The 461,373-nt window shown below is 62.9% G+C and carries 372 protein-coding genes, 4 tRNA genes, 1 other RNA gene, 69 pseudogenes and 2 CRISPR repeat arrays (2 of these 448 only partly in view); of the genes and pseudogenes, 205 read left to right on the top strand and 241 right to left on the bottom strand.

All coding sequences use genetic code 11. The annotated features are described in order from the left end of the window. Together ACTGJ9_RS00555 and ACTGJ9_RS00560 are read left to right on the top strand one after the other, a co-directional pair. Positions 1 to 533, top strand: the final stretch of a protein-coding gene (locus tag ACTGJ9_RS00555; RefSeq protein ID WP_456675491.1) for an OpgC domain-containing protein. 610 nt of this gene lie to the left of the window's left edge; only the last 533 of its 1,143 coding nucleotides appear in the window; its start codon lies off the left edge, out of view; the stop codon is at positions 531 to 533. A 196-nt stretch (positions 534 to 729) separates the two neighbouring features. Next, on the top strand, positions 730 to 1,338 hold the full coding sequence (locus tag ACTGJ9_RS00560; RefSeq protein ID WP_456675492.1) for a TetR/AcrR family transcriptional regulator: 609 nt from the start codon (positions 730 to 732) through the stop codon (positions 1,336 to 1,338). On the opposite strand, the gene ACTGJ9_RS00565 is transcribed toward ACTGJ9_RS00560, so the two are convergent. The 14 genes from ACTGJ9_RS00565 to urtA form a co-directional block, all read right to left on the bottom strand. Next, positions 1,335 to 2,993 (bottom strand): CHASE domain-containing protein, encoded by a 1,659-nt coding sequence (locus tag ACTGJ9_RS00565; protein WP_456675493.1) that lies wholly within the window; start codon positions 2,991 to 2,993, stop codon positions 1,335 to 1,337. The two genes, ACTGJ9_RS00560 and ACTGJ9_RS00565, sit on opposite strands and share 4 nt — an antisense overlap. Positions 2,994 to 3,305: 312 nt before the next feature. Continuing rightward, entirely contained in the window at positions 3,306 to 3,929 is a 624-nt protein-coding gene (ureG, locus tag ACTGJ9_RS00570) for an urease accessory protein UreG (RefSeq protein ID WP_456675494.1), read from the bottom strand. A 39-nt stretch (positions 3,930 to 3,968) separates the two neighbouring features. Then, positions 3,969 to 4,697, bottom strand: coding sequence for an urease accessory protein UreF (locus tag ACTGJ9_RS00575; protein WP_456678409.1), 729 nt, complete (start codon positions 4,695 to 4,697; stop codon positions 3,969 to 3,971). Next, complete coding sequence (locus ACTGJ9_RS00580) at positions 4,678 to 5,298, bottom strand: urease accessory protein UreE (protein WP_456675495.1); 621 nt, start codon at positions 5,296 to 5,298, stop codon at positions 4,678 to 4,680. Before ACTGJ9_RS00580 ends, ACTGJ9_RS00575 begins: the two co-directional genes overlap by 20 nt. Before the next feature lie 6 nt (positions 5,299 to 5,304). Continuing rightward, entirely contained in the window at positions 5,305 to 5,604 is a 300-nt protein-coding gene (locus tag ACTGJ9_RS00585) for a putative quinol monooxygenase (RefSeq protein ID WP_148755265.1), read from the bottom strand. 144 nt (positions 5,605 to 5,748) lie between these two features. Further along, positions 5,749 to 7,464 carry an urease subunit alpha gene (gene ureC, locus ACTGJ9_RS00590; RefSeq protein ID WP_456675496.1) on the bottom strand — a complete coding sequence of 572 codons (1,716 nt, stop codon included), beginning with the start codon at positions 7,462 to 7,464 and terminating at the stop codon, positions 5,749 to 5,751. 37 nt (positions 7,465 to 7,501) lie between these two features. Then, positions 7,502 to 7,807: an urease subunit beta gene (locus ACTGJ9_RS00595; protein WP_456675497.1), complete on the bottom strand. Its 306-nt coding sequence runs from the start codon at positions 7,805 to 7,807 to the stop codon at positions 7,502 to 7,504. Between the two features lie 9 nt (positions 7,808 to 7,816). Further along, positions 7,817 to 8,119 (bottom strand): urease subunit gamma, encoded by a 303-nt coding sequence (locus ACTGJ9_RS00600; RefSeq protein WP_007605424.1) that lies wholly within the window; start codon positions 8,117 to 8,119, stop codon positions 7,817 to 7,819. A 40-nt stretch (positions 8,120 to 8,159) separates the two neighbouring features. Beyond that, positions 8,160 to 9,002: an urease accessory protein UreD gene (locus ACTGJ9_RS00605; protein WP_456675498.1), complete on the bottom strand. Its 843-nt coding sequence runs from the start codon at positions 9,000 to 9,002 to the stop codon at positions 8,160 to 8,162. Between the two features lie 52 nt (positions 9,003 to 9,054). Continuing rightward, positions 9,055 to 9,750, bottom strand: coding sequence for an urea ABC transporter ATP-binding subunit UrtE (gene urtE / locus ACTGJ9_RS00610; RefSeq protein ID WP_456675499.1), 696 nt, complete (start codon positions 9,748 to 9,750; stop codon positions 9,055 to 9,057). A gap of 3 nt (positions 9,751 to 9,753) precedes the next feature. Beyond that, positions 9,754 to 10,515, bottom strand: a complete 762-nt coding sequence (gene urtD / locus ACTGJ9_RS00615; RefSeq protein ID WP_014498216.1) for an urea ABC transporter ATP-binding protein UrtD — start codon at positions 10,513 to 10,515, stop codon at positions 9,754 to 9,756. Positions 10,516 to 10,520: 5 nt separating this feature from the next. Beyond that, positions 10,521 to 11,690, bottom strand: a complete 1,170-nt coding sequence (gene urtC, locus ACTGJ9_RS00620) for an urea ABC transporter permease subunit UrtC (RefSeq protein ID WP_456675500.1) — start codon at positions 11,688 to 11,690, stop codon at positions 10,521 to 10,523. After that, on the bottom strand, positions 11,687 to 13,297 hold the full coding sequence (urtB, locus tag ACTGJ9_RS00625; RefSeq protein ID WP_456675501.1) for an urea ABC transporter permease subunit UrtB: 1,611 nt from the start codon (positions 13,295 to 13,297) through the stop codon (positions 11,687 to 11,689). The genes urtC and urtB overlap by 4 nt, the downstream gene beginning before the upstream one ends. Positions 13,298 to 13,379: 82 nt before the next feature. Then, positions 13,380 to 14,702, bottom strand: a complete 1,323-nt coding sequence (urtA, locus tag ACTGJ9_RS00630; RefSeq protein ID WP_456675502.1) for an urea ABC transporter substrate-binding protein — start codon at positions 14,700 to 14,702, stop codon at positions 13,380 to 13,382. A gap of 504 nt (positions 14,703 to 15,206) precedes the next feature. Here urtA and ACTGJ9_RS00635 point away from each other — a divergent pair. From ACTGJ9_RS00635 to ACTGJ9_RS00645, 3 genes and pseudogenes are all read left to right on the top strand, one after another. Further along, a pseudogene (locus ACTGJ9_RS00635) lies at positions 15,207 to 16,778 on the top strand (DEAD/DEAH box helicase). A 23-nt stretch (positions 16,779 to 16,801) separates the two neighbouring features. Then, on the top strand, positions 16,802 to 17,089 hold the full coding sequence (gene infA, locus ACTGJ9_RS00640) for a translation initiation factor IF-1 (RefSeq protein ID WP_369719404.1): 288 nt from the start codon (positions 16,802 to 16,804) through the stop codon (positions 17,087 to 17,089). Positions 17,090 to 17,355: 266 nt separating this feature from the next. Then, entirely contained in the window at positions 17,356 to 17,568 is a 213-nt protein-coding gene (locus ACTGJ9_RS00645) for a cold-shock protein (RefSeq protein ID WP_148776819.1), read from the top strand. 103 nt (positions 17,569 to 17,671) lie between these two features. On the opposite strand, the gene ACTGJ9_RS00650 is transcribed toward ACTGJ9_RS00645, so the two are convergent. From ACTGJ9_RS00650 to ACTGJ9_RS00665, 4 genes are all read right to left on the bottom strand, one after another. Next, a complete protein-coding gene (locus ACTGJ9_RS00650) occupies positions 17,672 to 18,307 on the bottom strand; it encodes a TadE/TadG family type IV pilus assembly protein (protein ID WP_456675503.1) in 636 nt (211 codons plus the stop codon). Positions 18,308 to 18,330: 23 nt separating this feature from the next. Then, complete coding sequence (locus ACTGJ9_RS00655; protein ID WP_456675504.1) at positions 18,331 to 18,909, bottom strand: TadE/TadG family type IV pilus assembly protein; 579 nt, start codon at positions 18,907 to 18,909, stop codon at positions 18,331 to 18,333. Positions 18,910 to 19,126: 217 nt separating this feature from the next. Continuing rightward, positions 19,127 to 19,624, bottom strand: coding sequence for a pilus assembly protein N-terminal domain-containing protein (locus ACTGJ9_RS00660; RefSeq protein WP_456675505.1), 498 nt, complete (start codon positions 19,622 to 19,624; stop codon positions 19,127 to 19,129). A 158-nt stretch (positions 19,625 to 19,782) separates the two neighbouring features. Next, positions 19,783 to 20,610: a sterol desaturase family protein gene (locus ACTGJ9_RS00665; protein WP_456675506.1), complete on the bottom strand. Its 828-nt coding sequence runs from the start codon at positions 20,608 to 20,610 to the stop codon at positions 19,783 to 19,785. Between the two features lie 258 nt (positions 20,611 to 20,868). Here ACTGJ9_RS00665 and ACTGJ9_RS00670 point away from each other — a divergent pair, with 258 nt between their 5' ends. From ACTGJ9_RS00670 to ACTGJ9_RS00715, 10 genes and pseudogenes are all read left to right on the top strand, one after another. After that, the gene (locus ACTGJ9_RS00670; protein ID WP_456675507.1) at positions 20,869 to 21,033 is read left to right on the top strand and encodes a Flp family type IVb pilin; all 165 of its coding nucleotides are present in this window, start codon (positions 20,869 to 20,871) and stop codon (positions 21,031 to 21,033) included. Between the two features lie 76 nt (positions 21,034 to 21,109). Next, on the top strand, positions 21,110 to 21,250 hold the full coding sequence (locus ACTGJ9_RS00675; protein ID WP_456678784.1) for a hypothetical protein: 141 nt from the start codon (positions 21,110 to 21,112) through the stop codon (positions 21,248 to 21,250). Positions 21,251 to 21,375: 125 nt separating this feature from the next. Beyond that, entirely contained in the window at positions 21,376 to 21,900 is a 525-nt protein-coding gene (locus ACTGJ9_RS00680; RefSeq protein WP_456675508.1) for an A24 family peptidase, read from the top strand. Between the two features lie 126 nt (positions 21,901 to 22,026). Next, a complete protein-coding gene (cpaB, locus tag ACTGJ9_RS00685; protein ID WP_456675509.1) occupies positions 22,027 to 22,824 on the top strand; it encodes a Flp pilus assembly protein CpaB in 798 nt (265 codons plus the stop codon). A gap of 11 nt (positions 22,825 to 22,835) precedes the next feature. After that, positions 22,836 to 24,311: a type II and III secretion system protein family protein gene (locus ACTGJ9_RS00690; protein ID WP_456675510.1), complete on the top strand. Its 1,476-nt coding sequence runs from the start codon at positions 22,836 to 22,838 to the stop codon at positions 24,309 to 24,311. A gap of 20 nt (positions 24,312 to 24,331) precedes the next feature. Further along, positions 24,332 to 25,065, top strand: a pseudogene (locus tag ACTGJ9_RS00695) (CpaD family pilus assembly protein). Next, positions 25,062 to 26,326, top strand: a pseudogene (locus tag ACTGJ9_RS00700) (AAA family ATPase). Before ACTGJ9_RS00695 ends, ACTGJ9_RS00700 begins: the two co-directional pseudogenes overlap by 4 nt. Before the next feature lie 21 nt (positions 26,327 to 26,347). Further along, positions 26,348 to 27,811 carry a CpaF family protein gene (locus ACTGJ9_RS00705; RefSeq protein ID WP_456675511.1) on the top strand — a complete coding sequence of 488 codons (1,464 nt, stop codon included), beginning with the start codon at positions 26,348 to 26,350 and terminating at the stop codon, positions 27,809 to 27,811. 16 nt (positions 27,812 to 27,827) lie between these two features. Then, positions 27,828 to 28,805, top strand: coding sequence for a type II secretion system F family protein (locus ACTGJ9_RS00710; protein ID WP_456675512.1), 978 nt, complete (start codon positions 27,828 to 27,830; stop codon positions 28,803 to 28,805). A 9-nt stretch (positions 28,806 to 28,814) separates the two neighbouring features. Further along, on the top strand, positions 28,815 to 29,789 hold the full coding sequence (locus tag ACTGJ9_RS00715; RefSeq protein WP_456675513.1) for a type II secretion system F family protein: 975 nt from the start codon (positions 28,815 to 28,817) through the stop codon (positions 29,787 to 29,789). Between the two features lie 63 nt (positions 29,790 to 29,852). Here ACTGJ9_RS00715 and ACTGJ9_RS00720 read toward each other — a convergent pair whose 3' ends face one another. Both ACTGJ9_RS00720 and ACTGJ9_RS00725 read right to left on the bottom strand, forming a co-directional pair. After that, positions 29,853 to 30,665, bottom strand: a complete 813-nt coding sequence (locus ACTGJ9_RS00720; protein WP_456675514.1) for a tetratricopeptide repeat protein — start codon at positions 30,663 to 30,665, stop codon at positions 29,853 to 29,855. A gap of 345 nt (positions 30,666 to 31,010) precedes the next feature. Further along, a complete protein-coding gene (locus ACTGJ9_RS00725) occupies positions 31,011 to 31,214 on the bottom strand; it encodes a hypothetical protein (protein ID WP_456675515.1) in 204 nt (67 codons plus the stop codon). A gap of 191 nt (positions 31,215 to 31,405) precedes the next feature. Between ACTGJ9_RS00725 and ACTGJ9_RS00730 the strand changes: the two genes are divergently transcribed. Together ACTGJ9_RS00730 and ACTGJ9_RS00735 are read left to right on the top strand one after the other, a co-directional pair. Further along, on the top strand, positions 31,406 to 32,779 hold the full coding sequence (locus ACTGJ9_RS00730) for a leucyl aminopeptidase family protein (protein WP_456675516.1): 1,374 nt from the start codon (positions 31,406 to 31,408) through the stop codon (positions 32,777 to 32,779). Continuing rightward, a pseudogene (locus ACTGJ9_RS00735) lies at positions 32,772 to 33,625 on the top strand (C40 family peptidase). Before ACTGJ9_RS00730 ends, ACTGJ9_RS00735 begins: the two are co-directional and overlap by 8 nt. 6 nt (positions 33,626 to 33,631) lie before the next feature. Here the strand turns inward: ACTGJ9_RS00735 and ACTGJ9_RS00740 are convergent. From ACTGJ9_RS00740 to ACTGJ9_RS00765, 6 genes and pseudogenes are all read right to left on the bottom strand, one after another. After that, entirely contained in the window at positions 33,632 to 35,269 is a 1,638-nt protein-coding gene (locus ACTGJ9_RS00740; protein ID WP_456678410.1) for an ABC transporter ATP-binding protein, read from the bottom strand. A 7-nt stretch (positions 35,270 to 35,276) separates the two neighbouring features. Further along, a complete protein-coding gene (locus ACTGJ9_RS00745; RefSeq protein WP_456675517.1) occupies positions 35,277 to 36,455 on the bottom strand; it encodes an ABC transporter permease in 1,179 nt (392 codons plus the stop codon). Continuing rightward, positions 36,455 to 37,564: a microcin C ABC transporter permease YejB gene (locus ACTGJ9_RS00750; RefSeq protein WP_456675518.1), complete on the bottom strand. Its 1,110-nt coding sequence runs from the start codon at positions 37,562 to 37,564 to the stop codon at positions 36,455 to 36,457. Before ACTGJ9_RS00750 ends, ACTGJ9_RS00745 begins: the two co-directional genes overlap by 1 nt. 2 nt (positions 37,565 to 37,566) lie before the next feature. After that, positions 37,567 to 39,438, bottom strand: a complete 1,872-nt coding sequence (locus ACTGJ9_RS00755; protein ID WP_456675519.1) for an extracellular solute-binding protein — start codon at positions 39,436 to 39,438, stop codon at positions 37,567 to 37,569. Between the two features lie 14 nt (positions 39,439 to 39,452). Next, positions 39,453 to 41,347: pseudogene (locus ACTGJ9_RS00760) on the bottom strand (ABC transporter substrate-binding protein). Positions 41,348 to 41,558: 211 nt separating this feature from the next. Further along, positions 41,559 to 42,113 carry a c-type cytochrome gene (locus ACTGJ9_RS00765; RefSeq protein WP_456675520.1) on the bottom strand — a complete coding sequence of 185 codons (555 nt, stop codon included), beginning with the start codon at positions 42,111 to 42,113 and terminating at the stop codon, positions 41,559 to 41,561. Positions 42,114 to 42,359: 246 nt separating this feature from the next. On the opposite strand from ACTGJ9_RS00765, the gene ACTGJ9_RS00770 reads away from it, so the two are divergent. After that, positions 42,360 to 43,100 carry a 3-deoxy-manno-octulosonate cytidylyltransferase gene (locus tag ACTGJ9_RS00770; RefSeq protein WP_456675521.1) on the top strand — a complete coding sequence of 247 codons (741 nt, stop codon included), beginning with the start codon at positions 42,360 to 42,362 and terminating at the stop codon, positions 43,098 to 43,100. 21 nt (positions 43,101 to 43,121) lie between these two features. After that, a complete protein-coding gene (locus ACTGJ9_RS00775; protein ID WP_456675522.1) occupies positions 43,122 to 43,982 on the top strand; it encodes a prephenate dehydratase in 861 nt (286 codons plus the stop codon). A 23-nt stretch (positions 43,983 to 44,005) separates the two neighbouring features. Here ACTGJ9_RS00775 and ACTGJ9_RS00780 read toward each other — a convergent pair. After that, positions 44,006 to 45,021 (bottom strand): annotated as a pseudogene (locus tag ACTGJ9_RS00780) (LLM class flavin-dependent oxidoreductase). Between the two features lie 397 nt (positions 45,022 to 45,418). Between ACTGJ9_RS00780 and metF the strand changes: the two are divergent. The 3 genes and pseudogenes from metF to ACTGJ9_RS00795 all read left to right on the top strand — a co-directional run bounded on the left by metF (position 45,419) and on the right by ACTGJ9_RS00795 (position 51,594). Beyond that, a complete protein-coding gene (metF, locus tag ACTGJ9_RS00785; RefSeq protein ID WP_456675523.1) occupies positions 45,419 to 46,336 on the top strand; it encodes a methylenetetrahydrofolate reductase [NAD(P)H] in 918 nt (305 codons plus the stop codon). 6 nt (positions 46,337 to 46,342) lie between these two features. Beyond that, positions 46,343 to 50,191, top strand: a pseudogene (gene metH, locus ACTGJ9_RS00790) (methionine synthase). A 416-nt stretch (positions 50,192 to 50,607) separates the two neighbouring features. Next, positions 50,608 to 51,594: a DUF3592 domain-containing protein gene (locus tag ACTGJ9_RS00795; protein WP_456675524.1), complete on the top strand. Its 987-nt coding sequence runs from the start codon at positions 50,608 to 50,610 to the stop codon at positions 51,592 to 51,594. Between the two features lie 67 nt (positions 51,595 to 51,661). Here the strand turns inward: ACTGJ9_RS00795 and ACTGJ9_RS00800 are convergent. Further along, positions 51,662 to 52,290 (bottom strand): annotated as a pseudogene (locus tag ACTGJ9_RS00800) (glutathione S-transferase family protein). A 150-nt stretch (positions 52,291 to 52,440) separates the two neighbouring features. Between ACTGJ9_RS00800 and ACTGJ9_RS00805 the strand changes: the two are divergent. Next, positions 52,441 to 52,596, top strand: a pseudogene (locus ACTGJ9_RS00805) (threonine/serine dehydratase); the annotation flags it as partial. 203 nt (positions 52,597 to 52,799) lie between these two features. Here ACTGJ9_RS00805 and ACTGJ9_RS00810 read toward each other — a convergent pair. Further along, positions 52,800 to 52,886 (bottom strand): annotated as a pseudogene (locus ACTGJ9_RS00810) (GNAT family N-acetyltransferase); the annotation flags it as partial. A 254-nt stretch (positions 52,887 to 53,140) separates the two neighbouring features. After that, positions 53,141 to 54,645, bottom strand: a pseudogene (gene glpK / locus ACTGJ9_RS00815) (glycerol kinase GlpK). Between the two features lie 354 nt (positions 54,646 to 54,999). Here glpK and ACTGJ9_RS00820 point away from each other — a divergent pair. Both ACTGJ9_RS00820 and ACTGJ9_RS00825 read left to right on the top strand, forming a co-directional pair. After that, positions 55,000 to 56,931 (top strand): MBOAT family O-acyltransferase, encoded by a 1,932-nt coding sequence (locus ACTGJ9_RS00820; protein WP_456675525.1) that lies wholly within the window; start codon positions 55,000 to 55,002, stop codon positions 56,929 to 56,931. Then, positions 56,915 to 57,238 (top strand): hypothetical protein, encoded by a 324-nt coding sequence (locus ACTGJ9_RS00825; RefSeq protein WP_456675526.1) that lies wholly within the window; start codon positions 56,915 to 56,917, stop codon positions 57,236 to 57,238. Before ACTGJ9_RS00820 ends, ACTGJ9_RS00825 begins: the two co-directional genes overlap by 17 nt. 14 nt (positions 57,239 to 57,252) lie before the next feature. On the opposite strand, the gene ACTGJ9_RS00830 is transcribed toward ACTGJ9_RS00825, so the two are convergent. The 6 genes and pseudogenes from ACTGJ9_RS00830 to ACTGJ9_RS00855 all read right to left on the bottom strand — a co-directional run bounded on the left by ACTGJ9_RS00830 (position 57,253) and on the right by ACTGJ9_RS00855 (position 65,828). Continuing rightward, complete coding sequence (locus ACTGJ9_RS00830) at positions 57,253 to 58,026, bottom strand: SDR family NAD(P)-dependent oxidoreductase (protein ID WP_456675527.1); 774 nt, start codon at positions 58,024 to 58,026, stop codon at positions 57,253 to 57,255. Between the two features lie 133 nt (positions 58,027 to 58,159). Continuing rightward, positions 58,160 to 59,302, bottom strand: a complete 1,143-nt coding sequence (gene pimD / locus ACTGJ9_RS00835; protein WP_456675528.1) for a pimeloyl-CoA dehydrogenase small subunit — start codon at positions 59,300 to 59,302, stop codon at positions 58,160 to 58,162. A gap of 213 nt (positions 59,303 to 59,515) precedes the next feature. After that, positions 59,516 to 60,706: a pimeloyl-CoA dehydrogenase large subunit gene (pimC, locus tag ACTGJ9_RS00840; RefSeq protein WP_456675529.1), complete on the bottom strand. Its 1,191-nt coding sequence runs from the start codon at positions 60,704 to 60,706 to the stop codon at positions 59,516 to 59,518. 16 nt (positions 60,707 to 60,722) lie between these two features. Then, positions 60,723 to 61,910, bottom strand: a complete 1,188-nt coding sequence (locus tag ACTGJ9_RS00845) for an acetyl-CoA C-acyltransferase (protein ID WP_456675530.1) — start codon at positions 61,908 to 61,910, stop codon at positions 60,723 to 60,725. Beyond that, positions 61,907 to 63,587 (bottom strand): annotated as a pseudogene (pimA, locus tag ACTGJ9_RS00850) (dicarboxylate--CoA ligase PimA). The gene ACTGJ9_RS00845 and the pseudogene pimA overlap by 4 nt, the downstream one beginning before the upstream one ends. 145 nt (positions 63,588 to 63,732) lie before the next feature. Next, positions 63,733 to 65,828: pseudogene (locus ACTGJ9_RS00855) on the bottom strand (3-hydroxyacyl-CoA dehydrogenase NAD-binding domain-containing protein). A gap of 128 nt (positions 65,829 to 65,956) precedes the next feature. Here ACTGJ9_RS00855 and ACTGJ9_RS00860 point away from each other — a divergent pair. The 9 genes from ACTGJ9_RS00860 to ACTGJ9_RS00900 all read left to right on the top strand — a co-directional run bounded on the left by ACTGJ9_RS00860 (position 65,957) and on the right by ACTGJ9_RS00900 (position 76,067). Continuing rightward, the gene (locus ACTGJ9_RS00860; protein ID WP_456675531.1) at positions 65,957 to 66,823 is read left to right on the top strand and encodes an IclR family transcriptional regulator; all 867 of its coding nucleotides are present in this window, start codon (positions 65,957 to 65,959) and stop codon (positions 66,821 to 66,823) included. A gap of 66 nt (positions 66,824 to 66,889) precedes the next feature. Continuing rightward, positions 66,890 to 67,687, top strand: a complete 798-nt coding sequence (locus tag ACTGJ9_RS00865) for an ABC transporter ATP-binding protein (protein WP_456675532.1) — start codon at positions 66,890 to 66,892, stop codon at positions 67,685 to 67,687. Further along, positions 67,684 to 68,397, top strand: a complete 714-nt coding sequence (locus ACTGJ9_RS00870) for an ABC transporter ATP-binding protein (protein WP_456675533.1) — start codon at positions 67,684 to 67,686, stop codon at positions 68,395 to 68,397. The genes ACTGJ9_RS00865 and ACTGJ9_RS00870 overlap by 4 nt, the downstream gene beginning before the upstream one ends. 214 nt (positions 68,398 to 68,611) lie before the next feature. Further along, entirely contained in the window at positions 68,612 to 69,490 is an 879-nt protein-coding gene (locus tag ACTGJ9_RS00875; protein WP_148773579.1) for a branched-chain amino acid ABC transporter permease, read from the top strand. Positions 69,491 to 69,492: 2 nt separating this feature from the next. Next, complete coding sequence (locus ACTGJ9_RS00880; protein ID WP_456675534.1) at positions 69,493 to 70,509, top strand: branched-chain amino acid ABC transporter permease; 1,017 nt, start codon at positions 69,493 to 69,495, stop codon at positions 70,507 to 70,509. 29 nt (positions 70,510 to 70,538) lie between these two features. Beyond that, positions 70,539 to 71,768 (top strand): ABC transporter substrate-binding protein, encoded by a 1,230-nt coding sequence (locus ACTGJ9_RS00885; protein WP_456675535.1) that lies wholly within the window; start codon positions 70,539 to 70,541, stop codon positions 71,766 to 71,768. A gap of 119 nt (positions 71,769 to 71,887) precedes the next feature. Next, positions 71,888 to 73,114 carry an ABC transporter substrate-binding protein gene (locus ACTGJ9_RS00890; protein WP_456675536.1) on the top strand — a complete coding sequence of 409 codons (1,227 nt, stop codon included), beginning with the start codon at positions 71,888 to 71,890 and terminating at the stop codon, positions 73,112 to 73,114. Between the two features lie 236 nt (positions 73,115 to 73,350). Further along, positions 73,351 to 74,580, top strand: a complete 1,230-nt coding sequence (locus ACTGJ9_RS00895) for an ABC transporter substrate-binding protein (RefSeq protein WP_456675537.1) — start codon at positions 73,351 to 73,353, stop codon at positions 74,578 to 74,580. Between the two features lie 203 nt (positions 74,581 to 74,783). After that, positions 74,784 to 76,067, top strand: coding sequence for a glycerate kinase type-2 family protein (locus ACTGJ9_RS00900; RefSeq protein WP_456675538.1), 1,284 nt, complete (start codon positions 74,784 to 74,786; stop codon positions 76,065 to 76,067). A 170-nt stretch (positions 76,068 to 76,237) separates the two neighbouring features. Here the strand turns inward: ACTGJ9_RS00900 and ACTGJ9_RS00905 are convergent, their stop codons facing one another. After that, positions 76,238 to 76,759: a MarR family winged helix-turn-helix transcriptional regulator gene (locus ACTGJ9_RS00905; RefSeq protein ID WP_456675539.1), complete on the bottom strand. Its 522-nt coding sequence runs from the start codon at positions 76,757 to 76,759 to the stop codon at positions 76,238 to 76,240. Between the two features lie 174 nt (positions 76,760 to 76,933). Between ACTGJ9_RS00905 and ACTGJ9_RS00910 the strand changes: the two genes are divergently transcribed. The 3 genes from ACTGJ9_RS00910 to ACTGJ9_RS00920 are packed head-to-tail and all read left to right on the top strand — an operon-like array spanning position 76,934 to position 80,479. Then, entirely contained in the window at positions 76,934 to 77,974 is a 1,041-nt protein-coding gene (locus ACTGJ9_RS00910) for a branched-chain amino acid ABC transporter permease (RefSeq protein ID WP_456675540.1), read from the top strand. Between the two features lie 7 nt (positions 77,975 to 77,981). Further along, positions 77,982 to 79,751: a branched-chain amino acid ABC transporter ATP-binding protein/permease gene (locus tag ACTGJ9_RS00915; RefSeq protein ID WP_456675541.1), complete on the top strand. Its 1,770-nt coding sequence runs from the start codon at positions 77,982 to 77,984 to the stop codon at positions 79,749 to 79,751. Beyond that, a complete protein-coding gene (locus ACTGJ9_RS00920) occupies positions 79,748 to 80,479 on the top strand; it encodes an ABC transporter ATP-binding protein (RefSeq protein WP_456675542.1) in 732 nt (243 codons plus the stop codon). The genes ACTGJ9_RS00915 and ACTGJ9_RS00920 overlap by 4 nt, the downstream gene beginning before the upstream one ends. On the opposite strand, the gene ACTGJ9_RS00925 is transcribed toward ACTGJ9_RS00920, so the two are convergent. Further along, positions 80,480 to 81,022 (bottom strand): disulfide bond formation protein B, encoded by a 543-nt coding sequence (locus ACTGJ9_RS00925; RefSeq protein ID WP_456675543.1) that lies wholly within the window; start codon positions 81,020 to 81,022, stop codon positions 80,480 to 80,482. 157 nt (positions 81,023 to 81,179) lie between these two features. On the opposite strand from ACTGJ9_RS00925, the gene ACTGJ9_RS00930 reads away from it, so the two are divergent. After that, positions 81,180 to 81,264: transfer RNA gene (locus tag ACTGJ9_RS00930), tRNA-Leu, on the top strand. Between the two features lie 222 nt (positions 81,265 to 81,486). After that, a complete protein-coding gene (locus ACTGJ9_RS00935) occupies positions 81,487 to 82,857 on the top strand; it encodes a tyrosine-type recombinase/integrase (RefSeq protein WP_456675544.1) in 1,371 nt (456 codons plus the stop codon). A gap of 842 nt (positions 82,858 to 83,699) precedes the next feature. Here the strand turns inward: ACTGJ9_RS00935 and ACTGJ9_RS00940 are convergent. The 6 genes and pseudogenes from ACTGJ9_RS00940 to ACTGJ9_RS00965 form a co-directional block, all read right to left on the bottom strand. After that, positions 83,700 to 83,883 (bottom strand): annotated as a pseudogene (locus tag ACTGJ9_RS00940) (HlyD family secretion protein); the annotation flags it as partial. A 66-nt stretch (positions 83,884 to 83,949) separates the two neighbouring features. Beyond that, a complete protein-coding gene (locus tag ACTGJ9_RS00945) occupies positions 83,950 to 84,732 on the bottom strand; it encodes a 3-hydroxybutyrate dehydrogenase (protein ID WP_456675545.1) in 783 nt (260 codons plus the stop codon). Positions 84,733 to 84,774: 42 nt separating this feature from the next. Then, positions 84,775 to 85,949: pseudogene (locus tag ACTGJ9_RS00950) on the bottom strand (DUF3734 domain-containing protein). 100 nt (positions 85,950 to 86,049) lie between these two features. Beyond that, a pseudogene (locus ACTGJ9_RS00955) lies at positions 86,050 to 86,781 on the bottom strand (acetoacetate decarboxylase); the annotation flags it as partial. Between the two features lie 74 nt (positions 86,782 to 86,855). Further along, a complete protein-coding gene (locus tag ACTGJ9_RS00960) occupies positions 86,856 to 88,064 on the bottom strand; it encodes an NAD(P)/FAD-dependent oxidoreductase (protein WP_456675546.1) in 1,209 nt (402 codons plus the stop codon). A 484-nt stretch (positions 88,065 to 88,548) separates the two neighbouring features. Further along, on the bottom strand, positions 88,549 to 89,571 hold the full coding sequence (locus ACTGJ9_RS00965) for an AraC family transcriptional regulator (protein ID WP_456675547.1): 1,023 nt from the start codon (positions 89,569 to 89,571) through the stop codon (positions 88,549 to 88,551). Positions 89,572 to 90,241: 670 nt separating this feature from the next. Between ACTGJ9_RS00965 and tnpA the strand changes: the two genes are divergently transcribed. The 3 genes from tnpA (at position 90,242) to tnpC (ACTGJ9_RS00980) (ending at position 92,707) form a co-directional block, all read left to right on the top strand. Continuing rightward, on the top strand, positions 90,242 to 90,643 hold the full coding sequence (gene tnpA / locus ACTGJ9_RS00970; protein WP_456674923.1) for an IS66-like element accessory protein TnpA: 402 nt from the start codon (positions 90,242 to 90,244) through the stop codon (positions 90,641 to 90,643). A 50-nt stretch (positions 90,644 to 90,693) separates the two neighbouring features. Further along, complete coding sequence (tnpB, locus tag ACTGJ9_RS00975) at positions 90,694 to 90,987, top strand: IS66 family insertion sequence element accessory protein TnpB (protein ID WP_456678411.1); 294 nt, start codon at positions 90,694 to 90,696, stop codon at positions 90,985 to 90,987. A 47-nt stretch (positions 90,988 to 91,034) separates the two neighbouring features. Beyond that, positions 91,035 to 92,707, top strand: a protein-coding gene (gene tnpC / locus ACTGJ9_RS00980; RefSeq protein WP_456675548.1) for an IS66 family transposase whose coding sequence is annotated in 2 segments (ribosomal slippage) — positions 91,035 to 91,374 and positions 91,374 to 92,707 — 1,674 coding nt in all. Because the reading frame shifts where the segments join, the coding sequence is not laid out codon by codon here. Between the two features lie 481 nt (positions 92,708 to 93,188). On the opposite strand, the gene ACTGJ9_RS00985 is transcribed toward tnpC (ACTGJ9_RS00980), so the two are convergent. The 5 genes and pseudogenes from ACTGJ9_RS00985 to ACTGJ9_RS01005 all read right to left on the bottom strand — a co-directional run bounded on the left by ACTGJ9_RS00985 (position 93,189) and on the right by ACTGJ9_RS01005 (position 97,822). Next, positions 93,189 to 94,961, bottom strand: coding sequence for an ATP-binding protein (locus ACTGJ9_RS00985; RefSeq protein ID WP_456675549.1), 1,773 nt, complete (start codon positions 94,959 to 94,961; stop codon positions 93,189 to 93,191). Between the two features lie 11 nt (positions 94,962 to 94,972). Further along, entirely contained in the window at positions 94,973 to 95,320 is a 348-nt protein-coding gene (locus ACTGJ9_RS00990; RefSeq protein WP_456678412.1) for a response regulator transcription factor, read from the bottom strand. 127 nt (positions 95,321 to 95,447) lie between these two features. Then, positions 95,448 to 96,138 (bottom strand): annotated as a pseudogene (locus tag ACTGJ9_RS00995) (response regulator transcription factor). Between the two features lie 128 nt (positions 96,139 to 96,266). After that, on the bottom strand, positions 96,267 to 97,484 hold the full coding sequence (locus ACTGJ9_RS01000) for a tetratricopeptide repeat protein (protein WP_456675550.1): 1,218 nt from the start codon (positions 97,482 to 97,484) through the stop codon (positions 96,267 to 96,269). Next, a complete protein-coding gene (locus ACTGJ9_RS01005) occupies positions 97,445 to 97,822 on the bottom strand; it encodes a winged helix-turn-helix domain-containing protein (protein WP_456675551.1) in 378 nt (125 codons plus the stop codon). Before ACTGJ9_RS01005 ends, ACTGJ9_RS01000 begins: the two co-directional genes overlap by 40 nt. Before the next feature lie 146 nt (positions 97,823 to 97,968). Between ACTGJ9_RS01005 and ACTGJ9_RS01010 the strand changes: the two genes are divergently transcribed. Continuing rightward, positions 97,969 to 98,193 (top strand): hypothetical protein, encoded by a 225-nt coding sequence (locus ACTGJ9_RS01010; protein WP_456675552.1) that lies wholly within the window; start codon positions 97,969 to 97,971, stop codon positions 98,191 to 98,193. Next, positions 98,166 to 98,429 (top strand): GNAT family N-acetyltransferase, encoded by a 264-nt coding sequence (locus ACTGJ9_RS01015; protein WP_456675553.1) that lies wholly within the window; start codon positions 98,166 to 98,168, stop codon positions 98,427 to 98,429. The genes ACTGJ9_RS01010 and ACTGJ9_RS01015 overlap by 28 nt, the downstream gene beginning before the upstream one ends. Positions 98,430 to 98,676: 247 nt before the next feature. On the opposite strand, the gene ACTGJ9_RS01020 is transcribed toward ACTGJ9_RS01015, so the two are convergent. The 10 genes and pseudogenes from ACTGJ9_RS01020 to ACTGJ9_RS01065 all read right to left on the bottom strand — a co-directional run bounded on the left by ACTGJ9_RS01020 (position 98,677) and on the right by ACTGJ9_RS01065 (position 109,292). Next, entirely contained in the window at positions 98,677 to 99,390 is a 714-nt protein-coding gene (locus ACTGJ9_RS01020; RefSeq protein WP_456675554.1) for a response regulator transcription factor, read from the bottom strand. Continuing rightward, positions 99,380 to 99,771 (bottom strand): annotated as a pseudogene (locus ACTGJ9_RS01025) (response regulator). Before ACTGJ9_RS01025 ends, ACTGJ9_RS01020 begins: the two are co-directional and overlap by 11 nt. After that, positions 99,761 to 100,411 carry a response regulator transcription factor gene (locus ACTGJ9_RS01030; protein WP_456675555.1) on the bottom strand — a complete coding sequence of 217 codons (651 nt, stop codon included), beginning with the start codon at positions 100,409 to 100,411 and terminating at the stop codon, positions 99,761 to 99,763. The pseudogene ACTGJ9_RS01025 and the gene ACTGJ9_RS01030 overlap by 11 nt, the downstream one beginning before the upstream one ends. Continuing rightward, on the bottom strand, positions 100,408 to 103,002 hold the full coding sequence (locus tag ACTGJ9_RS01035) for a PAS domain-containing protein (protein ID WP_456675556.1): 2,595 nt from the start codon (positions 103,000 to 103,002) through the stop codon (positions 100,408 to 100,410). The genes ACTGJ9_RS01030 and ACTGJ9_RS01035 overlap by 4 nt, the downstream gene beginning before the upstream one ends. A 246-nt stretch (positions 103,003 to 103,248) precedes the next feature. Next, positions 103,249 to 104,462, bottom strand: a pseudogene (locus ACTGJ9_RS01040) (adenylate/guanylate cyclase domain-containing protein). Beyond that, entirely contained in the window at positions 104,459 to 104,848 is a 390-nt protein-coding gene (locus tag ACTGJ9_RS01045) for a response regulator (protein ID WP_456675557.1), read from the bottom strand. Before ACTGJ9_RS01045 ends, ACTGJ9_RS01040 begins: the two are co-directional and overlap by 4 nt. Further along, a pseudogene (locus ACTGJ9_RS01050) lies at positions 104,845 to 106,304 on the bottom strand (sensor histidine kinase). Before ACTGJ9_RS01050 ends, ACTGJ9_RS01045 begins: the two are co-directional and overlap by 4 nt. A 64-nt stretch (positions 106,305 to 106,368) precedes the next feature. Then, entirely contained in the window at positions 106,369 to 107,181 is an 813-nt protein-coding gene (locus ACTGJ9_RS01055) for an SDR family NAD(P)-dependent oxidoreductase (RefSeq protein WP_456675558.1), read from the bottom strand. A gap of 7 nt (positions 107,182 to 107,188) precedes the next feature. After that, complete coding sequence (locus ACTGJ9_RS01060; RefSeq protein WP_456675559.1) at positions 107,189 to 108,394, bottom strand: NAD(P)/FAD-dependent oxidoreductase; 1,206 nt, start codon at positions 108,392 to 108,394, stop codon at positions 107,189 to 107,191. A gap of 34 nt (positions 108,395 to 108,428) precedes the next feature. Further along, positions 108,429 to 109,292, bottom strand: a complete 864-nt coding sequence (locus ACTGJ9_RS01065; RefSeq protein ID WP_456678413.1) for an alpha/beta fold hydrolase — start codon at positions 109,290 to 109,292, stop codon at positions 108,429 to 108,431. Positions 109,293 to 109,776: 484 nt separating this feature from the next. On the opposite strand from ACTGJ9_RS01065, the gene ACTGJ9_RS01070 reads away from it, so the two are divergent. The 3 genes and pseudogenes from ACTGJ9_RS01070 to ACTGJ9_RS01080 all read left to right on the top strand — a co-directional run. Continuing rightward, positions 109,777 to 110,694: an MBL fold metallo-hydrolase gene (locus tag ACTGJ9_RS01070; protein ID WP_456675560.1), complete on the top strand. Its 918-nt coding sequence runs from the start codon at positions 109,777 to 109,779 to the stop codon at positions 110,692 to 110,694. Positions 110,695 to 110,806: 112 nt separating this feature from the next. Continuing rightward, complete coding sequence (locus ACTGJ9_RS01075) at positions 110,807 to 111,808, top strand: mechanosensitive ion channel family protein (RefSeq protein WP_456675561.1); 1,002 nt, start codon at positions 110,807 to 110,809, stop codon at positions 111,806 to 111,808. 683 nt (positions 111,809 to 112,491) lie between these two features. Continuing rightward, positions 112,492 to 112,806: pseudogene (locus tag ACTGJ9_RS01080) on the top strand (site-specific integrase); the annotation flags it as partial. Positions 112,807 to 113,046: 240 nt separating this feature from the next. Here the strand turns inward: ACTGJ9_RS01080 and ACTGJ9_RS01085 are convergent. Both ACTGJ9_RS01085 and ACTGJ9_RS01090 read right to left on the bottom strand, forming a co-directional pair. Beyond that, positions 113,047 to 113,870 (bottom strand): annotated as a pseudogene (locus tag ACTGJ9_RS01085) (alpha/beta fold hydrolase). Positions 113,871 to 113,933: 63 nt separating this feature from the next. After that, complete coding sequence (locus ACTGJ9_RS01090; RefSeq protein ID WP_456675562.1) at positions 113,934 to 114,833, bottom strand: zinc-binding dehydrogenase; 900 nt, start codon at positions 114,831 to 114,833, stop codon at positions 113,934 to 113,936. Positions 114,834 to 115,102: 269 nt separating this feature from the next. Between ACTGJ9_RS01090 and ACTGJ9_RS01095 the strand changes: the two are divergent. Further along, a pseudogene (locus ACTGJ9_RS01095) lies at positions 115,103 to 116,043 on the top strand (GlxA family transcriptional regulator). Positions 116,044 to 116,076: 33 nt separating this feature from the next. On the opposite strand, the gene ACTGJ9_RS01100 reads toward ACTGJ9_RS01095, so the two are convergent. The 3 genes from ACTGJ9_RS01100 to ACTGJ9_RS01110 form a co-directional block, all read right to left on the bottom strand. Continuing rightward, positions 116,077 to 116,796, bottom strand: a complete 720-nt coding sequence (locus ACTGJ9_RS01100) for a hypothetical protein (RefSeq protein WP_456675563.1) — start codon at positions 116,794 to 116,796, stop codon at positions 116,077 to 116,079. A gap of 83 nt (positions 116,797 to 116,879) precedes the next feature. Further along, positions 116,880 to 117,224, bottom strand: coding sequence for a hypothetical protein (locus ACTGJ9_RS01105; RefSeq protein WP_456675564.1), 345 nt, complete (start codon positions 117,222 to 117,224; stop codon positions 116,880 to 116,882). A gap of 208 nt (positions 117,225 to 117,432) precedes the next feature. After that, positions 117,433 to 118,053 carry a DUF930 domain-containing protein gene (locus ACTGJ9_RS01110; protein ID WP_456675565.1) on the bottom strand — a complete coding sequence of 207 codons (621 nt, stop codon included), beginning with the start codon at positions 118,051 to 118,053 and terminating at the stop codon, positions 117,433 to 117,435. Between the two features lie 963 nt (positions 118,054 to 119,016). Between ACTGJ9_RS01110 and ACTGJ9_RS01115 the strand changes: the two genes are divergently transcribed. The 3 genes and pseudogenes from ACTGJ9_RS01115 to ACTGJ9_RS01125 all read left to right on the top strand — a co-directional run bounded on the left by ACTGJ9_RS01115 (position 119,017) and on the right by ACTGJ9_RS01125 (position 121,673). Beyond that, entirely contained in the window at positions 119,017 to 119,376 is a 360-nt protein-coding gene (locus tag ACTGJ9_RS01115; protein ID WP_456675566.1) for a hypothetical protein, read from the top strand. A gap of 260 nt (positions 119,377 to 119,636) precedes the next feature. Beyond that, a complete protein-coding gene (locus tag ACTGJ9_RS01120; protein WP_456675567.1) occupies positions 119,637 to 120,665 on the top strand; it encodes an NAD(P)-dependent oxidoreductase in 1,029 nt (342 codons plus the stop codon). Positions 120,666 to 120,756: 91 nt separating this feature from the next. Then, positions 120,757 to 121,673, top strand: a pseudogene (locus tag ACTGJ9_RS01125) (aldo/keto reductase). 142 nt (positions 121,674 to 121,815) lie between these two features. Here ACTGJ9_RS01125 and citG read toward each other — a convergent pair. The 10 genes from citG to ACTGJ9_RS01175 form a co-directional block, all read right to left on the bottom strand. Continuing rightward, complete coding sequence (citG, locus tag ACTGJ9_RS01130; RefSeq protein ID WP_456675568.1) at positions 121,816 to 122,721, bottom strand: triphosphoribosyl-dephospho-CoA synthase CitG; 906 nt, start codon at positions 122,719 to 122,721, stop codon at positions 121,816 to 121,818. Beyond that, entirely contained in the window at positions 122,693 to 123,244 is a 552-nt protein-coding gene (citX, locus tag ACTGJ9_RS01135) for a citrate lyase holo-[acyl-carrier protein] synthase (protein WP_456675569.1), read from the bottom strand. Before citX ends, citG begins: the two co-directional genes overlap by 29 nt. A 2-nt stretch (positions 123,245 to 123,246) precedes the next feature. Then, on the bottom strand, positions 123,247 to 124,782 hold the full coding sequence (gene citF / locus ACTGJ9_RS01140; protein WP_456675570.1) for a citrate lyase subunit alpha: 1,536 nt from the start codon (positions 124,780 to 124,782) through the stop codon (positions 123,247 to 123,249). Positions 124,783 to 124,796: 14 nt separating this feature from the next. Continuing rightward, a complete protein-coding gene (locus tag ACTGJ9_RS01145) occupies positions 124,797 to 125,663 on the bottom strand; it encodes an aldolase/citrate lyase family protein (protein WP_456675571.1) in 867 nt (288 codons plus the stop codon). Next, positions 125,660 to 125,956, bottom strand: coding sequence for a citrate lyase acyl carrier protein (gene citD / locus ACTGJ9_RS01150; RefSeq protein WP_456675572.1), 297 nt, complete (start codon positions 125,954 to 125,956; stop codon positions 125,660 to 125,662). The genes ACTGJ9_RS01145 and citD overlap by 4 nt, the downstream gene beginning before the upstream one ends. Further along, positions 125,956 to 127,008, bottom strand: coding sequence for a [citrate (pro-3S)-lyase] ligase (citC, locus tag ACTGJ9_RS01155; protein ID WP_456675573.1), 1,053 nt, complete (start codon positions 127,006 to 127,008; stop codon positions 125,956 to 125,958). The genes citD and citC overlap by 1 nt, the downstream gene beginning before the upstream one ends. A gap of 13 nt (positions 127,009 to 127,021) precedes the next feature. Further along, on the bottom strand, positions 127,022 to 127,969 hold the full coding sequence (locus ACTGJ9_RS01160) for an AEC family transporter (RefSeq protein ID WP_456675574.1): 948 nt from the start codon (positions 127,967 to 127,969) through the stop codon (positions 127,022 to 127,024). Between the two features lie 76 nt (positions 127,970 to 128,045). Further along, the gene (locus ACTGJ9_RS01165) at positions 128,046 to 128,987 is read right to left on the bottom strand and encodes an HpcH/HpaI aldolase/citrate lyase family protein (RefSeq protein ID WP_456675575.1); all 942 of its coding nucleotides are present in this window, start codon (positions 128,985 to 128,987) and stop codon (positions 128,046 to 128,048) included. 350 nt (positions 128,988 to 129,337) lie between these two features. Then, the gene (locus ACTGJ9_RS01170; RefSeq protein WP_456675576.1) at positions 129,338 to 130,408 is read right to left on the bottom strand and encodes an SDR family NAD(P)-dependent oxidoreductase; all 1,071 of its coding nucleotides are present in this window, start codon (positions 130,406 to 130,408) and stop codon (positions 129,338 to 129,340) included. Between the two features lie 106 nt (positions 130,409 to 130,514). Then, on the bottom strand, positions 130,515 to 130,976 hold the full coding sequence (locus tag ACTGJ9_RS01175) for a DUF305 domain-containing protein (protein ID WP_456675577.1): 462 nt from the start codon (positions 130,974 to 130,976) through the stop codon (positions 130,515 to 130,517). A gap of 330 nt (positions 130,977 to 131,306) precedes the next feature. On the opposite strand from ACTGJ9_RS01175, the gene ACTGJ9_RS01180 reads away from it, so the two are divergent. The 4 genes from ACTGJ9_RS01180 (at position 131,307) to ACTGJ9_RS01195 (ending at position 136,301) form a co-directional block, all read left to right on the top strand. After that, entirely contained in the window at positions 131,307 to 131,768 is a 462-nt protein-coding gene (locus tag ACTGJ9_RS01180; protein ID WP_456678414.1) for a (2Fe-2S)-binding protein, read from the top strand. An 11-nt stretch (positions 131,769 to 131,779) separates the two neighbouring features. Then, entirely contained in the window at positions 131,780 to 133,966 is a 2,187-nt protein-coding gene (locus ACTGJ9_RS01185; protein WP_456675578.1) for a molybdopterin cofactor-binding domain-containing protein, read from the top strand. 276 nt (positions 133,967 to 134,242) lie between these two features. Next, complete coding sequence (locus ACTGJ9_RS01190) at positions 134,243 to 134,920, top strand: response regulator transcription factor (protein ID WP_456675579.1); 678 nt, start codon at positions 134,243 to 134,245, stop codon at positions 134,918 to 134,920. Positions 134,921 to 134,966: 46 nt separating this feature from the next. Continuing rightward, on the top strand, positions 134,967 to 136,301 hold the full coding sequence (locus ACTGJ9_RS01195; RefSeq protein ID WP_456675580.1) for a sensor histidine kinase: 1,335 nt from the start codon (positions 134,967 to 134,969) through the stop codon (positions 136,299 to 136,301). Between the two features lie 222 nt (positions 136,302 to 136,523). Here ACTGJ9_RS01195 and ACTGJ9_RS01200 read toward each other — a convergent pair whose 3' ends face one another. Beyond that, the gene (locus ACTGJ9_RS01200; protein ID WP_456675581.1) at positions 136,524 to 137,102 is read right to left on the bottom strand and encodes a hypothetical protein; all 579 of its coding nucleotides are present in this window, start codon (positions 137,100 to 137,102) and stop codon (positions 136,524 to 136,526) included. Between the two features lie 44 nt (positions 137,103 to 137,146). Between ACTGJ9_RS01200 and ACTGJ9_RS01205 the strand changes: the two genes are divergently transcribed. Further along, positions 137,147 to 138,316, top strand: a complete 1,170-nt coding sequence (locus tag ACTGJ9_RS01205) for an efflux RND transporter periplasmic adaptor subunit (RefSeq protein WP_456675582.1) — start codon at positions 137,147 to 137,149, stop codon at positions 138,314 to 138,316. After that, positions 138,313 to 141,423, top strand: a complete 3,111-nt coding sequence (locus tag ACTGJ9_RS01210) for an efflux RND transporter permease subunit (RefSeq protein ID WP_456675583.1) — start codon at positions 138,313 to 138,315, stop codon at positions 141,421 to 141,423. Before ACTGJ9_RS01205 ends, ACTGJ9_RS01210 begins: the two co-directional genes overlap by 4 nt. 577 nt (positions 141,424 to 142,000) lie before the next feature. On the opposite strand, the gene ACTGJ9_RS01215 is transcribed toward ACTGJ9_RS01210, so the two are convergent. Continuing rightward, entirely contained in the window at positions 142,001 to 143,368 is a 1,368-nt protein-coding gene (locus ACTGJ9_RS01215) for an ATP-binding protein (RefSeq protein WP_456675584.1), read from the bottom strand. Between the two features lie 330 nt (positions 143,369 to 143,698). Between ACTGJ9_RS01215 and ACTGJ9_RS01220 the strand changes: the two genes are divergently transcribed. The 3 genes from ACTGJ9_RS01220 (at position 143,699) to rpoH (ending at position 146,439) form a co-directional block, all read left to right on the top strand. Further along, positions 143,699 to 144,205: a MarR family winged helix-turn-helix transcriptional regulator gene (locus ACTGJ9_RS01220; protein ID WP_459115379.1), complete on the top strand. Its 507-nt coding sequence runs from the start codon at positions 143,699 to 143,701 to the stop codon at positions 144,203 to 144,205. A 198-nt stretch (positions 144,206 to 144,403) separates the two neighbouring features. Then, entirely contained in the window at positions 144,404 to 145,006 is a 603-nt protein-coding gene (locus ACTGJ9_RS01225; protein WP_456675585.1) for a sensor histidine kinase, read from the top strand. Between the two features lie 479 nt (positions 145,007 to 145,485). Beyond that, positions 145,486 to 146,439, top strand: a complete 954-nt coding sequence (gene rpoH, locus ACTGJ9_RS01230; RefSeq protein ID WP_456675586.1) for an RNA polymerase sigma factor RpoH — start codon at positions 145,486 to 145,488, stop codon at positions 146,437 to 146,439. Positions 146,440 to 146,954: 515 nt separating this feature from the next. Here rpoH and ACTGJ9_RS01235 read toward each other — a convergent pair. Beyond that, entirely contained in the window at positions 146,955 to 147,182 is a 228-nt protein-coding gene (locus ACTGJ9_RS01235) for a hypothetical protein (protein WP_085351486.1), read from the bottom strand. 227 nt (positions 147,183 to 147,409) lie between these two features. On the opposite strand from ACTGJ9_RS01235, the gene ACTGJ9_RS01240 reads away from it, so the two are divergent. The 5 genes and pseudogenes from ACTGJ9_RS01240 to ACTGJ9_RS01260 all read left to right on the top strand — a co-directional run. Continuing rightward, positions 147,410 to 147,694 (top strand): hypothetical protein, encoded by a 285-nt coding sequence (locus tag ACTGJ9_RS01240; RefSeq protein WP_456675587.1) that lies wholly within the window; start codon positions 147,410 to 147,412, stop codon positions 147,692 to 147,694. A gap of 427 nt (positions 147,695 to 148,121) precedes the next feature. Further along, positions 148,122 to 149,861, top strand: a complete 1,740-nt coding sequence (gene poxB / locus ACTGJ9_RS01245; protein ID WP_456675588.1) for a ubiquinone-dependent pyruvate dehydrogenase — start codon at positions 148,122 to 148,124, stop codon at positions 149,859 to 149,861. A gap of 11 nt (positions 149,862 to 149,872) precedes the next feature. Further along, positions 149,873 to 150,088 (top strand): annotated as a pseudogene (locus ACTGJ9_RS01250) (cytochrome ubiquinol oxidase subunit I); the annotation flags it as partial. Between the two features lie 108 nt (positions 150,089 to 150,196). Then, positions 150,197 to 151,718, top strand: a pseudogene (istA, locus tag ACTGJ9_RS01255) (IS21 family transposase). Next, positions 151,696 to 152,016: pseudogene (locus ACTGJ9_RS01260) on the top strand (ATP-binding protein); the annotation flags it as partial. The pseudogenes istA and ACTGJ9_RS01260, both read left to right, overlap by 23 nt. 34 nt (positions 152,017 to 152,050) lie before the next feature. Here the strand turns inward: ACTGJ9_RS01260 and ACTGJ9_RS01265 are convergent. From ACTGJ9_RS01265 to ACTGJ9_RS01275, 3 genes are read right to left on the bottom strand one after another with little or no spacing between them, the layout of a single operon-like run. Further along, positions 152,051 to 154,120, bottom strand: a complete 2,070-nt coding sequence (locus tag ACTGJ9_RS01265; protein WP_456675589.1) for a recombinase family protein — start codon at positions 154,118 to 154,120, stop codon at positions 152,051 to 152,053. Further along, on the bottom strand, positions 154,101 to 154,301 hold the full coding sequence (locus ACTGJ9_RS01270; protein ID WP_456675590.1) for a hypothetical protein: 201 nt from the start codon (positions 154,299 to 154,301) through the stop codon (positions 154,101 to 154,103). The genes ACTGJ9_RS01265 and ACTGJ9_RS01270 overlap by 20 nt, the downstream gene beginning before the upstream one ends. A gap of 11 nt (positions 154,302 to 154,312) precedes the next feature. After that, positions 154,313 to 154,534, bottom strand: coding sequence for a hypothetical protein (locus ACTGJ9_RS01275; protein ID WP_456675591.1), 222 nt, complete (start codon positions 154,532 to 154,534; stop codon positions 154,313 to 154,315). Between the two features lie 77 nt (positions 154,535 to 154,611). Here ACTGJ9_RS01275 and ACTGJ9_RS01280 point away from each other — a divergent pair. Then, positions 154,612 to 155,157, top strand: a pseudogene (locus ACTGJ9_RS01280) (ATP-binding protein); the annotation flags it as partial. Positions 155,158 to 155,761: 604 nt separating this feature from the next. Here the strand turns inward: ACTGJ9_RS01280 and ACTGJ9_RS01285 are convergent. Further along, positions 155,762 to 161,275, bottom strand: a complete 5,514-nt coding sequence (locus ACTGJ9_RS01285) for a trifunctional serine/threonine-protein kinase/ATP-binding protein/sensor histidine kinase (RefSeq protein WP_456675592.1) — start codon at positions 161,273 to 161,275, stop codon at positions 155,762 to 155,764. A 260-nt stretch (positions 161,276 to 161,535) separates the two neighbouring features. Between ACTGJ9_RS01285 and ACTGJ9_RS01290 the strand changes: the two genes are divergently transcribed. From ACTGJ9_RS01290 to ACTGJ9_RS01305, 4 genes are all read left to right on the top strand, one after another. Further along, positions 161,536 to 162,933 (top strand): IS1380 family transposase, encoded by a 1,398-nt coding sequence (locus ACTGJ9_RS01290; protein ID WP_456673068.1) that lies wholly within the window; start codon positions 161,536 to 161,538, stop codon positions 162,931 to 162,933. A 589-nt stretch (positions 162,934 to 163,522) separates the two neighbouring features. Then, a complete protein-coding gene (locus ACTGJ9_RS01295; protein ID WP_456675593.1) occupies positions 163,523 to 164,581 on the top strand; it encodes an ABC transporter substrate-binding protein in 1,059 nt (352 codons plus the stop codon). A gap of 5 nt (positions 164,582 to 164,586) precedes the next feature. Beyond that, positions 164,587 to 165,522 carry an ABC transporter permease gene (locus ACTGJ9_RS01300; protein ID WP_456675594.1) on the top strand — a complete coding sequence of 312 codons (936 nt, stop codon included), beginning with the start codon at positions 164,587 to 164,589 and terminating at the stop codon, positions 165,520 to 165,522. A gap of 10 nt (positions 165,523 to 165,532) precedes the next feature. Next, a complete protein-coding gene (locus ACTGJ9_RS01305; RefSeq protein ID WP_456678416.1) occupies positions 165,533 to 166,339 on the top strand; it encodes an ABC transporter ATP-binding protein in 807 nt (268 codons plus the stop codon). A gap of 524 nt (positions 166,340 to 166,863) precedes the next feature. On the opposite strand, the pseudogene ACTGJ9_RS01310 reads toward ACTGJ9_RS01305, so the two are convergent. Further along, positions 166,864 to 167,013: pseudogene (locus ACTGJ9_RS01310) on the bottom strand (transposase); the annotation flags it as partial. 614 nt (positions 167,014 to 167,627) lie between these two features. On the opposite strand from ACTGJ9_RS01310, the gene ACTGJ9_RS01315 reads away from it, so the two are divergent. Continuing rightward, entirely contained in the window at positions 167,628 to 168,149 is a 522-nt protein-coding gene (locus ACTGJ9_RS01315) for a beta-class carbonic anhydrase (protein ID WP_456675595.1), read from the top strand. Between the two features lie 412 nt (positions 168,150 to 168,561). On the opposite strand, the pseudogene ACTGJ9_RS01320 reads toward ACTGJ9_RS01315, so the two are convergent. Further along, a pseudogene (locus ACTGJ9_RS01320) lies at positions 168,562 to 174,070 on the bottom strand (trifunctional serine/threonine-protein kinase/ATP-binding protein/sensor histidine kinase). Positions 174,071 to 174,866: 796 nt separating this feature from the next. On the opposite strand from ACTGJ9_RS01320, the gene ACTGJ9_RS01325 reads away from it, so the two are divergent. After that, on the top strand, positions 174,867 to 176,093 hold the full coding sequence (locus ACTGJ9_RS01325) for an ABC transporter substrate-binding protein (RefSeq protein ID WP_456675596.1): 1,227 nt from the start codon (positions 174,867 to 174,869) through the stop codon (positions 176,091 to 176,093). A gap of 708 nt (positions 176,094 to 176,801) precedes the next feature. Next, positions 176,802 to 178,493, top strand: a complete 1,692-nt coding sequence (locus tag ACTGJ9_RS01330) for an MASE4 domain-containing protein (protein WP_456675597.1) — start codon at positions 176,802 to 176,804, stop codon at positions 178,491 to 178,493. 77 nt (positions 178,494 to 178,570) lie between these two features. Here the strand turns inward: ACTGJ9_RS01330 and ACTGJ9_RS01335 are convergent, their stop codons facing one another. After that, positions 178,571 to 179,026 (bottom strand): DoxX family protein, encoded by a 456-nt coding sequence (locus ACTGJ9_RS01335; protein WP_456675598.1) that lies wholly within the window; start codon positions 179,024 to 179,026, stop codon positions 178,571 to 178,573. A 487-nt stretch (positions 179,027 to 179,513) separates the two neighbouring features. On the opposite strand from ACTGJ9_RS01335, the gene ACTGJ9_RS01340 reads away from it, so the two are divergent. After that, positions 179,514 to 179,645: a hypothetical protein gene (locus ACTGJ9_RS01340; protein ID WP_456675599.1), complete on the top strand. Its 132-nt coding sequence runs from the start codon at positions 179,514 to 179,516 to the stop codon at positions 179,643 to 179,645. Between the two features lie 71 nt (positions 179,646 to 179,716). Here ACTGJ9_RS01340 and ACTGJ9_RS01345 read toward each other — a convergent pair whose 3' ends face one another. The 16 genes and pseudogenes from ACTGJ9_RS01345 to ACTGJ9_RS01420 all read right to left on the bottom strand — a co-directional run bounded on the left by ACTGJ9_RS01345 (position 179,717) and on the right by ACTGJ9_RS01420 (position 192,832). Next, positions 179,717 to 179,932 carry a hypothetical protein gene (locus tag ACTGJ9_RS01345; protein WP_456675600.1) on the bottom strand — a complete coding sequence of 72 codons (216 nt, stop codon included), beginning with the start codon at positions 179,930 to 179,932 and terminating at the stop codon, positions 179,717 to 179,719. 102 nt (positions 179,933 to 180,034) lie between these two features. Next, positions 180,035 to 180,160, bottom strand: coding sequence for a hypothetical protein (locus tag ACTGJ9_RS01350; RefSeq protein WP_456675601.1), 126 nt, complete (start codon positions 180,158 to 180,160; stop codon positions 180,035 to 180,037). Positions 180,161 to 180,184: 24 nt separating this feature from the next. Continuing rightward, a complete protein-coding gene (locus tag ACTGJ9_RS01355) occupies positions 180,185 to 180,829 on the bottom strand; it encodes a TorD/DmsD family molecular chaperone (RefSeq protein WP_456675602.1) in 645 nt (214 codons plus the stop codon). A gap of 11 nt (positions 180,830 to 180,840) precedes the next feature. Beyond that, positions 180,841 to 181,473 (bottom strand): DUF3306 domain-containing protein, encoded by a 633-nt coding sequence (locus tag ACTGJ9_RS01360; RefSeq protein ID WP_456675603.1) that lies wholly within the window; start codon positions 181,471 to 181,473, stop codon positions 180,841 to 180,843. Then, the gene (locus tag ACTGJ9_RS01365; RefSeq protein ID WP_456675604.1) at positions 181,470 to 181,670 is read right to left on the bottom strand and encodes a DUF3305 domain-containing protein; all 201 of its coding nucleotides are present in this window, start codon (positions 181,668 to 181,670) and stop codon (positions 181,470 to 181,472) included. Before ACTGJ9_RS01365 ends, ACTGJ9_RS01360 begins: the two co-directional genes overlap by 4 nt. Further along, positions 181,667 to 181,942, bottom strand: a complete 276-nt coding sequence (locus tag ACTGJ9_RS01370; RefSeq protein WP_456675605.1) for a DUF3305 domain-containing protein — start codon at positions 181,940 to 181,942, stop codon at positions 181,667 to 181,669. The genes ACTGJ9_RS01365 and ACTGJ9_RS01370 overlap by 4 nt, the downstream gene beginning before the upstream one ends. A 26-nt stretch (positions 181,943 to 181,968) precedes the next feature. Beyond that, positions 181,969 to 182,976: a DUF6352 family protein gene (locus tag ACTGJ9_RS01375; protein WP_456675606.1), complete on the bottom strand. Its 1,008-nt coding sequence runs from the start codon at positions 182,974 to 182,976 to the stop codon at positions 181,969 to 181,971. Then, complete coding sequence (locus tag ACTGJ9_RS01380; RefSeq protein WP_456675607.1) at positions 182,973 to 183,506, bottom strand: DUF6505 family protein; 534 nt, start codon at positions 183,504 to 183,506, stop codon at positions 182,973 to 182,975. The genes ACTGJ9_RS01375 and ACTGJ9_RS01380 overlap by 4 nt, the downstream gene beginning before the upstream one ends. Beyond that, positions 183,503 to 185,280, bottom strand: a pseudogene (locus ACTGJ9_RS01385) (4Fe-4S binding protein). Before ACTGJ9_RS01385 ends, ACTGJ9_RS01380 begins: the two are co-directional and overlap by 4 nt. 59 nt (positions 185,281 to 185,339) lie before the next feature. Further along, a complete protein-coding gene (locus ACTGJ9_RS01390; RefSeq protein WP_456678417.1) occupies positions 185,340 to 186,338 on the bottom strand; it encodes a formate dehydrogenase subunit gamma in 999 nt (332 codons plus the stop codon). Between the two features lie 43 nt (positions 186,339 to 186,381). Further along, a complete protein-coding gene (gene fdh3B, locus ACTGJ9_RS01395) occupies positions 186,382 to 186,984 on the bottom strand; it encodes a formate dehydrogenase FDH3 subunit beta (protein ID WP_456675608.1) in 603 nt (200 codons plus the stop codon). Between the two features lie 12 nt (positions 186,985 to 186,996). Further along, positions 186,997 to 189,909 (bottom strand): annotated as a pseudogene (locus ACTGJ9_RS01400) (formate dehydrogenase subunit alpha). Between the two features lie 32 nt (positions 189,910 to 189,941). After that, positions 189,942 to 190,160: a formate dehydrogenase gene (locus tag ACTGJ9_RS01405; protein ID WP_456675609.1), complete on the bottom strand. Its 219-nt coding sequence runs from the start codon at positions 190,158 to 190,160 to the stop codon at positions 189,942 to 189,944. A gap of 454 nt (positions 190,161 to 190,614) precedes the next feature. Beyond that, a complete protein-coding gene (locus tag ACTGJ9_RS01410; protein WP_456675610.1) occupies positions 190,615 to 191,739 on the bottom strand; it encodes a cupin domain-containing protein in 1,125 nt (374 codons plus the stop codon). 215 nt (positions 191,740 to 191,954) lie between these two features. Further along, positions 191,955 to 192,182, bottom strand: a complete 228-nt coding sequence (locus tag ACTGJ9_RS01415) for an ATP-binding protein (RefSeq protein WP_456675611.1) — start codon at positions 192,180 to 192,182, stop codon at positions 191,955 to 191,957. A gap of 281 nt (positions 192,183 to 192,463) precedes the next feature. Then, positions 192,464 to 192,832 (bottom strand): response regulator transcription factor, encoded by a 369-nt coding sequence (locus ACTGJ9_RS01420; protein WP_456675612.1) that lies wholly within the window; start codon positions 192,830 to 192,832, stop codon positions 192,464 to 192,466. 89 nt (positions 192,833 to 192,921) lie between these two features. On the opposite strand from ACTGJ9_RS01420, the gene ACTGJ9_RS01425 reads away from it, so the two are divergent. The 4 genes from ACTGJ9_RS01425 (at position 192,922) to ACTGJ9_RS01440 (ending at position 196,778) form a co-directional block, all read left to right on the top strand. Continuing rightward, on the top strand, positions 192,922 to 193,101 hold the full coding sequence (locus ACTGJ9_RS01425) for a hypothetical protein (protein ID WP_456675613.1): 180 nt from the start codon (positions 192,922 to 192,924) through the stop codon (positions 193,099 to 193,101). Positions 193,102 to 193,163: 62 nt separating this feature from the next. Then, positions 193,164 to 193,910: a sensor histidine kinase gene (locus ACTGJ9_RS01430; RefSeq protein ID WP_456675614.1), complete on the top strand. Its 747-nt coding sequence runs from the start codon at positions 193,164 to 193,166 to the stop codon at positions 193,908 to 193,910. A gap of 130 nt (positions 193,911 to 194,040) precedes the next feature. Beyond that, a complete protein-coding gene (locus ACTGJ9_RS01435) occupies positions 194,041 to 194,682 on the top strand; it encodes a response regulator transcription factor (RefSeq protein ID WP_456678418.1) in 642 nt (213 codons plus the stop codon). Between the two features lie 134 nt (positions 194,683 to 194,816). Beyond that, positions 194,817 to 196,778 (top strand): PAS domain-containing protein, encoded by a 1,962-nt coding sequence (locus ACTGJ9_RS01440; RefSeq protein WP_456675615.1) that lies wholly within the window; start codon positions 194,817 to 194,819, stop codon positions 196,776 to 196,778. A 79-nt stretch (positions 196,779 to 196,857) separates the two neighbouring features. On the opposite strand, the gene ACTGJ9_RS01445 is transcribed toward ACTGJ9_RS01440, so the two are convergent. The 5 genes and pseudogenes from ACTGJ9_RS01445 to ACTGJ9_RS01465 all read right to left on the bottom strand — a co-directional run bounded on the left by ACTGJ9_RS01445 (position 196,858) and on the right by ACTGJ9_RS01465 (position 201,104). Continuing rightward, positions 196,858 to 197,286: a cupin domain-containing protein gene (locus ACTGJ9_RS01445; RefSeq protein ID WP_456675616.1), complete on the bottom strand. Its 429-nt coding sequence runs from the start codon at positions 197,284 to 197,286 to the stop codon at positions 196,858 to 196,860. Between the two features lie 37 nt (positions 197,287 to 197,323). Beyond that, positions 197,324 to 197,749 (bottom strand): OsmC family protein, encoded by a 426-nt coding sequence (locus tag ACTGJ9_RS01450; protein WP_456675617.1) that lies wholly within the window; start codon positions 197,747 to 197,749, stop codon positions 197,324 to 197,326. Positions 197,750 to 197,782: 33 nt separating this feature from the next. Beyond that, positions 197,783 to 198,631, bottom strand: coding sequence for an enoyl-CoA hydratase/isomerase family protein (locus ACTGJ9_RS01455; protein ID WP_456675618.1), 849 nt, complete (start codon positions 198,629 to 198,631; stop codon positions 197,783 to 197,785). 56 nt (positions 198,632 to 198,687) lie between these two features. Next, complete coding sequence (locus tag ACTGJ9_RS01460; protein WP_456675619.1) at positions 198,688 to 200,022, bottom strand: epoxide hydrolase family protein; 1,335 nt, start codon at positions 200,020 to 200,022, stop codon at positions 198,688 to 198,690. A gap of 27 nt (positions 200,023 to 200,049) precedes the next feature. Next, positions 200,050 to 201,104 (bottom strand): annotated as a pseudogene (locus ACTGJ9_RS01465) (alpha/beta fold hydrolase). Positions 201,105 to 201,408: 304 nt separating this feature from the next. Here ACTGJ9_RS01465 and ACTGJ9_RS01470 point away from each other — a divergent pair. The 8 genes and pseudogenes from ACTGJ9_RS01470 to ACTGJ9_RS01505 form a co-directional block, all read left to right on the top strand. Continuing rightward, on the top strand, positions 201,409 to 202,122 hold the full coding sequence (locus ACTGJ9_RS01470; RefSeq protein ID WP_456675620.1) for a type 1 glutamine amidotransferase domain-containing protein: 714 nt from the start codon (positions 201,409 to 201,411) through the stop codon (positions 202,120 to 202,122). 215 nt (positions 202,123 to 202,337) lie between these two features. Next, positions 202,338 to 203,273, top strand: a complete 936-nt coding sequence (locus ACTGJ9_RS01475; RefSeq protein WP_456675621.1) for a DUF4331 family protein — start codon at positions 202,338 to 202,340, stop codon at positions 203,271 to 203,273. A gap of 19 nt (positions 203,274 to 203,292) precedes the next feature. Continuing rightward, on the top strand, positions 203,293 to 204,132 hold the full coding sequence (locus tag ACTGJ9_RS01480) for an enoyl-CoA hydratase/isomerase family protein (RefSeq protein ID WP_456675622.1): 840 nt from the start codon (positions 203,293 to 203,295) through the stop codon (positions 204,130 to 204,132). Positions 204,133 to 204,202: 70 nt separating this feature from the next. Beyond that, the gene (locus tag ACTGJ9_RS01485; protein WP_456675623.1) at positions 204,203 to 204,625 is read left to right on the top strand and encodes a GlcG/HbpS family heme-binding protein; all 423 of its coding nucleotides are present in this window, start codon (positions 204,203 to 204,205) and stop codon (positions 204,623 to 204,625) included. A gap of 128 nt (positions 204,626 to 204,753) precedes the next feature. After that, on the top strand, positions 204,754 to 205,257 hold the full coding sequence (locus tag ACTGJ9_RS01490) for a VOC family protein (protein WP_456675624.1): 504 nt from the start codon (positions 204,754 to 204,756) through the stop codon (positions 205,255 to 205,257). Positions 205,258 to 205,370: 113 nt separating this feature from the next. Next, a pseudogene (locus ACTGJ9_RS01495) lies at positions 205,371 to 205,674 on the top strand (alpha/beta fold hydrolase); the annotation flags it as partial. A gap of 185 nt (positions 205,675 to 205,859) precedes the next feature. Then, a complete protein-coding gene (locus tag ACTGJ9_RS01500; RefSeq protein ID WP_456675625.1) occupies positions 205,860 to 207,620 on the top strand; it encodes an MOSC domain-containing protein in 1,761 nt (586 codons plus the stop codon). Positions 207,621 to 207,666: 46 nt separating this feature from the next. Next, positions 207,667 to 208,245, top strand: a pseudogene (locus tag ACTGJ9_RS01505) (redoxin domain-containing protein); the annotation flags it as partial. A gap of 81 nt (positions 208,246 to 208,326) precedes the next feature. Here the strand turns inward: ACTGJ9_RS01505 and ACTGJ9_RS01510 are convergent. The 4 genes from ACTGJ9_RS01510 to ACTGJ9_RS01525 form a co-directional block, all read right to left on the bottom strand. Further along, complete coding sequence (locus ACTGJ9_RS01510; RefSeq protein WP_456675626.1) at positions 208,327 to 209,301, bottom strand: aldo/keto reductase; 975 nt, start codon at positions 209,299 to 209,301, stop codon at positions 208,327 to 208,329. A gap of 146 nt (positions 209,302 to 209,447) precedes the next feature. Continuing rightward, entirely contained in the window at positions 209,448 to 210,827 is a 1,380-nt protein-coding gene (locus tag ACTGJ9_RS01515; protein ID WP_456675627.1) for an MFS transporter, read from the bottom strand. Further along, a complete protein-coding gene (locus tag ACTGJ9_RS01520) occupies positions 210,824 to 211,636 on the bottom strand; it encodes an HlyD family secretion protein (RefSeq protein WP_456675628.1) in 813 nt (270 codons plus the stop codon). The genes ACTGJ9_RS01515 and ACTGJ9_RS01520 overlap by 4 nt, the downstream gene beginning before the upstream one ends. Beyond that, positions 211,548 to 212,054, bottom strand: a complete 507-nt coding sequence (locus ACTGJ9_RS01525; protein ID WP_456675629.1) for a hypothetical protein — start codon at positions 212,052 to 212,054, stop codon at positions 211,548 to 211,550. Before ACTGJ9_RS01525 ends, ACTGJ9_RS01520 begins: the two co-directional genes overlap by 89 nt. A gap of 124 nt (positions 212,055 to 212,178) precedes the next feature. On the opposite strand from ACTGJ9_RS01525, the gene ACTGJ9_RS01530 reads away from it, so the two are divergent. Both ACTGJ9_RS01530 and mug read left to right on the top strand, forming a co-directional pair. Beyond that, positions 212,179 to 212,841 carry a TetR/AcrR family transcriptional regulator gene (locus ACTGJ9_RS01530; RefSeq protein ID WP_456675630.1) on the top strand — a complete coding sequence of 221 codons (663 nt, stop codon included), beginning with the start codon at positions 212,179 to 212,181 and terminating at the stop codon, positions 212,839 to 212,841. Positions 212,842 to 213,054: 213 nt separating this feature from the next. Next, a pseudogene (gene mug, locus ACTGJ9_RS01535) lies at positions 213,055 to 213,575 on the top strand (G/U mismatch-specific DNA glycosylase). Positions 213,576 to 213,634: 59 nt separating this feature from the next. Here mug and ACTGJ9_RS01540 read toward each other — a convergent pair. The 8 genes and pseudogenes from ACTGJ9_RS01540 to ACTGJ9_RS01575 all read right to left on the bottom strand — a co-directional run bounded on the left by ACTGJ9_RS01540 (position 213,635) and on the right by ACTGJ9_RS01575 (position 221,461). Beyond that, complete coding sequence (locus ACTGJ9_RS01540) at positions 213,635 to 214,465, bottom strand: c-type cytochrome (protein WP_456678419.1); 831 nt, start codon at positions 214,463 to 214,465, stop codon at positions 213,635 to 213,637. 595 nt (positions 214,466 to 215,060) lie between these two features. Next, positions 215,061 to 216,338 (bottom strand): GMC family oxidoreductase, encoded by a 1,278-nt coding sequence (locus ACTGJ9_RS01545; RefSeq protein ID WP_456675631.1) that lies wholly within the window; start codon positions 216,336 to 216,338, stop codon positions 215,061 to 215,063. Positions 216,339 to 216,349: 11 nt separating this feature from the next. Continuing rightward, positions 216,350 to 216,706, bottom strand: a complete 357-nt coding sequence (locus ACTGJ9_RS01550) for a hypothetical protein (protein ID WP_456675632.1) — start codon at positions 216,704 to 216,706, stop codon at positions 216,350 to 216,352. A gap of 34 nt (positions 216,707 to 216,740) precedes the next feature. Then, on the bottom strand, positions 216,741 to 217,286 hold the full coding sequence (locus ACTGJ9_RS01555; RefSeq protein ID WP_456675633.1) for a sorbitol dehydrogenase family protein: 546 nt from the start codon (positions 217,284 to 217,286) through the stop codon (positions 216,741 to 216,743). A gap of 91 nt (positions 217,287 to 217,377) precedes the next feature. Continuing rightward, complete coding sequence (locus ACTGJ9_RS01560; protein WP_456675634.1) at positions 217,378 to 217,770, bottom strand: hypothetical protein; 393 nt, start codon at positions 217,768 to 217,770, stop codon at positions 217,378 to 217,380. A gap of 109 nt (positions 217,771 to 217,879) precedes the next feature. Further along, positions 217,880 to 219,486: pseudogene (locus ACTGJ9_RS01565) on the bottom strand (DHA2 family efflux MFS transporter permease subunit). Continuing rightward, complete coding sequence (locus tag ACTGJ9_RS01570) at positions 219,483 to 221,033, bottom strand: efflux RND transporter periplasmic adaptor subunit (RefSeq protein WP_456675635.1); 1,551 nt, start codon at positions 221,031 to 221,033, stop codon at positions 219,483 to 219,485. Before ACTGJ9_RS01570 ends, ACTGJ9_RS01565 begins: the two are co-directional and overlap by 4 nt. Before the next feature lie 38 nt (positions 221,034 to 221,071). Further along, on the bottom strand, positions 221,072 to 221,461 hold the full coding sequence (locus ACTGJ9_RS01575; RefSeq protein WP_456675636.1) for a hypothetical protein: 390 nt from the start codon (positions 221,459 to 221,461) through the stop codon (positions 221,072 to 221,074). A gap of 285 nt (positions 221,462 to 221,746) precedes the next feature. On the opposite strand from ACTGJ9_RS01575, the gene ACTGJ9_RS01580 reads away from it, so the two are divergent. After that, the gene (locus ACTGJ9_RS01580; RefSeq protein ID WP_456675637.1) at positions 221,747 to 222,133 is read left to right on the top strand and encodes a nuclear transport factor 2 family protein; all 387 of its coding nucleotides are present in this window, start codon (positions 221,747 to 221,749) and stop codon (positions 222,131 to 222,133) included. A 115-nt stretch (positions 222,134 to 222,248) separates the two neighbouring features. Here the strand turns inward: ACTGJ9_RS01580 and ACTGJ9_RS01585 are convergent. Next, positions 222,249 to 223,423, bottom strand: a protein-coding gene (locus tag ACTGJ9_RS01585; protein ID WP_456675638.1) for an IS3 family transposase whose coding sequence is annotated in 2 segments (ribosomal slippage) — positions 222,249 to 223,114 and positions 223,114 to 223,423 — 1,176 coding nt in all. Because the reading frame shifts where the segments join, the coding sequence is not laid out codon by codon here. 28 nt (positions 223,424 to 223,451) lie between these two features. Between ACTGJ9_RS01585 and ACTGJ9_RS01590 the strand changes: the two genes are divergently transcribed. Then, positions 223,452 to 223,697 (top strand): hypothetical protein, encoded by a 246-nt coding sequence (locus tag ACTGJ9_RS01590; protein ID WP_456675639.1) that lies wholly within the window; start codon positions 223,452 to 223,454, stop codon positions 223,695 to 223,697. 117 nt (positions 223,698 to 223,814) lie between these two features. Here the strand turns inward: ACTGJ9_RS01590 and fumC are convergent, their stop codons facing one another. The 6 genes from fumC to ACTGJ9_RS01620 form a co-directional block, all read right to left on the bottom strand. Next, entirely contained in the window at positions 223,815 to 225,323 is a 1,509-nt protein-coding gene (fumC, locus tag ACTGJ9_RS01595) for a class II fumarate hydratase (protein WP_456675640.1), read from the bottom strand. A 69-nt stretch (positions 225,324 to 225,392) separates the two neighbouring features. Continuing rightward, positions 225,393 to 226,403 carry a cytochrome d ubiquinol oxidase subunit II gene (gene cydB, locus ACTGJ9_RS01600; protein WP_456675641.1) on the bottom strand — a complete coding sequence of 337 codons (1,011 nt, stop codon included), beginning with the start codon at positions 226,401 to 226,403 and terminating at the stop codon, positions 225,393 to 225,395. Beyond that, positions 226,400 to 227,734, bottom strand: coding sequence for a cytochrome ubiquinol oxidase subunit I (locus ACTGJ9_RS01605; protein ID WP_456675642.1), 1,335 nt, complete (start codon positions 227,732 to 227,734; stop codon positions 226,400 to 226,402). The genes cydB and ACTGJ9_RS01605 overlap by 4 nt, the downstream gene beginning before the upstream one ends. Before the next feature lie 1,147 nt (positions 227,735 to 228,881). After that, positions 228,882 to 229,253: a hypothetical protein gene (locus tag ACTGJ9_RS01610; protein WP_456675643.1), complete on the bottom strand. Its 372-nt coding sequence runs from the start codon at positions 229,251 to 229,253 to the stop codon at positions 228,882 to 228,884. Positions 229,254 to 229,301: 48 nt separating this feature from the next. Next, entirely contained in the window at positions 229,302 to 229,460 is a 159-nt protein-coding gene (locus ACTGJ9_RS01615) for a hypothetical protein (RefSeq protein ID WP_456675644.1), read from the bottom strand. Beyond that, positions 229,457 to 229,699, bottom strand: a complete 243-nt coding sequence (locus ACTGJ9_RS01620; protein WP_456675645.1) for a DUF2945 domain-containing protein — start codon at positions 229,697 to 229,699, stop codon at positions 229,457 to 229,459. The genes ACTGJ9_RS01615 and ACTGJ9_RS01620 overlap by 4 nt, the downstream gene beginning before the upstream one ends. Positions 229,700 to 229,932: 233 nt before the next feature. On the opposite strand from ACTGJ9_RS01620, the pseudogene ACTGJ9_RS01625 reads away from it, so the two are divergent. Continuing rightward, positions 229,933 to 230,459: pseudogene (locus ACTGJ9_RS01625) on the top strand (DUF488 domain-containing protein). A gap of 185 nt (positions 230,460 to 230,644) precedes the next feature. On the opposite strand, the gene ACTGJ9_RS01630 reads toward ACTGJ9_RS01625, so the two are convergent. Next, positions 230,645 to 231,088 (bottom strand): DUF6314 family protein, encoded by a 444-nt coding sequence (locus ACTGJ9_RS01630; RefSeq protein WP_456675646.1) that lies wholly within the window; start codon positions 231,086 to 231,088, stop codon positions 230,645 to 230,647. A gap of 223 nt (positions 231,089 to 231,311) precedes the next feature. On the opposite strand from ACTGJ9_RS01630, the gene ACTGJ9_RS01635 reads away from it, so the two are divergent. From ACTGJ9_RS01635 to ACTGJ9_RS01655, 5 genes are all read left to right on the top strand, one after another. Then, on the top strand, positions 231,312 to 231,545 hold the full coding sequence (locus ACTGJ9_RS01635) for a hypothetical protein (protein WP_456675647.1): 234 nt from the start codon (positions 231,312 to 231,314) through the stop codon (positions 231,543 to 231,545). A gap of 283 nt (positions 231,546 to 231,828) precedes the next feature. Beyond that, positions 231,829 to 232,887 carry a DUF2235 domain-containing protein gene (locus ACTGJ9_RS01640; protein WP_456675648.1) on the top strand — a complete coding sequence of 353 codons (1,059 nt, stop codon included), beginning with the start codon at positions 231,829 to 231,831 and terminating at the stop codon, positions 232,885 to 232,887. Further along, complete coding sequence (locus ACTGJ9_RS01645; protein ID WP_456675649.1) at positions 232,772 to 234,523, top strand: hypothetical protein; 1,752 nt, start codon at positions 232,772 to 232,774, stop codon at positions 234,521 to 234,523. Before ACTGJ9_RS01640 ends, ACTGJ9_RS01645 begins: the two co-directional genes overlap by 116 nt. Before the next feature lie 78 nt (positions 234,524 to 234,601). Beyond that, positions 234,602 to 235,273 (top strand): response regulator, encoded by a 672-nt coding sequence (locus tag ACTGJ9_RS01650; protein WP_456675650.1) that lies wholly within the window; start codon positions 234,602 to 234,604, stop codon positions 235,271 to 235,273. After that, positions 235,270 to 237,186 (top strand): ATP-binding protein, encoded by a 1,917-nt coding sequence (locus ACTGJ9_RS01655; RefSeq protein WP_456675651.1) that lies wholly within the window; start codon positions 235,270 to 235,272, stop codon positions 237,184 to 237,186. The genes ACTGJ9_RS01650 and ACTGJ9_RS01655 overlap by 4 nt, the downstream gene beginning before the upstream one ends. 134 nt (positions 237,187 to 237,320) lie before the next feature. Here ACTGJ9_RS01655 and ACTGJ9_RS01660 read toward each other — a convergent pair whose 3' ends face one another. After that, a complete protein-coding gene (locus ACTGJ9_RS01660) occupies positions 237,321 to 237,611 on the bottom strand; it encodes a hypothetical protein (protein ID WP_456675652.1) in 291 nt (96 codons plus the stop codon). Positions 237,612 to 237,844: 233 nt separating this feature from the next. On the opposite strand from ACTGJ9_RS01660, the gene ACTGJ9_RS01665 reads away from it, so the two are divergent. Next, positions 237,845 to 238,069, top strand: coding sequence for a cysteine rich repeat-containing protein (locus ACTGJ9_RS01665; RefSeq protein WP_456675653.1), 225 nt, complete (start codon positions 237,845 to 237,847; stop codon positions 238,067 to 238,069). A 71-nt stretch (positions 238,070 to 238,140) separates the two neighbouring features. Here ACTGJ9_RS01665 and ACTGJ9_RS01670 read toward each other — a convergent pair whose 3' ends face one another. From ACTGJ9_RS01670 to ACTGJ9_RS01685, 4 genes are all read right to left on the bottom strand, one after another. Continuing rightward, positions 238,141 to 238,818 (bottom strand): hypothetical protein, encoded by a 678-nt coding sequence (locus ACTGJ9_RS01670; RefSeq protein WP_456675654.1) that lies wholly within the window; start codon positions 238,816 to 238,818, stop codon positions 238,141 to 238,143. A gap of 85 nt (positions 238,819 to 238,903) precedes the next feature. Next, positions 238,904 to 239,638 carry a hypothetical protein gene (locus tag ACTGJ9_RS01675; RefSeq protein WP_456675655.1) on the bottom strand — a complete coding sequence of 245 codons (735 nt, stop codon included), beginning with the start codon at positions 239,636 to 239,638 and terminating at the stop codon, positions 238,904 to 238,906. Between the two features lie 132 nt (positions 239,639 to 239,770). Beyond that, positions 239,771 to 240,019: a hypothetical protein gene (locus ACTGJ9_RS01680; protein ID WP_456675656.1), complete on the bottom strand. Its 249-nt coding sequence runs from the start codon at positions 240,017 to 240,019 to the stop codon at positions 239,771 to 239,773. Between the two features lie 123 nt (positions 240,020 to 240,142). Next, on the bottom strand, positions 240,143 to 241,108 hold the full coding sequence (locus ACTGJ9_RS01685) for an NAD(P)H-dependent flavin oxidoreductase (protein WP_456675657.1): 966 nt from the start codon (positions 241,106 to 241,108) through the stop codon (positions 240,143 to 240,145). Positions 241,109 to 241,232: 124 nt separating this feature from the next. On the opposite strand from ACTGJ9_RS01685, the gene ACTGJ9_RS01690 reads away from it, so the two are divergent. After that, on the top strand, positions 241,233 to 242,795 hold the full coding sequence (locus ACTGJ9_RS01690; RefSeq protein WP_456675658.1) for an AMP-binding protein: 1,563 nt from the start codon (positions 241,233 to 241,235) through the stop codon (positions 242,793 to 242,795). Positions 242,796 to 243,137: 342 nt separating this feature from the next. On the opposite strand, the gene ACTGJ9_RS01695 is transcribed toward ACTGJ9_RS01690, so the two are convergent. From ACTGJ9_RS01695 to ACTGJ9_RS01725, 7 genes and pseudogenes are all read right to left on the bottom strand, one after another. Next, positions 243,138 to 243,911 (bottom strand): thioesterase family protein, encoded by a 774-nt coding sequence (locus ACTGJ9_RS01695; RefSeq protein ID WP_456675659.1) that lies wholly within the window; start codon positions 243,909 to 243,911, stop codon positions 243,138 to 243,140. Positions 243,912 to 243,922: 11 nt separating this feature from the next. Continuing rightward, the gene (locus ACTGJ9_RS01700) at positions 243,923 to 244,891 is read right to left on the bottom strand and encodes an NAD(P)H-dependent flavin oxidoreductase (RefSeq protein ID WP_456675660.1); all 969 of its coding nucleotides are present in this window, start codon (positions 244,889 to 244,891) and stop codon (positions 243,923 to 243,925) included. Positions 244,892 to 245,189: 298 nt separating this feature from the next. Then, positions 245,190 to 246,590, bottom strand: coding sequence for an aspartate ammonia-lyase (locus ACTGJ9_RS01705; protein WP_456675661.1), 1,401 nt, complete (start codon positions 246,588 to 246,590; stop codon positions 245,190 to 245,192). Between the two features lie 27 nt (positions 246,591 to 246,617). Next, positions 246,618 to 247,136 carry a hypothetical protein gene (locus ACTGJ9_RS01710; RefSeq protein WP_456675662.1) on the bottom strand — a complete coding sequence of 173 codons (519 nt, stop codon included), beginning with the start codon at positions 247,134 to 247,136 and terminating at the stop codon, positions 246,618 to 246,620. A 68-nt stretch (positions 247,137 to 247,204) separates the two neighbouring features. Further along, positions 247,205 to 247,785: pseudogene (locus ACTGJ9_RS01715) on the bottom strand (YqaA family protein). 56 nt (positions 247,786 to 247,841) lie between these two features. Next, entirely contained in the window at positions 247,842 to 248,246 is a 405-nt protein-coding gene (hisE, locus tag ACTGJ9_RS01720) for a phosphoribosyl-ATP diphosphatase (RefSeq protein WP_456675663.1), read from the bottom strand. 102 nt (positions 248,247 to 248,348) lie between these two features. Next, complete coding sequence (locus ACTGJ9_RS01725) at positions 248,349 to 248,726, bottom strand: hypothetical protein (RefSeq protein ID WP_456675664.1); 378 nt, start codon at positions 248,724 to 248,726, stop codon at positions 248,349 to 248,351. A 281-nt stretch (positions 248,727 to 249,007) separates the two neighbouring features. Here ACTGJ9_RS01725 and ACTGJ9_RS01730 point away from each other — a divergent pair. The 5 genes and pseudogenes from ACTGJ9_RS01730 to ACTGJ9_RS01750 form a co-directional block, all read left to right on the top strand. Then, positions 249,008 to 249,272 (top strand): annotated as a pseudogene (locus tag ACTGJ9_RS01730) (ABC transporter substrate-binding protein); the annotation flags it as partial. A 154-nt stretch (positions 249,273 to 249,426) separates the two neighbouring features. After that, positions 249,427 to 251,235: a glucan ABC transporter ATP-binding protein/ permease gene (locus ACTGJ9_RS01735; protein ID WP_456675665.1), complete on the top strand. Its 1,809-nt coding sequence runs from the start codon at positions 249,427 to 249,429 to the stop codon at positions 251,233 to 251,235. A 189-nt stretch (positions 251,236 to 251,424) separates the two neighbouring features. Beyond that, a pseudogene (locus ACTGJ9_RS01740) lies at positions 251,425 to 252,869 on the top strand (D-alanyl-D-alanine carboxypeptidase family protein). Positions 252,870 to 253,066: 197 nt separating this feature from the next. Next, positions 253,067 to 254,752, top strand: a complete 1,686-nt coding sequence (locus ACTGJ9_RS01745) for a long-chain-fatty-acid--CoA ligase (protein WP_456675666.1) — start codon at positions 253,067 to 253,069, stop codon at positions 254,750 to 254,752. 206 nt (positions 254,753 to 254,958) lie between these two features. After that, positions 254,959 to 255,444 (top strand): redoxin family protein, encoded by a 486-nt coding sequence (locus ACTGJ9_RS01750; RefSeq protein ID WP_456675667.1) that lies wholly within the window; start codon positions 254,959 to 254,961, stop codon positions 255,442 to 255,444. Positions 255,445 to 255,597: 153 nt separating this feature from the next. On the opposite strand, the gene rnhA is transcribed toward ACTGJ9_RS01750, so the two are convergent. From rnhA to ispH, 3 genes are read right to left on the bottom strand one after another with little or no spacing between them, the layout of a single operon-like run. Further along, complete coding sequence (rnhA, locus tag ACTGJ9_RS01755; RefSeq protein ID WP_456675668.1) at positions 255,598 to 256,062, bottom strand: ribonuclease HI; 465 nt, start codon at positions 256,060 to 256,062, stop codon at positions 255,598 to 255,600. Then, entirely contained in the window at positions 256,059 to 257,054 is a 996-nt protein-coding gene (locus tag ACTGJ9_RS01760) for a homoserine kinase (RefSeq protein ID WP_456675669.1), read from the bottom strand. The genes rnhA and ACTGJ9_RS01760 overlap by 4 nt, the downstream gene beginning before the upstream one ends. 6 nt (positions 257,055 to 257,060) lie before the next feature. Beyond that, the gene (ispH, locus tag ACTGJ9_RS01765; protein ID WP_456675670.1) at positions 257,061 to 258,029 is read right to left on the bottom strand and encodes a 4-hydroxy-3-methylbut-2-enyl diphosphate reductase; all 969 of its coding nucleotides are present in this window, start codon (positions 258,027 to 258,029) and stop codon (positions 257,061 to 257,063) included. A gap of 265 nt (positions 258,030 to 258,294) precedes the next feature. Here ispH and ACTGJ9_RS01770 point away from each other — a divergent pair, with 265 nt between their 5' ends. Continuing rightward, a complete protein-coding gene (locus tag ACTGJ9_RS01770) occupies positions 258,295 to 258,990 on the top strand; it encodes a DUF1013 domain-containing protein (protein WP_456675671.1) in 696 nt (231 codons plus the stop codon). A gap of 142 nt (positions 258,991 to 259,132) precedes the next feature. Here the strand turns inward: ACTGJ9_RS01770 and ACTGJ9_RS01775 are convergent, their stop codons facing one another. From ACTGJ9_RS01775 to ACTGJ9_RS01790, 4 genes and pseudogenes are all read right to left on the bottom strand, one after another. After that, the gene (locus ACTGJ9_RS01775; protein WP_456675672.1) at positions 259,133 to 259,402 is read right to left on the bottom strand and encodes a hypothetical protein; all 270 of its coding nucleotides are present in this window, start codon (positions 259,400 to 259,402) and stop codon (positions 259,133 to 259,135) included. 193 nt (positions 259,403 to 259,595) lie between these two features. Beyond that, positions 259,596 to 261,517: pseudogene (locus ACTGJ9_RS01780) on the bottom strand (propionyl-CoA synthetase). Positions 261,518 to 261,669: 152 nt separating this feature from the next. Beyond that, complete coding sequence (locus ACTGJ9_RS01785) at positions 261,670 to 263,055, bottom strand: tetratricopeptide repeat protein (RefSeq protein WP_456675673.1); 1,386 nt, start codon at positions 263,053 to 263,055, stop codon at positions 261,670 to 261,672. A 136-nt stretch (positions 263,056 to 263,191) separates the two neighbouring features. Continuing rightward, positions 263,192 to 263,954: pseudogene (locus tag ACTGJ9_RS01790) on the bottom strand (hypothetical protein). A gap of 103 nt (positions 263,955 to 264,057) precedes the next feature. Here ACTGJ9_RS01790 and ACTGJ9_RS01795 point away from each other — a divergent pair. Beyond that, positions 264,058 to 265,599 (top strand): annotated as a pseudogene (locus ACTGJ9_RS01795) (cation:proton antiporter); the annotation flags it as partial. 172 nt (positions 265,600 to 265,771) lie between these two features. Here ACTGJ9_RS01795 and ACTGJ9_RS01800 read toward each other — a convergent pair. The 5 genes and pseudogenes from ACTGJ9_RS01800 to ACTGJ9_RS01820 all read right to left on the bottom strand — a co-directional run bounded on the left by ACTGJ9_RS01800 (position 265,772) and on the right by ACTGJ9_RS01820 (position 271,002). Next, a complete protein-coding gene (locus ACTGJ9_RS01800) occupies positions 265,772 to 266,578 on the bottom strand; it encodes an SDR family NAD(P)-dependent oxidoreductase (protein ID WP_456675674.1) in 807 nt (268 codons plus the stop codon). A gap of 48 nt (positions 266,579 to 266,626) precedes the next feature. Next, positions 266,627 to 267,049, bottom strand: coding sequence for a DUF1850 domain-containing protein (locus ACTGJ9_RS01805; protein WP_456675675.1), 423 nt, complete (start codon positions 267,047 to 267,049; stop codon positions 266,627 to 266,629). Continuing rightward, a pseudogene (locus tag ACTGJ9_RS01810) lies at positions 267,010 to 269,123 on the bottom strand (TRAP transporter permease). The gene ACTGJ9_RS01805 and the pseudogene ACTGJ9_RS01810 overlap by 40 nt, the downstream one beginning before the upstream one ends. 188 nt (positions 269,124 to 269,311) lie before the next feature. Beyond that, positions 269,312 to 270,259: a TAXI family TRAP transporter solute-binding subunit gene (locus ACTGJ9_RS01815; protein ID WP_456675676.1), complete on the bottom strand. Its 948-nt coding sequence runs from the start codon at positions 270,257 to 270,259 to the stop codon at positions 269,312 to 269,314. Between the two features lie 263 nt (positions 270,260 to 270,522). Continuing rightward, on the bottom strand, positions 270,523 to 271,002 hold the full coding sequence (locus ACTGJ9_RS01820) for a hypothetical protein (RefSeq protein ID WP_456675677.1): 480 nt from the start codon (positions 271,000 to 271,002) through the stop codon (positions 270,523 to 270,525). 194 nt (positions 271,003 to 271,196) lie between these two features. Here ACTGJ9_RS01820 and ACTGJ9_RS01825 point away from each other — a divergent pair, with 194 nt between their 5' ends. Then, positions 271,197 to 271,499, top strand: a complete 303-nt coding sequence (locus ACTGJ9_RS01825) for a hypothetical protein (RefSeq protein ID WP_456678420.1) — start codon at positions 271,197 to 271,199, stop codon at positions 271,497 to 271,499. Between the two features lie 167 nt (positions 271,500 to 271,666). On the opposite strand, the gene ltrA is transcribed toward ACTGJ9_RS01825, so the two are convergent. The 3 genes from ltrA to ACTGJ9_RS01840 all read right to left on the bottom strand — a co-directional run bounded on the left by ltrA (position 271,667) and on the right by ACTGJ9_RS01840 (position 275,420). After that, on the bottom strand, positions 271,667 to 273,043 hold the full coding sequence (gene ltrA / locus ACTGJ9_RS01830) for a group II intron reverse transcriptase/maturase (protein WP_456673306.1): 1,377 nt from the start codon (positions 273,041 to 273,043) through the stop codon (positions 271,667 to 271,669). A 460-nt stretch (positions 273,044 to 273,503) separates the two neighbouring features. After that, positions 273,504 to 274,724: a hypothetical protein gene (locus tag ACTGJ9_RS01835; protein WP_456675678.1), complete on the bottom strand. Its 1,221-nt coding sequence runs from the start codon at positions 274,722 to 274,724 to the stop codon at positions 273,504 to 273,506. Positions 274,725 to 274,793: 69 nt separating this feature from the next. Further along, positions 274,794 to 275,420 (bottom strand): NUDIX hydrolase, encoded by a 627-nt coding sequence (locus tag ACTGJ9_RS01840; RefSeq protein WP_456675679.1) that lies wholly within the window; start codon positions 275,418 to 275,420, stop codon positions 274,794 to 274,796. Between the two features lie 72 nt (positions 275,421 to 275,492). Here ACTGJ9_RS01840 and ACTGJ9_RS01845 point away from each other — a divergent pair, with 72 nt between their 5' ends. The 6 genes and pseudogenes from ACTGJ9_RS01845 to ACTGJ9_RS01870 all read left to right on the top strand — a co-directional run bounded on the left by ACTGJ9_RS01845 (position 275,493) and on the right by ACTGJ9_RS01870 (position 280,601). After that, positions 275,493 to 275,918, top strand: coding sequence for a PaaI family thioesterase (locus ACTGJ9_RS01845; RefSeq protein ID WP_456675680.1), 426 nt, complete (start codon positions 275,493 to 275,495; stop codon positions 275,916 to 275,918). Between the two features lie 208 nt (positions 275,919 to 276,126). Continuing rightward, positions 276,127 to 277,149 carry an aldo/keto reductase gene (locus ACTGJ9_RS01850; RefSeq protein ID WP_456675681.1) on the top strand — a complete coding sequence of 341 codons (1,023 nt, stop codon included), beginning with the start codon at positions 276,127 to 276,129 and terminating at the stop codon, positions 277,147 to 277,149. 15 nt (positions 277,150 to 277,164) lie between these two features. Then, positions 277,165 to 278,477 (top strand): annotated as a pseudogene (locus ACTGJ9_RS01855) (tetratricopeptide repeat protein). 214 nt (positions 278,478 to 278,691) lie between these two features. Continuing rightward, positions 278,692 to 279,270: a hypothetical protein gene (locus tag ACTGJ9_RS01860; RefSeq protein ID WP_456675682.1), complete on the top strand. Its 579-nt coding sequence runs from the start codon at positions 278,692 to 278,694 to the stop codon at positions 279,268 to 279,270. A gap of 331 nt (positions 279,271 to 279,601) precedes the next feature. Beyond that, a pseudogene (locus ACTGJ9_RS01865) lies at positions 279,602 to 280,176 on the top strand (cysteine hydrolase family protein). A 110-nt stretch (positions 280,177 to 280,286) separates the two neighbouring features. Continuing rightward, positions 280,287 to 280,601, top strand: coding sequence for a hypothetical protein (locus ACTGJ9_RS01870; RefSeq protein ID WP_456675683.1), 315 nt, complete (start codon positions 280,287 to 280,289; stop codon positions 280,599 to 280,601). 33 nt (positions 280,602 to 280,634) lie between these two features. On the opposite strand, the pseudogene ACTGJ9_RS01875 reads toward ACTGJ9_RS01870, so the two are convergent. The 7 genes and pseudogenes from ACTGJ9_RS01875 to ACTGJ9_RS01905 all read right to left on the bottom strand — a co-directional run bounded on the left by ACTGJ9_RS01875 (position 280,635) and on the right by ACTGJ9_RS01905 (position 285,155). Next, a pseudogene (locus ACTGJ9_RS01875) lies at positions 280,635 to 281,900 on the bottom strand (flavin monoamine oxidase family protein). Between the two features lie 9 nt (positions 281,901 to 281,909). Next, positions 281,910 to 282,613 (bottom strand): annotated as a pseudogene (locus ACTGJ9_RS01880) (RibD family protein). A gap of 22 nt (positions 282,614 to 282,635) precedes the next feature. Further along, positions 282,636 to 283,295, bottom strand: coding sequence for an FABP family protein (locus tag ACTGJ9_RS01885; protein WP_456675684.1), 660 nt, complete (start codon positions 283,293 to 283,295; stop codon positions 282,636 to 282,638). Between the two features lie 118 nt (positions 283,296 to 283,413). Continuing rightward, entirely contained in the window at positions 283,414 to 283,662 is a 249-nt protein-coding gene (locus tag ACTGJ9_RS01890; protein ID WP_456675685.1) for a hypothetical protein, read from the bottom strand. 96 nt (positions 283,663 to 283,758) lie between these two features. Beyond that, positions 283,759 to 283,911: a hypothetical protein gene (locus tag ACTGJ9_RS01895; RefSeq protein ID WP_456675686.1), complete on the bottom strand. Its 153-nt coding sequence runs from the start codon at positions 283,909 to 283,911 to the stop codon at positions 283,759 to 283,761. A 412-nt stretch (positions 283,912 to 284,323) separates the two neighbouring features. Beyond that, a pseudogene (locus ACTGJ9_RS01900) lies at positions 284,324 to 284,575 on the bottom strand (VOC family protein); the annotation flags it as partial. Between the two features lie 382 nt (positions 284,576 to 284,957). Beyond that, positions 284,958 to 285,155, bottom strand: a complete 198-nt coding sequence (locus tag ACTGJ9_RS01905) for a hypothetical protein (RefSeq protein WP_456675687.1) — start codon at positions 285,153 to 285,155, stop codon at positions 284,958 to 284,960. Between the two features lie 479 nt (positions 285,156 to 285,634). Here ACTGJ9_RS01905 and ACTGJ9_RS01910 point away from each other — a divergent pair, with 479 nt between their 5' ends. Both ACTGJ9_RS01910 and ACTGJ9_RS01915 read left to right on the top strand, forming a co-directional pair. Continuing rightward, on the top strand, positions 285,635 to 287,824 hold the full coding sequence (locus ACTGJ9_RS01910; protein ID WP_456675688.1) for a TOMM precursor leader peptide-binding protein: 2,190 nt from the start codon (positions 285,635 to 285,637) through the stop codon (positions 287,822 to 287,824). A 93-nt stretch (positions 287,825 to 287,917) separates the two neighbouring features. Then, entirely contained in the window at positions 287,918 to 289,294 is a 1,377-nt protein-coding gene (locus ACTGJ9_RS01915) for a SagB/ThcOx family dehydrogenase (RefSeq protein ID WP_456678421.1), read from the top strand. A 317-nt stretch (positions 289,295 to 289,611) separates the two neighbouring features. Here ACTGJ9_RS01915 and ACTGJ9_RS01920 read toward each other — a convergent pair whose 3' ends face one another. After that, positions 289,612 to 290,064, bottom strand: coding sequence for a universal stress protein (locus ACTGJ9_RS01920; protein WP_456675689.1), 453 nt, complete (start codon positions 290,062 to 290,064; stop codon positions 289,612 to 289,614). A gap of 461 nt (positions 290,065 to 290,525) precedes the next feature. Here ACTGJ9_RS01920 and ACTGJ9_RS01925 point away from each other — a divergent pair, with 461 nt between their 5' ends. Next, entirely contained in the window at positions 290,526 to 291,782 is a 1,257-nt protein-coding gene (locus ACTGJ9_RS01925) for a sensor histidine kinase (protein WP_456675690.1), read from the top strand. 35 nt (positions 291,783 to 291,817) lie between these two features. Continuing rightward, positions 291,818 to 292,441: a response regulator gene (locus ACTGJ9_RS01930; protein WP_456675691.1), complete on the top strand. Its 624-nt coding sequence runs from the start codon at positions 291,818 to 291,820 to the stop codon at positions 292,439 to 292,441. Positions 292,442 to 292,623: 182 nt separating this feature from the next. Here ACTGJ9_RS01930 and ACTGJ9_RS01935 read toward each other — a convergent pair whose 3' ends face one another. Further along, positions 292,624 to 293,139, bottom strand: a complete 516-nt coding sequence (locus ACTGJ9_RS01935; protein WP_456675692.1) for a hypothetical protein — start codon at positions 293,137 to 293,139, stop codon at positions 292,624 to 292,626. A gap of 9 nt (positions 293,140 to 293,148) precedes the next feature. Between ACTGJ9_RS01935 and ACTGJ9_RS01940 the strand changes: the two genes are divergently transcribed. Then, positions 293,149 to 293,898, top strand: a complete 750-nt coding sequence (locus ACTGJ9_RS01940) for a helix-turn-helix domain-containing protein (RefSeq protein ID WP_456675693.1) — start codon at positions 293,149 to 293,151, stop codon at positions 293,896 to 293,898. Positions 293,899 to 294,084: 186 nt separating this feature from the next. On the opposite strand, the gene ACTGJ9_RS01945 is transcribed toward ACTGJ9_RS01940, so the two are convergent. Further along, a complete protein-coding gene (locus ACTGJ9_RS01945) occupies positions 294,085 to 295,407 on the bottom strand; it encodes a ferredoxin reductase family protein (protein ID WP_456675694.1) in 1,323 nt (440 codons plus the stop codon). Positions 295,408 to 295,710: 303 nt separating this feature from the next. Between ACTGJ9_RS01945 and ACTGJ9_RS01950 the strand changes: the two genes are divergently transcribed. Beyond that, complete coding sequence (locus ACTGJ9_RS01950; RefSeq protein WP_456675695.1) at positions 295,711 to 296,433, top strand: cytochrome c oxidase assembly protein; 723 nt, start codon at positions 295,711 to 295,713, stop codon at positions 296,431 to 296,433. Continuing rightward, entirely contained in the window at positions 296,430 to 296,942 is a 513-nt protein-coding gene (locus tag ACTGJ9_RS01955) for a CopD family protein (protein ID WP_456675696.1), read from the top strand. The genes ACTGJ9_RS01950 and ACTGJ9_RS01955 overlap by 4 nt, the downstream gene beginning before the upstream one ends. On the opposite strand, the gene ACTGJ9_RS01960 is transcribed toward ACTGJ9_RS01955, so the two are convergent. Beyond that, positions 296,906 to 297,373, bottom strand: a complete 468-nt coding sequence (locus ACTGJ9_RS01960; protein ID WP_456678422.1) for a DUF2231 domain-containing protein — start codon at positions 297,371 to 297,373, stop codon at positions 296,906 to 296,908. The genes ACTGJ9_RS01955 and ACTGJ9_RS01960 overlap by 37 nt on opposite strands. A 99-nt stretch (positions 297,374 to 297,472) precedes the next feature. On the opposite strand from ACTGJ9_RS01960, the gene coxB reads away from it, so the two are divergent. The 6 genes from coxB (at position 297,473) to ACTGJ9_RS01990 (ending at position 303,883) form a co-directional block, all read left to right on the top strand. After that, a complete protein-coding gene (gene coxB, locus ACTGJ9_RS01965) occupies positions 297,473 to 298,162 on the top strand; it encodes a cytochrome c oxidase subunit II (RefSeq protein ID WP_456675697.1) in 690 nt (229 codons plus the stop codon). Then, positions 298,159 to 300,699 (top strand): cytochrome c oxidase subunit I, encoded by a 2,541-nt coding sequence (gene ctaD / locus ACTGJ9_RS01970; RefSeq protein WP_456675698.1) that lies wholly within the window; start codon positions 298,159 to 298,161, stop codon positions 300,697 to 300,699. The genes coxB and ctaD overlap by 4 nt, the downstream gene beginning before the upstream one ends. Continuing rightward, positions 300,696 to 301,034, top strand: a complete 339-nt coding sequence (locus tag ACTGJ9_RS01975) for a hypothetical protein (RefSeq protein WP_456675699.1) — start codon at positions 300,696 to 300,698, stop codon at positions 301,032 to 301,034. Before ctaD ends, ACTGJ9_RS01975 begins: the two co-directional genes overlap by 4 nt. A 172-nt stretch (positions 301,035 to 301,206) precedes the next feature. After that, positions 301,207 to 301,440: a hypothetical protein gene (locus ACTGJ9_RS01980; RefSeq protein ID WP_456675700.1), complete on the top strand. Its 234-nt coding sequence runs from the start codon at positions 301,207 to 301,209 to the stop codon at positions 301,438 to 301,440. Between the two features lie 339 nt (positions 301,441 to 301,779). Beyond that, positions 301,780 to 303,069, top strand: a complete 1,290-nt coding sequence (locus tag ACTGJ9_RS01985) for an amidohydrolase family protein (protein ID WP_456678423.1) — start codon at positions 301,780 to 301,782, stop codon at positions 303,067 to 303,069. Positions 303,070 to 303,163: 94 nt separating this feature from the next. Then, positions 303,164 to 303,883, top strand: a complete 720-nt coding sequence (locus ACTGJ9_RS01990) for a carbonic anhydrase (protein WP_456675701.1) — start codon at positions 303,164 to 303,166, stop codon at positions 303,881 to 303,883. Positions 303,884 to 304,100: 217 nt separating this feature from the next. Here ACTGJ9_RS01990 and ACTGJ9_RS01995 read toward each other — a convergent pair whose 3' ends face one another. Continuing rightward, positions 304,101 to 304,286 (bottom strand): hypothetical protein, encoded by a 186-nt coding sequence (locus ACTGJ9_RS01995; protein ID WP_456675702.1) that lies wholly within the window; start codon positions 304,284 to 304,286, stop codon positions 304,101 to 304,103. 30 nt (positions 304,287 to 304,316) lie between these two features. Next, positions 304,317 to 304,835, bottom strand: a complete 519-nt coding sequence (locus ACTGJ9_RS02000; RefSeq protein WP_456675703.1) for a DUF1269 domain-containing protein — start codon at positions 304,833 to 304,835, stop codon at positions 304,317 to 304,319. A gap of 572 nt (positions 304,836 to 305,407) precedes the next feature. Between ACTGJ9_RS02000 and ACTGJ9_RS02005 the strand changes: the two genes are divergently transcribed. Beyond that, complete coding sequence (locus ACTGJ9_RS02005) at positions 305,408 to 306,043, top strand: response regulator transcription factor (RefSeq protein ID WP_354085048.1); 636 nt, start codon at positions 305,408 to 305,410, stop codon at positions 306,041 to 306,043. 132 nt (positions 306,044 to 306,175) lie between these two features. Here the strand turns inward: ACTGJ9_RS02005 and ACTGJ9_RS02010 are convergent, their stop codons facing one another. Then, positions 306,176 to 306,886 carry a Bax inhibitor-1/YccA family protein gene (locus tag ACTGJ9_RS02010; RefSeq protein WP_456675704.1) on the bottom strand — a complete coding sequence of 237 codons (711 nt, stop codon included), beginning with the start codon at positions 306,884 to 306,886 and terminating at the stop codon, positions 306,176 to 306,178. A 513-nt stretch (positions 306,887 to 307,399) separates the two neighbouring features. Here ACTGJ9_RS02010 and ACTGJ9_RS02015 point away from each other — a divergent pair. The 5 genes from ACTGJ9_RS02015 to ACTGJ9_RS02035 all read left to right on the top strand — a co-directional run bounded on the left by ACTGJ9_RS02015 (position 307,400) and on the right by ACTGJ9_RS02035 (position 311,094). After that, positions 307,400 to 307,639: a hypothetical protein gene (locus ACTGJ9_RS02015; RefSeq protein ID WP_456675705.1), complete on the top strand. Its 240-nt coding sequence runs from the start codon at positions 307,400 to 307,402 to the stop codon at positions 307,637 to 307,639. Between the two features lie 36 nt (positions 307,640 to 307,675). Beyond that, positions 307,676 to 308,803: an AI-2E family transporter gene (locus tag ACTGJ9_RS02020; protein WP_456675706.1), complete on the top strand. Its 1,128-nt coding sequence runs from the start codon at positions 307,676 to 307,678 to the stop codon at positions 308,801 to 308,803. Then, a complete protein-coding gene (locus ACTGJ9_RS02025) occupies positions 308,800 to 309,399 on the top strand; it encodes a hypothetical protein (protein WP_456675707.1) in 600 nt (199 codons plus the stop codon). Before ACTGJ9_RS02020 ends, ACTGJ9_RS02025 begins: the two co-directional genes overlap by 4 nt. Next, entirely contained in the window at positions 309,400 to 309,894 is a 495-nt protein-coding gene (locus ACTGJ9_RS02030; RefSeq protein ID WP_456675708.1) for a DUF992 domain-containing protein, read from the top strand. A 732-nt stretch (positions 309,895 to 310,626) separates the two neighbouring features. After that, positions 310,627 to 311,094 carry a DUF992 domain-containing protein gene (locus ACTGJ9_RS02035; RefSeq protein ID WP_456675709.1) on the top strand — a complete coding sequence of 156 codons (468 nt, stop codon included), beginning with the start codon at positions 310,627 to 310,629 and terminating at the stop codon, positions 311,092 to 311,094. Between the two features lie 232 nt (positions 311,095 to 311,326). On the opposite strand, the gene ACTGJ9_RS02040 is transcribed toward ACTGJ9_RS02035, so the two are convergent. The 3 genes and pseudogenes from ACTGJ9_RS02040 to ACTGJ9_RS02050 form a co-directional block, all read right to left on the bottom strand. Then, positions 311,327 to 311,710, bottom strand: a complete 384-nt coding sequence (locus ACTGJ9_RS02040; RefSeq protein WP_456675710.1) for a DoxX family protein — start codon at positions 311,708 to 311,710, stop codon at positions 311,327 to 311,329. 221 nt (positions 311,711 to 311,931) lie between these two features. Next, positions 311,932 to 312,387 carry a hypothetical protein gene (locus tag ACTGJ9_RS02045; RefSeq protein WP_456678785.1) on the bottom strand — a complete coding sequence of 152 codons (456 nt, stop codon included), beginning with the start codon at positions 312,385 to 312,387 and terminating at the stop codon, positions 311,932 to 311,934. A gap of 134 nt (positions 312,388 to 312,521) precedes the next feature. Continuing rightward, positions 312,522 to 312,932: pseudogene (locus ACTGJ9_RS02050) on the bottom strand (NmrA family NAD(P)-binding protein); the annotation flags it as partial. On the opposite strand from ACTGJ9_RS02050, the gene ACTGJ9_RS02055 reads away from it, so the two are divergent. After that, positions 312,920 to 313,345 carry a winged helix-turn-helix transcriptional regulator gene (locus ACTGJ9_RS02055; protein ID WP_456675711.1) on the top strand — a complete coding sequence of 142 codons (426 nt, stop codon included), beginning with the start codon at positions 312,920 to 312,922 and terminating at the stop codon, positions 313,343 to 313,345. The pseudogene ACTGJ9_RS02050 and the gene ACTGJ9_RS02055 sit on opposite strands and share 13 nt — an antisense overlap. A 240-nt stretch (positions 313,346 to 313,585) precedes the next feature. On the opposite strand, the gene ACTGJ9_RS02060 is transcribed toward ACTGJ9_RS02055, so the two are convergent. The 9 genes and pseudogenes from ACTGJ9_RS02060 to ACTGJ9_RS02100 form a co-directional block, all read right to left on the bottom strand. Beyond that, a tRNA-Phe gene (locus ACTGJ9_RS02060) sits at positions 313,586 to 313,661 on the bottom strand. A 184-nt stretch (positions 313,662 to 313,845) separates the two neighbouring features. Beyond that, positions 313,846 to 314,028 (bottom strand): DNA gyrase inhibitor YacG, encoded by a 183-nt coding sequence (gene yacG / locus ACTGJ9_RS02065; protein ID WP_456675712.1) that lies wholly within the window; start codon positions 314,026 to 314,028, stop codon positions 313,846 to 313,848. Between the two features lie 136 nt (positions 314,029 to 314,164). Continuing rightward, the gene (locus ACTGJ9_RS02070) at positions 314,165 to 314,794 is read right to left on the bottom strand and encodes a Maf-like protein (protein ID WP_092226937.1); all 630 of its coding nucleotides are present in this window, start codon (positions 314,792 to 314,794) and stop codon (positions 314,165 to 314,167) included. A 158-nt stretch (positions 314,795 to 314,952) separates the two neighbouring features. Next, the gene (locus ACTGJ9_RS02075) at positions 314,953 to 315,420 is read right to left on the bottom strand and encodes an arsenate-mycothiol transferase ArsC (RefSeq protein WP_456675713.1); all 468 of its coding nucleotides are present in this window, start codon (positions 315,418 to 315,420) and stop codon (positions 314,953 to 314,955) included. 71 nt (positions 315,421 to 315,491) lie between these two features. Further along, entirely contained in the window at positions 315,492 to 315,989 is a 498-nt protein-coding gene (locus ACTGJ9_RS02080) for a UPF0262 family protein (protein WP_456675714.1), read from the bottom strand. Beyond that, on the bottom strand, positions 315,986 to 317,281 hold the full coding sequence (hisD, locus tag ACTGJ9_RS02085; protein WP_456675715.1) for a histidinol dehydrogenase: 1,296 nt from the start codon (positions 317,279 to 317,281) through the stop codon (positions 315,986 to 315,988). The genes ACTGJ9_RS02080 and hisD overlap by 4 nt, the downstream gene beginning before the upstream one ends. 157 nt (positions 317,282 to 317,438) lie before the next feature. Further along, positions 317,439 to 317,887 (bottom strand): annotated as a pseudogene (locus tag ACTGJ9_RS02090) (DUF2948 family protein). Positions 317,888 to 317,972: 85 nt separating this feature from the next. Next, positions 317,973 to 318,180: pseudogene (locus ACTGJ9_RS02095) on the bottom strand (epimerase); the annotation flags it as partial. A 44-nt stretch (positions 318,181 to 318,224) separates the two neighbouring features. Continuing rightward, positions 318,225 to 319,145 (bottom strand): annotated as a pseudogene (locus ACTGJ9_RS02100) (SDR family oxidoreductase). Between the two features lie 84 nt (positions 319,146 to 319,229). Here ACTGJ9_RS02100 and ACTGJ9_RS02105 point away from each other — a divergent pair. Next, complete coding sequence (locus tag ACTGJ9_RS02105) at positions 319,230 to 319,883, top strand: TetR/AcrR family transcriptional regulator (protein WP_456675716.1); 654 nt, start codon at positions 319,230 to 319,232, stop codon at positions 319,881 to 319,883. Positions 319,884 to 319,892: 9 nt separating this feature from the next. Here the strand turns inward: ACTGJ9_RS02105 and ACTGJ9_RS02110 are convergent, their stop codons facing one another. The 5 genes from ACTGJ9_RS02110 to ACTGJ9_RS02130 all read right to left on the bottom strand — a co-directional run bounded on the left by ACTGJ9_RS02110 (position 319,893) and on the right by ACTGJ9_RS02130 (position 323,958). Continuing rightward, the gene (locus ACTGJ9_RS02110) at positions 319,893 to 320,717 is read right to left on the bottom strand and encodes an alpha/beta fold hydrolase (protein ID WP_456675717.1); all 825 of its coding nucleotides are present in this window, start codon (positions 320,715 to 320,717) and stop codon (positions 319,893 to 319,895) included. Between the two features lie 28 nt (positions 320,718 to 320,745). Then, positions 320,746 to 321,255: a hypothetical protein gene (locus ACTGJ9_RS02115; protein WP_456675718.1), complete on the bottom strand. Its 510-nt coding sequence runs from the start codon at positions 321,253 to 321,255 to the stop codon at positions 320,746 to 320,748. Positions 321,256 to 321,519: 264 nt separating this feature from the next. Further along, entirely contained in the window at positions 321,520 to 321,828 is a 309-nt protein-coding gene (locus ACTGJ9_RS02120) for an EthD family reductase (protein WP_456675719.1), read from the bottom strand. A gap of 180 nt (positions 321,829 to 322,008) precedes the next feature. Further along, a complete protein-coding gene (locus tag ACTGJ9_RS02125; RefSeq protein ID WP_456678424.1) occupies positions 322,009 to 323,715 on the bottom strand; it encodes an FAD-dependent oxidoreductase in 1,707 nt (568 codons plus the stop codon). Positions 323,716 to 323,769: 54 nt separating this feature from the next. Next, positions 323,770 to 323,958 carry a hypothetical protein gene (locus ACTGJ9_RS02130; RefSeq protein WP_456675720.1) on the bottom strand — a complete coding sequence of 63 codons (189 nt, stop codon included), beginning with the start codon at positions 323,956 to 323,958 and terminating at the stop codon, positions 323,770 to 323,772. 313 nt (positions 323,959 to 324,271) lie between these two features. Between ACTGJ9_RS02130 and ACTGJ9_RS02135 the strand changes: the two genes are divergently transcribed. Beyond that, positions 324,272 to 324,346, top strand: a tRNA-Thr gene (locus ACTGJ9_RS02135). Between the two features lie 1,040 nt (positions 324,347 to 325,386). Here the strand turns inward: ACTGJ9_RS02135 and ACTGJ9_RS02140 are convergent. Genes ACTGJ9_RS02140 through ACTGJ9_RS02150 form a run of 3 tightly spaced genes read right to left on the bottom strand, consistent with a single transcriptional unit; the run spans position 325,387 to position 327,040 of the window. After that, on the bottom strand, positions 325,387 to 325,842 hold the full coding sequence (locus tag ACTGJ9_RS02140) for a cyclic nucleotide-binding domain-containing protein (RefSeq protein ID WP_456678425.1): 456 nt from the start codon (positions 325,840 to 325,842) through the stop codon (positions 325,387 to 325,389). A gap of 53 nt (positions 325,843 to 325,895) precedes the next feature. After that, complete coding sequence (locus ACTGJ9_RS02145) at positions 325,896 to 326,525, bottom strand: ferric reductase-like transmembrane domain-containing protein (RefSeq protein WP_456675721.1); 630 nt, start codon at positions 326,523 to 326,525, stop codon at positions 325,896 to 325,898. 11 nt (positions 326,526 to 326,536) lie between these two features. After that, positions 326,537 to 327,040, bottom strand: a complete 504-nt coding sequence (locus tag ACTGJ9_RS02150) for a Twin-arginine translocation pathway signal (protein WP_456675722.1) — start codon at positions 327,038 to 327,040, stop codon at positions 326,537 to 326,539. 288 nt (positions 327,041 to 327,328) lie between these two features. Here ACTGJ9_RS02150 and ACTGJ9_RS02155 point away from each other — a divergent pair, with 288 nt between their 5' ends. Then, positions 327,329 to 328,336, top strand: coding sequence for an LLM class flavin-dependent oxidoreductase (locus tag ACTGJ9_RS02155; protein ID WP_456675723.1), 1,008 nt, complete (start codon positions 327,329 to 327,331; stop codon positions 328,334 to 328,336). 185 nt (positions 328,337 to 328,521) lie between these two features. Here the strand turns inward: ACTGJ9_RS02155 and ACTGJ9_RS02160 are convergent. Beyond that, positions 328,522 to 329,570, bottom strand: a pseudogene (locus ACTGJ9_RS02160) (methyl-accepting chemotaxis protein); the annotation flags it as partial. An 84-nt stretch (positions 329,571 to 329,654) separates the two neighbouring features. Further along, a pseudogene (locus tag ACTGJ9_RS02165) lies at positions 329,655 to 330,230 on the bottom strand (cache domain-containing protein); the annotation flags it as partial. 232 nt (positions 330,231 to 330,462) lie between these two features. Here ACTGJ9_RS02165 and ACTGJ9_RS02170 point away from each other — a divergent pair. The 3 genes from ACTGJ9_RS02170 to ACTGJ9_RS02180 all read left to right on the top strand — a co-directional run bounded on the left by ACTGJ9_RS02170 (position 330,463) and on the right by ACTGJ9_RS02180 (position 333,117). After that, positions 330,463 to 331,758, top strand: coding sequence for an O-acetylhomoserine aminocarboxypropyltransferase (locus ACTGJ9_RS02170; protein WP_456675724.1), 1,296 nt, complete (start codon positions 330,463 to 330,465; stop codon positions 331,756 to 331,758). 4 nt (positions 331,759 to 331,762) lie between these two features. Beyond that, positions 331,763 to 332,545, top strand: a complete 783-nt coding sequence (locus ACTGJ9_RS02175) for an alpha/beta fold hydrolase (RefSeq protein WP_456675725.1) — start codon at positions 331,763 to 331,765, stop codon at positions 332,543 to 332,545. Between the two features lie 68 nt (positions 332,546 to 332,613). Further along, the gene (locus ACTGJ9_RS02180) at positions 332,614 to 333,117 is read left to right on the top strand and encodes a DUF6496 domain-containing protein (RefSeq protein WP_456675726.1); all 504 of its coding nucleotides are present in this window, start codon (positions 332,614 to 332,616) and stop codon (positions 333,115 to 333,117) included. Position 333,118: 1 nt separating this feature from the next. Here ACTGJ9_RS02180 and ACTGJ9_RS02185 read toward each other — a convergent pair whose 3' ends face one another. The 10 genes and pseudogenes from ACTGJ9_RS02185 to phnG form a co-directional block, all read right to left on the bottom strand. Next, positions 333,119 to 333,334, bottom strand: coding sequence for a hypothetical protein (locus ACTGJ9_RS02185; RefSeq protein WP_456675727.1), 216 nt, complete (start codon positions 333,332 to 333,334; stop codon positions 333,119 to 333,121). A gap of 462 nt (positions 333,335 to 333,796) precedes the next feature. Then, positions 333,797 to 334,407 (bottom strand): annotated as a pseudogene (locus ACTGJ9_RS02190) (pyridoxamine 5'-phosphate oxidase family protein). Positions 334,408 to 334,434: 27 nt separating this feature from the next. Beyond that, positions 334,435 to 335,031 (bottom strand): phosphonate metabolism protein/1,5-bisphosphokinase (PRPP-forming) PhnN, encoded by a 597-nt coding sequence (phnN, locus tag ACTGJ9_RS02195; protein ID WP_456675728.1) that lies wholly within the window; start codon positions 335,029 to 335,031, stop codon positions 334,435 to 334,437. After that, positions 335,028 to 336,184 (bottom strand): annotated as a pseudogene (locus tag ACTGJ9_RS02200) (alpha-D-ribose 1-methylphosphonate 5-triphosphate diphosphatase). Before ACTGJ9_RS02200 ends, phnN begins: the two are co-directional and overlap by 4 nt. 12 nt (positions 336,185 to 336,196) lie before the next feature. Next, complete coding sequence (gene phnL, locus ACTGJ9_RS02205; protein WP_456675729.1) at positions 336,197 to 336,895, bottom strand: phosphonate C-P lyase system protein PhnL; 699 nt, start codon at positions 336,893 to 336,895, stop codon at positions 336,197 to 336,199. 22 nt (positions 336,896 to 336,917) lie between these two features. Then, the gene (gene phnK / locus ACTGJ9_RS02210) at positions 336,918 to 337,715 is read right to left on the bottom strand and encodes a phosphonate C-P lyase system protein PhnK (RefSeq protein ID WP_456675730.1); all 798 of its coding nucleotides are present in this window, start codon (positions 337,713 to 337,715) and stop codon (positions 336,918 to 336,920) included. After that, positions 337,708 to 338,604, bottom strand: coding sequence for an alpha-D-ribose 1-methylphosphonate 5-phosphate C-P-lyase PhnJ (locus ACTGJ9_RS02215; RefSeq protein ID WP_456675731.1), 897 nt, complete (start codon positions 338,602 to 338,604; stop codon positions 337,708 to 337,710). The genes phnK and ACTGJ9_RS02215 overlap by 8 nt, the downstream gene beginning before the upstream one ends. Further along, the gene (locus tag ACTGJ9_RS02220) at positions 338,601 to 339,704 is read right to left on the bottom strand and encodes a carbon-phosphorus lyase complex subunit PhnI (protein ID WP_456675732.1); all 1,104 of its coding nucleotides are present in this window, start codon (positions 339,702 to 339,704) and stop codon (positions 338,601 to 338,603) included. The genes ACTGJ9_RS02215 and ACTGJ9_RS02220 overlap by 4 nt, the downstream gene beginning before the upstream one ends. A gap of 3 nt (positions 339,705 to 339,707) precedes the next feature. Beyond that, positions 339,708 to 340,316, bottom strand: a complete 609-nt coding sequence (phnH, locus tag ACTGJ9_RS02225) for a phosphonate C-P lyase system protein PhnH (RefSeq protein ID WP_456675733.1) — start codon at positions 340,314 to 340,316, stop codon at positions 339,708 to 339,710. Between the two features lie 4 nt (positions 340,317 to 340,320). After that, positions 340,321 to 340,785: a phosphonate C-P lyase system protein PhnG gene (gene phnG / locus ACTGJ9_RS02230; RefSeq protein WP_456675734.1), complete on the bottom strand. Its 465-nt coding sequence runs from the start codon at positions 340,783 to 340,785 to the stop codon at positions 340,321 to 340,323. A 120-nt stretch (positions 340,786 to 340,905) separates the two neighbouring features. Between phnG and phnF the strand changes: the two genes are divergently transcribed. Continuing rightward, positions 340,906 to 341,634: a phosphonate metabolism transcriptional regulator PhnF gene (phnF, locus tag ACTGJ9_RS02235; RefSeq protein ID WP_456675735.1), complete on the top strand. Its 729-nt coding sequence runs from the start codon at positions 340,906 to 340,908 to the stop codon at positions 341,632 to 341,634. A gap of 134 nt (positions 341,635 to 341,768) precedes the next feature. Here the strand turns inward: phnF and phnE (ACTGJ9_RS02240) are convergent, their stop codons facing one another. The 4 genes from phnE (ACTGJ9_RS02240) to phnC all read right to left on the bottom strand — a co-directional run bounded on the left by phnE (ACTGJ9_RS02240) (position 341,769) and on the right by phnC (position 345,380). Then, positions 341,769 to 342,617: a phosphonate ABC transporter, permease protein PhnE gene (phnE, locus tag ACTGJ9_RS02240; protein WP_456675736.1), complete on the bottom strand. Its 849-nt coding sequence runs from the start codon at positions 342,615 to 342,617 to the stop codon at positions 341,769 to 341,771. Next, complete coding sequence (gene phnE / locus ACTGJ9_RS02245; RefSeq protein ID WP_456675737.1) at positions 342,614 to 343,498, bottom strand: phosphonate ABC transporter, permease protein PhnE; 885 nt, start codon at positions 343,496 to 343,498, stop codon at positions 342,614 to 342,616. The genes phnE (ACTGJ9_RS02240) and phnE (ACTGJ9_RS02245) overlap by 4 nt, the downstream gene beginning before the upstream one ends. Positions 343,499 to 343,569: 71 nt before the next feature. Beyond that, complete coding sequence (gene phnD, locus ACTGJ9_RS02250) at positions 343,570 to 344,505, bottom strand: phosphonate ABC transporter substrate-binding protein (RefSeq protein WP_456675738.1); 936 nt, start codon at positions 344,503 to 344,505, stop codon at positions 343,570 to 343,572. Positions 344,506 to 344,570: 65 nt separating this feature from the next. After that, positions 344,571 to 345,380: a phosphonate ABC transporter ATP-binding protein gene (gene phnC, locus ACTGJ9_RS02255; RefSeq protein ID WP_456675739.1), complete on the bottom strand. Its 810-nt coding sequence runs from the start codon at positions 345,378 to 345,380 to the stop codon at positions 344,571 to 344,573. A 174-nt stretch (positions 345,381 to 345,554) separates the two neighbouring features. Between phnC and ACTGJ9_RS02260 the strand changes: the two genes are divergently transcribed. The 4 genes and pseudogenes from ACTGJ9_RS02260 to ACTGJ9_RS02275 all read left to right on the top strand — a co-directional run bounded on the left by ACTGJ9_RS02260 (position 345,555) and on the right by ACTGJ9_RS02275 (position 349,667). Further along, the gene (locus ACTGJ9_RS02260; RefSeq protein ID WP_456675740.1) at positions 345,555 to 346,211 is read left to right on the top strand and encodes a chloramphenicol acetyltransferase; all 657 of its coding nucleotides are present in this window, start codon (positions 345,555 to 345,557) and stop codon (positions 346,209 to 346,211) included. Further along, positions 346,208 to 347,401: an alpha-D-ribose 1-methylphosphonate 5-triphosphate diphosphatase gene (locus ACTGJ9_RS02265; RefSeq protein ID WP_456675741.1), complete on the top strand. Its 1,194-nt coding sequence runs from the start codon at positions 346,208 to 346,210 to the stop codon at positions 347,399 to 347,401. The genes ACTGJ9_RS02260 and ACTGJ9_RS02265 overlap by 4 nt, the downstream gene beginning before the upstream one ends. 18 nt (positions 347,402 to 347,419) lie before the next feature. Further along, positions 347,420 to 348,118 (top strand): DUF1045 domain-containing protein, encoded by a 699-nt coding sequence (locus tag ACTGJ9_RS02270; protein ID WP_456675742.1) that lies wholly within the window; start codon positions 347,420 to 347,422, stop codon positions 348,116 to 348,118. A gap of 278 nt (positions 348,119 to 348,396) precedes the next feature. Then, a pseudogene (locus tag ACTGJ9_RS02275) lies at positions 348,397 to 349,667 on the top strand (IS110 family RNA-guided transposase). Positions 349,668 to 349,818: 151 nt separating this feature from the next. Here the strand turns inward: ACTGJ9_RS02275 and ACTGJ9_RS02280 are convergent. The 5 genes and pseudogenes from ACTGJ9_RS02280 to ACTGJ9_RS02300 all read right to left on the bottom strand — a co-directional run. Then, positions 349,819 to 350,751, bottom strand: a pseudogene (locus tag ACTGJ9_RS02280) (dihydrodipicolinate synthase family protein); the annotation flags it as partial. 139 nt (positions 350,752 to 350,890) lie between these two features. Beyond that, on the bottom strand, positions 350,891 to 352,972 hold the full coding sequence (locus ACTGJ9_RS02285; protein ID WP_456675743.1) for a methyl-accepting chemotaxis protein: 2,082 nt from the start codon (positions 352,970 to 352,972) through the stop codon (positions 350,891 to 350,893). A gap of 122 nt (positions 352,973 to 353,094) precedes the next feature. Then, a complete protein-coding gene (locus tag ACTGJ9_RS02290) occupies positions 353,095 to 353,865 on the bottom strand; it encodes an enoyl-CoA hydratase (protein WP_456675744.1) in 771 nt (256 codons plus the stop codon). 12 nt (positions 353,866 to 353,877) lie between these two features. After that, complete coding sequence (locus tag ACTGJ9_RS02295) at positions 353,878 to 354,351, bottom strand: MarR family winged helix-turn-helix transcriptional regulator (RefSeq protein WP_456675745.1); 474 nt, start codon at positions 354,349 to 354,351, stop codon at positions 353,878 to 353,880. A 47-nt stretch (positions 354,352 to 354,398) separates the two neighbouring features. Continuing rightward, positions 354,399 to 355,010 (bottom strand): TetR/AcrR family transcriptional regulator, encoded by a 612-nt coding sequence (locus ACTGJ9_RS02300; protein WP_456675746.1) that lies wholly within the window; start codon positions 355,008 to 355,010, stop codon positions 354,399 to 354,401. A 141-nt stretch (positions 355,011 to 355,151) separates the two neighbouring features. Here ACTGJ9_RS02300 and ACTGJ9_RS02305 point away from each other — a divergent pair, with 141 nt between their 5' ends. Then, complete coding sequence (locus ACTGJ9_RS02305; protein WP_456675747.1) at positions 355,152 to 356,408, top strand: HlyD family secretion protein; 1,257 nt, start codon at positions 355,152 to 355,154, stop codon at positions 356,406 to 356,408. Next, the gene (locus ACTGJ9_RS02310) at positions 356,356 to 357,972 is read left to right on the top strand and encodes an MDR family MFS transporter (protein ID WP_456675748.1); all 1,617 of its coding nucleotides are present in this window, start codon (positions 356,356 to 356,358) and stop codon (positions 357,970 to 357,972) included. The genes ACTGJ9_RS02305 and ACTGJ9_RS02310 overlap by 53 nt, the downstream gene beginning before the upstream one ends. Positions 357,973 to 358,069: 97 nt before the next feature. Here ACTGJ9_RS02310 and ACTGJ9_RS02315 read toward each other — a convergent pair whose 3' ends face one another. The 8 genes and pseudogenes from ACTGJ9_RS02315 to ACTGJ9_RS02350 form a co-directional block, all read right to left on the bottom strand. Further along, on the bottom strand, positions 358,070 to 359,731 hold the full coding sequence (locus tag ACTGJ9_RS02315; RefSeq protein ID WP_456675749.1) for a tannase/feruloyl esterase family alpha/beta hydrolase: 1,662 nt from the start codon (positions 359,729 to 359,731) through the stop codon (positions 358,070 to 358,072). Between the two features lie 81 nt (positions 359,732 to 359,812). Then, positions 359,813 to 361,266: pseudogene (locus ACTGJ9_RS02320) on the bottom strand (GntP family permease). 4 nt (positions 361,267 to 361,270) lie between these two features. Continuing rightward, positions 361,271 to 362,289, bottom strand: a pseudogene (locus tag ACTGJ9_RS02325) (patatin-like phospholipase family protein). 111 nt (positions 362,290 to 362,400) lie between these two features. After that, a complete protein-coding gene (serA, locus tag ACTGJ9_RS02330) occupies positions 362,401 to 363,645 on the bottom strand; it encodes a phosphoglycerate dehydrogenase (RefSeq protein WP_456675750.1) in 1,245 nt (414 codons plus the stop codon). Positions 363,646 to 363,751: 106 nt separating this feature from the next. Continuing rightward, complete coding sequence (locus ACTGJ9_RS02335) at positions 363,752 to 364,984, bottom strand: rhodanese-like domain-containing protein (protein ID WP_456675751.1); 1,233 nt, start codon at positions 364,982 to 364,984, stop codon at positions 363,752 to 363,754. Positions 364,985 to 365,160: 176 nt separating this feature from the next. Then, entirely contained in the window at positions 365,161 to 365,358 is a 198-nt protein-coding gene (locus ACTGJ9_RS02340) for a DUF1963 domain-containing protein (RefSeq protein ID WP_456675752.1), read from the bottom strand. Continuing rightward, positions 365,352 to 366,479, bottom strand: coding sequence for a DUF1963 domain-containing protein (locus tag ACTGJ9_RS02345; protein WP_456675753.1), 1,128 nt, complete (start codon positions 366,477 to 366,479; stop codon positions 365,352 to 365,354). The genes ACTGJ9_RS02340 and ACTGJ9_RS02345 overlap by 7 nt, the downstream gene beginning before the upstream one ends. Positions 366,480 to 366,585: 106 nt before the next feature. Continuing rightward, positions 366,586 to 366,849 (bottom strand): annotated as a pseudogene (locus ACTGJ9_RS02350) (PepSY domain-containing protein); the annotation flags it as partial. 268 nt (positions 366,850 to 367,117) lie between these two features. Here ACTGJ9_RS02350 and ACTGJ9_RS02355 point away from each other — a divergent pair. From ACTGJ9_RS02355 to ACTGJ9_RS02370, 4 genes and pseudogenes are all read left to right on the top strand, one after another. After that, positions 367,118 to 367,570, top strand: a complete 453-nt coding sequence (locus ACTGJ9_RS02355; RefSeq protein WP_456675754.1) for a MarR family winged helix-turn-helix transcriptional regulator — start codon at positions 367,118 to 367,120, stop codon at positions 367,568 to 367,570. A 34-nt stretch (positions 367,571 to 367,604) separates the two neighbouring features. Next, positions 367,605 to 368,174, top strand: coding sequence for an isochorismatase family protein (locus tag ACTGJ9_RS02360; RefSeq protein ID WP_456675755.1), 570 nt, complete (start codon positions 367,605 to 367,607; stop codon positions 368,172 to 368,174). Further along, positions 368,171 to 368,500 carry a hypothetical protein gene (locus ACTGJ9_RS02365; protein ID WP_456675756.1) on the top strand — a complete coding sequence of 110 codons (330 nt, stop codon included), beginning with the start codon at positions 368,171 to 368,173 and terminating at the stop codon, positions 368,498 to 368,500. The genes ACTGJ9_RS02360 and ACTGJ9_RS02365 overlap by 4 nt, the downstream gene beginning before the upstream one ends. Next, positions 368,497 to 369,723: pseudogene (locus ACTGJ9_RS02370) on the top strand (MFS transporter). Before ACTGJ9_RS02365 ends, ACTGJ9_RS02370 begins: the two are co-directional and overlap by 4 nt. Positions 369,724 to 369,732: 9 nt before the next feature. Here the strand turns inward: ACTGJ9_RS02370 and ACTGJ9_RS02375 are convergent. Further along, positions 369,733 to 370,617 (bottom strand): dihydrodipicolinate synthase family protein, encoded by an 885-nt coding sequence (locus ACTGJ9_RS02375; RefSeq protein ID WP_456675757.1) that lies wholly within the window; start codon positions 370,615 to 370,617, stop codon positions 369,733 to 369,735. A gap of 177 nt (positions 370,618 to 370,794) precedes the next feature. Here ACTGJ9_RS02375 and ACTGJ9_RS02380 point away from each other — a divergent pair, with 177 nt between their 5' ends. From ACTGJ9_RS02380 to ACTGJ9_RS02435, 12 genes and pseudogenes are all read left to right on the top strand, one after another. Next, complete coding sequence (locus ACTGJ9_RS02380; protein ID WP_456675758.1) at positions 370,795 to 372,207, top strand: FAD-binding oxidoreductase; 1,413 nt, start codon at positions 370,795 to 370,797, stop codon at positions 372,205 to 372,207. Positions 372,208 to 372,215: 8 nt separating this feature from the next. Next, positions 372,216 to 372,881: a GntR family transcriptional regulator gene (locus ACTGJ9_RS02385; RefSeq protein WP_456675759.1), complete on the top strand. Its 666-nt coding sequence runs from the start codon at positions 372,216 to 372,218 to the stop codon at positions 372,879 to 372,881. A gap of 392 nt (positions 372,882 to 373,273) precedes the next feature. Further along, positions 373,274 to 375,295 (top strand): YgiQ family radical SAM protein, encoded by a 2,022-nt coding sequence (locus ACTGJ9_RS02390; protein ID WP_456675760.1) that lies wholly within the window; start codon positions 373,274 to 373,276, stop codon positions 375,293 to 375,295. 572 nt (positions 375,296 to 375,867) lie between these two features. Further along, on the top strand, positions 375,868 to 379,416 hold the full coding sequence (cas9, locus tag ACTGJ9_RS02395; protein WP_456675761.1) for a type II CRISPR RNA-guided endonuclease Cas9: 3,549 nt from the start codon (positions 375,868 to 375,870) through the stop codon (positions 379,414 to 379,416). Positions 379,417 to 379,426: 10 nt separating this feature from the next. Then, on the top strand, positions 379,427 to 380,122 hold the full coding sequence (cas1, locus tag ACTGJ9_RS02400) for a type II CRISPR-associated endonuclease Cas1 (RefSeq protein WP_456675762.1): 696 nt from the start codon (positions 379,427 to 379,429) through the stop codon (positions 380,120 to 380,122). After that, positions 380,119 to 380,262: a hypothetical protein gene (locus tag ACTGJ9_RS02405; RefSeq protein WP_456675763.1), complete on the top strand. Its 144-nt coding sequence runs from the start codon at positions 380,119 to 380,121 to the stop codon at positions 380,260 to 380,262. Before cas1 ends, ACTGJ9_RS02405 begins: the two co-directional genes overlap by 4 nt. 2 nt (positions 380,263 to 380,264) lie before the next feature. Then, positions 380,265 to 380,621, top strand: coding sequence for a CRISPR-associated endonuclease Cas2 (cas2, locus tag ACTGJ9_RS02410; protein WP_456675764.1), 357 nt, complete (start codon positions 380,265 to 380,267; stop codon positions 380,619 to 380,621). A gap of 73 nt (positions 380,622 to 380,694) precedes the next feature. Next, positions 380,695 to 382,180: direct repeats of the CRISPR family, unit length 36 nt; unit sequence AGTTTAGCGGACTGGTGATTGAGGGCCAACCGCAAC. 233 nt (positions 382,181 to 382,413) lie between these two features. Continuing rightward, positions 382,414 to 382,671, top strand: a complete 258-nt coding sequence (locus ACTGJ9_RS02415; RefSeq protein ID WP_456675765.1) for a hypothetical protein — start codon at positions 382,414 to 382,416, stop codon at positions 382,669 to 382,671. Then, complete coding sequence (tnpB, locus tag ACTGJ9_RS02420) at positions 382,668 to 383,021, top strand: IS66 family insertion sequence element accessory protein TnpB (protein ID WP_456675766.1); 354 nt, start codon at positions 382,668 to 382,670, stop codon at positions 383,019 to 383,021. Before ACTGJ9_RS02415 ends, tnpB (ACTGJ9_RS02420) begins: the two co-directional genes overlap by 4 nt. A gap of 69 nt (positions 383,022 to 383,090) precedes the next feature. Continuing rightward, a pseudogene (gene tnpC, locus ACTGJ9_RS02425) lies at positions 383,091 to 384,681 on the top strand (IS66 family transposase). A 70-nt stretch (positions 384,682 to 384,751) separates the two neighbouring features. After that, a CRISPR array of direct repeats spans positions 384,752 to 385,116; the repeat unit is 36 nt; unit sequence AGTTTAGCGGACTGGTGATTGAGGGCCAACCGCAAC. 48 nt (positions 385,117 to 385,164) lie between these two features. Beyond that, the gene (locus tag ACTGJ9_RS02430; protein ID WP_456675767.1) at positions 385,165 to 385,620 is read left to right on the top strand and encodes an Rrf2 family transcriptional regulator; all 456 of its coding nucleotides are present in this window, start codon (positions 385,165 to 385,167) and stop codon (positions 385,618 to 385,620) included. Continuing rightward, positions 385,620 to 386,330 (top strand): class I SAM-dependent methyltransferase, encoded by a 711-nt coding sequence (locus tag ACTGJ9_RS02435; RefSeq protein ID WP_456675768.1) that lies wholly within the window; start codon positions 385,620 to 385,622, stop codon positions 386,328 to 386,330. Before ACTGJ9_RS02430 ends, ACTGJ9_RS02435 begins: the two co-directional genes overlap by 1 nt. 55 nt (positions 386,331 to 386,385) lie before the next feature. Here the strand turns inward: ACTGJ9_RS02435 and ACTGJ9_RS02440 are convergent, their stop codons facing one another. Both ACTGJ9_RS02440 and ACTGJ9_RS02445 read right to left on the bottom strand, forming a co-directional pair. Beyond that, positions 386,386 to 387,414, bottom strand: coding sequence for an alpha/beta hydrolase (locus ACTGJ9_RS02440; protein WP_456675769.1), 1,029 nt, complete (start codon positions 387,412 to 387,414; stop codon positions 386,386 to 386,388). Positions 387,415 to 387,753: 339 nt separating this feature from the next. Then, positions 387,754 to 388,083 (bottom strand): hypothetical protein, encoded by a 330-nt coding sequence (locus ACTGJ9_RS02445; protein ID WP_456675770.1) that lies wholly within the window; start codon positions 388,081 to 388,083, stop codon positions 387,754 to 387,756. A 252-nt stretch (positions 388,084 to 388,335) separates the two neighbouring features. Between ACTGJ9_RS02445 and ACTGJ9_RS02450 the strand changes: the two genes are divergently transcribed. Next, positions 388,336 to 389,376: an AraC family transcriptional regulator ligand-binding domain-containing protein gene (locus tag ACTGJ9_RS02450; protein WP_456675771.1), complete on the top strand. Its 1,041-nt coding sequence runs from the start codon at positions 388,336 to 388,338 to the stop codon at positions 389,374 to 389,376. 86 nt (positions 389,377 to 389,462) lie between these two features. Further along, positions 389,463 to 390,485, top strand: coding sequence for an LLM class flavin-dependent oxidoreductase (locus ACTGJ9_RS02455; protein ID WP_456675772.1), 1,023 nt, complete (start codon positions 389,463 to 389,465; stop codon positions 390,483 to 390,485). Between the two features lie 66 nt (positions 390,486 to 390,551). Here the strand turns inward: ACTGJ9_RS02455 and ACTGJ9_RS02460 are convergent, their stop codons facing one another. The 3 genes and pseudogenes from ACTGJ9_RS02460 to ACTGJ9_RS02470 form a co-directional block, all read right to left on the bottom strand. Next, positions 390,552 to 391,013 (bottom strand): hypothetical protein, encoded by a 462-nt coding sequence (locus ACTGJ9_RS02460; protein ID WP_456675773.1) that lies wholly within the window; start codon positions 391,011 to 391,013, stop codon positions 390,552 to 390,554. Between the two features lies 1 nt (position 391,014). Further along, positions 391,015 to 391,241: pseudogene (locus tag ACTGJ9_RS02465) on the bottom strand (hypothetical protein). 287 nt (positions 391,242 to 391,528) lie between these two features. Continuing rightward, on the bottom strand, positions 391,529 to 392,125 hold the full coding sequence (locus tag ACTGJ9_RS02470) for a TetR/AcrR family transcriptional regulator (RefSeq protein WP_456675774.1): 597 nt from the start codon (positions 392,123 to 392,125) through the stop codon (positions 391,529 to 391,531). 101 nt (positions 392,126 to 392,226) lie between these two features. On the opposite strand from ACTGJ9_RS02470, the gene ACTGJ9_RS02475 reads away from it, so the two are divergent. The 9 genes from ACTGJ9_RS02475 (at position 392,227) to ACTGJ9_RS02515 (ending at position 405,529) form a co-directional block, all read left to right on the top strand. Further along, on the top strand, positions 392,227 to 393,522 hold the full coding sequence (locus ACTGJ9_RS02475; protein ID WP_456675775.1) for an MFS transporter: 1,296 nt from the start codon (positions 392,227 to 392,229) through the stop codon (positions 393,520 to 393,522). A gap of 204 nt (positions 393,523 to 393,726) precedes the next feature. Next, positions 393,727 to 394,824, top strand: a complete 1,098-nt coding sequence (locus ACTGJ9_RS02480; protein WP_456675776.1) for a glycoside hydrolase family 3 N-terminal domain-containing protein — start codon at positions 393,727 to 393,729, stop codon at positions 394,822 to 394,824. A gap of 214 nt (positions 394,825 to 395,038) precedes the next feature. Further along, on the top strand, positions 395,039 to 396,265 hold the full coding sequence (locus ACTGJ9_RS02485; protein WP_456675777.1) for an efflux RND transporter periplasmic adaptor subunit: 1,227 nt from the start codon (positions 395,039 to 395,041) through the stop codon (positions 396,263 to 396,265). A gap of 8 nt (positions 396,266 to 396,273) precedes the next feature. Beyond that, a complete protein-coding gene (locus tag ACTGJ9_RS02490; RefSeq protein ID WP_456675778.1) occupies positions 396,274 to 399,453 on the top strand; it encodes an efflux RND transporter permease subunit in 3,180 nt (1,059 codons plus the stop codon). Next, entirely contained in the window at positions 399,396 to 401,318 is a 1,923-nt protein-coding gene (locus ACTGJ9_RS02495; protein ID WP_456675779.1) for an efflux RND transporter permease subunit, read from the top strand. The genes ACTGJ9_RS02490 and ACTGJ9_RS02495 overlap by 58 nt, the downstream gene beginning before the upstream one ends. A 20-nt stretch (positions 401,319 to 401,338) precedes the next feature. Continuing rightward, positions 401,339 to 402,565 (top strand): efflux RND transporter permease subunit, encoded by a 1,227-nt coding sequence (locus ACTGJ9_RS02500; protein WP_456675780.1) that lies wholly within the window; start codon positions 401,339 to 401,341, stop codon positions 402,563 to 402,565. 157 nt (positions 402,566 to 402,722) lie between these two features. Next, positions 402,723 to 404,258 carry a tetratricopeptide repeat protein gene (locus ACTGJ9_RS02505; RefSeq protein ID WP_456675781.1) on the top strand — a complete coding sequence of 512 codons (1,536 nt, stop codon included), beginning with the start codon at positions 402,723 to 402,725 and terminating at the stop codon, positions 404,256 to 404,258. Next, a complete protein-coding gene (locus ACTGJ9_RS02510) occupies positions 404,242 to 404,490 on the top strand; it encodes a glycosyltransferase family 9 protein (protein WP_456675782.1) in 249 nt (82 codons plus the stop codon). Before ACTGJ9_RS02505 ends, ACTGJ9_RS02510 begins: the two co-directional genes overlap by 17 nt. 97 nt (positions 404,491 to 404,587) lie before the next feature. Next, a complete protein-coding gene (locus ACTGJ9_RS02515) occupies positions 404,588 to 405,529 on the top strand; it encodes a diguanylate cyclase domain-containing protein (protein WP_456675783.1) in 942 nt (313 codons plus the stop codon). Between the two features lie 53 nt (positions 405,530 to 405,582). Here the strand turns inward: ACTGJ9_RS02515 and ACTGJ9_RS02520 are convergent. After that, positions 405,583 to 405,659 (bottom strand) — tRNA-Arg (locus ACTGJ9_RS02520). Between the two features lie 155 nt (positions 405,660 to 405,814). Then, complete coding sequence (locus tag ACTGJ9_RS02525) at positions 405,815 to 407,344, bottom strand: sensor histidine kinase (protein WP_456675784.1); 1,530 nt, start codon at positions 407,342 to 407,344, stop codon at positions 405,815 to 405,817. Between the two features lie 362 nt (positions 407,345 to 407,706). On the opposite strand from ACTGJ9_RS02525, the gene rpmH reads away from it, so the two are divergent. The 11 genes and pseudogenes from rpmH to dapE all read left to right on the top strand — a co-directional run bounded on the left by rpmH (position 407,707) and on the right by dapE (position 417,938). Beyond that, a complete protein-coding gene (rpmH, locus tag ACTGJ9_RS02530; RefSeq protein WP_008542748.1) occupies positions 407,707 to 407,841 on the top strand; it encodes a 50S ribosomal protein L34 in 135 nt (44 codons plus the stop codon). A 27-nt stretch (positions 407,842 to 407,868) separates the two neighbouring features. Beyond that, positions 407,869 to 408,286: pseudogene (rnpA, locus tag ACTGJ9_RS02535) on the top strand (ribonuclease P protein component). 16 nt (positions 408,287 to 408,302) lie between these two features. After that, positions 408,303 to 410,150 carry a membrane protein insertase YidC gene (gene yidC / locus ACTGJ9_RS02540; protein WP_456675785.1) on the top strand — a complete coding sequence of 616 codons (1,848 nt, stop codon included), beginning with the start codon at positions 408,303 to 408,305 and terminating at the stop codon, positions 410,148 to 410,150. 55 nt (positions 410,151 to 410,205) lie between these two features. Next, a complete protein-coding gene (gene yihA / locus ACTGJ9_RS02545) occupies positions 410,206 to 410,859 on the top strand; it encodes a ribosome biogenesis GTP-binding protein YihA/YsxC (RefSeq protein WP_456675786.1) in 654 nt (217 codons plus the stop codon). Between the two features lie 32 nt (positions 410,860 to 410,891). Further along, positions 410,892 to 411,227 (top strand): DUF423 domain-containing protein, encoded by a 336-nt coding sequence (locus ACTGJ9_RS02550; RefSeq protein ID WP_456678426.1) that lies wholly within the window; start codon positions 410,892 to 410,894, stop codon positions 411,225 to 411,227. Between the two features lie 206 nt (positions 411,228 to 411,433). After that, on the top strand, positions 411,434 to 412,321 hold the full coding sequence (argB, locus tag ACTGJ9_RS02555) for an acetylglutamate kinase (RefSeq protein ID WP_456675787.1): 888 nt from the start codon (positions 411,434 to 411,436) through the stop codon (positions 412,319 to 412,321). 77 nt (positions 412,322 to 412,398) lie between these two features. Continuing rightward, on the top strand, positions 412,399 to 413,385 hold the full coding sequence (locus ACTGJ9_RS02560; RefSeq protein ID WP_456678427.1) for a DUF1036 domain-containing protein: 987 nt from the start codon (positions 412,399 to 412,401) through the stop codon (positions 413,383 to 413,385). 14 nt (positions 413,386 to 413,399) lie between these two features. Continuing rightward, the gene (locus tag ACTGJ9_RS02565) at positions 413,400 to 414,086 is read left to right on the top strand and encodes a pyrimidine 5'-nucleotidase (RefSeq protein ID WP_456675788.1); all 687 of its coding nucleotides are present in this window, start codon (positions 413,400 to 413,402) and stop codon (positions 414,084 to 414,086) included. Between the two features lie 76 nt (positions 414,087 to 414,162). After that, entirely contained in the window at positions 414,163 to 415,761 is a 1,599-nt protein-coding gene (locus tag ACTGJ9_RS02570) for an IS1182 family transposase (protein WP_456675789.1), read from the top strand. 143 nt (positions 415,762 to 415,904) lie between these two features. Then, positions 415,905 to 416,750, top strand: coding sequence for a 2,3,4,5-tetrahydropyridine-2,6-dicarboxylate N-succinyltransferase (gene dapD / locus ACTGJ9_RS02575; RefSeq protein WP_456675790.1), 846 nt, complete (start codon positions 415,905 to 415,907; stop codon positions 416,748 to 416,750). Between the two features lie 10 nt (positions 416,751 to 416,760). Further along, positions 416,761 to 417,938, top strand: a pseudogene (gene dapE / locus ACTGJ9_RS02580) (succinyl-diaminopimelate desuccinylase). A 168-nt stretch (positions 417,939 to 418,106) separates the two neighbouring features. On the opposite strand, the gene truA reads toward dapE, so the two are convergent. From truA to def, 3 genes are all read right to left on the bottom strand, one after another. Beyond that, positions 418,107 to 418,844, bottom strand: coding sequence for a tRNA pseudouridine(38-40) synthase TruA (truA, locus tag ACTGJ9_RS02585; RefSeq protein WP_456675791.1), 738 nt, complete (start codon positions 418,842 to 418,844; stop codon positions 418,107 to 418,109). Between the two features lie 118 nt (positions 418,845 to 418,962). Next, complete coding sequence (gene fmt, locus ACTGJ9_RS02590) at positions 418,963 to 419,898, bottom strand: methionyl-tRNA formyltransferase (protein ID WP_456675792.1); 936 nt, start codon at positions 419,896 to 419,898, stop codon at positions 418,963 to 418,965. A 12-nt stretch (positions 419,899 to 419,910) separates the two neighbouring features. After that, on the bottom strand, positions 419,911 to 420,435 hold the full coding sequence (gene def, locus ACTGJ9_RS02595; RefSeq protein ID WP_456675793.1) for a peptide deformylase: 525 nt from the start codon (positions 420,433 to 420,435) through the stop codon (positions 419,911 to 419,913). A 171-nt stretch (positions 420,436 to 420,606) separates the two neighbouring features. Here def and ACTGJ9_RS02600 point away from each other — a divergent pair, with 171 nt between their 5' ends. From ACTGJ9_RS02600 to ACTGJ9_RS02610, 3 genes are all read left to right on the top strand, one after another. Next, complete coding sequence (locus ACTGJ9_RS02600) at positions 420,607 to 421,809, top strand: DNA recombination protein RmuC (protein ID WP_456675794.1); 1,203 nt, start codon at positions 420,607 to 420,609, stop codon at positions 421,807 to 421,809. Positions 421,810 to 421,938: 129 nt separating this feature from the next. Continuing rightward, a complete protein-coding gene (locus ACTGJ9_RS02605; protein WP_456675795.1) occupies positions 421,939 to 422,241 on the top strand; it encodes a GIY-YIG nuclease family protein in 303 nt (100 codons plus the stop codon). Positions 422,242 to 422,387: 146 nt separating this feature from the next. Further along, positions 422,388 to 423,752: an AmpG family muropeptide MFS transporter gene (locus ACTGJ9_RS02610; protein ID WP_456675796.1), complete on the top strand. Its 1,365-nt coding sequence runs from the start codon at positions 422,388 to 422,390 to the stop codon at positions 423,750 to 423,752. 12 nt (positions 423,753 to 423,764) lie between these two features. Here ACTGJ9_RS02610 and ACTGJ9_RS02615 read toward each other — a convergent pair whose 3' ends face one another. The 5 genes from ACTGJ9_RS02615 to ffs all read right to left on the bottom strand — a co-directional run bounded on the left by ACTGJ9_RS02615 (position 423,765) and on the right by ffs (position 427,211). Continuing rightward, positions 423,765 to 424,199, bottom strand: a complete 435-nt coding sequence (locus tag ACTGJ9_RS02615) for a hypothetical protein (RefSeq protein WP_456675797.1) — start codon at positions 424,197 to 424,199, stop codon at positions 423,765 to 423,767. A 27-nt stretch (positions 424,200 to 424,226) separates the two neighbouring features. Next, positions 424,227 to 424,829 (bottom strand): recombination mediator RecR, encoded by a 603-nt coding sequence (gene recR, locus ACTGJ9_RS02620; RefSeq protein ID WP_456675798.1) that lies wholly within the window; start codon positions 424,827 to 424,829, stop codon positions 424,227 to 424,229. Between the two features lies 1 nt (position 424,830). Continuing rightward, positions 424,831 to 425,151, bottom strand: coding sequence for a YbaB/EbfC family nucleoid-associated protein (locus ACTGJ9_RS02625; RefSeq protein ID WP_456675799.1), 321 nt, complete (start codon positions 425,149 to 425,151; stop codon positions 424,831 to 424,833). Positions 425,152 to 425,178: 27 nt separating this feature from the next. Then, the gene (locus ACTGJ9_RS02630; protein ID WP_456675800.1) at positions 425,179 to 427,020 is read right to left on the bottom strand and encodes a DNA polymerase III subunit gamma/tau; all 1,842 of its coding nucleotides are present in this window, start codon (positions 427,018 to 427,020) and stop codon (positions 425,179 to 425,181) included. A 94-nt stretch (positions 427,021 to 427,114) separates the two neighbouring features. Then, positions 427,115 to 427,211, bottom strand: an RNA gene (gene ffs, locus ACTGJ9_RS02635) — signal recognition particle sRNA small type. A 182-nt stretch (positions 427,212 to 427,393) separates the two neighbouring features. Between ffs and ACTGJ9_RS02640 the strand changes: the two genes are divergently transcribed. The 9 genes from ACTGJ9_RS02640 to ACTGJ9_RS02680 all read left to right on the top strand — a co-directional run bounded on the left by ACTGJ9_RS02640 (position 427,394) and on the right by ACTGJ9_RS02680 (position 434,721). Next, positions 427,394 to 428,248 (top strand): transporter substrate-binding domain-containing protein, encoded by an 855-nt coding sequence (locus ACTGJ9_RS02640; protein WP_456675801.1) that lies wholly within the window; start codon positions 427,394 to 427,396, stop codon positions 428,246 to 428,248. Positions 428,249 to 428,329: 81 nt separating this feature from the next. Beyond that, positions 428,330 to 428,992, top strand: a complete 663-nt coding sequence (locus tag ACTGJ9_RS02645) for an amino acid ABC transporter permease (protein ID WP_456675802.1) — start codon at positions 428,330 to 428,332, stop codon at positions 428,990 to 428,992. Next, a complete protein-coding gene (locus ACTGJ9_RS02650) occupies positions 428,989 to 429,783 on the top strand; it encodes an amino acid ABC transporter ATP-binding protein (protein WP_456675803.1) in 795 nt (264 codons plus the stop codon). Before ACTGJ9_RS02645 ends, ACTGJ9_RS02650 begins: the two co-directional genes overlap by 4 nt. Further along, positions 429,783 to 430,538, top strand: coding sequence for an SDR family NAD(P)-dependent oxidoreductase (locus ACTGJ9_RS02655; RefSeq protein WP_456678428.1), 756 nt, complete (start codon positions 429,783 to 429,785; stop codon positions 430,536 to 430,538). The genes ACTGJ9_RS02650 and ACTGJ9_RS02655 overlap by 1 nt, the downstream gene beginning before the upstream one ends. Next, positions 430,535 to 431,662: a muconate cycloisomerase family protein gene (locus ACTGJ9_RS02660; protein WP_456675804.1), complete on the top strand. Its 1,128-nt coding sequence runs from the start codon at positions 430,535 to 430,537 to the stop codon at positions 431,660 to 431,662. Before ACTGJ9_RS02655 ends, ACTGJ9_RS02660 begins: the two co-directional genes overlap by 4 nt. Positions 431,663 to 431,814: 152 nt before the next feature. Further along, a complete protein-coding gene (locus ACTGJ9_RS02665; protein WP_456675805.1) occupies positions 431,815 to 432,234 on the top strand; it encodes an HIT domain-containing protein in 420 nt (139 codons plus the stop codon). 11 nt (positions 432,235 to 432,245) lie between these two features. Beyond that, the gene (nudC, locus tag ACTGJ9_RS02670; RefSeq protein ID WP_456675806.1) at positions 432,246 to 433,184 is read left to right on the top strand and encodes an NAD(+) diphosphatase; all 939 of its coding nucleotides are present in this window, start codon (positions 432,246 to 432,248) and stop codon (positions 433,182 to 433,184) included. Between the two features lie 6 nt (positions 433,185 to 433,190). Then, complete coding sequence (locus ACTGJ9_RS02675) at positions 433,191 to 434,114, top strand: sugar kinase (protein WP_456675807.1); 924 nt, start codon at positions 433,191 to 433,193, stop codon at positions 434,112 to 434,114. Between the two features lie 97 nt (positions 434,115 to 434,211). Further along, positions 434,212 to 434,721, top strand: a complete 510-nt coding sequence (locus ACTGJ9_RS02680) for an Lrp/AsnC family transcriptional regulator (protein ID WP_456675808.1) — start codon at positions 434,212 to 434,214, stop codon at positions 434,719 to 434,721. 155 nt (positions 434,722 to 434,876) lie between these two features. Here ACTGJ9_RS02680 and ACTGJ9_RS02685 read toward each other — a convergent pair whose 3' ends face one another. The 4 genes from ACTGJ9_RS02685 to ACTGJ9_RS02700 form a co-directional block, all read right to left on the bottom strand. Continuing rightward, complete coding sequence (locus ACTGJ9_RS02685; RefSeq protein WP_456675809.1) at positions 434,877 to 436,376, bottom strand: phosphomannomutase/phosphoglucomutase; 1,500 nt, start codon at positions 436,374 to 436,376, stop codon at positions 434,877 to 434,879. A 179-nt stretch (positions 436,377 to 436,555) separates the two neighbouring features. After that, the gene (locus ACTGJ9_RS02690) at positions 436,556 to 437,068 is read right to left on the bottom strand and encodes a TIGR02281 family clan AA aspartic protease (protein ID WP_456675810.1); all 513 of its coding nucleotides are present in this window, start codon (positions 437,066 to 437,068) and stop codon (positions 436,556 to 436,558) included. A 127-nt stretch (positions 437,069 to 437,195) separates the two neighbouring features. Further along, positions 437,196 to 439,670, bottom strand: coding sequence for an ATP-dependent helicase HrpB (gene hrpB / locus ACTGJ9_RS02695; RefSeq protein ID WP_456675811.1), 2,475 nt, complete (start codon positions 439,668 to 439,670; stop codon positions 437,196 to 437,198). Positions 439,671 to 439,826: 156 nt separating this feature from the next. Then, a complete protein-coding gene (locus ACTGJ9_RS02700; protein WP_456675812.1) occupies positions 439,827 to 441,143 on the bottom strand; it encodes a UDP-glucose dehydrogenase family protein in 1,317 nt (438 codons plus the stop codon). Between the two features lie 191 nt (positions 441,144 to 441,334). Between ACTGJ9_RS02700 and ACTGJ9_RS02705 the strand changes: the two genes are divergently transcribed. From ACTGJ9_RS02705 to ACTGJ9_RS02720, 4 genes are all read left to right on the top strand, one after another. Then, positions 441,335 to 442,402, top strand: coding sequence for an acyltransferase family protein (locus tag ACTGJ9_RS02705; protein WP_456675813.1), 1,068 nt, complete (start codon positions 441,335 to 441,337; stop codon positions 442,400 to 442,402). Between the two features lie 186 nt (positions 442,403 to 442,588). Continuing rightward, entirely contained in the window at positions 442,589 to 445,651 is a 3,063-nt protein-coding gene (polA, locus tag ACTGJ9_RS02710; protein WP_456675814.1) for a DNA polymerase I, read from the top strand. A gap of 11 nt (positions 445,652 to 445,662) precedes the next feature. After that, positions 445,663 to 446,202 carry an NADPH-dependent FMN reductase gene (locus ACTGJ9_RS02715; protein ID WP_456675815.1) on the top strand — a complete coding sequence of 180 codons (540 nt, stop codon included), beginning with the start codon at positions 445,663 to 445,665 and terminating at the stop codon, positions 446,200 to 446,202. 93 nt (positions 446,203 to 446,295) lie between these two features. Beyond that, positions 446,296 to 446,931, top strand: a complete 636-nt coding sequence (locus tag ACTGJ9_RS02720) for a LysE family translocator (protein ID WP_456675816.1) — start codon at positions 446,296 to 446,298, stop codon at positions 446,929 to 446,931. A gap of 158 nt (positions 446,932 to 447,089) precedes the next feature. Here ACTGJ9_RS02720 and ACTGJ9_RS02725 read toward each other — a convergent pair whose 3' ends face one another. After that, positions 447,090 to 447,716, bottom strand: a complete 627-nt coding sequence (locus tag ACTGJ9_RS02725) for a glutathione S-transferase family protein (RefSeq protein ID WP_456675817.1) — start codon at positions 447,714 to 447,716, stop codon at positions 447,090 to 447,092. 185 nt (positions 447,717 to 447,901) lie between these two features. Between ACTGJ9_RS02725 and pyrE the strand changes: the two genes are divergently transcribed. Both pyrE and ACTGJ9_RS02735 read left to right on the top strand, forming a co-directional pair. Beyond that, positions 447,902 to 448,465: an orotate phosphoribosyltransferase gene (gene pyrE / locus ACTGJ9_RS02730; RefSeq protein ID WP_334531347.1), complete on the top strand. Its 564-nt coding sequence runs from the start codon at positions 447,902 to 447,904 to the stop codon at positions 448,463 to 448,465. 152 nt (positions 448,466 to 448,617) lie between these two features. After that, positions 448,618 to 449,391 carry a DUF2865 domain-containing protein gene (locus ACTGJ9_RS02735; RefSeq protein ID WP_456675818.1) on the top strand — a complete coding sequence of 258 codons (774 nt, stop codon included), beginning with the start codon at positions 448,618 to 448,620 and terminating at the stop codon, positions 449,389 to 449,391. Positions 449,392 to 449,521: 130 nt separating this feature from the next. Here ACTGJ9_RS02735 and ACTGJ9_RS02740 read toward each other — a convergent pair whose 3' ends face one another. After that, positions 449,522 to 449,953: a hypothetical protein gene (locus tag ACTGJ9_RS02740; protein WP_456675819.1), complete on the bottom strand. Its 432-nt coding sequence runs from the start codon at positions 449,951 to 449,953 to the stop codon at positions 449,522 to 449,524. Between the two features lie 405 nt (positions 449,954 to 450,358). Further along, positions 450,359 to 450,586, bottom strand: coding sequence for a hypothetical protein (locus ACTGJ9_RS02745; RefSeq protein WP_456675820.1), 228 nt, complete (start codon positions 450,584 to 450,586; stop codon positions 450,359 to 450,361). Between the two features lie 206 nt (positions 450,587 to 450,792). Between ACTGJ9_RS02745 and ACTGJ9_RS02750 the strand changes: the two genes are divergently transcribed. Both ACTGJ9_RS02750 and ACTGJ9_RS02755 read left to right on the top strand, forming a co-directional pair. Then, positions 450,793 to 453,318, top strand: coding sequence for a glycogen/starch/alpha-glucan phosphorylase (locus ACTGJ9_RS02750; protein WP_456675821.1), 2,526 nt, complete (start codon positions 450,793 to 450,795; stop codon positions 453,316 to 453,318). A gap of 95 nt (positions 453,319 to 453,413) precedes the next feature. Then, entirely contained in the window at positions 453,414 to 454,229 is an 816-nt protein-coding gene (locus tag ACTGJ9_RS02755) for an acyl-CoA thioesterase (RefSeq protein ID WP_456675822.1), read from the top strand. Between the two features lie 174 nt (positions 454,230 to 454,403). Here the strand turns inward: ACTGJ9_RS02755 and ACTGJ9_RS02760 are convergent, their stop codons facing one another. From ACTGJ9_RS02760 to ACTGJ9_RS02770, 3 genes and pseudogenes are all read right to left on the bottom strand, one after another. Then, positions 454,404 to 456,020 carry a phosphoenolpyruvate carboxykinase gene (locus ACTGJ9_RS02760; protein ID WP_456675823.1) on the bottom strand — a complete coding sequence of 539 codons (1,617 nt, stop codon included), beginning with the start codon at positions 456,018 to 456,020 and terminating at the stop codon, positions 454,404 to 454,406. A 280-nt stretch (positions 456,021 to 456,300) separates the two neighbouring features. Beyond that, a pseudogene (locus tag ACTGJ9_RS02765) lies at positions 456,301 to 458,894 on the bottom strand (CHAT domain-containing tetratricopeptide repeat protein). Between the two features lie 73 nt (positions 458,895 to 458,967). After that, entirely contained in the window at positions 458,968 to 459,702 is a 735-nt protein-coding gene (locus ACTGJ9_RS02770) for a HugZ family pyridoxamine 5'-phosphate oxidase (protein ID WP_456675824.1), read from the bottom strand. Positions 459,703 to 459,942: 240 nt separating this feature from the next. On the opposite strand from ACTGJ9_RS02770, the gene ACTGJ9_RS02775 reads away from it, so the two are divergent. Both ACTGJ9_RS02775 and ACTGJ9_RS02780 read left to right on the top strand, forming a co-directional pair. Next, a complete protein-coding gene (locus ACTGJ9_RS02775; RefSeq protein ID WP_456675825.1) occupies positions 459,943 to 460,644 on the top strand; it encodes a response regulator transcription factor in 702 nt (233 codons plus the stop codon). Positions 460,645 to 460,844: 200 nt separating this feature from the next. After that, positions 460,845 to 461,373 carry the start of a stimulus-sensing domain-containing protein gene (locus ACTGJ9_RS02780; protein ID WP_456675826.1) on the top strand. It continues 1,262 nt past the right edge of the window, so the window shows 529 of its 1,791 coding nt (coding positions 1–529); its start codon is at positions 460,845 to 460,847; the stop codon falls past the right edge of the window.

A 461,373-nucleotide genomic window follows, 5' to 3' on the forward strand; every position in this document is an offset into this window, starting at 1 on the left:
ATCCGTTCTGCTGGCAGATGCTGATGGTGCTGGGCGCCTGGTTCGCCGTCACCGGCGCGTCGGGCCGCGCCTTGCGCAACCTGCCCTGGCTGCGCGTGCTGGCGGGCGCCTATCTGGTGTCGGCGATGGCCATCACCCTGATGCGCCGTTCGCCGGCATTGTCCGCCTATTTGCCGGATGTCGTGCTCAACGGCATCTCGCCGACCGACAAGGAAAACCTCGCGCCTTATCGCGTGCTCCATTTCCTCGCGCTCGCTTTCATCGCGACCCACCTCATCCCGCCCGACCATCCGGGCCTGCAATGGAAGCCGCTCCAGATGGTGATCAAATGCGGCGAGGAATGGCTCGCCGTGTTCTGCGTCGGCGTGTTCCTGTCCTTCGCCGGCCATCTCGTCCTGATCACCGGACCCAATCTGGTCCTGATGCAGATCGGGGTGAGCCTTGCCGGTTTCGCGGCGATGACGGCGGTGGCCTATTATATCTCCTGGTCGAAGCGTCAGGACGAGCCGGCAGCCGTGCGTCAGCGGGCCTGAAGCGTTCCGGTTTCGTCGGAACGGGCTCCATCTTCTCGTCTTGACGCGTTCTCATTGCACGAACCCGGTGTCCATTTCGCTCGAAAGCGCTTTTGCCCGGCTACGCGATTCCGCTAGGCCGTGCGCCGCACCTGCGCTATGCGGGACGGAGCGGCCGCAGGAATAGCGGCCTCTGTGCAAGGAGACCGGCTTGGTCATGGCGAAAGGCACGAGCGATGCGGCCGAGGGCGCGCCCCGACGCGGCCGGCCGCGCTCGATCGAGACCACCAACGCCATCCTTGAAAGCGCCTATGCGCTGATGGCCACGACCGGCCTTGCCGCGACCACGATCGATGCCATCGCGCGTCGCTCCACCGTCTCCAAGATGACGGTCTACAAATGGTGGCCGTCGCGGGAAGCGCTGCTGATCGACGCCTTTCTCCATCATGCCGCGCAGATGCTGCCGCTGCCGCCGGCGAGCGCGGGGACGCCCGCGGCGCGCGCACGCCGCCATGCCGCAGCCTATGCCGAGGCCTTGCAAGGCGAGTTCGGAAAGGTGCAGCTTGCGGTCATCTCCGAATGCATCTCCAGAACCGGCTCGGCGGAGCTGTTCTATGCCCGCTACCTCCAGTTCCGCCGTGACGCGCTGGTGGAGATGATCGCTACCGGTCAGCGTGAGGGCAGCATTTTGGCCGAGGCTGCGGCGGAGGATCTCTACGACGCCATCTATGGCAGCCTGTTTTACCGCTATGTCTTCGGCATCGCGCCGATCACGCCGGCCTATGCACGCAATCTGGTCGATCTGGTGTTGCGGCCGAAGAGCTAGCGCGCCGGCTTCACCGGCTGCGACAGCTTTTCCGTGCGGTCGCGCTCGGTCATGTCCACGACCGTCTCCATCGGCGCGGTCAATTCATAGACATAAGAGACATCCGTGAAGTAGCGCTTGGCGGAGCCGCCGAGCGCTTCGGGCGCGACGCGGTCGAGCAGGATCAGGCCGAAATCCGAATCCGGCCGGCGCGTCGCCTCGCTGGTGTTGAACTCCTCCCAGCGGAAATGAAACACTGTCTCGGGCTCCTCGCCCGTCACCGTCCAGTTTGCGGTGATGTGCGGGTGCTTGCCGACCAGCGACAGACCCTCGTCGGAATGCGAGGCAAGCTCGAAGAACAGCAGCGACAGGCTCTGGGCGGCGCGCGCGCTGACCGCGATATCCGGGCCGCTGACGGCGATACGATCGGCATGCGGAATCGCGCGCGCTTCGAACAACCCCTTCAGCTTGACGCCCTGCCACTGGCTCTCGCTGAGCAGCGAGACCACGTTGGACATGGCGTGGATGCGGCCGATCAAGAGTTCGCGTGCAACATCGATGTCCGAGCCGTGGCGCAGCGTGCGCGTCACGATCGACTGGATCACCGCAAGGATGTTCTTGACCCGGTGGTTGAGCTCGTCGATGACGGCCGTCAGCCGCCGCTCGAAGCCGATCCGCACCTGGATTTCGCGGCTCAGCCTCAAGTTATTGTAGGCGACGTAACCGAACAGGCCGCAGACCATCGCGGTGATCGCGAAGCCGATCGCCGCGACGATGATTGCGGTCTGCTCGGCGCGCCGTGCCGAATTGCTCTTGGCGTAATAGCCAAGCTGCCAGTCGCGGCCGCCGAAGCTGATGGTGCGCGTCGCCGACGGGGGCGACCCGTCCGGCGACGTCACGCGGGTGGAGACGACGCCCTGGTCGTCGGCAACGAGCTCGCCGCCTTCCTTGCGCGGGTCCTTGAGCGCGACCGAGAACAACGATAGATCGTCGTTGGTCAGCATCAGCGAAGCCAGCTCGTAGGAAAAGGTGACGAAGCCGACCGGCTCGGTGGCGCCCTCGGGAATGACGGGGGCGGCGACGATGACGCCGATCGGCCCGTTGTCGCGCAAGAGCGGTACGGGGTCGGAGGCAACCGACCGCTTCTCGACCCTGGCACGCGTCAGCATGGCGTTGCGAACCGGCTCGTTATCGTAGCTGCGGCCCGGCAACGCCTTGGTCTCGTCGCTGCGCGGCTCGAGGTCCATCAGCACGTCGATCGGCTGGGTCAGGCTTGCCGGGTCGATCGGCTTGTCGCTGTAGTCGCGGATCTGCGGTTTCGGAAAGCCGGCGGCCGCGATCGCGGTTTGCGCCGCGCCGAGCTCGCTCGGGTGCAGCCGGGCGACCCAGCCGGCCACCACGAAATCGGTCTTGAAGGCGTAGATCGCCGAGCGCAGCGGCTCCAGCATGTTGGGCTTCAGCACCGATGGCGCGCGGAACAGGCCTGAGGCGACACGCGCCAGCAGCTCACGTTCGGTCGACCTGTCCTGGACGAGGCTCGCATGAACGTCGATCGCACGGGCCAGCGCAATCCGGTCCAGCGCCAGCTCCTGGTCGTGGACGCGATAGGCCGCAAGCCCGGAGAGCAAGGCTCCGAGCAGGGCGATGAAGCCGATAATGAAACCCAGCCGGACCACGCGATTACTCAGGCGAAGGCAGGAGGTCGGCAATAAACACGGAGCATATCAACGCCGCTCGAACGGCCATGTACCGAAACAGGGTAAAGCCCAGTGGCAGGGATAATGACGGAGGAGGCATCTGTACGCAACTTCGGTCGCCGAAAAAGCTTAATCCGCCCGGCCGATCGTCTGGCCAACAGCGGCTCTGCTCCGGGCACCGGAGGTAGACAATCGCCGTGTCCGAAATTTGTTCCGCAAACCCGGCTTTGCCTCAGACGTTAACGGCGGGAAATGCCCGCGCCATGTCGCCGCGGCCTTCAACCCGCCGTTTCAGTCCGCACGTTTCAACCCACCTTTGGCCTCGATGAAGCCGACGATGCGGTCGAGCCCCTCGCTCTTCTTCAGGTTGGTCATGACAAAGGGACGCTCACCGCGCATGCGTCTGGCATCCGTGTCCATTTTCTCGAGGGAGGCACCGACATGGGGCGCGAGGTCGATCTTGTTGATGACCAGAAGGTCGGAGCGGGTGATGCCGGGGCCGCCCTTGGACGGGATCTTGTCGCCGGCGGCAACGTCGATGACATAGATGGTGAGGTCGGCCAGCTCCGGCGAGAAGGTCGCCGCCAGATTGTCGCCGCCGGATTCGATCAGCACGAGATCCAGCCCGGGGAATTTGGCGCGCATGTCGGCCACCGCGGCGAGATTCATCGAGGCATCCTCGCGGATCGCGGTGTGCGGGCAGCCGCCGGTCTCGACGCCGGCGATGCGGTCCGGCGTCAGCGAGCCCGAGCGCACGAGGAATTCGGCATCCCACTTGGTGTAAATGTCGTTGGTGATCGCGGCGATGTCGTAGCGCTCGCGCATGGTCTTGCACAGCAGATCCATCAGCGCGGTCTTGCCCGATCCAACGGGGCCCCCGACGCCGACACGCAAGGGACCGTGAGAAGTTGCCATGTCACTCGCTCTCTCTTGATCGGTTGAAGGCCGTACCGCTCACGAGCGAAACAGCCGCGTATATTGTGTCTCGTGCCGCAGGCTGGCGAGATCGGCGCGAAACGTCGTACTGCCGAGGTCGTCCTGTGTCGCGTTCAGCGCCCGATTGGCGGTTAGGGCGACGGCGGCTTCCAATTTGACCAGCACGCGCTGGCTATCGGTCTGGCCGAGCGGTATGAGCCGGCTGGCTGCCGAGATCCAGTTCGAGACCAGCGCGTGCAGGAAGGCGTGCAGCATCGGCGCCAGCGGCACGCCGTGCAGCGCCGCGACGACGCCAACGGCGACGGGATAGACAAGTGGCGTGCGGCATGCCGCGATCATGGCGTCCAGTCCGTCGGCATTCCACGCCGCGCGGGAGATCTCGATGAAGGCGCGGCCTTGCGAGCTCGTCTCGAGCTGCCGTTCGCGCGACGGCACGAAGGCGGCAGCGAGCTCGGCGATATCATTCAGGGTGGCGTCTTCACCGGCCTCGGCGGCCCGATAGGCGTGGACCAGAAACGTCGCATCGCAAAAACCGGAACCGTCGCCAAGCATGGCATCGAGCCAGTCGGCCAGCGTCGCGATGTCGGTGACGTCCCCCGCTTCGACCGCCCACTCGATGCCGCTGGAATAGGAGAACCCGCCGACGGGAAACGCCGGCGACAGCCACGTCATCAGCCGGTACAGCGCCGCCGCCTCGCGCTCGGCGAGATCACCGGCCTGGACCGGTTCATTTGTGGTCATGAGCATGCTTGTGGCCGTGGTGACGATCGGGATGATCGCAATGCTCGTCGTGATGATGGTGATGCTTATCCCCATGGTCATGCGCGGCATGATCATGATGCTGGTCGTGACCATGATGATCATGATGATCATGATGATCGTGGTGCCCGTGGTCGTCATGCCCGTGCGCATGTCCGGCCTCGGCATAGGCACCGCCTTCGGGATCGAACGGCGCCTCGATCTCGACCACCCGCGCACCAAGCCCCTTCACCATGGCTTCGATGACGTGGTCGCGGCGAATGCGCAAGGCTTTGGCCATGAGCTGGGTCGGCAGATGGCGGTTGCCGAGATGCCAGGCAACGCGGATGAGGTGGTGCGGATCGCGGCCGCGGATCTCGAGCAGCGGCTCGGGTGCCGCGACCACTTCGATCAACCTTCCGTCCTCCAGCACCAGCGCATCGCCGCCGCGCAGCGCAATCGCATTCTCCAGGTCGAGCAGGAAATTCAGCCCCCGCGTCCCCGTCATGGCCATGCGGCGGCGGTGCCGATCGTCGAAATCGAGCACGACCGTATCCGCCGGCGTTTCCGTGAAGCGGTGCTGTCCCTTAACCTGCGTCGCCCGGATCATCCGCTGCTACCTCGTCTCGACCTTTTCGGGCGTGATGACTTCGATCTTCGGCGGCGCCGTGAAGCATTTCACCGCGACACGACCAAACGTCTTCATATGCTCCTGGCCGCGATGCGGCACCAGCGCCTCGGCATTCTCCCACTGCTCGACGAACACCATCTTGGTGGGATCGGTGACGCTCTCATGCAGATCGTAGGCGATATTGCCGGGCTCTTTTCGCGTCTCCTTGATGCAGGCGGTGGCGGCTGCAATGAATTCGGCGCGCGTTTCGGGCTTGATGGTCAGGGTTGCAACGACGTAGATCACGAGAAATCCTCCCGGCTTTTCTTCTGAGGGTTACGATACCGGGCGGGACATTAGACCAGCCGGGATCGAACGCAAAACCGGAAAAAGCCGCCCCCGGGACATGCAATCGGGACATGCGCGGAGGACATGCGTTGAGGCGCTATTTCAGTACATGAAATATCGCTGCGCCATCGGCAGCACCTCGGCGGGGGCGCAGGTGAGCAACTCGCCATCGGCACGCACCTCGTAGGTCTCCGGATCGACCTCGATATTGGGCGTGGCGTCGTTGTGGATCATGCTCTTCTTCGAGATCTTGCTGCGGGTGTTCTGGACCGCATAGAGCTTCTTCTCGATGCCGAGTTTTCGCGCGAGGCCGCCGGTGATGGCTGCCTTCGAGGTGAAGACCACGGATGATGCCGTCCGCGCCTTGCCGAAGGCGCCGAACATCGGCTGGTAATGCACCGGCTGCGGCGTCGGGATCGAGGCGTTCGGGTCGCCCATGGGGGCGGCGACGATCATGCCGCCCTTGACGATGCAGTCCGGCTTGACGCCGAAGAACGCCGGCGACCACAGCACGAGATCGGCGAGCTTGCCCTTCTCCACCGAGCCGATCAGCTTCGACACGCCATGCGCGATCGCCGGATTGATCGTGTACTTGGCAATGTAGCGCTTCACGCGAAAATTGTCGTTGTCCTTGCCGTTGTCCTGCGGCAGCGACCCGCGCTGCTTCTTCATCTTGTCGGCGGTCTGCCAGGTCCGGATGATGACCTCGCCGAGGCGGCCCATGGCCTGAGAGTCCGAGGACATCATCGAGAGCGCGCCGAGATCGTGCAGGATGTCTTCGGCCGCGATGGTCTCCTTGCGAATGCGGCTTTCCGCGAACGCCAGATCCTCCGCGATCGAGGGGTCGAGGTGGTGACACACCATCAGCATGTCGAGATGCTCGTCGATGGTGTTGCGGGTGAAGGGCCGCGTCGGATTGGTCGAGGACGGCAGCACGTTCTTCAAGCCGGCGACCTTGATGATGTCAGGGGCGTGACCGCCGCCTGCGCCTTCGGTGTGGAAGGCGTGGATGGTGCGGCCCTTGAATGCCTTGATCGTGTCCTCGACGAAGCCGGATTCGTTCAGCGTATCGGAATGCAGCATCACCTGGACGTCGTAGTCATCCGCAACCGACAGGCAATTGTCGATTGCGGCCGGCGTGGTACCCCAATCCTCGTGCAGCTTCAGCGCGCAGGCACCGCCCTTGATCATCTCGACCAGCGCCGCGGGCCGCGACGCATTCCCCTTGCCGGAAATGCCGAGATTGACCGGGAAGGCATCGAACGACTGGATCATCCGCCCCATGTGCCAGGGGCCGGGTGTGCAGGTCGTGGCGAAGGTGCCGTGCGAAGGGCCGGTGCCGCCGCCCAGCATCGAGGTGACGCCGGACATCAGCGCGTGCTCGATCTGCTGCGGGCAGATGAAATGGATGTGGCTGTCGAAGCCGCCGGCAGTGAGGATTTTCCCCTCGCCCGCGATCACGTCGGTGCCGGGGCCGATGATGATGGTCACGCCCGGCTGGATGTCGGGATTGCCGGCCTTGCCGATGCCTGCGATCATGCCCTCCTTGATCGCGACGTCGGCCTTGACGATGCCCCAATGGTCGACGATCAGCGCGTTGGTGATGACGGTATCGGCCGCACCCTGCTTGTTGGTGACCTGCGACTGCCCCATGCCGTCACGGATCACCTTACCGCCGCCGAATTTCACCTCCTCGCCGTAAATGGTGAAATCCTTTTCGACCTCGATGATGAGATCGGTGTCGGCCAGCCGCACCTTGTCGCCGGTGGTCGGGCCGAACATGTCGGCGTAGACGGAACGCTTCATCTTGACGGACATCACAAGCCCCGTTTGCGTTTGAATGTTTTGACGGTGCTCACAGCTTGCCCTGCACCTCGCCACGAAAACCGTAGATGGTCTTCTTGCCGACGAGGGCGACGAGATGGACGTCGCGGGTCTGGCCGGGTTCGAAGCGAACGGCGGTGCCGGCGGCGATGTCGAGGCGCATGCCGCGGGCCTTCTTGCGGTCGAACCTCAGCGCCGGGTTGGTCTCGAAGAAATGATAGTGCGAGCCGACCTGGATCGGACGGTCGCCGGTGTTGGCTACCGTCAGCGTCACGGTCTTGCGGCCGGCATTGAGCTCGATCTCGCCGTCCTTGATGAAGAGTTCGCCGGGGATCATGATGCGCTCCTATCGGATCGGTTCGTGCACGGTAACGAGCTTCGTGCCGTCAGGGAACGTCGCCTCGACCTGGATGTCGTGGATCATCTCGGGAATGCCCGGCATCACCTGATCGCGGGTCAGCACCTGCGCACCGGATTGCATCAGCTCGGCGACGGTGCGGCCGTCACGCGCGCCCTCGAGAATGAAATCGGAGATGATCGCGATCGCCTCGGGATGGTTGAGCTTGACGCCGCGGTCGAGCCTGCGGCGCGCCACGATCGCCGCCATCGAGATCAGAAGCTTGTCCTTTTCGCGGGGAGACAGGTTCATTCAAAATCTCTTCCGTTCAACACGTCGATTCAGCTAGTCATCAGTTCAGCCAGAGCCGCGGCAACGAGGCACCGGTGCGCGCCAGCACGGTCATCATGTCGGCGCGCAAACGCGCCGCATCTTGGGCACAGAACCGCGCCATTGCAAAGCCATTCCAGGCGGAGATTCCGACCTCGCCGACAAAGGATTCCGATGCTTCGCGAATGCGCTCGACCAACGCCTCGTCGCCGGGCACGATGAGAGCCGTGCCGATCGCAGCACCCGCCTTGGCGACCGCCGGTCGCGCGAGTTTGGCGCCGATATTGCCGTCGAGCCTGATAGTCTCCGCAAAGACCAGCCTGCCGGCACGGCGCAAGCGCCAGCGGTCGACGAATTCGCCCTGCTCCATCCGCTCGCCCATGGCGGTACGACCGAATACCACAATTTCACAAAGCAGGAGCGATGCGGCATCGTCGAGCTCGACGTCGAAGCGGCGATGAACCCGGGCGCGATCGAACAGGATCGTCTCCTGGGGCAGCCAGCCGAGATGCGCACCAGCGGCGACCTTCATGGAAATGTTGAGCTGCGCAGCCGCGCCCGGCGCCCGATAAACCTTTTCGGCGGCAGCAGTGGTCAACGTCAGACGCGCAGCGTCGGCGGCCGAGATATCGATGTCGAAGCGATCGCCGCCAGCGACGCCGCCGGCCGTGTTGACGAACACGCCGGACAGGCCAGCGTCCTCCGGCGAGGGAAAGCGCACGCGGAGCGATCCGGATTCATGCAGGGCACCACGCCGCGTCACGCCGTCGCGGGCGTGCACGTCGAAGCTGACAGCGCCGCAGGCACGATTGGCTTCGAACACCGAAGCTGCCGTCAAAGATGCTACCAAGGCGTCGCTGCGCATCCGTCTCCCCCAGCCGGCCGCGGCAGGCTTTTCCAGCCTACAATTTCCCGGCTTACAGCGCCATCTGGCGGCTGATCTCGCTGGCGTCGAGAGTGGAGCGGTCGCACGTGAACTTCACCGCGCCGCGATCCATCACTGCGAAACTGTCGCCGAGCTCGCAGGCAAAGTCGAGATATTGTTCGACCAGCACGATGGCGATGTTGCCGAGGTTGCGCAAGTAGGAGATGGCCCGGCCGATGTCCTTGATGATCGAGGGCTGGATGCCTTCCGTCGGCTCGTCGAGCAGCAGCAGTTTCGGCCGCATCACCAGCGCACGCCCGATTGCCAGCTGTTGCTGCTGGCCGCCGGAGAGGTCGCCGCCGCGCCGGCCGAGCATGGACTCCAGCACCGGAAACAACGAGAACACGTCGTCCGGGATGTGCTTGTCCTCGCGCTTGAGCGGGCCGAAGCCGGTCTTGAGGTTTTCCTCGACGGTCAGAAGCGGAAAGATCTCACGGCCCTGCGGCACGAAGCCGATACCTTTGCGCGCCCGCTCATAGGGCTTGAGGCCCGTAATGTCGCTGCCGTCGAACACGATCGCGCCCGAGGAGATCGGATATTGCCCGACCATCGCGCGCAACAGCGAGGTCTTGCCGACGCCGTTACGGCCCAGCACGCAGGTGACCTTGCCCGGTTCGGCCGCAATCGAGACGCCACGCAGCGCCTGGGCCGCGCCGTAGAACAGGTTGATGTCCTTGACCTCAAGCATCGCTCAGCGCCCCAGATAGACTTCGATGACCCGCTCGTTCGACGAGACCTGGTCGATGGTTCCTTCGGCGAGCACCGTGCCCTCGTGCAGGCAAGTGACCTTGACTCCGAGCTCGCGCACGAACGTCATGTCGTGCTCGACCACCATGACCGTGTGCGTCTTGTTGATCTCTTTCAGCAACTCGGCGGTGAGATGCGTCTCGACATCGGTCATCCCTGCGACGGGCTCGTCGACCAGGAGCAGCTTAGGGTCCTGCGCCAGCAACATGCCGATCTCGAGCCATTGCTTCTGGCCGTGGCTGAGGCTGCCGGCGAGGCGGTTGCGGGCGTCGGTGAGACGGATCGTCTCCAGCACCTTGTCGATACGCTCCGACTCTGCCCTGCTGCCGCGCCAGAACAGCGTGCCTTTGACGCTGTGATCGACATTGAGCGCCAGCAGGAGATTGTCCTGCACGGTCTGGCTTTCGAACACCGTCGGCTTCTGGAATTTGCGGCCGATGCCGAGCTCGGCGATGCGGGTCTCGTCCAGCCGCGTCAGGTCGGTGACGCCGTCGAACAGCACGGTGCCCTCGTCCGGCTTGGTCTTGCCGGTGATGATATCCATCATGGTGGTCTTGCCGGCGCCATTCGGGCCGATGATGGCGCGCATCTCACCGGGCGCGAGCGTCAGCGACAGGTTGTTGATGGCGTGGAAACCGTCGAACGAGACGTGCACGCCGTCGAGATAGAGCATCGCGGAGGTTGCGCGGGTATCCATGACGTTCATGACCGCTACTCCGCCATCTTCGGTTCGATGACGCCGTCTTCGGCCGCCGCACTTGCGGTGGTCGCAGCCGGGCGCCTCTCTTTTGACGCTTCCCGCCACGCATTGAAGGTGCCGACGATGCCCTTCGGCAACAGTAGCGTCACCAGGATGAATAGCGCACCCAGCATGAACAGCCAGTAGGGCGCGAGCACGCCGGAGGTGAAGAAGGTCTTGGCGTAGTTGACGACGATGGCGCCGAGCGCCGCGCCGACCAGCGTGCCGCGGCCGCCGACCGCGACCCAGATCACCGCCTCGATCGAATTGCCCGGAGCGAATTCGGATGGATTGATGATGCCAACCTGCGGCACATAGAGCGCGCCGGCGACCCCGGCCATGCAGGCCGAGAGCGTGAACACGAACAGCTTGTAGGATTCGACGCGGTAGCCGAGAAAGCGGCTGCGCGATTCCGCGTCGCGTATCGCGATCAGCACCTTGCCGAGCTTGGAGGACACGACGGAGCGGCAGATCAGGAAGCTGAGGATCAGCGCCGCACAACTCAGCGCGAATAACGCCGCGCGCGTGCCCTCGGCCTGGACGTTGAAGCCCAGAATGTCCTTGAAGTCGGTCATGCCGTTGTTGCCGCCGAAACCGAAATCGTTGCGGAAGAAGGCAAGCAGCAGCGCGTAGGTCATCGCCTGCGTGATGATCGAGAGATACACGCCGGTAACGCGGGAGCGGAAGGCGAGCCAGCCGAAGCAGAAGGCGAGCAGGCCGGGCACGAACAAAACCATCAGCGCCGCGAACCAGAACATGTCGAAGCCGTGCCAGTACCACGGCAGTTTCGAATAATTCAGGAACACCATGAAATCAGGCAGGATCGGATTGCCGTAGACGCCGCGTGTGCCGATCTGCCGCATCAGGTACATGCCCATGGCGTAGCCGCCGAGCGCGAAGAAGGCGCCGTGGCCGAGCGAGAGAATGCCGCAATAGCCCCAGATCAGATCGATCGACAGCGCGAGGATCGCGTAGCAGACATATTTGCCCCAGAGCGCGACCAGATAGGTCGGCACCTGCAGGAACGAGCCCGCCGGCAGCAGCAGGTTGGAGAGCGGGATCAGGATGCCGCAGGCGGCGACGACGGCGAGGAAGATCGCCGCGCCGCGGTCCAGCGATCGCGTCAGCATGTGAGGGGTCATGCTTCCACCGCACGGCCCTTGAGCGCGAACAGGCCGCGCGGCCGCTTTTGAATGAACAGGATGATCAGAACCAGGATCGCGATCTTGCCGAGCACGGCGCCCGCGACCGGCTCCAGGAACTTGTTGGCGATGCCGAGCGTGAAGGCGCCGACCAGCGTGCCCCAGAGATTGCCGACGCCGCCGAACACCACGACCATAAAGCTGTCGATGATGTAGCTCTGGCCGAGGTTGGGGCTGACATTGTCGATCTGCGACAGTGCCACGCCGGCGATGCCGGCTATGCCCGAGCCGAGTCCGAAGGTCAGCGCGTCGACACGCGAAGTGGCGATGCCCATCGAAGCCGCCATGCGGCGGTTCTGCGTCACAGCGCGCATCTCGAGGCCGAGCGCAGTGTAACGCAACATCGCAAGCAGGATCATGAACACTGCCAGCGTGAAAACGAGGATCCAGAGCCGGTTATAGGTGATGGTGATCTGGCCGAGATCGAACGCGCCGCTCATCCAGGAGGGGTTGCCGACCTCGCGGTTGGTCGGGCCGAACATGGTGCGCACCGCCTGCTGCAGGACCAGCGACAGACCCCAGGTCGCAAGCAACGTCTCCAGTGGCCGGCCATAGAGGAAACGGATGATGCTGCGCTCGATCAGCACGCCGATGGCGCCGGCGACGAGGAAGGCGAGCGGCACGGCGATCAGCAGCGAATAGTCGAACAGAGCGGGATAGCGGGTGCGGATCACCTCCTGCACCACGAAAGTGGTGTAGGCCCCGATCATTACCATCTCGCCGTGGGCCATGTTGATCACGCCCATCACGCCGAAGGTGATGGCGAGCCCGATCGCGGCAAGCAGCAGTACCGAACCGAGCGACAGCCCATACCAGGCATTCTGCACCGTGGACCAGATCGCGAGCGAGCTCTGGATCGAGCCGATGGCGCTCGCCGCAGCCTTCGCGACGGAGGCCGGCTGGTCGGTACCGATGTCGGACAGCAGCGCCAGCGCTTCCTGGTCGCCGCGCGCCTTGACGGTGGCGACGGCCTCGAGCTTCTGCACTTCGGTGGCGTCGGACTTGAACAGCAGGATCGCCGCGCGTGCTTCACCGAGCGCGGTCTTGACCGATCGGTTGGTTTCTTTGGCGAGCGCGCTTTCGACGGGCTCGAGCGCCGTCTCCTCATGCGACTTGAAGACGGATTGCGCGGCCTGGAGCCGCGCACCGAGATCGGGCGACTGCAGCGTCAGGCTGCCGAGCGCAGCATCGACGCTGCGGCGCAGCCGGTTATTGAGGCGGACGGCGCTAGCGCTATCGGGCACGCTGGTCACGGGCTCGCCGGTCGCGGCGTCAATCGACTTGCCGTCGGTGCCGGTGACGTAAACCTTCTTGCTGTCCGGATCGGCCATGAGACGGCCGTCCTGGAGCGCGCTGATGATGGCAAAGGCGAGCTTGTTGCCGCTGCTCGCGACCACGCCGATCGCTTCGTCCGTATCGGAATAATCGTCGTTGGCGAATTTGGCGACCGCATCCTCGAACGGACCGGCAAAGGCCGGCAGTGCGAACGCGATCAGGAATAGCGAGAGGACAAAGGTGCAGAGACGAGCGGATAGATTGGTTGGCACTGTGGATCACCCCGGCAGAAGTGGGGAGAAGGCGGCGGAATAGCCGTCTTCTCCCATTGTGCAGTCGAACGTCAGATCCGGATCAGGAGCCGGAGCCGAGGCACTTGTTGGTCTTGGTGTTGAAGTTGCCGCACTTCTTGCCGACCCAGTCGCCGATCAGGTCCTTGGAGCCGTCGAGCTCCTTCGACCAGGCGTCGCCCGCGACGAGACCCGGGGTCTTCCAGACCACGTCGAACTGGCCGTTGCCCTTGATCTCGCCGATGAACACCGGCTTGGTGATGTGGTGGTTCGGCAGCATCTTCGAGGTACCACCGGTCAGGTTCGCAGCCTCGATGCCGGGAAGCGCATCGATTACCTTGTCCGGATCGGTCGACTTCACCTTCTCGACGGCCTTGATCCACATGTTGAAGCCAATCACGTGGGCTTCCATCGGATCGTTGGTCGTGCGCTTCGGGTTCTTGGTGTAGGCCTGCCAGTCCTTGATGAACTTCTCGTTCGCCGGGGTCTTGATCGACTCGAAGTAGTTCCAGGCGGCGAGATGGCCGACGAGCGGCTTGGTGTCGATGCCGGCGAGCTCTTCCTCGCCGACCGAGAACGCGACCACCGGGATGTCCTTTGCCTTGATGCCCTGGTTGCCGAGCTCCTTGTAGAAGGGGACGTTGGCGTCGCCGTTGATGGTCGAGACCACCGCCGTCTTCTTGCCGGCCGAGCCGAACTTCTTGATGTCGGCCACGATCGTCTGCCAGTCGGAGTGACCGAACGGCGTGTAGTTGATCATGATGTCTTCCTGGGCGACACCCTTGGACTTCAGGTAGGCTTCCAGGATCTTGTTGGTGGTGCGCGGATAGACGTAGTCGGTGCCCGCCAGCACCCAGCGCTTCACCTTCTCGTCCTTCATCAGATAGTCGACGGCCGGAATTGCCTGCTGGTTCGGCGCCGCACCGGTGTAGAACACGTTGCGCTCGGACTCTTCGCCCTCGTACTGCACGGGGTAGAACAGGATGTTGTTGAGCTCCTTGAACACCGGCAGCACCGACTTGCGCGACACCGAGGTCCAGCAGCCGAACACGACCGCGACCTTGTCCTTGGTGATCAGCTCGCGCGCCTTTTCGGCGAACAGCGGCCAGTTCGAGGCGGGGTCGACGACGACGGCCTCGAGCTTCTTGCCGAGCACGCCGTCCTTCTTGTTCTGCTCGTCTATCAGGAAAAGGATGGTGTCCTTCAGCGTGGTTTCGCTGATGGCCATGGTGCCGGAGAGGGAGTGCAGGACGCCGACCTTGATGGTGTCGTCCGCGGCCTTGGCACCGGAAATGGACGCCAGACCGAGCATCAGTCCGGTGGTCGCGGCGAGAACGCCGCGGCGGCTAAATGACGCCGCTATATCGTGAATGGATTTGGTAGGCATGGATGTATCATCTCCCTGACGCAGACGTGAAAAACGCTGCGAAACGGCCCCACGGCCGCCTGCGATTAACGGAATCGCAAGAACCATGCCATGGGCTCGGCACCTGCCAAGTGATTGGTCAGTCTAGATAATTTTGTCGCAATCAGACTTTCGCCGCAGTCAGCCTGCTCAAAATTTGAGCGACAAAAATGTATGCTTATGCGGCAGTCAGGTGACTTTTTGAGCAAATTGCCGCTACTGGCTAAAATTCCGGCATAACTATTTTTGCACTGCAATCGACGCCGGGTGCACGCCTGCCTTGAAACCGCCGCGTCGATGTTCCATATAGCAGTACAGATCGCTTGCGAGATCGAGCGGTCGTTGCGAGCCGCGTGTTCTTAAGCCCTCTACGGGCCTCTGGCTTGCCCCATATCTCCCAAGCCATCCGACACCCCAAACACGCAGGTGTCTTCTCGACACCCCTTGCGCGTGCCCTGCTGATTGCGCCGGGCGCCCGCTTTTGACATGAAAAGAGCCCCTCTTTTGACTTCCTTTCAGGACTTCGGCCTCGCCGAACCCATCGCCCGTGCGCTCGCCGAAGAGAATTACGTCACCCCCACCCCCATCCAGACCCAGACGATCCCCACGGCGCTGACCGGCCGCGACGTCGTCGGCATTGCCCAGACCGGCACCGGCAAGACCGCGTCGTTTGCGCTGCCGATCCTGCACCGCCTGCTTGAGAACCGCATCAAGCCGCAGCCCAAGACTGCGCGCGTGCTGGTGCTGTCGCCCACCCGCGAACTTTCGGGCCAGATCCTCGACAGCTTCAACGCGTATGGCCGCCACATCCGCCTGTCCTCCACGCTCGCCATCGGCGGCGTGCCGATGGGCCGTCAGGTCCGCTCCTTGATGCAGGGCGTCGAGGTGCTGGTCGCCACCCCGGCCGCCTGCTCGATCTCGTGCAAAGCAACGGGCTGAAGCTTGGCAGCGTCGAATTCCTCGTGCTCGACGAGGCCGACCGGATGCTCGACATGGGCTTCATCAACGACATCCGCAAAATCGTCGCCAAGCTGCCGATCAAACGGCAGACGCTGTTCTTCTCGGCCACCATGCCGAAGGACATTGCCGAGCTCGCCGACGCCATGCTGCGTGACCCCGTCCGCGTCGCGGTGACCCCGGTCTCCTCGACCGTGGAGCGCATCCAGCAGCGCATCATCCAGGTCGACTTCTCGGCCAAGCCGGCGTTCCTCGCCAAGCTGCTGAAGCAGGAGCAGGTCAACCGCGCGTTGGTCTTTACCCGCACCAAGCACGGCGCCGACAAGGTCGTGAAGACGCTTGAGAAGGCCGGTATCGCCGCCAGCGCCATTCACGGCAACAAGTCGCAGAATCACCGCGAGCGGACGCTCGCCCAATTCCGCACCGGCGAAATCCGCACCCTGGTCGCCACCGATATCGCGGCCCGTGGCATCGACGTCGACGGCATCACCCACGTCATCAATTTCGACCTGCCGAACGTGCCCGAGACCTATGTCCACCGCATCGGCCGCACCGCGCGCCGGCGCCGAAGGCACCGCGATCTCGCTGGTCGCCGGCGGCGAGGAACTCAGCTATCTCCGCGACATCGAGCGGCTCATCAAGGTGGCGCTGCCGCGTGAGGATCTGCGCACCGATGCCGGCCGCCGCGATGCGGGCGCTCCCCCGCCACAGCAACGGCAGGGCCGGCCAGGCCAGCGCTCGCAAGGCGCACGGCACGGTGAGGGACGCCACGGCGACGGACGGCGTGCGGACGACAGGCGCAGCGACGGACGGCATAGCGCCGGCAAGCAGGGCGACGGAAGGCCCGGCGAAGGTCGGCACGGTGACGGCAGGCATGTTGACGGACGGCATGTTGACGGACGGCCTGGCGGCAGCCAGAAGGTGTCGAAGGGGTCTCGCCGCCAAAGCTCCGGTGGCAAGACGCATTCTTCGCCAAACGACCGACCGGAGCAGCGTTCCGCGCATAGCGCCGGCAAGCCTGATGGGATACAAGGCGTAGCCTTTTTGCGCCGCGAGAGTCGGCCGATGGGCCAACCGACCCGCAAACCCTATTCGCACTAGCCGTCCACGACCTGGAGAAATTCATGGCTAAGGAAGAGCTGATCCAGTTCGAAGGACTGGTCACCGAAATCCTCCCCGACGCTCGCTACCGCGTTCAGCTCGACGCCGGACACGAGATCGTCGCCTATACCGCCGGCAAGATGAAGAAGAACCGTATCAAGACGCTGGCGGGAGACCGCGTGACGGTGGAGATGTCGCCCTACGACCTCGAAAAAGGCCGGCTGATTTTCCGCCACAAGGACGAACGTCCCAGTGGCACGGGTGGACCTCCCCGTCCCGGACAGCGCGGCGGCCAGTTTCGCCGCCGCTAATCAGTTTCGCGCGCAAGTGCGGAACTAAAATGCTGGCCTACATGCTGATCCGCCGCTCAAATCGCGGCGGATCAAAAAATCGTGCTCGTCAGGATTGTTTTGGTGCCTTGATTCCAATAAAATCGGGCAATCGATTTTCGGCCGGACGACATTAGCATCCACCGGTACAGCCGGTTCAGACACGCTGACGACCCTTCCAGAAATTCGATCTAACCTGCCTGCGCAAGCGGGCTCTTACAGTGTGTATCTGAGAAGGAACTACCCCCGTGAGCATGGGAACCGTGAAGTGGTTTAACGCAACCAAGGGCTTTGGCTTCATTCAGCCCGACGATGGCGGCAAGGACGTGTTCGTTCACATCAGCGCCGTCGAGCGCGCCGGCCTCGGCTCGCTGCGCGAAGGCCAGAAGATCTCCTACGAGATCGTCGCCGATCGCCGGTCAGGCAAGTCGGCTGCCGACAACCTCCGCGACGCAGGCTGAGCCAACGGGCTTCGGCCCGGATCGCGCGAACAGACAACGGAAAGGGCCGTGCGAGATGCACGGCCTTTTTCATGAGATATTGGTGTGCCGCTCGATGTCAGCTTCAGCACGACGTCGGGACGACGGCGGTGCCGTTGTTATAGACAATGCAACTGACTTGTCGTGGCCGCGTATAAGAGACGTCGCTCAGCGTGACGCCCGATTTCAGGACGTATTTGACGGGAGCCGTGTAGATGTAGCTCACCTGGCTGAAGATGAGATAGGTCGACGGAATCAGGAGCGTCGACGGAATCATCGACGTGACCGTGGTGTTGGGCGCCAGTGTCGGTGGTGGAGCTGTCAGACTGGCCTGCGTCGCACCGCTCGCAATGACGGCGGACTTGCTCCATTGAATCTTGGCGACGCTGTTTGCGTCGATATAGATCTGAGCGATCGTACCGTTCACGAGCGTATTATCGTACGGCGTGATGATCGACATGCTAGCCGTAAACGTGTTCTGGAGGTTGGCGTTGGTCACCGTCCCGGAGGACTGCGACGTCAAATCGGACAGAGTTCGTGCAATCAACGTCACCTTGCGGTCGACCGCCACCGCAGATGAGATCTCGACGGTGCCGAAGAACATCACGAGCATCACCGGCACGATCACCGCGAACTCGGTAGCCGCGAGGGCCTCGTTGTCTGCGACGAATTTGCCTGCAGAGATTCGGCCGGCTTGCAAGATTTTCACGATCGCCTGCATGGTTCTGCTCAAATCCGATGGTCCTAGTAGGGCTCGTTCTGGAATGCGGCTGTCGCAACGAGAAGGCGCGTATTGTTGGTGCTGCTGCATTTCAAGTTGTAGCCAAGCCCGGTCACAAAGAGCGGCCATTTGTAGTAGAGCCGCACCACGACGACTTGCCCGGAGCTCCCGGGATTGTATCCGGTTGTGGTGGGATCGAAGTTGCAGGCGTTGTAGTTGCCGAGAGTGACCGACGAGAAGTCAGAATAACTTTGGACGTCGATGCTGAGACTGTTGCAGTCGAACAACGCCGGAATCTGTTTACAAACGTAGCTCTTGAACGTCGCCTGGGTGCACGGCGTGGCCACGGAGTTCACCGCACAACTCGTCACCGAGCCGGTCTGCGCCTGCCCGGTCAGGACCACGCGGGCGGAGTCCTGCGTGATAGTCTCGAGCACCTGGCTCGCGAAGAACATCAGCGCCGTCTCGATGATCGCGAACAACAACGCGAAGAACATCGGCGCGACCAGCGCGAACTCGACCGCCGCGGAGGCGCGGCGATTGCCGCGAAACCGGCGCAGCGCAGTCCTGAGCGTGAACCTCGAAGGTGCAGGCGATGGCATCGCGTGAAATTCCCCAGCGGCAGCAATGTCTGCCCCGATCAGTACCGGAAACTGATTGTTTAAGTGTTTCAGACAATCCGCACCGGCCGGACCGAGCCGCTAAGATCGGGTTAACCACGCCGGTCGGCGGACGCGGCGAGAACAGGAAGCCTGCCGCACACGACAGCGTCGCGCGGGACCCGGATGGTCCCGCCCGTCGTCCTCTCCCCTGATCTTGCTAGTTCGTCTTGGCAGCCGCGGCGCCGTTGCCGCTGGCAGAGTTGCTCAGCGTCCCGGCCTGATTCATCGTGGTGCTGAAGTAATTGTCGCTGTCGCCGAGCGTGACGCGGCGCTGGCAGATCGGCAGGCAGCTATAGGACTCCCGTTCGATCCCGCGATAGACGGTCACGAGCCGGTCGCTCGGGCCTTCGACCTGGATCTGCCGATCGATCAGAATCTCGCCGCCACGGTCGAGCGCGATGAAGTTGGTAGCGCCGTAACCCTTGCCGGTCACGACGATCATCCCTCCGGGCTGCAGCGTCACGTCGGCGATCAGGGGATTCCCGACCACGATCGTTGCCACCTTGCCGGGCAGCCGCACGAGCTTGGCCTGATCGACATTGACCGCGATGGTATCGGCGGTGGGCTCGGCAAGGCCAATGGCCGGCGAAGCCAGCACGGAAGCCGCAGCCAGAAGACAGATGCGCGCATGACGGCGCAGGAACTCTTTACGCATACTCTTACCCCGGGACGTCACAAACCGGCAGAATCGATCAGGAAGCGGAGCCGGCGCCCGACCCGGTTAACCTGCCTGTAATTCGTGAACGTTCCGCAAACTCGGCAGGTATTGTTTGAAGGACTGGCGTTTTTGTCGCTCCGGCGCCGGACGCAATCCTACTGGCGGAACGGATAGGCAAGCTGGCCGCCGATCTCCTTCGGCATCGTCGCTTCGTCCTTGCCGTAATCCTGCGGCAACTCGCCCTTCGGCATGCGGAAGGTCCCGAACAACACGTCCCAGATCGGGAAGGTGCCCGCAAAATTGGTGTCGCCGCCCTCCTCGAGCGAGGTGTGATGCCAGCGATGGAATACCGGCGTCGCCAGCACGTATCTGAATGGACCGAAGGTCCAGTTCAAATTGGCGTGCACGAAAGCCGAATGGAAGGTCGTGAACGGGCCGACCCAGATCATCACGTTCGGCGAAATGCCGGCCATCAGCAGCACGACGTCGACGCCGATGGTGCCTAGCATCAGATTGACCGGATGGAAGCGGGCCGCCGAGATCCAGCTGATCTCCTCGGAAGAGTGATGGACCGCATGATACTTCCAGAACCCGCCGCCGTGAAACAGCCGGTGCAGCCAGTACAGCATGAAGTCGGCCAGGACCAGGAACAGCACGCCCTGCACCCAGAGCGGCAGCTGCGACAGCGGGCCGTGGCCATTGTCGTAGAAGGCGATCAGTTCGTCGGCGTCGTGGATGTTGAAGAAGAGGCTGGCGGTGACGATCAGGAGTCCGATCCGCATGGTGCGGGCGAACACCGGAACGAAAAACCAGTAGCAGATGTCGGTCACGATCTCGCGCTTGCGCCACCACGACGGACCGGCATTGCAGGCCCAGAAATGCTCGAGCACGGTGAAAACCACCGCGAGCATGAAGGTGACGGGGATCACCTTCTCGATGGTCTCGCCGAGCATCAGGGCGACTTGCAGGGGTAAGCTCGACATCTTCGCTTCTGTTCCAGTCTGCTGATCTCTCTTAGACTTACTCCGCGAAATTTAAGGGAGGATGAAGTTGATGGCGCGTTCCGAACCTGAACGAATCGCAACGGCCGCCTTTAAGGCGAAATTCACTCTGGCCAAAAGGATCGCGTCAGGCGCGGGTTTGACCGATCGGATTAACTCTACCGAAAGAGCTCGGCTCACATGTTCGTTGCGTCAAGTCAGCGCCGATCGAGGCGACCTCACCCAGATGGAGTTTAGTTCATGAAGAACCTGATTGCGCGTTTCGCGAACGATGAATCCGGCGCAACCGCCATCGAATACGGTCTGATCGCAGCCGGTATCGCATTGGCCATCATCACCGTCGTCAACAACCTCGGCAGCACGCTGAACGCCAAGTTCGGCTCGATCAGCTCGTCGCTGAAGTAAGCCGACCGGCAGACGACGGCAAAAGCCCCGGACCTCCGGGGCCTTTGTTTTTCGGACAGCGCGAGTTCCAGTGGTGTTGCGTAAGCTCAGAACCGATGCCGCCGTTGCAGCGAACGAGGCAGACACGGCGCGAGGCGACGCGTCGGCCTATTGGGTCTGCCTTGCGCTGCTGCTCGCCATGGTCACGCTCGCGATGCGCATCGCCAGCATGTGGTGAGCCTTCTGGCACCGGATGACCGGCCCCGAGGCTGCTGCGACCGTTGTCGGTTTGTTTAGCACTGCCCCCTAGCATGCGCCGACGCCCCGATCCGGGCGACGGACCCAGGCCTTAAGACGCAGCCCATGATCCTCGACCTCGCGCGCCTTCTGCTCTTCCCGGCCTTGGTGGCGTTCGCAGCCGCCAGCGATCTCTTCACCATGACGATCTCGAACCGCGTCTCGCTGGCGCTGGTGGCAGGCTTCTTCGTGCTCGCCTTTGCCGGTGGCATGGCGCCTTACGAGATGCTGAGCCATGTCGGCGCCGGAGCGCTGCTCCTCGTCGCGGCGTTCACTTGCTTTGCGATGGGCTGGATGGGCGGCGGCGACGCCAAGATCGCAGCTTCCGTGGCGCTCTGGTTCGGCTTCGCCCCATTGATGGACTTCCTGCTCTACGCGTCGCTGTTCGGCGGCGCGCTGACCCTGCTCCTGCTCCAGTTCCGGCAATGGCCGTTGCCTTACGGGCTTGCCGGCCAGGCCTGGCTGGCGCGGCTCCACGACAAGCAGACCGGGATTCCCTACGGCATCGCGCTCGCACTTGGCGCACTGATGGTCTACCCCGAAACGGACTGGGTGAAAGCGATCGACCTCGCTCACCTCGCAATGCGCTGAACGCCCGGATCAACCCGGCGTTAAGGCGATTTAGATACGCCTCATTAACCATGCTTTGACGAATAGCTGGTCAACTGCCGATTACGGCGGCGGCAGCGTCGCGGCGTACTGTGGAAAGTGAAGCGTATGAATAGGGCACGCATAGTCGTCCTGACGGTCGCCATCTGCGCCGGCGGCGTCGCCGCGTATCTGGCGAGCGGCTCGGACTCTGCGCCGCCTCCAGCGGCTCCGGTCGCGCAGCTTCCCACCACCGACGTGCTGATCGCCAAGAACGACATCGGCCTCGGGCAGACCGTGAAGCCGGACGACGTGCAGTGGCAGACCTGGCCGACCGCGACCGCCAGCGCCGCCTTCATCCGCCGCAGCGAGCGCCCCGACGGCGCGACTCAGGTCACCGGTTCGATTGCGCGCGCCCCCTTCATCCAGGGTGAGCCGATCCGCGACCAGAAGCTGGTCAAGGCTGATGGATCCGGCTTCATGGCTGCGATCCTGCCGAGCGGCATGCGCGCCATCTCCACCGAAATCTCGCCGGAGACCGGCGCGGGCGGCTTCATCCTGCCGAACGATCGCGTCGATGTGCTGCTGACGCGCCGCCTCAAGAATCCAGACCAGAGCGCCGGCGCCCAGGATGTCGTCACGTCGGAGGTTATTCTGGTCAATGTCCGCGTGCTCGCCATCGACCAGGCGCCGAAGGAGAAGGACGGCCAGAACGCGGTCGTCGGAAAGACCGTGACGCTGGAACTCAATTCCGCGCAGACCCAGCTGCTTTCCTCGTCACGGCAGGCTGGAACGCTGTCGCTGGCGCTGCGCAGCATTGCCGATGTCAAGATGAGCGAAATCACACTCGATGATCCCGCGCAGAAGCGCGATGGCGTTTCGATCATCCGCTACGGCATTCCAAGCCAGTCGGCGAAGGCACGATGAGGACAGTCGATATGAAATGCAGGGCAGATCTGGCGACGATGCGGACCTCGATGGTTCGCGCCCTGTCGTTCTCGGCCGCTCTCGCGCTGACGCTCAACCCCGCGCTGACGCCCGTGATCGCCGCAGATTACCGTCCCGCCGCTCCGGTTGCGGCCGACGGCCAGATGAACGCGCGCTTCCTCTCGCTCGGCATCGGCAAGTCGATCGTGATCGACCTGCCGCGCGACATCAAGGACGTGCTGGTCGCCGATCCCAAGATCGCCAACGCGGTGGTCCGCTCGTCGCAGCGCGCCTATATCATCGGCGCCACAGTCGGCCAGACCAACATCGTGTTCTTCGATTCCGCCGGCCAGCAGATCGCCGCCTATGACATCGCGGTCAAGCGCGATCTCAACGGCGCGCGTGCGGCGCTGAAGCAGATCCTGCCCAATGCCGACATCCAGATCGACGGCCTCGGCGACGGCGTCCTCCTGACCGGAACTGCGGCCAACCCGCTCGAGGCGCAACAGGCCAACGACCTCGCCGCACGCCTCGCCGGCGGCCCCGATAAGGTGGTGAATTCGATCGTGGTCCGCGGTCGCGACCAGGTGATGCTCAAGGTGACGGTCGCCGAAGTCGCGCGCACCGTCATCAAGCAGCTCGGCATCGACCTCACCGCGAACCTGAACTACGGCACCTCGGTGGTGAGCTTCAGCAACTCCAACCCGTTCACGGCGCTTGGCAAGAATCTCGTAGACGGCAACAGTCTGACCACCAAGTTCGGCGCGACGCCATCGGTGCAAGCCACCCTGCGCGCGATGGAAACCGCAGGCGTGATCAGGACGCTGGCCGAACCGAACCTGACCGCGATCTCCGGCGAGTCCGCGACCTTCATCGCCGGCGGCGAATTCCCGGTGCCGGCAGGTTATGCCTGCGACCCCACCACGCATGTCTGTACCACCCAGATCAGCTTCAAGAAGTTCGGCATCTCGCTCAACTTCACCCCCGTGGTGCTGAGCGAGGGCAAGATCAGCCTGCACGTGATGACCGAGGTCTCGGAACTGTCGAATGAAAATGCAATCACGCTGTCGCAGGCCGTAACCGCCAATTCGGTCAACTCGCTGACGGTGCCGTCGATCAAGACCCGCCGTGCCGAAACCTCGCTGGAAATTCCCTCCGGCGGCGCGATGGCGATGGCCGGCCTGATCCAGCAGCAGACCAAGCAGGCGATCAGCGGCTTGCCGGGGCTCATGCAGCTCCCGGTCCTCGGTACCCTGTTCCGCAGCCGCGACTTCGTCAACAACACGACCGAGTTGGTCGTGATCGTAACGCCCTATGTCGTCCGCGCGGCGGCGCCAAAGGACCTGTCGCGGCCGGATGACGGCTTCGCGGCGCCCGCGGATCCGCAGGCCGAACTGATCGGCAATATCAATCGCATCTATGGCGTGCCGGGCCGGACCGAGCCGGCAAAGAACTACCGCGGCACCTACGGCTTCATCACGGACTGATGGCGGAACGGGGACATCATATGATTAAAACACGACCCCAAGCCCGCTACCGCGCCGCCGGCCTCGGTGGCGCGCTCGTCGGTATCGCGCTCGCGCTCGGCGGCTGCCAGCATGACGAGGTGGCCACCGCTTCCATTCCCGACGATTACAAGCAGCGGCATCCGATCGCGATCGAGGAACAGAACCGTTCGATCGTCGTGTTCGTGGGTCACGCCCGCGGCGGCCTGACCGCGGCCCAGCGCGCCGACGTGATGGGTCTGGCCTCGACCTGGATGCAGGAGGGCACCGGCGCCATCCACATCGATGTGCCGTCCGGAACGCCGAATGCGCGCCCGGCGGCGGAATCGATGCGCGAGATTCAGGCGATCCTGGCGGCGGCGGGCGTTCCCCCGCGCGGCATCATCGCCCGTCCCTACCAGCCGGAAGACAAGCGCTTCCTGCCGCCGATCCGGCTGACCTACTCCAAGATCGCCGCGGTCGCGGGCCCCTGCGGCCTGTGGCCGGAGGATCTCGGCCCCTCGATGAAGAACAAGAGCTGGTTCGAGAACAAGGATTACTACAATTACGGCTGCGCCTATCAGCGCAACATTGCGGCCATGGTCGACAATCCGTCGGACCTCGAGCAGCCGCGGTCGAAACTCCGGCCTACACAGCGCGCCGCACTGCCGCCCTCGAGAAGTATCGCAAGGGAACTCCGACGGCCGTTGCCTATCCCGAGGCCGATAAGGCCAAACTCAGCGATACCGGCAAATGATCAACTACGCGCGCCAGACTCAAGAAGAGCAGCCGGAGGCCCTGCCCCGGTCGACGAGCATATTGCGCCCGCGCCGCGCGTCTCGGTGCAGGCCTTCTGCGAAACCGTGGAGACCGCTGCAGCCGTGCAATCGGCGGGCGAGGATCGCCGTCTCGGCAAGGCCCATCTGAAGATCCAGATGGGCGGCATGGCGGCTGCGATCGAAGCCTATCGCTCCGCACCGACGCCGAACGTGATCGTGCTCGAGAGCGACGCCCGCAACGATTTGCTGGCCGGCCTCGACCAGCTTGCCACCGTCTGCGACGCCGGCACCCGGGTGGTCGTGATCGGCCGCATCAACGACGTCATGCTCTATCGCGAGCTGGTGCGCCGCGGCGTCAGCGACTACGTGCTCGCGCCGGTTGGTGCGATCGACGTCGTCCGCTCGATCTGCAACCTGTTCTCGGCGCCGGAAGCCAAAGCGGTCGGCCGCATCATTGCCGTGGTCGGCGCCAAGGGCGGCGTCGGCGCCTCCACCATCTCCCACAACGTCGCCTGGGCGATCGCACGGGACCTTGCGATGGACGCCGTGGTGGCCGATCTCGACCTCGCCTTCGGCACCGCCGGGCTCGACTACAATCAGGATCCTCCGCAGGGCATCGCGGACGCCGTGTTCTCGCCCGATCGCGTCGACACCGCCTTCATCGACCGCCTGCTGTCGAAATGCACCGACCACCTCAGCCTGCTGGCGGCGCCGGCGACGCTCGACCGGGTCTATGATTTCGGCACCGACGCCTTCGATGCGGTGTTCGACACGCTGCGCGCGACCATGCCATGCATCGTGCTGGACATCCCGCATCAATGGTCGGGCTGGACCAAGCGCGCTTTGATCGGCGCCGACGACATCCTGATCGTGGCGGCGCCGGACCTCGCCAACCTGCGCAACACCAAAAACCTGTTCGATCTTCTGAAGGCCGCGCGTCCCAACGACCGCCCGCCGCTGTACTGCCTGAACCAGGTCGGCATTCCCAAGCGGCCGGAGATCGCGGCGGGCGAATTCGCCAAGGCGATCGAGAGCCAGCCGGTCGTCTCGATCGCGTTCGAGCCTCAGATCTTCGGGGCGGCCGCCAACAACGGCCAGATGATCGCGGAGATCTCCGCCAACCACAAGTCGATCGAGATGTTTCTCCAGATCGCCCAGCGCTTGACCGGCCGCAGCGAGACGAAAAAACAAAAGTCGTCCTTGCTTTCACCGCTGATTGAGAAGTTGCGGGGAAAATAGGCCGCCCCATGGAGTCATTAAGTGTTCGGTAAGCGTAGCGGAACAGACACCGACCTTCGGGCTCCCAAGCCCGGCGCCGTGTCGCCAGAGCCTGCCTCGGCTCCGGCGCCGACGGTGTCGCGCGCGCCGCCCCCGCCGGCCATCGCCTCCCCGCCGCTCGCCCCTTCCCGGCCTGCGCCGGCCATGGAGACCCGCCGCTCGGACAACTATTACGAGGTCAAGGCGACCATCTTCGGCGCGTTGATCGAGGCCATCGACCTCGCCCAGCTCGCCAAGCTCGATTCCAGATCCGCGCGCGAGGAAATCCGCGACATCGTCAACGAGATCATCGCGATCAAGAACATCGTGATGTCGATCGCCGAGCAGGAAGAGCTGCTCGACGACATCTGCAACGACGTGCTCGGCTATGGTCCGCTCGAGCCGCTTCTGGCGCGCGACGACATTGCCGACATCATGGTGAACGGAGCCGGCACGGTCTTCATCGAGGTCAGCGGCAAGATCCAGAAAACCGGCATCCGCTTCCGCGACAACCAGCAACTCCTCAATATCTGCCAACGCATCGTCAGCCAGGTCGGCCGGCGCGTCGACGAATCCTCGCCGATCTGCGACGCGCGCCTCGCCGACGGCTCCCGCGTCAACGCCATCGTGCCACCGCTGGCGATCGACGGCCCCGCGCTCACCATTCGTAAATTCAAAAAGGACAAGCTGACGCTGGATCAGCTGGTCAAGTTCGGCGCGATCTCGCCGGAAGGCGCGGAAATCCTCCAGATCATCGGACGCGTCCGCTGCAACGTGCTGATCTCCGGCGGTACCGGCTCGGGCAAGACCACACTGCTCAACTGCCTGACCAACTACATCGAGCACGACGAGCGCGTCATCACCTGCGAAGACGCAGCCGAACTTCAGCTCCAGCAGCCCCACGTGGTGCGGCTCGAAACCAGGCCGCCCAACATCGAGGGCGAAGGCCAGGTCACCATGCGCGAGCTGGTGCGCAACTGTTTGCGTATGCGTCCTGAACGCATCATCGTCGGCGAAGTCCGCGGCCCGGAGGCCTTCGACCTCCTCCAGGCCATGAACACCGGCCATGACGGCTCGATGGGAACGCTGCACGCCAACAATCCGCGCGAAGCGCTGTCACGCTGCGGATCCATGATCACGATGGGCGGCTTCTCCCTGCCCTCGCGCACCATTCGCGAGATGATCTGCGCTTCGATCGACGTCATCGTCCAGGCCGCGCGCCTGCGCGACGGTTCGCGCCGCATCACCCACATCACCGAGGTGATGGGCATGGAAGGCGATACCATCATCACGCAGGACATCTTCCTCTACGACCTGGTCGGCGAGGACGCCAACGGCAAGATCATAGGCAAGCACCGCTCGACCGGCATCGGCCGCCCGAAATTCTGGGAACGCGCCCGCTATTACGGCGAAGAGAAACGCCTTGCCGCTGCGCTCGACGCCGCGGAATCGGCGCCGACGACGTGAGCGGGTCAACGCAGCCATGAACATGCAAGTCCTCGCCCTCGCCTTTCTCGCCACCGCCGCAGTCGGCGGCATCGCCTGGGTCTTCCTCTATCCGCTGCTGTCAGGCGAACGGAAGGCCGAGAGCCGCCGGGCCTCGATCGGGCGCGCCGACGTCCCCGCGGCCAAGCAGGCTGAAAAGAGCCAGCGCTCGCGCCGCGAGCAAGTCGAGACTTCGCTCAAGGATCTCGAGGCGAGGCGGGCACGGGAAAAGAGCGTTCCACTCCACATCCGCCTGTCGCAGGCGGGACTCGACTGGACGCCGCAGAAATTCTGGATCGCGTCCGCCGTCGTAGCGGGCGTGTTCTTCTTCGGCGCGCTGTTCGGTGGCGGCGGTCTGATCGGCGCGGTCGGTCTTGCCTTTGCCGGCGGCTTCGGCCTGCCGCGCTGGGCCCTGGGCTTCCTGAAGAAGCGCCGCGAAAACCAGTTCCTGAAGGCGCTGCCCGACGCCGTCGACGTCATCGTCCGCGGTATCAAGGCGGGCTTGCCGCTGTTCGAATCCATCAAGGTCGTGGCGGCCGACTCGCCGGAGCCGCTGCGCGGCGAGTTCCTGGCCATCATCGAGACGCAGGCGATCGGCATGCCGCTCGGCGAGGCTTGCGCGCGCCTCTACGACCGCATGCCGCTGCCGGAAGCCAATTTCTTCGGCATCGTCATCTCGATCCAGCAGAAGTCGGGCGGCAACCTTTCCGAAGCGCTGGGTAACCTCTCCAAGGTGCTGCGCGACCGCAAGAAGATGAAGGAAAAGATCCAGGCGATGTCGATGGAGGCCAAGGCCTCGGCCGGCATCATCGGCTCGTTGCCGCCGATCGTGATGTTCCTCGTCTATCTCTCCACGCCCGGCTACATCTCGCTGCTGTGGACCCATCCCACCGGCCAGCTCATGCTGGTCGGCTGCGTCGTCTGGATGTCGATCGGCATCATGGTGATGAAGAAGATGATCAACTTCGATTTCTGATGGTGCCGTATGGTCGATTTACTCGTCACAAAGCTGCACGACGTTCACTTCATGACCATGCTGCTGGCGGCCATCGCCGCCAGCGCCACCGTGTATACGCTGGTGATGCCGCTGTTCGCCGGTGAAGGCCTCTCCAAGCGCATGAAGGCGGTGGCGAGCGAGCGCGAGCGAATCCGGCAGCGCGAGCGCGAACGCCTCAACAAGAGCGAAAAGGTCTCGCTGCGCCAGACGCCAAAGCAACTCGTCTCCAGGGTCGTCGAGGACTTCAACCTCACCAAATGGCTGGCGCAGGAAGCGGCGCGCGACAAGCTCATCATGGCGGGCTATCGCGGCCAGGCGCCTTACATCACATTCCTGTTCGCTCGCATGGTGGCTCCGCTCGTGCTGTTCGTCGGCTCGGTCGTCTACGTGTTCCTGATCGCGCACATGGAGAAGTCGATGCCGGTCAAGATCGGCATGTGCGTCGGCGCGGCCTATGCCGGCCTCCAGGCGCCGATGCTGTTCCTCAAGAACGCGATCTCCAAGCGCCAGCTCTCGATCAAGCGCGCCTTCCCCGATGCACTCGATCTGCTGCTGATTTGCATCGAATCCGGCATGTCGGTGGAAATGGCGTTCCGCAAGGTCGCGACCGAAATCGTCGGCCAATCGATCGCGCTGTCGGAGGAATTCACGCTGACCACGGCCGAGCTGTCCTATTTGCAGGACCGTAAGGTGGCTTACGAAAACCTGGCGAAGCGCACCGGGCTCGAAGGCGTCAAATCGGTGTGTCTGGCACTTCAGCAGGCGGAACGCTACGGCACCCCGCTCGGCCAATCCCTGCGCGTCATGGCGCAGGAGAATCGCGACATGCGCATGAACGAAGCCGAGAAGAAGGCCGCCGCACTGCCGCCAAAGCTGACGGTGCCGATGATCCTGTTCTTCCTGCCAGTGCTGTTCGTCGTCATTCTCGGACCGACCGGTATCAAGATCTCCGAGCTGCACTGACGCCGGAGATTGCGAACCGCACGCGGTCCGCAGCCGATTTCATCGTCGGAAGATCGGGTCTGATCAGTCGGGCTGGCTGAGCGAAGCAACCGGCGTCCGCTTCGGCGCACCGCGCGGGCCGTCGTTGCGGTTCAGCATTTCCTTGAGATACGCGACGTTGGCCGCGGCCTGGTCCGGCGGCAGGTCCGCCTTCACGATGGTCTCGGCCTCGGCGAAGCGGCCCTCGAGGCCGACCACCAGGCCGAGATTCTGCCGCACGCGGGAGCTCGCACGCGGCGAAGCGTAGGCTTGCCGCAGCGCCTCTTCCGCCTTGGGCAGGTCTCTCGACAGCATATAGGACAGGCCGAGGTTGGAGAGCACGCCGGGATCGCCCGGCGCAATCTTCAGCGCGCTCGCATAATAAGCGCGCGCCTCGTCGTGACGGCCCATCTGATCGAGCGCGGTGCCCTGCACCGAGAGCAGGCGCCAGTCCGGATTGTCGGGCGAATGCGCCCTGGACAGCACGTCGAAAGCCTGCTGGAAATTACCGTTGTCGGCGAGCGCGCGGCCGTATTGGGCAAGCAGCGGCTTGTTGCCGGGATTGGCGATGGTCGCCTGTTCGAGCACGGCGGCGGCCTGGGCGCGCTGGCCGTTGGCACGCAGGGCCTGGCCATAGGCCAGCGCCGCGTCGGGGTCCTTGGGGTTGGCGCGGTAGCGCTCGCTATAGGTCTCGATGGCGCGCGCCGGATCGACCGGGGCGGCTTCCGCCCTTGGACCGATCGAGCCGGTCACATCGGAGAGTTTTGACATTGCCGTACAGCCACCAAGGCTCGCGGCCGCCAGCACGATCAGCGAGGCGGAGGCAAGAAGCCGGGCAGGACGGAACCATTGACGCATGACGCTTTGACTCTCGAGCCGATTGATCGAGCCGAACGCGCCAGCAATAGACTGTTAACCCTAATGGCCGGTTAACGCGGAACACCGCCGCGATGTGGCGGCATCTCGCCGCCAACGCCTAGATCGAGGCCGAGCAGCTTCATCGACCTACCCATTTGCGCCGCTCATTACGAATGCTGCGTCGCCCAAACAATTGAGAGAAATCCTTCGGCGAATGCTGCCGTCAGATATCAACCCGGATCGACATCAACCGCAGCGTTGGCAAAGCCCTGCGCAACTTGTTCGTGAACCGAGTTTCTCAACTCGACATGCGAGCGCAATCGGCGGATGGGTTCGCTCGGACGATCAATATTCGATGGCGAGACGTTTGCGGATTTCGTCAATGCGCTTGTCGAGCGCATCGAACCGCGCATGAACCGACCGGTCATGAAGATAGAAAACGTAGCCGCCGGCGAGAAACGCGAACACCCAATGGTGATGCTCGACATAGCCAAAGGCAGCCTCGATAGCCTGGCCAATGAATGTGATCACGCCCCAGACAAATTCCATTGCACTCCTCCCGGCACGCTTCGTCTACGCTCGCCGGCGTTCTCTGCGCATCTGGCGACTGTCGCCCGGAACCCTAGCATGGCTCCTTCCCTACTAGTAGCAGTTCGCTGAACGGTGACCGCAAAGCCGATTGCAGCCACCGCAAAACTCTGCGAAGTCTCCTGCAGCCGAATGACCCCGCGGACCCGCCAATGCCATCCGTCTTCGAGACGTCCACGACTGCCATACCGATCACCTTCGTCACCAAATCGAGCTGGGATGCCGTGCGCGAGACGCTGCCGCCGACGCAAGGCCGGTTCGCCACCGCGAGCGCCTTTGCCGCCAAGCCGGGTGGCTATCTCGCGCTGCCCGCGCCCGACGGCACGATTGCGCATGTGCTGTTTGGGCTCGAGGACGATGGTGCCAGATCGCACGATGCGTTCCGGCCGGGCGCATTGCCCGGCCTGCTGCCGCGGGGCACCTATCGCTTTGCCAATGCACCGCACGATGCACGACTGGCGGCGCTCGCCTTCGCGCTCGGCAGCTACCGCTTTGCCCGTTACCGCAAGGCCGACAAACCCGACGTCCGGTTGGTGCCGCCTGACGGCGTCGACCCTGCCGAGATCAACCGCATGGCGGATGCCGCGATGCTGGCGCGCGATCTCATCAACACGCCCTCCAACGACATGGGACCGGAGCAACTGGCCGCGGCCGCGCAAGAGCTCGCCGCCGAGTTCGGCGCAAGCTACGCCTGCACCATCGGCGAGGATCTCAAAACGAGCTTTCCGCTGATCCACGCCGTCGGCATGGCCTCGGACCGTGCGCCGCGGCTGATCGACATCACCTGGGGAGATCGCAGCCATCCCAAGGTGACGCTGGTCGGCAAGGGCGTCTGCTTCGACACCGGCGGGCTCGATCTGAAGCCGTCGAGCGGCATGCTGATCATGAAGAAGGACATGGGCGGCGCGGCCAACGTGCTGGCGCTGGCGCGCATGGTGATGGATGCGAAGCTGAAGGTGCGTCTGCGCGTGCTGATTCCCGCGGTCGAGAACGCGGTCTCCGGCAACGCCTTCCGCCCGCTCGACATCTTCACCTCCCGCAAGGGCATCACCGTCGAGATCGGCAATACTGACGCGGAAGGACGCCTGGTGCTAGCCGACGCGCTGGCGCTGGCCGACGAGGAGAGACCCGAGCTGCTGATCGATCTGGGCACGCTGACCGGCGCCGCGCGCGTCGCGCTGGGACCGGATTTACCGCCCTTTTACACCAACGATGAGACGCTGGCCTCCGACGTCGCGCGCTGCGCGGTGAAGGAGAACGATCCCTTGTGGCGCATGCCGCTGTGGCCGCCCTACGATGCCTGGCTGGACTCCAAGACCGCTACCATCACCAACGCGCCGTCCGGCGGCTTTGCCGGCTCGATCACCTGCGCGCTGTTCCTGCAACGCTTCGTCGAGCATGCCAAAAGCTGGCTTCACGTCGATATTTATGGCTGGACGCCGTCGGCGAAGCCGGCGCGTCCCGAAGGCGGCGAGTGCCAGGCCGCGCGCGCCATCTACACGTTGCTGAGCGAGCGCTATGCGTGATCCAGGACACGATCCAAGGCTGACGCCGGCGCGGGGCGACCTCGCCGCCAAATATCTCAAAGGCAAGGTGCAGGCGAAACGCTTCGTCACCGGCGAGGAATTCGAGGTGATCGCGCCGATCGCAGCCGTGCGCGAGCAGCCGTCATCGAACGCGATGTTGATGACGGAAGCGCTGCGCGGCGAGCGCGTCACGGTCTATGATCGCAATGGCGAAGGCTGGGCCTGGGGCCAGCTCAATGGCGACGGCTATGTCGGCTGGCTTCCCGATGCGGCGCTGATGAAGCCGACCGCCGCGCCCACGCACAAGGTTGGTGCGCTCCGAACCTTTGCCTTCCCGGGCCCTCGATCAAGCTGCCGCCGGTCGATACGCTGGTCCTGGGCTCAAAGATCGCGATTTCGCGCGAGGACAGCAGCTTCGCCGTGACGCGCGACGGGACATTCCTGCCGAAGACACATCTCGTCCCGCTCGATCATAGCGAGCCGGACTTTGTCGCCGTCGCCGAGCGCTTCGTCGGCACACCCTATCTCTGGGGCGGCAAGAGCAGCCTTGGCATCGATTGTTCCGGCCTGGTGCAGGTGTCGCTGACGGCAGCCGGCATCGGATGTCCGCGCGACAGCGACATGCAGCAGACCGGACTCGGCCGCGAGCTGGAGCCGCACGAGGCCAGCAAGCTGCAACGCGGCGATCTGATCTTCTGGAAGGGCCACGTCGCCATCGTCCGCGACGGCAGCACCATGGTTCACGCCAATGCGCACCATATGGCGACGGTCGTCGAAGCCATCGCGCCGGCGATCGCGCGGATCAAGCAAGCGGGCAGCGAGATCGTCGCGATCAAGCGGCTCTGACGAGACCTACGTCGCCACCGATCCGTTTCCTTCCGTCTCCAGCCGGAACGCCGCCGCGAACAGCGCGCGCGTGTAGTCCGTCTTCGGTGACTTGAACAGCTCGGCCGCCTGGCCTTCCTCGACCACCTTGCCGCCGCGCATCACGATGAGATGGCTTGCGAGCGAGGCGACGACGCGCAGATCGTGCGAGATGAACATGTAGGTGAGATCGCGCCTGCGCTGCAATTCACGCAGCAGATCGACCATCTGCGCCTGAATGAGCATGTCGAGGGCGCTGGTCGGCTCGTCCAGCACGACGAAATCCGGCTCCAGCACCACCGCGCGCGCGATGCTGATGCGCTGGCGCTGGCCGCCGGAGAATTCATGCGGATAGCGGTAGCGGGTGTCCGGCTTCAACCCGACATCCTCCAGCGCCTTGACGACGCGCGCCTCGCGCTCGTCGCGCGACAGCTTTGGTTGATGCACGGAGAGGCCTTCGGCGATGATGTCGGCGACCGACATGCGCGGGCTGAGCGAGCCGAACGGATCCTGGAACACGATCTGCATGTCGCGCCGGAACGGCCGCATCTCCTTGAAGCGCAAACCCTGGATGTCTTTCCCCAGGAACACGATACGGCCGTTCGAGGAGATCAACCGCATCAGCGCCAGCCCCAGCGTGGTCTTGCCCGAGCCGGATTCGCCGACGATCCCCAGCGTCTCGCCCTTGCGCACGGCAACGCTGACGCCGTCGACCGCCTTGATGTGGCCGACCGTCTTACGCATCAGGCCGCGCTTGATCGGAAACCACACCTTGAGATCATCGGCCGACATCACCACCGGCGCATCCGGCTGCGGTGGCGCCGGATCCGGCTTCGGCTCGGCTGCGAGCAGATCGCGCGTATAAGGATGCTTGGGAGTCCTGAAGACCTGCTCGACCGGCCCCTGCTCGACGATCTCGCCGCTCTTCATGACACAGACGGTATCGGCGATGCGGCGCACGATGCCGAGATCGTGGGTGATGAAGAGCAGGCTCATGCCGAGCCGCGCACGGATTTCGGCGAGCAGCGTCAGGATCTGCGCCTGCACGGTGACGTCAAGCGCCGTGGTCGGCTCGTCCGCGATCAGCAAATCCGGCTCGTTGGCGAGGGCCATCGCGATCATCACGCGCTGGCGCTGGCCGCCGGAGAGCTGGTGCGGATAGCTGTTCAGCCGCGTCTCCGGCTCGGGAATGCCGACCTGCGTCAGCAGTTCGAGCGTCCGCTCGCGCGCCCGCGCGTTGCTGGTCGGATTGTGCAGCTGGATGATCTCGCCGATCTGCGCCTCGATCGTGTGCAGCGGATTGAGCGAGGTCATCGGCTCCTGGAAGATGATGGAGATGTCGCTGCCGCGGATCTCTCGCATCTCTCGCTCGGTCTGGTCGATCAGTTCCTGCCCCTTGAAGCGGATGCTGCCCGAGGGATGCGAAGCGCTGGGATAGGGCAGCAGCTTCAGGATCGAGAGCGCGCTGACCGACTTGCCGGACCCGGATTCGCCGACCAGCGCGACGCATTCGCCGCGCTTGATCTGGAACGAGACCTTGTCGACCGCAAGCGTCGTGTTGCCGCCCTGGTGGAAGGCGACCGAGAGGTCGCGCACGGCAAGCAGGGGCTGGTTGATCGCGTCCATCATGCCCTCACTTGAACGTCTTGCGCGGATCGAAGGCGTCGCGCACGGCTTCGCCAATGAAGATCAGCAGCGAGAGCATGATCGCGACCGAGAAGAAGCCGGAGAAACCGAGCCAAGGCGCCTGCACGTTGGACTTGCCCTGCGACAGCAACTCGCCGAGCGACGGCGAGCCGGGCGGCAGCCCGAACCCGAGGAAGTCGAGCGCGGTCAGTGTCATCACCGAACTCGACACGATGAACGGCAGGAACGTCATGGTCGCGACCATCGCGTTCGGCAGCAAATGCTTGAACATGATCACGGAGCTCGACACTCCGAGCGCGCGTGCCGCCTGGATGTACTCGAAATTGCGCCCGCGCAAAAACTCCGCGCGCACGAGCCCGACCAGCGACACCCAGGAAAACAACAGCAGAATGCCAAGCAGCACGAAGAAACCGGGCACCAGTACCGACGAGAGGATGAGCAGCAGATAGAGCGACGGGATCGCAGTCCATATCTCGATGAAACGCTGGAACAACAGGTCGATCCAGCCGCCGAAATAGCCCTGCACCGCGCCGGCGGCGATGCCGATCACGGAGGAAACGATGGTCAGGCAGAGGCCGAACAGCACCGAGATGCGGAAGCCGTAGATCAGCCGCGCCACCACGTCGCGGCCCTGATCGTCGGTGCCGAGCCAGTTGTATTCGAGGTCGCGGCAACTTTTGAGGCCCTTCTTCTCGACCACGGGCTTGCATTGCGCCTCCGTCAACATCCAGGTTGGCGGCGACGGCGCCGGCGTCGGCAGATCGAGATTGTGGGTGTCGTAGGAGTAGCGGATCAGCGGCCAGACGATGCTGCCGCCCTTGTCCTTGATCAGCTTCTGCAAATAGGGATCGCGGTAGTCGGCCGCCGTTTCGAAGTCGCCGCCGAAGGTCGTCTCGGAATAGGTGACGAAGGCCGGCCAGTAGAGATGGCCGTCATATTTGACGAGGAACGGCCGATCATTGGCGATCAGCTCGGCGAACAGGGACACAACGAAAAGGACCATGAAGATCCAGAACGACCAGTAGCCGCGCCGGTTCGCCTTGAAATTATCCCAGCGCCGTCTGTTGAGCGGCGATGGCGCGAACGGCTTGCGCGTGATCGGCACGGCCGTGCCGAGCGGCGACTTCGCGGTGGTTTCGATCGGGGTGGGAGCAGCCAGCGTCATCAGACTTCCCGCGCCTCGAAATCGATCCGCGGGTCGATCCACATGTAGGTTATGTCCGAGATGAGGTTGACCACGAGGCCGACGAGCGAAAAGATAAAGAGCGTGCCGAACACCACGGGGTAGTCGCGGTTGAGAACGCTTTCGAAACTGAGCAGCCCCAACCCGTCCAGCGAGAAGATAGTCTCGATCAGAAGCGAGCCCGAGAAGAAGGCGTGGATGAAGGTGCTGGGAAAGCCTGCGATGACGATGAGCATCGCGTTGCGGAAGACGTGGCCATAGAGCACCCGGTTCTCACTGCAGCCCTTCGCGCGCGCAGTCATTACGTATTGCTTGCGAATTTCATCGAGAAACGAGTTCTTGGTCAGGAACGTCATGGTGGTGAACGCGCCGAGCCCCATCGCGATCAGAGGCAGTGTCAAATGCCAGAAGTAGTCGATGATCTTCCAGTACCAGGGAAATTGCGACCAGCCGTCCGACGTCAGCCCGCGCAGTGGGAACCAGTTGAAGAACGAGCCGCCGGCAAACAGGATGATCAGGAGGATCGCGAACAGGAAGCCGGGAATTGCGTAGCCGAGCACCAGCACGGTCGACGTCCAGGTGTCGAACCGCGTTCCGTCCTTGACCGCTTTGCGGATGCCGAGCGGAATCGAGATCAGGTAGGTCAGGAATGTCAGCCAGATGCCGAGCGAGATCGAGACCGGCAGCTTTTCCTTGATCAGCTGGAGCACGCTGACATCGCGGAAATAGCTGTTGCCGAAATCGAAGCGGGCGAAATTCCACACCATCAGCGCGAAGCGCTCCGGTGCCGGCTTGTCGAAGCCGAATTGCTTCTCCAGCTTCTTGATGAAGTCGGGGTCGAGCCCCTGCGCACCCCGGTATTTCGAGTTGATGGCATCGCCGCCGGCGCCCAGCTGTCCGGGCGCCCGTTGCGCAAAGTCGCCACCGCCGGAGATGCGGGAGCTGCCGCCGGTATCGGCGCCCGACAGCTGAGCGATCACGCGCTCGACCGGACCGCCCGGCGCGAACTGCACGACGACGAAGGAGACGAACAGGATTCCGAGCAATGTCGGAATCATTAGCAGGATTCGGCGGGCGATATAGGCGCTCATGATTATTTCGCCTGCTCGAGCTTGGCTGCCTTGGCGGCGTCGTACCACCAGTTCTCAGGCGCACCGACGCCTTGCGCATATTTCGGCGGCTTGTCGGGATGGCTGAACTGGTCCCAATAGGCCACGCGATGGAAGTTCGCATACCATTGCGGTACCCAATAGCGCCCGGCGCGGAATACGCGGTCGAAGGCCCGGCAGGCCGTGGTCAGCTCTGCTCGGGTCTGGGCGGCAATGATCTTCTCGATCAGCGCGTCGATGACAGGATCGGAGATGCCGGCGAGGTTGTACGAGCCTTTGGTCTTGGCAGCTTGCGAGGAGAAGAACGCCCGCATGGCATCGCCGGGCGTCGCCGACATCGAGAAGCGCTCGATCGTCATGTCGAAATCGAAATCCTCGAGCCGCGCGCGGTACTGCACGGCGTCGACCAGGCGGAACGTCGCGTCGATGCCGAGCGTCGCGAGGTTCTTCAGGTAAGGCCCGTGATGCGGCTGGATCGACTGCTCATCGTTCAGGAACTCGATCGTGAAGGGCTCACCATTGGGCAGCACCCGCTTGCGGTCCTTGATGACGTAGCCGGCTTCGTTGAGCAGCTCGCCCGCCTTGCGCAGCAGAGCCCGGTCCTGGCCGGAGCCGTCCGACACCGGCGGCACGAAGGGCTGGCCGAATACCTCGTCGGGTACTTTGCCACGAAAGGGCTCCAGCAATGCGAGCTCTTCCGGCGAAGGCGGCCCGGATACCATCATGTCGGAGTTCTGGAACGGCGAGTGGGTGCGCGCATAGGCGCCGTACATGATCGACTTGTTGGTCCATTCGAAATCGAACGCGTAGATCAGCGCCTCCCGTACCCGCGGATCGCTGAACTTGTTGCGACGAAGATTGATAAACCAGCCCTGTGCGCCCGACGGGGTCTCGTCCGGCAGCTGCTCGCGCTTGACGCGACCGTCCTTCATCGCCGGGAAATCATAACGTGTGGCCCAGATGCGCGCCGTGAGCTCCTCGCGGAACAGATAGTTCTTGCCGGTGAAGCCTTCGAAGGCGACATCGCGGTCGCGGTAGAATTCGTAGCGCACCGTGTCGAAATTATAGCTGCCGCGGCAGACCGGCAGGTCGGCGCCCCACCAGTCCTTGACGCGCTCATATTCGATGTAGCGGTTGACCTCGAACCTGCCGACCTTGTACGGCCCGGAGCCCACCGGCGTATCGAGCGTCGATTCATCGAAGGCGCGCGTGCCGTAATAGGCTTTCGAGAAGATCGGCAGGCTCGCGACATAGAGCGGCACGTCGCGCGCGCGGTTCGGCGCGAAGGTGACGGCCACGGTGGCGTCGTCCAGCGCCTCGGCCTTCGCGAAATCGCGAAGTTGCACCACGATCAGCGGATGACCCTTCTCCTTCAGCGTATTCAGCGAGAACGCGACGTCATGTGCAGTCAGCCTGGAGCCGTCGTGGAAGCGGGCCTCGGGGCGCATCGTGAAGGTGTAGGTCAGCTTGTCGGGCGAGATCCGCACCGATTTCGCCGCAAGGCCGTACATCGCGTCGGGCTCGTCATTGGCGCGCGCCATCAACGGCGCGAAAGTCATGTCCATGCCCTGCGCACCCTCACCCTTCAGGATGTAGGCGTTGAGCGAAGAGAACGTGAAATAGGACTGATTGTAGGCCCGCACCGAAGGGATGAGCGAGAACGCGCCGCCCTTTGGCGCCTCGACATTGACGTAGCCGAAATGGTGGAAGTCGACGGGATATTTGAGATCGCCGAACGCCGAGATGCCGTGAGCTTCGACAGGCCCCTCGGACGCCGCCGCGTTGCGGAATGCGACAGCACTAAGCGCGCCACCGGCGCCCAAAGCCAATACATGCCGGCGTGAAAGCTGCGCCATGCGCAATTGCTTCCTCAAGAGCGTTTTCCGATGCGTGCCGCCTTCTCTGCATCGTACCACCACAGCGTCGGCAGGCCGGAGCGGCCATATTTCGGCAACGGCTCGGCATGGCTGAATCGGTCCCAACGGGCGTAGCGCGAGAAGCCGTAGGTGAATTGCGGCACGAGGTAGAAATTCCACAACAGCACGCGGTCGAGCGCATGGGTCGCCGCGACCAGCTCGCCCCGGTCCTTGGCGTAGATCACCTTCTCGATCAGGGCATCGACCGCGGGATTCTTGATGCCGATGGTGTTGCGCGCACCCGGCATGTCGGCGGCCTGCGAGCCCCAGAACTCGCGCTGCTCGTTGCCGGGCGAGAGCGACTCGCCCCATTGATCGATGATCATGTCGAAGTCGAAGCTGCGCAGCCTGTTCTGGTATTGCGCATCGTCGACGACGCGGATCGAGGCGCTGACGCCGATCCGCTCCAGCGACGGCTTGTAGAACAGCGCGATGCGTTCCGACGACGGATCTTGCACCAGGATCTCGACCGTGAGCGGCTTGCCGGAGCTATCTACCAGCTTGTGGTCGCGCACCTCGAATCCGGCTTCCTTCAAAAGCTTTGCCGCCTCGCGCAGATTGGCGCGCACAGCCTCAGGATTGCCGCCGACCGGATTCTGGTAGGCCGTGGTGAAGACCTCCGGCGGCACCTTGTCCTTCACGGTTTGAAGAATCTCCAGCTCCCGCCCTTGCGGCAGGCCGGAGGAAGCAAGGTCAGTCCCCTCGAAATAGCTGCCGATGCGCTTGTACTGCCCGTAGAAGAGCTGCTTGTTCATCTCCTCGAAGTCGAAGGCATAGTTGAAAGCCCGGCGCAGCCGCGCGTCCTTGAACTGATCGCGGCGAATGTTGAAGACGAAGGCCTGCATGCGCCCGGAATCGTTGATCGGGAATTCCTCCTTGATCACTCGCTTCTCGGTCACCGCCGGAAAGTCGTAGGCCGTGGCCCACTGCTTGGCGGAGTTTTCCGCAATCCAGTCGGCCTGATCCGCCTTGAAGGCCTCCAGCGCGACGAGGTTGTCGCGAAAGAACTCGAAGCGCAATTCGTCGAAATTGTTGGTGCCGATCTGGCTCGGGACATTGGCGCCCCAATAGTCCTTCACCCGCTCGAGCTTGATCGAGCGTCCTGCGACGAATTCCTTGATCTTGTAGGCACCTGAGCCGAGCGGCGGCTCCAGCGTGGTCGCGCCGACATCGCGCTTGCGGCCTTGCGCATCGGTGCCTTCCACCAATGCTTCGGCAGCACCGTGAGCTCGCCCACGATGGTCGGCAATTCGCGGTTGCCCGGCGCATCGAAGGTGAACTTGACTTCGCGCTCACCACTCTTCTCGGCCTTGGTGACGTGACGATAATAGGACGCGTACATCGGAGACTGCTTCTTCAGCGTCTCCAGCGAGAAGATCACGTCCTCCGGCGTTACCGGCTTGCCATCGTGCCAGCGCGCTTCTTTCCGCAAGCGGTAGGTCACCCAGGAAAAATCGTCGGGGTGCTGCGCGGATTCGGCGAGCTCGCCATATTCGGTGGCGACCTCGTCCTGGGCACGCGTCATCAGCGTTTCGTAGATCAGCGCCGCGGCGGGCGCGAGCGAGCCCTTGATGCCGGCAACCGCAATGTTGAAATTGTCGTATGTGCCAATAGAGATTAGCCGGGCGACGCCGCCCTTTGGCGCATCCGGATTGACGTAATCGAAGCGCTTGAAATCGGTGGGGTACTTGATGTCGCCAAACAGCGACAAAGCATGCCGCCAGGGTAGCTCACCCGCCGATTGCGCCTCAGCCGCGCCGAAGACGGAAACGCCGGCTGCGGAACCGAGGGCGGGAAGCGCAGCGACTGCGGCGCCAGTGAGCAAGAGATCGCGTCGGGTAATGGCCAAATCAACATCCCAGTCTTGAAGGAGGTTACCCCTTTAAGTTCTCAATATAGGCGAGGTTTCGACCGAATATGTTGCTTTTTCCTAATCTTGGAAGCCCCGCCGGGCGCCTCGCTGCGGCGAAACGCCCCGATAACAACGCCGCGAGGCCCAGATATGGAAACGGCCAGGCTTTTCAGCCTGGCCGTACATCCGAGATGAAGACTGAAGAGCCTTATTTCGCCGCGGTCGGGAGCGGCTTCGGGCTGTCGGAGAGGCTGTTCAGGTAGGCGATGACGTCGGCGCGCTCGCTGTCCTTCGGGATACCGGCGAAGCCCATCGCGGTGCCCGGGATGAAGCCCTTCGGATTGGCAATGAACTTGTTGAGGTCGTCGATGGTCCAGGTGCCGCCCTTGGCCTTCATCGCAGCCGAGAAGTTGAAGCCGCCGCGGTCTTCGCCACGATGGTCACCGACGATGCCGTAGAGGTTCGGACCGACGCGATTCGGACCGCCCTTCTCGAACGTGTGGCAGGCCTGGCACTTCTTGGCGGCGGACGCGCCCTTCTCGACGGAGGCGGTCTGGAGCAGCTTTTCGATCGGCTCGGACGGAGCTGCGGCGGCCGGAGCGCCGCCCTTGTCGCCCGCTTCTTCCTTCACGGCGATCTCGAAGCCCGGCTTTTCCGGCATTTTTGGCGAGAACAGCGCCTGCGCGGTGAAGCTCGTCACCAGCAAAACGAGACAGGTGCCGAGCACGGCACCGAGGATCTTGTTCAGTTCGAAAGAGTCCATTTCCGGCTAGGCCCCACACCGCAAGAACGAAATAGCGGCCGGGCGGCCGCCGGGACGAGCCTCGGGAGAATCAAACGTTCCTTATTGTTTCCCCGAGTTTTGCCATTCAGATATCGGTTTGCCCGGGGTCTGGCAACCCGTATAAGCGACCCGGCTTTCGGCCCATCCCCACCCCATTTCTCGGTGCGGAAAACGCCCCGCTTCAGGCCCTTGAACTCAAGCCCTTGAACCCAAGCCCTTGAACCAATGACCGATCCCCGCATCCTGGTGCTGATCCCGGCCCGCATGGCCGCAACCCGCCTGCCCGGCAAGCCGCTCGCCGATATCGCGGGCCTGCCGATGATCGTGCACGTGATGCGGCGCGCCCAGGCCGCCGGCATCGGCCGGGTCGCGGTGGCAACCGACACGGCAGAAATCGCCGCGGTCGTGACCGCCCATGGCGGCGAAGCGGTGATGACCCGAGCGGAGCATCCGTCCGGCTCCGACCGCATCCATGAGGCGATGCAGAAGCTCGATCCGGACGCCAAGGCCGAGCTCGTGGTCAATCTCCAGGGCGACTTCCCGACGATCACGATCGACAACATTCGCGAGGTGCTGCCGCCGCTGCAAGACCCGGCCGTGGACATCGCCACGCTGGCCTCGCAGATCCACACCGAGGAGGAGGACCTCGCGCCCAGCGTCGTGAAGGCGATCGGAACCTCGCTCGGGGGCAAGCGGATGCGCGCCCTTTATTTCACCCGCGCCACCGCCCCGACCGGCGACGGACCGCGCTACCACCATATCGGCCTCTATGCCTATCGCCGCGCCGCGCTGGAGCGGTACGTTTCGCTGCCGCCCTCGCCGCTCGAGTTGCAGGAGAGGCTCGAGCAGCTGCGGGCGCTGGAGGCCGGGATGCGGATCGACTTCACCATCGTCGACACCGTGCCCCGAGGCGTCGACACGCCGGCGGATCTCGAGACCGCCCGCGGCATCCTTTCCAAATCCTGAGCCGCTGCTACAAGGCCCGTCATGAGCAAGCTGAAAATCGCATTCCAGGGCGAACCTGGCGCCAATTCCCATATCGCCATTGTCGAGGCCTATCCCGACGCCGAGCCGATGCCCTGCGCCACCTTCGAGGATGCGCTGTCGGCGATCTCCTCGGGGGAAGCCGATCTCGGCATGATCCCGATCGAGAATTCGGTCGCAGGCCGCGTCGCCGACATCCATCATCTGCTTCCGGCCTCGGGCCTCTTCATCATCGGCGAATGGTTCCTGCCGGTCCGCCATCAATTGATGGCGGTGAAAGGCGCGAAGCTATCCGACATCAAGTCTGTCGAGAGCCATGTGCATGCGCTCGGCCAGTGCCGTCGCATCATCCGCAAGCTCGGCATCAAGGGCATCGTTCACGCCGACACTGCCGGCAGCGCCCGCGACATTTCCGAGCGCAAGGACAAGACCGTCGCCGCGATCGCTTCGCGGCTGGCCGCGCAGATCTACGGCCTCGACATTCTTGCCGAGGATATCGAGGACGAGGCCCACAACACCACGCGCTTCGTGGTGCTGGCGCGCGAGCCGAAATGGGCGGCACAAGGGTCGGGCCCGCTGGTCACCACTTTTGTATTTCGCGTGCGCAACCTCCCCGCCGCGCTCTACAAGGCGCTCGGCGGCTTTGCCACCAACGGCGTCAACATGACCAAGCTCGAGAGCTATATGGTCGACGGCAATTTCTTCGCCACGCAGTTTTATGCTGACGTCGACGGCCACCCTGATGACAAGGGCCTTGCGTTTGCGATCGAGGAGCTCAAATTCTTCTCGCGCGAATTCCGCATCGTCGGCGTGTATCCCGGCCACCCGTTCCGCGCGACGTTCAGCGAGACGCAACAGGACTAGTCCCGCGAACCGCGCGTCGGGACTTAAGTAGGCTGCTTCGCCGACCCGAACGCCTCCGCGAGCAGCGAATACGACCTCTTGCGCGCCTCGTGATCGTACACGGCCGTGATCACCATCAACTCGTCCGGCTTGCTCGCCTCCATCAGCAGCCGAAGCTTCTTCTGCACCGTCGCCGGATTGCCGACGAACAGGCGCGAGCGGTTGCGCGCGATCGAGACACGCTCGGAATCCGTATAGGGGTAGGCCAGCGCTTCCTCGACGCTCGGCAGCGGCAGATATTGACCGCGGTCGCGGCGCAGGCGGTTGAGGTCAAAGACGAGGCGAGCTTTTCGGCCTCTTCGTCGGTATCCGCCGTGATGACGGCGACCGCGAGGATCGCATGCGGGGTCGCGCGCCAGGCCGAGGGCTGGAAGCGGTTGCGGTAGTGCACGATCGCGTCGATCGCGTCGTGAGACGCGAAATGATGCGCGAACGCGAATCCCATGCCGACTTGCGCGGCAAGCTCCGAGGAATAATCGCTGGAGCCGAGCAGCCAGATCGGCGGCAGCGGACTGTCGTCAGGCATCGCGACGACGTTGTGGTAGGGATGGCCCGAGGGGAATTCGCGGGTCTCCCACAGGATCAATTCGTGCAGCCGCTCCAGGAAATCGTCGCCCTCGCGGCGGTCGAGCCGGCTTCTGAGGGCAAAGGCCGTAGCGCCATCAGTACCGGGGGCGCGGCCGAGGCCGAGGTCGATGCGGCCGGGAAACAATGCCTCCAGCATCTTGAAGCGCTCGGCCACCACCAGCGGTGCGTGGTTCGGCAGCATCACGCCGCCGGAGCCGACCCGGATGTGTTTCGTCACCGCAGCGATCTGTCCGATCATCACGTCGGGCGCCGGGCTCGCGACCGAGGCAAGGTTGTGATGCTCGGCCAGCCAGTAGCGGACATAGCCCAGTCCGTCGACATGGCGCGCCAGGTCGATGCTGTTGCGCAGCGCCGCGGCGGGCTTTGTGCCTGTCGTGACGACAGAGAGGTCGAGGACTGAAAGCGGGATCATGGCGCGTTAACGTAGTGGAGGACCGCGCGGCGGCAATGGGCCAGCAGCGCAGGTCTGGCGTGTGCGGGCGGAGAGGCCGCGCCGGGTCGCAGAGCGAATGTTGGGATGCATACGGGCCATGTAACGCCAGATGCATCCTGCCCACCTCCGCAGGTCGACCTGATCCGTGACCAGAATAGAGCTATAATGCTGATATTATTTCACAATATGCGCCATCGGGTATTTCCCACCCTTATCCTCTGCATCGCATCATTCGACATTGTTCTGCCAAAAGTGGGCTACTTCCCATCCTCGATGGGCTGTCGAGAAACCTGGCTTTGCCCTATCTTACCCTTTCCGAGTGAGACCCGATAGCCGCCGCCAGTTCGTTGGCGAGTGGCTTGGAGTGAGTGGTGCGATGACTGATTTGACAACGCCTGCCGGGCAAGACCGGCACCTCGCCACCAAGCGGCCTGCGATCTCCTTCGAGTTCTTTCCGCCCAAGACCGAAGATATGGAGCGGAATCTCTGGGACACCATCAACCGGCTGGCCCCGCTCGACCCGAACTTCGTGTCGGTGACCTATGGCGCCGGCGGCTCGACGCGCGAACGCACCCACGCGACCATCTCCCGCATCCTGAAAGAGACTGCGCTGCTGCCGGCTGCGCACCTGACCTGCGTCGGTGCCTCGCGCGGCGAGATCGACGAGATCGTCGACCGCTATCACGAGGTCGGCGTCCGCCACATCGTCGGCCTGCGTGGCGACCCCGCCGGCGGCATCGGCACGCCCTACTCCGCCCATCCCGACGGCTATCAGAGTTCGGACGCGCTCGTTGCCGGGATCAAGAAGCGGCACGCCGACATCGAGGTGTCAGTCTCGGCCTACCCCGAGAAGCATCCCGAGGCGCGCGACTTCGATGCCGATATCGATACACTGAAGGCCAAGGTCGACGCCGGTGCGACGCGTGCTATCACGCAGGTGTTCTTCGATAACGACCTCTACTTCCGCTATCTCGACCGCGTGCGTGCGCGCGGCATCAACATCCCGATCGTGCCGGGCATCATGCCCATGCACAATTTCAAGCAGGCCCGCAATTTCGTTACCCGCGCCGGCACCACCGTGCCGGACTGGTTCGCCGCGAAATTCGAGGGTCTCGACGACGACGCCGAGACCCGCAAGCTGGTGGCCGCAACCGTCGCGGCCGGCCAGGTCCAGAAGCTCGCCAAGCACGGCGTCGACACCTTCCATTTCTACACCATGAACCGCGCCGATCTCGTGTTCGCGATCAGCCATTTGCTCGGCATTCGCGCCAAGAGCGCGCAGAAGGCGGCTTAAGACACCATGACCGTACCCACCTCGCCCAAGCGAACCGCCCTCATCGACGCCGCGCGCGAGCGCATCCTGGTGCTCGACGGCGCCATGGGCACGATGATCCAGAACCTGCAGTTCGACGAGGCCGCGTTTCGCGGCGAGCGTTTCAAGAATTTCCATCGCGACCTCCGCGGCAACAACGATCTCTTGATCCTGACCCAGCCGCAGGCGATCGAGGACATCCACGCCGCATACTTACGCGCCGGCGCCGATATCGTCGCGACCAACACCTTCTCGACCACCTCGATCGCGCAGGCCGATTACGACCTCACTGATATCGTCTACGAGATGGCGCGCGAAGGCGCCCGCCTCGCCGGCAACGCCGCGAAGCGTGTCGCCGCCGAAGACGGCAAACCGCGCTTCGTCGCGGGTGCCAGTGGACCGACCAACCGCACCGCCTCGATCTCGCCTGACGTCTCCAACCCCGGCTACCGCGCCGTCACCTTCGATGATCTGCGGAAATCCTATGGCGAGCAGATCCGCGGCCTGATCGACGGCGGCGTCGATCTGCTGCTGGTCGAAACCATTTTCGATACGCTGAACGCCAAGGCGGCTCTCTATGCGATCGCCGAGATCACCGAGGAACTCGGCATCGACATGCCGGTGATGGTGTCGGGTACCATCGCCGACAAGTCCGGCCGCCTGCTCTCGGGCCAGATGCCGGAAGCGTTCTGGAATTCGGTGCGGCACGCCAAGCCCGTCACCATCGGCTTCAACTGCGCGCTCGGCGCGGAAGATCTGCGCGCGCATATCGCCGATATCGGCCGCGTCGCCGACACGCTTGTCTGTGCTTATCCCAACGCTGGCCTGCCGAACGAGTTCGGCCAGTATGACGAGACGCCGGAGTATATGGCGCGCCTGGTCGGCGAGTTCGCTGCGTGGCCTCGTCAACATCGTTGGCGGCTGCTGTGGCACCACGCCGGACCATATCGCGGCGATCGCCGCGGCTGTCGCCCCGCACAAGCCGCGCATCGTGCCGGAGATCGAACCGCGGCTGCGGCTGTCCGGCCTCGAGCCGTTCATTCTGACCGACGCGATTCCCTTCGTGAACATCGGCGAGCGCACCAACGTCACGGGCTCGGCGCGCTTCCGCAAGCTCGTCACCGCCGGCGACTACACCGCCGCGCTGCAGGTCGCGCGCGACCAGGTCGAGAACGGCGCGCAGATCATCGACGTCAACATGGACGAAGGGCTCCTGGATTCGGAAGCCGCGATGGTGACCTTCCTCAACCTCGTCGCCGCCGAGCCCGACATCGCACGCGTCCCCGTGATGGTCGACTCCTCGAAATTCTCGGTGATCGAGGCCGGCCTGAAATGCGTGCAGGGCAAGCCGGTCGTCAATTCGATCTCGATGAAGGAAGGCGAGGACAAGTTCATCCACGAAGCCAGGATCGCCCGCCGTCACGGCGCGGCTGTCGTGGTGATGGCGTTCGACGAAGTCGGCCAGGCCGATACCTTCAAGCGCAAGACCGAGATCTGCAAGCGCGCCTACGATATCCTTGTCGACCGCGTCGGCTTCGCGCCGGAAGACATCATCTTCGATCCGAACATCTTTGCGATCGCGACCGGCATCGAGGAGCACAACAATTACGGCGTCGACTTCATCGAGGCGACGCGCTGGATCCGCAAGAACCTGCCGGGCGCGCACATCTCGGGCGGCGTCTCCAATTTGTCGTTCTCGTTCCGCGGTAACGAGCCGGTGCGCGAGGCGATGCATTCGGTGTTCCTTTATCACGCCATCAAGGCCGGCATGGACATGGGCATCGTCAATGCCGGTCAGATGATCGTCTATGACGACATCGATCCCGAGCTGCGCCAGACCTGCGAAGACGTGATCCTCAATCGCGACCCCGGCGCGTCCGAGCGCCTGCTGGCGCTGGCCGAAAAATTCCGCGGCAAGAAGACGGAGAGCAAGGAAGCCGATCTCGCCTGGCGCGAATGGCCGGTGGAGAAGCGGCTGTCGCATTCGCTGGTGCACGGCATCACCGAGTTCATCGAGCAGGACACCGAGGAAGCCCGCAAGAATTCCTCGCGTCCGCTCGACGTGATCGAGGGCCCGCTGATGGCCGGCATGAACGTGGTCGGCGACCTCTTCGGCGACGGCAAGATGTTCCTGCCGCAAGTGGTGAAGTCGGCGCGCGTGATGAAGCAGGCGGTGGCCTGGCTGATGCCGTTCATGGAAGAGGAGAAGGCGCGCAATCTCGCCAACGGCATCGGCACCGAGGGCTCTTCGTCCGCCGGCAAGATCGTGCTGGCGACCGTGAAGGGCGACGTCCACGACATCGGCAAGAACATCGTCGGCATCGTGCTCCAGTGCAACAATTACGAGGTCATCGATCTCGGCGTGATGGTGCCGGCGGCCAAGATCGTCGAGACCGTGAAAGCGGAGAAGGCCGACATCGTCGGCCTGTCCGGCCTGATCACGCCCTCGCTCGACGAGATGGCGTTCTTCGCCGGCGAATTGCAGCGCGAAGGCTTGAAGCTGCCGCTCTTGATCGGCGGCGCGACGACCAGCCGCGTGCACACGGCCGTGAAGATCGACCCGAGCTACCGCGCCGGTCCCGTCGTCCATGTCAACGACGCCAGCCGCGCGGTCGGCGTCGCCTCCTCGCTGCTGAGCCCTGAGAAGCGCGAGGCCTACGCCGCCGACGTGCGCGCCGAATACGCAAAGATCTCGGAGGCGCATCTGCGCGCGCAGGCCGACAAGAAGCGGCTGAAACTGGCCGACGCCCGCAAGAACCGCGTACCGGTCGACTTCGCCGCGAACAAGTCGGTGAAGCCGACCTTCCTCGGCACCAGGAGCTTTGACGACTACGATCTGGCCGAGCTCGTGCCCTATATCGACTGGACGCCGTTCTTCCAGACCTGGGAGCTCGCCGGCCGCTTCCCCGCGATCCTCGACGACGCCAAGGTCGGCGAAGTCGCCCGCTCGCTCTACGATGACGCGCGAAAAATGCTCGACCTGATCGTCAAGGAAAAATGGTTCCGCGCCCGCGCGACCGTCGGCTTCTGGCCGGCGAACGCGCAAGGCGACGACATCGTGCTCTATGCCGACGACAGCCGTACTACAGCAATCGCGACGCTGCACACGCTGCGCCAGCAGCTCGAGAAGCGCCAGGGCCGCTTCAACGCGGCGCTCGCCGACTTCATCGCGCCCGCAGGCGTGCCCGACTATGTCGGCGGCTTCGTGGTCACCGCCGGTATCGGCGAGGACGTCGTCGCCGATCGATTCAAGATGGCCAACGACGACTACTCCTCGATCCTGTGCAAGGCGCTGGCCGACCGCCTGGCCGAGGCTTTTGCCGAGCGCATGCATGCCCGCGTGCGCCGCGAATTCTGGGCGTATGCGCCGGACGAGACGCTGTCGACCGACGATCTGATCCTGGAGAAGTACCAGGGCATCCGCCCCGCGCCCGGCTATCCCGCGCAGCCCGATCCACCGAGAAGGCAACGCTGTTCGAGCTGCTCGACGCGGAAGCCACCGCCGGCGTGAAGCTGACCGAGAGCTTTGCGATGTGGCCGGGCTCGTCGGTGTCCGGGCTCTATTTCGCGAACCCCGAGAGCTACTATTTCGGCGTCGGCAAGATCGAGCGCGATCAGGTCGAGGACTACGCCGCGCGCAAGGGCATGACGGTCACTGAGATCGAGCGCTGGCTTGCGCCGGTGCTGAACTACATCCCCTCGCGCGAGGCGCCCGAGAAGGCCTTCGCGGCGACGCCGGCGAACGACGAGACGTCAAAAGACATCGCCTCGCATCCGCCCGGCTGCACCTGCGCGGTGCATCTGGTCTGGCAGAAGAAGCGCGCTGGCGCTGTGTAGGCCTCCCCGCGCTCAAAAACGAAAAACAACCCCATGCACAGTAGGGATGGGGTTGAAAGGCTTCGTCCTTTTCGGTCTTGCCGAAAATGGCTTGCTCCGTCGGGCAAAACAGCTGTATCAAGGCAGGATCGGGCACCGCGCCTAACGAGCACAACTGCTTCAGCACCGTCATTGCGAGCGCAGCGAAGCAATCCAGAATCCTGCCGCGCGGACAGACTGGATTGCTTTCGCTGCGCTCGCAATGACGGAGTGCGGGCAAGAGCGTCGCCCTTCCCACTCACATTTCAGGCAGCTTCGCATTTTCACGGCGCGATGCGCCCCCTCAGTGCCGTGAACGCAACGCGCGCTCGCCGCGACCAAGGGCGGTCGCCGTCGAAAACAGCAGGGGAAATCGGATGCTGGATGCTCATCAACTCATGTGGACGCAGATTGCCGCCGGAATCTCGGTGCTGCTGTCTGGACTGATGCTGTTCAACCTGGTCCGCACGTGGCGCCTGATGCAGGCCGCGCGAAGCTGGAACAAGGTCGAGGGCATCATCACGGTCTCCAGGGTCGATCGGCCGGCGACGCACGCCTCGGACGATCAGAACGATGCCAAGCCCATCATCCGCTATCGCTATCAGGTCGGTGGCCAGGAGCTGGAAGGCGACAAGGTTTTTGTCGGCGGCATTAGCGTGACGACAGGTGTGCTCGCCGAAAAACTGGCCGGACGATATCCGGTCGGCGCTCATGTCGACGTCCACGTGGATCCGAAGCATCCGACCGAGGCGCTGCTGGAGCCGGCCGCGGCGCAGAACGTCGCGGCACTCGTGGCCTTCACCATAGTGTTCGGCTTGATTGCCGCGACTCTGACCGCGCATTCGCTCGCGGGTCACGTGCTCTATGCCGATCATGGCGTTCCGCTGTTCGTGTTCGCGCTGCCGATCATCGTGCTCGTGGTCGGCGTGTTCTGCGTCGCCGAGTATGTCAGGACGCGCCGGCTGGCGAACGCCAGCCTGGGCTGGCCGACCGCGGCGGGCAGGATTACCCGTTGCGATGTGATCGAGGAGATCATCGAGGAGAAGACCGAGCGCGACGACAAGCCGACGACCACCGAGCTCCGACATCGCTATCAGGTCGCCCTGCGCTACGCCTACAGGGTCGGCAAGCGCGACTTCATCGGCACCGAAGTCGATTGGGGCGGCACCATGATCTCCGGGTTTCGCGAGGTCGCGGAGAAGGCCGCGGCGCGATATCATCCCGGGCAGAATGTCAAAGTTTATTACGATCCGAACCAGCCGGGACTTGCCGTGCTGGAGCCTGCGAGCGGGGAAGGCGCGCTGGCTCCGCTGATCGGCGCCGCGGTCTTTGCGATCGTCGGCGGACTTTTTCTGACGATTTTGATCAGGGTGGGATTCGCGTAGCGCCCACCGGTGCAACACCTCTCCCGGAGGGAGAAGTGAGGACCGAGCGCGGCGCCGCCTTCGTCCCTCACCCCTTCGGCGGCGCCAGTGGCTGCACGATCTCCTTGAACGGCGCCAACGCCTCGCAGCGAGCGGCATGTACGCTCAACGCGGGATAGCGCGCGGCATCGAACAGCTGCGGATGCGCCTCGCGGGTGAAGCGGGTGACGCAAGCGACCGCCACGTCGGCATGGCCGATGCGATCACCGAGCCAGTACGGCGTCGTCACCTTCGTGCGCTCGGCGTCCAGCACGGCGAGCACGTCGCCGATCTGCGCCTGGCAGCGCTCGACCCAAAGCGCGAGCTGCTCCTTCCGCAGCACGCGCTCGTAGAGCAGGCTGACCGCCTTGTCGCCGAGGCCGGTCGCGAGCGCGCAGATGCGCAAGTGCCGGCGACGCTCGACGCCGCTTCGCGGCAGCATCGCCTTCTCGGGTCCGACGAGCTCGTCGAGATAATCGAGAATGATCGTGCTCTCGATCAGCGCCTCGCCGTCGTCGAGCACCAGGGTCGGCACGCGGCGCAAGGGATTATACGGCGCAATCTTGTCGGCATCGCCGAAGGTCGACCACGGCTTGTGCTCGAAAGCGAGCCCGTAAAGTCGCAGCGCAATCGCGACGCGGCGGACGAAGGGGAATCATATTGGCCGATCAGGAACATGGTTCTCGCTCTTCTCTGGCGTTGGACAAGGCAGGGCCGATCAGTTTCCACGATGAGATCGCAGCGACGCAAGAAAAATCCTGGACATGGAGCATTGCGCCGAACGCAACCGCTCCGCGACAACGTCTCCCGGATGCGCTATCAAGGACGGCCGCGCTGTGGTCGCGCCTGCGCCTGGTCGCCGAGCCAGGCGGCGCGGCGGCGTTCGCCACGCTGTTGTCTGGCCGTTATCGTCCCTCGCCGGGCGAGCGCATCGCGGTACTGGTCTGCGGGGCGAATACGACGGCGGTGAGTTTCGCCGGCTAGTCTAGCGGTGGGGCGACGACGCTCACCTCTCGTCATTGCGAGCGGAGCGAAGCAATCCAGAATCGTTCCGCCGGGGCAGCCTGGATTGCTTCGCTGCGCTCGCAATGACGGAAGGAGCCGCGCTCCACACTCGCTATTCGATGATCGACACATGCTTCGCCGCATCGCGCGACAGTGTGCCATCGAGGCGGGGATCATCCGCGATCTCGATCTGGCGGCATCTCCAGATGGGTGACGATTGCGGCGATCTTGCCGGCGGGGATGTCGGAATAGCCGTCGGGGAAGATCATGGGGCTGGCCCGTTCAGTTGAGGTCGGAACGGCGGCCACACAATCGGTGTCATCCCGGCGAAGGCCGGGATCCATAACCACGAATTTGGATTGCTTTGCGGCGCTGGAATTACGGATCCCGTTCGCAACACCCTGCTGCGGCGTATGGGTCCCGGCCTTCGCCGGGACGACGGTGGTGTTTGCAGCTGCGTCCTTGCTTAGCAATGCTCATCATGGCGTCGGCGTGATGGCCTCGTCGGGGTGACGAAATCCGCCTATCCTTCCCCCTCGTCGCTCGTCAGCACGCCCTCCACCGCGCGCGCCCAGCCCGCGAGCTTCCTCTCCGCGTGGCCTGGCTCATGTTCGGCTTGAAGCGGTGCTCGAGCCGCCAGTTGTCGGCGAATTTCGTCGGCTCGGGATAGACGCCCGCATTGAGGCCGGCGAGATAGGCGGCACCCAGCGCGGTGGTTTCCTGGATCACGGGACGGTCGACCGGCGCGTCGAGCAGGTCCGCGAGGCGCTGCATGGTCCAGTCCGACGCGGTCATGCCGCCGTCGACGCGAAGCACGACGCTTGCGATTTCCGAGCTCGGCCAGTCCGCGCGCATCGCGGCCCAGAGATCAAACGTCTGGTAGCAGACGCTTTCGAGTGCGGCATGGGCGAGCTCGGCCGGGCCGGTATTGCGGGTGAGGCCGAACAAGGCGCCGCGGACGCGCGGATTCCAGTAGGGCGCGCCCATGCCGACGAAGGCCGGGACGAGATAGACGCTCTGCATGGAGTCGGATTGATCGGCAAGAGGTCCGGTTTCGGCGGCGTGCTTGATGATGCCGAGGCCGTCGCGCAGCCATTGCACCGCCGAGCCCGCAACGAAGATCGAGCCTTCGAGCGCGTAGGTGCGCTTGCCGTTGAGCTGGTAGGCAATGGTGGTGAGCAGCTTGTTTTTGGACACGACCGGCGTGGTGCCGGTGTTGAGCAGGGCGAAGCAGCCGGTGCCGTAGGTCGATTTCATCATGCCCGGGCGGAAGCAGGCCTGGCCGATGGTCGCGGCCTGCTGGTCGCCGGCGATGCCGGAGATCGCAATCGCGCCGCCAAACAAATCAGGCGTGCTCTCGCCGAAATGCGCCGAGGAATCCTTCACTTCGGGCAGCATCGAGCGCGGCACGCCGATGATCTCGAGGAGCTCGTCGTCCCATTGTCCGGTGTGGATGTTGAACAGCAGCGTGCGCGAGGCGTTGGTGGCATCGGTGGCGTGCACCTTGCCGCCGGTGAGGCGCCAGAGCAGGTAGCAGTCGACCGTGCCGAACATCAGCTCGCCACGGGCGGCGCGCGCCCGTGCGCCGGGGACATGGTCGAGGATCCAGGCGACCTTGGTGCCGGAGAAATAGGGGTCGATGATCAGGCCGGTCTTCTGCGAGATGGTGGGCTCGCGCCCCTCGTGCTTGAGCTTCGCGCAGATGTCGGCGGTGCGGCGGTCCTGCCAGACGATGGCGCGGTGCACGGCCTGGCCGGTGGCACGGTCCCACACCACCGTGGTCTCGCGCTGGTTTGTGATGCCGATCGCGGCGACGTCCTTTGCCGTGATGCCCGCCTGCTCGATCGCGTCGCGGCAGACCGTCACGGTCGAGGTCCAGATGTCCTCCGGCTCGTGCTCGACCCAGCCGGAGGCCGGAAAATGCTGCGGAAACTCGGCTTGCGCACGCGCGGCAATCGAGATGTCGCTGCGAAACACGATCGCGCGCGAGGAGGTGGTGCCCTGGTCGATGGCGAGGACGAAAGACATGGAAGCTTACCTTGGGCTTTTCTTGGCGTTTCCCGGTGACGGGCATTGTGTCGCGCCAAAAGGAGCGGATTAGGGCAGGAAGGTCAAGGCCGCCGCATGTGGCGTCTGAGGACTGTGGACGTGCTCGGCCTCGTGGTTCGAGACGCGCCGCAAAACGGCGCTCCTCACCATGAGGGTCTTAGAGCGCAGGGTTTGGACCCCAGGATTTCGAGCCTCGCCGCAAAACGAGACCTCATCTTGAGGAGCCCGCCAAAGCGGGCGTCTCGAAGGATGGGCCTCGAGCACGCCGCCGGCCACAGACTAGGACGGCGGGTGCGAAGATGCTACACGCCGGATCGGGTAATCCGGGGCGGCATGACTTTCACTTCGTTTCAGTTCGGCATCTTCGTTGCGGTCGTGTTCGGCGCCTATTATCTGCCGCCGTTGCGCCCCTTCCAAGTGCAGCTGCTGGTGCTCGCGAGCCTGGTGTTCTATGGCTCCGGCCAGCCGGAACTGCTGCCGCTGCTGCTTGTCGCCGTGCTCGGGACCTATCTCTGCCTAGTGCTGGCGTTCGACAATCGCGCACTCTGGATGCCGGCCGGCATCGTCTTCAATCTCGCGCTGCTGGCGTTCTTCAAATACAAGCTGCTGTTCATCGACCCAGCCGCGCTTCACCCGACCGGCGTCGTACCGCTGGATGTGCTGCTGCGGCTGCCACTGCCGATCGGCATCTCGTTCTTCGTGTTCCACAATATCAGCCTGCTGGTTGACCTGACGCGGGAGAAACAGCCGCCACGCTTGCGCGATGTCTTCCTCTACATCATCTTCTTCCCGCAGCTCGTGTCCGGACCGATCACCCGCGCGGGCCAGTTCATGCCGCAGATCGTGCCCAAGCAACTCGGCGACGTCGACTTGGTAGCGGCGGCCAAATGGATCCTGACCGGCTTCTTCTTCAAGCTCTACGTCGCGAACAATCTCAACGAGATGACGTCCTATATGGACTATCCGCTCTACGAGACGGTGGCGACGCCGGACCGCTGGCTGCTCGTCTTCCTGTACAGTTACCAGATCTATGCCGATTTCTTTGGCTATTCGGCGATCGCACTCGGCCTCGGGCTGCTGTTCGGCTATCGCCTGCCCGTCAACTTTGACCTCCCCTACATCTCGGTCTCGTTCTCCGAGTTCTGGACTCGCTGGCACATCTCGCTGTCCACCTGGCTCAAGACCTATCTTTACATCCCGCTCGGGGAAACCGGAAGGGCCGGTCCGGACCTGCCTCAATCTGATGATCGTGATGACGCTCGGCGGACTCTGGCACGGCGCGAGCCTGAGCTACGCCTTATGGGGCATGCTGCACGGCCTGCTGCTCGTCCTCGAGCGGCCGCTTCTGGGGCTGCTCGGCGAAGCCGGGCCTGTGGTGCGGGTCGTCCGCCTGGGCGTGGTGTTTTTCTGCGTGACGATGCTGTGGATCTTCTTCAAGCTGCCAAACCTCGATCACGCGCTCGGCTATCTCTCAGGCATGTTCGCGCCGACGGACAATCCCAATCCGACAAAACTGTTCCGCAACATGGCGCTGCTCTACGCCCTGCCCGTCCTGATCCAGCACCTCGGCATCGGCGCGCTCCTGGAGGGCAGATTGCGGCGATGGGAGCCGTATCTCTACGGCACGCTGGCGGCGATGGCCTGGCTCGAGGCCGGGCCGGACGCCGCCTTCATCTATTTCCAGTTCTGACCATGCCGCAGTCATCCGGGCTTTCATGGCTGATCAAATGCGCAGGCGTCGCCGCGGTGCTGCTGCTCGCCTGCAGCCTTGTCACCGCGCGCTTCGGCTCCGCGCTGCAGCAGCCGACCGTCACGACCCGCGACGGCACCACCATCACGCTCAACCGCTATATCGGGGAGCCCGTGCCCGATCTCGTGCTGGTCGGCAGCTCGGTCGCCTGGCGGCTCAAGGAGGAATATTTTTCGCGCCCGCGCGCCCGCAATCTGGCGCTGGCCGGCGGATCGCCGGTGACCAGCCTGGACATCGTCGCGAGGCAGAAAAGCCTGCCGAAGATCGTCCTGATCGAGACCAACGTTCTCACGCGCCTGCCCGACCACGCGCTGATCGCCAAATTCCGGCGGCGCGCGCATCGAAGCCTTGTTCCTGCGCCCGGTGCGGACGGCGGTTGCGGCCTACGAGACGTGGAATCACACGCCGCCGAGCGCTGCGGACGCGCGCGCCGAGCGGGCTCGGCTGCTCAGCGAGCCGCCGAGCCCATTCGACAACAAGGTCTATCTCGACCGTGCCGTGCAGCAGATGAATGACGACGACCCCACCGTTCCGGCGCAAGAGAACGTCGCGCGCATCAGACAGCTGATCGACGAGATCGAGCGGCGGGGATCACGCGCGTTCATGCTCGAGATTCCCTTCGCGGCGGAGATCGAGCATTCGCGGATGGTCAGGATGAGCAAGGCGATCGTCCACGCGGCCTTCCCGGATCGCGAACGTTGGCTGCCGATCGATCCGCCGTTGGACGAATTGCGCTGGGCCGACGGCGTGCATCTCGACGAGAGATCGGCCCTGCTCGTCGTGCGTGCGATCGAAAGCGCACTGGCCGAGCGAGGCCGATAACGCAGGAGCGGCGCCTACACCGAAGCCGTGGTCACGCCGCCGTCGATGACGATGGTCTGGCCGGTCATGAAGCTCGAGGCATCCGAGGCGAGATAGGCGACGGCGCCGGCGATCTCGTCGGGCTCGCCGATGCGGCGGAGCGGCGTGGTCGCGGTGCGGCGCTTGAGGTTGGCTTCGTCTTCCCACAGCGCGCGGGCGAAATCGGTCTTGACGAGGCCGGGCGCTATGCAATTGACGCGGACGCCTTTCGGCCCCCATTCGCCGGCGAGAGAGCGGCACAGCGCGAAATCGGCGGCTTTCGAGATGCCGTAGGCGCCGATAACGGTCGATCCGCGCAAACCGCCGATCGAGGAGATGATGACGACGGAGCCGTTGCCGCGCTCCGCCATCTGCGGGATCGCCAGCGCGGAGAGCCAGATGTTGCTCTTGACGTTCGAGCCCATGATCTTGTCGAAGGCCTCGTCGGTGATGTCGAGCAGCGGCCCGTAATACGGGTTCACCGCGGCGTTGCAGACGAGGATGTCGATCTTGCCGTAATGCTTGGTGGCGCCCGAGATCAGCGCCTCGACCTCGGCCTTGCGCGCGATGTTGCAGGGGATGACGATGGCATCGCCGCCGGACGCATTGATGCTGTCGGCGACCTCCTTGCAGGCGTCGGCCTTGCGCGAGGACACCACGACCTTGGCGCCGAGCCTGGCGAGCAATTCCGCGGAGGAGCGGCCGATGCCGCGGCTGGAGCCGGTGACCACGGCGATCTTGCCGGTGAGATCGAACGGAGTGTTTTTCATTGTTGTTGCTCCCTTTATTCCTTGTCATTCCGGGCGCGCCACTTGGCGCGAGCCCGGAATCCATTTCACCGCACGTTATGTTGCACGATGGATCCCGGGCTCATCGCTTCGCGATGCCCCGGGATGACAATCGTTAGATCAACCCGCCCGCATCCGCGACGCGGCGCTGGTGGTAGTCGGTGTCGCCAAAGGTGTTCTCGATCATGGTCAGGCGCTTGAAGTAGTGGCCGATCTTCGCCTCTATGGTCATGCCGATACCGCCGTGGAGCTGGATCGACTGCTGGCCGACGAATTTCAGCGACTTGCCGATCTGCACCTTGGCGGCGGCGATGGCGGTGGAGCGCTCTTTGGCGTCCTCGAAATCAGCCGCCATGGTCGCGAACATCGACATCGAGCGCGCCTGCTCGGCCGCGACGAACATGTCGGAGGCGCGGTGCTGCAGCGACTGGAACGAGCCGATCGCGACGCCGAACTGTTTTCGCGTCTTGATGTACTCGACGGTCGTCTTGAGCGACTCGTCCATTAACCCGACTGCTTCCGCACAGAGCGCGACACGAGCCTCGTCCACCACGCGCTCGATCAGGGCGAGCGAGTCATCGGGATTGCCGAGCGCCGCGTCCGCACCGACTTCAACGCCGGTGAAGGTGATGTCGGCGGCGTGCAGGCCGTCCTGCGTCGGGTACGACTTCTTGGTCACGCCCTTGGCGTTCGCGGGCACCAGGAACACGCCGATCCCGCTCGTATCGCGGCGGTTGCCCTTGGTGCGCGCGGTGACTACAAGCGTGTCGGCGTTCTCGCCATTGAGCACGACGAACTTTTCGCCGTCGATCACCCAGCCGTCGCCCTTCTTCTTCGCCGTCGTGGCAACATCGAACAGATCGTAGCGCGAGTTCTTCTCGAGCTGGGCGAACGCCAGCGTCTTGCTGCCGTCGACGATCCCCGGCACATGCGCGGCCTTCTGGGCGTCGGTGCCGGCATGGCGCAGGAAGCCGCCGCCGATCACGACGGTTGCGAGATACGGCTCGAGCACCAGCGCCTTGCCGAGCGCTTCCATCACGATCATGGTCTCGACGCCGCCGCCGCCGAAGCCGCCATCGGCTTCCGCGAAAGGAAGACCAAGCAGCCCCTGCTCGGCGAGCTTGCCCCAGACGGCTTTGCTCCAGCCGCCCTTCTCCTTCATGTACTTCTTGCGGCTCTCGAAATCGTAGGAATCGGTCAGCAGGCCGTCGATGCTGTCCTTCAGGAGCCGCTGCTCCTCGGTCAAATCAAAATCCATCTCTGTTTCCTCAAGTAAGTGGTGTCTGCATTGCGCGGGGCGCCCTCTTCACCTCTCCCCGCCTGCGGGGGAGGTCGGATCGCTTTGGCGCGCAAGTGCGCGCCTGAGCGATCCGGGTGAGGGGGTACCGCTCCATCGACGGTCCCAGGCTCGGAGAGAGGCCCCTCACCCCAACCCTCTCCCCGTAAGAACGGGGAGAGGGAGAAGAGAGCGTCACAGCCCCAGCACCGCCTTGGCGATGATGTTGCGCTGGATCTCGTTGGAGCCGCCGTAGATCGAGACCTTGCGGTTGTTGAAGTAGCTCGGCGCGATCTGGGCGGTCCAGTCCATGGCCTCGTTGGAGCCGTCGTCGCCGTGCACGTCGTAAGGCGCGGCGAACGGGCCGATCACTTCCATCAGCAACTCGGTGGTGGTCTGCTGGATCTCGGAGCCCTTGATCTTCAGCACCGACGACGCCGGATTGGGCTTGCCCTTGCCGTGCTTGCCTTCGTCGGCGACGACGCGAAGCTGGGTCAGCTCGAGGGCCTTCAGCTCGATCTCGCAGGCCGCCAGCTTCTCGCGGAAGGCTGCGTCCTGGATGATCGGCTTGCCGCCGGATTCGACCTTGCCGGCGAGATCGCGGATGCGGCGCAGCCGCTCCTTGGAGACGCCGACCCGGGCGATGCCGGTGCGCTCGTTGCCGAGCAGGAACTTTGCGTAGTCCCAGCCCTTGTTCTCCTCGCCGATCAGGTTCTCGTAGGGCACCTCGACGTCATCGAAGAACACTTCGTTGACCTCGACGCCGCCGTCGATGGTCTGGATCGGGCGCACGGTGACGCCCTTCGACTTCATCGAGAACACGATGAAAGAAATGCCCATCTGCTTCTTGGCGCTGGCGTCGGTGCGGCAGAGGCAGAAGATCATGTCGGCGTGCTGGGCGAGCGTCGTCCAGGTCTTCTGGCCGTTGATGATCCACTTGTCGCCCTTGCGCTCGGCTTTCGTCTTGAGCGAGGCGAGATCGGAGCCGGAGCCGGGCTCGGAAAAGCCCTGGCACCACCAATCGTCGACATTGGCGATGCGCGGCAGATATTTCTTCTTCTGCTCTTCGTTGCCGAAGGTGTAGATCACGGGACCGACCATGCTGACGCCGAAGGCGAGCGGCTGCGGCGCCGGATAGGACTGCAGCTCCTCGTTGAAGATGTAGTGCTGCACGGAGGTCCAGCCGGTGCCGCCATACTGCGTCGGCCAGTGGCTGGTGCCCCAGCCCTTCTTGTTGAGGATGCGCCACCACGTCACCATCTCGTCCTTGGAGAGGTGACGGCCCTCGACCAGCTTGCGCCGCGTATCCGGCGGCACGTTGTCGCGGAAGAATGAGCGCACTTCCTCGCGAAACGCCTGTTCCTCTTTCGTAAATGCGAGATCCATCGGATCCTCCTGTGAATTACTGCAAAACCTCAAACAGACCGGCGGCGCCCATGCCGCCGCCGACGCACATGGTGACGACCGCATACTTGGCCTTGCGGCGACGGCCTTCGATCAGGGCGTGGCCGGTCAGGCGCGCGCCCGACATGCCGTAGGGATGGCCGACCGCGATCGCGCCGCCGTCGACGTTGATCTTGTCGGGGTCGATGCCGAGCTTGTCGCGGCAATACAGCACCTGCACCGCGAAGGCTTCGTTGAGTTCCCAGAGATCGATGTCGTCGACCTTGAGGCGATGGCGCTTGAGCAGGCGCGGCACGGCGAAGACCGGGCCGATGCCCATCTCGTCCGGCTCGCAGCCGGCGGAGACGAAGCCGCGGAAGATGCCGAGCGGCTTGAGGCCGCGCCTGGACGCTTCCTTGTCGCTCATGATCACCGAGGCGCTGGCGCCGTCCGAGAGCTGGCTGGCGTTGCCGGCGGTGATGGAGAAGCCTTCGCCGCGCACCGGCTTGAGGCCGGCCAGGCCTTCAGCCGTGGTCTCGGGGCGCGGACCTTCGTCCTGCGACAGCGTGACTTCCTTCATCGAGACGGCGCCGGTGGCCTTGTCGGTGACTGCCATCTGCGTGGTGATCGGCGCGAGTTCGTCCCTAAACTTGCCGCCCTGCTGGGCGGCGGCGGTGCGGCGCTGGCTTTCCAGCGAATATTCGTCCTGCTTCTCGCGCGAAATGTTGTAGCGCTTGGCGACGATCTCGGCGGTGTCGATCATGGGCATATAGACCTCGCCTTTGATCTTGAGCAGCGCCGGATCCTGGGCGTGGAAGCCGTTCATCTTGTCGTTCTGGACCAGCGAGATCGACTCGCCGCCGCCGCCGACCGCGACCTCGACGCCGTCGAAGATCACCGAGCGCGCGGCGAGCGCGATCGCCTGCAGGCCCGAGGCGCACTGCCGGTCGATCGTGGTACCGGCGACGGTGACGGGCAAGCCGGCGCGGAGCAGCGCCTTGCGCGCGATGTTGCCGCCGGTCGCGCCCTGCTGCAGCGCCGCGCCCATCACGACGTCCTCGATCTCCTTCGGATCGACTTTTGCGCGCGCGACGGCCTCGCCGATGGCGTGGCCGAGCAGCGTCGCGCCTTCGGTGGCGTTGAGCATGCCGCGATAGGCCTTGCCGATCGGCGTGCGGGCGGTGGAAACGATGACGGCGTCGGTCAAGAGTGACCTCCTGATGGGTTGCGTGGATTGTGACGATTTCTGCTGCTGGCGCAATTCGTGGCGCGACAGCTTTCCAACCGGCGTGCGCGGCAGATCGTCGACGAACTCGACCGCCGCCGGCAGTTCGTGCTTGCCGACCTTGCTGGTGAGCTGGGCCCGGAGCTCGTCGAGCGAGAACGGCTTTGCATCCGGCTTCAGCTTGATGAAGGCTTTTGCGGCTTCGCCCCGATACTGATCGGGAATGCCGAGCACGATCACCTCGTGCACGCCTGATACGGTGTAGATCGCCTGCTCGATCATCTGCGGATAGACGTTGAATCCGCCGGAGATGATCATGTCCTTCTTGCGGTCGACCAGGAAGAAATAGCCGTCGGTGTCGACATAACCGATGTCGCCGGTCAGGAAGCGGCCGTCGGAAAAATACTCCGCGGATTCCTTCTGCTTGTTCCAATATCCCTTGGTGACGTTCGGGCCCTTGATGCGGATCTCGCCGACTTCGCCCGGCGGCAGCACTTTTGCGGGATCGTCCAGCGCGACGACGTCGAGCTCGATGCCGGGCAGCATCAGCCCGATCGAGCCGGGCTTGTCGGGACCGACCGGCGGATGGCCGGTGCCTGGCGAGCAGGTCTCGGTCATGCCCCAGCCGCTCTTGAGCTTCTTGCCGACCTTGCGCTCGAAGAAGCTCGCGACCTCGACCGGCAGCGGCGCACCGCCGGAGCCGATGGCGGCGAGCGAGGAGAAGTCGCGCTTGTCGAGATCGGGGAGCGCTGCGATCGCGATCCACATCGTCGGCACGCCCGGGAAATAAGTCGCCCGCTTGACCTCGATGTCGCGCATCACGGCTTCGACGTCGAAACGCTGGTGTAGCGAGATCAGATTGCCGCGGCTGAGCGAGGACAGCAGCACGACGGTGAGCGCATAGATGTGGAACAGCGGCAGCACGCAGATCACGCGCTCGACGACGTCGCCGCGCGCCGCGCGTGCCGGCTTGCCCCAGACGTCGTAGATCGACACCGCGGAGGTGAGATTGCCGTGCGTCAGCATGGCGCCCTTCGGCAGGCCGGTGGTGCCGCCGGTATATTGCAGCAGCGCAACGTCATCGACCGCCACAGCCGGCCATTGCGTCGGCAGCGGCGCGCCTTCGACGAAGGCCTTGAAGGTGACGATGCGGGGATCACTGGGGATCGCCGCCTGCGGCGTGCCGACCTTGCCCCAATTGTCGTCCTCGCAGACGACGAGGCGGTCGATCAGGCCCTTTTCCAGAAATTTCAGCGCGGTCGGCAACAGCGCCTGAAGGTTCGAGGTGACCAGCAGGCGCGAACCGGAATCGGAAACCTTGTGCGTCAGCGCGATCTCGCCGTCGAGCGGCGACAGATGCGCGATACGGGCGCCGGCCTTCAGCGCGCCGAAGAAATTGACGGGATGATCCGGCGTATTGCCGAGGAACAGCGCGACGGAAGTGTTCTTGCCGCAACCGGCGCGCAGGAACGCAGCCGCCGCGCGCTCGGCCATGGCGGCGAGCTCGGTATAGGTGATCGGACGGTCGCGAAACTCCAGCGCGGTCCGCGGGCCGTAACTTGCCGCGGCCGTCGAGAGCAGGTCAGGCAGCGTGCCCTGGACGATGGTGTCGTCCCAATGCACGCCCTCGGGGTAAAACTGTTCGCCGGGATGGGTCATTTTCTACATCACAATCAGTCGTCATTCCGGGGCGCGACAAAGTCGCGAGCCCGGAATCCATCGGGCCACGAGATCAGAGGTGAAATGGATTCCGGGTCTGGCCCTTTGGGCCATCCCGGAATGACGAGCGGGGAGATAGCCCCCATCACGCCGCCTTCGACCCCGCCGCGAGCGAGGCGAACGTCTTGCCCTCCGCTGCGAGCTTCTTCAGCAAGGGCGCGGGCTCGAGGCTCGGGTCGTTGGTCTCCTTGGCGTAGAAGGCGAGACGGTCGGCGATGTGCTTGAGGCCGACGCTGTCGGCCCAGAACATCGGGCCGCCGCGATAGATCGGCCAGCCATAGCCGTAGAGCCAGACCACGTCGATGTCGGAGGGACGCGCCGCGATGCCCTCTTCGAGGATCTTCGCGCCCTCGTTGATCATCGGATACATCATGCGCTCGAGGATCTCGTCGTCGCTGACGATCGCTTCTTGCGGCCGAGACGCAGCAGCGTCTCGTCGATCAGCTTCTCGACCTCCGGATCGGGCATCGGCGCGCGGGAGCCGGCTTCATACTTGTAGTAGCCCTTGCCGGTCTTCTGGCCGAAGCGGCCGGCTTCGCACAGCGCGTCCGCGATCTCCGACTTGATGCCGCGGTCCTTGCGCGAGCGCCATCCGATATCGAGGCCGGCGAGATCGCCCATCGCGAACGGGCCCATCGGCATGCCGAATTTGGTGACGACCGCGTCGACCTGCTGCGGCAGCGCGCCTTCGAACAACAGCTTCTCGGACTGCTTGCCGCGCTGAGCGAGCATGCGATTGCCGACGAAGCCGTCGCAGACGCCGACCACGGCCGGCACTTTCGCGATCTTGCGGGCGATGCTCACCGCGGTGACCAGCGCGTCCGGCGCGGTCTTGTCGGCGCGCACGATCTCGCACAGCTTCATGACGTTGGCCGGCGAGAAGAAGTGCATGCCGAGCACGTCCTGCGGACGCCTGGTCGCCTTCGCGATCTCGTCGATGTTCAGGTACGAGGTGTTGGAGGCAAGCACGGCGCCTTGCTTGACGTACTGATCGAGCTTGCCGAACACTTCCTTTTTCACCGCCATGGTCTCGAACACGGCTTCGATGACGAGATCGGCGTCGCCGACATTCTCGATCCCGACGACACCGTTGATCAGCGCCATGCGCTTGGCGGGTGCATCCGCCGGGATGCCGCCGCGCGCGGCGGTCGCTTCCCAGTTCTTCTGCATGATGCCCATGCCGCGCTTGAGTTGTTCCTCGCCGGTCTCGATCAGGGTGACGGGAATGCCGGCATTGGCAAAGGACATCGCGATGCCGCCGCCCATGGTGCCGGCGCCGAGAATGGCAACACGGTTAACGGGACGCGGCTTGGTGCCTTCGGGAACGCCGGCGATCTTGGCGGCCTCGCGCTCGGCGAAGAAGGCATAGCGCTGCGCCTTGGACTGTTCGCTGGCGACGAGCTTGAGGAAGCCTTCGCGCTCCTTCTTCAGACCCTCGTCGAACGGCAGGTCGATGGCATAGCCGACGGCGTCGGCGGCCGCGAACGGCGCCTCCAGGCCGCGCGACTTCTTGGTCATCGCGGCAACCGCATTGGTGAAGATCGAGCGGTCGGCCTTGGCCGCCGCAATCTTGGAATCGTCGTCGCGGAGACGACGCAGCGGGCGCTTCTCGGCCAGCAGCTTGCGGACAAAGGCTTCGCCGCCGGACGCCGGGCCTTCGACGATCTCCTCGATCAGGCCGTGCTTGAGCGCTTCGGCCGCGGCAATCGGATCGCCGCCGACGATCATCTTGACCGCGAGTTCGGGGCCGACTGCGCGCGGCAGGCGCTGGGTGCCGCCGGCGCCCGGCAACAGGCCGAGTTTCACCTCGGGCAGACCGAGCTTTGCCTCTTTGACAGCCACGCGGAAATGACAGGCCAACGCGACCTCGAGGCCGCCACCAAGCGCGGTGCCGTGGATCGCGGCCACAATCGGCTTCGGCGAATTCTCCATCTCGGCCAACACTTCGTTGAGCCCGGGCGGCTTCGGCGGCTTGCCGAATTCGGTGATGTCGGCGCCGGCAATGAAGGTGCGTCCGGCGCAAGTCAGCACGATGCCCTTGATCGCGGGATCGGCGATGGCCGCCTTGATGCACTCCAGGATACCACCGCGGACTGCGGCACTCAGCGCATTGACCGGAGGGCTATTGACCGTGACGATTCCGACTTCGTCATGACGCTCAAGCTTGACCACTTCGCTCACGGTTTCCCTCCTTGGTGGGATTTACTTTTGTTCGATTTCGCGGTGCGGAATTTAATTCCGCATCTTGACGGCAGGGTTATTTTGAAGCACGTGGCTTGTCAACGACTCCGCGCAAGAGCAGATCAGGGATGAAGCGTACAGGAAAGAAGACCGCGACCGATCGGAATTTCGTCGTCGCGCTTTCCCGCGGACTCGACGTATTGCGCGCATTCCAGCCCAGCGACGGACTTCTCGGCAATCAGGAGATTGCGTCCCGCACCAGCCTGCCGAAGCCGACGGTTTCGCGGCTGACCTACACGTTGACGAAGCTCGGCTATCTGACACCGGTTCCCCGTTTCGAGAAATATCAGCTGGCGCCTGCCGCGATGGCGCTCGGCTACGCGGCGCTGGCCAATCTCGGCGTTCGGCATTTGTCCGAGCCGTTTCGCGAGGAACTGATGCGTGCCACCGGCGGCGCCGTCGCAATCGGCGGCCGCGACCGCCATAGCATGATCTATTTCGGGCAAAGCCGCGGCAGCGAGACGGTCGGCGTTCAACTCGACGTCGGCTCCCGCGTGCCGATTGCAACCAGCGCGATGGGTCGCGCTTATTTCTGGGCGCTCAATGACGAGGATCGCGCTGAAGTGACGCGCATCCTGCGCGAACATTACGGCAGCCGCTGGCCCAAGATGCGCGACGGACTGGAGCGTTCGGGCGAGACGGTCGCGAAATACGGCTTCGCGATGTCCGTCGGCGATTGGCACGACGACATCGGCGCCGCCGGCGTCGCGCTCAAGCTCAATGACGGAACCGGTCCCTACGCATTCAATTGCGGCGCGCCCGCATTCCGCTTCACGGAAGAACGCTTGATCAACGACATTGGACCGCGACTGCTGGCGATGGTAAGGAACATCGAAGCGGCACTTGGGGGTCTGATGCCGCAATCCAAAAAAGAAGTCAGCAAAAAGCTGAAATCAGGAGGGAAAGTTGCACGTGTGGCCGAGGGGATCAGATAGCCTTAGTCATCATCAGGAGCGGTTCGCATCGCCCCTTCGCCCACTGAACGTTGTGGGCGAGACGAGATGACGCAGGCACAGCTCGCGCAGGGGACATCGCCTCTGCTCGCGGTTCGCGACGTCAGCGTCGTGTTCGGCGGCATCGTCGCGCTCAACGGCGTCTCCTTTGACATGCACAAGGGCCAGATCCTCGGATTGATCGGCCCCAACGGCGCCGGCAAGACCACGCTCTTCAACTGCCTCTCCCGGCTCTACCAGCCGTCGTCCGGCGACATCCTGATGGAAGGCGCGAGCATTTTGATGCGGCCGCCGCACCGGATCGCCGAGATCGGCATCGGCCGCACCTTCCAGAACGTGGCGCTGTTTCCGAACCTCTCGGTGATGGACAATGTCCGCGTCGGCACCCATGCCCGCACCTCCAGCGACATCATCAGCGACTCGCTGCGGCTGGCGTGGATTCGCCGCAGCGAGAGCAGCGTGAACAAGAAGGTGCACGAAATCCTCGCCTATCTCGACCTCGAGGACGTCGCCCACACCACCGTCTCCGGCCTGCCCTTCGGCACCCAGAAGCGCGTCGAGTTGGCGCGGGCGCTGGCGGCCGACCCGAAAATCCTGCTGCTCGACGAACCCGCCGGCGGCCTCAACCACGAAGAGGTCCACGTTCTCGGCGACCTCATCCGCCGCATCCGTGACGAACGCGGCATGACGGTGCTGCTGGTCGAGCATCACATGGGCCTCGTGATGTCGATCGCCGACCACGTCGTCGCGCTGAATTTCGGCAAGAAGCTTGCGGAAGGCACCCCCGCCCAGGTGCAGGTGAACCCCGACGTCATCACGGCCTATCTCGGGAGCAAGGACCAATGACGACGCTGCTCAACGTCAAGGACCTGCGCGCCTATTACGGCCAGGTCCAGGCGCTCCACGGACTGTCCTTCTCGCTGAACGAGGGTTCGCTGACGACGCTGCTTGGGGCCAACGGCGCCGGCAAGACCACGACCTTGCGCGCGATCTGCAATATGGTGCGCTCCACCGGCGGCATCGAGTTCGACGGCAAGCCGCTGAACAACCGCTCCACCGAGAGCATCGTGCGATTCGGCATTGCCCATGTGCCGCAGGGCCGCGGCACCTTCACCACCATGACGGTGGAGGAGAATCTCCAGCTCGGTGCCATCACCCGCAAGGACAATGCCGGCATCGTCTCCGACATCGAGCGCATGTATGGGCATTTCCCCGTGCTGAAGCAGCGGCATACCCAGCAGGCCGGCACGCTCTCCGGCGGCGAGCAGCAGATGCTCGCGGTCGCCCGCGCGCTGATGCTGCGGCCACGGCTGATGCTGCTCGACGAGCCGTCCTTTGGCCTCGCGCCGCTGGTGGTGCGCGACCTGTTCGGCATCCTCGGCAAGATCAACCGCGAGGACAAGGTGTCGATCCTGGTGGTCGAGCAGAACGCCCAGCTCGCGCTCGAGCTCGCCGACCAGGCCTACGTGATCGAGACCGGCCGTATCGTGATGTCCGGCAACGCCAAGGACATCGCGAACAACGAAGAAATCCGCAAATCCTATCTGGGTTACTGAGGTGGGATGATGGCAACGATCTATCCGCGCGCTCGTTACACCTCTCCCCAGCGGGGTGTCGATTTGCGCAGCAAATCGGGTGAGGGGGCGCAGCTCCGACGAGAGACCATAGCCCTCACCCGGCGCTTCGCGCCGACCTCTCCCGATGGGAGACGTGGACCGTCGATGCCGTCCCAGTTCAACCCGAATTCGGCATGCTTTAGGAGCCGGCACAATGGAACTGTTTACCAACCAGGTGCTGGCGGGGATTGCCACGGGCGCGATCTATGCCTGCATGGCGCTCGCCGTGGTCATGATCTACCAGGCGATCGACCACCTCAACTTCGCGCAGGGCGAGATGGCGATGTTCTCGACCTTCATCTCCTGGCAATTGATGCAATGGGGCGTGCCCTATTGGGGCGCGTTCATCATCGCGCTGGCGCTCTCCTTCGTCGGCGGCATCGCCATCGAGCGCATCCTGTTCAAGCCGCTGGCAAAGGCGCCGGTGCTGACCAACGTCGCCGGCTTCATCGCGCTCTACGCGATCATCAACTCCTCGGCCGGCCTGATCTGGGATTTCACCATCAAGCAATATCCGACCCCGTTCGGCTCCTCGCCGTTCCTCGGCAGCCAGCTGATCTCGACGCACCAGGCCGGGATGATCGGCGTCACCGTGCTGCTGCTGATCGGACTCTATTTCTTCTTCCAGTACACGCGGATCGGCCTTGCGATGCGGGCGGCCGCCTCGGTGCCTGAATCGGCTCGGCTGGTCGGCATCAACACCTCCTGGATGATCGCGCTCGGCTGGGGCATGGCGTCGGCCATCGGCGCCATCGCCGGCATGCTGATCGCGCCCGTCGTATTCCTCGAGCCCAACATGATGGGCGGCGTGCTGATCTACGGCTTCGCCGCCGCCGTGCTCGGGGGACTGACCAGCCCGTTCGGCGCCGTGGTCGGCGGCTTCCTGGTCGGCATCTTCGAGAACCTCGCCGGCACCTACATTCCCGGCGTCGGTAACGAGCTGAAACTCCCGATCGCGCTCGCGCTGATCATCTCCGTCCTGGTCGTCAAGCCCGCTGGTCTGTTCGGCCGGCACATCGTCAAGCGAGTTTGATCATGAGCGCAGCAGAAGACGTCGTCACGGAAGCCCCGGCCGTCGAGGCGGTTCCGAAGCGGGCCATGACGCTGGGCACAGGCACCTCGTTGGTGGTGCTGCTGCTTCTCATCGCCGTGCCGCTGTTCGCGAAGAACTTCGTGATCTTCCAGCTGACCCAGCTGTTGTATCTGGGCCTCGCGGTGCTGGCGCTGAACATCCTGACCGGCGGCTCGGGCCAGTTCTCGCTCGGCCAGAGCGCGTTCTACGCCATCGGCGCCTACGTCACCGCTGTCATGATGGAGCAGTTCAACGTCCCGTACTTCCTCTGCCTGCCGGTCGCGGCCGTGCTGTGCTTCGGCGCGGGTTTCCTGTTCGGCCAGCCGGCGCTGCGGCTCTCCGGCGTCTACCTTGCGCTTGCGACCTTCGCGCTCGCCACCGCGATGCCGCAGCTGCTCAAGCTGAACTTCCTCGAGCCCTGGACCGGCGGCGTGCAGGGCCTCGTCGTCACCAAGCCCGATGCGCCGTTCGGCCTGCCGATGTCGCAGGACATGTGGCTGTATTATTTCACGCTCGTCGTCGTGCTCGCGATCTACATCTTCTCCGTGAACCTGCTGCGCTCCCGCTCGGGCCGCGCCTTCATGGCGATCCGCGACAACGAGATCGCGGCCTCCGCGATGGGTATCAACGTCGCGCTGTACAAGACGCTCGCCTTCGGCGTCTCCGCGGCCGTTACCGGCGTCGCCGGGGGCCTGAGCGCGATCGCGGTGCAGTTCGTCGCACCCGACAGCTTCACCATCACGCTCGCGATCCAGCTGTTCCTCGGCATGGTCGTGGGCGGCGTCGGCTGGCTGCCCGGCTCGATCGTCGGCGCGGCCTTCATCATCTTCGTGCCGAACATCGCCGAGGGCATCTCCAAGGGCCTCTCCGGCGCCGTGTTCGGCGTGCTCCTGTTCGCCGTCATCTACCTCGTGCCGCATGGCGCAAGGCAAGTCGCAATCCTGGGCCAGCAACTCGCCGGAAGGCTCAGAAAGAACTGAAACCGTTCAATTAAGCAAGGAGACCAAATTTGTTTTTCGGAAGAACACTGCGAACCACCGCACTCGTAACGGCGGTCGCGACCCTCACCTCCGGCGCAGCACTCGCCCAGAAGAAATACGACACCGGCGCGTCCGATACCGAGATCAAGATCGGCAACATCATGCCGTACAGCGGTCCGGCGTCGGCCTATGGCATCATCGGCAAGACCGAAGAAGCCTATATCAAGATGATCAACGACAAGGGCGGCATCAACGGCCGCAAGATCGTCTACGTCACCTATGACGACGGCTATTCGCCGCCCAAGGCGGTCGAGCAGGTCCGCAAGCTGGTCGAAAGCGACGAGGTGCTCGCCGTGTTCAACCCGCTCGGCACGCCCTCGAACACCGCGATTCAGAAATATCTGAACGCCAAGAAGATCCCGCAGTTGTTCGTCGCGACCGGCGCGACCAAATGGAACGACCCGAAGAACTTCCCCTGGACCATGGGCTGGCAGCCCTCCTACCAGAGCGAAGCGCAGATCTACGCGAAATGGCTGATGAAGGAGAAGCCCGACGCCAAGGTCGCGATCCTCTATCAGAACGACGATTTCGGCAAAGACTACCTTAAGGGCACCAAGGACGGTTTTGGTGCCAAGGCTTCGTCCATGATCATCATGGAGGAAAGCTATGAGGTCTCCGAGCCATCGATCGACGGCCACATCGTCAAGATCAAGGCCGCCAATCCCGACGTGCTGCTGATCTACACGACGCCGAAGTTCGGCGCCCAGACCATCAAGAAGACAGCCGAACTCGGCTGGAAGCCGCTGCAGATCATCACCAACGTGTCGGCCTCGGTCGGCAGCGTGATGAAGCCGGCGGGCTTCGAGGCCGCGCAGAACGTGCTGTCGGCGGCCTATGCCAAGGACGGCGCCGATCCGCGCTGGGCCGACGATGCCGGCATGAAGAAGTGGGCCGAGTTCCTCGACAAGTACATGCCCGGCGCCGACAAGACCGACTCGAGCATCGTCTACGGCTACGGCGCCGCGCAGACGCTGGTCAAGGCACTGGAACAGTGCGGTGACGATCTCACCCGCGCCAACCTGATGAAGCAGGCGGCGAGCCTGAAGGACTTTACGCCGGACACCCTGCTGCCCGGCGTCAAGATCAACACCGGACCGAGCGACTTCGCCCCGATCAGCCAGCTGCAGATGCAGCGGTTCAAGGGCGAGAAGTGGGAACAGTTCGGCGAGATCCTGAGCGGCGACGTCGCTCCGGAGTGACGCGCTGACGCTATAGTCCAAGGTTGAAAAGCCCCCGCGCGCACTCGCGGGGGCTTTTTGTTGACGTCGTGCATCAATCTTGTTCAATGCGACGCCGATCCAGTTGAGGTAGGAGAGCAATGGCTGTCGTTCGATTTCAGGTTGCGGCGCTTTCGGTCGGATTCGCGTTGTGCACTGCGATAAGCAATCCCGCGCTGGCACAGAAGTCCTACGACAGCGGCGTCTCCGATACCGAGATCAAGATCGGCAACATCATGCCCTATAGCGGCCCGGCCTCGGCCTACGCCGTGATCGGCAAGGCCGAGGAAGCGTATTTCAACAAGGTCAATGCCGAGGGCGGCGTGCACGGCCGCAAGATCAAATTCATCTCGTATGACGATGCTTACTCGCCGCCGAAGACGGTGGAACAGGCGCGCAAGCTGGTCGAGAGCGACAACGTGCTGCTGATCTTCGGCTCGCTCGGCACCTCCACCAACAGCGCCATCCGCAACTACATGAACGTGAAGAAGGTGCCGCAATTGTTCGTCGCGAGCGGCGCCTCGAAGTGGAACGATCCCAAGCAATATCCGTGGACCATGGGCTGGCAGCCGAGCTATGCCAGCGAGGCCAAGGTCTACGCCAAGTACATCCTGAAGGAGAAGCCGGACGGCAAGATCGGCGTGCTCTACCAGAACGACGACTTCGGCAAGGACTATCTGAAGGGGCTGAAGGACGGGCTCGGCGCCAGGGCCTCGATGATCGTGATCGAGGAGCCTTACGACACCTCGGAGCCTGCGATCGACGAGCACGTCGTGAAGCTGAAGGCCTCCGGCGCCGACATCTTCATCAGCATCACCACGCCGAAATTCGCGGCGCAAGCGATCAAGAAGGCGGCCGAGATCAACTGGCACCCGATGCACATCATCTCCAACGTCTCGGCCTCGGTCGGCGGCGTGATCGAGCCGGCGGGCTTGGAGATCTCGCAAGGCATCCTGTCGGCGAGCTACACCAAGGACGGCTCCGACCCGCAGTGGAACGCCGACGAAGGCATGAGGAGGTTCTATAATTTCGTCACGCAGTTCGATCCGAAGGCCGACAAGCTCGATGCCGGCGTGGTATTCGGCTATGCCGCCGCGCAGACCATGGTGAAGGTGCTGCAGATGTGTGGCGACAATCTCACCCGCGACAACATCATGAAGCAGGCGGCGAGCCTGAAGGACTTCGAGCCGGACACGCTGCTCCCCGGCATCAAGATCAACACCGCGCCCGACGATTTCGCGCCGATCGAGCAGCTCCAGATGATGCGATTCAAGGGCAAGGCCTGGGAATTGTTCGGCGATATCATCTCGAGCGACCTCGGCCATTAACAGCAACCGAAAATAGCTCGACGCCCGCCAGGCAACTCAAGACGGCCGCATCTTCTCGCAGTTGCACAGGACGGCGCCGGCCTTGCTGACTACTAAAGACGCAGCCCCTGCGACGTTGTCGCGGGGGCTTTCTGTTGAAGGCATCAGGTAAATCGTATTGAATTGCGGCCGCGTCGCCAAAAACAGTCAAGGCAAGAAAAGGAACGCACACACACCAAGAAAATAGGGAGATCTGAATGCCCGCTGTCACCGGCAAGCTTGCGGCCGCGTCACTGGCGCTCGTGCTCATTGCGGCTACGACCTCGATCGCATCGGCCCAGAAGAAATACGATACCGGCGCGACCGATACCGAAATCAAGATCGGCAACATCATGCCCTACAGCGGACCGGCCTCCGCCTACGGCATCATCGGGCGGACCGAAGCCGCCTATTTCAAGAAGATCAACGACGAAGGCGGCATCAACGGCCGCAAGATCAACTACATCAGCTATGACGACGCCTACTCGCCGCCGAAAACGGTCGAGCAGGCGCGCAAGCTGGTCGAGAGCGACGAGGTGCTGTTCATCTTCAACTCGCTCGGCACGCCGTCGAACTCGGCGATCCACAAATACATGAACACGAAGAAAGTGCCGCAGCTGTTCGTCGCCACCGGCGCCACCAAGTGGAACGATCCGCAGAACTTCCCGTGGACGATGGGCTGGCAGCCCAACTACCAGAGCGAAACACAGATCTATGCGAAATGGCTTTTGAAGAACAAGCCCGACGCCAAGATCGCCGTACTCTACCAGAACGACGACTACGGCAAGGACTATCTCAAAGGCCTGAAGGACGGCCTGGGAGCCAAGGCCGCCTCGATGATCGTCATGGAGGAGAGCTATGAGACCACCGAGCCGACCATCGACAGCCACATCGTCAAGCTGCGGTCGACCGGCGCCAACGTCTTCATGAACATCACGACGCCGAAATTCGCGGCGCAAGCGATCAAGAAGGTCGCCGAGATCGGCTGGAAGCCGCTGCACTTCCTCAACAACGTCTCGGCCTCCGTCGGCAGCGTGATGAAGCCCGCCGGATACGAGAACGGCCAGGACATCATCTCGGCCGACTATCTCAAGGATGTATCCGATCCGGAATGGGCCAACGATCCCGGCATGAAGGAATTTCTGGCGTTCATGGGCAAGTACTTCCCCGAGGGCGACAAGCTCGATAAGGGCACCATCGTCGGCTATGCCGTGTCGCAGACGCTGGTCCAGGTGCTGAAGCAGTGCGGCGATGATCTCACGCGCGAGAACATCATGAAGCAGGCGGCAAGCCTGAAGAACTTCCGCACCGAAGCGCTGCTGCCGGGCATCCAGATCAACACCGGCCCGAACGACTTTGCGCCGATCAGCCAGCTCCGGCTCGAGAGGTTCAAGGGCGAGCGCTGGGAATTGTTCGGCGACGTCATCAGCGCCGACGCCGGCGGCTGATCTTTTTTACTGTCCGACGATAACAAGCCCCCTGCGAGATGATCGCAGGGGGCTTTTGCTGTGTCGATTATGATCACGCGATTGCACAATCGAATGATGGCAAAGCCTGCTTACCCTTTCGCGCCCGATGCGCTAGGCAGGGGCATGGGCGACGCTCTCGTCCTCGCTCTAGTCTGCTCACGAGTTTGCTGAAGGCCATCGTCATGACCGACCGCCGCCCCCTGCTCCGCGCGCTCTACGACGCCGCCGTTGCCGCCGCCCATCCCGACACGATCCTGGCGCCGCATCTGCGCCCCGCGCCTGCAGGCCGCGTGATCTGCCTCGCCGCCGGCAAGGGCGCGGCTGCAATGGCTGCGGCGGCGGAGAGGCACTATCTCGACACGCTCGCGCTCGCGCCGGAGCGGCTCGTCGGTATCGCCACCACCCGCCATGGCTATGGCGTGCCGACGCGCCGCATTCGCGTCGTCGAGGCCGGCCATCCCGTGCCGGATGAGGCTGGCCTCAAGGGCGCCGCCGACACGCTCGCGCTCGCGGGCGAGGCCGGACCGGACGATCTGCTGCTGGTGCTGCTCACCGGCGGCGGCTCGGCCAACTGGATCGCGCCGGTCGACGGCATCAGCTTTGCGCAGAAGCAGGCAGTCAACAAGGCGCTGCTGCGATCGGGCGCGCCGATCGGCGAGATGAACGTCGTCCGAAAACATCTCTCGCGCATCAAGGGCGGGCGGCTGGCGCGCGCAGGCCAAAACGCCGCCGAAATCGTGACGCTCGCAATCTCCGACGTGCCGCATGACGACCCGTCCGCGATCGCCTCCGGCCCGACGGCCCCCGATCCGACCACGCTGGCGGATGCACGCGCGATCGTCGCAAAATACAAGCTCGCCATCGACGATGCCGTGCGCCGTGCGCTCGACGATCCCGCCAATGAAAGCGCCAAGCCGGGTGATGCCGCCTTTGCGCGCGCGCATTTCGAATTGATCGCGCGCCCGAAGCAATCGCTCGACGCCGCAGTGAAGCTCGCAAAGGACGCCGGCTACGAGACCATCGATCTCGGCGCCGATCTCGAGGGCGAGGCCCGGGAGGTCGCGGCCGATCACGCCAGGCGCGCACTCGTGGCCCGCGCGCAAGGCAAGCGCGTCGCGATACTCTCCGGCGGCGAGCTCACGGTCACCGTGCGCGGCCATGGTCGCGGCGGGCCGAACCAGGAATATGCGCTGGCGCTGGCCGAGCTGCTCAAGGACACGCCCGACATCTCCGCACTCGCCGGCGATACCGATGGCGCCGACGGCGGCGCCGGCCATCCCACCGACCCCGCCGGCGCACTGATCGACGCGGCGACATTCGCCAAGATGAAAGCGCTTTCGCTTCAGCCGCAGGCGTATCTCGACAACAACGACGCGACGACGTTCTTCGAGGCAACGGGCGATCTGCTGATGCCCGGCCCGACATTGACCAACGTCAACGATATCCGGGTGATCCTGGTGGATTGAGGTCGCGCGCCGGGGTCGCTGTCATTCCCCGCGAAGGCGGGGAATCCAGTACGCCGCGGCCTCTCCGTATCCCACTTCGGTCTCTGGAATACTGGATCGCCCGCCTTCTGCGGGCGATGACAGCCGAGAATGTGGGTCGACCGGTCAAGCCGGGCGATGACAGCGGAGGCTCAAAACTCGTTCGCGATCTTCGACAGCATTTCGAGCAGGGCTTCGCGGTTGGCCTGTCCGAGCAGCTCGTTGAGCCGCGACTCGTGCTTGGTGGCGACGAGCTTCTTGGCGCGCGTCAGCACGGCCTTGCCCTTGTCGGTCAAAACCAGGATATGCGAGCGGCGGTCGTTGGTGGAGCGGATCCGGGCGCAGAGGTCGCGGCTCTCGAGATTGTCGAGCAGGGCGACGAAATTCGGCCGGAGGATGCCGAGGGTGGAGGCGATCTCGGTCTGGTTACGGCCGGGGTTCTTCTCCACCAGCAGCAGCACCGAAAACTGCGCCGGCGTCAGCTGCAGCGAGGCCATGCAGCGCAAGAAGTTCTCGAACACCTTGAGCTGGGCGCGCTTGAGCACATAGCCCAGCTGTTCCGAGAGCTCGCCGAGCTGGAGGGCTTCGGGCAGGCCCTCGGCGGCATCCTTGCGGCCCTTGGCCGCGTCACCCGGTTTTTCGGAGGACTTTTCAGCTGTTTTGGAAACGGTCATCGCCTCATGCTCGCAATCCCGCTAAAATCGGGACGGGTCGTTTGCCCTTGAAGTTATAATTGATAATTGTTATGGACCATATCAAATATCGTCAGCGTATTTCAATGGCTGTGAACGGACCATCCACCGCGATCGCGGCGACCGGTCCTTAATCTCAAGGGGGAGCGTCCGGTCTTGAACACCACCATCATGCTGTTCCTGCTGCAGGACGGCATTACCAATGGCGCGATCTACGCGCTGCTCGGCCTGGCGCTGGTGCTGGTGTTCGCCGTCACCCGCGTCATCCTCATCCCGCAGGGCGAATTCGTCACCTATGGCGCGCTGACCTATGCCTCGCTGGCCTCGGGCCAGATGCCGGGCACGGCCAAGCTCGCGCTGGCCATGGGCATCGTCGCCTTCGCCTTCGACCTGTTCGTGGCCCGCAAGGCGCTGCATGGCCGGCTGATCGTCCGCAGCGCCCTCGCCAACATCGTGCTGCCGGCCATCGTGCTGGCGCTGACGATCACCTTTGCCGCCCAGAAGCCGCCGGTCGCGGTCTGCATCGCGCTGTCGCTGGTGATCGTTGCCATGATCGGCCTCTATCTCTACCGCATCGCGTTCCAGCCGCTGGCCCACACCTCGGTGCTGGTGCTGCTGATCGCCTCGGTCGGCGTCCATCTGGCGCTGCAGGGACTGGGCCTGTTGTTCTTCGGCGCCGAAGGCCAGCGCGGCCCGGCGGTGCTGTCCGGCGCCTTCACCGCGGGCTCGCTGCGCTTCACCGGCCAGAGCCTCACGGTCTACGGCATCACCATCGCCTTCATCGTAGGGCTCTGGCTGTTCTTCGGGCTGACACTCTACGGCAAGGCGCTGCGCGCCACCGCCGTCAACCGGCTTGGCGCGCGGCTCGCCGGCATCCGCACCACGCTCTCGGGCCAGATCGCCTTCCTGCTGGCCTCCGTCATCGGCGCGCTGTCGGGCATCATGATCGTGCCGATCACGACGCTCTATTATGACTCGGGCTTCCTGATCGGCCTGAAGGGCTTTGTCGCCGCGATCATCGGCGGCCTCGTCAGCTATCCCCTCACGGCGGTCGCGGCCCTCTTCGTCGGCATCGTCGAGGCGTTCTCGTCCTTCTATGCCTCCAACTACAAGGAGGTGATCGTGTTCATGCTCCTGATCCCCGTGCTGCTGCTGCGGTCGCTGGCAGCACCTGCGGTCGAGGAAGAGAAGGACTGACGCCAAGATGCAGAGCCGGCTTCCCATCCTCATCTTCGCAGTTTTGATGGCAGCGATCCCGTTCGTACCCGGCATGCCGCCATTCTGGATCGTGCTGCTCGACAATATCGGCCTCACCGCGCTGGTCGCGATGGGCCTCGTGCTGCTCACGGGTGTCGGTGGCCTGACCTCGTTCGGTCAGGCGGCCTTCGTCGGCTTCGGCGCCTACACCACGGCGCTGCTGACGACGGCCTACGGCCTGTCGCCCTGGCTGACCTTGCCGCTCTCGCTCGTGATCAGTGGATTGCTCGCGGTGCTGCTCGGCCTGGTGACGGTCCGCCTCTCCGGCCATTATCTGCCGCTCGGCACGCTGGCCTGGGGGCTCGGCCTTTTCTACCTGTTCAGCAAGCTGGAATTCCTCGGGCGCAACGACGGCATCTCGGCGATCCCGCCGCTGTCGATCGGCACGTTCAGGATGCTCTCACCCGGCTCGATCTACTTTGCGATCTGGGTCGCGGTCATCCTCTCGGCCCTGCTCACGATGAACCTGCTGGACTCCCGCACCGGCCGCGCCATCCGCGCGCTGCGGCGCGGCCATGTCGCGGCCGAAGCGTTCGGCGTGCACACGCCGCGCGCAAAGCTGCTGGTGTTCATCCACGCCGCCGTGCTCGCCGGCCTCTCCGGCTGGCTCTACGCCCATCTCCAGCGTGCGGTGAACCCGACGCCGTTCGGTGCGCAGGCCGGCATCGAATATCTCTTCATCGCCGTGGTCGGCGGCGCCGGTTACGTCTGGGGCGGCGTGCTGGGCGCGGCCATCGTCGTGATCCTGAAAGAGGTGCTGCAGAGCTATCTGCCGCTGATCCTGCCCGGCTCCGGCCAGGTCGAAACCATCGTGTTCGGCATCATGCTGGTGGCGCTGCTGCAACTTGCGCCCGGCGGCGTCTGGCCCTGGCTGATGTCGTTGCTGCCCGAACGCACCGGTGGCAGGAAGCCGGACACCTCGCTGAAGCTCGAGGCGCGTCCCCGCTCGCCCGGCCAGTCCAGCGTGCTGCTTCAGGTCGAGAAGGCGCGCAAGCAATTCGGCGGCGTGGTCGCCGTCAACAACGTCTCCTTCGACGTCCAGGCCCGCGAGATCGTCGCGCTGATCGGACCCAACGGCGCCGGCAAGAGCACCACCTTCAACCTGATCACCGGCGTGCTGTCGGCGACCTCGGGCTCGGTCTCGGTGCTCGGCCAGAAAGTAGATCGCGCGCCGCCGCAGGAGATCGTCAAGCTCGGCATTTTCCGCACCTTCCAGCACGTCAAGCTGGTGCCTGACATGACCGTGCTGGAGAATGTCGCGATCGGCGCGCATCTGCGCGGCCATTCCGGGCCGCTCGCCTCGATGCTGCGTCTCGACCGCGCCGATGAAGCGAAACTGCTTGCGGAAGCCGCCCGCCAGATCGAGCGCGTCGGCCTCGCCGACCAGATGCATCAGCTCGCAGGATCGTTGTCGCTGGGACAGCAGCGCATCGTCGAGATCGCGCGCGCGCTGTGCGTCGATCCGATGCTGCTGCTGCTCGACGAGCCCGCGGCCGGCCTGCGCCACATGGAAAAGCAGCAGCTCGCCAAGCTGCTGCGCGATTTGCGCGACGGCGGCATGAGCGTGCTGCTGGTCGAGCACGACATGGGCTTCGTGATGAATCTCGCCGACCGCATCGTGGTGCTGGATTTCGGCACCAAGATCGCGGAGGGCACGCCCGCCACGATCAAGACCAATCCCGAAGTGATCAAGGCCTATCTCGGAGTGGCGGCATGAGCGCGCTGTTGTCCGTCAACGATGCGCATGTCGCCTATGGCAAGGTCGAAGCCGTGCGCTCGGTCGCGCTCGAAGTCGGCGAGAACCAGATCGTCACCATCGTCGGCGCCAACGGCGCCGGCAAGACCACGCTGCTGTCGGCCATCATGGGCATCCTGCCCTTGAAGGGCCGCGTCGCCTTTGCCGGCCAGGACCTGGCCCGGCTCGACATCGAGGACCGCGTCGCGATGGGGCTTGGCCTCGTGCCCGAGCACCGCGAATTGTTCGTGACCATGAATGTCGAGGACAATCTCGAGCTGGGCGCTTTCCGTATCGAGCGCAGCAAGGCAAAGGCCTCGATGGAGCAGGTCTATGCGCTGTTTCCGCGGCTCAAGGAGCGGCGCAAGCAGCTCGCCGGCACGCTTTCCGGCGGCGAGCAGCAGATGCTCGCGATGGGCCGGGCGCTGATGGGCGCCCCGAAGCTCTTGATGCTGGACGAGCCGAGCCTCGGGCTCGCGCCGATCATCGTCGCCGACATCTTCCGCATCGTCACCGAGCTGCGCGCCAGCGGCGTCTCCGTGCTGCTGGTCGAGCAGAACGCGCAGGCGGCGCTGAAGATCGCCGACCAGGCTTACGTGATGGAGCTCGGCGAATTTGTGCTCAGCGGCAAAGCCAGCGACATCGCGGCAAACGAGGCGGTGGCGGCGAGCTATCTCGGCTTCCAGCACGAAGGCGCGAGCGTGCTGTAATTACGTGCGCTGCGCCGTCCGGACAAAACCCCAGGCGGCGATCGCGGCCATCGACAGCGAGATCAGCACGTTGTAGCCGGCGAGCGACAGGCCGAGGAAGCGCCACTGCACCTCGTCGCAGCGGACGACCTTGACGGTGTCGAGCCGCGACAGCAGATCGCCGGCGCTGCCGAGATTGACGACCGGGCCGCTGCAATCGGTCGGCCCCTTCCATAACCCCCATTCGACGCCGGAGTGATAGGTGCCGAGGCCGGCATTGCCGAGCGCCGCCAGCGCGAGGATCGCGAGCCCGGCCAGCAGCAGCGGCCGCGGCGCGCCGCCCCGCGCCGCAAGCGCCGTGAGCGCACCGAGAGGGATCGCGAGATAATAGGCGTAGCGCTGCTCGAGGCAGAGCGGACAGGGCAGGATCTCCAGCACGAGCTGAAAGAACCAGGCCCCCGCGATCGTCGCCGCCGCGATCAGGGTGACGGCCGCTGAGGCGGTCAGCGCGGGCGCCCTGGCGGCCGGTCGAAATGCGGGTATTGCAGCGCTCTGGGTCGTCACGGCGGCCTCTCCGGATCAGGCTTGGCTTCAACGCTCTAACCCCGGTCCATGCCCCTGTCGAGAACGCCCGGGATCACTTTGGCGCGGGTTGACCCCGGTTTCTCCATGGCTATAGTCCGCCGACTTCGCGAGGCTTCCTTCCCGGGACCGACCGAGGGCCCCTGTGGCGGAACTGGTAGACGCGCTCGACTCAAAATCGAGTTCCGCAAGGAGTGCTGGTTCGATTCCGGCCAGGGGCACCAACTAGGCTGTTCAGGCCCGTTCTCAAACGTCCGCAAACGTCCGCGCACTGCTCGGAAACCCTTGAAAAATAGGCACTTCCGCGTACATTCTGGTTCGTCACCGTTTGTTCTTCTCCGATCCCAGCCGGCCGATTTGCTGGTATTTTTGCTGGTATCGTGCTGGTATTGGGAGAACAAACGTTCACGGCGACTTTGGCTATTCCGAATGAAGGAATTGAGCAGATGGCCGGCAAGAACGATGGCGCGTACGCCGATCCCAGGCAGATCAGGACCGACGTCGACTGCCGCGCCGCCCGACCGAAATTCGACAAGGGCGCGTGGAGTCCCGCCAAAATTTCCGACGTGACCGGCGGCTGGCTCTATCTCTTCGTCACGCCGGACGTGAGCAGGCCCGGCAACGCTGCCTCCAAGCTCTGGCGGATGGACTACCGTTTCCACGGCCGTCAGAAAACATACTCCATCGGACCTTACGGCAACGGCAAGGATGGCACGTTCTCGCTCGCCGACGCGCGGCGCGAGCGCGACAAAGCCAAAGACCTGCTGAAGGACGGCAAGGACCCGAGCACCGAGAAGCAGCTCGATAAGCACAGGCAGGCGGCTGCCCGGCCTTTCGGGCAATGGGCCGACGAGTGGCTGGCGAAGAAGAAGGTGGAGAAAGTCAAACGCGGCAGGATCGTCGCGGTGCGCGATCCCAAGACCATCGAGGTGCTTGAGCTGCGCGTCGGCTACGTCAAGGCTCGCTTCGGCAAGCTGTGCAGGCAGGACATCAAGCGTCCGGACGTGCTCGCGTTCATGCGTTCATACGAAGCCGAGGGAAAGCTGGAAACCCGCGATCGCGTGCGCAGCATCGGTGAGCAAATCTGTGACTATGCCGATGTCGAAGGCGACGGCTACAATCCATTCCGAAATCTGAATGGGCAGATGATTGCCAACATTTCGATGCCGCGTCCTGGCGTCACCGAACCACGCGACGTGACGCGCGTCTTCAAGCTCATCAGCGCACCGTGGGCGAGAGCGAGGTTTGGTGACGTTGTTGGCCTTGCCTTGCGCTTCGATGCGCTGACTATTCCCCGCCCCGGCATGGTCAATGAAATGGAGTGGAGCGAGGTCGATTGGGACGCCGAACGCTGGACTATTCCAGCCACAAAGATGAAAACCGGTTGGGACCATGTCGTGCCCTTGTCACGACAGGCACTCGCAATCCTGCGCAGCGTTCAGAAGCTGACCGGCCATCGCCGATACGCGTTTTCCTGCTCGAAGGACGCGCCGCTATCGAACAACACGCTCAACAAGCGCTTGCGGCTGCTTGGCATCGACACCAAGACTGATCATTGTGCCCACGGATTCCGGACCACCTTCTCGACCCTGTCTCACCACGAAGAGATCAAAGACGCCAAGGCATGGGATGGGGACGTCGTCGAGCTGCAGCTCGCCCATCTTGATAACTCCACTGTGGAAGGTCTCTACAAGAAGCACGGACCGCTCGCGCTGATCGGCTCGCGCACGAAGCTGATGCAGCATTGGGCTGATCGGATCGACCACTGGCTCGATCCCAAGAAGGTGATGCCGATCAAGGGTGACGCGCAGGGTTGAGTCACCTAACATCGCCGCCCGCGGCTTAATCTGTTTGAAAGGTTCAAATAGCGGAGGCGCGACAACGGACACCGACATTCGTTCAAGTGATATCTGATCAAGAGCATCCCTGCGTCCCGAACGCAGTGAGCATCTTCTAAGTTGTTGATTTTTCTTGTGTGCCAGTTGTTTTCGCCACGTTTTGTTCACGGTCGTTTCACCCAATTCGTTGCGATTTCGTTGCGGAGCTCTGAGAGAGAACGGCCGTCACTGTTGCATGCCGCGTCTCCTGGAGGCTGGCGCTCTCTCGATGCCCTTCGGATCCAACGGCAAAGATGGACAAGTGGCGTTCGAACCGGTCCGACGATGCATCAGCGAAAGGCGCGTTCGGCGAAAAAGCTCCATGTCGTTTCCGACAGAGCCGCTGATTAAGAGTCAGCCTCGAGTCGAGAATAATCAATGACTTGCCGATCGCACCACTGCGAGTGTCTGGCCGAAGATGGACATTCGTCGCACGATCCCGGTGCTTCGTGCTTCGCCTATTGCTCTGGCGTGGAAGAACGCGCGATCGTGCCGTGCGACATCTTGGTTGGAATCCAGCTTGCGGGCGGCAAGAACCCCAACTTTCTGCCGGACGCTAGGCTCTAACTATGGACCGTTGCGGGTACCTCCAGCCACTCATACCGAACATCCAGTTTGACCACGGCGCACGTACGATTTGGGGGCTGACGTGGCCAGCCCCCAAAGCATCTTGGCACCAGCAAACTCGTCTCAATCTCAATGCGCCATTGCGGCAGCGGCTTTCGGACTTGACTGGGACTGCCGCCTCCGGGCTGAACTTTCCTGTCGCCCCTCGTGGGCCCGCCCGCCCGGACGGTATGGTTGTCCTCGACCTCGAGGGCCACGACGTAGCCCGCAACCTTCGACGCGAGCGAGGTCTGTCGCCGCCAATATCTAGGCGTTATCGGTGAACATTGCGTTTGAATGGGCATAAGTCCAGCTGCAAGCCACGGCGGCGGCGCCGAGGCATAGCACCAAGCCGACCATCTTTTTCTAGCTGAGATGCGCCACGATACTCTCCTGCAATTGAAGCCTGTGCCCATTCACTCGCGGTCACTGGGCGGTCCAGCCGCCATCGACCGAGATTGCGGTGCCCGTGATCTGGTCTGCCGCGGCGGAGCACAGGAACGCGACGGTGCCGCCAAGCTGCTCCGGAGAGACAAAATCCAGAGACGGCTGCTTCTCGGACAGGAGCTCCAGGGTGGCTTCCTTTTGACTGATGCCGCGTTGCGCCGCGATGTCGCTGATCTGCTTTTCGACCAGCGGCGTTCGCACCCAGCCGGGACACACCGCATTGCAGGTCACGCCGCTCCCGGCTGTTTCCAGACCAACCACCTTGGTCAGACCGACCAGCCCGTGCTTGGCCGCGACATAGGCGGCCTTGTGGGTCGATGCGACGAGCCCGTGCGCGGACGCGATGTTGACGATCCGTCCCCAGCGCTGCTTTTTCATCTGAGGCACCGCGGCGGCAATGCCGTGGAAGGCCGCCGACAGATTGATACCGAGGATTGCATCCCACTTGGCGGTTGGGAATTCCTCCACCGGCGCGGTGAATTGGATGCCGGCATTGTTGACGAGGATGTCGAGGCGCCCGAACTTTTCGATCGTCGCGGCAATCAGTCCGCGCACCGCATCGCCCTTCGACATGTCGGCGCCGTCATAGCCGATCCGCACGCCATGGTCACGTTCGATCCCGCTACGGATCGCCTCGATCTCGCCGAGATCGCCTAAACCGTTCAACACCAGGTCGGCGCCGAGCCTCGCCAGCTCTTTGGCGATCCCGAGCCCGATGCCGCTGGTCGATCCGGTTACGATAGCTACCTTGCCCTTCAACATGGAAATTCCTTTCGATGCTTGAGAAGTGAAATCTGCGGGAACTCAGTCGCGGCGATGGACGTCATGGGTAACGATGCCACGCTCCGGTGCCGGCGGGTCGAGGCGATTTGGATCGGCCAACGTGCGGCGGATGTCGTCGAGCCCGCTCTGCCAATGCGCGCGCATCGCGCTCAGCCCGAACTCGTAGTCCCTGGAATGGCCCTCGTGTAGCTTGCTCTGATAGATCAGGTGGACGATGTTGTAGGAGCGATGGCGGGCCATATCCACAATGGCGCGGATTTCCGGCTTCGCCTTTGCGCTTTCCGGCAGCTCCTGCATCGTCCGCTGCAACGCTTGACGCATCTTCTGCATCCGCAGCACCTGATCGGTAACAGCGCGCGTGCGGCTCGAGTATTGTATGTCCTTTTGCCGGCTCGAAACTTCCATCATGTCGTGGGGCACGCGACCTCTCGCCGACCAGAGATCGATCTGGAATGTCAGGGTGTCACACGGCTCGCCGGACAGCACGCGGGAAAGAGGTGTATTGGACACTATGCCGCCATCCCAGTAGTGCTCGCCTTCAATTTCGACGGCGGGGAATCCCGGTGGCAGCGCGCCGGAAGCCATAAAATGCTTCGGCCCCAGCCGGCGCTCGGCGCTGTCGAAATAGGTCAAGTTGCCCGTGCGGACGTTGACCGCGCCGACGCTGACGCGCACTTCACCCGAGTTCAACCGATCGAAGTCGACGAGCCGCTCCAGCGTCCGCTGCAATGGTGCCGTGTCGTAGAAGCTGGTTGCGGCATCGCCCGAGAATGGCGACCAGAGCGGCGACGGGAAGCGCGGCTTGAAGAAGCCTGGCTGACCCTGGACCAAAGCCCTCGTCGCCGCCATCGCGTTGCGCACCGAATTGATGTCGAACGCAAGGGCAAGGCATTGGCCAATCCTTCGCCGGCGGGCCACTCGATCGAACGAGCACAAATGGTCTCCCAGAACTCGCGCAGCCGTGCCACGCGTTCGGTCTCAGGCGAGCCGGCGATGATGGCGGCGTTGAGTGCACCGATTGAAATGCCGGCCAGCCAGTTCGGCCGGATACTGGCCTCGTGTAGGCCCTCATAGACGCCGGCCTGATAGGCCCCCAGCGCTCCGCCACCCTGCAGCACCAAGGCGACGACATCGTATGGCAACGGCTTGGCGTGCTGCGCAGAAGAACTGGATTGCTCGCGCATGACGTTCAACATTTGCGAAACTCCGATATTTTGACTGATCTCGATCAACCCGCATTCGTTTCGGCCAGGATCCGGACCGCGACCCGTGGCGCGGTACCGTCTCACCCGGGGTCAGATAATCGTGAACCACGGTGCCAAGCCCGAGGGTGAGGTCGGCGACGATGTGCTTGGCGGACAGAACCTGAAGCACCGGCAGCTCGGCCACGGGAGCCAGGGCATGCGAACACAGATCCAACGCAGCCGGACCGGTCCAGGCGCCTTTCACGGTGATGTCTTCGAGGTGATAGCGCACCAGCTCGCAGATGCGCGCCGTGCCGTCGACGTGCGGGATGATCTTGAGCAAGAAGTTCGGGGCCGCGAGCTTCCTGGCTTCGACAGCCGGCTCGAGCGTGCGGTGCTTGTAGCCCATCGTACCGGTGGCGACGCGAACCGAGCCGTAGTTCAAGGTTCCGACCAGGGTGTCGATCTCGACGGCGAGCCTCGGCTGCGCCAGTTTCTTGGGAAAGCCCCAAATTTCACGCCCGCCTGCAATGGGTGGATGATCGTTGAGGAACATCTGGTGGGTGAAGCTGCCGACCTCGCCCTGGTAGGACACCGGAATGACCTGACCGCTTTCGGTGTAATCGCCGAAGCCGGTTGAGTCAGGCATGCGGATGAATTCGTAATTCACCACCGGCTCGGTGAGCTCAAGCGGTGCCGGCACCAGCCGTCGCAGCGCCTCGGGGTCGGTCCGGTACTGGATGATGAAGTATTCCCGGTTGACGAAGCGGTAGGGGCCGGGTGGAAAGGCCGGGTTGATCAGCGGCATGGCGAACGCCGTCGCGCGCACGGTCTCGTGTTTCATCGTAGTGAGCTCCAGGTTGATCGATGGTGATCGAGCCGCGCTTCTGGGTGAGAAGCGCGGCCCATATGCGTGAGTCACTGCACATCAGTGACATGCTCTGGATTAGCCGACGCCAGGGCAGCAGCACGGTCGGCGCGCGGCGGATAGATCCACACCGTATTGATTTCCTGCTTGGTCTTCTTTGCCACGTCGCCGACCATCTCGACTTTGCGCTCCCAGCCGCGCGTGAACAGCGCGCCGGCTTCTCCGAGATCGAGACAGGTGACGTAGGCTTTCTGGTGATAGGGCTTGGTCGAGACACCCAGGAGCTCGGCGACGGCATTGTTGCCGGCAAAGGCGCCCATCCGCGTGGCGTGCTGGCACGACATCAGCGCGTAATTCCCGTCATTGTCGCAGGCGGCGCGGGCGGCATCGCCGGTGGCAAAGACGCCGGGCACTGAGGGCACGCGCAAGTCGCGGTCGACAAGCAGCCGGCCGAAATTGTCGCGCTCGGCTGGGATCTGCTGGGTTAGCGGGGCGGCGCGAAAGCCTGCTGCCCAGATCACGGTCTCGGCTTCGATCCGTTCGCCGTCGGAAAGCGTGATCCCCGATTTGTCCAGCGCCGCGACGCCGGTGCCGAGTCGGGTCTCCACGCCGAGCTTGCGCAGCGCGTTCTCAATGACGGGCCGGGGACCTTCGCCCATATCGGGGGCGACCGCATTGTTGCGGTCGACGATGATGATGCGCGGCTTGGTATCCTTGCCGAGGATGGCGCGGAGCCGCGTGGGCATCTCGGTCGCCGCCTCGATGCCGGTGAAGCCGCCGCCGACAACGATGACCGTGTCGCGCCCGTTCCTTGCCGGCCGATCGGCAAGACTGTGGATGTGCCGGTCGAGCGCAATCGCGTCGTCGAGATTGTCGACGCTGAAACCGTGCTCGGCGAGGCCAGGAATCTTCGGCCGGAATAGCCGGCTGCCGGTAGCTACGACCAGCCGATCGTAAGAGAGTATCTTTCGCGCACCCTTGGCGGCGACGACGTCTACGGTGCGGGTTTTGGTGTCGATCGTCTCGGCGCTACCTTGTACATAGACAACGTCGATTGCTTTGAGGACATCCTGAAGAGGTGCGGTCAAGGTCTCAGGCTTCGGTTCGTAGAGCCGCGGGCGAATCACCAGCGTCGGCTCTGGCGCAACCAGCGCGATCTCGAGCTCCTCAGGCGAAACGCCCTGGATGTCGCGCAGGCGAGCAGCAGAAAGTGCGGCGTACATGCCGGCGAAACCGGCGCCTATGATAACGAGTCGCATGTGATCTATTCCTTTGTTTGATTTTCTCGGCGCTAGCGCTTCACCGCCGCCGCTTCACATTGGCGGGAAGCTCCCTGCAGTCGACGACGACGCGAATATGTGCAACGAAGACGGTCGGATGCTTACGGAGGGCAGTTGGGTATCGACGACGTCGGCACCGGGTCTTGACACGCCGTGCGGCAGCTCGTGGAAAGCAACCGCCAGTCGCGGTGAAGGGTAGTGAGTTGAGCAGGGTTCGGCCTCAAATCCAGATGGGGGAGCTGGGCGCCAGCCGTGGCTATGATGGAAATTGCGGGATCGGTTCCTTGCACGGACTGCGCCGCGATTTCCACCTCCTCCCCCGTTGCTGAAGTGAAGCGAACACCCAACGAAAGTCCGTACACGAGCACAGTCGCGAGGCCTCTCCGTCGTGATGTGATTGCAAGTCGGTTGACGAAATTCTCCCACATCATGTTGGTCTCCGTTTGCTGGGGCGTAGGCACCCTCATGGTCTAGCGGACTGGAGCTGCAACTGCGCCAGAGCGATTGCTGTACCTGCAGAGCAATTGCTGTTACAGAACGCGCGCCGCCGCCAATCGCTCGGCGTTTCCCCGGCCAGCCGCTTGAATGCGGCGGCGAAGGCCGTCTGTGAGGCATAGCCAAGCGCCGCGGCGACCGACGCCACCGATGTGTTGGGATCATCGCGCAGCATTGTCATGGCCTGATCGAGCCGGTGCTGGCGCAACCAGGCATGAGGTGCAAGCCCGGTGCTTTCCTTGAAGGCACGGCAGAAATGGAAGCGCGACAGACCGGCATCCGAAGCCAGCGCAGCGAGGGAGATGTCGGCATCGGTCCCCGAGCGCAAGCGTTCGATGGCCCGGCGCAGAACCTTCGGCGACAGCCCACCCACGGTTGGCTGGAACGTGGTCAGCGACCCGGTGTGCGAAGCGAGGAGGCGCGTGGCCAGGAGGTCTGTCAACTGATGCCGGTATAGCGCATCCAGAGCCCCGTTGCCCTCCAGGACATCCGCCGCGCTCAGGAGCAATCGGGACATAATGGGGTCGGGATGCGCCGTTCGCTCCAAGACATCCGTCGGAATGGCAAAGTCGGCTTCTCGGGCAACGCGCTCGAGCATTGTGTGCGAAAGATAGAGCTGAACGACATCAACGGGCTTCGGAATGTCCCATCGGGAGCTTGATCCTTGCGGAATGATGCTCACAACGCCGGGGCGAAACGTTCCAATCGCGACCGATCTTCCTGACCGCCGCTCCATTCGCTGCACCGAACCGTTGTAAGCCATGATGACGTGATGGGTCATGGGTCCGACGACGTCGTGCAATGGGTCATGTTTCCAGTGGGCGATGCCGGCACCGGAAGGGTCCAAAGCCATTTGAAATGCTGTGGTCCCGAGCACGCGCGCCATCTCCGCATCGGGACGCCCCTCGGCAATCGACCCCTTGGTCTGCCGCGCCTCAGATGCGGCCTGCGATTTCGGTTGCGAAGCATCGCGAAAGATCGGGTTGTTCATGGGCTTCGGCTCGCGTTGGGACGCATGCGCTCACTCCGCACAAACCTTTCTGTGGTCTGATGAGGCGCGGAGCAGCAGCTTCCTGTGTGCTGGCAACAATGATGGGAAATGCCGCACAGCGGTATCGTGCCGCGGATCTGGTCTCGCGGGTTCAGCAGATAGATGAACCTGTACCTTGGGATAGTGTCGAGAACACCGCGCGCGATTAGTTCCTTTTGATCGGGCCGCACCCGCACCTGGGAAGGCGGCGAACAACTTGATCCAGTTGCGGTTGCGTTCTGCGCCAGGATTGCCGCAAATGCAGAACCCGTGCTGCCAGCAAAGCCACCGACGTGACCGTGATAGACAATGTCTGGCCCATAGAAGTCCGACGTCAGTAGCACTGTTCGTGTCTGGCGCGGCTAAGCTGCACTTCCTTGAAGTTGGCGTCGACGAGCATGCTCCGAGCGCAGGTGCTCGATGGCGCGCCGTAGTGCCGACGGCGACAATCCGCCTATGACTGACTGAATCGCGACAGGTGAACCCGCATGCGCGGCAAGCAGGCGTCACAACCAAGAAAGCGCGACACTGCCGCCTCTGTGCGCCAACAGTGAAGGAAACCGCCGCCTGACGGTATTCGTCCGAGGACGGCCGTCTTGCGGGTTTTTCCGACCTGTAGCTGACTGTCAGTATGGATATCCTTACTGATAGTCGCCAAGTGAGCCGCCTTGAGATTGTGGAGACTGGTCGGCGTCGGCGCTGGTCGGAAGCGGAGAAACTCCGAATTGTCGAGGAAAGTTTTTCGGCGCCACGGATGGTGTCGGCGACAGCACGGCACCATGGGGTTGCGAAACAGCTTCTGTTTTCATGGCGTAAGGCCTATCGCGAAGGACAGCTTGGCGGCAGTCAGGCCGATGGATTTGTGCCAGCCCAGATTGTGCCGGAGATCCAGTCGACGACGCCTGCGACCGCGCCGGCGATGACGGGCACTTTGGAGATCGTGACCGCGAATGGCCGACGCGTGATCGTGGACCACAACGTCGATGTCGCGGTTTTGCTACGGATCATGCGAGGGCTGGAGACACTACGTTGATCCCGCTCCCGACGGGCGTGCGAGTGTGGCTGGCGACGGGCCATACGGACATGCGGTGTGGCTTTCCGAGCCTGGCTCTGCGCGTGCAGGAAGTGCTCAAGCACGATGCTATGGGCGGTGGTCTTTTCTGCTTCAGGGGCAAACGCGGCGATCTTTTGAAGGTGATTTGGCACGATGGCCAGGGAGCATGCCTTTTTACAAAAAGGCTCGAGAGAGGAAGGTTCATCTGGCCATCGGTAGCCGGTGAACCGGTGATGATCTCGCCGGCGCAGCTCTCCTATCTGCTGTCCGGGATCGACTGGCGCAACCCTCAAGAAACCCAGCGTCCGACGCGAGTGGGATAACCGTTTTTACGGTTTGAATCTGCGGCTCGATCTGATTCAATGGCTTCATGATATCGAAGCCGGACGATCTTCCATCGGACCTTGTCAGTGCCCTGGCGGCGCTGCAGGCCGAACGTGAGGCGCGACAGAAAGCCGAGGCGAAGGCCGCCAACTGGCAGGCGCAAGCCGCGAATGCGCAGGCGAAACTGTCGGATACCGAGGCGCTGATCGCGCATCTCGAGCTGCGGATCGAGAAGCTCAAACGCGAACTGCACGGGCAACGATCCGAGCGCTCGGCACGCCTGCTTGAGCAGTTGGAGTTGGAACTCGAAGAACTCGTCACCACAGCGAGCGAGGATGAGCTTGCCGCACAGGCCGCAGCGGCGAAGACGCAGAACGTCCGTCCTTCGTGCGCAAGCGACCGGTGCGCAAGCCGTGGCCGGACGATATCGAACACGAGCGCGTCGTCATCGAGGCACCAACGACCTGTGCCTGCTGTGGTGGATCGCGGCTGGCGAAGGTCGGCGAAGATGTGACCAAGACGCTGGAGGAGATCCCGCGCCGCTTCAAGGTCATTGAGACGGTGCGCGAGAAGTTCACCTGCCGCGATTGCGAGAAGATCAGCCAGCCACCGGCGCCGTTCCATGCCACGCCGCGCGGCTTCATCGGCCCACAATTGCTGGCGACCATCCTGTTCGACAAGTTCGGCATGCATATCCCGCTCAATCGCCAGAGCGCGCGCTTCAAGTGCGAGGGGATCGAGCTGTCGTTATCGACGCTGGCCGACCAGGTCGGCCACGGGACCTTCGCCGTCATGCCGCTGTTCCACTTGATCGAACGCCATGTGCTCGCCGCCGAACGCCTTCATGGCGATGACACCACCATCCGTATCCTGGCGAAGGGCAAGTGCAGGACTGGCCGGATCTGGACATATGTGCGGGATGACCGGCCGTTCGCCGGGCCTGCGCCGCCTGCGGCGGTCTATTACGCCTCAAGCGACCGACGAGGCGAGCATCCGCAGAGACATCTGGCCGCCTTCGCCGGCATCCTGCAGGCCGATTGCTATAGCGGCTTCGAGCCGCTGTTCGACCCGCAGAAGAAGGCGCTGCCGATTACACCGGCATTTTGCCTGGCCCATGCGCGGCGGGGCTTCTTCGAGCTGGCTGATATCGAGAAAAATGCTCGGGAAGGCAAGAAGGGCAAACCGGTCTCCCCGATCGCGCTGGAGGCGGTCAGGCGCCTCGACGCTCTGTTCGAGATCGAGCGCGCCGTCAATGGCCTTAGCGCCGACGAGCGGCGCGCCGTGCGCCAGGAGAAGAGCAAGCCGCTTCTCGACGACATGCATTCCTGGTTGCTCCGCGAGCGCGAAACCCTCTCGCGCTCTGCCGAGGTTCTGAAGCCCATGAATTACATGCTCAGGCGCTGGGACGGCTTCGCCGGCTTCCTCGACGATGGCAGGATCTGCTTGACCAATAATTGCGCTGAGCGCGCCCTGAGAGGCATCGCATTGGGAAGGCGGAACTGGACCTTCGCCGGTAGCGAGCGTGGTGCCGACCGTGCCGCCATCATGCTGACGATGATCACGACCTGCCGCCTCAACGAAGTCGATCCAAAGGCTTGGCTCGCCGACGTCTTGGCCCGTATCGCCGATCATCCCGCATCGCGTCTGCACGAGCTGCTGCCCTGGGAATGGAAGCTCCTGCGTCAGGTCGACAAGGCCGCCGATCAGCAGGCTGCCTGACCTTCACCAAACGCCATCATAGCTCTCGCTGTGTTCGCGCGCATGCGCCAACCAGGCGGCCTTCGTCGTATGCGTACGCCTGACGCAATCCAGCAGCAGATCTAGTCTGGCAGGTCCGGCGGATAGATTGGCCTTTACCTTGGGACAGTACCGGCGTGCCAGCATATAGAATCGCGCGAGCGAAGCAGACGCCTTTGAATATCTCTGGCGAACCAGTTCGCCAACGCAAAAATCGAGATCGACGACTTGTAGCCCAAACCGAAAATTCGCGCCGCCAGTCGGGAGATGCGGCCACCAATGGCCAGGCCAATTTCGAGGACCATGTCTTAGGTGCTGGTTGTCCCGACTGCGTTAGATGCCTTTGATCAGCAGGATGATTATCCCCCGCTGCAGCCGATCCTAGTCGCCATCACCCGAAAACGTGGAGCCAAATGCCGTCGACATCCACTTCGGGACGGTTCCACGAGATTTGCACGCGTGGTCAGTCCTGACAGTCCGCATTGATGGGTATTGTGAACTGAAACGCCGCACCTTTTGGTACGTTTGCGGTCGCCCACAATCGTCCTCCATGATCCTCAACGATCGAACGGCAGATGGATAATCCCATCCCTAGGCCGCTCGATTTCGTCGTATAAAATGCCTCGAAGGCTCGCTCAATAACATCTTCTGATAGGCCCGGGCCAGAGTCTCGCACCACAACGAGAACACAGTCGGCCTCAGCCTGAGTACTGATCTGCAATTCCCGATGGTCGTCGTTCATTTGGCTCATCGCCTCGACGGCATTTACGATCAAGTTCAACATCACCTGTTGAATCTGGACCCGACTGCCTTGAATGACGGGTAAACCCTCGGCCAGTTGAGTCCGTACCTGAACGCCGCTTTTCAAGGCTTCTCCGCGCGTGAGTCCGATAACTCCCGAAATGGCTTCATTGATCTCCATGCGGTCCTTTCGCACGGGCTCCTTCCTAACCAACGCGTGCGTCCGGTCAACAACCTCACTGACACGCATGCCGTTCAGCACCGCTCGGTCTATCGCCTTTTTCGCCCTCTCAACATCCGGCTGCTGGCGGGTGAGGAAGCGCTGAGCTGTTTGGGTATTCAGGAGCGCGGCCGTGATCGGTTGCTTCACCTCATGCGTAATAGACGCCGTAAGTTGGCCCAATGTTGCCAGCCGATTAGCATGAGCCAATTCCATCTGCATGTTGCGGAATCGCCGCTCGCTCTCACGCGCCTCTGTTTCTGCCCGTTTGCGCTCGGTTAAGTCGAGCACAAATGCGATACCTTGGTCCTCTGTCCCTTCAACGCTCGCGATGCCGACCAACACTGGAATACGGCTGCCATCCTTTCGGATGTACTCCTTTTCGAAGGGTTGCGCGGCTCGCTTGTTCTTTAGCTCGGATAGCGCCAGCGCATTGCGATCGCGCCATTCGGCGGGCGTCATGTCCGCCCAGCTCATTCGACCGGACCGGAGATCGTGCTGATCATATCCAACTATGCGGAGAAATTCACTGTTGGCGTCAAGAATCTGACCACCAGCATTCCAGACGATGATGCCGATGATGTTGGCATCGAAGAGGCGGCGAATTTTCGCCTCACGTTGTTCAATCTCTCGCTGCATGGTTGCAATGGACCTCAAGTCCGCCTGCAACACATCGCGCCACTGCAACATCAGTCTGAGATAGAGCTCGCTGTATTCGTTGCTTTTTCTGTCGAGCACGCAAATCGTGCCAAATATCTCGCCATCGGGCCAACTGATTGGCACGCCAAGGTAAGAGATCATGCCCAGTTTGATGTCAGGGTTTGATTTCCACGCCTTATCTTGCAGAGCGTTCGGGACTATCAATGGTCGGCGAGTGTTTATTACAGTCTCGCAATACAGTCCTGTATTGAGACACGCGATCTCGCCCGGTTCATAAGGATTTCCTTTAGACTCGCTGGAAACGAAGACTTTGATATTTGGCGGCTCAGCCCTCATGATCAGCGCGGAGGGAACATTTAGAATGTTGGCCAGAAGATCTACGATCTCCTGCCATTTTCGCGTGATTTCCGCGGGTACTTGCATATTCTTGAGCATGTCGGTCCGCCCGACACTCATGTCCATTGCGCGCAAGTCATCCGACGTGATCCCGCTAACTGTAATGTCTAGTTGAGGAATTGCGTTCTCGGATGCCAAATCCGACAACTCCATTCCCGGCGGAGACGCCAAGAGCGCTTCGCGTCCGTCTGTGACCGGCTTGTGGACGGGGCTGGCCATCGGAAGGTCTCTCACTCGTCGCCGAATGGAAAGCCAGTCAGCCTCAGGGCGGACTGCAGATGCCGAAGCAGCGCTTCAGTTTCTATCGGCTTGGTCAGATAGGCATAGGCGCCACATCGCATGGCGCGCGACAGGGTCGGCGGATTGGTGTCGGCCGTGATGACGATCACCGGCACCACGGAGGCAATGCTCTGCAGGTGCTGCAGCAGGTCGAGCCCGCTGCGACCCGGCATGTTCAGATCGGTAATCAGGCAATCGAACTTGCCCGGGACGTATTCCGCCATGAAGGCCTCCGCTCGATCGAAAGTGCGACACGATAGTTCCAGCACCAGAAGGAGTTCGGACAGGGCCTCTCGCACAGCTTCATCGTCATCTACGATCGCGACTAAGGGCGCTTTGGACAACGGGGGGCTCTCGCTAGCACGGCCGGATGGCCGCCTCCCTCATCTGATCCTTTGCCTTGCCTGATCGTAACCATCCTTTGGTCTAGGGTGATTCTTCCTCCCGGATCCCCGCAGGCAGTAGTTCCCAGATGCGGATGAGCTGGCCGGCCGATGTTGCCTGCATCTTCCTGGTTACGCTGCCGCGGTGCAGTTTGACGGTAACCTCGCTGATACCGAGATCGAATGCGATCTGCTTGTTGAGGCGGCCCTTTGCGACTTCGCGGAGGATTTCGCGTTCGCGCGGTGTCAAAGTTGCGTAGCGGTCGACGTATTGCTTGATGTGGCGGTCGTTGGCCCTCAGGAGATATCTTTCTCGATTCCGGCCGTCACCGCGTCGAGCAGCGTCTGGTCTCTCACGGGCTTTGTCAGGAATTCGACGGCTCCCGCCTTCATCGCTTGCACCGTCATTGCGATGTCGCCATGACCGGTGAGGAAAACGATTGGTCGCGTGTTGCCGTTCGCGACGAGGTGCTGCTGCAGATCCAGACCGCTTGCGCCGGGCATGCGGACGTCGAGGATCAGGCAACCGGGGCGATCTTCAAGATCGGCGTGCAATAGTTCCCGCGTTGAAGCAAAGCAGGATGCGTCGATTCCACCGACAGCAGGAGATCTCGAAGCGCAGACCGGACGTCCTCGTCGTCGTCCACGATCAAGACGAGCGGGCGATCCGTTTCGAGGTCGACCTTGCTGGACGAGGGATCGCCGCGGTCGACCGCGCGAACGGAGTGGAGAATGCATTTGTCTGCATCGGCATAGGCATTGATCCTTGGCGCTGGACGTGCCCGTCGTTCTACCGGGGAGTCCCGCCAATGTCGCTGGCGAGCTTGCTAAATCTCCCTAATCGCCGGACCTGCCTATCGTGTCAGCGCTCCGCGACCCCGATTAGACGCAGGCCGCGGTAGTGGCGCTCATGCCCGGCGAGGTAGGTGGGATCGTCGGAGAAAACCCGCGCACGCAGACTATCGATCGTAAGGCGATAGCCGCCCATCGCCTCGCACCATGCGTCGAGCGACCTTCGCCCCTTCTCGACCCGGCCCGCAAGGGCAAGCGAGGCAGCGAGAAAAGTCGCACAATAGACCAAGCTCGGAGCAAGGTCGGTGGCTCGCACGAAATACGGAATTGCGAGCTCGTCGCGACCATGCCAGAAGTCGTATTGGCCTAAGAAATGATGCCACAGGCCGACGCCGCGGTCGCGCGGACTAAGCGCAACTGCATGCTGGATTGGGGCCCGCATTTCCTCAAGACGGCCCATCAGGAAATGGACATGGCCTGTGTAGGCAAGGGCCTCGGCGTCACACGGATCGAGCGACAAGGCCCGACCGAAAGCGATCAGCGCCGCGTCGAAGCGGCGCTGACACTCCCGCACGTAGCCACGGCAAAACCAGGCTCGAGGCCAGTCCGGCGCTCGCGCGACCGCCCGCGTCGCGAGTTCGTCGGCCTGCCGCAGCTCGTCACGATCCGCAAGATCACGATTTTGCGCAGTGGCCCTTATGTTCTCTGCGACAATCGTGTAGGCCGCCCCCGCCAGAGCCGACGCGTTCAATGGATCGGCGAGGAGCGCGCGGTCGAACCATCGCCGTGCCTCGGCGAGATCCTGGGGAACCCACAGCTCGCGATTTAGGGCGCTCCAACCGCGCAAGGCGCTGTACTGCGCGCCAGCGGTCTGCGACGCCTCTTCGGAAGGTCCCTGGGCGGCTTCCCGGTCCACTAGCTCCATGATCACCGCGCGTGCCAGCCGGCTTGAGATCTCTCCCTCCATCGAGCTGAGGCCGATGTGCCGGTGCTGGAACCGATCCGCCCAGATGGTTGCTCCGGTTCCGGCATCATCGATCATGCCAACGACCTGGACCCCGCTCTCTACTACTCGGATAGACGTGCGCAGAACATAGCGGGCGTCGCCTCCGCTGACGACCACCACATCGGGCACGCGCGAGAGCTGCACCAGGAGATGCCGCCTGACCTCGCCTCCAAGCGATTGAGATTGCTCGCCGTCGAGCAGGCTATGGTCGGGTGTTATCAGAATGGAAATGCCTTGGGACTCTAGCTGCCCGCCGACGTGAACTGTCGATCCGCTGCGCACGCTGCTCCCTCGGCCTGCGCGACCGTGACCGGCATCACGAAGCGATAACCGCGACCATGCTCGGTTCGAATGTAGTTGTCGGCCTCCCCACCGTCGCGGAGTACGCGACGAAGGGCCGCCATGTGTACGGTGAGGTTATTCTCCGCGACGACTCGATCACCCCAGACGGCGTGCAGCAGATCGTCCTTGGTGACGAGTTCGCCCGCTCGCCTTAGCATGAGCAACAGCAACTCCGTTGCCCGGGAGTTGAGCAGCACCAATTCGCCTTGCTTTTCCAGCCGGCGGCTTAGAACGTGAAACGCGAAAGGCCCAAAGGCGAAATTGGAGGGTGCCTCCATGAATACCGAACTGATTAGCAGATTTTAGGAATTTATAGCAATGCATCGTGGCTCCATCAATGGAAATCGGGCCCGATGAGCTCGACCCCATCCCAGACGGAGAGTGTGAGATGCGAATGGACGAAAATAACGTGCGGATCAGGTCTATGGTGCGCCAGGACATGCCCGAACTGCTGCGGCTGATGGAAGGCATCGTCAAGTTCGAGCGCGGCACAGACTTCCGACTCACTGAGGCCGAACTGCTGCACCGCGGCTTCGGCGAGCGTCCCGAATTCGGCGCCTTCGTCGCCGACCGCGGCGGCAGCATGCTCGCCGGCATGGCCGTGTACTACGAGATCCTCTCATGCACACGCTGCGGCCGCTGCTCATGATGAAGTGGCTTTTCGTGGACCCGGATTTGCGCGGCCACGGGATCGGGCGACGACTAATGGGGCGCATGGCCCGCCATGCGATGGATACAGGGCACGAAAAGTTCTGCTGGTTCGTACTGAAAGATAACGCACCAGCCCAGGCTTTCTACAAGGGCGTCGACGCGACCCCCGATCCCGACTGGGATCGCTGGCAATTGGGAGTAAAGGCGATCGCCCACTTGGCCGCTGATGGCTAGGGCGTGGGCTCATCAAGGCTATGAGTACGCGCCTTAGCTCCGCGCATCGCGAGCAAAGAGACCTCCGGATATCAGGCGTCAGGCACGGATGGAGCAAGCTCAACTTCTGATGCCCAAGACGGCGAGGCGCCGGGGGTCGTCGGACTAGAGCCGTCATTGACCAGGTTTAGTGAGAACTCGGCGAAATCTCACATCCACAACGACAGCTTGGCACAGAAGCGGAGGTAGGATCTGAAACGCATCTGCCTCACTTCTGTTCAACGAAATTGGTTTCGCTGGTATGGTGCATCGGCCACGCTCGTGCCACGGCTGGCAAGCTTTCCCAAGCCCGTATCATCTGGCCCATTGAACTCGCCCCCATTTTGCGCATCGCGTTACTCCGGTGCAGCTTCACTGTGACCTCGCTGATGCCGAGGTCAAATGCGATCTGCTTGTTCAATCGTCCACCCATGACTTTGTGAAGCACCTCGCGCTCTCGCGGCGTTAGTGTCGCAAGCCGCTCGCAATTGCGTTTGAGCTCTGCTGCTTTTTGCCGCTGGATGCGGTCTTTCGCGATGGCCGTGTGAACCGCATCGAGTAACGTCTGGTCGCGTACGGGCTTGGTGAGGAAGTCAATGGCGCCCGCCTTCATGGCCTGCACCGTCATCGGAATATCCCCATATCCGGTGAGGAAGATGATCGGCCGCGGATCGCTGCTCCTGCTCAGATGGTCCTGCAGATCGAGGCCGCTCGCACCGGGCATCCGCACATCGACGATGAGACAACACGGCCTGTCGGGAGCGCCGGCATCGAGGAACGCGAGCGTCGACGCATGGCAGACTACCTCAAACCCTGCAGAGGCCATCAGCTCGGACAGCGCTTCGCGAACCGCGGCATCGTCATCAACGATTATGACCAGAGGCTCTTCCGATTCAGCTTTTTGCAGCGGGACTGCGCGAACAAGCGGCAAGTTAATCGTCATCGTCGCCCTCTATTTCTCGTGATTTGAGTGCTTCGCCGATGGCTGACAGCAACGCCAAACCATCGAATGGCTTGCGGAAGAACCCGCTAATGCCTTTCGCCCGTGTTTGATCGGCGATTTCGTGGCGCCCTGTGATGAGAAACACTGGCAAGTCGGGCCGACGCTCTCTCACGACATTCCGAAGCTGCAGGCCATTGATATTCGGCAGTCCAACATCGGTGATCAACACATCTACCTCCGACAGACCGCACGCAAGCAGTGCTTCAGCCGACGAGAAGCAACACACAGCGTATCCTGCTGACTCCAGAAGTTCTTCGAGCGACTCAAGCACCCTTGATCGTCATCGACAATCGCAACAGCGGACCTGCTTCTATGCGTCATCACGGCCTATTACCCGACGCGAATTGGTGAGCGGTATTCCCAGTTTTTGAGCCATGCGCACGAGGTCGGCGAGAGACGCCGCGGCCATTTTCTGCATCACGTTCCTTCGATGGACCTGTAGCGTGACTTCGCTGATTTCTAGCTGCGCGGCAGCCTGCTTGTTCAACAGACCACTCACCACCAGCGGAAGCACATCCCGTTCACGCGGGGTCAGGCTGAGATAGCGCTCTTTCAGCAGCATGGCCTCGCTGCGAATAACTCGATCGGAGCGGTCCTGCGCAATGGCCGATCGGGCGGCAGCGATGACCTCCGCATCGCTGAACGGCTTTGTCAAGAAATCTAAGGCTCCGTTCTTTATCGCCCGAACCGACGATGGGATGTCTCCGTGGCCCGTGATGAAAACGATCGGAGGATGCCCGCGTTCGGCAATCCGCCCCTGCAGATCGAGGCCGTTAATATCCGGCAGCTCGACGTCTAGAATCAGGCAAGCCGGAATATCCGGCTTTTCGGCGAGCATGTATTCGCCAGCCGACCCAAACGCCATGGCTGGAATGCCGTGGGATGCAAACAACTCCGCGAGCGCTTCCAGTATCCGCGCGTCGTCGTCCACGATGAAGACAATATAGTCTTCGGCCATCACGAGGCCGCCTTTGGCTTGATCGGCAACAGAAACGCAAATGTCGCGCCTTGCGAGGCATTATTCTCAGCCCATAACGTTCCGCCATGCGCCTCCACGATTGAGCGACAAATCGCGAGTCCCATACCCATGCCCTGCTCTTTCGTGGAGAAGAATGGCTGGAATACCTTGTCCGGCATTTCCACGCCGGAGCCTGAATCGGTGACCGCGATCTTAATCGTCTCTTCGTCCTGACGCGTGACCTGTAGTTGAATGGCCTTGTTTCCGGCGGTCCGGTCCATCGCGTCGATGCCGTTTCGAATGAGGTTGCTTAAGACCTGCTGGATCTGAATTCGATCCAACGCCACGGGCGGAATGTCTTTTTCGATATCGACCGCAATCCGAGTGTGCCGGCGCGCCGCTTCTTCACTTATCAAATCATAGACCTCTTCGATCACGCTCGTGAGCGCGGAGATGCTCCTCTTCTCGACTGATTGCCTGAACAAGGCTCGAATTCTGCTGACTACATCCGCTGCCCCATTGGCATCGCGTATGACGCGCTCGATCGTCCGATGGGCTCGCTCGATATTTGGCGGCGATGCCGTGAGCCACCGCTGGCAGGCGTGCGAATTGGCGACGATTGCTGCAAGCGGCTGATTCACTTCATGTGCGATAGAGGCTGACAGTTCGGCTAGACTCGCGGCCTGGCTAGCGCGTGCAAGCTTCTCTTGGGCCTGACGCAATTCCTCCTGCGCACGCATCTCGGCGTCGATATCGAGGCAGATAACATTCCACTGCACGATGGTGCCGGCTGCATCGCGCATCGGACCAGCGCGTGTTTCGACCCAGCGATATTCGCCGTCGAAGCGGCGCAACCGGTGACGCCTCGCATAGGGCTCACCGGTGGCGAGCGAATAAGCGTATTTCTCTTTAACGCCCTGCAAATCGTTGGGATGGACGCCGGCATCCAGTGTTGCACCCAACCGGGACGGCTCCCCATCGAGATCCTCGAGATCATATCCGAGGAACTCGCGCAACTGCTTGCTGCGGTAGATCGGCTCGCCATCGGGGGTCGCGCAATCGATCATCGCCGGCAGCGTCTCCACCAACTGGCGCAATGAGCGCTCGCTCTGTCGGAGCGCTTCATGCGCCCGGACCTCATCCTCGATGTCAACGCATACGGCGTACCATTGCAGCACGTCATTGCTCACGCCGCGCAACGGCTCGACCCGAACCTCGCTCCAGCGATAGGAACCATCGTGTCGGACCTGTAGATAGCGACTCATGCAAGGAACGCCCGTTTCGAAAGATTGCATGAACATGCGCCGGGCATCGTCCCGATAATCCGGATGAATCGTACACAGCGTTGGCATGCCATCCGATCCGGTGGCGTCTTCGAGAGTCGTCCCGGTCACATCCATAAATCGCTTGTTGACGAACACCGGTTTGCCTTCGGGAGTGGTGCTCCAGATCATGACCGGGACGGCATCGACCAGTTGCTGCAGCCGCTGCTCACTTTGCTGCAGCGCCTGCTGGGCGATCACCAGATCGTGGACATCGACACTAAGTCCGTACCATTTGAGGATCGCTCCGGATCGATCCCGTAGAGGTTCAGCCCGGGTCTCTGTCCAGCGATAGGATCCGTCGGCACGGACCTGTCGATAGCGCCTGAAATAGGGCTCGCCGGTCGCCACCGCATGCCGGAACGCGGCCACCGCGAGGTCACGGTCTTCGGGATGAACGACGCTCAGTGACGGCGATCCATCGCGGGCCGTGATGTCCGCAATCGTTGCGCCGGTCATGCGCGTGAAACGGGTATTGACGTAAGTCGGCGTTCCATCCGGCCCCGTGCTCCAGATTGCCGCAGGAACCGCGTCGATCAGTTGTTGAAGCTCGCGCTCGTTGCGTTGGAGCGCCTGTTCGGTGACCTTCCGCTCTTCGATATCGATCATCGTGCCGTACCAGCCGGTGAGCTTGCCTTTGTCGACGCGCGACAGTGAGCCGAACAGCCTGAACCACCGATACACTCCGTCGTGCCGCCGGATGCGGAGTTCCGTGTCGAACGGAAGGTTCGAGGCCAGCGATTGTCGTCGTGCGTTCATAACGCCGTCGTAGTCGTCAGGATGTATGATCCGTCGCCAAGATGTATTGTCCAGCGGGTGGAATAGGCCCGCTTTGGGCTGGTGCAGTCCGGTATATGCGAAGGTACTCTCGCTTACGAATGTAGAATGACCGTCCGGGCTTGCTGACCACGTATACGCCGGCATGCTCTTCACGATGCGCATCGCTTCCAGCGCATCCGAGCAGAACATCATCGATGCCTTCATTTCGATGATTTCCCCTAGGCACAGCGATAGCGCGAAAAACGCTGTCCATTCGAGGACGTATTCGCGATCGGTACCGGCGAGACGCGCGGCAGCCACGACCGACCCTAGAAGAGCGATCGTCCAGGCGGCCCGAAGCAACCACACGGCCCGGCTAGGCGCGTATAGATAAATCGCGGCGACCGGCACCAGCAATCCGAATGGCTCATTCATGATCCAGCACAACAAAATCCCGACTGCCGATACCCCGACCGCGGTCAGCCAGTAGTGCCGGGAACGCTCTACGGTCATGTGTGGATGCTCCTCCTGAGAGAACCTGACACTTACTGGCGCATTGTTTGGCCGTCTTCCGAAAAACACGCCGGCCCGGCACTCCCGATGTCAAGTCTAGCGACTCGGTCTCCCCGCCGCATCCGATGGAAATCCATGTATTGCCAGGGCTGGCGCCTGAACCGGACCGGGAAGCGGCATCAGGGGCCGACCGATGCCGCAAAATCGGAGGCCCAGGGGGACTTGATCCTTCCGGATAGGACATCATCACCCCAATCGGATTGTCGTCCCGCGCGCGCCATTGAGCAATCGCCGCAGATGAAAGTTCGCCAGCGGATCATCGGCATGGGCGCCCACCAGGGCCGCCAGCTCGGCAGGGCGGCGACGTCGCCCGCGCCAAGCTGGCGGAATGCTGTCGCGTATTTGGTCGTGGCCAGATCATCGGATTGGTCCGGCGATAGCGGTTCATGCGCCCGCAAGGCTTCGTTCCGACCACGCAGAACGAGATCGCCAATGGGGCGCCCGCGGAATGCGCGCGCGACGCTTGCAACGGCGTCACTGACGCATAGTCTCGTTCCCAGCGCCTTGTTCGCGGCTTCGAGCCGGGCGGCGGTATTGATCGTATCGCCATAGGCCGTATAGTCGAAGTAACGGTCGCCGCCAAAGTTGCCGACCAGCGCCGGGCCCGCATGGACGCCGATGCGTGTTGCGCCGAAATCGACGCCTTTCCGCCTCCATCGCTCGCGGAACTCCTCCGCCCAGCGATCCAGTTCTTGCGCGCAGGCGACGGCGCGTGTCGCATAATCCGGCTGCTCGCCCGGCGCATTGAAGAGGACCTGGATCGCATCGCCAATTACCTTGGCGACCGTCCCCTCATGGTCGAAGACCACATCGGTCAGGCCGCCGACATATTCGTTGAGCAGTTCCGCAAGCTGCTCCGGCGCCGCCGTCTCGACGAGAGACGTGAAGCCCGTTATGTCGGTGAAGATGATCCCGATCTGGCGCCAATGCACGAGCATGCCGTCCTCGCCTCCGGCGGTAAGACGCTTGGCGAGTTCGGGAGAAAAGTAGCGGGACAGCGAGGCATGGGCGCGCTCGGCGTCCGTCTGGCGGCGATGCGCCTCACGAAGGAATTCCACGTGGCGAAGTGTCTTCAGGATCGTCGCTTCCAGATCGGAGAAATCGATCGGCTTGGTCAGGAAATTGCTCATATCGCCATAGGCGGACAGAATGATCGCGGATTTTCGATCGTCCCGCTCCTGCAATTTCTCCAGCAGGGAGAGGCCATCCATGCGCGGCATGTTGATGTCGAGCACAACCAGATCGACATGAGGATGCCGGTCGATGACATCGAGCGCCTCGATGCCATCACGCGCGAACACGAAATCGATGAGACCGTCGCGGCGGTGGCGACGAAATTTCCGCAGGACGAGCGCTTCCAGATCTGGCTCGTCATCGACCATCAAGACCGTAGCGGTCATGCGACTGCTCCCAATCTAGCTTCGATCTCATCGCGAAGCCGCTCGAAATCGATCGGCTTGGTCAACAAGTCATCTGCGCCGCGCTCCAATGCAGTCCTGCGGGTCTCGTTGTCGCTATAGGCCGAGATCATGATAACCGGCACGTCGGGCCGCTGGGCGCGTATTTGCGGCAGCATATCGAGGCCGCTCATCCCGGGCATATTGATGTCAGACAAGATCATAACCAGCGCCGACTCGCCGGTCTCGACGACACGCCTCAGCGCTTGCGTGGCCGACGTGGCGAAATCCATGTCGAAGCGGCGGGCACGCAGGTCGCGGCGAAATTGCTGCCGGAACAGGCATTCGATATCCGGTTCGTCGTCCACCACCAGAATCATCCGTGTCACGATTGATTTCTCCGCGTGCCGTTGCCGCGCGGCAATGTGATGATGAATTCTGTGAATGCGGCAGGTTCGGTTTCGACATCGATCGTGCCGCCGTGCTGCTTCACCACGATATCGTGGCTCAGGGAAAGGCCAAGACCCGTTCCCTCGCCAGGCGGCTTGGTCGTGAAAAACGGATCGAACATCTTTTCCCTGACGATCGATGGAATGCCGACGCCGTTGTCGCGAATTCGGACCTCGACGGATTCACCCAGGCTGCGCGTCCGCGCGCTCAGTGTCGGGTCGAATCCAGGCCCGCATTCGTTCAGCCGCGTGGTCATCGCATGGAAGCCGTTGGAGATCAGGTTCAACAGCACCCGGATGATCTCTTGCGGAAAGATATCGATCGAGCCGACCGCCGGATCGTAGTTGCGCTCGAAGCTGACCGTGAGCTGCGGTTGCTCCGCGCGTGCTCCGTGATAGGCAAGCGCGAGGCTCTCATCGATCAGCGCATTGAGATCGGTCGGCCGGTGCTCGCCACCGCCGCCGCGAGAATGCAGAAGCATGTTCTTGACGATGGAGTCAGCACGCTTGCCATGCTCCACGATTTTTCCAAGGTTGTCCCTGAGCAGATCGCTCAGCTCGTCGAGCTGCTCACGGGTGGCGTCGGGAACGACGAGGTCAGCAAGCGTCTCGTTGAGCTCATCCGTCAGTTCGGCAGAAAGCGACGCGAAATTATTGACGAAATTGAGAGGATTCTTGATCTCGTGCGCAATGCCCGCGGTGAGTTGCCCGAGCGAGGTAAGTTTCTCGGTTTGCACCAAACGATCCTGCGCGCCGCGCAGCTCATCGAGCGATTTCGATAGCTGCGTCGTGCGCGCTTGGACCTCCTCGAACAGCCGGACATTCTCTACCGCGATCACGGCCTGGTCGGCGAACGTCTTGAGTAACTCGATCTGGCTTTCACCAAATGCGCCGGGCTCAGCGCGTGACACGCCGATCGTGCCGATCGCGCAGCTGTCGCGCAACATCGGCACCACGACGATGCTGCGATAGCCACGTGCGCGCGCCATGTCCTTGATGGCCTGCGAAACGCTTGGGTCGGTTTCGACGTCCGAGCGGAACGCGATGGTCGCTGTAGCCGCGACCCGGCTGTGGATTCCGCCCGCGGTCAGCGCCGCCGGAAAGGATGCACGGATCTCCTGATCACCGTCGGGATTTCCAACCGTGCACGCTGCCAGATGCAGCATATCGCCGATTACGCGCGTGACGAGCGCCGATTGCCCCCGAGCAGCCGCTGCGCGCTACCAGAAATTACATCGAACACCGGCTGCACGTCGGTCGGTGACCTGGCTATGACATTGAGAATCTCGGCGGTTGCGGCCTGCCTTTCGAGCGCCATCGCCAGCTCGCGCCGCAGACGCGCATTCTCGACACTGCAAGGCCGCGCTCCTTTGTCCGTGCACCGATCCGTTGTCATCTGACGAAATGCTCGTTGAGGCCGATGCAGTCAAAAAAGTTAGGTTAAGGGCCGGTGATGGCGGCTAAGCCAGCCCCAAGCCGCCATCTACATCGATTACCTGACCTGTCATCCACGCGGCAGCGGGCCCAGCCAGCCGGACCAGCCATTCCGCAACATCGTCAGGCATACCGCGCCGCCCCAGCGGGATGCTTTCGCGCTCCTGCTCCTCGACCGCAGCGGCCTGCTCCGGCGTGAGGCCCATCATGCCGGTCAAGGCGCCGGTTTCGGTCGGCCCTGCCGCAACAGCGTTGACACGAACGCCTGACGGCGCGAGCTCCAGCGCCCAGCAGCGGGTCAGATGTTCCAGCGCTGCCTTGCTCGCAGCGTAATGCGACAGTGCCGCGCCCGGCTTATGCCCGAATGTGCTCGACACATTGACAATGGTGCCTCGCCTGTCTCGCAGATGCGGCAAGGCCGCCGAGGCGAGCAAGCTCGGCCCGAACACATTGACCGAGAAAATATCCGCGATTTTCTCCGCCGTGATATCTGCCAGCGACAGGATTGCGCCGGCGCCGGCATTGTTGATCAACGAATCGATCCGCCCCCAGAGTTCGAGCGCTTTCGTCACCGTGCGTCCGGCATCGGCCGCGGACCCTGCATCGGCCACTAGGCCGACGATATTCGGATGCTCCGACGCCAATTGGTCGAGTGGAGCGGACCGGCGGCCAGTCACGAGCACCTTGTCGCCTTGCTTGGCAAAGCGAAGCGCCGCCGCCCGTCCGATCCCCGACGACCCGCCCGTCAGGATGATGACTTTGTCGTTCTGCATGCTCGTGTTCTCCAAATTGTTGTTGCTTGATTCGGAGCCGTTACCCCGGGGGCGGCTCCTGTTCATGTGTCGATCAGAGATCAGTCACCTTCTCCGGGTCGGCTGACGCCAGCGCTGCAGCGCGTTCGGCGCGGGGCGGATAGATCCAGACGGTGTTGATCTCATGCTTGGTCTTTTTCGCGATGTCGCCAACCATCTCGACCTTGCGTTCCCACCCGCGCGTGAACAGCGCGCCGGCGGTGCCAAGGTCGAGACAAGTCACGTAGGCTTCCTGGTGGTATGGTTTAGTTGGCACGCCGAGCAGTTCGGCTGCGGCATTGTTCCCTGCGAAAGCACCCATCCGCGTTGCGTGCTGGCACGACATCAGCGCATATGTGCCTTTGTCGTCGCACAGGGCTTTCGCGGCATCGCCGGTCGCAAACACGCCGCTCACCGATGGCACCCGCAGCTCTCGATCGACCAGCAGCCGACCGGAGCTATCGCGCTCGGCCGGAACCTGAGCGGTGAGCGGCGCGGCACGCATCCCGGCCGCCCAGATCACCGTGGCCGTTTCGATACGCTCACCGCCGGAGAGCGTCACCCCGGACTTGTCGAGCGATGTGACGCCGAAGCCGAGACGGGTCTCCACGCCGAGTTCGCGTAACGCATCTTCGATGATCGGGCGCGGCCCGGCCCCCATATCGGGAGCGATTGCATCGTTTCGCTCGACGATGATGACGTGCGGATTTGCATCTTCGCCGAAGATGGCTCGCAGGCGCGCCGACATCTCCGTCGCCACTTCGATGCCGGTGAATCCGCCGCCAGCAACCACCACTGTGTTCCGCATTTTAGACGGTGGCTGCTTCGCCAGTTCGTGCAGATGCCGATCGAGGGCAATCGCGTCGTCGAGTTGATCGACACTGAAGCCATATTGTGCGAGCCCAGGGATGTCGGGCCGAAACAGCCGGCTGCCGGTAGCAAGGATGAGCCGATCATAGGCGATGATCTGTTCCGAACGTCCGGCCGCTGCAATCTTCACAGCGCGGGCTTTGGTGTCGACGGACTCCACGCACCCTTGCAGATAAATTACGTCGATCGCCTTCAGTACATCCTGGAGCGGCGCCGTCAGCGTTTCGGGCTTTGCTTCGTAGAGACGAGGACGCACGACAAGGGTCGGCTGCGGAGAGACGAGCGTGATTTCGAGCGTCTCGGGTGTGACGCACTGGATTTCGCGCAGGCGAGCAGCAGAAAGCGCGGCATACATGCCGGCAAAGCCGGCGCCAACGATGACAATTCGCATGGTGGAACTCCTGGATTTGCGGGAGGCGCGAGGCCTAAGCGGAGATGAACTTCAGAACGTCGGCATTGACGATGTCGGCATCTGTCGTGCACAGCCCGTGCGGCAGCCGATCGTAGATCTTCAGCACGCTGTGCTTGAGGAGTTTTGCCGAAAGCTGCGCAGAATCCGCGACCGGCACTATCTGATCGTCACTGCCGTGGAGAACGAGCGTAGGGACCGTGATGTTCTTCAGGTCGTCGCTGAAATCGGTTTCGGAGAATGCCTTGATGCATTCGTAATGCGCCTTGGCGCTGCCTATCATGCCTTGACGCCACCAATTCCAGATCGCCGCTTGCGACGGCTTGGCGCCAGGCCGGTTGTAGCCATAGAACGGGCCACTGGCGAATTCCAAATAGAACTGGGATCGATTGGCCGCCAGCTGTTGCCGCAGGCCGTCGAACACTTCAATTGGCAGGCCACCCGGATTGCCGTTTGTCTTCAGCATCAGCGGCGTCACCGCGCCAATCAGGATCAGCTTCGCAACGCGGCCGTGACCGAAACGCGCGACGTAGCGCGCCGCTTCGCCGCCACCGGTGGAATGACCGACGTGAATTGCGTTGCGGAGGCCGAGATGCGCAGTGAACGCAGCGACGTCGGACGCGTAATGATCCATGTCATGACCGTCGACCGCTTGACTGGAGCGGCCATGGCCGCGGCGATCGTGAGCGATCACGCGATAGCCTTTGCCGAGGAAATAGAGCATCTGGCTCTCCCAATCGTCGGACGACAGCGGCCAGCCATGATGAAAGACGATCGGCTGGGCGGATTTCGCGCCCCAATCGCGATAGAACATCTGCACGCCGTCATTCGTTGTAACGAAAGATGTGGGATACGTAGTAGTCCCCGTGTTAGATAGCATTCCGCTCTCCGTTCCCGCCGCCGCCGAGGAGCGGACGGTCATCGATGCCGCGTAGAGCATCGTGGTGGCGAGCAATTTTCGTCGCGAGACATTTGCAAGACGGCTGATTGAGCTCTTCCAGGTCATTCGTTTGTCTCCGTTTGGGTGAGTGGCAGGCACAGATGCGCAGCGCGTGAACGCTCCGAACATGGCGGGGCGAACAGCGCGGCGACATCGTTCTGCGGATCAGCGCGGCTGGCTTTGCGAATAGCCTCACCTATCCTTCAGGATAGCATCGGCTGGAGCCGTAGCGATCGTATCGTCCGGGTCGAAGGCGTCTGGAGCCCGCTCGCAGGCGGCGTCCGAACGATTCTCGTCAACGGAAGTGAGCGACCTATTCCGAAGTACTGCTCGACCTATTCGCTGGTCCAGTCGATCGCAGGTACGTCCGGACATAGCGTTGCCAGGGCCGCGCGCGCTATGCGGCGTTCAACAGGAGATAGACATGAGCCTAGATGTTGCCTCGCGCCCGGTTCGATCGGGGCTGGACGAGTTAGTGCCGTCGCGCTATGCGCTGCAGATCGGCGAGATTGACGTGCTGGTGATCAGCGACGGCGTGCTCCCGCTTCCAACCGCCATGTTGGGGCACAATGCGGACCCGGCAGTCCGCGCTGCCTGGATGCACAATATGTTCCTGCCGCCGGACGCCTTCGATTGGCCGCTGAACGCAGTCGTGGTCCGTAGCGGAGGCAAGACCATACTCATCGATGCGGGACTGGGGTCGGACCCGGACCTGAACCTGCCGCGGGCCGGGCAGTTGATCAAGCGACTGGAGAGCGCCGGCATAGATCTTGGGTCGGTCACCGACGTCGTGCTGACCCACATGCACATGGACCACATTGGCGGACTGCTCGTCACTGGCGTGAAGGAGCAGCTGCGCCCTGACGTCCAGATTCACGTGGCCGCCGCCGAGGTCAAATTCTGGGACTCGCCGGATTTCTCCCACACCTCCATGCCGCCGGGATTCCCGGATGCACTTCGGGCGACCGCCAAACGGTTCGCGAAGGAGTACCGCAAACAGCTGCGGCAATTCGACGACGAGTACGAGGTGGCACCCGGCGTGGTCGTCCGCCGCACCGGTGGCCATACGCCAGGACACAGTATCGTCCGAGTGGCTGCGGGCGGCGACGCGCTTACCTTCGCCGGTGACGCCGTGTTTACGGTCGGGTTCGACCACCCCGATTGGTATAACGGTTTCGAACATGATCCTGAAGAGGCGACACGCGTTCGCGCACGTCTGCTGAAAGAGCTGGCGGCGACCGGCGAATTGCTGGTGGCCACTCATATGCCATTTCCGTCTCTCGGACGGGTGGCAATCGACGGCGATGTCTTTCGATGGGTCCCAATCTTGTGGGATTACTAACCGTCTGAGAAGTGACATCCGCGCGATGGCGACGGGGTGTTCGAGACTACACGATTCATTCGACAACGGCCGGCCTGAGCAAGGCCGGCCTGAACGAGGCCCAGTCCCTACGATGTCTGGCGATGACAACTTGCTGCCGTCGATTTTGATCGATGTCCTGGGAATCGCCGGCATCTGTATCTGGCATATTCAGGGACGAAGCCGCCAGACAGGGCGACTGATCGTGCAGAACCTGTTCTTCGCCGGCATGAGCCTCGTGCTCTACATGGCAGGAATTGCTCCGCATCGGACCGATGGTCTGTCAACGCAGGGCTTTGCGGCTCTCCTCTTGAAACTGGCGGGGATTCTTTGGTGGACCCACCTCGCATGGACGATTATCGGCTTTTTCCACATCTATGTCAGACTGATCGGCAAGCCACGCGAAGCACATCTCATTCAGGATATGGCCGTCGCCACTATCTATCTCGGTGCAACGCTTTCGGTCATCCGCTTCGTTTTTGGCATGCCGCTAGGCACCTTGCTGACGACCTCCGGCGTCGTTGCGGTTATTTTCGGCCTCGCATTGCAGAATACGTTGGGCGATGTCTTTTCCGGCATCGCCCTGACGCTCGGCAAAGCCTATGTGCTGGGTGACTGGATCCGGTTGAGCGACGGCACCGAAGGCCGGGTCACCGAGACCAACTGGCGCTCTACCAACCTGCTGACCGGCGCGAACAATGTCGTCGTGTTACCGAACAGTGTTCTGGCGCGGCAGGGCGTGACAAATCTCAGTCGCCCTGACGAGACTCACCTGATCGCGTTGAGCGTCCGCGTCGCGGCAACGCAGAGGCCAAGCTTAATTGAGGACATTCTGCGGTCCGTGCTGGAAGCCAGCACATGCATCGTCAGGATCCCGCCGCCGGTCGTCGCCCTGAAGACCATCGACGCGATCGTCATCGAAGCGGAATTGCAATTCCGCGTCGGCAGCCTGGCGATCGGAACGGCTGCAAAGAACGAGATTATCGAACTGCTCCATAGCCGGTGTGGAGCAAACGGCCTTTCGTTGGCGGTACCAACTACATGCCTCATCCTTATGCCAGGGCCCCCATCACTGAATGCCCGGGCTCAAGGTTAACGCTTACTTTTCCGCATCACGGTATAGACGATGCGCGTAGGAGATGTGTCCATGCCGTCCTGTGGCATCCGGCAGCCACATTGGACGTAGAACAATGTCCTGTCAGCATACCATCAAGTCGCTAAGAGCCATTTGGTAGCGGGAGAGCGCCTACCGCTTTTCCCCACACGCCGCAGATCTAAGATTCCCCGATCGTCGCCTAAACTTGTCGGACGGTACGTTCAAATCAAGGAGGCGCAACCACCGATACCGACATTCGGTCCAAGTTGCGATCTGACTGAGGGATGCCCTGCGTCCCGAACGCAGTGAGCATGCTCTAAGTTATTGATGTTTCTTGTGTGGCGGTCGCTCCCATCTTGTTTTGTTCACGTTCGTTTCACCCAATTCGTTGCGATTTCGTTGCGGGGTTCTCAAGTAGAACGGCCGCAGCTGTGTTGATCGAATAAGCCATGCTCTATCCGATGCTGGTACGCATCGCCCCCAGGGTCGGGAGCCCAGCCGCCGCAGTGCCGGCACAGCCTACTCGCGCGGTACCCGTTCTTGGGTGCCCCTCCGAGTGAACCGAGGCCGACCCGCACGTAGGTTCTAAGCCGGGACCTGCAACCATCTCAAATTGCTGTTCCAAGTGGTTACTTAGGAGCCATTTTTCGGCCTTGAGAGGGCCAAATAATGGCTCGAACGGTATCTCGTGGAAGAACTCTGAACGCGGTCCGTGGAAAAGAAGCGAACTTGCACGTCCCTGGAAAGCCATTCGCGAGCGCGCCGGTATGCCGGAGCTGATTCCATATGCTTTGCGGCACTCGAGCATCGTGCGCGGTCTTCGAAAGGGCCTGCCCATCCAACAGGTCGCGAAACTGCACAACACCTCAGTCAAAATGATCGAGCGGCACTACGCGAAATACATTGCGACCGCCCTGGAAGAACTCGCAAGAGCGGCAGTCGTGTCCCTGGTGCCGCGGAGTGATGGAAACGTGGTGCGGATGGGAAAACGAGCGTAAGGGATCATCGAGCGGTCTTCCGAATTCGTTCGTCTGATGGCGCCGGTGCCTAGGGAGGAATCATACGCAACCACCGACACGACGAACCGCTGTTTGTCCTCAGCATGGTGGCGTGAGCGCTTGGAGAGTGGCCGAGTTTTGCTGCGTCGGGAAACGGACAATCGGGGGCCGAGCCCGCGGGAAGCATCCGCCGTGCGCCTCGGTCAATTGCTGCTGAAGTTCACGCATCTGCTTCGTCCCTCACTCGTCCAGGAAGGTTCGGCAATGGGCGACGAACCTCGCCGGATACTGGAACAGTGCTCCGTGGCCTGAGTCCTGATAGAGAACGAGCTGTGCGTTCTTCATCGCTTTGAACGTGCTGTACGCATTGATGCTTGGAAACATGGTGTCGTCGCTGCCGTGCACGATGAGCGCAGGCTGCGAGATGGCGCGGAGCGTCGCTTCGCCTTCATCCTTGCTCGCGCACCAGCCGATGATTGCCTTCGCCTGCGGCTCGCTGACATCATCATTGCTGTCCGGATCACGATCCTCGTTGCGCACGGTCGCACGGGCGACGAAGGCGCGGCCGGCCCGCTGACTTTCTTCGGAGGGTGTGAAGAACAGGGGCAGCCGCACATCCGGCGCGCCTCGTGCGAAGGCTTCCTCGACCACGGCGAGGAGATGTTCTTCGCCCCCGCGCGGGGCTGCGCCCGCGATGACGAATTTGCGGATCAGGCGGGGGTGCTGCCCGGCGAGGACCTGAGCGATCATGCCGCCGAGGAGAAGCCGAGAAGATCGACTTTCGGCAAGACAAGGCCGCGCACGAATGACTCGGCATCGGCCGCCATCTGCTCCACCGTGTCCGGCGTCCGGCTGGTGGAGGTGCCGATGCCGAGGTTGTTGAAGGCAATGACCGGCCGCGTTTCGGCAAGACTGTTCACCACTGCCGGATCCCAGGCATCCATCGTCCCGGTAAAGTGCTGGAGCAGGACGAGCGGCGTCCCGGTCGTCGGGCCGAGCCGCCGGAAGGCAAAGCGGACATCGCCGACGTTCAGGTGCTCTGTTCGTGCGGTTTCGAGTGACATGACTATTCCTTTGTGAAGCTGCATCGCTCGGTACGGGACCGATCCGGATGATTGGCAGCGCATTTACATGGTGAGGACGATGCGGAAGCGGGCTTCGCCCGCCATCATCTGGCGATAGGCTTCCGGCGCGCGTTCCAGCGGCATGGTCTCGATCATGGCAGCGACGCCCGTAAGCGAGCTGAACCGCAACGTGGCATCGGCGGTCGCGGGATCGCCGGTCAGGGCGCCCTCGATGGAGCGGCCGCCGAACAGGAGGTCGGAGGTGGCGATCTCTACTGGTTCGGGAGATGCGCCGAGCGCAATGATCCGGCCGCGCGGCCGAAGTCCCTTCACCGCGTCGGCCACGGCCCTCCCAGCTGATGCGGTGACGACGACGAGATGGGCACCGCCCAGATCCTGCAACGCGGAAGCAACCACGGCGGTCGAGCTGTCGACATAGTGGTGGGCGCCCAGCTTTTCGGCGAGACCACCCTTGTCAGGTCCGCGCCCGATCGCCACGACCTCGAAGCCCATGCGCCGGGCAAACTGCACGGCAAGATGTCCTAGGCCGCCGACGCCGATCACAGCGACAAGATCGCCGGCGCGAGCTGGCGAGTTGCGCAACGCGCTGAAGGTGGTGAGCCCGGCGCACAGCAGGGGTGCGGCGTCTTCCGATGCGAGCCCTTCAGGAATGGACACGAGGCCACTCGTGCGCACGAGCATATACTGCGCGTAGCCCCCGTCGCGATGAATGCCGGTGAACTCCTGATTCCGGCAATTCACGAGATCGCCCCTGCGGCACTCCTCGCAATATCCGCAGCTGCCTCCGAGGAATCCGACGCCGACGCGCTGTCCAAGCGTCCAACCTTCGACGTTGCTGCCGACCGCATCGATCACGCCTACCGCCTCGTGCCCCGGCACGCGCGGCCATTTGATCGGGAAAGCCCCTTCGACCGTCGCGGCGTCAGGTGACAGACGCCGCAAGCCTCGACGCGAAGGCGTATCTGTCCTGGGCCGGGGTCGACAAGCGGCTTTTCTGTCAGTTCAAGCTGTCCCGGCGCGATGGCCTGAACAGCTCTGTATGTTCTCGGATGGTTCGACATGGAAGCTCCAGCGCCTGAAAACCGGATCACAGCGCTATCAGCGTCCTCCCGCACGCGACAGGACGTAGATGCCATCATTCCGGCCATTGAAGATGGCGAAATGTCGCTCGACCAATTATTACGACTGAGAGAAACCGTTACGGAAATGACATGAAAATCGGTCTTGTTCTTTGCCCGACTTTCCAGCCCATCTGCTTCGGGGCCGTCGCCGCGTTCGACGTGGCCAACAAGCAAGCCGGCGAGAAGATCTACGACATCCATGTCCTCTCGGAGGAAGGCGGGCTGGTTGCCGCAACATCCGGCATGCAAGTCAATACGGAGGCGTTCGACGATGCTCCGTATGACACGCTGATCGTCGCTGCGGGCCTCGAGATACCGACGTCGTCGCCGGGTCTGGTCAGGCTGCTTCGCACCGCCGCTCGCGACGCACGACGGGTTGCCGCCATCTGCCTCGGTTCATTCGTGCTGGGAGACGCAGGGCTACTGAACGGCCGGCGCGCCACGACCCATTGGCGCTATGCGCAGGCACTGCAGGACCGTTTCCCCAGCTGCAATGTCGATATGGACAAAATCTTCATCGCGGATGGCCCGATCTGGACGTCGGCCGGTATGACGGCGGGGACGGACCTCGTCATAGGCATGATAGAGCGCGACCACGGGTCTGAGATCGCCCGCTCGGTCGCAAAGGGCATGGTCATGTACCATCGCCGCTCCGGCGGCCAGTCCCAGCATTCCACTTTGCTGGACCTCGCCACGAATGAAGACAGGGTCCACGCGCGCTGAACTACGCTCGTCAGAACCTCGCCGAAAGTCTCACTCTTGACGAGCTTGCTGAGGCCGCGTGCCTCAGTCCCCGGCAGTTCACGCGACTGTTCCGGGCGCAAACCGGCACCACGCCAGCGAAGGCGGTGGAAGCACTGCGAGTCGAAGCCGCGAAGTTGATGCTCGAACAGAGCCGGTTGCCGATCGAGCTCATCGCCCGCGAAGTGGGGTTTGCGAACCGGGAACGGATGCGTCTGGCGTTTGCTCGCGTGCTTGGAGAGGTCCCCAGAGCCATCCGCAATGACGCCGGACCGCTCGCCATGCTCTAGCCTGGCGACCGGCCCGGACAGACGCGCGCGTGGCTAACTGAGGCGGATGTTGGAGAGATCAATCGAGACGACAAGGGGCTCGGTGCTGAAACTGCCGTCCGGCTGACGGGCATAGATCCGGCGCCTGGTCGGGAATTTGATGCCCGAGACTTCTGCGTATGCTTCGATGATGTGCGCGCCGGGCGTGTTGCCGGAAATCTCGACATCGTAGTCGTGGCGCTTCAGCAGCCCCTCGGCGTCGAAATAGAGCGTCTGCACGGTGCTGTGCGTCGCGACCCCGGCCGGAAATCGCACGGCGAGGCGGCGCCAGTCGCCGGTAGCGGTCGGCCAGGGCTCCAGTTCCTCGGTCTCGACTCCCGGCCACGCAAGCAGGAACGGCATGTTCAGATAGGTCCACATGGCGCAGCCGGCGAAGTAGGCGAGTTGCAGTTCTGTCCACGGCGTTTGCAACTCATGGCCGGCAAAGCTTGCCCGCGGCTGAAGCAGTTCTTTGAGAACCGTCCCGTTCTCACTTTCCAGCGCCACCCGGCTCGGCTCAAACCGGGAGCGCCGATTGGCGTTGCCGAACGGGGCGTGCGACGCCCATTCCGTCCTAAGACCCACGGTGACATTGGTTTGCTCGAGGGTGCCGTCATGTCCCTTCAATGACCACAGCACGCCGCCTTGGACGAGATCGGCAGACACCCGCTCGAACTGCCGCCAGCGGTCGAGGCCTCCATGAGCTTCGATGGCAAAATCCTTGAGTTGCTTCATTGGTTGCGCTCCTGCGGCAGCCGCGCAGGTCGCGCGGCCTCTGTCGCGGGAACCTAGATGCTCGGCCAAGCCTGCCGAACGACTTAGATGCCTTGATTCCAGACACGACCGCGGGCCGGGCCCTCCAGATGCCTCTCACAGCCGAATGCGCTGATTTTAGACGTTGGTACGTCCGTTTCGACCTGGTCGACGCGTGCGGAAGCACGGTTGGATTTGAACGGATAGCAAGCCGTAAGGAGGAGAAATCCGCGAGCGCCCGCCGCATCAGTCATCGAGCGAACGCGAGCGTACAAGATCGTGCTCCAGCGTGGAAAAAGCGTGGCTTTGGTGCCCAGGGCCGGACTGGACATCACTTCACCAAACTTCAACAAAATCAACGATTTAACCAAACGGAAGATTTGGTGTTTGTACCACTCGAATGTGCTCATGTCGACCCTGCTTGCCCACGAGCGGCCGTCGGGCCACGACCGACACTCTGCGGCATCCCAGAAGGTTCTTTAGGCAGAATGCGTCGGACTAGGGCTATGCTTGCGCATGGTGAGCGGCAGAACGAGATCAATCGCAAACGCAGCGCCACGAAGCCGCGACCAGCCCGAACCAGGAGAAACGCGTCAACCGGCGTTTCAAAACGTAGGCTCAAGGTGCAACGAGGTAATGTTCGGCCCAATCGCCTTTGGGGATGGCACCGCCGAGCGAGTATTTGAACCGTTCGATCTTGAGGCCATCGGCTGAGGTCTGGCACGAATAGGCGAGGTGATACCAGGCGTTGCCGCTCCGGACAGCCGCTCCTGACGCATCAACGACGGCGCCTGAGCTTCGAGGATCACCGTAAGCGTAGGCAACGAGTTCGTCCGGGTGGAAGCCGCGGTGCTCGCGTCCAACAAGACCCATCGCGCGCCTGTTGCAGCGTTGCTCGACGCGGGCCCCGAGATCCAGCTTCATCATTTGCTCATCGGAAATGGTTCGCCCAACCGCTTGTGACGAGACCAAGGCCGTCGCGGCGAGGGCGACCGACAAAAGAAGGAACGATTTCACAGTGATTGGCTCCAGATAAGGAACTGGAAAAGGGAGAAATGTGCCCATCTTGCGGCGATAGATGATACGTTGCTGCGAGTAGGCTTTCGCTATGCTGCAGCAACTGCCCTTTTCGAGAGGGACCGTCGACGTCTTCGTTGCCGATAAACGGATTGCTTTGGCGAGAGCTTCGCTTGCCACGGCAATCAGAAAATTCCAACTGAGCTTGACGAGCCTCGTCACCTTTGGCTGATTGCACTTGATGAAATGCCGGTTGCGTGCTGGCGGAGATCGGTGTGCAGCCCCGATGACCAGGGAGCGACACTCTCGACCGCTACATCCTTGGCCAACATTGCCATGATCACTTCTTCGGGGCATCCGATCCGTGTTTGGCTGGATGGCGCCTCCCACCACCTTGTCCGGTTGGACGCGCGTCCGGCTTTAGCAGTGATCTCCTAACCGACCTTGAGACTCGCCCCATGCCGGAATATGCCAGTATCAGCAGATCATCGGGTTGTCGCCGAAGTCGCAAACGCCCCCGGGGCTGTCTCTGATGAATCAACGTGCTGCGTTGGAGTACCCGCCCGCCTGTCCACAGATGGGAAGCCGTTGAAAGCGCCCAGATTGGTTTCGCGCGTCACGTGCCGCTGAGCAAGGTTACTCTCGCGAGCCGCGCCGGGTGTTGCGAGCATGGCGGTAGCAATCAATGCACCCGCCACAAGCTTGATTTTGGTCATATACTTTTTCTCGGGATGCAAGCGGCCCTGGACGTTTGGGCCGCTCCAGACGAGATGCGAGCAGATACGAGGCTTCCAAACGCACGAGTGGCTCGCGATCATTCAACGCATCGTGAGCTTCTCGCAATGACATCCATCCCGTCGGCAGAGGACCACGGCTTTTCGTCCGTCAGACAACGCGCCACATCAAGCGCTTGTCGAATGCCGCTGATTCGTCGGGAAAATTGGAAGCGCGTGCAAGCGTGCGGCAGCACGAAAGCCGAAAGCTAACAAATCGGTGATCGCTCGTTCTATCGAGGTCCTCCCGTCATTTTGAAACAGCGTGAGAGGATGTTCCTTTCAATGGCCAGCCGAGATCGCACTTGCTGACAGAGACGCAAATACCGGTGCTGCATTTCGGAGAGAGAAACTTCGATCTGAGGTCGAAACACTGAAATCTGGTGCTTTGCCCAACTAAGGAAACGACGTGATGAAACGACTATTGACAATGCTGGCTACGACGACACTTGCGGCAAGCCTGCTTACGGCGACAGCAGAGGCACGTGGTGGTGGCGGCCACATGGGCGGCTTTGGAGGTGGTCATATGGGCGGTTTCGGTGGAGGTGTCCATGTGGGTGCAATCGGTGGCACCCACATGGGTGGTTTCGGCGGCGGCCGCATCGGCCCGGGTAATCATGTGGGCGCCTATGGTTCGGGTTTACACCACGATTCCATGCACCGGTTCGGCGGCGTCTGGCCGAGATACGGTGCTATCTTCGACAACGGTCTTAACTGCTACGATCTTTACTATGGTCGTCCGCGCAATCTCTGGCCACCATACTGCGGCTGACCGCGAGAAGGACCCACTGTATCGGGTGGAGGGTTTCCGCTGCCGTGACGATCCTTGCCGCCTCGTTCGGTGGAGGCACCTCGGAGCAGAGGGGTCGCACTCGCTCTCGCCAGGATCAAACGGCCTCCCGCCACCTGAACTCTTTTTTAATTGGATTTGCCTCCGGCGCCACCAACTCGGTGTTCGGGACGTCGGCCCTGAAATCTGCCCGACGGCGTGACGATCCGGTCTCACAAACAAACATTAGGATAGAGCGGTCAATGGCCAGTGCAGAGGCGAATTGGGGGACTGGTCGGCAACACGCGCCGCACGCAGGCCGGATCGGTTTTATCGGTCTCGGACGCATGGGGACGGCGATGGCGGCAAATCTCGTCGCTGCCGGTCAAGAAGTGGTCGCCTATGTCCGGCGCCCGGAGCAAAAACGAATCCTCGCGGCGCTCGGCCTTGAGCCGACGACAACCTTTAGCGACTTGTTCGAGTGTGAGCTGGTGATCAGCATGCTGCCTGACGATGCAGCCGTTCAACAGATCGCGTTCGGTCGGAAGGATCTCGGCATTGCCGGCCTGCTCATGGGCTTGATGCCGCGCGCAATCCATCTCTCGATGAGCACGATCAGCCCCACAACGGCGTCCCAACTGGCCAGCGAACACGCACGAAACGGCCAGAGCTATGTTGCAGCCCCCGTGTTTGGAAATCCTGATGCCGCGAAGGCCCGCCAACTGTTTGTCATTGCAGCCGGCGCGCCGCCGGAGCTCGCGCGCTGCCAGCCGATGTTCGATGTGCTCGGCCAGCATACGTTTGTCGTGGGCAGCACTCCGGCGACGGCCAACTTGATCAAACTGGCCGGCAACGCCATGATCGCGGCCAATCTGGAAATCCTGGGGGAGATCTGTGCGCTCGTCCGCAAACGCGGGCTCGATGCCGAGGAACTGCTGGCCATTATGACCGGCACAATGTTCGGAAGCCGTTTCCATCAAATTTATGGCAGCAAGATCGCAGGACAACAATACCGCACCGGCGGCCTCGTGTTCCCACTCGCGCTCAAGGACATGCGGCTGGTGCTCCAGGAGGCGGAGCAGGCAGGCGTGCCAATGCCAACTCTCAGCGTCGTTCGCGATCGCTTCATCACCGGGATAGCGCGCGGATATTCTGAGCTGGACTGGTCTGCGCTTGGCTTGCTGGCCTCCGAGGAGGCCGGACTGAGCGGCGCACGCGGGAAATCTCTTCCAACCGCAAAGCTCGAAAGCCCAACACAACAGGAGGCGCTTCATGCTCGATCGACCCTATAAGAGTGAGCTGCAAATGGAACACATCAACATTCCCGGCACGACCATTAACGTGTCACGCGTGGCACTTGGCACCTGGGCGATCGGCGGTTGGATGTGGGGCGAGACCGACGAGACCGAATCGATCGCGACGATCCGGACCGCCATCAATCGCGGCATCAACGTGATCGACACCGCTCCCGCCTACGGATTTGGGCACTCCGAGGAGCTCGTTGGCCAGGCGCTCGCAGAAGGCGACCTGCGCGCACGCGTGGTCATTGCAACCAAGGTCGGTCTTGAGTGGAGCCAGGGACGCGTGTCCCGCAACGCCTCCCGAGCACGCATCCTGAAGGAGGTCGCCGACTCCTTGCGACGGCTTCGAACCGATTATATCGACGTCTACCAGGTACACTGGCCGGATCCCCTTGTGGAGATCGAAGAGACTGCCGAGGCGATGGACAGTTTGCTGCGGCAGGGCAAGATCCGCGCAATCGGCGTCAGCAATTTTTCGGTGATGCAGATGGAGCGCTTCCGTAGGGTTGCGCCACTTCATGTCGTGCAGCCCCCTACAATCTCTTCGAGCGCGGCATCGAGGCAGAAATTTTGCCCTACTGTCGCGAAAACAACATTGCGACCTTCGGTTATGGCGCGCTGTGCCGTGGCCTCCTATCCGGCCGCATGCGCGCTGAAGTAGCGTTTACAGGCGATGACCTTCGCGGCAGCGATCCGAAGTTCGGGCAGCCTCGTTTTGCACAATATCTTGCCGCAGTCGGACAACTTGACGACCTCGCTCAAAAACGGTTCGGCAAGCGCGTCATCCATTTGGCGATCCGCTGGATGCTTGACCAGGGAATTACGAGCTCGCTGTGGGGCGCCCGCCATCCAGACCAGTTGCAACCGGTGGACCAGATAAGCGGATGGCGTATCGACGCCGCGGCGAAAGCGGAGATCGATCGCATCCTCGAAGCCACCATCCGCGATCCAGTCGGGCCCGAATTCATGTCACCGCCGGCCCGCAATAGGGCGGCCTAACCGACAAAGAGGCGACGTCGCGCTCGATCCAACGCTCCTCGCCTACCTGCACGTCAACGGCACCGCCTTATTGATGTTGGCCAAGCGGTCGAGAATGGCCCTCGAGAGCAGAGACCGCAAGCAGCTCGCGCAACCCCTGCCTTCATTTGGGAAATTGAGCCAGGAACCAGGTCAGACCCAGCAGATCTGCGGTCCCGCCCGGGCTGAGGTGACCCGCGATCAGTGCATCATCAAATAGCGCCATCTTCTCCACCCCGCCGGGCGCTAGAACGCCTCCGTCTCGCAGAAGCCGTCTGGCGTAAGCCTGGACATAGTCAAGGCCGGCGAGACCTCCGCGTGATATAAGATTGGTGTCATTGTTGACCGCGAGCAGGTGCAGCAGCACGTGCAAAAGCGCCGTGCCCTCGTCGAGACCGTCCTCCCGCACGCGGTCATAGACCGGCAGTGCGGCCGTGCGCACCGTGGCAAAACCGGAGGCCGCTTCACCCCTGGCCCCCGCGAATCCAAAACGTCGGAAGACACGCTCGCCTGCCGTTTGCGTCGGAGCGGTGCGGTTGAGCTCTCGATCGACCAGACCGACGCAGATATGGGCAACCTCACCGCACAAGCGCTTTCTGGTCACTTCTGTACCGCGGGCTTGGAGACGACCGGCCGAAAAGCAGAGCAGGCCGAGCGAAAAGATCGCCCCCTTGTGCGTGTTGACTCCGCTCGTTGCCCGAAACATCGCTTGCTCGCACAGCACGCCGGTGGGACGCACCAGAGGCAACGCGGCGCCCGCGCTGACATGCGCGCTCGAATAACCTAGCGCCACGAACCGCGACCACCAGGGAGCAATGGCCCGTGCGCTGGCCAGGAATGTGTCGATATTCATGTCACGGTGAGCACCGGAATTGCGGCGATCAACCAAGCCGGGCTTTGGCGTGAGCATAAGCTCTGTGAGCAGCGCCTGATCGGCATATTCGGCAGTGGCATCGCCAATGCACGCCTCACGTCCGCGCCGGCCCGAATAGGAGGGTGCACTAAGTGACTGCGCGAAGATCATATTCATGAACGATCCTACCTATCGTGGTTAGGAGCTGCCCGAGCGGATGCCGGCGCGAGCGGCCGCACACGCGGGCCGGCCGGCCGCATGCCAGGCACCGGCGCGGCGACTCCCCCAAACTTTGACGCGACAGCTGCGCTTGTCCGGGCGCGATCACGTCGAGATCCCAGAGCCGGCCCAGCGGATGATGGTCTTCCAGCTCGATCATCGCCAATTTTAGGGACACCGCGTCCGCATCGATGACGGAGAGCGCCTCAGGGCCGGTCTTTTGCCACAAGGCCTTTCGCGACAAGATGCGCCAGCCCCTCGCGCGACACGCCGCCTCCATCTCCTGAACGGCGAGCTCGAGCACTCGCCGCGGCAAGGGGCCGCCCTTGACCGGCCCCGGCATCACCATGGTCATGGATACCAGTGGCTTGCCAAACCGCGCCAGGGCGGCGGCCTGGCGAGTTGCCCGCTGCTCTCTGGCCGCCAGCATCTCCTCGAGACCAACCTCGGCCGCGTTGACCGTCCGGACCTGCGCGCGCATGGTCAGCCTTTCACCTGCCGAACCACATCGATGACGCTGCCGTCCCGGTAACGGACGATGCCGACGATGCGCTCAGTGAATTCAAGCGGCTCCGGCTCGCCGGTCAGTTCAACAGCCTTCTCGCGCAACTCATCGATCGTCATGATCGGCAGGCGAGCATCCCGTAGCCGCTTCTCGACTTCCGGACGCGTCGGGTTCACCGCAATCCCATGATCCGTGACCAAGACATCGATCGACTCGCCGGGTGTGAGCCGTGTCGTCACACGGCGGACCACCGTTGGAATGCGGCTACGCACCAGGGGCGCCACCACGATGGTCAAATCCGCGGCAGCAGCGACGTCGCAATGGCCGCCGGAAGCGCCGCGCATGACGCCATCGGAGCCGGTGATCACGTTGACATTGAAGTCGAGATCGATCTCCAACGCGCTCAGGATCACCACATTGACGCGATCCACATAGGCCGCCTTGGAGGTCGGATTGGCGTATTCATTGGCAGAGATCTCAAGATGCGCGCTGGACGTACGAAGCGATTCCGCCGCATCCTTATCGAACGACTGCACGTCGACGACAGCCTTGATCAGGCCCTTCTTGTGAAGATCGGCAATGCCTCCCGTGATGCCGCCGAGCGCGAAGCTCGCCTTGATGGCTTTGCAATTCATGCGCTCTTCGAGAAAGCGGGTGGCGGCCGTCGATGCCGCCCCGGAGCCGGTCTGCAGCGAAAAACCGTCATTGAAATACCCGGAATGCTCGATGACATCCGCGGCACGGCGCGCGATCAACAGTTCACGCGGATTGTTTGTGACGCGGGCAGCACCGACGCTGATAAGGGAAGGATCGCCGACCTGATCGAGCTTGACGATCAGGTCGACGCGATCCTGCGAGATGCTGACGGGATGATTCGGAAAGTCGACCAGCTCTTCAGTGAGCAAAAGGACCTGCCGCGCGTAGTCGGCGTCGACCTTGGCATAGCCGAGCGCACCGCAACTCAGCTTGCCATGCGATCCATTGGCGTTGCCGAACTCGTCACAGCAGGCAACGCCGAGGAATGCGACGTCAATCTTCAGCTCCCCGGTTCGCAGGAGGTGAACCCTGCCACCATGCGAATGGATCTGAACGGGATTCCTCATCAACCCGTTCGAGACGGCTTCGGCCAGTTTGCCGCGCATGCCGGAGGTATAGATCTGCGTGATGACTCCGGTCTTGATGTGCTCCACCAGCGGATCGTGGCAGTTCAGGAGCGAACTCGAGGCGAGCGTCAGGTTCTTGAAGCCGAGCCGGGCGAGCGTATCGATAACCGTGTTGACCACCTTGTCGCCTTCGCGGAACGCATGGTGAAACGAAATGGTCATCCCATCCTGCAGTCCTGACCGCTGGATAGCCTCCTCGAGCGATCGGCAGATCTTTCGGTGCCACTTCGTCTCCTTGGTTGCGAGAAACGGCGTCTGGGCGTTCGCGCCCGTGAACGGCTGCAGCTTGGGTAACGCGGACTCCTGCGCTGCCAGGCACGCGATGGCGGTCGTCATAGCATCGTCTTTCATGATCGTGGTTTCCTTCAGGATGCATCGGCAAGCTGCAAGGTCATCTCGGCCTCTTCGATGACGGGCGGATCGATCATCTTGCCGTCCAGCGAAACGACCCCAAGCCCTTTTCGATGGGCCTCGTCCGCCGCCGCGATGACGCGTTTCGCACGGCTCACTTCCTCTGTAGTCGGCGCATAGGCCTTGTGCAGAAGCTCGACCTGCTTAGGGTGGATCAGCGACTTGCCGTTGAAACCGAGCCGCTTCGCGATCTTGACCTCGCGCAGGAAGCCATCGTCATCACTCACGTTGCCGTAGACCACATCGAAGGCATCGATCCGCGCAGCGCGGGCGGCATGGAGCACCGCGGCTCGGGCGTAGAACAACTCAGGCTGCCACCCCTTGCTGCGCTTGGTGTGCATGTCGACGAGGTAATCGAAGCCCGCCAGTGCGATTGCGATCATGCGAGGCGATGCCGTCGCGATCGACACAGCATTGACTACACCGCTCGCCGACTCGATTGCCGCCATGATCTTGGTGTCGCCGACCGCGCGGCCGCACGCCTGCTCGATCCGCACCACGTGCGCCTCGAGTTCACCAATGGCCTGAGCATTTTCCGTCTTGGGCAGACGCACCACGTCGGCCCCGCCCCTAACCGCGACCTCCAGATCCTTCAGTCCGAACCCGGTCTCGAGCGAATTGACCCGCACAACGGTCTCGATGTCGCGGTAAGCTGGATGCTGCAGCGCCTGAAACACCAAAAGCCGCGCCGAGTCCTTCTCGCGTGGCGACACGGCGTCCTCCAGGTCGAACATGATCAGATCTGGCCTGTAGACAAACGATGTGCTCAGCATTGCGGCGTTGTCACCGGGGACGAAGAGCATACTGCGGCGCAGCTTCATGCGAGCCTCCGCCAGTCCAGCTCTTCCACGCTGCAGCCGCGCAATACCGCGGCCTGGACGCGCGCGCGGATCACGCAGTCAAGTGCGCCCTTGTCCTCGATGACGATAGAGCCAGCGCTGACCGAAAGTTTGTCAAGCGTGTCGGCGACGACAAGCCTGATCTGCTTGCCGAATTGTTTGATCACCTCGCTCCTGAGCACGACATCGCGCGTGCCGTTTTCGCTTGGAGCAACCTTGACCAGCACGTCGCTGGATTCCAGAGTGCCGGAAATAGCTTCCTTGACGATTTTCATTAGCTTTCGATCTCCTTAGTGACGTTGCGGGATGCGGAAAATGTCCGCTCAAGAAATTGCAAAGTCGGTGCGGGGACCAGGTCCTGCATGGCGGGGAAATCCCCCCGCGCCAACAATCGCCTGACCTGGGATGCGGAAATGGGGACATCGCGGACGGAGGCCCGGGGTATTTCGATCACCCTGACTGAGGCGGCCGAGGAGGCTGCATACTGCAGCCAATGCTTCATGTCGGCGTTGTATTTCTCGGTAACGGTGTCAAACGGCTCGCTACCCACGTAGCGATGGCTGATGCCCAGCGCCGGCGCGATGTATTTGCGAAACAGCAGCAGATCGATTGCGGCCCAGCTATGATCGACAAGCGCCTGATCTTTCAGAAAATAGCCAGGAAATGTCGCGCGCGAAATGATGTACTCGGAGCCTGGATGCAGGCTGACTCTTTCGAGATGCCTTACGCCTGCCTCCACGAGCCGAAAGCGATCAGCGTACGAGAACAACGACGCGTCTTCCCTGACCACGAATACATGGAGCCAATCGCAGACGCGAGCGGCCCGCTCCACTAAGTATTGGTGGCCGAGCGTAAAAGGATTCGCATTCAGGACAATGCCGCCGATCTTGCGTCCCGGCCGGCGCTGTTGACGCAGCCTGTCGCAGTAGGCCTGGATCGCGATCGGGCTGTTCTCCATCAGAACCACGAGTTGGGGAACCTCAACCAACGGATAGAAACCCCAACCGCGAAAAAACGGCAGGTTATGCGGGGGCGAGTACAAGAACAGATGAAACTGGCCACACTCGGCCGCCAGTTTGACCGTCTCGCTGCCGAGGCGCAGGCTGAGCGACTCACCGCGAAACTCATCTGCCACGGCGACGCACTTGATGACGTTATGATCGAGGCCGGCGCACGCGACGATCCTTCCGTCACGGCGGCACACAACGAATGCCTCGACCTGGCTATCCAGCCCGAGATGATTGGCAGCCAGCAAGCTTCTGACTTCGACCATTTCGTCGGAGGCGTCATCCGGACGGATCGTGGCGAACTCATCAACTACAATCATGGCGCACCTGTTTTCAGACGTCCGCCAGATGATGCGTTGCCGCGATCATGATCGGGATAGTGGCGAAGGCGAGCACCCGCGTCGCGAGGATTGTGGTCGAGGACTCGGACTCAAGAATGCCGTGCTCTTCCGCAAACATGGTCGTGATAACGGCGGAAGGAAGCGCCGCCAGGAGGATAGCCTCCCGCGCGAGCACGCCATTCACTCCGAAGGCCAATACGGCGGCCAGCATCGCGGCGGGATGCACCAGATTCTTGATAAGAACGTCGACGGCCACCGCCCTCGTCAGCTCAACCCTTTCCTCGGCAATGATGAGACCGGCGACGAACAGGGAAATCCCGGTGGTCGCGCTGCCGACGAGATTCAACGAGCTGATGACGAATTCGGGTATACGCAGATCGAGAAGCACGAGGACAATGCCGATGAAAGGCACCCAGACCCGTGGTTCGCGTAATGCCTTGGTGACCGTTTTGAAGAACGCTCGCGGTCCGGCGCGTTGTTGCCTTTCCGAGCCAACCTCGAGCAACACAGTCGTAAGGGGAAGAATGAGAAGGGACGGGACAAGATTGGCAATGAGAATAGGATACAGGCTCGAGGGTCCAAACAACTGTCCGAGGATCGGAATTCCCATGAACACCATGTCTGGGAAGGCGAGCAGGCTCGCCCTCAGCGTGGAGGTTCGCAGGTCGTAGCGCAGCACGAAACGGCAGCCGAGTAGCACCGTGAGATATGGGACCATAAGCCCCACCACGAAGAGCAGCGGTATTCTGTAGTTGGTCAGATCCGCGCGCGGCGTCTGCAGAATTCCGGCAAGCAGCAATGGGGGCAAAAGCCAAGTGAGAACCAGCCGGGTCAGCAGGGCTCGGTCCGTCCGCGCAAAGGCGTCATGGCTTCCGGCGCGATAGCCGAGATAAATGACGAACGCGACCGGCACGAGAGTCGTTGCGATGGTGTTGAGCATGGGTTCATGTCGCCAGTCGGATTGAAGTCGGATTCGTCTTGCGCGGCGTATTCTCGGCGTGATCTCGCGAGCTACCTCAGCGAGATTTCTGCAAGACGCTGTGCGATTTCCTCGCGATCGCCAGGATGCGCTCGGCTTCGCGCAACATTGCCGGCTCCAAGACATGGCCGGCTAGAACCGGCGCGCTACGGCCGGCGGTATCGCAGGCAGCGACGACAGAACGTGCGTGGCTCACGGCGTCCGGCGAGGGCGTGAAGACGGTGTTAATGACGGCGAGTTGCTCGGCGTGAAGTGCTGCCTTTCCTGTCATGCCGAGTTTGCGGCTCGCCATCGCTTCCTGTCTGAGCCCGGCCTCGTCCGCTTTGAAGTAGGGCACGTCGATAGCAGCAAGGCCGGTGCTGGCCGCCGCCGTCACGAACTTGGATCGCGCATACAGCAGGTTTTCCCATGTGCCTTCCACGCCGAGGTCGGCAGCGAGATCGCCGCCACCCAGGAACAGGCCGCAAACACGCTCATGGGCATCGGCCATAAGCTCGGCAACGAACACCGCCCGGGCGAGTTCGACCATGGGGATGATGCCGATCGTGGAGCCATCCAGGATATCGACCACGACACGGATTTCGTCCGCCGATTGACACTTGGGAAGTATGACTGCATCGGGCTGGCTGCCGGCTTCGAGCAGGGCCAGCAGGTCACGCAGCCCGATCGCAGAGCGCGGACTGTTGACGCGAAGGATGCGCATGAAATCGGCTGCAGGCGGTTCACGAAAGAAGGCCAGCGCCGCGTCTTGCGCGTGGCGCTTGTCGTCAGGAGCGACGGTCGACTCGAGATCGACGATGATAGCATCGCCGCCGAACGCCCGGGTGCTGGCAAAACGCTCGGGCCTGGAGCCTGGCGTGAGCAGGAAACTTCGGCATGCACGAAGGCGGCTGCGGAGCGAAACAGTCGGCCGGCGGGCGCCATTCCCCGACTGTATTTCGATGCGGGAGCCGGAATTCACTTCATCGATGTTCGCCATTATCGTCCGCCTTTCGTCGCCAGGATGAGCAACTCTCCCGCGGGGAGACTTCACTCGATCATTGATGCAACGCAGGTAAGCAGACCGCGTGGCGGCACCATTAAATAGACCTTAAGGTGACTAAACTTTCCTTCATAGCTTGGGACGCGTTGAAGCGGCATTTGCTGCGCTCGATGCGCTTCCCCGCTTTCGGTGGCGAATGGAAACGCGCCGATGCGCACGTGCACGTTGGCAGTTGTTTCGCGCCACCGCGACCGCGTTACAAATTCGGGTGATGTGCAGAAGACTGTGGAGCGCTTCGGCGCGTGCCACCCGACCACACGAGCAGCACGCGTATTCGCGCGTGTCGATCAGCTGACCTTGGCCGCGTCTCCACCGGTGACTGCAAATTCGCTGCCGGTTACCAGCGCAGCGGCGTCGGATGCCAGGAAGACCGCCACCGGCGAGATGTCTTCGGGCTGCAGCCATCCCACCTGAAGCGGCACAGTCGGAGCACGAGCGTCCCAGGTTTCCTGCGCGGTCGGGTGCGCCGGGGGTTGGCGATTAGACTGTGCGATTGCCGCCCGGAACCGCTGCTCATTGTAGGTCAAAGGCGTGCCGACCAGTCCCGGCAAGATTGCGTTGACGGTGACGTTGTGCCGACCGAGCTCCAGGGCGGCCGATTTCATCAGCCCCAAGATGCCCCATTTTGACGCGGAATAGCTTGCCCCATCCATCGTGCCCATTCTGCCTTGCATCGAAGAGAGCAGAATGATGCGACCCTGATTGGCGGCGACCAGCTTGGGTCCAAAGGCGCGAATGGTATTGGCAGTCCCGTTGAGATTATTCTCAATCTGGTCGCGCCAGTCCATGTCGTCCATTTCCATCAGCGGTTTCCAACCCTGAATGGCGGCATTGGCGACAACGATATCGATCTTTCCGTGTTCACGCTCCACTCTCTCGGCAACCGCTCGCAAAGCCTTCATGTCACGAACGTCCGCTTTGACTGCGGTGCCGCGCCGGCCATACTTCTCGATCTCGGACACTGTCTCGGCGAGTTCTGCCCCGGTGGCCGGAATTGCATCGGCAGTCGGGCTGACCGGTCCTGCAATGTCGATGGCAACGACATCAGCACCATTGGCAGCGAATTCGACGGCAATCGCACGGCCAATTCCGCGGGCCGCACCGGTCACCACCGCGATCTTGCCGACCAGCGCCGAGCCGCGCCCCGGCAGGATCGGCCCGGCGGTTCTTCCGGCAGGAGGTTTCGGATAGGGCCCGCTGACCGGCTCGGCTACCGATGCATGCTTTATTGGTTCGGCTGCTGCAACGCCGCCTGATAGCGCCAGGCCTGTTGCCGCCAGCCCTGCGCCGACCAGCACCGCGCGCCGTCGCACACCATTGCCGGTAGGTTGAAATTCAACGCGAGGATTCTCGCTCATTGGAAAGCTCCTTTTAGCTCAGTCGTCGTGCCGGTCCGGCGATCGCCTTCAGCGGGGCGCTGGTGCAGGCTGCTCAGTCTTCCTGAACGGCGGGGTTTGACCGAATTCACTTCATGTGCATCGCGTTCATTGCGCTTGGAGAATTCGCAGCATCCGGCTTTGGCCTCGATGGCGGCAACGGCGTGTCGCTTGCCTGAGACTCCTCCCCGGTGGCGCGGCGCATGATGGATATCTCCTGCTGCTGTTGCGCGATGATGTTCTGCGCCAGCCGCCGAAGTTCTTCGTTGTGACCGTATTTCAGCTCGGCGCGCGCCATATCAATCGCGCCTTGATGGTGAGGAATCATCATGGCAGCAAAGTCATGGTCCACGTCACCGGTTGGTTTGACGAGCATCGCTCTGGTCATGTCACTCATCGCCAGGTCATTGTCGACTATGAATTGCTGCTCGCTGCGAGCGGCGCTGCCTGTGCCGGGGTTCGCGCTTGTTGAATTCTGTGCCCACGACGGTGAAGCTGCAGCCGTTAGCAGCATCGTGGACAGCACGATTGTGCGCGGGGAAAGTGCCATGTTGACCTCCAAAGGGATGACCCGTTGCCCAGCCGGACTTACAAAATGCCAGGCTGTCGATTTCTCGAAGTCGGCGCACCAGATGGCGCACTCAATTAAATTTCGATTTAGGTTTGATGAGCGGGGCTCCAGTCGGACGCAGAGCTACCGAGCGCTCAATTCAAATTGATACTTAAAGTTTTTGCTTGGGGCGAGTGCGCCACCTCCCTACTTCGCTCCTGTCATTAATCCGCTCGGTGCACGGCCCTTACGGCTCTTTCATCGCGGCGTCATCGCGCTCCAACCCGGGCAAGAGGCTTGGCGATCGGAGCGCAAGGCAGGAATTGTACGATGGCAACGACTTCCTTGAACGTGAACGGTAAAGTCGCTTCAGTAACCGTCGACGATCCTGATACTCCCCTGCTTTACGTGCTGAGAAATGAGCTTGGTCTGCATGGACCGCGCTTCGGTTGCGGCTTCGGCCAATGCGGCGCCTGCACTGTCCACATCGACGGAAGGGCAGTTCGGTCCTGCGTTACACCGCTATCCGCAGTGTCCGGCCGCGTCGTGACGCTCGAAGGGCTCGGCACGACCAGCAATCCCCATCCGCTGCAAAGCGCGTTCATCGAAGAGCAGGCAGTCCAGTGCGGCTACTGCATCAACGGCATGATCATGCAATCGGCGGACCTTTTGGCGCGCAATCCGAAGCCGAGCGAGCAAGAGATCAAGACAGAACTGGCGAGCAATCTTTGCCGTTGCGGAACGCATCTGCGGATTCTGCGCGCGGTCGTGCGCGCTGCGGCAAGCTCGTAAGGGGACGCGCCATGGACGAGATGATCAATCGGCGCAAGCTGTTGCAGGCAGGCGGCGCGCTCATTGTGGCCTTCAGCCTGCCGATGGCACGCGCCGCCACGCCCGCCGCCGAAAAATCCCTGTCGTCTGATCGGGTCGACGGCTTCCTTGCTGTCGCACAGGATGGAAGGGTGACGGTCTATCCCGGAAAGGTCGATCTCGGCACCGGGGTGCGGACCGCATTAACCCAGATCGTCGCGGACGAGCTTGACGTCTCCATGAAGCAGATCACGATCATCGAAGGCGACACCGCGCTCACGCCAAACCAAGGCACGACCAGCGGAAGCTTTTCGATTCAGACCGGTGGCATGCAGCTGCGCCGCGCTGCGGCCACCGCGCGTCAGGCCCTTCTGCGCCGCGCGGCTGCGCAGATGGGTCGCGACATTTCCACACTTTCGATCCGAAACGGTGTCGTCACTGCCGCAGGCGGCGAACGGCTGCCGATTGGGAGTCTCGTTGAACCGACGAGCCTTGCTCTCGACATCGAAAAGGACGCGCCGCAGAAGGCGCCTGGCGATTACACCGTCGTCGGCAAGCCGGTGCGCCGCCTGGACATTCCGGACAAGGTGGATGGCCGCTTCACTTTCATGCAGGATTTCACAATCCCCGGCATGCTGCACGGCCGAGTGGTGCGTCCATCGGGGTTCGGTGCGACTCTCGTCTCCTATGACGAGTCTTCAATCGCCGACATACCTGGAATTGTGAAGATCGTCCGCATCAGCAACTTTCTTGGCGTCGTCGCCAAAAGCGAATGGAGCGCAATCAAGGCCGCCCAACAGCTGAAGGTGACCTGGTCAAGCTGGAGTGACCTCCCGGACCAGAGCAAGATCTGGGAGCACGTACGCGATACGCCTGTCGTGCATGACGATGTCACCAGCCGTCTCGGCAGCTCGGGCGGGGTCCTTGGTGCCGCGCCACGCAAGCTTCGGTCGACCTATGATTTCGCGATCCACACCCACGGCTCGATCGGCCCGTCCTGTGCCGTGGCGACCTTTATCGATGGCAAGCTCACCTGCTGGACCGCCTCGCAGGCGACACACGATTTGCGCAAGCAACTGGCTGCGATGCTGGCATTATCCGACGCGGACGTTCGCTGCGTCTATGTCGAGGGCGCGGGCTGCTATGGCCGCAATGGGCACGAGGACGCCGCGGCCGACGCGGCGCTGCTGGCGCGTGCGGTCGGCACGCCGGTCAGGGTGCAATGGATGCGCGCCGACGAGCACGGCTGGGATCCCAAGGGACCGCCGACACTACTCGACATGCGAGCCGGGGTCGATCCGCAGGGAAATCTGGCGGCGTGGGAATCCGAACTGTTCGTGCCTGACGGATCGGCGACCTTTGTGCCGCTCACCGGCGCTGAGCTTGCCGGGCTCAACAGTCTCGGCAAGCTCAGCCCTGGCGGCGTGCTCAATGATCTCTCCATTCCGTATGACATTCCAAACGTCACGACGACCGCTCACCGGTTGCAGTCAACACCCCTGCGACCTGCCTGGATCCGCTCGCCCGGACGCCTGCAAAATACCTTCGCCAACGAATCCTTCCTTGACGAGATCGCGGCGAGCATTGGCGCGGATCCGCTTGACATTCGGCTTAAACATCTGGATGACGCGCGCGGCAAGGAACTGCTGGAGCGACTGGCTAAGCTCAGCAAATGGCGTGAGCGGCGAAAACAGGATCGCAATGCCGAGGTCGTCACGGGACGCGGGCTTGCCTATGTGAAATACGAACTGGTGCGCACCTACGTCGGCGCGGTCGCCGAGGTGGAAATCAACCGCAAGACTGGCGCCCTCGCGGTGAAGCGCTTCTACGTGGCGCATGATTGCGGCCAGATCATCAACCCTGACGGACTGCGCAATCAGATTGAGGGCTGCGTCGTCCAAACCGTGAGCCGAATCCTGAAGGAGGAAGTGACCTTCGATCGCTCGATGGTCACGAGCCTTGATTGGGCCAGCTATCCCATTCTGACCTTTCCTGAGATCCCAGAGGTCGTGATCGATCTGATCGATCGCCCGCAAGAGGTCCCCTGGGGCGGCGGGGAGCCCACCTGCGCCGTCGTCCCCTCCACCATTGCCGGGGCCGTGTTCGAAGCTACGGGCGCACGCCTGCGCTCGGTGCCGTTCACGCCGCCCAAAGTGTTGGCGGCACTCCGCGCCAGCTGAACAGACACTGCGCGCTTGTGAGTTCGTTAACGTCTGCCCTGACCAGAGCGGCGAGTCTCACCTGAAACCATCCTGCGAGCCACGCGCAGCCTCGTCCATGCAAGCGCGCGCGCCGTAAAGTCGAATTTACGAAACTAAACTGGATTTAATGAAGCTCGGCTTCGTGCTAGGGCTATGTGGTTATTGTACAATTTCGCAACCGACAGTCAGCCTTGTCGGTGGCAATTGGGCAGGCTCCTGCCATCTGCGAGCGGCCGTGGTGCCAAGGAAGTCGCAATGCCGAAGGTGCTGCTGATCGAGGATCACGACGAGACCGCCCAGCAGATCGCGGCTGAACTGGCTGGTCGTGGATACGAGGTCGACCGGGCGGCGACGGGCATTGAGGGGCTCGACAAAGCTCGCGCAGGCCGGGCCGATGTCATGATCGTCGACCGTCTGCTTCCCGGAATCGACGGCCTGACCATTATCGAGGTTGCCAGGCAGGAGCAGGTGCGCACCCCCGTTCTGGTCTTGAGCGCCCTCGGAGCGGTGGATGACAGAATTCGCGGGTTGCGGGCCGGCGGTGACGACTATCTGACCAAACCATTTGCGATCCTGGAGCTGATTGCGAGGATTGAGGCCCTTCTGCGAAGGCCTGGTGAAAGCCGCGACACCGTGCTGCGGGTCGGACCACTTGAAGTCGATTTGCTGGAGCGCACCGCTACGCGCGAGGGTCGCCCGCTTGATCTTTTGCCGCGCGAGTTTCGGCTACTCGAATACATGATGCGCCGGGTCGACCAACTGCTCACGCGAGCGATGCTGTTTGAAGAAGTCTGGAACTACAAGTTCGTGCCCCAGAGCAATCTCGTCGATGTGCATATGGGCCGGCTCCGCCGCAAGGTCGATCCGGCCGGTCAGCCGCCGATGATACTAAATATCCGGGGAGAAGGATTTATGTTGCGTGCGCCTTCCTAAGATTATTCGAACGAGAGCCTTCCGATCGACCATTCTTCGCGGGAGCATGGTCGCAATCGGCGCGTTCGCGATCTGCGTCTTCCTGATCATCGCCTTCATCTACTGGCCGACTTCCAGATACGTGACCGCGAGTGTCGATCGGCTGATTATCGATCGCGCCAATACGTTCTCCAGCCTTCCTCCACAGCAGCGGCTCCAAGCCCTCCAGCAACACCTCGACGGGGATCCGCGGCGGGTGAAGCTCGGCGGCCTCTTCGACGCGCACGGAAACCGTGTGATCGGAAACATTGAAAGTTTGCCGCGCAACCTACAGCCAGACACCCCACCACAGCAGCTTTCAGTGGTGCGGATAGATGCCGCCGGCCGCGAGCAACAGTTGGCGCGCGCCGTCGCACGCAAGCTTGATGATGGAGCGATCCTCCTCATCGGCCGGAACACCGACGAACTGTCTGAAATCGGCAGCACGATAGAGCGAGCAGTCGCATGGGGGCTCATTCCTTCGCTGTGCCTTGGTTCGCTGTTTGGAGCATTCCTGAGCATCAGGACGCAACAACGGCTCGACCAGTACAACCGGCAGATCCAACGCATCGTGGCGGGCGAATTGCGCGAACGCTTGCCGGAACAAGGTGGGGCTCCGTTCACCGAGCTGGCGCGGCTTATCAATGCAATGCTGGATGAAATGGAGGAGCTTCTGCGTAGTGTTGCCGGAGTGGGCGACGACATCGCTCACGACCTGCGAACGCCGCTCACGAATGTGCGGATGACCCTGGAGAGCGGACGGCACAAAGCGAAGACTCTTGACGAGCTGAAGGAGGCTGTCGATCGCGCCATCGGGGGGCTCGACCAATCATTAACGATGGTCACTGCCCTGCTCCGCATCACCGAAATCGAGCATAGTCGGCGTTTGGAGGGGTTCCGTGAGGTCGACCTGGCGGAGTTGGTACGCGACGTTGGAGAGCTCTACGAGCCTATGGCCAAAGACAAAGGCGTAACCCTGGTCGTAGAAGCCAAAGAGAAGATGGTGGTTCAGGGCGATCGCGACCTGCTGTTCGAGGCCATTGCAAATCTCGTCGACAACGCCGTGAAATTCACGCCGGAATGCGGGCATATCGAACTCAAGCTCTGTCGCATCGGAGAAAAGAGCATCGTGCACGTCAGCGACACCGGGCGCGGAATCGCGCCGAGCGAGCGTGACCTCGTCACGAGACGCTTCTATCGATCCGACAAAAGCCGCGGAGAGCCTGGGCTTGGATTGGGTCTGAGCCTGGTGGTTGCGATCGCAAAATTGCACGGAGTTCAGTTCGGGCTGTCGCCAGCGCCAACCGGACGGGGTTGCGTTGCGGAGATCGTGTTCGAACGCGGTCCACCGCAAGTCAGTTGAGAGCATCGCGACGCGTCTGTACGAGCAGATCTGCCCAGGCGCCCGGCGATAGCCATGACCCTAAATTCGAGTTTAACTTTGCCGCTGAGAATTTAGTGGCCCCAATCCGCCGGCCGCGTATCTCTACTCCTAGCTAAGGCGCCTCTAAGCCGACGCGTCGAACCGCTCCTATCGGTTCAACGGAACTCTCGTTGGTTCAGAGGGCGATTTGCAAATCGATGATCAGGAGATGCCGATGCGGCGACGATTGTTCGTGGCAGCGCTTGCGCTGCTTTGCGCCAGCGCAGCCAGCGACGCGCAAACAACCGCCGGCCCCTCGGCAATGGGTGCGACTTCCCCGATGGGCACACTGGGCTCCAACGGAACGAGCAGCAGCTTTACTGGCGCCGGCGTCCCGCTTGGGGCAACCGAAATCGATTCTGGCGGTCTAGGTCCGACGGTTAGCGCGTCCTGCAATGCGACTGGCTCGACGGGCGCAATGGGTACGTCGTCGACCTCTTCTACGGGTGCAACGAGCAGCTCTTCATCCTCGTCATCGACCTTCGACGGCGGCGGCATGACACCGAGCTCAAGCTGCGCCACGACATCAAGCAGCACAACCTCTTCAAGCCAGCCTGCGGCCTCGACGGCGGGCGTGGTTGGCGGCACGATCCCGCTGGGTGCAACGGAGGCCGATACCAGCGGCGAAAGCCCGATGACAGCGGTACCGCTACCCAACACTTCGGGCACTGCGTACACCACGGCGCCATGCACGTCCGGCTCCTCCGCTTCCTCGATGAGCGGCGCTACCGGCATGAACAATTTTTCATCCTCATCAGGCTGCTGACTGCTTCAGGGAGCGTTGCATGCGCAAGCTATGGCTCGTTATTCTCGCTGGCGTGGTGGTTGCCGGAGGAGCTGCATTGGCCGCCCGGCAAATCCGCCCGCCCAAACCGAACATGGTTGGCGTTGCGCCGGATTCGGTGCCGGTCGTGGCGGGAACGGTGGTTCGTCACGACGTGCCGATCTACCGGCGTGGCGTAGGCACGGTGATTGCCTATAACAACGTCATCGTGCGCAGCCAGATCACCGGCCAGCTCATCAAGATCGCCTTCACGCAGGGACAGACCGTCAAAAAAGGCGATCTCCTCGCCGAGATCGATCCGCGCCCTTATCAAGCGCAGCTCGATCAGGCGATCGCCAATCGCGATCGCGATCAGGCGCAAGTCGACAATGCACAGGCCAATCTGAACCGGTACGTGCCGCTGGCCAAGAACGGTTGGGCAAGCACGCAGCTCGTCGATACCACGAAGGCCCAATTGGCCCAGCTTCAGGCGATGGTGAAGTCCGATGAGGGCGTCATCGAGCAAGCGAAGACGAATTTGAGCTATACGCAGCTGACATCTCCAATCGACGGCGTGACCGGCCTTCGCCAGGTCGATATCGGCAACATCATCCATCCGACCGATACAGCTGGCCTAGTGGATGTGACCCAGATCCAGCCAATCTCATTGCTGTTCTCGCTTCCCCAGACCGACTTTGTGGAGATCAATCGGGAGATGGCCAAGGGACCACTGAAGGTGCTCGCCTATAGTCAGGATGACAAGACCCAGCTCGACGAGGGCAAGCTTGATCTGGTGGACAACCAGATCGTCCAGACCACCGGCACGATCAAGCTACGGGCGAGCTTTCCCAATGCGAAACGGATGCTTTGGCCGGGCGAACTCATCAATGCGCGACTCTTTCTCGAAACCCGCCACAACGGGTTGACCATTGCCGCCTCAGCCATTCAGCAGGGACCACACGGGCCCTTCGTCTGGATGATCGGGGCAAACGAAACGGTGACGACGCGGCCAGTGAGGGTTGCCGAAATCAGCGATGGCAGCGCGCTGATCGATTCAGGGCTTCAGGCCAACGAGAAGATTGTGATCGATGGGCAATACAGGCTTCAGCCTGGTACCCGCGTGCAGGAGCTCCAGGGCAGCGCAGCGCAGGAAGCAGATCTCCAGAACTCCGTCGAGCAGGAAATCCCATGAACATATCCGCGACGTTCATTCACCGGCCGATCGCGACGGTGCTGCTGATGGCCGGGCTGTTGCTCGGCGGACTGGTCACCTATCGCCTGCTTCCCGTCGCCTCCCTGCCGAACGTCAACTTCCCGACGATCTCGGTGACCGCGAGGCTGCCTGGCGCCGATCCGCAGACCATGGCCTCGTCGGTTGCGACACCCCTTGAGCAGCAATTTTCGCAGATCCCCGGTTTGACCCAGCTGACCTCTGCGAACGCACTCGGCTACACCCAGCTCACCGTGCAATTTGACCTCAGCCGCGATATCGACAGCGCGGCGACCGACGTTCTCGCCGCGATCAACGCGGCGACGCCATATTTGCCGACAGGAATTCCCTACCCTCCGACCATCCGCAAGGTAAACCCTGCGGACACGCCGATCCTGGTGCTCGGCTTGACGTCCAACACCTTGCCGCTCACGACGGTGGATGCCTTTACCGAAAACATCCTGGTGCCGAAACTCTCGCAGATCGGGGGCGTCGGTCTGATCGGTATTGGCGGGCAGCAAAAGCCGGCGATCCGGGTCCAGGTCGATCCGCAGGCACTTGCCAATCGCGGCATCGGCCTGGAAGACGTCCGCAACGTGCTGATGCAGGCCAATGTTGATCAGCCGAAGGGCACGCTGAACAGTCCGCACCAGACCTTTACGCTGGGCACCAACGATCAGCTGCTCAAGCCGGACGCCTACAAGAACCTGATCGTCGCGTACCGCAACGGCGCACCGGTGCACGTCAGCGACATCGGCAACGTCATCGAAGCATCCGAGAACAACCAGATCGGCGCTTTCGTCAACAAACAACCGGCGATCATCCTGGCCATTCAACGCCAACCCGGCGCCAACGTCATCCAGACCGTCGACCTGATCAAGTCCCAGCTGCCTCAGCTACAGGCCGCGCTGCCGCCGGGCATCAAGCTCGATATTCTGTCCGACCGCACCCAGACGATTCGAGCCTCCGTTTCCGACGTGCAGTTCACGCTGCTCTTGACGGTCGCACTTGTCGTGATGGTCATTTTCGTCTTCCTGCGCAATTTCTGGGCCACGGTAATACCCGCCATCACCGTACCGCTATCGCTGATCGGCACCTTCGCCGCCCTCTATGCGCTCGGATACAGCCTGGACAATCTCTCGCTGATGGCACTATCGATCGCGATCGGCTTTGTGGTGGACGACGCCGTCGTGGTGATCGAGAACATCGTCCGCCATCTTGAAGCAGGATTGAGTCCGATGGAGGCGGCCCTGAGGGGTTCGCGCGAAATCGGTTTCACGATCATCTCGATCACGCTGTCGCTGATCGCAGTCTTTATCCCGCTGTTCCTGATGGGCGGCTACGTTGGAAAGCTGTTCCAGGAATTCGCGATCACGGTGAGCGTGTCGCTGATCCTCTCGCTCGTGATCTCGCTGACGCTGACCCCGATGATGTGCTCACGCCTGCTCCAGCATGACACGGGCAATCATGGATGGCTCTACCGGCAGTCCGAACGCGCCTTTGACGGGCTGCTTGCGCTCTATGAACGTGGACTGAAGCTGGCGCTACGCCACCGCCTCATCACACTGATGACGATGTTCCTGGCCATCGCCGTAACCGGCTATCTGTACGTCGTTATTCCAAAGGGCTTCTTTCCGCAGCAGGACACCGGCCTGATCGTCGGGGTCGCCGAAGCCGCACAGGATATCTCCTACCCCGCAATGAGCCAGCGCATGCACGCCATCATCGCCAAGGTGGTCGAGGATCCCGCGGTCCTGTCCGTGGGCTCCGCGATCGGCGCCGGTGGCGGGGTGGCCACGGTCAATCAGGGACGCGTCTTCATTACGCTCAAGCCGCGCGAGCAGCGCGACGCCAGTGCAGACGGAGTGATCAACCGGCTCCGAACCAGGCTCGCCTCGGTGGAGGGCATCACGCTTTACATGCAAGCCGCCCAGGACATCACGGTCGGTGCGCGGCTGGCCAAGACCCAGTTTCAATATACGCTGACCGATTCCGACCAGAACGAGCTCAATCACTGGTCGGCCATCTTCCTGGACAAGCTGAAGAGCATTCCAGAGATTGCCGACGTGACGACCGACCAGGAGAACGCCGGGCCGCGCCTTGATGTTGCCGTTAACCGGGAGGTCGCGTCAAGCTTCGGGATTCTCCCTTCGGCCATCGACAATACGCTCGACGACGCCTTTGGCCAGCGCATCGTCTCCACCATCTTCACGTCGCTCAACCAGTATCACGTGGTATTGGAAGTCCTTCCGCGCTTCCAAACCAGCCCAACTGTGCTGCAGCAGATCTATCTCAACTCCTCCAACGGACAACAAGTCCCGCTGAGCACACTCACCAAAAGCACCGTCACCGCCGCGCCGATCGTTATCAACCATCAGGGAATGTTCCCCTCGACCACGATTTCGTTTAACCTGAAACCGGGCGCGGCGCTGGGGACCGCGGTTGCCGCGATCCAGCAGTTCGAGCGCACCAGCGGCAAGCCGCTCTCGCTCGCCACCACCTTCCAAGGCAACGCGAACGCATTCCAGGCGGCACTTTCCGGCGAGCTAGTGCTGGTCCTCGCGGCGCTGATCGTCATCTACATCATCCTCGGCGTTCTGTACGAAAGCTTTATTCATCCCATCACCATCCTCTCCACCCTGCCCTCCGCCGGCATCGGCGCGTTGCTTCTCCTCATCGTCGTGCATATGGATCTTAGCGTGATCGCGATCATTGGGATCATTCTGCTGATTGGCATCGTCAAGAAGAACGGCATCATGCTGGTCGACTTCGCCCTCGAGGTGGAGCGCAATGAAGGGCTGACATCCGAGCAATCGATCTACCAGGCCTGCGTGCTCCGCTTCAGACCTATTCTGATGACGACCATGGCAGCGCTTTTGGGCGGGGTGCCGCTGATGCTGGGCACCGGTACCGGATCCGAGATACGACAGCCGCTCGGATATACGATCGTTGGTGGGTTGATACTTTCGCAGCTGCTGACGCTGTTCACCACGCCTGTGGTCTACCTCTATCTTGATCGCCTGCAGCAGACGTTCCGGCGCCATCCCGCGCCGGCGCAGGAGGCTGCGTCAAGCTCCACCGCGGCTTGAGATTCCGGCCACCAACCTGCGCCGAGCGCTCGGTCGCGCCCCCGATTCAGCTAACACAGAATTTATCCGCCTCGATCGCGAAAATGCGCAAGCTTGCCAGCGAGGCGTCCAGCCTCCCGCCGGAGGCGGCCGATGTCATAGCTAAGCGGCTGGAGGTTTCGCCTCGCGACGTTCTGAAGATTGACCCCGCCTGAATGGCGACGTGTCGCAGTCGCTGGTGGACCTATCGCCCATTGCCGAGATGATCGTGGCTGAGGACGACGAAGCGGCCGCCTTGCTTCGAACATTCGCGGCTCGCGTGTTGTCAGCGCATCCAGTGCCGCGTTAAGGTGCGCCAGAATTCCGTTCGCCCGCCTCTATCTGCCGCATGCGCTCGCTGGAAATCCAGAGTTCGCGCGCCAGTTCATCGAGCGCAGGAGACTTCTCGCTCGCCCCCTTTGGTAAAGGTCAAGCGGACTGAAGGCATTTGAGGCCGGATGCGGAGCTGCGTTCGTCAGAAGTCGAACTTCAAAGAAGAAGCCGCATAGGCGTCGCCGACTGGCGGGCCGACCAATCAAGCCAGCTTCCAACTTGAACATCACGACGAAGCCCGAGCGAACGAAATCTGCACGACGCAACCCGGCCCGGGCAAGATCGTAAATTGGAAACCGTGCAGCTTTATGATCGCGTGCACCAGGCTCAGCCCCAGTCCAAGGCCCGGCGCCGCACGACGGGTCCTCTCCGATCGGTAAAAGCGTCTGGTGACGAGATCTCGCTCCGCTTCAGGGATCCCAGGGCCACTATCGGTGATACGGACGAAGTCCTCGTTTTCGGTACGGCATAGCTTCAGTTCGACCCGGCCGCCTTCCGGAGTATATTTCACGGCGTTGTCGACCAGATTTGAAATAGCTTCGAGCAGGAGATCGCGGTCGCCCCAGGCAATGATTTCGCCGTTCGCCTCCACGGTCAGAGCGACGCCTTTCTGTTCGGCGAGCGGCTCATAGAGTTCTCCGGCTGCTCGCACGAGTTCCGTTAGTGAGACATCGGAGAATCTCGCCAAGCGCTTATTCTGATCGATGTCGGCGATACGAAGCAACGCCGTGATGATGTTAAGCGATCGATCAAGCCCTCCAATGGCCTGCTCAAACACCATTTGTACCTCGTCGAGGCGCGTTGCGTCGTCGCGGCCGCGCTCAAGAACCATCCTGACGAACGTCAGTGGCGTGCGCAGATCGTGTGCGATCTGATCTCCAACGCCGGCAAGCCCGCGGATGAGAGCCTCGATCTCATCTAGCATTGCATTAAACAATGTTGCAAACTCATCCAACGGATCGTTCGTGCCCCTCAGCGGCACGCGCTCGCGCAAATCCCCTGTCAGGATTTTCTGAACCGATCGGTCAAACACATCGATACGTGCGCGCGCCCTCCTGCTCATGAGGGCTCCGGCCGCCAATCCGAAGCACAGGACCGGGACAACACTCAAGGCCAAAGCGTCATCGACCGCACTTCCCGCTCGCCTTACTTCGTCGATGCTGCGACCGACGACCAGCCTCGATCCATCGGCAAGTCGACGGACAATAGCGCGCGCTACCTTTTCCTCGCGCCCCAAGGGGTCGACGCGTATCATGACACGTTCACGAGCGAATTCGCTAGCGACTAGCCCAAATGGCAGAGTTTCGACATTGCCACCGAGGCGGCTGCCATCCTCTGCGAACAGCCCTATCAGATGCACCCGGCGCAGATCCCGCTCGAGGAACTGCTGAAACTCCTGATTCAACCTCTGGGTTGGGAGTGTTGAAAAGACATCGGCCAGATCGGTAATCGCCTGATCGATGTCAGCGATCGCATGCCTGGAGATCCACCAATGCAAAAATCCCCATGTCAGCAGCAAGCATATCGCGCACACGCCTGAAAACATACCGGCCCAGCGGAAGCTCGTCGACGCCAGTCGCTTATGCGGGCTCATTGGCATGGCTCAACGCGCAGCTTTCGATACGCTGGCCGCGGCATAAACCCACGCGCGATTGATGCCATCATCAGCTGGTCCGTAGCTGCGCCGCGCGTGGCATCACCGCTTCAGCCTGCATTTCTGACAGGACTTCAGCGGCTGCTTTGGCAGAGTCGCCTGAGACGATCGAGCTCATCATTGAGCCTCCACGGAAGAACCCGCACGCTGCACAACTAGCGTGGACGATTTGATCGTGCGCGTTCGATTATCTCGTTTGATTTTCCCTGTCAAGCGCTGGCGATTCAATCGCGCGCGATCTATACTGTGGTATATTTTGTGGAGGTTCCAGTGGCGATCCGAGAGAAGCGTCAGATCCGACAAAAGACCCAAACGAAGCGCGGTCCTGCGTTGAACGAATTGCTGTGCTTCTCGATCTATTCGGCGGGGCATGCATTCAATCAGTTTTACCGCCCGCTGCTGAGCAGAATAAGACTCACGTATCCTCAATACTTGGTGATGGTGGTGCTCTGGGCGCGGGATGACCGTACGGTCAAAGAATTGGGCGAGGCGCTTTTCCTTGAGTCGAACACATTGACCCCGATCCTGAAGCGGCTCGAAGGCATCGGCCACATCGTCCGCACGCGTGATCCCGAAGACGAGCGGCAGGTTCGCGTGCGCCTGACGGATCGGGGCCTCGCGCTGCGTCCCGAAGCCGCGAATATAGGAGCCTGTGCCGAAGAAGCCCTCGGGATGTCCGAGGGCGAACTCGTCAGGGTCCAGCGCGAAGTATCCGGCATCCGCGACCGGCTGCTGGACTACCAGCGGAAAGTCGACTCCCGTCTCTCCGATAGATGACTAGCGATCAGCGAAGCGCCGCTAAATTCGGATTTAATGCAGGAAACGCGAGTTTAGTGGCCTGAGTTTTTCGGCGATCTATTGTCCCCTAGTCTCCAGAAGCCAATGGGAAATCAGATGGATCGATATCAGCAGGACGGTACCTCCGGAATCCTGAGCGTCCCCCGAACTGCCGGCGACAGAGGTCCACGCGCTCGAATGAACGGCGAAGGCCTCCCTCTTTTGCTGCAGGAGGTCAATCATCGGATTCGGAATCTGCTGGCCATGATCGAAGCGGTTCTTGGACAGACGGAATCTCGGATCGTGCACGATTACCGCCAAAAGGTGATCGCCCGAATTTCCGGCTTGAGCGACTTTTATGAAGTGATGTACCGATCGGACACAGGGAGAATCCGGCTCGCTGAATTGCTGGAGCAGACGATGCGTTCCTGTTGCGCACGAAGCGGTCAGGTCGTCTTGGGCGGACCCGATGTAGAACTTGGATCGCAGCTGGCACTTTGGTTGCACTTGGTCGTTCATGAGCTCGCCACGAACGCCAGGAAATACGGGGCGCTGAGTTCAACAGGCGGGACTGTCAATCTAACCTGGGAGGTCCAGCAGACACTCGGAGCCGCCGGTAAGCTCGCCCTTGTCTGGTACGAGGCTGGCGGGCCGGAGGTGAAGCAGCCCAAGCGCCGCGGTTTTGGTTCGCGCCTGATTACGAAGGCTCTCGACCAATACGGCGACGTGCAACTCCACTTCGGGCCGGCGGGCGTTGCTTGTTCCATGCTCATCAATCTAGATCGAGATTTGGGCCCGTAGCGAGCGCAATGCGGCGACGACGCTCGTCGCAGAATCGCCGCGCGCGAGAGGCTTGACGAGCCTGCCGTGGGTAGGCTCGGCAGAGGTCCAGCAGATCGCCAAGACGACCAGTGACCAGGCGGCCGAGGATCGACTTTCACCTGCGATGTCGCCCTGCCAACCGGGTGGGCCGCACACTATCTCGCGATAAACGGCAAACGCTGGCGTAGCTGCTGGCGCTGTCCACGACGCCTGTGGTCTACCTCTATCTTGATCGTCTGCAGCAAACGTTCCGCGACCGGCCCGCGCCGGCGCAGGAAGCTGCGTCAAGCTCCACCGCCGCTTGAGATCCCCGCCACCAACCTGCCTCGAGCGCGCAGTCGGTCGCGCCCCCCGTTCAGCTAACAGGCGAATTTAAACGCCGGAATTGCCTTTTAATAGCGCATCGGCAGCTCGTTCCCTAATCCATAGATGCTGGGCTCAATCATCGGAGCTGCATCATGCAGGACTGCAACGTAGCCGTCGCGCAAACCAGTTTGAAAACCACGGCGATCAATCGGACGGAGTCATCCCCGTTTGGACGGTACGCTGGCGCCATACGCCGTTTCGAGATGCTTGAACAGGAGCAAGAGCAGCAGCTTGCGCGCCGCTGGCAAGAGCTGGGCGATCAAACAGCTGCTGACGCCCTCGTGACCAGCCATCTTCGGCTCGCCGCGAGCGTGGCGAAGCGCTACCGGGGATATGGCCTCCCGCTCGCTGACATCATCTCCGAAGCCAATCTCGGTTTGGTCATGGCCGCAACACGATACGAGCCGGCTCGAGGCTCGCGCTTCTCGACCTACGCGCTGTGGTGGATCAAGGCTACGATCCACGACTACATTCTTCGATCCTGGTCCCTGGTCAAGATCGGAACGACGGCCGCCCAGAAGAAGCTGTTCTTCAGTCTCAGGCGCGAAATGAGGAAGCTTGCCAGCGAGACGTCCAGCCTCACGCCGAAGGTGGCCGATACCATCGCTAAGCGGCTGGAGGTTTCGCCTCGCGACGTTCTGGAGATGGACCGCCGCCTGAATGGCGACCTGTCGCTGAACAGGCTCGTTAGCGAAGATAGCGAGACGGTGGACTGGCAGTCGAGGCTGGTCGACCCATCGCCGACGGCGGAGGCGCTCCTGGCCGAACACGACGAATCTGAGCAGCAAGCACGCGCGCTGCGCGCCGCAGTGGATACTCTTACGTCACGCGAACGACGGGTGTTCGAGGCGCGCCGGCTAAACGACCGCCCTGCCACGCTCGAGGTCCTGGCGTGCGAACTGTCGATCTCTAGCGAGCGCGTCCGGCAAATCGAAACCTGCGCGTTTGAAAAGGTCAAGCGGGCCGCCAGGAGGAACCTCAGGCCGGACAGGTCGGCATCGAATTCCGAGCCGGAGGAGCGCAATAAACAGATGGAAGCGGCATAGAGCTTTCTTCGACAACGGCGGCGGGCCTATCACCGCCGGTTCGGGCTCGCGCGGGACCGTAAAGCTCGCCGGAGCGCCTTGGACGCAACACGAGTGAGGCCGATAATGCGACGTTCGTAATCGCACGCTGGAGAGCGGGGCAATCGCCTGACGCTTCATTTCTCCGGCGTTCTGGATGTCATTCTGGAGACGGGAATATGGCCGCGTCCCGGAGATCCACAGAGGGATCATGATGACGTTTCCACGCGGTTGTCTGGATCCGCGCAGTCGCCCGGAGTCAAGAGAGGCTTGAGCGATCGAGTGCGGGTGATTCGACCCTGTGCAGAAGGTCCCGCAGCCGCACGGGCCGCAAGTCTGCTCCAACGTGTCGCAATCGATCGAACGATCGATCTGGAATGTTCCTGCCGGTCCTATTTCTCGTCGGGAGAGCAGTGTCGGACGGCATTGGGCTGACCGAATGATGGATCAGCCCAATGCTGCTTGGAAGCCAACGTTGGCACGCGCGGCTTATCGACTCAAAACGGCTGAGGCTCGCAAGGGACATTGTCGCCCGTCCACGGCGCCGTCGCAAATGCGCCCACGCGGGGGGCCGGAACGCACACACGCCCATCAACGTCACGCTCGGCCGTGGAGGCAGCCGCCGCCACATGCCGCTGGGCTACGTAGTGCTCGCGAGCCATGGCGGGCGTCGCAAGCATCGCGGTCGCGATCAGTCCGGCCGACAACAGCTTGATTTTGGTCATCGAACTACTCCTATGAAGGGTGAAGCCAAACCATTTGGCTTTCACCCACACAGGTCGGAGTCGATGCCGGGATTCGAAATGCAATATTCGCTCACGGACGTTCAACGCGCTGTGAGTTACTGCCCAAGGGAAGCAAGCTCCCGGTTGACAGTCAATCTACACACAACGAATCGTTACTCTGCGCTTGCGGCGCCTTTCCTACTTCTCTGTATGAAAGGACTTTCGTCATGAAGAAGATCTGTGTTCTCCTAGTCGCCCCCTTTCTCGGTCTTATAACCAACCCGACATTCGCCCGTGGGGGAATGGGCTTGCATCAGACGCTCAGGACAGGCGGCGTCTTCGGCTCCAGCGCAGCTACACCCGGGACGAACTCGTTGGGTACAGCGCTGTCGTCGGACGCCGTGAGCAACGGCCATCGCATGAATGGCCCTTTGCTGGGGACCAATCCCGCCATCGACCGTGAAGAGGCGAAGGTCGACAAGATGATTAATTCCCTCTGTCGGGGCTGTTGACTCCGGCGAAGCTCCGACTCGTTTTTCCGAACCAACTGACTCGATGCTGCGAGCAGAGGCTTAACGAGCACTGATAGCATTGCACAGCCGACGTTCTGCGCGTCGGCTTGCAAAATGTGGCCAGCTGCGAACGCGCATTGCACAGGATAGCGCCATAGCTCGTCGCCACGCCTTTCGCGCTGCGTCAAAAGCCTCAGGGGACAACGGCGCAATCTCTCGACGCCTCAACAGTCGCAAACCTCTGGGCCATGGTGGCCGAGCCAATTGAAGCCGCCGCACCGCTTGTAAACTCGAATTTAGTCGGCCTAAAAGCCAATTTAATAACTCCGCGCGCCAGTCTCGCTACCTTCTTGGACAGAACTTGCGATTCTGCGAGCAGCGGTGGCTGCCCTCCAGGTTCGTCCTCACTTTTCCAGAGGAGGCGTTAATGCCGACCAAAACAGTCGCCGACCAGTTCGTGGAAACCCTCGCGGCTGCGGGAATCAAACGCATCTATGGCGTGGTCGGCGATAGCCTCAACGGCCTCACCGACGCTATTCGCCGCCATGGGAAGATCGATTGGATTCACGTCAGGCACGAGGAAGTGGCGGCCTTTGCCGCCGGCGCCGACGCGCATCTGACGGGCGAACTCGCTGTGTGCGCGGGCAGTTGCGGACCCGGCAATCTTCACCTCATCAATGGACTATTCGATTGCCACCGTTCGCGCGTGCCCGTTCTTGCGATCGCTGCACACATTCCCTCACCTGAAATCGGCAGCGGGTACTTTCAGGAGACGCACCCGCAAGAGCTGTTTCGGGAATGCAGCCACTACTGCGAGCTCGTGTCCGGATCCCACCAGATGCCGCGCGCCTTGGAGACCGCGATCCGGGAGGCGGTCGGCAAGCGCGGCGCGTCAGTCCTCGTCATTCCGGGGGACGTCGCCTTGCAGATCGCTGCAGTGGCGCCACCGCCGAAGCGCGCAATGTTGCTACCACCTGTTCCGGTCGTCACACCCGCTCCCGCCGATCTCGATCGGTTGGCGAAATTGCTCAACGACGCAAGCCGCGTGACGATCTTGTGCGGCTCAGGATGCGCGGGCGCCCATGACGAGCTGCTCGCCCTCGGTGAACTGCTCCAAGCACCAATGGTGCACGCCTTGCGCGGCAAGGAGCATGTTGAATGGAGCAATCCCTATGACGTTGGAATGACAGGGCTGATCGGCTTTTCTTCCGGCTATTACGCCATGCGCGATTGCGATGTCCTGTTGATGCTGGGGACCGACTTTCCTTACAGGCAGTTCTATCCGGAGGCGGGTGGTGCGCGCATTGCGCAGGTGGATTTGCGGCCCGAGAATATCGGCCGCCGGGCCTCGGTCGATGTCGGAGTCGTTGGCGGCGTGAGCGAGACGCTTGCGGCGTTGCTGCCATTGCTCACGCAGAAGACCGACGCTGCGCATCTCGTGCAAGCCCAGCGACACTACGCCAAGGCGCGCAAGGGGCTTGACGAGCTTGCCGTCGGCAGGCCGGGCGGCGGATTGATCCACCCTCAGCAGGTCGCGAAGGCGATCAGCGACCAGGCAGCTGAAGATGCGGTATTCACCTGCGATGTCGGTCTGCCGACAGTGTGGGCCGCCCGCTATCTCGAGATGAACGGCAAGCGCCGGCTCCTCGGATCATTCTGGCACGGCTCCATGGCCAACGCGATGGCGCAAGCCCTCGGTGCGCAAGCCGCGTGTCCGGGTCGGCAAGTGATCTCGCTCTCTGGCGACGGCGGCTTCACGATGCTGATGGGAGATTTCCTTACCCTCGTTCAGCAGCGCCTTCCGGTGAAGGTCGTCGTGTTCAACAACAGTGCGTTGGGCTTCATCGAGCTCGAGCAGAAGTCGACAGGGATACTTGATTATGGAACCGAGCTCAAGAATCCGAACTTCGCAGCGATGGCCGAAGCCGCAGGGATTCGCGGCATTCGCCTCGAAGACCCGGCCGAGGTCGATAATGGAATCGCTGCGGCGCTCGCCCATGACGGGCCAGTTCTCATCGATGCGGTTGTGAACCGAACCGAGCTCGCGATGCCGCCCTCGATTACGCTGGAGATGGCGAAGGGCTTTACGCTTTACATGATCAAGGCCGTGATCAGCGGACGCGGCGACGAGGTCGTGGACCTCGCCCGCTCCAATCTTTGGCGCTGAGGGAGGCAGCAATGGAACTCACAGCGCTGCTTCTGTCGCGCCTTCAGTTCGCTTTCACCATCTCCTTCCACATCATCTTTCCATCGTTCACGATCGGCCTTGCAGCGTGGCTCACGATTCTGGAGGCATTGTACATCGCGACAGGACGCCCCGCCTACCGCGCGCTCTTCGAGTTCTGGCTCAAGATCTTTGGCGTTGCCTTCGGTCTCGGCGTGGTCTCCGGTGTGTTTCGGCATGGAATAAGGACCCCGTTTTCGGGGTGATCGGCATCCAATCGGGACCCCGGGATAAGGGTCCACAGTGGCTTCCATCGAGTCATGGAAGCCGAGGTTGGGATGCTGGTGGTGGAGACGATTGGTAAGATCCGTCGCGCCTACTTTGTTGATGGTCGTCCGATCAAGGCGATCTGCCGAGAACTTGGCGTATCGCGGAAGGTGGTTCGCAAGGTCATTCGTTCTCAAGCGACGGAGTTCCGGTATGAGCGCGAGACGCAGCCGCTCCCGAAGATGGGTGCCTGGAGTGCCGAGCTTGACCGGTTGCTGGCAGGGAATGAGAGCAAGGCGGCGCGGGAACGGCTGACGCTGATCCGGCTATTCGAAGAGCTTCGCGGCCTGGGTTACGCCGGCGGCTATGATGCGGTTCGTCGATACGCACGACGGTGGAGCAAGGAACGCGGCAGCTCGACAGCGTCGGCCTATGTGCCGCTCAGCTTTGCACCAGGTGAAGCCTACCAGTTCGACTGGAGCCACGAGGTCGTCCTGCTGAGCGGCACCACGGTGATGGTGAAGGCTGCTCATGTCCGGCTCTGTCACAGCCGCATGCTGTTCGTGCGGGCCTATCCGCGGGAGACGCAGGAGATGGTGTTCGACGCCCACGACCGGGCGTTCGCCCTGTTCAAAGGCACCTGCACCCGCGGCATCTACGACAACATGAAGACCGCCGTAGAGACGATCTTCGTCGGTAAAGGCCGTCTCTACAATCGCCGCTTCCTGCAGATGTGCAGCCACTATCTGGTCGATCCGGTCGCCTGTACGCCAGCGTCGGGGTGGGAGAAGGGGCAGGTCGAGAACCAGGTCGGGCTGGTCCGGGAACGCTTCTTCACGCCGCGGCTGCGGTTCAAAAACCTCGACGAGTTAAACGCCTGGCTGCTCGACAAATGCATCGCCTACGCCAAGGCTCATCGTCATCCGGAGCTGGCCGATCAGACGATCTGGGACGTGTTCGAAGCCGAACGCCCCAAACTCGTTCCCTATGCCGGCCGTTTCGACGGCTTCCATGCAGTGACAGCATCTGTCTCGAAGACCTGCCTGGTGCGCTTCGACAACAACAAGTACTCGGTCGCAGCCAGCGCAGTCGGACGACCGGTCGAGGTTCAAGCCTATGCCGATCGCATCGTGATCCGTCAGGACGGCCGGATCGTTGCCGAGCATCCGCGATCCTTTGGCCGCGGCGATACCGTCTACGACCCCTGGCATTATGTGCCGGTGCTCGCTCGCAAACCCGGCGCCTTGCGCAACGGTGCTCCCTTCAAAGACTGGGTGCTGCCGGCCGCGATCGAGCGGGTCCGGCGCAAGCTGGCCAGCACCGACGATGGCAATCGGCAGATGGTCGACATCCTCAACGCGGTGCTGACTGACGGTCTGTCCGCGGTGGAAGCGGCCTGTGCCGAAGCGCTCAGTCACAGCGTCCATTCCGCCGATGTCGTGCTCAATATCCTGGCCCGTCAACGTGAACCCGCCCCACCGGCCAACATCATGACGCCGGCCGCACTGACGCTGCGCCATGCACCGATCGCCGATTGTGCCCGCTACGACAACCTCCGGAGGACCATCTGATGGAACGAACCCAAATCTTTGACCTCATGGGCGAGCTCAAGCTCTACGGCATGAAGGCCGCCTTCGATGAGATCATGGCAACTGCGGTCAAGCGCCAGCACGAACCCCAGCGCATTGTCGGCGACCTGCTCAACGCCGAGATCAACGAGAAGCAGGCCCGCTCGATCAAGTACCAGCTCACCATCGCCAAGCTGCCGCTTGCCAAGGACATCGCCGACTTCCAGTTCGACGGGACGCCGATCAATCAGACTCTCGTCAATGATCTCGCTGGCGGCGGCTTCATCGCCCAGCAACGCAACGTCGTCCTGGTCGGCGGAACCGAGCCCGCTTCATAATGCTCACCTTTCTATCTCGTTAGAGTTCCAGTTCTTTTTGTAGCGGAGTGCCGGACGGCGGACGTCTGAGGCGCCGCGCGGTGGCGGCTCGTTTGACGTCAGCACGCTCAAGATCGGCTGCTTTGATGATCCAAGGTGCCCCTTTGCAAAGCTGGCCCGCCGCGAGCTGGTCGTCCTTGATCAGACGTCGCACGGTTGATGGGCTGACGGAGAGGGCCGCGGCCGCCTCGTCCAGAGTGACCTCGCCGCGGTCGTGGCGCTCGCCTTCACGATAGGCTGCGACGTCGTTGTGGCTGCGCAAGCTGCACACTCGCGACTTGGTCCAGCCATTGCCGCGCCCCGTGGTCTTGCCGGAGCGGTTTAGCACCGACGCGATCGCTTTGTCCGGCATCTGCCGCGCCAGCACGCGCACGAGATCGACTGTCTCTCCCGCTGCGCTCCAGCGGTGCTGGCCGGAGCGATTCTTCTTGACCTTGAGAGCGGAGTGGTCACCGCCGTGCCAGCGGATCACCAGATCGAGCGTGGTGTCCTCGACGCGGACGACGATCTCGTCGATCAGCGTTCGCACGATCCGCTTGCGCGTCTCGGGGGCCACGCTGGCACTCGACCAAGCACGCTCCAGGTCGGCGCCTAGCGTCATCAGCCGCTCCCGGTCGGCAGGTGTGAGATCAACAGCGGGCGAAGCCGTCAGTGCGTCCAGCTCGGTCTCCAGATTGCGCGCGACCGCCAGCCGGTCATTCCATCGCTTTTCCAGCTCGGCGGCGACGAGACGATTGGCGGGATCGACGGCATCGTATTGGCGGCGCGCCCGCCCGACCTCATAGCGAGCCTGCTCCAGCGCCAGTTCGACTTGGCCGCGTTTGTCTTCGTTCGCACGGCTGCGCGCAGCCTGCGCGGCGAGTGCCGCCTCGATACCGAGCGGCTGCAGGCGCTCGACCACCTCGGCGGCCACGTCACGATCGATCCGCATGCCGCCGAACGAGATGCAAGGGTCACCGCCATGATTGTTGGCGCCGCCCCGACAATGGTAGCGACCGGTGTTGCCGTCCTTGCCGGAGTAGGCGACGTGAAGTTTGCGCCCACAATGGCCACAGCGCAGCAGGCCGGCGAGCAGAGCCTCACCTCGGCGCAGGGCACCGCGGCTCATCGGGTTCTTGCCGTTGGCGTTATCCGCAATCAGGCCGAGGTTCCTCTCATGGTCCGCCCAGCTCAGATAACCCTCATGATGGTTCGGAATCAACACCTCCCAATCCTTGCGCTCCCTCTTGAAGCCGCGAACCACCTTCTTGCGGCCGGCCTCGATGCTGATGCGGCTGCCAGTGCGCCCGAATGCATACGCGCCCGCATAGATTGGGTTGGTCAGAATGTGCAGGATCGTGTTGTAGACCGGCAGCTTCCACTCGACCAGGCGGCCTTCGGCGCCATAGGTGACGGCCGGCAGCGGAACGCGCTCGTGTCTGAACCAGAGGTGCACCTGACGCACCGACTGCATCTCGGTGAACTTGGCAAAGACGAGCGCAATCGCCTCGCCGACGCGCCGATCCGGGTCCTTCTCGATACGGTTGTGGCCGACCCGCACGTAGCCGACGGCGACCGTCATGAACAGCTCGCCCCGGCGCGCCTTCTGCTTCAGCGCTTCGAGCGAACGCTGGCGCAGTACCGACAACTCCATCTCGCTCATGGTACCCTTCATGCCGAGCAGTAGGCGATCGTTGGGCTGTCGCGGATCGTAGACGCCGTCCTCGTCGGCGATCAGTGTGCCGACGAGACCGCAGAACTCGAGCAGGGTGTGCCAGTCGCGACCGTTGCGTGCGAGCCGCGACGCTTCGATCGAGACCACGACTCCGACGCGCACCTCACAGATGGCGGCCAGCAGCTTCTCGAAGCCGGGCCTCGCGACGCCACCACCGGAGCGACCGAGATCGTCATCAATGACGGCAACATCGCTCCAGCCCAGCTGTCGCGCGCGCTCCGGCAAATTGTACTGACGGCGCTTACTTTCCAGGTTGTGGGCGACCTGATCAGGCGTCGACTGACGGATGTAGACGACGGCCTGACGGGCGAGGTGCTCAGGCGTGACCTTGCTCATGAGCGGCCTCCCTCGTCTCTGCGGTTGGCGTGCCCGTCTCGATATTGGCGCCGTCGGCGAGGGCCTCGACCAGCAGCCTCTCGATCAGGCGGACGAGAGTGCTTCTCTGCGACGCCGGAATCGCGGGCGTCTGGCGATCCTCCTCGAACAGGCTTCGTTGCAAGTAGCGTCTTGGTTGCATGATCCCCTCCTTCACGCAGGGGCCGCGCCCCGCCTCGAGGCGATAAGCACATCGATTCGCGCCCGCAGCTCGACGAGCCTTTCGACAGCCAACCGAGGGCTTGCTGTGAGCGTTGCAGAGCGAGCAATATCCTCGCTCATCCAGGCCGGGATTAGGGCGAGTGTCCCGTCGGGCTGCACCACGACCAAATGGTCCTCGCCGGCGAAGCGCTTGCGGTGCTCGACCTGCACCATCTGCCCGGCCCGAGGATGGAACGGATAGAGGATCAAAACCTCGAACGCCAGACACCCGGCATTGTGACGCTGTCTCGACGGGCACCGGCAAGACCCATCTGGCCATCGCTATCGCGCGAAGCTGCATCCGATCCGGCGCCCGTGGCCGCTTCTATAACGTCGTCGACCTCGTCAACCGGCTCGAGACCGAGACCCGCAACGGTCGGCAGGGACGGCTCGCCGAGCATCTGACCCGCATGGACTTCATCGTTCTCGACGAGCTGGGCTATCTGCCGTTCGCGCAATCCGGCGGTCAGCTCCTGTTCCATCTCATCAGCCGGCTCTACGAGCGCACCTCGATCATTGTCACCACCAATCTTGCGTTCGGCGAATGGCCGAGCGTGTTCGGCGATGCCAAAATGACCACCGCGCTACTCGACCGATTGACCCATCACTGCGACATCGTCGAGACCGGCAACGACAGCTGGCGATTCAAAAGCCGCGACGATGTTCAAACAACCCGCGCTCGCGCCGTCTCCGCAACCCCGACCAGCTCCGACGACCCGAGCGCTACCAGCAGAGCACGCCGCTCAAAGGGGTCCCTTTTGGATGCCGATAGGGGGTCCCAGTCGAACGCCGATTGACAACAAGATAATCCCTTGGCCTCGCGATATCATAATTACGTCGATCCGACGGGATTTCGAGTCAGAGCCGGGTTCGATTCCGGTCGGGGCAAATTGTGGAATCCAGAACGGCATAGGCATCCCCGCTGCCGGAAGCCTGCTGTTTTATTTTTGTCGGCGAATACCGCGCGTCATCCTGCTGGTATTTGTGCTGGTATCGGCAGCAATCGACGATAAAAGTGACTTCAAATTCAAATGGTTATGGCTCTAGGCAATTATCGGCCAGGGGCACCATGGAAAAATTCGTAATAATACCAATAACTTAAGCCGCTGGTTCGATTCCGACTTTATCCGGATAATTGTCACGACCTATTGAAAATACAAGCAAAAGCCTACTGCAGCCATCCGCTTTGCTTGGTATTTTTGCTGGTATCTCCCAAGCCAAACGGGCCGCGGCGAATTCGCTATTCCCGAACGAGAGAATGAAGCAGACGGCCCGCAAGAAGATGGCGCGAAGGCCAACCTGAGCACGTTGACTGCCAGATTCTTGTGATGAGGCCGAGAACTGATCCGGCTGTTGCGGATCTTGTATGCGACTTTTTCGTCGCGTGATCTACGCTTCCCGTTAGGCCTCAGAAGACCCCAGTTTCTCCAGCGATTCCTTCCCGGTCGGCAACGTCACGCAAAAAACGGCTCCGTGAGGTTCGTTCGGCGTTGCCCACAGCCGGCCGCCATGCGCTTCGACGATGGAGCGACAGATCGACAACCCCATCCCCAAACCGCTGGACTTGGTCGTGTAGAAGGCCTCGAAGATTCGCTCAGGATTGTCGTAAGGCAGCCCTGGACCCGAATCGCTCACCGCAACAAGCACGCTTCCAGACTCAACCTCACTGGTGCTGATCAGCAATTCGCGCGATCTCCCACTGACCTCGCTCATCGCTTCAATGGCATTCATGATCAAGTTCAGGGTCACCTGTTGCAACTGGACTCTGTCCGCCAAAATGTGCGGCAGCCCCTCTGACACTCGCATCTTCACCAAAACGCCATGCTCTGACATCGCGGCACGTGTCAGCCTCACAATATCCAAAATTGCTTCGTTAATCTCCAAGTCTTCCTTCCGCGCTGGCGCCTTTTTGGAGAAATCCCGAATCCGGCTGACAATATCAGCTGTCCGTTTGCCATCGCTAATAACATGGTCGATCAACCGCTTGGCCTTTTCCAAATTTGGCGGTTGACCGGCAAGCCAGCGCACAGCTGTACCGGCATTCGTAAGCAGGGCAGCGATAGGTTGGTTGACCTCGTGCGCAATTGAGGCTGCGAGTTGGCCCATGGTCGCAACTCGGTTCGCGTGCGCCAGCTCGGCCTCGACGCGCTTTCGCTCGGCCAGGTCGACTATGAAGGCCACGCCTTGGTGCTGGAGTTCGCCGAACATCGCGCGAGCCAGAAGCACGGGCACACGGCTACCATCTTTCCGAAAATACTCTTTCTCGAAGGGTTTGCAGGTTCCCGTACCTGCCAACTCTGCCGAGGCCCGTTCGTCGGCCCCGACCCATTCGGGAGGTGTCAGATCGGTCCAGCGCAGGCGATCCGAAATGAGATCATCGCGGCTATATCCCACCATACGGAGAAAAGCCTCATTGGCCTCGATGATGCGACCGTCGAGATCAAAGATCAATATCCCGATGATGTTGGAGTCAACCAGGCGTCGGACCTTAGCCTCACGTTCCTGGAGATCGCTATAAAGGCGCGTGTTCTCCAGCGAGATCGCGGCTTGTGCCGCCAGCAGTTCAAGGACCGCGATCCGAGCCTGTGTAAACACGTGTGAAGTCAGTCCGTTTTCGAGGAGGAGAATCCCGGTTAATTCCCGCTGTTTGATCAACGGTAGGCAGAGCATCGACTTCGATTGTCGATCGCGCAGATAGTCGTCCGCATAGAACAGGTTGGGTTTGGAGGCATCATCGAGAATCACGCTCTCCTGGGTGCGGATCACATAGCGAACGAGGGATTCGGGACAGGTGATCGGGGTAATCGGCTCATGGCGCATCGCGACCTCGACCTGATCTCCGGTCGCTCGCGCCTCGGCCTGGATTAGATATTCCTCCCCTGCCGGCAGTATCAAAAGGCCCCGATCAGCGCCCGCGTTCTCGATCGCGATCTTCATCAGCCGCTCGATCAATTTGGGCAACACGATCTCGCTGGACAGCGCTTGAGAGGCCTTCAAGACGCTCGCTACGTCCAAATGTTGGACCGGGGAGCCAATGATCGCGGCAGGACGCCGCTCTTCTGCGGCGGCCAAATGTGGATAAAGTCGATCAAGCTGCCGCACCTTGCCGTCGGCGCCCCAGCGAAGATAACAATCCCGGGCCTCGCGCAAATAGGCGTCGGCGAATTTATCGAAGCTGCGCGCGCTGTAGAACTGGGCTGCCAACTCATAGGCCAGGGCTTCGTTCTGCACGAAGCCGTGATCGCGGGCCGAGCGAATGGCTTGCTCGTACTGGCGCATGGCGTCGGCGACCCGCCCGTCGATCCGGGCTACCTCCGCCCCGACGAGCGCCGCTCGGTTGGCAAAATTCTCGGGGCAATGGGACGCCCAGGTGTCGAGCTTCTCGAGGTGTTCCGTCAGCCTCGCGCGATGATATTTACGGTCCTCAAACGAGGCGGCTTCATGGACGGCAGCATGGCAAAGCGCATCGTAGAAGTGGTATTCAACGACCTCCAAAAGAGACAGGGTACCTTCGACCATCGGTTGCGCCCTGGAGGCCGCGTGCAAGGCATCCACATGTTCGCCCGCGAGGAAACGTGCCTGCAGCTTGCGGATGTAGTACCAGCATTCCGGGAGCGCGAGCGCAGGCTTCCCAACGAGATCACGCTCAAGATCACTTTCACGGAACACAGCGTCGTCGAAGAAGCCAAGACGGGTGGTCAGTCCGCGCAGGCTGCGGATGAGACCGAGTTGACCGAGAATCCAGCCCTCGATCGTTTCGAAGCCTACTTTGCGGACAAAAGCGAGCCCGCGCTCAGCTTGCTCCTGAGCCTCGATCAACGGGTCGCCGGCCATGAGATAGTTGGTGGTGAGCTGGCCACAAGCGTATCCCGCGTAACTGATTTCACCGGTCCGGCTGGCTAGGTCGAAGCCACGAAACAGGAACTCGCGCCCCTTTCGGACATGCTGAGTCCAAGGCACGCCGAAACCGAATGTCTCGAATGTCCTGGCTTGAAACCGTTGCAATCCCGGTCGCTCGACCAACTCGCACCCCAACCGTCCGAAGCGGTAGCCGGCATCGAAATGGCCGAAGTGGTTTGCCAATGTGCCCAGCTGCGCGTAGGCGATACAAGATGCATCACAGTGACCCCGCTCGAGTCCCAAGCTGACCGCCGTGCAAACAGCCACCGCGAATAGATGATGGGAGTCGAAGTAATGTCCCGGGATCGCAACTCTGATCAATAGGTCCACGGCTGCCAGCGAACCGGGGTCGTTCATGAGCGGGAGATTGATGAGATCTTCGATCGGGCGAGCGCCCAGCCGGGTCCAGATGTCATCGTAGGCGACTCGAGCATCGGCTTCCGTCGGATGCTCTGTGATGTCGACGCCCAGATGTCGTAACGCACGCAAACCCACGTCGACTGCCTCGTCGCAACGATCGATTGCCTGGTAAAGATCGATCTGTAGGCCGGCCACCGCAACAAGCTCTCGCGTCGTGACGGCGCGAGTGGAAAGGCTGCGCAAACGCGCTTCGGCTTCCGCGATCGTTCCGGCCGCGAACTCGCAATCTGCCCTGGCCAGCTCCAGGGCAAAGCTGAGATCGCGACGCTGCTGCCAGTTATCCTCCGTCAGTAACGCGGCGCCTGTGGTCAGGTAATTCAATGCGGATACGTAGGCGGACGAGGCTTGGGCGCGCTTGCCGGCAAGCAGATTGAATTCGGCCAGTTGCTCGCGCTCCTCCGGCGCCGTCACCAGGGATGACGCGCGGTTGAGCTGGTTGACAATCTCGAATATGGATTCGTCCAGCTTGCCGGGAGGCGTATGCGCGACCAGCATCCTGCCGATTCGTAGGTGCATGGCGGCGCGCCGCTCGGTCGGGATCAGCGCATAAGCGGCCTCGTGGACGCGATCGTGGACGAAACGGTAGGAGTTCTCGAGGAAATCGACCAGCTCCTGGCGACGTGCCTCAACGAGGCTGGCGTGCAGTTCCTGCTCGGTGGTGTCGTGAGCGATAGCTAACATCGCGGTGGTCGCGATATTGCCGAGACAAGCCAGTTGTTGCAGGGCCTGCTGGGTTGGAGCAGGAAGCCGGGCTAATTTTCCGATCATCAAGTCAGCCACATTGTCGGTGTAACCCTTGGCGTGGATACGCTTGAGATCCCACGCCCACCGCGAATGCACATAATCGAACGCAATCAGACCTTCATCCGCCAACGTCGACAGGAACTGGTTGATGAAAAATGGATTGCCACCGCTCTTCTGTAAAATCAGCTGAGCCAGATCCCTCACCCGATCCGGTTCACAGTGCAGCGCATCCGCGATCAACTGCGAAACGACTTGAGCATCGAGCGCGCCTAGCGTGATCTCCTTGACGAGAGACGTGCCGGCCGCCTTTATCGAGCCGAGTTTACGCATCAGCGGATGAGAGGCATCGACCTCGTTGTCACGATAGGCGCCAATGAGAAGCAGGTGTGGGACGCTCCCTTCGGTGAGGAGGTCCTCGATAAGATCCAGAGTAGCCGCGTCGAGCCATTGCAGGTCGTCGAGAAACAGAGCGAGCGGATGTTCAGGGCGCGCGAAGACGCCGATGAAACGCCGCAGTAGCAACTGGAAGCGCCGCTGGGCGTCGGGTGCGGGTAGCTCAGGGACCGACTCTTGCTCCCCAACGATGAGTTTCAGCTCTGGAACCAGGTCGACGATGAGGGCGCCGTGAGGCTCAAGCGCATGGAGCAAAGTCTGCCTCCACTGGCCGAGTTCGGCTTCGCTCTTGGCGAGGATCGGGCGGATGAGCCGTCGAAAGGCTTGTGCCAGAGTTGCATAGGGAATGTCGCGTTTGTATTGGTCGAACTTGCCGGATGCGAACAGGCCGCGTGGCGGAACCAAGGCCTTGTGAAGTTCATTCACCACCGATGATTTGCCGATACCCGTATAGCCTGACACCAAGACCAACGCCGTCGTCGGATGCTTGACGATGGTGTCGAAGGCATTCTGCAATACGGCTATTTCTGGGGCGCGCCCATACAGGTATTCAGGAATCATGAGCCGCCCAGACGGCTCATGCCGTCCGAGGGTGAAGGGCTCGATGCGCCGTTGGCTCTCCCACTGGATCGCACAATGTCGCAGGTCTTGCTCCAGTCCTACCGCCGTCTGGTAGCGCTCCTCTGCGGTCTTGGCGAGGAGCTTCATGACGATGTTGGACAACGGAGGCGGTATGCCGGTGACTCGCCGGTCGGGCGCCGGCGGCATGCGCGCGATGTGGCAATGAACCCATTCCATGGCATCGGTCGCCGTGAATGGCAGCGTTCCCGTCAGCATTTGATAGAACGTGACGCCAAGCGCGTAGAGGTCACTGCGCAGATCGATCGAGCGATTCATTCGTCCTGTTTGTTCCGGCGCCATGTAGGCTAGGGTTCCCGCAATGAATTCGGGAGACTCGGGTGCCTGCCGCTCGCGAGGCAGCCGCGAGGCGATGCCAAAGCCGGTCAACCTGACTTGTTCGCCGACAGGGTCGAGAAGAATGTTGGCGGGCTTGATGTCTTTGTGGACCAGGCCTCGCTCGTGCATTTTGCTGACGGCTGCGGTGATGCCGATGGCGAAGCGCAGGAACTTCTCAACTTCCATTGGCGTGTCCAGAAGCTGGCTAAGCAACTCGCCTCCGGGGTCTTCAAATATCAGAGTTGTCTGGCCATTTTCATGTACGAGTTCGAGCGGGTAAAGCGCCCAGGCGCGATCGAGATATTCCGCAAGCTCGTATTCGCGAATAAGTCTCTTGAAACCGCTGGACGACGCGCGCTCGGAGACGGCGAGCACGGTGACTGATGTACTTAGGGCAGCATTTTGGCGCCGGATCCTGCGCAAAAGGATTTCGCCGCCTTGCGACGCCAACACCTGGACTGCGTCGCTATCTTCGATCTTGCGAAAACCTGACGCATTCACGGAAATAACTCCGGTTCGCAACGTTCCTGACTGCGGACATCGCGAATTCCGATGTCGATTCAAGGTATCTCAGAGAGCATCTATGTCAAATTGGCGCCCATCGGGACCCCACGCCAGATCGGCGCCGAAGAGAGACACCCTCTTTAGGACATGCACGAGGGCTAGCCCGCATTTCTCACAGTGTTGAGGCGCATCGGGGCGCGAATCAGCGAAAGTTCTTTTTGCGAGAAGGACTTCGCGGTGATTCAAGGAATGCCCCGATGCCGGCACAGTGTAGCGCAGAACGGTTTGATTTTGGAGAGGTGGAAGGCCGCATCGTGGAAGCGGCTTTTGATGGTGGCCTGGTGACGTCGGATGCGGGCGCGCTGCTGCTGGGCGCGTCTGATCGGGCGATTGATCTGGTGGGGCGCTTTGCCGATTGCTTTCGCGATCATCGCCGGGTGGACTTGATCGAGCACGCAGTCGGAACGTTGGTCGGACAGCGGGTCTTTGGCATCGCACTTGGCTACGAAGACATCAACGATCACGACGAGTTGCGGCACGACCCGCTGATGGCGGTGCTGGCGGGCAAGCTTGTTGCCAGGCGCGAGGACTGCGCACCGGTGGCCGGCAAGTCGACGCTGAACCGGCTGGAACTGGGCCGGGAGGAACCTTCGCGCTATCACAAGATCGCCTACGACGCGGCGGCGATCGAGGCGTTGCCGGTGACGCTGTTCCTGGAGGCGCACAAGCGACCGCCGCCGCAGATCATCCTCGATCTCGACGCCACCGACGATCCTCTGCACGGGCATCAGGAGGGGCGCTTCTTCCACGGCTATTACGACTGCTACTGCTATCTGCCGCTGTACGTGTTCTGCGGCCGGCATCTGCTGGCGGCCAAGCTGCGGCGCGCCGACATCGATGCCAGCGCAGGCAGTGTCGCGGAGATCGCGCGGATTGTCCGGCAAATCCGCGCCCGCTGGCCGTTCGTGCGCATCGTGCTGCGCGCCGACAGTGGCTTTGCGCGCGAGGCGCTGATGGCGTGGTGTGAGCAAAACCGCGTGGATTATCTGTTCGGGCTCGCCCGCAACACGCGCCTGGTCGCCATGATCGAGGAGGAGCTCGCCGCGGCGAGAGCCACAGCCGAGACGACCGGCCAACCGGCACGCCGCTTCAAGGACTTCCAATGGCGTACGCGCGACACCTGGAGCCAGGAGCGCCGCGTCGTCGCCAAGGCGGAGTGGACGCAAGGCGAGGCCAATCCGCGCTTCGTCGTCACCTCGCTCAAGCGCAGCGCGGCGGGCGTGCGGCAGCTCTATGAGGACATCTACTGCGCCCGCGGCGACATGGAGAACCGCATCAAGGAGTGCCAGCTCGATCTCTACGCCGACCGCACCTCGGCCGCCACCATGCGCGCCAACCAGCTGCGGCTGTGGTTCGCCTCGATGGCCTATGTGCTGATCTGTGCCCTGCGGCGCATCGGCCTTGCCGAAACCACCTTTGCGGACGCCACCTGCGGCACCATCCGCCTCAAGCTCCTCAAGATCGGCGCACTGGTGCGCATCAGCGTCCGCCGCATCAGGATCGCCATGGCCTCGGCCTGCCCAGCCGCTCAGCCGTGGGGACACGCGGCTCGTCGCCTGGCCGAAGCCGCCAAGGCTCGCGCCTCGCCGGCCTGACACGCGACGCTGCGACGCGCTCAATCGGCGGCATCACCAACAGGCCCAACGGAGACATTCAAAACCAAATCGCCGGCTGCGCCTTCAGCGCCACGGCTCCCCGTTGCCTTGCCAAATCCTCCTATCCTCCGTCGCTGAGCAATCGGTCGTGTGAGAAATGCGGGCTAGCGTTGTCGCGGTACTGTTCACGGTTGCGCAGCCGCGCAAACGCGGCGGCGTGAGGCGCGGTGTTTTGAAGTTCAGGCGCGATTTTTAGCGCCAACTTCGCTGCCGGTCTCGACGATATCGCAGTCTTGCGTCAGCCAATCGAGCAACGCTGTGCTCATCGTGGGATCGTCGAACACGCTCGGCCATGAGGCGATCCCCATCGCACCGTCGGTAGACCTTTCGCGGGGCCGCGCGCCTTCAAAAGCCGCCCGTAACGCTTATAAAATGGGCAGCGGCCGCCCTTTCCGCGGCGACATCGTCTCCAATCTGAGCTATAGTGGAACCCGTTTTCGGGAGTGTCCGCCCGCGCGATCCGAGCTTCATCATCGGATTACAGAACGAGGGTCTGGCGCCGTGGAGCTTGCGGGAAAGGAGAGGCGTCATGTGTGATTGTCATGGCAGCCTTGCGGTTCCGACGACGACCGTCTTGAAACGACGATCGTTCCTGAAAGCAAGCGCGATGGGAACGATCGCGATGGCGATCGGGGGCGGGGCAATGGGTCTGCCCGGATCGGCCCGCGCCGCAGCGTCCGTCAAAGCGACCCACGGCAGCGGCTTTTGCAACGTCGCATTCTTCATCGCGCACGCACGCCAACTAGCCAAGAACGACGGACTGACGCTCGAATTCGTCAATACCCCTTCCTTCGCCGACGAGGTCACCTTCCTCGGCACCGGACAGGCAGACGTCAGCATGCTGCCCTACACGAACTTCATGGCTCTCTACGACGCCGGCGCGCCGGTCAAGATCGTCGCCGGCGGCGGCGTCCAGGGCGTCTATATCGTCGCCCAGCCGGGGCTCGACACGCCCGCCAAGCTCAAGGGCAAGACGCTCGGAACCTTCCAAAACAACACGCTCGAAGTCCTGCCCTACGATTGGCTGAAAAAGAACGGCGTCGCCTACAGGGACATCACCGTCCGCTACATGGACTCGATCGGCGACATGGTGGCCGCATTCAAGGCCGGCGCGATCGATATCGCCTCCACCATCGAGCCCTATGGCTCGGCGCTCCTCAGCGACGTGAAAGGTTCGGTACTGCTGTCCGACGGCGTTGACATCTATGGGCCGCAATATACGGACTGCGTGCTCGCCGCGAGCGCCACTCTGCTCGCGAAGGACCCCGAGAGCGTCAAGGCGCTGATCAAGGCGATGCTGAAGGCGCAGCTGCTCTGGGAGCAGGATCCCGAGGGACTGCTCACGGAGCTCGTCGGCCCCTACTACAAGACCTCGCTCGAAAACGCCCGGATCGGCGGAAAGGCTCAGCCGGCGCAGGTCGATCAGAGAGCACAGACGGACTTTATCCTGAATCGCGTCGATTCGGTCATGGCGATGGGCTACATCAAGAAGAGGCCGGGCAAGGATGCGATCGACTGGAGCTATCTCGAGGCGGCGATCGCCGAGGTTCCCGACGTTTACGCCAAGCTCAAATTCAAATCGGCTTGAGCTAGGTGACAGCGAGCAGCGCCAAGACCGGCGGCGAGACGAAAGTCGCCGACGTTCGAGGATTCGCCACTGTCTTATTCGGTCAGACGATCGAATTCACGCGTCAGCATGGGCCGAAACTGGGCTGGAGCCTTCTCTCGGTCGGGCTGTTCGCCGGTTTATGGGAATTTCTCTGGTATATCGGCGTCACCGATCAGCGCTTGCTACCGCCTCCGCACGTCTTCCTCGGCGATATCGCCGGGCAGGCGAGGAACTTCAACACGGCCAAACGCTGGGAGATCGGCATTGATCCCAATTCCGGCCCGACGCCCTTTGGCGCCGTCGTCATTACCATGGCCTCATCGACGATTCGGGTACTCGCGGGCCTCGCCATCGCGACGATCACCAGCCTCTGCATGGGGGTTCTGATCCGCTATCATGGCGTGTTAGGCAAGCTGGTACTGCCGACGGTGACGCTTCTCGCTCCGGTCTCTCCTGTCGCTTGGCTGCCGGTGGCGATCTTCCTGTTCGGCATCGGCAACAGACCGGCGATCTTCATGGTGTTCATCGCCCTGTTCTTCACGATGACGCTCGCCACCATCACGCAGATTGATTCGGTCAATCGCAATTACGTCAATGTCGCGCGCACGATGGGCGCCAGCAAGCGGCAGATCTACACACGTGTGATCCTGCCGGCGATCCTGCCGGGCTTTCTCGTGGTGCTCCGTCTCAATTTGTTCAGCGCGTGGATGGTCGTGCTGGTCGCCGAGGCGACCGGCGTCGATTACGGGCTCGGTCAGATCATCTCGATGGCCCGCAATACGTTCAACCCCGGTCTCGTCTTCTTCACCATCGTCATCATCGGTCTGCTCGGCTTCACCTTGGACTTTGGCCTGCGGCTGCTGCAGCGGCGTGTCCTGTTTTGGCTTCCAAAGGGGCAGGGAGGGTTGGGCAGTGGTTGACGCGCCTCGACTGAATAGCGTCGCCTGCGCCGTGAGCTGCGTTGGCGTCGGCAAGATTTGGAATACGGGAAGCAAGCTGGCTCACGAGGCGTTGACCGACATTGAGCTCAAGATCGAAGCCGCCGAGTTCGTGGTTTTGTTGGGCCCCTCCGGTTGTGGCAAGAGCACGCTGCTCAGTCTCATCGCCGGGCTCGAAGAGCCCACTTCGGGAGTAATAAGTGCGCACGGCGAACCCGTCACCGGACCAGCGCCAGAGCGCAGCCTGATCTTCCAGGAGACGTCGCTCTTCCCTTGGTTGAATGTTTGGCAGAACGTCAGCTTCGGTCTTTCTGTCCGTGGCGTGCCGACCGAGCAACGCAAGGAGACGGCACGTCAGGTGTTGGGGAGGGTCGGCCTTTCCGATGCGTTCGACAAGCGCCCGGACGAGCTCTCCGGTGGAATGCGCCAGCGTGTCGCGGTCGCCCGCGCCCTCGCCATGCAGCCCAAAGTCCTGTTGATGGACGAGCCTTTCGCTGCTCTTGACGTCCAGACCCGCGTCAAGATGCAAGATTTCCTGCTCGATGTTTGGGATGTCAGCAAGGCCTCTGTTTTGTTCGTCACCCATCATATGGACGAGGCCATCGCGCTCGCCGACAGGGTCGTCGTATTGACGGCGCGCCCCGGCCGCATCAAGGCAATCGTGCCGATCGATTTGCCGCGACCGCGGGATCTGATGTCGCCGGCCCTGATCGCGTTACGCGTCGAATTGACCTCGCTGTTGCGCGACGAGGTTGATCGCGCGTTCGCCGAGCAGGAGAGCATCTCCGTCACCTGCTGACGGAACGGCGGCGTAAACCTTGGTATGGGCCCCCCATCCCTTTGGGTATCCGACGACTCCCTACAATTGAGCCGTTGATCGCGATCGTCTCGTGTAGAACGCATGCGGTAGCGACCCCTCCGCAGCCCCAGGGCTGTTGTCGTTGCCCTCAGTGGGCGTTTCCTCCCTAGACTTGAAGGCCGCTTGTGGCAGCACAGGGCGGGCTTTTTCTCTGAGCGCAGCTATCGTCGCCGGAATCCGCTATTGGCGCCGAAGCGCCTCGCCCGCGGTTAAGCCGTCGACAAGATCGCGAAAACGCCAGAAGCAGGCCGCGTGAAAGCGCGGCCACATCTAGTGAATTAGCTCATACTTGCGCGTGGTCCACGCGGCCAAAAACAGCGAAGCCCGGAGGACCCAGTCTGTACTCCAACAACCCATGCCCGACTGGCTCACGGTCGACTTGCTGACGGGACAAGCGGATTGCACCGGCCACACTGGCAGCGAAATACAGCTACTATGACTTGAGACTGTCCTGATTTTGCTGGCCGCCGATGACGCGGACGGTCGGCCGCCCACTCTTTTGGTAGATAAAGGCGATACGCCACCGGCAGGCTCGCGTGATGGTCGGCAATCGAGAGGGTCGCGGCGACCTGACAATTGTCTTGCTTGCCCAGTTGGCCGCAATATTGCCGCGCAAAGCATACCAAACATCGCTGCAACGCCTCACATGCCTTTTGCAAGCATCGGCCACGGATGGCGCCACCCCTCACCTTCAGCCATTACGGATCGCGGTGGATGATGCTGATTTTCAGATGTTCAGGACTGCCAGCTGTCCGGGCACCGCGATCAGCTTCGCGACGCAGGCGACGTTGAGCTCGCATGATTGAACACGGTAAGATTGATTTTTCCGCTGAGACGAGAGAGATAGATGATGCTGTCCGGCTTCTAAGGATCATGAAAAGCCATTGACCATTTTTCTGGCCAGACTTTGCTGTCTCCCCTTCGTGACATCAGTTGGAATGCCCATCAAGACGACATTGTCGTCTCTAAGGTTGACCATCCTGAGCGGCGTAATCGTTTCTACCTCGGCATAACGGCGGACGAGATACACCGCCAGACGCTCTCGCCGTCGACGCGGATAGCCGCCCGTAGCGTCCGCTCATACATTGATATGACAGGGCCCCGCCCTAGGTTCGATGGTCAAGCACGGCAATAGTCTCCAAAACTGAAAAGGCTCATTGGCTTCAAGGAACGAAGTCGTGATGTCCCGGAGTGCTCCGGCCTACCCTAAGCCGAATTGGAGGCGAACATGAGTTTAATTGACAAAGCTCTGGTAGCGAACCGCAACTACGCAAAGAGGCCTGATCCAAAGCTCCGAGAACGCCCGGCTCCCAGACTCGCAGTCGTAACTTGCATGGATCCGCGTCTCTCGGATCTTCCCGCAATTCTTGGGTTACCGCACGCCGATCTCGACGTTATCAGAACCGCTGGACCAGCAGTGACCGAAGACGTTCTTGGGGAGCTTGTTGCCTCCAATCGGATAATCGGAACTACGGAGATCATGCTTCTCAACCATACCGGTTGCGGGTTCACTACCTTCACCGATGAGCAGCTAAACACCAAACTAGCTGAGACGACCGGTGACCCGTCGCCTGCGCCGATGCGCTTCTTCTCGTATAAGGATCCCGAACAACACACTCGCGAACAGATCGAAAAAGTGAGGTCACATCCTTGGATCGCAAAAGAAGTTGCGGTGCGGGGGTTTGTCTTAGACATGGAAACAGGTCTCCTCAAGGAAGTCAAAGCCATCCCAAAGCAGCGAGCGACCTGAAGGGCGATTTTGGAGCTTGTATGTGAGGGGCCGGAGCGCAGAAGCACGAAAATCGCTAAGTGCTCATAACTGAAGTGGATTCAAGACTCAATTCTGTGGGACGGTCGCGCGACGCTGTTCACGACGCTCGCTCAGGCTCAAGCCGAGCTGTCGCGTGGATGGACGTCTACAACAACGTCCGCCTACAGCACGCTTGGCGACCTCACACCGAGCGAGTTTGCCAACCGCAGTGCTTGCGGGCCGCAACGGGGCGGCGCGCTACGCTACCCGGGGGCTCCAATGGAAACGCAAAAAACGAAATTGCAAGCTTTCGAGGTCCCAAGTCCCAAAAGCCCGCAATCTCAAATCCCGTTCTGCCCCGAAAAATCGCCCCCCACTCAAGGGCTTTGGAAGTTTTTTCACGGTCGACGACCTAGGCGGCGGGCGGCCCTGCGCTCTCAACCGGTTTTTCTCCGAGCGGGAGGATGATGGAAAAGATCGCCCCGCGAGGTTCGTTTGGCGCCGCCCAGAGCTGCCCCTCATGCGCTTCGATGATCGAGCGACAGATCGAGAGGCCGATCCCCAAACCCGCGGCCTTGGTTGTGTAAAACGCGTCGAAGATGCGTTCGGCACCGGCTTGAGACAGGCCGGGACCGGTATCGCTTACCGCAACGAGCACTCCCGTCCGCGCCTCACTCGTGGTGATCCGCAATTGGCGCGATCCTTCACTGACCTCGCTCATTGCTTCGATAGCGTTCATGATCAGGTTCAGGATCACCTGTTGCAACTGGACTTTATCTCCCAAAAGACGCGGTAGATCTTTTGCCAGCTCTGTGTTCGCCGAGACCCCGTGATCCGATATTGCAGCGCGGGTCAATCCCAGAACTTCCAGAATTGTTTCGTTGACGTTTAAGGCTTCCGGCCGCGCCGGCTTCTTTTGGAGAATTCTCTAATTCGGCTCACAATATCCGCGGTTCTGTTTGCATCGCCGATAACACGGTCGATCAACGGCCGGGCTCTTTCCAGATTCGGCGGCTGACGGGCGAGCCAGCGTACGGCGGTTTGCGCGTTCGTAAGGAGGGCCGCGATCGGCTGGTTGACTTCGTGGGCAATGGAGGCCGTGAGCTGGCCCATTGTCGCGATCCGGTTCGCGTGGGCCAGCTCCACCGCGGCTTGGCGCAAAGCCTCTTCGGCCCGCTTCTGGTCGTCGATGTCGGTCGTCGTACCGACAAATTTGAGGACCTTTCCTTCCGCATCGCGAAGGACCACGGCTTGATTAAGGTGCCAGCGATAGACGCCATCCTGAGCGCGAAGAGACCGGGTTTCAAATGCAAACCCTTGACCTGAGCGCACGCCATTCCAAAAGATTCTGACTGCCATCTCCCGATCTTCGGGATGGATGGCGGTCATCCAGGCTTCGGGATGCGAACGGACGAAATCGAGAGACTGTCCGGCGAACTCAAGCCAAACCCGATTCACAAAATCCGGTGTCCCATCGGGCTTGAGCGTCCAGGCGGAGACAGGTAGTTGCTGCAGCAATTCCACTTGTAGCTGCAATCCGGCACCCGCCCGCAGCAGTTCGCCATAAAGACGCGAATTCTCAAGCGAAATGGCTGCCTGTGCTGCGATCAGTTCGAGAACCGCGATTCGATCCGCAGTGAACGCATGAGACGTTAGCGTGTTTTCGAGCAGGAGAATTCCGGTTAGCTGCTGCTGCTTGATCAGCGGAAGACCGAGGATCGATTTTGATCGTCGCTCGCGCAGATAATCATCGTCGGAAAACATGTTGGGCTTAGAGGCGTTGCCAACAATCATGCTTTCCCGTGAGCGGATGACGTATCGAACGAGGGATTCGGGACAGGAGCCTCCGGCGATAGGTTCCTCGCGCATGGTGACTACGATCTGATCGCCGGTCGCCCGTGCCTCTGCCCGGATCAGATATTCGTCTTCCGAGGGCAGGATCAAAAGGCCGCGATCGGCGCCGGCGTTCTCGATTGCGATCGTCATCAACCGATCGATCAAATTCGGCAACTCGATCTCGCCTGACAAGGCTTGAGATGCCTTGACGACGCTGGCTGCGTCCAGATGTTCGATCGGCGGATCAATAGCCAACGCAGACTGCCGCCCCTGGGGACCGGCCAAATGCGGATAGCGCGCATCGAGCTGCCGGACCTTGCCGTCGGCGCCCCAACGGAGGTAACAGTCCCTGGCCTCGCGGAGATGGGCGTTCGCGGATGTCTCGAAGCCGCCCGCGCTGTAGAACCGGGCGGCCACTTCATAGGCCACGCCTTCGTTTTGCACGAAACCATACTTGCGGGCGGAGCGAATGGCCTGCTCGTATAGGCGCATGGCATCGAGATTGCGGCCTTCAATCCGTGCGATTTCCGCGCTAACCAGTGCAGCCCGGTTTTCGAAATTCTCCGGGCAATTCTCCGCCCATATTGCAAGCTGTCTGTAATGATCGGTCAGCGCCTTAAGGTGCTCCTGTCGCGATTTCTTGGTTGCAGAATCAAAAGCCGCGGCCCGAGCTAGAGCACCGTAAAAGTAATACTCCACCACCTCAAAGTAGGAGTGCGATGTCCAGAGCAGGCGCTCGGCACGCAGCGAGGCTTGAATAGCGGAACGATAGTCCTGCGCAAAAAAACGCGCCTGTAACTTTCTGATCCAATACCGACATTCGGGTAGCGCCAAAGCAGGATTGCGTGACAATCGACGCTCGAATTGAAGCTCGTCAAAGTCACCGTCTCCGAACGAACCGAACTTCGTCGTCAAGCCCCGAAGCGTCCGGACAATCGCGAGTTGTGCGGTGAGGATATCCACGACGGTGCCGAACAGGGCCTTGCCGGCGAACTCGAGGCCTGCCTCAGCTTCACGCTGCACCTCGGCCAAAGGGTCTCCGGTGGCGAGAAGATTTGTGATTAGTTGGTACCAGCTATATGCTGCAAAAGTGAGATCCCCCATCCTGTTCGCGGCGTCGAAAGCGCGCCGAACAAGCTCTCGTCCCGTTTTGACGTGTCGCGTCCACGGCATAACGCCGTTCCCAAAGCGCAAATAGACGCGAGCTTGATAACGTTGCCATCCGTGCTTCTCCACCAGATCGTAACCTAGCTTGCCAAGCCGGAATCCGGCCTCATAGTTTCCGAAATGAGGACCAGCGAGCAAACCCAGCGACACATACGCAAAGCACGACGCGTCGCTGTTGCCGTGCTCAAGGCTGAGCCGGACCATTCGACAAAGCAGGAGATCATGAAGGTTTCCATCGGTAAACATCGCCGACATCGCAAACTCGGTGTAAACGTCCAGAACATCGAGCACGTCCGGATTCGTGATCAAGGGCAAGTCCACGAGTTCTTCGACTTGGCGATTTCCTAGCGCTGACCAGATTTGATCGTATTCCCCTAATACTTCCTTGCTCGTGGGATGTGGCGACCAGTCCTTGCCGCGACCTTTCTCGTATTCGATGAATACCTCCACGCCGCGATCGCTTCGACCCAAAAGGTCATAGAGCGTCAGGCGCAAGCGTGTGACAAGGGCGATGTCGTGGGCCTTTTTCGCGCTTTCGGCCAGCATAGAAAGCCGCGTTTCCGCAGCAGCCATCTGAGCCGTCAGTAGTTCACATGACGCAAGAAGATACTCGATCGAGAAGATAAGGTCGTAGTTGCGATCCCAGGTCTCGTCCGTCAACAATCGGCGTCCGGCGTGGAGATACCTGAGTGCCGACGCGTACGCCGTCGACATCTTTGCTCGCCTGCCCGCGATGAGGTTCAATTCCGAAATTTGTTCGCGCTCCGCAGTCGACGTGACCAGATGAGAGCCACGGTTGAGTTGATTGGCGATCTCGAAGATTCCTTCCTCAAGTTTTTCTGAGGACGTGTGCGAGGCCATCAACATGCCGATACGCAAATGCGCGTCTGCCCGCAATTCTTGAGGGATTAAAGAGTACGCTGCTTCTTGGACACGGTCGTGGAGAAATCTGTATGAATGTTCCGATCGGAAAATGAGACCCACTCGGACTGCTTCCCAAATCTGTCCATGCATTTCCTCGCTCGAGTCCTGATAAACCATGCGTATCATTGCGAAGTCGGCGCTGTTCCCGAGGCACGCAAGCTGCTGTAGTGCTTTCTGCGTCCCGGTGGGCAGGCGATTCAACTTCGCCACCATGAGGTCAACGACGTTCTCTGTATAACTTTTCGCGTGAATATGATTCAGGTCCCAGCGCCATCGCCCTCTGATGTGATCAAAGATGAGCAATCCTTCTTCGAAGAGCGCGGATATGAATTGAATGACAAAAAATGGATTGCCGGACGTCTTCTCCTGGACCAATCCGGCCAACGGGCGGCCGTGCGCGCTCTCACAATGAAGCGAATCTGAAATTAACTGCCCGAGGTCGTCCCGTGTCAAAGGCGCGAGTACAATTTCGTGCACTGTTGCTCCGGCCTGGCGGATGGCCTGCAGCTTTTGCATCAGCGGATGTGCACGGGACACTTCGTTGTCACGGTAGGCCCCAATCAACATCAGATTCTTTACGTCCGGATGCGTCAGTAAATCCCCCATCAGATCCATCGTGGCTGCGTCAAGCCATTGCAGATCGTCGAGGAAGAGGGCGAGAGGATGCTCCCGTGTGAATGCGCCGATGAATCGACGCAGCACGAGTTGGAACCGGCTCTGCGCATCGCGTGGGGGAAGTTCCGGAACGGGCTGCTGCTCTCCGATGATGAAATTCAACTCCGGGACGAGATCCACCATGAGCTGGCCATTCGGGCCAAGAGCCTCGCGAATTGTTTCGCGCCAACGGCCGAGCTCTTCCTCGCTCTTCGCCAGGATTGGGCGGATCAAGCTCTGGAAGGCTTGCGCGAGCGTCGCATAAGGGATGTCGCGCTTGTACTGATCGAACTTACCTGATGCAAACAAGCCTCGAGGCGGGACGAGCGGTTTATGAAGTTCATTGACAAGGGAGGACTTGCCAATACCCGAGTAGCCGGAAACAAGAACGAGCTCCGGTCTGCCTGAACCCACGACACGGTCAAAGGACGCCAACAAGGTGGCGATCTGGGGCTCTCGCCCGTAAAGCACCTCAGGGATCAGCAATCGGTCCGAAGCGTCGAGCGCGCCCGCCTGGAATGGATCAATGCGACCGTGCGACTGCCACTCGCTCAGACAACGATGCAGGTCGGCTTCAACTCCCGTCGCCGTCTGGTAACGCTCTTCAGCAGTCTTCGCCATGAGCTTCATCACGATTGAGGAAACGGCCTCGGGAATCCCGTTTACCCGTTCGCGCGGCGCACGAGGCTGCCTTGCAATATGGCAGTGTACCCATTCCATCGGATCGGAGGCGGTAAAGGGAAGGCTTCCGATCAGCATTTCGTAGAGTGTTACCCCGAGCGAATATAGGTCACTGCGGAATCGATTGAGCGGTTCATTCGCCCGGTCTGCTCGGGCGCCATGTAGGCCAGCGAACCGGCGATGACCTCGGGAGGATCAGGCGCTTGCCGTTCCCGAGTCAAACGCGACGCGATTCCAAACCCGGTAAGCCGCACCTCACCACTCCCGTTGCTCACCAGAATATTGGCAGGCTTGATGTCCCTATGGATGAGGCCGTGCTGGTGGACCTTGGCGAGCGCTGCTGCTACGCGGACTGCGATGCGCAGGAATGTCTCCAGACCCATCAGCGCACCAATGAGGTTACTCAGCAATTCTCCGCCGGGGTCTTCGAGCACCAATATGCTCCGACCACGATCTCGCACAAGCTCAAGCGGCCGCACCGCCCACGCGGCGTCGAGCTCTTCCTTGAGGGAGTATTCGTGAGCGAGGCGATCGAGAGTAGTTGCCGCTGGTTGTTCAGATGCCGGCAGTGAAATCAGTACGTCTTCACGTCTACCTCCGGCGCCCTGACGCCACCCTCGGCCGAAAACGAGTCCACCATCCTCTGACAAAATCTCCAGGGCTCCAATTCCCTTCTCTCCAATGCCGAAAACTGCCTCCAATTTGCGAGCCTCGCTGTTAAGCTGGTTGCGATGCGCAGCTAAACAGAACTGCCCGCCGATAGTGGACGGACGTCATTTTGGCTGGGTCAGCGCTTCTTAGCCTCGATCTCGGGCAAGGTTAGCACTGCCGCGCACGCTCTTGGAAGCTGCGTGTGTTTCGGCGCGTAGTCTCGACTGATCGGCGCGGGGGTCCCGCCATGCCGACTCAACGAAATCAATGGACCGGCGGGAGAGAGGGACCTTGCCGCGAGCATGGCGATCGACGGCCCCGCGAAGGACAGCGCGAAACACACCGACGGGCTCAGTAATAACAACGCGCTTGCGTTGAAGCCCTAAAGCGCAGGGATGGAGGAGCAGCGAGGCCAACATCAGAGCCGTGCCTTCACTAATGTCGTCCTGGTCCTCGTGCGGACTTCGATCGGGATCATCATCCCACGGACGCGCACGTCTTTCTACGGGTCGTCACTCAACCTTTTGGCCAGACCGATCATACCAACGTATAGGGGTTACGGCTCGGGGTTCGATGAGAGAACTTAGCGGTTCTTTTGCGCCAGTGCCGGGGACTCGGGGGTGCATTACCTTCTCGGTTCGGCGCAAACGGAATTGGTAGCCTCCAGGTCCTCTGGAACGATGGCAAGCTTGCCTTCTGCCGGCGGCGAAACACCGCAAACGGTGGGTGTGACAGCGTGCTGGTCATGTAGAAGCTCTGCTTGTCACCCGTTGAGATAAACTAGCCGAGGAAAGGAAATTGCGAATGAGGAACCCGAGTCTGCATCTGGCAACGGGAATGGCGCTGGTCCTGGCGCTGTCGATCTCTCCGGCCACTGCCCAAAAGAAATACGACTCGGGCGCTAGCGACACCGAGATCAAGGTCGGACAGACCATGCCGTTTTCGGGACCGACGTCGGCCTATGCCTCGATCGGTAAAACCGAGGCCGCCTATTTCAGGATGATCAACGACCAGGGCGGCATCAACGGGCGCAAGATCAATCTGATCCAGTATGACGACGCCTATTCGCCGCCGAAGGCGGTGGAACAAGTTCGCAAGCTTGTCGAGAGCGACGAGGTGCTCCTGACCTTCCAGATCCTCGGTACGCCTTCAAACGCGGCCGTGCAGAAATATCTCAATTCCAGGAGGGTGCCGCAGCTGTTCGCGGCCGCCAGCGCCTCAAGATTCTCCGATCCGAAGAATTTTCCATGGACCATGGGCTATGATCCGAACAACTTCATCGAGGGGCGCATCTATGGCCAATACATCCTGAAGGAATATCCAAGCGCTAGGGTCGGCGTGCTCTATCAGAATGACGATTTCGGCAAGGACTATCTGAACGGCATTAAATCGGGCCTCGGCGACAAGGGTGCCAAGATGGTGGTCGCGGAGGCTTCTTACGAAGTGTCCGATCCGACCATCGATTCGCAAATCCTCAGGATCAAGGATTCTGGTGCCGACCTGTTCTTCAGTGCCGCCACACCGAAGCAGGCGGCGCAGGCGATCAAGAAAATCGCCGAGAGCAATTGGCAACCGGTGCAGATCGTCAGTTTGAAGGCTACCTCGGTCGGTAGCGTCCTGAAACCGGCCGGGCTTGAGAACAGCAAGGGCATCATCAGCTCCAATTACAGCAAAGAACCGCTCGATCCACAATGGAAAGACGATCCGGGTTTAAAGCGGTATTTCGCTTTCATGGAGAAGTATTATCCGGAGGGAGACAAGGGCTCGAACTTCAACACCTATGGTTACAACGTCGCACAACTTCTGGTCCACGTATTCGAGCAATGCGGAGACGACCTGACGCGCGAGAACGTCATGAAACAGGCGACATCGCTCAAGGATGTCGAAGTTGACTTGGCGCTACCCGCGATCAAAATCAACACCTCGCCTACCGACTACCGCATCCACAAGCAGTTTAAGATGATGCGGTTTAACGGCGAACGCTGGGAGCCTTTCGGCCCGATCCTGGAGGATGCTTCTCCGCCGGCTTAGTCGCTAAGCTCTGAGAATCGCTGCCGAGAGCGCCTCGTGAACGCGCTCTTCCGTCGCCTCAAGTGCGATCGAGAGCGCGGCGACGCCAGCATGATGAGACTCACCGCTTGCTGAGCGGACCGGCGTCTGCAAGGCTCGAAGTCGCGGGACGTCGGTGGGAAATCGTTCGGATCTTTCGTTGGCGCAAACGGTTACGAGCGTGCCGCGATCTATTGGGGACGACGTGAATGGATGGCTAATAATCCTCAAACTATGAAGATGTTTCTTGCGGCGCTCGACGAGAGTGCACGCGCGATCAAGGCGAATCCGGAGTTGGCGCTGAAGCCGTTGCTCGTAATGCCGGCATCAATGCAGCCGACGCGCTAAACGTTCTGATCCCTCCACAAGCACGTTTTTGTCGAGGACATGCGCGAGGCGCTTGAGTGACCTTGGCCTGCGGCGAGAGGAATCGCAAACTCCGCGAAGAAGCGGATGTCGTCATAACCTGCCCCCTCGCCTGGCCTGAGACGGTCACTCTGCCGCTCATACATCGGTATGATCCAGCTTCTACCAACGGTTGGTTCGCAAAGCGCATGACGCATCCCTAGAATTCGGCTCCAACGAAATCAACAAAGACGATCCGGAGATCGTCGGAACCGGTTCTTCGTCAACGGGCTCAATCGCGGCGGGCGAGAGCGGGGTTCTGACAATGTGGGTCCTGACGAAGCAATGAGCATCTCTGCGGACGAGGACGGCGCCTTCCTGTCGCGGGCCGCGGTGGGACCTCGCGAGTTGCGGTTTTGCATTGCGTTAACAGCGATTTCGGCCGCCGTCTTTATCGCCTGCATTCCGTACGTCCGGGCGCCGATGTCGCCCTCGCCTGCGTTCGTCGCCGCATACAACGCCGTTTCCATACTTAATGATCTCACGACCGCGATCATTCTCTTTGGCCAGTTCAACATCCTGCGCTCACGTGCATTGCTGCTGCTGGCAAGCGGGTATCTGTTTGCCTCGCTGATCAGCGTCGTCCAGCTTTTGACGTTTCCTGGCATGTTTACGGATGCCGGTCTGCTCGGCGCAGGATCACAGACAGCGTTATGGCTCTGCGTGCTCTGGCATGGCGGCTTTCCACTCGTCGTGATCTTTTATGCCCTGTTTCAAGACAGCAGCCGCGGGATTGCCGCCCCGCCGCGGATCGCGATCGCGTGGGCGGTGACCGCAGTCGTCGCCGCCGTCCTCGCATGCTGGTTCGCCGCGACCTGGGGCACCGAGAATGCGCGCCTGCTGCCACCGATGCTGGATAAAGCCGGTTTTACGCCCTGGCAAAGGGTCGTCAATCTGACCGACATCGTACTATTGCTAGGCGCCTTCGTCTTGCTGGCGGCGCGCCCTCGACGCAACCTGCTGAATCTATGGCTTATGGTCGTGATGGGCTACTGGTTTTGCGACATCACGCTGAGCTCGTACCTGAACGGCGGCCGCTACGACCTGGGCTTTTACGCGGGACGAATCTATGGCGCATTGGCGGCAAGTTTCGTGCTTGCCGTACTCGTCCTGGAACACTCGCGCCTGTATCGCAGCCTCGCTATCGCCGCAAATCGCCTGAAAGAACGGGCCACGGAGCTATTGCACGCGAATGAAACGCTGCAGAGCGAAATTGCCAACCGCAAGCGCGCGGAAGAACGGCTGGGCCAGGCGCAAGCGGATCTGGCACGTGTCAGCCGGATCACCGCCATGGGAGAGCTGACGTCGTCTCTGGCGCACGAAGTGAATCATCCGATTGGTGCCATCATGATAAATGCCGAGACTTGCATGCGCTGGCTTTCGCATGAAGTCCCGGATATCGAGAGGGCCCGCGCGATCGCAAGTATGATCGTAAAGGACGGAACGCGTGCTTCAGAGACGGTCGCCCGCATGCAGCAACTCTTTGACAACGGCGCTCCGCTGCGCGCGATGGTTGATGTCAACGATGTCATTCGGGAGATGGTCATCCTGCTGCACGGCGAGGCTGCGCGATATGCGGTGTCGATCCGCACCGAACTCATGGACAATCTTTCCCAGGTCTCGGGAGATCGCACGCAGTTGATGCAGGTTCTGATGAATCTCATGATCAATGGTATCGAGGCCATGAGCGATGGGGACGAAATACGGGAGCTCGTCATTAGATCCGAGCAGCTGGAAAGCGAACAGATCGCGGTGTCCGTCAGTGACACCGGCGTCGGTCTGCCGCCGCTGCTGGCTACTCAGATTTTCAATGCCTTTGTCACCACCAAACCCCGCAGTATCGGAATCGGCCTGTCGATAAGCCGCTCCATTGTTGAAGAACACGGAGGCCGCTTGTGGGCCACCAACGATAGGTCGCGCGGCGCAGATTTTCATCTTACCCTCCCGATCGGAGGCGGCGCTGCGCTTAATGCCTGATCCGATACTCGTCGCTGCGCAAGGCGCAGATCGACTCCTCACGCAGAACATCTCGGCGAAATCGGACCTTCAATCCATCAAAGAAACGCGTCCAGGCTGAACGGTCCGGCCCCATTGGCCACAAACATGGCCAGCAGCACGATATACGGGATCTCGGGGAGATAGAGCGCGTCGTCTATCTTGTCGGCCTTGTCGATTGCGGCTGACGCTCTAACCCGACGCATGCCGTCGGTGGAGGCTGCGACGAGACAGATCGCAGCGAGGCCCAGCGCCGCGAGCGGCGTCAGCAAGCCAAGAGCGACGCCGAGGCCGCCTCCGAATTCAACCCCTGGAACAACCCACTGCATCAGCGGAACGAACGGGATGTTGCAGTCCCGCAGCGTCGTCACCAGGGCGGCTCGGCGCTCGGCATTCGTAAGCTTATGGTAGCCCGAAAAGACAAAGAAGACGCCGGCAACGACGCGTCCCACCAGGTAGGGCAACGCAAAGCCGCCGATGCCATCCAGAACCAACGGTGAAGCCGTGTGCAACATCAACCGAATTCCACTCGCATTACGTCAACGCCAATTTTCTCTCGCCCGACAGGCACTAAGCTTGCCAGCTATTTGCATACGCGGCCATACGACCCTGGGAGAACTCCGATCATATCAACGTATGACCGGTCCGCGGCTGTGGCCGGCACGAATTGAATGCACAAGTTGGTAGAAGATCGGAGCTGAATCGGGCGTCTTCCCGCCCTCAATCATGTCAACACCGCGCTCGCGCGCGATCCGCGCACCGGTGCCGATACCTTGCTTGGAAGAGCAAACATGCGAGCGTGTGCATCTTTGTGACGATCGATTTCACGGTCGTGTTTCGACACGTAGCAAAAAGCGGCAGGAATTATTTTTTTTTTGGCGAATGAAGATGGATTCGCTAATTGACAGTGGTATTGGCCATCTCTTTTTTGGCATTTGCACTGGTCAACATATCAGGCTCTGCGGCATACACCAGGCGGGCGGTGCCCCGGGACACTGTCGCATGACGTTTGACGCGGGCGGCTCGGATTGCGGCTTCACCAGCTACGAGAAGCGCCTGGCGACCGCATCAGGCATTGACGCCGAATGTCACGGCAAGACCACTCGCGACGACAGTGACGATCGAAATCAATGATGCCTGGGCGCTGCCGCGTTGATGCAGGTACTGGCCGAGTTGCATCGTTACCGCGAGTGAGCGAGCGACGCTCAATGTTTTCCTTGGGCGGTGTAGACCAGGGCCTGGTCGTCGATCTCCTGCACGGGGAGCTTGTGCACTTCGGCCGTGGCATGCAGTTCCTGCAAGGACGGCATCGCCGCGGTTCCGGAAGCAAATTCGACCGACGACGACGGCGAGCGCATCATCATCACCCCGGCAACAACCAGTGCGACCACGGCGATGACAGGGATTGTCAGGCGCATCATGCTGGGCCTCCGCTTTTCCGGTCTCTTAGATGAGTCTTCGGTGCTGACAAATAGTTCAGGGAGCAGCGTCAATTCAGCGACGCCTCCTTTGCAGGCACAAGGTCAGCGTCTCACGCTGCCTTGCGCGAAGGCGGCCGATGCCGATTGCTGCACCAATGCATCGAGAACGGCGGCGGAACCGACGGCTATGGTGGTGGCGACCAGGCAGGCCACGATGAACGCGCGCATAATATTTCCCCCGCTTGCCCGCCATCAGGCAGGAAATGAATAAGCCTCGGTCTCGATCTCGATGAACGCACGACCCAGCGAGCCGACACTTGCATAGAAGCTGTCCGGTTTCGCACGCTCCAGATCGGCGAAAAAGCGTCTTGCCCATGTTGCCAGGTGCTTTGCGAAGAAATCACGATCGCAACCGTCCACACCGGTGATGGCGCCGCCGACCAGGCCCGCCATCGTCTCGCAAAGAGTTGCAATGTGATCCTCGGGTTCGGACTGGTTCACCCGCTCGATACCGAGAAGCTGGAAGGTCTCGCGCAGTTCCACCAGCGGCCGGCCGTACAGCGAGCCGGTCAGGTATTGGGACGCGTAAGGGAATATCTGGCCGTGGCCCAGTCCGACGAACAGGTCGAAATACTCGCGCGCGGCGACGGCTTCGCTGGATCGCCGCGCCGTCTCGGCGAGCGCCGCATGCGCCTCGCCGAGCGGCGTTGCGTCGCCGGACAGCGCCGCCAGGCGGCCGATCAACTCGGAGCTCGGTCCCCGGGCCAGCAAGGTCGCCAGCAGCGCGTATTCGCGAGCACGGGCACGATCCAGTTCATCGACCAGATCGCGGTGAGAACCGCGCGCAGAGCTCTCCGGCATCGTTCGGTCCTGGTCTGCTGCCGGTGCTGCGGTCAATCTGGAACTCCCTATCGCGGCAATGCGCCGCCATGTGTACGGCGCTTTGATGGTGCACCACAATCCGGTTCCGCAATGGGTTGCCCGATTGCCGCGGCCTCGTCAGCCGTTCCACGCGATGCGGCCGGCATATCAGGCGGATCGAGCGTCGCGATTTCCCGGACAATTCCGGTTCGCGCCGGCGGTTTCAGCGCCATCGGCAACTCGGCCATGGCGGTGACCGGTTCGGCGCGCTGACCGAACGCCTGCGTGAGAAGCGCCGGTATGTCATCGGTTTCCAGTAGCGGGCCAAAGCCCGATATCGCGGTTCGATCGTTGAAGTCCCATTGGTTTTCGGCAATGCCGACGAAATCGCGAATTGCGGGATCGCTGGTCCAAGCCCGGCGCAACGCCGCGCGGGTCAGTTCGGCCGGCACCCGGTTGTTCAGAAAGGCACGAATGTCGGTATCGATCGTGATGGCATCGATCGACGGCAACTGTTCCGGGTCGACGAGCCCCTCATCCAAGGCGGTTTCAGGCAGCGTGTCCTGCGATCCGGCCGGACAAGCCGGCCTATCGTCCCGGCCGCCGGCGGCTCCGCCCTTGGAAACGGCCTCGCGTTTCAGCCGCGACCATCGTGAGAGCGAGCTTTCTGGCGCGGTCATGTGCGGTCCCCCTGCTCGCCCTTTTGGCGATCGAATTCAGCCGGCTGGCGCCGGCGCTTGATGAAGGGCCGCTCAACGTGATGCGTGATGATGAATCGATCGACGATCGCCACGATATCCCGCGGCATCGGCACCGCCTCGACGAGGTTGTTGCCGGCATCCGTGAAGGCCTCGCCCTCGGCCGGATCGGCCGTCACCGCGAGAAGCCCGTAAGGCGGATTCGATCCGGTCGGAGCAAAACCACCCAGACCTTCGGCGTATCGCATGCGATATTGTCGCGGTAATAGGCCGATTCGGTTCGGTGCAGTTCGATCAGGGCCTCGCCGGCGTAGAACAACACGCTTTCAGCCTGCGCATCGAGCACCGTCCACGGTTCAGCCGAAGGTTTCCCGGCAAACACCGAAACCGGTCGCCAGAGAAACTCGGCCCAAACGCTCTTGGCACGGCGCCGCTCGACGACGACACCCACGGCAACGCTTTCAAGGGTGGTCGATCTCATTTCGCGGCCTCCTCGCAACGGATCGGCAAGCCGGTCAGCACATTTTGCGGCTTCAACCGAAGTTCTTCGCCCGCCGTCATGGCTGCCAGCAGATATACCGGCTCCCCCCGGACCCTCTCGATCACATCTGACGGATCGCGGAAATCCAGCCGATACATGCCGACCCGGCGGGCCCGCAACTCGCTGTCCACGTCATTTCCGTTCCAGATCGCGTCGCCGATCCGCGTCGCGTCCGCACTCAAGCCGACATACCACGACAGCGGTTCGTCGCGCAGTTCCACCACCGGTTCGACCACGACATTCACCGCGAGCAGATGCGATATCCAGCGCGCGATCACTTGGCCCAGCGCCGCCGATCCGCGTTGTCCGGCCGTCAGGTCGAGGCCCATATCGAAGTGATCGCTGCGCTCCCAGTAACTGTCGGCCGTAGCATCGCTGACTACGTCGGCCTCGACAGCTGCCGGCAGTCCCAGCAAGGCGAACAGCGGCGACTGGTGCCGTCGATCGACGCTCGCCTCCTCGTCCCAGGCGACGATCGAGTTGCCCTCTACCGCCAGCTTCTGCGTACGAAAGAACAGCTCGGCGGCGCGCAGAACGAACGCATCGTCGCAATCGTTCAGCGCGTTGCGCAGGATGACCTGTATCAACTGCCCGACAAAAACCTGCGGCACCCTGATATTTCGTCGCACGATTTCCAGATAGGCCGATTCAAGGGTGCGATGCCTCGCCAGATGATCGCGCCAGGCAATCATCACCTCCCAGTTCTCGCGTGCATCCGGGTCCGCGATCGCAGCAATCTCCGACGAGGTTACCGCACGCCGCGGATTGTGCAGCAGGATATCGTGCAGCCGCCGTTCGGCCGGACAGGCTTCGGGCGACGGCACCAGTTCGGCGCGCGCCAGATACACCTTGAGGAATTCGTCCGTGACCACCAGCCTTTTCGCGGCGTCGCGATCGAGCAGGTGATGGCCGCAAGCAAGCCAGAAATCGTGCTTCGCGCTCAAGGTCGTGCTCCTTGCCGGAGCATTGCAAGATCGAGATGTTCGTCCGCATCGGGATCGCCGGTGATCTCCACGAAACTGAAAGCCCGCGACGGCGACTGCGCGGCGGGACGCAACGAGCGGAAGGCCTCGCGGATCGAGCCGCCCTCAAGGCTGCGCGTCACCGCGACAATGACGCCGGCGGGATGATCGCAGAGCGAGGCGGCAAAGCCGACCTCTTCCCTCGCCGCCTCTCGCGCCGAAGCGAGATCGGGCGCACGAAACTCCCGGACCAGTTGCGCGGCGAGCAATTCAACGACGTCCGCATGGTCCTGCTCCGTCGCATCGACGATCTGAACCAGAGTGGAGCGGCCGAGCGAGCCAATTCCCAAGAAGCCGGCGCGAAATGCCGTCCGGGTCTTGCCCCGCAGCGCGGGAATGTCGCGGTTGAGAAAGGCGAATGCGCCGGATACCGCCCATTCGCCCGGGGCCGCGGCCCGGTCGAAGACGAACGTATCGGAGGCGTCAAGTTGAATGGTGCGCAGCAGCTTCACTGGCGCGGTCCCCGCTTGCCGGCGAGATCAGCTTCCCGCAGATAATCGTCGGTGGTCCGGAGCGCGCGATCCGGCGCGCCATAGGGATCGAAATGCCCCTCGGAGACGACGGCAACACGGCAGTCCTCGCACATCTTGATCAGATCGGTGTGGCGCGACGAAGCGGTATACATCCAGTGCCTGCCCTCGAGTTTGGCCACGACACGATCGATGGTGCTTTTCACTCCGAACGGCTTGCCGCACTGGATGCAGCAGAACGGCTCCTCCTCCTTCAGCACACGTGCAGGCGCCATGGCCGCGCGGAAGTCGATCCGGGGCTTCAGGGTGATGACCTGTTCCGGACAGGTCGTCTGGCAGAGCCCGCATTGCACGCAGGCGTCCTCGACGAAGCGCAACATCGGCCGCTCCGGGTCGTCCCGCAGCGCGCCGGTCGGACATGCCGACACGCAGGACAGGCAAAGCGTGCAGTTACCCGCATCGACTTCGACCGCCCCGAAGGGCGCCCCTTGGGCAGCGCGATCAGCTCGACGGGATCGTGAGCTGCCCGGTGAAGTTCGCGCAGGGCGAACCTCAACACTTCGCGCTTGCCTCCCATCGGCTGAAAGCTCGCCGGCCGCGGCGCCGACGGCATCCATGGCACCTCCCTCAAAGCTATACCGAGCACATCCGGATCATCGGTCTCCAGCATTGCGAGACGGGGGCCCGCGAAGCCCAGCGCTTGTAGGATCGGCTCCGCCAGGGCGACCGTCTGCCGCAGGCCGGAAACGTCATGACGGGCCCTGCCCCGCAGCAAGAAGCGGATCGCCGACGCGCCATAGGCAAAACCCGCCACGATCCCCTCCAGTCCGACCTGTGTAGTCTCGTTGACGGCGAAGGGCAGCACATTCGCCGGCAATCCATCGCCGAACTGGGCCAGGGCGTCGAGCATGGGGCTGCCGTGCGCCTCGTCATGGAACAGCACCACCGGATGCAGGCCGCCGGCCGCGCGATAGGCAAGCAGCATCGTGCGCAGCTTTCGCACCAACAGATCCGGCGGCAGGATCGCGTAGGATGCGGCACCTGTCGGACATGCCGCGGCACACTGCCCGCATCCGGCGCAGATGTTCGGGTTGATCGCGACGTGATCGCCCGCCGGCTGGATGGCACCCGCCGGACAAAGATCAAGGCAACGCCTGCAGCCGACGATATTCGAACGCGAATGCGCGCATAGTGACGCATCGAAGCTGACGTATCGAGGTTTTTCGAACGCGCCGGTGAGATCTCGCGCCTTGAGCACCGCCTCCAGCACGGCAGATCGATTGCCGGGATCGACGCGCAGATAACCATCCCGCAAGTCATCTGCCGAAAACAGCGGCGATCCGCCGGAAAGATCCAGGATGACGTCGCAACGCGATCGTGCGCCGTTGCGGACCGGTCCGTACCCGAGGCCGCCTCGCAGGGCCGGCCCGGGCGCGGAAAAATCGTCGACGACCAGTTCGAAAGCGCCGAAATGACCTCCGGCGGCCGCGATCTTTCCCTTCACCACGGGAAAGTCGGTCATCCCGAATTCGGCGACCATGCTGGAAGGCGTGATAAGCACGGTGACGTCGAGATGCGGCTTGAGCAATTCCCCGGCTTCGATGGCGATATCGTCGCGACCATACACCAGGATGGTGCCGGAAATTTCGACATGCACGAACGGCACGTCCGGCATCGGGACCGCAGCCGCGGCCTGCAACGCCAGCACCGCCGCCTCGACATTGCTTCCCGGAATGGTCTCAAACCCATCGTGCATTTTACGCAGCTGCCTATCCGGCGATGACGTCCGGGAAATGAATGATTGCGGCGCTTGAACTATTCCGCCGGTGCGGAGTGCCCGACCTTCCCCTTCTCCAATTGTTCGGCCAGCCAGACGTCGTGATGTTCCTTCGCCCAGTTGAAATCGACTTCGCCGGTGCCCATCGCCTCGAATGCACCCTCCATCCCGAGCGTGCCGATGTAGATGTGGGCAAGGATCAAGGCGATGAAAAGCACGGCGACGACGGCGTGCGTCACCTGCGCCAGCTGCATCTCGGCAATGTTGGTTTCGTAGAACGGAAACAGCAGCAGAAACCCCGAGACGGAAACGGCCAGCCCCGCGGCTAGCGACAGCCAGTAGACCGCCTTTTCACCGGGATTGAAGCGTCCGGCGGGAGCATGTTTCGACTTGATGAATCCGCCGCCCTGCTTGAGCCATTCGATATCGACCCTCGCGGGAAGATTGTCCCTGAAAAAGATCGCAATGATCAGGACGAGGCCGGCCACGAACGAGAAGCTAGTGAAATTATGGGTATACTTGGCGACTTGTGAGATCTCGGAGAAAGCCTCCGGGCCCGTCACCGGCAACAACACGATCTTTCCAAAGGTGATGTTGAGCCCGGTGAGGCCAAGCAGCACAAAGGAAACCGCCGTGAGCCAGTGCGAAAATCGCTCAAAGGCCCGGAAGCGGACCAATGTGCGCCCGGATCGCCCGGCCGAAATCCGGATCCGGCCGATGATGAAATAGGCGGCGGCCAACAGGACGATCGTGCCGAGAATCACGGCCGCCGCACCCCAGTGCAGCAGCACCTCGTGGAAATAGTCCCAGGTCCGTCCCGCCGGTTGAATCAACACGCTGGCCTTCCGGTCCGGAATATCGATACGCCCCTCGATGCGCGGCGCCTGCATCAGCAGATCGTGTTGCGGCGTGACGCTCGCCGTTGGGTTCGGCGCGCCATCCGGCCCGAGCTTCTGCGCCAGTGCCGGAACCGCAACCGTTCCGCAAACCAGCAGCGTCGCGACGAGCAGAAGACGAATACGAGCGAGGCATATCATGGCGACATTACTCCAGGTGATTTCGTTCACCCCGCATTTTCCGTCAGACCTCGATATCCCCGTGATAAGCGGTCATCCAGCCCCAGGCACCTGAGCCATAACCACGCTTGAGGACCCGCTCCTTGTAGATCTGGGCAATGATGTCGCCGTCGCCCGCGAGCAGCGACTTGGTCGAACACATCTCGGCGCATAGCGGCAACTTGCCTTCACCGAAGCGATTGGAGCCATATTTTTCGAACTCGGCAGCGCTGCCAGGCGCTTCCGTGCCGCCGCCGCCCGCGCAATAGGTGCATTTGTCCATCTTTCCGCGCGAGCCGAAATTGCCGACCTTAGGATACTGCGGCGCGCCGAATGGGCAGGCATAGAAGCAATAGCCGCAGCCGATGCAGAGGTCCTTGGAGTGCAGCACAATGCCGTCCTCGGTGGGGTAGATGCAGGTGACCGGGCACACCGCGGCACAGGGCGCATCGGTGCAATGCATGCAGGCCATCGATACCGACCGTTCACCGGGCTTGCCATCGTTGATGGTGACGACGCGCCGGCGATTGATGCCCCAGGGCACCTCGTTCTCGTTCTTGCATGCGGTGACGCAGGCATTGCAATCGATGCAGCGATCGGCGTCACAAAGGAATTTCATCCGCGCCATCGCTCTGCTCCCCTACGCCGCCCTGATCTGACAAAGCGTCGCCTTCGTCTCCTGCATGCCGGTCGCCGGATCGTATCCGTAGGTCATGATTGTATTCACGCTCTCGCCGAGCACGATGGGATCCGCACCAGCGGGATACTTGCCGCGCAGATCGGTGCCCTCGAACCACCCGGCAAAGTGAAAGGGCATCCACGTAACCCCTTTGCCGACCCTCTCGGTCACGACCGCCTTCATCCGCGCTCTCGAACTGTTCTCGGCCCCGGTCACCCAAACCCATCCGCCATCCTTGATTCCGCGGGGACCGGCATCCGCCGGATTGATTTCGACAAACATCTCCTGCTTCAGCTCGGCCAGCCATTTGTTCGAGCGCGTCTCTTCGCCGCCGCCTTCATACTCAACCAGACGGCCTGAGCTGAGGATCAGGGAAATTGCCCGGCAATACCGCGGTCGATCGCAGCCTTCTGAACTGTAAGACCGATATTGGGCACGCGGAACTGTCGCGCATCCGGCAAGGTCGGATAGTCTGCCACGAGGTCCGGACGCGGCGTGTAAATCGGCTCGCGATGCACAGGAACCGGATCGGGCAAATTCCAGGCAACCATGCGCGCCTTGGCATTGCCGTAAGGCGAACATCCATGCTCGATCGCGACCCGCTGAATGCCCCCGGAAAGATCGAGCGACCACGATACTGCATCGGGATTGACCGAATTAACCCGCTTGATGATCTCCATTTCCTGCGCTGTGAGATCCGTGTCCCACCCAAGCTTCTTCAGCACCGCGAGGGTAAATTCCGGATATCCGTCCTTGATCTCGGACCCGACGGAATAAGAGCCGTCGGCGAGCAGGTTGTCATGCTCTTCCTTTTCGATCTCCTGACCGTTCTCCGTCACCTTGCGTTTGACGACGCGCTCCACGCCAAAACGCGCGCGGAATGTCCCGCCGCCATCCTTGATCGACAAATTGGTGTTGTAGAGGATCGGCGTTCCCGGGTGCTTGAACTCGGGCGTGCCCCAGCACGGCCATGGCAGACCGTAATAGTCGCCGCCGACTTCGGGGTCGTCTTTCGGCGCCCGCATGGTGACGAGGTCGAACTTCGCCTGGTTCCTCATGTGAGCCTTGAGCCGCTCCGGCGATTGGCCGCAATAGCCGGTTGACCAGCCGCCGCGATTGATCTCGCGAAGGATGTCTTCGGCCGACACCTCCCCGTTCTCGACCTTGATGTTCTTGAACATCTGGTCGGCGAAGCCGAACTTGCGCGCCAGCATGTACATCATGTCGTAGTCGTTCTTGGATTCGAACACCGGCTCCACCACTTTCTCGCCCCATTGCAGCGAGCGGTTTGAAGCCGTGCGCGAACCGTCCATCTCGAAGCTGGTACAGGCCGGCAGCAAATAAATGCCGTTCTTGCGCTCCGAAAGCACCGACCACGCCGTCGGATAGGGATCGCACACCACCAGCAATTCGAGCTTTTCGATTCCGCGCTTCGCCTCCGGCATGCGGGTAATCGTGTTGACGCCGTGCCCCATGATGAACATCGCCTGCACGTTGTCCGGCTGCGCCACCTGAGCCTTCGGCAACAGCGTCGCGTCGAACCAGCGCGTGCTCGGAATCCCCGGCCCTTCCATTAGCGCCTTGCTGGAGAACCGCGATGCCATCCAGCCGTAGTCCACTTCCCAAACCCGGCACCAATGCTGCCAGGCATCCTGGGTCAAACCGTAGTAGAGTGGCAACGACGTCACATCGAGGCCGAGATCGGTGGCGCCTTGCACGTTGGTATGGCCGCGGAAAATGTTGGCGCCGCCCCCGGCAAGCCCCACATTGCCGGTCGCGAGCAACAGAATGCAGCTGGCGCGGACGTTAGCCGTGCCCGTCGTGAACTGCGTTTGTCCCATCGCCCAGATCAGCGTCGCCGGCTTTTGTTTGGCAAACGTTTCGGCGACGTGTCTGACCTGCGCCTCCGGCAGGCCGGTCACACGTTCGACTTCAGCGGGGGTCCATTTGGCGACCTGCTTGCGGACCTCGTCGACGCCATAGACCCGTTGGCTCAGAAATTCCTTGTCTTCCCAACCGTTCTCAAAAATGTGCCAAAGCATGCCATAGATCGTCGCAATGTGCGTACCGGGACGCACGCGAACGTATTCTGTGGCGTGCGCCGCGGTCCGCGTCATGCGCGGGTCGATGACGATCATGTTCGCGTGGTTCAGCTCCTTGCCCTCGAGGATATGCTGGAGCGAAACCGGGTGAGCTTCGGCGGGATTTCCCCATGATCAGGATGGTCTTGGAATTGCGGATATCGTTGTAGCTGTTGGTCATCGCGCCATACCCCCAGGTATTGGCGACACCGGTGACTGTGGTGGAATGGCAGATGCGGGCCTGGTGGTCCGAATTGTTGGTCCCCCAGAACGCCGCGAGCTTTCGGTTGAGATACGCCGCCTCGTTGGTGAACTTGGCCGAGCCGAGCCAGTAAACCGAGTCAGGGCCGGACCTGGCGCGAATTTCGAGCAGCTTGTCGCTGATCTCGTCGATCGCTTTTTCCCAGGACAGCCGAACCCATTTGCCGTCAACAAGCTTCACGGGATAACGCAGCCGGCGTTGGCTCAGCACGTCGTCGCGCACCGCCGCCCCCTTGCAGCAATGCGACCCGCGATTGATCGGGCTCTCGTAGTCGGGCTCCTGACCGATCCAGACGCCGTTCGCCACTTTTGCAATCACCGAACAACCGACCGAGCAATGCGTGCAGATATTCTTCCGCGTTGTGACCGTGGCGCCCGCCGGCGCCGGCGGACCCGCTTCCGCCTTGCGGATCCCGCCAAGCGGCAGCTCACCCAGCGCAGCCAGCGCGCCGACGGCAACACCGGAACGGGTCAGAAAACTGCGGCGATCCATCTCGCGCCGCGGCTGACCGGTCAATGCAGAACCGTGGATCCAACCGCGCCCAGATTTTTTGAAAAGCACGATTATTTCTCCCGCCGGGCAGGATAACGATTGACCCGGTAGTAGTTCTGGACTTCGGCGGCGTCCTCCTGGTAACGCGCCCTCCGCTTGTCGGCGCTGCCAGTGGACTCGGCCGCGGTGGCTTGATCAACCATCGCCCCGCCTGTCGCGATCGCGGCGCCTGCGGCCGCGACGCGAAACACGTCGCGCCGGTGCACTTTCGCCAGGAAAAAGCTCTTCATTGAGGCTCCTTTCTGGCGTGACCGAAAGCAAATTGGCAATACCAACTGGACAACAATGAAGCCACCGCGCAACCTTCGCTTCAAGCAACCGTCCCGGAACACGACAATCAACCGAACGTTTTCATTTTCGTCCATCGAAAGCTGACGCTACTCTGCTAACAAATGTGTGAACGCGCCATCCGACACTCGGTGCATTTCGATCATACCAAGGTATGAGCTCACGGCGCCTCACTGCAGCGCGTCACACACAAGCCACGACTGATCCACGATTACTCCAGGTTCGAATGCAACATGGGTTCGCATCGCGACCACACTGAACTTCGAGCTGGTGTCTGCGAAGCTGGGGGGCCGAGTTGCTTGCAACGTCATCGTAAAGGAAGTCGGCCATCAGCCGCACACTGCGATTGGCCTACCAGTTCAGCGTCAGCATAGAGATCGTCAGTCGCCTGCCGGCTCAGGCCTGTTTGAGCCTTGTTATCGTTTTTTCGGGCACCCCCGCAAAGTTGTTGGACAGCAGATAGCGCGGGCTCGCCTTTACCCAGTTGTCGAGATCAATCTCTTCAAACTTGCCGTTGTCCCACGTCTGCACGATCTCGAGATCTTCATCGCCGATATTCTTGATCGCATGCCCATAGCCCTGCGGGATGTAGGCAACGTCGCCCGGCTTGAACTCCGCCACCTTGCCGCGTCCGCCGGAGCCGAACAGCGCAACCTGGCCCTTGCCGCGCAAATAGTAGTGCCATTCGTTTGCGTTCACGTTCCAATGGAGCTTGCGCATCGCGCCCGGCTTGATGATCATTACGCCGCCCGACATGCTCTGGGACACGGGCCACTCATCCACCGTTGCCAGACGGAACGAGCCCCCGTCGAAGTCGCGCACCGCGCGGTTGTCGTGGAGCAGGCTGAACTTGTGCGTCGATTCCTTGGGCCACGGCGCTTCGAGGGCTTCCGATACCGGGATCACTGGCCCAGCCTGAATGTAGGTCTCGCCCTTCGGGAAGGCGTCGAAGGCATCCTTCGGCAGCCCAAAGTTCAGCGCCAGCATGTCCTTGGGCGTCACGTCGATCCAGTCCGAGATCGAGAAGGTGCCGTGCTCGGAAAAGGCGCCATTGTCAAAGGAGAGTAAGAAGTGGCAGGGTTTGTCGCCGATCGTCTGGATCGCGTGGCCGTGGCCCTTGGGAAAGAACCACAGATCTCCCGGCCCGTAATTGTTGATCTCGCTCGCCCCTGAGGGAAGAAGAACCACAGTCTGGCAGCGGCCCTCAATGACGTAAGCCCATTCCGCTGCGATCGCGTGCCAGTGCAATTCACGCGACGCGCCCGCGTCGAGGAACATATGAACGCCCGCGATTCCCTTGCTTATCGGAAACTGATGGACGGTTGCCTCCTTCGCCCAGCCGCCCGACGTCACCTTCGGGCGATTTCCATCGAGCGAGAAACGGAAATCCGGGAGATCGGCAACGTCTTTCGGATCGTGGAACGCCACCTTGTCGCCCGGCGGGAGCTCAGTCGCAGCTCGCGCCACTCCCCCATCGCCCGGCTTGGACTCGAATGTCCCGGATTCCGCATTCGCGATCATGCTTGTCGTAAGAAACCCTCCCGCGGCGGTCGCTGCAAGCATTCGGCGGCGTGACATGGTATCCATCACTTCTCTCCGTTCGACTGAAGGGGATTGCGACGTGCAGCCCCCTCTGATTTGCGGGCATCAATCACGCGCCTGCAACGGTACAGCGCCTGACTATGATGCTCCATTCAACGCAGGTTTCGCTTCTCCCATACCTATGTGTTAGTATTCTACGGTGAAAACTTCTGGATGGGTGTCAACGTAGGCTCGAATGTCGCGCCAGGGCCTTCGCCATTGTTGAACGCCGACAGGCGCCCATCGTGATCTTCGATAATCGACCGGCAGATCAAAAGACCGATACCGAGTCCGCCGGGCTTGGTGCTGAAGAATGGGTCGAACAGACGGCTTCGGGTTTCGTCCAGGATTCCGGGGCCATTGTCTTTTACGGAAACCGTCACGCCGCGGCTTTTGTCGTGAGATGAGGACCAGCAGAACCGGCGTCCGTATCGAAACGACCTGCATGGCTTCCACGGCATTCATGATCAGGTTGATGATTAGCTGCTGAACCTGCTCTCGGTCTCCAAGTCCCTGTGGAATATTCCGTCCAAGCGACAGCCGAAGAGTGACGCGCTGCGAGGTAAGCTCTCGATCGAGTAACGCTCTCGCCTCTTCGATAACTTCGTGGAGGTCGAGTGGAATCTTGTGCACGTCAACTTTTCGTACCAGCCCGCGGAACGTTTCAGGCTTTGAGAGCTCTTTCGATGCACTTGATGAGGTCGTTTATCTCAAATGGCTTTCTGAGAAGGCACGCCGCGCCCGCCGCCGCCGCCTTGGCCTCCAGATTCGAGTCTGAACGTGCCGTTATCAAGACCACCGGCGTTATCGTCCCCCCGGCCGCGAGGCGTTTCATCAGGTCCAGCCCGCTCATGCCGGGCATATGAATGTCCGTAACAATGCAATCGAATGACCTCCCAGCAATCGCCTCTACAAAATCCTCTGCGGAGACGTATCCGCTGGATTTATATTCGAGCGAGGACAGCGATTCCACGAGCGCTACCCGGAATGAATCGTCATCGTCTATGACTGCGATCTCGAGGTGTCCTGGCACTCGGCATCCATGCCCCGAATTGGATAAAGAAGCGGGGAAGCACAACTTTTCCATGCGTTGGCGCCGCTAAGGAATTATACGAGAGTATTATGGCCTGCGACCTAGTGATGCAGACCACGGTCGGCAATCGAGAAATTGGCTGGCGCTATCGGTCAATGAGGGCGCTCCTGTTCTGGCTCGGCTCGTCGGGCGGCGGGTCTTCGGCCGGTTTTCCCGCGGCCTTGCCGCCGGCATCATACGATGAGCTGATCCACGGCACCGGAACGTAGGATGGCGAACTCCCCTCCACCGTCCTTTAATGAGGGCGTCACCGAGTCACCAGGGGGAGAACATGAGAACCGTTGAGAGCCTCACGATCGCGCCAGATGTGCGGGAGCGAAAGCCGAAAGGTCTCGCGGCGCAGGAATTTCAAACCACGATCGTCGGGATGCTGGGACATGACCTCCGGCAATCCCTGCACGTGATTCAGGGCACCTACTCACTACTGCGGTCGCGCCTGAAAGAAATGCCGCAGGAGGCGTGGCTGGACCGCGGGGAGCGGGCGGTAACGAAATTGACCGAACAGCTCAATTGCATGGTAGATGCCTTTTACCTGGCTGAACGCACCGATGCGCTTGAGGTCTCCGCCGTCGGACTCGGGCCCCTGTTCTGGCGGCTTCGCCACGAAAACGAAGACACCGCCATTCAAAGGGGCATCGATCTCCGGGTGGTCACAACGAATGCCCATGTGACGAGCAATCCGGTGCTGCTGGCTTGCATCCTGCGCAATCTGCTGACCAACGCCATACGATACACCGAGCCCGGAGGACGCATCCTGATCGGCTGCCGCCGCAAGGGGCCCGAAATCAGAATCGATGTATACGACACCGGTATCGGCATCCCCGAACAGCAATTACCCCGAATCTTTGAATCGTTCACCCGCCTTGCGCCCGAACGCGGCAGAGGTGTGGGCATCGGGCTCTCGATCGTCCGGCGTGCGCTCGAGGTGCTCGGGCACCGGATTGAGGTCCGATCGGTTGCCGGCGAAGGGTCGCTTTTTTCAATTTATGTGCCTGCTACAGCCCCAAGGGGAAGCTAAGGTGCCGCCACAATTCGGCTTTTCCGGAGTTGGCGAGGAACTCTCCGCCCGACCTATACATAGGTGTGATCCCCGTTCCGTTGCCGTTCATGCTAACAGTCCCGTGAAAATACGGTGCATGATAAGCGGCATGCGGCAAGTCCCCCACGAAAAGCCTCTCGTGCACGTCGTCGACGACGATGCCTCCATGCGTGGTGCGCTGGAGGGGCTCTTCGATTCGGTCGGGCTTCAAACCCAGACCTACGCCACGGCGAAGGACTTCCTTTCAGCAAGCCTATCGGATCGGCCCGGCTGCATCGTCCTCGATGTCAGACTGCCCGATATGAATGGCCTCGAGTTTCAGACCCGGCTGGTCCAGAGTGGCGTCGGCATTCCGGTGGTGATGATGACCGGACACGGCGACATCCCGATGTCCGTTCACGCCATGAAGCACGGCGCCGTTGACTTCCTCCCCAAGCCGTTTCGCGATCAGGACATGCTTGATGCCGTTCTCGCCGCAATCGAACGCGATCGGCAGCGACGGGTCGTCGAGAGCGACGACTCGCAGCTGAAGCAGCGATTCGAAACGCTTTCGCCGCGCGAACAGGAGGTCATGCTGCTCGTCACCGCCGGCAAGATGAACAAGCAGGTCGCCGGCGACCTCGGGATCAGCGAAATCACGGTCAAGATTCATCGTGGCGCGGCAATGCATAAAATGGGCGCGCGAACCTACGCCGAACTGGTTCGGATGGCCGACGCTCTCAAACCGAACCGCCAGAAGCTCGGGAGATAGCCGGATCCGCGCCGCCCCTCCTCCGACAACACGAACGCGTGTCAGCAATGATCAACGACAACCATTCCTAGGCCTGCAGGCGGGGAAAGATGATCATGACGGCACCCGTCCCTTCGCGGACTCCGAAGCGGCCAGTGATCGTGGATTACGCAATTGCGACCGTTGGCGCGGCAACATCCGCCGCGCTGGCGTTTGCGATACATCGCGTGTGGGGCGCCGATCCGGCGCTCGCGCTGTTTCTCTCGGTGGTCATGCTGGTTGCTCTGGCGATCGGTCCAGGTCCGGCGGCGCTCGCCTCCGTGGTGAGCTTTCTTTCTCTCCAATACCCTCTTCTAGCACCAGGCTATCCATTCGTTCTCCAGTCCGGCGAAATTGTCCGGCTGGGACTCTTTGTCGTGGTGTCAGTGATCGCGGTGCTGCTGTCCGCCGCCCGGAAGCGAACCTTGGCGCGGCTTCAACAGCTACTCGGCGATCAGCAGACGACGATCCGGCAGTTGCAGGAACACAACGACAGGCTACGCGCCGAAAACGCCCAACGCCGCGAGGACGCAACGACAGCGCGCGCAGCCGAACAGGACATTCGACAGACCGTCGACGCGGTCCCGGCGCTGATCGCCCGGTATCGCGCCGACGGATTCATGGATTTCCGTAACAGGAACTGGCGCGAATACACCGGCCTGTCACAGGATAATACCGAGGGCCGTCGTTGGGGAAGCGCGCTGCACCCCGATGACGAGGAGATGGTCGAGCGCGAGTGGCGCGAGCATATCTCGACAGGCGCGCCGTTCGAATTGGAACAGCGGCTGCGCAAAGCCGATGGAGAGTACAGGTGGCACCGGGTTCGCCGCGTACCGCTGCATGACGAGACCGGTGCGGTAATCAAATGGTACGCCATCGCGTTTGACATCGACGATCGAAAGCGCACCGAGGATGCACTGCGAAGAAGCGAGTCCGAGCTGGCGGAAGCCAGGCATGAGCTGCAACTGATCATCGACACGGTACCCGTATTGGTACTTCGTCATCGGGCCGACGGCATCATCGACTATGTCAATGAAGTCGGGCGTACCTACAGCGGACTCGCGACGACGAAGTGGACCACCCGCACCAGCATTATCACCCATCCCGATGATGTTCCGCGACTGGAAGCAGCATGGGATGTCGCGCTCGTGACTGGTGAGTCGTTCGAGTCGGAGGTTCGCCTCCGGCGGGCCGATGGCGAATACCGCTGGTTCGTTACCCGGCGGGTGCCGTTGCGCAGAAACGGCGAGGTGATCGCCTGGTACGCCGCAACCTACGACATTGAAGATCGCAAACAGGCCGAGCGCGAGTTGATCGAGAGCGAGCGGCGATACCGCGACGCCCAAATGGAGCTGGCGCATGCGAGCCGCGTCGTCACCATGGGGCAGTTTACGGCCTCGATTGCCCACGAGGTCAACCAGCCTCTCGCGGCTCTGCTGACGAACGCCGCAACCGCCCTGCGTTGGCTCGCTCATCAACAGCCGAATCTGGAAAAGGCTAGGCCTGCGATCGCGCGTGTCATCAACGACGGCCAGCGGGCCGCCGATATTGTGAGTCGAATTCGAGATTTCTCCAAGAAAGCGCCGGTGCGGAAGGAACATCTCGAAGTCAACGCAGCAATCTTGGATGTTATAGGGCTGACGCATGCCGCGATGTCAGACAATGGTGTTTTGGCGAAGATGCAACTGGCAAATGAACTCCCGCACATTGTGGGAGACAGAGTTCAATTGCAGCAGGTGATCCTGAATTTGATCATGAACGCCATCGAAGCGATGAGCGAGGTCCGGCTGGGATCACGCGAGTTGTCGATCAGCACCAGCAAAGCCGAGTCGGAGTGCGTACTCGTCGCGGTGCGCGATTCGGGTCCGGGGCTGCCTCCAGCGAGCTTCGCGCGCATCTTCGAGGCCTTCTACACGACCAAGTCCAGCGGTTTGGGGATGGGATTGTCGATCTGCCGCTCCATCGTCGAAGCGCATGGCGGCCGGCTCTGGGCAACGCCAAACGAACCTCACGGCGCTGCCTTTTGTATGCTGCTGCCGGTCGCAGAGCAACCGCCTGAGAGCCCGGAGTTATCCTAGCCTGCGCCATCTCCTCGTCAGACCCGATCGTCTGGCCGCCCGAGGTACATCGGCGATGACTCAGAACGGTTAGGCCGTTTCAGGCGTGATGATGGCGCGGATCGTCGCGCAGGTCGTGATATTCGAGGCCCAGCGGACCGATCGCCGTCACCTGCGTGACGTATTCACCGGACTTGGCCCAATGAAAATGCCAGGTCTCGCCGGGCAGAACCACGATGCTTCCCGGCGGATAGGCGCTCACCTTGCTGCCATCGAACGTCTCGCCGAGCCCGATGTAAAAGACGCCTGACATGACCGTGTAGATGCGGTCTTCGGGATGCTTGTGCGGCATCAGTATTGTCCCATCCGGAACCTTAACTCTGACTACATAGGGACCTCGTTCAGCCGGATGACCGACCAGGACCGCGAGGCGCGCCCCATCCGGAAACGCCGGGAATGGCTTCCATACGACGTCTTCGGGCAGGATCACTTTGAAATTGGACTGACCGGGCTGATGATTGCGGATCATAGGTCCTCTCGTTCTCCAGACAATCGCTGGTCTGCAGTCATTCGATCAACTTAGCGTCCAGTGTGATCGTTGCATTGAGCACCTTCGACACCGGGCAGTTCCTTTCGGCGTTACCGGCAAGACGAGCAAATGTCGCGTCGTCGAGACCTGGCACTTTGCCGCGCAACGTCAGCGCAGATCGACCGATGCGGAACCCTTTGCCCTCCGCCTCGAGTGTCACGGCTGCCTCGGTGCTGAGCTCCGTCGGCGTCAAACCTTCGCCCTGAAGCACGAATGCCAACGCCATCGTGAAACATCCGGCATGCGCAGCGGCAATCAACTCTTCCGGATTGGTCCCCTTTTCATTCTCGAAACGGGTTCTGAACGAATACGGCGTTTCGGCGAGCACACCAGAGTCACTGGAGAGGTTGCCGTTTCCAGCCCGCCCGGTCCCATGCCAAACTGCGGTTGCTTTGCGGATCATATAACTATCCTGGTCAAACCAAATGGATCTTGGTCAGTCGCCGAGTTGACCGACATGGAAACCGAGCCGGTTTTCAACGTCGCCGGCGCGATGGAAACCACGCTCCATCAGCTTCCTGATCCGCTTCTGACTCGCCGGACGTCCGAGAGCGGCCATGAATGCGTCCCATTCCGGCTTGATTTCCAGATCGGGCGGCAGGCTCGCGATATTGACAAGACGCTTCGTCTCGACGATCGCCTCCTTGTCGAACGACGCGATCCGCATGGCCAGCGCATCGACGAAGCCATCGAGCTCGGAGTCCGGAAGCGAGCGGTTGACATAGCCGTAGCGTTCGGCGAGGTCACCCTGAATATCGTCGGCGCCGAGCAATACTTCGAGGGCCCGCCCCCTGCCCATCAGACGTGGCAGCCGGGCCATCGGTCCTCCACCTGGCACCAGACCCGCACCGACTTCCCATTGCGATAGAATGGCCCTTTCGCGGCTCGCGAAACGCATGTCGCTCGCCAGAGCGAGTTCGCTCCCAACTCCGGTTGCCCGCCCCCGGATCGAGGCAATGGACACGACCGGAGCCCAACTGAGCCGCACCAGCATGTCAGGAAGCGCCTGGAGGCCTGTCGGGCCGGGAGGAATGCTAGTTGAATCCTCCAGCGGTGCCAGGAAGTCGTAGTGGGTGAGAAAGAAGCCGTCGACGGCACTGTCGAAGACGACCACCTTCACCTGCTCGTCTTTCTCGATCGCGGTGATGATCTCGTCCAGTTCCGGCAGTTGTTTCGGGCCGAAAATGTTGACCGGAGGAAGGTCGAACGTGACCCGCCAGTACGAGGGAAGATTTCGTTCTACACGGATTTCCCCAGTCGCAAACGTTCTCTCCGGACGGTTCATGTTGCTCTCCCGGGTTTTTCAGGATTCGCGCCCCAATCGGCGGCTACCGATTGGTTTCAAATCGATTGACGTACCGGACGGAACGCCGCTCGGATTTCCTCACTGAACAGTTTTGGCTGCTCCCACGCCGCGAAGTGGCCGCCCTTCTCGGGCTTGTTGTAGTAGACCAGCTTCGGATACGCGCGCTCCGCCCAACTCCGCGGCGCCGCATAGATTTCGTCGGGAAAGGCGCTCACGGCGACCGGGATCTTGACGCCCCTCACGTCGAAGAAGCCTCCGCCTGTCGAAATTTGCGCAGTGTCCCAGTAGAGACGCGCAGAGGAAATCGCGGTGTTCGTCAGCCAGTAGAGCGTGACGTTGTCGAGCACGTCGTCCTTGGTCAGCCCCTCGCTCTTTCCATCGAACGCGCGTGAGATCATGCCATAACTACGGATGTCATGATCCAGCATCCACGCCGCGAGCCCGACCGGCGAATCTACAATACCGTAAAGCGTCTGCGGCCGGTTCGACATTTCCTGAGCGTAGGCGAGGCCATGCCGGTAGAAATCGTCGAGTTGGTCCCAGGCATGTTTTTCATCACCCGAGAGGCCGGCAGGCGCCGGGCCGCCAACCGAAAGAGCCTTGGAAACATCGGCTGGAACGGTGGCCGCCATATTGGTGTGAATGCCGAGCAATCCCGTCGGTTGCTGAAGCGCCATCACCTCGGAGACTGCATTACCCCAATCCCCGCCCTGCGCGACGTAACGCGTGTAACCCAGGCGCTGCATCAACGTCGCCCACGCGCGGGCAATGCTGACCGGGGTCCATCCCGGCGCAGTCGGCTTGGCGGAAAAGCCGTGGCCTGGCAGCGATGGGATCACCAGATGGAACGCGTCCGATGCGCTGGCGCCGTGCGCTGTCGGATTGGTCAGTGGATCGACGATCTTCATCTGCTCGATGATCGAGCCGGGCCATCCATGCGTTACGATCATCGGCAACGCGTTTTCGTGTTTCGAGCGCACGTGAATGAAATGAATGTCGAGCCCATCGATATCGGTGACGAACTGCGGCAGCGCGTTCAGCTTTGATTCAATCCTCCGCCAATCATGTTCCGTCACCCAGTAGTGCGACAGTTCCCGCATTGTAGCGAGTTGCACGCCCTGGGATGGGTTCTTAACCGTTTCGCGGTCCGGCCAGCGCGTCGCCCGTATGCGTTTGCGGAGGTCGAGAAGCTCCGCATCAGGAACACTGACGCGGAAGGGGCGAATTGCACCGCTTTCCACTGCCGAAGCCGCGGCCGTCGAGAAAAAGTCACCGGCACTTGCGGTCGCTATCCCGATCGCGGCTCTGCCGAGGAACTGCCGGCGATCCTGGTAACTCGTGAAACTCGGGCGATCTGGTAGATGTATCATGTCAATGCTCCTGAAGTAATGGGAGGGTCAGCTGTTGCTGACGTCGATTACCGCTTGCGCGAAGGCCACTGGCGCTTCCTGAGGCAAGTTGTGCCCGACGCCACCCTTCACGAGACGGTGCAGATATTTGCCGGTGAACTTGCTGGCGTAAGCGGTGGGGTCCGGATGCGGGGCACCGTTCTCGTCGCCTTCGAGGGTGATCGTCGGCACTCCGACCTCCGGCGCTGCAGCTAATTTTGCTTCAAGCTGGTCCAGGCTCGGATCACCCTGGGCTAATCCCAGGCGCCATCGATAATTATGGATCACGATATCGACGTGGTCCGGATTGTCGAAAGCAGCAGCGCTGCGAGCGAACGCTGCGTCGCTGAACTTCCACTTTGGTGACGCGAGCCTCCAGATCAGTTCCGCAAACTCGCGGCGGTATTTGTTGTATCCCTCGCGGCCCCTTTCGGTAGCGAAGTAATATTGATACCACCACTGAAACTCGGCCTTCGGAGGCAGCGGCATCTTCCCCGCATCCTGGCTTCCAATGAGGTAACCGCTGACCGAGACAATGCCCTTGACACGACCTGGCCACAGCGCGGCGGCGATATCGGCGGTGCGGGCGCCCCAATCGAAGCCGGCGAGGGTCGCCCGCTTGATGTGGAGTGCGTCCATCAACGCGATCGTATCGACAGCCAAAGCAGACGGTTGCCCTGTCCTGGGCGTTCCGTCCGACAGGAACGTCGTTGACCCGTAACCCCGCGCATAGGAGCAATGACTCGAAACCCTGCCAATGCCAGCCGCGGAGTGACCTCACCGAAACTGTGAATGTCATAAGGCCAGCCGTGCAGGAGGATGACCGCCGGCCCGTCGACCGGGCCGGCGTCAACATATCCGACGTTGAGCACGCCGGCGTCGATCTGTTTCAAGGACGTAACCGAACTCGGAACTTCGGATTGCGCCAGCTCGATGGGTCTGTCGAGAAACAACCCCGCATTGGCAGGTTGATCCGGCACGAATTGCGTCGCCGCCAGTGCGCCAACGGCACCCTTGAGAAATCGCCGCCGACCGAAGATGTTCAGGCCGCCTTTGCCGATCATGTGCGTCACCCGTTTTTGCCCCGCTGTATCGCCACGATTAGCGTCGCGACACTGCAGCAGCCACGAGTCGACACTCTCCGCCCACGCTTTTTCGAACCATCCAACCTTGGGAAGATTTCACTCATATCAATGTATGAGTGATCGGCGCCGACCGTATGAGTGAAAACCGTACGGTCCATCAGCTAACGATAGCCCGACTTGCTTTCGCGGCTTTCAGGCCCCAGCCGGCAATATGTCGCGAAGCAAGAGAGTGTGGCGGTGCCGGAAGGCGCTTCATTAACCAGCCAGAATCAAGGAGAGAGACATGAAGGTGCTGATGGTGATCACATCACACGACCAGCTCGGCAACACCGGACGTAAGACCGGGTTCTGGCTCGAAGAGCTCGCGGCTCCTTATTATGTTTTCAAGGATGCCGGCGTGGAGATCACGCTGGCGTCGCCGAAGGGCGGACGTCCGCCGCTCGATCCCAAGAGCAACGAGCCTGACAACCGCACCGAACTCACGGTCCGGTTCGAGAAGGACGCTGCCGCGGAAGCTCAGCTCGACAAGACGCTTCGCCTCGACAGCGTCAGGCAGGAAGATTACGACACCCTGTTCTACCCGGGCGGTCACGGCCCGATGTGGGATCTCGCCGAAGACAAGGATTCCGTGAAACTGATCGAGTCCTTCCTCGCCGCCGGTAAGACGATCGCCGTGGTCTGCCATTCGACCGGCGCGCTGCGGCATGTCAAGACACCGGACGGCAAGCCGCTGGTGCTGGGCAAGGAAGTCACCGGCTTCACCAATGGCGAGGAAGCCGACGTCGGCCTCACCAATGTGGTCCCCTTCCTGGTCGAAGACGAGATGCTGAAACTGGGCGCCGTGTTCTCGAAAACCGCCAACTGGGGAGTCCACGTCGTCGGCGACGGGTTGCTCATCACTGGACAGAATCCGCATTCCTCGGGACCGGCCGCGAAGACGCTGATGGCGGCCGTGAAGCAACGGTCGAAGTCGGCTGCCACCTCACGTGCTTCGTAGTTGGCATAACAACCGGTCGCAGTGACGGGTTGCCGGGAGGGAGCCCTGACTGGAGCTTCACCACGGGACCCGTCACTCGATAGCTCCGCGTGAAGCGGCCCGGTTCGCCGGCCGCTCTGTCAGAGAGTCCGAATTTTTCCCGGGAGGATATTTGATGTCGCACCATTATTCCGGCCCCAATGTTGGTTTCCCCTCGTGGGGACGCGCGCCTGGACTTGACCGACCTGTACGCCTTTCCCTCGCCTGCTGATGCGAACAGATTCGTGCTGATCATGAACGTCCATCCTTCTTCCAGCCTACTTTCGCCGGCGCCGACCACGGCCGAGCCTTTCTCCGCCGACGCGATCTATGAATTCAAGATCGACACTAATGCTGACGCGGTCGCGGACATCGCATACCGCGTGCGCTTCTCGGTATTTGCAAACGGCAAGCAAACCGCGGTGTTGCGCCGAGTCGAGGGCGCGTCGGCCGCCGGGACCGGCGACGAAGGCGAGCTCATTGAACAGTGGCCGGTCTCGATGGACAGAGACGCATTCGTTGTGGAGGGCGAGGACCATCGCTTTTTTGCCGGCTGGAGGAGCGACCCGTTCTTTTTTGATCCCATCGGGGCCATCAACGACTTCCACTTCAGCGGCAAGGACAATTTTACCGACAAGGACGTATGCAGCATCGTCCTCGAGTTGCCACGCTCGGCTCTCGGCGCGAGGCCGTTCGGTGTCTGGGCACGGACGGTCGATCGCGCCAACGGCACGTGGATTCAGGCGGACCGCGGCGCCAAGCCGTCACAGGCGATTTTCCTGCCCGGCGACGCCAGCCTGGACTATCTGGCGTCGGAGCCTGCCGGCGACAGCCGCTTCATTCCGATTTTTGCGCATTCGCTGGAGCACACCGGCGGATACGCTCCCGGCGATGCATTGCGCCTGGCAGCAACGCTGCTTCCTGACATACTACATTTCGATCCCGCGCTTCCGGCCTCGTATCCCGGTAACGGCCGAGCACTTACCGATGACGTCCTCGATTACTTCCTTTCCCTTCTGACCAACGGAAGGGTGAAATCGGACGGCGTGGGCCCTCATCGGGATTTGCTTGCTGAATTCCCGTATCTCGGCCCGCCGCATATCGCGGCGGCCGAACGATTCAGTACACGTTAATCACCGCACGGAGGCACTGATGCACGCAAGGACTGAGACAGCGCAGATTAGGCTCAATCGCATATCGAAGGCCTATTGGCGGGTGACGTTCGACAATCCCCCGTTGAACGTCATGGGACCGCAGTTGGTTCGCGAATTCAAAGCGATCATCTCGGCCATCGAAGCCGACGAGGACGTCAGGGTGCTGGTGTTCGACAGCGCCGTGGACGGATTTTTCCTGAATCACAGCGACTTCAACGCTGACATGAAGGAATTGACCAGCATGCCGCAAGGGCCGACGGGACTGGAGGCGTGGCCGGACATCCTCGTACGTCTGACCCGCATGCCGGTCGTGTCGATCGCCCTGATTCGCGGTCGCGCCACCGGGAATGGAAGTGAGCTCGCATTGGCTTGCGACATGAGTTTCGCGAGCCGCGAGAAAGCGCTCCTGTCACAATGGGAAGTGGGGGTCGGCCTCGTCGCCGGCGGCGGGCCGATGGCGCGCCTGCCCCGGCTGATGGGAAGACAACGAGCCCTCGAGGTGCTGCTGAGCTCCAATGATATCGGAGCCGACCTGGCTGAAGCCTATGGCTATGTGAACAGGTCGCTCCCGGACAGCGAACTCGACGGCTTCGTCGATGCACTCGCAACCCGTATCGCCTCGTTCGACAAGTGGGCGATTGCGAATACGAAGCGTCTTGTGAACGCCGCCAGTCTGCCGCCGGACGTTGAGATTGCTGCCGGCTGGGAAACCTGCATGACCTCGATCGGGCGGCCGGCTGCGCAGGGCAAGATCAAGGCCCTGCTTGAACAGGGGTTTCATCAGCCCGGAGACGCAGAAAATCGACTGGGAGTCCATTTGGGAGAACTCGGCCACTGACGCCGACACGCTCAGGAGAGTGTGAGACGTGAGCTCCCTTCCGCATATCACCATTAGAAAGGACATCGCCATGGACTTGCTTGCCTTCGCGAAAACGATCGCGGACCGCGTCGAAGCGGAGTCAGTGCGCGCCAAAGTACCGGTTGCCATTTGTATTATCGATATTCACGGCAACGTCGTTCTCCAGCACCGCATGAGCGGCGCGCCGACCTTCTCGATCGAGATATCGGAGCGGAAGGCTTACACGTCGGCGCTGGTCGGGCTTCGGACTGCCGACCTGTTTCCGCTGGTGCAGCCCGGTCGGGAGCTGTTCCCTCTGATGGGATTGTCCGGAGGACGGTTCTGCTCCATGGGCGGCGGAGCGCCGCTCACGCGCGAAGGCCAGGTGGTCGCCGGCGTCGGCGTCAGCGGCGGCACCGTTGAGCAGGATGTGTCCATCCTTGAATCGGCGCTCCAGGAGGCCATCAGGCCTGCCCTCGCGGCAACCTCATGATGCCGCACGGTGCCGGTTGAACGGCGCTCACGAAGTCGATCATTATCACTGCTACGGAGCAAGACATGAGCAACGTTGAAATGCTGAGGGAGCCCGCGGTCGAGGCGCCGCGAACAAGCGCGATCGATATGAAGCTTGAGGTCGTCGTCATTCCCGTTTCGGATATCGAGCGCGCCAAGCGCTTCTATCGCGATCTGGGCTGGAGGCTCGACATCGACTACGCCCCTGGAGATGACTACCGGGTGATCCAGTTCACGCCGCCCGGCTCCGGATGCTCGGTCATTTTCGGCAAGAACCTGACCTCAGCCGCCCCCGGCTCGGCAAAGGGGCTGCATCTGATCGTCTCGGACATCCAGGCCGCCTGCGATCAACTGCTCCGCCGTGGCATCGGCATCAGCGAGCCTTTCCACGATGCCAGCGGCATATTCCACCATGCCAGCGCGGACGGCTTAGTCAGCGGCCGGAACCCGCAGCGGAAAAGCTATGCCTTCTACGCCGCGTTCATCGATCCGGATGGTAACGGCTGGGTGCTCCAGGAAGTCACGAAACGATTGACCGGGTACATTGCGCCTGATGACACGAGCTTCACGCCCGAGCTCACGAACGTCGTCCGGCGTGCGACGGCCGGCTAGAGCGGAATGAGATCAGCGCGAGTCGCGACGCCCAGCGCGTGCCATTTCTGTTTTGCATGAGGTTGTTTTCGCAATTTTGTGACTGGCCCCTTCAGAGCATTCGGAGCGATCCTGTGAATAGTGCCGCTCTGCTTGCCCTTTCAGCCGAAGTTGTCCGCACGGCCACCAACGTACCGGCCCAAGACATGACATCGAGCCGACGGTCGATTTCCTATCACACGGTCGAAATCGACGGCATCGCGCCTTCTACCGGGAGGCTGGACCGGCCCATGCACCGACCGTGCTGCTGCTGCATGGATTTCCATCCTCGTCGCGCATGTGGGAACCGTTGCTGCCCCTGCTCGTCGACAAATTCATCTTGTCGCGCCCGATTGTCCCGGCTTCGGTTACAGCAGCGCGCCCTCCCCGTCGAGCTTCGATCGCTTACGCCGGCGATGTGCCCAAGGCCGAAGTCGATCTTTTGCAGGCGGGACATTTCGCGCTCGACGAAGCGACTGACGAGATCGCATCCCTGGTTCGTAACTTCCTCGGGCGTTTGAACAGGAGCAACGGCTGATAGCGGCGAACGGCCGCCGGAACGCCAAAGCGGAATCGGAGACGTGATGGGACGCTTGCTTTCAGTCAATGTCGGCCTGCCGCGCGATATCACTTGGCAAGGCAAGACGGTTCATACCGGCATCTGGAAGACACCGGTCGAGGGGCGGCGTATGGTGCGCCGACTCAACATAGACGGTGACGGACAGGGCGACTTGGCAGGTCACGGCGGCGAACGCCGGGCTGTGTTCGTCTATCAAATGGATTCCTACCGGTATTGGCAGAACTACCTCGGACGAAGCGACTTCGTCTACGGACAGTTCGGAGAGAACTTTACCGTCGACGGCCTGCCGGATGCCGAGGTGTGCATCGGAGACCGCTACCGGATCGGCGGCGCGCTGTTCGAGGTGACGCAGCCGCGTGTTACCTGTTACCGGCTGGGCATTCGTACGAACGAGCCGGAAATGGCCGCGCTGGTGGTCAAGCACGGCAGACCCGGCTTCTATTTGCGGGTGCTGGAGGAAGGTGAGGTCGCGGCCGGCGGCGAGATCACGCAGGTCGCCTCAGGCCCCGAGCGCATGAGCGTGTCCGAAGTCGACGCGCTGCTTTACATGCCGGGTCACCCCCGTGATCGACTGGAGCGCGCGCTCCGCATCCCCTCGCTTAGCACTGGCTGGCGTCATTCCCTCGAAATGTTGCTCACACAGCAGAGCGAGGGCGATGTAACGACTGGAAACGCCGGACTCAACTCAGCGGCTGGCCCGCCGCTGGCGTGGCGTGGATTCCGCCCGCTTCGTGTTTCGCGCAAGGTGCACGAGAGCGACAACGTGATCTCGCTGCTGCTCGAGCCCACCGACGGACGACCGATCGCCCCGGCCCTTCCTGGCCAGTTTGTCGTGCTGCGGCTCGGGCCGGCATCGGCACCGGGGCTGATGCGGAGCTATTCCCTGTCAGGAGAACCAGGCACCCCGCACTATCGTGTGAGCATCAAGCGAGAGGCCCACGGCGCCGCCGGAGCCTATGTCGATGACACACTCAGGGTTGGCGACATCGTGCCCACAAGTGCTGCGCGCGGCAGTTTCACGCTACGGCGAAGCGACACGCCCGTTGTGCTGTTGAGTGCAGGAATCGGCGTGACACCGGTACTCGCGATGCTTCACGCGTTGGCCGCCGAAGCATCGACGCGGGAAATCTGGTGGCTGCACGGAACGCGTAACGGTCGCGAACATCCCTTTGCCGAGGAGGCGCGTCGGCTGCTCAATTCGCTCGCCCACGACCACAGCTACATTTGCTACAGCTCGCCTGCCCCTGAGGATCGGCCCAAGGTCGATTTCGACGCGCCCGGTCGCCTGGACATGCGGTTGCTTAGCGAACTCAACGTGCCCCTCAACGGCGATTTCTATATCTGTGGCCCCTCCACCTTCATGAGCGATCTGACCACCGGCCTTGCTGCATTGGGCGTAACGCGAGATCGGATCCATACCGAGTTATTCGGCGCCGGTCCGTCCGTCACCCCGGGCATTGCGGCTGCTCCGCGCCGGGCGCCGCACTCGCCGGCAGGCGCTCCCGGCACAGGACCGATGGTCTCGTTTACCCGTTCCGGCCTCAATGTCCGTTGGGAGTCATCGTTCCCAAGCCTGCTCGAACTGGCGGAGGCTTGCGACGTCCCTGTGCGGTTTGCGTGTCGAACCGGGGTTTGTCACACCTGCGAGAGCGGGCTTGTCGCAGGGACGATCGGTTACCGCCCGGACCCGGTCGACGCACCGGCGGACGGCAACGTGCTGATTTGCTGTGCGCAACCCGAGAGCGATGTCGTAATCGATTTGTGACGGCGCGCGGCCCGGTTACACGCGCTTCAGATATGGAGGACTTCAAATGCGATCCGACATGGTGCCCGGAGCTGTTTTTCCCGACTATGAGCTCAGCGATCATACCGCAAAGCATCGAAAACTTTCTGAGCTGCAGGGACAGGATCCGATGGTGCTCGTGCTGAGCCGCGGCGCCTTCTGCCCAAAGGATCGCCGACAGGCCGAAGGTTTGCTGCAACTCCATCGGGAGATGGAAGTCGGCTACTGCCGGCTGGTCACGATCAGCACCGACAACATCACCGAGACCAATGAAAATCGCAGCGGGATAGGCGCGCACTGGACTTTTCTCGCCGATCCCAGGCGTATCGTTCAGAAGGATCTCGACATCGCCGAATACACCGACGCCGTCCACAATCCGATGATTCCGCACGTGATCGTGCTGGAGCCCGGCCTCATCATTCACAAGATCTACAATGGCTACTGGTTTTTCGGACGGCCCACGGTGGAAGAGCTCCGCCACGACCTGCGTGCCGTCAGCAGGAAATGCCGGCCGGACTGGGACATTACAGCGCCCGACCTAAAAGCTGCGTGGCAGCAGGGCCGCAGGGATTCCTTTTATCCATATGGCAAGACTTTTGCCCAGACTTCTCGGCGAACAGAACTAGCAACCGACGCTGCGTCTGCCCAACTTCTGTCACCTGCGAGCCGAACACGGAGTTCACCACTTTCATTTTGGCGGCTCCGCTTCGCTCAATTCAGCCCGCCGCACCCTGGGAATAAATCCGGGCACGCCCGTCTCCACCACCGAGTTGAACCTGATGTTGGTGGTGATGCGATCCCGAATTTCCTGCATGGCGTTTTTAGGCAGCGTTGAAATATCAAAACTCTCCCGGATACGCTGAGGCTTGGTCGAGGTGGTCAGGAACGCGGTGCCGCGCTGCACGGCCCAGGCCAGCGCAACCTGGGCCGGCGTTTTGTGCACACGCTGGGCGATGGCCGCAATTACCGGGTCGGCCAGCAGGTTCGGCTCCATCGCATGGCCCAACGCTGCAAATGCCTGCAGGACGATGCCGTGCTCGCGGCAGAACCCGAGCAGCTCCCATTCAGGGAGATAAGGATGGGATTCCACCTGAATCATGGCGGGTTTGATCCTTGCGACCGCAACGATCTCGCGCAACTTCGCCAAGGTAATATCGGACAGACCGATCGACCTGCAGTGACCGTCGTCCACAAGGCGCTCCAGCGCCCGCCAGGTGTCGACCAACGTCACCCCTTCATCATAGATCACCTTACCGCGCTCGTCCCTCGGGTCCTGCTCGTCGCCGGGTTGAAAGGCAAAGGGCGTATGAATGATATAGCAATCGATATAATCGAGTTGCAGTCGCCGGCAGCTCGCATCGAAGGCGGGCTTGACCCGCTCCGGACGATGATTGGTGTTCCACAGTTTCGTGGTGACGAAAAGATCCTGTCGCTGAAGCGTTCCCGCCTGAAATGCCTCCTGAATTGCTTCGCCCACCGCCGCTTCATTGCGGTAGCGTTCCGCACAATCGAGATGCCGAAATCCCGCTACCAGCGCCGCCCTGGTCGCCTGTTTGGTTACGACAGGATCCGGAATCAGTGTGCCAAACCCCGCCGCGGGGATCTCACCTGATCCGTGCGCCGTATGAATCCTCGTATCGCGAAGTGCGTCGGATGTTGTCATGTCTGCTTTCCTTTGTGATGTCATTCAAATGTTAGTTGGCCGGCCGCGGCTTATGGAGAAAAACACTAGCGGGCTCACGATCAGCATCGCGAGCATCAGAATCTTGAACTGGTCGATGACAGCGACGACGGCCGCTTGCTGGGTGATCATGCCGTTGAGCGCGGCAAGGCTGGGCTTCGCGATCGAACCTGCGATATGCGCGGCGGCGCGGAAGGGTGTGAGATCTTGGCGAGCGCCAGGTGCATGGCCTGGGTGTTGTTGTAGAAGCAGATCTGGACCACCGCGATGCCGATTGTGCTTCCATAGACGCGCGACAGGCTCAACAGGGCGGTGCCTTCGGGGCGGAATTTCGGATCGAGCGCGGTGAACGCCACCTTGCCGAGCGACGGAAGCAAGATGCCAAGACCCGTCCCCTGCAGCAGGGTCGCCGCAATCACCAGCCGCCGATCCATCGCCGGTGAATAGCCGAGCATGAGCGAATTAGCATAGACCACCGCCGCCATGCCGCCGAGTATGAACAGCCGGTTGTCGATTTTTGCCGGAGCGAAGCCCATCAGCGCCACCGCTCCCACCAGAGTGACACCGCGTGCGAGGGTCATGTAGCCGGTGGTATCAACCGGATATTCAAGCAATTCCTCCAGCATAGGCGATGTCAAAGCCAGCGTCGGCAGCAGGACGAAGCCGACGGCAAAGAACATGATCGCCGAAAGAACGAAGTTACGGTCCTTGAACAGCGACTTGTTGAGAAAATGCACATCCCTCGTCATGACGTGCACGATGAAAAGATAGAATCCCAGAACCGAGGCGGCCGCTTCGGTCCAGATTTCTGCGGAGGCGAACCATTCCAGGCGTTCGCCGCGGTCGAGCAGCATCTGCAAGCCAATCATCCCGAGTGAGAAAGCTGCCAGGCCGAAGAAATCGAAGGGCGTATTCTGCACCGCTCTCTTTTCGGGGAGGAACAATGCTACCGAGAGGGAGATAAATGCCGCGATCGGCAGGCTGAAGTAGAAGATTGAGCGCCAGCCGTGATATTCGCTGAGCCAGCCGCCGATACTCGCCCCGCTGCTGATACCGAGCACGATACACACCGACCACATCAGCGTGATCCGGGCGTGACGCGGTTGCGGCAGCACATCCAGCAGGGTCGCCAGCGACAAGGGCGCCAGCGTGCCGCTCGCGGCTCCCTGGACGATCCGGGCGAATACGAACTGAAGCGACGTCGTCGCCACCGTGTTGAGAATCAGCCCCACAACGAAGACGGCGAGAGCCACCTGATAAACCGTCTTGCGGCCATAGCGCCCCGCAAGCCAGCGCGCCATCGGCATGACGGTGGCGCCCGCCGCCATATAGGCCGTAAACACCCAGCCGGCCTCGTCGTTGGCCATCGATAGCGTACCCTGGATGTACGGCAGGGCGGCATTCGGGAGCGAGATGTTTACCGCTTCCATATAAGTCGCCATCAACGCCGCCACAGTAATGATTCGGCGGCTGTCGACGGCAACGGTCCGTGGGAGAGCGACACTCATTTGACCTCCGTCGCAAGCGCCGGCTTGAACGGATGGAGCCAGTCGCGGCGATAGCCGGTGTCGACCCGCGCCGTCACGCTGATGCCCGAGAACAGCGGCCGGTTCGGATCGACTTCGTTTAGCTCAAGCCGTACCGGCAGACGCTGGACGACCTTGACCCAATTGCCGGTCGCATTCTCGGGCGGCAGGACCGAGAAATCAGAACCAGTGCCCGGACTCATGCTGACGATGTGCGCGTTGAACTTGCGATCCGGATAGGCATCGACCTCGATGGTCGCCTCTTGACCCGGACGCATGTGGGTCAAACCGGTTTCGCGGAAATTCGCCTCGATCCAGATGCGCCGGCTCGACAGCAGCGAGAACACGGGTGCACCTGGATTGACGAAACCGCCGACCTGCAGGTCGTCGACCCTGGTCACGATACCGTCGTCGGGCGCCGTCACCGTCGCATAGGAGAGATCGAGCCGGGCGCGGTCTAGTTGCGCCTTGGCCGCGCGCACTGTCGGATGCCGATACTCCTCGATGTTCGGATCGCCGTCCAACGCAACGACAGTGTTGGCGACCTGCTGCTCGATTGACGCGATGTGCTGGCGGGCGACCTTGAAATTCGTCTCGGCTCGCTCGAAGACTGCGCGTGGGGTAAAATCGGAGACGACCAGCGCTTTCTTGCGGTCATACTCGCGCTCGTCAAAAGCAGCCAGATCCCTGGCTGACTGTAGTTCAGCCTGTTGTTGGCGATAGGTCGCTTTGAGCAGATCGATCTGGAGGCGCGCGCTGCCGAAGCCGTGCCTCGGCCTGATCGACCACAATCTGGTAGGGCTCCGGATCGATTCGGAACAGGACCTGGCCCTGCCGGACGCGCTCATTGTCGCGCACGGCGATTTCGACCGCCTGGCCGGCAACCCTGGCATTGATCGTGACCTTTGCGGCGCGAACGAACGCGTCATCGGTCGAGACGTACGGCTCCTCGGCGAGATACACGCCGGCGCCGAACACGGCCACCACGAACGGCACTCCGAGCATTAGGGGCCGCCGCAGCCGCTCCCTGAGCGACCTGGCGGTCGTTGCGACCACGCGAACGGGTGTGGCGCCATCGACAACTCGATCGAATTGCGTCTCCATCACAGCGTCCGCCACCGCCGCAGAGGCCGCACTGATGCCCGCAACCGCACGCAACTCCTGGCGGTCGGCTGTCGAGCCGGCGACTGGCGAAACATTTAATCCCATGGAAAGGCCTCACCTGCATCTAATTTTGTAACGCTTCATACAAATACTGTGCTAGAATTCAGCAATCAAGATGCTTGCCCATTTAATTTTGTAACGAAACATACAAATATGGTACGAACACGCAGTGACCAGGGTGATTTGCGATATGGCACGAAAAAACAGCGAGACGGGACCAGCGCGCCGGGGACGGCCCCGGGCCTATGACACACAGGTTGCACTCGAGCAGGCGACAGAGACCTTCTGGAAGGCGGGCTATGCCGGCACTTCTCTCGACAGCATTGCAGCGGCCACCGGCATGAATCCGCCAAGCCTCTATGCAGCATTCGGCAACAAGCACGAGATCTATCTCGAGGCGCTAGCGCGTTACTGGGAGATCAGCCTGGCCGCGACACGGGAGGCGCTCGCGGAGGACCGTCCCTTGGCCGAAAGTCTGATGCTTGCCTATGAAGCAGCGCTGTCCATCTATTTTTCAGGTAAAGGCGGCGCGCGCGGCTGCTTTGTGATCGGGACCGCGGTAACCGAAGCCGGCGAAGATGCTGCAATCCGCAGCAGCGTTGCGACGGGGCTGCGTATGATTGACGCCGATTTCGAAGCGCGTTTCCGCGCGGCAATTGAACGAGGTGAACTGAAGCGCAATGCGGATCCCGCGGCGCTTGCGATCCTCGCATCAGCCACCATGCACACCATCGCGATCCGTGCCCGTGCCGGCGCTCGCCGTGCTGAACTGAAGGAAGTTGCTCGGAAGGCCGTGAATGCAATCTGTGGATGCCAGGCTGAGGCGTGCTGAGCCGCAGCACCCTCGAGGCGAGTGTTGCTGGGAGGGAGCCTCGCCGCCTATCCAATGAGGACACCTCGCACATTTTCTTTTTCCTCCGAAGGACGGTGGTCATTCTGCAAGCCGCTGCTGTGATCGGCCATACAACCCTCGGCGGACGTCCGTCATATCAAGGTATGAGCGACTATGTCGCAAAGCGCGATTAGTGAACGTTCGGCAGGCGCCATGAATGGCCTACCCGATATTCTGGCTGACGACCTCGACGTGGTCTTCTGCGGACTTAACCCCGGCCTACGCGCTGCAGACGCTGGCCATCACATTGTCGGCCGTGGCAACCGGTTCTGGCCGGTGCTCTTCAGGTCGGGCTTTACACCGCGGCTCTTCGAGCCGGCTGACGACCGGTTGCTGCTTAACGAAAGCTGTGGACTGACGACAGTTGTTGCCCGCCCACAGCGAGCGCCGACCAGATTTCAGTCAGTGAATTCGCCGGCGCATCGGAAGCCCTCAAGCGGAAACTCGATATGCATAAGCCAAGGTTTGTAGCCTTCCTGGCCAAGAAGGCCTACGGCGCCATCGTCGACCGATCGACCGTCGTGTGGGGCCGGCAAACCGAACTGTTTGGGCGTACACGCGCCTGGGTCCTTCCCAATCCGAGTGGGCGCAACCGCGGGTTCGCCTTCGACAAACTTGTGCTCGCCTATCGAGAGCTCAGACTAGCTGCCCGTGCTAAACGAAACGCGGATTGAAGCCGTCCCGGGAGGCATCGCGTCTCCGGCCACTGATTCCAGCTGCATCGCCCGAAGCGTCAAGCGGGGCTCTTGCGTCGTCGGACGACGAGAAAGGCAAGGCCCAAAAACACGACAACCGCCGCGGCTGCCATGCCCCCGCGGGCGAGCGCGAGCAGCGGCGAGGAAGGACCGCCCCGACGCACCTCGTCGACCTGTTGTTCGGTGATGGTCGTGTTGGCCGACCCATAGTGGGTGAGCACATAATTGCTCAGCGCCGTAATGTCGCGGTCTCTGAGTGCGTTGGCATCGGTCGTGTGGCCGTCGAAGCCGGGCATGAAGGCCTGTCCGCTCGATGTCGTGCGATTGACGCCATACAGGATGGCCGCGATGAGGTTGCTCGCATTGTTGGCGCCAGTCGCCGAGTTCGAGAACAGGCTCGGATAGTAACCGTCCTTGCTACCCTGACCTTCGGCCGAATGGCAGGAGGCACAATTGCCTTGAAACAGCTCTGCGCCGGTGGGATCGGATTCGCTGTCGGACCTGACGGCTTCACGCCCCCGCAACGCTGCCAGCTCGGAGGACATCTTTCCGGCAGCGAAGCGGGAAACCTGGTCGGCGGGGTCGTGGATGGATGGAACGCTCTTGATATACGTCGCGATGGCGCCGAGGTCCGCGGCGGCCAGGTGCTGGAAACTGTGTTCGACCGCTTCGCCCATGCTTCCGGACGCCTGCGCCTTTCCGGACAAGTGTCCCGTCCGCAGATACGCCGCGAGTTCTTCTTTGGTCCAGCGTCCAATGCCGCTGATCGGATCCGACGTGATGTTCGGCGCGTACCAGGGGCCGACCTGCGCGCCGACAAGGCACGGCTCTCCTCCTCCTGCATCAGAAAGCCGCGCGGCGTATGACACGTGCTGCAATGTGCGGCACCCTGCACGAGATAGGCGCCCTGATTCCATTCTGCCGATTGATGCGGGTCGGGCACGAAGCTCGCCGCGTCGAGGAACAGCAGGTTCCAGGCCATCATCGACGCACGTATGTTCATCGGAAACGGAAGCTTGGTCGGCGGCGGGCGCTGTTCGACGGGCTTTACCGCCTGCGAGAAGTACAGGTAGAGCGCATGTAAGTCCTCTTCGGTGAACTTCGCATAGGATGTGTATGGCATTGCAGGATAGAGGTTGGCGCCATCCCGTCGAACGCCGCGACGGAGCGCCCGCGAAAAGTTCTCCTCGGTGTAGCGCCCAATCCCGAATTCGGCCGATGGCGTGATATTGGTTGAATAGATCGTACCGAGCGGCGTCGCGATCGGGAGCCCGCCGGCAAACGGTTCGCCGCGTGGGGCCGTGTGGCAGGCGCCGCAGTCAGCAGCCGTTGCCAGATATTCCCCGCGCTTGATCACGGCCGCCGCTTTAACCGGCGAGTCGGCCGCCTGACAGATGCCGGCCGCCGCGGTTGCGACGAAACAGACGAGCAGCGCGCCGAAGTGGTGACCGGAATTCCCCATGATCAGCCGTGCTTGAGTTGAGCGGTGATGGCGTCGGCCGCCTTCAGCGCCAGCGCTGTCATCGTGAGAGTGCTGTTCGAAGCCGTCGCGCTCGGCATCGCGCCGCCGCCAGGCAGGAACAAGTTCGAATGATCGTGCGCGCGACAGTCTGCATCCACCACCGCTGTCGCCGGGTCGGCCCCCATGACGCAGCCTCCCATGATGTGGTCGCTGTTGAGAAACTCCGGAGACAGCTGGAATTTGGTGGCGCCGAGTTCGGCCGCCAACTGCTGCAGCCGCGGCACGGTGTATTCCTTGGCGCTCTGGCGCACATAGTCTCCGACGTCGTAATGGATATTCGGCTTGTTGATGCCGAGCCAATCTTTCTGACTCGACAGCGTCAAACGGTTGTTTGCCGAAGGCAGTATCTCATGCTCCACGGTCAACCTCGCGGTACAGGCGGAAAGCCTGCGGATCTCGGCATCCAGGGCCTTACCCACCAGCCCTTTTTTCAGTGCCGCGGCTGCACCGACGGGACTGCGAGCGAAGTTCTCCATACGAAACATCGCTCCGGCATGTCGGTTGCGGAAATCGCCTTGCGTAGTGTTGAGAATGCTGCTGCTCTGAACCGGCCCAACGCCGGTCCATAGCGGTTCCTGAAGCTCGAGCTCCGCTGTGAGCTTCGGCTGATCCATCATGTTGCGCCCAACCTGATCGGAGCTGTTCGCCACGCCATTGGGATTGCGCTCGTCCTTTGACAGCAACAGCAGCTTTGGCGTCTCGATGCCGTTGCAGGCAACCACGAAGAGCCTGGCAGTAACCCTGTGCGAGCGCTTGTCCGGATCGAAATAGTGAACCGCTTCAATCGCGTTCTTCTCGCCGGTCTCGATCTGATAGACGACGGCATTGGCCAGGATTTTGCCGCCGCTGGCCTCGATCTTCGGCAACGCCGTCGAAGCATCATACTTGGCGGCAATGGGGCATACGGGAAAGCAGTTGTTGTTGCCGCAACAGGCCGGCCGTCCGTTATAGGACACGCCGCTATTGCGTGCCTGGGGCGCCGGCAAATTGATCATCCCAATTCTCGCGGCGGCCTCCGTGAAACGGTGCTCGCCAGGACCGAACGGAATCGGTCCCATCGGATAGGGCTTTGAGCGTTTTCCGTTCGGCGGCCACTGCAGCGTGGGGTCGGATGGACCGCATACGCCGATCGCATATTCCGCACGCGTGTAGTAGGGCTCGATAATTTCGTGGCTGAATGGCCAGTCCCGGCCAACCCCATAAAGGCTTTTCAGGCGCATGTCCTCGGGCGTCAGGCGCCAGCAGATTCCGGCCCAGTGCCACGTCGCGCCTCCGCATAGCGGACGTAGCCCTGGAGATAGGCGCGGGCATTCGGCCCTTCCAATTGCAGGTATTCCTCCTGCTCTTTGGGCCTCCGCGTTTCGAGATGTGGCGCCCACGGCTTCGGCGGATAGGCCGCATTCCAGTGAAACAGCCGTATGCTGGGCGGCAGGTTGCGGAAATTCTCGACGACCCGCCAGCGATCGACGCGAGGGCCGGCCTCGAGCATCAGCACCGACAAGCCAGCATCCAGGGCCTGCTGCGCGATCAGGCAACCGACCACCCCGGTTCCCACGACAACAATATCTGCATTATCATCGCTCGCCATCTCTAGAGTTCCCGTTGGTTCGAGAGCACCGTGTTCAGAATTCAGGCATCTTGCTCAGCGGGGGAGCCTCAGCCGACCATCCGTTCGGCCCGGAGATCGCGTAGGAGGGAATGGTCATGACATCCCGCGTCGGCTGATACATCAGCGCAAACTCGTAGGCGAACACCTCGGCATCGGGCGCGCCGGTTATGACGCCCAGATACCAAGCCGAAATGATCGAGAGCGCGGTCTCCTTGAGCGGACCATCCGGCACGTCGACGAAGAAGTCCTCGACGATCCGCGCGTTCTTTTCTCGTGCGATGGAAAGGAGCCCGTCAATTTGTTGCGACAGCGACGGATTCAACGCGCCCATCGCTGCGCCCATGCGCTTTCCGACCTCCTGGTTCAGGCGATGTGGAACCAGGAGCCCCGAAATTTCCATAAATCGCGCCGCGGACTGATCGGACAACGGCGTCGGTGCCGCAACAGCGGGCAGCATTGCGAGCGCGGCCGTCCCGCCAATCGAGAGCCCACCGATCACCACGTCGCGGCGCGAGAGTTTGAAAGCCGTAGGACAATCGTCGCGGTACTGGTCACGCATATGCGTACACCTCGCCGTTGGAGCTGTAGCCAACTGTCACATCTTGCAAGCCGCTGGCGCGCTCGGCCATACAACCCTCGGCGGAAGCCGATCATATGAAGGTATGAGCGGTATCTATGAGGAGACGACTGGCGGAGCGAGGATCATATGCCACGCTCTTCGGGATCGCTTGAACCTCATCCTGGTGACCGACGGGTTCCTGGATCAGTACCGCAGGTTCGTCGTACCCTTTGCGGCTGCTGTAGAAGACAAGCCCCATCAAACCGACGCCGACGACCAGGGAGAAAATCACGCCCAATGCCGTGGCGATGTACCCCGACGCGGGCACGTCGGTATCGGTACTGGTCCAGCCGAGATAGCCGATGATACCAGCCGCGACGAGGAATGCCGACAGCACTCCGACGACGACCCATGCGCCGAGCATGTTGGGGCGCGGGCTTGATGATACGGTGTTCGATCGATTTTCGATGCCGCCTTCACTCATGTGAATCCTCTCGGAGTGCGATGCCCGGAGCAGCCACCGCCGGGTATTCTCACAATCCCTGCAACGCCGGTCTCCCATAAGAGCTGTTATCAAATGGCCCAGCTAATCGTTATTCACCACCGATGCGGGCACCCTTGGCCGCGACTGAACGCTTCATTAGCAGCACCGCCGCCAAGGGTATCAGCGTCACTGCGGCCAACGACAGAAAGACATCGAAATACGCAAGTGACGACGCCTGCTGCTGCCGCAGGTTGTCGAGCGTCTGCAAGGCCGACTTCTGCGCCGCAGACATGTCGCCGCTCTGCTGCAGGAATACTCCACGAGCCTGCTCAAGGAACGACACTACGCTCGCGTTGAAAGAATCAAGGGACTCACCGAGCCGCAGGGCGTGAAATTGGTCACGGCGTTCCTGCATTGTCTGTGCCATCGAGGTGCCAACACTCCCGCCCTCGTTGCGCAGCAAACTGAGCAAGCCAACCGCTGCTCCACGCAGCGACGCCGGGATATATAGGTAGGCGGCGACGTTCGCGGGCGCGAAACACATCGAGAGTCCGAACACCAGCATCACTCGAGGCCAAATGACCTGACCCGGGCTGATCTCCAGATTCATTTGTGACATCCAGTAGTTTGCGATCGCCATGATCAGCAGACCCGCCGCGAGCAACCACCGGGCATCAGTCCCCTTGCCAAGTGCCAGGCCGACAAACGGCATTGCCAGAAGTGCACCGAACCCGGCCGGCGACATGACCAACCCCGCGCTGAGAGCATCATAGCCGAACAGAGATTGAAGCAGCGCCGGCAATGATGTGCTGGCGGCGTAGAGAACGGCGAAAGCGCCAAAGATGATCACGCAGCAGGCGGCGAAATTTCGCTCCCGGAGAGGGCGGAAATTGACCACGGGGTTCGGGTGGCGCAATTCCCAAAGAATCAGCCCTATCAGACCGAAGAAGAAGAAAGCCGCCAGTGTCTGCACACGCCAGAATGGGTCGCTTAGCCAGTCCCACTCCTGTCCCTTGCTGAGCATCACCTCCCAGGAGACCATGACGATCACCAGCAATGACAGGCCAAGTCCGTCAAAACGCAACGGCTGCTTCCTCAGCTCCAAACGGTCTTTGACGAGATATTCCGGGTCCCGCAGCAGCGCGTAACAGGCGCCAAATGCCACAAGGCCAACCGGGACATTGATGTAGAACACCCATCGCCACGAATAGCTGTCCGTGATCCAGCCGCCGAGGGTCGGACCCACGACCGGCGCCAGAAGCGCCGCCAGGCCGAACAGCGTCATCGCGATGCCTTGCTTCTCGACCGGAAAGGCGTCCAGCAGGACACCCTGACTGGAGGGCTGAAGACCCCACCCGCCAGGCCCTGCACGACGCGAAATACGATCAACTGGCCGAGGCCAGTGGCCATTCCACATGCGCCGGACGCCAGGGTAAAGACGGCGATCGACAGCAGGAAGTAATTGCGGCGGCCGAGCCGGGCCGACAACCAGCCGCTGATTGGCAAGATGATCGCATTAGCGGCAAGATAGCTGGTGATGACCCATTCGCCGTCATCGACCGTGGCCGAGAGGCCGCCGGCAATATATCGCAGCGCGACCAGAGCAATGGTTGTGTCGAGCACCTCCATGAACGTCGGTATGATGACCACGGCGGCGACAAGCCACGGGTTCACGCCCGCCCGTGACCTTGAAGGTGAAAATGCCAGGTCTGTCATTTTCCCGCACCTGACGTGTTTGCGGTCGAAGCGTTCCCCGCCGGCTGCGGCTGGAAGACCTGGAGAAACGCACCGGCACTGGGCCCGGTCAGCGGTCTGTTGAGATAGACGTAGGGCACAACCGATGCGCCGATGAACAGCGGCTTCTTGTCCGGATCATAACCCTCAAGCTCGATCCGGACCGGCAGCCGCTGGACGATCTTGATATAATTGCCCGTGGCATTCTGCGGTGGCAGCAAGGCGAGCGTCGATCCGGTGCCGATCGTAAAGCCGGTGATCCGGCCACTGAATACCTGTTTGTCGCCGTACATGTCGACATAGAGATCGGCAGCCTGACCGATGCGCAAGTCGCGCAGCTGTGTCTCCTTGAAATTGGCATCGATCCAGATCTCGCTGAGCGAGCGGATCGCCATCAGGCTTTGTCCGACCTGAACATCATTGCCTGGATTGACATTTCGACGCGTGACGACGCCATCGATCTCAGCGACGACATCACAATAACGAAGATCGAGTTCAGCCAGAGCGAGATCACGCTTCGCGGATTCGAGTTTGGCTTCAGCTTGCTTGACGGCCGGCGCCTCGGCGGCCATCCGACCAAACTTGCTGTCGATGCCGCCTTCAGAATCGGGCTTTTCGAACTGATCAATCATCTGCTTCGGAGACTGATCGTAAGAATGGAGAACACCCAGTTCGGCCGCCGTCTGGATCAGATCCGCCTGCGCCTGTAAGACCGAAGAAAACGTCTGATCAAGATCGGCCGGTACCTGGTCAAGAGCGGCGCTCTCTTCAGCCTCCGGCTGGAGACCTAACGAGACACGAATCTGGTTCGCATCCGCCAACGCCTGGACGACGGCCGCTTGAGCAACCAGCAACGCCGCCTGACGTTGGTCATAGAGCTCGCGGCTCGCCGTCTCCGACACGACCAGCCGCGACGTCCGGTCGAACTCCTGCTGCGCGAGGGTAAGTGTAGCCTTCGCCTTCTTGAGCGCGGCGACCCGCGCATGCAGCAGGCTCACCTGGTTCGCGACATTCTCTACGGCTAGTTGCAACTGCCAGCGGCGGCTCCGGGTCTGTGCTTCGATGCTGCGCACGATGGCCCTGGCCGCCTGGAGATCCGCCGTTGCGGTATCGACGGCGGCCTTCTTTACCGCAACCGCGTCGCGGAGCGGCTCCTTGTCCAGTTCGACGAGAATATCTCCCTTATGCACGCGATTGTTATCATCTACCAAGACCCGCGAGACCTGACCGTGGACGCGGGGCGCAATGAATGTCACATGGCCGTTGACGAAGGCATCATCGGTCGAGACCGTGCTGAGTACGAACCGGATCCACGGAATGCCAAACACGGCCGCCGCGACGACGGCGGCTCCAAGCACACCGACCAGCAATGTTTGTCGCCGCGTCAGCTTTCCAATCAAGGCCCTCTTTGAACGAGGCTCCGTCCCCGGTCGTGCGCCCTCGGGGTCGACCGTCGTATCCCTGCCGTGCGTCGCCGGCGCCTCAATCGAGGTGACGCCGTCCTTGAGCTCGATGGTATTGGCAGACATCGGAAATTCCTCCCAAATGCGATCGTGTTCCGACTGGATCAGTCGTGCTTGTCGACGACGCTCAGTTCGGACGGTGCTGAACGCGTCGACCGCACTCCGGGCGAGCCGAAAGTATCGGTATCCGCGATGCGGGCGTCTCTCGACATTTCCAGACAGATCAGCAGATCGACATAGCTCGCGACGCCCCCAATCGTGGCCTCGCCGAGGCATACGCTCCTGTCGGCGCGAACAAACTGCGGCCACTCCGTTTCGAGCTGCTGACGCGCGTTGGCTTCGTCACGAGCGCACCGATCGACGGCATTGGACAAATCGCTTTCGAAGCGGCATTCCTTGGCGATGTCGAACTTCGGCACCGTATCGGAAATGGCGATCGGTGAAAGCGTTGCGATGATTGCAATTGGAAGATGAAGCAGCATTTCAATCTCCACGAGAGGCGTCCCTTCGGCCGCTGGATCGCTGTCTCTTCGGGCGACGCCCTTACGCCGGGGCATCTCGCCTGTCTAAATCCTCCGCCCCTTCAAAGGACCATAGCGATCGGCTATCTCTGAGCCATACAACCCTCGGCGGGATCCCATCATATCAAGGTATGATCCGGCACTACGCGGCGACGACTGGCGCGCTAGGCATCGACCTCCCAATATTGACTGGAGCGTATCGGGAGGACGAATTCGGTGACCCGAAGACACGACCGCTCGCGGAATGCGGAGGATGAGATGGACGACCAAACGGTGCGCCTCGCGCTGGAGCGGCATTGGAATGCTTCAGACGCGAACGACTTCAAGACCGAGCACGAAATCTACAACGAGGATGCCGTGCTTGATTATCCGCAATCGGGCGAGCGGATCCATGGCCGGGACAACATTCAGGAAAGCCGGTCCGTCCAGCCAAACAAGAAACGCTTTACGGTGCGGCGAATAATCGGCAGCAGCGATCTCTGGGTCAGTGAATTCATACTTAGCTACGACGGAATGCCGTCTTATGCAGTAAGCATCATGGAATTCCGTGACGGACTGGTAGTCCACGAAACACAATACTTCGCCGATCAATTCAACCCCGGCGCCTCGCGTGCGCATCTTGTCGGGCGAATGAGCGCGTCATGAGCCGCAGAAAGGTAGCGGAGGTGAAAGCTGTGCGCCCAAGGAAGCCGTCTGCATTGATCACGCCAACGTTGCTATTGAAACTCGCCTGATCTTCCCCCAAAAAAGTGGACAGGGATCAAGCCGATTTTAGCTCCATCTCGACGGGGCTGATGTAGCCGATGGCCGAGTGGCGCCGGGTTTGGTTATAGAAGCCCTCGATGTAGGCGAAGATGTCGCGTTGTGCTTCATCGTGGGCTGCATATTGGCGGTGATGGATCAGCTCGGTCTTGAGCGTGTGGAAGAAGCTTTCCATCGGGGCGTTGTCGTAGCAGTCGGCTCTGCGGCTCATCGAAGGTCGGAAGCCGGCGGCCTGTAGCGCCTGACGGTACTCGGTCGAAGCATATTGGATGCCGCGATCGGAGTGATGGATCAGGCCGGCGCCGGGCCTTTGTCCCTTGATCGCCATCCGTAATGCGGCGAGCGGCAATTCGGCGCGGAGATGGTCGTCCATCGCCCAGCCCACGATGCGGCGGCTGTACAGGTCCATGATGGCGGCCAGATACAACCATCCCTGGCCGGTCCAGACATAGGTGATGTCGGCGAGCCAGACCTGATTGCGCGTGGCGGCCGAGAAGTTCCGTCCGAGCAGGTTCGGCGCAATCGGGAAGCCATGTCCGCTATCGGTGGTACGGCATCGCCGCGGCCCGGCCGAGATGGCCCGAACGCCATGACAGCGCATCTGCCGCTCGATCCGGCCTCGGCTCGCACCATGGCCCTGGGCTTTGAGCTCGGCATGAATGCGCGGGCTGCCGTAGCGACCGTGGGAATCACCATGAACCCGCTTGATGTCCTCCAGCAGTTCTCGATTGGCCATGGCCCGAGGGCTTTCCGGCCGCGACCGCCAGGCATAGTAGCCCGCGGCCGAGACGCCGAGCACCCGGCACATGATCCCGACCGGATAGTCCGCGCGGCGATCTCCGATGAAGCGGAATCTCATGTCCGGGGTCCAGCAAAGATCGCGATCGACTTTTTTAAAATATCGCGCTCCATCCGCAGCTGTTCGTTCTCCCGCTGCAACCGCGCAATCATGTCAGCCTGGTCCGCCGACGGCAGCGCCGCTTGCGGCGTGGGCGCCGCGACGCTGCCGCCGGCTGCCACCGTGCCCCGCTCCGCCACCCATCGGCTTAGCACCGAGCCATCAAGCCCGAGTTCCTTAGATACCGACTTCGCCGAGCGGCCACTCGATAAAACCAGTTCAACTGCCTGCCGCTTGTACTCGTCCGAATAAGATCGTCGTCGCCGCTTCGTCATCTGACACCTCTCGCTGCCTAAGCTATAGGTGTCCACTGATTTAGGGGAGGCCCACGCCAGTGTCGCGGCGATGGGCGTTGCGGTTGGCCTCGCCTTTGCGCTGATTGTAATTCACATCACCCCGTTCGGCATTGCGACCTTGATCAACTCCACCTTGAATCCGGAAGCCACTTTTCTGATGTTCGTTAGCACGTGCGCAACTACCTTCGGCATCGGAGCAACCCTGACTGGGTTGGTGATTACATTAATAGAACACGACACCGCCGATCTATAGCGGTTCCCGCTTCTCAAGTGCTGAGGTCCGATTCTCCCCGGCGACACGACGGCGCCAGTATCGACACAACAGTTACGGATGCAGGCCAAACAATGCAGAGCTAACCGGACGCTCCGGTCACTGCGCTACGTAGGGCTGGATCATTTTCTTCGGGTCCACAATGCGGTCGAATTCGTTGGCAGAGATGTAGCCGAGTTTAAGGGCAGCCTCTCTGAGAGTGAGATCCTCGTCACTCGCATAATGGGCGATCTTGGACGCCTTGTCATAACCCACGACCGGCGACAGAGCAGTCACCAGCATGAGCGATCGATCCACGTATTCCTTGATCTTCTTCAGATTCGGCCTCGTGCCCTCGATCAAGAACTTGCGGAAGTTCGTGCAGCCATCGGTCATTAGCCTGATCGAATGTGTGATGTCATGAATGATGACAGGCTTATAGACATTCATCTCAAGATACCCGCTCGCCCCGCCAATGCCCGTAGTCACATCGTATCCCATCACCATGGTGGCAATCATTGTCAGAGCTTCAGCCTGAGTAGGGTTGACCTTGCCGGGCATAATTGAGGATCCCGGCTCGTTCGCTGGAATAATCAGCTCGGCAAAACCTGCGCGGGGCCCGCAAGACATCAAGCGGATATCATTTGCGATCTTGTAGAGCGATACGGCCAGCGTTCGCAGCGTGCCAGAAAGCTGTACCAATGCGTCGTGCGCCCCCTGGACAGCAAACTTGTTTGGCGCGGTAACAAACGGCAAGTTCGTCAATGTGGCGATTTGCGCGGCAGCCGCTTCCGCAAATCCGGGCGTCGAATTGAGCCCGGTACCCACTGCCGTGCCGCCAAGCGCGAGGCGGTAGACACCCTTGAGGGCGTCGTCAAGCCGCTCAAGATTGTCTGCCAGCATGCCCGCGTACCCGGACCACTCCTGACCGAGCGTTATGGGGGTTGCGTCCTGCATGTGCGTGCGGCCAATCTTGACAATGTCCTTCCACTCGTCGGACTTCACGGTAATCGAATCATGCAGCGCGGTCACAGCCGGCATTAAACGCTGCTTTACGTTAATCGCAGCCGCCATATACATGGCGGACGGAAACGAGTCGTTCGACGACTGTGACATGTTGACGTCGTCGTTTGGATGTACCGGCTTCTTGCTGCCGAGCGCGGTCCCCGCGAGTTGACAACAGCGGTTCGAGATCACTTCGTTCACGTTCATGTTAAATTGCGTTCCGCTACCGGTCATCCACACATAGAGTGGGAACATATTTTGATGCTGACCGGCGAGAATCTCATCACAAACCTGAACGATGAGCTGGTGTTGCAAACCGCCGAGCCGCCCTTCGGAATAGTTCGCGTTGGCAGCGGCTTTTTTCAAGATGGCATAAGAAGTGATCATCTCACGCGGAATGAGATCCGTTCCAATGCTGAAATGTTCGAGTGAACGTTGGGTCTGAGCGCCCCAAAGCTTGTCCGCGGGGACGTCTACTTCGCCGAGGCTGTCCGTTTCAGTTCTGTGTTCCACGGCCGCCGGCGATGAATTTTCGTGGGTCGCGGCCAGGACCGGACCCGGGCTGCCAGCGACCAATCCGAATGTAGTGACAACTCCACCAAAGAGCATATCGCGACGGTCCATTTCAAAACTCCCTCGAGAGGGCCCTAGCTGCAGGGCCAGCTGACACCAGCGATGGATTCTGCTGCGGCTTCAGTCATAACCGATGTCGGCGCGCACCTTGCCGCGAAACACCCAATAGGACCAGGTCGTATACATCAGGATGATTGGCAGCAGCACGAGCGCGCCGACTAGGAGAAACGCCTGGGTACGGTCCGACGACGCCGCCTCCCACAAAGTGAAGTGGTTGGGCACGATCATCGGATAGAGACTGATGGCAATTCCCGCAAAGGACAGCACGAAAAGGCCTATGCCGCCGGCGAACGGTAGAATCTCCGAGCGGGCGTGGAACGCATGCCACGCGACGAGCGCGACAACAGCTGTCGCTATGGGAACTGGCGCCAGAAACAGTATGTTGGGAAAACTGAACCAGCGTGAGGCGATCGCCGGATTCATGATCGGCGTCCAGGCGCTAACGATAGCGATCGCCGCCAAGACGCCGATCAGGCAAACACTGCCCTGACGGCGGGCCATATCCTGAAGATCGCCTTCCGTCTTGAGAATGAGCCAGCCGGCGCCGAGCAGTCCATATCCAAACAATAAAGCTATCCCAGTCAGGATTGAGAAAGGTGTCACGAAATCGAACGTAGTGCCGGAAAACACCCGCCCGCTGACCTGAAATCCCTGAATGAAGCTGCCAAGCACTACACCCTGCGCGAAGGTTGCGACACCAGATCCGTAATTGAAGGCTTGATCCCAAAATGTCTTGTGTTCGGCGTCGCGGAAGCGGAATTCGAACGCCACGCCGCGAAACACCAGCGCCAGCAACATCACGAGAACCGGAAAATAGACCGCCGGAATGATGATGGCGAACGCCAGCGGGAAAGCCGCGAGCAAGCCGAGCGCGCCCAGCACCAGCCAGGTTTCATTGCCATCCCAGATCGGCGCGATCGAGTTCATGATCGTGTTGCGCGCGGTGGTGTCCGGCGCGAACCCATAGAGAATCCCGACGCCGAGGTCAAAACCGTCGAGCAGGACGTAGAAAAATACGGCCAAGGCCAGTATCAGCGTCCAGATCGGTACGAAGTCCAGAACTTGAATCATCGTTCGCTTCCACCTGCGACGCCTGCTCCCGCCAGCACCGGCGCCTGGGGTCGTCCAGCTTCGATCGTCGCATGCCCTTCGGCGGTCGGCGCTGGACCGGTGCGGATGACGCGCAGCATGAGAAACAAACCGGAAGGGTACATAAAGAGGTAGACGGCCATGTAGGCGAGCAGCGAAATCGCCACGTCGCGGCCAGCCAAAGATGGCGAGACGGAAGCCGCCGTTCGAAGCAGGCCATAGACCGTCCAAGGCTGGCGTCCGACCTCGGTCACGGCCCAGCCCGCGATAACGGCAATGAATCCGATCGGGAGTGCGAGCTGACACAGCAGCAGAAACAGCGGTGTGTCGGTGAGCCGACCGCGCCAGCGCAGCCATCCGCCGAGCAGCACGATGCCCAGCATCAACATCGCGCATCCGACCATTATGCGGAAAGCAAAGAACGGTATCGCGACAGGCGGCCGCTGGTCAGCGGGGAAATCTTTGAGCCCTTTGATCTCGCCATCGACCTTGTGGGTCAGGATCAAGCTCCCCAGTCCGGGAATCTCGATCGCCGCATGGTTGCTCTCGCTCTTTTCGTCGGGGATCGCGAACAGCGTCAAAGGTACGGTCCGGCCGCTTTCCCAGCGCGCCTCGATGGCCGCGAGCTTCGCGGGCTGATACTTCAGCGTATTGAGGCCATGATGATCGCCCAGAAACATCTGCAGCGGCACCAGAGCGGTCAATAGCCACAGCGTCATTGACAACATGGTGCCGCCTTCTTCCACAAATCGCCCGCGCCGAAGCAGATAGGCGCCGACCCCGAGAACGACAAAGCTCGTCGTGATGAAGAAGGCGACCACTGTATGACCTAGTCGGGAAAGAAACGAAGGATTGAAAATAATCTGCAACCAGTCGACCGGAAAGAAACGGCCGTCGATGATCTCGTAGCCGGCCGGCGTCTGCATCCAGCTATTGGCCGACAGGATCCAGAACGACGAGAATAATGTCCCCATCGCCACCATCAGCGCTGCAACGAAATGCGCCCAGGGCGGCACTAGCCTTCGCCCAAACAGCAACACGCCGAGAAACGCCGCCTCGAGAAAAAATGCCGTCAGATCTTCAAAGGCAAAGAGCGGCGCAAGAACATTCGAGGTCGCGTCCGCGTAACGGCTCCAGTTAGTACCGAACTGGAACGGCATGACGACGCCGGTGACCACTCCCATGCCGAAGGCGATCGAAAAAATCCTGATCCAGAACATCGAGACGCGAAGATAAACGTCACGTCCGGTCGCTAGATGGAATCCTTCAAGAACGGCAATGAATGCTGAAGCTCCCACCGTGAATGCCGGCAACAGAATGTGCCAGCCAATCACCCAGCCAAATTGCAATCGCGAGAGAAAACCGGATCAAAATCCATTCCCTACTCCTCGGAGACCACCGAAATCGCCTTCGCGATATCTCGATGACAACCTAGGGCGCTGATGCCGACGGTACCACTCGTCGCTTCGTAGTGTTCCGCTCATACCTTAATATGACGAATTCTGCGTATCGCCCAACCAAGCTCTCCGGTGTAATGCTGAGAGTCTGGAGTTACGTCGGCGTCTGGTGACGGCAGCAGTGTGTCGCAGAGCCATGCATCGGAATGGACGGCTCCCCGCAATGTGATCCGCTCCAACGCAACCACCCTATGCACCTGGATGCCCACAGTGGGCGCCGTCCACAGCATCAAACTCAGAAGTCCGGGTGGACGACTGGCTGAGCCGGCCCCTATGAACGGGCAATCCCGCGAACGGCTGCTTCGCGCCATAAGCGGCCCTTCGTACCAAAAATATCCGGCCGTACTGATCGCATGATTGCATTCTGGGCCTGAGCCACAATTGTGTGGGCGTCCTGCATTATTGCGCCCGCGCAAGCGTCGAGGCCACAGGGCGTTATCGAGCGCGAAATAGTCGATAAATCGTAGGTTCGCGCACAAAATCGGGCGGCTGGCGGAGAGAGTGGGGGTCGAACCTACATTTGCCGATTATGGTTCTCCAGTCTCTTGGCGATCAGCCGAGTGCCGAGCTCCGCTAAAGTGACTCCGGCTCCCCACCCTCGCCTGTTGCTTCTCTCAGCTTCCCCACACGCTCCAATACTCATGAGAAGACCTCCCTTCGACCTCGCGAATTATGTCTTGTCGATGCCGTCGGCATTTCGGGTCAGGTCGGGTTCGATTCCGGTCGGGGCGATAGTGGCGTCTGGAACGGCATAGGCGTGTCCGCTGCGGGAAGCCTGTTTTATTTTTGTCGGCGAATACCGCGCGTCATCTTGCTGGTATTTGTGCTGGTATCGGCAGCAACCAACGATAAAAGTGACTTCAATTTCAGATGGTTATAGTGCTAAGCAATTGCCGGCCAGGGGCACCAAGCATCGCTGCTGTGGCGATTTTATCTCTCTTTGAGATCAATCCAACTTCAGGTCGTGATCACCGACGAAGACTTCGGCTCTCGTTCGCCCCCATCAAGATTTAAAGTCTCGAAAATAGCCAGCGCGCTCCACAAGATCAATCATGTGGGCCGCCGCATGAATGGTCAGTGGGTGCTGGGTAAAGCCGGGTCGTGGGGAGATATAGCCTGCCATTTCGCGAGCCAATCGAAGCTGGTCTTCCGATGCTGTCGCAAGCAGAGAAATCATCAGATTCTCCAAAGCGATGACACGGATGCGCAACGTCACGAGTTCGGCATTGGTCAATTCCGGTACTGGAGTGCGCGCGTTGTCGGATGAAACCGTGGCGGGACCCTCGGGCCCGGCGCCTCCTTCGTTTTCCCATCTAGCCAAGGCGCGTTGACGCTGGCTTGAATCGCTGGAGGTATCGGAGTTTTCTCGCGACATGCGTAGGTCCCTTATGTGGTCACAAGCAGGTTCGTCGGCTCAAGGCGGTCAGATCGGCATACGATAACCATAGAACTCATGGTCCTCATTATAGCCGCCCGCGCCCGCGCCGAGATCAGCGAAATCGTGCACGAATTCGATCCCCGCGGTCCATTTGACCATCTTGAAACCCGGCTCATTTTCGCATCGCAGCCGCAGCTCCGTCATCGGGTACGCCTGGCATGGGGACGTCCGTCGCCAAGCCTGGTGAGCGCGGAACCTTTGTGGAAGGCGATATGATCCGTCTTGCTGCTCTTGATTTCGTATTGTGGGTCGTCCGGGCTCGCATGGTGCGTATAGCCTTTGACCTTGAACTCGCGAGTATGCACGCGGGTGATCGTGCCGCTGACGCGTCCCGCCTCGGAATTCCAGCTCACCCGATCATGAATCTTGAAGTTCTTCGGCACGGTTGCTCGCCCCGATGCCGCCGGAAAAGTGTAAAGCAGGCAGTCCTCGCAGTGAATATTTTCGCGGCATGAGCATCCCAACCGCCGCGCCCCCTGTCAGTTCCTCGAAAGCGCAAGATTCTGCCGACAACCAGCGCTTTTGATTTTGGAATCTCGCGCCTAGAGTCCACGGCGATGCCGGCTCATCATGCGGATTCGTCCGTTGGAGCGATGACACGAACGTCTTTTTCACCATAGGTCACTCGACCAGGACGATCGTCGAATTTGTCGATCTCTTGCGGGAATCCGGAATCGACCTCGTTATCGACGTGAGGTCGATACCGCGGTCGCGCATCAATCCGCAGTTCAATCAGGAAACACTGCCGGGAACGCTAGAGCCCTGGCAGATCGGCTACGAGCATATCGCCGAACTCGGGGGCCGCCGGGGAAGTCGCGCGCCGCCGAGCTTTCGCCCAACACCTATTGGCAGGTGCGCAGCTTTCGGAACTATGCGGACTACGCCCTGACGGCCCCCTTCGCCGCCGGCTTGGCGCGGCTGCGGGAACGTGGCGCGGATCAGCGGTGCGTTGTCATGTGCGCAGAAGCGGTCTGGTGGCGCTGCCACCGCCGGATCATCGCCGACTACCTTCTCGCCGCAGGCGAGCAAGTGATGCACATTCTCGGGAAATCGCATGTCGATGAGGCGAGCCTGACACCCGGCGCGGTCGTTCGCAACGATGGAATGGTGGTCTATCCCGCCGAGGGCCTGCAGTCGGGATAGAGTGATGTTCGTTGCCGTTTATCACGCTGAGCCGCCCCCGTCAGATTGCTCGCTCCACATGCGCGCTACTCAGCCGCCAAAAGCGATCCGCACGGCGGCGACTATTGCAACCACGGCGACTCCGTAACAGCTCAGCCCGACCGCGATCACTGCAAAAAAACTTGACGTCAGAATGAACGTAATCCTCAACCACCACCTTCACACCAAACGCCGAATGATGAAATGGCGCTATCAGCGGCAGTATCGTGCAGATCGTTGCAAACGGTGCCTCGCGCGACCCGCGTGTAGGCGGTGATCATCGTGTAATCCTTGTGTGGGCCCGAGACCACATGGCGGACGACAAAGCCGCCATCGGGGTGGAAGGTGTAGGTCGACTGATAATGATCGGGGCTGCACAGATGGCTGGCGCTTCCGTTCAAGGCTCCATCATCCGATGCAGAGAGTGAGATGGAGTGGAATAGCCGCGGTGGCTTCTCCTTGAAGAAGACCTCGAATCCCCGGTCGTGCTTGCGGAAGATGTACTCTCGCTCCGCTTCAAGTTCGATCCCGTTTTGGAGCGTCAAGCGTCCCTGCTCGCGATAGGCGAGGCGCTCCGCATCCAATGGCGCGAAGGTCGCGAGTCCCTGCATGCTCCCTGACCGTCGATGACCCGGTCGAACGACCAGGCGCCGACCAGCCGCGTCATCACCTGCGACGCATCACCCCAAGCCTCGACCACAGTTTCATCCATGTGCTCTGGATCCAAGCGTCCCGCCGGTTCGTGGCTTTGCAGTAGCGCGGGCCGCGCGTTCGACTTTGCCGTAGCGCTACCTATATCCTGGCGACAACGCGTGTCGAGGCAGTGAGCAAGTGATGGCCAGGAGACCCACGACGGACACCGACGCGGGCGAGCTGCCCCGCTATTTCGTCTGGGTCCGCGGCCTCGACCGGCCCGAGCCGCAGAAATGGGTCGACATGGAGTTTGGCGTCGGCGACTGGAAGCGACCGCTGGTGCTGGCCTGGCTGGAGCTGCCGGTGGACGAACGGCGCCTGTCGCTGTCGATGCTGGCGCGGCGATATCCGCCGCCGAATGTGGAGATTTTGTAGGGGGGTTACGCGCTCCGCCTTCGCTCTTCGAGCTTCGGCAGGTGCTAACCCATCCTCCAGCAGCTGCGAACGCAGCCCTCCTTGCCCCGCGCCGGCATTTCTTTTGCCGATTGTGGCGGAGATCATAGACGGCCGGAGCAAGACGGCGCAATCCTGCTTGCTGCCTCAGCGCGATTGTGGGCGAAATACATCCATTACTTCACGATCAAACCACTGATTGAATTTGAAGGATGCCACCCAAGCGGGGCTCAAGGCATCCCCAACTGAATTTTCGGAGGAGTCCATGACGCACCAGGACGCGGCGCTGCATGGCGGTCCTGCCAGACCGGACCATACGCACGATCATCCGGATGCCGCAGAGAATGCAACCGACGCACATCCGCCGCGCAAGCTGGTGCTGTTCGCCGACGGCACCGGCAACGCCTTCACCACCCAGGAATCCAGCGTCTGGCGTCTCTACGAGGCGCTCGACCACACCAGGCCCGACCAGATCGCCTACTACATCAAGGGCGTCGGCACCGCCGGCTGGGCGCCGCTCGCCGCGCTCGACGGCGCCACCGGCATCGGCGTGCCCGCCAACGTCCGCAAGCTCTATCGCTTCCTGTGCTGGAACTGGCGCGAGGGCGACGAGATCTACATCTTCGGCTTCAGCCGCGGCGCCTTCACCGCGCGGACGCTGGCAGCCCTGATCGCGAGCCAGGGCCTCGTGCCCGCGGTGATCGACAAGGTCGCCGTGTCGCATGCGGAGATGCAGCGTAATACGATGGCCGCATGGCGGGAGTATCGCAAGCACTCGGTCGGCTATCGCAGCCTGCCGACGATCTGGGTCGTTCGGTGGATCCGCGACGTGCTGATCTATCTCTACGATCTCGTTTTCCGGCATCGTTCTTATGCCAGCGTCCGCGAGGCCATGGACGGCCGCAAGGAGGTCAAGATCGAATTCCTCGGACTGTTCGACACGGTCGAGGCGTTCGGCGTGCCGATCGAGGAGCTCCGTGTCGCGATCGACTGGGCGATCTGGCCGATCTCGTTCCGAAACTACCAGCTCTCCGACAAGGTGAAACACGCCTGCCATGCGCTCGCGCTCGACGACGAACGCACCACCTTCCATCCCCTGCGCATCGACCAGGCCGACCTTGCCAAGGATCAGATCGTCAAGGAGGTCTGGTTCGCCGGCTCCCATTCCGACATCGGCGGCGGCTATCCAGGAATCCTCGCTGTCCTTCGTGCCGTTGGTGTGGATGGCCGAGCAGCTCGGCAACCAGCTCCGCTTCCAGGACGGAACGATCGCGCGCTTCCGCGAGTACCAGTCGGCGATCGGGCCGATGCACGATTCGCGTAGCGGCGCCGGCGTGCTGTACCGCTACGGCCCGCGGCCGATCCACGACCGCGTTGAAGATGGCGGACCGCCGGTGGTGCACTTCGGCGTGGTCGAGCGCATGCTGCACGGATGCGACAATTACGCGCCGCTGATGCTTCCCGCAAATGCGAGGGTGCTGCTGCCGGATGGACAGGTGCTGCCGCTGACGCGGGACGAAACGCGCAAGGCCATGAGGTCCGCCTACGCGAAGCGAGAAGGCGACGATCACAGGGCGGCCGAAGCCGACGCCTTCATGGCGATGAGCCCGCCGAATCCCGAGATGACGCGGCAGGTTCTCGACACGGTGTGGTGGCGCCGCTTCGCCTATTTCTCGCTGCTGATCGCACTCATCATGTTCGCCGCATGGCCCTGGATTGCCCGCTCCCTCGTGGGCTCGTCCAAGGCGCACTGGCTTGAGGGCACTACCCTGCTCAAATGGATCACGGCGATCGACAACGGCACCGGTACCGTCGTCAAGCCGTTCGCCGATCTGCTCGCGAGCGTCCTGCCGTCCTACGCGGCACCATGGTTTGCGATCGCGCTCTATTATCCCACCGTCACCACGGTTCTCGTCATCATCATCCTGATCGCGTGGAACAGGAATGCGGCGCTGCGTGACAGCATTCAGGAGCGCGCACGGCTCGCCTGGTACCGGCCCGACCGGATGGCATCGCGAAGCCGGGTCAGCAAATCCGGCTGGTTGCTCGCAATCGGCCGCTGGATGCGGCTGCATGCCTGGCCGGTGCGCATGGCCTTCACCAACGTGTTGATGCCGGCGGTTTTCCTCGCCGCCATTTTCGGCTCCGCTCTGCTGTTGCTGTCGCGCGGCTATCTCGACTGGCGCGCGGGCGTCGGCGATTTCTGCAAGAGCAGCGCATCGACGCGTGCCGTCGGCGACATGCCGGTGGCGGCGCGCGACGGCGAATTGTTCGACGTCAGCGATTTCTGCTGGCCAAGCGGCCTCGCCGTCGAGAAGGGTCGCAAATACCGCGTCTGGATCGAGATGGCCGATCCGTGGTTCGACCGCACCATCATGACCGGCCTAAACGGCTTCAAGACTCCGCCGGATCCGACCCACCGCCTCGCCGTCCCGATCCTGCGGCTGCAGGGCGCCGATTGGTTCCAGCCGGTCGTGCGGATCGGCGCGCGCGGATCCTACGATCTGCCGTTGCAGGCCATCAACGGACTGCCCGCGAACGAGTTGCCGCGGCGGCTCCATGCGACCGTGCCGGTCTATGAGGACGAGAGCAAGAACAACTACCCGATTCACGTCGAGGACTCCGCCGAGTTCAAGACACAAGGCAGCGAATTGAGTCGCGCCTGGAAGCCGTTCGGAGCTTTCGAGCCGATCCCGGCCGCTGCACTTCCGGCGGCGCGCGCGCTCTGGCGCAAACAGGGATTGTCCGAGCTGTTTGTCGCGGAATTCGAGGCGCCCGAGGCCGGCGAGCTGTTTTTCTACGTCAACGACGCGGTCCAGCTTTTTCCGCGGTTTATCTCCACACGCTTCGCGCCGCGCTGGCTCTTGCCGGTCCAGGGCCGCCGCGTCCAGTTCTACAAAAACAACAGCGGAACGGCGACGATCCGCCTCCAGCGGTTGCCAGCGCCCCCGCCCCCATGATTATGGGTGTCGCGCCCGCAGCGCCGCGGCTAAGCTTGCCGCGCGCGCCGCGGAGGACACGCGGCCGGGACCACGATCATGACGGACCAGGGCGAGACCGGTGAAGCCATCACCATCCTCCTCGTCGAAGACGACGCACCGACCTGCTGGCGTCTTCAGGACGCGCTGGTGAAGGCTGGTTACGAAGTGCGCACGGCCGCCTCGCTCGGTGAGGCCCGCAGTGCGCTTGCCGTCAGCGCGCCGCGCGTGCTGCTGACCGATTTGCGGCTGCCCGACGGCCATGGCATCGAGCTGATCCGCGAGACAAGACAGCGCTTTCCGGACACCGAGATCATGGTGATCTCCGCGCTCGGCGACGAGGAAAGCGTGATCTCCGCCATCACCGTCGGCGCCACCGGCTATCTGCTCAAGGACGCCTTCCCGACCGACATCGCCACCACCGTGCGCGATCTGGTCGCCGGGCATTCGCCGATCTCGGCCTCGATCGCGCGCTTCATCGTACGGCGAACGCAGAACTCGGCGGAACCGCCGCCCGGGCCCGCGCTCAACACCGCAAAACTCACGCCACGCGAGATCGACATTCTCTGGGGCATCGCCAAGGGCTTCAGCTACGCCGAGATCGCGAGCCATCTCGGCCTGTCCAGGCAGACCGTGCCCGGCCACATCAAGAACATCTATCGCAAGCTCGAGGTGCACACGCGGAGCGAAGCCGTGTTCGAGGCGGTGCAGCAGGGCCTGATCAAGCTGTGAGCGAGATTACCGCGAAGGCACCCACGCGCACCGGGCGCCGGCTGCTCATGTCGCGCCTCGTGCCTTATCTGTTGCTTCAGGCGCTGATCGTGATGGCGACCATCCTCGGACTACGGTTGCTCCAGCCTAGCGACCCCGAAGATTTCGCGCTGAACGGATTTTCACTGAACGAGAACGGCATAACACGCCCCGTGACGCTGCCGCATTTCACGTCGTCACGTTATTCGCTTGCCGACCCTCCGCTCTACACCGGTACCTTCACCTTCAAAAGCGGCGATGCCGGATGGTCCGTCTTCCTGCCGCGCTTCAGCAACGCCGTGGAGGTCGCCGTCAACGGCGTTGTCGTGCTCGACTCCCGCCGCGACGCCAACTCCAACCGGCCGGACCGCAACACACCGCAGATCGCCGCCATCCCTTCCTCGCTGCTGCATGACGGCAGCAACGCGATCACGGTGCGGTTGTTCGTGTGGGGGCCGCTGAAGGGCTTTCTCGACACGGTCTATGTCGGGCCGGACGCCGCCCTGCGTCCAGCCTTCGAGACCCGCACGCTGCTGTTCGTCACATTGCCGGTGGCGTTCTCAGCCTGGCAATCGATCCTCGCCGTCATCCTTGCGATCATGTGGCTGATGCGGCGGCGCGAGCCGGTCTATGGCGTGTTGGCGGCCGCGATGGTGCTGGGCGTGATCCAGGCATTCATGCCGCCTCCGGTCCCGCCGGCCACCGTGTCCCGGCTCGCCGGGGTGCTGCTCGCGTCGGCGCCGATCGAAAGCGCGCTGATCGTCGTCTTTGGCGTGTTGTTCTTTGGCTGGCGTTGGCCTCGCTACGGCATGCTGCTGTTCGTGCCGGGGGTGGCCGTGTTCGTGGTTGGCCTGATTGCTGGTCCGCCGCTGCCGCGCATCCTGTTCCTGTTGCTGGGTATCCCCACTGTCGGGATCAGCCTGTTCCTGATGGCCTGTATCACCGCGGCGGCCCTGGTGCGGCGGCAGGATGCCGCGAGCTTCACGATCGGCTGCGCCGTGACAATCGTGCTCACCTGCTGGGTCCACGACATGCTGTCGGTATTCGAGATCGTGCCCAATGAACGCACCTTCGTCTCCCGCCTGTCCTATTCGGCGATGCTGGTCGCGATCGGCGCCGGGCTCACCTGGCGTTTCGCCCGCGCGCTGAATCAGGTCGACAGCTTTGCCGGCCAGCTCGTCGCCCGCGTGCGCGAGGCCGAGGAGCGGCTGAAGGCGAGCTTTGCCCGCGAGGAGGCGCGCGCCCGGGCCGCCGCCCTCGCCAACGAGCGTACGCGGCTGATGCGCGACCTGCATGACGGCCTCGGCGGCCAGCTGATCAGCATCGTCGCGCTTTCCGAGCGCGGGCAGGAGGGCGCGACCATCACCGATGCGGCGCGCGCCGCGCTGAAGGATCTGCGCCTCGTGATCGATTCCATGGACGACATCGGCGGCGACCTCATGCTCGCGCTCGGCTCCTGGCGCGAGCGCGCCGCGATGCAGTTGCGGCCGCATGACATCGCGCTCGGCTGGCGCGTGGCGACACCGCAGGGCCTGCCGCTGCACCCCGAGCTCAGGCCATGGCATGTCATCCAGATCGTGCGCATCCTGGACGAGGCGGTGACCAATGCGGTCAAGCACGCCGCCGCGCGCCACATCACGGTTGCCATCGAGACGCGCGACGACGGCCAGGGGCCGTACGGCGTGATCAGTGTCGCCGACGACGGTCGCGGCTTTGCGCCAGGTGACGACTACGAGGCCGCAGGCACGAGCCAGACCGCGCGCGGCCTGCGCAACATGCGAAGCCGCGCCACGCGCTGCGGCGCCGTGCTCGATCTGCGCTCGGATACTTCCGGAACGCGGGTGCGGCTGCAATTGCCGCAGGTCTTTCCCGATAGCGACGCTGCCACCGGCTGAAAAGCCCCCTCCCCGGGCGCATGGGGCGCACGGAGAGAGGGATCGGGCGGGATGATGCGCCTGCGGAGGACGGGGGTTCGTTCGCAAGCTCCCTTGGCCCGAAAGAATGCAATCAACTCAATGGAAAGGGACCGTCAGCGCACGCCGACGCGATTGACCGGGCCGCCGCGATTCATCGGCGTACCGGCGCGAACGCCGACACCAGGCGCACCGACGCCGGGCGTTGCCACCGCCGCAGCCGCGACCGGCGCTCCGGGCGCCACCACCACCGCTGCGTCCGGCCGCACCACGCATCCCTTGGGCACGCCGACCGTCTTGCAATGGACCACCGCTTGCGCCGGGCCCGTGCCCAGCGACACCATCGCCGCACCCGCCAGCATCATCATCGTCAGCCCGGCGCTCAGCGCTCCCATTTTTCTCGACATCTTGCTCTCCTGCTTCCCGTTCGGCGCCCGATGCAATCACCGGGTCTCGCAGCCGACGTGCAACCTCAATGGCAAAAGACGTCGTACCAAGACATGCCATGAAGATGGGGGTGCGGCGTTCGAGCCGGCGAGCCGATGCCATGAACATGGCATGGACCGGCCATGGATCTCCGCGAGATGGTCCGGCGCGCCCGATCCCGAGCGGGACTCATCACTATTCCAAGAGGTGCTTTATGAAGATTTCAGTTCCTGCCGCGCTGCTGCTCACTGCCGCCGCCCTGCCTGCCACGGCGCAATCCGGCCCCACGCCGCAGGAGCAGATGGCCTGCCGCGGCGACGCCAGCAAATTCTGCGCCGAGCACGTCGGCAAGCCGCCGCAGATGAATGCCTGCCTGCGCGAGAACAAGACCAGGCTTTCGGACAGCTGCCGCAAGGTGGTGGAGTCGCACGGCGGCTGAGCGAGGCAGGCGCTGCCGTAGAACGAACCCGCCGCTCACGTTCGCGTGCGCGGCGGCGAACGTGTCAGCTGTTAGTCGTCATCGGCGTCGAAGAGCCTGATCTGCGGGAAACCACCGCGAGGACGGCTGGCATAGTCGCGCGCATCAGGATCCTGGCGGACGCTGCGCGCGATATCATCCCAATTCGTCTGATCGCGCACGGCAGGTGCATCGCGCTGCTCATAGCGATGGCGCTCGGCCCAGCGCTCGCGCCGCTCCGATCGCCGCCGCTCCGACGCGGCGCGCTTCACATCAGCATCCCTGGCTTTGGCATAGGCGTTGTCGGAAGACGACCCGGGCTCGGTCGACGGCTTTTGTTCGACTGACTTGGTCTCTGACTGGGACGACGAGGCGGATTTTGGCGGTTCGACTGCTGCGGTCCGCGGAGACGGCGGCGCTGTCGGTTGAGAATTGGCTTGGGCGCTCCCGGAGTCGGGCTTGGAATCCGGTTTGGCTTCGCCCTGCGCTTGCGCTGGCGCGGCAATCATCGCACCAAAGCTTTGCGAGCCGGTGAGATATTGCACGCGCTCCGACGGCGCACTGGTCGTCGTTACGACATCGGCGCGCCGCTCCGTCTTGCTGGTGTCCGGGCCCTGCTTGGGCGCGATCGGGTGCATGATATTGCCGGCGACGATGCCACCGCCGAGACCAATCGCAATGGCGGCGACGATCGATCCGGCGCCGACGAAATAGGCTGTCGAGGCGCGCATTGGTCAACTCCCTCTTTGGAGCGTGCAACGCCTCTCGATTGCTAGATGTTCCTGATTCAAACAGTTCCGGAGCGGGAACCTCGCGTCAGATCTGCTGCGCGACCTTCTCGAGCCCGATGATGCGGGCGAGCTTGCGCACTTCTTCCTTCTGGTCGTCACGGAGCTGGAACAGCAGCGGCATTGCGGCGGACTTCAGCTGCTGAACCTCATCGCAGTTCGGATCGATCTGCACGTTCGGCCCGTTGGGATTGGAGAGCCTGTTTGCCGAGATCTTGCGGGCGACGTTGCGCAGCGCAGACTCGACCGAGGGCCAGTAATATTCCTGCGACGACGACAGCTTCAGGCGATCCCTGATACCGGCGATCTGCCCGTCGGAGAGCAGTGAATAGGTCTTTTGCGGCTGCGGCTTCGCGACGGCCTTCGGCTTCGGTGCAGCCTCGATGGCGGCGGTGGTTTCCGCCGCAGCGGGCGCCTCGCTCGCGCTCTGCGATGAATTTGTCGATGAACTTGTCTTGGACATCGGGAAATCGGACGGAGTGGCCGCAGCAAAAGCCTGGCGCAGCGGCTCGATCAGCACGGGGGCCTGGGACAGCTTGTCGGCGGGAACCTGCACCGGATCGATCGCGGCCGAGGCCAATGCCAGTGTCGGAACCAGCCGGTCCGCTTTGGCGGCGCGGTTGGCGGCGACCGGCTTGACCGGGGCCTGCGTGATCATCTCGGCGCTGACGCTGGGCACGCTGTCGCGGCCGAGAATGGCAGTGGTGGCGGCACCGAGGACGAGGAAACAGGTCAGCACAATGATGGTGATCGCTCTGGACAATCGTCTCTCCGGAAGGACCCCTTCACGATGTTGTCAACGGTGCCCGGGAAAAGGGCACGAATTAAGGCTTGAGTGTGCCTTTGCAGCGACAATCGCCCTGCCTGCAACGACAAGCCCCAAAACCAAATGAAATCAGGCAACTGCGGCCAGATCGTAGGCGTCCTGGATGTCGGCGACAATCTCAGAAGCCTCCCAGACGGCGCGCGGCTCGACCGATTGCAGCGTCACCGTCCAATTGCCGCCCCGGCGGGTGCGGGGGACGCTGAGGATGTCGAAGCGGACATTGCGGCAGAGCGGGTGGCGGGCCAGCGCGTGTGCGACGCGGACGCGGATCTCGTCCACCGTTGCGGCTGTCTTGCTGTTGAGAAAATCGAAATCCATTGCCTGTCCCTCTCGTCCTGATTGGCGGCCGTGAGGGGATTCTTGGCGGGCGATGGTTAATCTGCCGTTAAGTGCCGGCTTGCGGAGCCATGCGGGATTAACCGTGCCGGGCGGCGCGGAACGCTATCGCCCGCCAGCGTCGCGGTATTCGGCGGCCGTTCGCGCCACGAGATCGTCGACTGCCATCACGTCGGTGACGCCCGACGTCGAATGCCCGCCGCTCCAGATGTCACGCCAACGTTTGGGGCGGCTCTCGCGTGCGGCGACGTCGATGTCCTTGCCGATGTCGATGGCGCCGCGTGCCGGCAGCTGATCAGGATCGAGCCCGGCCGCGACGATCGACGGCTTCAGCATGCTGGTCTGCAAGCCCGTGAACGCGGTGGTGAGCAGAATGTCGTCGGCGCTGCTCTCGACCAGCATCTGCTTGTGGCGTTCGTCCGCCATGCTCTCGCGCGTCGCGATGAACTTTGTGCCCATGTAGCCGAGATCGCAGCCGAGCACTTGGGCCGCATGCAGCGCGCGGCCATCGCTGATGCCGCCGGCGAGCACGATGATGCCGTCGTAGAATGCGCGCACCGCGCGGACGAAGGCGAACGGGTTGAGCCAGCCGGTCTGTCCGCCCGCCCCCGCGGTGAGCAGCACCAGTCCGTCCGCGCCTGCCGCCGCCGCGCGTTCGGCGTGACGGATGGAGGCGACATCCGCCAGCACCAATGCGCCGGCATCGTGTAGCGGCTTCAACACCGGCGCCGGCGAGCCGACCGAGGTGATGACAATCTCAGGCTTGTGCTTGAGCAACACGGCGAGATCCTGCTCCAGCCGCGCGTTGGAGCGGTGCACGATCAAATTCGGGCAAAGCGGCGCGGCCTTGCGGCCGGTTTGGTCCTCGTGCCGCCGCAACCGCGTTGCGATTTCGGTGAACCATTCGTCGAGCTGTTCCGTGCTGCGGCAATTCACGGTGGGAAAGCTGCCGATGACCCCATTGCGGCAGGCCGCGACCATGAGCTCGACACCCGATACCAGGAACATCGGCGCCGCGATCAAAGGCAGGCAGAGACGATCGCGAAAACGTTGCAGTCGATCGGATGTCAATCATGCCTCCTGATCACTCTTGGCTCCGCGCGCCGGGTTTGCAATTCCATGCCGCATTCTCTGTGCTAGCGTCATCGGCAACATTGGCACGTGAGAAGCCGATGACAAAGCAACGAGGAAACATATGTCCGATCCGCTCCACGCATCGTCCCCGACTTGTGCGCAGACGCTACGGGCGTTGGCGCGCTATCCCGGCCGCACTGCTTTCGCCTGGCCCGGCGGATCGCTGAGCTATCAAGGCACGCTCAACCTGATCGGACGAATCCAGGGCGTGTTCGTGCGGCTCGGCCTGCAGCCCGGCGCGCGCGTCGCCTTCCTCACCGCGAACCGCGCCGACACCTGGTGCGCCGGCGTCGCCGCGCAATTGTCGCGATGCTGCATCACCTGGCTGCATCCGCTGGGATCGGAGGCGGACCAGCTGTTTCAGCTCGACGATTCCGAGGCCGAAGTGCTGGTGGTCGATGTGGCCGCCTTCCGTGATCGCGGTGGAGAACTCGCCACGAAAGCAATGCGGCTCAAGGCAGTCTTCACCATGGGGCCGGCCGACTACGGCGTGGACCTCCTGCAGGCGATCGAGGGCGCAGGACATGCCAGCGCGCAATGCCTCGCTGGTCTCGACGATCTCTCCACGCTGAACTACACCGGCGGCGCCACCGGCAAGTCCAAGGGCGCGCTGCGCCATCATCGCGAGAATGCCGGCGCGGCCGGCGCGATCCTCGCCGATTTCGAGATCCCGGACGCCGCGCGCTATCTCACGGTCGCTCCGATCAGCCATGTCGCCGGCACCAAGGTGCTGCCGACACTGATGCGCGGCGGCACCGTGCACATGTTGAAAGGTTTCGATCCCGAGGCGGTGCTGGCGACGATCGCACGCGAGCGCATCAATTTCACGCTGTTCGTGCCGACCATGATCTATGTGCTGCTCGATCATCCCGCACTCGGAAAGACCGATCTCTCATCGCTTGAGCTCGTGCTCTACGGGGCGTCGGCGATGTCGCCGAGCCGGCTGATCGAAGGCATCGAGCGCATCGGCCCGGTGTTTTCGCAGCTTTATGGCCAGACCGAATGCTATCCGGTCTCGGTGCTGCGCAAAAGAGATCATGATCCCAGGACGCCGGACCTGTTCTTGTCCTGCGGTTTCCCGATCGCGGCCTGTGAGGTCAGGATTCTCGACGACAACGACCAGGAGGTGAAGACCGGTGACGCCGGCGAGATCTGCTTGCGCGCGCCGCATGTCATGGCGGAATACTGGAAGCGGCCCGACATCACGGCCGAGACGCTGAAGAATGGCTGGGTTCACACCGGCGACATCGCGCGTCAGGACGAGCGCGGCTACCTGTTCATCCTCGATCGCAAGAAGGACATGATCGTCACCGGCGGCTTCAACATCTTTCCGCGCGAGATCGAGGACGTGCTGTCGCAACATGCCGATGTCGCGATGGTCGCCGTCGTCGGCATCCCCGACGAGAAATGGGGCGAGGCCGTCACGGCCATCATCGTGCCGCGCGAGGGCGCAAAGCCCGATCCCGACGAGCTGATCAATCTGGTGCGAATGCGTAAGGGTTCCGCACATGCGCCGAAACAGATCCGGTTCGTCAAGCAGCTGCCGATGACTGGCGTCGGCAAGGTCGACAAGAAGGTGCTGCGCGCAGGCTTCTGGAGCGGACGCGACCGGATGGTTGGGTAAATACCCCGGAATTCTACGGTGTCGTTGTGGCCTCGGCACCACAATGCGTGACGGAGTACGCGCCTGCGGTGCCAGCGCGATTGCCGGCAAATCCGGGAATCAACTAGACCGCTGATGGGGCTGGGAAGCGGAGTAAGATATGCGAGTCGCTTCCTGGAAAGTGCAGTCGCCGCGGTCACGTTGATCACGGCTATCGTCGTGGTGCTGTGGGAGATCAAGATCTTCTACGGCGTGTGAACAGGCAGGATGCCATGGTCGAACACGACCAAGCATCCCTTCCGCGGCGGCGGAAGCCTGCCGTTCAATCGGTCCAGGCAGCAAGCGCGGCACATGGCGCGACGCTCAGCGCTTCTCGATCACCAGGCTCTGCACCGCGCGGCCGAAATAACCCTGGCGATCGGCAAGCCGCGACATCGCAAGCCCCGCGCCGTCCGGGCCGATCCAGGATCTGCCATCGAGCAAGATCCAGTCGCCGACCGGCTGGCGCGTCATGCTCACCGAGAGGTCGGCGTTGATGTAGGTCCAGGTGCGGAAGTCGAGCGTCGAGGCGGTGCCGTTGGAGAAATCGGCGGCGACCACGGCGCGCATCGCCTGCGAGACCGCCTCGCCTTCGACCAGCGCGTGGTCGAGGCGAAACCAGATCGCACCGGCGCCGGCCTGGCCGAAGCGGCCGCGTGCGGCGCGCATCGAGACCATGCCCGCGAACGGGCTGGTCGCGCCGTGACCGTCCTCGACCAGCGAGTCCTCGGGCGACGGCAGCGTGACCGGCAACTCCCTGACGTCATCGGGCAGCGGCTGCGCCTGTTGCTTGATCTTGAGCACGGTGGCGCCGACGACCTGTACGCCGTCGGCGAGCAGCCTGACCTCGCAGAGCTGGATCTTGCGGCCCTCGCGCAAAACCTCGGTCTCGATCGTGAGCGGCGCCACCGGCACCGGGCGCATCAGGTCGATGGTGACCCGTGCGACGTTCATCGCGACCTGTGTCGGAATGCGCTCCGCCGCCCACGTCACCAGCGCCGATGGCGCCGAACCGTGCTGCATGCGCCGGTCCCATGGCCCCGCGGCATTGGGACTGGTGACGACGCTATTGCCGTCGACGCGGTAGATGGCGGTCATCGCGAGCGCCATCACAACGGCGGATCGATCGCCTCGTCGTATTCCTTCTTGAAGCGCGCGATCATCTCGGCGGCGGGCACGATGCCATCGACGCTGCCGATGCCCTGGCCCGAGCCCCAGATCTCCTTCCATGCCTTCGGCTTGGCGCGCTCGCCGGAGGCGTCGGTGCCAAAGTTCATCTTGGAGGGATCGGAGGTCGGCAGGTTTTCCGGATCCATGCCGGCGGCGAGGATCGAGGGCTTCAGATAATTGCCGTGCACGCCGGTGAAGAGATTGGAATAGACGATGTCGTCGGCGCTCGCGCCCGCGATCATCTCCTTGTAGGTCTCGACCGCGTTGGCCTCTTTGGTCGCAATGAAGGCCGAGCCGATATAGGCGAAATCGGCACCGAGGATGCGCGCGGCACGGATCGCCTTGCCGTTGCCGATGGCCCCCGACAGCGCGACCGGACCGTCAAACCACTTCCGCGTTTCGGCTACGAAAGCGAGCGGCGAGATGGTGCCGGCATGGCCGCCGGCCCCGGCCGCGACCAGGATCAGGCCGTCGGCGCCCTTCTCGATCGCCTTGTGGGCGAATTTCTGATTGATCACGTCGTGGAAGACGATGCCGCCCCAGCCGTGAACTGCCTGATTGAGCTCCTCGCGCGCGCCGAGCGACGAGATGATCATCGGCACCTTGTACTTGGCGCAGAGCTGCATGTCGTGATCGAGCCGGTTGTTCGACTTGTGCACGATCTGGTTGACCGCGAATGGCGCCGACGGCTTGTCGGGATGGGCGCGGTCGTAGGCCGCGAGCTCTTCGGTGATCCGCGCCAGCCATTCGTCGAGCAGCTCCGGCGGCCGCGCGTTCAGCGACGGGAACGCGCCGACCACGCCCGCCTTGCACTGCGCGATCACGAGGTCGGGCACCGAGATGATGAAGAGCGGCGAACCGATCACCGGGATCGACAGGCGTCCCTTGAACAGAGCAGGCATGGACATTGCGGAACGATCCTTTGTTAGCAGACGCATTGAAGGTTGGGAGCCATACCAACAAGGCAATCTTTCCACTGTCAAGTATTGCGTTTTGACGTCGTTGCGGATGCGGTTACCGCAATTCCAACATGCGGAATTCCGCTCCCGTACAACCGATCCGTCCTCTCCGTCATTGCGAGGGAAGCGAAGCAATCCAGATTGCCTCCGCGGAGAGACGCTGGATTGCTTCGTCGCACCAGCGCAAAATTGCGAAGCAATTTTGTCGCGGGCTCCTCGCAATGACGAGGCGAGAGCTGCGGATGAGCTACCCAAGCAAATCCGGATTGATCAACCGCTCGAACGAGAACATCTCGTCCCATTTTTCCTGCGTCAGAAGCTTGCGCTCGACCACCACGATCTGGTGCAGCGACTTGCCGCTCTTGTAGCCCTCGCGCGCGATCTCGGCGCATTGCTTGTAGCCGAGCAGCGGCTTCAGCACGGTGACGATGCCGAGCGAGTTCAGCACCATGTTGCGGGTGTGCTCCTCGTTGGCGGTGATGCCGACCACGCAGTTCTCGCGCAGGCTGTTGACGGCACGCTCCATGGTGCGGATCGAGAAGAACAGTGCAAACGAGATCACCGGCTCCATCACGTTGAGCTGGAGCTGTCCGGCACTCGCAGCCAGCGTCACCGTGGTGTCGAGCCCGATGACGAGGAAGCTGGTCTGGTTGACGACCTCGGGGATCACCGGATTCACCTTTCCCGGCATGATCGAGGAGCCCGGCTGCAGTTGCGGCAGATTGATCTCGTTGAAGCCGGCGCGCGGGCCGGAGGCGAGCAGGCGGATGTCGTTGCAGATTTTCGTCAGCTTGCTCGCGGTGCGCTTCAATACGCCGGAGAGCTGCACATAGGCGCCGGTGTCCGAGGTTGCCTCCACGAGATCGCCGGCGAGAATAAAGTCGACGCCGGTCAGCGCGCTGAGATGGCGGACCGCGAGCTTGGGATAACCGACCGCCGCGGTCACGGAGGTGCCGATCGCCGTGGCGCCGAGATTGATCTCGCGCAGCAATGCGCGCGCCTCGGAGATGCGATCGACCTCCTCGCCGATCGTCGTGCCCCAACCGCGGAATTCGGCGCCGAGCGACATCGGCACGGCGTCCTGGAGATGCGTGCGCCCCATCTTCAGCACGCGTTCGAACTCGCGGCCCTTGGCGAAGAAGGCCTCCTGAAGCTGGCGCAGCGCCGTCATGTAGCTCTCGAGCCGCAGGATCAGCGCCAGCCGGAACGCGGTCGGATAAGTGTCGTTGGTCGACTGGCCGTAATTGACGTGGTCGTTCGGGCTGACGTGCTGGTAGTCGCCCTTGTTGAAGCCGAGCGATTCCAGCGCGAGGTTGGCGATCACCTCGTTGGCATTCATGTTGGTCGAGGTGCCGGCGCCGCCCTGGATGAAGTCGGTGACGAACTGGTCCATCATGTCGCCGGCGATGACGCGGTCGCAACCGAGGATGATCGCATCCGCCACCTTGGTGTCGATCGCGCCGAGATCGCGGTTGGCCATCGCGGCGGCCTTCTTCACGTAACCCAGCGCCTTCACGAAGTAAGGCTCCTGGTTCATCGGAATGCCGGTGATGTGGAAGTTTTCCTTACCCCGGATGGTCTGGACGCCGTAGTAGATGTTGTCGGCGATCTCACGCTGACCGAGGAAGTCCTGCTCAGTGCGGCTCATGGGCGCTCCTTTGGTCGCGCGACGTCCTCAGTTCTGGCACACCGCGCTGGTGACGACGGTATCGGTGCGGCAATCATCCGGCTTGCGTTGCCTGCCCGGAATGAGAACCTTGGCCGAGCACTTCTCGGCGGAATCGGTGTTCAAGCTCTTGCCTTCCTTGTAGCCCTTCCCCTGGCAGAGCTGATCGGCAGCGAGCTTGCAGTCGGGCCCGCCGCTTGGCGAGACCGGACAAGCCACGCGCCCCGACACCATGGTGGACGGCCGCGCCAGGCGCGACAAATCGTTCATGGCCTCGCTCGGGCTTTTGATCGGCGGCAGGATCGAGGGCAGCTTCTCGACCAGCTTGCCCATTTCGTTGATCAGACCGGGATTTTCCGAAGGTGCGGGCGTTGAAGGCGGCGCGGCCTGCGGCCCCTGCTCCTGCAAGCCAAGCGACGGCGGCGCCGACTGCGCCCGCCCGGTCCCGCCGGCACCGGGCAGGAGCAGCAACACCGCCGAGACCAGCGTCCCGAGCCGCACTGCCGGATTTCCGGATCGAACCATCATAGGGCAACCGTAGCCGAAGCCGGCGCGGCGTCAAAGCGCTGGGGATCCAAGTCTTAGAATCTGAAGCCCTAGATCAGCTTGATCGCGATCACGAAGCCGAGCACGAGCACCGCAGCGCCGAGCGCAACCCAGAGGCCGAGATGCTTCTCGATCCGAACCCAATCCAGTCACCGTAACGGTTGAGCAGGATCGCCACGATGAAGAAGCGCCCGCCGCGCGCCACGATGGAGCACAGGATGAAAAGAACGAGATTGTAGCCGGCAAAGCCCGAGGTGATGGTGACGAGCTTGTAGGGGATCGGCGTCAGGCCCTTGAGCAGGATGATCACCGCGCCCCATTCCGCGTAGGAGGCGCGGAAAGCATCGACCTTGTCGCCGAGCCCGTAGACCTGGATCAGCCAATGGCCGACCGAGTCGAACAGCAGCGCACCGATGGCGTAGCCGAGCAGACCGCCGACCACCGAGGTAAGCGTGCAGATCGCGGCGTAGAGCCAGGCGCGCTGCGGGCGCGCCAGCGACATCGGGATCAGCATCACGTCCGGGGGAACGGGAAAGAACGAGCTTTCGGCGAAAGCCACGGCACCCATGATCCAGAGCGCGTAAGGCTTGTGGGCGGCGTCGATGCACCAGTCGTAGATACGTTTCAGCATGCGCCGCGATGAAGCACCATGGGACGGATTTGTCCATTGTGGAGTTTTGTGACGCTTTAGTGCCGTTTGCGTGCCGCGCGCCCTTCGAGCGCAACAATTGGCCGCCGGGCCGAAATACGCGCTGACGCGACTTTGGGCAGCTTCATCGGCGATTTCGGCAGCTTTTCGGCAATGCCTAACATGTCCTCACGCCGCGACATTTCACGCCAGACATCTTCGGGGCGCACGCCGGCGGAAGCCCAGAGCACGGTGAGATTGTAGAGCAGATCGGCGCTTTCCCTGACCACGGCCTCGGTGTCGCCATTGACCGCGTCGATCACGACCTCGATCGCCTCTTCGGCCAGCTTCTTCGCCATTTTGGAGGGCCCGCGCTGAAACAGCCGGGCAGTACGCGATGTCGCCGGATCAAGGTCCCTGGCCGCGAGCACAGCCAGATATAGCCGCTCAAGCGAATCACTCATGTAGCAAAACTACTCTAAACAAATGGCCGACGCGTTAACGCTTGACATTAAAAGACAAAAAGGCCGGCGCGACAAGCGCGCCGGCCTTTCGTGGTCAATGACTTACCAACAATTCGCGCCGCCTCGGCTGCAAGTGGCAAAGGGGTCGCGACCGACATTGCCATGGCCCGGGAACTCGCGACTGTTGCTGTAGTGATAGCTCGGGCCGCCGTAGTAGACCGGTCCGTCATCGTAATAGACCGGACCGCCGCCGTAATAGGCCGGGGCGTCGTAGGCATACGCATCGCGAGTTGCTGCGATCGCGAGGCCAGTGCCGATGGCGCCGGCAATAGCTGCGCCGGCAAAGGCCGCGCCGCCGCCGCCATGCCAGTGGCGGCCGCCCGCGAATGATGCCGTGGGGGCGACGGTGGTCAGCGCCAGCACCGCAGCGGTGGCGAGAACGGCCTTGCGGCCGGCAAATTTTGAAAATCGGTTAAACATGGCGTGGACCCTCCTTGGGACCTGCATTGGTGCCTCGAGACAGGCTCATGTCTTCCAAACACCGCAGCCCATATTGAGTTCCCCAACCCAACAGAAGCTGAACGGGACTGCGTGATCGTGACGCAACCGCCGCTCATCCGCCGTTCATGTTGATGTGGTGGCCGGCGCTGCGAGCGTCACGAAACCACAGCAATGCGGACCGCCACGACCGATGGTTGGATTCAAGACAATCGTCTCTCGGTGCCTACTGGCCCTCTCGATCGTGCCTGCCGCACGCGACGTCGCCTTGCGCAATCGGCGCGCGCAAGAGCCGCGGCATCCATCTGCTCTCCGATCTCGACGGCAAGACCGTCGGCGCGCTGACAGCGATCTGTCGATCCGGCTGTCGCCGGCGCTGCACGGCAGAACGGCATTGACGTCTCGCATGTCAAATTCTTCAAGATGAGTGCGGCAGTGCGCGAGCCGGTGCTCTCGGCAGCACAGGTCGACGCCGTCGCCGGCGTCTCCTATCTCTCGGCCGTGAATTTGCGCGACCGCGGCGTGCCGGCCGACGGGCGACATCTTCGATAGCCGGTTCCTGCCGCCGGTCGAAAGCCGGCTGATCAATTGAGCAAAACCGGCAGCTTCCGCTGTATCTCGCGGCCGATCCCTGCTTAGAATATCGGCCCATCCCGTTTGATCCGCCAGAGTTCGGCCCCGCATGTCCATTTTCAGCCTCTACACCCGCGTTCTCGAGCTGCTCGGAAAAGAGGCGCGGCTGGGCTGGTTGCTGGCGGCCGCCAATCTCCTGCTGGCCGCCTCGCAATTCGCCGAGCCGGTGCTGTTCGGCCGCATCGTCGACGTGCTCTCCGGCAAGACGGTAGCCGGCTCGAACTCTGCCTGGCCGTTCCTGATCGCCTGGGTCGCGTTCGGGCTGTTCACCATCGGCTGCAGCGCGCTGGTGGCGTTGCAGGCCGATCGGCTCTCCCACCGTCAGCGCCAGGCGGTGTTGACCAGCTATTTCGAGCACATTTTGCAACTGCCCCTGACGTTCCACTCCGGCACCCATTCGGGCCGGCTGATGAAGGTCATGCTGAACGGCACAGATGCGCTGTGGCGGCTGTGGCTCGGCTTCTTCCGCGAGCATTTTGCCGCGATCCTCTCAGTCGTGGTGCTGCTGCCGCTGTCGCTGTACCTGAACTGGCGGCTCGCGATCCTCTTGTTCGTGCTCTGCATCGTCTTCACCGCGCTGACGACCTTCGTGGTGCGCAGGACCTTCGGCATGCAGATGCAGGTCGAGGAGCAGTATAGCGAACTCTCCGCGCGCGCCTCCGACGCGCTCGGCAACGTCGCGCTGGTGCAGAGTTTCGTCCGCGTCGAGTCCGAGGTGCGGGGCCTGCGCTCCATTGCCGACCAGTTGCTCGCGGCGCAGATGCCGGTGCTGTCATGGTGGGCGCTCGTCACTGTGATCACGCGCGCCTCGACCACCATCACCGTGCTCGCGATCTTCGCGCTCGGCATCGCTCTGCACGACCAGGGCCTGACCTCGGTTGGCGAGATCGTGATGTTCGTGAGCTTCGCCACGCTGTTGATTCAGAGGCTCGAGCAGATCGTGAGTTTCATCAACAACGTGTTCATGGAAGCGCCGCGCCTGCGCGAGTTCTTCAACGTCCTCGACGCCGTGCCCGCGGTGCACGACCGCTCCGACGCGATCGATGCGGGGCGGCTCTCCGGCCTCGTCGAGTTCAATGACGTCACCTTCTCCTATGACGGCAAGCGGCCCGCGGTCGAGGATCTCTCCTTCACCGCGCTGCCCGGCCAGACCATTGCGCTGGTCGGCCCGACCGGCGCCGGCAAGTCGACCGCGATCGCGCTCTTGCACCGCGCCTTCGATCCCCAGTCCGGCTTCATCAAGATCGACGGCATGGACGTGCGCGGCGTGACGCTGACCTCGCTGCGGCGGAACATCGGCGTCGTGTTCCAGGAAGCGCTGCTGTTCAACCGCTCGATCGCGGAAAATTTGCGCGTCGGCAAGCCGGACGCAACCGACGCGGAGATGCGCAAGGCGGCCGAACGCGCGCAGGCGCTCGAGTTCATCGAGCGCAGCGGCGGTTTCGAGACCAATGCCGGCGAGCGCGGCCGCATGCTGTCCGGCGGCGAACGGCAGCGGCTGTCGATCGCACGCGCGCTGCTCAAGGACCCGCCGATCCTGATCCTGGACGAGGCGACCAGCGCGCTCGACGCCGTCACCGAGGCCAAGCTGAATGCCGCTCTCGATGAAGTGATGAAGGGCCGCACCACCTTCGTGATCGCCCACCGCCTCTCCACCATCCGCAATGCCACGCGGATCCTGGTGTTCGAGAACGGCCGGGTGGTCGAAAGCGGAACTTTTGATGAACTCGTCGCCAAAGGCGGCCATTTTGCCGAGCTCGCCAGGGCACAGTTCATGGTGCAGGAAAGCGCTCAGGCCAATGCGCGGCCCGCCGTGGGTGCCGCCGAGGCTGCGGCCTCTGCCGCCAAATCCCCATAACAAGTCCCCGTAGCACCGTCGAAATTCAGCCTATTTCATTGCGGAATACGCGGTCGAAACCCCTATTCTCGACGCACGAGCCGGTATAGGTTTGCGCTGCCGCAAGCGGCGGCGCTGGATTTCAAAACCGAACGAGAGATCACGAGATCCGACCGGAACCGGCGGATCTCCAAGGACCGGAATCGGATAGTGCACGCCTTTCGCCCGCTGCTTCGCAAATCCTGTTCAACCTGTTCGCCGCAGCACTCGCCATCGGCGCGCTGCTTGCGCCGCGCTTTGCGCATGCCGAAGCACTGCTTCTGATCGAATCCGACACCGGCAAGGTACTGCAGGCCGACAACGCGACCGTGCCGTGGTATCCGGCTTCCGTCACCAAGATCATGACCGCCTATGTGACGCTGAAGGCGGTGAAGGACGGCAAGATCACGCTCGACACGCTGCTCACGGTGTCGCCGACGGCCGCCTCGCAATCGCCCTCGAAGATGGGCCTCCGTCCGGGAACGCAGGTTACCGTCGACAACGCGCTGAAGATGATGATGGTCAAGTCGGCGAACGACATGGCCGTGGTGCTCGCCGAAGGCCTGGGCGGTTCGATCGACGGCTTCTCCGTGATGATGAACGACACCGCGAAGAAGCTCGGCATGACGCAGACCAACTACGTCAATCCGAACGGCCTGCCCGCGGATGGACACGTCACCTCGGCACGCGATCTCGGCATTCTCGCCCGCTCGTTCCTGCGCGACCTCCCGGAATACGAGTACTTCGTGCACATCCCGGCGATCCGCTTCGGCAAGCGCATCACCCCCAATTTCAATAAGCTGATCGGCCGCTATCCCGGCGCCGACGGTTTCAAGACCGGCTTCATCTGCGCCTCCGGCTACAACCTCGTGGCCTCCGCCACGCGCAACGGCCGCCGCCTGATCGCGGTGGTGCTCGGCGCCAATTCCGGCACCGCGCGCGCGGTGAAGGCGGCGCAACTGCTCGAGCGCGGCTTCAGCCAGGACACTCTGTCGTGGCTGCGACCCTCGCTCGGCACCGTCGAAAACCTCGTGCCGGTCGACGCATCGCCGCCGAATTTGCGCGAGGAGATGTGCGGTGGCCATCGCAAGCGGCCGGCCAGCGACGATGACGATGCGCTGATCGCGACCAACAGCGGCGGCACGAGCGGGTCTGCCACTGGCGGCGAGGCCCAGGTGACATTCTTCACGGCAGGGCTCCAGCCTCCGCTGATGAAGGCATCCGAGCTGATGGCTTCGGCGCCGGCAGCTGCAGAGCCCGTGGTGGTCTACACCGGCCCGACCCGCACCGGCGCGGCTCTGGTCGCGGCGGTCGCGGCCGACACCGATCAGCAGACCCCGCCGAAGGCGCGTGGCAAGAAGTCGCGTGTCGCCGCCAAGAAGCCCGATGCCGGCAGCGACGCCAACACCGATCACAAGACTGCCGCGGCGAAGCCGGCAGCCGCCAAGCCTGACGCGGCTGCCAAGAGTGACACCAAGAGCGCGGCCAAACCGGCGGCGAGCAAGCATGCCGCGGCCAAGCCTTCTGAGAAGCCGGCGGCGAGCGGCGATCAGGCTGCCAAGCCGGCCAAGCCCAAAGCTGCCACCAAGCCGAAGCCCGCGCCCAACAACAGCTAGGTTAACACTCCCGGCCCGCATGGCTGCGCCCGCACTTCGCACCTGCGGCAGTGATTTGCGACGATTCCAGTAGCCAACTCCCCGGCCTTTGCCCTAAAGCCTCGACCGCTTGCCAGCCGTTCCGGCAGGCTCGATACTGCCCGCAATAAGGCAAGCCCGAGACACAACGGGCTCTGGTGCAAGAGAGGGGAATTTCCATGGAGCGCATCTGGCTCAAGCAATATCCGCCCGGCGTGCCCGCTGATATCGAGCCGACGCAATACGCATCGCTGGTCGACCTCCTTGAGGAGAGTTTTGCCAAGTTCGCCGACCGCAAGGCGTTCATCTGCATGGACAAGGCGATCAGCTATCGCGAGCTCGACCAGATGTCGCTGGCGCTCGCTGCTTACCTGCAGGGACGCGGTCTGCAACGCGGCGCGCGCGTCGCGATCATGATGCCGAACGTGCTGCAATATCCGGTCGCCACCGCCGCGGCGCTGCGCGCCGGCTTTGCCGTGGTCAACGTCAATCCGCTCTATACCCCGCGCGAGCTCGATCATCAGCTCAAGGATTCCGGCGCCGAAGCAATCATCGTGCTGGAGAACTTCGCGCATACCGTCGAGCAGGTGATCGCGAAGACGCAGGTCAAGCATGTCATCGTCGCCAGCATGGGCGACCTGCTCGGCTTCAAGGGCGTGATCGTCAATCTCGTCGTCCGCCGCGTCAAGAAGATGGTACCGGCCTGGTCGTTGCCGGGCGCTGTCTCGTTCAACGACGCGCTCTCGGCCGGCCGGGGTGCAACCTTCAACAAGCCAAAGCTGTCGCCCGGCGACGTCGCCTTCCTGCAATATACCGGCGGCACCACCGGTGTCTCCAAGGGCGCCACGCTGCTTCACCGCAACATCGTCGCCAACGTGCTGCAGAACGACGCATGGCTGCAGCCGGCGCTCGCCTCACCGCCGCATGTCGATCAGCTCATGATCGTGTGCGCGCTGCCGCTCTATCACATCTTCGCACTGACGGCCTGCTACCTGCTCGCGGTGCGCGCCGGCGGCTGCAATCTCCTGATCCCCAACCCGCGCGACATCGCGGGCTTCGTCAAGGAACTCGCAAAATACCAGGTCAACAGCTTCCCGGCGGTGAATACGCTGTACAACGGCCTGATGCACCATCCCGACTTCAAGAAGCTCGACTTCTCCAAGTTGAAGATCTCGAATGGCGGCGGCATGGCCGTGCAGCGCCCTGTCGCCGAGCAATGGAAGACGATCACCGGCTGCTCGATCGCGGAAGGTTATGGCCTGTCGGAGACTGCCCCGACGCTGACTTGCAACACCGCGACCAACTCCGAGTTCAACGGCACCATCGGCATCCCCGTGCCCTCGACCTGGATCTCGATCCGCGACGACGACGGCAACGAAGTCCCGCTCGGCCAACCCGGCGAGATCTGCGCCAAGGGCCCGCAGGTGATGTCGGGCTATTGGAACAGGCCGGAGGAGACGGCGAAGGTGATGACCGCGGACGGCTATTTCCGCACCGGCGACATCGGCATCATGGACGAGAAGGGCTACACCAAGATCGTGGACCGCAAGAAGGACATGATCCTGGTCTCCGGCTTCAACGTCTATCCGAACGAGATCGAGGAAGTGATCGCGAGCCATCCGGGCGTGCTTGAATGCGCCGTGATCGGCGTTCCCGACAGCGGGTCCGGCGAAGCGGTGAAGGCCTTCGTGGTGAAGAAGAACCCGAACCTCACGGCGGAGGACGTCATCAAGTTCTGCCGCGAACAGCTCACCGGCTACAAGGTACCCAAGCAGATCGAATTCCGCACCGAGCTGCCCAAGACCAATGTCGGCAAGATCCTGCGCCGCGAGCTTCGCGACGAGAAAAAGGCTGAGGCGGCGTAGTCCCGCCTCACTCCGCCGTCATTCGAGGAGCCCTTCGCGACGAAGCAATCCAGAGTGTCACCGCGGCGACATCTCTGGATTGCTTCGCTCCGCTCGCAATGACGAGAAAATTGGCAGCCACTGCTCAACACGGCGCTCTGAAGCCGTTTCCCTCAGCCGGTAAAATGCTCTAGAACAGCCCCGCCCCTTTCCACGGAGAATTCACAATGACCATTCAGACTGGCGACAAGCTGCCCGAGGCGAAATTCCGCGTGATGACGGCGGAAGGCCCGCAGGTGAAGACCACCGACGATATCTTCAAGGGCAAGAAGGTGGCGCTGTTCGCGGTGCCCGGCGCCTATACCGGCACTTGCCACAAGATGCATCTGCCGAGCATCTTTCTCAACGCCTATGCCATCAAGGGCAAGGGCGTCGATACCATCGCGATCGTCTCCGTCAACGACGCCTTCGTCATGAACGCCTGGAAGCGCGACACCGACCAGCGCGACGAGGCGATCTTCCTCGCCGACGGCAATGCCGACTTCACCAAGGCGATCGGTATGGAGCTGGACGCCTCCGGCAATGGCCTCGGCATCCGCTCCAAGCGCTATTCGATGCTGGTCGAGGACGGCGTGGTCAAGAAGCTGAACCTGGAGGCGATGCCCGGCAATGTCGAGGTATCCGGCGGCGATACGCTGCTGGGACAACTCTGAGCTCGAGGCGCCGCTCTCGGCCACAAATGACACTGTCATGCCCCGCGAAAGCGGGGCATACAGTATTCCAGGGACGTCGAGATTCATTACAGCCGCCGCGGCGCGGCGATGACGGTTGAGAATGAGGTCGCGTCTGCGACGACGTCGATCACCCTACTCTACGATCCGCTGCTGCAACCGCGCCTTGACGATCCCGTCGCGCGCCAGTTGATCCGCCCGCTCGTTCTCGGGATGCCCGGCGTGGCCCTTCACCCAGTGCCAGCGCACCTCGTGCGCCTTCAGCGCGGCATCGAGACGCTGCCATAGCTCGACGTTCTTGACCGGCTTCTTGTCGGCGGTGCGCCAGCCATTGCGCTTCCAGCCGTGGATCCAGCCGGTGATGCCCTGGCGGACATACTGGCTGTCGGTATAGAGATCGACGGTGCACGGCTTCTTCAGGGCTTCGAGCGCCGAGATCGCCGCCATCAACTCCATCTGGTTGTTGGTGGTGTGGCGCTCGCCGCCGTTCAGCTCTTTCTCCTTGTCGCCGAACTTCAGGATCGCGCCCCAGCCGCCCGGCCCGGGATTTCCCGAGCAGGCGCCGTCGGTGTAGATCGTGACGTTGGGAAGCTCGCTCACCCGACCAGTCCTGACGGCAGCAGCCCGTAATCGCGCGCACTGGAAACGCTCTGGTGGAAGCGCAGCTTGCGAAAATATTCGAGCGGATCCTTCGGCTTGACCAGCGCGCCCGGCGGCACGTTGAGCCAGTCGACCAGCCGCGTCAGCAGGAAGCGGATCGCAGCACCGCGCGCCAGCAGCGGCAACGCCGCCTCTTCCGCCTCGGAGAGCTTTCGCACACGCCCATAGGCGTTCAGGAAGGCGCGCGCCTTGGTGACGTTGAACGAGTGATCAGGCTCGAAGCACCAGGCGTTGAGACATATCGCGACGTCGTAGGCGAGCATGTCGTTGCAAGCGAAGGTGAAGTCGATGATCCCCGAGAGCTTGTCGCCGAGGAAGAAGACGTTGTCGTTGAAGAGGTCGGCGTGGATCACGCCCTCGGGCAGATTGCTCGGCCAGACGCCGCCCGACAGATAGTCGAGCTCGGCTGCGAGAAATGCGCGCAGCCCCGGCTGCACCTCGTCGGCACGGTGCGCTGCCGCATCGAACAGCGGCCGCCAGCCCGCGACCGACAGCGCGTTGGCACGCTTGATCGCAAAATCGGCGCCTGCCAGATGCATCCGGGCGAGGCCCTGGCCGACGCCGGCGCAATGCATCGCGTTCGGCTTGCGCGGCCAGACGCCTTCGAGAAAGGTGATGATCGCCGCGGGGCGTCCCGACAGCTCGCGCAACGCCTCGCCGTCTTTCGCTCTCACCGGCAGCGGGCAGCTGACGCCGTGCTCGGCGAGATGCGTCATCAGCGCGAGGAAAAACGGCAGATCGTTCTTCGCCACGCGCTTCTCATAGAGCGTGAGGATGAACGAGGCTTGCTCGTTTCCTCGGCTCGTATGCAGCAGGAAATTACTGTTCTCGACGCCCTCGGCGATGCCCTTGTAGGAGAGCAACTCGCCGAGATCGTATTGCCTCAGGAAATCCGCAAGCTCGTCGGCGGCAACGTCGGTGTAGACCGCCATGCCGATTTACTCGGCGGCGGCTTCGGGGCGCACCTGGCGCGGCAGCGGGAAGAACTCGTTCTCCTCGGCGGCCGAGACCGTCTCCACATGCAGGGTATAGCGCTCGGCGAACGCATCCATGATCTCCTCGACGATCACTTCCGGCGCGGATGCGCCCGCGGTGATGCCGAGGCTGGTGATGTTTTCGAACCGCGTCCAGTCGAGGTCGGCGGCGCGCTGCGCCAGCACCGCAACCTTGCAGCCCTCGCGCTCGGCGACTTCGCGCAGGCGCTGCGAGTTCGACGAGTTCGGCGCGCCGACCACGATCAGGGCGTCGACCACCGGCGCCACCTTCTTCACCGCGAGCTGGCGGTTGGTGGTGGCGTAGCAGATGTCTTCCTTGTGCGGCCCGTTGATGTTCGGAAAGCGCTCCTTGAGCAGCGCCACGATTTCCGCGGTGTCGTCGATCGACAGCGTGGTCTGGGTCACGAAGGCCAGGTTGTTGGGGTCCTTCGGAGAGATGGTCTTGGCGTCCTCGGCGGTCTCGATCAGGGTGACGGCGCCGACCGGCAGCTGGCCGAGCGTGCCGACCACTTCGGGATGGTGCGAATGGCCGATCAGGAAGATCTCGCGGCCGCGCTTGAAGTGGATCGCGGCCTCGCGGTGAACCTTCGTCACCAGCGGGCAGGTCGCATCCAGCGAGAACAGATTGCGGGACGTGGCATCGGCCGGAACCGACTTCGGCACGCCATGAGCCGAGAACACCACCGGCGCGGTGGTGTTCTCCGGGATCTCGGCCAGCTCCTCGACGAAGATGGCGCCCTTCTTCTTCAACCCATCCACGACATATTTGTTGTGCACAATCTCATGGCGAACATAGACGGGGGCGCCGTATTTATCGAGCGCCCGTTCCACGGTGTCGATCGCCCGGACCACTCCGGCGCAGAAGCCGCGAGGAGAACAAAGCACTAACTTGAGGTCTGGTTTGGCTGACATTGAGCAATCTCGGGACCGAATCACCCATTCGCCTTCTGGCGGGGGACGGTCGATGGATGGAAAAGGGCCTGAAGCGGTCTGCTTGGACTTTAGAGCGACTTCAGAGGGAATTGGGCCCCCTTTCGGGCGCTGTCAAGGCACTATCTATAGCAGAACCATTGCGTGGCTACCCCCTCAGGGCTTATATAGCGCGAATTCCCTGTCATCGCTGATGACCACCGGTTTCGCCTCCAGAGGGGTGGGCGAAGCACAAAGGAGATTTGCCATGAGCAACGCACCTCTGATGCCCAAGGCGACCGCCGTCTGGCTGCTCGACAACACCGCGCTGACCTTCGACCAGGTCGCCGATTTCACCAAGATGCACCCCCTCGAGGTGCGTGCGATCGCCGACGGTGACGCCGCGCAGGGCATCAAGGGCATGGACCCGATTTCCAACGGCCAGCTGACCCGCGAGGAGATCGAGAAGGGCGAGAAGAACCAGGACTACCGGCTCCGCCTCCAGGAGAGCAAGGTTGTGCTGCCGCCCCAGCCCAAGCGCAAGGGTCCGCGCTACACTCCGGTGTCGCGCCGCCACGAGCGCCCCAGCGCCATCCTCTGGCTGCTGCGCAGCCATCCGGAGCTCAAGGACGCCCAGATCATGCGCCTGGTCGGCACCACCAAGAGCACGATCGCCAGCGTCCGCGACCGCACCCACTGGAACACCTCCCAGCTGACCCCGATCGACCCGGTCACCCTCGGCCTCTGCTCGCAGATCGAGCTCGACTTCGAAGTGGCGCGCGCGGCCAAGGAGAAGCCGATCGACGCAGCCTATGGCGGCGCCACCCTGCTGCCGGCCTCCGAGACCACCAAGAAGGACGAGTACGAGCCGTCGGAGAAGTCGAGCGACGACCTCAACGTCGATGCCGTCTTCGCCAAGCTGAAGACCCTCGGCGGCAAGAAGCAGGAGCAAGAGGAGGAATAGGCCTCGCTCTTTCAGTTATCGAACGCAATCAGAACGCGGCAAGGCGACTTGCCGCGTTTTTTTGTGCGTGATCTCTCCGGTGTCGTCGTTGGGAAAATACCGTGCCTCCATCACCACATTGCAGGCGAGACAGCGCTCCGCCTTACGGTCGATCCGGATGGTTCAGCATGTATTCGCCGAGGTCGCGCTGTCGACGATCGGCGCGTGAGATGGCGCCACTGCGCTGCACGTCGCGGTCCTTGCGGCAGGCCACATATTCCGGCGAGCCCACGGCGTAACCGCGGCTCTGGCACACCGCATCATCGTCGTCTCCGCCCATCGCCGTCGGCGTTTGGTAACGCGCCGAGCAGGCCGAGAGAGCAATGGCGAGCAGGGCAACTGCGAGCAGGCGCGGCGCGGTGGCGAGTGGCATACGAGGTCCCTTATTAGCCGCCCCTGTTTAGCGCGGAATACGGAGAATGTAAGTCCGCAGACGCCACTCCGCGCTCGCTGTCATTCCCCGCGAAGGCAGAGAATCCAGTACGCCGCGGCTTCTCGGCTCTAGCATCGCCGTCTCTGGAATACTGGATCACCCGCTTTCGCGGGTGATGACAGCGGAGAAAAATTCACACCCGCCCCTTCAGCGCCTCTCCGATCTCGTCCAGCACCTTCGGGTCCTCGATCGTCGCGGGCATGGCCCACACCTCGCCGTCGGCGATCTTCTTGATGGTGCCGCGCAAGATCTTGCCCGAGCGCGTCTTGGGCAGGCGGCCTACGGTGATGGCGAGCTTGAAGGCGGCAACGGGGCCGAGCCGGTCGCGCACAAGTGCTACGATCTCCTTCTCGATCTCGGCGGGCGGGCGCTTCACGCCGGCTTTCAGCACCAGCAAGCCGCAGGGCACCTCGCCCTTGATCGCGTCCCTGATGCCGAGCACGGCGCATTCGGCGACATCCGGATGCGAAGCCAGAATCTCCTCCATGCCGCCGGTGGAGAGCCTGTGGCCGGCGACATTGATGATGTCGTCGGTGCGGCCCATGACGAAGACATAGCCGTCCGCGTCCTTGTAGCCGGCATCCGACGTCTTGTAGTAGCCGGGGAATTCGCTGAGGTAAGCTTCCTTGAAGCGCGTATCCTGATTCCACAGCGTCGGCAGGCAGCCCGGCGGCATCGGCAGCTTGATGACGATCGAGCCCATGGTATCGGGACCGACGGGTTTTGCCGCTTCATCGACGACATCGACCTGGTAGCCCGGCATCGGCACCGTCGGCGAGCCGTGCTTCACCGGCAGTTGGCCGAGCCCCACCGGATTGCCGGCGATGCACCAGCCGGTCTCGGTCTGCCACCAATGATCGATGACAGGCACCTTCAGCTGCTGCTCCGCCCATTCCACCGTCGGCGGATCGGCACGCTCGCCCGCAAGAAACAGCGTGCGGAATTTCGACAGATCGTAGTGCCGGATGAACTTGCCTTCCGGATCCTCTTCCGGATCGCACGGAACGCGGTCGGCGCGGTGAAAAATGCGACTGCCTTGTGCTCGCTGATGACGCGCCAGAACGCGCCGGCATCGGGCGTACCGATCGGCTTGCCCTCATACATGATCGAGGTCGCGCCATGCAGCAGCGGGCCGTAGACGATGTAGCTGTGGCCGACCACCCAGCCGATGTCGGAGCCGCACCACCAGACCTCGCCCGGCTTGACACCATAGAGGTTGAACATCGACCATTTCACGGCGACCAGATGCCCGCCATTGTCGCGCACGACGCCCTTGGGAACACCGGTCGTGCCTGACGTATAGAGAATGTAGAGCGGGTCGGTGGCGGCAACGGGCACGCAAGGCGCTTTCTTGCCGTCGTTCATGGCCTTGCGGCGCAGGCTCGCCCAGTCATAGTCGCGCCTCGGCGTGAGGTCGCAGATCAGTTGCGGACGTTGCAGCACGATACAGGCCTGCGGCTTGGCAGCCGCGAGCTTGATTGCCTCGTCGAGCAGCGGCTTGTACTGCACGATGCGGCCGGGCTCGACGCCGCAGCTTGCGGAAAGAATGAGTTTTGGCTGCGCATCGTCGATGCGGGTCGCAAGCTCTTTTGCGGCAAAGCCGCCGAACACCACGGAATGCACCGCGCCGATGCGCGCGCAGGCGAGCATCGCGACCACAGCCTCGGGCACCATCGGCATATAGAGGATGACGCGGTCACCCTTGGCCACGCCAAAATCCTGCATGACGGCGGCGAGCGCCTGCACCTCGACCAGCAGCTCGGCATAGGTGAATTTGGTCACCGAATTGGTCAGCGGTGAATCGTGGATCAGCGCGACCTGCTCGGCCCGGCCGCGTTCGACATGGCGGTCCAGCGCGTTGTAGCAGGTGTTGACGACGCCGCCGGTGAACCAGCGGCCGTAGACACCCTGGGTGGCATCGAATATCTTTTTCGGCGGCTCGATCCAGTCGATCTCCTTCGCCGCCTCGGCCCAAAAGCCCTCGGGATCGGCCAGCGAACGCGCATGGACCTCGTGATAAGGGCTCTTTCCGCCGACGTTTCCTCGGACATTCATTCCCGCGCTCCCGTTCCTTTACCGGCCTCGCCTTGACCTGACCGCGGGATCTCAGTCCCGCCATAGAGAGATCAAGTGCCGGCCTTGTTTGAGGGGTATTTTCCCGGGAACGGGCCGCGGTTCAAGCTGAAAAGGATGGACGTCGCCCCTCTCTAGCCCTCTATCGCATTCAACCGCTGCAACCGGTCCTGCATGACCTTCTTCAGGTCGTAACCGGGGCGGCGGAAGCTGGCGTCGCGGGTGGCGAGGAAATCGTGTTGGGATTTGCGCAGATCAGCGGCCGAGCGCCGGCTCATCGATTTCAGCACGCGCTGATAGGCCTCGGCGAGCTGGCGGTCGAGCATGCCAAGCTGCGGATCGGCGCAGATCACCTTCTCCACCTCGCGCTTCGCATCCGCGCAATCGAATGAGGGGCCGTTGCCGGAATTCGCAGCCAATGGCTGCGGTGGCCCGGCGCCGAACTTCGCGATCTCCGCCATCAAGGTGCGTCGGCCATCCGCGGCATTGATGTTGCCGGGGTCGAGCCGCAGCGCCGTCTCGTAATCGGCCAGCGCCTTCTTGCGGTCACCCATCTTGGTATAGAGCACGGCGCGGTTGTTATAGGTCTTCGCGAAATTCGGATCGAGCTTCAGCGCGTCATTGTAGTCGCTGAGCGCGGCGCCGAACTCGCCCTTGAACTGGTAGGAATCACCTCGGTTGGTGAAGAAATTCGGCCGCGGTGCCAGCCTTAGCGCCTGGTCGTAATCGGCGATGGCCTTGTCGTAGTCCTTCATCGCGGCATAGGACAGCCCGCGATTGTCGTAATATTCCGGCACCTTCGGATCGAGCCTGATCGCCTCGCTGTCGTCGGCGATCGATTTGTCGAGCTGGCCGAGCTTCTTGTAAGCTGCACCGCGATTGGTGTAGCTGCGCGCCCGGTTCGGATCGAGCCGCAAGGCCTCGCTGAGATCGCTCACCGCCTTGTCGTTATCGCCGTTGAGATAATAAGTCGCGCCACGGTCGGACCATGCTTGCGCATAATCCGCCTTAAGCTGGATCGCCTTGTCGTAGTCGGCGATCGCGCGGTCGAGCCGGCGCTGATTGGTATAGGCCACGCCGCGCAGCTCATAGGCTTCGGCATCCTGCGGATCGAGTTCGATCGCCTTGCTGAGGTCAGACGTGGCGCGATTGAGATCACCGCCCGCCTCACGCAACAGGTCGCCGCGCAGACGCCAGGCGCGGGCGTTCTTGCCATCAAGGGCGATGGCGCGGTCGAGATCCCGTAGCGCCCGCGTCAGACCACCCGAAGTCCGCGAATTCGCGTCAGCGCGAACCAGCAGCGCCGCGACGCGATCGGAACCTGGGTTCGAGGCCTGGTTGATGATCGCGCTGCACGCCGAGATCAGCTCGGCCGGCGCCGCCTTGCTGCCGGACACGCAATCGACGCCGGCTGAGGCCGGGGCGGCGAGGACGAGGCTCATCGCAGCGCCGAGCAGGAAGCTGGGTAGCGAGACTTTGAATATTTGGAACATTTGCGCGGAAGAACGGATGCCGCACATGGCGTAAGACTCCGTGACATCAGGTTTTCCCGTTGTCGCGGCAGGCGGGGATAGGGTTCAAAACAGGATCTGTCGTTAGGGACGGACGGTGTCTGCACTCCCTCGCCCCGCTTGCGGCGAGAGGCGAAGAACACTCTCAGTACCCGTCCACCCCGTTCAGCCGCTGCAGCCGGTCCTGCATGGCCTTCTTCAAATCATACCCCGGCCGGCCAAATCCGGCATTGCGACGTGTGATGAAATCATCCTGCTCGCGCTGGAATTTCCTGGCCTCGCCCGCGTTGCGCGCCTCGCGCAGCACGCGGGCATTGGCTGCATAGACCTCGCGGTCGAGGTCGGCGAGCTCGCGGTTTCCGCAGATCGCCTTCTCGACCGGCTGGCGCGCGCCTGCACAATTGAAGCTGGGCTTGCCGGCGACCGCCATCTGCGCGCCGATCCGCTCGAGCTCGCGCGCGATCGCCTTGTGATTGGCCTTGGCTTGTTCGTGGTTCGGATCGATCCGAGCGCTGCGCCGAAGTCCTGCACCGCCTTGGGCTTATCGCCCTTCTTCAGCCAGAGCTCTCCACGCGCATTGAAGACGTCGGCGAGCGTGGGATCGAGCAGCAACGCGCGGCTGTCGTCGGCGATGGCCCGATCGATCTGGTCATGCCGCGACAGCAGCGCGCCGCGTGCGATCAGCGCCTTGATCAGATCGGGCTTTGCCGTTTTCTCGTTGTCAATGACGGCGGCGCAGGCCGGGCCCGCTCCGTCCATGTCGTCGGCCGCGGTTGCGGACAGGCATGCCCCGAGGTCGATCTGCGCGGTGGCGGCCGGCTCGCCCCGGTCGCGGCCCGGGCGGCATCGAGCCAAAGCGCTGAGAGCATCACGGCTCCGGACAATCGAAGAAGCTTTTGAAAACGCATGCTCGCTGCAGTCCGAAGGTCTTGCCATGAAGCCGTACTATCCATCATACGGCCGGATTGGTGCTAGCTTAAGGCGCCGCTGATATCGGTTTCGAGGATCGTCGTGTCGACATTCGAATGGATCATCGCACTTCTGCTCGGCGCCGTTGCATTATCGGCGCTGGCGCGGCGCATCAAGGTCCCCTATCCGACCTTTCTCGCCATCGGCGGCGCGCTGATCGCTTTCGTGCCGAACAGCCCGACCTGGGCGCTGCAGCCCGATCTGGCACTGGCGCTTTTTGTCGCACCGGTGCTGCTGGACGCCGCCTTCGATACTTCCTTGCGCGACTTGCGCAACAATTGGGTTCCGGTCTCGACCCTGGTCGTGGCTGCCGTCGGCCTGACCACGGCCGGCGTCGCCTATGTCGCGCATCGGCTGATGCCTGATATGCCCTGGGCCGCGGCGGTCGCGCTCGGCGCCATCGTCGCACCGCCAGATGCCGCCGCTGCAGTCGCCATCCTGAGCCAGGTGAAGCTGCCCTACCGCATGGTGAAGGTGCTGGAGGGCGAGAGCCTGCTCAACGATGCGACCGCGCTCCTGATCTATCGCATCGCGGTCGGCGCAGTCGTCACCGAGCATCTGACGTGGAGCCAGGTTGCGCCGACCATGGCGCTAGCGCTGGTCGGCAGCGTCGTCGCGGGTCTTCTCGCAGGACGCATTATTCCGCTGTTCATTGAACGGGTGAAGGAGGCACCGAGCGCGATCATCCTGCAGTTCGCCACCACCTTCATGGTCTGGATCGCCGCCGAACATCTCGGCCTTTCCGGCATTCTCACCATTGTCGTCTATGCCATGACAATGGCGCGCCGGGCGGGCATGCGCATGTCGGCACGGCTGCGGGTGCCCTCCTACGCGGTGTGGGAGACGATGGTGTTCGTGCTCAACGTGCTCGCCTTCATGCTGATCGGCATGCAAATGCGACCGATCTGGACGAAACTGGACGCGGACGTGCGCTCGGAATATTGCGTGGCCGCGGCCTGGATCCTGCTCACGGTCGTGCTGGTGCGGCTGCTGTGGGTGACGTTCTATCGCACAACGTTGCGTGTGCTGGTTGCGCAAGGCATCTATCATCCGAAAGATCCGAACGCCGTCGCCTCCCGCAAGGGCGGCCTCATCATCTCCTGGTGCGGCATGCGCGGGCTGGTCACCCTCGCGACCGCCTTTGCGCTGCCGGAGAACTTCCCTTATCGCGACTTCATCGTCTTCATCGCCTTCGCGGTGGTGCTGGGCTCGCTGGTGATCCAGGGCCTGACGCTGCGGCCGCTGATCCTGGCGTTCGGCCTCAAGGACGACGATCCCGTGGGCATCGAGGTCGCGCGCGCCCGCGCCATCGCGTATCGCGCCGCGCTCGATGCAATCGAGGACGATCCCTCGGAGGAGGCCGAAATCCTGCGGCTCGAATACCGCGCCATCCTGATGCAGGCCGACGACGATCCGCATGGCGGCATCGCCAACGGCGAATTGCCCGCCGATCCCCTGCGCCGCCGCGCCATCGAAGCCGCGCGCAAATCGATCTTCAGCCTGCGCGCCACCGAGGTGATCGGTGACGACGCGTTTCACCGGATCGAGGAAGAGCTCGATCGCGCGGAATTGAGTGCAGGGGGTAACTCCGCTGTCGTCCCGGACAAGCGAAGCGCAGATCCCGGATCCATACGCCGCAGCAATCGTTTTGCGAAGATTCGGAGTTGCCTGCTGCGCGTCAAACCACTCCCTGTGGTTATGGATCCCGGGCTCGCGCTGTGCGCGCCCCGGGACGACAGGGAGTTTGAGGCGATACTTACGCCCCCGCCTTGCAGGTGATCCCGCCGTCGACCACCAGCTCGATCCCCGTCACATATTTCGACTCGTCCGAGGCCAGAAACAGCGCGGCGTTGGCGACGTCGAAGGCGTCGCCCATGTGGCCCATCGGCACTTGCGCATCGCGGGCACGCCACATCGCTTCCACGTCACCCTTGGCGTAGCTATTGGCGAGGCCGGCGGAATGCTCCACCATCGGCGTCTTCATCAGGCCGGGCAGGATCGCATTCACCCGCACATGGTGCCGCGCGAACTCGATCGCGGTGGTCCGCGTCATCTGGTTCATCGCGGCCTTGGAGGTGCCGTAGGTGACGTAGGAGATGCCCATGTGGCGGATCGAGGCGATCGAGGAGATGTTGATGATCGAGCCGCCGCCCTGCTTCATCATCACGGGAATGACGTGCTTCATGGCGAAATAGGCGCTCTTGAGATTGACGCTGAAAACGCGGTCCCAGCTTTCTTCCGTCACCTCGACGACGCTGCCCATCTCGGCGATGCCGACATTGTTGTCGAGCACGTCGATGCGGCCATAGGCCTTGAGGCACGCCGCGACCATTGCCTCGATTTCGGCAGGCCGAGAGACATCCGCGGTGAACGCGGTCGCCTTGCCGCCTTCGCCGGTGATGATCTTCGCGGTCTCCTCGGCGGCTGTGCCGTTGCGGTCGACGCAAAACACCTGCGCGCCCTCGCGCGCAAAAGTCACCGCCGTCGCCTTGCCATTGCCCCAGCCGGGCCCGATCGAGCCGGCCCCCACCACCATCGCAACCTTGCCCTTGAGCCGGTCCATCGCGTGTCTCCCGTGTTGTTCTTCCTTGTAGCCCGGATTGCGCGGCGCCTATCCGGGCTGCGGATCCTTGCAGATGCTCATCCTGGTGACGTTAGCACCGACGGAATGGCCGACAATCTCCGACAATGTCTGGCAAGCCCCATCGTGACATAGCCGCCATTCCCCGGCGGCGCCGGAATTGCCGAGCAAGACCTCCGGCATCGGTGCGCGCGCAGGCTGCCATTGAAACCAGCCGTCGACGAGCCGCGCCTCGGGCGGCGGCTCCATGCCGGGGCCGGTGCCCTTGACGCGGGCCTGCACCAGCTCGAGGCCCGCAGGCGTAACGCGCCAGTCTTCCTGCCACTCGACCTTCGCGATCGAATGCGTCCAGGCAAGCGTGAACGCGGACAGCGCCAACACCTTCACGCCGCCGGCTGTTGCGAAGCAGAGGCTCACACCGCCTCGACCACGGCCGGCGGACGCTGCCGCCATTGCCACAGCACCAGCGCGGCCGAGAGCACGAAGCCCGCGGTGTCGCTGAACGGGAAGTCGCCGAGCAGGCACATCGCGGCGCCGAGCGCCACCAGCCGTTCGGCGAACGACAGACGCGTGAACAGGAAGCCGATCGCGACCATGCCGAACAATGCGATCGCCACCAGCGCCTTGAAGCTCGCGAGCGCCACCGCGCCGTAGAAGCCGAGCTTGGCCGCCATGGGATCGCCGGCTTGCAGCATCAAGGCCGGCGAATAGACGAAGATGAAGGGGATGACGTAGCCGGCAAGCGCAATGCGCATCGCCTCCCAGCCGATCTTGTCCGGGTTCTCTTTCGCGATCGGCGCGGCGGCCAGGGCGGCCAGCGCCACCGGCGGCGAGAGGTCGGCCATGATGCCGTAATAGAACGCGAACATGTGGCTCGCGATCAGGGGCACGCCGAGTTTTGCCAGCGCGGGCGCTGCGAGCGCGGCCGTGATGATGTAGGTCGGGATGGTCGGAATGCCGGTGCCGAGCAGGATGGACAGCAGCATGGTCATGATCAGCGCCAGGAACAGGCTCTTCTCGCCGAGCCCGATCACCCAGCCGCCGAAGATCGTGCCGACGCCGGTCTGCGACATCATGCCGATGATGACGCCGACGATGGCGCAGGCCATGCCGACGGTGATGGCGGATTTTGCGCTCTCCGCAAGCGAGTCACGACAGGACCGCAGTGCCGCCATCCCGCCGCGGATGAAAGCCGTGATCACGATCAGCGCGACGACGACGCAGCCGACCGGGACGATCTTCAACCCGTCATGCGACAGCGCGGCGACGACGAGCGCGAGGCCGATCCAGAAGATGGTGCGGATCAGCATGGAGGAGGCACCGGCCGCGATGCTGGCCCCCAGGATCAGCCCGACCGTCAGCGCGAGGCCCATGCTGCCGGCGTAGAGCGGCGTGAAGCCCTCGAACAACATGTAAACGAGGGCCGCGAGCGGCAGCACGAGATACCAGCCTTTCACCAGCGCCTTCCAGGCGCTCGGCGTTTCCGAGCGCTTCATGCCGGTGAGGCCGTGCTTGCCGGCTTCGAGATGCACCATCCAGAACGCCGAGGCGAAATAGAGCACCGCCGGAATTGCGGCCGCCTTGACGATCTCGGAATACTGGACCCCCAGCGTCTCCGCCATGATGAAGGCGACAGCGCCCATCACCGGCGGCATGATCTGGCCACCCATCGAGGCCGTGGCCTCGACGCCGGCGGCAAAGGCGCGGCGGTAGCCGAACCTGATCATCAGCGGAATGGTGAACTGGCCGACGGTGACGACGTTGGCGACGCCGGAGCCCGAGATCGTCCCCATCATGCCCGAGGCAAACACCGCGACCTTGGCAGGTCCGCCGCGGGTGCGGCCGAACAGGCCGAGCGAGACGTCGGTGAAGAGCTGGATCATGCCGGCACGTTCCAGGAACGAGCCGAACAGGATGAACAGGAAGATGTAGGTCGCCGAGACGTAGATCGGCACGCCGTAGAAACCTTCGGTGCCGTAGGCGAGATGCGTGATGATCTGATCGAAATCATAGCCGCGATGGTTCAGCGGCGACGGCAGGTATTGCCCGAAGAACCAGTAGACCAGGCACGCGCCGCACATCAGCGGCAGCGCCGCGCCCATCAGGCGCCGCGTGCCCTCGAAGATCAGCACCGCGAGCACCGCGCCAACCGCGAGGTCGAGCCTGGTCGGATCGCCGTCTCGCGCGATCAGGTCGGCGTAAAAGATCCATTGATAGAGCCCGCAAAAAAGCCGGCACCGCCGATCACCCAGCCGAGCGCGCGGCCAAGATCGCTCTTCGCGGTGAAGTTGGCGATCAGGCCGAACGTGAGCAGGACGAGGAAGCCGACATGGACGCCGCGCACCACCTGGCTCGGCAGATAGTTGAAGGCGGCGACATAGATCTGGAAGGTCGCGAACGCGATGCCGATCCAGTAGGCGAGCGTGCCCCACCGACCTGGACCAAACCCTTCCGGAAAGCCGTGCTCGAAGTTGTCGAACTCGACCTTGATGGGCTCCGCCCGGGTGCCCTCTGCCATTTCCAGCATTTTAGATCGTCCTCAACCCTGTGAGCGCATTCATAACACCGACACCGCCTCCACACACGTCATGGCCGGGCTTGTCCCGGCCAACCATCACTTACGGTGCCTCCAATGAACGCAGATGCCCGGGACATCCGCGCGAAGACGCGCTTCGCGCTTATGCCCGGGCATGACGTCCACGGATAAGGCGCGCCTTACTTGATCAGCCCTTTTTCCTTGTAGTAGCGGATCGCGCCGGGATGCAGCGGGATCGGGCTGCCGGTGGCCGCCGTCTCGAGCTTGATCTCCTTGCCGGCCGCATGCGCGTTGGCAAGCTCGGGCAGCGATTCGTAGACCAGCTTTGTCATTTGATAGGCAAGGTCGTCGGACACGGCTGAACTGGTGACGAGATAGTTGACCACGGCCGCGGTCGGCACGTCCTTGTCCTGCCCGGTATAGGTGTTGGCGGGAATGATCGTCGAGATGAAGGGAGGTCCGATCTTGTCGACGGTCTCCTTCGGCACGGCCACCACATTGATCGCGCTTGAGCTCGAAAGATCCTTCAGCGAGGCAACGCCAAGGCCGGCGGACTGCAACGTCGCGCTCAGCTGGCGGTTCTTCATGAGGTCGACGGATTCGGCAAACGGCAGGTATTCGACCTTGCCGAGATCCTTGTAGGTCATGCCGGCGGCCGAAAGGATCGCGCGCGAGTTCAACTCGGTGCCCGATTTCGGCGCGCCGACCGACAGGCTCTTGCCCTTGAGGTCCGCGAGCGTCTTGATGCCGCTCTCGGCGGTCGCGACGATCTGGATATAGTTCGGATAGATCGCGCCGATGGTGCGCAGCTTGTCCAGCTTGGTCTTGAAGCCGGCTTCCTCGTCGCCTTCCCAGGCGGCCTTCAGCGAGTCACCCAGCGTGAACGCCAGCTCGCCGCGACCCTGCTGCAGCAGGATCAGGTTCTCGACCGATGCCTTGGTGGCCTGCACCTGCGTCTTCACGTTCGGAATCTTGTCGCCGTAGATCTTCCCGATCGCGACGCCGAGCGGATAATAGACACCGGAGGTGCCACCGGTCAGCACATTGATGAAGGATTGCGCATGCGCGCAAGGTGCCGACGCCGCGAGAGCAAGAGCCGCGGCCACGCCGAAAATCGTCCGTTTCATGGTTGTTTTACTCCCCAAACCGGCGGCGAAATTGGCCGGATGAGGCGGGCGGGTCAACCCATCCAAAAGGCAAAACAGCGCTGCGGTAAACCGCCGATTCGCCTTGATTTTTCAGGGAACTCGACGGGTGCGGCGACATGGCGCAGCCGGGTCGACTTACGTGAGGTTCAGCGCACTCGCGCGGCACCCTCTCCCCAACTCTCCCCGCAAGCGAGGGAAGGAGCGCACCGTCGCGGTGACAGCGTGTCAGCCACAGCGCACGGTCACTGGAAGGTCATGTCCAGGCACTTGGAGATGTCGGAGCCGAGGCCGGAGGAGATGGTGATGCAGCCGCGGATCTTCTGCGCGGTCATGTCGGCGGCCCAGACCGAGTAACCACCGGGGCCGAAGAACGAGTTGGTGTTCGGCGGCTCGGTCTCGGTGGCGTCGAAGTCATAGTGCCCGTCGGTCTCGAAGACGCGCGGCTTCTTGGTGCAGCCACCGTCGGTCTGGACGTTGATGACTTCCTTGTTGTCGCGGGTCAGCGCCAGCGAGACCTGGCAGCGGAAATATTCCGAGGTCTTGGTATTGAAGAGATAGGTGTAGGACTTGCAGGTCGCGGTGTTGAGCTTGCCCGGCGCAAGGCCGCGGCTGCACGCAATCCGCTGGTTGTGGCTGAGCTGGTAATCATCGGCCCGGGCGACCGACGCCAGCGCCATCAGCGACACCCCCGTAATCCAGCAGAATTTGATGACGTGGCGCATTCGAATCATCCCCACCAATATCTTTGTCGTGTTGCGTTCTAGACTGAAAGCGGAACATAGTCGCGAGGGGACGAAGGGAAAATCACAAACTGCTGGGCAAGACGTGATGCGCCGCGGCGCCATCTTGATTGACCCGGAAACGCCGTTCGTGATTTGTTCAAGCAGGGCATTCCCAGCGACGGGGAGGATGGATGATGGCATTTTCAATCAAGACATTTGCAATTGCAGCCGCGCTGGGCGCGCTTGCCGCCCCCGCATGCGCACAAACCGCGGCGACGCCGTGGGAGCTCAAGCCGGACACCGGCTATGCCTATGACAAGGAAGGCAAGACGTTTTCCTACAAGATGGGCACCAGCAATGCCGGCGAGCTGCTGAAGGGCGCGAGGAAAGTGCCCAAAGGCACGCTGTTCTTCATCGGCCAGAACGGCCAGCTCTACATGCGTAGCGGCCAATATCTCGAGGGCGACGGCAGGTTCAAGTTCGGGCCGAATCAGTAGGGCGCGCCACATACCCGGTGTCATCGCGCGGCTTGACCGGGCGATCCAGTATTCCAGAGACAGCGAGGCTAGAACCGAGAAGCCGCGGGGATCGGGATAGGGGAGTCTCGCGACTCCTCCTCCCACACCACCGTACGTACGGGTCTCGTATACGGCGGTTCGATGGATCATGCGGGCCGCTGTGCCGCGATGGAAGCCAGACCGAGCGAACCGAAGAGAGCTTTTGGCACGGCAATGTTGAGCGCGGGGCTGTTGCTGAGCCGCCAAGGGCCACGTGGGCTGCCGGCGGTCTTTGCCGCCAGAACCCGGCCGACGCCGCGGCGTCGCAGCTCGGCGAAGCGAGCCGGTCCACGCTTCCACTGCTTCCAGGCGATGGCGCGCAACCGCCGCCTGATCCATTCGTCAAGTGCGCGCATCACCGACGGCGTCTGGCAGAAGCCAAAGTAGCCACGCCATCCGATCAGATAGCGTGACAGCTCCTTGACAGTCTGCGCAAGGCTTTGGCCACACGTGCGTCGCGTCAGCTCCCGAACTCTCGCCTTGAAGCGGGCGATCGCCTGCGGCGCAATGCGCCGTCGTGGCAGCGGCTCGCGGGTAAAGCTGAAGCCCAGGAACTTGCGGATGCTCGGCTTGGCCACCGCACTCTTGGCCCTGTTGACCTTCAGCTTGAGGCGCTTTTCGAGGAAACGTTCGATGCCCGCCAGCACCCGCTCACCCGCCTTCTGACTGCGCACATAGATGTTGCAGTCGTCGGCGTAGCGCACGAAGCGATGGCCGCGCTTCTCCAGCTCCTTGTCCAGCACATCCAGCATCAGGTTCGACAACAGCGGCGAGAGCGGTCCACCTTGCGGCGTGCCCTCTTCCGTCGAACTGACCAATCCTCCCTCCAGCACACCCGCATTCAAGAAGCTGCGGATGAGCTTCAGGAGACGCTTGTCAGCAACCCGTTTGGCAATGAGCCCCATCAGGATGTCGTGGTTGACCCGGTCGAAGAACTTCTCCAGGTCGATGTCCACGACGACAGTGTGCCCGGACGCAATATACGCCTGCGCTCGTTCCACCGCCTGATGCGCCGAGCGGCCCGGCCGAAAGCCGAAGCTCGTCTCGGAGAACGTTCCGTCCCAATCCGCCTGCAGCACCTGCATCACCGCCTGCTGAATGAAGCGGTCGAGCACCGTCGGAATGCCGAGCGGCCGCAGGCCACCCGACGCCTTCGGTATCTCCGCCCGCCGCACCGGCTGCGGTTTGTAGGTGCCGCCAAATAGCTGGGTCCGGATCGCGAGCCAGTGCTCCTTCAGATAGGCCGGCAGTTCGCCGACGGTCATCCCGTCAACGCCTGCCGCACCCTTATTGCGCTTCACTCGCGCCAACGCTGCCTTCAGGTTCTCACGCCCGACAACGTCTTCCATCGACGGTCCCGCGACCGCCGGGCGTTCGAGACAGGCTTCCGCCGTGCAGGCTTCAGGCTCTCGGGCGGCAGCGCTTCGGGCTTCACCCTCCGCCCCGGTGCCCAAGTTCAGCTCGACCTGATTCTTCTGCCGCATGGCTCGCACGAGATCGCCGCTCTACTGGCCTCTTCCACCGTTCAGGCCTTCGGCGGCGCGCCGCCGCCTACTATGCCCTCTGCTGACTTCTGCACTGCGGTCAGGCCGCCTTGCGGCGACCTCAGTCCCGTTGCCGGGACACCGTGCAGACCTCCCGAGGTAAGATCGACCGCCTTCGCCGCACGCCCGCCGGATCTACCACCCCGGCCCTTGATGACTATGGACTTCGCGATCAGTAGCTCGCTCGTCCGGTCGGGTAGACCTCGTTATCCGGTGTTTGTTCATCGGGCCGCGGCTTTGCTCCACGCTGTCTTCAGACCCCACCTCGCGATGACGCCCTTGCGCTTTGCTAATCCTTCGCCGTCATCAGGCTGGATAGAGGACTTCCACCTCCAAGCTGTCGTTCATACTCGGCACACTACTGGATGCCCGGTCAAGCCGGGGCATGACAGCAATTGAATCAAAACGCCGCCGCCAGCTCCCGTGCGGCGGCATTGTTGCTGTTGCTGTCCATCCGCGCATCCGTCACCGCGAGCAGCTTCGCCACCGTGTTGTGGCGGATCGCGACCGGGTTGCGCTCGTAGCCGCCGCGCTGGAAGAAGTTCGAGGTCGGCACCTGCTCGCGCATCGCCTGCGGCATCGTCACCATGTCGAGGCCGGTGCCGTCGCCCGTGAGGTTCATCATCTCGAGTTCGGCGGCTGTGAGAGGACGGGTGTAGCCCTTGGCGCGCGCGAACAGCACCGAGGTCAGGAGCTTGTGGGTCTGCAGCATCGGCCCGATGTCGACGTCCAGCACCATCGCGTGCATGGCCCAGCCCTGCGCGGTGTCGCCGATCTTCTCATGCTCCGACCAGGTGTCGGGCACCGACTTCGCATGCGCCACCATTTTCTTGAGAACGCCGAGCTTGTGCTCGAGCGCCTGGCGCGCCGGCCCCGAGCTGCGCGCCACCTTGTCGGAGAGCGCACGGATGAACTCATGGCCCTGCTCGGCCAACAGCTCGACGCTGTTGGTGGTGAGCAGCTGGTTGTAGCCCATCGCGGTCGAGATCGCGCGCTTGCCGCCATGCTCGATGCCAGCCTGCACGTCGTAATTGCCGGTGCCGCCGGTCTCGAACGAATAGACCCGCACTGCCTGCTCGCGCGTGAGCCCGGAGGCGAGCGCGTATCGCGCATAGGCGCGCTTGAACTCGACCTCATTGGTCGGACGTTGCGGCGTGAATTGATAGAGATCCTGTGCGGCGCGCAGGAGATCGGAGGCGACCGGAAGCGGCTTGCGCGTCGGGCGCTCCGGCGTTTCCTCGGGCTCGGGGTTCACCGGCCGCTTCGGCCCGGTATAGATCGGCGGTTGCTCCAGCACGTAATCGTCGAGCGTGATCTGCTGCCCGCTGCGCCGCTTGGCGTTGCGGCCGCGACGCTTTTCCGTGACCTGGCCCCAATAGGCGCCGGCCTCGGCATCGAAGGCGCCGCGGATTTGCTGATACTCGGCCAGCTTGCGGCGATATTCGAGCACCGCCGGCGACGCGCCGCCCCCGCCTTGCGCGAAAAACTGCGACAAGAGCTGGGCGTTGGCATTGCTGACGGCGGGCGGAAGCGCGTCGGATTCGCCGCCACGCGCGGCGGGGACGAGCAGGACGAACGCCAGTGGAACCAGCGCCAGTTGTTTTCGAATCGAAGGATGCATGCTGCCCTTTTAGCAGGCATCCGGTAACCGTCACGTTAACGCGCCGTTTACCTCTTTTTGTTGCTTGCGTCACTTCCAGGCGAACACCGGCTGTTCCAGCTCGCTGACGCGGGTCTGCCGCCCGGCCAGCACCTCGCGGAACTGGTAAATCAGCGCCGCCGTCGGCGCGTGGATCAGGCTCATCTGGTGATGGAAGCGGATCACGCGACGGCTGCTTTCGGCGATATCCGTGAAATCGAAGGCGTCATCGCGCTCGATCGTGTCGAGCGCGATGCGATGGACGGAGGCGACCTCGTCCGGGTTCGGCGTGATCGCATTGCTCTCGGCGGCCCAGACCACCACCGGCGTGATCAGATAGCCGGAGCGCGTCGGATAGTCGTCGAGCAGGCCGAGCACGGCGTCGGCCGGAAGGCTGAGCGCGAGCTCCTCGTCGAGTTCGCGCAGCGCCGCCTCCACCGGCGTCTCGCCGGCATCGCAGCGTCCGCCCGGCAACGCCCATTGACCGCGATGCGCACGCAAGCTCGATGCGCGCTTGGTCAGCAGAAACGCGGTGTCGTTGCCGTCATTGGATGCGGTCAGCGCCAGCACCACAGCCGCACGCTTCAGCGCCGACGGCGCGGCGGCATCAGGCAGCCGCGCGAATGCCGCGCAGGCGTCCGCGATATTCCGTCTGGTGGCATCGCCGAAAGCTCTCATGATGCTTGACTACACCAGGACCGCGCTCGATGAAACGAGGAGAGATCAAGCGTTGCAAGGATGCACGGAGCGATGACCAGCAAGACCGCCGCAAAGCTCAAATCACACGGCTGGACCATCCTGGAGACCACGGGCTTCATGCACCTGGTTGGCCCGTTGTGGGAGCGCAAGGTCGACGGCCAATACGAATTCGCACTCGCCACCGAAGACAAGCACCACAACCGCCGCGGCATGGTCCAGGGTGGCGTCATGATGACCTTCGCGGACCGCACCTGCGGCATGACCGCCCGCTACGTCTCCGGCAAGGAGTATATGGCGACGGTGCAGCTCGACACGCATTTCGTCGAAGCGGGCAAGATCGGCGACGTCCTGATCTCCCGCCCCCGCGTGGTGCGCGCGACCCGCAGCCTGATCTTCATGAGCACCGAGGTGAGCGTCGACGACCGCTGCGTGGTGATGGCGAACGGTGTGTTCAAGATATTGAAGGGGCCGGTGTAGGTCGCTCCGCCCACCGCTGTCATTCCCCGCGAAGGCGGGGAATCCAGTACGCCGCGGCCTCTCCGCTCAACACTACCGTCTCGGCGTACTGGATCGCCCGCCTTCGCGGGGTGACACCGCGGACGCATTTCTGGATTGCTTCGCGGCGCTCGCAATGACGGAATGAGGTGGATATGCTGGCGCCACAAAGAGCAGCAAGGAACAGCCCATGCAGTACCGCCAGCTCGGCCGCTCCGGCCTGAAAGTGTCGCCGATCTGTCTGGGCACCATGATGTTCGGCGGCCCGACCGACGAGACCGCATCAAAGCGGATCATTGCCAAGGCGCACGACGCCGGCATCAACTTCATCGACACTGCGGACGCCTATTCGAAAGGCGGTTCCGAGGAGGTCGTGGGACGCGCGATCGGCGGCAACCGTCGCGCCTGGGTGCTCGCGACGAAACTCGCCAATCCCATGAATAGCGATTCGCGGAGCGATCCCAATCGCGTCGGGCTGTCGCGACGCTGGGTGTTGCAGGCCGCCGAGGAGAGCCTGAAGCGGCTCGGCACCGACCACATCGACATCTACTATCTGCACAAGGAAGACCATGCGACACCGCTGGAGGAGACGGTGCGCGCGATGGGCGATTTGATCCGCGCCGGCAAGATCCGCTACTTCGGCGTCTCCAACTATCGCGCCTGGCGCGTCGCCGAGATCTGCAACATCTGCGACCGGCTCGGCATCGACCGTCCGGTGGCGAGCCAGCCCTATTACAACGCGATGAACCGGATGCCCGAGGTCGAGCACTTTCCGGCCTGCGCCTATTACGGCCTCGGCATCGTGCCCTATAGCCCGCTGGCGCGCGGCGTGCTCACCGGCAAGTACAAGCCGGACGCAGCCCCCGACAAGGAGACACGCGCCGGCCGCAACGACACCCGCATGATGCAGACGGAATGGCGGCCGGAATCGCTCCAGCTCGCGCAGGAGATCAAGAGCCATGCCGAGAAGAACGGCATCACCGCCGGTCAGTTCGCGGTCGCCTGGGTGCTCAACTCCGCCTTCGTCTCGTCGATCGTCGCGGGCCCGCGCACCGAGGAGCAGTGGGACGGCTACATCCGCGCGCTCGACTACCGCTTCACTGCAGAGGACGAAGCGCTGATCGACCATCTGGTCGTGCCGGGCCATCCGTCGACGCCGGGCTACAACGACCCCGCCTATCCGATCGAGGGACGCCGCGCGCGGACGGCGTGAAGTCCGGAGACAATGATGGCCCTTGAAGACCGTTACGGCTTGCCGCTCTCCACCAGCTCCGATCAGGCGGCGTCGGCCTATCGCGAAGGCATCGACCTCATGCTTGCCGGCTGGACCAGCACGGCGGAGACGCTGGAACGCGCCATCGCCGCTGATGCGGATTTCGCGCTGGCCCACATTGCTCGCGCCCGCGTGCATGCGTTCTACCAGCAGGGTGATCTTGCGCGGCAGAAGGCCTCGCTGGCGCGCGAGCTCGTCGCCAAGCGCGGCACGGAGCGCGAGCGCTCGCATGTCGAGACGCTGGCGCTTGCGATCGGGGGCCGGCTGCCCGATGCGATCGCGGCGATGTTCAAGCACATCGAGAGCTGGCCGCGCGATGCCGTGGTGCTGTCGCTGCCGCTCGGCGCGTTCGGCCTGTTCGCCTTCTCCGGAATGGCCGATCACGACCGCGCCCGGCATGAACTCTGCGAGCGCGTCGCGCATCATTATGGCGAGGACTGGTGGTTTCTCACCATGTCCGGCTGGGCGATGACCGAGAATGGCGATGTCGCCCGCGGCCGCGCCGTCACCGAGCGCGGCTTCAATCTGCGCCGGGCCAACGCCCACGCCGCACATGCCATATTGCATGCGATGTTCGAGGACGGCTCGTTCGACGCGGCCGACCGTCTCGTCGAGGACTGGCTTCCTACTTACGACCGCGCCGGTATCCTGCACGGCCATATCCGCTGGCATCAGGCGCTCGGCGCGCTGGAGCATGGCGATGCGGCTCGCGCGCTCAAAATCTATGACGATGTGCTGCAGCCCTCCGCCACGCAGGCGCCGCCGCTCAACGTCGTCACCGACAGCGCGTCATTGCTCTGGCGCCTGTCGGCCTACGGCCACGCCGTGCCAAGAGCGCTCTGGGTCGAGGCCGACGCCACGGCTCAAAATTCTTCCCGAAGTCGGGCCTACCCTTCGCCGACGTCCACATGGCGCTGTTCGCGGTCGCGACGCAAAATCGCGCGGCGCTCGCAGCACGCCTGGGCGTGATCGAGCAGCGCCTTGCCGATGGCAAGCTGCCGGCTGGCCCCGTGGTGCCGGCGATCTGCCGCGCACTGGCGGCTTTCGCGGACGAGAATTACGCGGCCTGCGTGCGCGAGCTCGCGCCTGTCCTCGCCGAGGTCGTGCGCATCGGCGGCAGTCATGCCCAGCGCGAGCTGATCGAGGACACCTTCCTTGTCGCCCTGATGCGCAGCGGCGAGCTGCCGCGCGCCCGCAGCCTGCTTGACGCCCGCCTGCACCGCCGCCCATCCTTGCGCGACGGGCGCTGGCAGGCGGCGACGGCTTAGTTCTGCCACGAAAAAAACATCGGCCTGGCGGCAAGTGCCTGCCGGGAAGGCTTGGGGCGATCGAAGCGAATCGCCGATGGGTGGCGCGGTGGTATTCCAGACGGGCTTTGTCGAATGCTTGGCGGAGCAAACGGGATCGCAACCAATTTGTGATTCGCTGGCGATCGGGCGGAACTTTCGCCCGTCCGTGGCCCCTTGGCAGATGAGCCCGACGATGCGCCTCCGCCGACCGGTCCTGGCTGCACTCCTCCTTTCCCTGGCAAGCCCTTGTTTTGCCGGATCTTCCAGCGCGATTTCGGCGAGCAATCCGGCAGCCCAGCTGAATCCTTTCATCGACATGCTGGCGCTGATGTCGGGCCATTGCAAAACGCTGAAGGTTGCCGGGCGCGCTTTTGCCTGCAAAACCGTGGCATTCGCCCATGACGACAAGGGCCGGGTCAATTTCGCGGTCGCCGTTGACGATCCCTCCGACGAGAACCACGTCGTGTCGTTCTCCGGCGAGAACGGCAAGCGGGCCGACGACAATTCCTACGAGCTGCCGGTCGACCGCATGCTGCTCAACTCCAAGAATCGGCCGAAGGTGGACGGCCTGCCGGTGCCGGCGGAGCAAACCTCCACCGGCACCTGCCGCCAAACCGGCAATTTCGCCGCCAGGAAAGTGAACGACGTCACCTGCTCCGCAACCGACAACGAGGGTCGCAAATACGAGCTGCTGTTCGTCTCCGACGGCAAGCCGGTGAGCGTGCGACGCATCCGGCAGTCCTCGCCGTCGATCCAGGATCCGTTCAAGTAACGGCATCGCCGAGAAAGACGCCATTCTCGCTGCCCTGTCCGAGCGGCATGGCTTTCCCGATCCGCATCCATGAGGGGCGCTGCCCGCGCAATCCACTCTCGTGTCCCGGACGCGGTGCAGCGCGTAGCGCTGCTCCGCAGAGCCGGGACCCAGGCTGCAAAGAGTACTCGTGGAAACATGGGCCCCCGCTCTGCAGCGCACCGTCGAAGAGACGCTGCGCTGCGTCCGGAGCACGAGAGGCGTCGCGAAAACGAGGGAAGATTGGCATTGTGCTCATTCCCAATCGGCTCGCATATTTGACAGGACAATTAACCGCCGGTATCCCCACGCCATGCCCCATCCCCTCCCCGCCCTCATCGTCGTCGACGTCCAGCGCGCATTCGACGAATGGGAGGCAGCGGGCAAGCGGCGCAACAATCCGGATGCGGTGGCGCGGATCGTTGATCTGCTCGCAGCGTTCAGGGCGAGCTGCGCGCCGATCTTCCACATCCGCCACGAAGGCACCAAGCCGAACTCGACGTTCCTGCCCTCGCGCACCGGCTACGCCGTCAAGGACGAGGCGCGCGAGCAGGCCGGCGAGCCCGTGATCGTCAAACGCGTCAACAGCGCCTTCATCGGCACCGAGCTCGAGGCGCGCCTGCGCGCAAGGACATCGCCACGCTCGTCATCTGCGGCGCCACCACCAATCATTGCGTGGAGACGACGACGCGGATGGCCGGCAATCTCGGCTTCGATGCGGCCCTCGTGCGCGACGCGACCTGGACATTCGATCGCGTCGGCCCCGACGGCGACACGCATTCGGCCAAATCGATCCATGCGATGACGCTGTCGAACCTGAACGGCGAATTCGCCCGGATCGTGACCACGAACGACGTGATCAACTCGCTCGCAGCGGTGCGACAATAAATCTCAGCGCGATTTGCGCGCTGATCGTCTGCGTCGTTTCGACGCCCGCACTCGCCGGAACGCAGCAAAGGCCCATTGGTTGTCACTCGACTCTCAACTGGAGTGATGACATGAAATATTTCTTTGTCGCGATGGCCATCGGTGCGGTTGCGCTTGCCGCGTCCTCAGCCAACGCGGCCGGTGGCGGCAAGGCCAAGCCGAACGCGCAAGTCAGCCGATCGACCGACATCAGCGCGCAGCACAGGCATCATCATGGCTATCGCCACCACCACTCGCGGCCTCACCATAACGGCTATTATCGGCCGCACTATCGCAGCTATGGCTATTACCCGCGGCACCACGGTTACTACGGCGGCGGACCCTACGGCTATTATCGCGGCAGCGGTCCCGGCGTGACGTTCAGCTTCGGTGCAGATCGCTGGTGAACGAGAGGCCAGCAGTGATGCGGGCCTTCTTTTTCAACGCTGCAAGATGAGGCCGGCCGTCTCCAAGCCGCTCGCAAGCGCCGCCTCGACCGTTCCCATGTCGCGGCCGCGATAGAGCGCCTCGCCGGAGAACAGCACGGAACCATCGGCGCGCGCGAGAACCTTTGCGCCGCCCGCGTCTGCGGCGTCGCCCAGGAATAGGCGCCCCGGGCGAAGGGATCGTGCGCCCAGTTGGCGGCTTCCGCCGCGACAAGATCGCGTGCGAGATCATCGCGTGACAGGCCGAAGATCGTGGCGAGCGAATCGATGCCGGCGTCGATCAAGGCCCGTCGATCGAGTCCGGACAGCACGGCGGTGCGCGGCCCGCCGAACCAGCCGGTCAGCACGGGATGATCGGACGGATTCTGCGTCCACCACACCGGGATCGTCTTATCCGACAGCAGAAAGGTGAGATCGGCGAGATCCGCCGTCCTGTCGCGCCACCATGGCCCGGTGAAGCGCAGCAGGATTTTGATGACATTGCCGAAGCCGATGTCGGCCGCCGCGGCCGCCTTTTCGCGCGCGGCTTGCGGCAGCGCGATCTCGTGCAACAGCGGTAGCGGTACGGTGAGGATCACGCTGTCGCAGGCGAACGCCTCGCCGCTCGCGCAACGGACCGAAACGGAGGTGCCCCGTTCGATCGCCGCCACTGCGCAATTGAGGCGGATCACAACGCCATGCCTGCAGCATTCGGCCACCAGAAACGCAATCAATGCGCCGTAGCCGCCGACAATACGCCCCTGCGAATGATGCCCGCCGACCATCCACTCCTCACGCAACGCCAGCGTCGAGGCGCGCTCGGGTTCGGCGGCGTCGTAGCCCTCGACCATCCGTTCGATCGCGTGGCGCATCCGCGCATATTTGTCGCCGGCAAAATGAAGGCGCAGGAACTCGGCGACGGTGAGGTCGTGCTTCAGGTCCCTCAGTGCGGCATGAAGCTCGGCCTCATGCGGATTGTCCCGGCCTTCGCGCGAGAGTTTGGTGCCGTCAAAGCTCCATTGCGTGCCTTCGATGGGCTGCAGCGACAGTCCCGCCTCGTTCAGCAGACCGCGCGTGACCGGCGCTTCGCCGTGGACGAACTCGGCGCCGCCATCGGCGGGATAGCCGAACTGCGATGCGGGCAGCGGATGGATGCGTCCGCCGCAGCGGTCGCGCGCCTCCAGGATCGTGACCTGCTTGCCGGCGCGCGAGCTCGCGGGCCGCCATCAGGCCGGCCGCGCCGGCGCCGACAATGACGATATGATCTGGCGTGTCCGACATTGCGGTTGCTTATTGGCCCGCGGCGTCGTTCTGGATCAGGTAGCGCAGCAGCAGCACCCCGCCGCCGAGCTGTCGCGTGCTCTCCAGTGTCATCGCGGTGAGCGGCGCGCGCTTGTCGCTGTCGGCGTCTGTCGAATCGAACACGCACGGTGCACCCCTGGCGCCGTCGATCGCGGGGCTGAGGATCAGGTTGAATTCGTCGATCAGGCCGGCGCGCAGGAACGCGCCATTGGCAACACCGCCACCCTCCACCAGCAGGCGCTTGACGCCAAGCTCGCGATTGAGGATGGCGACGGCCAATGCGAGGTCGATGTCGGACTTTCCGGCGAAGATATAAGATACGCCCTCGCCGCGCAGGCCGGCGAGATAGGAATCCGGCACGCTTTCGGTCAGCACGACGACGATCGGATCGCCGCCGATGTCGGAACGGCCCCAGCCGATCTTGCCGTGCGCGTCGAGCACGACGCCATAGGTTTTCGCATCGCGCCGCGCCAACCAGTTTTCGCGCGGAATCTTTCGTTTGAGGTCTCGGGATAGGGCTTGCCCTTGGCGAACTCGGAGCCGGTGACGCGGCCGATCACCCAGGCATCGCCGCCGAGTTCGTCATGGACCTTCTCGAACCAATCGGTGCCGGCGCCTTTCGGGCGCCAGCGGCTCGGATGCGTGCGACCGTCGAGACTCGCGTGCATCAGGCAGACGACGTAAGGCTTCATGCTAATTCTCCGTGCCCGCTCGTCAGGCCGGCTTACCACCCTTGGCGCGATCGTTCACGATCATCGCGAGCGGATTGAGTTTTGGCGCTGCGACCAGCTGGAGCGTATTGCTATCACGATGATTGAACGGCGCTCCGCGGACGAACAACTCGGTCTGGATCTGATAGCTCCAGCTGCCATCGTCGTTGAAGCTGAGATCGCATCGATAAGTGTCGGTGCGAAAGGCTTGTTCCAGGAAGCCGGTCGAGCAGATCCCGTAAGCGGTGTCGCCGCGCTTCGCCGTGACGGTGATCTTTTTGTCATCCGGCTTGGCCTGGCCGGAGGCCAGCAGCACCTGCCCGCGCGGGATCGCCAGCGTCTGCATGATCAGCCCGGTCGCGGGCTCCCAGAGCCAATAGCCGACCTGATCGTGAAAGGTGATGTCCTCCTCGGGCGTGTTGATGTGGATGTGATATCGCAGCCCGTAGAACAGCTGGGGACCATTGGCCTGCGGATCGATCGGGTCCATCCGGATGTGCTCGATGAAGGTCCGCCGCTCCGGCCCCTCCGCCTTCGGATTGATATCGATGCCCTTGTTCGCCTGCCAGGTGCCGGCGAGCCGGCGGAGCGGCCCGAGATTGGCAAGACTGTCGGGCGAGACGTCCTCGGGCTCGGTGAAGATGTCGGCGGGAATGGGAAGCATGAAAACCTCGCATCGTTGCGCGAGCAGCAGCAATAGCACAAGGGCGGCGCAAATCGAGCGGGGATGAAACGATAAGGAGGCTCGCGAAGACGCTGACGTTTCCGGTGTGAGGCGGCTCTCAAGCCGCTTCGGACGTCGATCTGGCACGCTGTTCGAGCAGGCCGATGGTCGAGACCAGATTGTCGCGTCGCGCGCGAAGGTTCGCCGCGCGCGGCGGATAGGTCGGCTCTCGCGTGTCGAACACTCCGGCCCGGGCCTCTTCCTCGAGAATGTCGGTGTTGAGCAGCCGGACGCGCCACCACAAATCGGCGATCAACGCGTCGAGCCGGAGTTCTCCAGCCGCACCAGAACGGGACACTTCCTGCATCACTTGCCTCAACCTGAAACGGCCTCCCTGTTGAGGCCTGGCTTTGGCCCTGACTGAGCAAGCGGAGTGCCAGAAGGGGTGCGCGCGATCCTGTGCCTAGCGCTTGGTCTTGTGCAGCACCATCCTGCCCTGTGAAGCGATGCCGCCCCATTTGGCGGACCAGGTGACCTCCGGTGCCGAGGATCGCGCGATGCCCTTCTGGTCCCACGCCCCCTGCAGCGCAAAAGGGCGCCTTGGGGATCGACGCATCGCACGATCCAGCAACCATCGGCAACGCGATCGGCTCCTGAAGGACCCGACCCCCGCCAGCATCGACCCGCCGGGCCGACACGCCAACGTCGTCGACATTGAAGTAATGAAGCCAGCATGCCTGCGGCACGCTGGGAAGCTTGGTGAGCATGCCGCCGATCGTCTGCCCGGCCGCCGAAAACAATTCATATACGCTTGCCGGGTCGGCCTCCGTGGAGGCCTGTTGCCAGCCGAGCAGCTTTCCGTAGAACGGAAAGACTGTGCTTCGGTCTTCGGCCAGCAACTCGTGCCAGCCTACGGGCCCGGGCTGGTCCAACCCGCTCTGCTGCGACTGGCCATATGTCAGGCCGGTGACCAGCGCAAAGGTCGCTCCTTGCGGATCTGCGACGATCGCAATCCGGCCAATGTTGCTGTCGGTCGGCGAGACCAGGATCGCGCCCCCGAGCCGGCGGATCTGCGCGACCCGCGCATCCATGTCATCGACAGCGGCGTAACCGAGCCATCTCGGCGTTGCTCCCATCCGCACCCCTTCTTCGGGGAGATCCATCAGCCCGACGACCGGAGCGTCGCCCGCAGTCAGCAGCGTGTAGGCCAGTTCCGGGCTCGACGCATCTTTCATATCCCAGCCGACCACTCCGGCGTAGAAAGCAGCGGCCGACGCCATATCCGTCGTCAGAAGCTCATACCAAACGAAGCGTCCGAGGTGATCGACCACGTTAGTGTCCCCGTTCGGGCAGACAGATGATTGCGCACTGCATCATGTGCCGCAGCCCGGTATCATCGACAGGACTCTGGATCGGAATTTGCGGCAACGCCATTCATGAAGATGAATGCAGTCTGAACGAGCGCCATTACATTTCGTGTTCACGTGAATCTTGCCCGCTTTGATTGCTCGGCGTAGGATGATCGTAGAACATCGTTCTTCGACCCATATCGTTCTTCGACCCATGGAGGATGCGGCCATGCAGCGAGCGAAGCAAGCTTCGAAAAAGAAGCGAATGACCAAAGCTGCAGTACCGGCGCTCGGATTCGCCGGACTGACTTTTTCACTGGCGGGAAGCGCGATGGCGTCCGCGGTGCCGGCAGACGAGCCTCAACAGCGAACGAATTTTTCGCCCGGCCAGTTCTCTGCGCTCAGTGAGGAAGAGCTCGCCGACGTCAACCTCGCCACTTTCCATCTCGCCGGCGATGAAAAAACCTTCAGCGGCGTGCTGCTCGCGCGCGGATGCGGTGGCTGCGGCCACGGCTGTGGCGGTTGCCGTGGCTGTGCGGCCAGAGGTTGCGGTGGCTGCCGAGGCTGCGCAGGCTGCAGGGCGTGCCGCTGCGGCGTCGGTTGTGGCGTTGGCATCGGCTGCGCCGTCGTTGCGCCGGTGGCATGCACGGGGTGCTGCGCATCGTGGGGCCGCTGCCGCTGGTGCTAGATAATAGCGCTCGCTGACTGTGTATCGACAGGTTGCCAATTCATTGGCCGGGCTCGCAAACGACCCGGCCAATTTGCTGTTTTGGTTACGGCATTCGCGGCGCCTGGCTGGTCCGCTTGCCGATGGCGAGCGAGTGTGTTCCAACTCAATTGAAGAAGCCGGTCGAGCTCGGCGCACAAGTCGGGCCGCGCCAAGAATCCGTCGTGCGCCGGCAATCGGACATGACGGCAACAGGATCCGCGTGCTGAGCCGATGACAGTCAAGGAAAGAGCAGCGCTGCGAAGCAGACCCGCAACGACATTTTGCGATTCGCGCCAAACTTCACCGCCTATCTGCTTCCTCCTAACGCGGTCTGTCTCTATTCCGAGAGCCGCAAGTTCTTCCTGCACGGCGATCTCTATTGCGCCGTGGCAAGCGCAATCGGAAAGAACGGCAAGACTGCGCCGGAGATCATCCGCCAGCTCTCGAAGCGTTTTCCCACAACCGAGATCGAGGAAGCCATCAGGCGGCTCCTGGAGCGCCGCTACGTCGTGAGCGGAGCATCGCACGCAACCGCCGTTGATGGTTATTGGGCAAGCCTCGGCCTGCCTCCGGAGATCGCCGAAGAGAACCTGCGAAATTGGCCTGTGCGGGTCGAATCGATCGACGTCAACGGCGCGAACGAACTGAGCGCGGCCTTGGGCAAGCTCGGGGTTCGCATCACCAGGCGGTCGCCCAGGCTCATCATCACGCTTGTGAACGACTACCTCGAACGGCGGCTCGCCGAACTGAACGGCGAACGCGTCGCCGACGGGACGCCTTGGCTGCTGGTCCAGCCGTCCGGCGTGTTTCCGCTGGTGGGGCCCGTGTTCAAGCCCGGCGAGAGCGCCTGCTGGACCTGCCTGCACGATCGCATGATCCGCAATCGCGAGATCAAGGGATTTCTCGACCGCGGCGCGGCGCAAGCGGTTGCAATATCGCCGCTGGTCAGCGACGCCGTAGGCGAGACCGCGATCCACTTCGCTGCCGTTGAAATCGCGAAGGCGATCGCCTCCGGATTCCGCACCGATCTCAGCGATCACATCGCAAGCTTCGACCTGACCGGCGCCGCCATCGCCAAGCACTACGTCGCGAAGCGTCCGCAATGCTCGATCTGCGGCAGCAAGAAGCTCAGGAATCCGCGACGGGCAGCGGTGCCGATCGAGCTTGCCGAGGGCAGAAAGCTCGTCATGACCAGCGGCGGATATCGCACCGTGACGTCACGCGCGACCGTGGCGCGGTTCCGCAAACACGTAAGTCCGCTGACCGGCGTGGTGTCGCGGCTCGAGCGGATCGAGGTCGACCTGCCGATGAACACCAATTTTTTCGCGCACCACAATTTCTCTGCGCCGGCCTGGAACATCGATCAGCTCAGGTCCGGCTTGAGCGGCGGCAGCTTCGGCAAGGGCTCCACGGCCGAGCAGGGCGAGGCCAGCGCGCTGATGGAGTCGATCGAGCGCTACTCCGGCATCTTCCAGGGTGACGAGATCAGGACGATGCGCCGCTTTGCCGACTTCGCGCCCGGTGACGCTCTTCTCCCCAACGACATCCAGTTCTTCAGCGACACGCAGTTTCAAAACAGGCATGTCCCGCTGCCGGACGATTCACATCCGGTTCCCGAGCCGTTCGATCCCGCGACCAGGACAGAGTGGTCGCCGGTCTGGTCACTGCGTGACAAGCGTTTCAAGTATCTTCCGACCGGCCTTTTATATTTCTTCTATGGCGGTTTCCACACGGATTCGAACGGATGCGCGGCCGGCAACACCCGCGAGGAGGCCATCGTTCAAGGCTTCCTCGAACTGGTCGAGCGCGATGCCTACGCGATCTGGTGGTACAACCGCGTGCAGCGCGCCGAACTCGATCTGTCGCAATTCGCGGATTCCTATGTGCGGGATCTCCAGAGCCAGTTTGCCGATGCGGGGCGCCGGCTCTGGGTGCTCGACATCACCAGCGATCTCGGCATTCCCTCCTATGTTGCGATCATGCACTGGATGCAGAACGGACACGAGAACATCGAGTTCGGGTCCGGCTCGCATTTCGATCGCCGCATCGCCCTGCTGCGTTCGCTCACCGAGCTGACCCAGTTCATGTCGATCGGGATGATGAGCGGCGCAAGCGGCGAGAAGCCGTCGCTCGACGGTGTCACGCCGCTACGGTTGGACGATTATCCGTTCCTGACCCCCAGCGATAATCCTATTATTCCGCCGGCGCCTGGGATCACCGTCCACGACAACACGCGCGACCAGGTCAATGCCTGCGTGGAAATTGCCAGCCGCGCGGGATACGATTTCCTCGTGCTCGACCAGACGCGACCCGACGTCGAGGTCCCCGTGGTCAGGGTGCTCGTTCCGGGCTTGCGGCATTTCTATCGCCGCTTCGGGCCCGGCCGGCTCTACGATGTCCCGGTGAAGCTTGGCCTGTTGGATCGCCCGCGACTGGAAAGCGAACTGACCCCGTTCCTGCCACACACCTGAAGGCTGATCTCGTTGCGCGCGCCCCGGAAAAAGCCGAGCAGGACGATCGCGCCCATCATCGCCGCCCGGCTGAACGGCCGCTTCTCGCTTCACATGCAGGCCGACGGAAGCATTGCCGCGGTGTCGAACGACTATTCGGTCAGCCTCGGACAATTCAGCGCCGCGGCAATCGCCCGCGCGGAGCATCTCGCCGCCGGCCTGCCGCTCGCCTCCCTTGCCGGCAAGAGCGCCCTCGCGCGGCAGCTTCATGCTCTGGTGCGGCGACTGGCGCAGCACGGGCTGCTCGACTATCGCCTGTTCTCTCCCCGTGACGCGCGAGATTTGGTGGTCATCGAGCCCCAGATCGCCGAGTACTGGCCGCAGCGCGCAAAGCTGTCGAGCGCCGATACGATCGTGTTGTCACGCTTCGCTTATCTGCGCCGGCGCGGCAACGAGATGGTGCTGGAATCGCCACGCGCCGGCGCGCTGTTCCGGATTTGCGATCCCGCCATCGCCGCCACGCTCGCTGCCCTGTCGCAGCCGCGAAAGATCGGCGAGCTTCGCAAGCAAGCGGCCTCGAACCTCGACCTGCTCGGATTGCTGCTCGAGAGCGGGATGCTGATCAAGCCCGATGCGAAAGACAGAGACGGGCTTCGGGCGAACGAACGCGATCGCAATCTCGCTCTCTGGGATTTCCACGATCTCGTGTTCCACACGCGGAGCACGGAAGGCAGGCATGCCAACCCCGTGGGCGGCACCTACGCGCATGCAGCGACCATTCCGCCGCTGCCCGCCGTGCGCCCGCCCTGGCCCGGCAGGAAAATCTCCCTCGGCAAGTTCGCCACGCCAGAGCAGCCGGCGTCGCCCTTCGCAAAACTGTTACGCGCGCGCCATTCGACACGGGATTTCGACGACCTGCATCCGGTCACGCTGGCCGAGCTCACGCAGTTTCTCGGCACCACCGCCCGCGTGCTGTCGGAATGGACAAGCGGCGTAGATGGCGACGGCGACCCGAAGGTCACCTACGGCTCGAGACCATATCCGGCCGCCGGCAGCGCCTATGAGCTGGAGCTGTACCTGACGGTCTCGAACTGCGAGGGGCTTGCGCGTGGACTGTATCACTACGACGCCGGCGGCCACGCACTGGTCGCGATCGACGCCCCCGCCCAGCAGCTTCAGGCGCTTTCAATGGCCGCCGAGTTCGCCATGGACGCATCCGGTCCGCCGCAAATCCTGATCACGATCGCCGCGCGGTTCGGGCGGATCTCCTGGAAATACTCTTCGATCGCCTATTCGCTGATCCTCAAAGACGTCGGCTGCCTGATCCAGACGTTCTACCTGGCCGCGACCGACATGGGTCTCAGTGGGTGCGCCATCGGCACGGGCAATATCGATCTGTTTGCGAAGATGACGGGGCTCGAGTTTCACGTCGAGGGCCCGGTCGGGCAGTTTGCGCTGGGGCGCGGGAGGAAGGCGGCGATCCCAAGCTAGCCGGGGGCCGAATTGTCGTCGAGGCGGGTTCAATGCTCGTCCTTCACGCGCACCTTCCGCCGCCGCTTCTGCATGACGCCATCAGACGCAAGAGAGCAGGCGTGGCGCGAACGGCGGCCGCTCACAGCCGCACGGATCAGTCGGTGACAATCGGTCCGAACGGCTCCCATCGATCGCCCGTGAAACGCATCCAAGCGACAACGGTCTTAAGTGCCTTGATCATGATTGCCGGCCTGCAGCTGATTTTGCTGCCGTGACGGCGAAGTTTGCGATGCTCGCAGGACCGACCGATATGAGAGCTTCGCGGCGGACCTTCCTTAGCGCACGACCAACACCGGCACGCTTCCGTTCGCCAGCACCTCAGATGTTTGGCTCCCCAAAAAAAGCTTCCTGAGACCGCGGCGCCCGTGAGAGGACATGACGATCAAGTCGCAGCCTCTGGACTTTGCCGTCTCGACAATCGCAGTAGCCGCGTGCGCATTCGGAACGTGCAAGAGTACTGCAGTAATCCCAATCTGCTCCGCCATAGATAGCGCCTCTTTAAGCACTTTGCCCGCGCGTTCCTTGTGAGATGCGTCGTACCTATCCATCTCTTCCTGCGAGGGTATATACCCCGACGCGTGTCCGCTCCCATAGTCGATGAACATCTGCTCCGTTACGGTGATGATTGTTGCTTTGGCGTTCAGCGCTTTGGCTAAGGCGAGGCCGTGCTCAACGCCCTTTCTTGCGACATCCGATCCATCCGTGCTCAAGAGAATGTTGGCGTACATTCGGTGCCTCCCTTGCTTGTCGAACATTTTTCTAAAAAGTGATCTTCACTAATATGGTCCGATCCCCATCCTCGGTCTATCCGCTTTTATTTCAGCCTCGTGTCATCATCACGGCCTTGGGCGGACCGATACCGTGACGAGGGAAGCGCGCGGCCAGGACGTGTGGCACAAAGACCGGGAGCGGCGACTACTGTATCGATATCGCGCTTGGATCGCTGGCGTGCCTGGCATCGCCTTCGTGACTGTATGGCAAAGTCTCATGGAGATAGTGCAATCTCGCACCCGGCACGTGCAAATCGTGATCAGTTATGTTCGACTACCCGACCGTGCCGCAGATTCTGAGTTAGCGGGCAACGCCGACCGTCTTTCAACCACTACAAGTTTACGCGAATAGAAGAGAGACCACTTTCGTCAGATGGGATTGCGATATTGCGAACCCCTGAACACAGAGAGAACGTGTCTTGAGGCAACATCTCGCCAGGAGAGCTCCATCCATTCGGACCGATTTCCAGAAGCGTCCCGCAATTGGCTCCGAACAAGGCGACGAGCAGAGATATTGGACGGTTACTACCGATTACCTCTTTGCCGTGCGCGTATTGCGCGGAAGAACATTCCTGTACGAGACCATAAACCCTGCTCTGAGAGCTGTCCTTGGCATTCCGTCGGACGGCGTCATCGGGACGCCCGTCTCCGATTGTTTTGGCGCGGAAGACGCTCGATCCATCTGCAAAGCCTTTCGTACCTGCCTCGGCGAAGGCCGTCAGGTTTGCGTCAGGCATCGCCTCGCGTTTGGCGGATCGCTGCGCGATTTTGAGACGGTCGCTACTCCGGTTTTCGATCCAGATACAGGCAGCGTCACCAAGTTGCTTGGAAGCCATCGAGACGTGAGCAGCTGCTCATCCGGAAGCCTCACTGAATCGAGGCCTGACATCGATGGACGCGTCAACACAAGGCTGGTCCATATTCAGGAGGATATCCAGCAACGCATAGCATCCGATCTCCACGATTCGACGTGTCAGTACCTGATCGCCGCCAGTCTCAGCATGATGAGGGTCCGGACTGCCTTAGGCGACCCAGCCATGCTAGAGCGGCTCTTCGACGACATCGACACATCCATCGATTTCGCGCTCAGGGAAATAAGAGCCTTTGCCTACCTGTTGCATCCCCGGAATCTGACGGTCGATGGATTGAAGGTTTCTATCGAGCAATATGCCAGGGGATTCAGTGCTCGAACCGCGCTGAAAGTCAGAACCAAAATCTCACCTGAGATCGACAGACTACCTTACAAGGGCCAGCACTCGTTGTTGCGGATCGTTCAGGAGGCTCTCACCAACGTCTTCCGTCATGCAAGAGCGACCGAGGTCGAGATATCGGGTGAGATAGCAGACAACCATTTTGAATTGCGGATTAGCGACGATGGGTGCGGAATCGCCTCCCGGGCGCCCGACGGCACCTCCGCATCGCTCGGCGTCGGAATTCCCGCGATGAGAGCGAGACTTCAGCAGATGGGCGGGCGGCTTGAGATATGGTCTGCACCGGGACGGCGACTTCCTGGTACCACGTTGTGTGCGATTGTCCCGTACCATTACAAACGACGAAAACTCAATCAGCCAACTGTCGCGACAGGCATCGGAGCTCAGCCAAGAACTGAAATAAAGGTCCGGCCGTCGAATATACAGAGCGGGGCAACTCGCGCGCCGGACTCGGCTACAGACTAGGCAGACTGCGCGCGCAACGAGCTCGAGTTTAAACCATGAAGCAGATCCTTATCGCTGACGATCATACGGCTGTCCGATCCGGGCTACGGGCGGTCCTGGAACAACATGCCGACTGGCAAGTCGTTGCCGAAGCGAGCGATGGACGCAACGCGCTGGCTGCAGCCATCAAGATCGAGCCTCATCTCGCCATCGTCGACTTCTCTCTCCCCGGCATGACCGGAATAGAAGTTGCGCGGCGGATCAGGGAGGCGTCACTTCAGACTGAAGTTCTCATTTTCACGGCTTACAATTCCAATTTGCTCGCGCGGCAAGCCTTTGAAGCAGGTGCCCGGGCATTCCTGGCCAAATCGGATGCGAACAAGTTGCTGTTGACTGCCGTTGCCTCGCTTTTGGCGCACAAGCCGTTCTTCAATGGCACACTTTCGAGCAAATTTAACGATGGCCCGGCCGAAGAAGACTTTCAGATACTCTCGCCGCGAGAACAGCTCGTGGTCAAGTTGGTGGCGGAGGGTTACGGCAACAAGGGCATCAGCTCCATCCTGAACGTCAGCGTGAAAACGACGGAAACGCATCGGGCAGCGGCTATGCGTAAGCTGAATGTGAATTCGGTTGCAGGTCTCGTTCGATACGCGATCCGGGCTCAACTGATCGACCCTTGATGGCTCGGTCGGCACAAATCGGGAATCTTTTTGTTCAGGTGATCAGCACTCCAAGGAGGACGTCGCAGCGAGCTTGTCGTAACAGGCTGCGATGGGGCGGATGTCATTGAGCCGGGCAAACCGCAGGTTCAACCGGATTGGGCCCTCTGCAGGCGTCATGTTCCCAGCCGGTAGCTGATGGTTCAGCGGCGCGTCGAGGGAATGCCATCTTCGCGTTGTCCGGCGTCGAGAAATTCCCGCAAGTTATTGGCGCAACTGGCCTTCTCGGCGATCAGACGCTGGTCGGCCTGACTGCGCCAAAACAGGCTGGGAACAATCGTGATCGCGATGGCAATTGAAGTGTGCAAGGCAGCACGATAAGGTAGCAAATGGGTGTTGGGACAATCTGGTTGATATAGTGGCTGTTGGCGATTAGTAGGCGGCACCGTTGCATGCACAGGTCCCTGGATATCGATTTCAAAGTCATTGAGGACCAGCTTCGCGGGCGTAACTTTGTCCATAGCAGCGAGATGCTTGGCCCGACCGAAAATATCTTCAAGACCAAAGAACATGGATATCGCCGCGTTGACGACGCCGCATTCCTCCACGTGATGCACTTTGAGGCGGGTACAACCTACAGCCTCAGGATAACGCGGCCGGACTACGTTTGCATTCAGATTTCGGTTGGCGGAACGTATAATCGCTGGATCGACGATCATGTCTCCCCGGTGAAACCGGCAACTATCGATATCACCAATGCACCCTTGTCATTCTCGGACACGGCGGCAGGAGCAAAGCTGCGTGGCGTTCTGATTGCGTGTAAGCGCGAATATCTCATCGATCATTTCAAGCTGAATGTCGATCGCGTCCCGGCTATCTATCGACCAATATTCAATTCCGGAGCCGGCAGTCCGTCAGCCCTGACGCTGCCGGCAAATCCCGACGTCATGGTTGCGGCGGACCAAATATTATCCTGGAAACACCATGAGCCATTGAGGCATCTCTATTTGAATGCAAAAGCGATCGAAATCATTTGCGAAGTCGTAGCGCAGATCAATGGCTGGGTCCCGCAAATGCGCCGCCCGCCTGCGGTCCAGAGCAAGAGAGTGGCGATCGAAGCGGCAGCGACGATTTATCGAAGGGAAATATTCAATGCTCCCACGATCGAGCAACTCGCGATGCGCGTCGGCCTGAATCGCAATGACCTCACAGAAGGATTTCGCGAGGTATTTGGCGCGACACCCCACGTCTATGGTCATTTGCTTCGCATGGAGGAAGCGCGTCTGATGCTACAAGACGGACAATTGTCGATCAGCGAAGTCGCACGACGGATCGGCTATGAAGGCTATTCCAGTTTCTCGAGGGCTTATAGTTCCCATTTCGGACATTCTCCATCCGTTGAGAAGCGCCCTGCTCAACCGATAGCTGGCTCGGATCTTCTACATCCGACACCACCGGTCCAAACCGCGCAAAGATAGTCATGACGTCGGCGGCACGGTCGAGGTGCGCGCGAGAGCCTGACGTCGCGCCGTTCCCGCTTACGATTGCGCTTTTGCCTTACCCCGCCACGCGCAAGAGCGCGAACAAGATCGACGTCATGATCACGATCAATCCCGTGGCCAGGACCAGCCGGTCTGCAAACAAACGGCGCATCGGGAATTCCCCTACACGAAGCTGTAGCGTTCGGAATGATACTTCGACATTGGCACGTTCATCTCACCGAGGGCTTTTTCGATCGCATCCATCATGATGTTTGGCCCACAGATAAAATATTCATGATCGGCATATGGCGGTGTCAGATAGCGCTTGAACATTTCCGCATTGATAAAACCGGTTTCGCCGGTCCAGCCATCTGGCGGCCTTGAAAGCACGTAGACGACTGTCAGCCTGAGTCGCACCTTCAGCTCTTCGAGCTCCTCCCTAAAGGTGATCGATTCCCAGTCCTGAACGCCGTAGAGTAGAACGACGGGGCGCGGGTCCTCCCGGTCGGCAAGCGTGCGTATCATGCTCATCATCGGTGTTACGCCGATGCCGCCGGCGACGAGCACGTGCATGTCCGCCGGGTTGCCGATCGTGAATGCGCCGTAGGGTCCGTCGAGATACACGCGCTGACCGGCGGGAACCCTGTATATACTGCTGGTAAAATCTCCCAGGTTTCTGATCGTCATCTCGACGCACCCATCCGCCGCCTCGGCGCTGGAGGAGAATGAAAACGGATGCGCCGTAATTGCGAACGGGCTCTCCCACAGCGTCAACCACCCGAATTGGCCCGGACTGAACCGAAAGCCGGGGTGCCGGTCCGGCTGCATCACCAATGTAAAGGTGTCACCGCGTTCCCTACGTACTTCCGCAACGCGATACGGCCGACGCAGCATGAAGAGCGGCTTGACGATGCGCACATAGAACAGCAATCCGATCCAAAAGACCGTCAGGCCGATCCACACCGACCGTTTCCAGGGATCAACGAGGTAGAAGCTCGACCCGACCATGTGCACGATGCCGGCAATGATGGCGACGACCGCCAGCGCGACATGCACAAGATGCCATGTCTCGTACGAAATCTTCAGCGACACACGCCAAAGGGCCGTTACGACCAGCGCGATCACCGAGGCAATCGATACGAGAGCGAAGTGAGCGGTCAACGGCGCTTCAAGCATATTGGACGGCGCAAGCAACTGCGGCTGAACCGCGACGAGAATGATCGGATGCGCAACGACCAGACCCGCCGCAACGAGCGATATCTGACGATGGAAATGATAGATGACGTCTTCACCCCACGGTTCGGTGACGTAGCGGAAGCGCGCGGTGAGGCCGAACTGCAGACCCATCATCGCAAGGCCGGAATAGCCGAAAGCGATCGAAAGCTCCGTCCAAAAATCGCGCGACGGGGGATGCGAGCCCGCCAGGAGCGCGAACAAGGGAGCGAGAATGAACAGCAGATAGACAAGGAGCCAGACAGCGCCGCGCAGGCCGTAGAGAAGCTGCATGAATCCATCCCCTTCGACGCGATCGCGTTCGAACTTTACCATTACGGCCAACGGATATCCCCTCGGGAACAACAGCCAATCGTTCGAGGATAACTACTGATTTTCGGATCGGGTCTTCGCCGTTAAGATGTCAGTTCGAACGCCTTGAACGAAACGACTTGAACGATGTGTCCGGTCTCTTGCATTGCGGCATATCCGACTCGCCGACGAGCACTCTGCTTTTCTCTCTCGTCCCGATCTGCTAAGTTCCTCATCTTGAATGAGCGTTGTTCGCTGCAGCGAACCCTCGTTCCGCGGGGTGCCATGCCGGACTCCATGATCGCCTATTGTGGCCCCGCCGCTCTTCCGGGCGACCTCTGGACGCGCTGGAATCTGGATCCGTTGCTGATTGCCATGCTTGTTGCCCTGGCGATCATGGTTGGCCGTGGTCGATCCTCCGACGTCCGAGCTGGATTCGGGGCGATCGGGTTGATGCTGCTCATCTTTGTCTCGCCGCTCTGCGCGATGTCGTCGGCGTTGTTTTCTGTCCGGGTACTGCACCATGTGCTGCTGATCGCCGCAGTAGCGCCGCTTCTGGCTCTGGCTTTTCCGCAACGGCGAGCGGGCTCGTTGCCAATCGTCGTGCTCGTCGCTGCACACGCGGTCATCCTCTGGCTCTGGCACACCCCGGGCCTCTATACTTGGGGTCTTGCCAGCGTGCCGGCTTATTGGCTGATGCAGATTACGCTTCTCGGAAGTGCCTGGTTATTGTGGCGGGCGATCCTGGTGCCGTCGCCATCCGGTCCCGCGCTCATTGCGTTGGTAGCTACCATCGGACAGATGGGCCTTCTCGGTGCGTTGATCGTTTTCGCGCCCAGGCCGCTCTATCTCGTACATCTGGCGAGCACGGCAAGTTGGGGGCGCGCGCCGCTTGCGGATCAGCAACTGGCCGGCCTCCTGATGTGGGTACCTGCGATGCTGCCTTATCTGGGTGTAAGAGTCTGGATTGCGTGGTCCAGCTTGAGATCGAGCGAACCGGCCCTGTGACAACCTTCCTGAAATTCGTGCATCTAGGTGCGATCGCGCTCTGGTCAGGCGGCTTGATCGCCCTGCCTTTCCTGTTTTGGCAACGCCGGACGCTTGAGCCCGGCCTGGATCTCGACCGGTTGCACCGCGTCACGCGGCTCGTCTATGTCGAGCTGGCCTCCCCTGCGGCATTTGTCGCCATCGGCAGCGGAACGGCACTGATCTTCCTGCAGGCGACCTTCGCGGAATGGTTCTCGCTGAAGTTGGTGTTGGTGGGGATCATGGCGATGCTGCACGTTGCCGCCGGCCTGATCCTCATGCAGTTGTTCTTGCCCCAGGGAAAGTTCACCAAGCTCTCCTACGTGTCACTCATGAGCGCTTACATCGCGTTGATCGCCGCAATTCTCTGGATCGTGCTGGCCAAGCCGCACCTGGATTCCAACCAGATCGCCGCGCATCTGTTCGAGCCTGGCGGACTCGGGCGTTGGGTGCATCAATTCCTCGGCGAGACCAGAATGCCGACGCCATGATCAAACACGAGCTTGCCTCCGTGCCAGCCGGCAAAGCCGACCATCACCGATGCAAGAGCCGAGAGAGCAAGGCCATGCGGCAAGATCGATTGGGTATCGACGAGACGCAGCCCCCAATTGGCTCCGGCGATCGCAACGAGAGTCATTGCCGCCACGGCATGGGACCAGCTCGCTTCAAGAAGCCGGATACCGCGCACCAGCAACAATTCTCCGGTGCCGACGATGCTAGCGGCCACGCCGCTCCAGAAAGCCATGCCCGTCGACCAAAGGCCGGCGCGCACCCAGAAGGCGTCTCCCGACCACCAATAGAATACGTCGACACCAAGCGTCGCGATCACGAATGCGATCGGGAAATGCACCATCATGACGTGGATCGGGTGCCCGACCAATGCCACCGCGGATCCAACATCCAGTCGAAGCAAATCCAGCATGACCGCACTGTGAGGCCGGGTCGTGAAATCGTCTCGCTCTGCCATCGTTCGCTTCCTTCACGGTGGAAACAACATCGTTCGGGCTCGGATCGTAATCTAATGCGGCTGTCTGTCCAACTCGGAATGCTGCCAACCCTCTCCGGCTGCACGGGCCCGCTATCGACGCTGGATCCCTCGGGACCGGCTGGCGCTTCGATCGCCACGCTCTGGTGGGTGATGCTGACCGGCGCGAGCGTTCTTTTTGCGCTGGTGATGACGCTCTTCCTGCTCGTGATCTGGCGTCCAGGCTGGGGTGCGGGTGTATCGCCAGGACGCTGGCTGGTGCTCGGCGGGTTGGTTCTGCCGGGGGTCGTGCTGATACCGCTTGTCGCCTATGCCTTGATCGCCGGCGAGAGTCTCCTGCCATTATCCGGACACACGCCGCCGCGGATAGAAGCCGTGGCGCGCCAGTGGATCTGGACGTTTCGCTATCCCGATCATGGTGGAGTGGAGACGCGGAACGTCTTGCATGTGCCTGCCGGCACACCAATCGACATCCTGGTTTCCAGCCTGGACGTTATCCATGCGTTCTGGATTCCCCGCTTTGCCGGCAAAATCGACGCGGTGCCGGGGCACGTGAACCGCCTGCGCATTCAGGCCGATCAACCCGGCCGGTACGCCGGCCAATGCAACGAATTTTGCGGCCTCGGCCACGCAGGGATGCGCTTCGATGTGATCGTCGATCGCCCGGAGGAGTTCTCCGCAGCACTTGCGCGGGCGGCCGCTGCAGAAGGGTCCGAGAAGAAATGAGTGAACCCATCGGCCCTCTGTCGCAGGGCACACCGGCATTGCAGCTGCATCGCCAGCTCTCCGCGATCTGGGCAACCGGGTCAGGGCTTCAACGCCTTGCTGCCGTCAACCATTCCGTCATCGGCAAGCGGATGATGATCACGTCTTTCGTGTTCTTTGCGATCGCCGGCGTGCTCGGGATGCTGACACGGGTTCAACTCGCGACTCCCAACTCCCCATTCATGGCTCCGGAGACCTACAACCAGGTTTTCACCATGCATGGGTCGATGATGTTGTTCCTGTTCGCCATTCCGATGGTGGAGAGCTTTGCAGTTTATCTGACGCCGAAGATTCTTGGCACCCGAGACTTCGCCTTCCCGCGACTGACGGCCTATGGCTACTGGTGTTACCTGTTCGGGGGCACCATCCTGACGGTAGCGTTGGTCGCTGGAGTCGCTCCCAATAGCGGCTGGTTCATGTACACGCCGCTGAGTTCGAACGTCTTTACACCCGGCATAAATTCGGACGTATGGTTGCTTGGTGTAACCTTCGTTGAGATCTCCGCGCTGTCGCTCGCGATGGAAATCGTGGTCTCGATCTTGAAGATGCGCGCACCTGGCATGTCGCTCGACCGGATGCCGATTTTCGCCTGGTACATCCTGGTGACAGCGATGATGATGATCGTCGCCTTTCCGCCACTGATCCTCGGCTCGATCCTGCTCGAAGTGGAACGCGCCTTCGGTCTGCCATTCTTCGACCCGACGCGTGGTGGGGATGCGCTGCTATGGCAACATCTGTTCTGGCTGTTCGGCCACCCCGATGTTTATATCATATTTCTGCCGATGGCCGGCGTGCTGTCGACGATCATCCCTGTCTTTGCGAACCGGCCGCTGGTCGGCTATCGGGCGATCGTCGTTGCTATCATCGCGCTCGCCTTTCTGAGCTTTGGCATCTGGGTGCACCACATGTTCACCGTCGGCATTCCGCACCTCGCGCTCGCCTTTTTCTCCGCAGGTTCGGCGATCGTCGCGGTGCCGACCGCGGTGCAGGTCTTCGCCTGGCTTGCCACACTGGCGCACGGTCGGCCGCGCTGGGACGTGCCGATGCTCTATGTGTTCGGCTTCTTCTTCATCTTCGTGATGGGCGGCCTGACCGGAGTCATGCTCGCCATGGTTCCGTTCGACTGGCAGGCCCATGATACTTATTTCGTCGTCGCCCACATGCATTACGTGGTGGCCGGCGCGCTCGCCTTCCCGATGCTTGCAGCGTTCTACTACTGGATGCCATTGCTGACCGGTCGCACCGCCGTGCATCGGCTTTCGGTACCGGCGTTCTGGCTGGTCTTCATTGGATTCAACATGACTTTCTTCATGATGCACCTGACCGGACTCCGCGGCATGCCCCGTCGGATCTATACTTATTCCGGCGATGAAGGCTGGAATTGGCTCAATCTGCTATCTTCGATCGGCGGGTTCATCATGACGATCGGCTTTGCGCTGGTGGTAATCGACCTGTTTGTCCAACTGCGTTACGGGAAGCGTGTGCGGCGCAACCCCTGGGAGACGACGACGCTGGAATGGGCGATGCCGATCCCGCCGGCGCCATATGCATTCGCGTCGATCCCGGATTTTGGCGCAACTCGAACCGATCCGACCGCGGCAAGCGATCTCGCGCTGTCACTGGCGCGCGGCGAAGGCTATCTCGGCTTCGCGCGCAACGGATGGCAGGAGACGCTGGGCGTGCATAAGACTTCCGGCGTGCCGGACCAATTGATCGTGTTGCCGAGCCCGACCTATCTCCCGCTTTACACCGCACTCGTGACCGCCGCTGCGGTTCTGGCCATGCTGTTCAAATTCTATCTGCTGTCGCTTGCCTTTGCGCTCGTGACCGCCGGCTTTTTCGTGTACGCCGGGCAGAGCGCCGGTCTCGCCCGAGACTACGGTCCGTTACCTGTCGGCCGCGGTGTCAGTGTGCCACCGCATACCGAGGTGGCCGACGCGCCGTCGTGGCTGGCGTTGATCTGCACGCTGATCGCCGATGGCACGTTGTTTACATCGCTGCTGTTCGGGACTTTCTATCTTTGGATTTCTGCGCCGAATTGGACCGCGGCGGTCACACCCGAGCCAAGCCGTACGCTCGCCATCGGCGTCGTCGCGGCGCTCGCGGTAGCCGCTGCGGCATCACGTGGATCGCTGCGAGCGGCCACCGACGGCAGCAGAGCAAGCGGCTGGATTGGTCTTGCCGTGCTGGCCCTCCTCGCAGCCATCGCCGCGGCCGTCGGGCAAATTGCCGACATCGTGCCTCATCCGCGCGAGCATGCGCTCGGAGCGACTGCAGCAGCCCTGACTGGCTATGTCATTTTACATGCCGGTGTCGGCCTTCTCTTCCTTGTCAGCAACACCATGCGCCTCGGTGCCGGCTTCATTTCGCCGCGGCGCGTGCTGGATCTGCGGCTAACGCGATTATGGCTGGACTACACCTGCGTTACGGGAGCCATTGCAATGGGGCTCGTTCTCGCACTGCCCGCACTCGTGACGGTGTTGGGGGCTCGACCGTGATCGAGCGGCCGATATCACCAGGGCGATTGTGGTGGCTGGCGGCGGGCTTTGCCGTCTGGTGCAGTGCGCTGGTTACTCTCTACGCGATACACGGTATCGGCTGCGCGTTTGCCTGGTCAACGGGCTCGTTGCGGTCATGGCTTGCCGTCGCTCTCCTTGCACATTTGTTCGTACTGGGCTGGATGTGGCGCGCAATTGGCCGCGCGGGCTCTGATTCTGATGTCGGTCCGACCGGAGCGTTTCTACATTGGGCCGTCCTCGCGACGCTCATCACCTCGCTCGTCGCGACCGTCGTTACCTTCGCTCCAGCACTGCTGCTCGCCACGTGCATCTAACAGGCCAGGATTCGCCTTCATCCGCGTCCGTTGAAGTAGGGCGTGATCTTCTGCATTCACTTCCTCGCCATCCAGGACACGTCGCGGGTGTTTTTCGTATTACGGGTATTGTATCCTGATGAAAGTACCGCGCTCGATACGATGCACTTAACCACGGCAACAGGAGGTGTAAGTGCCGACTGAAATCAGGATCGAAGGCGACTCGCCATATCTGCTTCCGCATGTAGACCATATCTCGGCGATGGCCCATGGTGAAAACGTGGACCTGATAATGTACGTGGCATTGCCTGGGCATGCGGACTTGGAGCAGGTTTATGTGCAACTGAGCGTTCCCGCTGCAGACGATCTCTTGGCTCAGTTGACGCGGGCCGTTACCGAGACCAAGAAGGATCGTTCGGAGCCATAGAGGAGGATATGCTCCGCAAGGATGCGCCACGCGCCTGCCGTCAAGCGAGGTCTCGATTGCGGAAATCAGGTGACGCTCGTGGCGCCATTGCGCCGCACGCGATTGTTGGTGTGCTTCGAGCCGACGGCATTTTACCTGAGCCGCGGATAGGGATGCCCCGCGCGTGCGCCCAGGGTTTCGCCGGATAGAACGAGGTTTGCAGGGCGCTACCCTTCTATGAGCCATCCGTGGCTGGGACGGTGAAAGCGCTGCGGCTGACTTGATGAGGGCGAGAAAATGTTACGAAAACTGATCTGCGCAAGCGCCGTCTGCCTGGCCTATTCGGCCCCTTGCCTCGATATGGCGCGGGCGCAGGAGCGATCCGCGGTCACTATCTTCGAGAATGTCCGTATCTTTGACGGGAAGAACCCATCCCTTTCTGCTCCGTCGAACGTCCTGGTTCGCGGCAACATCATCGAGCGCATTACCACAGACCAGATCCCGGCCGATCGGCGAGCGGATACCCAAATCATTCGCGGAGGCGGCCGCGTCCTGATGCCCGGCCTTAGCGACATGCACTGGCATGCGATGTTGGTAAGGCCCACGCCCGCTCAATTGCTCTCGAGCGATTTGGGCTACACCACCCTCCTGGCCGGCGCCGAAGCAACCGCTACGCTTATGCGCGGCTTTACGACAATCCGGGACATGGGTGGCCCAACCTTTTCCCTCAAACGGGCGATTGACGAGGGAGTGCTCCCGGGTCCGCGCATCTATCCTTCAGGCGCTGTCATCACAATCACTGGAGGCCACGGAGATTTCCGTGAGCTCACCGATTTGCCGAGAATACCCGGCGGTCCCCTCAGTCGTGCTGAAGAGATCGGCGGAACGATCATTGCGGATAGCCCCGACGAGGTTCGGAAGCGAGCGCGGGAACAGCTCATGCAGGGCGCCTCGCAAATCAAGCTGACGGCCGGCGGAGGCGTAGCGTCCCCCTTCAGTCCGCTCGACGTGACCACGTTTACTGTCGATGAACTCAAAGCGGCCGTCGAGGCAGCTTCCAATTGGGGTACCTACGTAGCCACCCACGCTTACACGTCAGCGTCGATTCAGCGTTCGATAGCAGCGGGCGTGAAGGTCATCGAACATGGCCATTTGATGGACGAAGCAACCGCCCGCCTCATGGCGGAGAAAGGCATCTGGCTGAGCACGCAACCGTTCACCGATCTGGGCGGCGCCGCGGCTCTTCCGCCCGCACAACAGCAACAGATGATGCAGGTCGTGAACGGGACCGATCAGGTCTACAATTTCGTCAAGAAGTATAAGATCAAGACCGCATTCGGCACCGACATCCTGTTTTCGGAGGCGCTTGCCGAGCGTCAAGGTCAAGGAATCGTCGATCTGACGCGCTGGTTCACGCCAGCGGAAGCGCTGATCATGGCAACTTCGACGAACGGAGAGCTGCTTACCCTGTCAGGCCCACGCAATCCCTATCCGGGCAAGCTGGGGGTTATTGAGCAGGGAGCGCTGGCGGATGTCCTGCTCGTTGATGGCAATCCGCTGGAGGACATCCGTCTCGTAGCGGACCCCGCGAACAAGTTTATCGTGATCATGAAGGACGGGGTCATTTACAAGAACATCGTCCCAAAATGACCGCAGGTGGTGCCGCGTCGGCTCTGATCCAGAGCTGTAACGCCTGTTGACGGCTTGACAGGCAAAGGTCGCTTTATCTTGGAGGAACAGAAATATGTGTGATGCATGTGTGAACACAGCGGTCGGACGGCGCCGATTGATGCAAGGCGGCCTGGCCTTGGCCGGGGTCTCCATGATAGGCGGCTCATTGCTTCCGCCCGCGGCCCAGGCTCAGCCGGTGCGCGCCGCCGATACGCCAGACGCGGCGCTGAAGCTGCTGGTGGATGGTAACGCCCGCTACGCGGCAAACCAGCCGAACGAGCGTGATTTCTCGGCGAACCGGGCCAACACCGCGCGCGGGCAGGCTCCTTTCGCCTCGATCCTTGGGTGCGCAGACTCCCGCGTTGCGCCGGAGCTGGCCTTCGACCAACGGCCAGGTGATCTCTTCGTGGTCCGCGTCGCCGGCAACTTCGTGACAAATGAAGGCCTCGGCAGTCTTGAATTCGGTTCGGCGGTTCTGGGAACGAAGCTCATCATGGTGCTTGGACACACCGAGTGCGGTGCGGTGAAGGCCACTGTGGAAGCCCTGCAGAAAGGCAATCACCTGCCCGGCCATATCGCAGGACTCGTCACTGCGATGAAGCCGGGAATTGAACCAGCGGTCAAGAAAGCTGGCACCGATCTTGTCGAGCAGGCGACAATTGCGAATGTCCGTTACAACGTCAAACGCCTGGTGAATGCGAGCCCGATCCTGGCAGGACTCGTTACGAAGAACCAGTTGCGCGTGGTTGGCGGTGTCTATGACCTGGTTACTGGCAAGGTAACGTTGATATAGGTCGTCAGCACGGCGTTCGCATTTTTCTGAACAATGCCTTCAACCGGGATGCATCGCATGCCGATTGAAAAAGTGGCTCACGAGGCGTCGAGCAGCCGGATTGAATGCGTCACGGCTCGCGGCCGCGAAGCGACACGAATAATTCCGGATGAACCAGAGACGGTAGATCAACGCGCTGGTCCCGGTCTTCCAGGAGTGCAATTCGCTCTACGATCCGTCACGTGCTTGACAGGGATCGATTTCGCCGGATGATTTTGAGAACGAGCAAGGCTGCGCCCGCCACCAGAAGCACCGCCCCCAGCACCGTCAAATCGCGGTATGAAAACGTCAGCCCGGTAGCCAGTACGAGCAGGCCGATCACCAACAGCCCGACACCGGCCAGCTTTTTCAGAAGTAGCGACAACAGGGCCTCCCCCTTTTGAGCGAACTCATTCTAGGCCGACGGCGGCATTTCGGGTGGGCTTGCTGCCGCCTTGGCGAGCGCGTCCCGCAACTTCTGTTCCTTGGTGTCGTCCAGGGACGTCTTCAGGACCACCCCACCGGCATCCTGGATTTCCCGCAGAACCTTGTCCGCAGTCATGTTCTTGATCAACAAGAACAAGGCTGCACTCCCGGTATCGATCTTTCCAGACACCTCCTTCATGAAGGCGTCATTGATACCGAAATCGGCCAATGCTCCCCCGAGTGCTCCCGACGCAGCACCGACCGCGACACCAATCAACGGGTTCAGGAAAACCATTCCGATCAGCAAGCCCCAAAGGCTCCCACGAGCCACGCCGATCGCGGTCGTATTGACCAGCTGGTTGAGCTTCACATTACCATCCGCCCCCTTAACCGCGATCACCGCATCATTGATGCTGATCAGGTACTCTTTTTGCAGGGACAGCAAGCGCTGGCGGACTTCCTCTGCCTTTGCCTCAGACGGATATACAATGACGACCAGATCGGACATCTAGGACTCCCATTTATCGACGTAGGTAAGCGGTCGAGAATGAACGCATTGATCACCCCGGTCGCCGCCAGTTCTTGAAGGAGGGCTGCGCTAAACGGCCGGAAGCCTGGCAGGCGGCACCTCGTCACCAAATCATCTCCAGCTACGGCACTCTGTATCCGCTCCGTCAGGCGACCTAACTGCAAGAACCGTAGCATCCCGCCTCCACCTGCCCTATCGGAAGAAACCCCGAGCTGAGGCATAGGAATACTCGCTGAGCTACAGCGGCCGGACCTTGCAGCAGATCACTCGCTGGTTCGCGTGCCGGACATCGCCATTGCGAAAGCGCCTGTCCAAGCTCACGGCTATGCCAAGTTGCTGTTCAAAGAAAATGCGCTTGACGTCGGCTCCGCAATTCGTCCGGTTTGCGCAAGAGCCCCCGGTTTCTTTGCCTTTGGGGTAGACCGCGAGCGAATATAGGGGTTTTGCAGGATAGCTCTTTGATGCGCGGTGGGTACAATCGGATCATTGTGCCGCCGGTTGCTTCCATGATGACCGGGCAGATCGGGAGCGCCGCAAACGGGAACGACGCTGTGAAACGCATCTTGATCGCAGATGATCATGAGGTTGTGCGTTCTGGGCTCCGAGCCATCATTGAGATGCGCTCTGACTGGGCCATCAGCGGAGAAGCAACTAACGGCGAAGAAGCCGTCACGATGACATCGGAATTGCGGCCGGACATCGTCATCGCTGATTATTCGATGCCCCTGATCAACGGACTCGAGGTCAGCCGGCGACTCAAGGCGCTTGGCCTGCAAACCGAAGTCCTTATTCTGACAATGCATGAGAATGAGGACTTCTTGACCGAAGCTGTCCTCGCCGGCGTCCGCGGCCTGCTCTTCAAGTCGGACGCCAAAAAGCATCTGATCTCCGCAATTGAAGCGCTGCTCGATGGCAGGCCTTATTTCACCAACACCCTGCTGGAAACGCTCCTCCACGATTACCAGGTCAGCAAGCGCAACAAGCCGGACAGGGTGCTGACTTCACGTGAGCAGGGAATTGTCCAGCTCATCGCGGAGGGCCACACCAACAGATCGATCAGCACGATCCTGAAGGTCAGCGTGAAGACGGTTGAGACCCACCGCGCCGCTGCAATGCGCAAGCTCGGCATGTCGTCGACGGCAGAGCTGATCCGCTATGCTGTTCGCAAGAAGCTGGTCAGCCCCTAGGGATGACGTTCGGTCGAGGCCGCCGTGAGTTTCCGGATCTCGATGTTATCTTCATTGAATCAGGGGTCCGCCACACGGATGCGGCGCGGACAATGGATAATCCTCTATTGACCCGATTCATCGGCCGCGCATCTAGCGTCTTCCGCCTGAAAGGCGCAGCAACATCATGAATAGGTTGATGAAATTGAGGTAGAGCGATAGCGCGGCGATCTGCACCTTACGCCCTGTCGTCGTTTCATCATCCCCGCTCTCGTACATCGCCTTGATCCGTTGCGTATCGTAGGCAGTCAATCCGGCAAAGACACCGACACCCACGACCGAGATCAGCCAATCGAGCGCAGTGGATTGCAGGAAAAGATTGACCAGACCGGCGATAATGAGCCCCACCAGGCCCATGAACAGAAAGGTCCCCGCCCCGGAGAGATCGAGCCTGGTCGTGTATCCGAAGAAGCTCAGCGCCCCGAATGTCGCAGCGGTGATGAAGAAGACCCGGGCAATCGAGGACTCGGTGTAGATGTGAAAAATCGTCGAGAGCGAGACGCCAACCAAGGCCGCGTACGCCAAGAACAGCCACCGCGCGGTCGACACGGACAGCGAGTTGATGCGCGAGCTAAGGAAGAAGACCAATCCCAGGGGCGCAAATACGAAAACCCACATCAGCGGGCTTTGTAGAAGCGCGGGCCCGACGAGCTGGTACGTTAGCCATGCGACCACGGCAGTCAGGCCAACACCGGCCGCCATTTGGTTATAGATCCGTAACATATAGGCGCGAAGGCCCGCATCGATCGCGAAGCGCTCGCCGCCCGCTCCGGACGCCGTCGTGTGCTGATCATAGTTCGCCATCACCTGCATCCTCATCCCATGAGTAGGACTGAGAGACTAGTCCTCAAGCCCTGATCGGAACATCGGAAAGATTCCTAAGTCAGGTCAGGCTAATTACCCTACTCGTGCGGACGGGGATTCTTCCATCCGGCCAACGACAGGTTGTTCGGATCGCCCCACTTTTCGTCAATAGCCCGCGTTGCACATCCTCCTCGCACGTCCGGGACGGCACCCACGCGGGGCGCATCTACCGATTTTCTACCCGCTCTCTACAGGGAAACCCTGATGTGCGAGCGGAATAGCCGGCTCTATGCTCGGGTTTGATCTACGCGGACGCCTCGCCCCGGAGTCGTCGGTGCCTCTGCGCCGTCGGGACGTTCCCACTCTCCGGCCGAGCGCGAGCGAAGGACGCGGTCTTGCGAGCGAGGTAGGCTTTCGGGGCCCGCTTGTGATCGCCGTCAGCGTCAGCCGGCTCGCCGTTGCAACGACGTCGATATAGACTCATTAGTCCGCGTTTCTTGTTTGGAGACCAAAATGAAGATCCTGATCGTCTGCGGTGCTCTCCTCATGGGCGGAGTGTTGATATCGATCGCACAATCAACGCCGTCGCTGGCACAATCAACCGAAACGGGCGCGTCGACCCCAAAGGACACCGGCGCATCGGCACCAAGAACTTCCGGGCCGAGCACCAATACCAATCCGACGAAGCATCGCCACTGGCGTCACCGTGGCGGCGCACACCCGCATTATGGTAGCCGCCGGGTCCGCACCTAGATCCGATCCAGATTGTAGATCGGCCCGGCCCACCAGATGAGCCCTTCAAGCATCGGACAACAGCAGATCGACGATTGCGCGGGTCGCGATCACTCGCCTCGGCCCGACGGAATTCTCAAGCCACGCAGCTTGCTCGCGACGGGTCTCGCATTGCTCGCCACGTGCGTTGTTCTTGTCCTGATGTGGCAAACAGCGTCAAGCCTCCTGATTGTCTTTGCGGGCGTGCTTTTTGCGGCCTTCCTGGATTCGTCCGCGAGAGCCCTGGGGCATATTCTGCCATTCAACCGAGCCTGGCGGTTGTCGTTGGTTCTTCTGCTTCTCTCCGGCTTGCTGAGCGTTGGCTTCGTCTGGGGCACGGGCAAGCTGCCCGAGCAAACGCGCAACTTGCTGAAAGTAATGGACACGCAGATCGATGTTCTTCAGAGGCATCTTCTCGCATATGGTGTCGACCTGCTTGGTCCCGAGTGGGGACGTGACCTTACGCAGTGGTTGCTTTCCGACCAGGGACGTTTTCTCAGTCATGCCCGGCTGGTCCTTGGAGGCGCCTCGACTCTTCTGACCGGCACGCTCGTCATTGCATTCCTCGGCATCCTGTTCGCGCTCGACCCGGCAAACTATCGTGAAAGCCTGGTGGTCCTCGTCAAGCCGTCCTATCGCGATCGCGTGAGATCGACGATGAATGAGGCGGGCAACGTCCTGCGGCTATGGTTCGTAGGACAACTGATCCGGATCACCCTGATGACGTTGTGTGTTTGGATCGCGCTCTACCTGATCGGGCTGCCCGGTCCATTCGTGCTCGGGCTCCAGGCCGGACTGTCGAATTTCGTTCCCTATCTTGGACCCATCGTCGCCGCAATTCCGATTGCCCTCGTTGCAATGCCGCTTGGCGCCTCTCCGCTCATCTGGGCTGTCGTCATTTACACCGTCATTCAATCGGTCGAAGGTTATGTCATAGGACCACTGATCCAGCGCCAGGCGATCGAAACTCCGCCTGCATGGACATTGGTGGCAATCGTTCTTCTGGGCGCACTGTTCGGCGTCATGGGAATCGCACTCGCCATGCCTTTGGTCGCGATCGGTCGAGTCGCGATCATCAGATTCTACGTCGAGGACTATCTCGGAGATCGGGCAGAGCGTCAGCAGACGGCAATGAGTGGACCATGAGCAATAATGCCCCGCAATTCGATGGCGCAGCGGCTTCTTCCCCGACGAATTCGGGGACGACATATTTTCTATGGCAACAACTGCCCTACATTGTTGCGCTCGTACTCGCCATTGCCGGCGTCGCCTATACCAACGCTTCGCATCAGCCTCTCGTTGGCTATTGGGAGTTCCTGGCCCTCGCCATCGGCGTCGTCTGCGTCATCGGCAAATGGCCGCAGTTCGACAGCAAGGAGACGAGGTGGCAGCTTGTCTGGACCCAGGCCCTGCACTGGATCGCCGTCCTCGTCGCGATGAACATCATGCTCCTCTCTGGCGTCCAGCAATTGCTGCCGACACCGGCGATCAGCCTCGTACTTCTTACGCTGCTTGCGCTTGGCACATTCCTCGCGGGCGTCAGCCTCCTATCGCCTCAAATTGCCTTCCTCGGCCTTGCAATGAGCATCGCGGTGCCCGCGATATCCTGGCTGCAACAATCGATCATCTTCTTCTTGCTCGGCGCCGTCTTGCTGGTCGGCCTTGGTATAACATTCTGGCTGCGCCGGGATCGCCGTCCCAATACCAGGTCTCCCGGCACCAGAAACCACCCGGAGGTGTAAATGCGACTCAATTGGCTTATTGCCATGATCGGCACAACGGCAGTTATCTGCATCAACGCCCTACCCGCACATGCCAGGGCTTTCAGAGTGGGCAGCCTGCTGTGCATGAGCAGCCCGCGGTTTGGGCTCGTCCTCGGTTCTGCGCAGGAGCTGAACTGCGCGTTTCGTTCGACAAACCCGCCGCGTCAATACACCTATGTGGGGCGCATCAGGCGCCTGGGACTCGACCTCGGTGCCACCAGTGCCGGAACTCTTTCATGGGCCGTTCTCGCAAGAAACTCGCGCATCCGTCCCGGCACGTTGCGCGGCAACTATATTGGCGCCAGCGCGAATGTCGCACTAGGGCCGAGCTTGGGTGCTAATGTTCTTATCGGTGGATCTCGCCGAACGATCATGCTCCAGCCAGTATCGATCGAGCGAGCGATCGGATTGAATCTCGCCGCAGGTGTGACCAACCTGACGCTGGATTCCCGTGGACGACGATCGGACGAGTAGCGCTCCAGCGTCGGCCGGCCGCTCCGGCACCGCAGCCAACCGATCTGGTCGTCCTTACTCCAAGGCGACATTGAACGATCGGCAAGGCCACTATTGCTGGAGACAGGGCTCGAAGAAGTTCGAGCCATCATACGGGTCCGACCTCAATATACCCTCCGTGTCCGTTCAGGGTTTTGTGGGATAGTGCTCCAGGTCCCCTGCTGTATGGTTTCCCCACTTCACAAGTGACGGCGAAACGCCTCGACAGTGGGACGTACGAAAATGAAGAAATATCTGGGTCTGTTGTTCTTGCTTGGCGTGGCCGTAGCTACACCTGTCACCGATGCGTCTGCGCAGGCCGGACGCGGCGCGGTATCGGGCGCGATCATCGGCGGAGCCATCGGTGGTCGGCGTGGCGCGGCCATAGGCGCAACTGCAGGTGCTATTTCCGGAGCTCGTCGGCACGGTTGGCACAGCTATTATTGGCGGCACGGACGGTGCTGGTACCGCTCCCGGAGCGGAAGGTCTCACCCCGTTTCAAGCCGGTACTGCCGCTAAGGGCCAATTTCCGCTCGAAGCTGCTGCCGCTACTTCTGGCCCCCGCGCGTGCAACGGATTTGGCGTGAGCCGAGGTGCGACGGCGAAGAAGGGTCCCCGCTCTTCCAAACGCGGGGGACGGCAAGGAAACGCGCAATTGGAGCCGCCGGATCGGCTCCTTGGCCACCGTCGGCATTGAGACCTTGGAGATTCAGCATGTCAAAGATCCACGTTTCCGCGCTCCTGTGCATGGCTGCAATTGCGACCGCCACACCTGCGCTCGCACAAGTCCAGCCTGTCCGGGCTGGAGGCCTGACGTGTGATGCCGCCCCACGGGTCGGACTGATCGTCGGCTCACGGCAAACTCTAAGATGCGTGTTTCGCTCAAACAGCGGGCGCCAGTACAGGTATAGCGGCACGATAGGGCGGCTCGGCCTCGACATCGGCGTGACCGGCGGCGGCCGGCTATTCTGGGGTGTCTTCGCGCCAACGTCCCACGTCGGCTATGGCTCGCTGCGAGGCACATATGTCGGCGCGAGTGGCAACGCATCGTTTGGACCTGGTTTTGGCGCCAATGTTCTTATCGGCGGATCCAATCGAACGATTTCGCTGCAACCGCTGTCGGTCGAAGGTCAAATCGGCGTCAACCTTGCGCTGGGAGTGGCACGTCTCACGCTCAGGTAGATCGGCTCTTCTGTTGTGGAGAGACGCGCGTGAGAGCGTTGGAAACATGGATCGGAAAGCTGTTCGCGCTCGCTCTTCCCGTATGGCTTACGGGACGGAGGACCAAGAGATGCCATCGAGCAAGGGACGGTCATTTGCACATCGGATGCCATGCGGCCTGTTCGACAGCATCGGTTTGATGGCGGTCCGTCATAATCGCTGGGTTCGTAGCGCATGATTGGAGGACCCGGACTTAGGATCGGTAGCCGATCAAGGGCGGCGTCATCTGGGGAGCCGCTTTCCGCCAGGCTATCCAGCCGACGACTATCGATAGTGTCGCCGCGACGAGCGGCGCCACCCCGTGACCGTATTCGCCGCGAAGGGTGACGGTCGCGAGCGCCGCCAACATCACGGTGCAGCCGAGCGCCGAGCCCCACAGACGCGTCCGTGCACGCGCCAGCAGAACGGCAGTCGTGAGCTCCAGCGATCCGGTCACGAAATGGAACCAGTGCGGGTATCCCCACCGCAGATATTCCTCGTAGATAGACCCAGGGGCGAAGATGTTGCTGAGCGCTCCCACGACGAAGAACGCTGCAAGCGCCAGGGTCGAGACTTGGGGCCAGGAGATCTTTGACATTTGTCCATCCATTTCTGATGTGGGCGCGCGGAGAACCTGCGTGGCCGCGTGGTCGATGAGCGCGGCCGATCTCCCCGATTGCTGCGGTTCGAAAAGGCGATCTACGAGACCACCCTCCACCACAGGGACGACGGGTATCCGTCGCGACGCATTCATTTCCGAAGGAGATGCGAATTTCCGGAGCAGGGCCGAAAGTCGCATCTCATCGCTGATCCGCGAGGCTACGCCGTGGCCGCGTTCCGGGCCGCCGCGAAGACATCGCGGGCAAGCGTTGTGCCGGCAACGTGCTCCGTGCCCGCTACGCCGAGGTCCATCCAGCCCGCGTTGACGGCCTCGAACATCCCTTCAGCCGGTCCGGTCTGGCCCTTCGGGATGCCGAACTGCTCGAATGCTGCCGGCCACTCGGCCCGCGGGACAGCGAAGGCCCTGACGTCGCGCTGCATAACATCGCCCAGTTGCGCTGCGACTTCATCCGCGCTGACCATCGAACCAAGTTCGATGACGCGATGCCCCGACCACGCCGGCCCGGTCAGCAGCGTCGCCACCTCGGCACCAATGTCGTTCGTCGCAACCATCGTCGATTTCCGGTTGGTCGGGTTGTAGTAGACGGGGAGCGTGCCGCCCTGGGCGACGTGCAGGCCGTAGAGGAAGTTTTCGAAAAAGCCGCCGGCGCGCACGAAAGCGACCGGCGATGTCGGTTGCGAAAGCCTTGCTCCAGCAACGACAGGGCCGTGATCATCCCCAGCCCGCTGGTTCTGTTCGCACCCATCGACGAGAGCCCGACGACGCGCACCGGCGCGGCCTTGGTTAGCGCCTCGACATAGTTCGCGATAACGCCCTTGGCTTCCCTAAAGTCGGGCGAGGGGGCCCAGATGGCCGGCAACATGACAAACGCGCCGTCGACGCCTTTGAGCGTCCGCTCGATGGCGGCCGCATTGTTCCAGTCGCCGTCAACCACTTCCACGCCCTGGTCCGACCAGCTTGCCGCCTTGGCTCGGTCGCGAACCAGGGCGCGTACTTTCTTACCTTGGGCCAACAGATGCCTGGCCGTTGCGCCGCCGACTTTTCCCGTGATTCCCGTGACTAGAAACATGCGTATTCTCCCGGTGTCAGATGGTCTACGTTCTAGGGCAGGTCTCACATAGAGACCTAAGGCCTGCACCGTAAGGAGGCAGTTTTTTGTAACCAGGAGAGAAAAAAGGAGACGGCATGAGCGACGCATTGAGCGCGATGGAGCGATTTAGCCGATATCAATCGGACGACGCCCAGTCAGCAGAACCTGTACACTGCCCGGTGCGCGACGTGCTCGACTGCATCGGCGATAAGTGGAGCATACTCATGATCATGACTCTCGCGACGCGACCGCAGCGCTTCAGCGAGCTTCATCGAGCCATTCGCGACATCTCGAAACGCATGCTCACCCAGACGCTGCGCGACCTGGAGCGCGACGGACTTATCACCCGCCATGTCTTTCCGACCAAGCCCCCGAGCGTTGAATATTGCCTTTCCCCGCTGGGCCAATCCTTGCTGGACCCGATGGCAATCCTTATCGATTGGGCCGACCGCCGTTATTCCGATATCCATGCCGCGCGCGTCCGCTTTGACGGAGCACCCTGTGATGTCCCGCGCGAATGAATCGATACAGAAGTTCGCGTCATCGCATGTGTGAGGTCGGTGGCGTGCTTCAGGTGGAGATACCAGCGGCCGGCTGGTTGACTCGCTGTCGAGATGGTCGCTCGCGCGACCGACAGCATGCACACTGTCGACGCCACGTCGTCCGCGATATCTGGATCATCGGCTGGAATGACACATCAGAGCCACACTTGGCCGGAACGGCCAATCACGAACTCTGGTTCGCAAATCTGTTCAGGAAAATGGTGCCCAGGGGCGGAATCGAACCACCGACACTGCGATTTTCAGTCGCATGCTCTACCAACTGAGCTACCTGGGCGTGCTCCAAGAGAGGCCAAAGCCCATCGAGCGGGCGGTTTATAGTGGGCTGGAAGCGGCCTGTCCACCCGGCTTCGCCGAGAGGCTTCGCCGGGCGCGGCCCGGCTGTGCACAAGGTCGGGCGGGCTTGCGGCGGCTGGCGCGCGGCAGGTCGGGCGATCAATTAAGGCGCTGATATTACTTTGTTATTCTTTGCCATCGACCTCGTCGTCGCGGCCGGGGATGACGTAGGAGCCTTTCAGCCAGCGGTTCAAATCGACGTCGCGGCAGCGTGAGGAGCAGAACGGACGGGTGGCCTGCGCCTGCGGCTTGCCGCAGATCGGGCAGGTTTTGAGCGGCCCCGAGGGTTTTTTGACGTGGTCGTCCATGATGGCGGCAATCTACACGAGGTGAACGGGTTCAAGAGCCTCTCGGCAAACAGGTTCCTGCGGCGGAGGCGCAGGCCCGCCGCGGGCCGATTCTACTGTGCATGGGGTTGTTTTCGAGATGTTTGTCGGGCCGCGGTCAGATGGCCGTGGCGTTGAGCCAGCCGAAGCGGATCGGAAAGCCTTCGCCGCCAAGCAGCGTGGTGGTCTCGTAGAGCGGCAGGCCGACGACGTTGCTGTAGGACCCGACCATCTTCACCACGAATGAGCCGGCGATGCCCTGCACGGCATAGCCGCCGGCTTTGCCGCGCCATTCGCCGGAGCCGATATAGGCCTGGATGTCGTCTTCCGACAGGCGCTTGAAGCGGACGCGGGTCTCGACCAGGCGCTGGCGAAAAGCCTCGCGCGGCGTCACCAGGCAGATCGCGGTATAGACGCGGTGGTTGCGGCCCGACAGCAGCCGCAGGCATTGCGCGGCCTCGTCCACCAGATTGGCCTTCGGCAGGATGCGGCGGCCGACTGCCACGACCGTATCGGCGGACAGGATGAAGGCGCCGCGCAGCTCGTCGTCGAGCTGCACTGATTTGAGCGCCGCATCGGCCTTGGCGCGGGCGAGGCGATTGGCGCAGGCGCGCGGCAGCTCACCCCGCTTCGGCGTCTCGTCGACGTCGGCCGGCCGGAGCGCGTCCGGGTCGATGCCGGCCTGGTTGAGCAGCGACAGGCGCCGCGGCGAACCGGAGGCAAGAACGAATTTGGGGCGGCCGAGCATCAGGTGATTTTTGGGAGACGAGGCAGGGGGTGAATTGCGCGCGGAACCTATCGGACGGGGGCTGATTTCACAACCCGGGAACCAAGACTTTGCTGATTCGAGGTTTCCGGCATGCCTGTGCCCTTCATGTGTGACGTGCGTGTTGCGCCCACCCAATCCTACCCGCTCGCCGCGCCGACCTTGGCGAAACGCCGGCGGATCCGCATCAGGAGCTGGTCGCAGACCTCGCGATAGGCAGCGAGCTTCTGGTCGCGGCTGCCTTCGACGGTGGTGGGATCCTGCGTCGGCCAGTATTCGACGTCGGCGGCGAGCGTCCGCGTCAGCTCCAGCGCCTTGTGGTGCGCCTCGGGCGAGAGCGTGATGATGAGGTCGAAATTCAGCCCCTCCCAGTCCTCCAGCTCCTCGAAGGTCTGCGGCTTGTGGGTGGAGATATCCTGGCCGAGTTCGTCCATGACAGCGACCGCGAAGGGATCGAGCTCGCCCTTCCTGGCGCCGGCCGATTTCACGTAGAGGCCTTGCGGAAACATGTGCTGCAACAGGCTCTCGGCCATCGGCGAGCGCACGCTGTTCATCGCGCAGGCGAACAGCACCGATTGTGGATTGCTTGCGCGTGGCGGACCCGCCATCGCGGTTAGGCCCTTTTGAAAAAGGGCATGGCCCTGTCGGAAAACCGCTGCACACTTTTCCGGGCCATGCCCTACCCCTTCCAGTGCAGAACGGTGATGAGCGTGAACAGGCGGCGCGAGGTCTCGAAATCGACCCGCACCTTGCCCTTCAGCCGCTCCTGCAGCGTGCGCGATCCCTCGTCATGGATACCGCGGCGGCCCATATCGATCGCCTCGATCTTGTCCGGGGTCGCGGTGCGGATCGCCTGGTAATAGCTGTCGCAGATCATGAAATAGTCCTTCACGATCCGCCGGAACGGCCCGAGCGACAACAGATGCGCGACGAGAGGCGTACCGTCCTCGCGGCGGATGTCGAACATCAGCCGGCTGCCGGTGATGCCGATATGCAGCGTGAAGGGGCCCTTGCCGTCCGCGCCCTCGGGAGCGAACAAATTCTGCTCGATCAGATCGTAGATCGCGATTGCGCGCTCGTGCTCGATGTCTGGCCCGGAACGGCCGATCGATTCCTCGTCGAGGGTGACCGCGACGATGCGATTGGTCGAGTCGTCCTGTTCGGGCGGCTGGGTCATGACAAATTGAGGCGCAATCCAATCGAGCGTGAATGAGCGTCCAGTCCCTCCGCTTGTCCGAGCGTCATCGCGGCCGGACCCAGCGCACGCAGCTGGTCCGGGCCGCATTTCAGGATCGAGGTCCGCTTCATGAAATCGGCGACCCCGAGGCCTGAGGAGAATCGCGCCGAGCGCGCCGTCGGCAACACATGGTTGGAGCCGCCGACATAATCGCCGATCGCCTCTGGGGTATGCGCACCGAGGAAGATGGCGCCGGCGTTGCGGATCTTTGCGGCGAGCGCATCGGAATCATCAGTCATGATCTCCAGATGCTCGGCAGCGATCGCGTCCGCGAGCGGGATGGCGTCGGCGAGAGATTTCACCAAGATGACGGCGCCGAAATCGGCCCAGGACTTGCCGGCAATTGCGGCGCGCGGCAGCGTCTTCAACTGCGCTTCGACAGCCTTCTCGACATCGGTGGCGAGGCGCACGGAATCGGTGATCAGAATCGATTGCGCGCTGGCATCGTGCTCGGCCTGCGCCAGCAGATCCGCGGCGATCCAGTCGGCGTTGCCGGTCTCGTCGGCGATCACCAGCACCTCGGAGGGACCGGCGATCATGTCGATACCAACCTTGCCGAACACCAGCCGTTTTGCGGCGGCGACATAGGCATTGCCGGGACCGACGATCTTTACGACGGGCGCAATCGTCGCGGTGCCATAAGCGAGCGCGGCCACGGCCTGCGCGCCGCCGACGCGGTAGATCTCGGTGACGCCGCCGAGATGGGCTGCCGCCAACACCAGCGGATTGAGCTTGCCGTCGGGCGAAGGCACCACCATCACCACGCGCGAGACGCCGGCGACTTTTGCGGGCACCGCATTCATCAACACCGACGATGGATAAGCCGCAGTGCCGCCGGGCACGTAGAGGCCGGCGGATTCGATCGCTGAATAACGCCAGCCGAGCTCGACACCGAGCGGGTCGGTGAAGCGTTCATCCTTTGGCAGCTGGCGGCGATGGTAGGTCTCGATGCGGTCGCGCGCGAGTTTCAGCGCGTCCAGCGTCGCGGCATCGCAGGCCTTCTTCGCCGCTTCGATCTCGGCGGCCGAGACGCGAAGGCCGGAAGCATCCAGCGTCAGCCGGTCGAACTTTGCCGTGGCCTCGAGCAGGGCGGCATCGCCGCGCCTGGCGACGTCATCGACGATAACGCGCGCGGCGGCCTCGACATCAGCCGAGACCTCGCGCTTGGCGGCGAGGAAGGCCGCGAATCGCTGGTCAAAATCGGCGCTGCTGCGGTCGAGACGAACGGGCATTTTCGGCTTGGCTTCTGCTGGTTGAGGGGGCGCAGTCTGGCTCACCGGCCCCCTGCTCAATGGCGCGGCGGGGAAGCTGCGTCAACCCTTGGCAGCCCCTTTGGAAGCCACCGCTTCAGTAAGGGTCGAAGCCGGTTCGGCTGGTATACAGGCAACCTCACCCTTCCCCCTCGATCCCCAGCCCCGTTCCCAATTCGTCCGCCCCCAGATCGGTCAGCTCGCATTCCAGGCATTCGACGTCGAGGCGGATGGCGCCGCCCTGGGCGAACAGCAAGAGCGCGCTGCCGCTGGGCTCCTCATCGCGGCCATCCCGGGGTGAAACTCGATGCCGACGAGGTCCAGGACCGCCTCAGGTGTCGCGAGATCGATGTTGCGCGACTTGCAGGCGAGCACGCGGTCGAAGCGGAGCGCTGACACCAGCCGGCGCGGCTCGGCCTCGCCCACGAGCGTCTGCTCCCAATCCAGCCGGCTCATGCCGACCACCAGGCGCTTCTCGCCCTGGCGCCAGATGATGTCGGAAGGCTGCACGTGGGCATCCTGCACATGGGTCGAGATCACGGCGAGATCGTCGGCATCGAGCGCGATCAGTTTGAGCTGGGGAGACATCACAGACACTTCTCCTCGAGGGCTGACACGGCTCAACGCACAGGACTGCCGAAATTTCCGCGCAAACTAGCGGCCACACGGACCAGAGGCTGTTGATATCCGTCATCTCCAGCACCTTCCCGGGATAGCCGCCCCGGGGCGACATGGATCATGGCGCGGCCCATCTGCTCGGTCGAGGTGACGAGCCTGGGCGAGATCCGGCGCAGCACCGACCACAGCGGCCAGGTCACATCGTAAACCGCTTGCACCCAGGTCGTCTTCGAGCGGATCCCGTGCAGAGGCTGGATCGCGCCGAAAATGATGACTCGCGTCGGGATGTCCCTACCGAAGTCGCGGCTCATGCGGTAGCTGCGATCTCGTCGAAGGATGCACCGGTCAGTGTCGCCGAGACATCCCACAGCCTGGCTGCCGAAGCAAAATCCTTCGCCTGCGGCATGATCCGCGCCGGCGCGGGTGGCCCCTTCAATTCGTAGAACCAGTTCGGGCCGTAATAACCGCCGGGCTCAGCGGCGGTCGACGTTGCCGCAAACAGCGTGGGCAGCGCGCCTTCCGCCGCGGACTGGCTGATCAAGGGCTGGAGCAATCGACCAACTCGCCATTGCAGGGTGTTGGTGCCAGGCCCGTTCGGAATGAGATCGGTGCGCGCGTAGCCGGGATGCGCGGCAACGCTTCGCAACCCCAGCCCGACGCGTCGCTATGCCGCTGCAATTCGAGCGAGAACATCAGCATCGCGAGCTTGGACTGGCAGTATGCACGCCAGGAACGATAGGACCGCTGACTCTGCAGATCGTCGAAATTGATCGCGCCGGACAGGTTGACGATCCGGGGCGCCTTGGCACGGCGGAGCCGTGGCAGGAGGCGGGCGGTCAGGGCGTAATGGCCGAGATAATTGGTGCCGAGTTGCAGTTCGAAACCGTCCTCGGTCTGCTGCCGCCTCGGCAGTGCCATCACGCCGGCATTGTTGATGAGAAGGTCGAGCTGGTCGTTGCTAGCGGCGAAACGCCGGGCGAAATCGGCGACCGACGACAGGCTGGCGAGGTCGAGATGCTCATAGGCGATCAGGGCGTTGGGAAACCGCGCGCAAATGCCGTCGATCGCCCGCAGCCCCTTTGCATCGTTGCGCCCCGTGAGTATGACGATGGCTCCGGCACCCGCCAGCGCCAGCGCGCCGTCTCATAGCCGAGGCCGCCGGTGGCCCGGTGACGACGACCGTCTGGCCGCTGAGCGAGGGGATGTCTGCCGTGGTCCAGTCGGTCATGCCATATCTCCATTCAGGGCTGGAATGAGGCCCGCGACGGGTCTAAATGTGCACTGAGTGCAAGTTTGCAAGAGGTCAAATAGTTTGAAGGCTTCGAAGCCCGCCGCGCCATCGACCGGGAAAGGCGCCAAGCCGTTGCCCGCAGGAGCAAAATCCGCTGCCAGCCCCGGCCTGCGCCAGCGCAAGCAGCAGGAAACCCGCGAGCGGCTGAAACGCGCCGCGATGGCGCTGTTTCGCGAACGCGGCTTCGAGGCCACGACCATCGATGACATCGCGGCGGCGGCCGCCATGTCGCGCCGGAGCTTCTTTCATTATTTCGCGTCGAAGGAGGACGTCGTCGCCGCCTGGCAGGAGGATGCGGCCGCCGCGCTGGTCGCCGATATTCTCGCGCGGCCTGCGGACGAGCCCATGCTCACGGCGGCGGAAAACGCGATCGCAGCCGCGGTCAAACGGATCGACCCGACCGAGGCAGCAGCGATGTCGCGGCTCAAGCGCGACAATCCCGCGCTTCAGGCCCGCGACCAGCTCAAATACGAAAAGCTCGAGCGCGCGCTGGCGGACGGACTTGCGCAACGTTCGGGCCGCAAGTCTGACCGGCTGAAGGCCCGCCTCGTCGCCATGATCGCCACCGGCGCGATGCGCGTCGGCGGCGAGAGCTGGCTCAGCGAAGGCACGCGCGACAAGCCGGAGGCTTTCGTCAAGCGCACCTTCGACGCGATCAGGGCGATCCTGGAGTGAGCGATCAGTTCAGCCCTTGAAGAACGCCAGCAGATCCGCGTTGATGGTTTCGGCGTGCGTGGTCGGCATGCCGTGCGGAAAGCCCTTGTAGGTCTTCAGCGTGCCGTTCTTGAGCAGCTTGGCAGACAGCGGCGCGGAATCGGCATAAGGCACGATCTGGTCATCGTCGCCGTGCATCACCAGCACCGGCACGTTGATCTTCTTCAAATCCTCGGTGAAGTCGGTTTGCGAGAACGCGACGATGCCGTCGTAATGCGCCTTGGCGCCGCCCATCATGCCCTGGCGCCACCAGTTCTGGATCACTGGTTCCGACGGTTTTGCGCCGGGACGGTTGTAACCGTAGAACGGGCCAGCGGCGATGTCGCGGTAGAACGCCGAGCGGCCGGCCGCGAGCGCTGTCTGAAAGCCGTCGAACACGTCCTTGGGCAGACCGCCGGGATTGGCCTCGGTCTTCACCATCAGCGGCGGCACCGCGGAGAGAATCGCGGCCTTCGCCACCCGGCTCTCGCCGTGGCGCGCAATGTAATGCACGACCTCGCCGCCCCCGGTGGAATGGCCGACGTGGATGGCATTCTTCAGATCGAGATGCGCTGTCACCGCCGCGAGGTCGTCGGCATAATGATCCATGTCGTGACCGTCGGCGACCTGCGCCGAGCGGCCGTGGCCGCGCCGATCATGGGCGACGACACGATAACCGCGGGTGACGAAGAACATCATCTGCGCGTCCCAGTCGTCGGACGACAGCGGCCAGCCATGGCTGAACACGATCGGCTGGCCCGAACCCCAATCCTTGTAAAAGATCTCGACGCCGTCTTTGGTGATGATGGTGGGCATTGGGAGGGACTCCTTCAGTCAGAAACGATCAGGCGAACGCCATCGGCTTGTAGCGGCGCCAGGCGCCGATGGTCACCAGCACGAAGAACACCAGCACGAGGCCCTGCACCACGGCGAAGACCGGACCGGACGGCGGCGCCGGCGCCACGGCCGGCGCGAGCGCGGCGAGCGCTGGCACCTTCAGGAACGACTGGATGATCAGCACGAAGACGTTGAAGTAGAGCGAGATCATCGCGGTCACGACATAGACCGGCCGCCACGCGCCTTTGAGCTTCATGCCGTAGAGCGCGATGCAGGCGACTGCGAGCAGCACCAGCGAGATGCCGGCGATGATGTATGAGGGCAGCAGCTCCTTGAACGGAAACAGGAAGCCGCTCGCATTGGTCAGCATGGTGAAAATGAGGAAGATCGCGGTGAGGCCGGGCATCGGCTTCGAGCCGAGCAGCCCGAACATCACGATCAGGCCGACGGCGATGGCGATCAGGCTGATGATGACATGGACCAGTGTAAAGGCTTGCAGGCTCATCCCGAGAACCATGGCATCTCTCCTACTCTCTGCGTTGAGATCAGAAGATTGATATTACGCTCCTCATCGGATTGCCACCTGCGCTGACGTCACAGATGCGCGTGCAGCCATGCGTCATCGTTCAGATCGACAAACGCATGGCTGATTTTTGCAGCGCTGTCACAAACGACAGCAGTTTGTAGCCCGGATGGAGCGTAGCGAAATCCGGGGTCTCGCGCCTCAATGCTACTGTCCCGGATTACGCTTCGCTCCATCCGGGCTACGCGCTTGCAGGCTTCACACTTCCTTGGTGTCGAAGATCAAGAGGTCGGCGCCGCCGCTGGCGAATTTCGGCAGATCGCCGGCGGCAGCCTTGCCCGCTTCGCTGCCGAAGGCCTTCTGGATGTCGCCCACGCTGTCGAAGGAGAGAATGGCGACGAGGTGAATGCCCGACGGTCCGGCCGGCGAACCGACCGCGCCCGTGCTCACGGCATATTTCTTCAGGCCAGGCAATTTCTTGGCGAGCGGAATGTGGGTCTCGGCATAATGCTTGTCGAAGGCTGCAGCGTCTTTGGGCGTCTTGTAGAGCACGATCAGTTCGGCCATTTGGTCCTCCCTTGTGAATCTTTGTTCTTCCGCGCGCGATTGGTTGCGACGCAGCGATTGTCCGTGGGACTCGGCAAGTTGGCAAGTCACAATCGACTTGCCATTCGCTTGTCTTGTCCTTGACTTATTGTTGAGCACGATCTTTTCGGAAAACCGCTTCACACTTTTCCGGATCGTGCCTTAAAGCGCCGGTTTTGCGGCGTCGCCGAGATAGCCGTGCAGGGAGGCCACGACCTGCGCGCCTTCACCGATGGCGCCGCCGACGCGCTTGACCGAACCGGAGCGGACGTCGCCGACGGCGTAAACGCCGGGCACGGAGGTCTCCAGCGGCGCCACCAGCTTGCCCTGGTTCAGCTCGGACTGCGCACCCGTCACGACGAAGCCGCCGCGGTCCAGCGTCACGCCGCAGCCGTCGAGCCAGCCGGTGGCGGGATCGGCGCCGACGAACAAGAACATGTTGCGGATGTCGGCGGAATCCTCGTCACCTGACAGCCGGCTCTTCCAGCGGATCCGCCGCAACAGCGTGGCCTCGTCGCCTTCGAGCGCAGTGATCTCCGTGTTGAACAACAATTCGATGTTCGGCGTCGCCTCGATGCGCTCGATGAGATAGCGCGACATGCTGGCCCCTAAGCCGCCGCCGCGAATGATCATCAAAACTTTCTTGGCGTGTCCCGACAGGAACACAGCCGCCTGCCCAGCCGAATTGCCGGCGCCGACGAGTGCCACTTCCTCGCCGGCGCACAGCTTCGCCTCGATCGGGGACGCCCAGTACCAGACGCCGCGGCCCTCGAACTTGTCGAGGTTCTCGATGTCAGGCCGGCGATAGCGTGCACCGCTGGCGACCACAATCGCGCGCGAGCGCAGGGGATCGCCGCCATCGAGCGTGACCGAAAACGCGCCGTCCTTGCGCGTGCAGTCGAGCGACTTCACCGTGACGGGAATCATGATGTCGGCGCCGAATTTTTGCGCCTGGTTGAAGGCGCGCGCCGTCAGGGCCTGGCCGGAAATACCGGTCGGAAAGCCCAGATAGTTTTCGATGCGCGCGCTGGCGCCGGCCTGGCCGCCGAAGGCGCGGGTGTCGAGCACGGCAACCGAGAGCCCCTCGGATGCCGCATACACGGCGGTCGCAAGCCCGGCCGGTCCGCAGCCGACGATCGCGACATCGTAGATGCGGTCGTTGCGCGGACCGCCGATCATGCCGATCGCGCGCGCAAGCTCGGTCTCGCCGGGGTTGCGCAGCACCGCGCCGTCGGACGTGACCACCAGCGGCCAGTCCTCAGGCTTTGGCGAATAACGCGCGATCACCTCGGCGGCGTCGCGATCGCGCTCGGGATCGAGCAGATGATGCGGCTGGCCGTTACGGGTGAGAAAACCCTGCAGGCGGACCACGCCGGCCGAATGCGATGGACCGATCAGGACGATGCCGCCGACGCCGGCCTGCAGCAGATTGACCCGGCGCAGGATCAGCGCGCGCATGATGCGCTCGCCGAGTTCGGCCTCGGCGACCAGCAGCGCGCGCAGGCGCTCCGGCGGCAACAGCAGCGTCTCGACATCACCTTCGGCGCGGCCGTCGACCAGCGCCGGACGGCCGGAGAGCTGGCCGAGCTCGGCCAGAAATTGCCCTGGTCCCTGGTCGATCAACGGGGTGATATTGCCGAGCCCGTCGCGCTGGGTGATGGCGACATAGCCCTTCAGCACGACAAACATGCCCGGCCCCGGCTTGCCGGTCTCGAACAGCAGCTCGCCATGCTCATAGCTGCGCAGCTCGCCGAAATGCCGCATGCGCTCGATTTCGGCGGATGTCAGCGCGGGAAAGGTCTGCTCGGGGCGGATGAACCGCGACATCGTCGCATCGCGATCGGTTTGGTGTGAATCGTCCTGCCCCATGGTCACTGCATGCACTCCAAAGATTCTAGCCGCTCGATTTTAGGTCGGTCTTGTCTACCGGTCGGTCTTGCCGGCGGTCCCCTCATCCAGGGAACCATCGTCGACTTGCGAGGGGTCGGCGCTTGCGGCGCGTTCGCGCGCCTGCAGCTTCCGCCGCTTCAGATTCTCGCGCAGCGCCGATTTCAGGCGATCGTCCCGCGATCCCCTCACCTGCTTCGCGCTTCTGTCGTTGTCGTCAGTCATCACGGGTCCATACAGCGGTTGGCGGTAACATGCCCGGAGAATGCGGCGCTCAAGAGGACGTGCGGCCCGATCGTGCGAAACTCAAAATGGATCGAATCTGCCGCACGGGCCAACTGGCCAGTTGGCCGGGGAAAGCGGAACCAAAATCGACGGAAAGTCGGCCGTTTCGGGCCAAAGCAGCCCTGATACCCCCGATATCGCCCCGATTTTCTGGTTCTGGCGGGTCTTGCAAGCTTGCGCAGCGGGGAGGCCTGTGGCAGATATCGGCCCGCTTGGTAGGCCCCTCGGGCGGCCGATTCTTATCCCAGCACATGCTGCCGTAGCTCAGTGGTAGAGCACTCCATTGGTAATGGAGAGGTCGACAGTTCAATCCTGTCTGGCAGCACCATTTCATCTCTAGATGTACACACGCATCAGCATTCTCGCGGCACCGGATGCCCGAGTTTTGCTGTTTCCGTCGCCCTTCTCCGTGAAGAGGGCGCAGGGAAGACCGGGGGCCGACGGGCACCCGCGGTCCGCTGCGCGAAAGTGTAGCGCAAGGAGACCGCACAGCAGCATACAGGTGACGCCGAACACTCGGCCTTCCCTGCGCGATGGGTTGACGGTGTATGCCGTGCTCTCCTGGGAGCCGAGTTCCTTCTGGCCTCCTCGCTTCGCGAATTGACGATGTGGTTGACCCGGTTGGGCGCTCCACACCTCCGCGAACGCTTGGCTGTAGCGACGACAGCCAGGACCACACGGTTTAGCCGTACGCAGCGACCCGACTTCGCCAGAGGCTTCGCCGGGCAAGCCCGGCTGAAACCCAAAAGCGTCATCGAACACAGGCGCCGTTCGTACGACACGGCTTGCAGCGAGCTCACGGGGTTCGGCTCAATCCTCTGCCCGCCCTGCTCCCCACATCCGCGCCGGCGCTGCCGCGTCCACCGCACCCCAACCCACGTTCGTGACGACGTACGATCGCCCTCTCCTCGGGCCGGGATGGCAGGAGTGTGCCGCAAATCCGAATTTCGGTAAAGCGGAATATTTTTGCAGGGAAGGGTTGACGGGGGTTTGGCGGGAGGTGGGTGTTTTGCCCGACGGCTTAAATGTGCGCGGATATCGCATCCAAGATCGCGAGGCCCCTACCCGTTGGGCCGCGCAAGTAAGGTTAATTCTTCCTTTCGATTGTTAGTAAAATTTTATCTATTATCGTCTTCCTCGTTCATGACGAACCAGAGGCTCCGATAGTGTTTGCGTTTTGCCTGATCGTGACTGGGACTGCGCTGCTTCTCTCCGGCTTGGTTGCCTTCGGGCTTCATAGAAATTCGCTGCACTCATTGGCGTTGCTGTAGCTCCCAGGATGGGAAGAGCGAAGCGAAACCCATCAATTCATTCCCCGGTGACGAAACATGATGGGTTTCGCAAGTGCTCTAGCCATCCTACGCGCGATCAACTGTCGTCGCCCACCCCATGCCCGGTGAGGCGATCATCCGAGCGGCGCAGCCGCCGGCACAGCTCGCGATTGATGTTCTGCAGGACGATCACATAGGCGTGGATGTCGGCCTTGTAGCAGGCGTAGAGTTTTTGCGCGGTCAGCTCGTACAGCACGGTAGGACTCTCCGCGACCACCGTGGCGGAGCGGTTTTGCATTTCGATCAGCGTCATTTCTCCGAAGAAATCGCCGGGCCTAAGGCTGGAAATCGGAATGACGCTGCCCGAACTCCTCCGTTTGCTGACCGCGAGTTGGCCGGACTTGACGATGAACATCGAGCGTCCCGACTCGCCTTCCGCCACGACGGTCGCGCCGACGTCGAAGCTGCGCTCGACCAGCATCGATATCAGGAGGTCGAGACTCGCGTCCGTGAGACCACCGAAGAACGGCGTGGCGAGCAGGAACGCTTTCAGATCGGGGAACTTTCAGTCATCGCGCCAACCCGCTGCAATCAATTCCGCCCGGTTCACTGCCTCGCAATGCTCTCGCCGCGCGACGCCCGCTTTCGCCAGAGATCGATCATCACCTTGGCGGTGGCGGCGAGGACAAATGCGCAGAGCGTCGCTTTCGATATTGTCTCCATCGTTCCCTCGATCAGCAGGCAATGGACCACGCCGCATGCGACGATGACGATCGCGAGTGGAAGATGGACGATGCGCCAGGTTCGCAGTCGCAGGCCTAACCGCCGGCGCAGGAGCGCCAGAAGCGCAACAGTGAAGATGGCCCACATCGCGATCACGCCAAAGGGGGAGAACGGCGTCGGCGACGAGAAGGTCAGGGCGTCGATCATGTCCGGCGGACTGGTGATCCAGAGGCCGGCGACATGGATCACCACCGCGACGGCCAGCGTACCGCCGACCCAGTGGTGTGCACGCCGTTCGCGATAGGCCGACAGGCCCGGCAAATATCCGCCAATCAGCAAAGGCTGAACCAGCACGAGACCGAGGGCGACGATGCCTGCGAAACCGGCGAGGATGTAGACCGGACCGCGCCATGCGAGCTGGTCGCTTGCCGCGGCGAGCGCGATCGGCACGCCAATGGCCAGAGCAAGGGCGGCCCAGATCAAGGAAAACCGGGCCGATCTCCACGCCTTCACTTGCAACGCGATCAGGCCGGCTGAAGCACGAAGTGCGCCTCGAGGCTGGTTTCCTTTGGGCTCCGCATGATCGGCCGCAGAAAGACGGTTTTGAACTCACCGCTGTCATAGGCGAGGTGACCGTGCGGCTGGCCGAAGATCGGAATGATCTGCGGCATCTCGAGCCGGAACGCGCCGTCCTTGTCGGTGAGCGTGGCGCCGTGACTCTGCGGCTCGTGCTCCTGGCCTTCGACCGTGTGCGCCCAGATCTGGATGCGCTGCCCGGCAAGCGGCGCCCCGTCGCCGGCGCGGCGTACGGTGCCGCTCATCCAGAAGCCGCCCTTGCCGATCCGCTCCACGACCGGCGCACCTTTGCGGTAGTTGTTCGCCCCGCCCGTCATCGATTCCGTCGGCGCGAGGCCATCCGCGCGGGCCGGCAGCAGGAGCCCGGAAACACCGGCTGTCAAAACCCCGGTTGCAAGGACGGCACCGCCGGCGGCGAGGAGGTTGCGGCGGCTGAGTACGACAATAGTCATGTCAGTTCCTCCCGGCGACGGTGCGGTTGTTTCTGCGAGGGTACAACAACAGGCGCGAAACGCCCAGTTGCGACGAGGGGCGCAATCGGCGGCAATAACAGTCTTGTGAACGGAGGTGCGGGGCACGCGAACAGCTTCGTAGGATGGGTAGAGCGGGAAGCGAAACCCATCGCGGCCTTGTCCGATGACGAAGCATGATGGGTTTCGCTTTCCGCTCTACCCATCCTACGCACTGACATTACATGTCATCCTCTCAGACGCGCAGATCCTCCCTTCGGTAGCCTTCCCATGATCCCCTTCTCCGTGCTCGACCTCGCTCCCATCAGGCAGGGCTCCGACGCCGCGCAGGCGTTTCGCAATTCGGTCGATCTCGCGCAGCATGCGGAGAAATGGGGCTTCAGGCGGTTCTGGCTGGCCGAACATCACAACATGACGGGCATTGCGAGTGCGGCGACGTCCGTGGTGATCGGGCATGTCGCGGGCGGGACCAGGACGATCCGTGTCGGCTCGGGCGGGGTCATGCTGCCGAACCATTCGCCGCTGGTGATCGCCGAGCAGTTCGGCACGCTGGAGTCGCTTTATCCGGGGCGGATCGATCTCGGGCTGGGCCGCGCGCCGGGCACCGACCAGCTCACGGCGCGGGCGATGCGGCGCGATCTTGCGACCGCTGCCGAAAATTTTCCGCATGACGTGCTGGAATTGCAGGCGCTGCTCGGCGATGTGCAGCCGAACCAGGCGATCCGCGCCGTACCCGGCATGGGGACGAAAGTGCCGCTCTGGATCCTCGGCTCGAGCATGTTCGGCGCGCAGCTCGCGGCCATGCTGGGGCTGCCGTTCGCATTCGCCTCGCACTTCGCGCCGCAGATGATGATGCCGGCGTTGCGCGAATATCGCGCGCGGTTCGAGCCATCGGCGCAGCTCGACAAGCCCTATGCGATGGTCGGCGTCAATGTGTTCGCCGCCGACAGCGACGTCGAGGCGCGGCGCATGTTCACCTCGCTGCAGCAGCAGTTCATCAATTTGCGCCGCGGCACGCCCGGCCAGCTGCCGCCGCCTGTCGACGACATGGACGCGCTGTGGTCGCCGGCCGAGAAGGCGGGCGTCGCCCAGTCGCTGGCCTGCTCCGCCGTCGGCACGCCCGCGGTGGTCGAGGAGAAGCTGAAGGCGCTGATCGCCGACACCGCGGCCGACGAGCTGATGACCACGGGACAGATCTACGATCACGCCGCGCGGCTGCGCTCGTTCGAAATCGCGGCCGAGGTGCGGGATCGGCTGGCGGAGCGGAGGGCGGTGTGAGAGCGAAACGACGGGACGTTTGAGTACGACGAAGCAGCGTCGGAAGAGGTCATCTCTCCCGCAGGGAGAGGTCGGATCGCATTGACGATGCGATCCGGGTGAGGGGTTACAGCCTCACCTTGTGCCGCAGCCCCTCACCCGGATTGCTGCGCAATCCGACCTCTCCCCGCTGGGGAGAGGTGAACCTACGCCGCCCTTATCGAGTTCATGAAGCTGGCGACGCCGCGCTTCAGGCGGGTGCTTTCGTTGGCGAGCGATTGCGCGGCCGACTGCACCAGGGCGGAGGCGCTGCCGGTCTCGAGGCGCCGCGCTGCACGTCGGCGATGCTGGTCCCGACCTGCGAGGTGCCTTCCGCGGCGCGCTGCACGTTGCGGGAAATCTCCTGCGTGGCGGAGCCCTGCTGCTCGACCGAGGTCGAGATCGCGGCCGCGATCTCCGAGATCTTGCCGATCGTAGCCCCGATCTCCTTGATCGCCGCAACCGAATCCTTGGTTGCCGACTGGATGTCGGAGATCTGCTGGCTGATCTCGTCAGTCGCCTTCGCGGTCTGCTCAGCCAGCGTCTTCACCTCGGACGCCACCACGGCAAAGCCGCGGCCGGCTTCGCCGGCGCGCGCGGCCTCGATGGTCGCGTTCAGCGCCAGCAGATTGGTCTGGCCGGCGATGGTCTGGATCAGATCGACGACGTCGCCGATGCGACTCGCGGCCTGCGACAGCTCGCTGATGCGGCTATCGGTCTTCTGCGCCTGGGTGACCGCCTCGCCCGCGATCTTGGCCGAGGTCTCGACCTGGCGGGATATCTCGCCGATCGAGGAGGCAAGCTCCTCGCTCGCGGCCGCCACCGAATGCACGTTCGTCGATGCTTCGTTCGACGCCGTGGAGGCGCGGTTGGAGACCTGCGAGACAGTGTCGGCGGTCTTGGACAGCGTCGTCGACGATTTCTCGAGCTGGCCGGCGGCAACCGAGACCAGCTCGATGATCTCGCCGACCTCGCGCTCGAACTGATCAGCCAGGCGGTTCATGTCGGCCTTACGCGCCTCAATCTGGCGCTGCTCGGTGGCCGACTGCTGCTCGCGCATGCGATTGGTCTCGATCATGGCGTCGCGGAACACCTGCACGGTACGCGCCATCTCGCCGATCTCGTCGCGGCGGTCGGCATGCGCGACCGGCGCATCGAGTTGTCCTTCGCCGAGCGAGGCCATGCGCGCCTTCAGGCCAGTCAACGGCTTGACCACGCTGCGGCCGACAGCCCAGGCGATCATGATCGAGATCAGCATCAGCACCGCGATGACCATCGAGGCCGTCTGCGCCATCGACCAGAACGAGTTGTCGACCTCGGACATGTATTCGGCCGAGCCGATCATCAGGTTCCACGGCGTGAAGCCGCGGGTGAAGGCGATCTTCGCCAGCGGGGTCGCATCGGAGCCGCTGCGGCGGAACGAATAGCGCAGCGTGCCCTGGCCCTTTTTGGCGATGTCCATCAGGGTGACGGCAAAGAAATTGCCGTCGGCGTCCTTGTTCGGACGCATGTCCTTGCCGACGAATTGCGGGATGCCGGGATTGGAGACGCACAGCCCGGTCTCGTAGTCGTAGATATAGGCGTAGTTGCTGCGGTCTTCGTACCAGACGCTATTATTGGCTTCGAGAAAGCGCTTCTTGGCTTCCTCCTCGGTCATCTGGCCGGCCTTGTAGGCCTTGTAATAACCGTCGGCCAGATTGTAGACGATATCGACCGCGGCATGCGCCTTTTCGACGCGCTCGGTGACGAGCTGGTTGCGCGCGATCCACAGCACGGTGGAAGCGACCAGCGCCATGCAGATCGCTCCGACCACGGTCATGAGGGCGAGCTTGGCGCCGATCGAGCGCAGCGAAAACAGGTTCTTGAGAGCCGGCATTCTGCCTCTTCGATGTTGCTGGGCGCCGCGCGCAGAGCGAATCAGGGCGGCAGGCCGTCACGAGGTGGGAATGCGCAAACTAGAGGAAATTCGTTAAGAACAGAGTTACATCCCATCGCGGGTGCGGCGACCTCTTGGCAAAAAGACGCAAAATCAAGCTGTCAACGGCTGACGCCCGACCTCGATCTGTGGCAAATCTCCAAACGTTACCGAGCAATTAAGGAGGCCACGCATGCCCGCGCCAAAACCGCCTGCCTTCGAGACCCTGAGCCTGCACGCGGGCCAGCATCCGGATCCCGCGACCGGCGCCCGCGCAGTGCCGATCTACCAGACCACATCCTACGTATTCCAGGATTCCGACCACGCGGCGGCGCTGTTCAATCTGGAGCGCGCCGGCCACATCTATACGCGCATCTCCAACCCCACCACTGGCGTGCTGGAAGAACGGCTCGCGGCGCTGGAGGGCGGCGTCGGTGCGGTTTGCACAGCCAGCGGCATGGCCGCGCTGCATCTCGCCATCGCGACGCTTCTGAATGCCGGCGACCACATCGTGGCGTCGAGCTCGCTGTATGGCGGCACCATCAATCTGCTGGCGCACACGCTGCCGCGCTTCGGCATCACCACGACTTTCGTGAAGCCGCGCGATCATGATGCGTTCCGGAAGGCGATCACGCCGAACACGAAACTCGTGATCGGCGAGACCATCGGCAACCCCGGACTTGAGGTGCTGGATATCCCGAAGGTCGCCGCGATTGCGCATGAGGCAAGGATTCCGCTGCTGATCGACAACACCTTTGCGACGCCCTATCTCAGCCGTCCCACCGAGCTCGGCGCCGATATCGTGATGCATTCGGCGACCAAATGGATCGGCGGCCACGGCATCGCCATCGGCGGCGCCATCGTCGATGGCGGCCGCTTCGACTGGCGTGCCTCCGGCAAATTCGGCGTGCTGACCGAGCCCTATGGCGGCTATCACGGCATCGTCTTCGACGAGCAGTTCGGCACGGCGGCCTTCATCATGCGGGCGCGCACCGAAGGCCTGCGCGATTTCGGCGCCTGCCTGTCGCCAACCAACGCGTTCCAGCTCCTGCAGGGTGTCGAGACGCTCGGCGTGCGCATGGACCGCCACATGCAGAATACGCATCTCGTGCTGGAGACGCTTCAATCCAACAAGGCCGTGGACTGGGTGTTGCACCCCTCCCTGGAGAACCATCCCGACTACCAGCTCGCCAAGACGCTGCTGCCGCGTGGCGCGGGCTCGATCGTCTCCTTCGGTATCAAGGGCGGCCGGCCTGCGGGCCGCAAGTTCATCGAACAGCTGCGCATGATCAGCCACCTCGCCAATGTCGGCGACGCCAAGACGCTGGTGATCCACCCGGCCTCGACCACGCATCAGCAGATGGACGGCGAGCAGCTTAGGGCTGCCGGCATCGGCGAGGAACTGGTGCGGCTGTCGGTCGGCATCGAGACCGCCAGCGACATCATCGACGATCTCGCGCAGGCGCTGCGCATCTCGCAGAAGGTTTGACACGATGAAGCTCTCCGTCAACGGCACCGAGGTATTTGTCGCAACCGGCGGCCGCGAATTCGACAAATCCCTGCCGACCGTCGTCTTCATCCACGGCGCGGGCTTCGATCATTCGACCTGGGCGCTGCACACGCGCTGGTTCGCCCATCACGGCTTTGGCGTTCTGGCGCCCGACCTGCCCGGTCACGGCCGCTCGGCCGGACCTTCGCTGTCAGGCATCGCCGACATGGCCGACTGGACGGCGGCGCTGCTTGACGCGGCGGGCGCCGCGAAGGCACACCTGATCGGCCATTCCATGGGATCGCTGATCTCGCTGGAGACTGCCGCGCGGCACCCCGACAAGGTCTCCGCGCTGAGCCTGATCGGCACCGCCGCGACCATGACGGTCGGTCCGGATCTGCTGAAAGCGGCCGAAGCCAACTCGCAGGATGCAAACGACATGGTGTCGATCTGGGGCCTCGGCTTCAAGGCCGAGCTCGGCGGCAGCCTCGCGCCGGGCCTGTGGATGCATGGCGGCGCGCAAGCGGTGTTGAAGCATTGCGAGCCGGGCGTGCTGTTCAGGGATTTGTCGGCTTGCAATGCCTACGCCAATGCGCTCGCTGCGGCGGCGACCATCAAAGTGCCTGCGACCCTCATCATCGGCGAGCGGGACATGATGACACCGGCGAAGGCGGGCAAGGCACTTGCAGCCGCGATCCCGCATGCGAAGACCGTCGTCGTGCCGGGCGCGGGCCATATGATCATGGCCGAGCGGCCTGACGAACTGCTCGCGGCGTTGAAGGGCTGATAGGATCGATCTTCCGCATTGCGCGTTGCGGTTGGAGACCTTTGCGATTGCAAGAGGGAACTCGACCCATGCCAAGACAGGAAGTCATTCGTAAAGCCAAGCAGGACAAGCGCGCCGGCAAATCCGCCAGCACGCAAGCCGGTGAATTCGTCAAGGACGAGATCGACAAGATCAGGAAAGGCAAGCATGGCGCGCGTTCGACGCGCCAGGCCATCGCCATCGGCCTGTCCGAGGCGCGCCGCGCCGGTGTCGACCTGCCGCCGCCGCGCAAAGGGCGGACCAAGACATCGACGCGCCGGAGCGCCAGATATGCCTACGAGGTCGGGCAGGGCAAACGCACCCTGAAACGCCGTCCGCGCGTCTCGCGCGCCGTCGAAGGCGTCTTGAAGAAGGAGCCGCGCTCGACCGCATCGCGAAGTGCGCTGTCGAAGCAGGGCAAGCGCGCCGCGAGCCGGCGAACCGCCGCGTCACGCTCAGCCGCCGCACGGAAGGCGAGCCACACCAAGGGCGCCAAGGCCCGCTCCATGGCCGCAAAGAAGGCCGCACGCACCAGGGCGCGCCGCCGGAGTTGATCTAGCTCGCGCGCCGGCTCCGCTCCGAGAACACGGCACGCGCGGCGCGCTCGGCCTCGCGCGCCGAGCGGAACTGGCGGCCGTCGAGACTGTCGAACAGGCGCTCGGAGGAGAAGAAGCGGAAACCGCGCTCGTCTCTTGTGACGATGCCGGCGGCACGATCGTGGATTTCGATGATGTAGGCGTTGGACTGCGCTTGGTGTTGAGCTTGGGACATGACTGCTCGCTCGCCGAAATCTCGGCGTTCCCGTCTTGGATCTGCGGTGTGAGGTGTTGCCAGGAGGTGGTCAGCAACAACAACAGGCGCCGGTGGCCGCGGAGAAACAGCGCCGCGTCATGCACGCATGCATGTCGTCAGGATTACGCTGGCAATCGGTTGTCATATCACGGCATCAAGCTCGAGGAGCAGTTTCGATGTGTCGAATATCGAGCGATTGCCGCGATTGATCAATGAAATGGCTATCCATATTTGGCGGCGGCAGGCCGGGGCGCTTCTCCGGTCGTAAGCATCGACAGTCGGATTCATCTCGCTCGGCCGCTTCGGCACAGCGGGAGAAAGTGACGCGAAGCGCCGGATGACGGGTTCTGTTCGCGCGTTCGCGAGAAGAGCGCCCCCTCACTCCGTCTCGCCGCTAGCGCGGCTAGCCGTCCTCTCCCACAAGGTGAGAGAGAAACCAAGCTACCACATCGTGGCTGCAGCGCGTTCCGGCCAGATGCGATCATACTCCGCGCCGCCGACCTCGTTCTGGCTCATCTCGGCGAGGATCTGGCCGGGCGTCGGCAGCGTCTTCGGGTCGATGCGCTTGTCGGGATTCCACAGGTCGGAGCGGACGATGGCGCGGGCGCACTGGAAGTAGATCTCTTCCACGTTCATCACCATGACGCTGCGCGGCGCCTTGCCCTCGACCTTGAACGAAGCGAGCAAGTCCGGATCGACCGAGAGATGAGCCCGGCCGTTGGCACGAACCGCGTTGCCGGAGCCGGGGATCAGGAACATCAGCGACACCCTGGGATCGCGCACGATGTTGCGCAGGAATCGACCCGGTTGTTGCCGCGCCGATCCGGCAACATCAGAGTATGCTGATCGTGGATGCGGACGAAGCCCGGGAGGTCGCCGCGCGGCGAGCAGTCGATGCCCTCGGGTCCGATGGTGGCAAGTGCGGCGAACGGCGCCTTCTCGATGAAGATGCGGTAGAGCGGGGTGACGTGGTCGGCGACCTTCACGGTCGAGGCATCACCGACGGCCCCGTAGATGGCTTCGAGCTCCTCGACCGTCTTGATCACCGTCATTCCACTCCCTCCTTGTTGCGCTGGCGGTCACTCGCGCCAGCACTCGTTCCTGATCACGCGCACGAGCTGGCGGCCGTGATAGTCGGCGTTGCCGGCGTTGAGGATGGTGACGTCAGCTTGTGCCGATGCATCATCGACACTGCGCGCGAGCCGGTCGGCGAGATTGCCGTCGCTGTGCCGCGCGCGTGCGGCGAGCCGCTGCGCCAGCACGTCCGGCGGCGCGGTGATCGCGACCACGATGAGGTTGGCATAGGCCTGGCGCAGCGTGCCAATGACCGTGCGCGAGACGTTGACGACGACGGCGCGGCGGGCGCGGATATCGTCGTTGATATCGCGCGACAGCGCGTAGGAATGCCCGTGCGCCTCCCAATGCACCGCGAAATCGCCGTGCTCGCGAGCGCGGCGGAATTCGTCGGGGCTCACCGCAATATTGTCCTCGTCGGCGGACGACGCACGCGTCACGATCCGGCGCGGAAAGACGACGTCACGATCGTCAACGCAGATCGCCTGCGCAAGCCGCAGCAGCGTGTCCTTGCCGGCGCCGCTCGGGCCGACCACGAGCACCAGCCGCCCGGGTCCGATCCCGCCTGCCTCGCTCCCGGTCATGCTCGCGGTCTCGTTCATGCGACGCGATTTCCTTCGCGCCAGACGCTGCGAACCACGGGAACGCTGCCCGCGACATGGACGCGGATCAGATCGGCGCGCTTGCCGATTGCGATCTCGCCGCGATCGGTGAGGCCGACGGCATCGGCGGGCGCCTTCGTCACGGTGCAAATGGCCGCCGGCAGGCTGATCGACCGCGCATGCTCGGGCAGTTGCAGCGCGCCCATCAGCAGGCTGGAGGGAATGTAGTCCGACGACAGGATGTCGAGCAGCCCTTCGCGGGCGAGATCCACCGCGGCGATGTTGCCCGAATGCGAGCCGCCGCGCACGACGTTGGGCGCTCCCATCAGGATGTCGATACCAGCCTGATGCAGGCCGCGCGCGGCCTCGATCGTGGTCGGAAACTCCGCCACCGCGACGCCGTCACGCACGGCATCCGCGACGTTCTCCTCGGTGGTGTCGTCATGGCTCGCGAGCGGGATGTTGTACTTATGTGCCAGCGCGACGATCTCGCGCATGTTGGTCGCGGCATAGGTCTTCTGATACTCGAAGCGCTTCGCGAACAACTCGTCGAGCTCGGCATCGGTCTTGCCGCCGCCCTTGCCGCGGTAATAGTCGCGCAGTTTGACCTCGTCGCGGAACTGGCGCTGGCCGGGCGTGTGGTCCATCAGCGACATCAGCTTGACGTCGGGACGGCCGATCAGCTCCTGGCTTCCTCGACCACGCTCGGCATCGGGATTTCACAGCGCAGATGCAGGAAGTGGTCGGCGCGCAGCAGGCTCGAGTCACGCGCGGTCGTGATCGCGGCGGCGAGCACGCCGGCGCGACCATCGACCTCCTCGGCGCCGTCCTCGCGCCAGACCCGGAGCGAGTCGAAAACGGTGGTGATGCCCGACGTGGCGAGCTGGCCGTCATAGGAAATCACGGCCGCGACAGGATTCCAGAACACTTTTGGGCGCGGCACGTAATGCGCTTCGAGATGGTCGGTGTGGAGCTCGATCAGGCCAGGCATGACGAGATCGCCGCCGGCATCCTCGGCGCCAATGGGCGCCCTGCCCTCGCCGATCTCGGCAATGCGTCCGCCCGCGAGAGCAAGCCAGCCCTGTTCGATCACCCGGTCAGCCAGCACGATTCTGGCGTTGGCGATCAGGATGTCCTTCGGCTTGGCGTTCATGTCCCTCTTCCTTCAAGCCGCGGCGGCAAAGCTGGTGACGTCGACGATGCGGTCGGCAATCAAATGGCGGATTTCGTCGTCATGCACAATCGCGACCATGGCGACGCCCTGACGCTTCTTCTCGGCGACCAGCGCGACGACGACGGCCCGGTTGGCGGCATCGAGCGAGGCGGTCGGCTCGTCCAGCAGCAGGATCGGCAGCTCCGAGATGAAGCCGCGGGCGATGTTGACGCGCTGCTGCTCGCCGCCGGAGAAGGTCGCGGGCGGAAGCTGCCAGAGCCGCTCGGGGATGTTGAGGCGATGCAGGAGTTCGCCGGCGCGCGCTTGCGCATCAGCGCGCGTCATGCCGTTGACGATCAGCGGCTCGGCGACCACGTCGATGGTTGCAACGCGGGGCACTGCCCGCAGAAACTGGCTGACATAGCCGATGGTGGTGCGGCGGACGTTGAGGACCTGCCGCGGCTCGGCTGTGGCCAGATCGATCAGCGCGCCACGATGGCGGATGCCGATCCGGCCGGAGTCGCAACGGTAATTGCCGAAGATCATCTTCAGGATCGAGGATTTTCCGGCACCTGATGGCCCTGACAGCACGACGCACTCGCCGGGATCGACGTGGAAGGTCACGCCGCGCACGACAGGCAATTCGATGCCGCCTTGCAGGTGCATCGTGAAGGTCTTGTTGGCGCCGGCAATGTCGATCATGGCGGTCATCGGAGGGCTCACGTTGGAAGGCTTATGGCGGCAGAATCGAGGAGACGAGAAGCTGGGTGTAGGGCTCGCGCGGATCGTCCAGCACCTGGTCGGTCAGCCCGGTTTCGATGACGCGGCCGCCCTTCATCACCATCACGCGATGCGACAGAAGGCGCGCGACCGCGAGATCGTGGGTGACGATGACGACGGCGAGATGCAATTCGGCGACGAGATTGCGCAGGAGATCGAGCAGGCGGGCCTGCACGGAGACGTCAAGGCCGCCGGTCGGCTCGTCCATGAACACCAGCCGCGGCCCGGTGACGAGGTTGCGCGCGATCTGGAGGCGCTGGCGCATGCCGCCGGAATACGTGCGCGGCGCATCATCGATACGCGCAGCGTCGATCTCGACCCGCGCCAGCCAGTCGGAGGCGGTCTCGCGAATCCGGCCGTAGTGGTTCCAGCCCGCCGCCATCAGCCGCTCGCCGACATTGGCCCCGGCCGAAACGGCCATGCGCAGACCCTGCGCCGGATCCTGGTGCACAAAACCCCAATCGGTGCGGAATAGCAGGCGCCGCTCGGCTTCGCCAAGCGCGGCGAGATCGCGGGTGACGCCGTCGCGCATCCGATAGGACACCTGCCCACCACTGGCCGCGAGCTGGCCCGACAGCAGTTGCAGCAGCGTCGACTTGCCGGAGCCGGATTCGCCGACGATCGCCAGCACCTCGCCGGGATAGAGCGAGAACGATACCTCGCGGCACGCGGCGATGCGGCCGTAGGATTTGCTGAGGGAGTCCGCGACCAGCAGCGGCTGATCGGTTTCGAGCAGATCCTGGTCAGCCATTGGAGGCCTCCTGCGCCTTCTCCTTGTATGGCGCAGCGCTCAGGCTGCCGTGATTGCCGGCGGCCTGACGGCCCTCGCAATAGTCGGTGTCGGAGCAGACGAACATGCGGCTGCCCTTGTCGTCGGTGACGATCTCGTCGAGGTAGGAGTTTTCAGCGCCGCACAACGCGCAAGGCGCGTTGAACCGGTAGGGCTCGAACGGGTGGTCCTCGAAGTCGAGCGACACCACCTGGGTATAAGGCGGGATCGCATAGATGCGCTTCTCGCGGCCGGCGCCGAACAATTGCAGCGCCGGGCAATTGTCCATCTTGGGATTGTCGAACTTCGGTGTCGGCGACGGATCCATCACATAGCGCGCGTTCACCTTGACCGGATAGGCGTAGGCCGTCGCGATATGGCCGAAGCGAGCGATGTCCTCGTAGAGCTTCACATGCATCAGGCCATATTCAGCGAGCGCATGCATGCGGCGCGTCTCGGTCTCGCGCGGCTCGAGGAAGCGCAGCGGCTCCGGAATCGGCACCTGATAGACCAGCACCTGGTTTTCGTGCAGCGACGTCTCCGGGATACGGTGGCGGGTCTGGATCACTGTCGCCTCGTCCGTCGAGGTCGTCGTGGCGACACCGGCCGTTTTGGCGAAGAATTTGCGGATCGAGATCGCGTTGGTGGTGTCGTCCGAGCCCTGGTCAATCACCTTCAGCACATCCTGCGGCCCAAGGATCGCGGCGGTCACCTGCACACCGCCCGTGCCCCAGCCATAGGGCATCGGCATCTCGCGGCTGGCGAACGGCACCTGATAGCCGGGGATCGCGATCGCCTTCAGGATCGCGCGGCGGATCATCCGCTTGGTCTGCTCGTCGAGATAGGCGAAATTGTAGGCAGGCGCCTTCATTCCGCGGCCTCCTTCATGGCATCATGCGCATTCGCCTCGGCAAATTCCTTGCGCAGCTTGCGCAGCAGGCCGAGCTCGGACTGGAAGTCGACATAATGCGGCAGCTTCAGATGCTCGACGAAGCCGGTCGCCTGGACGTTGTCCGAATGCGACAACACGAATTCTTCATCTTGCGCCGGGGCTCCGACCTCTTCGCCGAGCTCGCGGGCGCGCAGCGCGCGGTCGACCAGCGCCATCGACATGGTCTTGCGCTCGCTCTGGCCGAAGGCGAGGCCATAGCCGCGAGTGAAGCACGGCGCTTCCGTTGCCCAGCCCTTGAACTGGTTGACCATCTGGCACTCGGTCAGCTCGATCGAGCCCAGCGGCACGGCAAAGCCGACGTCCTCTGCAGCGAACTCGACCTCGACCTCGCCGAACCGGATCTCGCCGGCGAAGGGATGGTTGCGACCGTAGCCGCGCTGGGTGGAGTAGCCCATAGCCAGCAGAAAACCTTCGTCGCCGCGCGCGAGATTCTGCAGGCGCAAATCGCGGTCCGCAGGAAAGTTCAGCGGCTCGCGGGTGAGATCGCCGACGCTGGCGCCGTCTTCGGCCTGCGGCGAGGGCTCGATCAGCCCTTCGCGCCCCAGAATGTCGGTCACGCGCGGCGTCGGCGCTGTCGAGGCTTCGGCTACAGCCGGCGCCGCCGGCACAAAGCCTTCTGCCAGCGAGGGATCGAGCAGGCGATGGGTGTAGTCGAAGGTGGGCCCGAGGATCTGGCCGCCGGGAATGTCCTTGAAGGTCGAGGACACCCGCCTCTGCACCCGCATGGCGCCGGTGTCGACCGGCTCACTCGCGCCGAAACGCTGCAGGGTGGCGCGGAAGGCGCGAACGAGGAAGATCGCCTCGATCAGGTCGCCGCGCGCCTGCTTGATCGCCAGCGCTGCGAGCTCGCGGTCATAGAGCGAACCTTCGCTCATGACGCGGTCGACGGCCAGCCCAAGCTGTTCCGAGATCTGGTCGAGCGAGACTTCCGCAACGCTTTGGTCGCCGCGCCGCGCATTGGCGAGCAGGCGATGGGCGTTCTCGATGGCGCGTTCGCCGCCTTTGACTGCGACATACATCCGTCAGGCTCCCTCACTCATGATACGCGTGGTGCGCGGGATCGCCACCACGGCATCATCGGCGACCAGAATCACGTCGATGCCGCGCGGAAACAGCGTCTCGTTGAAACGCAGGCGTTCAAACAGGTCGAACGGCTTGATCGAAGCCTTGAGCGTTGCGACACCGTCGATGCCGGGGCCGCGCAGTTCGAAGCTGCGGCCTGCGTCCAGGCTGTCGACCTGAATGATCAGCGTGGTCGAACGATCCGGATATTCGTTGCTGCCGAGCCCAAAACGCTCGAGCGAAGGCAGCCCCCCGCCATCACTGATCAGCGCAAAGGCCGCAATCGAGGAATCCCGCACCACCGGCGCGCCGGTGTGGAACTTGAGCCATTTCAGCACGTCGGAGCTTTCCGACATCCGCGCGTCGAGCCAGAGCGGCGTGTCGTGGTCAAACAGCGTCAGCGCGATCGCGGCGGTGCCGCGCGTCATCGTAGCAGGCGTTCCCGCTATCGCGACGATGCGCTGGACCGAGCCCGGCCGCGCCATCGCATCCATCACAGAGCGAAACGTCGATTGCGCCGACAACACCTTGTCGACGAAACCGGGCGGCAGTTCCGCAATCGTGGTCATGATCTCACCCCTCACCGCGCAACATGGTGTAGAAATCAACCTTCGTCGCAGCGGTCTCTTCCGCCGCCTGCTTGCGCCTGACCATAAGCTGCTCGCGCAACGGCGTGATAACGTCGCGCTGCACCGCCGCGCCATAATCGCGCGACTGCACCAGCGCATCGCACAGAGCGATCAGCCGCGCCTTCTCACCGTCGCGGCCGAGCGTATAGCCGAAGCCGACCTCGCCGCTCGCAAGCCGCACCGCGGCGCGTGACACCGTCGCTTCGCCGAGATTGAACGGCGCGCCGTCGCCGCCGACCCGGCCGCGCAGCATCACCAGACCGTTCTCCGGCGCGCGCAAATCCTGATGGCCAGGCAAGGGGATCCTGCGGAGACGGGCGGCGATCTCGCCCGCCTCCGCGTGCGCCAGCACGGCCATGGCGGCCTGGCGCTGGGCTTGCCGGGTGTTGTGCTGGGTCACCGAATCCACCGATCTCTTCGACAGAACTTGTCGCATCCAAGTTGTCTATGATACTAGACAACTTGATACAGAAGCGCCATGACTGTTTCGTGACAGACGTGTGATTTTCGAGCTAGGCTGGCCACCGACATGAGCATGCAGGACACCTCCTCTTCGGGCGTCGCGCTATGGCGCCTCGTTGCCGACGGCATCGAGCGGGGCATCGCCGACGGCCGTTTTGCCGCAGGCGACAAATTGCCGGGCGAGATGGAGATCGCCGAAACCTACCGCGTCAATCGCCACACCGTGCGGCGCGCGCTGGCAGCGCTTGCCGAGCGCGGCATCGTGCGCGCCGAGCGCGGCAGTGGAACCTATGTCGAAGCGCAGAAGCTCGCTTATCCGCTGCGCTCGCGCACGCGCTTCTCCGAGATCGTCGGTGCCGATGATCGCGAGCCGCATGGCCGGATGATCGAGGCGTCGAACGATGTCGCGACCCGCGAGCTCGCGCGCGAACTGGGATTGAAGACCGGCGCACCGCTGGTCCGGATCGAAGCCATCCGGCTCGCCGACCGCACACCGATCTGCGTCTCCACGACTTGGCTCTCAGCGCAATTGTTTCCCGGTGCAGGTGACGTGTTCGGCGCGACGCGCTCGATGACGAAGATGCTCGAGCATTACGGGATCCGCGATTATCGCCGCGGCGCCACCCGGATTACCGCCGGTATCGTCGACGCCACCGACGCCGCGCGGCTCGATCTGCCGTTGGGGCGGCCCATCCTGGTGGTCGATGCCACCGACCTCGATCTCGACGGCAAGCCGCTGGTGACCAAGCACTCGCGGTTCGCGGCGGAGCGGGTGGAGTTTTTGGTGGAGTCGTAGAGGGTGATCCTGTCTCCGCGAATCCGGACTCGTAGGGTGGGCAAAGGCGCACTTGCGCCGTGCCCACCATCTCTCCCCGATATCAAACAGAAGTGGTGGGCAGCTACGCTTTGCCCACCCTACTGCAGCTGTAATCAGGCGACGGCTCGCCTTCCAATAATTGCAAACCGCAGCTTGCCCGAGACGAAATCAATCGCGGCGACCGCGACCAGGATCATGAGGATCAGGAACGACACCTTCTGCCATTCCAGCACGCGGATCTGCTCGGCGAGCTGGAGGCCGATACCACCGGCGCCGACGATGCCGATGATGGTGGCCGAGCGCGTGTTGGATTCGATGAAATAGAGCACCTGGCCCGCGATCACGGGCAGCACCTGCGGCAACAGGCCGAAACGGATCTCGTGCAGCGCGCTGCCGCCGGAGGCACGGATGCCCTCGACCTGCTTCTGGTCGGCACCTTCGATCGCCTCCGAGAACAGCTTTCCGAAGGCACCGAAATCCGATACGGCGATGGCCAGCACGCCGGCAAACGGCCCGAGCCCGACGACGTTGATCCATACCAGCGCCCAGATCAGCGTATCGACGCCGCGGATCGAATCGAGAAAGCGGCGCACGGGAAAGCGCAGGATGATCGACGGCACGACGTTGCGTGCGGCCAGCAGGCTGACCGGAAGCGCGAACAGCGCGGCCAGCGTGGTGCCGAGCAGCGCGATCGACAGTGTTTCGCCCATCGCCTTCAGATAGAGCGGCAGCGACGCGCCGGGATCTGGCGGGATCATCATCATGCTGATCCAGCCAAGTTGGCTGAGGCCGTTGAAGAGCCGCGACGGCGAGAAATCGAGATCGACTAGGCCATAGATAAAAACGGCGATCACTGCGACAATCATGGCCGGCGTAGCGAGCCGCGCTGCGGCCGGCCGCTCGAATACATCAGGATAGCGCGCGCGGATCTCCGCGGTATCGACCTGCTGCGGTCCCGTCACGTCCGCGCCTCCTTGCCGAACAGGCGGCCGCGCAGCCAGCCGGTCGAGATGTCGATGATGAAGACGGTGACGATGATGAGGAGCAGGATCGCGCTGACGTCCGAATAATAGAACTTGCGGATGGCGACGACGAGCTCCTGCCCGATGCCGCCGGCCCCGACGAAGCCCATGACCGACGCTTCGCGGACATTGACCTCGAAACGCAGCAGCGCGTAACTGGCATAGCCCGCCGTCACCTGCGGCAGAATCGCAAACCGCATGCAGGAGACCCAGCTCGCACCGGTCGAACGGATGCCTTCGACCGGCTTCATGTCGGCATTCTCGACGATTTCCGAGAACAGTTTCCCCAAAGCGCCGGTGGAGTGGATCGCAATCGCGAGCACACCGGCCATCGGCCCGAGGCCGAAGGCGATGACGAAGATCAGCGCGAAGACGATGCCGGGGACGGTACGGGCGAATTCGAGCAGGCGCCGCACCACGAAGCGGAGCCATGGCCCGGGCGAGGTGTTTTCGGCGGCAAAGAAGTTGAGGGCGAAAGCGAACACCGCGCCGATCAACGTGCCGACATAGCTGATCAGCAGCGTCTCACCGAGCATCTTCAGCCATTTGCGCCAGCCCCACAACCATTCACCGATATCGGTCCAGACCCGCTGGCCGCTATCGAGCGTGAGGATGCGATCGAAATAGCTGACGAAGTTGCCGAAATAAGTGAACAGGGTCCGCAAATTTACTTCTGCGCCGATCGCAGCGAGCAGCAGCGCAGTCGCGAAAATCGCGGCCCCCAACAGGAGGCGAAGCCGCTTGCGCAGGACCGCCTTGTTGTAGGCGGCGTTCAGCGCAGCAAGCTGCTGCTCGGGGAGGATCGAAACCGCGACGGTCATTGGATGGGAACTGGTCCGTCAAGGGAAAGAGCCGGGTCCATCGACCCGGCTCAAGTAGCTCGTCCCGAAACTCAGGACGCCTTCTTCTTGCGCAGTGCATCGACGAACTTGATCAGCTCGATCGTGCCGTCCCAGTCCTTGGTGGTGGCGGGATGAAAGCCCTTCTTCTGGCCGTCCTGGAGGCGATCGAAGGCGGCCTTGTCCTTGACCGGCGCGTCGAAGAACGCCTTCGCGATCGCCGCCTTGGCCTCTTCCGGCAGGTCGGAGTTATAGGCATAGGGGCCGTTGATGATCGGCGCCGATTTGTGGATGATGCGGAAATCGTCCTTCTTCATCGGCGAGCCGTCGGCATTCTTCAGCATGCCCTTGGTCAGCATCTGCGCCAGCGTCGAATCGTCGTCGCTGGTCCACTGGTTGGCGGCGACATCCACCGTGCCCTGCGCCAGCGCCAGGATCGCATTCTCATGGCTGCCGGTGAATACGACCTTGCCGAAATAGGTGTCGGCGTCGGGGATGCCCATCTTGTCCAGCTCGAAGCGCGGCACGTTGTTGCCCGAGGTCGAGTTCGGGTCGACGAGGCCGAGGTTCTTGCCCTTGAGGTCATCGACCTTCTTGTAGGGGCTACTCGCCTTGACGAAGAACACCGAGTAATAGCCGGTCGAGCCATCGGCATTGATGTCGTTGGCGAAGGCGTCGGTCTTGACGCCGGTCAGGCGGGCGCGGGCGAACGAGGCCGAGCCGTAGCTCGCGATGTGAATGTTGCCGGCGCGCTGGCCTTCGATGACAGCCGCATAGTCGTTGGCGATGCGCAGCGTGACCTTCACGCCCAGTTCCCTCGAGAGATAGCTCATGAACGGCGCCCAACGCTCGGTCACGCCCGAGGCGTTTTCCGCCGGAATGACCGCAAAGGTCAGTTCGGGATATTTGGCTTTCCAGTCCTCGGCGGAGGCCGAAGTCGTGAACGCGAGCGCGGCGGCGCCGGCAAGAATGAGTCTGCGAGTGATCATGATACCCTCTTCATCGGTTGGGTGCGGTTGACGCGAAACAAAGAATTCAACAGGGGCGGCGCGACTCAGGCCGCCGCGGCCGTTCCGAGTGCGGGGACGCCCACGGGCGCCGACGCAGGCGTGCCGCCCATGATTTCGGCGGCCTCGAGATCGTACAGCTCGCGGGCAACCTGATCGGTCAACTCAGCCGGGGCTCCGTCGAACACCACGCGCCCCTGGGCCATGCCGATCAGCCGATCGCAGTAGCTGCGCGCCAGATCGAGCGAATGCAGATTGCAGAGCACCGTGATGCCAAAATGCTTGTTGATACGCAGCAGCGCATCCATGACGATCTTGGTGTTGCGCGGATCGAGCGAGGCGATCGGCTCGTCGGCGAGGATGATGTCGGGCTGCTGCACCAGCGCCCGCGCAATCGCGACGCGCTGCTGCTGGCCGCCGGAGAGCTGGTCGGCGCGCTGGGCGGCGAGCGAGGCGATGTCGAACTGTTCGAGCGCCGACATCGCCAGCGCCTTGTCCTGCTCCGGCCAGGTCTGCGTGAGCGAGCGCCAGGCCGGCATCGTCGCAAGGCGTCCCATCAGGACGTTGGTCAGAACGTCCAGGCGGCCGACCAGATTGAACTGCTGGAAGATCATCGCCGAGCGCGCCCGCCACTGCCGCAGCTCCTTGCCGCGCAGCGCGGTGACATCGAGGCCGTCAAACAGGATGCGGCCTTGCGTCGGCTTGGCCAGGCGATTGATCATGCGCAGCATGGTCGACTTGCCGGCGCCGGAGCGCCCGATGACACCGACAAAGCCGCCGGGGGAGATTTGAAACGAAGCGTCGTCGACTGCGGCTTTTGCGCCGAAGCGGCACGTCAGACCTTCAACCACCAGCATGCAGGGCTCCAGAGTAGCTGGGACCCACCGCTATCGCCGGCGCTTGACACTTGTGTGACACGCGCGCTGCGGTGCGGCGTTGCTACACACCTCATCCCCTGTCATCTCATCGTCATGACGTTGTCATCAAGCCGCTCGAAGACGAGCGCCCGCCCTCGAATCCTCGGATGCAGCATGGCCAAGGTGCTTTCGGTCCAACCGACTATCGATCCTTCGGCGAAACTGCATGAGACCTGGCTCGGCGCCTATACCGAGGTCGGCGCGCGCACCATGCTGCATGAAGTCGCGATGGGCGATTACTCCTACGTCGTCAACGACGCGCAGATCACCTATACGACCATCGGAAAATTCTGCTCGATCGCGGCGATGACGCGGATCAATCCCGGCAATCATCCGATGCATCGCGCCACGCAGGCGCACTTCACCTACCGCTCCAGCGCCTACTTTCCGGGCGAGAGCGACGATACCGAATTCTTCGACTGGCGACGCCAGCATCACGTCCATATCGGCCATGACGTCTGGATCGGCCATGGCGCGATCGTGCTGCCCGGCCGCAACATCGGCACCGGTGCGGTGATCGCGGCCGGCGCCATCGTCACCAAGGACGTGCCGGCCTATACCATCGTCGCCGGCAATCCGGCGCGGATCGTGCGGCGCCGGTTCTCGGAAGAGGTTGCCGGACGGCTTGCCAAGCTGGCATGGTGGGACTGGGATCACGACAAATTGCGTGAAGCGCTGCCCGATTTCCGCAAGCTCGCGATTGAAGATTTCCTGACGGCATACGAAGCAGGGGCAAGTGCCTCTTCCAGCAAGCGAAGCGCGATCGCGTGACAGACATTTTCATCGAAGGCGGCCGGACCCTGATGGGCTCCGAGCTCGCCGAAACCTCCCTTGCAGTATCGGGGACCGACATCGTGCAGATCGATGCATCTCGCGGTCACGCGCGGCTGGCGATCGATGCGCGCAGCCTGCTGGTTCTGCCCGGCATCGTCGATCTGCACGGCGATGCCTTTGAGCGGCAGATGATGCCGCGCACCGGCGTCGACTTCCCGATCGATGTCGCGCTCGCCGACACCGATCGCCAGGTCATCAGCAACGGCATCACCACGGTGTTCCACGCCACGACCTGGTCGTGGGAGCCGGGCCTGCGCAGCGGCGACAATGCAAGGCGTCTGCTCGAGGCGATCGAGCGGCAGCGTCCGCAGTTTGCTGCCGACACCCGCTTCCACCTGCGGCACGAGACCTACAATCTCGACGCCGAGGACGAAATCGGTCAGTGGCTCGCAGAGGGCCGCGTCGACCTGTTCGCCTTCAACGACCACATGGACGGGGTCGTTGCCGACATCTCCAATCCGCGCAAGCGCAACCGCATGGTTGAGCGCACCGGGCTGTCGAGCGAGGAGTTCGACGGGCTCGTCGCGCATATTGTCTCGCGCGCTGCCGACGTTCCGGCGTCGATCACCCGGCTCGCTGCGGCGGCACGCAGCGCCGAGGTGCGGATGCTCTCGCATGACGATGCGAGCCCGGCGATGCGCCGGAACTTTCGCAGTCTCGGCGTGACGCTCGCCGAATTTCCGATCAACGAGGCGACGGCGCGCGAGGCCGCAGATCATGGCGATGCCATCGTCTACGGCGCGCCGAACGTCGTACGCGGCGGCAGCCACATCGGCTGGACCAAGGCCTCGGACATGATCGCGAAGGGGCTCTGCTCGGTGCTGGCATCCGACTACTACTATCCGGCGCCGCTGCTCGCTGCATTCCGGCTTGCTTCAGACGGCGTGCTGCCGCTGACGGAGGCCTGGAAGCTGATCTCGTCGGCACCGGCGCAGGCCACGGGCCTGACCGATCGCGGCACGCTCGCCGCAGGCCGTCGCGCCGACATCCTGCTGGTCGACGATAGTACATCGCAGCGGCCGCGGCTGGTCGCGGCGATCGCTGCCGGCAAGCTCGTGCATCTCACCGACGCGACACGACTGCTCGGCACGGCAGCGACGCCGCGCGGGACTGTCGTCGCCGCATAAATTGGTTATGCTCCGGCAATGACAGCCCTTCCCCGCTACGCGATCTATTTTGCCGCCGGCGCCGACAACGCGCTGTCTCGCTTCGGCGCCGAGTTGCTTGGCTATGATGCCTATACGGGCGATGAGGTTTCGTTTCCGCAGGACGTTCTGCACGTTGCGCCGGACTGGCGCGACATCACCGCTGATCCCCGCAAATACGGCTTTCACGGCACGCTGAAAGCGCCGATGGCGCTAGTATCGGGCAAGACCGAGGCCGAGCTCAAGGCTGCTTGTGCGACATTCGCCGACAAGACGCGGCCGATGCCGGTGATCCAGCCGGTGGTCGATGCCATCAGCGGCTTCATCGCCGTCGTTCCGGCTGCGCCGGTCGACGCGCTCCACCAACTGGCGGCCGACTGCGTCCGCGATTTCGATTCATTCCGCCCGCCTCTGACGGCTGAAGAGCGCGCGCGGCGGAAACCCGAAAATCTCAGCGAGCGGCAGCGCGCGTATCTCGACCGCTGGGGCTATCCTTACGTGATGGAAGAATTCCGCTTCCACATGACGCTGACGGGGCGGCTGGATGCGGCGCGGCGTGGGCCGATTCTGGAGATGCTGCGCAGAAGATTCGCAACGCTGAAGCTCGATGCGCTAGCGATCGATCGTATCGCGCTGTTCGCACAGGACAATGCCAAGGTGCGATTCCGCATCATCGGCGAGTGGATGCTGGCGCGATAGCCTCAACGAACTCCGTCATTGCGAGTTGGGACCGGCTTGAGGAGCCGACGCGCGCTGAATGAAACTTTTCACGGGTGGGCGAAGGCGGTAGACTGGAGCGCCGTCGGCAAAGAGGTCGATTACTCTCTGGTGCGTGAGAGCCCGGTTGCGAGTTGGACCCGGGTTGCCTGGATGACCCACACTGGCGCGGAGGAGCCGCAAGGCTCTGGAGCACGCTTCCTAGCATTCTTTTCTGACAGGCGCCTGTGCCGCCGGCGCCAAATGTTGAGGAGAGAAGCATGGATATTTTGTACGAGCGGGTGGCAGGCCTGGACGTGCACAGGGACACGGTCGTGGCCTGTGTGCGGATCATGGTCGATGGCAAGGCGCAGCGGGAGTGCCGGACCTTTTTGGCCACGACGGAGCAGCTTGTGGAACTGCGAAGGTGGCTGGAAGAATGCCGGTGCACGCATGTGGCGATGGAGGCGACGGGAGTCTACTGGATGCCGGTGTTCCGGATCCTGGGCGAAGGCGCCTTTGACCTGATCATCGCCAATGCAGCGCACATCAAGAACGTGCCGGGACGCAAGACCGACATGAACGATGCGATGTGGATTGCCGATCTGTTGGCCTGCGGGCTGATCAAGGGCAGCTTCATTCCGGAGGAGGAGGTGCAGGAGCTGCGCGCGCTGACGCGGACGCGCAAGCAACTGGTGCGCGAGCAGACGCGGCACGTGCAGCGGATCGACAAGACGCTGGCGGAAGCCAACATCAAGCTCGGCTCGGTAATCTCCGACATCATGGGCGCGAGCGGGCGGCGGATCATCCAGGCGATGATCGAGGGCGTGCGGCAGCCGAACAAGCTGGCCGAGCTTGCCGGCAAGCAGATCAAGGCGTCGCCAAAGGAGCTTTACGATGCGTTGCACGGGCGCCTGACGGATCACCACCGCTTCCTGCTCGCGCTTCATCTGCGCCAATGGGATGGTCTGGATGAAACGATTCGCAAGCTCGATGCCGAAATCGCTCAGCGGATCGAGGGCATGGAAGCGGAAATCGATGGCGGCAAAACCCCTTTCGCCACCTGATCGAATTGCTGACCACGATTCCCGGGGTCAGCGCAGTGGCGGCGCCAGCCATTCTGTCCGAGATCGGCGCCGACATGAGCCGTTTCCAGACCGCCGGCCATCTCGTCGCCTGGGCCGGACTGTGTCCCGGGCAGAACGAGAGCGCCGGCAAGCGCAAGTCCTCGCGCCTGCGCAAGGGGGCACCGTGGCTCAAGACCATGCTCGTTCAATGTGCCTGGGCCGCCAAGCGCGCAAAGAACAGCTACTACCGAGCCCAATTCTTCCGCTTGCAGGCCAAACGCGGGCCGCAAAAAGCCATCTGTGCCGTCGCCGCCTCGATCCTCACCGCCATCTATCACATCCTCAAGAACGGCACGGAGCACCATGACCTCGGCGCCGACTACTTCGACCGCCGGCCCACCGAGGTCAAAGCAAGCCGACTGGTCGCACGTCTCAAAAAGCTCGGCTTCGCCGTTCAACTCCAGCCCATAGCGGAGGCCGCCTGACGCCAAACGACCAACCGTTTCTTCCTAGCGTAGCGAAGCAATCCAGACCGCCACCGCGGAAGCATTTCTGGATTGCTTCGCTTCGCTCGCAATGACGGCGGAGAGACTTGATGAGGGCGGAGAGACCTACTTCATGAGGGAGAGACCTACTTCCCCAGCGCAAGGCCAGCGCGTCGCGCTCCTTGGCCAGCTCCAGCAATCCCGCGCGCGTCGCCGGATGCAGCGGCTGGAGGGGATGCCGCACGGTGTCCGACTTGATCACGCCGCCGGCCTGCATCATAGCCTTGCAGGCGATCAGGCCGCATTGGCGGTTCTCGTAGTTGATCAGCGGCAGCCAGCGTTCGTAGGCGGCCTTCGCCTCCTCGCGCTTGCCGACAAAATAGGGATCGATGATCTGGCGAATGCCGTCGGGATAGCCGCCGCCGGTCATCGCGCCGGTCGCGCCCGCATCGAGATCGGCGAGCAGCGTGATCGCCTCCTCACCGTCCCAGGGACCTTCGATAACCTTGCCGCCCGCCTCGATCAGGCTGCGGAGTTTTGACGCCGCGCCTGCGACCTCGATCTTGAAATAGCGGATATTGCCGAAGTCGCGCGCGAGCCGCGCCAGCAGCTCGACCGACAGCGGCGTGCCCGCCACCGGCGCGTCCTGGATCATGATCGGAATGTTGATCGCACCCGAGAGCACCTTGAAGAACTCGACGACGCTCTTCTCGGGGACGCGGAAAGTCGCGCCGTGATAGGGCGGCATGACCATCACCATGGCGGCGCCGGCAGCCTCGGCCTGCTGGCTGCGCGCCGCGCAGACGGCCGAGCTGAAATGGGTGGTGGTGACGATCACGGGCACGCGGCCGGCGACATGCTCCAGCACCGCATGCATCACGGTCTCGCGCTCGGAATCGGTCAGCACAAACTGTTCGGAGAAATTGGCGAGAATGCAGATGCCGTGCGAGCCGGCATCGATCATGAAATCGATGCAGCGGCGCTGGCCGTCCAGGTCGAGCTCGCCGCGCTCGTCGAAGATGGTGGGCGCGACCGGGAATACGCCGCGATAAGGGCGCTGGGCCTTTTGTGGGGTGACCGGCATCGAAATTATCTCCCTGTATTCCCGTCGTTGGTTTTGATGCGCCCGTGGAGCTGTCGGAGCATGGTACCGCTACCATCTACAGCGCGCACGCAGACACGGCAATGCCGATCCGTTGGCGGTTGGAACAAGGAATGACAGCTTAAGCGGTCTTCACCGCGCCAAGGAAGCCCTCGACCGCGACGCGGAGGCGGTCGGCGTCGGCCGACATCTTGGTCACGGACTGGAACAGCACGGTGCCCGCGTTGCCGGTCTCCTGGTTGAGCTGGGCGACGCTGCCGATGGTATCGGTGACCTCACGGGTGCCCTGGGCGGCATGCTGGAAGTTGCGCGAGATTTCGGTGGTGGCCGCACGCTGCTGTTCGACGGCGGCGGCAATCGCGGTCATCTTCTCGTCGATGCCGCTGATGGCACCGCCGATCGAGCGGATGGCGGCGACCGCCTGCCCGGTCGCGCCCTGGATCTCCTCGACCTGACGCGAGATTTCCTCGGTCGCGGTCGCGGTTTGCGCCGCGAGGCTCTTGACCTCGCCGGCGACGACCGCGAAGCCGCGGCCGGCTTCGCCGGCGCGGGCCGCCTCGATGGTCGCGTTCAAGGCGAGCAGATTGGTCTGGCCGGCGATGGCGTGGATCATCTTCACGACTTCGCTGATGCGGCCCGCGGTCTGGTCGAGGATCTCGACGGTGGCATTGGTCTGCTCCACCTGCGACACCGCTTCGCGGGCATCGCGTGCGCTGGACTGCACCTGCGCGGAGATTTCGCCGACAGAGGCCGAGAGCTCCTCGGTCGCAGCCGCAATGCTTTCCAGATTGTTGGTGGCCTGCTCGGCGGCGGAGGAGACCGCAGCCGTCTGGCTGCTCGATTCCGACACCAGCGTGCGCACATCGGTCGCGGTGGCATCGAGCTCCCTGGCCGAGGCAGCGACGCTGTGGATCACCGCCTGCACGGTGTCATCGAAGCTGCGGCACGCGTCGTCCACGGTACCGGAACGGGCGAGTTGCAGCGCCTGCTGCGCTTCGCGTTCCCGGCCCAGACGTTCGGCCGTCGCCGCGCTCTCGCGCAGGCTTTCAAGCGCGGCCGCCATGGTGCCGAACTCGTCGGGATAACGCGATTGCGGCACGGGCGTCGCGTAGTCGCGAGCGCTGATCCGGGCGATGGCGTCGAGGATGGCACGCACCGGGCGCATCAGGCGATTGCGCACGACGTAAACGCCGGTGAGCGTCACGGCGAGCGCGAGCAGGAACGCGAGCGACTGGATCACTAGATTGGTCAGCGCCTTCGCCTGCACCGTCTCGGCGCGCGCGATCGACTGGTCGAGCGCCGTGGTCGCAACCGCAACGATCAGCGGGAACGGCGATTGGCAGAGCGTGTTCCATTCCGCGGCGGGCATCGCCGGCTTGCCGCTTCCGTCAAGATTCTTGGTGAGATCGCCGATCTGCTTGAGGACACCGCTTGTCTTGGCCTGTGCCTCCTTGGCCGCGGTGATCAATTCCGCCGGCACGTCGGACGCGGCCAGCAACTCGGCCATGCCGGACCAACCGGAGGCAATGGTGCCGTCCCATTGCGCCAGCGACCGCTTCTGGGTGTCATCGAGCGGCTTGCTGCTGTTGACGTTCGAACGCAGCACCGAGCAATGGATTCCATAGCGGTCGCGCACCTGCCAGGCGAGGCGGCGGACCTGGATCATGCGGGCAATGAAGGGATCGTTCATCCAGGCGCGGTTCGACACGGCGGTGGAGGCGAGGTTGGCGGTCTCGATGACCTTGGTGACGGCGTCGTACCACGAGTTGGTGGGCTCGATCTTGCGCTCGGCGCGCGGGCGCTTGGCCTGGTCGTAGAACAGCTGGAATTGCGGTGCGGCCTCGCTCCAGCGCTGCTTCAGCGTGCTGGCGAGTTCGTCGCGGCGCGCGAAATCGATCGTGGCGAGCGCTGCGCCGATACCGTCATAGCCGCCCTGCTCCGCCTTCTCGGCTTCACCGAGCTTGCTGCGTGGATCGTCGTCGCCGAGCAGCGCGCTCTGGGCATCGCCGCGATTGTTGCGCAGGGACAATACGCCGTGGAAGATCGCCTTGTCGGCGGCGGCAAGCCGCGCAGTCTCTAGACTGTCGCTGTAGCGGCCGAAGGCCCCGACCATCTGGATCGCGGTGCTGGCGAGCGCGCCGGCCGCCAGCAAGGCCATCAACACCAGGAGAAGCGAACTTACCGATCTCTTAAACATTGCCATGAGTCGCGGAGCCACCACTTCAAGAGTGGCCACCTTGCACCGCGACATGCCAATGTTCCGTTAAGGCTTTAATCAAATGCCGGGAGTTCCCGATTTGCCAAGCCTTTGGGCAGGCTCGGACGTCACGAAACCTTGGTGAAGTCCGGCGGACGGCGCTCGGCAAAGGCGGTGAACGCCTCGCGCGCCTCCGCCGTGCGCAGGCGCTGCGCGAACTGCTCGCTCTCCGCCTGCATCTGCGCGACCAGCATCTCGCCATTCCGCATCAGCTTCTTGGTCGCGGTGAGTGCACCGGCGGGCTGCCGGGCAAGACGCCGGGCCAGCGCCAGCGCCTCGGCGTCGAGCTTGTCGAGCGGCACCACGCGATTGGCGAGACCCCACTCCAGCGCGGCCTTCGCCGGCACGGTTTCGCCGAGCGCAAACATCTCATAAGCGCGGGCATATCCGATGCGCGCCGGCATCAGCAGGCTCGAGGCTGCTTCCGGCACCAACGCGAGGCTGACGAAGGGCGTCGACAATTGGGTGTCCTCGGCGAGCACCACGAGATCGCAATGCAGGAGCATCGTGGTGCCGACGCCGACGGCGCGGCCCTGCACCGCTGCGACCAGCGGACGGGTGCAGCGCGCCAGCGACTGGATGAAGCGGCCGACCTTGCGGCTCCCTTCGGACTTGCCGCTCGCCACGGCCGCAAACTCGCCGACATCATTACCGGCAGTGAACATGTCGCCCTCGCCGCGGATCAGCAGCACGCGCGCAGACGGATCGAACTCGGCGGATTCGATGGCGTCGGCGAGCTTGCCATACATCGCGTCCGTCAGCGCGTTCTTCTTGTCGGGGCGCGCCAGGGTGAGCGTGAGAATTCCGTTGTCGGTCTCTACTCGCACATGCTCGGTCATGGGTCTCTCCTCTTAGTCCTCTAAATCTCTTGTGAGTTCTCTTGTCAGGTCCCTTGGGAACTTGTCCTGAATGCTCGTCAGCCAGCGCGCGACCACGTCGATCTCCGCGCTGGTAAATCCTTCCGTCAGCCTCGCATTGATCGCCGCGGCCGACGCTTTTGCTTGCGCCAGCGTGGTCCGCCCCTTCGGCGTCAGCCACACGCGCCATGCGCGCCCATCTTCGCGATCGGCGCGACGCTCGACCAGCCTCGCCGCAGCGCTGCGGTCGACAAGGCCGGAAATCCCGGCCGGGCCGAGATCAAGTGCAGCACCGGCCTCGCCCATCAGGACGCCGTCCTGCTTGCCGAGGATGAACAACAATCCCGCCTGCGCCGGCGTCACGTCGCTCGCCGGCTGCGCCGCCATCCACCGCTGCAAGCGCCGCTGCGCGACGCTCAGCAGGTAGATCAGCCGATGATGCCTCGCCTCCGGCGATTTCTTTCGCATGCGAAGCATATAAGCGAATGGCGGCTGATTGTCAAAACCTGCGGCTGCTAACCGGTCGACCGCCTGCGACAGCCGTCGAGCAGAATTGCAGCGCATATCTGCGCCCGCCTCTCGATCTCCTCGCGCGAGGGCAGTGTCAGGCCTGCGTAGATCGCCGCACGCTGAGGCGCTGACACCATCATGCCGATCATCATTCCGGCGGCTTCGTCGACATTATCGAGTGCAAGGCGCTTCTTCTTGACCTGATCGCGGAGCCAGCCTGCGAGCGCCGCCGCGGTACGGGCGATGCCATCCCTGTAAAAATTCGCTGCAAGGTCGGGGAAGGTGGCCGATTGCTGCAGCACCATGCGCTGTAGCGCCACGACCTCTGGATCGAGCGCGAGATCGGCACAGGCGACAAGCACGGCGGCCAGACTGGTTGCAATGTCGGCCTGATTGTTGGCCTGCAGATTGACGTCGGAGAGCAACCGCTCGAGCCTGTCCGCACACATTGCCTCGAACAGCGCCGCCTTGCCCGGAAAAAGCCGATAGAGAGTCTTGGTGGAGATACCGGCACCGCGCGCCAGTTCCTCGGTGCTGGTTGCTGCGTAGCCATCGACGGCGAAGGCGTGTCGTGCCGACTCGAGGACGATTCGCTTCGTCTCCTCGTCGCTGCGCACCGGCGGCCGTCCACGCGGGCGGCATTCTGATGACGGTTTTGCCTGAGCCATGTTTTTAAATGATGCCTGTCATTCCATTGACTATCCCAAAGCTAGTCCTATTTTGGAAATCGTCAAGTTTCCTAATTCAGGGAGCCGGCCATGACCGTGCACACCACCCCGTCCAAGACTGAGTCCACCGTGATTCCAACCCTTCCGCCGGACGGCGTCCTGCCTGCCATGCCACCCCCGACCCGCCGCCAAAATCTGAGCTTTCGCAAACTCTTGCTCGCTGGTGCGGCGGTCGCCGCCCTCGCGGGGGCCAGCTGGTATGGCTACGACTACTGGACCGTCGGCCGCTTCCTCGTTTCCACCGATGACGCCTATGTGAAGGCCGACAACACCACCATCGCGCCGAAGGTCAGCGGCTATCTCGATCGCGTTCTGGCCGGCGATAACGAGCATGTGAAGGCAGGCCAGGTGCTGGCCCGGATCGACGACCGCGACTTCCGCGTCGCGCTCGACCAGGCCAAGGCCGATGTCGCCGCCGCGAATGCAACGGTGACCAGCAAGCAGGCGCAGCTCGAGGTTCAGGATGCGGTGATCGCCGCAGCCAAGGCGACCGTCGATGTCGATACCGCTGCAAAAACTTTCGCGCAGCAGGAGAACAAGCGTTACACGGATCTCGCCGCGACGGGGTACGGCAGCGTGCAAAACGCGCAGCAGGCGCAGTCGCGCAACGCCGGCGCCGACGCCGCGATCCAGCGCGACACTGCCAATCTCGCTTCCGCCCTCAAGCAGGTCGAGCTCCTCAAGGCCGAGATCGCGCAAGCCAGAGCCGCGGCCGCCCGCGCCGCCGCGCTTCAGCATCAGGCCGAGCTCAATCTCGGCTACACCACGATCGTCGCTCCGATCGACGGCGTCATCGGCAACCGAACGCTCCGCGTCGGCCAATACGTCCAGGCCGGCACGCAGCTGATGTCGATCGTGCCGGCCGAGGGCGCCTATGTGGTCGCCAATTTCAAGGAGACCCAGCTCACCCACGTCCGCGCCGGACAGCAGGTCGAGATCGAGGTCGATACATTCCCGGGCCAGGTGGTGCATGGCCACGTCGATTCTATCGCGCCAGCCAGCGGCCAGGAGTTCGCCCTGCTGCCGCCTGATAACGCCACCGGCAACTTCACCAAGATCGTGCAGCGCATTCCCGTGAAGATCGCGCTCGATGCCGAAACGCAGCCGGCGATCGAGCTGCGGCCCGGCATGTCCGTAATCCCGACGATCGCAACCCGTTCAGCGCCGACCGCGCAAGCGACAACGACGCCCCAAGCAACATCTAAAGCGAAGCTTGTTTCCGGAGGGTCGTGCCATGTCAAACAGCCTCTCAATCTCGACGCCCGCAATACCGGCCGCGACGCCTGAGCGCGTCGCAACGGACCCCAATCGCGCTAGCGCGACCGTCTGGATCGCCGTCTTCGCAGCGATGATCGGCGCCTTCATGGCGATCCTGAACATCCAGATCACCAACGCCTCGCTGCTCAACATCGAGGGCGGCATCGGCACCGGTGTCGACAACGGATCCTGGATCTCGACGTCATATCTGATCGGCGAGATCATCGTGATCCCGCTGACCGACTATCTGTCGAGGGTGTTCTCGTTCCGCAACATCATGCTGAGCTTTGCCACGCTGTTTGCAGCCTTCTCGGTCGCATGTGCGTTCACCCACGATCTGCCCTCGATGATCGCGATGCGTGGCTTCCAGGGCTTCTTCGGCGGCGTGCTGATCCCGATGGCCTTCACCCTGGTTTTCACCAAGCTGCCGAAGGGCCAGCAGCCGATCGGGCTCGCGATGTTCTCGCTCGCGGTGACCTTTGCGCCGGCGATCGGTCCGACCATCGGCGGCTATCTCACCGAAAATTACGGCTGGCAGACCATCTTCTTCGTCAACGTGGTGCCCACCGCGGTCATGGTGGCGATCCTGTTCGCGACCTTGGAGCGCCAGCCGGTGAACCTCGGGCTGCTGCGCGAAGGCGACTGGTTCGGCATAACAACCATGGCCGTCGGCCTGGCTTCGCTGCAGGCCGTGCTCGAGGAGGGCAACAAGAACGACTGGTTCGGTTCGCCGTTCATCGTGCGGCTTGCTGTCGTCGCCGCGGTCAGCCTGTCGCTGTTCATCTATATCGAGCTTGTGGTCGAGAAGCCGCTGCTCCGCCTGCGTCTGCTGATGCAGTGGAATTTCGGTGTCGGTACGATCGCTGCCGTGTTCCTCGGCTTCGCGCTGTTCGGCTCGGTCTATCTGCTGCCGGCCTATCTCGGCCAGGTGCAGGGCTACAATGCCGAGCAGATCGGCAACGTGCTGGCCTGGACCGGGCTGCCGCAGCTGCTGTTGATTCCATTGGTGCCGAAGCTGATGCAGCGGTTCGATACCCGCTATATCGCGACGGCCGGCCTGCTGCTGTTTGCTGCCAGCTCCTTCTTGAATATCACGATGTCGCTCGACTATTCCGGCGATCAGTTCTTCATGCCCAACGTCGTGCGCGCCGTGGGTCAGGCTCTCACCTTGGCGCCGCTGTCCGCCCTCAGCCTCGGCAGCGTTGCGCCACAGGACGCGCCCGCCGCGTCCGGCATTTCCAACATGATGCGCAATCTCGGCGGCGCCATCGGCACAGCAGTGCTGGCGACCATCGTCACCAAACGCGAGCAGTTCCACTCCAACATCATCGGCCATTCCGTCACGCTCGGCCGCGAGGAAGTCCGCACCCGCATCGCCCAGATGACGGACTATTTCATCGCCCACGGCGTGCCCGACCCCAACGCCGCGCGCGAGCAGGCCATCATCGCGCTCGGCAAGACCGTCAAGCGTCAGGCGCTGGTGATGGGTTTTTCCGACACGTTTGCGGTGATCGGCGTCGTGCTGGTGCTCGCCGCGATCGCGGTGCTGCTGACACGCCGGGTGAAGGCGGCGGGCGGGGGCGGCGCGCACTGAGGCGTGCGTGCAGCGGATGAGCCCGCAATTGCTTGGCGGCGCACAGGCGATGGCGGCGGGGTGATTCCACCGCCATCGCACTCAGCACGCATTGTCCCTACGGTGCGCAGCTGAAGCTCGCCGCCTCCGTCACCGGGCCGGACTTGTAGTGCGGCCAGGCCGGCCAGCGGCACAGCGGCATCGCGCGCGTGACCGCAAATGACGGCGGCTCGACCTTCTGCTCGGTGACTTCGAGGTCACCGGGCGCCGTGCCCTTCTCGACCCAGTCGACCAGCGCGCTCAGCATGTCGACATTGGCGGGCGCGCCGGAGCCGACATGGTCGACGCCGGGCGCGGTGTAGAGCCGCGCGAATTCCGCGGTCTCGGCCTTGCCGAGCTTGCGCTCGACGCCCTCGAAATAGCGGATGCCGGCATAGGGACTCTGCGCGTAGTCCGCCATGTGCTCGAGCATGATCAGCCGGCCGCCGCGGGCGCGAAAACGGCTGAGATGGGGATCGGTCGAATCCATCAGGGCCGACACCTCGAGCAGCCGCGCCTTGTGGTCCTCCACCTTGTAGGTGGTGACGTCGAGCTTGGGATCGCGCGCGAACACATATTGAATGCCGCCGGCACCATAGATCCAGGCGATGCCGTTGTTGGGGGCGGGCGGCTGCGCCGGCGGCGCGACGCCGAGCCACCACGCGATCCAGCCGCCAGTCGGCCCCATCGCCGGCGTGTCCTCACCCGACACGCCCCAGCCCGGATAGTCGTCGAGACCGTTGGCGAGCGTGAACGGGAATTTGTAAACGGCGTGCAGCGTGTCGACCGCCTTGATCTGCGCGTCGGTGAGGCACTGATCGCCGCTCTTGCCGTCGGCGCAGCGCAACGTCTCGACCTTAAAGGTCGCCTTGCAAGCGACGGGATCCTGCACCAGCGCATCGTCGGATCCGTCGGCCTTGTCGCAAGCGGCACGCACCGCATCGCCCACGAGCTTCACCTGCGCCGGATTGAGCCAGCCCTCGCCCATGGTGACGAGGCCGGAGCGGGTGCCGGCATGCTGCAAGCCGACCCAGTTGATGACGGGCACGCGCGCAAAAATCCCGTCGAAATCGTCGGGATAACGCTGCGCCATCGTCAGGCCCTCGCGGCCGCCTTCGGACGAGCCCATGAAGTACATCTTGTCCGGCTCCTTGCCGTAAGCGCGCTGCATCAGCGTAACAGCGGCGTCGTGCACCTTCTTGTAGGCACGGTGGGCAAAATTCTCGAACGCTTCGTCGTTGAGTGCGAACAGCTGCGGCGGCTCGCCCGGTTTGGACTCATGACCGGAATCGGTGCCGTAGGTGACGAAGCCACGCGCGAGCGGCGACGGCTTGTCGAAGGGATAGGCCGGCGGCAAACCGAGGCCGGTGATCAGCACGCCGTTGAAACCGCCGCCGCCATATTGGACCGAGCGGCCGTTCCATTCGACGGGGAGGTTGACCTGGAATTTGATTGGCGGCGCCTTGGGATCGACCGGGTCGATATGGCCGAGCACCTTGCAGAAGACGGGATTGGCCGGCGTAATGCGTCCCGATGGCGTCGGTCCGCGCTCGGCGACAGCGAGCTGGGACGCTGTCTGCAAGGTCGCGGTGTCGATCTTGACGGAATTGGCGCCGCCGGCGAGACCTTTGCAGACGGTTTCCGCATCCTCGGCCAGCGTCGCCGCGAACGCGCCGGTCGCGCTCAGCGCTGCCGCCGTCCCCACCAGCCATGCGCACAGCTTTGCCCTTATTAAGGTCATCGTTTCCACCCGGCGTTCTCGGTTTTTTGCGTCCGACACTTGGCCGCATTCAACGCAACCTTCGTCCCTGCGTCAATCGCTTCAGAACGATCCAAGGGCGCTACCCAGCGCAATCACGGCCACCAGCGCCAGCAGCGACGTCACGATCCCTACCATCACGATATCCAGATAGCTGTCGCGATGGGTCAGGCCGCAGATCGCGAGCAGGCTGACCACCGCGCCATTATGCGGCAGAATGTCCAGCGTCCCCGAACCGATCACCGCCACGCGATGCATCAGCGCGAGGTCGATGCCGGTGCGCGCGGCGAGATCGACATAGGCCTGGCCGAGCGCATCGAGCGCGATCGTCAGGCCGCCCGACGCCGAGCCGGTCAGCGCCGCCAGGATGTTGGTCGCAACCGCAAGCGAGACCAGCGGGCCGCCTTCGATCGCGAGCACCCAGTCGCGCACGGTCGTGAACGCCGGCAGCGCAGCGACGACCGCGCCAAATCCGACCAGGCTCGCGACGCTGAACGCCGGCAGCACCGACGCATTGGCGCCGGCATCCATGGTCTGCCGCAATGCCGGCAGCCGCGTCCAGTTCAGCGCGATGGCCGTGACGATCGCCGCGGTCAGGGCGACCGCGACCGACCACACACCCGCAACGGCGGCGAGCGACGTTTCGCCAAAACGCTGCTCGGCAAGATAGGAGACATCGAGCCGCGGCAGCACCACAAGCGACATCGCGAGATTGACGGCCACGACAGCGACCAGCGGCAGGATGGAACTCAGGACCGGTGCCGGTTGATCGCTGCGATGGCCATGCTGCATTTCCGCCGGATCGAACTCCCGTGCCGTCGTCGCACGTTCGCGGACGAGCTCGTCGGCGGCGGCGCGCTCGGTCACATCCTCGACGTCATCGCCATAGCCTTCTCCGAGATGGCGCGCCCTGGCTTCGGCGCGATGCAGCCACCATAATCCCGTGCCGAGCATGATGAGAGAGGCGACGATTCCAGGCCCGGCGCGGCAAAGGGCGTCGTGCCGAAGAACGGCATCGGGATCGCATTCTGGATCGACGGCGTGCCCGGCAGAGCCGACATGGTGAAGGTCGACGTGCCCAGCACGATGGTCGCCGGAATCAGCCGGCGCGGAATCGCGGCCGCGCGAAACAGCGAGCGGGCCATCGGCACGATGACGAAGAACGCGACGAACAGGCTGACACCGCCATAGGTGACCAGCGCACCGGCCAGCACCACGGCCAGGATCACGCGCCGCTCGCCGAGACGTTTCGACATGAAGGCCGCAACGGACGTGACCGCGCCGCTATCATCCATCAACTTGCCGAAAACGGCGCCGAGCAGGAAGATCGGGAAAAACTGTCCGAGAAATCCCGCCGCGTTCACCATGAAGACCTGAGTCAGGTTCGCCAGCAGCGGCTCGCCGCCAAACAGCGCGGCAACGAGCGCGGCGAGCGGCGCGAGCAACAGCACGCTCCAGCCGCGAAAAGCAAACAGCACGAGCAGGCCGAGCCCCACGAAGAGGCCGAGAAGCCCCATTGCCTCAGCACTCCGCCAGGAGGACATCGAGATCGGCGGTCGATTGCCGGCCGATATCCGCACCATGTTCGGCGAGGAACGCCTCCGCGGCGATGCGCCCCTCGGCACGCAGCATCGAGACGAACTCCCATTCCGCATTGAGCTTTGACGATGCGCCGAACTTCGCCAGCATGTCGCTCTTGATCCGATGCATCCGCATTTTCGCCCAGCGCGCGCCCTCCCCGCTGCCGGGATCCGCCGCCTGGCGGAGCAGCGCGATCATGCGCAGCTCTTTCATCAACGGCGAGTTGAAGGAGATTTCGTTGAGACGGTTGAGGATCTCCGCGGCGGTCCGCGGCTCCTCCAGCCGCTCGGTCGGATTGATCTGAACAAGAATAGTATCGTGCGCGTCGCTCTCGCGCACCAGCGGCGTGATGGTCGGGTTGCCGGCATAACCGCCATCCCAATAGGGCTCGCCGTCGATCTCGATCGCCCGGAACATGGTCGGCAGGCAGGCCGACGCCAGCAGCACGTCCGCCGTGACCTCGGCGTTGCGGAAGATCCGTCCACGGCCGGTGCGCACGCGCGTCGCGGTAATGAAGAGCTGGATCGGCGAGCGCGCAAGCCGCTCGAAATCGATGCTTTCGGCCAGCACCGCGCGCAACGGATTATAGCCGGTCGGATTGAGATCGTACGGCGAGAGCAGCCGCGACATCAGGTCGGTCAGGATGTAAAAGGGTGACGTATCGAGCGTCCAGCGCCCCATCAGTCGATCGAGCGGCGAGCGCTGCAGCGGGCTGAAGGCGGCAGCCTTCGAAACGCGGCGCCAATACTGCTCGAGCGCATCACGCGCACCGTCCGCGCCGCCGGCGGCCCAGCCATCCACCAGCACCGCCGCGTTCATCGCGCCTGCGGAGGTTCCGGAGATCGCGGCGACAGTGAGCCACTTTTCTTCCAGCAGGCGGTCGAGCACCCCCAGGAGAAGGCGCCGTGCGAACCACCGCCTTGAAGCGCGAGATCGATCAGTACGGCGTCCCGTTCCATGGCGGCACTCCACGCATCTGAAGCTCAAATTCGACGCGATTTGTCGCACGCCGAAGAGGATGCAGTTTAGAGAGCTTAGCCCAATCAATGCAACCGGAACGTGACGGCCGCCTAGTGCTCGAACACCAGCCGCGCGCCGATCGTACCTTCGAGGGCGCGGATCTGCGCCAGCAGCGCGCCCGAATCCTCGCCACCGAGATCGGCGTCCAGCACGACGTAGCCGAGGTCGCCCGCGGTCTCCAGATATTGCGCGGCGATGTTGATGTCGCGCTGGAGGAAGACCTCGTTGAGCCGGCGCAGCATGCCAGGCACGTTGCGATGGACGTGGCTGAAACGCACGCCGGAGGGACGCAAATGCAGCTGCACCTCGGGGAAATTCACCGCACCCATGGTCGATCCCGTGATGAAATAGTCGACCAGCTTGCGCGCCACCTCGCCGCCGATGCGCTCCTGCGCCTCCTCGGTCGAGCCGCCGACATGCGGCGTGAGGATGACGTTGCCAAGGCCCTGCATCGGGCTCTTGAAGCGCTCCGAGTTCGAGGACGGCTCGACCGGAAACACGTCGATGGCGGCACCGGCGATGTGGCCGTCACGCAACGCGCCCGCGAGCGCGTCGAGATCGACCACCGTGCCGCGGCTGTTGTTGATCAGGAACGAGCCCGGTTTCATCGCCCGCAATTCCTTCTTGCCGATCATGCCGGCGGTCTCCGGCGTCTCCGGCACGTGCAGGCTGACCACGTCGCTCTGCGCCAGCAGCTCTTCCAGCTTCTCGACCGGCTCGGTGTTGCCATGGCGGAGCTTGTCGGTGCGATCGTAATAGATCACCCGCATGCCCATGGCTTCCGCCAGCGTCGAGAGCTGCGAGCCGATATTGCCGTAGCCGATGATGCCGAGGGTGCGGCCGCGGACCTCGCGGCTGCCGGCCGCCGATTTGTCCCAGCCGCCCTCATGCGCCGACACCGAGCGCGGAAAGATCTGCCGCAGCAGCATCACGATCTCGCCGATGACGAGCTCGGCGACGCTGCGCGTGTTGGAGAACGGCGCGTTGAACACGGGAATGCCGCGCTTGCGTGCCGCCGAGAGATCGACCTGGTTGGTGCCGACGCTGAAGCAGCCGACTGCGAGCAGGCCATCGGCGGCTTCCAGCACCTCGTCGGTGATCCGCGTGCGCGAGCGGATACCGAGCAGCGAGACGCCCTTGAGCGCCTGGCGCAGCGCCTCGCCGTCCAGCGCCTTGGTCAGGCGCTCGACATTGCTGAAGCCCGCGCTCTTGAACAGATCCACGGCGCTGTCGTTGACACCTTCAAGCAGCAGCGCCTTCGCGCTCCGCGCAGGGCTTTGGCCTGGGGCTGGCATGGAATCTCCGTAAGTAGCGGCTTTGCCGCAGCTCATAGACCGCGGATAGCGCGCAGCACAATAGGCTTTCGATACAGCGCACACCTCGGGGTGGCGGACAACAGTATCAGATCACGTAAAACCCGTGCGTGCCGTCACGGCGGAGCTGGTCGACAAGGCCATATTCCCAGTCGAGATAGGCCTGCATCGCGCGCTCGGCGATGTCGGTTCCTTCATAGGGGCGGCGGTAGCGATGCGCCGGGTCGGGCTTGGGCAGCACCTGCGGCGGGCCGACCTCGAGGGTGCGGGCATAGCCGCCTTCGAGCACATAGAGCTCCCAGCCCATCTGCGCGAGCCAGGACGCCGTCATGTCGGCGCGCACGCCCTTGTCGTCGGTCAGGAGGATGCGCGCGCCGCGCACCGGCGCGGCCATGTCGGTCTCCTGCACGAGCTGGCCGCCTGGATAGTGACGGAAGCCCGGGAGATGCCCGGCTGCGTACTCCTCAGCGTCGCGCACGTCGAACCGATAGAGCGTGCGGCTGGTCTCAGCGACCAGCGCCGACATCTCGTTCGCGCCGATGTGGCGAACGCCGGCGCGATAGGCGACGTCGCGGGCCTTGGCCGGGCCGCCCTCGAAGGGCCCGATCGCGCCACGCCGATCAGCACCATGAGCGAGCGTGTGCCGCGCCAGTGTCCAGCCGATCGTGCCGTTGCGCAGCGCCCGCACCTTGTTGGGTACGCCGGCATTGATCAGCGACTGGGCGCCGATGATCGAGCGGGTGCGGCCGGCGCAATTGACGATGATGGTGGTGTCGGGATCTGGCGCGGCCTGCCCGGCCCGTAGCACCAGCTCGGCACCGGGCACGCTGACCGAGCCCGGAATGTTCATGGTCGCATATTCGTCGAAGCGGCGGACGTCGAGGATGGCAATGTTGGCCTTGTCCGCGATCAGTTTTGCCACCTCGTCAGCGCTGAACGAGGGCGTGTGCCGGCGCGCCTCGACCAGCTCGCCGAACGCCTTTGAATAGGAATTGACGTCCTCGAACACCTCATGGCCGGCCGCGCGCCAGGCTTTCAGGCCGCCATCGAGCGCACGGACATTGCTGTAGCCGAGTGCCGCGAAGCGTTCGGCGCCTGCCGCGACCAGCCCCTCGCCATCATCAAAGAGCACAATCGGCGCATCCTTGCGCGGCAGCCGAACCGCCGCCTCGACCGCGATCCGGTCCACGGCCATGTTCGCCGCGAACAGCGGATGGCCGGTGGCGAAGGCCGCCTCATACCTGAGATCGAGCAGCGCGATTTCCTCGCGCAACAGCAGCGCGCGGCGGATGTCTGCGGGAGTGACGGTGGGGCGCTTCATGGCATCAACCTTGGCGAGGACAGGCCATGGGTTTTTGAACCATTGTTGCGGCATTGGCTAGCCATGCCATGGACGATAAAGCCGGCAGCCTTTATCGGACATGCCGAGATCGGCGAGGAGATGCCGGCGCGCGAACGCGCTTGACGCAATTTCGAGCCCGCGGCGCAGCCGTCGCTTCAGTCACACTCATAGGTGGCGACGACGTTCGCAAAGTCGAGCTGATCGAGCGCATCGCGGTCGATCCAGAAATGAAGCGCACATCCGATATTGGAGTGCCAGTCAAGAAAAGCGAGATCACCCTGTATCTGGAGCAACAATATGTCCTCCAAGTGCTCCTCCGTCGCATCTTGCGGGCCACTGCCGTACCCTAGCATCTGATGCAGCGCCGTGCTGAAGTGGCGGCATTTCCCATCTTGGGCGGTCGGTGTCTTCCAATGGTTCCGACGCGCGAGATTGTTAGGTAGCTGACAGGAACATCGTCGAGAGCATCGACATCCTGCTCCGCCATCGATCGGATCGTGTGATCGATGGCGTGGCCGAGGTCCGCCGCGATTGTGGACGTATAGGTGTAGACGTATTCGCGCATCGTCTCATAGGTCTGCACGACGTCGATCCACCAAGCTCGAAAGGTCGCTCTTGTGTCCGCATCCACCTCGTCCATTGGAGTCAGCGCCCGACAACGCTCAAGCCACCCGATCGCACCGGCGCGAAGGCGCTTCAATTCCGCGACTACGTCGTCGTTGAACGGCTTGTACGACGATCGGGGTGTCAGATCGCGCATCGTGTGGGATAGTACCGACCGAACCACATAGGCGATCAGGAGCCAGTTGAAAGGCCAATGCTCGTCCTTCTCATATTCGGACGCCCTTCTGAATTCGAGCAAGTCAGCTCCCTTCGGCTCACCCGGGCCCAACGCCTTGCATAATTCTGCGATCATGAGCTCACCTCCGACAGCGTCATCTCGGAAGTAGAAATCGCGAAACACCCGGAAGGAAAGCGGATATTTGAACTCGATTTTGGAATGAGAATCCATGATCGGATCAAGCCATCTGACCTGGGCATCACCATCGGTGCCCGCGAGCGGCATCAGGTCTGGCGGTGGCGCGCGGTCGGGATACGCGTCACCCCCGGCAGTACTATAGAGAACACGGCAAGGCGGACGTCCTTCGCCAACAAACACGGAGCTGCAGAAGAAATAGAGGGTACCTCGTTTCGGCAGCGGCGACCAACCAGAGCCCGGCACTTCAGCCAGGTCGATCTGGGCAACGAAGGTGAGCGCGACGGTCTCCAACGTTTCGTTCGCTCGGACCTCCGCCGTCGGCCATTCGAACTGCGGAGGCAGCCTGGGAAGGCCGCCGAAGAAACTTCGCGCCGTGTCCATGAGCGGCACGGGCAAGTCACTGCGTCTGACGAGCACCGCGGGCAGTGCCGTTTCTTCAAGCTCGTCTCGTTCGGATCGCGCCATCAGGATCATTCCCACGACTTCAGCGTGCATCGGGCGGATCGAACCATGCCGTGGAACTGCAGACAAGTGTTTCTTGCCTGCCTCCTAACATGAGCTTCGTGCGATCAGCTGTGAGCGGCTCGCTGATGCTCTGCGCTCACTCGCCGGAAACGAGTCGCCCGAGCGGCGGCTGCGCCGGGCGGCGCAACTTGCGGCGCAACAGGTAAAGCAAAACGCCGGTCACCGAGAACAGCGGCATCAGCGCGGCGGCGATCGTGAACGCAAGCTTGCCAGGCGAGCCCAGGACCGCGCCGCGGTGGATATCGAGCACTTTTGCGATGGTCTTCTCGCCAAGCGTCTTGTCGGCATAGCGCTCCACTGAGACGACCTGGCCGGTGACAGCATCGATGCGGAATTCATCGCTTCCAAGTCACAGCATTGAGGTTGGCGCATCTACCAGCGGCGGCGAGTGAGGAGAACATCCCAACGACTTGAATCGCTCTAGTTTGAAGCGTTCTAAGAGTTGGACCGGCTGTGCAATCATGCGACGCCGACGCTGTGATACTTTCGTGGGCAGGAGCCGATTGGAACGTGCACGAAACTGTCGATACTAGCGCACACGCGTTTTTGTTCAGATTCTGTGCAGCTTATCTTTACAGCTTGCCTTCATATGTGTCATTCACTCGGCCATGATTAATTCGTCCGACCAACGCCCGTCAGCGCGCGCCGGCGCGCTCGCAGAAGACCTTCGTTCGCTGGTCGGAAAGCTCAAGCGCCGCTTGCGCGAGCAGGCAGGTCCGGAGGATCTGACGCCGTCCCAGGTGTCCATCCTGCTCCGGCTGGAAAAGGATGGCCCCGCCACGGTGTCGAGCCTGGCGCGATCGGAAAAGATGCGGCCACAATCGATGAGCGCCGCGGTCGCCACTCTTCTAGCCGCAGGCCTGATCAGTGGCGCCCCCGACCCGGAGGACGGCCGTCAAACCATTCTGTCGCTGACGAAAGCGTGCCGCGACTGGATCCGGGTCGGTCGCGCCGCCCGGCAGGATTGGCTCTCGCGCACCATTTCGGCACGGCTTTCACCGCGGGAGCAGGACGAATTGGCCGCCGCTGTCTCCTTGCTCAATCGGCTCGTCGACGATTGACGCGACCACGCCACGCTGCCGGAAGGACATGATCATGGCTCTCACGATGCTAGACCCGATCACCGCGCTCATCATCGTCGACCTGCAACGCGGCATCGTCGATCTCCCTTCCGTTCATGCCATGGACGACGTCGTGCCGCACGCCAGCGCGCTTGCCGCGGCATTTCGGCGGCATCGCCTGCCGGTTGTGCTGGTCAATGTCGTTGGCGTCGCACCGGGCCGTACCGAGCGGCCGCGTCCTGGCGGCCCGTTCCCCGACGGATGGACCGATCTCGTTCCCGAGCTGGATCGACAGCCCGACGATATCGCCGTGGCCAAGCGGACATGGGGTGCATTTGCCAGCACCGATCTCGAGAGCCAGTTGCGGCAGCGCGGCGTCACGCAGGTCGTCATCGCCGGCGTCGCCACCGGCACCGGTGTCGAGTCCACAGCGCGCCAGGCTTACGAAGCGGGCTTCCACGTCACCCTTGCCACCGACGCCATGACCGATCCGCGTTCCGAGGCTCACGACTACAGCATCGCCAACGTTTTTCCGCGGCTCGGCGAGAGCGGCTCGACGCAGGCAATCATCGATCTATTGGCAACACGGAGCGCGCAGGCATGAACTGGCTTCATCTGGTCTCCTATTTCTTTGGGGGCGCGTTTCTGGCGAACGCCATTCCGCATCTCGTCAGCGGCCTGCGCGGAGAGCCGTTCCAGAGCCCGTTCGCGCAGCCGCGAGGAGAGGGGCTGTCCTCATCGACGGTCAACGTGCTCTGGGGTTTCCTCAATGTCGTTGTCGGATATTTCCTCGTCTGTCGTGTCGGGGAGTTCGCGCTGTTGGAAACGCGCGATGTCGCGGCACTCGGGCTCGGCGCGCTTCTCCTCAGCCTGTTTTGCGCGCGACACTTCGGCCGGTTCCATGGCGGCAACGCGCCGACGGGTTCGTGAGCGTGCTGGCGGCGGGCACGTTTCGCTCACTGCGGAACTACAATTATCGCGTCTGGGCAGCAGGCGCGCTGGTGTCTAACACCGGGACCTGGATGCAGCGCGCCGCCCAGGACTGGCTCGTTCTCACCGAGCTCACACGGCACAATGCATCCGCTGTGGGCACGGTGATGGCGCTCCAGTTCGGACCACAGCTTTTGCTGATGCCGTGGACAGGTTTTGCCGCCGATCATTTCAACCAGCGGCGGCTTCTGGTCGCAACCCAGGCGACGATGGGCATGTTGGCGCTGGTGCTCGGCCTTCTCACCGTCACCGGGAAGGTAGCGCTCTGGCATGTTTACGTGTTTGCCTTCTTGTTCGGCTGCGCCGCGGCGTTCGACGCCCCGGTGCGCCAGACCTTCGTGGCCGAGCTCGTCGGCGACGGCGAGCTCTCCAATGCGATCGCACTGAACTCGACGTCCTTCAACGCCGCGCGGATGGTCGGACCCGCGGTCGCAGGGATTATCATCGCCTCGATCGGCACCGGATGGGCCTTCCTGCTCAACGCCGCATCCTTCATGGCGGTGCTCGGCTCACTCGCCTTGCTCCGCACCTCGGAGCTTCGCCCCAATGCACGCGCCCACCGCACCAAGGGCGGCATGACCGAGGGCTTTCGCTACGTGTGGTCGCGCAGCGACCTCAGGGCGATCATGATCATGCTGTTCCTGATCGGCACGTTCGGGCTGAATTTTCCGATCTTCATTTCGACCATGGCGGTCAGCGTCTTCCACACCGATGCGCGCGGTTTTGGCCTTTTGTCATCGACGATGGCAGTCGGCACGATCTCGGGCGCGCTGCTGGCCGCAGGGCGCGCCCAGCCGCGGTTCGTCTCATTACTGCTGGGCGCTGCGGCTTTCGGGGCAGGATGCGCTGGCCGCGCTTGCACCCAGCTATTGGCTGTTTGCAAGCACGCTTGTCCTGATCGGGGTCGCGGCCCTGACGGTCACCAATACTTCAAACGCGATGATGCAGCTCTCGACTGAACCGCGGATGAGGGGCGCGTGATGGCGCTGCGCCTTGGCGTCGCGCTGGGTGGCACACCGATTGGCGCACCGATCGTCGGATGGGTGGCGGACAATCTGGGTCCGCGCTGGGCGCTGGGCGTAGGTGCGGCGGCAGGTTTCGCGGCCGCGCTGGTCGCGGCCCGCGCCATGTCGGCGCGCACCGCGGAGGTTCACCGCGAATGAAACGTGCGCTCAGGCGTTCGCGGGGCTGGTCAGTTCGTCCAGCTTCGCCTTGAGCGCGGTGCCGTCCGACAGCGCACGCAACGGCGGGCGCACGCGCAACCAGCCGGCGTCGCCGGTCTGTGCGGCGAGAATGGCCTTCAGCGTCGTCAGGAAGGATGGCGACTTCACCACGATATCGACCGCGGCCTGCATGCGGGCTTCGACATCCTTGCCGTCGATCATCGCCTTGACCAGTTCAGGCGCGATGTTGGCCATGCCGCAGATGGTGCCGGCGGCGCCGCCGGCGATCGCACGCGCGATGTCGGTTTCGTTGCCGACCGTAATGGCGAGTTCCGGCGCAGCAGCGCGGAATGCCTGGAACTGCTTGAAGTCGCCGCTGGAGTCCTTCAAGCCCGCGACCACCTTGCCGTAACGCTTGCGCAAATCCGCCGCGACCGCCGTCGGGATCGCGACGCCCGAGACCTGCGGAATATGATAGAGATAGGCGCGCAGACGATCGTCGGCGACACCATCGAAGATCGTCGCGAACGCATCCTCGATGCCTTCAGGCGTGACGCTGCGATCGAAGTAAGGCGGCAGATACAGCACGTGGCGCAGACCAAGGCCGAGCACGGCGCGCGTCAGTGAAATGCTGTCGCTGATGGCGGGGAAGCCGCCGCCGATGCCGATGCGCTCCGCCGGCACGCCGGCCTTGAGCACGGCTTCGATGGCTGCGATGCGTTCTGCGACATTGAACGAGGTACCCTCGCCGGTGGTGCCGAACAGCACGACGCCGTCGACGCCCTTGCCAAAGAGGTTTTTGGCATGAGCGGCAAGCTTGGCGGAGTCCACGCTGCCGTCCGTCGCGAGCGGCGTCGCCGACGCCACCCAGAACCCGCGAATTGCCTCCGTCATAGCACCACCCACTGTTGCAGCCCCCGAGTAAGCCCCGGATCTCGAATGATCCGAGACAACCTGTCGGGCTCTGTTTTTGCTTTACTTTTCGCGTTGTACCTTACATACAAGAAGGACGCAATCGTGTCTGCCGTCGCGGTGCGTACGAGGCGCAGCCAAATCTGGAGGAGGTCTCGCATGAATATGGTGACCCCCGTCGGACATCCCGAGCCATTGCTCGCCGCATTGCGTGACAAGCTCGGTGCCGCAGCCGTGCTGACCGGCGGCGACATGCCTGCGCGCAATTGCAACGACTGGAGCGCGAGCCTGCCGCAGATACCGCTCGCAGTGATCCGGCCGCTCGATGCGCAGGGCGTTGCCGATGCGATCATGACCTGCCGGCAGGCGCGCCTGCCCTTCGTGCCGCAGGGCGGCTTGACCGGGCTCTGCCGCGGGGCCGCGCCCGAAGCGGGCTGGGTCGCGATCTCGCTGGAGCGGATGACCGGAATCGAGGAGATCGATCGCGCCTCGATGACGATGACGGTGAAATCGGGCACGCCGCTCGATACGATCCAGAAGGCGGCCGACGAGGCCGGCTTCTTCTTTCCGCTCGATCTCGGCTCGCGCGGCTCTTGCGCGATCGGCGGCAATCTCTCGACCAATGCCGGCGGCAACCGCGTGATCCGCTACGGCATGACGCGCGAGCTGGTGCTCGGTCTCGAAGTCGTCCTGCCCGACGGCACCATCATCAGCAGCCTCAACAAGCTGATGAAGAACAATGCCGGCTACGATCTGAAGCATCTCTTCATCGGCTCGGAAGGCACGCTCGGGATCATCACTCGCGTGGTGCTGCGGCTGTTTCCGAAACCGCGCTCGACGATGGCAGCGCTCTGTGCATTGAAGGACTACGCCGCGGTGGTCGCGCTGCTCGATGCTGCACGCAGCGGGCTCGGCCCGCTGCTGTCGGCGTTCGAGGTGATGTGGCCGGACTATTGGGACGTGATCACGACGCGCGCTGGCGTCAGGCCGCCGGTCGCTGCCGGCCAAGGTCTCTATGTGCTGGTCGAGGCGCAGGGCACCGACGAGAGCGTCGATGCGCCGCGTTTCCAGGCCTGGCTCGAAGAGCTGATGGAGCGCGGGCGGCTCGCGGATGCCGCCGTGGCGCAATCGCTGGCGCAGACGCAGGCGTTCTGGCGCGTGCGCGACATCTGCGCCGAATTCGGCCAGGTGCTGGGCCCGCACATCTCCTACGACATCGGCCTTGCGGTGGCGCGAATGGACGAGTTCGCCACGCGCTGCAAGGCGGCCTTGGCTTCCGGCATCAAGGGCTGCGAGAGCGTCTATTACGGCCATGTCGGCGACGGCAACCTGCACCTCGTGTCCTGGGTCACGGGCCTTCCCGTCGAGCTGCAGCCGAAGGAGGAGATGGACACGATCATCTATGGTCTCGTGCGCGACATGGGCGGCAGCGTCTCCGCCGAGCACGGCATCGGCACGCTGAAGAAGAAATGGCTTGGGCACGCCCGCACCGAGGCCGAGATCGCCTTGATGCGGACGTTGAAGGCCGCGCTCGATCCCGATCATCTGCTCAATCCCGGCAAGGTCATCTGAGAGCATCCATGCGCTCGCTGAAGCTCGATGCGCCGAAATCGCTGTCGCAGCGGGTGATGCTGCGGCTGCGGCAGGCGATCATCGACGGCCAGTTTGCGCTCGGCGCCGCCATCTCCGAGGAGATGGTGGCAAATTCCTTCGGCGTCAGCCGTACCCCGGTGCGGGAGGCGATGGGCCAGTTGCAGGCGCAGGGGCTCGTCGTGATCCGGCCGCAGGTCGGCAGTTTTGTGTTCACGCCGAGCGCGGCGGACATTACCGCACTCTGCACCTTCCGCATCGCGCTCGAGCCCAAGGCCGCCGAGCTCGCCTTTCGCCACGACCGCGATGGCGCGATCGCGACCATGAACGATGCGATCGCGGCGATGGAGCCGGCGGTCGAGACCAGGGACAACATCGCCTATGGCCGCGCCGACGCCGCCTTTCACGAGGGCCTGTTCGCGCATTGCGGCAACCGCTACCTCGCCGAATCCTACCAGCTCGTCTCGGGCCGCGTCGCCGCGCTTCGCACCAACCTGACCTCGCCGATCGACGTGCGCACCCGCTCCTCGTTCGACGAGCATCGCAAGCTGCTCGATCTGTTCGCGCGCGGTGAGCACGCCTCCTTCGAAGCGACCATGACGACGCACATCACCAATTCGGGCGCGGTCTATGCCAAAGCGCTGAAGGTGGATTGAGCGGTCCTAGCGCGCGTCTTTCGATTCTGGTCGATCCAGAAAATCCAGCGCGGTGTTGATTTGTTCGAGCTGGTGCTCGATCTTGTCGCGGTCTTCGACCGACTGAGCCTTCTTGAGCTGGTCCACCAGCTTCTGCTTCCGCGACAGCAAGTTCTCGATGACAGTGCTCACAATTCCCCCATCGCCAGAGGCGACGTCACGAGCGCCAGGATGGTGAGGGCGCGCGCGACCCGGGCCCGCGTTGAACCCTCAGTCAGAATGCTCACGGCAGCGGTTGGTTCCTGCGATGGCCCCGATCTGCGCCCGTCCCGCGGAACTTCGGCCTGCCCGCGTCGCGACGTGGCGCAGCAATCGGTTGTATTCAAGGGCCCGGAGTCCTATGCCTGTGCGCCATGGACACCCAGATCATCACCGCCGAAAAGCCCCTGATGGCCGAGGCGCGTCCGCGCCCGCCGGCGCCGTTCCTCCCCATGAGCCGCGCCGAGATGGACGCGCTCGGCTGGGATGCGTGCGACATCGTGCTGGTGACGGGCGATGCCTATGTCGACCATCCGAGCTTTGGCATGGCCATCATCGGCCGGCTGCTGGAGGCGCAGGGATTCCGCGTCGGCATCATCGCGCAGCCGGACTGGCATTCGGCCGAGCCGTTCAAGGCGCTCGGCAAGCCGAAGGTGTTCTTCGGCGTCACCGGCGGCAACATGGATTCCATGGTGAACCGCTACACCGCGGATCGCCGCCTGCGCAGCGACGACGCCTATACCGCCGGCGGCGAAGGCGGCAAGCGGCCGGATCGCTGCACCATCGTCTACGCGCAGCGCTGCCGCGAGGCATTCAAGGACGTGCCGGTCGTGCTCGGCGGCATCGAGGCCTCGCTGCGCCGGATCGCGCATTACGATTACTGGTCCGACAAGGTGCGCCGCTCGGTGCTGGCCGACGCCAAGGCCGACCTGCTGCTCTACGGCAACGCCGAGCGCGCCGTCGTCGAAGTCGCGAACCGTCTCGCCGCCGGCGAAGCGCCGCGCGAGCTCGACGACATCAGGGGCGTCGCGCTGTTCCGCCGAGTCCCTGAGGACTACGCCGAACTGCACGCCGACGATCTCGATTCCGCCGACGAGGGCGCCACGCGCCAGAAGGGCGCGACCGTGATCCGGCTGCCGGGGCTGGAGCAGGTCGAGCAGGACAAGGAAGCCTATGCGCGCGCCTCGCGCGTGCTGCATCGTGAGAGCAATCCCGGCAATGCGCGGCCGCTGGTGCAGCGGCACGGCGACCGCGACCTCTGGCTCAACCCGCCGCCGATCCCGCTGACCTCCGAAGAGATGGACGCGGTCTACGACCTGCCTTATGCGCGCGCGCCGCATCCGTCCTACGGTGATGCAAAGATCCCCGCCTGGGACATGATCAAGTTCTCGGTGACGATCATGCGCGGCTGCTTCGGCGGCTGCACCTTCTGCTCGATCACCGAGCACGAGGGCCGCATCATCCAGAACCGCTCCGAGGGTTCGATCCTGCGCGAGATCGAAAAGATCCGCGACAAGACGCCGGGCTTCACCGGCGTCATCTCCGACATCGGCGGCCCCACCGCCAACATGTACCGGATGGCGTGCAAGGACCCGAAGGTCGAGGCGGCGTGCCGCAGGCCGTCCTGCGTCTTCCCGGAGATCTGCCCGAACCTCAACACCTCGCATGACGACCTGATCCGGCTCTATCGCAAGGTGCGCGAGACCAAGGGCATCAAGAAGGTGATGGTCGCATCGGGCGTGCGCTACGATCTCGCGGTCGAAAGCCCCGAATACATCAAGGAGCTCGTCACCCATCACGTCGGCGGCTACCTCAAGATCGCGCCCGAGCATACCGAGCGCGGCCCGCTCGACAAGATGATGAAGCCGGGCATCGGCGCCTACGACAAGTTCAAGCGGATGTTCGACGCGGCGGCCGAGCAGGCCGGCAAGAAATATTACCTGATCCCGTATTTCATCGCGGCGCACCCGGGCACGACCGACGAGGACATGATGAACCTCGCGCTCTGGCTCAGGAAGAACCGCTACCGCGCCGATCAGGTGCAGACCTTCCTGCCCTCGCCGATGGCGACCGCCACCGCGATGTACCACACCGGCGTCAATCCCCTGCGCGGCGTGCGCCACGGCGGCAGCGACAAGGTCGAAGCAATCAAGGGGCTTCGTCAACGAAGGCTGCACAAGGCCTTCCTGCGCTACCACGACCCGGATAATTGGCCGGTGCTCCGCGAGGCGCTGAAGGAAATGGGCCGCGCCGACCTGATCGGCTCGCGTCCCGACCAGCTCGTGCCCGCGCACCAGCCCCCAGGCACCGGCAAGGCCGCCGGCACACGACGCCCGGTGCGCCCCGGCAGCAAGACGCAGAAGTTCACGACCAAGGGCCTGCGGGTGATGAAGTAGCGGGAACGCCTGCAAAGCTGGCAACGCGTCCCACCGACAAATATCTAAAAACGACCCCATGCACAGTAGCGGGGATAGCGAAATCAAAGGCTTAAAGCGCAACGAAATCGCGATGAATCGTCATCGCGCTTGAGCTTGCTGTTTGAGCATAATTATTCCGAAAAACCGCAAAGCGCTTGACCCGTCGGGCAAAACAGGAGCAGGATGGCATCATCGGCACGTGAGACGGAGCGAGCCCCTCCCGCTCATCAGATCGATATTCTCAAGCTTCTCGCCGCGTCCAGCGCAGGCTGTCCGGCGCGCTGCAGGATGCGCGGATCATGCCCGGAAACAATATTCGGACTAGGTCGTCCCACGATCCGTGGACAAGTTCGTCGGCATAGCCGCGCCGCACATGGAAGGGGCACCCCGCAGGGTGCCCCATTTTGTGCTTAAGCTTGTTAACGGGAGGCCCTCAATCACCAGTCCGCTAAAACTGACGAAGCTTGCGAAAACGGCTCTTGCACCTTGGGATTGTGCAATGTTCAGATAGGTCCGTCAAGCAACAAAAGCCCACGGTTCGGAGACCATCGATGGCGGAGCAAACGAACCAGAGGCCCTATCGTTTGGGGCTGGACCTTGGCTCGAATTCTGTCGGCTGGTTCGTCACATATCTGGAAAAGCGCGGTGACCGCTACGAACCATCGGCGCTCGGCCCGGGCGGCGTGCGCATTTTTCCCGACGGCCGCGATCCCCAGAGCAAGATGTCGAATGCGGTGGATCGCCGCATGGCACGCGGCGCGCGCAAGCGCCGGGATCGCTTCGTGCAGCGGCGCAAAGAGCTGATCGCAGCCCTCATCCGTCACGGCCTGATGCCCGGCGACGAGCCGGTCCGCAGACAGCTCGAAACACTCGATCCCTACGGGCTCAGAAAAGCCGGGCTGACCGATGCGCTGCCGGCGCACCATGTCGGTCGCGCGCTGTTTCACCTCAACCAGCGCCGCGGCTTCCAGTCGAACCGGAAGACCGACGCCAAGGACAGCGAAGGCGGCGCCATCAAGCAGGCGGCGTCGAAGCTCGCAGCGGCCATCGAAGACAGCGGCGCAAAGACGCTCGGCGGATTCCTGGCGGATCGGCATCTGGCGGCCGACCATGCCGGACGTCAGGCGGCGATCCGCGCCGAACTGGCGCGGCTCGGCAAAGGCCACCTCACCGGCAACGCCCGGAAGAAAGCCTGGGCCAAGGCACGCAAGCGCCTGTTTGGCGACGAGGTTCTGCCGCCAGGGGACGCACCGGAGGGCGTGCGCGCCCGTGCCACCATCACCGGCACGAAAGCCAGCTACGATTTCTATCCAACGCGCGCGATGCTCCAGGCCGAATTTGACGCGATCTGGACCGCGCAGGCGCCGCATCACCCCTCGATGACGGACACCGCAAAGGAAGAGATTTTCAACCTCATCTTCTTCCAGCGCCCGCTGAAGCCAGCGATCGTCGGCAAATGCACGCTCGATCCGGCAACGCGGCCTTTCAAGGAGGATCCGGACGGCTATCGCGCGCCGTGGTGGCACCCCCTCGCCCAGCGTTTCCGCATTGTGCAGGAGGCGCGCAATCTGGAGATCCGCGAGACCGGGAAGGGTGCACGAAAGCTCACCAAGGAACAGGGCGACCGCGTCATCGCCGCGCTGCTGGGAGACAGAGAGGTCTCCTTCGACAAGATGCTCGCGCTGCTGCAATTGCCGGGCGAAGCGAAATTCAATCTGGAATCCGACCGGCGCACTGGGCTGGACGTCGACGAGACCGCCGTACGGCTCTCCGACCGCAAGGGCTTCAACAAGGCGTGGCGCGGTTTCACGCCGGAGCGGCAGATCGAGATCGTCACGCGGCTGGCCGAGACTGAAGACGAGGACGAACTGATTGCCTGGCTCGAACGGGAATGCGGTCTGGACGGCGCGGCGGCTGCGCGCGTCGCCAATACGACACTGCCGGACGGACACGCCCGGCTTGGCCTGCGCGCCATCGGCAAAATCCTGCCTATCATGCAGAACGAATTCGAAAAGGACGGCATATCGGGCGCCGGCTACCACGTTGCAGCAGAGCGCGCCGGCTACGACCACGCGAAGCTTCCGACCGGCGAACAACTCGACACCCTTCCCTATTACGGCAAATGGCTGTCGGACGCGGTCATCGGCAGCGGCGACGCTCGCGACAAGAACGAAAAGCAATTCGGCCAATTTCCCAACCCCACGGTACATATCGGGCTCAACCAGTTGCGCAGGCTGGTCAACGACCTGATCCACGCATACGGACCGCCGACCGAAATCTGCGTCGAGTTCACCCGCGCACTGAAGCTGTCGGAGCAGCAGAAATCGGAGACGCAGCGCGAGCAGCGCAAAAACCAGGTCAGGAACAGGGAACGCGCTGCCAGGCTCGCGGAGCACGGACTTCCGGCCAATCCGCGCAATCTGCTGAAGATGCGCTTGTGGGAAGAACTCGCCTACGACATCGTGGACCGCAAATGCGTGTATACCGGCGAGCAGATCGGCATCGAACGGCTACTGTCGGACGAAGTCGACATCGACCACATCCTGCCGGTGGCGATGACGCTGGATGACAGCGCCGCCAACAAGATCATCTGCATGCGCTACGCCAACCGGCACAAGCGCAAGCAGACGCCCGCCGAGGCGTTCGGCTCGAGCCCGACACTGCAAGGCCGCCGTTACAATTGGGACGACATCGCCGCGCGGGCGGCGAATCTGCCGCGCAACAAGCGCTGGCGGTTCGATGCCAACGCGCGCGAGGAGTTCGACAAGCGCGGTGGCTTCCTGGCGCGGCAGCTCAACGAAACCGGCTGGCTGGCGCGTCTCGCCAGGCAATATCTCGGCGCGATCACCGATCCCAACCGGATCTGGGTCGTACCCGGCCGCTTGACCAGCATGCTGCGCGGCAAATGGGGTCTCAACTCGCTGCTGCCCGACCACAATTATGCAGGCGTGCACGACAAGTCCGAGGAATTTCTTGCCGCCACCGATGACATGGAATTCACCGGCGTAAAGAACCGCGCCGACCACCGCCATCACGCCATCGACGGCCTCGTCGTCGCTTTGACCGACCGCTCGCTGCTGTGGAAGATGGCGAACGCTTATGACGAGGAGCGCGAGAAGTTCGTGATCGAGCCGGCCTGGCCGACCATGCGCGACGACCTCAAGGCGGCGCTGGACAGGATGGTGGTCTCGCACAGGTCCGACCACGGCATCGAAGGGCAGCTCCACGAGGACACTGCTTACGGCGTTGCCGACGACGAAGACGGCAACCTGGTCTATCGAAAGCCGGTCGAAAACCTCAGCGACAACGAGATCGACCGCATCCGCGACCGCAGGCTGCGGAGCACTGTTCGCGCGCATGTCGATGCCGAGAAGAAGAACGGCATCGTGCTGGCGGATGCCTTGCGAAAGCTCAAGGACGCGACCGCGGATCCGCACTTCAAGCACGGACTGCGCCACGTGCGCATTCTCAAGAAGGAGAACCCGGCCTATCTGGTGCCGATCAACGACCGACGTACCGGCAAGTCCTACAAGGCTTACAGTGCTGGGGAGAATTTCTGCGTCGAGGTGTTCGAGACCGCGGACGGCAAGTGGGACGGCGAAGCGATCCGCCGCTTCGACGCCAACAAGCGCAATGCCGGCGACAGGATCTCGCATCAGCCGCAATGGCGCACGGCGGACAGCGGAGCGAAGCCGGTGATGCGCATACACAAGGGCGACCTGATCCGGGTCGACCATGACGGCCGCACCCGCATCATGGTGGTGCATCGCCTCGATGCCGCCGCGGGGCGCTTCAAACTCGCCGACCACAACGAGACCGGCAATCTCGACAAGCGACACGCTGCCGACAACGAGATCGACCCGTTTCGCTGGCTGATGGCTTCTTACGGGACGCTGAAGAAGCTCGGTGCCGTCCCGTTCGGGTTGATCCGCTCGGCCGGGTGTGGCGGATCAGTCAGGGTTAACCACAGATTAACACACGCGTTGCCTGCCTCATGCGATCGCCTCATAGTGCGCCCTGTCGCGTCAATGCATGGGACCGCAGGCGATGGTCAGGCGTGTGGTGGAAATCGCATCGGACGGGCGGCACCTAGCGGTTGATCGCGGGTTCATGACCGTCTCCGACAGGGACAGCGAACTCGGCCGCATTCCGCTCGACGATCTCGCCGCCGTCGTCGCCAATGCCCACGGTCTCACCTACTCGAACAACCTCCTGGTGACGCTGGCGGCGCGCGGCGTCCCGGTGGTGCTGTGTGGGCCGCATCATCGGCCTGCCGCCGTGATCTGGCCCGTTGACGGCCATCACGCACAGTCCGGCCGCATGAACGATCAGGCCAATGCCTCCGCGCCGCTGAAAAAGCGGCTATGGCAACAGATTGTGCAGGCCAAGATCCTGGCGCAGGGCGCGACGCTGGCGGCGGTGGGCGGGGAATCGGGTGGCTTCCTGCTGCTGTCGCGTAAAGTCCGCGCCGGCGATCCCGGCAACGTCGAGGCGGAAGCTGCGCGGCGCTATTGGCCGCTGCTGTTCGGCTCCGGCTTCCGCCGCGACCAGGACGGCGACGGGCTCAACGGTCTCCTCAATTACGGCTATGCCGTGCTGCGCGCCGCCACCGCGCGCGCCGTCATGGCAGCCGGCCTGCATCCGAGCCTTGGCCTGATGCACTCCAACCGCGGCAACGCCATGGTGCTTGTGGACGATCTGATGGAGCCGTTCCGGCCCATCGTCGACCGCGAGGTCCACCGGCTCCGCGGCGAGAAGATCGTCGAAGTCACCAGCGAGGCCAAGGAGCCCTGGCCCGCGTCATGATCGTCGACTTGCCGACCGCCGACGGCGTCAGCCCGCTGATGACCTGCCTCGAACGGCTCAGCAGTTCTCTCTCCAAAGCCTATTCCGGCGAGACCGACCGTCTCGCTCTGCCCAAACCGGGCCTGCCGCTCGGCTTCTGACCATGGCAGGCAACGAGAACGGCCCTCCTCCAGCCCTGTCAGGTTACCGGATCATGTGGCTCGCAGTGCTGTTCGATCTTCCGGTCGGGACCAAGAAGGAGCGCAAGGCTGCCACCCGCTTTCGGAAGAAGCTGCTCGATCTGGGCTTTGAGATGAGCCAGTTCTCGGTGTACTTTCGCTTTTGTGCCGGCAAAGAACAGGCGGATGCCTATGAGCGCAAGATCGAACTGGCGATGCCGTCGTCCGGAAAAATCCACATTCTGGCGATTACCGACAAGCAATACGAGAACATCCGCACCTACCGTGGTCGAAAACGCGAACAGAGCCCGCAGAATCCGAATCAGTTCGCGCTTTTCTAGCCCGATCGCACCGATGACACGCGGTAGACAATCAAGAAAAAAGCCCTGTTTCCAAGGCCTTAGTTTGATAGCCAGTTTAGCGGACTGGTGATTGAGGGCCAACCGCAACAACAACTGGGCACTGCTTGCCCTCGCTCATAGTTTAGCGGACTGGTGATTGAGGGCCAACCGCAACTTCCTCGTTGATCTCCCGAACACGCCATGAAGTTTAGCGGACTGGTGATTGAGGGCCAACCGCAACTATGGCGACTACTTTAACACCTCGGCGCTAAGTTTAGCGGACTGGTGATTGAGGGCCAACCGCAACCGGATTGCGCCCTGACAGAACTTGCGAAGCAGTTTAGCGGACTGGTGATTGAGGGCCAACCGCAACTGCCCTCGTATCCTTCTGCTACAACGTGGGAGTTTAGCGGACTGGTGATTGAGGGCCAACCGCAACGAGATAGCCCAGCCGCCGCTCGCGGTGGAGAGTTTAGCGGACTGGTGATTGAGGGCCAACCGCAACGACGGCGAGATCGAACAGGTCCGCGGCGTCAGTTTAGCGGACTGGTGATTGAGGGCCAACCGCAACTGCCGAGCAGGCTTTGTGCTCTGTTAGCCTAGTTTAGCGGACTGGTGATTGAGGGCCAACCGCAACTTTACTGACGTTCAATATTGGCACGGTCGCAGTTTAGCGGACTGGTGATTGAGGGCCAACCGCAACCATACCGCGGTTCGGCGCATCGCGCTGCTGAGTTTAGCGGACTGGTGATTGAGGGCCAACCGCAACGTCTTTCGCCTTGAGGAGTTTCGCGGCCAAAGTTTAGCGGACTGGTGATTGAGGGCCAACCGCAACCCCCAACCCAAAGGAAATGAAATGGCCCATAGTTTAGCGGACTGGTGATTGAGGGCCAACCGCAACCAGCCCAGCCTCATCCCCGCTCCCCCTGAAGTTTAGCGGACTGGTGATTGAGGGCCAACCGCAACGACAATGGCAGCAAGGACAAAGCCCGAGCAGTTTAGCGGACTGGTGATTGAGGGCCAACCGCAACAACACAGATTGGCGGTCGCCGTCATTGCTCAGTTTAGCGGACTGGTGATTGAGGGCCAACCGCAACGCCAAGGTCGGGCTCGACACCAGCCGCAAAAGTTTAGCGGACTGGTGATTGAGGGCCAACCGCAACTGTCAGTGACATGGCGATGTTCAGATTGCGAGTTTAGCGGACTGGTGATTGAGGGCCAACCGCAACAGGACGCTCCCGACCCCGGTTTGCGGCTGGAGTTTAGCGGACTGGTGATTGAGGGCCAACCGCAACTAAGCGCGCTCATTGGCATTCTCCAGTATCAGTTTAGCGGACTGGTGATTGAGGGCCAACCGCAACAAAACCGCTGCTCTGATTGTCTGTGGTGTGAGTTTAGCGGACTGGTGATTGAGGGCCAACCGCAACCGGCTCGCTGATCATGCGCATGCGGCTGACAGTTTAGCGGACTGGTGATTGAGGGCCAACCGCAACCTTGACCGCCGCCGGTATGTCCATTGCTTTAGTTTAGCGGACTGGTGATTGAGGGTAAGCGCGAAGCCGATACCCTTGCTTCAGAATTCGAATGAACGTGCGAAGAAGCCTCCGGCTTGGACGGAGGTTTGGGATGGGATTGGACAGCAAAAAGGACGTCCATTTGGACGGCTCATCGGTAGGGCCGGTGAGCCGGCTGGAGGTCCTTGAAGGACCGTCGGGACGCCGCGTGCGTTCGGAGGCTGAGAGAGCTCGGATCGTCGCCGAGAGTCCTGCTACCCGGTGCCCAGGTCTCCGAGGTGGCGCGCAAGCACGGGGCGACGCGCTGGCAGATTTACGATTGGCGACGACGCTTTCGACAGCGAGGCCTGTTGGCGCCGTGCGAGGCGTCGCAGTCGACATTCGCGCCGCTGGTCGTGGAAAGCGCGTTGGAGGAGGGTCACGTTCCGGCGATCAAGCTTGAGATCGCGATCGGCGATGTCGTGCTGCGGACGGACACAGCAATAGATGGCGAGCAGCTGTCCCGGGTGATCCGCGCAGTGCGAGCGTCACGATGATCGCGGCCGGTGCCGATCTGAAGATTTACATCGCGACGCGGCCGATCGACTTCCGCTGTGGCCACGATGGACTTGCGGCGAAGGTGCAGGAGATGCTTGGCCTCGACCCGTTCAGCGGCGCAGCCTTCGTGTTCCGATCGAAACGAGCGGACCGGATCAAGATTTTGGTCTGGGATGGAACGGGCCTGGTGTTAGTTCATAAGCGCCTCGAAGGCTGCAAGTTCGTTTGGCCAACGATCGCAGACGGCGTGATGCGCATATCGCCAGCGATGTTCGCAGCCCTGTTCGAAGGGCTGGATTGGAGGTTAGTCCGCCCGAAAGAAGCGCGGCGTCCCCAGGCGGCTGGATAACTGCGGCAGATTGACTCGGGAGCTATTTTGAACGTGGCAGGCGCGGTGGCGACGTGCTCGAAATAGCGCATGAGCATTGCGGCGCTGCGCAACGAAAACGAACGCCTGAAGGCGCTTTTGGCGCAAACGCAGGCAGCCTTGAGCGAGCATCAGGGGGCATTGGCGGCATCGGAGGAAGCGCGACGTCGGCTGGAGGTCATTCTCGGGGAATTGAGACGCGAGAAGTTCGGCGCGAAGTCCGAGAAGCTACGGCCAGATCAGTATCACTTGCCGCTGGAAGACGTGGAGATCGCGCAAGGCATCCTGGACGCGGCTCAGGAGAGAGCCGAGGCTGTGATCCAGGGCCGATCGCGGAGCGCGCCGGATCAAGGTTCTCATCGCAATCGCGGCTGCTTGCCTGCCCATTTGCCTCGGGTGGAACGGATCATCGAGCCTGCGAGCACGCTCTGTCCGTGCGGTTGCGGCGCCATGACAAAGATCGGCGAGGACGTCAGCAAACGCCTCGACGTGATCCCGGCGCAATGGCGCGTGCTGGTCACGCGCCGCCCGAAATACATCTGTCGCCGCTGCTCGGGCCCTGTCGTGCAGGCCCACGCGCCGGAGCACGTCGTGCCTGGTGGGCTGCCGACCGAAGCGGCCATTGCGCACGTGATCGTCTCCAAGTTCGGCGACCATACGCCGTTTTACCGTCAGGCCGAGATCTATGCTCGGCAGGGGATCCGGCTTGATCGGGCGACACTGGGCAACTGGTCCGGCCGCGCCTGCTTCCATCTCCAACCCGTAGCGGACCACATGCGTCGCCATCTGGAGAGGGCAGATCGTCTGTTCATGGACGAAACCACGGCACCGGTGCTCGATCCCGGGCGTGGCCAAACGAAGAAAGGCTACTTCTGGGCGATCGTCTCCGACGACCGCGGCCACAGCGGCCCAAGTCCTCCGATCGTGCTGTTCCGATATGCCCCCGGTCGCAGCGGCGCCTTCGCGGAGCAGTTCCTGCATGGCTTTAACGGACGCTTCCCTGCAATGCGATGCCTATGACGGTTATGACCGGCTGACCGAAGTCGCTCGACCGCAGGGGCCGTGGACGCTTGTGCATTGCTGGAGCCATTTGCGGCGGCGCTTCGTCAAATTGGCCCGCAACAGCAAATCGCCGATCGCCGAGGCTGCGGTTCGGCACATCGCACAGCTTTACGCCATCGAAGCCATGGTACGCGGTTCATCGCCGGACATCCGGCTGGCCGCGCGCAAGGAGCACTCGCTGCCAATCGTCGCCGCGCTAAAGCCATGGTTCGAAAAACAGCTGTCGATGATCTCCAGTGGTTCGACGCTCGCCGAGGACATCCGCTACGCGCTCAATCACTGGCAAGGGCTGACCCGCTTCCTCGAAGACGGGCGCCTCGAGCTTGACACGAACCCGGTCGAGAACGCCATCCGGCCAGTCTGCCTGACTAGAAAAAATGCGCTCTTCGCCGGTCATGAGGTCGGAGCCGAAAACTGGGCCTTGCTCGCGTCGATCGTCGCCACCTGCAAGCTCAACGACATCAACCCGGCCGCCTACATCGCCGAAACACTCGAGACGATCATCGACGGCCATCCCCATAGCCGCATCGAAGACCTTATGCCGTGGCGATTCCGCAAAACGTCAAGCCAGCCTCAATAGGGTTGCGGCTAAGCGCTTACGATTGAGGGCCAACCGCAACGCTCTCAGCACTCATGCCTTCATTCCTTACAGTTTAGCGGACTGGTGATTGAGGGCCAACCGCAACAACATCGCAATCGGTGACGATCGGGACGGTAGTTTAGCGGACTGGTGATTGAGGGCCAACCGCAACGGTGGTGCGGGTCGCTCCCGCTGGTGTCGGAGTTTAGCGGACTGGTGATTGAGGGCCAACCGCAACGACGCGCGCGGCTACCTGGTAAGTCCCGTGAGTTTAGCGGACTGGTGATTGAGGGCCAACCGCAACACCGCGATCGCGAAGGCGACCGAAGCTGCGAGTTTAGCGGACTGGTGATTGAGGGCCAACCGCAACTACTGATCCGTGCGGGACAGCACTTCTTCAGTTTAGCGGACTGGTGATTGAGGGCCAGTTGCAACAACTACTCGCAATTGACTTCGGCCGCATCATGTAACATACATCGTTACATGAAACGCGACAGCCGCCTCTCCGGCGTACTCCACGTCCTGCTGCACATGGCGCAGCAACCTGGCCCCCTCACGTCCGAGACTCTGGCGAAGGCCATGGAGACCAATCCGGTGGTGATCCGCCGCATCATGGCGGGGCTGCGGGACCTCGGTTATGTCCGCTCCGAGAAGGGGCACGGCGGCGGCTGGACACTTGCTTGCGATCTTTCGAAGGTGACGCTGCGCGATGTCTACACCGCACTCGGCAGTCCCACGCTTCTGGCCATGGGCAACCGGACGGAGGCGCCGGGCTGTCTCGTCGAACAAGCCGTCAATACGGCCCTCGACCAGGCATTTGACGATGCGGAGGCGCTGCTGTTGTCGCGCTTCGGCGAGGTGACGCTGGCGATGCTGAGCGACGATCTGCGCAAGCGGCTCGGGTCGCGAAAGCATCAGGGCATGAGCGCGCACGCGTGATGAACTCCAGTAGGCAGAACAACATCGTGACCGACTTTCAAAACGCGTTCTCCGACCCGCAAATGGTGGCGAAATACACGGAGGGACCGCCGCGGTTCGTTCCCGGCTACAATTCCATGCTGTCCATGGCGGCGATCCTTCTCGCCGAGCATGCGCGTAAAGATGCGCGAATACTTGCCCTCGGCGCCGGCGGCGGCCTGGAGTTGAAGGCTTTTGCGCAGGCGCAGCCGCGATGGACCTTCGATGGCGTAGACCCGTCGGCGGCCATGCTCGACCTCGCGAAGCAAACATTGGGACCGCTCGCCTCGCGTGCGCGCCTGCACCAGGGCTATATCGACGATGCACCGGACGGGCCATTCGACGGCGCCACGTGCCTGTTGACCCTGCATTTCGTCGATGTCGAGGAACGGCGTCGCATCGCCTCGGAAATCCACCGTCGGCTCAAGCCGGGCGCACCGTTTGTGACGGCCCATTTCAGCATCCCTGGTGGCGACGATGAGCGGCCGCTTTGGCTCTCGCGCTATTCCGCATTCCTGGCCGCATCCGGCGTCGAGCCCGACAAGGCGGCGGCCGCCCGGACTGCGGTCGACGGGCAATTGAGCATTCTGGCGCCCGAACAGGATGAAGTCATTTTGCGTCAGGCCGGTTTCTCGGACGCAACCCTGTTCTACACCGGCTTCACGTTCCGCGGTTGGGTCGCATACGCGTGAGACGTCTCGTCGACACGCCACCATGAGGCGAGCCAGGCAAGGCCTGCCTCTCGCTCTACTCCGCAAGCCGCGCAAGCGGGCTCGGGTCCGCCTTCTGTTCACCCAGCGCCTGGCCCTGTGCCATGCGCTGGCGGATCATTGCGACAACCGGCCCTACCTGCTCGAAGGCCCGATCACGGGCGTCATCGCCGGCGACGGCGAGTTTCGTCAGGTCGTAGACGTCGATTCGATCGCGCGCGAGTTCGCTTCGGTAGGGCTCCCGGGTCGGGTCGATATCGCCCAGCCGGGCGACGTCTCCCCAAATCGTCTTCGACAGCGAGAGCGCGCCGTCGTCGCGCGAGACGAACAGGGAGATTGGGGGACGCGCGCCGCCCATCCGGTACAATTGCGATCGGAAGACATCGACGTCCACGTCGGGAGCCACCAGCATCACATTTTTCAGCTTGCTGCGCCTCGACGCAACAGCCGGGCCACGGATCGCACGCGTACGCAACGCTTCCAGTGCGATCCAATTGCCCATGGAATGAGCCAGCAGATAGACTTCGGAGACGCCGGGGGAGCTATCAAGCGTGCTCAACAGATTGTCGAGCGCGTCCCGCGAAAAATTCGCGCTTTCCCGGTCGTAAGTATAAGCGCGCAGCCTCAGCTCACCGCGCGACGGCCAGGTGAAAAGCACGGGAATGACCGGCACCTTGGAATCGTGCACGATCTGCGCGAAACGATAGACGGCATCATCGAAGCGGTTGTTGAAGCCGTGGACGAAGACAAGCACCTTGGTGCGACCGGACTGCTTCATCGCCGCGGTGACAGACGCAGCGAAGTGCGTCTTGTCGAGATAATCCGCTGAAACGGTCGTGAAATCCCGCTGGGGGTCGCCGGGAAGGCTCGCAGGCCATTGCACCTCGCCGATCTTCCGCGCGGCATCGGGCGGTATCGAGACCGTCACCTCGGCAAAGGACAGCTCGTCCGAACGCTCACCGCTGAACATCTCGCCCGGATCGACGTCGGATCGCTTGCGATTGGTTGCGACGTAGATAGGGACATTGGTGTTTCCGGGAGCGACCTGCGCTGTCGGAACAAGCACGCCCTGCGACGGACGTCCCGCACAGCCGCCAAGGACTGCTGCAATCGACAAGGCCAACAAGGCTGATGGAGCACTGATGCGACTTGTCCGGACCACCGACAACACTCACAACTGGACGTAATAGCGCGACAATTCACCACGGGGCAGCGGAAGTGGCGCTGGATATCGACCAGTCTACACCGGTTGAGCGGGCCTGGATGTCGCGGCGCGGCAACACCCAAAAGGCAACAGCTGTGGAAACCTGCCTCGCAGGTAAGAGTCGAATGGAATGGTTAAGAGCGGGGATGGAGATGCCGGCATCTCACGTGGCACAAACCGCACATGCAGCCAGCTTCTGTTTCAGTCGACCGCGCAGAGCGCCGGTGCTTCAGTCAAGCGGCTCGCCCGCGAAGTGAAGTCCTCGAACGCGGCCACTGCATCGCTCATGTTGTGGCAGCCGCGACTGTCGAGCGACGAATCAACGCGAAGGTCGAACAGTTCCAACCAGAACAACGGGCTTTCGGGCAAGCCCCCTCCCAGGACTTCGAACATGGTGATCTCACAATCGCCGACCCGTTCGAGCGCAACCGTCCGGAAGCCATGGGCGACATGAGGAATTCCGAGCAACTTTCCATAACCTCGCAATATCTTCACGTTCATGGGCGGCGCAGCGTCGTCACTGCTGGACATCAAGACCTTCGGAGCTTTTGGGGAAGAGGGGCTGCCCCGAGAACCGAAGATCAGCCTGAGGACAGGCGGCCGATTTAAATCATGCACCTCCCGGTTTCTTGTTATCATGAGCCAATAACTTGATTTTTCATGCCGCGATCGGCGAGCCCGGGGAGCGAGGCCGTAGCGGCAACGAGCAAAGGGTTCGGTGTGCCGGCTGCGCGTTCGCCCCATTTGCAAGCCATGCCCAGTGCAACCGGCGGGATCGCCCGTTTGGTATGGGCGCGCCTGCAGGAAGCCGGCATCAAGGCCGATGGCTTGTTGTCGAAGGCCGGATTGACCGTCAAGCAGATCGAAGACCGCAAAGCGCGCCTGAGTGTCCAAAGTCAGATCAGATTTCTGGAGCTTGGTGCCGAGGCGCTGCAGGACGATAGCCTCGGCTTCCACCTGGCCCAGAACTTCGACCTCCGCGAGATTGGCCTGCTCTATTACGTGGCGGCCTCCTCCGGGACAATCGCCGAAGCCTTCTCGAAGGCCGAGCGCTATTGCCGTCTCGCCAATGAGGGGATTTCGCTCCGGTTCGTCCCGAAGGACATGACGATCACGCTGAGATATGTCGGCGTGCAACGGCGATCGGATCGGCATCAGATTGAATTCTGGCTGACCTCGATCATTCGCATGAACCGCGCGCTGACCAATCGCCGTCTGGTCCCAAGCCGGCTTAAGGCGGTGCATCGCCGTCGAACGACGCCCGCAGAGGTCAGGTCGTTCCTGGGTTGCGAGATCGAGTTCGGGTCCGATGTCGACGAGATCGCTTTCTCGCAATCGGTGGGGCCGATGCCGATCGAAAGCGCCGATCACCATTTGAACGATCTGCTGGTCACCTATTGCGAGGAGGCGCTGGCGCACCGGAAGTCTGGCGCGGTCTTGCTCAGGTCGAGCGTCGAGAATGCAATCGTTCCACTGCTTCCCCATCGCGAGGCACGGGCCGAGGAGATTGCACGCCGACTCGGCATGAGTCACCGCACGCTGGCGCGGCGTCTCGCCTCAGAAGGATTGACCTTCACCGACATCCTCGACGAACTGAAGACCGACCTGGCCAAGAGCTATATGAAGAAGGATGAACTGTCGATTTCGCAGACCGCGTGGCTGCTCGGCTATGGCGAAGTCAGCGCGTTCACCCACGCCTTCAGGCGCTGGACCGGACTGACGCCACGACAATGGCGTGCCGCGGACCATCCCGAACCCGCCGACGACGTCAAGACCAGGTCACCTCGACCAAAGCTCGCACGGACAAACTCCTCCAAGCTTTAGCCTCCCGGCCAGCGTCCCAACTCGTGAGCAAATTTCCCTCAACGCGGCCCATCGCAAACGGGCCGGATCGTCCCTAGATTGCCTCCATGAAAAAACTCGGATTCCTCTCCTTCGGGCATTGGACGCCCTCGCCGCAATCGCAGACCCGCTCGGCTGGCGACACGCTGCTGCAATCGATCGAGCTCGCCGTCGCGGCCGAGCAACTCGGGCTGGACGGCGCCTATTTCCGCGTCCATCATTTCGCGCGGCAGCTCGCTTCGCCCTTTCCGCTGCTCGCGGCCGTCGGCGCCAGGACCAGCAGGATCGAGATCGGCACGGCCGTGATCGACATGCGCTACGAGAACCCGCTCTACATGGCGGAGGATGCCGGCAGCGCCGATCTCATCGCCGGCGGACGGCTTCAGCTCGGCATCAGCCGCGGCTCGCCCGAGCAGGTGATCGACGGCTGGCGCTATTTCGGTTACCAGCCGGCCGAGGGTGAGAGCGACGCCGACATGGGCCGGCGCCATGCGGAGGTCTTTCTCGACATCCTGCGCGGCGAGGGTTTTGCAAAACCCAATCCGCAGCCGATGTTTCCGAATCCGCCGGGGCTGTTGCGCCTCGAGCCGCACTCCGAAGGTTTGCGCGAACGGATCTGGTGGGGCGCCGGCTCGAACGCGACCGCCGTCTGGGCCGCGAAGCTCGGCATGAATTTGCAGAGCTCGACGCTGAAGAACGACGAGACCGGCGAGGCGTTTCACGTGCAGCAGGCCGCGCAAATCCGCGCCTATCGCGCGGCGTGGAAGGAAGCCGGCCACAGCCGCGAGGCCCGCGTCTCCGTCAGCCGCAGCATTTTTGCGCTGATGGACGATCGCGACCGGGCCTATTTCGGCGGGGAGCGCGGCGGCGAGGACCAGATCGGCTTCATCGATCCCCGCACACGCGCGATCTTTGGTCGCTCCTATGCCGCCGAGCCGGACGCGCTGATCGAGCAGCTCAAGCAAGACGAGGCGATCGCCGAAGCCGACACGCTGCTGCTGACGATTCCGAACCAGCTCGGTGTCGACTATTGCGCGCATGCGATCGAGGCGATCTTGAAGCATGTGGCTCCGGCGCTGGGGTGGCGGTAATCCACCGCATTGATCAGGATCAGGGCATCACGATCGCGTAAGGTTCGACAGGTTTCGTGATCCGGTTCAGCCGCCGCGCAGGCTGTGGCTGATGCGCGTCACGACCTCGTCCCATTGCCGCTTCTCCGCCGCGGGATAGTGGATCAGCACGCAATTGATGTAGCGACGCGAGAAGTTGCAGCGGTCATACCAGATCTTGTCACGTTTGATGCTGGACACCACGAAGAAGTCGGGCGTGATCCGCCTGTAGACGATCGTCGACGGCGGCTGCTTCGCAGCCAGGAACGCGGCGGGCGAAATGCCCTGTTCGCGGCGAACGGCTTGCACGGTGAGATCCGCGCTGCCGTCTGACGTACGAAATTGCTGACCATATCCGTCAGGCTTTCCCGACGGTTCAGTGAAGACCGAGGTGGGAATGTCGACCGATGTTCCGGATTCGGGAATGCGATAGGTCGTCCAGTTGGCAGCCTGGGCAGGAACCGGCGAGGCGGCAGAGAGGGCAACGACAACGGCGGCTATGGTCTTCATGTCAGTCTCGCCAGTTGCGCGGCGCCAGTTGCAGCTCCAGCAAGGCAATCCTCTGCAAATTCGCCACATCACGCTCTCCGGCGCCAGCAGTACGCAGGATGGTCTCGGCAAGCGCGGTGACGTGCGAGGAATGCACCGGCTCCGGCAGGGTCGCGACCGCGGCTTCCAGGGCGGTGGTCATGAACTCGATCACCTCGGGGAAAATTCCGCGTTGGAAAAGTTCTTCATCTCACGAACCGGCCGCTTGTGCGAGCCGCCGGTGCAACGCCGGGCAAAAGTGGAAAGTTCCTGCGCGGCCTGCCGTGTCAGGCAAATGCATACCCACGGGCTATCGCAATATGACCGTTGGAGATTGCCGGAAGAGCTGGGCCTGCATGGTTCGAGACGCCCGCTTTGGCGGGCTCCTCACCATGAGGATCTAATTTCTCGCCGCAAAACCTGACCTCATCCTGAGGCCCGCCGGAGGCGGGTGTCTCGAAGGATGGCGTGTTTTCCAATGCGATAGCCTGGCTCCCTCACCCCGCCTTCACACTCGCATCGATCAGCAGCTTCGCCGCTGGGAGCGCCGACTGCGCGGGGCCGTCTTCCGATTGCTGGCCGGTGACGTAGATGCCTTCGATCAACAGCAGCAGGGCGTCGCCGAGCACGGCGGGGTTGCGGGCACCCATGGCGGCTGCCAGTTCGCGCAGTCGCTTGCGGAAGACCTTTTTGTGCGCTTCGGCGACCTGGCGTGCGGGATTGTCGCGCGAGGGATATTCCACCGCGGCGTTGCTCAGCCCACAGCCGCGATAACCCTTGGCGACGGCGCGCGAGGAGAGCTGGCTGACATAGGCAAGCACGTGATCGCGCGCATTGCCGTAGGTCTTGCCGCCGGGGCGCTCGAAATTTTCCCAGAAGTTCAGATCATAGTCGCGCAAATAGGCGGCAGCGAGGTCGTCCTTGGAGGCAAAGCTGCGATAGAGGCTCGGCTTGGTCACGCCGGCCCGGTCGACCACCTCGTCGACGCCGACAGCGCGGATGCCCTCGCGGTAGAACAGCTCGCTGGCGGAGGCGCGAATCCGGTCGGCGGCCCGGAGCGGCGCGTCTGCGGATTTTTCGGCTTTCTTCGGCATCTGGTTTCGTCCGACCTTCGGCATGAGCTTGGGTTTGGGCTTGACAATGTTACTGACCGGTACGTATTGGTACCGCATCGCAATACGTACCGGTAAGTAACATGCCCCCAGCTTCGGTTCAATCCTCCCCTGTGTCCCGGCGGCCGTTCGGCCCGAATTACGTCTTCGTGGTCGTTGCCGTGATCTTCCTGGCGCTGCTGTTCTCCGCCGGCCTGCGCGCGACGCCCGGCGTGCTGATGCTTCCGCTGCAGAAGGCCTTTGGCTGGGACGTCAGCGTGGTCTCGTCGTCGGCCGCGGTCGGCATCTTCCTCTACGGCCTCGCGGGTCCGTTCGCCGCCGCCGTGATGCAGCGCTTCGGCATCCGCCGCACGGTCCTCGGGGCGCTGGCGCTGATGTCGGCATCGACCGCCGCGAGCTATTTCATGACCGCGTCGTGGCAATTGTTCCTGACCTGGGGACTGCTGTCCGGCATCGGCTCCGGCGCGGTCGCCAACGTGCTCGGCGCCACCATCGTCAATCGCTGGTTCACCACCAATCGCGGCCTGGTCATGGGGCTTTTGACCGCGAGCACCGCCACCGGCACGCTCATCTTCATGCCCGGTCTCGCAGCGCTGGTCGAATGGGGCGGCTGGAAGCCGGTGGTGCTGACGGTCGCCGCATGCAGCGCGGCGCTGATTCCGCTGGTCTACGTGCTGGTGCCGGAGCGGCCGGCCGCGATCGGCTTGCGCTCCTATGGCAGCCCGCATGAGGATCAGCCAGCGCAGCCAGCGCAGGGCAATCCGTTCGTCGCCGCGATCAGCAACCTCGTGCGCGCCGCCAAGGCGCCGACCTTCTGGTTCCTGTTCGCGACGTTCTTCATCTGCGGCTTCACCACCAACGGCCTCGTCGGCACCCACCTGATCGCGTTCTGCGGCGACCACGGCATCTTCGAGGTGCAGGCCGCGAGCCTGCTGGCGCTGATGGGATTCTTCGACCTGTTCGGCACCACCTTGTCTGGCTGGCTCACCGACCGCTTCGATCCGCGTAAGCTGCTGTTCTTCTATTACGGCCTGCGCGGGCTGTCGCTGATCTACCTGCCCTACTCGGACTTCTCCTTCGTCAGCCTGTCGGTGTTCGCGGTGTTCTACGGCCTCGACTGGATCGCGACCGTGCCGCCGACCGTGCGCATCGCCAACGAAGCCTTCGGCGACAAGAACGCGCCGCTGATCTTCGGCTGGGTGGTCGCCGGCCATCAGCTCGGGGCGGCCTGCGCCGCCTTCTTCGCCGGCTTCATGCGGTCTTCGCAGGGCGACTATTTGCAAGCCTTCATGATCGCGGGCGCGACCGGCATCATAGCGGCCGTGCTGTCGCTGATGATCGGCCGGCAGCCGGCCCAGCCGGCGCTGGCCGTGGCGTGAGAATATCGCGCCGGCAAGGCGATCAACGCCGACCTTGCCGGCGCAGCTGCCCGTGACGTTTGATTTGAAGATTGATTCCGTTGAGGAAATTTGAAATATTGAGATGACGAAGCGGGCGGTTCGAAAGCTCGCGCAGGGGCTGACTGTTCGCGTTGCGTCCAGCTCCATCTCAATCAACCCAACGATTGGCGGCGGCCCCGGCGGATGAGCGATTCCCTCCTTGCAACGGTCGGTGACCATTTCTTCATCGGCCTGCGGCCGACCAGCGTGCTCGATGACCGCGACCGCGCGCTGCTGCGGGATCTCCGGCCCGCCGGCGTCATCCTCTACAAGAGCAATTTCCGCCACGATCTGCCCTATCGGGAGTGGCTGTCGATCCACCGGGACCTGATCGCCGCCATCCGCGACGCCTCGCAGCGCGACAAGCAGTTCATCGCCATCGATCACGAAGGCGGACGCGTCTGCCGCACGCCGGCGCCGATCACGCGCTTTTCGTATGCGGCGCGCTGGGCCGGCACCGCGGAGCAGGTCGGCGACGCCATGGGCGTCGAGCTCGCATCGCTCGGCTGCAATCTGAATTTTGCGCCGGTGCTCGACATTCACAGCAACCCCGCCAATCCCGTGATCGGCGAGCGCGCCCTCGGCCGCTCGGCCGACGAGGTCATCAAGTCGATGCTGCCGTTCACGAAGGCGATGGAACGCCGCGGCGTCCGCGCCTGCGGCAAGCATTTTCCGGGACACGGCGACACGCAGGTCGATTCGCATCATGAATTGCCGGTGCTCGATCTCGACCTCGACCAGATCAAGGCGCGCGAGCTGCTGCCGTTTGCCGCCGCGATCGCCGATGGCATCGGGATGATCATGACGTCGCACATCCTGTACCGGAAGCTCGACCCCAACGATCCCGTGACGCTGTCGCGCGCGATCACGCACGGGCTGCTCCGCGAGGCGATGAATTTCCGCGGCGTGATCGTGTCCGACGACGTCGGCATGCGCGCAATGGCGGGCCGGCTGGACGCGCCGGATTCCGGCGCGCGCTTCATGGCGGCCGGCAACGACATGCTGATGATCTGCTCGCATCTGACCGACACCGAACGCGCCCGCGGCCTTGCCCGGTCGATCATCGACGGCGTCGACCAGGGCAAGCTCGATCCCGGCCTGCTGGCGGCATCAAGCCAGCGCGTCCGCGCGATGCTGGATGGCACCGCGCAAAACGCGGTGTCGGAGCTATCAGGCGAGGTGCTGGCCCGCCATCGCGGCGCCGGCACCCAGTTCGACGCGGCGACCGTCGAGGTCGTGTAAGGCGCCCCCGGGAGCCGGCCCGGCAAATCCATCAGCAAGACAGACGTTCATCAACGCGGGCGCCGTTGATCTCGATCCGCTACACGTGCTAATGTTACGCATGGTAGCACATTGACCTTGGCGGAGATCAACGTCAGGTTGCTTCGCGCTAACACGTTCCGTCCCGGGACAATGGGCCGGGCGCCGGCGGGCGGCTGGGGTGATGGGTTTGAACGTGAGACGGACAGCAAAACTCCTCATCGCCGCGCTGGTCGTGTTGCCGGCGGGCTATGCCGGCTATTATCTCAGGCATGACATCAAGCTTCCGTTCGCGCTTCCCTTCGTGCCGGCGGCGGAGGCGGAGCAAGGTGCGGCCGCTGCGCCTGCGGCACGGCCGCCGGTTGCCGTCAAGGTCGCCGCCGCGAAGGCAGAGGACGTCCCGATCTATCTGACCGGCATCGGCACGATCCAGGCCTACAACACCGTCAACGTGCAGAGCCGGGTCGACGGCGAGATCGTCCAGATCCTGTTCCAGGAAGGGCAGGACGTCAAACAAGGCGACATCCTCGCAGTGATCGATCCGCGCCCGTTCCAGGCGCAGCTCGATCAACAGGTCGCGGTGAGGCAGAAGGATCAGGCGCTGCTCGATGGCGCCCAGATCGAGATGGAGCGCTATGACGGGCTGATCCAGAAAGCCGCCGCGATCTCCCGGCAGGTGGTGGACCAGCAGCATGCGCTGGTCGAGCAGTACAAGGCGCAGGTTCGGAACGACGACGCCCAAATCGAATATGCGCGCACGCAGCTCGGCTTCACCAATGTCCGCGCGCCGCTCAGCGGACGGCTCGGCATCCGCCAGGTCGACCAGGGCAATTACGTGCGCGCGGTGTCGCCCACGACCATCGTCACCGTCACGCAATTGCAGCCGATCTCGGTGATCTTCACCCTGGCCGCGGTCGCCGTCGGCCAGACCCGTCTCAACCTCGGCCAGGCCGATGCGCCGGTGGTCGCGCTCACGGCCGACAATACCACCGAACTGGACAAGGGCACGATCACGCTGGTCGACAACCAGGTCGACCAGGCCAGCGGCACGATCAAGCTGAAGGCGACGTTTCCCAACAAGGCACTGAAACTCTGGCCGGGCAATTTTGCCAACGGACGGATCACCGTGGACACGCGCAAGAACGCGATCACGGCGCCCGGGATCGCCGTGCGGCACGGGCCGCGCGGCGATTTCGTCTGGGTCGCGAAGGCGGACGATACGGCGGCCTTCAGGCCGGTCACGATCGGGCAGATTTTTGACGGACGCGCGATGATCGAGCGCGGCCTCGCCAAGGGCGAGCGCGTCGTCACCGACGGCTATTACCGGCTCGAGAACGGCTCCCGCATCACGATCGAGGGCCAGACGCCGACCGCCAAGGCGCAGCCGGCCACTCAGCCGCGCTCCGAGCCGCGCGTTGACTGAGGTCCGCCATGTCCGCGCCGTTCATCCTCCGGCCGATCGCAACGACGCTGATGATCGTCGCGGTCGTGCTGTTGGGCATGCTCGGCTACCGTGAGCTGCCGATCGCGCCGCTGCCGAATGTCGACTTCCCCACCATCCAGGTGGTGACGCGCTATCCCGGCGCCTCGGCCACCGTCGTCGCAACCTCGATCACCGCGCCGCTGGAGCATTATTTCGGCACGATCTCGGGGCTGACGGACATGAGCTCGACCAGCTCCTATGGCTACAGCCAGATCACGCTGCAGTTCGATCTGTCGCGCAAGATCGACGCGGCCGCGCAGGACGTGCAGGCGCGGATCAATGCGGCAGCGGGCTGGATTCCGGTCGAGCAGCTGCCGAGCCCGCCGACCTATCGCATGGTCAATCCGGCCGACACGCCGGTGCTGATCCTGGCGCTGACCTCCAGGACGATGCCGCTGCACGAGGCCAATGATCACGCCGCGACCATTCTGGTGCCAAAACTGTCGCAGATCCCGGGCGTCGGCGCCGTCAGCATCGAGGGCGGACAGACCCGGGCCGTACGGCTGCAGATGAATCCGGCCCGGCTTGCCGGGCTCGGCATGTCGCTCGACGACGTCCGCCGCGGCATCGCCGCCACCACCGCAGACAATCCGAAAGGGTCGCTCGACGGTCCGAGGCAGGCTTTTCACGTCGACACCAACGACCAGCTCTTCACCGCGGAGGCCTATCAGGATGCGGTGATCGCCTATCGCAACGGCGCGCCGGTGCTGCTGCGCGATGTCGGCAGCGCCATCGACGGTGTCGAGGATTCCGAGCAGGCGGCCTGGTTCCAGGGCGAGCGCGCCGTGCTGCTGGACATCCAGCGCCAGCCCGGCGCGAACACGATCGAGGTGGTGAATGCCATCAAGGGCGTCCTGCCGAAGCTCCAGGATTCGCTCCCCGCGGCGCTGAAGATCTCGGTCGTCAGCGACCGCACCACGACGATCCGGGCCGCGATCCACGACGTGCAGTTCACGCTGGTGCTGACGGTCGCCCTCGTCGTGCTCGTGATCTTCATCTTCCTGCGCAAGCTGTGGGCCACCGTGATCCCGAGCGTCACGCTGCCGGTCTCGCTGGTCGCAACCTTCGGCGCGATGGCGCTGTGCGGCTTCAGCCTCGACAATCTCTCGCTGATGGCACTGACCATCGCCTCGGGCTTCGTGGTCGACGACGCCATCGTGATGATCGAGAACATCGCGCGCTATGTCGAGGACGGCGAGGATCCGCTCGAGGCGGCCCTGAAGGGCGCGCGACAAATCGGCTTCACCATCGTCTCGCTGACGGTTTCGCTGATCGCCGTGTTCATCCCGCTGCTCCTGATGGGCGGCGTGGTCGGCCGGCTGTTCCGGGAATTCGCGATCACGCTGTCCTTTGCGGTCGTCATCTCCGGGCTGGTCTCGCTGACGCTGACCCCGATGATGTGCGCGCAGCTCCTGCAGCGCGAGGACCCCGATGCGCAGCACGGCTGGCTGTTCCGCATCAGCGAGCGCGGCTTCGACGCGTCCGCGAGCTTCTACCTGAGGGGGCTGGACTGGGTGCTGAGACACCGCAAGCTCACTCTGGTGTTCACCTTGCTCACCCTGGTCGCAACCGGGATGCTGTACGTCGCCATCCCCAAGGGCTTTCTGCCCTTGCAGGACACGGGTCTCCTGATCGGCACCAGTGATGCTGCCCAAGATATCTCTTTTGCGGCGATGGCCGAGCGGCAGCAGCAGCTCGCTGCCGTGATCGCGCGCGACGGCGACGTCGTCACCGTCGGCAGCTTCGTCGGCATCGGATCCGTCAACACGACGCTGAACAGCGGCCGGCTCTATATCGATATCGGCAGCCCCGACGCGCGGAAATCATCCGCAGCCACCGTCATGGCGCGGCTGCAGCATGCGGTCGAGGGCGTGCACGGCATCACGCTGCACCTGCAACCGGCGCAGGACCTGCAGATCGAATCGCGCGTCGCGCGCACGCAATACCAGTATGCGCTGCAGGACCTCGACGAGGACGAGCTTCGGCTCTGGAGCCGGCGTCTGGTCGAGGCGCTGCGCAAGCGCCCGGAGCTCGCCGACGTCGCCGACGACCGCCAGGACGAAGGCCTGCAGATGTCCGTCACCATCGACCGCCAGCTCGCGGCGAGCTATGGCGTCAGCCTGAACACGATCGACCAGACGCTGTATGACGCGTTCGGACAGCGCCAGATCGCAACCGTGTTCGGCCCCCTCACCCAGTATCACGTGATCCTCGAGGTCGATCCGGCGCTTCGTAACGATCCCGACGTCCTCGGCAAGATCTACCTGACCGCGGCAGCGGCCCAGGCCAGCACCATCGACCAGCAGACCAGCGGCTTCAGCGGCGCCTTCAGCAAGGCCTCCACGCCGGTGCCGCTGTCGGCCTTCGCACGGATCGAGCGGCAGCACGCGCCGCTGCTGATCTCGCACCAGGGCCTGTTTCCCGCCACCACGATCTCGTTCAACCTGGCCGAGGGCGTTTCGCTGAGTCAGGCGACGGAGGCGCTGCGCCAGACCGAGCGCGAGATCGGACTGCCGGATGCGGTCACGACCAAGCTGATCGGCACCGCCGCCGAGTTCGCCAACTCGCTCGCCGACGAGAAATGGCTGCTGCTCGCCGCGATCGTGACGGTCTATCTGATCCTCGGCATGCTCTATGAGAGCTACATCCACCCGATCACGATCCTGTCGACCTTGCCGTCGGCAGGCATCGGCGCCTTGCTGGCGCTGATGCTGTACCGGCAGGATCTCAATCTGATCTCGCTGATCGGCATCATCCTGCTGATCGGCATCGTCAAGAAGAACGCCATCATGATGGTGGATTTCGCCCTCGCGGCCGAACGCGAGGACGGCGCGTCCTCTTTCGACGCCATCCGGCAGGCCTGCATTCTCCGCTTCCGTCCGATCATGATGACGACGATGGCGGCGCTGTTCGGGGCGCTGCCGCTGGCGATCGGCTCGGGCACCGGCTCCGAGCTGCGCCAGCCGCTCGGCATCGCCATCGTCGGCGGGTTGATCGTCTCGCAGGTTCTCACGCTCTATACCACGCCGGTCGTCTATCTGGCGTTTGCCTCGCTCCGCGCGAGGTTTGGATGGCGATCCGCCGATGGTCCGGCGGCGCTGCCGCAAGCCGAGCAGCCGGCGCCGTGAGCATCACCGCGCAATTCGTGCTGCGGCCGGTGGCGACGACGCTGCTGATGATCGGCGTGTTCCTGCTCGGTTGCGTCGCCTATTTCCGTCTGCCGATCGCCTCCGTGCCGGCGGTGGAGCGGCCCACGATCGGAATCTACGCGCCGTTCCCCGGCGCGAGCCCGGTCACGGTCGCGAACGCGCTATCGCAGCCGATCGAGACCACGCTCGCGCTCATCCCGGGCGTGACGGAAATCACCTCGTTCAGCGCCATGGGCGGCACCAGCATTACGGTGCAGTTCGAGCTCTCCGTCGACATCGATGCCGCGGCCGGGGCGGTCCAGGCTGCCATCAACTCGGCAGGGCCGAACCTGCCGAAGGGACCTTGGCCACCGACCTATTGGAAGGCCAATCCCGCGGGCGCCGCGGTCATGGCGCTCGCCCTGACCAGCGACGTGTTCACGCCCGGCGAGGTCTACAGCCTTGCCGACGGCGTGATCTCACCAAAACTGTCGCAGCTGCCGGGCGTCGCGCAGATCAACGTCACCGGCGCCGAGCGCAGCGCGGTGCGCATCCAGGTGCCGCCGGCGCGCCTCGCCGCGATGAACCTGTCGCTGGAAGCGGCGCGCGTCGCCGTCCTGAATGCATCGCAGAACCTGCCGAAGGGCGCGGTCTCGGTCGACGGCCAACGCCTCACCATCGAGGCCAACGACCAGCTGCTGCAAGCCTCCGAATATCGCGATATCGTGCTCGCCTGGCGCAACGGCGCCCCGGTCCGCCTCGGCGACGTCGCGTGGGTGACCGACAGCGTCATCAACAACCGTCTCGCCGGCTGGTACGGCACCGAGCGCGGCATCGTTCTGTTCGTCTATAAGCAATCCGACGCCAACATCGTCGAGACCGTCGACGCCATCAAGGCCGAGCTGCCGGAAATCCAGCGCTGGCTGCCGCCCGGCATCAAGCTGCATACGATCTACGATCGCACCACGCTGATCCGGGCCGCCGTGAACGACGTCAAGCTTACGCTGGTGATCGCCTCTGCGCTCGTCGTGCTGGTCATCGCGCTGTTCCTCCGGCGCTTCTGGGCCACTGTGATCCCTAGCATCACCATCCCGGTCTCGCTGGCCGCAACCCTGTTCGTGATGAGCCTGTGCGGCTTCAGCCTGGACAATCTGTCGCTGATGGCGCTGACCATCGCCGCCGGCTTCGTCGTGGACGACGCGATCGTCATGATCGAGAACATCATCCGGCGCATGTCCGACGGCGAGCCGGCGCTGCAGGCCGCCATCAACGGCGCCCGCCAGATGGCGTTCACGGTGGTCGCCATCACCGTCGCGCTGATCGCGGCGCTGATCCCGATCCTGTTCATGCCTGACGTCGTCGGACGCTATTTCCGCGAGTTCGGCGTGACGCTGGTGGTCGCCATCGTCTCCTCGGCGGCGATCTCGCTGACGCTGATACCGATGATGTGCGGACATCTGCTGGACCGCGGCCGGCAGAAGCTGCATAATCCCGACGCGGCCCCCGAACACCGCGCCTTCTATGGCCGCAGTCTCGACTGGACGCTGCGCCACCACTTTCTCACCGTCCTGATGATCGCCGCGCTGACGGGAGCCAACGTCTGGCTCTATCTGCAGCTGCCGAAAGGTTTCATGCCGACCCAGGACACCGGCGTGATGTTCGTGCGGACCGTGGCTCCGTCGAACATCTCGTTCCTGTCCATGGAGGACCGGCAGCGCGCGGTCGGCGCAGCTATCCTGCAAGATCCCGCAATCTCAGGTCTGACGTCCTACATCGGCGAGGGCAATGGCAACGCGCTCAGCATCGGGCAGATGCTGGTCGCGCTCAAGCCGCCGAAATCCGCAAGCTGTCGATCCAGCAGGTGATCTCGCGCTTGCGCGAACGCATGAATCGCATCGACGGCGTCCGGGTCTTCTTCGTGCCGCTGCAGGACCTCAATCTCGGCGTTCAGTCCGGCGGCTCGCGTTATCAATATACGATGTGGGGCATCGACGAGGAGCAGGTGCTGCGCGCCGCGGAGAACATGATCCGCCGCGTCCGCGGCATTCCGCAAGTCATCGATGTCATCGCGAGCTGGGAGACCGGCGGCCTGCAGGCCGGCCTGACCATCGACCGCCTGCGCGCGGCGATGCTCGGCGTCACGCCGGTTGCGGTCGACAACACGACCAACGACGCCTTTGGCCAGCGCCAGATCAATCTGCTGTTCCTCCCGACCAATTATGCGCGCGTGATCTTCGAGGTCGAGCCGCAGGCGGCGAGCGACCCCGGCTCGATGAGCCAGATCTACGTGCCGAGCGCCAACGGCCGCGCAGTGCCGCTGACGGCCTTGACCCGGCCGCAGCGCGCGCATGCGGCGATGTGGGTCCGCCACAGCGCCCAGTTTCCGGCCGCGACGATTTCGTTCGACATCAAGCCCGGCACGTCGATCGGCGACGCCATCGCCTCGATCCGCAAGGAAGAGGCCGACGCAAAGCTGCCCGATGACATCAAGGCGGAATTCCGTGGCGAGGCCAAGGAGGCGGACAAGTCGATCGTGAAGCAGGCGGCGCTGTTTGCGGCGGCCCTGATCGCGATCTACATCGCGCTCGGGATGCTCTACGAGAGCTACGTCCATCCGCTGACCATTCTCTCGACCTTGCCGCCGACCACCTTCGGCGCGCTGGTCGCGCTGTGGGCGACGGGTACGCAGTTCACGCTGGTGACCACCATCGCCTGCATCCTGCTGGTCGGCATGGTGATGAAGAACGCCATCATGATGGTCGACTACGCCCTCGAAGCCGAACGGCACCGCGGCTTCAACGCCCACGACGCCATCCTGCTCGCAGCGCGGCTGCGGGCGCGGCCGATCACGATGACGATGCTGGCGGCATTCCTCAGCGCGGTCCCGATCGCCTTCGGCACCGGCCCGGGTTTCGAGATCCGCCAGCCGCTCGGCATCACCATCATGGGCGGCCTGGTCGTTGCCCAGCTCTTCACGCTCTACTCGACGCCGGCGATGTACCTGATCCTGGACAGGCTGCGGCGGCGGAAGAAGGTGCCGGCCCCGCAGGCTCATGCGACATCCCCTGCCATCGGCTCGCCGGCTGCGCCCCTTCCTGATCCCAGCGGTTAGGATACAAGCAGACTCGGATGACTTCGCCGCAAGCCTCGCACAATCTCCTCCTGTTGAAGTCGAAGCAACCGCGACGCCAAAGAGGCGGGGTTGCGCCCGTCAGAAGCCGCTGCCGCCACCGAGGTGGACGTTCGCCATGAACGGGACTTGAGCAGCGATGAGCACAGCAGCCGCCTTCTGCGAAGCGGGCCTTGCACATTTCAAGGACGGACGGCATCTCGACGCCCGCTCCTGCTACCAGCAGGCCCTCGAAATCGATGCGGAGCACACCGACGCCCAGCATCTGATGGGGCTGCTGTTTCTCGACGCCAGGCAATACAACGATGCGCTGCAATGGATCGTCGGCGCGATCCAGCGCGCACCGAAGCCCGAATATCTGGCGAGCTTCGCGACGGTCCTGCAGCAATATGGGCGCTGCGACGAAGCCCTCAACGTTCTGAACAAGGCGATACAGCTTCGGCCTGAGAATGCCGAGCTGTGGCGACAGCGCGGCGACATCTTCATTCAGCTTGCGCGCCTCGATCAAGCTCTCCTGAGCTTTCAACACGCGCTCAAGCTCAATCCACATCATCACGACGCCCTGTATAAGAGCGGGGTTGTGCTCCACAAACTAGGTCGCAACGAGGAGGCGATTGCCTGTCTTGATCTCGGCGACAGCCTGTTCCCGAACCATGCCACGACGCTACGGACTCGTGCATGGGTTCTCTACGGCCTGAAGCGGTTCGAGGAGTCCGCGGCCGACGGCAGGCGGGCGCACCAGCTCGATCCCCAAAATGCCGAGATCTGCAACAATCTCGGTCTTTCATTGCGGCGGCTCGGCAGGAACGAAGAGGCGCTGGCATGGTTCGACAAGGCCATCGAGATTCAGCCGCGCTTCGTCGATGCCTTCGACAACAGACTGGTCGCGCTTTTCCACCTTCATCGTTTCGACGAGGTCTTCGCGCTGTCGGATCGCATGAAGTCGCTCGGGCTGAGCAGTACGGTGACCGAGTGGAATGTGTCTCTGGTGCATCTCCTGACCGGCAATCTCGAAGCCGGCTGGCGCGGACACCAGGCCCGATTGAAGCTGCCTTCGGCGAGACACCCTCAGTTTCACCGACCGATGTGGCTCGGGGAAGAAAGCGTTGAGGGAAAGACTGTCCTCGTCGCGGCGGACGAGGGACTAGGCGACACCATTCACTTCGTCCGCTACGTCCCCATGCTGGCGGAGCGCGGTGCACGCGTTATTCTGGTCGTGCAAGACCCGCTGCATCGGCTGATGTCGACGCTGAATGGTGCATCGCTTTGTGTTCCGCGGTCGGCGGTGGGCACGCTGCCGGCTTTCGATCTGCACTGCCCGATATCCAGCCTGCCGCTCGCCTTCAAGACCGGTCTCGATACGATCCCGTCGGGAGCGTATCTGCCGGCCCCTCCGGACAGCCTTGTTCAGGCCTGGGAGAATCGTCTTGGTCCTCGCACCAGGCTCCGGGTCGGCGTGGCCTGGTCCGGCGATCCAGTCCACGTGAACGACGAGACGCGCTCGATCCCGCTGCGAACGCTGTCCCGTATCCTCGACGTCGACGCCAGCTATGTCAGCCTGCAGAAGGCTCCGCGCCCGCATGATGCGGCGGTTCTGCAGGAGAGGCGACATTGCCGACCTGACCGCCGACCTCACCGACTTCGCCGAGACCGCCGCATTGGTCGCTTGTCTTGATCTCGTGATCACGGTCGACACCAGCGTTGCCCATCTCGCCGGCGCCCTGGGACGTCCGACCTGGATCCTGCTGCCATGGACACCCGACTACCGCTGGCTGCTCGATCGCGCGGACAGCCCCTGGTATCCGAGCGTGCGGCTGTTCCGGCAGACCGAAACGCGTGAATACGAGTGTGTGCTCGATCGCGTACGGGACGAATTGCGGGTGCTGACCACGGCATTCGGTCGTTGAAGCTGAGATCCTCGAGCCGGATATATAGGGTTCGTTAACGCAGCAGCCCTAGCCTTTAACGACTTGGGCAAAATCGCGACATGCTGCCGGATCGTCGATGAGAGAAGACCATGCTGCCTCGACTTTGCCGGATGAGGTGCGCGTACGACTCTATGATCAGGCTCTGAATGCCGCTCGCATCGGCGCCTGGGAATGCGACCTCGCGACGGAGCGCCTGAGCTGGACCCAGGGCGTCTACGACATCTTCGGCTATCCCGCGGGCAATCCGCTGCGGCGCGCCAGCATCGTTGATCTCTACATCGACGAATCCCGGCGCCACATGGAGCTCGCGCGTGCCGAGGTGATCCGGAGCGGTTGCCCGGTCACGCTCGACACCGAGATCAGAACCTGGCGCGGTGAAAAGCGCTGGATGCGGCTCTCGATCAACGCGGTGCGGGAGGACGGCAGGCCGGTGCGGATCTTCGGCTCCAAGCAGGACGTCACCTCCGACCGACAGGCGATAGAGAGCCTGCGGCAGCAGGCCGAAACCGATCCGCTCACCGGGCTCGCCAACCGCGCCGTTTTTCAGGCCCGTTATCGCGAGGTCGTCAACGACAGTCTGAATCACGGATTTGCGTCGGCACTCGCTCTGATCGACCTCGACGGCTTCAAGAAGCTCAACGACACATTCGGCCATCTGGCTGGAGACGCATGCCTGTGCGAGGTCGCGCAGCGTCTGCGGCGGGCCTTCCACAATGCCGGTCTGGTCGGCCGGCTCGGTGGCGACGAATTCGCGATCATCCTGCGCGCTCCGAAAGATCCCGCGCGGATCGCGCGCGTGCTGCAACAGACCGTCATGATGTTGAGCCGTCCGCTGTTCTGGAACGGTCTTCGCCTCGAAGTCGGCGCCTCGATCGGAGCTGCTCTGGTTGGTCGCCCGCACCGCCGGCGAATCGTCGAACTGTTCGCGGAAGCCGACATCGCGCTCTATGACGCGAAGGCCGCCGGCCGCAGCCGGGTCCGTCTGATCGGGGACGAAAAGCATAATCTGGCGGCCTAGAGCAGATTGCCGCTTGAGGAGCATCGCAGTTCTATTCTGCACGGGGGGCAGAATGGCGCGCCCGGAACGATTCGAACGTCCGACCCTCAGATTCGTAGTCTGATGCTCTATCCAGCTGAGCTACGGGCGCGTGTTTCGCGAACAACGGTGCGGGCTGGGCCCGCACGCAGCCTCCAGCGAGCGCCGGAGGGTGCGAAAGAGCGCTCTGACTAACCGCTCTTGCTCCCGTTGGCAAGGTCCGGGTCGACGGTATTTTGGGGCATTCCACTTACTCGCCCTCGCCGATCAGGCCCGCGCCCGCTCGTTGCGGATGGAGAGGAGTTCCACGGGGCGGTCGGGGATGACGATCCGGAAGGTGGCGCCGATGGTGCCTTCGACCAAATGGATGTCGCCGCCATGGGCACGGACGAGCTCGGCGGCGATGGCGAGGCCGAGCCCGCTGCCGCCGGGGCGGCCGGAGGTCTGGAACGCCTCGAACAGATGCTCCCGGGTTCGCTGGGGCACGCCCGGACCAGTATCGGAGACCTCCAGGATGGCGACGGCGCCCTCGCGCTTGCCGGTGATCCGGATCTGTTGCGGGCCGCCGTCGCCGGAGGCATGGCTCTCCAGCGCCTGAGCGGCGTTACGCACGAGATTGAGCAGCACGCGGAACAGCTGGTCGGGATCGGCATCGACGGCGAGCCCGCGCTCGATCGCGGCGACCCAGGCAATCGAGGCGTCGTTGGCAAGACCCGCGGTCTCGCGCACCTCCAGCACGACCGGCTCGATCAGCATCATGCGGCGGTCGGGCGCGGCCTCCTGGGCGCGGCCGTAGGACAGCGTCGACTGGCAGAAGGCGATGGCGCGCTCGAGCGAGCGCACGAGCTTTGGCGCAAAACGCTGCACCCGCGGATCGGGCACGCTGGCAAGCTGGTCAGACAGCAGTTGCGCCGAGGCCAGCAGATTGCGCAGATCGTGGTTGATCTTGGAGACGGCGAGACCGAGGGCGGCGAGCCGGCTCTTCTGATGCAGCATCGACATCAGGTCGCGCTGCATGTCCGACAATTCGCGCTCGGCGACGCCGATCTCGTCGCTGCGCTGACTCGGCACGATGATCCGCGCCGAGCTCTCGGGGTTCTCGTGGAAGCCGACCAGGCTCGCAGTCAGCCGCCGCATCGGCCGCACGAACAGATAATGCAGCGCGAGATAGACCAGGCCCGCGGTCAGAATGCCGATAATCAGCGCGACCACCACGACATTGCGGGAGAAGCGGTACATCGACTGCCGCAGCGGCAGATCGTCGGTCACGATCTCGATGAACTGGGCGTTGCCGACACCGGGGCCGACGATGCGGATCGGCTGGTTGCCGGTCTCGAGCATCATCTGGAACGAGCCGGTGATGGCCTGCCACACCGTCATGTCGCGCAGGTCGATGTCGTGCTCGATCGTGGCAGGCAGGTTGTCGCTGGCGAGCAGACGGCGCTGCTGGCCCATCTTGATCGCGACCGCGCGCGCATTGATGCTTTTGAGGATTTCCCGCGACAGCGAATCCGGCACCATGCCGAGCGGCGCCGCATCGAGCACCAGCGCTGCCGTGTTGGCCGCGGCGACGCGGTCGTTGAGCCGGTTGACCCAGAAGTTGGCGATCGCAGGCACATAGAGCAGGACGGCCGCGATCATCACCAGGGGGACGGTCAGCAGCAGCAGCTTGCCGGACAGACCGAGCCCATCCGGTCCGCGAGATCGCGTCACCGGCTGGTCCGCTGGCGGGTCCGGATCTCGATCCAGATCTCGATCCAGATCTTGGGTCGGCTGCTGGAGGTCTGTCGCTACCACGAAATTCGCCCCTGCTGGCTTTCTGATAGAACTCGACGGATGGAGGATGCGTCCCGCCCAGGCGGGTGGTCAAATTACAGATCGCTAATCTGCCGAGGTGGGATGTAGGCGCTGATACCGCTACTCGCCACCTCAAGGGTTAAAAACCCCAACGAAACAGTGATATTCACCGGAACTGCGCGGTCCTGCGGCGTTGACGAAAACAAGACGCTCCCTTATAAGCCGGCCAAATTGTCCGCGATGACCCGGTGCGACACCGGGAGCGGCTCTTCTGGGGCCGGAAATGGCTCATTTTGGGCCGCATCTTCCGGACTTTATCATCAATTCTACAGGCAAATTGCCCGGTCAGCGGAGAAAAACCCGTGAAGCGGACTTATCAACCCAGCAAACTGGTGCGCAAGCGCCGCCACGGCTTCCGGGCCCGTCTCGCGACCGCCGGCGGTCGCAAGGTTCTGGCTGCCCGCCGCGCCCGCGGCCGCAAGCGTCTGAGCGCCTGAGCCGGACCCCCTTTTTGGGATTTCATTATGGATCGGCTGAGGCAGCGAGCGGATTTCCTCGCCGTTGCCAATGGCGCGCGGGTGAATAGTCCCGCGTTCGTCCTGCAAAGCCGCGGTCGCGACGATACTGGCCCGATCCGGATCGGCTTCACCGTCACCAAAAAGAACGGCAACGCCCCCCAACGCAATCGCATCCGGCGCCGGCTTCGCGAACTGGTGAAGCGGCTCGATCCGGTGTCGATGCAACCCCATCATGATTACGTGCTGGTCGGCCGCAGGGACGCGCTCTCGCGCGACTTCACGACCATGCTCGACGATCTGCGCATAGCGTTCACGAAGCCCGCGCGGCATACGGCCAAAGGACCTAACCAAGGGACAGGCAAGGGGACGCGGGCCAAAGCCCGATCCAAGCCCCGGCCCAGCCGCCAGCCGCAAACCGGATTGATGACGAGACCATAGTGATGACTGACAATCGCAATACCATCCTCGCCGTCATTCTCTCCGGCCTGGTGCTGATCGCCTGGCAGTATTTCTACAACGTGCCGGCGATGGAGAAGCAGCGCGCCCAGCAACAGACGCAGGCCGAGCTCCAGAAGACCAATCCGCAGCCGACGGCGTCCGCAACGCCGGGCGCCACGCCGCAATCCGGCAACGCGCCTGCGCCGACCACCGCGCCGGGTGGGAACCAGCAGGCCCAGCCGACCGTCAGCCGCGACACCGCGATTGCCGCGAGCCCGCGCGTGAAGATCGACACGCCGCGCCTCGCCGGCAGCATCTCGCTGAAGGGCGGCCGCATCGACGACCTCGCGCTGCTGCAGTTCCGCGAGACCGTCGACCCGAAATCGCCGCCGATCATTCTGTATTCGCCGTCCGGCACGGCAGAACCCTATTACGCCGAATTCGGCTGGGTGGCGGCAACTGGCGTGACGGCGAAGCTGCCTGATGCCCAGACCGTCTGGCAGCAGGAGAGTAGCGGCAGCCTGACGCCGACATCGCCTGCAGTGCTGAAGTGGGACAATGGCGAAGGCCTCACCTTCCGCCGCACCATCTCGGTGGACGACCACTATCTCTTCACCATCAAGGACGACGTGAGCAATGTCGGCAACACGCCGGTCACGCTCTATCCGTTCGCGTTGATCTCGCGCCACGGCACGCCGCAGGTGTCGGGCTATTACATCCTGCACGAAGGCCTGATCGGCTATCTCGATGGCTTGCAGGAATATGCCTACAAGAAGATCGACGAAGCCAAGTCGGTGAGCTTCAAGGCCACCAATGGCTGGCTCGGAATGACGGACAAATACTGGGCCTCGGCGCTGTTGCCCGACACCAGCGCGCAGCTTCAGGCGCGGTTCTCCTCGAACCTCACCGGCAACGTCCATACTTACCAGACCGACTATCTGCTCGACCCCGTCACGGTCGCGATCGGCGGCACCGCGACCGCGAACGCACGGCTGTTCGCCGGCGCCAAGGAAGCCGGCGTCGTCGGCGTGTTCCCGTTCGCGGGGCTCGGCGGCTACAACAAGGAGCTCGGGCTGAACCATTTCGATCTGTTGATCGACTGGGGCTGGTTCTACTTCATCACCAAGCCGATGTTCCTCGGTCTCGACTTCTTCTACCGCTTCTTCGGCAATTTCGGCATCTCGATCCTGCTCGTGACCGTGATCGTGAAGCTCTTGTTCTTCCCGCTGGCGAACAAATCCTACGCCTCGATGGCGAAGATGAAGTCGGTCCAGCCGCAGCTTCAGGCGCTGAAGGAGCGCTATCCCGACGACAAGGTGAAGCAGCAGCAGGAGATGATGGAGATATACCGCAAGGAGAAGATCAATCCGGTCGCCGGCTGTCTTCCCGTGGTGATCCAGATCCCGGTGTTCTTCTCGCTCTACAAGGTGCTGTTCGTCACCATCGAGATGCGGCACGCGCCGTTCTTCGGCTGGATCAAGGATCTCTCGGCGCCCGATCCGACCAATCTGTTCACGCTGTTCGGGCTGCTGCACTACGATCCGACCACGCTGCCGGTGTTCGGCCACTATCTCGCGCTCGGCATCTGGCCGATCATCATGGGCATCACGATGTGGTTCCAGATGAAGCTGAACCCGACGCCGCCGGATCCGACGCAGCAGCTCATCTTCAACTGGATGCCGCTGATCTTCACCTTCATGCTGGCGGGCTTCCCGGCGGGGCTCGTGATCTACTGGGCCTGGAACAATACGCTCTCCGTGCTCCAGCAGAGCTTCATCATGCGCCGCAACGGCGTGAAGGTGGAGCTGTTCGACAATCTCAAGGCGACGTTCGCGAGGAAGGCGACGTAGTCGTCGTCCTTGCGAGGAGCTCGCAAGGACGAGGCAAACAACTGAAAGCCTTCGCATGACCGACGACAAAGATGCGAAGCTGATCGAGGCCGGGCGAAAGCTGTTCGCCCGCGACTGGCAGTTCATCTGGGCCTCGCCCTCGATACAAACGCTGCCGCCGATGGCGGGGCTGGAGATCGCCTTTGCGGGCCGCTCCAATGTCGGCAAGTCGAGCCTGATCAACGCGCTCACGGGGCGCAACGCGCTGGCGCGCACCTCGCATACGCCGGGCCGCACCCAGGAGCTGATCTTCTTCGAGGTTCCCGGGAAAACCGAACTGCGCCTCGTCGATATGCCCGGCTATGGCTATGCCAAGGCACCGAAGAGCCAGGTCGCGTCCTGGACCGAGCTGATCCACAAATTCCTGCTCGGACGCGCCTCGCTCGCGCGCGTCTACGTGCTGATCGACGCACGCCACGGGCTGAAGGATGTCGATCTCGAAGTGCTTGGGACGCTCGACCGCTCCGCCGTCAGCTATCAGATCGTGCTGACCAAGGCCGACCAGGTGAAGGCCTCCGAGCTTCAGACCCGCATCGCCGAGACCGAGGCCGCGCTGGCCAGGCATCCGGCGGCGTTCCCGAACGTGCTCGCGACCTCGTCACGCGAATCGGCCGGCATGGCCGAGCTGCGCGCCGCGATGGCAAAGTTGCTGGAAGAGCGAACCAAGTGATAGCTCGTTTGCTGATCGGGCTTGCCGGATTGATGGGCGCCGCCGGCGTCGCGCTGGCTGCCGCCTCCGCCCATGGTGCCGACGCCAGCCGGCTTGCCTCCGCCAGCGCCATGCTGCTGTTTCATGCAACTGCCCTATTGGCCTGCGTCGCCCTGCTCGCGCGCGGCCTTCTGCACGGCGGAATTGGCCTGATCGCCGCGATCGGCTTCGTGATCGGCGCCGCGCTGTTCGCCGGCGACCTCACCTTGCGGCAATATGCCGGCCATTCGCTGTTTGCGTTCGCGGCGCCCACCGGCGGAACGCTGATGATCGCGAGCTGGCTAGCGGTGACATTGGCCGCGGCGGTGGTGGTGAAACCGAAACAGTGATTCTTCCTTCTCCCCCTGTGGGAGAAGGTGGCGCGAAGCGCCGGATGAGGGGTCTGCCTCCGCGGATACAGACCCCTCACCCGTCTCGCCGCTATCGCGGCGATCCACCGTCTCCCACAAGGAGAGAGGAAAAGAACATCACTTTGCGCCTCGCCCGCCAATCAGATAGAACGCTGGCCGCGTGTCCCGCCAGCGAGATCCGCCTCATGACCGAAATCTCCCCGCTCGACCAGGCCCGCATCCTGTCCGAAGCGCTGCCGCACATGCAGCAGTATGACGAAGAAACCATCGTCATCAAATATGGCGGCCATGCCATGGGCGACGAGGAGACCGCGAAGAATTTTGCCCGCGACATCGTGCTGCTCGAGCAGACCGCGATCAATCCGGTGGTGGTGCATGGCGGCGGACCGCAGATCGCGACCATGCTCAAGCGCCTCGGCATCGTCTCGGAATTCGCCGCCGGCCTGCGCATCACCGATGCCGCGACCATCGAGATCGTCGAGATGGTGCTCGCCGGTTCCGTCAACAAGCAGCTCGTCGGCTACATCAACGAGGCCGGCGGCAAGGCCGTGGGTCTCTCGGGCAAGGACGCCAACATGGTGAAGGCGTCGAAGACGACGCGCACCATCATCGATCCGGATTCGAACATCGAGAAGGCGATCGATCTCGGCTTCGTTGGCGACCCGGAGAAGGTCGATCTCACGCTGCTCAACCAGCTGATCGGCTACGAGCTGATCCCGGTGCTGGCGCCGCTCGCGACCTCGCAGGAAGGCCAGACGCTGAACGTCAACGCCGATACCTTTGCCGGTGCGGTCGCCGGCGCGCTGAAGGCCAAGCGCCTGCTGCTGCTTACCGACGTGCCGGGTGTGCTCGACAAGTCGAAGAAACTGATCCCGCAGCTCTCGGTGAAGGGCGCGCGCAAATTGATCGCCGACGGCACCATTTCCGGCGGCATGATCCCGAAGGTCGAGACCTGCATCTATGCGCTCGAGCAGGGCGTCGAAGGCGTCGTCATTATCGACGGCAAGATGCAGCACGCGGTGCTGCTCGAGCTCTTCACCAACACGGGCACGGGAACGCTGATACATAAGTGAGCGACGAGAAGACGAGAGATTCCGTCATGGCCGGTCAAGAGCGGCGGCATCGCCGCTCGCTTTTGACACGTCTCCTGATGACGCTGCCTGCCGCAGCCGTCTCGTTTGTCTTTTCCTCCGCGCCGGCCTTCGCCGACCTCAAGATCTGCAACCGCATGTCCTATGTCGTCGAGGCCGCGATCGGCATCGACGACAAGGCGGCAACTGCGACGCGGGGCTGGTTCAGGATCGATCCCGCCACCTGCCGCGTCGTGGTGCAGGGCACGCTGACCGCCGACCGCATCCTGCTCAATGCCCGCGCGCTCGGCGTCTATGGTGCGTCGCCGATCCCGCAGAACGGCAGCGACACGCTCTGCGTGGCGCAGGACAATTTCGTCATCGCGGCCGCACGGCAATGCCGCACCGGCCAGACCCAGGCCGCCTTCACCCAGATCACGCCGACGCTAGGCGACGACGGCAATCTCGTCGCCTATCTCGCCGAGGATTCCGAATATGACGACGAGCAGGCACGGCTCGCCGGCATCCAGCGGCTGCTGGTGATCGCCGGCTACGACGTCGGCGCGATCGACGGCGTCGACGGACCGAAGACGCAGGCCGCACTCGCCGCGTTTCTGAAGAGCCGCGGATTGTCCCCCGACGTGGTTTCGTCGCCGAATCTCTTCAAGACCATGGTCGATGCGGCGCAGGCGCCGTCCCCGAGCGGCCTCACCTGGTGCAACGACACGCCGCACAAGGTGATGGCGGCGGTCGCGACCGACGACGGCAAGTCGGTGACGAGCCGCGGCTGGTACCGCATCGATCCAAGGACCTGCCTGCATCCCGACGTGACCGGCCAGCCAAAGCAGGTCTTCAGCTTCGCGGAGGCCGTCGATGGCGACAACCGCGCCATCAAGCTGAAGGACAGACCGCTCAACTGGGGCGGCGACAGGCAGCTCTGCACCCGCGAGACCAAGTTCGAGACCAACGAGCAGACCGATTGCGGCGCGCGCGGATTTGCGGCGACGGGTTTTGGCGTGGTGGACATGTCGAGCGGCGGCAAGACGCTGCGCTTTGCCGTGCCGTGATTGAGAGAGTTTTGATGAAATCGCCCCGCGCCTTCGCCCATATCGACACCTGGGTATTCGACCTCGACAACACACTCTATCCGCATCACGTCAATCTGTGGCAGCAGGTCGATGCGCGGATCGGGGAGTTCGTGTGCAACTGGCTGCATGTCGGCCCGGAAGAGGCGCGCAAGATCCAGAAGGACTATTACCAGCGCTTCGGCACCACCATGCGCGGCATGATGACCCTGCATGGCGTGCGCGCCGACGACTATCTCGCTTACGTGCACAAGATCGACCATTCGCCGCTGGAGCCGAACCCGGCGCTCGGCGAAGCCATCGCGAAGCTGCCGGGGCGAAAACTGATCCTGACCAACGGCTCGGTCGACCATGTCGATGCCGTGCTGGCGCGGCTCGGCCTCGGCTCGCATTTCGACGCCGTGTTCGACATCATCGCCGCCGAATTCGAACCCAAGCCGGCGGCACAGACCTACCGGAAATTCCTCGACCTGCATGCGGTCGACGCAACCAAAGCCGCCATGTTCGAGGACCTCGCCCGCAACCTCACCGTCCCGCATGAGCTCGGCATGACCACCGTGCTGGTGGTGCCCGACGGAACCAAGGAAGTGGTGCGCGAGGACTGGGAACTTGCGGGCCGCGATGCCGCCCATGTCGACCACGTCACGGACGATCTGGCGGGATTTCTGGCGCGGTTGTCGTGATGAAGCCGTAGCCCGGATTGTGCTTCGAGACTGGGCAAGAATCTAGCCGTTTGTGCAGAGGAGTGTACGATTCGGTATGACGAATCGTATGTTCAAGACCGGGGTAAGCCGGGATCAGGCGAGCTTTCTTCCGCCGAGAGTGGAAGATTACGTGGCTGGCGACAACCCTGTTCGCGCCATCGATGCTTTTGTCGCAGCGCTGGACCTTAAACGGCTTGGCTTCGGCCATGCTGGGTCAGGCGGCGGGGCAGGACAACCTGCTTACGATCCCGCCGACCTGCTGAAGCTCTATCTTTATGGCTACATCAACAGAATCCGCTCCTCGCGCGCTCTTGAACGCGAGGCCGGGCGCAACCTCGAACTTATCTGGCTGATGAAGCACCTGGCGCCCGGCTATCGTACCATTGCCAATTTCCGCCGGGACAACTGGAAGGCGCTCAAGGCGGCGAACCGGGAGTTCGTGCTGCTGATGCGTGAACTCGACCTTCTGGGTGGTGAGGTGGTGGCGATCGACGGGGCGTTTTTTGATGGCAACGCCAGCAAGGCGAGCATCAAGACGCAACGCCGACTTGCCAAGCGGCTGGCGGAGATCGAACAGGAGATTGAAGCCTATGGTGCCGCGCTGGAGGCCAACGACAGCGTGGAGGCGGAACGTCCGCCGGCGGGGCCAGATGGTGGCGGGGGCGAAGGCGGCGGGGACGTCGCGCAGAAGGTGGCGACCTTGATGGCCAAGCGCACAGCCCTGAAGGTGGATTTGGCGCGGCTGGAAGAGAGTGGTCAGACGCAGTTGTCGCGAACCGATGCGGATGCCCGCTTGCTGGCAAAGAACGGCCAGGTGGTGGCGGGCTACAACGTTCAGATCGCCGTCGACGACAAGCACAAGCTGATCGTGGCGAGCGAGGTCGTCAACGACGGCAACGACACCGGCCAGCTTTACGATATAGCCAAAGCCGCGAAGGAGGAGCTTGGCGTCGAGACGCTCACGGCGCTGGCCGATACCGGTTATTACAACGGCCACACGCTGAAGGACTGCGAGGAGAACGGGATCGTGGCCTACGTTCCGCAAGCCAGGCGGACCGCGCGGCTCGAAGCGCAAGATCGCATCAGCCATGAAGAGTTCGCCTATGACACCGAAGCCAATGTCTATCGCTGTCCCGCCGGCAGGCTCCTGAGCCCGACGGACGGCCGCAAGACCAACGGCAAACGGATCGAGATCCGGTATGTCAGCCGCAAATCCGACTGCGACGCCTGCGCGCTACGCTCACGCTGCCTCTCTGCCAAGACGCCGACGCGCACCGTTTACCGCTGGGAGCATGAGGCGGTGCTCGAGCGGCATCGTGCGCGGATGCAGGACGCCGACGCCCAGATGCGACGCCGGGCAGAACTCGCCGAACATCCCTTCGGTACCCTGAAATGCCGGGCGGGCTATCGCCACTTCCTCGTTCGCGGCTTCGACAAGGTGCGCGGCGAATGGAGCCTGATGGCACTCTGCTACAACTTCTCCCGCGTGCTGAACATCCTCGGCAGCGACAGTTTCATGGCTTATCTGGCCAACCGCCATCCATATTGGGCGTTCTTGCTGCTCAAAGCCGTCTCGGCCATCGTCAACCGCCTACAAGCCAGCATGCCGCTCTCCCAAGGCAAAGTGCGCCTGACCTTCGCCATAGCCACATAATCAGCGCGCAATACAATTCTTGCCCAGTCTCTTCGCTCCATCCGGGCTACGGGTTTCGCGAGTGATGACGGCGGACCAAGCTTGACTCCACCTCCCCGAATCCCGAAAAAGCTCCCCAATTCCCGTTCCGAAGAGGAAATCCGATGTCTCTGTCCGCCCTGGAATCCGCCATCAACAGTGCGTTCGACGCACGCGACGGCATCTCGACCTCGACCAAGGGCGAAGTGCGCGACGCCGTGAACCAGTCGCTGGAGATTCTGGACAAGGGCGAGGCGCGCGTTGCCGAGCGCGGGGCCGACGGCAAGTGGAAGGTCAATCAGTGGCTGAAGAAGGCCGTGCTGCTCTCCTTCCGCCTCAACGACATGGACGTCATTCCCGGCGGCCCGGGCCAGGCGAACTGGTGGGACAAGGTGCCCTCGAAGTTCGAAGGCTGGGGTCCGAACCGTTTTCGCGATGCCGGTTTTCGCGCGGTGCCGGGCGCCGTGGTGCGCCGCTCGGCCTTCATCGCCAAGAACGTCGTGCTGATGCCCTCCTTCGTCAATCTCGGGGCTTACGTCGACGAGAGCACCATGGTCGACACCTGGGCCACCGTCGGCTCCTGCGCGCAGATCGGCAAGCGCGTGCACATCTCCGGCGGCGCCGGCATCGGCGGCGTGCTCGAGCCGCTCCAGGCCGAGCCCGTCATCATCGAGGATGATTGCTTCATCGGCGCGCGCTCCGAGGTCGCCGAGGGCGTCATCGTGCGCAAGGGCGCGGTGCTGTCGATGGGCGTGTTTTTGGGCGCCTCGACCAAGATCGTCGATCGCGAGACCGGCGAGATCTTCATGGGCGAAGTGCCCGAGTATTCGGTGGTGGTGCCCGGCGCGCTGCCCGGCAAGCCCATGAAGAACGGACAGATCGGCCCGAGCACCGCCTGCGCGGTCATCGTCAAGCGCGTCGACGAGCGCACGCGTGCGAAGACCAGCATCAACGAGCTGCTGCGGGATTAGTACCAGACTCGTGACAGATGCTCTCTCCATTGCCCGCGACCTCATCCGCTGCCCGTCGGTAACCCCCACCGATGCAGGCGCGCTGGGGGTGCTTGAAACAGCCCTCAATGCAGCCGGCTTCACCTGCCATCGCGTGACATTCAGCGAACCCGGTACCGCCGACGTCGACAATCTCTACGCACGGATCGGCACTGACGGCCCGCACATCACCTTTGCCGGCCACACTGACGTGGTGCCGCCCGGCGACGAAAGCGCCTGGAGCGTCGGTGCCTTCTCGGGCGAGGTGAAGGACGGCTTCCTGCACGGCCGCGGCGCGGTCGATATGAAGGGCGGCATCGCCTGCTCGGTCGCCGCGGTGCTGGAGCATCTCGCCGCCAACGGCGGCAAGCCGCGCGCGGACGGGCAAGGATCCGGCTCGGGCTCGATCTCGTTCCTGATCACCGGCGACGAGGAAGACGTCTCGGTCAACGGCACGATCAAGCTGTTGCAGTGGGTGGCGGAGCGCGGGGAAAAATTCGATCATTGCGTGCTCGGCGAGCCCTCAATGTCGAAGCGCTCGGCGACACCATCAAGGTCGGCCGCCGCGGCTCGCAGTCGGGCACGCTGTATGTCGACGGCGTGCAGGGCCATGTCGCCTATCCGCATCGCGCGGCCAATCCGGTGCCGGATATTTCGCGGCTGATCGTTGCCATCAGCGACGAGCCGCTCGATCGCGGCAGCGCGCAATTCCAGGCGTCCAATCTCGAATTCACCTCGGTCGACGTCGGCAACAGGGCCAATAACGTCATTCCCGGTGAGGCCCGCGCAAAATTCAACATCCGCTACAACGACAACCACACGCAGGCGAGCCTGCGCGAGCTGGTCGAGACGCGCCTGGCAAAAGCCTGCGGCAACCGCATCCGCGCCCGCATCGTCTGGGAGCCGTCGAACTCCAATGTGTTCGTGACCAAACCGGGCCCGTTCACCGATCTCGCGGTCTCCGCGATCGAAGAGGTCACGGGCCGCAGGCCGGAGCTGTCGACCTCAGGCGGCACCTCGGATGCACGCTTCATTTCGAGCTATTGCCCGGTGATCGAGTTCGGCCTGGTCGGCCAGACCATGCACCAGATCAACGAGCGCGTGCCCGTGGCTGACCTGGAGAAGCTGACGAAGGTCTATCGCGGGATATTGACGCGGTATTTTGGGTGAGGCTTTAGCGCCGCTGACGTTTGCCACGCCATCGCTGTCGTCGCCCGCGGGCGATCCAGTTTTCCAGAGACGACAGCGATAGAATCGAGACGCCGCGGCGTACTGGATTCTCCGCCTTCGCGGGGAATGACAGTGGTGGGCGCAGCGAGAGTTTCCCGACTTTGCTCTCTAATAATCCACCTTCACCAGATACAGGCCCTCCGGCGGCGCGACGATGCCGCAGGCGGCGCGGTTGCGGGCTGCGAGCGCTGCGGAGAGATCGTCTGCGGTCCAGCGTCCCTCGCCGACCCAGACCAGCGATCCCACCATCGAGCGCACCTGGCGGTGCAGGAACGAGCGCGCCGAGGTGACAATGATGATCTCGCGTCCATCGCGCAGCACGTCGAGCTGATCGAGGGTTTTCTCCGGCGATTTCGCCTGGCACTCGGTGTCGCGAAAGGTCGTGAAATCGTGCTTGCCGAGCAGGCGCTGTGCCGCTGCATGCATCGCATCCGCATCGAGCCGGCGCGGCACGCGCCAGGCATGGCCGATGTCGAGCGCGAGATTGGCGCGGGTGTTGATGACCCGGTAGCGATAGTGGCGCTTCACGGCCGAGAAGCGCGCCTCGAAAGTATCCGGCACAATGTCGGCTTCGAGGACCGCAATCGGATGCGGACGCAAATGCGCATTCAAGCCGTCGCGAAATCGGCCCGGCGGAAACTGCTTCTCGATGTCGACATGCGCGACCTGGCCGCGCGCATGCACGCCCGCATCGGTGCGCCCGGCGCCATGCACCCGCGCATCCCCGCCGGTCATCGCCTTCACGGCTGCTTCCAGCGCGCCCTGCACCGAAGGCAGCGTCTCCTGCACCTGCCAGCCGAAAAACGGCGCGCCGTCATATTCGATCGTGAGCTTGTAGCGGGGCATCTCAATCCGGGTGGTGTCATCGCCCGGCTTGATCGGGCGATCCAGTACTCCGCAGCTTATCGGTTCGAACCGAAGTCTCGGCGTACTGGATACCCCGCCTTCGCGGGGTATGACAGCGTTAGGTAAATTTGGCTCCTGCCTTCAACGGCACACCCCGCAAGAAGTCGGTGGCCTGCATCCGGGCCTTGCCCTCGCGCTGCAGCTCGAGGATGCGGACCGCACCCTCGCCGCAGGCGGCAGTGAGCCAGTCGTCGAGCACTTCGCCCGGCGCGCCAAAACCCTTCGCAAGCTCGCAACGCAGAATCTTTACGCGCGCATTCTCGTTGACGCCGGCGAGTTCCGTCCAGGCACCCGGAAATGGCGACAGGCCGTGGATGTGGCGCAGCACCGCGCGCGCGGGCTTGCTCCAGTCGATCCGGGCCTCCGCCTTGTCGATCTTGGCGGCATAGGTGACGCCGTCCTCGCCCTGCTTCTTCAACTGGAGCCCGCCGCGCTCGAGCGCGGCCATGGCGCGCACCATCAGATCGGCACCCAGCCGGGACAGGCGGTCGTGCAGATCGGCCACGGTCATGTTGTCGGTGATCGCGAGGCGTTCGGCGATGGCGACGTCGCCGGTGTCAAGGCCGACGTCCATCTTCATCACCATCACGCCGCTCTCGGCATCGCCCGCCATGATCGCGCGGTTGATCGGCGCCGCGCCGCGCCAGCGCGGCAGCAGCGAGGCATGAAGGTTGTAGCAGCCGAGCTTTGGCGCATCGAGGATCGCCTGCGGCAGGATCATGCCATAGGCGACGACGACGGCGGCATCGGCGTCAAACGCGCGAAACTCTTCCAGCGCTTCCGGCGTCTTCAACGTCTTCGGCGCCCGCACGGGAGCGCCGAGTTTTCGCGCGGCCTCTTCCACCGGCGTGGGCTGCAATTGCAGCCCGCGTCGCCCGCCCGGCTTCGGCGCGCGGGTATAGACAGCCACGATCTCGTGGCCATGCGCGACGAGCTCGAGCAGCGTCGGCACGGAGAAATCGGGCGTGCCCATGAAGATCAGGCGGAGAGGCATGGACCGAGAACCTTACTCCGCGCGCTTGGCGGCTTTCTCGAACTTCTTGATCACGCGGTCGCGCTTGAGCTTTGAGAGATAGTCGACGAACAGCACGCCGTTGAGATGGTCGATCTCATGCTGGATGCAGGTGGCATAGAGGCCTTCGGCGTCCTCCTCGTGCAACTTGCCGTCAAGATCCGTGAAGCGCACCCGCACCTTCGCCGGCCGTTCGACCTCCTCGTAATATTCGGGGATCGACAGGCAGCCTTCCTCGTAGACCGACAGATCCTCGGAGGACGCGATGATCTCGGGATTGATGAAGACGCGCGGCTCCGGCCTGGTCTCGCCATCCTGGTCGGGCTTGGCGAGGTCCATGGTGATCAGCCGCAGCGGCTGCGCGATCTGGATCGCCGCAAGCCCGATGCCGGGCGCGTCGTACATGGTCTCGAACATGTCGTCTGCAAGCTTGCGGATCTCCGGCGTGACCTTCTCGATCGGCTTGGAGACCAGACGCAGCTGCTTGTCGGGCAGGATGATGATTTCTCTGAGGGCCATGGCGGGCGATTTAAGCCGCGCGCGACAAGCGGTCAATGCGGCCGGGAACACGTTAACGGTCCGCTAACCATAAAACTCAGCCTTTTGTTAACCATAAAAATTAGGGATCGATTAACCATAAATGTTCGCTATTCGTTCGTGTGCCCAGGCGAATCGGGTAGAAGGGCAGGCATGAACGAGATCATTTTCATGCTCGGCGACTGGCCGGTGCGCAGCATCGATGCGCTGATCGGCTTCGGCGCGCTGGTCCTCATCCTGCTGATTGTCATTGCGGTCGTGATCGCGCGCTCCGGGCGGCGCGGCGCGGAACTCGCGATGGCGCACGCCATCCGCGCCGACGAACTGGAGGAGCGGCTGAGCCAGGTCCTGCACGCCCAGAGCGAGGCCGCCGGCCGCGCCGACGCCATGAGCCAGGCCCTGGCCGGCCGCCAGGCCGAGATGGCGCGGGCCGTCAACGAGCGGCTGGATTCGGTCACCCATCGGGTCGGCCAGTCCATGGAACACTCGACCCGCAACACCATGGAGAGCCTGCGCGCGCTGCACGAGCGCCTCGGCATCATCGACAACGCGCACAAGAACCTTACCGACCTCACCACGCAGGTGACGACCTTGCGCGACGTGCTCGCCAACAAGCAGTCGCGCGGCGCCTTTGGCCAGGCGCGGATGGAGGCGATCGTCCAGGACGGCCTGCCGAAGGGCGCTTACGAATTCCAGTTCACGCTCTCGACCGGCAAGCGGCCGGATTGCGTGGTGTTCCTGCCCGACCAGCGTCCGCTCTGCATCGATGCAAAGTTTCCGCTGGAAGCGATGACGGCGCTGCACGATGCCCGCACCGACGAGGAGAAGCGCATCGCCACGCAGCGGCTGCGCGGCGACGTGATGAAGCATGTCAGCGACATCGCGGAAAAATACCTCGTCACCGGCGAGACCCAGGAGATGGCGCTGATGTTCGTGCCGTCGGAATCGGTCTACGCCGAGATCCATGACGGTTTCGACGACGTGATTCAGAAGGCCTATCGCGCCAAGGTCGTGCTGGTGTCGCCCTCGCTCTTGATGCTCGCGATCCAGGTGATGCAGCAGATCATGAAGGACGCGCGCATGCGCGACGCCGCCGACCAGATCCAGACCGAGGTCATCAAGCTCGGCGACGATCTCGGCCGCTTGCGCGACCGCGTGCTGAAATTACAGAAGCACTTCGCCGACGCGAACGAGGACGTCCGCCAGATCCTGATCTCCGCCGACAAGATCGAAAAGCGCGCAGGGAGAATCGAGGAGCTCGATTTCAGCAAGACCGAAGCGCCCGCCGACGGCCCGCGGCTGGTAGCAACAGGCGCGCCGGAGCTGTTTCCAAGGAAGCTCCAGGCGGGGGAGTGATCGAGGCACACTGTCATACCCCGCGCAGGCGGGGTATCCAGTACGCCGCGGCGGTTGTGGTTGGATCGAGGCGCCGGTGAGTACTGGATCGTCCGCCTTCGCGGACGATGACGGCGTTGAGGTGGTCACATGGGCGGACGCCACTACTACGTCTACATTCTCGCCAACAGGATTGGCGGCACTCTTTACATTGGCGTGACGAATGACCTCATTCGCCGAGTGGCGGAGCACACGTCGAAGGCCATCGAGAGCTTTACTGAAAAGTACGACGTGGCGAGGCTGGTCTATTTTGAACAGTTCGACGATCCAGAGAACGCGATCAAGCGGGAGAAGCGGCTCAAGAAGTGGAACAGGGCCTGGAAGGTCCGATTGATCGAACAGCACAATCCAAATTGGGATGATCTTTATCCCGGGATAGCTGGCCCACCGTGATGGTGTCATACCCCGCGCAGGCGGGGTATCCAGTACTCCGCGGCGGTTGTGATTGAATCGAGGCGCCGGCGGGTACTGGATCGTCCGCCTTCGCGGACGATGACACCGAGAAGGCAACGACACCCAGAATCTGCTAACACCTCCGCATGACCGCACCCGACGCGACCTCCCCTGCCGCAAGCTCCGCCCCCGCCACCTCCTGGCGCGACAGTCTGGCTGTCTACCTGCAGCCGCGGGTGCTGATCGTGCTGTTCCTCGGCTTCTCCTCGGGGCTGCCGCTGGCGCTGTCGGGTTCGACGCTGCTGGTGTGGATGCGCGAGGCCGGGGTCGATCTCAAGACCATCGGGCTGTTTGCGCTGGTCGGCACGCCCTACACGCTGAAATTCCTGTGGGCGCCGCTGGTGGATGCGCTGCATGTGCCGCTGTTCACGCGCGCGTTCGGGCGGCGGCGCGGCTGGCTGCTGTTCTCGCAATTGCTGCTGATCGTGGCGATCCTGCTGCTGGCGATGACCGATCCGGCGAGTTCCCCGTTCTACGTCGCGCTCGGCGCGCTGCTGGTGGCGACGACGTCGTCGACGCAGGACATCGTGGTCGACGCCTTCCGCGTCGAGAGCCTGCCCGAGAGCGAGCAGGCCGCGGGCATGGCGGCCTATGTCGCGGCCTATCGTATCGGCATGCTGGTCTCGACCGCGGGTGCGCTGTTTATCGTCTCCGGGTTCGAGAGCACCGGCATCACGCGCACGTCGGCCTGGATGTGGGGCTATGTGGTGATGGCGGCGATGGTGCTGATCGGCACGATCACGGCGCTCGCCGCGACCGAGCCACCGCAATCGGTGCGGGCGGAAGCTGTGACGCACGACGAGACCGCGTTCACGCGCGTGCTGCACGCGGCGATCGGCGCCTTCTCCGAGTTCCTGTCGCGCAAGGACGCGCTCGCCGCGCTCGCCTTCGTCGTGCTGTTCAAGTTCACGGATGCGTTCTCGGGAACGATGACGGCGCCGTTCGTGATCGACCTCGGCTTCACCCGTAATGACTATGCGGCCATCGTGAAGGGCGTCGGCCTCGCCGCCACCCTGATCGGCGGCTTTGCCGGCGGTTTTATTGCAAGGCGTTATTCGCTCGCGACCTCGCTCTGGATCGGCGGCGTGGTGCAGGCGCTGGCGAACCTGACCTTCTCCTGGCTCGCGCTGGTCGGCACCAATCAATGGGCGCTGGCACTCGCGATCTGCGCCGAGAATTTCACCAGCGCCGTCGGCACCGTGATCTTCGTCGCCTACCTCTCGGCGCTGTGCCAGAACCCGCTGCACACGGCGACGCAATATGCCCTGCTCACCGCGCTTGCGGCGGTGGGGCGAACCTATCTCTCGTCGGGGGCCGGCTTCGTGGCCGAAACCACCGGCTGGCCGCTGTTCTTCGTGATCTGCGTGCTGGTGGCGATCCCGAGCCTGGTGCTGATGACCTGGCTGCAGAAGCGCGGGCATTTTGAAGCGCTGGGGCCGGTGCGGGTGTAGCGCCGGCCGCTCCTACTTCCGCACCAGGCTCCACTTCGTCACCACGGCCTCGCTCATCTGGCCGGGATCGCTGGCGCAGGCGATCTCGTCGACCTTGACCGAGATCTCCTTGCCGACGAACGATTTCAACTGCGTGGCCTGCGTATCGCTGGAGGTGACGAGCTGGAAGGTTTCAGGTCCGGTCTCGAGATTGCACAACCCGTTCGGCGCCGGCAGGCGGCGCGGCTCGGAGGTGATCTGGTACATCGCAATCCGCTTGCCGGCGTTCTTGACGTCGCGGATCTTCATCGCGTTCAGCTCGCCCGAGAGCACCTCGCCGGCGCTGATCGGCTTGCCGGGCTTCGAGGGCGGCTGCGCCTCGTCGTCCTGCTGCGCGGCGATGGCCGGTGTCACCAGCAGCAGCATCGTCGCAGCCAAAGCCGATCGTGTGGCGAAAAGTTTCGTCATGTCGTCCGTTCCGTCAAGTCTGGATGGCTAGAACAGGGTCCGCTGCCGCATCGCGGCGGATAGCGTGCCCTCATCGAGATAATCAAGCTCGCCACCAACGGGCACACCATGGGCCAGCCGGGTTACTTTTACGTTGGCGTCCTGAAGCAGGTCGGTGATGTAATGCGCGGTGGTCTGTCCGTCGACGGTCGCATTCAACGCAAGAATGATCTCGTGCACCTCGGCCGCATGCGCGCGCGCGACCAGCGCGTCGATGGTGAGGTCCTGCGGGCCTACGCCATCGAGCGGCGACAGGGTCGCGCCCAGCACGTGGTAGCGGCCGTGCGTCGCATTGGCCCGCTCCAGCGCCCAGAGATCGGCGACGTCGGCGACGACGACGATGATGGCGGGATCGCGCTTCGGATCGATGCAGACGGTGCAGGGATTTTGCGTATCGATGTTGCCGCAGGTCTTGCAGACCTGAACCTTGTCGAGCGCGACCTGCAAGGCGGAGGACAGCGGCATCATCAGCGCTTCGCGCTTCTTGATCAGATGCAGCGCCGCGCGCCGCGCGGAGCGCGGGCCCAGGCCCGGCAGCCGCGCGAGAAGCTGGACCAGCCGCTCGATTTCGGGACCTGCAACCGCGCCCATATTACTGGCCGAGCAGCCCCGGCGGCAGGCCGAGGCCGCCGGTCAGCGACTGCATCTTCTCCTGCATCGCGGTCTCCGCCTTGCGGCGGGCATCACCGAGCGCGGTGACAAGCAGATCTTCCAGCACTTCGCGCTCTTCGGGCTTCATCAGCGAAGGGTCGATCTTGACGCCCTTGACTTCCATCTTCGCGGTCATGCGCACGGCGACGAGACCGCCGCCGGAGATGCCCTCGACCTCCACATTGGCGAGTTGCTCCTGCATCTCCTGCATCTTGGATTGCAGCTGCGCCGCCTGCTTCATCATGCCGAGAAAATCAGCCATGGGTGTTCGTCCTTGGAAAGATCGGCTCTAGAGATCGTCGTCGGCGTCGGAACCGTCGGGCGGATCGTCAGAGCCATAGTCGGCGTTAATATTGGCCTCCGGGGTCTCGGGGGCAAGCCTGCGGACCTCGACGACCTTTGCACCGGGGAAGCGCGACAGCACCTCCTGCACGCGCGGATCGGCCTCGGCGGTGCGCGCATGTTCCTGCTTGGCGGCCTGGCTCACCGAGCGCAGCGTCGCCTGGCCCTGCTCATTGGAAACGATGATGGTCCAGCGGCGGCCGGTCCACAGCTCGAATTTTCGCGCGAGCTCGGAGATCATGGTTTTCGACGCGTTCGGCTCGAGCGCGACCTCCAGCCGGCCCTCCTCGAAACGAACGAGGCGCACGTCGCCTTCGAGCGCGCTCTTGGTAATGAGGTCGCGCTTCTGCCCGGCGAGCGCCACGAGCTGGGTGAAGCTGGTGATGCGCAGCTGGGGTGCCGCCGCTTGCGGGTCCGGCGCGGGCGCCGCCATCTGCGGCCGGGCACCGCCGCCGAACGAAGTCGGCGCCGAGGTCGGCATGCGAACCGGCGCAGCAGAGGTCACGGATGCCGCGGAAGCCATCGGTGCTGCCGGAGCGCCGCTGCGCGCGGCACCGCCGCCGCCCACAACCGGCGAACCGCCGCCGTTCTGCTCCAGCATCCTGATCGCTTCGTCTGGCGTCGGGAGATCAGCGACGTAGGCGATGCGCACCAGCACCATCTCGGCGGCCGCAGCCGGGCGCGTCGCGCCCTGCACCTCGGTGATGCCCTTGAGCAGCATCTGCCACATCCGCGACAGCACGCGCATCGAGATCTTCGAGGCGAAATCCTTCGCGCGCACGCGCTCGGTCTCGCCATAGGCGACGTTGTCGGCGGTGGCCGGCACGATCTTCACGCGGGTGACGAAATTGACGAACTCGGCGAGGTCCGAGAGCACCACGATCGGATCGGCGCCGACGTTGTACTGGTCGCGGAACTCGTTGAAGGCGCTCGCGATGTCACCGCGCGCCAGCGAATCGAAGAGGTCGATGACGCGGGTGCGGTCGGCAAGGCCCAGCATCTGCCTGACCGCATCGGCCTTCACCTGGCCTGCGGCATGCGCAATGGCCTGGTCGAGCAGCGACAGCGAATCGCGCACCGAGCCTTCGGCCGCGCGCGCGATGATGCCGAGCGCCTCGGGCTCGATCCCGACGTTTTCCTTCGCGGCGATGTTGGCGAGGTGCTTCATCAGCACGTCGGCGTCGACGCGGCGCAGGTCAAAACGCTGGCAGCGCGACAGCACCGTGACCGGAACCTTGCGGATCTCGGTCGTGGCGAATACGAATTTTGCGTGCTCCGGCGGCTCCTCGAGCGTCTTCAGAAAGGCGTTGAACGCCGCCGTCGACAGCATGTGGACTTCGTCGATGATGTAGACCTTGTAGCGGGCGCTGGCCGGCGCGTAGCGCACGCTGTCATTGATCTGGCGGACGTCGTCGACGCCGGTATGCGATGCCGCGTCCATCTCCAGCACGTCCATGTGCCGGCTTTCCATGATCGCCTGGCAATGCACGCCCAACGCCGGCATGTGGATGGTCGGGCCCTTCACCGAGCCGTCCGGCATCTCGTAGTTGAGCGCACGGGCCAGAATACGCGCGGTGGTGGTCTTGCCGACGCCGCGGACGCCGGTGAGAATCCAGGCCTGCGGAATGCGCCCGGTCTCGAACGCATTCGAGACAGTGCGGACCACGGCTTCCTGGCCGATCAGATCGTCGAACGAGGAGGGGCGGTATTTGCGCGCGAGAACGCGGTAAGGCGCGTTGGCGGCCTGGCCGGCGCTATCAGGATCAGGAGGGGCGCCAGCGTCGGTCATCGGTCAATCCGCAATGGAATGTCTCTCGGCTGGCTTTTGCGGACAGGAGCGCGCAGGCGGGAAGCCCGCCGGCGCAATTCGCTCGAAAAAACAGGTAGGAGACTGACGAGCGACCCGATCCGGACCTCGTTAGGGCTGCTTCCTTCCGGACCTGACCCGGTTGGCGAGTGGCTCGTCCACCGCCAATCTCCCGGTCCCTATTTGGGGCCAAAAGGTCGGGAAAGCAAGCGGGGATCATCCTGGCGGCTTGATCTTGCCCAGCATCCGGGCAATTCCGGGTCAGCCCAGCCGACAGGCTGTGCTTTCGCAGCCTCCGCCGCCTTGGTAAGAACGCTGCCGGAACCCCACCTGATCAGAAAAGCGATTGATCCCAATGGTTACACGTCGTGATGTTGCATCGATTGTCGGACTTGGCGCCATCGGCGCGGTAACCGCGGGCGCGCTGGCCTCTCCGGCCGTGGCCCAGGCGGCCGATCCCAACGAATCGACCTTTGCCCGCATCCGCCGCACCAAGAAGATGCGGATCGGCGCGGTCGGCGGCGGCGCGCCCTATTACATGAAGGACCTCGCCAGCGGCCAATGGAAGGGTTTTTACGTCGACATCGCCAAGGCGCTCGCCGACGACATGGAAGCCGAGCTCGAGATCACCGAAACCACCTGGGGCAATTCGGTGCTCGATCTCCAGTCCAACAAGATCGACATCTTCTTCGGCCTCAACCCCACCCCGAAGCGCGCACTGGTGGTCGATTTCTCGGTTCCGGTCTTCAACAACGCCTTCGGCATCCTCTGCAAGAAGGACTTCAAGCCGAAGAGCTGGGCCGAGCTGAACTCGCCTGACATCAAGATCGCGGTCGACCAGGGCTCGTCGCACGACCAGGTCGTCAGCCGCCTGACGCCGAAGGCGCAGATCTCGCGGCTGAAGAGCGCCGACGACGCCACCGCCGCGCTCCAGACCGGGCGCGTCGACGCGCAGTGCCTGATCACCATGCTGTCGCTAACCGTGCTGAAGAAGAACCCCTCGCTCGGCCAGTTCGTGCTGCCGACGCCGGTCTTCGCCACGACGTCGAATGCCGGCTTCCGCCGCGAGAACGACAAGACCTTCCGCGACTACGTCAACACATGGATCGACTTCAACAAGGGCCTCGGCTTCATCCGCAACGCGATCATCACCAACATGGAGCTGGTGGGCGTGACGGAGGCGGACATCCCGCCGGGCGTTTCGCTGTAAGTGATGAAGTCAAGGCTGACTCGCTCCGCTCTGCACCCTCTCCCGCTTGCCAAGCGTGAGAGGTGAAGCAAGAAAGCACGCATGTATCAGTGGGACTTCGGCATTCTCTGGAGCTATCGCTGGCTCTTTCTCAACGGGCTTGGCGTTACCGTCGGCTTCACCGTGGTCATTGTCGTGCTCGGCCTGGTGTTCGGCCTGTTCGGAGCGTTCGGCAGCCTGTCGCGCTTAAAGCCCGTGCGCCTGACCGCGCTCACCTTCATCGAGGCGTTCCGCTGCACGCCGATCCTGGTGCAGCTGATCTGGTTTTATTACGCGCTGCCGATCCTCGCCGGCGTCGAGATGACGCCGATCACGGCCTCTGCGCTGGCGCTCTCGCTCTATGGCGGCTCGTTCTATTCGGAGATCATCCGCGGCGGCATCATCTCGATCGACCGCGGCCAGTCGGAAGCGGGCGCCGCGCTCGGCATGACGCCGGGGCAGTCCATGCGGCGGATCGTGCTGCCGCAGGCGATCAAGCGCATGATCCCGGCGCTGATGAACCAGTCGATCATCCAGTTCAAGAACACTTCGCTGGTCTCGGTGCTCGCGGTGCCCGATCTCGTCTATCAGAGCCAGGTCGCCGCACATGACAGCTACCGGCCGCTGGAAACCTACACCGCCGTCGCGGTCGCCTATGCGGCGATCCTGATTCCCCTGACCATCCTCGCCAGGCGTGGCGAGAAGCGACTGGCGGTCAGCGAATGAGCGAGACGTCAAAGATCGAGATCCGGGCCTTGCGCAAGAGCTTCGGCAGCAACGAGGTCCTCAAGAACATCAATCTCGACGTCGCCAAGGGCGGCGTCGTGGCGCTGATCGGCCCGTCCGGCTCCGGCAAGTCGACGCTGCTCCGCTGCATCAACCTGCTGGTCGTGCCCGACGGCGGCAGCGTCCGCGTCGGCGACACGCGCTTTGCATTCGGCGATGGTTCAAAACTGCCCGACGTGAAGACGCTCGCCAAATTTCGCGCCACCACCGGCATGGTGTTCCAGCATTTCAACCTGTTCCCGCACATGACGACGCTGCAGAACGTGATGGAGGGACCGGTCACGGTGCGGCGCATGGCCAAGGCCGACGCCGAAAAGCTCGCACGCGCGCAACTCGCCAAGGTGGGCCTTGCGGAGAAGGCGGATCAGTATCCCGCGACGCTCTCCGGCGGCCAGAAGCAGCGCGTCGCGATCGCCCGCGCGCTCGCGATGGAGCCGGATGTCATGCTGTTCGACGAGGCAACGTCGGCGCTCGATCCCGAGCTCGTCGGCGAGGTGCTCGCCGTCATCCAGCAGCTAGCCTCCGAAGGCATGACCATGGTGATCGTGACCCATGAGATCGCTTTTGCCCGCGAGGTCGCCGACCGCCTCATCTTCATGCGCGACGGCATCGTCGTCGAGGAAGGCCCGGCGCGGCAGGTGATCGACAATCCGCAGGAAGCCGCGACGCGCGCTTTCCTCAGCCATTTCCACCGCACCGGCGCTTTGCCGCCGGCCAACGCGACACCATGATGCCCGATATCGACCGCGTCTATCTCGTCACCGGTGCCGCCAGCGGCATCGGCCGCGCCACCGCAAAGCTGCTCGCAGCGCCGGGCGTCGCACTGCTCCTCCACACGCGCTCGAACACTGAAGGCCTCGACGCCACGGCCGCGGAAGCCGAAACGAAAGGTGCTGTGGTCGCAAAATGCCTCGGCGATCTCGCCGGGGAAGCAGCCGTCACCGATGCACTCGCCACCACACAAAGCGCCTTCGGCCGGCTCGACGGACTGGTCCTGGTCGGCGGCCACGCCCGCCGCGGCAGCGCCATCGGCACGCCGGCGGATCAGTTTCGTCAGGCGATGGATGAGTCCGCATTGGCCTTCACGCGGATGGTCGAGGCCGCGCTGCCACTGCTGCGAGCCGGCAACGAGTCACGGATCGTCGCGGTATCCTCATTCGTCGCACACGCGATCCGGCCTGAATTCGCGCGCTTCGCGGCCACCGCCGCGAGCCGTGCCGCACTTGAAGCGCTTGTGCGTCTCACCGCGGTCGAGCTCGCCAAGGACGGCATCACTGTGAATGCGGTTTCACCCGGTCTCATCGTCAAGGACAAGCCGAGCGAAAGCCGGCTGTCGCCCGAGCAGATCGCCGCGACCGAGGCGCTGATTCCGATGCGCCGTCGCGGGCGGCCCGAGGAAGTCGCCGAGATCATCGCCTTCCTGGCGTCGCCAAAAGCATCCTACGTCACAGGCCAGGTCTGGCACGTCAATGGAGGCCTGACGTGATCGAAGCGACCGTCGAACGTCTCCGCCTGTTCCTGATCGAAAGCCCGATCAAGATGGCTCGCCTGCAGGGCGTCGGCAACGTCAAGGGCACCGTGAAGCGCGTGCTGATCGAGCTGACGTCGAGCGACGGCGTGATCGGCTGGGGCGAGGCGGCGCCGTGGGAGGTGTTCACGGGAACGCCGGAAGCGGCCTTCGCCGCGCTCGACATCTATCTGCGGCCGATCGTGCTCGGCAAACCGGTCCGCCGCATCCCCGCCCTGATGGCCGAGCTGGACCGCGCGCTGGTCGGCCACGCGGAAGCAAAGGTCGCGATCGAGATGGCGCTGCTCGACATCGTCGGCAAATCGTCGGGCCTGTCGGTCGCCGATCTCCTCGGCGGCCGCGTGCGCGATACCATCCCGCTGTCGTTCTCGATTGCCGATCCGGATTTCGCCGCTGATCTCGAACGCATGCGAAAGATGGTGCCGGACGGCAACGTCATCTACAAGGTCAAGACCGGCGTCAAACCGCATCGCGAAGACCTCGATCATCTCTCGGCGATCCGCAAAGAGTTCGGCGACAAGGTCGATCTGCGGGTCGACTACAACCAGGCGCTGGCGCCGTTCGGCGCCATCAAGATCCTGCGCGATGTCGAGGCATTCGCGCCGACCTTCATCGAGCAGCCGGTGCCGCGCAGATATCTCGACGTGATGGCGCAGCTCACGGCGGCGCTGGAAACGCCCGTGCTCGCCGACGAAAGCTGTTTTGACCGCCGCGACATGATGGAGGTGGTGCGACGCGAGGCGGCCGACGCCGTCTCGATCAAGCTGATGAAGGCCGGTGGCCTGTTCGAGGCGCAGGCGATCATGGCGATCGCCGACATCGCCGGCCTGCCCGGCTATGGCGGCACGCTGTGGGAGGGCGGCATTGGCCTTGCCGCCGGCACGCAGCTGATCGCGGCAACACCGGGAATCTCGCTCGGCTGCGAGTTCTACATGCCGCATCATGTTCTGACCGAGGACGTGCTCGAGGAGCGCGTCGCCAATCAGGGCGGTCACGTCCTCGTGCCCGACGGCCCCGGCCTCGGCATTCGCGTCAGCGAAGCCTCGATTCGCGCGAACGCGCGGGTGCTGGCGGAGGCGTAAGGTCGCGCTGCAATTTCGCTGTCGTCCCGGCGAAGGCCGGGACGACAACTGAGCATGCGGGACCTGCGGAGCGCCATCCTTCCCCTATGGGAATCGGTATCGTATGGTCCGACCAAACGCGCCCGCTCCCGTCGGGCATTCTGGAAACGCATATGTCCGAACCCGCCTGGTCGCTGCATTCCCGCCTGAAAGAGGACACCATCGACATCGGCGATTTGCCGCTGTCGAAAGTGCTCGTCATCAAGGACGCGCATTATCCCTGGCTGCTGCTGGTGCCGCGGCGTGCCGATGCGATCGAGATCATCGACCTCGACGAGGTCCAGCAGGCGCAGCTGATGACCGAGATCTCCCGCGTCTCGCGCGCGCTGAAGGAGATCACCAAATGCGACAAGCTCAATGTCGCGGCGCTCGGCAACCTCGTGCCGCAGCTTCACGTGCACATCATTGCGCGCCGCACCGGTGACGCCGCCTGGCCGCGGCCGGTCTGGGGCGTGATGCCGCCGCTGCCGCATGACGCCACTGAAGTACAGAATTTCATCAGCGCGCTTCGCCGAAAAATCTGGTTGGGTTGAAAGAACAAGAAATGTCAGCATTCGACTCGTTTCCGCTGGGGCAGCCGGCCTTCGTCACCAACGTCCTCGATCGCGCCGCGCATCTGCGCCGTGATGACGAAAAACTGTTCGCGATGGAGCAGACGCCGTCCTCGCGCGCCTATGTCGTCTACCGCGACTCGCTGCTGGTGAAGCGTGACGGCGACAAGACGCGCGCGCTGCTCTCGATCGACGAGGCGCTGAAATGCGGTGCCAATCCCGGCACGATCTTCTTGGGGCTGCGCGACGGCGCGGCGATCTTCGGCATGGGCCTCGCACAGGCCGCCGCCGAGAAGCTGATCGGCCGCGAGGACTACATCGTGACCGAGCTGCGCGGCATGGCGATGCAGGGCGCAATCCCGCCCGAGGAGCTGTCGGCGATCGCGATGGCGAAGTCGATGGTGAGCTGGCACCAGCGCCACGGCTATTGCGCCAATTGCGGCACGCGCAGTGCGATGAAGGAAGGCGGCTGGAAGCGCGAGTGCCCGGCCTGCAAAGCCGAGCACTTTCCGCGCACCGATCCCGTCGTGATCATGCTGGTGGCATCAGGCGAAAAATGCCTGCTCGGCCGGCAGAAGCAGTTTCCGCCGGGCATGTATTCCTGTCTCGCCGGTTTCGTCGAGGCCGCCGAGACCATCGAGGACGCGGTGCGACGCGAGATTCTCGAGGAATCCGGCATCCGCTGCACCGACGTGCAATATTACATGACGCAGCCCTGGCCCTATCCGTCGTCGCTGATGATCGGTTGCAGCGCGCGGGCCTTGAACGAGGACATCGTCGTCGATCATTCCGAGCTGGAAGACGCGCGCTGGTTCATGCGCGAGGAGGCAGCGCTGATGCTGATGCGGACGCATCCCGACGGGCTCGCCGGCCCGCACCCCTTCGCCATCGCGCATCATCTGCTCGGCCGCTGGGTGCACAACAAGAGCTGACCGCCGATGGCGCTATCTGTGATCGCGCCGCGCATCCTCTGCATCGGCATTCCCGTACGCGACCTCACCTTTCGGGTCGAGGCCGTGCCGGAGCGCGGCAGCAAGGCCAACGCCAGCCATCTTGCCGAGATCTGCGGCGGCAATGCGCTCAATGCCGGCATCGCGATGGCGCGGCTCGGCGGCCGCATCGCGTTTGCCGGGCCGATGGGCGATGTGCAGGAGACGTCGAGCAGCTTCATCCTCGAGCGGATGGCCGCCGAGGGCATCGACATCAGGCATGTCGTGCGCATGACGGGCGCCGCCACGCCCGTCTCTGCGATCATCATCGACGCGACCGGCGAACGAACGCTGACGATCTATCGCGATCCCGCATTGTGGACCGTGAAGCTGCCGGATGCAGACGAGCTCCTCGCCGGTTGTCAGGCTGTCCTCGTCGAAAGCCGCTGCGGCGCCTTCTGCATCGATCTCTGCGCCGAGGCGCGCCGGCGCGGCGTTCCCGTCATCGTCGGCGTGGACCGCGCGATGGCGCTGACCGATGGCCTGCTCAGGGCCGCCTCGCATCTGCTGTTTTCCAGCGAGCAGGCCCGGGAAACGGCCGGCGTCGCTGACGACGGCGAGGCGTTGAAGCGGCTGGCCGGGCTGACGCCTGCCGTCCTCGCCGCAACCCGCGGCCCGCGCGGGACGATCTGGCTGAACGAGGCGGGCACGCTGGAGGAGACGGCAGCCTTCCCGGTTGACGCCGTCGATACGCTCGGGGCCGGCGACGTCTTCCACGGTGCCTTCACGCTTCGGCTTGCCGAGGGTGGCGGCGTGCGGGAGGCGCTCCGATTCGCCGCGGCAGCCGCAGCGCTGAAATGCACACGCCATGGCGGCGGCCTCGCCGCGCCACAACGCGTTGAAGTTGAAGAACTTTTACAAGGCAGGCGGTAGAGCCATTCTACGGCGGCGTCGAGATTATAGGCTTGCGGTAGAAGATTTTTCTCTATATGAGGGAAACCAACCCTTTTGTTGGAACAAAGTTCTTCAAATGACCGAGCTCGCTGTCCAACTGCCCGAGACCAGCCGCCGCCTCGATGCCATTGACCGCAAGATCCTGATGGTGCTCCAGGACGATGCCTCCCTATCCGTCGCCGAAATCGGCGACCGCGTCGGACTGTCCTCGACTCCGTGCTGGAAGCGCATCCAACGCCTGGAGGCCGACGGTGTGATCCTGAAGCGGGTGGCGCTGGTCGATCAGAACAAGATCGGACTCGGCATCTCCGTGTTCGTCTCGGTGGAGAGTTCGGATCATTCCGACGCCTGGCTCAAGAAATTCGCCGAAGCCGTCAGCGCCATGCCCGAGGTGATGGAATTCTACCGGATGGCCGGGGACGTGGATTACATGCTGCGCGTCGTGGTCGCCGACATGCAGGCCTATGACATCTTCTACAAGAAGCTGATCAGCGCCGTGCCGCTGAAGAACGTCACCTCGCGCTTCGCGATGGAGAAGATCAAGTCGGTCACGGCACTGCCGATCCCGGCCGTGGTCGCGGCTTAAAGCTCTCGCCACACGGAAGTCGTCATTGCCCGGCTTGACCGGGCGACCCAGTACGCCGCAGCTTCTCCGTATACGGCAACCGTCTCTGGAATACTGGATCACCCGCTTTCGCGGATGATGACAGTGGTGGATACGGCGAGCGCGCGCCCCGCCGCTCAAATTTTCTGATTGTACTCGCCGACTTCGGGATGCGTGCGCAGCACGCTGTTCACCATCTCGAACATGTCGTGCATGCGCTGCTCGGAGACCGGGCTCTCGACCACGACCACGAGCTCTGGCTTGTTCGAAGAGGCGCGCACCAGGCCCCAGCTGCCGTCCTCGACCGTCACGCGCACGCCGTTGACGGTGACGAGGTCGCGGATCGACTGGCCGCCGATCTTGGCGCCCTTCGCCTGCAGTCCCTCGAAGTGCTTCACGACTTGATCGATGACGCCGTATTTGACCTCGTCGGCGCAATGCGGCGACATGGTCGGCGACGACCACGTCTTCGGCAGCGCGTTCTTCAGATCGGCCATCGACTTGCCGGGCGCGCGGTCGAGCATGTCGCAGATCGCGAGCGCCGACACCAGGCCGTCGTCATAGCCGCGTCCATACGGCTTGTTGAAGAAGAAATGGCCGGACTTCTCGAAGCCCGCGAGCGCGCCGGTCTCGTTGGTGCGGCGCTTCATGTAGGAATGGCCGGTCTTCCAGTAGGCAGTCTTGGCGCCCTGCTTCTGCAACACCGGATCGGTGATGAACAATCCGGTCGACTTCACGTCGACGATGAAATGCGCATCCTTGTGGATCGCCGACATGTCGCGCGCCAGCATCACGCCGACCTTGTCGGCAAAGATCTCCTCGCCGGTGTTGTCGACCACGCCGCAGCGGTCGCCGTCGCCGTCGAAGCCGAGGCCGACATCGGCCTTGTGATGCAGCACCGCATCGCGGATCGCGTGCAGCATCTCCATGTCTTCCGGATTCGGATTGTATTTCGGGAAGGTATGATCGAGCTCGGTGTCGAGCGGGATTACCTCGCAACCGATCGCGTCCAGCACCTGCGGCGCGAACGCGCCGGCGGTGCCATTGCCACAGGCCGCGACGACCTTGAGCTTGCGCTTGAGTTTCGGACGGCCGGTGAGATCGGCGATGTAGCGCGCCGGATAGTTCTCGTGGAACTGGTAGGAGCCGCCGGCCTTGTTCTTGAAATCGGCGTTGAGCACGATCTCCTTCAGCCGCGTCATCTCGTCGGGGCCGAAGGTCAGCGGGCGGTTGGCGCCCATCTTCACGCCGGTCCAGCCATTGTCGTTGTGCGAGGCCGTGACCATCGCGACGCAGGGCACGTCGAGATCGAACTGCGCGAAATAGGCCATCGGCGTCACCGCAAGGCCGATGTCGTGCACCCTGCACCCCGCAGCCATCAGGCCGGAGATCAGCGCATATTTGATCGAGGCCGAATAGCCGCGGAAATCATGCCCGGTCACGATCTCCTGCTTGACGCCGAGTTCCGCGATCAGCGCGCCCAGCCCCATGCCGAGCGCCTGCACGCCCATCAGGTTGATTTCCTTCTGAAACAACCAGCGCGCGTCGTATTCGCGAAAGCCGGTGGGCTTGACCATCGGCTCGGATTCGAAGGCGTAGGTGTTGGGCAACAGCACGGATTTCGGCTTGGGAAACATTAAGACGGTCTCATGAAAAAGATAGGAATTGGTGCAGCCTTAGCGAATGCCGGGCCACGGCGGAAGGCGGGAATGAAGGCTTATGGCCGATAATTGCGGCAGTTTGGTAACGGAAAACGTTACGCGCCCAAGCTCGCTCAGGGCAATATTGAAGTCATCCCGCAGCCGTCCGCCCGGACTTACTGCTCCAGCACCATCTGGCCGTTGGCGTACTCAAAGCGCTTCAGGCGGGACAGGTAGGAGAGGCCGAGCAGGTTCTCGGACAGCGCCTCATCCGGCAGCACCATGGCGTCGACGTCGCGCACAATCAGGCCACCGACGTCCAGCATGGCAATGCGGGTGCGCGCAGCCTTGATGGTGCCGTTGGCGGTGGAGACCGTGGCGTTGTAGTCGCTGCGCGAGGGACGCAGGCCGAAGCGGGCCGCCGACGTTTCGTTCAGCGCCACCACGGAGGCGCCGGTGTCGACCATGAAGCCGATGCGCTGGCCGTCGATGCGGCCTTCGGTCTGGAAGTGGCCACGGCCGTCGCGGGGAATGTTCAGGCTGCGCCCGCCGGCCGGCGCCGTGGTCGCAACCGCAACCGCCGTATGCGGCGCTGACGTGGCGGACGCGGAGCTCATCTTGTCCGCCATCTGCGCCATGAACGTGCCAAGACCGATCATGACGGCCGCGATGATCATAATGTTACGCATCACACCACTTCCGGGCCGAAAGCTCGATTTCACCACGCGCCGCGCCCGTCCGCGAGCGCCGCCACCACGGGCCAGTGTCATTTTGACGAAAAGGATGAGCGTACGGTTAATGAGGGGACGTGATTTCTCACGTCCCGCGCGGCTTGACCCGCCGGGTCGGCAGTGCGCTCGCCGGATCTTCCGGCCAGGGATGGCGGGGATAGCGGCCGCGCAAATCGGAGCGCACCGCGGCGTAACTGCCGCGCCAAAAACCGGGGAGATCGCGCGTCACCTGCACCGGGCGCTGCGCCGGCGACAGCAATTCCAGCACCAGCGGCACCTTGCCGGCCGCAACAGACGGATGGGTGTTAAGGCCAAACAATTCCTGGAGCCGCACCGCAATGGTCGGCCCCTGCTCGGCCTCGTAGTCGATCGCGAGCACGCTTCCGGTCGGTGCCTCGAAATGCGTCGGCGCCTCGCGGTCGAGCCGCGCGCGCATCTCCCACGGCAACAGCGCCATCAGCGCGTCGGAAAGATCGCCGGCCGAGATATCCTTCAGCGCGGTCTTGTCGTAGAGCGCCGGCACCAGCCAGTCGTCACGCCGCGCGATCAATCCGTCGTCGGAGAGATCGGGCCAGCTTTCGCCTTCCGCCTTGCGCAGGAACATCACGCGGTCGCGCCATTGCCTGGCGGCCTTCGACCAGGGCAGCCGGTCGAGACCGGCGGCGATCAGCCCGTCGGCGAAGATGCGCGCCGTGTCTTCCGACGGCGAAACGGCAAGCGTGGCTTCGGACAACGTGATCGCATGCAGCACGCGCTTGCGCCGCGCGCGCAGCGCCATCGCGCTGCGGTCGAAGGATATCTCGTCGACGGTGTCGATATGCTCGGCGAAATGCCGCTCGATGTCGTTCTCGGCGATTTGTGCGGCGAGCAGGATGCGGCCGCTCGCGGCCGTTCCCGTCATCTCGCCAATCGCGATATAGCGCGCGCGGGCGAGCGACGAGGTCTGATCTACCGCGGCGCCACGGCCGTTGGCGAGCACGAAACTGCCATTGCCGCGGTTGCGTGCGACGCGGTCCGGGAAGGCATAGGCGAGCATCAGGCCGGTCGAGAGATCCTGCTGCGGCCCCGCCTTCTCGGACGCTGCGACCTGCGAGGCCCAGCGCCGCGCCAGGTCGCGTGCACTTGCCGCCCGCGGCGAACGGTCGCGGCGGAACTGGTCGCGCCGGTGCTCGAGATCGGCGCTGTCGCCGCCGAGTCCGCGCTCGGTGAGAATGGCCGCGATCTCGGCGGCTTCCTCGCCCGCGCCGGCGCGATGCGAATCCACGATCATGCGGGCCAGCCGCGGCGGCAACGCCAGCGCGCGCAGGCTCTTGCCCTCCGCCGTGATGCGGCCGTCGCGATCAAGCGCATTGAGCTCGGAGAGCAGACTCCTGGCTTCCTTCCAGGCCGGCGCAGGCGGTGGATCGAGGAACGACAGTGCCGCAGGATCGGCGACGCCCCATTGCGCGAGATCGAGCACCAGCGAGGAGAGATCGGCGCTGAGGATTTCCGGCTGGGTATAGGGCGCAAGCGAGGCCGTCTGAGGTTCGTCCCAAAGCCGATAGCACACGCCGGGCTCGGTGCGGCCGGCGCGGCCGCGGCGCTGGTCCACTGCGGCGCGCGCGGCTCGCACGGTCTCCAGCCGGGTCAGGCCGATATCCGGCTCGTAGCGCGGCACGCGGGCGAGACCGGAATCGACGACGATGCGCACGCCCTCGATCGTGAGCGAAGTCTCGGCAATCGAGGTCGCGAGCACGACCTTGCGCGTGCCCTTCGGCGCCGGCGCGATGGCGCGGTCCTGCACGGCGGCATCGAGCGCGCCGAACAGCGGCACGATTTCGATGCTGGCATCCTGCACGCGCTCACCGAGAAAATTCTGGGTGCGGCGGATTTCGGCGGCGCCCGGCAGGAAGGCGAGCACCGAGCCGCTGTCGGCACGCAGGGCCGACGCGATTGCGTCGGCCATCTGCCGCTCGATCGGCGCATCCGCCTTGCGGCCGAGATAGCGGGTCTCCACCGCAAAGGCGCGACCCTCGCTCTCGACGACGGGCGCCTCGCCAAGCAGCTTTGCGACGCGCGCGCCGTCGAGCGTGGCCGACATCACCAGGATGCGCAGATCCTCGCGCAGGCCGAGCTGCGCATCGCGCGCCAGCGCAAGGCCCATATCGGCGTCGAGCGAGCGTTCGTGGAATTCGTCGAACAGGATGGCAGCGACGCCCGTGAGCTCGGGATCGTCGAGGATCTGGCGGGTGAAAATGCCTTCGGTCACGACCTCGACACGTGTGGCTCGCGAGATCTTCGAGCCGAAGCGGACACGATAGCCGACCGTTTCGCCGGCGCGCTCGCCAAGCGACTTGGCCATGCGATCGGCGCTGGCGCGGGCCGCAATGCGCCGCGGCTCCAGCACGATGATCTTCTTGCCCTTGGCCCAGGGCGCATCGAGCAGCGCCAGCGGCACCCGCGTGGTCTTGCCGGCGCCCGGAGGGGCCACCAGCACGGCGGCGTTGTGCACCTCCAGCGTGCGCGAGAGGTCGTCGAGCACGGCGTCGATCGGGAGGGGCGTGTCGAAGCTGCGGGGCAAGAATTGATCCGGTCATCACGCTCGGGCAAGAGCGCGAAGCGCGTCTTCGCACAAAGCCCCGGGAATCCACGTTGTTTCATCTGGCAGTGAACAAGACGCGGACGGCCGGGACAAGCCCGGCCATGACGGTTTTAGGCCGACAACAAGCTGTGACCATCAGCCCTGCGCCGAGCGGCGGCCGACGCTCTCATAGGTGAAGCCGGCCGCAGCCATGTCTTCGGGGCGGTAGATGTTGCGGAGGTCGATCATGACGGGCTGGGCCATGGTCGCCTTCAACCGGTCGAGATCGAGCCCGCGGAACTGCGTCCATTCGGTGACGATGACGATCGCATCGGCGCCTTGCGCGCAGGAATAGGCGTCTTCGCAATAGGTGATGCTGGGCAGCTCGCCCTTGGCCTGCTCCATGCCGACGGGATCGAACGCCTTCACCGTCGCCCCCATGTCGAGGAGCCCGGTCACGAGCGGAATCGACGGCGCGTCGCGCATGTCGTCGGTGTCGGGCTTGAAGGTGAGACCGAGCACGGCGATGGTCTTGCCGCGCAGCGAGCCGCCGAGCGCCTGGCTTACTTTCCGCGCCATCGCGCGCTTGCGGTTCTCGTTGACCGCCAGCACGGATTCGACGATGCGCAGGGAGACATCGTAGTCCTGCGCGATCTTGATCAGCGCCTTGGTGTCCTTCGGGAAGCAGGAGCCGCCGAAGCCGGGACCGGCGTGCAAAAACTTGGTGCCGATGCGATTGTCGAGGCCAATGCCGCGCGCGACCTCCTGCACGTTGGCGCCGACCTTTTCGGAGAGATCGGCGATTTCATTGATGAAGGTGATCTTGGTCGCGAGGAACGCGTTCGCGGCGTATTTGATCATCTCGGCGGTGCGGCGTTCGGTGAACATCAGCGGCGCCTGGTTCAGCGACAGCGGACGGTAGATGTCGCCCATCACCTTGCGGCCGCGCTCGTCGGAGGTGCCGACCACGACGCGATCGGGGAATTTGAAGTCGCGGATCGCCGCGCCCTCGCGCAGGAATTCGGGATTGGAGGCGACGACGACGTCCGCCTTCGGATTGGCCTCGCGGATGATGCGCTCGACCTCGTCGCCGGTGCCGACCGGAACGGTCGACTTCGTCACCACCACAGTGAAGCCGGACAGCGAGTGTGCGATCTCTTTCGCGGCGGCGTAGACGTAAGAGAGATCGGCATGACCGTCGCCGCGACGCGAGGGCGTGCCGACCGCGATGAACACGGCGTCGGCATCCGCGACCGGCTTCGACAGGTCGGTGGTGAAGTCGAGCCGCTTGGCCTTGACGTTGGTTGCGACCAGCTCGTCGAGACCCGGCTCGTAGATCGGGATCTCGCCACGATGAAGCGCCGCGATCTTTCTCTCGTCCTTGTCGACGCAGGTGACGTCGTGACCGAAATCCGCAAAGCAGGCTCCGGACACCAGTCCCACATAACCCGTGCCGATCATCGCGATGCGCATGAGAATCCCTGTCTTGGCTTGGTTAACGAAACTCAACTTGGAGCGGTTTAGCACTTTCCCGCGGCGGGGGAACAGCCCGCATACAAAAACCGGCACGCCAATTGTACCGGTGAAGAAATCGTAAACCGCAATGCCCCACACTGCTTCACGCCCGCGCAGGACCGCGCGGAACACGCCTCGAAAAGGACACCATGGCATCATCAGGCACAATCGCAGGACACGGCGGCGTTAACGCCCCGCCTGCTGTGCGTGTCGACTGGGTCGACTATGCCAAAGGCATCTGCATCGTCATGGTCGTGATGATGCATTCGGTGCTGGGGGTCGAGCTCGCCGCCGGCGAGACCGGCTTCATGCATGTCCTGGTCGCCTTCGCAAAGCCGTTCCGGATGCCGGACTTCTTCCTGATCTCGGGCCTGTTCCTGCCGCTGGTGATCGATCGGGACTGGCGAACCTATCTCGACCGCAAGGTGGTGCATTTCGCTTACTTCTATGTCGTGTGGGTGACAATCCAGTTCGGCTTCAAGGCCCCTGCTTTCGCGGCCGAAACCAGCTGGCGCGACGTTGGCCTGCTGTATCTGGAATCCTTCATCGAGCCGTTCGGCACGCTCTGGTTCATCTACCTGCTGCCGATTTTCTTCGTCGTCACAAAACTGACACGCAAATTTCCGCCGCCGGCGATCTGGCTCGTGGCGGCAGCGCTGGAGACCGCGCGCATCACGACCGGCTGGACTGCGATCGACGAGTTCTGCGCGCGTTTCGTTTATTTCTATTCGGGCTATCTGTTTGCGCCTTACGTGTTCGCGCTGTCGGATCGCGCGCGCAGCCATCCCGCGCTGGCGCTCGCAGCGCTCGCCACCTGGGCGCTAGTCAATGCCGGCTTCGTCGCGTTCGGCGCCAGCGAATGGAAGATCGCGTCGCTCGCGCTTGGCTTCGCCGGTGCGTGCGCGATCATCACGATCGGCGCGCTGCTTGCGCGCGCGCATTGGTGCAACTTCTTGCGCTTCTGCGGCGAGCATTCGATCGTGATCTATCTCGCCTTCTTCCTGCCGATGGCGGCGACGCGGACGCTGCTGCTGCATAGCGGCATCATCGCCGACATCGGCACGGTGTCGCTGATCGTCACCACGGTCGGCGTCCTGGGGTCGCTGGCGATCTGGCAGGCCGCGTTGCGGCTGCACGCCGGCGTCCTGTTCGAGCGGCCGGATGTGTTCTGGATCGCGCCGAAAAAGGCGAAGCCGGTGTTGCAGGCCGCGGAGTAGCTCGCTGTCGTCGCCCGGCTTGACCGGGGGCCCCAGTACGCAGAGACGCCATTGATCGAGCTGAGAAACCGCGGCCTACTGAATTCCCGCTTTCACGGGAATGACAGCGGGGGATAGCCACGCCACCAGCCCAAAAATCCCTCTCTCAAGGCTGTCAAAGCCCGCAAAAATTCATACATTGCGGCCATGCCCAAGAGCTCCCCAAAGACATCCCCGAAGACCTCCGCCAAAGCCGATACCAACCCCGCCGCGGCGACAGCTGCTGCCAAGCCAGTCGCCGCGAAGGCGGCAGGAAAAGGCGACCACGTCTTCCTGGTGGACGGTTCCTCCTACATCTTCCGCGCCTATCACGCGCTGCCGCCGCTGAACCGCAAGTCCGACGGCTTGCAGGTCAATGCCGTACTCGGCTTCTGCAACATGCTGTGGAAGCTCTTGCGCGACATGCCCGAGGACAACCGGCCGACCCATCTGGCGATCATCTTCGACAAGTCGGAAATCACTTTCCGCAACAAGATCTATCCCGAGTACAAAGCCCACCGGCCCCCGGCTCCTGACGATCTCATCCCGCAATTCGCGCTGATCCGCGAAGCGGTGCGCGCCTTCGACCTGCCGTGCCTGGAACAGGTCGGCTTCGAAGCCGACGATCTGATTGCGACCTATGTGCGGCAAGCCTGCGAGCGCGGCGCGAGCGCGACGATCGTGTCCTCCGACAAGGACCTGATGCAACTCGTCACCGATTGCGTTACCATGTACGACACCATGAAGGATCGCCGCATCGGCATCCCCGAAGTGATCGAGAAATTCGGTGTTCCGCCCGAGAAGGTGGTCGAGGTGCAGGCGCTGGCCGGTGATTCCACCGACAACGTGCCTGGTGTGCCCGGGATCGGCATCAAGACGGCGGCGCAGCTGATCGTCGAATATGGCGACCTTGAACAACTCCTGTTCCGCGCCGGCGAGATCAAGCAGCCCAAGCGCCGCGAGGCCCTGCTCGAAAATGCGGAAAAGGCCCGGATCTCGCGCCAGCTCGTGCTGCTCGACGACAAGGTCGAGCTGGAGGTGCCGCTGGACGACCTCGCTGTCCACGAGCCGGATGCGCGCAAGCTGATCGCGTTCCTGAAGGCGATGGAATTCTCCACGCTGACGCGCCGCGTCGCCGACTATTCGCAGATCGACCCGGCCAACGTCGATGCCGATCCCGGCTATGCCAGCGGCGCCAGCGTTTTTTCGCCGCTGCCGCCTTCGGACGTCGTGCCGGCACCAGGAGCCGGCACGCCGGCGCAAGTTCCGTCGAGCCAGCGCAGCGCATCGGCCGGCAAGGAGGACAAGGCCGCGAGCCCGAAGGGCGCGCCGGTATCCCTCGCGGCTGCGCGCGAAGCGGCTTTGCGCAAGCTTCCGGTCGACCGCGGCAAGTACGAGGCCATCAAGACGCTCGCGGAATTGAACGCCTTCATCGCGCGCATCCATGATGCCGGCCATGTCGCGGTCGAGATCCGAGGAAACTCGATCGATCCGATGCAGGCCGACCTCTGCGGCATCGCGCTCGCGCTGGGGCCGAACGAGGCCTGCTACGTGCCGCTCGCGCACAAGCAATCCGGCGGCGGCGCCGGCCTGTTCGACGCCGGCCTCGCACCGAATCAAGTCAAGCACGCCGATGCGATCCAGGCGCTGCGGCCGGTGCTGGAATCATCAGGCATCCTCAAGATCGGCTTCGACGTCAAATTCACCGCCGTGATGCTGGCGCAGCACGGCATCACGCTGCGCAACATCGACGATGCGCAACTGATCTCCTACGTGCTCGATGCCGGTCGCGGCTCGCATGCGCTGGAGCAGCTGTCCGAGCGCTGGTTCGGCCACGCCATGCTGAAGGAGAACGAGCTGCTCGGCAGCGGCAAGGGCAAGATCACCTTCGACCAGGTGCCGATCGACAGGGCGGCGGCGCTGTCTGCGGAAGGTGCCGACATGGCGCTGCGTGTCTGGCGGGTGCTGAAGCCGCGCCTCGTCGCCGAGCACATGACGACGGTCTACGAGACGCTGGAGCGGCCGCTGGTTTCCGTGCTCGCGCGCATGGAGCGGCGCGGCATCTCGATCGATCGCCAGGTGCTGTCGCGCCTCTCCGGCGACTTCGCCCAGACCGCGGCGCGGGTCGAGGCCGAGATCCAGGAGATCGCGGGCGAGCCCGTCAATGTCGGCAGTCCCAAACAGATTGGCGACATCCTGTTCGGCAAGATGGGACTGCCGGGCGGCACCAAGACCAAGACCGGCGCGTGGTCGACCACCGCGCAGGTGCTGGATGAGCTCGCCGAGCAGGGCCACGATTTTCCACGGAAGATTTTGGAGTGGCGCCAGGTCTCGAAACTGAAATCGACCTACACCGATGCGCTGCCCACGTATGTCAATCCGCAGACCCATCGCGTGCACACGACCTACGCGCTGGCCGCGACCACCACGGGCCGGCTGTCCTCGAACGAGCCGAATTTGCAGAACATCCCGGTCCGCACCGAGGATGGCCGCAAGATTCGCCGCGCCTTCATCGCGACGCCGGGCCACAAATTGGTCTCCGCCGACTATTCGCAGATCGAGCTGCGGTTGCTGGCGGAGATCGCCGACATTCCCGTGCTGAAGCAAGCGTTTAAAGAGGGGCTCGACATTCACGCGATGACCGCGTCGGAAATGTTCGGCGTGCCGATCAAGGGCATGCCGAGCGAGATCCGCCGCCGCGCCAAGGCGATCAATTTCGGCATCATCTACGGCATTTCGGCGTTCGGCCTCGCCAACCAGCTCGGCATCACCCGCGAGGAAGCGTCGGCCTACATCAAGAAGTACTTTGAGCGCTTCCCCGGCATCCGCGCCTACATGGACGAGACGCGCGACTTCTGCCGGAACCACGGCTACGTCACCACGCTGTTCGGCCGCAAGTGCCACTACCCCGACATCAAGGCCTCCAACGCCTCGGTGCGCGCCTTCAACGAGCGTGCCGCGATCAACGCACGGCTTCAGGGCACCGCGGCCGACATCATCCGCCGCGCCATGACGCGGGTCGAGGACGCGCTCGCCGAGAAGAAGCTCTCGGCGCAGATGCTCTTGCAGGTGCACGACGAACTGATCTTCGAGGTGCCGGACGCCGAGGTCGAGGCCACGCTGCCGGTCGTGCAGCACGTGATGCAGGACGCGCCGTTCCCGGCCGTGCTGCTGTCGGTGCCGCTGCATGTCGACGCGCGCGCGGCCACGAACTGGGACGAGGCGCACTGACGGTCGCCCCGATGAAGATCGCCGCCATCTCCGGCAGCCTGCGTGCGGGGTCGAGCAATACCGCGGTACTGCGTGCAGCCGCACGGCTCGCGCCCTCCGGTGTCGAGGTGATCCTATTCGAGGGAATCGCGGACCTGCCCTTCTTCAATCCGGATCTCGATGGCGATGATGTGCCTGCGCCGGTCGGCGCGATGCGCGAGCTGATCGGATGCGTCGACGGCCTCCTGATTTCCAGCCCCGAATATGCCCGCGGCGTCGCCGGCGTGCTGAAGAACGCGCTCGACTGGCTGGTCGGCAGCCACGAATTTCCTGACAAGCCCGTCGCCTTGATCAACACGTCGCCGCGCGCGACGCATGCGCTGGCCGCGCTCACATTGACGCTGGAAACGATGTCGGCCCGGCTCGCTGAGAAAGCCTGCGTGACGCTGCCGCTGCTTGGCGGCGCCTGGGACGAGCACAGCGTCATCGCCGATCCTGCGCTGGCGGAGCCGTTGCGTTTGGCGATTGATCGCTTCGCGGCGTTCATCGCCACCGTGCAGGCCGAGGCGTAGGACCGCGAAAACGAATTGTCCTCCGAGCAATTGCGCGGTGGCCCCACGCGGCCGCGCATATTAGAACCAGCGCATCTCCCGCACCGGTTCATCATGCCCCACACCTCCGCCCTGCTCGGCTTCGCCCTTGTCTGCCTCGGTCTCGTGCTCACGCCCGGGCCGAACATGATCTATCTGATCTCGCGCTCGATCACGCAGGGGCCGGCGGCCGGCATCGTCTCGCTCAGCGGCGTTGCGCTGGGCTTCGTGTTCTACATGCTGTGCGCGGCGTTCGGCATCACGGCGCTGCTGCTCGCGATCCCCTTCGCCTATGACGCGCTGCGCTTCGCCGGCGCCGGTTACATGCTGTGGCTCGCCTGGCAGGCGGTGAAGCCGGGCGGGCGCTCGCCGTTCCAGGTCAAGAAGCTCGCAATCGACAGCCCGCGCAAATTGTTTGCGATGGGACTCGTCACCAATTTGCTCAATCCGAAGATCGCGATGCTGTATCTGGCGCTGCTGCCGCAGTTCATCGATCCCGCGGCCGGCAGCGTGCTGACGCAGTCGGTGGTGCTGGGCGCGATCCAGATCGTGCTCAGCGTCAGCGTCAATGCAATCATCGCGCTTGCAGCCGGATCGATCGCGCTATTCCTGGCGAGCCGGCCGAGCTGGATGCTGGTGCAGCGCTGGCTGATGGGCACGGTGCTCGCCGGGCTTGCGGTCAGGATGGCGGTCGAGGCACGGAAGGTGTAGCCGACGTCGCAAGCCGCACTCGTGTCCCGGACGCGCTGCTGCGCTCTTGCGCTGCTGCGCAGAGCCGGGACCCAGTGTTGCCGCATGGGCCCCGGCTCTGCAGTGCACCGCTTGCGCGCTGCACTGCGTCCGGGGCACGAGACGCGAGAGCTAAGAGACTAATCCAGCTTTGCGCCCATGCCCCGCTTCACTGCCGGGCGCGCCATCAGGGCGTCGTACCAGCGCTTGACGCTGGGGAAGTCGCCGAGCTCGACCTTGTGGCGCGGATGCCGCCAGGCCCAGCCCAAAATGGCGAAATCGGCGACCGAGAGATCGCCGGCGACGAAATCGCGGCCGTCGAGGCGGCGGTCCAGCACGCCGTAGAGCCGGCGGGTCTCGGCCATATAGCGCTTCAGCCCGTAGGCGCGGTCCTGCTCGTTCTCGAGGGCGATGAAATGGTGCACCTGGCCCGGCATCGGCCCGAAACCGCCCATCTGCCACATCAGCCATTCGTAGACCGGGATGCGGCCCGCGAGCGATTTCGGCAGGAATTTTCCGGTCTTTTCGCCGAGATAGAGCAGGATTGCGCCGGACTCGAAGATGCTGACGGGCTGGCCGTCCGGTCCCTCGGGATCGAGGATCGCGGGAATCTTGTTGTTCGGGGAGAGCTTGAGGAACCCCGGCGCCATCTGCTCGCCCTTGGTGATGTTCACCGGGACCACCTTGTAGGGCAGGCCCATTTCCTCCAGCGCAACCGAGATTTTGCGGCCATTCGGCGTGTTCCAGGTGTGCAGCTCGATGGTCATTTGCCTGTTTCCTTGCCCAGCTTCCTTGCCCGAGATATCGGCATCCACCTACTCCAGAAAGTTGCGCCCCCACAACCGGCGGAGCGGGATGGCCGATCCCTGTTGACGGGGGACGCGCCCTCTGGAATGTCGCGGCGGTCGCGGATAAATTCCGCCACCTCTCAAAATGCTCCCGAGGGACCGACGTGTCGAAATCAGCCTCCCGCGCCCGCCTATTCGAAATCATCCGCCGCCGCTCCTTCGGTCGGGGCGAGGTGACGCTCGCGTCGGGCCGCAAGAGCGATTTCTATTTCAACCTCAAGCCGACCATGCTCGACCCCGAGGGCGCGACGCTGCTCGCCGAACTCACCTATGAGACGCTGAAGGACGATCAACTCGATTTCATCGGCGGGCTCGAGATGGGCGCGGTGCCGCTGGCCGGCGCGCTGGCGCAGATCTCCTGGATCAAGGGCCATCCGATCGCAGCCTTCTTCGTACGCAAGAAGCCGAAGGAGCACGGCGCCAAGCTCGCGATCGAAGGTCTGCCGAAGGGCGAGACGCTCGACGGCAAGCGCGTCGTGATCGTCGAGGACGTCACCACCACCGGCGGCTCGGCGATGAAGGCCGTGGAATCCGTGCGCGAGACCGGCGCCGAAGTGGTCCTGGTGCTGACCATGGTCGATCGCGAGGAAGGCGCCACCGATACCTTTGGTGCGGCCGGCCTGCCGTTCCGCTCGCTGTACAAGGCGTCGGAATTCTTGAAGGCTTGACGGCAGGCACGGCCCCCTCAACCGCTCATTTACCATCCCGCTTTATGGTCAATCATGTGCCGAGACCCGAGCCGTCCCGGCCGGTTTGGTAGCGTCGGGTGGAGTAAGCGTTGCGTACGATTGTGTCCCATGCGCGCCGGCGGCGTCGCGCGATGGTAGTGGCCGCCAGCCTCGCAGCACCGGTGCTTGCAGCGCCGGCCCCGGTTTCGGCCGAAGGCCTGTTCGACTTCTTCTTCGGCGGAGCCCAGCAACGGCCGCAGCGCGACGTGCCGCAGACGAACTCCTACGTCGATCCCTTCGCCACTCAGCAGAACCCGGCCGTTCAGCCGCAATTTGTGCCGCCAACCCGCTCGGCGGCGGCTGGCGGCTCAGGCCCGGCGTTCTGCGTGCGCAGCTGTGACGGCAAATATTTTCCGCTGATGCGCGGCCTCGCCTCGCCGGCACAGATGTGTCAGGCCTTCTGTCCTGCCAGCACCACGAAAGTCTTCTTCGGCTCCTCGATCGATGGTGCCTATTCGCAGTCCGGCGAGCGCTACGCCGAGAGCGAGAACGCGTTTGCCTACCGCAAGGCGCTGCGCGCGGACTGCACCTGCAATGGCCGCGAGCCGGCCGGGCTCGCTCCGGTCGATTTGACACTGGATGCGTCACTAAAAGCCGGCGACGTCATCGCGACCAGCGACGGCCTGGTCGCCTATACCGGCGTCCGCCTCGGCATGGAACAGACCGCAGAGTTTACCCCCGTCGCCTCCTATCCCGGCCTGACCGCGCAAGTCCGCGCCCAGCTCGGCGAGATGAAGGTGGCGCCGGTTCGTGCTGAGACGGTGGCGGCAGATGCCCCGGCAGCCGAGATCGTGCGCGAGACACTGCCGGATGTCACGGTGCCGAAGACGCCGGCGAAATCGGCGAAGCGAGCTGGATTGGATTAGGGCAATCTCTCGTGTCCCGGACGCGGCGCGGCACGAAGTGACGCAACGCAGAGCCGGGACCCAAGTTCTCTAGGTCCCGGTTCAGCAGCGCATCACTGACGTGCTGCGCTGCGCCCGGGGCACGAGACTGTCACCGCCCGATGATCACCCCGATCACATTCGGCGCCGCCAGATATTTCTCCTCGATCGCCGCACGCGCGGCAGCACGGTTTTCAGCCGTCAACAGGCCGCGCTTCTCGGCTAGAATCATCCAGCAAAAGCCCCACCAGTCGGTCAGCATACCCGTCTCGCAGATGAGGTCGTAGCCCTGCTCGGCCGCGAAGATGCGCGCATGCGCTTCATCCAGCGTGTCGAGGAAGTGATGATCCTCGGGCGCGAACAGATCGTCGCTGATGTCGTCGATGGTGTAGCCCCAGATCGACTGGCACACCGCGTTGAACTCGCGGTCGAACTGGTCGTCATCGACGGCATAGCGCCGCGCCGCCTGATGCAACCGTGACAGCGACCGCGCGAAATCGGCGATCCGGGTGAGGGCAAATTGATCGAAGGCAATAGTGGACATGTAGTCCTCGCGACGGCTGTCAGACCCCAGATATTGTGTCGGCAATGCGCCGAATCACAATGATATATAATGATATATCAAGGCTTGCTAAAGTGTTCTTAATTTGTTCCAGAGAACCCCCAATACAAGGTCGAGAGTCTTCCCTCTTAGTAGAAGGGTTTGCTGGAGGATCGAGACGTGAGACTGCAGGATGCAATCCGAATGGCACTGGAGCTTGGCCGCCCGACAGGTTTCATCACATTCGATCAGCTCAACGACTTGTTGCCATGACTACCATGACCCCCGAAGACATCGAAGCGGTCATGCAGGCGCTCAGCAACGAAGGAATAAATCTTGTCGAAAGCGATCCGCCATAAGTTTCGCCAGGACGACGATGGGCTGACGGTCCTGCTTCGCCGCAACTGCTCAATTCACCGCCGACATCAACCGATCCCCGCACGCACTCGCATAAAACTTGCCGCCGCATTGGCGCTTGATGGCGGCGCAGCGGGCGGCGGGAGTTGCGTTTTGGGGCACGGTAAAGCCGCAGCTGAGACCGTCGGCGCTGCGCTTTCCGGCGGCGAAGGCCGCGCTCGAGGTGGCGATGCAGATGACAAGAAGCGCTGCGGCAGCGATTTCGATCAGCAGTCTCATGGGCGTCTCCTCCACACTGATGGCTGAATCCGAGCGCAATGTAGCACTAAATCCACGCTTCTCCGTGCTGCTCCGGGTTCCCAAAGCGGCCCGTTCCTTGCATAATTTTACGCCAGCGCAGTGCACGGCCGCGCCAGGAATGGTTCCGGTGCAGGGGCAAGACGCGTAGGGTTCAGTGGTGTTCTCGCGACCAGGAAGTGACGGCCTTGCAAGATCAATCGTACCAGCCAAATTTCGTCGCCCCCGGTCAGCCCATCGACGAACTCGCGCTGTCGGAGATCAAGGGCGTGATCCTGGCGAAGCTGCGCCTTGCCATCGGCAAGGATGCGGGCATGGCGACCAGGCACGATTGGTACCAGGCCGCGGCGCTGGCGTTGCGCGACCGCATCGTGCATCGCTGGCTCTCGGCCGAGAAGCGCAGCTATGACGCGGGCCGCAAGCGCGTCTATTATCTCTCGCTCGAATTCCTGATCGGCCGCCTCTTCACCGATGCGCTCAACAATATGGGGCTCTTGAAGATCTTCGAGATCGCGCTCGGCGATCTCGGCGTGTCGCTGCCAGAGTTGCGCAAATGCGAGCCGGATGCGGCGCTCGGCAATGGCGGCCTCGGCCGTCTCGCCGCCTGCTTCATGGAGAGCATGGCGACGCTGGCGATCCCCGCGATCGGCTACGGCATCCGCTACGATTACGGCCTGTTCCGCCAGATCATCAACCAGGGCTGGCAGCAGGAATATCCGGACGAATGGCTCGGCTTTGGCAATCCCTGGGAATTGCAGCGGCCGGAGGTGATCTACGAGATCAACTTCGGCGGCGGCGTCGAGCATGTCGACGACAAGGGCCGCGACCGCGCGATCTGGCATCCGGGCGAGACGGTGCAGGCGATCGCCTATGATACCCCGATCGTCGGCTGGCGCGGCCAGCACGTCAACGCGCTCCGGCTCTGGTCGGCGCGCTCGCCCGATCCGCTCAAGCTCGACGCCTTCAACAAGGGCGACTATGTCAGCGCCAGCGCCGAGCAGTCGCGCGCGGAAGCGATCTGCAAATTCCTCTATCCGAACGACGAGAGTCCGGCGGGCCGTGAGCTGAGGCTGCGCCAGGAATATTTCTTCGTCTCGGCCTCGCTGCAGGATCTGATCAAGCGGCATCTTGCCTCCGATGGCCAGCTGCGCAGCCTGTCGTCCAAGGTCGCGGTGCAGCTCAACGACACCCATCCGAGCCTCGCCGTCACCGAGCTGATGCGCATCCTCGTCGACCTTCACAACTTCCGCTGGGACGAGGCCTGGAAGATCACGGTCGCAACGCTGTCCTATACCAATCATACGCTGCTGCCTGAAGCGCTGGAGACCTGGCCGGTCGAGCTGTTCGAGAAGCTGCTGCCGCGCCATCTCGAGATCATCTATCGCATCAACGTGCAGCATCTCGCGCTTGCCGAGGCACGCGCCCCCGGCGACATCGATTTCCGCGCCTCGGTCTCACTGATCGACGAGAAGAGCGGCCGCCGCGTGCGCATGGGCCAGCTGGCCTTCGTCGGCTCGCACCGCATCAACGGCGTCTCGGCGATGCATTCGGATTTGATGCGCGAGACCGTGTTCCACGACCTCAACCATCTCTATCCCGGCCGCATCACCAACAAGACCAACGGCATCACCTTCCGCCGCTGGCTGATGCTGGCGAACCCGAAGCTCACCGATCTTCTGCGCGAGACCTGCGGTGAGGCCGTGCTCGACGACCCGACCCAGCTCTCGCTGATCGAGGCGCGCGCCAGCGACGTCGAATTCCAGAAGAAATTCCGCGCCGTCAAGCTTCACAACAAGACCGCGTTGGCGCGCCTGATCGGCGAACGGCTCGGCATCCAGGTCGACCCGACCGCGCTGTTCGACGTGCAGATCAAGCGTATCCATGAATACAAGCGCCAGCTGCTCAACGTCATCGAGACGGTCGCGCTGTACCAGTCGATCAAGGACGATCCGAACGGCAATTGGGGGCCGCGGGTGAAGATCTTTGCCGGCAAGGCGGCGGCGAGCTACCGCTACGCCAAGCTGATCATCAAGCTGATCAACGACGTCGCGGAGGTCGTGAACAACGACCCCGCCATCGGCGGCAAGCTGAAGGTCGTCTTCCTGCCCGACTACAATGTCAGCCTTGCGGAAGTGATCATTCCCGCGGCCGACCTTTCCGAGCAGATCTCCACCGCCGGCATGGAGGCCTCCGGCACCGGCAACATGAAGCTGGCACTGAACGGCGCCATCACCATCGGCACGCTGGACGGCGCCAATATCGAGATCCGCGACCATGTCGGCGTGGAGAATATCGCGATCTTCGGCATGGAGGCCGGCGACGTAGTGATCCGGCGCAAGCAGGGACTGGACGCCTCCGACGTGATCCGCAATTCGCCAAAGCTTCAGCGCGCCATCAATGCGATCGGCGCCGGCGAGTTCTCGCCCGGCGATCCCGGCCGCTTCGAATCCATTGCGCATGCGCTGCGCTATCTCGACCATTACATGGTCAGCGCCGATTTCGATTCCTACTACGAGGCGCAGCGCAGCGTCGACGCGCGCTGGCAGGTGGCGCCGGCCTGGACCCGCGCCTCCATCCTCAACGTCGCGCGCATGGCGTGGTTTTCATCCGACCGCACCATCCGCGAATATGCCGAGGAAATCTGGAACGTGCCGGTCAATCCGATCACGCCACCATTCCAGGCGGCAGAGGATCTGCGCGACGCGGCGAGCTGATTTTTCCGCAGCGTGAAATCGGCTACCCCGGAGGTAATTGCACAAGCCGGCGACGGACGTGATATGACGTCCGTCATTGAACGTCGGACATGACAATGCACGCCAAGCTCCCGCACCCCTTCGACGACGCCACCCGCATCACCGCCGGCGACAGCAGCTGGCAGGGGCACACCAGCGACGACTACTGGGCCTTTGTCGGACCGTTCGGCGGCGCCACGGCCGCGACCATTTTGCGTGCGCTGATCGAGCATCCGCAAGCGGCCGGGGATCCGCTGGCGCTGACCGTCAATTATTGCGCGCCGATCGCCAAGGGCCCGTTCGATCTCGACATCCGGCTGGTGAAGGCCAACCGCTCCAGCCAGCACTGGAGCGTCGAACTGTCGCAGGGCGGCGGCGAGGTCGCGACGCTCGCCACCGCCGTGTTCGCCGAGCGCCGTCCGTCCTGGGAGCATCGCGTAGCGCAATATCCCGAGGCCAAGCCATTCGAAGCGACGCTGCCGTTTCCGAAGATTCAGGCGTCGTGGGCCAACCAGTATGAATTCCGCTTCGTCGAGGGCGAAATGCGGCTCGGGCCGCCGCAGCCAGAACTCGCCAGCACTTACTCAAAGCTCTGGATCAGCGATCGCGAGCCGCGCAAGCTCGACATGCCGTCGCTGATGTCGATGTCGGACGCCTTCTTCGGCCGCATCTTCCACGCAAGGCGCGAGCTGGTGCCGTTCGGGACGGTGTCGCTGACGACGTATTTCCACACCGATGCGGAAGAGCTCGCCGCGGAGGACATCACGCGCGTGCTTGCGACGGCTGACTCGAAAATCATGCACAAGAGCTACGCCGACCAGAACGCCGAGCTGTGGTCGCCGAACGGCAGGCTGCTCGCGACGACGACGCAGATTGCATACTTCAAGGCGTAGGCGCTTCCACAAACTCGTCATTGCGAGGAGCGTAGCGACATGCAATCCAGAATCCCTCCGCGGAGGAATTCTGGATTGCTTCGCTGCGCTCGCAATGACGCGCGGAGAGATCCTGCCACAAAATCAAAAGGGCGGCCTTTCGGCCGCCCTTTTACATTCAAGCAGAAGCGGAAATTACTCGGCCGCGAGCTTCACATCGGGCGCGGCCGCGCGCACTTCGGCGTCGACCTGGGCTTCGAACTTGGCAAAGTTCTTCTGGAACATGCCGACCAGCGCGCGCGCAGTCTTGTCGAACTCGTCCTTGTCCTTCCAGGTGTTGACCGGGTTGAGGATCTCGCTCGGCACGCCCGGCAGCGCGGTCGGGACCGCGAAGCCGAAATATTTGTCGGTGCGGAATTCGACATTGCGAAGCGAGCCGTCGAGCGCGGCAGTGAGCAGCGCGCGCGTCACCTTGATCGGCATGCGCGAGCCCGTGCCGTACTTGCCGCCGGTCCAGCCGGTGTTGACCAGCCAGCAGTCGACATTGTGCCGGGCAATGAGGTCACGCAGCATGTTGCCATAGACGCTGGGGTCGAGCGGCAGGAACGGCGATCCGAAGCAGGTCGAAAATTCCGGCTGCGGCTCGTTGCCGAGACCGCGCTCGGTGCCGGCGACCTTGGCGGTGTAGCCGGAGAGGAAGTGGTACATCGCCTGCGCCGGCGACAGCTTGGCGATCGGCGGCAGCACGCCGAAGGCGTCTGCCGCGAGCATCACCACGTTCTTCGGCTGCGGCGCACGACCGGTGCGCGAGGCGTTCGGGATGAAGTCGAGCGGATAGGCCGAGCGCGTGTTCTCGGTCTTGGAGCCGTTGTCGAAATCGACCACGCGGGTGTCCTCGTCGAGCACGCAGTTCTCGAGCACTGCACCGAAGCGGGTCGACGCCGCGTAGATCTCGGGCTCGGCTTCCTGCGAGAGCTTGATGCACTTGGCGTAGCAGCCGCCCTCGAAATTGAAGACGCCGTTCGGCCCCCAGCCGTGCTCATCGTCGCCGATCAGCGTGCGGTTCGGATCGGCCGACAGCGTGGTCTTGCCGGTGCCGGACAGGCCGAAGAAGATCGCGGTGTCGCCCTTGGCGCCGACATTGGCCGAACAATGCATCGGCATCACGCCGCGCTCGGGCAGATAATAGTTGAGCGTGGTAAAGACCGACTTCTTCATCTCGCCGGCATAGTAGGAGCCGCCGATCAGCACGATCTTGCGGGCGAAGTCGATGGCGACGACATTCTCCGACCTGCAGCCATGGCGCTTCGGATCGGCGCGGAAGCTCGGCATGTCGATGATGGTGAGCTCGGGCGTGAAGCTCGACAGCTCGACGGCCTCGGGGCGGATCAGGAGCGTGCGGATGAACAGCGAGTGCCAGGCGAGCTCGGTGAAGACGCGGGTCTTGATCCGGTAGGCCGGATCGGCACCACCGTAGAGGTCCTGCGCAAACAGGCTCTTGCCTTCGGCGTGCTTGAGGAAGTCCTGATAGAGCGTCTCGAACTGCTCGGCGGTGATCGACTGGTTGCCGGCCCACCACATCTTCTTGTCGGTGGTGGCGTCACGGACCGTGAACTTGTCCTTCGGGCTGCGGCCCGTGAACTCGCCGGTGTCGGCGCAGAGCGAACCGTCGGCGGAGAGCACCGCCTCGCCCGCGGAGAGCGAGTATTGATACAGTTGCGGCGCACCCAGATTCCAGTGAACCTGCTTGAGATTCCTTAAACCGAATTTGTCGGCGCCGAAGGCACCGTTGCGCACGCCCGTCTCTTGCACGAAAAATCCTCCTAGAACCCGCGGCACTCAGCGCGACCAAGTTTCTGCACCATCGCGGTCACCGTGATTAACAGGCCATCCGGCCTCGGCTGGACGACCTAATACTGATGAACGCTGGCGTTGCCAAGCTGATCCCGCAGGATTTGGTTTATTCAAGGACCGCGCCAAACATCGCGCATGTCAGTCCTGATCAGCCCATGCGAGAATAGCGAATGATCGCGCAACCAAACGCCTGTTTCAGCGTTATCAGATGTTTTGCGGCGCACAATGCCGCGCCGCTCTATCGTGCGGCACCTTCGCCAATGAGCGCGAAGGGCCCCCACATCGCAGGGTAGGCATTGCGGGGCGACGAGGTGTCATCAACATACGTTAACATCGCGCGCCGCAGAGCTTCGGCTCTGCCGATATTTGGTTCGTTTTTGAGCAGATCGAACGTCGAGGTGGTCAGGCGGGTAGCAGCCTCGAATCCACGGCCCAATGCGAAACCAATAGCGCACGCGCGCCAGCATAGAAGAAGGCGCGCGCCAGCCCCGACAGGGCCTCGGCGCCCGGCTTGTCGCCGGCGATCGTATTGCAGGCCGAGAGCACCACCCAATCTGCGTTGAGCTTGAGCTGGGCAACTTCGCTCGCCGTGAGCAGACCATCGTCGAGCTCCGAGGGCTGGTCAGGAATCGAGAGCGCAAGCGATGGCTCGCCCACACCCTTGATGTCGCCGGCGACGAGACCGTGGGTCGCAAAGTAGATGATGCCGTATTGAGCAAGCGGTGCGCGCTTGAGCGTCGTTTCGCTGGCATCGCGGCCGAGATGGATGTCGGCATCAGCCGCACCGACATCTTTCGCCACCGCACTGAGCTCATCCGCCGTATCAGGGAGTTGCGGCAACGCTTGCGCAAGCCGCGCGCGATCGACGCCGGCGCCGCGCCAGAAATCGGTATAGGCTGATGTCACGATGCTGCGCGCGGCAACCTTACTGCTTGCAGCGCGACGATCGGCGGGCCCGCCCTCGGCGGGATTGAACACCGGATCGCCAAAGCCGGTCATCGGCTTGACGGCCTGATCCCCACGCGCAAAACCGCGCAGCGATTTCAGGCTGACCACCGATGGCAGCACCGCAACGGCTTGACGCCGCAGCAGCCAGGCGGCGCGGCGATAGCCTACGAGCGTCTCCGGGATCGCAGCTTGCGGTCTCTCCGTAACGAGCAGATGAAACGGCAGCGCAGTGAGCGCGCCCGATGGCACCATGAGCAGGCTGCGCTTGTCCCTGGTCAGCGCCTCGACCGGGCCGAGCAGCGTGACATAGAGTTCGTTCGCGAGCGCGAGGTCGAACAAGCCTGATTTGCCGGAGCTATCGCGCGCCTTGCCGACATCGAGACCTCGGCGGAAAGACGAGACCTTCTGCGCCAGCGCGGCTGCGCCAAGCGGAATTTCCTTCCAGGCGGCGCCCTCGCGCGTGATGGCAATCACGTAGCTGCGGTTGTCGACGATGGAATAGAGCACCATCGCCTCATCGGCCGACAACAGCCGCTGCACGTCCATGACCGTCAAGGGCAGCGGGTTGGAGAGCGAGGCGTAGTCGGGAAACTCGACGGCAAGCGCCTTCTGTAAGCCGGCGCGTTCGCTTGCGATGGCCGCAATCCTGGCGCGGCTACGTTGCTCGGAGGCGACGTCGCGCTGCGCCGACGGCTTCGACACGGCCGTGATGATCGCTTTGTCGAGCGTTTCAGATTCGCCCGCGAGATCCTGGTCCTTGCGCACCAGTTCGACGAGACGGCCGCTGCCGGCCGCAAGCCGCACCGCGAGCTTGTTCACGGCCGATGCGGCGGAGGATTGCGTGCCGCGCTGGATCGCGGCGAACGCCTCGTCCAGCGCCTTGTCTTGCGGCAGCAGCGATTGCTGCCGCGCCGAAAACAGGATCGGGAGCACCACGCGCAGCTGCGCGCGATCGTTCGCACGCGTTTTTTTCGCGAGCGGCAGCGCGTCCGCAGCCCGCCCCGACACAAAGAGGAAATAAGCGAGGTTGCTGGTGGATGTCGCGACCTCAGGATGATCCGGCCCAAGCGCACGCTCGCGGATGGCGAGTGCGCGGCGATACAGCGGTTCGGCATCGGCATAGCGCTGCTCGTGGTCGTAGAGGCCAGCGAGATTGTTGAGCGAGCGCGCGACGTCGGGATGATCCGGTCCCAGCGCTTTTTCGCGGATCGCGAGCGAACGCTTGATCGGCGCCTCGGCATCGGCGTCACGGTCGAGGTCGCGGTCAAGCTGGCCGAGATTGTTCAAGAGCGTTGCGACCGCGGGATGCTCGGGGCCGCCGACCTTCTGGTAGATCGCAAGCGCGCGCCGGAACAGCGGTTCTGCGTCGGCAAAATGCTCCTGCTTCACATAGAGTGTGGCGAGATTGTTGAGGGACTGGCCGACATCGGGATGATCGCGCGGCAGCGCCTTTTCGCGGATCGCAAGCGCGCGCTTGAACAACGGCTCGGCCTCGGCAAAGCGGCCTTGCCGCTGAGCGAGCGCGGCGAGATTGTTCAGCACCGGGGCGATGTCGACGCCATCGAGACCGGCCCCTTTCTCCATCAGCGCAATGGCGCGCTTGTAGATCGGCTCGGCCTGATCATCGCGACCCTGGCCGGCATAGATCTGCGCGAGGTTGTTGAGCGCGGCGGCAAGATCGCGATTGTTGCTGGTCTTCTCCAGGCCTGCCACCATGGCCTGCGCCAGCGGCAACGCCTCCGAATATTTGCCGGCGCTTCTCAGCGCATTGATCCATGCACTCTGCGCGGAGAGATCGGCCTTCTGGGCAAGGCCGGGCGTGACAAGCGATGCGGTGATCGCGAGCGCCAAACCGGCGACCCATGCCAAACGACAACACGTCATGAACCCTCTCGCCGCTACCTCAGGCCATTACGGTCTTGGGTCGCGCCGATGGGCAGCGGCGTTCAATTTGTGGCTACTCCGCCTTTGCCCGCGCTTCGCCGGCCAATCGGACCAGCATCTTACGCAGAGCCGAGCCGCTCATTACCCGCTCCGGAAAATCCAGCCGCAGCACGGTCTGGCCGTTCTGCAAGTCGAGGCCCTCAGGGTCGCAACCGGTGCAGCGCCAGTCGCCATCGGCCGCACCGAGGAGTTTTGTGGCGTAGAGGGCTATGGCGTCGCGATGGTCGGCATTCATGTGCTCGACGGCGCCTTCCTCCGCCGCCAGCAGGTCCTCGGCACCGCCAAGGTCCGTGAGGAACTGTTCCGGCTTGAGATCGACGATTCGGCCGAAACCTGCGACCAGATGGGTTCCTGTGGGCCGGATCCGGAAGAACGAAAAATCCTTAAATAAGACAAAGGCTGCCGCCGACGGATGGGCATTGAGATACCGCCGCTGGAGCAGATCCCTCTCGTCCTCGGCCTGTTCCGCCCGGCCTGACAGCATAATACGGGCCCCCTCGAGCGGATCACCCGTCGCGCGCTCGTCCAGCATCAGGGAGACCCGACTGTCCGCGAGGATGTTCTTGGTATGAACCGCCAATCGGGAAATCAGCAGGATCGGCGAGCCGTCGGGGTAGCTGGCCAGATTGACCAGGGAACAATAGGGATCGCCGCAATCCGGCATGAGCGTCGCGAGCGCCCCCTGCCGCGACCGTCTGAGCAGCGATTTGGCGAGCTTTCCTGGGTCGAAATCGGGGATTGGCTGCATTGGCTTTCTCGGCTCAGGTGGTTGCAAGGAGGACCTTTTTTCGGGTAAACGAGAGCCAGGTCATGGGTCGACATGCGGCGAATCTGCCGTGTTTCGCGGAACTTGGTCACACTTCAGCCCAGCTTGCATTGCTCGGTGACAAAGTTCGAATTCCAAGTTCGGGACCCATGTATGCGGCGCATCACTGGATTGCTCGCCGTTTAAGCCAAGACCCAAACGGAAAGCAGAAAGCAGAGGCTCATGCCCACAATCGCTTTGGTCGACGACGACCGCAACATTCTCACATCCGTCTCGATCGCGCTGGAAGCCGAAGGCTACCGCATCATGACCTACACCGACGGCGCGTCCGCGCTGGACGGCTTCCGCACCACCCAGCCCGATCTTGCCATCCTCGACATCAAGATGCCGCGCATGGACGGCATGGAAACACTGCGCCGTCTCAGGCAGAAGTCCGACCTGCCGGTGATCTTCCTGACCTCCAAGGACGAGGAGATCGACGAGCTGTTCGGCCTCAAGATGGGCGCGGACGATTTCATCCGCAAACCCTTCTCGCAGCGCCTGTTGGTCGAACGCGTCAAGGCGGTGTTGCGCCGCTCGGCGCCGAAGGATCCGACCGTCGCGCCGAAGGAGAACGACGCCAAGGCGCTCGACCGCGGTCTGCTGCGTATGGATCCGGAACGGCATACCTGCACCTGGAAGAACGAGGCGGTGACCCTGACGGTCACCGAATTCCTGATCCTCCAGGCGCTGGCGACACGGCCCGGCGTGGTCAAGAGCCGCAACGCGCTGATGGACGCCGCCTATGACGACCAGGTCTATGTCGACGACCGCACCATCGACAGCCACATCAAGCGGCTGCGCAAGAAGTTCAAGGTGGTCGATAACGATTTCGAGATGATCGAAACGCTCTACGGCGTCGGCTACCGCTTCAAGGAAGCCTGACGCGAACGCGCCTTCACAGAGAGCAGAGCTCAAGCCCGGTTCTGATTTGATCGGGACCGGGATAGCTCTAAGGCGCGATGTCATCGCGCTTCAGGTTATCGTTTGAGCATGATCTTTTCGGAAAACGCTGCACATTTTTCCGGATCTTGCTCTAGGATGCGAGGACCGCCGCACGAGCTGTCCTAACGCGGGCGTAAGCATTGCTTGACCGAACGCAACCTGATCCGAGTTCGAACGCCGGGGACATTACGGTCCACGGCGCGTCGGAGTATGAGGACAAGCCAATCACGCGAGGCTGGGGGCCGCTGAACTGGCTCAAGCGCGCCGGCCAGTTCTTCTTCGCGCTGTCCTTCTCGAGCCTCACCCGCCGCATCGTCTCGCTCAACCTCGCGGGCCTCGTCGCCCTAGTCGCGAGCATCCTCTATCTGTCGCAGTTCCGCGCCGGCCTGATCGACGCGCGCGCGCAGAGCCTGCTGGTGCAGGCCGAAATCATCGCCGGCGCCATCGGCGCCTCGGCGACGGTGCAGACCAATGCGATCACCGTCGATCCCGAGCGGCTGCTCGACCTGAAACTGGGTGAGAGCTACGGCGGAGTGGACGATTCGCTGGATTTTCCGATTAATCCCGAGCGCGTCGCGCCGGTGTTGAGCACGCTGATCTCGCCGACCAAGACCCGCGCGCGGATTTTCGATCCCAACGGGTCCGTGCTGCTCGACAGTCGCGATCTCG

Source organism: Bradyrhizobium sp. RDM12 (assembly GCF_051917485.1).
In the GTDB taxonomy this organism is placed as follows: Bacteria; Pseudomonadota; Alphaproteobacteria; order Rhizobiales; family Xanthobacteraceae; genus Bradyrhizobium.

Coding starts and splice junctions, on each gene's coding strand:
- ACTGJ9_RS00560 (WP_456675492.1), top strand. CDS start 730: ATGGCGAAAGGCACGAGCGATGCGGCCGAGGGCGCGCCCCGACGCGGC.
- ureG (WP_456675494.1), bottom strand. CDS start 3,929: ATGGCAACTTCTCACGGTCCCTTGCGTGTCGGCGTCGGGGGCCCCGTT.
- ACTGJ9_RS00575 (WP_456678409.1), bottom strand. CDS start 4,697: ATGCTCATGACCACAAATGAACCGGTCCAGGCCGGTGATCTCGCCGAG.
- ACTGJ9_RS00580 (WP_456675495.1), bottom strand. CDS start 5,298: ATGATCCGGGCGACGCAGGTTAAGGGACAGCACCGCTTCACGGAAACG.
- ureC (WP_456675496.1), bottom strand. CDS start 7,464: ATGTCCGTCAAGATGAAGCGTTCCGTCTACGCCGACATGTTCGGCCCG.
- ACTGJ9_RS00595 (WP_456675497.1), bottom strand. CDS start 7,807: ATGATCCCCGGCGAACTCTTCATCAAGGACGGCGAGATCGAGCTCAAT.
- ACTGJ9_RS00600 (WP_007605424.1), bottom strand. CDS start 8,119: ATGAACCTGTCTCCCCGCGAAAAGGACAAGCTTCTGATCTCGATGGCG.
- ACTGJ9_RS00605 (WP_456675498.1), bottom strand. CDS start 9,002: ATGCGCAGCGACGCCTTGGTAGCATCTTTGACGGCAGCTTCGGTGTTC.
- urtE (WP_456675499.1), bottom strand. CDS start 9,750: ATGCTTGAGGTCAAGGACATCAACCTGTTCTACGGCGCGGCCCAGGCG.
- urtD (WP_014498216.1), bottom strand. CDS start 10,515: ATGAACGTCATGGATACCCGCGCAACCTCCGCGATGCTCTATCTCGAC.
- urtC (WP_456675500.1), bottom strand. CDS start 11,690: ATGACCCCTCACATGCTGACGCGATCGCTGGACCGCGGCGCGGCGATC.
- urtA (WP_456675502.1), bottom strand. CDS start 14,702: ATGCCTACCAAATCCATTCACGATATAGCGGCGTCATTTAGCCGCCGC.
- infA (WP_369719404.1), top strand. CDS start 16,802: ATGGCTAAGGAAGAGCTGATCCAGTTCGAAGGACTGGTCACCGAAATC.
- ACTGJ9_RS00650 (WP_456675503.1), bottom strand. CDS start 18,307: ATGCAGGCGATCGTGAAAATCTTGCAAGCCGGCCGAATCTCTGCAGGC.
- ACTGJ9_RS00655 (WP_456675504.1), bottom strand. CDS start 18,909: ATGCCATCGCCTGCACCTTCGAGGTTCACGCTCAGGACTGCGCTGCGC.
- ACTGJ9_RS00660 (WP_456675505.1), bottom strand. CDS start 19,624: ATGCGTAAAGAGTTCCTGCGCCGTCATGCGCGCATCTGTCTTCTGGCT.
- ACTGJ9_RS00665 (WP_456675506.1), bottom strand. CDS start 20,610: ATGTCGAGCTTACCCCTGCAAGTCGCCCTGATGCTCGGCGAGACCATC.
- ACTGJ9_RS00670 (WP_456675507.1), top strand. CDS start 20,869: ATGAAGAACCTGATTGCGCGTTTCGCGAACGATGAATCCGGCGCAACC.
- ACTGJ9_RS00680 (WP_456675508.1), top strand. CDS start 21,376: ATGATCCTCGACCTCGCGCGCCTTCTGCTCTTCCCGGCCTTGGTGGCG.
- cpaB (WP_456675509.1), top strand. CDS start 22,027: ATGAATAGGGCACGCATAGTCGTCCTGACGGTCGCCATCTGCGCCGGC.
- ACTGJ9_RS00690 (WP_456675510.1), top strand. CDS start 22,836: ATGAAATGCAGGGCAGATCTGGCGACGATGCGGACCTCGATGGTTCGC.
- ACTGJ9_RS00710 (WP_456675512.1), top strand. CDS start 27,828: ATGAACATGCAAGTCCTCGCCCTCGCCTTTCTCGCCACCGCCGCAGTC.
- ACTGJ9_RS00715 (WP_456675513.1), top strand. CDS start 28,815: ATGGTCGATTTACTCGTCACAAAGCTGCACGACGTTCACTTCATGACC.
- ACTGJ9_RS00720 (WP_456675514.1), bottom strand. CDS start 30,665: ATGCGTCAATGGTTCCGTCCTGCCCGGCTTCTTGCCTCCGCCTCGCTG.
- ACTGJ9_RS00725 (WP_456675515.1), bottom strand. CDS start 31,214: ATGGAATTTGTCTGGGGCGTGATCACATTCATTGGCCAGGCTATCGAG.
- ACTGJ9_RS00730 (WP_456675516.1), top strand. CDS start 31,406: ATGCCATCCGTCTTCGAGACGTCCACGACTGCCATACCGATCACCTTC.
- ACTGJ9_RS00740 (WP_456678410.1), bottom strand. CDS start 35,269: ATGGACGCGATCAACCAGCCCCTGCTTGCCGTGCGCGACCTCTCGGTC.
- ACTGJ9_RS00745 (WP_456675517.1), bottom strand. CDS start 36,455: ATGACGCTGGCTGCTCCCACCCCGATCGAAACCACCGCGAAGTCGCCG.
- ACTGJ9_RS00750 (WP_456675518.1), bottom strand. CDS start 37,564: ATGAGCGCCTATATCGCCCGCCGAATCCTGCTAATGATTCCGACATTG.
- ACTGJ9_RS00755 (WP_456675519.1), bottom strand. CDS start 39,438: ATGGCGCAGCTTTCACGCCGGCATGTATTGGCTTTGGGCGCCGGTGGC.
- ACTGJ9_RS00765 (WP_456675520.1), bottom strand. CDS start 42,113: ATGGACTCTTTCGAACTGAACAAGATCCTCGGTGCCGTGCTCGGCACC.
- ACTGJ9_RS00770 (WP_456675521.1), top strand. CDS start 42,360: ATGACCGATCCCCGCATCCTGGTGCTGATCCCGGCCCGCATGGCCGCA.
- ACTGJ9_RS00775 (WP_456675522.1), top strand. CDS start 43,122: ATGAGCAAGCTGAAAATCGCATTCCAGGGCGAACCTGGCGCCAATTCC.
- metF (WP_456675523.1), top strand. CDS start 45,419: ATGACTGATTTGACAACGCCTGCCGGGCAAGACCGGCACCTCGCCACC.
- ACTGJ9_RS00795 (WP_456675524.1), top strand. CDS start 50,608: ATGTGGACGCAGATTGCCGCCGGAATCTCGGTGCTGCTGTCTGGACTG.
- ACTGJ9_RS00820 (WP_456675525.1), top strand. CDS start 55,000: ATGACTTTCACTTCGTTTCAGTTCGGCATCTTCGTTGCGGTCGTGTTC.
- ACTGJ9_RS00830 (WP_456675527.1), bottom strand. CDS start 58,026: ATGAAAAACACTCCGTTCGATCTCACCGGCAAGATCGCCGTGGTCACC.
- pimD (WP_456675528.1), bottom strand. CDS start 59,302: ATGGATTTTGATTTGACCGAGGAGCAGCGGCTCCTGAAGGACAGCATC.
- pimC (WP_456675529.1), bottom strand. CDS start 60,706: ATGGATCTCGCATTTACGAAAGAGGAACAGGCGTTTCGCGAGGAAGTG.
- ACTGJ9_RS00860 (WP_456675531.1), top strand. CDS start 65,957: ATGAAGCGTACAGGAAAGAAGACCGCGACCGATCGGAATTTCGTCGTC.
- ACTGJ9_RS00865 (WP_456675532.1), top strand. CDS start 66,890: ATGACGCAGGCACAGCTCGCGCAGGGGACATCGCCTCTGCTCGCGGTT.
- ACTGJ9_RS00870 (WP_456675533.1), top strand. CDS start 67,684: ATGACGACGCTGCTCAACGTCAAGGACCTGCGCGCCTATTACGGCCAG.
- ACTGJ9_RS00875 (WP_148773579.1), top strand. CDS start 68,612: ATGGAACTGTTTACCAACCAGGTGCTGGCGGGGATTGCCACGGGCGCG.
- ACTGJ9_RS00880 (WP_456675534.1), top strand. CDS start 69,493: ATGAGCGCAGCAGAAGACGTCGTCACGGAAGCCCCGGCCGTCGAGGCG.
- ACTGJ9_RS00890 (WP_456675536.1), top strand. CDS start 71,888: ATGGCTGTCGTTCGATTTCAGGTTGCGGCGCTTTCGGTCGGATTCGCG.
- ACTGJ9_RS00895 (WP_456675537.1), top strand. CDS start 73,351: ATGCCCGCTGTCACCGGCAAGCTTGCGGCCGCGTCACTGGCGCTCGTG.
- ACTGJ9_RS00900 (WP_456675538.1), top strand. CDS start 74,784: ATGACCGACCGCCGCCCCCTGCTCCGCGCGCTCTACGACGCCGCCGTT.
- ACTGJ9_RS00905 (WP_456675539.1), bottom strand. CDS start 76,759: ATGACCGTTTCCAAAACAGCTGAAAAGTCCTCCGAAAAACCGGGTGAC.
- ACTGJ9_RS00915 (WP_456675541.1), top strand. CDS start 77,982: ATGCAGAGCCGGCTTCCCATCCTCATCTTCGCAGTTTTGATGGCAGCG.
- ACTGJ9_RS00920 (WP_456675542.1), top strand. CDS start 79,748: ATGAGCGCGCTGTTGTCCGTCAACGATGCGCATGTCGCCTATGGCAAG.
- ACTGJ9_RS00935 (WP_456675544.1), top strand. CDS start 81,487: ATGGCCGGCAAGAACGATGGCGCGTACGCCGATCCCAGGCAGATCAGG.
- ACTGJ9_RS00945 (WP_456675545.1), bottom strand. CDS start 84,732: ATGTTGAAGGGCAAGGTAGCTATCGTAACCGGATCGACCAGCGGCATC.
- ACTGJ9_RS00960 (WP_456675546.1), bottom strand. CDS start 88,064: ATGCGACTCGTTATCATAGGCGCCGGTTTCGCCGGCATGTACGCCGCA.
- ACTGJ9_RS00965 (WP_456675547.1), bottom strand. CDS start 89,571: ATGAACAACCCGATCTTTCGCGATGCTTCGCAACCGAAATCGCAGGCC.
- tnpA (WP_456674923.1), top strand. CDS start 90,242: ATGGATATCCTTACTGATAGTCGCCAAGTGAGCCGCCTTGAGATTGTG.
- tnpB (WP_456678411.1), top strand. CDS start 90,694: ATGCGGTGTGGCTTTCCGAGCCTGGCTCTGCGCGTGCAGGAAGTGCTC.
- ACTGJ9_RS00985 (WP_456675549.1), bottom strand. CDS start 94,961: ATGGCCAGCCCCGTCCACAAGCCGGTCACAGACGGACGCGAAGCGCTC.
- ACTGJ9_RS01005 (WP_456675551.1), bottom strand. CDS start 97,822: ATGGAGGCACCCTCCAATTTCGCCTTTGGGCCTTTCGCGTTTCACGTT.
- ACTGJ9_RS01010 (WP_456675552.1), top strand. CDS start 97,969: ATGGTGCGCCAGGACATGCCCGAACTGCTGCGGCTGATGGAAGGCATC.
- ACTGJ9_RS01015 (WP_456675553.1), top strand. CDS start 98,166: ATGCACACGCTGCGGCCGCTGCTCATGATGAAGTGGCTTTTCGTGGAC.
- ACTGJ9_RS01020 (WP_456675554.1), bottom strand. CDS start 99,390: ATGACGATTAACTTGCCGCTTGTTCGCGCAGTCCCGCTGCAAAAAGCT.
- ACTGJ9_RS01035 (WP_456675556.1), bottom strand. CDS start 103,002: ATGACCGTAGAGCGTTCCCGGCACTACTGGCTGACCGCGGTCGGGGTA.
- ACTGJ9_RS01055 (WP_456675558.1), bottom strand. CDS start 107,181: ATGAACAGGAGCCGCCCCCGGGGTAACGGCTCCGAATCAAGCAACAAC.
- ACTGJ9_RS01060 (WP_456675559.1), bottom strand. CDS start 108,394: ATGCGAATTGTCATCGTTGGCGCCGGCTTTGCCGGCATGTATGCCGCG.
- ACTGJ9_RS01065 (WP_456678413.1), bottom strand. CDS start 109,292: ATGCTATCTAACACGGGGACTACTACGTATCCCACATCTTTCGTTACA.
- ACTGJ9_RS01070 (WP_456675560.1), top strand. CDS start 109,777: ATGAGCCTAGATGTTGCCTCGCGCCCGGTTCGATCGGGGCTGGACGAG.
- ACTGJ9_RS01075 (WP_456675561.1), top strand. CDS start 110,807: ATGTCTGGCGATGACAACTTGCTGCCGTCGATTTTGATCGATGTCCTG.
- ACTGJ9_RS01100 (WP_456675563.1), bottom strand. CDS start 116,796: ATGAAGCAACTCAAGGATTTTGCCATCGAAGCTCATGGAGGCCTCGAC.
- ACTGJ9_RS01105 (WP_456675564.1), bottom strand. CDS start 117,224: ATGAGCACATTCGAGTGGTACAAACACCAAATCTTCCGTTTGGTTAAA.
- ACTGJ9_RS01115 (WP_456675566.1), top strand. CDS start 119,017: ATGAAACGACTATTGACAATGCTGGCTACGACGACACTTGCGGCAAGC.
- ACTGJ9_RS01120 (WP_456675567.1), top strand. CDS start 119,637: ATGGCCAGTGCAGAGGCGAATTGGGGGACTGGTCGGCAACACGCGCCG.
- citG (WP_456675568.1), bottom strand. CDS start 122,721: ATGAATATGATCTTCGCGCAGTCACTTAGTGCACCCTCCTATTCGGGC.
- citX (WP_456675569.1), bottom strand. CDS start 123,244: ATGCGCGCGCAGGTCCGGACGGTCAACGCGGCCGAGGTTGGTCTCGAG.
- citF (WP_456675570.1), bottom strand. CDS start 124,782: ATGAAAGACGATGCTATGACGACCGCCATCGCGTGCCTGGCAGCGCAG.
- ACTGJ9_RS01145 (WP_456675571.1), bottom strand. CDS start 125,663: ATGAAGCTGCGCCGCAGTATGCTCTTCGTCCCCGGTGACAACGCCGCA.
- citD (WP_456675572.1), bottom strand. CDS start 125,956: ATGAAAATCGTCAAGGAAGCTATTTCCGGCACTCTGGAATCCAGCGAC.
- citC (WP_456675573.1), bottom strand. CDS start 127,008: ATGATTGTAGTTGATGAGTTCGCCACGATCCGTCCGGATGACGCCTCC.
- ACTGJ9_RS01160 (WP_456675574.1), bottom strand. CDS start 127,969: ATGCTCAACACCATCGCAACGACTCTCGTGCCGGTCGCGTTCGTCATT.
- ACTGJ9_RS01165 (WP_456675575.1), bottom strand. CDS start 128,987: ATGGCGAACATCGATGAAGTGAATTCCGGCTCCCGCATCGAAATACAG.
- ACTGJ9_RS01170 (WP_456675576.1), bottom strand. CDS start 130,408: ATGAGCGAGAATCCTCGCGTTGAATTTCAACCTACCGGCAATGGTGTG.
- ACTGJ9_RS01175 (WP_456675577.1), bottom strand. CDS start 130,976: ATGGCACTTTCCCCGCGCACAATCGTGCTGTCCACGATGCTGCTAACG.
- ACTGJ9_RS01180 (WP_456678414.1), top strand. CDS start 131,307: ATGGCAACGACTTCCTTGAACGTGAACGGTAAAGTCGCTTCAGTAACC.
- ACTGJ9_RS01185 (WP_456675578.1), top strand. CDS start 131,780: ATGGACGAGATGATCAATCGGCGCAAGCTGTTGCAGGCAGGCGGCGCG.
- ACTGJ9_RS01190 (WP_456675579.1), top strand. CDS start 134,243: ATGCCGAAGGTGCTGCTGATCGAGGATCACGACGAGACCGCCCAGCAG.
- ACTGJ9_RS01195 (WP_456675580.1), top strand. CDS start 134,967: ATGGTCGCAATCGGCGCGTTCGCGATCTGCGTCTTCCTGATCATCGCC.
- ACTGJ9_RS01205 (WP_456675582.1), top strand. CDS start 137,147: ATGCGCAAGCTATGGCTCGTTATTCTCGCTGGCGTGGTGGTTGCCGGA.
- ACTGJ9_RS01210 (WP_456675583.1), top strand. CDS start 138,313: ATGAACATATCCGCGACGTTCATTCACCGGCCGATCGCGACGGTGCTG.
- ACTGJ9_RS01215 (WP_456675584.1), bottom strand. CDS start 143,368: ATGAGCCCGCATAAGCGACTGGCGTCGACGAGCTTCCGCTGGGCCGGT.
- ACTGJ9_RS01225 (WP_456675585.1), top strand. CDS start 144,404: ATGAACGGCGAAGGCCTCCCTCTTTTGCTGCAGGAGGTCAATCATCGG.
- rpoH (WP_456675586.1), top strand. CDS start 145,486: ATGCAGGACTGCAACGTAGCCGTCGCGCAAACCAGTTTGAAAACCACG.
- ACTGJ9_RS01235 (WP_085351486.1), bottom strand. CDS start 147,182: ATGACCAAAATCAAGCTGTTGTCGGCCGGACTGATCGCGACCGCGATG.
- ACTGJ9_RS01240 (WP_456675587.1), top strand. CDS start 147,410: ATGAAGAAGATCTGTGTTCTCCTAGTCGCCCCCTTTCTCGGTCTTATA.
- poxB (WP_456675588.1), top strand. CDS start 148,122: ATGCCGACCAAAACAGTCGCCGACCAGTTCGTGGAAACCCTCGCGGCT.
- ACTGJ9_RS01265 (WP_456675589.1), bottom strand. CDS start 154,120: ATGAGCAAGGTCACGCCTGAGCACCTCGCCCGTCAGGCCGTCGTCTAC.
- ACTGJ9_RS01270 (WP_456675590.1), bottom strand. CDS start 154,301: ATGCAACCAAGACGCTACTTGCAACGAAGCCTGTTCGAGGAGGATCGC.
- ACTGJ9_RS01275 (WP_456675591.1), bottom strand. CDS start 154,534: ATGGTGCAGGTCGAGCACCGCAAGCGCTTCGCCGGCGAGGACCATTTG.
- ACTGJ9_RS01290 (WP_456673068.1), top strand. CDS start 161,536: ATGCCGGCACAGTGTAGCGCAGAACGGTTTGATTTTGGAGAGGTGGAA.
- ACTGJ9_RS01295 (WP_456675593.1), top strand. CDS start 163,523: ATGTGTGATTGTCATGGCAGCCTTGCGGTTCCGACGACGACCGTCTTG.
- ACTGJ9_RS01315 (WP_456675595.1), top strand. CDS start 167,628: ATGAGTTTAATTGACAAAGCTCTGGTAGCGAACCGCAACTACGCAAAG.
- ACTGJ9_RS01325 (WP_456675596.1), top strand. CDS start 174,867: ATGAGGAACCCGAGTCTGCATCTGGCAACGGGAATGGCGCTGGTCCTG.
- ACTGJ9_RS01330 (WP_456675597.1), top strand. CDS start 176,802: ATGAGCATCTCTGCGGACGAGGACGGCGCCTTCCTGTCGCGGGCCGCG.
- ACTGJ9_RS01335 (WP_456675598.1), bottom strand. CDS start 179,026: ATGTTGCACACGGCTTCACCGTTGGTTCTGGATGGCATCGGCGGCTTT.
- ACTGJ9_RS01340 (WP_456675599.1), top strand. CDS start 179,514: ATGACGTTTGACGCGGGCGGCTCGGATTGCGGCTTCACCAGCTACGAG.
- ACTGJ9_RS01345 (WP_456675600.1), bottom strand. CDS start 179,932: ATGATGCGCCTGACAATCCCTGTCATCGCCGTGGTCGCACTGGTTGTT.
- ACTGJ9_RS01350 (WP_456675601.1), bottom strand. CDS start 180,160: ATGCGCGCGTTCATCGTGGCCTGCCTGGTCGCCACCACCATAGCCGTC.
- ACTGJ9_RS01360 (WP_456675603.1), bottom strand. CDS start 181,473: ATGACCGCGCCAGAAAGCTCGCTCTCACGATGGTCGCGGCTGAAACGC.
- ACTGJ9_RS01390 (WP_456678417.1), bottom strand. CDS start 186,338: ATGATATGCCTCGCTCGTATTCGTCTTCTGCTCGTCGCGACGCTGCTG.
- fdh3B (WP_456675608.1), bottom strand. CDS start 186,984: ATGGCGCGGATGAAATTCCTTTGTGACGCCGATCGCTGCATCGATTGC.
- ACTGJ9_RS01405 (WP_456675609.1), bottom strand. CDS start 190,160: ATGAAGAGCTTTTTCCTGGCGAAAGTGCACCGGCGCGACGTGTTTCGC.
- ACTGJ9_RS01410 (WP_456675610.1), bottom strand. CDS start 191,739: ATGATCGCGAATGCGGAATCCGGGACATTCGAGTCCAAGCCGGGCGAT.
- ACTGJ9_RS01425 (WP_456675613.1), top strand. CDS start 192,922: ATGGCCTGCGACCTAGTGATGCAGACCACGGTCGGCAATCGAGAAATT.
- ACTGJ9_RS01430 (WP_456675614.1), top strand. CDS start 193,164: ATGAGAACCGTTGAGAGCCTCACGATCGCGCCAGATGTGCGGGAGCGA.
- ACTGJ9_RS01435 (WP_456678418.1), top strand. CDS start 194,041: ATGCGGCAAGTCCCCCACGAAAAGCCTCTCGTGCACGTCGTCGACGAC.
- ACTGJ9_RS01445 (WP_456675616.1), bottom strand. CDS start 197,286: ATGATCCGCAATCATCAGCCCGGTCAGTCCAATTTCAAAGTGATCCTG.
- ACTGJ9_RS01450 (WP_456675617.1), bottom strand. CDS start 197,749: ATGATCCGCAAAGCAACCGCAGTTTGGCATGGGACCGGGCGGGCTGGA.
- ACTGJ9_RS01455 (WP_456675618.1), bottom strand. CDS start 198,631: ATGAACCGTCCGGAGAGAACGTTTGCGACTGGGGAAATCCGTGTAGAA.
- ACTGJ9_RS01460 (WP_456675619.1), bottom strand. CDS start 200,022: ATGATACATCTACCAGATCGCCCGAGTTTCACGAGTTACCAGGATCGC.
- ACTGJ9_RS01470 (WP_456675620.1), top strand. CDS start 201,409: ATGAAGGTGCTGATGGTGATCACATCACACGACCAGCTCGGCAACACC.
- ACTGJ9_RS01480 (WP_456675622.1), top strand. CDS start 203,293: ATGCACGCAAGGACTGAGACAGCGCAGATTAGGCTCAATCGCATATCG.
- ACTGJ9_RS01485 (WP_456675623.1), top strand. CDS start 204,203: ATGGACTTGCTTGCCTTCGCGAAAACGATCGCGGACCGCGTCGAAGCG.
- ACTGJ9_RS01490 (WP_456675624.1), top strand. CDS start 204,754: ATGAAGCTTGAGGTCGTCGTCATTCCCGTTTCGGATATCGAGCGCGCC.
- ACTGJ9_RS01500 (WP_456675625.1), top strand. CDS start 205,860: ATGGGACGCTTGCTTTCAGTCAATGTCGGCCTGCCGCGCGATATCACT.
- ACTGJ9_RS01510 (WP_456675626.1), bottom strand. CDS start 209,301: ATGACAACATCCGACGCACTTCGCGATACGAGGATTCATACGGCGCAC.
- ACTGJ9_RS01515 (WP_456675627.1), bottom strand. CDS start 210,827: ATGAGTGTCGCTCTCCCACGGACCGTTGCCGTCGACAGCCGCCGAATC.
- ACTGJ9_RS01525 (WP_456675629.1), bottom strand. CDS start 212,054: ATGGGATTAAATGTTTCGCCAGTCGCCGGCTCGACAGCCGACCGCCAG.
- ACTGJ9_RS01545 (WP_456675631.1), bottom strand. CDS start 216,338: ATGCGCCTGAAAAGCCTTTATGGGGTTGGCCGGGACTGGCCATTCAGC.
- ACTGJ9_RS01550 (WP_456675632.1), bottom strand. CDS start 216,706: ATGGCGAGCGATGATAATGCAGATATTGTTGTCGTGGGAACCGGGGTG.
- ACTGJ9_RS01555 (WP_456675633.1), bottom strand. CDS start 217,286: ATGCGTGACCAGTACCGCGACGATTGTCCTACGGCTTTCAAACTCTCG.
- ACTGJ9_RS01560 (WP_456675634.1), bottom strand. CDS start 217,770: ATGAGTGAAGGCGGCATCGAAAATCGATCGAACACCGTATCATCAAGC.
- ACTGJ9_RS01570 (WP_456675635.1), bottom strand. CDS start 221,033: ATGTCTGCCAATACCATCGAGCTCAAGGACGGCGTCACCTCGATTGAG.
- ACTGJ9_RS01580 (WP_456675637.1), top strand. CDS start 221,747: ATGGACGACCAAACGGTGCGCCTCGCGCTGGAGCGGCATTGGAATGCT.
- fumC (WP_456675640.1), bottom strand. CDS start 225,323: ATGGACCGTCGCGATATGCTCTTTGGTGGAGTTGTCACTACATTCGGA.
- cydB (WP_456675641.1), bottom strand. CDS start 226,403: ATGATTCAAGTTCTGGACTTCGTACCGATCTGGACGCTGATACTGGCC.
- ACTGJ9_RS01610 (WP_456675643.1), bottom strand. CDS start 229,253: ATGTCGCGAGAAAACTCCGATACCTCCAGCGATTCAAGCCAGCGTCAA.
- ACTGJ9_RS01615 (WP_456675644.1), bottom strand. CDS start 229,460: ATGACGGAGCTGCGGCTGCGATGCGAAAATGAGCCGGGTTTCAAGATG.
- ACTGJ9_RS01630 (WP_456675646.1), bottom strand. CDS start 231,088: ATGCAGGGACTCGCGACCTTCGCGCCATTGGATGCGGAGCGCCTCGCC.
- ACTGJ9_RS01635 (WP_456675647.1), top strand. CDS start 231,312: ATGGCCAGGAGACCCACGACGGACACCGACGCGGGCGAGCTGCCCCGC.
- ACTGJ9_RS01640 (WP_456675648.1), top strand. CDS start 231,829: ATGACGCACCAGGACGCGGCGCTGCATGGCGGTCCTGCCAGACCGGAC.
- ACTGJ9_RS01650 (WP_456675650.1), top strand. CDS start 234,602: ATGACGGACCAGGGCGAGACCGGTGAAGCCATCACCATCCTCCTCGTC.
- ACTGJ9_RS01660 (WP_456675652.1), bottom strand. CDS start 237,611: ATGTCGAGAAAAATGGGAGCGCTGAGCGCCGGGCTGACGATGATGATG.
- ACTGJ9_RS01665 (WP_456675653.1), top strand. CDS start 237,845: ATGAAGATTTCAGTTCCTGCCGCGCTGCTGCTCACTGCCGCCGCCCTG.
- ACTGJ9_RS01670 (WP_456675654.1), bottom strand. CDS start 238,818: ATGCGCGCCTCGACAGCCTATTTCGTCGGCGCCGGATCGATCGTCGCC.
- ACTGJ9_RS01680 (WP_456675656.1), bottom strand. CDS start 240,019: ATGGATTTCGATTTTCTCAACAGCAAGACAGCCGCAACGGTGGACGAG.
- ACTGJ9_RS01690 (WP_456675658.1), top strand. CDS start 241,233: ATGTCCGATCCGCTCCACGCATCGTCCCCGACTTGTGCGCAGACGCTA.
- ACTGJ9_RS01695 (WP_456675659.1), bottom strand. CDS start 243,911: ATGACCGCCATCTACCGCGTCGACGGCAATAGCGTCGTCACCAGTCCC.
- ACTGJ9_RS01700 (WP_456675660.1), bottom strand. CDS start 244,891: ATGTCCATGCCTGCTCTGTTCAAGGGACGCCTGTCGATCCCGGTGATC.
- ACTGJ9_RS01705 (WP_456675661.1), bottom strand. CDS start 246,590: ATGAGCCGCACTGAGCAGGACTTCCTCGGTCAGCGTGAGATCGCCGAC.
- ACTGJ9_RS01710 (WP_456675662.1), bottom strand. CDS start 247,136: ATGATGGTTCGATCCGGAAATCCGGCAGTGCGGCTCGGGACGCTGGTC.
- hisE (WP_456675663.1), bottom strand. CDS start 248,246: ATGAGTGATTCGCTTGAGCGGCTATATCTGGCTGTGCTCGCGGCCAGG.
- ACTGJ9_RS01725 (WP_456675664.1), bottom strand. CDS start 248,726: ATGTTTAACCGATTTTCAAAATTTGCCGGCCGCAAGGCCGTTCTCGCC.
- ACTGJ9_RS01735 (WP_456675665.1), top strand. CDS start 249,427: ATGTCCATTTTCAGCCTCTACACCCGCGTTCTCGAGCTGCTCGGAAAA.
- ACTGJ9_RS01745 (WP_456675666.1), top strand. CDS start 253,067: ATGGAGCGCATCTGGCTCAAGCAATATCCGCCCGGCGTGCCCGCTGAT.
- ACTGJ9_RS01750 (WP_456675667.1), top strand. CDS start 254,959: ATGACCATTCAGACTGGCGACAAGCTGCCCGAGGCGAAATTCCGCGTG.
- ACTGJ9_RS01760 (WP_456675669.1), bottom strand. CDS start 257,054: ATGGCGGTCTACACCGACGTTGCCGCCGACGAGCTTGCGGATTTCCTG.
- ispH (WP_456675670.1), bottom strand. CDS start 258,029: ATGTCAGCCAAACCAGACCTCAAGTTAGTGCTTTGTTCTCCTCGCGGC.
- ACTGJ9_RS01770 (WP_456675671.1), top strand. CDS start 258,295: ATGAGCAACGCACCTCTGATGCCCAAGGCGACCGCCGTCTGGCTGCTC.
- ACTGJ9_RS01775 (WP_456675672.1), bottom strand. CDS start 259,402: ATGCCACTCGCCACCGCGCCGCGCCTGCTCGCAGTTGCCCTGCTCGCC.
- ACTGJ9_RS01785 (WP_456675673.1), bottom strand. CDS start 263,055: ATGTGCGGCATCCGTTCTTCCGCGCAAATGTTCCAAATATTCAAAGTC.
- ACTGJ9_RS01800 (WP_456675674.1), bottom strand. CDS start 266,578: ATGGACCGGCTCAAGGGCAAGGTTGCGATGGTGGTGGGGGCCGGCTCG.
- ACTGJ9_RS01805 (WP_456675675.1), bottom strand. CDS start 267,049: ATGGCGGCAGCGTCCGCCGGCCGTGGTCGAGGCGGTGTGAGCCTCTGC.
- ACTGJ9_RS01815 (WP_456675676.1), bottom strand. CDS start 270,259: ATGAAACGGACGATTTTCGGCGTGGCCGCGGCTCTTGCTCTCGCGGCG.
- ACTGJ9_RS01820 (WP_456675677.1), bottom strand. CDS start 271,002: ATGCGCCACGTCATCAAATTCTGCTGGATTACGGGGGTGTCGCTGATG.
- ACTGJ9_RS01825 (WP_456678420.1), top strand. CDS start 271,197: ATGGCATTTTCAATCAAGACATTTGCAATTGCAGCCGCGCTGGGCGCG.
- ltrA (WP_456673306.1), bottom strand. CDS start 273,043: ATGCGGCAGAAGAATCAGGTCGAGCTGAACTTGGGCACCGGGGCGGAG.
- ACTGJ9_RS01835 (WP_456675678.1), bottom strand. CDS start 274,724: ATGCATCCTTCGATTCGAAAACAACTGGCGCTGGTTCCACTGGCGTTC.
- ACTGJ9_RS01840 (WP_456675679.1), bottom strand. CDS start 275,420: ATGAGAGCTTTCGGCGATGCCACCAGACGGAATATCGCGGACGCCTGC.
- ACTGJ9_RS01845 (WP_456675680.1), top strand. CDS start 275,493: ATGACCAGCAAGACCGCCGCAAAGCTCAAATCACACGGCTGGACCATC.
- ACTGJ9_RS01850 (WP_456675681.1), top strand. CDS start 276,127: ATGCAGTACCGCCAGCTCGGCCGCTCCGGCCTGAAAGTGTCGCCGATC.
- ACTGJ9_RS01860 (WP_456675682.1), top strand. CDS start 278,692: ATGCGCCTCCGCCGACCGGTCCTGGCTGCACTCCTCCTTTCCCTGGCA.
- ACTGJ9_RS01870 (WP_456675683.1), top strand. CDS start 280,287: ATGAAATATTTCTTTGTCGCGATGGCCATCGGTGCGGTTGCGCTTGCC.
- ACTGJ9_RS01885 (WP_456675684.1), bottom strand. CDS start 283,295: ATGCTTCCCATTCCCGCCGACATCTTCACCGAGCCCGAGGACGTCTCG.
- ACTGJ9_RS01890 (WP_456675685.1), bottom strand. CDS start 283,662: ATGCAGGAAGTGTCCCGTTCTGGTGCGGCTGGAGAACTCCGGCTCGAC.
- ACTGJ9_RS01895 (WP_456675686.1), bottom strand. CDS start 283,911: ATGCGTCGATCCCCAAGGCGCCCTTTTGCGCTGCAGGGGGCGTGGGAC.
- ACTGJ9_RS01915 (WP_456678421.1), top strand. CDS start 287,918: ATGCAGGCCGACGGAAGCATTGCCGCGGTGTCGAACGACTATTCGGTC.
- ACTGJ9_RS01920 (WP_456675689.1), bottom strand. CDS start 290,064: ATGTACGCCAACATTCTCTTGAGCACGGATGGATCGGATGTCGCAAGA.
- ACTGJ9_RS01930 (WP_456675691.1), top strand. CDS start 291,818: ATGAAGCAGATCCTTATCGCTGACGATCATACGGCTGTCCGATCCGGG.
- ACTGJ9_RS01935 (WP_456675692.1), bottom strand. CDS start 293,139: ATGATCGTCGATCCAGCGATTATACGTTCCGCCAACCGAAATCTGAAT.
- ACTGJ9_RS01945 (WP_456675694.1), bottom strand. CDS start 295,407: ATGCAGCTTCTCTACGGCCTGCGCGGCGCTGTCTGGCTCCTTGTCTAT.
- ACTGJ9_RS01950 (WP_456675695.1), top strand. CDS start 295,711: ATGCCGGACTCCATGATCGCCTATTGTGGCCCCGCCGCTCTTCCGGGC.
- ACTGJ9_RS01960 (WP_456678422.1), bottom strand. CDS start 297,373: ATGCTGGATTTGCTTCGACTGGATGTTGGATCCGCGGTGGCATTGGTC.
- coxB (WP_456675697.1), top strand. CDS start 297,473: ATGCGGCTGTCTGTCCAACTCGGAATGCTGCCAACCCTCTCCGGCTGC.
- ctaD (WP_456675698.1), top strand. CDS start 298,159: ATGAGTGAACCCATCGGCCCTCTGTCGCAGGGCACACCGGCATTGCAG.
- ACTGJ9_RS01985 (WP_456678423.1), top strand. CDS start 301,780: ATGGCGCGGGCGCAGGAGCGATCCGCGGTCACTATCTTCGAGAATGTC.
- ACTGJ9_RS01990 (WP_456675701.1), top strand. CDS start 303,164: ATGTGTGATGCATGTGTGAACACAGCGGTCGGACGGCGCCGATTGATG.
- ACTGJ9_RS02000 (WP_456675703.1), bottom strand. CDS start 304,835: ATGTCCGATCTGGTCGTCATTGTATATCCGTCTGAGGCAAAGGCAGAG.
- ACTGJ9_RS02010 (WP_456675704.1), bottom strand. CDS start 306,886: ATGGCGAACTATGATCAGCACACGACGGCGTCCGGAGCGGGCGGCGAG.
- ACTGJ9_RS02015 (WP_456675705.1), top strand. CDS start 307,400: ATGAAGATCCTGATCGTCTGCGGTGCTCTCCTCATGGGCGGAGTGTTG.
- ACTGJ9_RS02020 (WP_456675706.1), top strand. CDS start 307,676: ATGAGCCCTTCAAGCATCGGACAACAGCAGATCGACGATTGCGCGGGT.
- ACTGJ9_RS02025 (WP_456675707.1), top strand. CDS start 308,800: ATGAGCAATAATGCCCCGCAATTCGATGGCGCAGCGGCTTCTTCCCCG.
- ACTGJ9_RS02030 (WP_456675708.1), top strand. CDS start 309,400: ATGCGACTCAATTGGCTTATTGCCATGATCGGCACAACGGCAGTTATC.
- ACTGJ9_RS02035 (WP_456675709.1), top strand. CDS start 310,627: ATGTCAAAGATCCACGTTTCCGCGCTCCTGTGCATGGCTGCAATTGCG.
- ACTGJ9_RS02040 (WP_456675710.1), bottom strand. CDS start 311,710: ATGTCAAAGATCTCCTGGCCCCAAGTCTCGACCCTGGCGCTTGCAGCG.
- ACTGJ9_RS02055 (WP_456675711.1), top strand. CDS start 312,920: ATGAGCGACGCATTGAGCGCGATGGAGCGATTTAGCCGATATCAATCG.
- yacG (WP_456675712.1), bottom strand. CDS start 314,028: ATGGACGACCACGTCAAAAAACCCTCGGGGCCGCTCAAAACCTGCCCG.
- ACTGJ9_RS02070 (WP_092226937.1), bottom strand. CDS start 314,794: ATGCTCGGCCGCCCCAAATTCGTTCTTGCCTCCGGTTCGCCGCGGCGC.
- ACTGJ9_RS02075 (WP_456675713.1), bottom strand. CDS start 315,420: ATGGCGGGTCCGCCACGCGCAAGCAATCCACAATCGGTGCTGTTCGCC.
- ACTGJ9_RS02080 (WP_456675714.1), bottom strand. CDS start 315,989: ATGACCCAGCCGCCCGAACAGGACGACTCGACCAATCGCATCGTCGCG.
- hisD (WP_456675715.1), bottom strand. CDS start 317,281: ATGCCCGTTCGTCTCGACCGCAGCAGCGCCGATTTTGACCAGCGATTC.
- ACTGJ9_RS02110 (WP_456675717.1), bottom strand. CDS start 320,717: ATGCCCACCATCATCACCAAAGACGGCGTCGAGATCTTTTACAAGGAT.
- ACTGJ9_RS02115 (WP_456675718.1), bottom strand. CDS start 321,255: ATGGTTCTCGGGATGAGCCTGCAAGCCTTTACACTGGTCCATGTCATC.
- ACTGJ9_RS02120 (WP_456675719.1), bottom strand. CDS start 321,828: ATGGCCGAACTGATCGTGCTCTACAAGACGCCCAAAGACGCTGCAGCC.
- ACTGJ9_RS02125 (WP_456678424.1), bottom strand. CDS start 323,715: ATGGGGCAGGACGATTCACACCAAACCGATCGCGATGCGACGATGTCG.
- ACTGJ9_RS02130 (WP_456675720.1), bottom strand. CDS start 323,958: ATGACTGACGACAACGACAGAAGCGCGAAGCAGGTGAGGGGATCGCGG.
- ACTGJ9_RS02150 (WP_456675722.1), bottom strand. CDS start 327,040: ATGACTATTGTCGTACTCAGCCGCCGCAACCTCCTCGCCGCCGGCGGT.
- ACTGJ9_RS02155 (WP_456675723.1), top strand. CDS start 327,329: ATGATCCCCTTCTCCGTGCTCGACCTCGCTCCCATCAGGCAGGGCTCC.
- ACTGJ9_RS02170 (WP_456675724.1), top strand. CDS start 330,463: ATGCCCGCGCCAAAACCGCCTGCCTTCGAGACCCTGAGCCTGCACGCG.
- ACTGJ9_RS02175 (WP_456675725.1), top strand. CDS start 331,763: ATGAAGCTCTCCGTCAACGGCACCGAGGTATTTGTCGCAACCGGCGGC.
- ACTGJ9_RS02180 (WP_456675726.1), top strand. CDS start 332,614: ATGCCAAGACAGGAAGTCATTCGTAAAGCCAAGCAGGACAAGCGCGCC.
- ACTGJ9_RS02185 (WP_456675727.1), bottom strand. CDS start 333,334: ATGTCCCAAGCTCAACACCAAGCGCAGTCCAACGCCTACATCATCGAA.
- phnN (WP_456675728.1), bottom strand. CDS start 335,031: ATGAACGAGACCGCGAGCATGACCGGGAGCGAGGCAGGCGGGATCGGA.
- phnL (WP_456675729.1), bottom strand. CDS start 336,895: ATGACCGCCATGATCGACATTGCCGGCGCCAACAAGACCTTCACGATG.
- phnK (WP_456675730.1), bottom strand. CDS start 337,715: ATGGCTGACCAGGATCTGCTCGAAACCGATCAGCCGCTGCTGGTCGCG.
- ACTGJ9_RS02215 (WP_456675731.1), bottom strand. CDS start 338,604: ATGAAGGCGCCTGCCTACAATTTCGCCTATCTCGACGAGCAGACCAAG.
- ACTGJ9_RS02220 (WP_456675732.1), bottom strand. CDS start 339,704: ATGTATGTCGCAGTCAAAGGCGGCGAACGCGCCATCGAGAACGCCCAT.
- phnH (WP_456675733.1), bottom strand. CDS start 340,316: ATGACCACGATTGCGGAACTGCCGCCCGGTTTCGTCGACAAGGTGTTG.
- phnF (WP_456675735.1), top strand. CDS start 340,906: ATGAGCATGCAGGACACCTCCTCTTCGGGCGTCGCGCTATGGCGCCTC.
- phnE (WP_456675737.1), bottom strand. CDS start 343,498: ATGACCGTCGCGGTTTCGATCCTCCCCGAGCAGCAGCTTGCTGCGCTG.
- phnD (WP_456675738.1), bottom strand. CDS start 344,505: ATGATCACTCGCAGACTCATTCTTGCCGGCGCCGCCGCGCTCGCGTTC.
- phnC (WP_456675739.1), bottom strand. CDS start 345,380: ATGCTGGTGGTTGAAGGTCTGACGTGCCGCTTCGGCGCAAAAGCCGCA.
- ACTGJ9_RS02260 (WP_456675740.1), top strand. CDS start 345,555: ATGGCCAAGGTGCTTTCGGTCCAACCGACTATCGATCCTTCGGCGAAA.
- ACTGJ9_RS02270 (WP_456675742.1), top strand. CDS start 347,420: ATGACAGCCCTTCCCCGCTACGCGATCTATTTTGCCGCCGGCGCCGAC.
- ACTGJ9_RS02285 (WP_456675743.1), bottom strand. CDS start 352,972: ATGGCAATGTTTAAGAGATCGGTAAGTTCGCTTCTCCTGGTGTTGATG.
- ACTGJ9_RS02290 (WP_456675744.1), bottom strand. CDS start 353,865: ATGACCGAGCATGTGCGAGTAGAGACCGACAACGGAATTCTCACGCTC.
- ACTGJ9_RS02295 (WP_456675745.1), bottom strand. CDS start 354,351: ATGCGAAAGAAATCGCCGGAGGCGAGGCATCATCGGCTGATCTACCTG.
- ACTGJ9_RS02305 (WP_456675747.1), top strand. CDS start 355,152: ATGACCGTGCACACCACCCCGTCCAAGACTGAGTCCACCGTGATTCCA.
- ACTGJ9_RS02310 (WP_456675748.1), top strand. CDS start 356,356: ATGTCAAACAGCCTCTCAATCTCGACGCCCGCAATACCGGCCGCGACG.
- ACTGJ9_RS02315 (WP_456675749.1), bottom strand. CDS start 359,731: ATGACCTTAATAAGGGCAAAGCTGTGCGCATGGCTGGTGGGGACGGCG.
- serA (WP_456675750.1), bottom strand. CDS start 363,645: ATGCCAGCCCCAGGCCAAAGCCCTGCGCGGAGCGCGAAGGCGCTGCTG.
- ACTGJ9_RS02335 (WP_456675751.1), bottom strand. CDS start 364,984: ATGAAGCGCCCCACCGTCACTCCCGCAGACATCCGCCGCGCGCTGCTG.
- ACTGJ9_RS02340 (WP_456675752.1), bottom strand. CDS start 365,358: ATGCTAGGGTACGGCAGTGGCCCGCAAGATGCGACGGAGGAGCACTTG.
- ACTGJ9_RS02345 (WP_456675753.1), bottom strand. CDS start 366,479: ATGCACGCTGAAGTCGTGGGAATGATCCTGATGGCGCGATCCGAACGA.
- ACTGJ9_RS02355 (WP_456675754.1), top strand. CDS start 367,118: ATGATTAATTCGTCCGACCAACGCCCGTCAGCGCGCGCCGGCGCGCTC.
- ACTGJ9_RS02360 (WP_456675755.1), top strand. CDS start 367,605: ATGGCTCTCACGATGCTAGACCCGATCACCGCGCTCATCATCGTCGAC.
- ACTGJ9_RS02365 (WP_456675756.1), top strand. CDS start 368,171: ATGAACTGGCTTCATCTGGTCTCCTATTTCTTTGGGGGCGCGTTTCTG.
- ACTGJ9_RS02375 (WP_456675757.1), bottom strand. CDS start 370,617: ATGACGGAGGCAATTCGCGGGTTCTGGGTGGCGTCGGCGACGCCGCTC.
- ACTGJ9_RS02380 (WP_456675758.1), top strand. CDS start 370,795: ATGAATATGGTGACCCCCGTCGGACATCCCGAGCCATTGCTCGCCGCA.
- ACTGJ9_RS02385 (WP_456675759.1), top strand. CDS start 372,216: ATGCGCTCGCTGAAGCTCGATGCGCCGAAATCGCTGTCGCAGCGGGTG.
- ACTGJ9_RS02390 (WP_456675760.1), top strand. CDS start 373,274: ATGGACACCCAGATCATCACCGCCGAAAAGCCCCTGATGGCCGAGGCG.
- cas9 (WP_456675761.1), top strand. CDS start 375,868: ATGGCGGAGCAAACGAACCAGAGGCCCTATCGTTTGGGGCTGGACCTT.
- cas1 (WP_456675762.1), top strand. CDS start 379,427: ATGACCGTCTCCGACAGGGACAGCGAACTCGGCCGCATTCCGCTCGAC.
- ACTGJ9_RS02405 (WP_456675763.1), top strand. CDS start 380,119: ATGATCGTCGACTTGCCGACCGCCGACGGCGTCAGCCCGCTGATGACC.
- cas2 (WP_456675764.1), top strand. CDS start 380,265: ATGGCAGGCAACGAGAACGGCCCTCCTCCAGCCCTGTCAGGTTACCGG.
- tnpB (WP_456675766.1), top strand. CDS start 382,668: ATGATCGCGGCCGGTGCCGATCTGAAGATTTACATCGCGACGCGGCCG.
- ACTGJ9_RS02430 (WP_456675767.1), top strand. CDS start 385,165: ATGAAACGCGACAGCCGCCTCTCCGGCGTACTCCACGTCCTGCTGCAC.
- ACTGJ9_RS02435 (WP_456675768.1), top strand. CDS start 385,620: ATGAACTCCAGTAGGCAGAACAACATCGTGACCGACTTTCAAAACGCG.
- ACTGJ9_RS02445 (WP_456675770.1), bottom strand. CDS start 388,083: ATGTCCAGCAGTGACGACGCTGCGCCGCCCATGAACGTGAAGATATTG.
- ACTGJ9_RS02455 (WP_456675772.1), top strand. CDS start 389,463: ATGAAAAAACTCGGATTCCTCTCCTTCGGGCATTGGACGCCCTCGCCG.
- ACTGJ9_RS02460 (WP_456675773.1), bottom strand. CDS start 391,013: ATGAAGACCATAGCCGCCGTTGTCGTTGCCCTCTCTGCCGCCTCGCCG.
- ACTGJ9_RS02470 (WP_456675774.1), bottom strand. CDS start 392,125: ATGCCGAAGAAAGCCGAAAAATCCGCAGACGCGCCGCTCCGGGCCGCC.
- ACTGJ9_RS02475 (WP_456675775.1), top strand. CDS start 392,227: ATGCCCCCAGCTTCGGTTCAATCCTCCCCTGTGTCCCGGCGGCCGTTC.
- ACTGJ9_RS02480 (WP_456675776.1), top strand. CDS start 393,727: ATGAGCGATTCCCTCCTTGCAACGGTCGGTGACCATTTCTTCATCGGC.
- ACTGJ9_RS02490 (WP_456675778.1), top strand. CDS start 396,274: ATGTCCGCGCCGTTCATCCTCCGGCCGATCGCAACGACGCTGATGATC.
- ACTGJ9_RS02495 (WP_456675779.1), top strand. CDS start 399,396: ATGGCGATCCGCCGATGGTCCGGCGGCGCTGCCGCAAGCCGAGCAGCC.
- ACTGJ9_RS02500 (WP_456675780.1), top strand. CDS start 401,339: ATGAATCGCATCGACGGCGTCCGGGTCTTCTTCGTGCCGCTGCAGGAC.
- ACTGJ9_RS02505 (WP_456675781.1), top strand. CDS start 402,723: ATGAGCACAGCAGCCGCCTTCTGCGAAGCGGGCCTTGCACATTTCAAG.
- ACTGJ9_RS02515 (WP_456675783.1), top strand. CDS start 404,588: ATGAGAGAAGACCATGCTGCCTCGACTTTGCCGGATGAGGTGCGCGTA.
- yidC (WP_456675785.1), top strand. CDS start 408,303: ATGACTGACAATCGCAATACCATCCTCGCCGTCATTCTCTCCGGCCTG.
- yihA (WP_456675786.1), top strand. CDS start 410,206: ATGACCGACGACAAAGATGCGAAGCTGATCGAGGCCGGGCGAAAGCTG.
- ACTGJ9_RS02550 (WP_456678426.1), top strand. CDS start 410,892: ATGGGCGCCGCCGGCGTCGCGCTGGCTGCCGCCTCCGCCCATGGTGCC.
- argB (WP_456675787.1), top strand. CDS start 411,434: ATGACCGAAATCTCCCCGCTCGACCAGGCCCGCATCCTGTCCGAAGCG.
- ACTGJ9_RS02560 (WP_456678427.1), top strand. CDS start 412,399: ATGACGCTGCCTGCCGCAGCCGTCTCGTTTGTCTTTTCCTCCGCGCCG.
- ACTGJ9_RS02565 (WP_456675788.1), top strand. CDS start 413,400: ATGAAATCGCCCCGCGCCTTCGCCCATATCGACACCTGGGTATTCGAC.
- ACTGJ9_RS02570 (WP_456675789.1), top strand. CDS start 414,163: ATGACGAATCGTATGTTCAAGACCGGGGTAAGCCGGGATCAGGCGAGC.
- dapD (WP_456675790.1), top strand. CDS start 415,905: ATGTCTCTGTCCGCCCTGGAATCCGCCATCAACAGTGCGTTCGACGCA.
- truA (WP_456675791.1), bottom strand. CDS start 418,844: ATGCCCCGCTACAAGCTCACGATCGAATATGACGGCGCGCCGTTTTTC.
- fmt (WP_456675792.1), bottom strand. CDS start 419,898: ATGCCTCTCCGCCTGATCTTCATGGGCACGCCCGATTTCTCCGTGCCG.
- def (WP_456675793.1), bottom strand. CDS start 420,435: ATGGCCCTCAGAGAAATCATCATCCTGCCCGACAAGCAGCTGCGTCTG.
- ACTGJ9_RS02600 (WP_456675794.1), top strand. CDS start 420,607: ATGAACGAGATCATTTTCATGCTCGGCGACTGGCCGGTGCGCAGCATC.
- ACTGJ9_RS02605 (WP_456675795.1), top strand. CDS start 421,939: ATGGGCGGACGCCACTACTACGTCTACATTCTCGCCAACAGGATTGGC.
- ACTGJ9_RS02610 (WP_456675796.1), top strand. CDS start 422,388: ATGACCGCACCCGACGCGACCTCCCCTGCCGCAAGCTCCGCCCCCGCC.
- ACTGJ9_RS02615 (WP_456675797.1), bottom strand. CDS start 424,199: ATGACGAAACTTTTCGCCACACGATCGGCTTTGGCTGCGACGATGCTG.
- recR (WP_456675798.1), bottom strand. CDS start 424,829: ATGGGCGCGGTTGCAGGTCCCGAAATCGAGCGGCTGGTCCAGCTTCTC.
- ACTGJ9_RS02625 (WP_456675799.1), bottom strand. CDS start 425,151: ATGGCTGATTTTCTCGGCATGATGAAGCAGGCGGCGCAGCTGCAATCC.
- ACTGJ9_RS02630 (WP_456675800.1), bottom strand. CDS start 427,020: ATGACCGACGCTGGCGCCCCTCCTGATCCTGATAGCGCCGGCCAGGCC.
- ACTGJ9_RS02640 (WP_456675801.1), top strand. CDS start 427,394: ATGGTTACACGTCGTGATGTTGCATCGATTGTCGGACTTGGCGCCATC.
- ACTGJ9_RS02645 (WP_456675802.1), top strand. CDS start 428,330: ATGTATCAGTGGGACTTCGGCATTCTCTGGAGCTATCGCTGGCTCTTT.
- ACTGJ9_RS02650 (WP_456675803.1), top strand. CDS start 428,989: ATGAGCGAGACGTCAAAGATCGAGATCCGGGCCTTGCGCAAGAGCTTC.
- ACTGJ9_RS02655 (WP_456678428.1), top strand. CDS start 429,783: ATGCCCGATATCGACCGCGTCTATCTCGTCACCGGTGCCGCCAGCGGC.
- ACTGJ9_RS02665 (WP_456675805.1), top strand. CDS start 431,815: ATGTCCGAACCCGCCTGGTCGCTGCATTCCCGCCTGAAAGAGGACACC.
- nudC (WP_456675806.1), top strand. CDS start 432,246: ATGTCAGCATTCGACTCGTTTCCGCTGGGGCAGCCGGCCTTCGTCACC.
- ACTGJ9_RS02675 (WP_456675807.1), top strand. CDS start 433,191: ATGGCGCTATCTGTGATCGCGCCGCGCATCCTCTGCATCGGCATTCCC.
- ACTGJ9_RS02680 (WP_456675808.1), top strand. CDS start 434,212: ATGACCGAGCTCGCTGTCCAACTGCCCGAGACCAGCCGCCGCCTCGAT.
- ACTGJ9_RS02685 (WP_456675809.1), bottom strand. CDS start 436,376: ATGTTTCCCAAGCCGAAATCCGTGCTGTTGCCCAACACCTACGCCTTC.
- ACTGJ9_RS02690 (WP_456675810.1), bottom strand. CDS start 437,068: ATGCGTAACATTATGATCATCGCGGCCGTCATGATCGGTCTTGGCACG.
- ACTGJ9_RS02700 (WP_456675812.1), bottom strand. CDS start 441,143: ATGCGCATCGCGATGATCGGCACGGGTTATGTGGGACTGGTGTCCGGA.
- ACTGJ9_RS02705 (WP_456675813.1), top strand. CDS start 441,335: ATGGCATCATCAGGCACAATCGCAGGACACGGCGGCGTTAACGCCCCG.
- polA (WP_456675814.1), top strand. CDS start 442,589: ATGCCCAAGAGCTCCCCAAAGACATCCCCGAAGACCTCCGCCAAAGCC.
- ACTGJ9_RS02715 (WP_456675815.1), top strand. CDS start 445,663: ATGAAGATCGCCGCCATCTCCGGCAGCCTGCGTGCGGGGTCGAGCAAT.
- ACTGJ9_RS02720 (WP_456675816.1), top strand. CDS start 446,296: ATGCCCCACACCTCCGCCCTGCTCGGCTTCGCCCTTGTCTGCCTCGGT.
- ACTGJ9_RS02725 (WP_456675817.1), bottom strand. CDS start 447,716: ATGACCATCGAGCTGCACACCTGGAACACGCCGAATGGCCGCAAAATC.
- ACTGJ9_RS02735 (WP_456675818.1), top strand. CDS start 448,618: ATGGTAGTGGCCGCCAGCCTCGCAGCACCGGTGCTTGCAGCGCCGGCC.
- ACTGJ9_RS02740 (WP_456675819.1), bottom strand. CDS start 449,953: ATGTCCACTATTGCCTTCGATCAATTTGCCCTCACCCGGATCGCCGAT.
- ACTGJ9_RS02745 (WP_456675820.1), bottom strand. CDS start 450,586: ATGAGACTGCTGATCGAAATCGCTGCCGCAGCGCTTCTTGTCATCTGC.
- ACTGJ9_RS02755 (WP_456675822.1), top strand. CDS start 453,414: ATGCACGCCAAGCTCCCGCACCCCTTCGACGACGCCACCCGCATCACC.
- ACTGJ9_RS02770 (WP_456675824.1), bottom strand. CDS start 459,702: ATGCAGCCAATCCCCGATTTCGACCCAGGAAAGCTCGCCAAATCGCTG.
- ACTGJ9_RS02775 (WP_456675825.1), top strand. CDS start 459,943: ATGCCCACAATCGCTTTGGTCGACGACGACCGCAACATTCTCACATCC.